Source organism: Streptomyces sp. NPDC025806 (genome assembly GCF_055558275.1).
Genome location: NZ_JBVHMU010000002.1, coordinates 277,705 through 728,611, shown reverse-complemented (window position 1 = coordinate 728,611; position 450,907 = coordinate 277,705). Strand labels below are relative to the sequence as shown.

The following is a 450,907-nucleotide window of genomic DNA, read 5'->3' as shown; positions in this document are numbered from 1 at the left end:
GCCATTCGGTGCCGGTGACCAGGCATCGGGCCTGACGCAGCCGCTGCGGGCGTTCGCTTTGTCCTTCGCCTCTCTGGTGCCGGTGGAGGCGGCCCATGCGCTGCAGGAGCAGGTCGACAGGGCACAGGTCGGAGACGAGGAGGTCGAAGTCGACGTCGAGAGACTGCTCCGCGACCTGGCTGGCCACCACCACATGCGGTCCTGCCGGCCGGCCGTTCGCCTTGCCTGGCGGACCGAACAGCTCGAGCAGGCGAGCGTCGTTGGCGGCACGGTCCACATCGAGGAAGGCGGAGTGGGCGACGGTCACATTCGCGTCCCCGAACATCTTGCGCAGAGCCTGCGCCGCCTCGTGGACCCGTCTGACCGTGTTACGCACGACCAAGGCACAACCTCCGCCGGAGAGCTCTTGACCGAGACGTTCGACAAGAACGTCCAGGTCGTCGTCCAAGCGCTCCAGTCGGACGTCCGTGGCACGCCCCGATGCGGCGGGACGCCTCATGACGGGCGAGCCGCCTGGGGTCACTGCGGTCAGCAGCGGATAATCGGCGGACTCGGCCACCGCTGCGAACCGGTCCTCGGTCATGGCTGCGGGCGCGGAGGGCGTCCGTGGGTTCGGTCCTGCGTACGCTTCGACGAGTTCGCGGCGCCGGGCGGCCGGCAGCGTGGCGGAGAGCACCACGACCGGCACCCGGTAGGAGCCCAGCCACGACAGCACCCGGTCGAGATAGACACTCATGTAGGTGTCGTAGGCGTGTGCCTCGTCGATCACGACGACCTTGCCGGCCACGGCGAGGTGCCGCAGCGCAAGGTGACGGCTCTTCAACCCGGCGAAGAGCAGCTGATCGATGGTGCCCCCGACGAACGACGACAGCATGGCCTTCTTGCGGCCGCGCAGCCAGGCGTGGGCAACGAGCTCGGCCGGGGCATTACCGGCACCGTGCGCGGACTGCCCCTCGCCCTGACACGGTGCATCGATGTCGACCGCGGCGATACGGTTTCCGCCCGCCATGAGGTCGGTGAAAGTCTCGTTGAGTGCCGCTTTGGAATGCGCGAGGTGAACCGAGTGCCGGCTGCCGCTCTGCGTGGGCAGCCGCTCCAGCCAGTCCAGCAGCCGGGGAAACATCGCGTTCCCGGTGGCCATCGTCGGCAGTGCGAAGAACGCGCCGCCCGCGCCCGAGCGCGCGGCGAAGATCTCTGTCACCGCCAGTGCCGCCTCCGTCTTCCCCTCCCCCATCGGCGCCTCGACGATCATCAGCCCCGGCTCGTCCATGGCCCTGGCCAGCTCGACCGCGGCCTCCTGCACGGGGCGGACCTGCGCACCGGGCGGAAGGTCGAAGCGTGCGGCGAACACCGCGTGCGAACTGCCTGCGGGCGTCTTCGGGCTCCAAGGCCCGGGCAGGTTGAGACCTCGCCAGGCGGCCGCAATCCGCTCCTCGTCACTACGAGGGGTGTCCTGGGGAAAGTACGGGAAAAGGTCGGGGTTGCTGGCGATCCAATCGGAGACGATGACGAGCGCTGTCAACAACACCTGTGCCGGCTGCGGGAGTTTCACCTCCCGCCACTGCGGTATGAGGTCCCGCACGCCGTACTCCTCGGCGCACGCCTCGAGCAGCTCCTCCTGGACCTGCCGCCAGACCGCCGCGCTCGCACCACGCGTACGCAGCAACTCCTCGTGATCCTCAAGGGCATTGATCTGGCCATGCTCTGCAGGCACCCCGTGATGCCCGCCCACGACGACGGTGAACTGCCCGGTCTGCCGGGGAGCCCAGCCGTGCCGCTCCTCCAGCCACTCCCCCAGGAGCAACTGGCCGGCCAGGCCGTGCGGAGCAAGCCTGCGATCGGGTCCCATCGCGCTCTGCGAACGCATCGCGAGCCCGTGCCGCCTCATCCGCTCAGCGAGCGGCTCCACCTGACAGGCGAACGCCGGGGTGGCCTTACCGATGTCGTGCACTCCCGCCAGCCATACGGCCAGCTTCCGCCCGTCGACTTCACCGCCGGGCAGCGCGGCAGCGATCAGCCTCCGCACGTTCGGAGAAAGCCATTCGTCCCACAACAGCCCGGCCACCGCGGCACTGTCGTCCATGTGCCGCCACAACGGCAGCCACCCGTCACCATCCCGGTCATGCTTGGCCCACACGGACCTGGCCGGCTCCCCCAACCTGCCCTTGAGACCCAACCGGTCCACCACCGTTCCGCTCGCCATGACAGATCAATACAGGCACGACACAGACACTGTGAGCAGAATGCGAAAGTACAGCGAAGGACTATCGAATTCCGATACTCAAGGGATGCAGTGTGGTATTAGACCCAGAACCCGGCGTCCGAAATGCCGGATTTCACGAAAGTGCGGAATCCCGCCCCACGCGCAGGATAGAACCGCAGGTGAACAAGCCTGCTCCCCGCACCCGCGGGGATGGTCCCGGGCAGCCCGTCAGGCAGTGGCGTGCAGGGTGCTGCTCCCCGCACCCGCGGGGATGGTTTAGCACCCGGCGGGTGCGGCCCGGGCGCCTCCGGAGCGCCCCGTTCGAGGACGACACCGCCGTCCAGGAAGTAGTTGCGCAGTGCGAGGTAGCGGCGTTCGAATCCCGAGGCGAGGTGCTCGGCACGCTGGACGTCATCGGCGGTCGGCCAGCGGCTTGCGGCCGTGACGCCGTCCTGTACCAGGCGATCGAGGAGCGCGCCCGTGTCCGGGGCTTCGCCGAGACGGTCGCGCTCCTCGGCGCAGCGACGGTAGATCCTCTGCTCGAGTGCGTAGCGGCGCAGCGTGCTGGGGCTCACGGCTTGGCCGCGGGTTCCGAGGACGCCGGCCTCGGCGAGCTTCTGGGACAGTTCCTCGAAGGCCGCGGCCCCCATGGGCTCCCGCGCGTGGGTGCGCACGTAGTCCTGGTAGGCGAGGAAGTACTGGTCGGGAACCGTCAGAGCGGGCTTGGACGCGGTCTCGTCAGAAGCGTCGTCCTCCGCGGGTCCGTCGACGGGCACGTCGACGATGGACCGCTGCTGCTGTGAGGGTACGGGCGCGGGGTGCTCACCGAACGCCCGTTGCTCCCCCGGCAGCGTCTGTGCTTCGCGTGACGTCGGCCCCTGGGGCTCGGCTTCGTGTTGCCCGGTCGCCGGGTTCGCAACCTGCGCCAGCAGAAGACGGTCCTCGGGTGCATCCAGGCCGTGGCGCTCGCGCAGGTAGGCCGCGAACGTCACCGCGTCGGAATTGGCGCCGAACTCCGCGACGTAGTCCTGGGCAACCTGCTCGTAGAAGCGTGCCCACTCCTCCGGCGACGCTTCCTCCACATTGGACACCACGGGGCTCGAGGGCTCGGGTCCCTCCGCCTCTGTAGTCGCCTGCTCGGCCTGTCCGCGCGTGGCGTAGACAGCCAGGAGCGCGCCCAACTGCTGCTCCGGAAGAGGCGTGCCATCGGGCTGGCTGATGCCGTGGACCTCGTACAGGTAGTGCGCGAACTGTGCGGGCGTCGGCAGGACTTCGTACTCGGCCACGAATCCCTGGAACTCGCGGAAGTAGCTGACGGGGTCCGATGCTCTGTCGCGGAGCGGCCGGTGGCTGCTTGAGGTATTCGGCTGCTCCCCGGCGGAGACCGCGGATCCGGCCGCCGGTACTGCGGGGCCAGCTGCCAGCGCTGCGCGTTCAGAGACGGGAGAAGCCTCCAGGACCTCGCCCGGCACCGGCGCGGGCACAAGCTCGGGCGGCAGTTCGATGCCCGCCGCCGCCAGACCCGCCGGAGCCGTCTCCGCCAGCGGCACCCCGTACCGCGCGAGCCGCAGCGGCATCAACGACTCCACCGGAGCCTTCCGCCGCCACGCCCGCCCGAACCGCGACCGCAGCCGCGCCTGATACACCAGGCGCTCCTGCTCCAGCTTGATCACCTGCTCGTAGGAACGCAGCTCCCACAGCTTCATCCGCCGCCACAACAGGAACGTCAGCACCGGAGACAGCAGCCAGCGCGTGATCCGCACACCCTCCATGTGCTTGTCCGCCGTGATGTCCGCGATCCGGCCGATCGCATGACGCGCCGCCTCCACCGCCACCACGAACAGCACCGGAATCACCGCGTGCATACCCGTACCCAGCGGATCCGGCCACGCCGCCGCACCGTTGAACGCGATCGTCGCCGCCGTCAACAGCCACGCCGTCTGCCGCAGCAGAGGGAACGGAATACGGATCCACGTCAACAACAGATCCAGCGCGAGCAGCACACAGATACCCGCGTCGATACCGATCGGGAAGACGTACGAGAAGTTCCCGAAGCCCTTCTTGATGGCCAGCTCACGCACGGCCGCGTACGAACCGGCGAAACCGATCCCCGCGATGACCACCGCACCGGCGACCACCACCCCCACGAGTATCCGGTGCATCCGTGTCAACCCGATCGCGCCCGCCCCCTCGGTCACCGCAACGCAACACCGCCGAGCGGTGCATCAACCGCCTTAAACAGCGGCGTGGAATCGCCAACCGTTACGAGAAGACAGCCACGATCTATCTCGCCGGACGCCACATCGCAGGCATCTTCCTCCGGTCCGCACGATGATCCAAACGACAGACCCTAGTCCTCGTCGGCGGGGCCGCCTACGGCCTCTACCAGGGGGCAGAGGGGCTCTTGACCGCCCATCACACCGGTAAGAAGCCAATCGATGTCCAGGACGCCATCAAGCTCACCGTCACAGTGCTCACACTGGTCGGTGCCGTCCTCGCCGGCCTGTACGCCTACCGCAAGCAGCTCCTTGAAGAAGGTGCGTCCCACCGTGCGGACGCGACCCAGCTCGCCGAGCGGTACGCACAGGCGGCCGAGCAGCTCGGACACGAGCAGGCCGCAGTCCGCCTCGCTGGCGTATATGCCATGGCCCGCCTCGCGGACCACTGGCCCGAACAGCGACAGGTCTGCATCGACGTCCTCTGCGCTACCTACGCATGCCCTACGAAACCGACTCCACCGAGCCTGGATTCAAGCACGGTGAGAAGGAAGTCCGACTCACCATCATCCGCACGATCCGAGACCGGCTCCAAGACCCGACGTCACCGACCACGTGGTGCGGACACGACCTGGACTTCACCGGCGCCACCTTCGACGGTGGAGACTTCAGCGGGGCAAGGTTCTCCGGCGGCAAGGTCTACTTCACCAAAGCGACCTTCGCTGGAGGTGAGGTCCTATTCGACAGGGCGGTCTTCTCCGACGGCTCCGTCCACTTCACGGGCGCAACCTTCTTCAACAGTAGGGTTACCTTCGGCGAGGCGGCCTTCATCGGCGGCTGGGTCGAATTCACGGAAGCAACGTTCTCCGGCGGTCAAGTCACCTTCAGCATGGCGTGGTTCTCCGATGGCACAGTCCAATTCGCCAACACCGACTTCTCCGGTGGTTACGTCGCCTTCATGGGGGCGTCGTTCTCTGGTAGCGAGATCTCCTTCAGCGGTGCGAAGTTCTCCAGCGGTCGGGTCTTCTTCAGTTTCGCAACCACGTCCGAAGGAAGCAGGGTCGATTTCACGGGCGTCAGTGAGATTCATACTGCGGCTAACATCGACTGGGGTCCGTTTCCTGGGATCCCACCGAACCGCCCCTAGTACCACAACCCGAGGGGTTTCTGGTGCCACTCTGGCCGTCGTAAACAGCAGCAACCACCCGCGATGCAGGTGGGCAGCGGCGCGGGCTCAGATAGCGAATGCCCTGTGCCTCAGGCGGCTGGCCGATCTCGCGCCCGATCGGGTGCCGGCGGCTGGTCGCGGTGCGCCAGCCCCAGCGTTCGTCCCACACCAGCGCCGGCACCGGCGCGGTAGCGGCGAGCACCACGGCCGCGGCCACCGCGTCGTCGGTGACGTGGACGACGTCGACGTCCTGGCGCACGGCCAGGCCCTCGGCCGCGAGCGCGTCGGCCACCTCCTGGACGTACGGGCGTGCCGCTCGGGCCCGCAGCTCGGTGACCGCGTACGCGATCGCGGCTCGGTGTACGGCATTCGGGTAACCGAGCCGGGTAGCGGCCGCGGCCGGCTCGAGGGCTGGCTGGGTGGTGATGAGGTCGGCGATGCGGTGCCCGCGCAGGCGGGACAGGGCTCGGACGGCTGCGGTGAACGACAGGCCGAGTTCGTCCATGACGGTCTGCGACGTTACGGCCGGGTCGGTGTCGAGGAGGGCGCCGACGCGGGCGGGGATCTCGTCGCGGGGAACCATGTCGCCGCTGCCCTTCGGCCGGCCGGTTCCGCCGGTATGGCCAGGGCCGGTGTCGCGGGCCGTGCGGTAGGCCTCGACGATGTGGCGGGGGCAGTGGTCCACGCCCTTGACCTTGACCAGATGTGGATGGACCTGCGGGTGGGACTTGTAGGCGTCCCAGGACCTCACCGCCACCCCGAGCAAGGTGGCGGCCTCGCTGCGGTCCAGGAGATCCTCGCCCTCATCGACAGCGGGTAGTTCCGGGATCGGCGTGCCGGCGTAGTAGGCGGCGGTCTGCTCGCTGTCCCACAGCAGCACCCGCGCACCCTCCGAGCTGATCGGCGCCGGGAAGTCGGGTGCGGTGTAGAGCTTGCGTTTGACGAACGTGGACGGCTTCATCCCCGTGAACGGGAACGCCGCCACCGCCAACTCCTCCCGCGACTGCACCAAGTCGACACGACCGGCCCGGATCACCACGGCCACCGCCGCGGGATCAGCGGGTATTGCACAGCCAGGACCATCGGACTCTCCTCAACGGGCACCTCGCCGACCACTCACCGCGGACGACGAAAGAAAAATACCGGAGTTTCGAGAATCAGAGCGGAGAACCGGCACACACCACCCACAGCCGCGACTACACTCGAGGCATGCCTCCCGTCCGCGGGTGGTTCTTCGGTGGCCGGCGCCCTTGCCACCCGCTTCGGCGGATTGGGCGCCGGTCATTTTCCATGTGCGGCGTCGATTGGTCTGCGAGCGGCTCGCATTCCCTCCGGAGGCACTTCGGTCGGCAGAACCGACAGCGAAACCGATGTCGCGCGTTCTTCGTCAATTTTCTACTGTCCCCGTCTCCATCCAGGTCGAGGGCACGAGTCCAGTGTCGCTACCGTGGCGCCAGCGTTCGGTGACGTGTTCGCTGAAGACAGGGTCGTCGAGGTCGGCGTGCTCCATCACGATGACCTGCATCTGACCGTCGAGCTGTTGCAGAGTGCCATGGATGGCCTCGTACAGGTTCAGCAGGTGCGTGCGGTCGTTAGTTTGTAGCACTTCCTCACCTGTCGGTTCTGCGGGGAAGTACACCTGCGACGGTTGGTCGAGAACCAGGAGGCGGGGCACCGGGCTGTCGTGCTTGGTGAACCACTCGTGGAGAGCGAGCAGGGTGGAGACGTGATAGCCCAGGTGGTTCTCGGCGCTACCCATTTCCTTGAGCGGGACTGGCCCGTCAGCAGTGTCAGCAACGACCGTCAGCCGGTTGAGGTCGAGTCGGATCGGCGAGTCCGAGAAGTCCAGATCCAGCCTTTGGGCCTTCTCTCTGATGTCCTGATTGATCAAGGACAGACAACTGGTGAGCCGTTCATCCTGGGTGCTTCCACTGAGCTGCTCTTCCAGCCTGGCGATCAGCTCGCCGAGTTCGTCACGGCGGTCCAAGACCCGGGGTGCCGCTTCGAGATGGGCGAGGGTGTCGATGTAGAGGCTGATGCGCCCCTGGACGATGGCAGCCCGGCGCAGATCGTCAGGTTCCTGCTGGGTCGTGCGCAGGCCCGTGGTGAATTCCTGAACCAGTTCTTGGTTGCGGGCGAGCTCCGAGCGGAGCTGTTGCAGTCGGTCTTCCTGGTCGGCGATGAGCCTTCGGATGGCGGGGGTGTCGTCACGGATGACTCCGAGGTCGCCGTCGAGGAGGGCGAGGTCGCGAGTGAGGGCGGCAATAGTCTCAGTGGCCGAGGAGATGACGCTGTCGCAGACGGGGCAGTGCTCCAGATCTGTAGTCTCTGAGTCCCGGCGGAGGAAACCAAGAGATGTGAGTCGGGCACGCTGCTCAGCTGCCTGACTGCTGAATTCGTCGTTCTCAGCGAGGGCGCCCTTGAGGTCAGAGATCCGGGCTCGGGCTGCTGCAAACTCTCGGCGAAGTGCTGCCCGGTGGGCGTAGAGCGGCGCCAGGGGGTCATTTTCGCTCTCGTGCGGACGCAGTGCGCTGGGGTGGGCCAGTTCATTGCGGATGCGCTGCAGGATGCGCAGGACGTCTTCTGCGCTCTGTGGTCCTTCGTGTGGTGGCACCAGCCCAGCCTCAACGGCCTCGCCAAGCAGTGCCTGAGCCTGGCCGCTGGCAGGCGTTCGATCGCCAGATATGGCGAGTTTGGCTTCGTTGTCCGCTAGATCACGGCGAAGATTTCGCAGCTTGTTGTGGAGCAGCGCCTGCTCGGGGTCCACGGCTCCGAGGAAGTACGGAACGACTCCCCGAATCGTGTTCGGCCGCCACTCCTCGCCCTGCGAGTGGAAGAGCACGTCGGGATTGGCGACTTCGTTCTGTGCCTGGAAGCTGAAGAAGAGCGCGTGGCGGATGGAGGGGGCTATCAGCGTGTTCTTACCGACAGCCGGGACACGCACTGTGGTGTCGATGCCGCAGAACTCGCTCAGGTACACCCTCGCCGTGTCCACAGGTGTCACGAAGTTGAGGACTCCCACCGCTGGCGGTGGGCTGCCGGGCGCCTGAGTGAGCACGCACATCGTGCTGTTGGTCTTGGCATTGCCCTTGGGCGCTTGCCGGGCGATGAAGAGCTGCTCGCCCGGCTTCGTGAGGGTGATGCCGTAAACACGGACATAGGAGCGGACCTTGCCAGCTTTAACGGGGTAGTCAGAGCTTGCGAGGCAGTAGTCGATGATCGTGAGCAGGGCGCTCTTTCCGCGCCGGGAGTCGCCCGTGACGATGTTTAGGGATCCGAGCTCGAACGGGACGGTGCGCACCTGGCCAGGCTTCTTGCCGTAGATGGTTACCGCTTTGATCTGAAACGTCACGGTTTGACTCCGAGGAGGGTCAGGACTGTGCTGAGGCTGCCCGTGCTGGGCAGCCAGCGCCCGAGGAAGTGGGCGGCTTGCTGAATCGCGATGGTCTGATTGCTGCCGCCCTTGATCCCCTTGGTGGTGGGGCCCAGGCCCAGGGCGAGCCCTTCAGGTGTGGCCTGCAGGGTCTTGGTCTGTAGGGCGAAGAGGAGGCCTGGGCGTACCACGGCGGCGAGGGAGGCCGAGTTACGGGTCATGGCGACGCGCACCGTGTCGTTCGTGTCGAGCCACTTCATCAGGCCGCTGTTCAAAGTGCTCGGGAGGGCAACCCTGATGGCGGGTTGGAGCGCCATGACGCCTGCCACGATGGCGACGGGCAGCGGGCACAGCGCGTTGTAGTGCTGCTCATGGCCCTGGACGGCCCTGGTGCAGAGCAGTGCGGTGAAGGCAGGGTTGTACAGGGCGCGCTCTTCGCGGCTCAGGTTCATCCGGAGGCCTCGGCGGGTTCAAGGAGCTGCATGAGGCGGGCGGCAAAGTCGGGATGCCATCCGACTCGGCGGTCATCCGCGAGCATGTGGAACGATCCCTTGGTCACGAAGATCTCGTCGCACCCGGTGCGGATCTGGAAGCGGGCCTCTTGGTCGACCCACTTGTAGATGAGCTTCGCCTCGGTCTTCTTCTGCTCCTCGGTGGCCTCTGTGCCGAGCTCTTCCTCCATTTCGGCGAAGCGGGCTTCCCACTCCTCCACCAAGCGACGCTCGTACTCGCCGATCTCTCCTGGGCGCAGCAGGTTCTCGTTTGTCCAACGTGAGCGCTGCGCGAAGGCCCGCACGTAGTCGCGCACGGCGAAGCCGATGCGTTTGGAGCTCACACCGATGAGGCCCAACTGCTGGACGAAGACTTTCTCCGACTGTTCCGCAGGATCGCTCGTCATGCGGGTGATGTCGTCGTCGATCGGCAGGTTGTCGTGCTGGAACTGTCGCTGCAGACGGGTGAACACCTCGTCGAACTCAACGCCGGTCACGGGGCTGCCTCCGGGCGTGCGCATCTGCTCGATCACGCGGTCGTAGAACCAGCCCTCCAACCGGTTAAGGAATGCCTTCGCAGCCACATGGCCGGCGGCCACCGCGGCGAGGCTCAGCATCGCCTTGCGGACATCGGCGATGTCCTGAGTGCCACCGACGACCTGGATCCGGGCGAGCAGAGCGCTCTGCCGCTCTTTCGGCAGCGCAGCCACCGCTGCGAAGGACTTGAGCAATTCCTTGCTTTCCGTCTTCGAGGCTTTGGCGGCATCGAGGAGCAGTTTCAGGGCCTTCTCTTCGTCACGGTGCTCGTTGCGCTGGAGCAGGTAGCCCGCGCTGCCCTCGGGTAGCTCGGCGGTGGTGAGGAGGAAGAGGTTCGTCTCATCCAGGTCGATGCGTTGTGCAGCCACGGCTTCGGCCCAGATCCGCAGGGTCTTCCAAAGGTCCTTGGATGTGTTGGTCAACCGCACGCCCTCGGCGCGCTGTTTGAGCTGGAGAAGGTCGGTCATGGAGCCTGTGTGCTGCTCGATGTCATCGGCCGCCTCAACGGCGATGCTCCAGTCGGGGCCAGCACTCATCCACTGCTCAATGCACATGTGCAGAGCCTTGGCGAACTGGAAGAGGTAGCCCAAAGCTGACGCCGACGCCTCGTACTGCTCTCCCCCGCTCGCCATCACACCCCCAAAACCAGACTGATCCCGCGATCATGCCATGGGTGGCTTGATTCACATAAGGCGGATGGACGTCACGAAAGCTCGATACCCAGGATCCTCATGCAGGCGCATCGAGCGGGCGTCGGGGGGCGAATGCCGTGGCTTGCTCAGGCAGGAAGCCGTGCTTGCGCAGCGTCTGGGCGCGTGAGCTGCACCAACGGGAACAGAACTTCCGTGGTTGGCGCATTGATTCGGGCAGGTCCTGGGCGCACACGAGGCACTGGCCGGGTGGCGATGGCGGGGACCCGCTTCTCCAGCAGCCGGCGTGCACCGGCTTCGTCATCCAGGCTGTAGGGGATGGCGTCGGCCGGGCAGCCGTTCAGGAGCTCGGCGATGACGGCCCGCAGGGTGGCCAGGTCGCGGCGGCAGGTGCTGAGCAGGTCGAGGTACCCCTCGACGGGCCAGGTGGCGAGGGCGCCGGAGCGGGTGAGGTAGAGGCCGCTGCTGTCGATGCGGTAGCGGTCGTGGGTGTCGAGGAGCAGGTAGCCGATGAGCTGCCAGGTGGGGCGTTTCTCGAGGTGGGCAGGGTGGCGGGTGCTTTTGAAGTCGAGGAGGAGTCCGTCGACCAGGAGGTCGGCGTCGGCGGTGATGTCGACGCCGGGGAAGGTGGGGCCGCCGGTGTTGTCGGCGGGGCGAGTGCGTGCTCTCAGTGCCGCGAGGTGGTCCGTCGGCCGAGTGGTGGAGCTGGGCAACGATGTCCGTGATCAGGTCGGGGTGGGCAGTTGCAGGAGCCGGTCGAGGGTGAAGCCGCCGGAGTCGTCGAAGGCGGAGCAGGCGAGCGGGGTGTAGACGAAGCCGATCCCTGTGCGGGCGCGGACCTGGTACCAGGCTGCCGCGATGAGCAGGCGGGCCAGGTCATCTTCCTCGTCGTAGGCGCGGTCGATGCTCTGGTTGCGGTCGTCGAGTTGCACTGGGGGTGCCGCCTGCACGCAGCAGGCCCTGTGCACGGGCGGCCGCCGGCCATCGGACCCACCAGCCGGTGAGTCCGCCCCCAACCGTCAACACCGTCGTCAGCAGGCGGACCGGGATCCGCTGCCGTCAGCCGCCAGCCGCCCACCCGGCAGTCCACGTACGGCCGCTGTGGCGAAGGGACCAAGGTGAACGATTCGGTGGGAATGGAAGAAGTCTGGGCATGACTCCTGACGGAATGTCTCCTCGGGATGGTGTGGGCGTGCAGCAGCGCGCCTTGGCGGGACCGGGCAAGGCAGAAGCCCCGTCCGTCGGACGGGGCTTCGAGTCGGTGCGGACACTATTCAGAGCAGGAGCAAACCACGCAACCATGCTCTGATCTCGCACTTCCGGTCACGCCCAACCGGGACATCTCACCAAGATGCGGTTACTCACCCGTGGGACCTCCATCACTCTCACGCACATAAGCAACCCGCCCGCCATCGAACCCATCCCAATAGACCCAGAGCCGCCCGCAAGCCGCACAGACGAAAACAGGTCGCGCAGACTGCTGCAACCCATCAAAATCGCCTGACTCCCAGAATCTATCCAGCTCGACATCTGATGAGAGATGCCATTCCATCGGATTCGGAATGGCTCCACTCATTGAAATCACTTCACCGCATCTGCAGCGAAATTTCGCCATCGAACTCCCCTTTCTCGCGTAAAGTCACAACAGAGATTAACCCAACTAAGCCCCCGTGAGGGTGGGGGCGTGCCATACGCCCCCACCCTCACCCTATCTACTGGATCACGAAAATGCCGCGCAGGGGAGCCGACGAACCAGGACGAGAGTTTACTCGATTGAGCAACTGGCCAGCATCCACACCTCCGGCATCAATAGGTGAGTTCTTGAGGTTCAGAATCACGTATCCTCCATCGACCTGATTGCGCTTCTTCGAGACGGCACCCGCAATTCTGTCCATGTTCCCTGAGGATGGACTATAGATATCCCCCTGTATGCCATTAACCAGCACATCAGAAGTATCTACCCCGCGAGTCCCTCCGTCTGCTGGAGGATCCCTGAGAACGACTTCATTACCCTGATCCGCGACCTTCTGGGCTGCGTAGACCTCGTCATCCGTAGCCTTGGAAGCCTTGTTTACAAGCGAGCCAGATTTCCCTCCCGAGCTACTTGCACCATCCGCTTCACGAAAAGCTTGACCAAGCAAATCGAGGCCAGAACCTACCTGCCCAATTCCCCCATAGACGAGCACACCGCCGGCACCCACTTGCGGCGCTCCAGCCACGCAGAGAATCCCGGTGCCACACTCGACCACTCCCGCTACTGCGAGGCCCGTCCCGCCGGTCTCCATAGCCAAACCGATTGCGGTTTGCACCAGCCCCGCATAAAAGTCCGAATTCGTCAGGAGGCTGCCGAGGTAATTTCCAACACTGGAGTCGTTGTCGCCAGGGCCGGCGCTCGGGCCATGGCAATAGGTGGCCAAGCCCGATCCGGAACACTGCAAGGCGCCAGGCGACGTATTTCCTGAACTGTTCGAACTTGCTGTCCCCTTGGTGCTCTTCTTGGGGGGGCAGCTGTAGTAGCAGTGTCCCGGACCTGTGCCACCACGCGGGACACCGACATTGGCAGTGGGCTGCTTGGGAACGCAGTGACCAGTTCCGTCGTCTTCGCACAGGCCGGTGGGGTCGCTGCTCGTAGCAGGGTGTTGGTTCGCGTAGCTGTATCCGTTGAGGGACTGGTGCTGGTTGAGTGCAAGAACGGGGTCGACGCTAATGAACTGGCCGTTTCCTGGGTCGTATTCGCGCGCGCCTACGTGGGTGAGACCTGTCGCGTCGTCAGTCGGCTTTCCGAGGAATCCCTTGTCATCCGGCCAGTTAGTGGCTTTGGTGCCGCGGCTTCCTCCGAAGGGCGTCGAGTAGCGCTTGGTGACCGCGTAGGTGATGGCGTCGAGGGCGAGGCTGGAGGTTCCGTGGTGATCGGATGCGAGGAAGCTGAGCTTGGTGCCGGAGACTCCGCTCGTGGCTGTGCGTACCGCGACGATCTGGCCAGCCGCGCTGTAGTTGCGAGTGGCGGCGAGGGTCTTGGCGGTGCCCTTGGTGGTGAGGTGCACTTCGGTGGCGCCAAGGTAGAGAACTGATTCGCCGTCTCCAGTGGCGCGGCGGATCAGGAGTTCGCCGGAGGCGTCGTACAGATACCCGGTCTTGGTGGCCGTGCTGCTGGTGGTGGCGAGTTTGCCTTCGGTGTTCCAGGTGAGGGTCTGCTGGCCTGAGGCGCTGGGGCGGCTGGTGGTATTGCCGGTCTTGTCGTAGGCGTATGTCGTGGACGTGCTGCCCGTGGTCTTCGTGGTGAGCGGGTGGGGCTGGTTGGTGGGGGTGTTGCCGTAGGTGTAGTTGGTTGTCGTGTTACCTGTAGCGGTGTGCTGGGTTTCGGTCTTGCGCTGGCCGGCTGCGGTGTAGTCGTAGGAGGTCCAGTAGGGGGCTGCGCCGTCGATGTTGGTCTGGGTGCGGCCCGCGGTTGCGCAGTCTGCCGTCTTGGGTGTCCATGCCTCGGTCATGCGGCTGTAGCCGTCGTAGGCGAAGCACTGGTAGTCGGGCTTGGTGGCGCCGCCCTGTGTGGCAGCGTCGAAGATCGAGGTGACATTGCCGGCGTCGTCCTGCGTGAACGTCAGGTCTTGCGGCTTGTATGTGTGGACGTCATCGGTGACGAAGGAGTGCTTGAGGCGGCGCGTTCCAGCCTCGTACTCGTAGTTGAGGTAAGCATGGGGCACCGAGGTGCCGCTCTGGGTGCCGAGGCTCAGTTGCTGCAGGTCGCCCTGGGGACTGTAGAGGGCTCCTTGCAGGTATCCAGTCGTGCCCTTGGAGGTGAGTGGCTGGCCAACGTCGTTGAAGGTGTAGGAGACGGTCTCGGCTGGCAGGCCTCCGACGGCAGGTTCGGACTGCTGCTTCACGGCGCCGTCGAGGGTGTAGCCGGTGGTGTAGGTGAAGGACTTCGGAACGCCGGCTGTCACCAGCGGGTCGTCATCCGGCAGGGTGAGTTTGCTGCTGGTGGGCTGGTAGAGGCTGTTGTAGGCGGTGACGGAGTCCGTGTACGCCTTGCCGTTGAGTCCGCCGACGTAGCGGGTGGCGCTGTCGAGCTGGCCCTTGGCGAGGGTGTCGAAGGACCAGGCCGCGAGCTGGTTGGCGTCTGTCTGGTCGGTCTGCCAGAGGGCGGTCTGGCGGTTGAGGTCGTCGTATCCGAACAGGAGCTTGTTGTTCTCGGAGTCCGTGGTGGACGTCTTGCGGTCGAGGCTGTCGTAGCGGGTGGTGGAATCGCCCTTGTCCGGGTCGCTGGCCGAGGTCTGCCGGCCGACGAGGTCGTAGCCGTAGGACCACTTCGACTTGTCCGCCTCGGCGGTGATGGTCTTTTCTTGTCCTGCGGGCGTGTACGTGTAGCTGGTGGCGGTGTAGTCGCCGGTCGGGGTCGGGCTGGCGTACTCACGGCGTTCGGTGGTCTGCCCCAGTGCGTTGACGGTCGTCGAGACGGCCTGCCCGCCGTTCGGGGCGGTGCTGGTGACCTGGTCCCCGGTGTAGGAGGTGGTGGTGGTCCAAAGGGTCACGCCGGTCTTCTTGGTGACGGCTTTGGTGGCCCGGCCTGCGGCGTCGTAGGTGGTGTCGACCTGGATCGGGGCCTGGCTGCCTTCTGTCTGCACTGCGGTGCTTGAGGGAGCCGAGGTGTTGTCCCAGATGTCGCCCTGGGTGCTGGTGGCGAGTCCGCGGTCGTCGTAGAGGGTGAGCCCCACGAGGCGGCCTCCGACCGGGGTCGGGGTCTGGGTCTGGCGGCTGCGCAGCAGGGAGTCGTAGAACTCGTAGCTGGTGTTGTATCCGGACCCGTCGCCCTGCAGGGCGCTGGTGGCGACCCAGGAGAGGTCTCCTGACTGGACCTTGTATGCGTAGGTGTAGCTGGGGGTGGCGTCGAAGGCGGAGCGCAGGTGGTTGGGCAGCCAGGTCTTGGTGACGCGGCCGAGGCTGTCGTAGGTGTTCTCGGTGACCTTGCCGTTGGGGTCGGTCGCCTTCAGGGCTGCTGCGGTGGCGAAGTCGAGGTCGCTGGTGGCGGTGTGGCCCTTGGCGTTGGTGACGGTTGTCTGGGTGAGGGGGCCGGTGGTGGCGGGCTTGTAGGTGGTTGTGGCCGTGATCAGGTCTGACCTGACCCCTTTAGGGCCGACACATCCAATTATGCCGCGAGTGTGAGGGGGTGGCTTCTTCGTTGCCGTTCCTCGTGCGGCGTCTGGTAGCCGATAGCTGAGTGGAGACGTCGGTGGTTGTAGTAGGTGACCCACCGGAACATGTCCGCCCTGGCCTCGGCCCTCGTCGGCCAAGTCTCCCTTCCTATCTCGGTTTTGAGGCTTCCGAAGAAGGACTCTGCGGCAGCGTTGTCGTAGCAGGATCCGGTCCGGCCCATCGACTGACGTATGTCTAGCTCACGGCAGGTTTCCTGCATGAGCCGGGACGTGTACTGACTGCCGCGGTCGGTGTGGAAGATCGCGTTGCCGGCCGTGCGGCCCTGCTGGTGGGCCATGCGGAGAGCGGCTTCGGTCAGTTCCGCCTGCATGTGACCGGCGATCGACCAGCCAATCAGTTCCTTCGTGCACAGGTCGATCACGGTCGCCAGGTACACCTTGCCCTCCCCGGTGGGCAGCTCGGTGATGTCTCCGACGAGTTTCAGACCGGCCATCGGAGCGGTGAAGTCCCGCATGATCAGGTCGTTCGCCGGCACCGCCTTCCTGTCCTGACGGGTCAACGACTTGCGGCGCCGCCTGGAGATGCCCTGGATGGCGTGTTCGCGCATGATCCGCGCGACCCGTTTCCTGTTCGCCGTGACGCCTCGGCGATGCAGGGCCCTGGTGACGCGCAGGGCGCCGTATGTTCCCGACGATGATTCGTGGACCTGCCGGATCTCCACGAGCAAGTCCTCATCCGAGGCGTTCTTCGCGTCTCTGGCGGGCTGGCGTTCCTTCCATCCGTAGTAGCTGGATCTGTCCCATCCCAGAAGGTCACACACCCTTTTGACGGGGTGTTCCGCGCGGATCTCGTCGACGAAGCGGTAGCGGATCACTGCCCCGTCTCCCGCGCGAAATAGGCGGCTGCCTTCTGCAGGATGTCGATGTCCTGCCGGGCATGTGCCAGCTCGTGGTTCCGCTCGGACAGCAGCCGGTCCAACTCGCGGACCTGCGCTTTCAGTGCTTCGACCTCCCGGCTCACCGCGACGTCACCGCCGTCGTTCCCGGCGGCCTTGCGCCGTCGGCCCAGCTCACGCTCCACCCAGGTGCCCAGCGTCGCTTTGTGTACGCCCAGCGACCGTGCGATGTCCGCAACCGGCCTCTCCGGCGAGGAGAGCACCAGTTCGACCGCGTCCTTCTTGAACTCCTCCGGGTACTGCTTGCCACGAGCCATGGCAGACCACTTCCACCCGCAGACCGCCACGCGACCTGCCGTTCAGGTGTCGGCATCGAAGGGGTCACCTCATCCGGTCCTTGGCCCCTCCCCACCACTCCGACCGGAGCGTCGGGCGCGGCTGGCATCGAACTGTGGGCCCGGGTGACAGAACTCACCTGGGCGCAACAATCCGCACACCTTGCCTCCGCAGGGAACAGCAGGGCGCAACATGCCGCAAACACGTAGCGGTCGCTCTCTGCGACAGATCACTCTCATGCAGTCAGAGTCAGCCGATACGCATGGAGGACCAGTGGCGCTGCATCTGCTGTGCAAGGACCCGGAGAGCCCGAACAACGGGAGCCCCACCCTCTACTACGACGACGTCGCGGACAGCTATCTGCTGCAGTCATGGAAAGTGGACTCGGACCGCTTGTCGTCCATCACCGTTCCCGACCACGAGACGGTGGTCGAGTTCCCCAGGCGGCTTCTGCGTCTCTTTCCGCGGCCCGACAGCGAGCCGCACCACGACGCACCACTGTTTCCTGACATCACCTCATAAAACATCTTCCGTACGGGATTTGCCGACGCAGTCGCAGTCCGCGGGCGGCTGCGCGAGGCGGCACACTGGCCGTCATGCCGACTTCATCCAGCGTCACAGAGGCCCGCCGCGCCCTGGGGCAACGCCTGCGCCGACTTCGTGAGGACAAGGGACTGACGGCGGCGGAGCTCGCCCGCAGATGCGGGTGGGACCGGGCGAAGTGCAGCCGGATCGAGAACGGCCACGCTCCCGCTAGCCAAGAGACGATCAGGGCCTGGACACGGGCCTGCAACGCGGAAGCCGAAACAGCCGAGCTCGTGGAAGCCGCCCGCAACATCGAGGTGATGTACCTCGAATGGCGCTCGCTGGAACGGCGCGGACTACGCCCGGCACAGGACAGCGTGCTCCCGCTGTGGTCCAGGACCAAGGACTTCAAGGCGTACTCGCAGAACCTGATCCCCGGCCCGCTCCAGACCGAGGAGTACACCCGGGCGGTGCTGCGGGCCATCCAGCGCCGACGCGGCCTCACCGACGATGTCGAGGAGGCAGTCGTTGCCCGGATGGCCAAGCAGAAAGTCTTCGGTGATCCGTCGAAGAAGTTCGCGATCGTGCTCGAGGAGTCGGTCCTGTACCGGCGCACAGGCCCCTCCCCCGTGATGGCGGCGCAACTGGGCCATCTCGTGAAGGCCGCGGTCCAGCCCAACGTCCTGATCGGCATCATCCCCCACAAGGCGGACCGCAGCCTCATGCCGCCTGTCGAGGACTTCTGGGTCTTCGACGGACGGCAGGTGAACGTCGAGCTGGTCTCCGCCTTCCTGACCGTCAAGCAGCGGTACGAGGTGAACCTCTACCTCGAAGACTTCGCCCGCCTGACGAACCTGGCCGTGCACGGCGGCCCTGTCTTCAACCTGATCGCCGAGGCTTTGCACTCCTTCTCCTGACTCGGTCGCGCCTGACCGTGCCGGGCCGCGCGCCGGGCCACGGAAAGGGGAACGCACGTGCAGGACCAGTCACAGCAAGACCGCCGGCAGAAACTCCTCGCGGCAGCCGACCGCGACTCGCCGCTTCCTCACGGCAGAGGGAGAACGGCCAACGTCATGGCGGTGGTGACCACTGGGCTGGCAGCCATCGCCCTGGTCGTATCGGGCTCGCTCACCGAGTCCAGGCACCCGGACTCCTTACCGAAGCCTCCGGACGCCGACGCCCACCACAGGTTTCTCCACGACCTCAAGGGGTACCGGCCCACGAACGAAACCGTCCTCGACTCCGGCATGACCCAGCCCGGAATCCCCGTCTCCGTACAGCCGACTCGTTCAGACCCGCAGCAGGTGCAACGTCTGGCCTACCGGTGCCAAGGCCACGGGGCCGTGCACGCGGCAGGCCGCGCTTCGGACGGCACCAGAAGCCGCTTCCCGAGCACACCGTGCGGTGCCATCATCGCCTCCCTGTCCCTCACCGGGTACACGGCGGTCACCCTCACCGGCGACGACGACCACGCGGTCCTCCACTGGGCCATATCCAGCACCCCGCGGCACGACGAGAAGACCCGCTGAACGGTCCACCACTTTGGCGTCAACAGATATGGAACGGTCGGCCGGCGCGCTGCTCCTGCCCGTCAGGAGCGAGTGATGGCGGCCTTGGAGCTGACGGCGGGAAGCGGGCAGTCTGCAGGGACGACGGCTGTCTGCGCATCCTGCGGTTCTCCAGCCAGGCGTTGAACACTTCGATCAGCAGGCAGAACTGTTGATGAGGTGAGGGCCTGGCTACGGCCTTCTGCGTCCATAGGGCATGGATCCGCGGAGCAGGTCGTGCGCCTCTTCGAGGGTGAGCGTCTCCAGGCGGCGCGCACGGCGGCCGGGCTCGTGCCGCCCCGCCCCCGCTCGCTGCTGCCCGTCCGTGCAGCGGGCGAGGGCAGCCGTCGGCGCGCGGGTCAGGTCCGGGTGTGTTCAACGGGCGGCGCAGTTGAGGCGCTGGACCTGGTCCGCCACGTGGTCGTCCAGGAACCGTACGAGCTCCCCCTGTTCCCCGGCGGCCGGCTGCCCCTTCTTCTGCCACAGCTTGACCTTGAAGTGCATGTACGGCCCCGGTGAACCGTTCTTGCAGCTGATCTCCACGAAGGCACCGTCGTCACCGACGATCGCGGAACCGCGGACGGCGATGCCGCGCCTCTGCCCGTTCCGGTACTGCCGCGGCACGGAGAGCCAGCTCCTGGCGGGCAATGCTTCGACGTCAAAACTGATGTCATCGGTGAGGACCACCACCTTGTCCACCTTCATCCGACAGGAGAGGTGGCTTCCCACCGCGGGCTGTTCGGCCTCGGCTGTCCGGGTCTGCCGCTTGAGCACGGGGTGGCTCGCTCTCCCAACCGTGCTCGGTCAGCCAGCCCGCCGGGCCGTCGAGCCCGTGCATGGCTCGACGTGTGAACTCAGACCACCTCGACCCAAGCCGAGCTGATGTAACAGTTGCTGAGCCCGTACGCCTCGCTGTTGGTGGAGGCCCAGTTGCCGTAGACCGTCGTCCGGTACGGCCAGTGGTCGCTGTCGCAGTAGGCCGCCACTCTCATCGGGCCATCGCCCGCGCAGGTGGCCGTGGCAACGGCAGGGAACGCATTGACGCTGCATCCCCAGCTTGAGGCGTCGGCCTGGCTGGATGTGCCGAGCAGCATGGTGGCTGTGGCGGCGGTGATACCGGTCATCGCCAGAAACTTGCGGAGTCGCATGGGTCTGCCTCTCATGTGTTGGTCTACGGACGCCGACGTGATGCGCCTGTGGGTGAGTGCGCTGGCCGGAACGCCCTTGACTGTGCCGAGCACGCGACGCAGGCTCAACGCTGATGAATAACGCCGCCGCTGCCCCTGCCCGCCGCCGAGGCCGCCCCCGCGGCAATCCGCCGACCCGCGAGTCGATCGTCCCGGCCGCCCGCACGCTGTTTTTGGAGCGCGGATACAAGCGCACCACGGTGCGTGCCGTGGCCGCGGCGGCCGGCGTCGACCCGGCACTGATCGCCTATCACTTCGGCTCGAAGAAAGGCCTGTTCGCGGACGTGATGCAGTTCCAGTGCGCCAACGCGCTGGCGGTGGACGACGTGCTTGGCGGCGACCCGGCCACGCTCCCGGACCGCCTGATCGACGCGGTGACGGACCTGTGGGAGGACGCCGACTTCCGCCGGCTCACCGCCCAGGGTGACGAGGCCGCCGAAGTGATCCGCGAATACCTGGAACACGAGCTGCTGGCCCGGCTTGTTGAATTTCTCGGCGGCCGGGACGCGACCGCCCGGGCCACGGCCGTGGTGACGATCCTCGGCGGTCTCATCTACACCCGCTACCTCAACCCCCTCCCCACCCCGGCCGCCCTCACCCCGGCGCAGGCCCGTCACATCCTCACCCCGGCCCTGCGCGCGGCCCTGGCCCCGAGACAGCGCACCGCGACAACTGGCAGATAGTTTCTCGTCGGAGCGGGCTCTGCGCGGCCGCGCGTGTGAGGGGGAGGCCGCGAATGTCCTGGTCGGAAGTGCGTTGAACGATGATGACACGGAATGCGTCGAACACTGATGCGTGCAGGTCGGGACACGCGCCGCGTCGGGCGGCCCGTTGCTGGGACTGGCCGGCTTGCGCCTGGGACCCATCGCCCGACGCTTCGTGGGGCTCGGCGACGAGGCCCTCGCCCTGGCGGCGCAGGCCGATGCGCGCGGTGCCGCTGGGAACGAACCCGTTCGACGACATCTGTGATGTCGTCTCCTGGCTCCCGTCCGCCGGGCTGGTCTCAGTCCTCGAGGGTTGCGATCGCCTCGGCCAGCCACTGCTTCTCCTCGGTGCCCGTGGCGCGGGCGATGCGCAGCATGCCCTGTCGGAAGAGGTCCGGCGTCTCTTCGGCGCGTACCGGCTTGCCGTCGCGGTAGAAGAAGCTCGCCGGAGTGTTGAGGAAGTCCTGGCGGCGGCGCAGGACGGTGGCCTGTTCGGCACGGTCGGGGAGATGCCGTAGGAACGAGAGCAGCGTGAAGAAGCGCTGGCCGTCGGTGATTTCGACGTCCTTGGGGTGCCGGAGCCGGGCCTGGAGGTCGGCGCGGCCCGCCTCGGTGAGGGAGAGGATCCGCCGGGGTGCCGCACCGGTTCCCGGCTCGGTGCGCTGCTCGACGAGCCCGGCCTTCACCAGCCGGGTGATGGCCGGGTAGAGCGCGCCGTCGCTGACCGGGCGAATGTGCCCGCTGAGGCCCTGGATGCGGGCCTTCAGTTCGTATCCGTGCAGGGGCTCCTCGTAGAGGAAACCCAGAATCGACAGCTCCAGCACGCGGCCGAACCCCTTCCTGCCCGTCACCGGACTCTTGCCCGTTCCGTGCGAGCATGCTATCTCTTTTCGCTATGCCTCGATTAGAGGTACAACGAAAAGAGGATGGTGCGGTCGTGGGGGCAAGAGAGCACCGGCACAAACTGGTATCGCTGGCGTGTCCGGTCTACTTCGAACTGCTCGCGGGCGTGACGGCCGGGATCATCAACGGTCGCCGCGGCCGCACGGGCATCCGAACCGAGGGACCGGGTCCGGTCCGACGGTGCGCCGGCCGCCTGCCGCAGGACGGCGTTTCGTCGGAGCGCGATGAGTCCCGCAGGAGAGGGCGGCCGTCCGGCCCAGCACCGTGGCGACCGGGCGACGATGGCTACGAGGGCGAGCGCGCCTGTCATCCGCACGACAAAATCAGCTCGACGCTGCTCATCGCCGGACCGTGGATCATGCGGGCGTTCGGCAGTGAAGGCGTGGTGGCGAACGCCGGCACGCTCTACCTGCGGTCCCTGGGGCCGTACCTGATTCTGCTCGCCTGTTTCATCGCGCTCGGCGGGGTGTTCGAAGGCAGCGGCGAGAGCCCCGCCCTCGCACGCGTCACGACGTGCGATGTGCTGCTTCAACTGGCGCTGGCATACGGCCTGTCGGCGGCAGGACTGCCCGGCATCTGCGTGGCCATGGCCGTGGCGATGTTCCTGCAGTGCGCGGCGGTCGGGAGGATGTACCGGCGCACGGGACCCGCGACGACCACCGGTGGCGACGGGGGCCGCCCGAGCATCCCCGCCGCGTCCGAGGCCTCCGCATCCGACAGAAGACCTGCCTGACCGACAGCCTGCCCGTGCCCCCCCTTGGCGTGGTTGGCTCTTGGTTGGGGTTGTGTTGGTGGAAATCCCTAGCGTTCCCGGTGCCTCATCGAGGAGCCACTCGCTAGGCAGGCTGGCCGCCCCGCTCAAAGCTGACCGCGCCGGGGCAGCCGGAGGCGGGGACGGAAACAGACAGGAGACTAGGAAGGAACATCATGGTCGGGGGACCAGAGACGATCGGAGCCAGCGATGCCCCGGAAGGCGACCTCTTCACGGAGATGCGGCGACTCAAGGGAGCGTCGCAGCTGAGCTACAGTCGTCTGGCAGACAGGACGCACTACAGCCGCTCCTCCTGGGAGCGCTTCATCAACGGCAAGCAAGTCCCGGGCCGGATCGTGGTCGAGGAGTTCGCTGCCGCGGTCGGCACGGATACGGCGCCGCTGCTTGCGCTCCTCGACGTGATCGTTGCGCGCGACGAGACACCTCCAGGGGAACCGGCCTCTGTGCGGGTTTCCATACCCGCGTTGAATGCCGCGCAGCTCGCGAGGCCGGTAACGGAAGCCGGCCGCTCTGGACTCCCGGATTGGCGGGATGGCGGTCCGATACGGCGGTTCACCAGGCCCTGGATCACGACCATGACGGCCGGCATCCTGGCAGGCGCCCTGGTCGGCAGTCTGGTGACGGTCCTGCTCATCGAACCGGTCGGCGCCGCTGGGCCGCCGAAGGATTCCCCCTCGACCGTCTCCTCCGAGCCGCAGGAGCGGTCCGGTCAAGATGTGCTGCAGGAGCGACACCTGCCTGTTCCGTGATCCCCGCAGGCGGGGCCTGCGAATGGGAGCGAAATCCGTGCGCCACGACGTCCCTGCACATGAAACCAACGATTCACCGACTTTGCGGACACGGCACGGCCTAAAGCGTGTTGCACAAGGCTGTGTTTGGGCAGGTCAGGGCGAGTGGGGGCGGTCTTCTGGTCATGATGTGAGCGCGAGGTTGTGCATGTGGGCGATGGCCTGGACGGCGTGGTGGAGGCCGTCGCCGTGCTGTCGGCAGTCGCGGAGGATCTTGTAGTTCTTCAGCCGGCCGATCGCGTGCTCGACCCGGGCCCGGACCTTGCGGTGTGCTGCGTTGTCGGCTTCCTCGCCCGGCAACAGCGGCCGTCGGGGGCGTCTGCGGTGCGGGACGACCATGCCGCAGTTCAGGTAGGCGCCATCTGCCAGGACAGTCACGCCCTGGCAGTGCTCGGCCAGACCGGAAGCCCGCCAGGCATGAGCGTCCGCGGTCGTTCCCGGCACCGGCCGGGCGGCCGCGATCACGAGTTTCGTGTCGGCATCGATGATGACCTGCACGTTCGCGGAGAAACGATAGTTACGGCTGGACGAACCGACCCGCCGGTCACGGACCGGGACCAGTGTGCCGTCCACGATCCACAACCGGTCAGCGGCATCGGCCGGGCGGGAAACGGGCTCCACGGCGAGCAACGGACCGAGCTTCTGGATCACCCGGCACACCGTCGAGGACGAGATACCGAACAGCGGCCCCAGCTGCCGCATGGTCAGGTTCGTGCGGTAGTACACCGCGACGACCAGCACCCGCTCGGCGAGCGTCAGACTCCACGGCCGGCCACGCAGAGTGCCGTCACCACCCCGCTCACGCACCACCCGCAGCAGCCGCGCAAACTGCGTCACCCGCAACCCGGTGAACGTCTCCACCCACACCCGCTCGGCACTCAACACCCCAGCCATACACGGGAGATGCCCAGTTCACAGCCTTGTACAACACGCTTTAGCTCGGCCGCCTCCTTGTCCCATCCGCACGCACCTCGTCGCCTTTAGGACGGGCACCGCGGGACACTTCCTCATCGCGGTATTAGCGTCCACGGGCCATCCGCCACGTCGGCACCGACGGCGCCTCTGCCATTGCTCGCCGGAAGTCCCGGCCCAGAATCCGACAAGACGGTCGCTGTCATCACCGAGGAATCCTGATTCCGAGTGCTCGGCAGTGATGCGAGGGTGCACGATCCCGGACAGTCACTGACTGGGAGGCGATACTCAGCTTGCTGCACTCGGGCCTGTCGCAGAACAAACATGAGAGCGCCCGCGCCGTTAGGGCGCGGGCGCTCGATGGGCCGGGCCGTCCGGACTGTGGTGTCAGTCCGGGGAAGGGGATGGGGTCAGGCTAGCTTGGCGATCTCGGCGTTGATCAGCTCGGCGAACTTGACATGGCCGGCCTTCTTGGGATGGAAGCTGCCCGCGCCGGGAATCTCTTGGTCGGAGCCGGAGCTGCCGGACTGTGAGTAGGCAATGGTGCCGTTGGTCCATTCCTCGCCGGTCGGTGAGCAGATCCAGTGGGTCTTCCAGGCCGGGGTGGGGTCGACGAATCGGATGTCGACACCTTCGGCCGCGACGTCCTTGACGGCCCCTCCGATGGCCTCGGTGAGGTCCTTGCTGAAGCCGTTGAGGAAGGTCTGTGTCGACGGCCACATACCGCTGCAGACGTCCAGCGGGGTATCGGGGAAGAGTTGCGGGTAGCCGAGGACGATGATCCGCGCGTTGGGCGCCTTCGCAGCTACGTCGCGGTAGACGGCCTTGAGGTGGGCCGGCAGCATGTCCTTGATTACTTTTGGCTCGTACGTGCCCAGTGGTTCGGGGTCGACTACGTGGTTGCTCCGGCGCGTCAGGCGGTAGTCGCTGATCTCGCATCGCGTATTGAAGATGGTGCAGCCGCCGATGACGTCCGCGAAGCGGGAGTCGTTGCCGCCGACGGAGAGGGTCACGAGGGTGGTGTCCTCGTCCAGCCAGCCCTGGTCGACCTGGGGTATCTCGCCGAAGTGGCTGTCGCCGTGGCCCCAGTCGGTGTACCCGGCCGCGTCGGCTGCGGTGGGCGGGTCGTCGACGGCGGCGTTGCTGATGCTGGGTGTGGTGGATCCGGAGCAGGCGATGAACGCGAAGTTGGTGGTGCCCGCACCGCTCTTGGCCTCCTGCTCGATGGTCGGGCTGTGGCCGGGCTGGGTGACCATGCGGGGGTAAGAGCCCGCAGCGGAGCGGTGGCAGGCGTCCTTGGGGCTTCCGCTGTTGTTCCAGTCGCTGTTCTTGTCGTATGCCTCCACGCCCTCGCCGGCCGAGTAGGAGTCGCCCATCGCCACGTACGACACCTGCGGCTTAGTGGTGGGGACGAACTCGAGGGCGTCGAAGGCGAGGTCGTCGTACTGGCCGTTCAGGGTCACGTTGCTGAGCTGGACACTGGCGTTGCCCGCGAGCGGGAACGCGCCGAGGTCAACCCAGGTGTTGGCCTGGTATGCCTGGTTGACGACCCGGTGGCGGGTCCGCCCGTCGCCCAGGTTGATCTTGTAGTCGGCCTGCCGGTTCCAGGCTCCGTGATCGGGCATGTGCACCTTGATACGGGTCCAGCCGTTGATCGCGTTGTCCGGCTTCCAGGTGCCGGTGACGCGGAACTCCGGATCGGTCGTCCCGTGTGCGAACCAGAAATGGCCGCCGAAGCCGCCGCCGATCTGATGGAAATCGATCTTGGACCGGTATGTGCCCTTGCTGTCCGGGGCGAAGTCGAGTGCGAAGGAGCCTGCGTTGTTGGGCTGCGGGCAGTTCGGCCGGGCAGAGGGCTGTCCGTCGACATCGTCGATGAGCGTCGTGCCCGGAAGGAGAGAGCTGTAGTCGCAGGCCGGCGGGTAGGCGGTACCGTCCGCCTCCTCGCTGTAGGTGCTGTTGAACCGGATCAATTCGTTGCCGCAGGTGTAGGAGCAGTTCGTCTTCCAGGTGACGGGCTGGTTCCACCAGCACTTGAAGTCCCAGACACCGTCAGCGTCCCGGTGCCGGCAGGGACCGTACTCGTCGTTGCCCGCGTTGTTGCTGATCTTGCTCGGGTCGCAGTAGTTCGTGTCGTTGCAGAAGGCGGCTTCCGGCGGCTTGACGGCCGTACGGTAGGTGGGGGCAGTGGCGTCGTCCCCGTTCCACCAGGCGGGTCGGAAGGCCGGAACCATCTTGCCGGGGGACTCCAGGCCCTCCGGTGGATGGGCGGCAAACCCGAGGACCTTCTCCTGGTACGGCCAGTCCTGCGGGTGCGCGGCGTCCGCGGCGGTCTTGTCCATGAACGCCGGGCGGTCTGCCACGTAGTTCGGATTGGCAGGGTTGTTGGCCCAGCCGACGCCCCACGGCTCACAGCAGCCTGCGTTGGCGTGGAAGCCCGAGTTGTACGCCCAGACTGCGAAGAACCAGTTCTCGATCTTCGACGAGTCTCCGTCGTTGATTGTCAGGCCGGCCCGTTTGGTTTCGTTCCATTTGTCCTGCAGGTTCTGCAGGCCCGCCGAAAGGTTGGCGGTGTAGTCCAGGGCGACCGCGCGCTGGGTGTTGTACGGCAGCGCTGTCTCGCCGGGCTTCTCGTGACCGGCCAGCCGCATGCCGTCGGTGATCTGGGTGATCCCGTAACCGCAGTCGGCCTCGTCCCAGTGGATGTCCCAGTCGTCCCGGTCTTCGCGGTTGTAGATCCGGCGGCCGTAGTAGTTGCCGATCAGCGGGCTCGACGTGACGCCGGGCACGGCGATGCGGGATGCCTGCCACAGGTTGGATTCCTGGGCGGTGATGCCCAGCATCACCTGCGCGGGCACATGGCCGCCGCCGTCCAGGGCGTGCGGCGGGAAAAGGGTCTGCGGCTGGTAGGCCGGCATCGCTTGGTTCTTCCAGTTCGCGGGGCGGGAGATCTTCGCGTTGAGGTTGCCCAGGATGGCCTGGTCCACCGCCCACTCAACCTGCCGCGGCTTGGGCTGCATCGCCTGGTTGCGCGGATCGTTGCGCGGCACGGAGCAGTACCGCTCGTCCTCGACGGGGTTGCTCTGCGAACCGGTGGCGGCGGCCATGGACGATCGCTTCACTGTCTTGCCGGCCGGGGCAGCGGCACCGAGGGCGGGCGACAGAGCCCTGCCCTGCGCTTCGTGCGTCCCGGTCCGCGCGCCCGGCGCGACCGTGAAGGCGACCTTCCGGCCGGTACCGCGGACCATGAGATCGATGTCGACGGCGCGCTCACCGGAATCGCCGCCCCGCGCACCCCGTGAGTTCTTCCGGTCCGCCCACGCCGTACGGGTCACCACCGCGGTGCCGAGCGTGGAGATGGTGACGTCCTTGGGCGTGCCGGTCAGCCGTCGTACGGCGCCAGGCAGTTTCGAGGTAGTGCTCGTCGCGGCGCCGGTGATGTAGGTGCGTCCGTGCGCGCCTCGGGACAGCCCCAGCTGGCCCCACCGGCCGGAAGCGAGAGTCTGCGCTGTCTGGGCCCCACGGGCGAGACGGGCAACCTTCGCCTTGCCGCCCTTGCCCTGGTCCATGAAGACGATGCCGCCGTCGGAGTCCTGCGACAGCCGGAACGGCACCCGGCTGGTCGCCACCAGCGTCGCTCGCCTTCCGCTCGCCGTCACCTTCACCACCCGGGCGCCGTCCGCCGCCGCGAAACCGCCCTCTTTCAGCGGAATCGCAGAAGTGACCTGACCGGATACCGCGACCCGCCGGCCAAGCTTTCCGGTGGCCGCGTCGAGTGCCACGAGCCTGGTCTGCTTCTTGTCCTCGGCACCCGCCTGGGTGAGAGCCGCGCTCTCCCCCAGACCACAGCCGGGGTTGTAGTAGGCCAAGGAGGACTGCAACGGCAGCTTGCGCACCGCGCCCGTGGCCAAGTCGACAACCGCCGTGAATCCGCCCCGGTCGAACAGCTCGGTCCTGTTGGTGAACGTACGCGGCGCATAGACCACCACGGCACGCCTGCCCGACTCCGTCAGGCACGCGTTGCCGACCCACATATCGGTGTCGAAGCCAGGCTCGGTCAACGTCGCTGCCGTGCGCCACGCGTAGCCCGACACCGCGTCGGCCACCATCACATGGAAGCCGGCCGCGTCACCGCTGGTCGCCCAGGCCTGGTCCTTCGATGTCTTCCAGCGTGATCCCAGCAGCTTCGAGCGATCCCGGGACGGCACCGCCGACGGCTTCACCCCAGGGGCGGGCCGGGTAGTGTCCCCGGCGGCCGCAGCACGCTGCGCGTCCGTGGCCCGCGCTGGCGGGCCAGGATCAGCCGTCGCCGAACCCATCGCCCCGGTGCACAGCGTCAGCGCAGCCACGGCGGTGACCGCCGCACGTCTGCCCCGACACAATCTCTTGAATAGGTACATGGCTTCCGTTTCGTGAGGAGACCGCCCCGCTACCGGTAGTGCGTGCGCACCACTGCCCGATCGAGGGGCGCGCAGGTGAGCCCGACTCGTTCCGCCCCTGGCCTGCGGTGCCCTGCCGGCGCGCTGAACGCCTTACCGGCACAGGACGTTGATGACATTCCGGTCCCCTCCGAGGCCTCGGCAGGAGCTCGGTCCCGGGGAAGCCGGTCGCGAGAACGCTAGGACGCCCAACCGCGTCCCTCTACGCCGCAGCGTCCCTGAGACGCCGTCGCCCGTCTCACGGGACACCCGTCTCCCGGGACCGCCGGCATCCGAGATGTCCCGGGACGCACTGGGACGGCCGAACACGCCCCGCACGCCCTAGTGTTCCGAGCATCGGCCCCGCGGCCTGGCGGCTCTGGGGCCCGCTCTCTTCCCACCCTTGCTGCGGCGCGCACTGCGCCATTCCGTGCCCTCACGCCACCGGCCTGTCGGCAGGTATTGATGCGCTGCGGCGGCAGGCCCGGATCCCCTTTGCCTTCAAGGAGACACCCCGTATGAAGAACTCTTCACACAAGCGGCGCAGACGTCTGCGGGCCGCGGCCCTGGCCGGCGTCGTGGCGGCCGCCACGCTCACTTCCATGACGCCCTCGCTCGCCGAGGGCAACCCGACCCTCGCCAACGACTGGGACCAGTACAACAACATCTATGACCGTTGCGGCGAACACACCGACGAGTTCCGATTCCGCTTCTACTACAACTCGGGTTATCAGGGCGCCTGGATCAACATGGGGCACCCCATCTGGGACCTCGGCGCCGTATGGGGCGGCGACGGCTTCACTCACCCTCTGACTTACTGCTACGGCACCGGCAACGGCGAAGGCCAGAAGGTGATGAACAACGCCGCCTCCGCCTACAACTGGTACGACTACTACTGCGCGACGGTCTACTACAACTCCGGGTACAAGGGCGCCAGCGACTACTTCTCACCGCACTACGGCAGCAACCTGACCAGCACCAAGAACGAGAACCGCTCCATCAAGTTCGAGCGGGTCTCCTGGGCTCCCTGACAGGTACCTCCCCGGTGGCGGGCCTCCGACCCGAACGGCCGCCCGCCACCGGGGCGCCTCACCCCCCATTTCCAAACCCCTTCAGGGGCACCGGCACATGCGAGGAAACACCTCATGGCACAAGGCCGCCGAAAGGTCTACGGAACAGGAGCGGCTCTGACCGTGGCCCTCCTCGCAGTCGCTGGATGCTCGTCCGGTCAGTCCGACGAGAGTCAAGGTCCACCAGCCTCTGCTGCCGCCGCCCACGCAGCACCGGGCGCAGACGACCCGTCCACCTGGACTCTCCCCATGCAGGCTTACCGGCCCACCAAGACCGAGGAGCAGACCATCGGAGAAGCCGAACTCCGGCTGGTCCGACAGTGCATGAAGAAACTCGGCATCGATTGGCAGGCGGACCCTGGACTCCCGCCAATCGGCCCCAAGAACATGCTCGACTGGCGCTACGGCATCCACGACCCGCAGTTGTCGGCGAAACGCGGCTACCAGCCGGACGCCGAACAGCAAAGGCGGTACGACGCTGCACTGCGTGCCCAGGACGCCAAGCCGAAGGAATCCGTCGACACCCAGGTCGCTCTGAGCGGCTCCGACGCCCCAGCAGAGCTGCTGGCCGACGCCAGCCCCGACGCCAGACGCGGTGTGGTGGGCGGTAAGAAGGTTCCGGCAGGGGGGTGCTTCGGTGAAGCCCGCCGCACACTGGGCAGCCCGAGCCACGGCCTGACCCCACTCGTGCAGAGGCTGACCAACGATTCATATCCTGCCTCCCAACAGGCCCCACAGGTGAAGGCCGTATTCGCACAGTGGTCCGCCTGTATGCGGGCGAAAGGCTTCCGATACAAAGCGCCCATGGACGCCAACGATGACCCCCGCTTCCAGCCCGGACCCAACGAGGTGTCGTCCCAGGAAATTGCCACGGCCATGGCCGACATCAACTGCCGCCACACCTACAAGGTCGCCGAGGTCTGGCACGAGGCAGAATCGCGGATCCAGAAGCAGTACATCGCGAAGAACCAGACGGCACTCGACGCCGACCGCCGACAGCTCGACACCGTGATCGGCAAGGCCAAGGACATCCTTGCCCAACTCTGATCACTGGAACACTCAACGCCCGCACCGTACGGGGCTATGGGACTCGTTCAGATCTGGCGCAGGCCGCCTCGCTCACACCCGCAACCGTGCTCGAGGCCTTGCCCTGGCCGGTTACCTCCTGACCGGGCTCGCTCCCAGTGCATCGACCACCGATGCGACCACTGCGAGCACCTGCAGACCTTTCTGCAAAGCCCTGCATGGGCCGCTTCACCGGTGAAGCCATGCGCGTCGCGGCACGGCGGTCAGCACACGCACCTCGTGAAACGCCCGCCACATCATCGCCGACGCGACCCGCCGGAAGCATCGCCCGCATCAACGAAGCGGCTCTTCTGATGTAGCGAGCACGCGACCCGGTTGCCGCACTGCAGACGCACGGCGGCGGAGCGCGGCTGGGGCACCTCTGTGATGGTCGGCCGCCCGCGACCACGGCCCCACTCGGTCAGCGTGATGCGCGCATCGGCGCGGGCACCGTGCTCATGAACGTACACGGCCCGCTTCCGTTCGACGGTCTCAGGGCGTCCCACCAGCCGTCCCGCCCGTCACGGCGGAAGGGAGGGCAACATGGAATCGACAGTGCGGAGCCGTAGCAGGCTCGGATTCCTGGGGCGTCTCGGACCTGCTGCCGCTGTTTATCGAAGCGCATCAGGCGCCCCGCACGACGCGCCACACGGCCGCGGCTCCGGCCGAGACGCCACGGGCTACCTGCACGGCGTGCAGCACAGACTTTGGTTGTGTCCACCAGCGTCGACGCCCGGAGCGCTACGAACACGACGGCGGGTATCAAGCTGTCGTGTGCCGTCTTCTGGAAGCCCGTGGGAGGGGCCACGGTTCCCCCGCGTCGGCACGCGAACCAGCGAGCGCGGGAAGAGGCGGCAAGTATCCAGCCCGTCGACAGCCGCCGCGACCGCTGATGGCAGACTCCTTCGAGGCACCGGCCACCCTGGCCTCGGGATTCTCGCGGTGGGCGATGCAGTTCAGGAGGACTCGGCTGCGGCCGTGGCCCAGCTGGCCAGCAGCCGCAGCCGTTCCTCCGTCTCCGAACCGGGGCGCGGGGTGTAGACGACGAGGGCCTGGTCCGGTTCACCGGACACCGTCAGGGTCTCGTAGGGCAGTTCGAGCTCGCCCGCGACGGGGTGGGTCAGGCGCTTCACCCCGCAGGTCTTCGCCTTGACCTCGTGGTCCGCCCACAGCCGCCGGAAGTCCTCGCTGGCGAGCGACAACTCGCCGACCAGTGTGGCCAGTCGGGGGTCCTCGGGGTGCAGGCCCGCGTCGAGCCGCAGGTACGCGACGGTCTCGGCGGCGACCGCGGGCCACTCCGGGTACAGCGCGCGGGCGGCCGGATCGAGGAACACGTGCCGCAGCATGTTCCGCTTCCCGGGCTCCCACCGGGGGAAGCCGGCGACGGCTCCGCCCAGCGCGTTCCACGCCAGGACGTCCATGCGGCGGCCGAGGACGAACGCGGGCGCCCTGTCGATCGTGTCGAGCAGCAGCCGCAGCCCGGGCCGCACCTGCTGCCCGGACGGGCGGACCTTTCCCCGGGGGGCCGGCCGGGCCACCGAGTGCAGATAGGACCGCTCGGTGTCGTCCAGGCGCAGCACGCGGGCGACGGCGTCGAGCACCGCGTCCGACACGGCCGTGCCGCGGCCCTGCTCCAGGCGGATGTAGTAGTCGACGCTCACCCCGGCGAGCTGCGCGACCTCCTCGCGGCGCAGCCCCGGTACCCGGCGCCGCCCGTACGTCGCGAGCCCCACGTCCTCGGGCCGCACCCGCGCCCGCCGCGACCGCAGGAACTCCCCGACGCCGCCCAACTCCCCCGCTTCAGTCATGCCCTTGATCCTAGGCACCCGGCGCGTTCCCATCCTGGTACTGCCGGACCCAGGAACAGCCGAGCCCTGGGTAGGGCGCCGGGTCCCGACCACAGTGGTGCTCACACCGAGACCGAAGCCGAGGCAGCCAGCCGAGGCCGGTCACCCACACTCCGGGAGCCCACCATGACGTACTCCGCCCTCTCCGGCCGTACCGCCCTCGTCACCGGCGCCGCCAGCGGCATGGGCGCCGCGACCGCCCGCCTCCTGGCCGCGCACGGCGCCCGGGTCGTGCTGCTCGCCCGGCGCGCCGACCGGCTGACCGAGCTGGCGGAGAAGATCACCGCGGACGGCGGCCAGGCCCTGGCGCTGCCCACCGACATCACGGACCAGGACGCGGTGGACGCGGCGGCCGACCGGGTCCGCGCCACGTTCGGCCGGGTCGACCTCGTCGTGAACGCGGCCGGGGTCATGCTGCCGAACCCGGTGACCGACGGCCGGGCCGACGAGTGGCAGCGGATGCTCGACACGAACGTCGCGGGCGCGCTGCGCGTCATCCGCGCGTTCGTCCCCGACCTGATCGCTACGGCGGAGGCGGGCGGCACCGCGGACCTCGTGAACATCTCCTCGATCGGCGCGCACATCCCGTTCCCGAACTACGCGGTGTACGGGGCGACGAAGGCCGCGCTGACCTACCTCTCGGAGTCGCTGCGCACCGAGCTGGGCCCGCGCGACGTGCGGGTCACCAACATCGAGCCGGGTCTGACCGAGTCGGAGCTGGCCTCGCACGTCGACAACGCGGAGCTGTCGCAGCAGCTGGACGGCATGTTCGAGGCGCTGAGCGGCCTCACGTCGCAGGACATCGCCGACCTGATCGCGTACACGACGAGCCGCCCGCGCCGGGTGAACCTGCGCCAGGCGATCGTCCTCCCGACCCGACAGGCCTGAGCACGCCCCTTTAGCCCGGCCGAGGCTGCCTTCCTGGGCACATCACGCTGCGAAGTTTTCATGAGTCTGCAGAAAATTCAGCAAGAGTCTTGACGGCGATAACGGCACGTGGGCCAGCCTGTTCGCCTGCGGTCCTGGCCGATGCCGACGTGGAGGGCCGGATCGGTGAAGGCGATTCACCCCTCCCTCGCGAGCCACGACCGACCCAAGCCGCGCGGCCACGCGTGCTCTGCGATGTCCCTCCGCGACAACCCACCGCATGCGCCGGACCTCGGCGTCCTGTTCGGACCCGGCAGCGGCGGACTCAGCACTGAGCAGCACAGCAGGCAGGGCGCCGAGGTCCGGCTTTGAGCGTTATCAGACAGGACCTAGCGCCGGCAGCACGCGCAGTTTCGCGGCGGGCGCCTCACCCAGGAGGCGGCGAGCCCCGGCGGCCCGCTCCGGTGGTTTTCGGGGTGCGCGGTCTCGGGGCCAGGGCCGCGCGCAGGGCCGGGGCGAGAATGTGGCGGGTCTCGACCGGGCTGAGTGCGGCCGGGGTGGGCAGGGGGTTGAGGTAGCGGGTGTAGATGAGACCGCCGAGGATCGTCACCACGGCCGTGGCACGGGCGGTCGCGTCCCGGCCGCCGAGAAATTCAACAAGCCGGGCCAGCAGCTCGTGTTCCAGGTATTCGCGGATCACTTCGGCGGCCTCGTCACCCTGGGCGGTGAGCCGGCGGAAGTCGGCGTCTTCCCACAGGCCGGTCACCGCGTCGATGAGCCGGCCGGGGAGGGTGGCCGGGTCGCCGCCAAGCACGTCGTCCACCGCCAGCGCGTTGGCGCACTGGAACTGCATCACGTCCGCGAACAGGCCTTTCTTCGAGCCGAAGTGATAGGCGATCAGTGCCGGGTCGACGCCGGCCGCCGCGGCCACGGCGCGCACCGTGGTGCTCTTGTATCCGCGCTCCAAAAACAGCGTGCGGGCGGCCGGGACGATCGATTCGCGGGTCGGCGGATTGCCGCGGGGGCGGCCTCGGCGGCGGGCAGGGGCAGCGGCGGCGTTATTCATCAGCGTTGAGCCTGCGTTGCGTGCTCGGCACAGTCAAGGGCGTTCCGATCACCACACGAAGGGATGACCCGACACCATGCGCATCGCAGTCTTCGGCGCCAACGGGCCGACCGGCCGCCACCTCACCGACCAGGCCCTCGCCGCCGGTCACGAGGTGGTCGCCGTGACCCGCCGTCCCGGCTCCCTGTCCTCCGCGCGGCCCGGTCTCACCGTGGCCGTCGCCGACGCCACCGATCCGGCCGCTGTCGACGCCGCGCTGACCGGGGCGGACGCGGTCCTGTCCGCGCTGGGCGCACGCTTCAGCAAGGAGACCATCACCACGTACTCGGCGAGCGCCACGGCCATCACCGAGGCCATGAACCACCACGGCATCAAGCGGCTCCTCGCCGTCAGCTCGAGCATCGCCGACCCCGACTGGCGTCCCACCGGCGCGCACTTCTTCAACCATGTGCTCGACCCGCTGGTGAACCGGCGCCTTGGCCGCACCCTCCACGACGACATGCGCCGCATGGAGGACCTGATCCGCCGCACCGAACTCGACTGGACGCTCGTCCGGCCCTCAGGCCTCTTCGAGCACCCCGTCGTCACGGACTACCGCACCGCCGAGACCAGCGCGGACGGCGTCTTCACCGCCCGCACCGACCTCGCCGCGAGCATGCTGCGCGAACTGGAGGACCGGCGCTACGTCCATTCCGCCATGGGCGTCATCACGACGGACGTCAAGCCGAACATCGCCAAGCTCATCTGGAACGAGGGCGTGAAGAAGAAGTGAGCCGGGCAAAGGCGCCCGCCTTGGAACTCCCGCGCTCCGCACAGGGGTTCCTCACCGGCCCCCACATCGCCGTCCTCACGACCCAGCGTCCCGACGGCACCCCGCACGCCGCGCCGGTCCGCTTCACCTTCGACGCGGCCACCGGCCTGGCCCGGGTGACCACCCGTGCCGAAGCCCGCAAGGCCCTGAACGTGAGGGCGGGCGGCCCGGCGGCCCGTGTCGCGCTCTGTCAGGCGGTCGGCTTCCGCTGGATCACCCTCGAGGGCCAGGCCGCCGTCACCGACGATCCTGCCCGCCTGGCCGAGGCCGTCCGCCGGTACACCGCCCGCTACCGGGCGGCCCCGCCCACCCCGCCGGACCTGGTCGCCATCGAGATCGCCGTCGACCACGTCCTGAGCCTCAACCTCTGACCGAAAAGTGAAGTGACACCGCGATGCCCACTCTCCCCGTCCTCGACTCCACCGTCCATTACCGCGAGTCCGGCGATCCCGACGGGCTGCCTTTCGTCTTCCTCCATGGCAACCCCACCTCCTCCCACCTGTGGCGGAACGTCCTGCCGGGTGTGGCCGCACCCGGCCGCCGCCTCCTGGCCCCCGACCTCATCGGCATGGGCGACTCCGGAAAGCCCGACATCACCTACTCCTTCGACGACCACGCCCGCTACCTCGACGCCTGGTTCGACGCACTGGGTCTGGCCGAGGCGGTTCTGATCGGTCACGACTGGGGCGGCGCGCTCGCCTTCGACCGGGCCGCGCGTCTCCCGGACCGCGTTCGCGGCCTTGCCTTCACCGAGACGATCGTCAAACCGCTGGTCGGGGACGAGTTCCCGGCTGCCGGGCGGGAGTTGTTCACTCTGCTGCGCACCCCCGGAGTGGGCGAGGAAATAATTCTTGAGAAGTCGCTGTTCGTCGAAGGCCTCCCGGACACGATGGACACACCTCTCGACCCGGCCGACCTTGAGGCCTACCGTCGCCCCTTCCCGACCCCGCACAGCCGTCGGCCGGTGCTCGCATGGACACGCATGATGCCGCTGGACGGCGAACCCGCCGACGTCGTAGCCCGCATCGAACGCTACGACGCCTGGCTCGCCGCCAGCCCTGAAGTCCCCAAACTGCTCTCGGCATTCGAGCCGGGCCCCAGCGCGATGACCGACCAAGGCGCCGTGGCCTGGTGCGAGGAGAACATCGCGGGCCTGGAAATCACCCGCCACGGCCCGGCCGGCCACCACTCCCCCGAGGACCACCCCGAAGAACTGGCCGCGTCGATCAGCGCCTGGGCCGACCGCCACGAGCTGGGAAGGCGATAGCTCCGGTCGGCCACGGCGGAACCGGACTCCACAAGGCAGGCCGCCCGCCGCGCCCACAGCTGCCCGCGCCTGACCTGCCGCAGGCGTGGGACGGAACGAGGCAAGAGACCTAGGGAGGTACAGATGGCAAGGGGACCAATGGCGGCTGGAGGAGGCGGCGATGCCTCGGGAGGCGACCTCTTCGCGGAGATGCGGCGGCTCAAGGAGGCTGCGCAGCTGAGCTTCACTCGTCTGGCAGACAGAACGCACTACAGCCGGTCCTCCTGGGGTCGCTTTCTCAACGGCGATCAAGTCCCTGGCCGGCTCGTCATCGAGGAGTTCGCCGCCGCGGTGAGGACGGATCCGGAACCTCTACTCGCGCTCCTCGAACTGACTGTTGCACGTGACGAGACGCAGCTGGGGGATTCGGCGTCCGTGTCTGCAGTGAGCGCCACGCAACGCCCAGGGCCGGCACCTGAGCCCAGCCCTTTCAACCTCCGGGACAGTGGCCCTGGGCGCGCCAGGACTTGGCGCAGACGCCCGGGTCGGGGAGAAGGCAGTCCAATACGGCGGTTCGCGTGGCCGCGGATCACGACCATGACGGCCGTCGTCCTGGCAGGCGCCGTGCTCGGCAGTCTGTTGACCGTCCTGCTCATCGAACGGGACGACGCGGCAGGCGTCGGCGGGTGAAGCAGCCCGGGATCAGCCGTGGACGTTCCCATCCGCAGCCGATCCGCGAGCCCCCGGATATGGAATCGGCAGCACCGTCTGCAGATCCCCACCCCGAGCCCGGGCCAGCATCTCCCCACAGCCGGCCCCTGTCAGTACCTGGACAACGAACTCCGCACAGAGCTCGAAGCAGTCCTTCGTCCCCTTCAACAGAAAATGCCCGGCCCCCGGAATCTCCACCCGCGCTGCTCCTGGCACCACGGCTCGCGCCCGAGTCGCATACTCCAGCGACAACGCAGCCCCGGCCTGACTGCGGTCCCGGTCGCCGTGCGCGATCAGCACCTCCCGCCCGGCGAGCTGTTCCACCGGGTCCCCCGCCGGCAGCCACGGGGCCACACCCACGACTGCCGCGACCGCCGGATCACCGGCAGCCAAGAAGGCCGCGCGACCTCCCATAGAGTTGCCGATCAGCACCACGGGTACCGTGCCGACCTGTTCCCGGATCCGCTCCAGCGCCCACCGCGTGTCCACGAGAGCATCCGCGGCATCTCCGTTCCAGCCCCGCACTCGATACCGCAGCGATCGAACCGCCACCCCCTGCGCGCCATCGATCGCCGCCAACCGGCCCATCAGCGGCCGCAGTCCCCACTCCGCCACTCGCTGATAGCGTCCCCGCCCCCGGACCGAACCTCCCGGCAGCACCAGAACCACACCGCGTACCTCGCCAGGTGTCCCGACATCGACCAACTCCGGCGTACGCCTTCGTACAGACATCGCCCCCTCCATCCCGCTTGTCAACAAAATCCGTCGATCTTCCGATCCGATTCTGCGATGCGACCGACGCTGGAGCAACGAAGCGAATGTCAGGAATCCGCCATGACAAATGTCCCCTCGCGGCAAGACCGGCCTCACTCACGTCGGCGCCCGCGAGGCGATCGAAGGGCAGCGATCGTCTGCCGCCGAGCTCGACCCGGAGCGTCTTCCAACCTCAGATAGAGCAGTCCAGGCGCAGGGTGAGGATGGCCTGGACGAGGCTGGCGATGGGTGGAGCAGCGCAGTTTGCGCAGGAGTCGCCAGGACTTGAGGGCAGCCATGGCCTGTTCGACGAGTGCGCGGATCTTCGCGTGTGAGCGGTTGGCGGCCTGCTGACCGGCGGACAGCTGCTCCCAACGGATGTCAACGGTCGTGTGGAACTCCCCGTATGTAGGGCCTCAGGAGATGCTTGACACGTTGGTCTCGTGACTTCCTTGTCCGGCGGTGCGGCGACGGTAGTAGGCCAGGGTGACCACGGCTAGTAGCGGGCCCCACAGCAGAAGCGGTGCGTAGACGGTGATGGCCAGCGCTCCCTGCCAGTGGTGGTAGTCCAGGGGTCCGTCGCCTCCGTGGATGTCGTTCCCGAACGGGCTGGTGATCGCCGCCCTTGTCCACATGAGCGTCAGGACGGCCGCGCCCAGAGCCGCGGGGACGACCGCTGCCGATATCGGAACCCTCCGTCCGCCCAGGACGGGGATCCACCGCGGAAACTCCTCGCCCCAGCGTGCGATGAGCCCGACCGCGGTGAAGGCCAGCAGCTCGGAGAAGATCGACAGCACCACCGCGTACAGCTCCATGGGCAGCCAGGCGGGGATGTCCCCGGAGCCTTGATCGCCGCGGGCGATCGGTAGGTGGAGGGTGAGGACCGCGATCCGCCACAGGCACGTCGGCAGGACGACGAACGGGATACTCAGGGCCGCGGTCCGCGCCCAGCGCGGCACCCCGGCCACCGGAGTGTGTGCAGCCGTCCAGGCAGTTCGCAGCCGGTCGGGCAAGGAAGGTGCTTCGACATGACTCGTCACGAGGTGCTCCGGGGACTGTGGTTCGCAAATATCGCTTGCATCGTCGGTTGAGTAGTTGTGCGGTCAGTGGGTGCGGCGGCGATGGTAGGCATAGGTGACGGCGGCGAGCAGTGGCCCCCACAGCAGGAGGGGGAGGTAGCACACGTAGTAGATCGCCGCCTCCCAGCCACCTGCCTGGGTGGGGAAGTTGTCCGGGGTCGGTTCACCTCGCAGAGTGACTCCGGCGAACTCGGTGACCCAGGCGGCCGTCCACAGGACCGTCAGCACCACGGCGCCGAGGGCCGCGGGGATGACAGCGGCGAGGGGCGGCACGCGGCGGCCACCGAGCAGCGGGATCCAGCGCGGGACGGCCTCTCCCCACGCGGCGATCAGTCCGACGGCGGTGAACGCCAGTAGCTCGGAGAGGATCGACAGGGCGATGACGTACACCGGCCCCGGAAGCCACGCCGGGAGTTGGCCCGTACCGTGTGCGCCGTCAGCGCCGATGTCGAAGACGACGGCTGCGACCCGCCACAGGCCGGAGGGAAGAACCGTGAAGGGGATCGCGCAGGCGGCGATCCGGATCCATCGGGGGACGCCGGGCACCGGGGCGTGCGCGCTGGTCCAGGCAGCGCGCAGTCGCCCGGTTGTGGTGGGCCCTGTGGCGTGTTGGACGGTCATGAATGCTCCTGGGTCATCAGATGTCGTCGACTTCTACGAGGGGAAAGCGCCGCTGGTCGCAGGCATTGCACTGGCCGCGTCTGACGAACATGTGGTGGAACCTGCCGGCTACGGAAGCCTCTTCGGCTCGCGCGGGGTGGGTGGGGATGGCATCTCGCAGGCGGGCGCCGGTGATGCCGAGCGGACGCGCGGCGCGATGTGCTCCTGAGGGCAGCTAGCTTCCAGCGCGGCGGCGACGGTAGGCGAAGGCCAGGGCGATCGTGATCGGGCCCCAGAGGGCGACCGGGCCGGTGGCGGTGAGCGCCAGGGCCTGCCAGGCGCTGGTGGCGTAGTCGACGCGGTCGATGACGCCGAACGCGGTGAGCGCCTGCCCGCCGCCGAGAGGGATCGAGGTGAACAGCAGCGTAAGGACCAGGCCGCCGAACAGCGCGGCGGCGAAGGCCGCGCCGGCCCGCACCGGCTTTCCGCCGATGCCTGGGATCCAGGCGGGCGCCACCTCGCCCCAGCCCCGCACCAGCCCGATCGTCAGGAGCGCGATCAGTTCGCTCAGCACGCTGAGGGTCAGGACGTACGGCACGCTGATCCAGTACGAAGGCATGCCTGGCTGACCGGTCTGGCCCATCTCGAAGTGAACGGCGAACGGCAGACGCCACAGGCACGAGGGCAACAAGATCAACGGGAGCGCGTAAGCCAGGCGCATCGCCCAACGCGGCACCGGGCGTTCGGTGTCATCAACGCTCGGAGGTCTGTGCAGGAGGCTGATCTTCATGGCTCCACCCTCGCGAGACGGCTGCCACGAAACATCGCCCGCGCAGACGGAGCGCCTCCGCCACGCGGCGGAGGCCGTGCCCCCCTCAGGGCGAACGGCCCAGTCGCCGACAGGGCGCACCGACGACCAGTGACAAGGACGCCCCTGCTCAATCTGGGCGGGGGCCTTCGTACCGGGGGCGACTACCTGTTGTGAAAGTGCTGGTTACACGGGTTGCTAAGGTCCGGGCATGACGCGTCTGAAGATCGAGATATCCGTTCCTGAGAGTCATGCGGCGGCTGTGGTCGAAGCTCTCCACGCCGCCGGTGCAGGACGGGTGGGCGAGTACGCGCGGTGTTCCAGCATCTGGAAAGTGACCGGCAACTGGCAGCCCCTGCCTGGTGCGCAGCCGTACGAAGGTGAGGTGGGCGTCGTTCAGCACAGCGAAGAGTGCCGAATCGAATCAGTCTGTGACGCAGATCAGGCCGCGGACGTCCAACAGGCTGTCCGTGACGCCCATCCCTATGAGCAAGCAGTCGTCCACTTCCTGCCGCTGTACGAGCTCTAGACAACGTCACGACTTCACAGCCGGCCGGTTCCAGAAGGTCATCGACCGCTACGTGGAGACTTCCCCCGACACTCATCTGCTGAGCGTGCAGACCGCCTTTCTGCAGTTCCCTGAGTAGTGCTGTCGACAGGGCGGGGCGGGCAACGCCGGCTCGCAAGCCCGCCGGGGCATGCAGGGCCTCCCCTAGGAAAGGCGACACAGGCGCGGTCCACGCGAGGGTGCCCGAGCGCACGACGCTCAGGCGAAACCTTTCCGCAGTTTCGGGTGTTGAGCGGTCTGCGTGAGGCCACGGGAAGGGGCCAGAACCCCGTGATTGCCGCCTGCACACAGGGCCTGGTTCCCACCGATCAGGCCCTGCGGGTGTCGGCCCGGGCCCACGGGGGCCGGGCCGACACTTAGGAGCCCTAACGAAATGATCTTTCGAGGTGGTTGGATCAGCCCGGGACTGTTGGTTCAAGGCGTGGGGTGGCTCGGCCGAAGCCGCGGGTAATCGATCAATGCCAGGCCCCAGGCTGCAGGAACTACGGCGTGGGGGTGTGGTGGTTCAGGCCGGGGTGGTTACCGAGTCCCTTGCCGGATCACCAGCTGAGGTGGGCGTAGCCGGCGCCGCCGTTCTGGCCGGGCTTGCCGGGCTGGGGGTTCGCGCCGTCCGCACCGTTCTGGCCGTGGCCGCCACCGGCCGTGTCGCCGCCGCCGTCGCCGCCGCGCCCACCGGCACCGCCCGCGGCTCCATCGCCGCCCGCACCACCGGCTCCCGTACCGGCCGGGGGCGTGACGGTGCCCGCGCCGGCCGGTGCTGCGGCGGCGGCGCCACCGGTGCCGCCCGCTCCGCCTGCGCCGCCGTCCCCGCCCTTACCGCGTGCCGAGAACTCCTTGTCCCTGTCCTGGCCGCGACGGCCGTCGGCCCCCGCCTGGCCGCTGCTTCCGAGGTTCACCGTGCCCTCGGCCGTTTGAAGGGTGGTGCCGTCAGGCGAGCAGGCTCCTGCCCCGGCCGCCCCCTGCTTGGGGCTGGCGCTGCTGGGCTGGGCCCCGATGCCGCCGGCGCCGCCCTCGCCGGCGTGCTTGAGTGACAGGTTCCCGCCACCCCAGCCGCCGCCCGTGCTGTAGCCGGAGGAGCCAAGGCCACCGTTGCCGTAGTGGCCCGGTCCAGAGCCCGCTTCCCCGTAGCCCCCGTCTGCGAGTTCCGTGCCGCCACGCTTCACCAGGGTGCGATGCGCGTCCCAACCATCCAGACCCAAGTGCGCGTTGTCACCTTCGGTCCCGTCGTATCCGCCGCCACCCGTGCTGTTGCCGCCGGAGCCGCCAGCGATGCGGTTGGTCCCGGCCTTGGCCCCCTGGCCGCCCGTGCCACCGGCGCCGACCTCGATGGTGAGGCTTTCGCCGGGCGTCACCGGGATCGTGCAGCGGGCGTAGCCGCCTGAGCCGCCTGAGCTGCCGCCGTTGCCACCGGCACCGCCGCCGCCACCGCCGCCACCGCCCCCGCCACCGGAGCCAAGCGAGCTGCCGCCGCCACCGCCGCCGGCGCCGGTCGTGCCGCCGCCACCGCCGCCCCCGCCGGCTCCGGCACCCCAGATGTCGATGGTGAGTTCGGTGACGCCGTCGGGAACGACGAAGGTGTGGGTGCCTTCGGTGAATCCCTGCTCGCCGGCGGCTTCAGCAGCTCCGGACGGCGGGGCGACGCCCAGCAGGGCACAGCCGCTCAACGCCGCCACCGTGACAAGACGCCACGGCGAAGCGGTCAGAATACCGTTCACAAAACACTCCTGTGGATAAGAAAGGTGATGCGCCTGTGATGCACAGGCCGCAGGCGGGGCTGAACGTTTCCGCGCCCACGTACGGGCGTCACACAAAAACGCCCACGGGCTCCTCGCGAGGGTCGCCTTCGAGCACTCGCACATGGGAAGTCAGCAGCTTCGAGGCGCAGCATCGACGGATCCGGCCAAGGCCACGCTCGAGCCCCCCGGGTTCTGTCGGCACAAGCCTTCGCCGCCGGCCACCAGGGCCCGACTCACCCAAGGTTCTTCGAACCACTCTTGAAGCATGCTCGCCCCCGTCGGCCTTGATCACTCGACCAATCCAACGACGAATGCCGGGAACGGAAACGGCCCCGCCCTGGCCGCCAGCGACCTGCTAGCCGAGCTCCGGCGGCTCATGCCCCTCGTCCAGGCGCAGGCCGATCGCATCAACCGGGGCACGCGCGCCTGGTGCTCGCGGGACAAGACACTCGCTGACGCCCGCGAGGCGCTTACGGCGGGTCTGAGCCCGAGCTCGCTCGCGGCCTGCCTCACGCTCAGCGCCCTGGCCCGGACGGTCGGCGACCTGGACGAGTCGCCGGCGGTGAGCCGTGAGCTACGAGGGCGCCCGGCTGTGCAGCCGCCGCGACGAGCCGATCCTGGCGGGCAGCGCGAAAGGCGACGCAAGCGCGGTCCACGCGGAAGGTGCCCGATCACAGGACGCTCAGGCGAAACCTTTCCGCAGTTTCGGCTGTTGACCTGTCTGCGTGAGGCCACGGGAAGGGGACAGAACCCCGTGATTGCCGCCCGCACGCAGAGCCTGGTTCCCACCGATCAGGCCCTGCAGGTGTCGGCCCGGACCCACGGGGGCCGGGCCGACACTTACCGAGATCGCGAGCATCACCGCCGGCAAGGAGCAGCGTGCCTGCCCTGCCGTACGCGCCTGCCGGCCCCATCACCACGGCTACGGAGCCCAGGAGTACCAGTCTCTTCCGTGGCCGAGGGAGCGTGCCAGGCCCCGGTGTCCCGTTTCGGACCCAGCAGCGGCGGAGTGAGTGCACCTCAGCAGGCGGGACACCGGACCTGGCGTAGAGGCAGCCGGCCCGGGGGGAGAGAGACCGGCCGCTTCCTGACGCACCATCCCACCCACCCCGGCGCCGTCAAACACCGCAGTCCCCCAGTTGCCGTGAAACCGCACGTCCAGGGCCCCAAGGCTGTCGCTGTCGTCGTCCGTGGGCTGCCGTCTCGCCCGGGGTCCCTCGCTCCCCCGCCAGCCGCTGCACCGGATTTGACGTGTGGTCAGAGGTCCCGGAGCGGTCACCGGCAGCACCGCGATCTCTCCGTCCGTGATGTCGAGGATCAGGTCCGCGTTCGTGCTCCCGGCCGCCGACGCAGTCGTCTGCTGCTCAGTCTCGGGCGATCGTCCATCTCATGTCCTTGGCGTACTGCAGGAGCGTCGTCAACGAGGCGGTCTCGGCTGGGGTGAGCAGGCTGGACGCGGCCGTCATGGACAGCAGGACCCGTGTGTCGGGGCCTTCGGGCTGAACGAGGCCCCGGTCGCGCAGCCGTCGGAACGCGCTGTCGCCAAGGCCTGCGAATTGCTGCTGCAGTTCGCTGACGGTCATCGTCCACAGCGCGGCGGGGGTGGTGATGCCCCGCCCGACCAGGCGGCCGGCGATGCGGTGTCCTTCGGGATCGTGCCCGATGGCGTCCTTCAGTTCGGGCGCGACCGTGGCGCACTCGTTGGTCTTCGTCCTGCAGGCCGCATTCCGCTCAAGGGTGGTCCGGCGCGGTGCAGGAGTCCGCCGAGGGCGGGGCCGTGGAGGCTCGGGTGCCCACAGGTCCTATCCGGCATAGCCGTCGTCGGCAGGTGCAGTCATTCTCAGTGCCGCCGTTCATTCGTCGGTTGAGCGCACCGCGCAGGGGCAGAACGCCTCCGCGGCCCTGCGTCGGGTATGAGGACGTGGTGGTTCACAGGCGTCGCAGGACAGCTGTGACCCTGCCCAGCAGTTGGACATGGTTGCCCCAGATCGGCTGGTAGGCGGGGTTGTCCGGGGCCAGCCAGGTGTCGGCGCCGTCCTTGCGGAGCCGTTTGACGGTCGCCTCGCCGTCGAGCATCGCGATCACGACGTCGCCGTGTTCAGCGGTCTGCTGGCGCCGCGCAACGATCGTGTCGCCGTCCAGGATTCCGGCGGCGCCGTTCATGGAGTCGCCGACCACGGTCAGCGCGAACAGCTCGCCCGCGCCGACGAGTGTGCTGGGTAACGTGATCGTGCCCTCGACGTTCTCCACCGCGGTGATGGGCACACCAGCCGCGATACGGCCGACCACAGGGACCTCGACTCCGTTGTCGGCCCGGCCGTACGGGGGTTCGCCGTCCTGCGACTGGGCGGGCACCGGGACTTCGGCGTTCGTACGCGTGCCCGCGTGTCGGGGGTCGACCGCGGTGTCGTGGCCGCGTCGGTGCGAAGAGGGTTCGGCCGGCACGTACGCGCGCGGCCGGTTCGGGTCACGGCGCAGGTAACCCTTGCTCGCTCTCGAGTTCCCTGATGATTGGGCGTGTTCAAGCGCCAGGAGGGGTGTGGGTTGAGTACGTGGCAGGTAGTGCGGGTGCCGGATCCCGAGCAGTGGGGGCCGCTGCCAGATGAAGGTCTCCTGGGGGTACGGGACCTGCCGGAGGCAGTGGCCAGGATCAGCTGAGGCCAGGTGATCCCGTGTATGTGCGACCGGACGGATTGGTCGACACGGGGGTCCGTCGCTTCACAGCCCGCGTCGTCTCTCGCACGTTCGTGCGGAAAGCTGCCGCGTTCCTCGCCCGGGACGGTGTTGTTCTCTTCAACAACCTCGACGCGTTCTTGATCTGTGCGTTCAAGCGGGACGGCGCACTCTGCGATCCCGCCGCACGCAAACACACCCAGGCAATACGCCTGCCGGCCAGGCTGCGGCAATGCCGTTCGCACCGACACTCACGCCCAACTGTTGCGCGAGCGAGCCGAGGAGTTCTACCAACTGGCCGCCCACGCACCGGAACCCGTGAGCAAGCGCATGCGTGCCCACGCGGACAGGCTCCGCGAGACCGCCGACGCACACGACGCCACCGCCCGCCTGTCGGGGCATGGATATGAACCAACAGCACCAGGACGAGCGCATCCTCATCCGCGAGGCCATGGACCGGCTCCTGGCCGAACAGGCCACGGCCTCCAACGGCAGGCCTCACCGTCGTCGCGCTCGCCGCCGAGGCCGCCGTCCACCGCATGGCCCTCCATAAGCGGCACGTCGACCTGAAGAACGAGTTCTATGAACGCGTCCGCAAAGAAACCCGGCAGATCCCGGAATCCGAAAAGCGACTCAGAGAATCCGTCACCAGGCTCAAGAAGACCGTCGCCAGCCAGAATGCCGAGATCGAGGAGCTCCACCAGCTGATCACCCTACTCACGCTCGCGGGCGCCGTCCTCACTCAAGACGGAGCGCCAACGACGGAACGTGCACCTGTCTCCGACACCATCGTCCCGTTCCCTAGGAGAACCCCTAAAGGAACGGAAACGACGGTTTAATGCCCGAAATGCGCCCGCGTCGACGGCGCCTTGTACAGTGCCGTTCCAATACCCAGCACAACCGCGGCAGCTCCAAAACCGGCCATCTGCACACGCCAGTCGTAGGAACTCGGTTCCCAGGCGAGCAGCCCTCTGCCCACGGCCAGGATCGCAAGGCCCAACAGCGGGGTGCATCCGTAGTGCGCTGTGCCGGGCCCGAAATCGGCCTCGACAAGTGACCCGATCCCGCCGGCGAGGACGGCCAGGCCGAACAAGAGGCCCACGAAGCAGAGGAACAGGCCGACGACACCGCCGATGACCCGGTTGTCCTCGGGCGCGGCGTCCTGCATCCACACCCACGTTGTGTACATGAGGTAGAGCATCCCCCCTGTCATCACCGAGCCGACCAGCAGCGCGTGCGCTATGAACGCAGTGGCCAGGAGCGGGCGGCGCGGTCTCCGCACCTGGGGTGCGGGACGGTTGGGAGCTCCGGCGCCGCGAGTTGGGGCGCCGGAGCCGTAGGGATTGCGTGGAGCGGGACTGTTCACAGAGCTCTCTCTCGGCAAGGGCTGGGTCGATCGCTGGCGTCGCGCCCGATCCAAACTGCCCGGATGGTAGTTGGGTCGGATGTCCAGCAGAGGTGGGCGCGGTGCCCGGATCCCAAGCGAACGTGATTCCTCGACCCTCGCGCTAGTTTCCCCTTCCTTGTCGGGCAAGCACGATCCGGCCAGCCGTGGACAAGACGAACACGGCAGCACCCCCAGCGACGAGCGCCTTGTTAAGCAGAAGGAGGTCTTCTGCATCCTGCAGCGACTCCTCGTACGACGCCGAACTTCCGCCACGAGAACTGATGGTGTTGCACACATCGCCAGGCTTCATCACCTGGCCACCGCATTTCCCGATGTCATCGCGGTTGATCCACCATGCAGCTCCGCCCCACACGATCAGTCCAACGCCGATCCAGGCCAAAACCTTAAGAGTCTTCTTTGTGCGTGTATGGGTAGCGAGCGTCATGGGCATGAATTGTGTCCTTCGGTATGAAGAGCGCGAGAGGGCCAGCCCTGCCTGACAAGGAAGCGATGCAGCGGCCCGATCAACTCGCATCTCAGATCAATCAGTTCGGGTCGCGTCACCGCATCGTTCTACCAGGCGTACAGCCCCGGGCCGTCAGCCAGGTAGCACCGAAACTCACCCGCGCCACCAATCACGGATCCTGGCGCAGGCACTGAACAGAAGAACTTGACGGGGAACTCGAGGACGCGGATCTGGTGGGAGACGCTGGAGGTGCTGGACAGATCGACGGCGTGGCCGATCTCCCGCAGGGACGGGTAGCCGTGCCGTTGGATGTGGCCCTCTACGAACGCGAGGATCTGACACTGCCGGTCCGACAAACCGTTCTCGTCGAAACGAATCCCGGCCGGCCTTCCCGCTCGGTGCTGCACCGTGCCCATCGCGGCCCCCTCTTTCAGCCTCACGCATATGGCAAAAGCACGTTACCGCGCGTGTCGGACAACGCCCCGCCCCGTGCGGCCTGTCACGGGTCAGGCGGCGGACCGACGGCGACGGCGCCATAACAGGCGTAGACGCGTAGGGACCGCTCTGGGAGTGGGCTGTGGGGTCCTTGGCGCCGTCCCCGTGATCGGGCCGGGTCCGGGTACGGCTGCCGCCCGGGCGCTTGACCCGGATGCGTTCGAGGACGGGATCAGCTGCGGGCTGTCTGAGGCGTGCTGCCGGTCACATTGCAGGTCACTGGCGGCGCCCCGGATTGCTCGGTGGCAGATCTGATCAAAGTCCACGAGCATGGCTGGGTGCCGAGGAATCGCGGGTGGACCTTGTGGGGCGCGCTGTTGATCGCCGTATTGGTGACCGGGGTGGACCTGGCTACGGATCCCGGGTATTCCTTCGTTGCTGTATACGCCATGCTCCCCCTACTCGTAGCTATCAACGGCAGTGTGCGCGCGGTCCTCGTCGCCTGCTTGATGTCGCTTGCTCTCACTGTGGCAATGAGCTGGTATGACCATGATCTGTGGCACCTGACTGCGTATGGCGGCCTGGTGGGGGTGCTGGGAGCGACCGCCATGGCTCTCTGGGCTCAACGGACGGGGCGGGCCCGTGAGAGCACGCTCCAACAAGTGGCTCGTGTAGCCGACGCTGTGCAGCGTGCGCTCCTTCCAGAGCCAGCTTCTCGGGTTGGCCCCTTCCAGGTGGCTGCCTCGTACGTGGCTGCAACCGACGAGGCACAGATCGGGGGCGACTTCTACAAAGTCATCGCTACTCCGCACGGCGTGCGGGGCATGATCGGTGATGTGCGTGGCCATGGTCTGGAAGCAGTGCGCACCAGCGCCATGGCGATCGGCGTCTTCCGTGAGGCAGCGTACGAAGAAGGGTGCCTGGCGAAGATCGCGGACCGCCTCGACCGTAGTCTGGAACGTGATGCTGGGCTTGAGGGCTTCGCCACCGTCCTGATCTTCGGCACCACGTCCCCCGCTACGGCGGCGGTGCTGGACTTCGGCCATCCTTACCCACTGTTGCGCACAGCCGCAGGTGCAGTAAGAGAGCTGGACATGCCCAGCGGGATGCCCCTGGGGGTGGGACTGAACGCTGCGGTCCAGCAGGCCACGCCGGCCGAGCTACACCTGGCGCCGGGGGACGAGCTCCTCCTCATGACCGATGGAGTGCTCGAAGCTCGCAACGCGAGCGGGACGTTCTTCCCACTGGCCCAGAGATTCGCCGCAGCCCCACGCCTCGCGCGGCCGGCCGAGGTGCTGGCCGCTCTGCGGAACGACCTTGCGGACTGGGCGCCGGAGATCGACGACGACTCGGCGATGCTGCTCCTGCGCTACGTCCCTGTCGGACAGGATCAGTAGCGCCTTTCCGCAGATGAACCAGCCCCGGGCATGAGGGAGGAACGGCCCACTCATGCCCAGGGCGCCGCCGCACGCCCCCCCTACAGAGCCGGTGCCGTCTCAGGCCCGGATCCAGAGGGCTGGAGCAGCAGGTCATCACTGGGGCCGGTCGAGGCTTTCACTCCTGTGCAGGAAGCCGAGCGGCTCGGGGCGCGGTGGGGGTTCCAGGCGGCGCGGTCGCCTGAGAAGGGTGTGCTGGTGCGGGGGATGGCTCTGTGCGAGCGGTCCGGCGACGCGGGCGGGAGCGCCAGGGGGTCCCGGCTTTACGTAGGGTCACCGACTGTTCGGCGCCGGGGGTGCCTGGCCAGGCTTGGGGGGTGCCGCCCTCCGCGATCCTGCTCGCTTTTGTATCTACGGCGTATCGAACAGCGCTCGGCCCTGCATCGAACCGGAGCGCAGGGCCGCGGCCGAGCGTGGCCGTGCCTTCCGGCACGGTGTCCTCACCTGGCGGAGATACGGCCCCACCTGGGATCTTTCGCGATCGCGAGGGAGCCGGTCCGGTGTCGTGCGGGCCACTGAGTGATACGTCGGGCTGTCTACTGTCTGCCGTATCGTTCCGGATGCGGCTTGGCCGCGTGACCGCGTGCACGTTGTGGACGTGTCGTGCACGTAAGCCGGTGCCGCCGTCCGCCCCTCACTCGAACAGGAGCCGCCCCCTTGTCCTCGCCCGCCTCCTCCGGGCAGACCGCCCGCGTACTGCTGGTCGAGGACGACGACCTCATGCGCCGCTCCTTCACCGTCGCCCTGGAGCGCTACGGCTACGAGGTGCGGGCCGCTGCCGACGGCCTCGCCGGGCTCGAAGCCTTCCGCGAGAGCGATTTCGACCTGCTGATCCTCGACGTGATGCTGCCCGGCCTCGACGGGATCGGCCTCTGCCGCCGGGTGCGGGAGACCAGCCTGGTGCCGGTCCTGATGATGTCGGCCCGCGGCGACGGGCTCGACGTGGTCGCCGGTCTTGAGGCCGGGGCCGACGACTACGTCGTCAAACCGGTGGAGACGTACGTCCTGGTGGCACGGATGCGTTCGCTGCTGCGGCGCGCCACGTACGCGCCCGCTGTCCGAAGTGGCCCGGGGCCGCATGGGCACCGTCCGGCCGAGGATGACGTGCTGGAGTTCGGGGACCTGCGGCTCGACACCGCCGGGATGGAGGTGTTCGTCTCGGGCGACCCGGTCGCCCTCACGCCGACGGAACTCAAGCTCCTCCTGGAGTTCGCCGCCAACCCCGGCGTCGTGCTGGAGCGGCACACTCTTTTGCGGGACGTCTGGGAGTACGGCTGGGACGGCGACAGCCGGGTCGTCGACCTGTGCGTGCAGCGGCTGCGCCGCAAGCTGGGCCGGGACCGGATCGAAACGGTCCGGGGCTTTGGCTACAAGCTCAGGCGGTGACCGTGCGTCCCATTCGCCGGCCCGGGCAGGGCCGCACCCCGCTGCGTTGGAAGATCGCGGCGCTCGCCGGAGCCATGGCCCTGCTCGTCGTGGCGGCCGTCGGCGTCCTGGTGCACGTGTGGACCGCGGACGACATTCGCAGCCGGGGTGAGGCCCGGGCGTTCAATGCCGTGTACGCGGCCATGGGCGTCTACCGGCGCACCGGCGTCCTGACGGAGGGCGCCGAGCTGGACCCCGACGACCTGCCCTCCGCGCTGCGCGTGCCGGATGACGGCGACCGGCACGTGTTCTACGACCGTCACGTCGAGGAAAACATCGGCCCGCGCGTCTGGGCCGCCCAGCGGACCGGCGGCCCCGACAGCACGGTCCTCGCCGTCCAGGTCAACCTGAGCACGGACTGCGCCAACCTGTCCCGCCTCGACGCGGCCATCGCGATCGCCTCGCTCGTCGCTCTCGCGGCGGCCACCCCACTGGCTGTCTACGGCGCCGGGCTGCTGGCCCGACGGCTGGGCCGCGTCGCCGAGACGGCAGCCCGGATCTCCGCCGGGGACCTGGACGCCCGCTCGGGTCCCACGAAGGGGCGTGACGAGGTCGCCGACATCGCCGCGACCGTCGATCGGATGGCCGACACCCTCGCGCAGCGGCTGCGCACCGAGCGCCGGTTCACGGCGGACGTCGCCCACGAACTGCGCACCCCCGTCGGAGGGTTGCTGGCTGCCGCCGACCTCCTGCCGCCCGGTGAGACCGAGGATCTGCTGCGGGCCAGGGTGCGTGATCTGCGGGACCTGGTCGAGGACCTGCTGGAGATCTCCCGGCTGGACGCCGGGGCCGAACAGCCGGTCCACGCCCGGGTGCCGCTCGCTGCCGTGGTCGCCGAGGCTGTCTCCCGCACCGGTCTCGACACCGAGATCGACGCCGACGCCGCGCAGAGCGTCGAGACCGATCCGCGGCGACTGGAACGGATCGTCGCCAACCTCGTCGTCAACGCCCACCGGCACGGCTCGGGCCCGGTGCGCGTCACCGTAGACGAACGCACGGTCGTCGTCCGCGACCACGGCCCGGGGTTCCCGCCCGACCTGCTGCTCCACGGCCCGCGCCGTTTCCACACCGGCGCGCGGGAACGCGGTACGGGCCACGGCCTCGGGCTCACCATCGCCTGCGGGCAGGCCCGTGTCCTCGGCGCCGAACTGCTGCTGGACAACGCCCCGGACGGCGGCGCCGTCGCCACCTTGAGGCTGCCCGCCTGACCCGCGCTGGGGGCTGCCGCTCGGTCGGTACACGGTGGAGCGGGAGCTGATACACGGTCGCCCAGGCCCCGATATGTTCCTCCGGCACTCTTCGAAGTACACCCGGAGCGCCCTCTACGCGCCACCCGCACAGAGCCGTGCCCCACGTCACCGGCCCCGGTACGGGACCGACTCGAGGAGTCACCATGAGCGCGTCCGCCCACACGGCGCCCGCTCAGCCACAGCGGGGCTGTCGCTCGCGGACCGCCGTCCTGCGGGGCGTCTAAGGTGTCGGCGCACTCACCGACGTCGTACCCCTGCTGCTGGGCGTGGGCGTCCTCGCCACGAATACAGCGGGGCGGTGACGGGACAGCCCGCCGGAGTGCCCGGCGTGATCGGCCTGTTCCTCGGCGGGACGCTCCTGGCCGTCGGCATGCCCCCGCCCCCTGTCGCGCAGGTCGGACGTCGCTAGGCCGTGTCCTCGCCCTCTCCCAAGGGCCTTCCCGCGCCGACGCGCGGGGAGGCCCTTCCGGGGCGCCGGCCTGCTGCAGGTTTGCCGCACGGTCGAGCGCAGGCCGATACACCGTGGCCCAGGCTCCGATACGTTCCCCGGACACCCTTCTTGTGCGTCTTTCCGTACGAGAAGAGGAACTTCATGGCCGCCGACCTCCTGCTGCCACCCCCGATGACCAGCATTGCCGCCGCGACCACCGACCTGTCGAAGGTCTACGGCAGCGGCGACACCCGCGTCCTCGCCCTGGACCGGGTCAGCATCGCCTTCCGGGAGGGCGAGTTCACCGCGATCATGGGCCCGTCGGGCTGCGGCAAGTCCACACTGATGCACTGCGCCGCCGGGCTCGACGCACCCACCTCCGGCTCTGTACGCATCGGCACCACCGAGCTCGGCGGCCTCGGGGACCGGCAACTCACGGAGGTGCGCCGGGACCGGATCGGGTTCATCTTCCAGGCGTTCAACCTGCTGCCCACGCTGACGGCGCAGGAGAACATCACCCTCCCCATGGACATCGCCGGACGCCGCCCCGACCGGGAATGGCTGGACCGCGTCATCTCCATGGTCGGGCTCGCCGGGCGCTTGGACCACCGGCCCGCGCAGCTGTCCGGCGGCCAGCAGCAGCGCGTCGCCGTGGCCCGCGCCCTGGCCTCCCGGCCGGCGATCGTCTTCGCCGACGAGCCCACCGGCGACCTCGACTCGCGCGCCGGGGCCCAGGTCCTCGGCTTCCTGCGCGACTCGGTGCGCGAGCTGGGCCAGACCGTGGTCATGGTCACCCACGACCCCGCGGCCGCGGGCTACGCCGACCGCGTCGTGTTCCTCGCCGACGGCCGCCTCGTCGAGGAGATGGCCCGGCCCACCCCGGACCGCGTCCTCGACCTGATGAAAAGCCTCGGCTCCCGCTCCCACGACGACTGACCCGCACCCCGTCCCGCCCCGCCCCGTACCGCAACTCCCCCGGAAGTCGCCCATGTTGAGAACCACACTGCGCAACCTCCTGGCCCACAAGGCCCGGCTGGCCATGACCGTCCTCGCCGTCTGCCTGGGCGTCGCGTTCGTCAGCGGCACCCTCGTCTTCGCGGACTCCGTCGCCGCCGCCCACCGCGCCGCCGCGTCAAAGAGCTTCGCCGGGATCGCCGTCACCGTGACAGAGAAGGCCCCTGGGGCCGGTGCTCAGGACGGGCCAAAGGACGGCGTGCTCGACGACGCGCTCGCCACGAAACTGGCCAAGGTGCCCGGTGTCGCCAGCATTCGCCCGTCGGCCGACGGCTCGGCAATCCTGAACGCGTCGGACGGCAGCCCACTGCGTGCCGACCACGCCTGGTCGAACCTGGCCACCACGTACGTACCGGGCAAGGACGGCAAGGACAGCCGTTACCCGCTGGCCGAAGGACGCGCCCCCGCGAACAGCGGGGAGATCGCAGTCGACAAAGGTACGGCCGCCGCCGGCGGCTTCCACACCGGTGACTCGATCACGCTGGCCACCGACGGCCCGACCCTCACCAAGCGGCTCGTCGGCATCGTGACCACCGACGACACCCGGGTGACCGCGGGCGGTACCCTCGCGCTGTTCGACAGGGCGACCGCGCAGAAGCTGTTCGCCACCCCAGGCCACTACACCGGCATCGACCTGTCCGCCGCGCCCGGCACCACCGCGTACGAACTCGCCGACCGGGTCACGGCCGTCCTCCCCGCAGACCGCGCCGAGGCCACCACAGGCCAGGCCCAGGCAGCCCAACAGGCCATCCTCGTCGACACGTTGACCCGCGGCTACGAGAAGGTGCCGATGGTCTTCGCCGGGGTCTCGCTCTTCATCGGCTCCTTCCTCATCGTCAACACCTTCAGCATGCTCGTGGCACGGCGGACCCGGGAGACCGCGCTGCTCCGGGCGATCGGCGCCTCGCGCCGCCAGGTGTCCCGCTCCGTCCTCCTGGAAGCCTTCGTGGTCGGTCTGGTGGCCTCGGTGACCGGGTTCCTGCTCGGACTGGGCATCGCGGCGGCGCTGCCCCACGTCCTCGGCGCCGACGGGACCGCCCTGCCCAGCGGCCCGCTGGTGATCGGCCCGCGCTCGGTCGCGGCGGCACTCGGCGTAGGCGTCGGTGTCACCATGCTCGCCGCCTGGCTGCCCTCCCGCAGGGCCGGGCGGACCGCGCCCGTCGAGGCAATGCGCACCGCCGAACAGCCGCCCACGGAACAGCGGCTCAGGCTGCGCGGCGCGGTGGGCCTCGGCCTCCTCGTGCTCGGCGCGGGCCGGCTCGTGTCGCTCAGCAGCGCGCAGGACGCCTCCGAGGAGAACCTGCGGAACGCGATGTTCGGCTGCGGCCTGCTCGTCGCCGCTCTCATCGCGCTCGCACCGCTGCTCGCCGTCCCGGTGATCCGGCTGACCGGACGTCTGACCGGCCGCCTCGGTGTCACCGGCCGCCTCGCCCGCGACAACGCCCTGCGCGACCCGCGCCGCACCGCGGCCACCGCCGCGACCCTGCTGATCAGCACCGGCCTCGTCACCGGACTCGCCGTCATCGGCCACTCCACCGCACAGGCCCTCGACCGCCAGGCCGCGGCCGGTCTCGGCGCGGACTACGTCGTCAGCACCCGCTCCACCATGACGGGCATCGACCCCGACGCCGTACGACGGCTGGCCGGCACCACCGGGGTGCGCAGCGCGAACACGATCACGGACTCCACCCTGTTCACGGGCGGCGGGGTCCGGCAGATCTCCGGCGTCGATCCCGTCACCGTGCGCGACGCCATGAAGCTCGACTTCGTCTCCGGCTCCGCCGCGAAGCTGTCCCCGGGCCGGATCGCTGTCTCCAGCACCCTCGCCCGGGAGCATGGGGTGACTACCGGCGGCCTGCTCAACGCCAGCCTGGGACGCGGCGGACAGCTCACCAAGTACACGATCGTCGGCGTCTACAAGGACAATCCCATCGCCCGGGACGCGCTCGGCGCCCGCACCGAAGTCGCGAAGAACAGCTTCCTGCCCGGCTCCATCCAGCGTGTCCTGCTACGCACCGACGCCCCGGGGGCCAAGGCGCTGGAGGCCCGGCTGCGCACCGCCGTCGACAACAACCCGCTGCTCAAAGTGCAGGACCGGGACCAACTCGTCCAGGAGGCTGCGGGGACCATGGCCGGCCTGCTGAACGTGATGTACGGGATGCTCGCCATCGGAGTCGTCATCAACGCGCTCGGCATCGTGAACACGCTGGCCATGTCGGTCGCCGAACGCACCCGGGAAATCGGCGCGTTGCGCACCCTGGGCATGGACCGCTCCGGCGTCCGCCGGATGATCCACCTGGAAGCGCTGACCGTGTCCGGATTCGGAACCCTCCTCGGTCTGGCGGGCGGCGTGTTCGCCGCCTGGGCGGTAGGCTCCCTCGCCAACGGCGCGATCGACCAGTATGCCCTGGCCCTCCCCTGGGGAACACTGCTCCTCGTCTGCCTGCTCTCCCTCACGACCGGCACCCTCGCGGCCGCCTTCCCGGCCCGCCGGGCCGCCGGGCTGAGCCCACTGCAGGCCGTCTCGGCCGCATAGACCGTGTCCTACGTGGTGAGGCGGACGAGGCGTTTGTAGCAGCACAGGGCGGCTGCCAGTCCGAGAAAGGCCAGGTAATTGCGGGGATCGCGTTCGTAGCGAGGGCTCAGGCGTCGGTAGCCGGACAGCCAGGACATCGTCCGCTCGATGCCCCAGCGGCGGCGGCCCAATCGTTCGCTGGCCTCGATGCCTTTGCGCGAGATTCGTACTCCGATGCGTTTGCCACGTAACCATTTCCGCAGGTCGGCGCGGTCGTAGGCTTTGTCTGCGCGGAGGCGCTGGGGCTTGAAGTACCGGCCGCGGTGGGGGTCGTGTCTCGTTTGGTGACCCTCGACCATGGGCTTCAGCCCTTCGCTGTCGTGGGTGTTGCCGGCCGAGACGCCGACGAGGAGGGGCAGTCCGTTCGCGTCCGACAGGACGTGCATCTTGGAACCCGGCTTGCCCCGGTCCATGGGGCTCGGACCTGTGTGTTCGCCCCCTTTTTAGCCAGCATTCGCCTGGCGCCTTCCCGGACGATCTCGTCGATCAGGGACCCGCCTCGCGTCGAACCGTCCTCGGTGACTACCGTGAGCATGGGCGTACCTTCCCAGCCGACGGGCCAACGTCGGCCTACTCGATTCCAGTCAATCGATCACCCGGGAAGGTACGCCCTTCGCGTCCAACCCGGGTCCGATCCACAGGTCTTGAGCATTGCTCGCCCGAAGTCGTCGACCAGCTGAGGAAGGCGCACGTTCAGGCTCTGCTTGCTTCCCTCCACGTACTGCGCCGGAACCGCTGTCCGGTTTCTGCTCCTGTCACCTGCCGTGAGCCCGCACGATGGCCCCACCGAGATGTCTCTTCGTCTCTCACCGACGGCGTTGACAGCGACCTCGTCGTGACCCGACACCCCTCCTTCCTCTGTCGGGCCGCATACGAGGACCTTCCCGGCGGCCTTCTGTCGGCCGAACCGCTGGGGGCGATCCCGCCCCCGCGCTCCGGCCCGCATCTCTGGTGCGACCGGCTGGCACCGACTCCCCCACCCCGGCCCTCATACCAGGCTCCTCAGCCCTCGAGGGGGCGAAGGCTCTCTTCCCTCGTGTCGAACGCTTCGCGTGCGTGCTCGATGGTGGGCATGTTCTGCGATGCCCAGGCCAGCAGCACGTCGACGGGGTGCCGAAGGGTCTTCCCCAGAGAGGTAATGCGGTATCGGACCGCTACAGGTCGGGTGGAGACGACCTCGCGCTCAATCACGCCATTGCGTTCAAGCCGCCGAAGTGTGGCGGTCAGCGACTTCTGGCTGACCGACGGGATCGCCCGACGGAGCTCGTTGAAGCGGCACGGGCGTTCACACAGCTCGTTGAGGACGCTGAGCGACCACTTGTCGAGGATCTGGTCGAGCAGTTCGCGGTGTGGTGCGTCGATACGGAGCTCGTCGGCGGTATCCATGGCGAAACCTGGTCTCATTGAAGTGTCCTTCTGCCACTAGGTAGCTTACAGATACCTACTTCGAAGGAGCGAGTCATGGCAGTTCAGCACTTCACTCCGGACGGCATGCTGCAGCCGACCCCCTATCACCATGTCGCTGTGGGCACCGGGACCAAGCACATACACGTCAGCGGCCAGATCGCACGCCAGGCCGACGGGACGCCGGTCGCACGCGGTGATCTGACCGGACAGGTCGCCCAGGCGCTGCGCAACACCTTTACCGGCCTGACGAGCGCGGGCGCCTCGTTCGCGGACGTACTGCGCCTGACGTTCTACGTGACCGGATGGACCCCGGAAAAGATCACCGACTTCATGGCCGGGGTCGAATCCGTCGCCCAGGACATCGGGCTCCCCCTCCCCATGCCCCCGGCCTCCCTCATCGGCGTCGACTACCTCTTCGAGCCGGACGTCCTCGTCGAGGTCGAGGCAACCGCCCTTCTCGGCTGACCTCTCGCGTCCCGGACTCCGCAAAAGGCGCAAGCGCAACGTCGAGATTGCCCGGCACCCACAAGGCCTCCCCTGTGGCCATGAAGCCGGTGCCGCGTCGTTCGCGCCCTGGTTCGCATCGCATGGGTGGACGCCGTGACCATCGTGGCACGTGAGCCGAACGCTTCCCGCGGGCGGCGAACGCCGGCCAGAGTTTTCAGGGTCTGCGGCAGATCGCGAAGCCGGACTGAGGCATCAGGAGCGAGCGAACAAAGTGACGACGCTCCGCGGTGCCTCCTGGCCGAAGAAGATCTCCAGGTTCCGCGCCGCGCGGCCGGCGGCATCGCTACTGCGCACGAACAACCGCTCTTCGTAGGCGGTGAGCGCGACCTCGATGTCGGGTTGCTCGACCAGCGTTTCGGCCAGGTCCGCGCCGTCGAACATAGCGAGGTTCGCGCCCTCCCCGGCGAAGGGCGACATCAGATGTGCAGCGTCGCCGACCAGCGTCACTCCGGGCACCCTGTCCCAGGCAACCCCGACAGGAAGGGCATAGATGGGCCGGAGCCACGGTTCCGCGTCGCTCCGTGTCACGAAGGCGGTGAGCAGCGGCGACCAGCCGTCGAACTCGTCGGCGACGTGACGCAGGCCGGCGGACAGGTCGCCGAAGTCGATCGACCTCATCCATGCCTCGGGTCTGTTCAGCGCCACGTATCCGCGCACGGCCCCGTCGGCGTAACGATGGGCGATGATGCCCTTGCCCGGCGCGACCGCCATCAGCGTGCCGCTGCCGATCGCGGCCACGCTCGCTCGGTGGTCCGGGTCGTCCGCGGTGAGGGCGATCTCGATGAAGCAGATTCCGCTGTAGGAAGGCTCGGCCGGGGTGAGCAGCGGTCGCACCTTCGACCAGGCGCCGTCCGCGCCGATGACGAGGTCCGCGCGGGCGGCGGAGCCTTCCGCGAAGGTGAGGTCGTATCCGCCCTGTGGGCAGTGCTGGACCGAGGTGAGCTTGTGACCCCAACTGACCGTCCCAGGCGCCAGTGAGCCGACGAGCAGGCGCCGCAGTGCGCCACGATCCACCTCTGGACGGGCCGACCCGGGGTCCGCGGGCCTGTCGAAGAGGACTCTGCCGTGGCGGTCGGCCACACATTTGGCGTCCTCGCCCGGGCGGACCAGAGTCAGGAACTCCTCGTACAGACCGGCTGCGCGTAGCGCGACCTGTCCGGTCTCTTCATGGATGTCGAGCAGGCCGCCCTGCGCCCGGGCCTCCGCCGAAGCCTCACTCTCGTAGATCGTCGCGGCGATGCCATGCGTCTGAAGCACCCGTGCGAGCGTCAGCCCGCCCAGTCCTGCTCCGATGATGGCGATGGTCTTCTGCATGCTGCGCTCCTCTGTGGCGCCGACACGCGTCGGCGATGGCCAGCGCCGTGAGCGGACGGAACGTCCGGTCTCGGCAGGAGACGCTCACCGATCAGAACCATCTGCATCGGTGTACGAGCGATGCCCGGGCGGTTGGACCCGCGGGGCACCGTTTTTCGCGACGCGGTGACTATAAGCCCGGCAGCCATCTCTCAGCCATTCCAGAGGACATCAAGCATGCGCTCGGTGGCGCTGCTCGCGGAGGATCCTGCAGCACACGCTGACAGCCGTCTCCGTAGGACCGCTCGTTTGACAGACCCGGCGCCTGCACCCTGATGCGCGCGGTCGGCACCTGTGCATCCTGGGCCTGGGCTCCGGACTCGAACACGCGCGGGCCATGATGACCCGGCTTCTCGCCGGCAGCCGGACGACGCTCTGAACCGTAGCGCGGTCGACCGTTCTCCAGGGCCTGCCGTTCAGACCGGTGACGGTGTCTCCGTATCCGGAGCCGGAGCCGGATACGAGGTCGGAGCGGGGGGGTGAATTACTGCGAGAAGGGTCCATGCGTCCGGCGGCGACGTGGATGAGCTGCAGCGTCGCTGGGACGGACAGTCTCACCGCCAGTCCGGCGGGGTGCAGGGCGGTGATGGAGTCCCCGACCCGCCGGAGGGCGTCGGTGCTCTTCCTCTCGGCCTCGTATCGAGGATGCAGAAGCGTCCATTGTTAACACCACGTGCATGGCGTTCTCTTGTATGGTTCCCGCCGTGCAACTGGATCTGAATCTGCTCACCGCCCTGGACGCGCTGCTGGAAGAGGGCAGCGTGGCCGGGGCCGCGGCCCGGCTTCATGTCACCGCGCCGGCGATGAGCCGCTCACTGGGCCGCATCCGCAAGGCCACCGGCGATCAGATCCTGGTCCGCACCGGACGCCACATGACACCCACGCCCCGCGCGCTCGCCATGCGTACCGAGGTTCACACCCTGGTGCAGCAGGCTCACCAGTTGCTGTCCGACCGTACGGAGCTCGACCTGGCGGGTCTGGATCGGGTGTTTACCGTCCGTTGGCACGACGCCCTCACCACCGCCTACGGGACCGCCCTTGTCGCCGCGGTGCACCGCCAGGCGCCGGGGGTGAAGATGCGTCTCACGGTCGAGCCCGGCCACGACACCCCTGAGCTGCGCCGTGGGGAGGTCGACGTGGCCTCGAGTGCCGAACCTCCGTCTCAGCCCAACATCCGCCACCGCCTCATCGGCCAGGACAGGATCGTCCTCGCCGTGCGGGCGGGGCATCCGCTCACCGAAGGGCCGGTGACCGTCGAGCGGTACGCGGCGGCCGATCACGTGACCGTCTCCCGGCGTGGAAGTCTGCGCGACCGGATCGACGAATTGGTCGCCGCTCTCGGCCACGAGCGCCGTGTCATCGTCTCCGCTCCCGCGACGGACACTGCGCTGCAGCTCGCCCGTGACGCCGGCGTCGTGGTCACCGTCCCCGACGCGGTGGCACCGGAGCCGACGGAGTCAGGGCCGATGCCCACCCACCGGCCCTGACTCCATGTCCCGAGGCCGGACCCGCGCCCTTCATCCGCACGAGACGGTGCCCGCCACCAGGGACCACTCGTCCAACCGTGTGCGGGGGCCGGCAGCGGCAGCGGCCTCGTGACTGCTTGTGACGGACCGCCCACCTCCATTCCGGCACTTGCGTGGCCGCCACCGCCACCACGAACAGGTGCCGCCCGACGCCGCGTCGATCGGCATCGAGCCCTCCCCGCCCCGGGCCACCGACGGATCCGCGCCGGGTCGATGGCCTTGGTTCCGTCTGACACCTCGTGAGGGACCGCCGAGAACGACGATATGGGCCTCGGCGCCGTCAACGCGCTCAAGAACGCCGGCAAGAAGGCCGGCGACGTCAAGATCGTGACGGTGGACGGCACGCGGAACGCGGTCCAGGGCATCGTCGACGACTGGATCTCCGGCTTGATCGAGACCAACCGCGCTTCGGCCCGCTCGCCTTCCAGACCCTGGACTCCTTCACCAAGGGCGACAAGGTGAGCCAGCACATCGTCATCAAGGACAGCGCCTACACCGAGAAGGACGCCAAGTCGGACATCGACAAAGCCTTCTGACACGGTGTCAGCAACGGGACTGAGCGCCAGTTCTCCGGCGAGTACGACGCGGGAGCCGAACCGGTGCTCAGGGCCGTGAAGCTGACGGTCCGCCACCGGCTGGGCGGCGTCTCCCTCGATCTGCGGCCCGGCGAAGTGGTGGGCCTGGGAGGGCTCCGCTCGGCTCCGGGCGCAGCGAGACGGCGAAGGCCATCGCGGGCGCCCTGCCGACGGACTCCGGCCGGGTCAGCGATCGCCCCAGTACGGATCTCGGGAGCGTCCTTCGCAGCGGCAAGCGCACCATGGGGACCTTCAACATCACCGCGGCCTCCCGGCAGCAGTTCCCGGGCGGGGGCCAGCGGTGCGGGGGCGGGGTCACCCTGCCGGTGAGTCGCTGACCTTGCCCACCGGGCTGACCTGCATCTTCCCGCCGTCGTTGCCGTCGGTGACGGCGAGCGTGCCCGCCGGCCACGTCAGGGTGACGGGCTTGGTCTCGTTCGGGGGCGTCACCACCATGTCGGTCAGCTTCACGCCGGAGCCGCCGCTGTTGTTGACCGGGTACGTGATGTTGAAGGCGGCGGCGTCGCCCTCCTTGAGGACCTGCGGCACGGCCTGCTCGCCGTTGCGCTCCACGGAGAAGGTGTCGCCCAGGGACGTCTTGATGTCGACACCCGGGAAGCCGTTGATACGGCAGTCGGCACTGCCGATGTTCTTGAAGGTGACGGTGACGACGCCGTTCGTCTCGTCCGTGGTGTTGTCGGCGGCGCTGGCGTCGAGCACGTCGGTGCGGCACACGTCGGCGTAGCCGGCGCCGCTGTCACCGTTGTCGGTGTCGCCGCCCTGGTCGCTCCCACCGGAGTTGCTGCTCTGGCCCGACTGGTCCGCCCCGCCGCTGCCGCCAGTGCTGCCGCTACCGCCGGAGCTGCCCGCCTGGTCCGACGACGAGGAGGGGCTGGTCTGCGTGTTGCCCGACGCGATGTCGTCGCCGTTGCAGGCGGTGAGAGCAAGGGCGAGAACGGCGGTGAGTGCCGCGCCGAGGGTGGCGGAGCGCTTGCGGGAGTGGAACGTCGTACGCATGTGAATTCCCCGAGGGTATGGCGGTCGAGTACGGAAATGCAGCCGCGGCCCGGAACGGGCGGCGAACCGCTACCCCGCTTGACCTGCTGACATGGGAATCATCCCGCCTGCCGCTCACGTTTTGTTACCGCCTCGCTCACGTCCTGTCGCCGTTCCCCCTACACAACGGCACCCACCCTCGTCCGCCCCGGTCCCGACGCCCCTCCTTCTTATGCTGCTCGGTGCGGCGACTGTCCTGGCCGGCGTGCGCGATCAGTTGCCGGGCAAGGTGCTGTTCGTCTTCCAGCCGGCCGAGGAGCGGGCTCCGCCCGACGAGCAGTCGGGGGCGAAGGAGACGCTCGCCCAGGGAGCGTGCGACGATCCGCGGCCGACCACGGCGTTCTGGACGCACCTGGGCCCGCTGCCCAACAAGCACGTCGGTCACCGGATCGGCATTCAGTTCGGCGTCTCCTGCATGGTCAGGATCCGCCTCACCGGACAGCAGGTGCACGGCTCCACCCCGTGGATGGGTGTGGATCCGATGCCCGCGGCCCGGCTGACCACGCTCGCCGAGCAGACGGCTGCCGCCTGCGACTGCACGGCCGAGGTGGAGTACCCGCAGGATGTCCCGGCCGTGCACAACAAGAAGGGCTGGATCGCCGCGGTGCTGCCCACGGTTCGGCGCGTCGTCGGCGATCAGTCGGTCTTCGAGACGCCGCCCCCTCGGCTACGACGACGTCTCAGAGTTCGTCAACAAGTACCGGGGCGTGTACCTGATGCTCCGCGCACAGGACGGCAGGCTGACCGAGGACGGCTCGCTGGAGCCGATTCCGGGCGGACGGGGCCTGGTCCCCAGCCACAGCCCGAGGTCCTACCTCAACGACGACTCCCTGGCGGCCGGTGTCCGCCTGCACTGCCACGTGGCCTACGACCACCTCAGCGGGACGATCGCTGTCGCAGCCTGAGGCGCGGGAGATCGTCTCAGTACGCGTCTGTCGCGGCCCGGCGGTTGCTGATGGTCGGCCCGGGAACTGCTGCTGCGGATGGCAGGCGGGTGACCGACCGCAAAGGCGCCGTCGTCGGGATCCGTTCGCTGCGGGTCGAGGCACTCCGAGGAATCACCCGGCAGCACGGGCCCGGCCGAACTCGTCAACTGGGCAGAGGGGCTGAGATTGCCTATTCCTGAGCCTGCCTCGGATCGATCGGAATCTCGGGTGCCGTGTTCTCGGCGCGCGCCTCGGCACTCAACTGCTGCCACGCGGTTCCACAGCAGCGGTCGTACTGGTTCCGCCAGTCCGTCATGAACGCGTCGTAGCTGGACTGACCGGTCAGCTTCAGGTCCGACTCGTCATTGTGCCAGACGCCGTTGCTCGTCCAGTTCGAGGAGCCGACGAACACAAGTCTGGAGCTGGTCGAACCTGCATAACTGCCGCTGACCATCAAGTACTTGTCGTGCGTGTAGTGCAGGGCATTGCCGTTCGCATCGATGCCACGGGTGGTGTCGTGCACGTCGATGTTCGGCCGGTCCTTCAGGTAGTTCTGCACGCTGCCGTCAACCTGGCCGGCGGTGAAGAGTATGTGTATCTTGACGCCGGTTTGTGCCAGGCTCACCAGCTTCTTCGGCAGTTCCAGATAGTTCCGGTCGCCCGGCTGCCCGTGAGAGGTCCACTGGAACATGGCGATGTTGATCGTGGCGGGTGCCTTGATGTTGTTCAGGAAGTCGACCCAGGTGTCGCTCTTGGAGCGCGCTTTGGGCCACTGATAGGAGGGCGGGGACAGTGTCCTGGCGGCCTGCCCGCTGCTGGAGCTGTAGTAGTCGGGCACCAGCGGTCCCGGACCGTTGAGCGCCCCCTTGGCCATCGCTGTGAAGTAGCGGACGTAGGAGTTGTACAGGTCGACGTTGCCCTTGACGGTGGCGCCGCTGTTCCACGCGGTCTTGGCCTGGGCGGAGGTGGGGTTGGCGCTGCTGACGGTCACGGTCCTGTTCGCGTCGCTCCCGCCGCTGAGCATGTAGTACTTCGCGTGCAGGGCGGAGCCGGAGTAGTGGGTCAGGCAGCCGCCCGGACAGAGCGCGGCAAAGCTGGAGGCTCGGGGGTCGTTGCCCAACTCGGTGACCATCGACTGCCAGATCGCGTTGTCGCTGTGCGAGTCCATCAGCGCCTTGACGATGACGCCGCGCTGGTGCGCGGCGATCAAGGCGTCGGCGAAGTCCGGGCCCGGCTGCGTGCTGCCTATCGAGTACATGGCGACGCGTATGGTCTGCCCGCAGCCGGCGCTGTTGATCGATTCGATGATCGGGCCCATGACGCTCATCTGGGCGTCAGAGTCCTCCGGGTCGTTGAAGCTCGGGCCCGGTCTCGAGGTGAACGTCCGAGACTCGCAACTGAGTGGAGGCTTGGCCTTCTTGACCGCAGCGTGCGCCGTTGTCGGCGACAACGCGGTGACGACCAGCGCGGTGATCAGCGTGAGCGTTCGCTTCATGGACGGGCCTTTCGCTGGGCTGTTGACGGTGACGAGTCGGGCTGTTGCTGTGCTGTTCGGCCACTGAGTGGCCGCCGGCGCGGGCCTGACAGGCGACGTCGCAGTACCGGCCCGTCCGGTGGTTCGGCGTGCAGGAATCGCCCGTCACACGACCTGGCGACCTACCCATGACTACTGAGCAGTTGACGGCGTCCTCCTCGAACATCGGGCAGGGGTCGCCGATGACCTCGCTCGCGGGGTACGGCGCCCCGGCGGCCGCGCAAGGAGGGCCCGCGGACAGGCCGCAGGCTGAGGCCCTGAAGTATCGCGACGGTGTCGGCATAGACGCTGACCGGCCGAAGCCGTCACCCGCCTCGGAGGAGCCAGGCCCTCTGGTGGTGTTCCGACGGGCGGTGGTGCGTTTGGCCGACGTGATGCCGATCGCCGATTCGCGCACGGCGACGAGGTTCCGGCCGTTCTTCCGCCCGGGCGCAGTGGCGTTGCCGGCGCAGAACGCGACGTCCCTCCAGGGGGATCTCCGCTGCGACAGGCCCTTTCAGGAAGTGGGCAGACCTGGTGTTCCCCGCCTCGAACGCACGAAGGTTCTCGATGAGCTGCTCGGCCGACCACTGCTCGCCGTCGCGGTTTCGGCAGACGCGCTTCCCGATGCGCTCGACGCCCTTGCTGAACGCCCTGTTCGTCAAGTCGCTGAGAGGCGCAATGGCCGTGTCGAGCAGAGCGCCGAGCACTGAATGACTGCTGCAGCCAACCATGGGCAGATGGTGGCACATAACGGAGGACTCCGGCAGTGGTCCGCAAGGTGGACGAGCCTGGATCGTCCCGGTGCCTGCGGAGATGGTCACGTCGGACACAGGCCTTCCATGAACTGCCCCGCACCCGGCAACGGAGCCGAGCGAAGCGGACGTTGAGGACCGAGGGAGGGAGGGAGCCGATGGCGACTCGTTGTCGAAACGCGAGCTGCTCGGCGCGCCCGGAGCGAGGATCAGGGTTGCCCTGGACTCCGGGAGGCGCTTGGCCCCGGTGGTGGACGGCGGGTCGCCCCCCTGGCAGTTCGCCGTACTCGCCCTGCTCTTTCTGGTGCCTGCGACGGCGTGGGCCGGGCGCAGGGCGCGACCACACGAACCTACTGGCCTTGGACCTTGACCGGAGCAGTACACCCACTCGCCGGAGGCCTCCTCCGTGACCGAGGTGATGCGGGGCGAACCGAGCCGGTTGAACTCCGAGAGCAGCGACTGCCTTTCCGCCTGACGTGTCGCCCCTCACCAGAGACCCCCACGGCACCGTCGCCGGACGGCTCTCGGTACTCGTCGTCGACCTTGCGGATCACGCAGGTGACGGTCGTGTCCCGGCCGGCCGCTTGATCCGCGGTAGCCACACACAGCAGCAACGCGGCGGCGAGCGCCAGTGCGCCGAAACACCCCGAGGCGCCGGGGACGATCCGGAGATGGAGCAACAGGGCGCCGGCCCGCAGCACCGTCCCGCCACCCACCGCGACCGCTCCGGGCAGCACCGACGAACTCGCGAAGGACCAGGCCGCCCAGCCGTACAGCGCCGCAGCGGTGGTCACAGGTACGGCCATCGGGCCTGTGCGTCGCCCCCGCGACACCTCCCCGTCCCCGAGCTGTCCGCCCCATGCCTCGGCCGGCATGAGCATCACCCTCACCAGGGCACGCTCTGCGGCCTGGCCGGAGTTTCCTCCTTCCGTGAGCGCTTGAAGCGTTCACCTCCCGTTCACGTGAGAAGGCGTCCGGTGACCTAAGCGGCCGAACCCAGGTCGAATCGCTCCCCCAGCCCGCGTGGACGCGGTCAGCGCGGGTGCGCGACCGTTCGCACGTGGGTCGCTGTCGGTCGTAGCGACGCTTCGACATGCGAGGAGCCCACAGCCCCTGCTGCTCGTGGCGTGGCCTGCTCATACTCCTGCCGTCGGTCACACGCGCAACGCGCCGTCGCGAAGGACTCGGCCATGAGCGAGACCGCGCCCGAACCAGGGTGTCGAGTTCCTCACGCAGAAGGCGACCAGATGGCCGTCGTCGACACCGATGACCACACGGGTGACCTGTTTGAACACATCCAGGACGGCGACTTCCCCTCCTGAACCCTGCATGTGCAGGTCATGCCGTACGAGGACGTCTCCGGCTACCGGTTCAATCCGTTCGACCTCACCAAGGTCTGGCCTCACAGCGACTACCCGCTCATCCCGGTCGGCCGGATGACCCTGGACCGCAACCCCACCGACAACCACGCCGAGATCGAACAGGCCGCTTTCCAGCCCACCAACCTCGTCCCCGGCATCGGCCCGAGCCCCGACCGGATGCTGCTCGCCCGCCTCTTCTCCTACGCGGACGCACGCAGGCACCGCATCGGCGCCAACTACCAGCAACGGCCCGTCAACGCACCGGTCGCACCGGTCGCGCCGGTCCACACGTACTCCAAGGACGGCGCGATGGCGTTCCGCAGGACCAGCGATCCGGTCTACGCATCGAACTCCAAGGGCGGCCCGACCACCGACACCGAGCGCTACGGCAACCCGCCGAGCTGGTACACGGACGGAGACATCACGCCCGCCGCCTACGTCACGCACGCGGAGGACGACGACTGGGGCCGGCCCGGCACCCTCGTGCGCGACGTCATGGACGACGCCGCCCGGGACCGTCTGGTCGGCCACATGACCGGCCACCTCCTCGACGGCGTCACCGAACCGGTCCTGGAACGCACCTTCACCTACTGGACGAACATCGAGCCAGACATCGGCAAGCGCATCCAGGACAGCGTGCGAAGTGCCGCTTCCGCAACCTGGCCCCTTCGCTCGGCGCGGTATGACTGACGGAGCGCGCCGCCCCGGCGAAGCATGGACCGGACCAGCCGCCTCCCAGGTGGCCGGATGCCAGGCCGGGTCGAGTGCGAGAGCATGGGCCCCGGAGGTGGAACGGGTGACTGATCGCCGATCCTCGGGTGGAGTGGCACGGCTCTGGGCTTGGTCCGCGCTGCTGGCGCTCGCGTCCGTGGTCGCGGTGTTGTGCCTCGCGTTTGCCGAGATCGGGCCGCTTGCCTTCGTCGTCGGCATCGCTGGTCTTGCCCTGTCCGCCGTGGGCCTGTGGTGGCTGCTTGCCCTCCGCGGACCGCGTCGCCTGCTGGGCGCGCTGATCGCGGCCGGTGCGCCGGTCGCGGTGCTCGTCGACTACATCTGGCAGGGTGTCTGGGTCTGGGCGCTTCTCGCCCTGGTGCTGTACGGCGTGGCCCTGGTCTGCGGCCGGACCGCGATGCGCGTGCACGGTAAGCCGTACGTGATGCGTGGCACGCGCGGGGTGACGCCGAGGCAGCCCTTCCTGATCATGAATCCGAAGTCCGGCGGTGGGAAGGTCGGCCGCTTCGGTCTCGTGGAGCGGGCTGAACGGCTGGGCGCACAGGTGCACTTGCTCGACACAAAGGGGGGCGTGAGCGATGTGGAGGCGCTGGCACGCGAGGCGGTCGCGAACGGTGCCGACCTGCTCGGGGTAGCAGGCGGTGACGGTACCCAGGCCCTGGTCGCAGGGGTCGCCGCTGAGCATGGGGTGCCGCTCTTGGTGATCTCTGCGGGCACTCGCAACCATTTCGCCATGGATTTGGGCCTGGACCGAGCCGATCCGACGCGCTGCCTCGACGCCTTGACCGACGGCGAGGAACTCCGCATCGACCTGGGCATGGTGAACGGGCGGCCTTTTGTCAACACCGTCTCCTTGGGAGCGTACGCGGACATCGTGCAGCGGCCCGAGTACCGCGACGCCAAGGCGGGGACCGCCTTGGCCCTGCTGCCTGATCTGCTCGGGACAGACGGCAGGCGCCTCGACGCAACCGCTGGAGAGAAGCAGTTCACCGGGAAGCAGGCCATCCTTGTCACCAACAACCCCTACGCCACGCCTGATCCACTGGCTACGGGACTGAGGCCGCGCCTGGACCGCGGCAAACTCGGGGTGATCGCCCTGTGTGTGGAGGGCGCGGCACAGGCCGCCGACCTCGCTCTTCGGGGCGAACGCGCTCAGGGCATGGACTTCGCGACGGTACGCAGGGTGGAGGTGGCGGCATCCGGCGACACGATTCCCGTCGCGGTGGACGGTGAGGCGCTGACCTTGGCCACCCCGGTCGTCTGTACCGTACGCCGCCGCGCCCTGCGTGTCCTGGTCCCTCGCACCAGGCCCGGCGCCACGGCTCCCGGTTCGCCGCTGAACTGGCGATGGATCATGGCACTTGCCGTGGGGCGTACGCGATGAGGCGGCGCACGACGATGCGCGCCGACGCCGCCCCGCCGGCATCGCCCTGTTCCTGGGATCGCTCGGGGCGCGTTCGGTCTCTCCCGTTGCCTGCGTGCGACGGATGGCAGACCTGGACATCGTTCAGTCCGGCACTCTGCCGATCCCTTCGGCGATCCGCCGGGTCGCACAGTGGTGGGGACCGGCCGGGTTCCGAAGCACGGTGCACGAGCTGAACGTCCAGGAAGGCGGCCGACTCGACATCACCATGCACGGCGCGCGATGGCCGACGCGGTGGACCTCCGCCTGGTGCACGCCTGAGGACACCCATCCCGCTGAGCGGGGTGCGGAGCGGTGTCGAATCGGTCGTGGTGCCACAGCGGGCCGGCCCGGAGCTGATGCTCCGGGCCGGCCCTCCCCCGGCGGCGTCAGCTCGCGGCGGGAACGGGATCGCGGGTCGGGACAGGTGTCTCCTTCAGCCCGGGCTCGGCCGGCGGCGCAGCAGGAACAGGGGCAGTGGCGTACGGGATGTCTCCGCGCAGGACGGCCTTGGCGCGGTCCTCGTCGAGTTCGTTCTCCCAGCGGGCGACGGCCAGGGTGGCGACGCCGTTGCCGACCAGGCTGGCCAGGGCGCGGGCTTCGGACATGAACCGGTCGACGCCGAAGATCAGCGCGAGGGCGGCGACGGGGACGTGCGGGACGGCGCTGAGGGTGGCGGCCAGGGCGATGAAGCCGGAACCGGTGACACCTGCGGCGCCCTTGGAGGTGAGCAGCATGACGGCGAGCATGGTCAGCTGCTGGGTGAGGCTGAGGTCGATGCCGAGAGCCTGGGCGAGGAAGACCGAGCCCATGGTCAGGTAGATGGCGGTGCCGTCGAGGTTGAAGGAGTACCCGGCGGGCAGCGTGATGCCGACGACCGGCTTCGAAGCGCCCACGTGCTGGAGCTTGGCCATCATGCGCGGCAGGACCGGCTCGGTGGAGGAGGTGCCCAGAACGATCAGAAGCTCTTCCTTGATGTAGCGAAGGAACGGCAGCAGCCGCAGTCCGTTCAGCCGCATCACCGACCCGAGGACGACCAGGACGAAGAAGAGGGCGGTCAGCCAGAACGAGCCGACCAGCAGGGCCAGGTGGCGCAGGGTGCCCAGGCCGTAGTTGCCGATGGTGAAGGCCGTCGAGCCGAACGCGCCGACGGGGGCGAGCCGCATGATCCAGCGGATACGGCTCGTAAGCCCACCTTCCGCATGAGCACCACGCAAATCGAAGGGTGTTGAGCAATGCGCCCCGCCCGAGCCCGGCTTGCCGATCCACATGGCGGCGGCCCGCCTGGGCGTGGCGCGCACAGGGCTCGGCACCCTCGATCACTCTTGCGACATCGCCTGGTTCAGCCCCAGATTGCTCACGAGCAGGCCCCCGTCGACCGGCAAGGTCACCCCCGTGATCCAGGCCGCGTCAGTGGAGGCGAGAAAGATGACGGCGGCCGCGACGTCGTCGGGTTCGCCGACCCGTCCCAACGGATACTGAGCGGCGGCTCGTTCCAGGGTCCCGCGGCGGTCGTCCCAGACGCTGGTGCGGACGGTGCCGGGTTCGACGAGGTTGACACGGACGCCGCGCGGGGCGCATTCCACGGCGAGAGTGCGGGTGAACGAGGCGAGTCCGGCTTTGGCGGCGCTGTAGGCGTGGCTGCCACCGAAGTGGCGTTCGGCGTTGACCGAGCCGATGTTGACGACGGCCCCTCGACCGCCGGCCGCCACCAGGTGCGGCAGTGCCGCGCGCGTGCAGCGGAAAGCACCGTGCAGGGTGATCTCGTGGTCCTCGTACCAAGGGTCGTCTTCGTGGTCCTCGAAACGGACGGGACCTGGGTGGCACGCGTAGGCGTTGTTGACCAGGACGTCGATGCCGCCGAAGGAGCTCACGGCATGCGCGACAGCCGCGTCTACCGCTGTGCGGTCGGAGACGTCGCAGGCGTACGGTTCCGCCGCGCCGCCACTGGTGCGGATCGAGGCGGCCACGCGTTCGGCTCGGGGCAGGTCGCGGTCCGTGACAAGCACATTCGCGCCCTCCGCCGCGAAGCGCCGCGCGGTCGCCTCTCCGATGCCCTGGCCTGCGCCCGTGATCAAGACCCCGCTGCCGTCGAATCGCGTCATCCCCTCACCCTAGGCAGGAGGAAACCGCTCCGACCAGACTCCGCTGAGCCCGATCACGCTGCCGGCTGGCGGCTGACCGGTCACCGCGCGACGGTGGTGATACATCGGTGCGGCTGCCCGCGTAGTGCACGGCGACAGCGAGGCCGTCCTGCGCGAGCCGCTCGGCCACGAGGCGTCCGATACCGCCCGAGCCGTCGGCGACAAGGGCGGCACGAGGAGCCAGGGGGCCGTTCATGGAGTGATTTCCTACCACGCTTCAAATGAACGGTGCGTCCATATAGTCCTTAAATGAACGACACGTCCATATGTGACACGCGGAAGGGGCCCCGCTCTTCCCGAAAGCATTGATGCCCCCGAAGCATGGCGAGCGGGGGCGGAGGGAGGAGATGCCAGGGAGCCCTCGGACTGCTGCTGGAAGCCGCGCGGTGGGCACCGTCAGCAGGTCCCAGCCGTGGGGCTTCTTCATCGGCAGGCCCGGCGAGCCGGAGCATGACCGGGTGCTGCCCCACCTTGCGCCGAGCTCGGCCCGATGGGTGACGGATGCGAGCCTGCTCGTCGTCACGCTGACGCGCCGACACGTCGACACGTCGACACGTCGACCGGACGAGTAGGCGATGGTCGGGCACGGCGCACCGCCGACCAGCAGCCCCCCGGCGACGTCCGGTCGGACCTCCGCCTGCGCCGGTTACTGACGGCGCACCCGTAGACCCCACCTGCACCCTGCCGATGATCGATCAAACTGGTCGCAAAGGTCACTCGCCCCTGTGCAGGGTCAGACAAAGGGTGCAAGGTGAATGTCTCCGCGGCACCGAGTGCCGCCATAGGGCCCAATGGGCGACCCCTGGTGCACTCTCACCTGGGCGCTTGGGCACGGTGGAGTCAGTGGCGCCCAACCGAGCGACACAACACGGGACTTGGAGGAGGAGCCATGACGAGTCAGAAGCGCGGACCCGCCGTCGACGTTCGCATCGGAGGCTTCCGGATGACGTGGCAGCGCGTGCCCGTCCGCCTCGTCACGCTCCTGGCGACGGGCGCCGGCTCTGCCCTGACGGCGTGGTGGACGACGAGGTGACTCGCGGCTTTCAGCAACAACTTCCGTCGGCACACAGCTTGGCCGACTTGCGGAGCCGTCGCCATGGCGCAGCCCCGCTCTCAAGGAGTGCCGCGGCCCCGGGAGGTCGTCGCGGTCGCCGTGTACGGAGTCGCGGCGATCGACATGGACAGGCCGTCGGTGAGCCATCGATGCGCCACGGTCATGTTCAGGACGCGCCCGCACGTGACGGTGCCGACCAGAGCCCAGTACCGCTCCAGTCGGGGGTCGAAGCCGGATGACCGTGACACCAGTCCGTGGAGGTGTTCGCGGAAGGCGGGGGTGTCCGACTCCCGTCGGGCTCGTGCGTGGGCGGACACGAATGCGTCCACCGCGTCGCCGGCACCTGGCGGCAGGCCCTGGGCCAGAGCGGCGGCCGTCAGCGCGGCGGCTTCGTCGATCTCCGCGTAGAAGGCCGGGCCGTCCCTCATCTCTTCGTCGTGGTCCTGGGTCCAGCGAGTGAAACCGGGCGTGGAAATGAGCAGGTGCAGCTCGGCGTAGGCCAGCGCGGAGGCGGGGACAGGGTCCTGCGGTGGGGCGGGGGCCAGCATGGCGACCATGATGTCGAGTCGAGGCTTCGGCATGGCCGCTGACAGCTCGCGGTACCAGTGATCCGTGAGCGTGCGATGCGCCTCCGGGAGCCGCTGTACGCGGGAGAGTATCTTCAGGCGCCGGAGCCGTTCCTCGCCAGGGCAGTCGTCCAGTGCCTTGAGCGTGGCCTCGCGCCACCGCAGTTCGGACAGGCGCTCCTGCACCGCTTCGAGTTCGGTTGCCACCAGTTCGCCGAGTGTGCACTCCCCCGTGACCACCTGGGTGATCGTCGCGATCGAGGTGTCCAACGCCCGCAGGCGTCTGATGAGCCCGATCCGCTCCCACGCCTCGGGGCCGTAGCGCCGATGGCCGCCGGTGCTGCGAGCGGCCACCGGCAGCAGACCGCTGTCGGAGTAGTAGCGGAGCGTTTTGACGGGGAGGCCCGTTGCGGCCGCGAGTTCACCGATGCTCCACGTGTCGTGCGTCACAGCCCCTTGAACCTCCAGTGCGCGGGAGGTTCTAGCGTATTGATCGTCGGCGCATCGGTCCGCACCGTTCTCGCAACTCAGGTCTCGTGCCGTCTTGTCCTGCCCGGACCGGTGGGGCCGGCCGTGTGTCACGTCGGCGTCCTGTGGCTTCCCGTCTCATTCCGAACCCGACCAAGAACGGTGGTATTTATGCGCCCGGCCATGTCAGCACCGCGTCCGGACCGAAAAGCCGGACTCCGCATGGCGCTCCTCCCGCTGGTGTGCGCGGTGGCGCTGGTGTCGGCCACCGCCGTACCCGCGACCGGCGCAGGCCCCAGGTCCCCTGACGCTCACAGACAGGACCGTACGGTCGTACGGACGGAGCAGGGCCTGGTACGGGGTGTGTCCCACGGCTCGTACATCACCTTCGACGGCGTTCCCTACGCCGCGCCGCCGACCGGGCCGCTGCGCTGGCGTGCCCCCGTGCCTGCCCCTGCGTGGCAGGGAGTTCGGGACGCGACGAGGCCGGCTGAACGGTGCGTGCAGATGCCGACTCCGGGTGCGAGCGGGGTCACCGGCTCGGAGGACTGCCTCTACCTCAACGTCACAGTGCCGGCGGCCGAGCAGGCTGCGAGGAAGCGGCCCGTGATGGTGTGGATGCACGGCGGTGCGTTCCTGGGCGGCTCCGGCAGTGACTACAGCGCCGAACGTCTCGCGGCCCAGGGTGACGCCATCGTCGTCACGGTCAATTACCGGTTGGGGATCTTCGGCTACTTCGGCCACTCCCGGCTGGGCGCCGCCCCGCCGTTCGGCCTGGCGGACCAGCAGGCCGCCCTGCGCTGGGTGCGGGCGAACGCAGGACGTTTCGGGGGCGATCCGCGCAACGTCACACTGTTCGGTGAGTCCGCCGGCGCCCTCAGCATCTGTGCCCACCTCACCTCGCCGACAGCCGCCGGACTCTTCCAACTGGCCGTCCTCCAGAGCGGTTCCTGCCTCACCTCCTTCCCTCGCGGCGCACTCGCCCCCGGAACACCGGCGTACGAGCCGTTTGCCTCACAGGCGGATGTGCAGACAGCCGGTGCGGAAGCCGCCCGGCAACTGGGCTGTACCGAGGGCGGCAGCGACGAGGTTCTGGCGTGCCTGCGCGGGCTGAGCACGGATCGTCTCGACACCGCACAGCTGATGCAGTCCTTCAACCGGCCCGCCTTCGGCAACAAGCTGCTGCCCGTGGCACCTGCCCAGGCGTTGGCGTCGGGACGCTTCCACCGCCTGCCGGTCATCCTGGGCACCAACCACGACGAGATGCGGATGTTCGTCGGCTCGTCGCTCGCCGCGTTCCCGATCCGCACCAAGAACGACTACCGAGCCCGCTTGAGGGAGGCCTTCGGGGCCGCGGCCCCGGCCGTCGAGGCGCGGTATCCGGCGGCACACCATCCCTCTCCCGCGCTGGCCTGGGCGGCGGTGCTGACCGATCGGTCCTTCACGTGCACCATGCTCGCCGCCGGCCGGGCCATCGCGGGGCACGCCCCCGGCCTCTCCCTCTACGGCTACGAGTTCAACGATCCGCACGCTCCCGTCCTCGCCGGCCTGCCGGCGAACCCGGAATTCCCCTACGGCGCGGCACACGGCTTCGAGATGCCGTTCCTGTTCGCCTCGTTCCCCACCGAACGACCGCTGAACGAAGTCCAGCGCTCACTGTCGGACCGGATGGTCGGCTACTGGACGAACTTCGCCCGCACCGGAAATCCGAACACCACGGATGCCCCGCTCTGGCCCGCCCTCCGCGCTTCGTCATCTCACGCGCCGTCGGTGCAGTCACTGGCTCCGGAACCGGGTGGGATCCACCCTGTCGACGCGTATTCCGCACACCAATGCTCGTTCTGGGATCGCCTGTCCCAGTGAGATGCGGATCTCGACTACCAGCGCGCCGGCCTGCGGGGCATCGGCACCCGCGAACACATTGGCCACCACCACGGCGCACAGGGCGACGTCGCCCACGTTGAACGCCACAACCCTCTCTGACTGCCCGTGCGCAGGTCAGCGGGCGATCGAGATCGCGAACGGCGCGAATCCGCTCGACCGGATCACGTGCGGTACGAAAAGTATCGCGGCCTCGGTGGCGCGGGCGGTCCGGATCCCGCCGAGGTCGGTGATCCACTCCGCGTGCCAGCCCAGGTCGACGAGCAGTTCACGCACGATCTGCTTGGCCTGCGGGTCGTCGCCGGAGAGGAAGGCGTCGGGTGCCTGCGTCAGGGCGGCGGGGGCGGTCATCACCGGGAAGAGCATCGAGTTGAGGGTCTTGACGACGCGTGTGTCGGGGAGCGCTTCCTGGAGTTGCTCGGCCAGGCTGGATCCGGGGTGGATCAGGTCGCCGGGCAGGCCGTCGGGTCCGTCGGTGGTGGCGTTGGAGACGTCGATGAGGATCTTGCCGCGCAGTTCCTCGCGCAGGGCGACGAGCCGGTCCAGCGAGCCGGCGCCCGGGGTGGCGTTGATGACGATCCGGGCGGTCCGTGCCGCTGACGCGGCGGCGCCCGGCGTGCGGCCCACCGCCGTCACCTCGTGTCCTGCCCGGGTGAGGGCGGCGGCCAGGTTGCCGCCGACGCGGCCGTTTCCGAGAACGGCGATCGTGGTCATGTCGATCAGGTCCCTTTGGTGTGTACGGATGGTGACGTGCGGTCAGAGGGAGAGCGTGTTGACGGCCTGGGCGTGAACGCCGGGTGTGGCGGCCAGGAAGCTGTCGCTCTGCGGAGTCCAGGGGCGGCCTTCGGTGTCGGAGATCCGTCCGCCGGCCTCGGTGACGAGCAGCGCCCCGGGCAGCAGGTCTGCGCGGGCACCGGCGAACTGCCAGAAGGCGTCGATCCGGCCGGCGGCCACGTTCAGCAGATGCAGGGTCGCGGGGACGGCGGTGCGGACGACGAGCGCGTCGAAGAGCATCGCGGTGATCGAGGAACCGACGCGACGTACGACCTTCTCGTCCTCGTCCGGCCGCGCCTGGCTGGTGGCCACGAGGCCGAGGCCGAGGTCCGTGGTCGGGGAGACGCGCAGCGGTCGGCCGTCGAGGTGGGCGCCCCCGCCTGCGAGCGCGGTGTAGGTCTCGCCGGTCAGCGGGACGTGGACCGCGGTGAGCACCGGCCGGTTCTCCCGTACGAGGGTGGCGGTCACGGCCCACTCCGGCAGGGCGTGCAGGTGGTTGACGTTGCCCTCGGCCGGGTCCACGACCCACCATTCGCCGGACGGGAGCGCCCCGCCGTCCAGTTCGTCCTCCACCCAGCCGGCGTCCGGGCGCAGACGCGTGAGGGCGGGGCGCAGGATGTCGAGAGCCGTGTCGTCGTTGCCGGCAAGCGCGCTCATGAGCTCCTCCCGGGTCCGGTAGGCGACCACGTCGCCGAACCGCTCGACGAGCGCCGAACCGGCCTCGCGCACGGCGCTCACGGTCTGGTCGAGCAGGTCGGCGTCGGAGACGGCGACGCCGGCGGTCTGAAGCGTTGCGGACATGACTGAACTCCCTTGTGCAGAAGGTGGGTTGAGGCGGACGGTCCGAGGTGTTCGCTCCGTCCCGCGCGCTCTGCTCTCGAAGGTATAGAGGCCATTGATTAACTTCAAATGCATGTAAGGCACGGCTAGGATTACTCCCATGCAATTGGATTTGAATCTGCTCTCCGCCTTCGACGCGCTGCTCGAGGAAGGAAGCGTGGCGGGGGCGGCTGCCCGCCTGCACGTCACCGCACCCGCGATGAGCCGGAGCCTCGGGCGGATCCGTCGCACGACAGGGGATCAGATCCTGGTGCGCACCGGTCGGACGATGACCCCGACGCCGTACGCGATGGCCGTACGCGAGCAGGTGCACGAGCTGCTGCAGCAGGTTCAGGGGGTACTGGCGCCAAGCCGTGAACTCGATCTGGGCACGCTGGAGCGCACTTTCACCCTCCGCTGGCACGACTCCCTGGTCGCGCTGTGCGGCCCCGCGTTGCTCTCCGCCGTGCGGGGGCAGGCGCCGGGCGTGCGGCTGCGCTTCCTCGCGGAAGCGAGCGTCGACACACCCGAGCTACGGCGCGGCGAGGTGGACCTGGAGGCGAACGCCACCCGGCCGAGTGCGCCTGACATCCGCGCCGAGAGCGTGGGCGAGACCCGCCTCGTCATCGTCATGAGACAGGGGCACCCGCTCGACAGCGGCCAGGCGGTCACCGCGGAGCAGTACGCCGCTGCCGAGCATGTCAGCGTGTCGCGCCGCGGAAACCTCGGTGACGCCGTCGACGACGCCCTCGCGCGACTCGGCCTCACCCGCCGCGTGGTGGCGGCCGCACCCACAGAAGCGGCCGCCCTGGAGTTCGTGCGCGGCTCCGACCTCCTGATCTGCGTCCCCGAAGCCACCACGCACTCAGCGGTCACCGACCTCGGCCTGACCACTCTCCCCCTCCCGCTCGAACTGCCGCCAGCCCCCATATACCTGTCATGGCATCAGCGCTACGACACAGACCAGGCCCACACCTGGCTACGCGACCTCGCCCGAACAACGCTGACCAGACACGGAGCACCGTCGTAACGGCACCGGCCCCCTGGGACGGCTCATGCCTGGCGCCGGTTGGTGGGCAACGCCGAAGGGGCGCCCTGCATCACGCCGGCCTTTCCTGCGCCACCACTCCGAGATGATGTTGCCGTCCTCGACCTCCGTCCAGGGGCCCCAGGGACCGGTACTGGATCACGTCGCCGAACCAGTCCGGGATCAGCCGTGAACGTTTCCCTCCACCGCCGATCCGAGAGCCCCCGGATATGGAATCGGCAGCACCGTCCTCAGATCCCCACCCCGAGCCCCCGCCAACATCTCCCCACAGCCGGCCCCCGTCAGCACCTGGACCACGAACTCCGCACAGAGCTCGAAGCAGTCCTTCGCCCCCTTCAACAGAAAATGCCCGGCCCCCGGAATCTCCACCCGCGCTGCTCCTGGCACCACGGCTCGCGCCCGAGTCGCATACTCCAGTGACAACGCCGCCCCGGCCTGACTGCGGTCCCGGTCGCCGTGCACGATCAGCACCTCCCGCCCGGCGAGCTGTTGCACCGGGTCCCCCGCCGGCAGCCACGGGGCCACACCCACGACGGCCGCGACCGCCGGATCACCTGCCGCCAGAAAGGCCGCGCGACCTCCCATAGAGTTGCCGACCAGCACCACGGGCACCTCGCCGACCTGCTCCCTGATCCGCGCCAGCGCCCACCGTGTGTCCGCAAGGGCATCCGCGGCATCGCCGTTCCAACCCCGCACTCGATACCGCAGCGATCGAACCGCCACCCCCTGCGCGCCATCGATCGCCGCCAACCGGCCCACCAGCGGCCGCAGTCCCCACTCCGCCACTCGCCGATAGCGTCCCCGCCCCCGGACCGAACCCCCAGGCAGCACCAGAACCACACCGCGTACCTCACCAGGTGTCCCGGCATCGACCAACTCCGGCGTACTCCTTCGCACAGACATCGCCCCCCATTCCCCTTGCCCACCACGTCCGTTGATCTTCCGATCTGATTCTGCGATGCGACCGACACGGGAGCAACGGGGCGAATGTCGGGAATCCGCCATGCCAAATGTCCCCCTCCCGCGGCTACACTCGCCGATCTGCACGACCACGCCAGCCCTCACCGCGAACCGGAGCAGCGCCTAAGTTGGAGCGGGCGCCGGGGTCTGTCCGGGCCTGGGTGTCACGACGGTGACATCGGTGCAGCCGCCGGCCTCCAGCCCGGCCCCTCGGTGGTGCGGGTGGGGCTGGTGCGCCGCGTGCGTACCGCTGGGGAGGCCTCCTGTGTGGTGTAGGGGTTGCTCGTGTCCTGACGCAGCGGCCGACGAGCAGGTTCTGGGCCGTTCTCAGAGTGCGTGCCAGCCTGATGTCTCGGATCCGTGGCACTTCTTCAGTCGGCCTGCTGCTCGGTCACCACGTCCGGAGGGCGAGATACCGACTGAAGGCCTCGTGGCTGTCGGGAGTGAAAGGCCAATCCAACAGGGCCGAGTGAAGCTCGGACTCGGTCAGCCAGCCATACCAGGCGACTTCATCGGGATCGCGGGTCACAGCGTCCGGCACCACGGCTTCATGCACGCCGAGCCAGTGAGGGCTCAGGCCGCTGCGGTTGATGAACGTGAACAGCAAGCGCGGCTGGCCATGGATGCCCAACTCTTCGGCCAACTCCCGCCCGGCAGCCTGTTCATAGGATTCACCGACACCCACGGCGCCACCGACCATGACCTCATAGAACCCGGGGAAGCGCGACAGCTGCTCCGACCGCCGATGGACGAGGATCCGACCACGCTCATCACGACACACCGTCGAGGCGATTCGATGCAGCCAGCCCTCCCGGGTGGCCTGCCGACGGGTGACCACCCCCAGGACACGATCTTGACAGTCGACACGCTCCACCAGTTCCTCCATGAAGCACACCCTGGCAGCCCCCACTGACAACGCCGTTTCTCGGCGAGCCGTTCTCATAACTCGACAACAGTTCACGGACGGCAATGGCGGATGACGGTTTTGCGTTCTGGAGTACGGAACGGAGCATCATCGGTGAAACCGTCATCGTCGGCGGGCCGTCTCCTCTAGCCTGACCAGTTGTTTGCGTGCCGTAGGTAGGTGGTGCTGAAGGAGGCTGTGCCTGTGCGGGCCCTGTCTGGGGACGATCCGGTGTGCGTGGCGGACTACCGGCTGCTCGGTCGGCTCGGCGAGGGCGGGATGGGCGTGGTGTACCTGGCCCGGTCCCCTCGTGGGCGCATGGTCGCAGTCAAGTCGATCCGTCTCGAGCTGGCGGCGTTACCTGACTTCCGCCTCCGGTTCGCTGAGGAGGTCTCCATCGCCCAGAGGGTGGGCGGGGACTGGACTGCGGCAGTCCTGGATGCGGACCCGCATGCCGAACGCCCCTGGGTGGCCACCGCCTACGTCCCCGGCCCCACTCTCGCCGAGGTGGTCGCCCGTCATGGGCCGCTGCCGGAACGTTCGGTGCGCGGGCTGGCCTCTGGTCTGTGTGACGCGCTTGCCGACATCCACGCCGCCGGTCTCGTCCACCGCGACCTGAAGCCCTCCAACATCATGATCACCATCGATGGCCCGAAGGTGATCGACTTCGGGATCGTCCGGGCCCTGGACGGCCCGACCCACGGCGGACTGACCTCCACCGACGTGATCGTCGGCACTCCCGGATTCATGGCGCCCGAGCAGGTGCGCGGGGAACGTCTGACTGCCGCCTGCGACATCTTCTCCCTGGGCTCGGTGCTCGCCTTCGCCGCCAGCGGACGTCTCCCCTTCGAGACATCCGAAGGGCGCTCGCACGCCCTCATGTACCGAGTCGTGCACGAGGAACCCGACCTCACCGGCGTTCCGGAGCCGCTGCTCCCCCTGATCCACGACTGTCTGGTCAAGGATCCTCAAGCCCGGCCGCCGCTGTCCACGCTCCAGCAACGCCAGGAGACCCAGTTCCGGCATCTCGGTCCGTGGCTGCCCGCCCCGGTCCTGGCCCAGCTCGGGCAGGACGCGGCCCAGCTGCTGGAACAGGAAGATCCCCGCACCGGGCCGGCCGCCGGGGCCATCCCGCCCCCGGCGCTGCCGCCGCAAGGCGAGACTCTGACGACCCCCGGCCACGGGCCCGCCGCCCGGGCCACCGCCCCGGACCAGCCGCAGCAACCACCTCGTCCCCGGCCAGAGGCAACAGCGTCACCACGCACCTTGGCTGAGGAACGCAGCGGTCCGCATGCGGCCACCGTCGGGGTATACGTGACTCTGGCTCTGTACGCGCTTGCGGCGCTGGGCGCCACCATCACGCAGTTGAACATGCTGGGCGGAGACACCTTCACAAGCAGCTGGGGCGTGGACGAGGAAGTGGCCTATCCCTGGGGCTATGCCCAGGTCGGCACCGGGATCAGTCTTGCCGTGGCCTGGCTGATCTGGTGCGCCCGGATGCGTGCAAACGCTGAGGAATTCGCCCCTGGACGGCTGCGCTACGAGCCCCGGATGGCCGTCACTTCATGGCTCATCCCCATCGGCAACCTCTTCCTGCCCAAGCAGATCGCCAACGACGTCTGGCACGCCTCCAGCCCAACCTCCCTGGGCGGGACCATGGCTCCGGCTGCCCGACTCCACACCTGGTGGGGCTTCTGGGTGGTCACCGCACTGACATCGCCGTTGTTCTGGTACTGGTCAGCCTTCGAGTGGGCCTCCTCCGACAACTTCGTCAGCCACGACAACGGGCTGTCCTACGGCGAGGACGGCTACGACAGCTGGTACACGTACGACTTGGGGACGACGGGATGGGCGGCGCTACTCCTGCGCCTCCTCGTGTTCCCTACCGTCGTGGCGACAGTCCTGTACGTCTCCCGCCTGACCGCCCTACAGCGGACACGCCGGGACACCTGACGACAGGCCCACCGGCGCTCGGGCCCCTCCTGCCCGACGGCGCACGAACGCCCGGTCCGCGTGCCGCACCGTGGGTACTCAGGTCCTCGGCCTGCCCGCCCCTGCAATTGGCTCCGCGGTCGCCGACACCGCCGTAGACGAGCTCCTCGAGGAGATCCTGCTCCAGCTCCCAGCAGGGTTCGACCTGCTCTTCGGCCGCCCCCAGCCCACCTGACCACCGGTGCTACGCAGCGGGCCCAGGGACTCGTCCCTGCTCGGTGGACTGCCGCGCTCAAATCTCCCGGTGGGTGCGGCGCGTAGCAGCTCACGACGATGCAGTTGCGTGACTCGCATGGCCGCGCCTGCGCTCCTCGGTCATGAATCTCGACGGCGACACCACCGCCGACGACCGCCCGCCACGCCGCTCCCCGTGCTCACGCTCGCCGAGGTGCACGAACTTGATACTGCTCCTCTCCGCCGTCACCTCAGGCGTAGGGGCCGGCGAGAAGTTCACCGGCGTGTTCCTGTCGAATCACGCCGCCCGCGTGCGGCCAGACGAGCATCTAACTCCTGACCTGCACACAACGCGCCTCTTGTGATCCGCAGGCACATCACGGTAGATGAGAGGGATCAGGAACGGGGGTTCCTGCCGATCACATCTGGGGCGGGATGCGCGAGGGACGTAGCAGTGCGAAGAACTTGCGCGGGGATCGGTCGCTCGTTGTGCGGCTCGCCAGGACGATGGCGCGCTGGGGTCGGCCCGCCAGTGTGCTGGTCATCTCGATCCTGGTGGTGTCGTTGATCACGGAGGAGAGCAGGATGTCTCGCGCGCTCGGGGCACTCGCGCTCGCCTCGATCTCTATACATCTCGGCCGTCGTCGCTAGGTTCCCGGTCGCGATCGGGCGCTCCCCCGACCCGTCGGGCCGGACTTCAGCCCTTACGTGCTGCGCCACCCCGATCATCGCGTCCTGGCTCGCTGGGCGAAGCTCGGCCTGCGTCGTGCTCGCGACACAAGGAGCAGTTGCGAGCGTCACGCCCAGGGGTGGCAGCGGCGGCCTGGTTCAGCAGGCGCCAGCGGGGTGCCACGGGGCTGAGGGGCTTGGGGGCCGAGGTGTACGTGTCTGTGTCACGTGATCAAAACTTCCTGGTACACCATCCCGCCGACCGCCACACCGCCCCAACTGCCACTGATGGCACCCAGTTCGGACTACTGATCGATACGGTCAAGCGTTGATCGTCGTCTCAGGGAAAGGAAAGCCGAATGAATCTCGCCGACAGACATCAGGGTTTGGCGCGTGGCGCGTTATGGGTTGCCGAGTCGGCCGAGGACGCCTACCGGCTGGGTGGTCTTGATCGCTTCCTCAAACCATGGGTCCGGGACAGACTGGACTCCTTGGCCGGTCTGCTCGACAGTTGCGACACCAGCCGTCAGATGGCCGAGGACACGAGGTCCTTGGCCCAGACGGCGGCTGAGTACTCTCAGCTGCGGCGCCAACTCTTTTCGGACGTTCACCACACGCGCCCGGAGCCACCCTGGCGGATCGTAGGGCAGACGGCGATGGCGATCCGGGCGCAGTCCGGAGTTCTTCTGCGACAGCCGACGTTCGTCCTGCGCCGGATGGGTGCCGCATCGGACGTGCCCGGCGCGGCAACGTGGGACTTTACGGTGATCGCCAATCCGTCCGACCCGGCAGACGAGGGCACGTCGTTCGTGGTCATGGTGTCGACAGGCGACCACACCGGCGGAGTACCCGTTCAGGTGTCGAAGGAGCTCGAGAGCGAACGAGCGTGGTACCAGCAGTTGGAGTACGGCTTCTACGCCCTGGGAATCACGCCGATCCGAGCAAGCCGTTGAGGATGCCCTTCACTGCGAGGTAGAAGACGAAGCCGCCCGCGGGAGCAAGCGTGGAGCACAGCCAGTAGCGGTGCACCCCGGTGCGCGCCAGGTAGACGGTGAGGAGGGCGGTGAGTAGCACGCCGACAGTCAGGAAGGCGACCGCTTCTCCCCAGTAATGGAGCCCCAGCCCCAACCAGAGCCCCTCACCCAGCACCACCGTCGTGATCACAGCCCCGGCTACCGCCCGCACATCACCCCGGCCGCGTCGAATTGTCCACCCTGCCCATCCCAGCAAGGGCCCTCCGGCCAACCCCGCCACCGACCACACAGCGGCGGTACCGAGCCCTCCGCTCCCGAAGGTGCCTCCAAGGGCGGATGCCGCGTAGTAGCCCCAACAGGTGGCAAGCATCATCAACGCACCTCCCCAGACGGCGAGTTGCCGTTCACGGATCAGTGCACCGGCTGTGGCAGTCCAGAGGATCCAGGTGGACGACGAGTTGGTCGCCCGCTCCAACAGAGGTGTCATTCCGTGCAGGCCGTACGTTGCCCAGCCGAGCAGCAGCCCGAAAGCGGCGGTCACGGTGAGCACGGCAACGGGGGTGTTACGGCGGAATGCGGTCAGGGAAGCCATGCTCCAGGACTATACATTGAATGTATACGCTCAATGTATAGTCGCAATGAGTCCTATGGCACGCGTTGATCAGCCCTCGCCGCAGTACGCTCACCCTCGCCCCATTCGCTCAGGGCGGCCCTGGAGGCTCAATCGGGCAGGGGCGCGAACACGCACCTGCCACAGCCGAGGCGTACCCCTGGCCATCGTCGTCACACGGTCGAGCGGTGCATCAACAAGCTGAAGCAGTGGCGCGGCCGCCGCCGGAAACGGCCTGGCAGACAGAAGCTCCGCTGCGTCTCCGCCGCGGCAGCTCAACGCCGGCAGGCAGAAGCGGTTTCCTGCCCCGAGATGCCGGCCGCCCGGGTCGGAGGCTTCGGCGGCATCATCCGGGATCAGTCGAGGAAGGCCGGGAGGGCGAAGCGGCGGGCCAGCTTTTCGCCATCGTCCTTCGCACTTTCGGCGTTCAGTGAGTAGACGACCGTGCGTGACAGCTGACGGTCGCCCGCGATGACCGTGTGGTAGCCGGGGCGGGAGCCTGTCTTCGCCCAGATGATGGTGCCGCCGCCGAGGTCGAGACGCTGGAAGCCCATGCCGTACTGGCGGTCGCCGTCGTACTCGACGTGGCCCGCGGGCAGGCTGAGCATGGCGTCCAGGAGCGGGGCGGGCAGCAGGGCGCCGGAGAAGAGCCCGGTCAGCAGGCGTTCCAGGTCTACGGTGGTCGAGATCATGTCGCCGGCTGCGCGGCGGTCCACCATGTTCCACTCCGTCACGTCGACGCGGTGGCCGTCGACCTGTGCGTACGCCCGGTTGTGGACGCCGTGCACGAACGGGTCGCCGGGGCTGGGGAAGCCGGTGTTTCGCATGCCCAGGGGGTGCAGTACGCGGAGCTGTGCCTGGTGGGCGTACGTGTCCTTGGTGACGCTCTCGATGAGGAGGCCCAGGACCGTGTAGTGGATGTTGGCGTAACGCTGGACCGTGCCGGGGGCCGACAGGGAGCCGCCGGCCAGGGAGGCCGCCACGACCTGGCGGGGGGTGAGGGTGCGGAAGCGGTTGGCGTACAGCTCCTCGTCGGTCTCGCCGAGGCTCGCACCGTCGCGCAGGCCGCTGGTGTAGTCGAGGAGCTGGCGGACGGTGGGGATCCGGTCGGCGGGGAAGCCGGTGGGGAAGAGTCCGGGCAGGTAGCGGTCGGCGCGGGCGTCGAGTGCGACCTTGCCGTCCGCGACCAGGCTGAGGACGGTGGCGGCGGTGACGATCTTGGTGACGGAGCCGGCACGGAAGCGGGCGCCGGGCCGCGCGGGGGCCTGGGTCACGCGGTCGCGGATACCGGCCGAGCCGGCCCAGGTCTCGGTGCCGCCGACTCTGATGAGGGCGGCCGAGACGTCGTCGTCCGGTACGCCTTCCAGGGCCTGCTGGAGCGCCTGGACGCCGGAGCTGGGGGTGGAGGTGCCGACGGCCGTGACGTGGGTGGGGAGTGTCGGGGCGGCGGCCAGCGCGGTCCCGCCGAGCGGGGCGAGGGTGGCGGCGACGAGGAGGGTGGCAATGGCAATGCGACGGACCGGCTTCATGGGGTGACTCCTGCGAGGTGGGGTGTCGTGTGCCGTTCGGGACGGGACCATCCTCGTGAGCGGGGCTGCTCCGGCGGATCGTCTGCCCGGGGGAGAGCGCACCCCGAGATCCGTGCGGGAGTCAGCGGCGGAACCCCTGCGGGACAGAGGGGAGTTGTGTCAGGGTTCCCCGGCTTGACACCCGGGACCTCCCGACGCAGCGGACCATGGCGGCTTCAGCGTCGTCACGACCGCGCCCGGACCGGAGCTGTGCGAGGACTTGAGCTCCTGGAGGTCGGCGCCGGCGCGCCCTGGCCAACGTCTCGGTGACCTGGATCGATCACCCCCATGTGCCCGCCGACCTCCGCGACATCCTCGCCGACGCCCGGCCCGTGCCCGCCGGCTCGTAGCGTCTCGATGTCCGGGCGGGAAGCGTGACGGCGTTATCGGCCGGCCCCGCCGGCTGCATGGCGGACGCGGTGTTCTGACGCGGGCGCTGACGGCGCCCGCGTCAATGGGGGTGGCCCCGCACACCACTTGGCCGGACGCAGAGCGCGAATGTTGGGCGCGGCCGTGGAACCAGAGCCCAGAGTGCGTCGTCCTGCTCGGCATGTGCTGAACCATCGGAGGTGCGTTATGGACGGCGATCCGCCATGGTGGGGGATCTTCGCGATCTCGGCCGGGGTGACTGTGGTGCTGGGGGCGGCCCTCATGTTCTTGATCGCCGTGGCCGCTCTTGGGGCGAGCTGGTTGCGTCGAAAGCTTGGACGCTAGCTGCGAGGCGTGACCAACAGATCAAAGTTCGGTGACACACGCTCAACCTGCGCTGTCACAGGACAGTCAGGAGCGCCGAGCAAGAGTCGGAACGGCTTCCACCCTGAGCCCTTTGGAGCACTAGCATGCGGCGATGTCAGACTTCATAAAGCAACTCCCGGCCCTGCTCGGGGTGATGATCGGAGCCTTCGGCTCGTACGTGGTGGTCATGCGTGGTGATCGGGCGAGGTTCCATCGGGAGCACGCAGCCCGACGGCAGGAGCAGCAGCTGGCGGCCTACACCGACTACGCGCTGACGCTGAAGAAGACCGTCCCCCTCCATCGTCGTGGCGCAGCACTCTCGGCCACGACGGCTATCCGCACCCCCTGCCGGCCGCAGAAGTAGCTCCCTTGCTGGTCGACGCTGCAGACTCCCGGTCCGTAGCCGGAGAAGGGCTGCTGATGCCCGGCTCTGCGGACGTTGTAGAGGCTGCGCACGGGTGGGCGGTCACCGTCATGGAGGTTGCCGACCTTCTGCGTGCTCCTGGCTGTACCGCTGACACGTGGTTGGTGCAGATCGAGAAGCAGCGCATGGCCCGGGAGAAGTACTACGCGGCGATCCGGCGCGACTTGGGACTGCCGCCCGGCCACTCGGGTCGGTGGCAGCTCTCGCCGACTCGGCCCTCCTGAGTCAAACCGGCAGGATCTCGAACTGGCCGTTGTGGTCCTCGGTGATCGAGTACTCTCACGCACCGGTCCCGGACACTGAGGATCGGTTTGGCTTCACAGAAGTCGATGATGACGCCCCTCTTCGTAGCCTCCCAGCAGGAGCTGTTCGGTCGGGCCCGGCGGGACAGGCGCCGACAGCGGTCAGGCGTAGAAGGGGGCCCACAACCGGGATCCGCCGCCGTCGCACGCGTTCAGGCTGACGTGATGGATCGCCCCTGACCCCGCGACAAGACAGGTCTTCGTTGCGTTGTTGATCAGTTGGTACCCATCCTGGGCACCGATGTCGTGCACCTTCCACAAGGCGGCCGGATCGTCGGCCAAGCACTGCCGCATCGTCGGCATTCCGTTGCGGGCCACCAGACACAGCTTGTCGCCGACGTTCTGCCGGACTTCGGTCAGCGTTTCCAGGCCATCGAACATCAGCCAGGTCTGATACGCGCCACCGTTACAGCCCGTCGTGTAGGGGCCGTAGTCAGACCTGTAATCGAGGCACTCCCCCAGGCTGTAAGCCACGCTGCGCACCTGCATGTACGCCATCCCCGCAGCCTGTGCGGGCGCGGCACCGAGGCCCCAGCCCAGAGCAGCGGCCGCCGCCACACCTACCGCGGCAATCTTCTTCAGCACGCGTCCTCCCCGTTCCTTGGCACGATGTCTGCCCGGGGCAGATTAAAGAGGAGAACCAGAACGCGCGACAACGCGCAAATGAGCCTGTTCTGCCACCTGTCCTCGCTCGAACTGACCACGCTCAAGGGCAAAGTCCCGACGTCGGCCAACGGCTGGTCTCTGGAGAGGGGAGCGAACCACGTCTCCCCCGCGTGGACCCGCTCCGTCGCCGGTAACGGCCTGAACGTGGAGGTCCGCATCGGTGGCGCGGAGGCCAGCCTGCTGCACGTGGTGGGCAACGCCGGGTGCTGCTCGGCCCGGGCAAGGGATCCTCGGTCGTCTCCAGGATGAGGCCGGGTTGGTGAGGCAGATGAGCAACCGGCGTGAACGGTCGGCCCACCGCGGCGGCGCGATTCATCGTCCGTTCATTCGAGGAGCTCACGGGAAACGGGCCAGCCAGACCACCGGTTTCCCCCTCGTCATCGGGACCGTGATCGACGCCGCCGGCATCACCCAGGACAACTAGGACAACTACGGCGGCGCAGTCTTCTGCGTCCTGGTCGGCGCGGGCGCATCACTGGTCTTGCAACTTCAAGCACAGCCGCAAGCAGGGCTCACGACTCCACAGAGCCCGCGCATGGAAGAGCAGCTGGTCAAGCGACTGTCTGAGGTGCGGGCCGAGCGGGACGAGTTTGCCGTGACCGAGCGGGTGCGGTTCGTCCTCGACGGGGCCCGGAGAATGGGCACAGCCGAGAAGGCTTCACTCTTCAAGGTCGCTACTTCACACCGTCACCTGGGGCAGTACAGGTGAGCCGGGTGGATGGCGGGCTGGACGCGCCGGGCGGGCTTCCGCTACTTGCGGCTGAGGGTCTGGGCGTCCCCGTTGTCAGGATCTCCCACGCTGCGCCGCATCGTCGGATGCTCCTTCGAGCCGCCGAATTCCCACGGGTTGCCGTCGCAGACGGTGGTCCACAACTTCTCCGCTACCTTGCCGTCGGGATACACGCCCCACTCGCCGGTGCCGCTGCACTGGGACACCTTGTCGCCGTCGTTGTTGAACTCGGCGAGGTTGGTCACGACGACGGTGCCATCATCCTTGAAGAGCAGGGTCCCCGTATCGCCCTCGGTCCAGGTGCCCACGATGTCGGCCCGAGTCAGCGTCTGTTGCTGCCACATACACCCCGTAGCCAGCGTCAACACCGCGACCGCCACAGCCACTCCCCGCGACCCCGCAGCGACTCGCCCTCGTTCATCAGGCATGACTCCCCCTTACGTACGGCAAACGCCGGTTGCTTCGCGCACCAGATCGTCAAGCGCTCACGCTGCCATGAAAATTGAACATGTTCAACTCTGTTCGGTACGCACCGGCTGCGCCGACTGCATCCGGCCGGCCCCCGCCCGGTCCCCCGCAGCCGGTCACGGCGCAGCGAGCACCGGATCAGCGACAACGACTCCCCGATGGCATGTCGCTAGTGGGTCTCCGTCGACCGCCTGCGCGCCAGTCGCGCCGTTCCAGCCGCGCACCCGGTACCACACCTCGGCGAGGAGAACCGGAGCGTCGTCCGGGGCCTCCGCGGTGGCCACCGCCTCGCCCGTGCGGGCGTCCGCGCTTTGTTACGGGCGGATGTATTGACACCGGTCAGGGCGGCGGGCAGCATCCCATCCAAGTTAATTAACTATCTAGTGCGTTAACTGTTTCGGCCGGGCATGCGACACTCGCCCTGCGCCTGGCCTCCCCCGCAACACGCCGTTCACGTACCCGCGCCACCCGCTGCCCGCGCCGACCGGGCCGGTGGCTGTCCCCCGAGGAGTCCACGTGTCCGCTCACCCGCACGCCGGCGGGGTGCCGCCCGCTCCGCCCCAGGGCAAACCTCGCAAGGCCGCCCTCGCCGCCTGGATCGGCAGCGCCCTGGAGTACTACGACTTCTTCATCTACGGCAGCGCCGCCGCGCTGGTCTTCCCGAAGGTCTTCTTCGCGCCGGACGACCCGGCGACCGCGACCCTGATCTCCCTGGCGACCTTCGGCGTCGCCTACGCCGCGCGCCCCGTCGGAGCCCTCTTCCTCGGCCACCTCGGTGACCGGCTGGGGCGGCGGACGATCATGGTGTGGACCCTGATCCTGATGGGTCTGTCCACCTTCCTGATCGGGTGCCTGCCCACCTACGCCCAGGCCGGCACCACCGCCCCGGTGCTGCTCGTGCTGATGCGCGTGCTGCAGGGCCTGTCCGCGGCGGGCGAGCAGGCCAGCTCGAACGCCATGACGCTGGAGCACGCGCCGGAGCACCGGCGCGGTTACTACACCAGCTTCACCCTGAACGGCACCCAGGCCGGCCAGATCCTCGCGACCCTGGTCTTCATCCCCGTCGCGGCGCTCCCCGACGAGCAGCTGTACTCCTGGGGGTGGCGGATCCCGTTCCTGCTGAGCGCCCTCGTCGCGATCGCGGGGTACGTGATCCGCCGGACCCTCGAGGAGACCCCGGTGTTCCAGCAGGCCTCCGCCGGCCAGGACGTGGCCAGGATGCCGCTGGCGGAGCTGCTCAGGAACCACTGGGCCGACGTACTGCGGGTGGTCGCGGCGGCCCTGATCGCGACGGTCAGCACGATCTTCTCCGTCTGGGCACTCTCGTACGCCACGAGCGAGGCCGCGGGGCTGACCAAGTCGGGGATGCTCTGGGTGAACGGCTGCGCCAACGCGGTGGCGCTGGTCGCCATCCCGTTGTGGGCGAAGCTCTCCGACCGGATCGGCCGCAGGCCGGTCTTCCTCGTCGGCGCACTCGGATCCGGCGTCATGATCTTCGTCTACCTGTGGGCGATCTCCACGGGCAGTTATCCCCTGGTCTTCGTGACCGGCCTGCTGTTCTTCGGCGTCGTCTACAGCGCGGCCAACGGCATCTGGCCCTCCTTCTACAGCGAGATGTTCCCGGCCCGCGTCCGGCTGTCCGGCGTGGCCGTCGGCACCCAGACCGGCTTCGCCGTGGCCGGGTTCGCCGTGACGTTCGCCGCTCAGATCGCCGGCCCGAACGGCGACAACTGGGTGGGTGTCGCGGCCTTCACCGCGGCCTTCTGCGCCGTCTGCGCGATCGCCGTGGCGACCGGGCGCGAGACCCACAGGACACCCACCGCCGAACTCGGCCTGCACCGCTCGGCCGAACCGGAGAGGGCATCGCTCCGCGAGCCGGCCACACGCTGAGCGAACCCACCAGCTGGACCCCGGGGCCGGGGTGGCCCTCGCCAAGTATTCCCACCGGCCACCCCGGCACCGTAATGTACGAACTAGTTAGTTATTAAATGGCGTCCGAACCACGGGAGCATGGGATGACCTCGTACCTCACCGGCCTGATCGGCAGCGGGATCGGCCCCTCGCTGTCCCCCGCACTCCACGAACGCGAGGCCGACCGGCACGGCGTCCGTCTCGTCTACCGCACCCTCGACATCGACGTGCTGGGCATCGCTCCCGAGGACGTCGGCGAGCTGTTGCACGCCGCCCGCCGACTCGGCTTCGACGGACTGAACATCACCCACCCCTGCAAGCAGCTCGTGATCGAGCACCTCGACGAGCTGGCCCCGGAGGCAGCCGAGCTCGGCGCCGTGAACACCGTCGTCTTCAGGGGCGGCCGAGCGATCGGGCACAACACCGATGTCACCGGCTTCGCCCAGTCCTTCGCCCGCGGCCTGCGCGACGTCCCGACCGAGCATGTCGTCCAGCTCGGAGCGGGCGGGGCCGGCGCCGCGGTGGCGCACGCCCTGCTGACCCTCGGCGTCGACCGCCTCACCCTGCTCGACACCGACCCCGTGCGCGCCGACCGGCTGGCCGGCGCGTTGACCGAACACTTCGGCCCCGGACGGGCGTCCGGAGCCGCCGTGGCGGAAGCGCCGGAGCAGCTCGCCGACGCCGACGGGCTCGTCCACGCCACCCCCACCGGGATGGCCGCCCACCCCGGGATGCCGCTGCCCGCGGAGCTGCTCCGCCCCGCGATGTGGGTGGCCGAGGTGGTCTACCGCCCGCTGGAGACCGAGCTGCTGCGCCGGGCAGCGGCGCTCGGCTGCCGCACGCTCGACGGCGGCGGCATGGCCGTCTTCCAGGCCGCCGACGCCTTCCGGCTCTTCACCGGCCTCGAACCCCACACCGAACACATGCTCACCGACCTCGCCCGCCTGGCCACCACCCCGGTCTGAGTCCTCAAGAGGAGCACACCCTTGCGCAAGTCGATCGCCACCGTCTCCCTCAGCGGCCCGCTCTCGGAGAAGCTCACCGCCATCGCCACCGCCGGTTTCGACGGCGTGGAGATCTTCGAGAACGATCTGCTCACCACCTCGCTCAGCCCCGAGGACGTGCGCCTGCGCTGCGCCGACCTCGGCCTGAGCATCGACCTCTACCAGCCGTTCCGTGACTTCGAGGCCGTCCCCGCCGAGCTGCTCGCCCGCAACCTCCGGCGCGCGGAACGGAAGTTCGACGTGATGGAGCGGCTGGGTGCCGATCTGCTGCTGGTCTGCTCCAGCGTCGCCCCGGAATCCCTCGACGACGACGCGCTCGCCGCCGAACAGTTGCGACTGCTCGCGGACCGGGCACAGCGGCGCGGAATCCGCATCGCGTACGAGGCACTCGCCTGGGGCCGTCACGTCGACACGTACGACCACGCCTGGCGGATCGTCGAACAGGCCGACCATCCGGCCCTCGGCACCTGCCTGGACAGCTTCCACATCCTCTCCCGGGCCGGCGATCCCGCCGGCATCGCGGACATCCCCGGCGAGAAGATCTTCTTCCTCCAGCTGGCCGACGCACCGCTGATGGCGATGGACGTCCTGCAGTGGAGCCGCCACTACCGCTGCTTCCCGGGCCAGGGCGGCCTCGATGTCGCCGGTGTGGTGGCGGCGGCCGTCAAGGCCGGATACCGAGGCCCCCTGTCCCTGGAAGTGTTCAACGACGTCTTCCGGCAGGCGGGCGCGGCGTCCACCGCCGTCGACGCGCTGCGCTCCCTCCTTCTCCTCGAGGAGTCCGCGGGACTCGCCGCGCCGCCCGCTGCGGCCGCCCCGTCGGGTTTCGCCTTCGCCGAGCTGACCGCGGCCGACACCGAGCCGCTGCGCGGCGTCCTGGGGGCGCTGGGCTTCTCCCGGGCCGGACGGCACACCTCCAAACCGGTCGAGCTGTGGCAGCAGGGCGAGGCCCGGATCCTCGTGAACACCGGCGCGGGCGGCCACCGCGGCGGACCCGCCCTGGCCGCCATCGGCCTGGAGACCCCCGACCCGGCACAGGCCGCACAGCGCGCTGAGGCGCTGCTCGCCCCCGTCGTCCCGCGCCGGCGCGGCCCGAGGGACACACCCCTGGACGCCGTCGCGGCACCCGACGCCACGCAGCTGTTCTTCTGCCGTACGGGCAGGCCGGACCATCCGAGCTGGACAGACGACTTCACCGGCCTGCCGCATTCGCCCGCGGAGCCGGCCGGTGGCATCAGTCGCATCGACCACATCGCGCTGACCCAGCCGTGGCACCAGTTCGACGAGGCCTCACTGTTCTACCGCAGCGTCCTGGGGCTCGAGGCCGAGGAGAGCCTCGACCTGGCCGACCCGTACGGGCTGTTCCGCAGCCGCGCCGTCGCCGGCCCGGACGGTGGCGTGCGGATCGCCCTCAACGTCGCCCCCGCACCGAGCGAGGAGAACGTCCGCTTCCAGCACATCGCCCTGGCGACGGACGACATCGTCGCCACGGCCCGTCTCCTGCGGGAGCGGGGTGCGGGGCCGCTGCCGATCCCCGACAACTACTACGACGATCTGGACGCCCGCCACGACCTCGAGCCGCACCTTCTGCGGACGCTGCGGGAGTTGGGCATCCTCTACGACCGCGACGAGACGGGAGAGTTCTTCCATTGCTACACCCCCACGATCGGGCGGGTCTTCTTCGAACTGGTGCAACGCGCCGGCGGCTACCGCGGCTACGGGGCGCAGAACGCGGGTGTCCGGTTGGCCGCGCAGCACGCGTACCAGCACGGCGTCTGACCCTCGCGGACGCCCACGACCTGCTGTGACGGCCGACGTTAGACTGACGGGCCCCGGACAGTCCGTCTCAGCGAGGAGCCGCATGGCCGCCGTTCCCCCGTCAGCCAAGCCCGCCCGGCGCACCCGCGACGCGGCTCGGACCCAGGCGGAGATCCTCGACGTGGCCACGGAGGAGTTCGCCCGCCTCGGCTTCACGGGCGCGCGCGTGGACGAGATCGCCGCCCGCATGCGCACCACGAAGCGGATGATCTACTACTACTTCGGCAGCAAGGAGCAGCTCTTCACCGCGGTCCTGGAGCGGGCCTACGCGGTCATCCGGCGCCAGGAGCAGCAGCTCGACGTCGAGCACCTGGACCCCGTGTCCGCGATCCGCCGCCTGGCCGAGCTCACCTTCGACCACCACGAGGCACACCCCGATTTCATCCGCCTGGTCAGCATCGAGAACATCCACGAGGCCGAGCACATCGCGGCAGCCTCGAGCCTGGGCTCCCTCAGCTCCCCCGCGACCGAGGTCATCGGCCGCATTCTGGAGGCCGGGCGCGAGCAGGGCGTCTTCACGGCCGACGTGGACGCCGTCGATGTGCACGCGATGATCAGCTCCTTCTGCTTCTTCAGAGTGGCCAACCGGCACACCTTCCAGGCGCTGTTCGGACGTGACCTCACCCAGCCGGGGCGGCGCGAGCACTACCGGACGATGCTCGGTGACATGGTCATCGCGTACCTGACATCGACGCCCTGACCTTTCCGCGGACGGTCCGGAGGTGCTCTCGTCGGCCTTCTAGGATTGGCGACGTGAACGCAGGAACCCATGACATCGAGAAGGCCGCCGGTGTGCTGCGCGCCGGCGGTCTGGTGGCTCTCCCGACCGAGACGGTCTACGGACTGGGGGCCGACGCCGAGAACCCCGAGGCCGTCTCGCGCATCTTTCAGGTCAAGGGGCGTCCGCCGTCCCATCCGCTGATCGTCCACATCGGCGGTTCCGAGCAGTTGGACGACTGGGTGCGGGACGTACCCGCGACCGCCCGACTGCTGGCGGAGCACTTCTGGCCGGGGCCTCTCACGCTGGTCCTGCGTCGGGGGCGACGGGTCCCCCTCGAAGCGACGGGCGGCTTGGAGACGGTGGCCGTACGGGTGCCCGACCATCCCGTCGCCCTCTCGTTGCTGGCGGCGTTCGGCGGCGGTGTCACGGCCCCGTCCGCCAATCGTTTCGGGCAGGTCAGCCCCACCACCGCCGACGACGTCCGTGACGAGCTCGGCGACGCCGTCGACTTCGTGCTGGACGGCGGCCGCTGTGCGGTCGGTGTGGAGTCCACCATCGTCGACGTCACGAACGAGATCCCGACCGTCCTGCGGCCCGGCGGGGTGACACGCGAAGACCTCGAAGAAGTGCTGGGCCACCCGATCGACGTTCCTTCGGCGAGCCCGGTCCGGGTGCCGGGCCAGCACCCCTCCCACTACGCCCCGCGCGCTCGCGTCGTCCTCGTCGAGGCGGATGAGGTCGCCGCCGAGGCGGAACAGGCCCAGGCGTCGGGGCACCAGGTGGGTGTCCTGCTCCCCGCCGCCCTCACGGACGCCGACGTGAAGGCGCACACCGTGGTGACGGTCCCGGGTTCGATGTCCGACTACGCGCGCCGACTGTACGGGTTCCTGCGGGAGTTCGACGAGCGAGGATGCGACCTCGTCATCGCGTCACTGCCGGCGGAGACGGGGTTGGGACTGGCGATCGCCAACCGGCTGCGGCGCGCGGCGGGGCCCCGGCCCGTCGTATGACCACGGGCTGATGCTGTGCTGCGCGGCCTGCCGTCTCAGGGCAGGCTGCGGCAAGAGTGCGGTCAGCGGTCGGGCCGGGGTCCGGCCGAAGGTGGTGGACGGTCACGAGGCAGCGGTCGCCGACGTGCCAAGGCCGCGGGTTGCCACGAGCTGTGCGCTGCCGTCGGCCAGTCGGTACGAGAGCCCCACCACGCCGAGACGGCCGGCGTCCACGGCCTCGGCCAGGGCGCGGGAGCGTTCCAGCAGCAGGTCCACGGTGTGCTCGATGTGCTCGGCCAGGATCTCGTCGGGCTTATCCCGCCTGGCGGCACGGGCGGCGAGCACGCTCGGGGTCACCCGTTCGACCACGTCACGGACGAAGCCGCCCGGCGTCTTACCGGTCTCCAGCGCGGAACAGGCGGCGCCGACGGCGCCGCACGAGTCGTGGCCGAGCACGACGACCAGCGGGGCACTGAGCACGCTCACGCCGAACTCGATGGAACCGAGAACCTCGGTGCCGGCGACATGGCCCGCGGTGCGGACCACGAACAGGTCTCCCAGCCCTCGGTCGAAGATGATCTCGGCGGCCAGCCGGGAGTCGGAGCACCCGAACAGCACCGCGAACGGCTGCTGAGAGGGCGCGATCTCCGTACGCCGGGCCGCGTCCTGGTTCGGGTGCTCGGACGTGCCGGCGACAAAACGCTGATTGCCGGCCATGAGCAGCTCAAAGGCGTCGCGGGGCGTCAGGTTCTGGGTATCGGTCATAGGGCCAGCCTACGAGGGGCACCACAGGCACCTCGGGCGAGGAGCCCGCCGGGCCCCCGACGGGTACCGCCGGTAGAGCCAGTAGGTATCTTGACATAGCTATGCTGCCAGACCTAAGGTCCTGGCGTGCCCGAGACCAGCGCGTCCGCCCAGGACATCGACCACGTAGCCGCCGGGCTCGTGGCATGCCTGCCGACGCTGGCACGCGCCATGGAACGGCAGATCGGCGCAGAGGTTGCGTACCCGAAGCCGCCCGAGGCGCAGCTCGCGCTCCTGCGTCACGTCGCGGCCCATGACGGCGTCACCGTCCGCCGGGCGGCAGACGCTCTGCTGATGAAGCCCAACAACGTCAGCGCCCTGGTCACGCAGTTGACCGAACAGGGCCTGCTGGAGCGTCGGCAGGACCGGGAGGACAAGCGCATCGCGCATCTGCACCTCACCGCGCTCTCCCGTCAGCACCTGACGGAGGTCCAGCACCTCATGGGCAACCAGGTCGCCCGCGCGTTGCGCACCATGACCGACGGCGAACTGGACGCCCTCGGCTCGGCGTTGTCCTCGCTGCAGACGCTCAACGAGCGCCTTCACCCCGCCGCCACCGGCTGATCCCGCGTACAGGCCCGGCCTGTACGCGGTGACGGCGGCGGCCCCTTCTCGCCTCCCCGGCCAGCCGTGTCCGCACGCATCCGCGCCGGGCACGGCGCACCCCTGCGGGGACGCGCACTGCCGTCCGCCGCCACCTGCCCATTTGCCTGACAAAGGACGCATACCCATGTCCGCCGAAGTTTTCAACTCCCCTGCTCCCCCTGCTCTTTCGGCAGATTCGACCGAACCATCCGGCCGTCGGTCCAACCCGTGGCTGACCCTCGTCGCCGTCGCCTTCGGCCTGTTCATGGTCGGCCTGGACGGATCGGTCGTGTCGATCGCCAACCCCGAGATCGGCCGCGACCTGAACGCCTCCACCGCCGACCTGCAGTGGGTCACCAACGCCTACCTGCTCGCCCTCGCCGCGACCCTCATCCTGGGCGGCAAACTCGGTGACCGTTTCGGCCGCCGCACCTTCTACCTCATCGGCGTCGCCGGCTTCACCCTCGCCTCCGTCGCCATCGGCCTGGCAGGCTCCATCGACGGCGTCATCGTCTTTCGTGCCCTCCAGGGCTTCTTCGGGGCGCTGCTGATGCCCAACACCCTGGGCATGCTGCGTGCCGTCTTCCCGCCGAGGAAGTTCGGCATGGCCGTCGGCATCTGGGCCATGGTGTCGTCGGTCTCGACGGCGCTCGGGCCGATCGTGGGCGGCCTGCTCGTCGAACACGTCAGCTGGGAATCCGTCTTCTACATCAACGCCCCCATCGGCGTCGTCGCACTCCTCTTCAGTGCGGCGGTCCTGCCCCAGAGCAAGAACATCGCGGCGGCGAAGGAGAAGTTCGACATCCCCGGCGTCGTGCTGCTCGCACTCGGCCTGCTCGCCGTCGTCTTCGGCGTCGTCAAGGGCGAGACATGGGGCTGGACTTCGGCCGGCACGCTGGGCGTCATGGGCGCGGGCGTCGTGATCCTCGTGCTCTTCGGCCGGCACGAGACCCGGTTGGCACACCCGCTTCTGCCCATGCGCCTCTTCCGCAACCCGGCCCTGACCATCGGCACCGTCATCACCGCCCTCAACTTCTTCATCCTGCTCGGCGTGATCTTCTTCGTGATGCTGTACCTGCAGAACGTGCGGGGCTTCACTCCGGTCGAGGCCGGCGTGCGCACACTGCCGCTCAGCCTCGCCTCGGTGGTCGCCTCCCCGATGGGCGCCGCGCTCACCGAGAGGTTCGGCCCGCGCCTGACCATGCCGCTCGGCATGGCGCTCCAGGCCGTCGCCTGCTTCATGATGCTCGGCTGGGGCGCCCACTCCGCGTACACCGCGATGTGGCCCCCGTTCATCGCGCTCGGCCTCGGCGTCGGCATGGTGATGGCGTCCTCTTCCGATGCCATCGTCGGCAACGCGCCGGTGAAGGACGGTGGGGTCGCGGGTGGGCTGCAGGCCACCGCCCTACAGATCGGCGGCGCGCTCGGCACATCCGTCCTGGTCTCCCTCATCAGCAGTCGAGTCGGCTCGACCCTGACCGCGGAACTGACCTCCTCCGGCGTGCCCCTCGACGCGGCCGCTCGTCTGTCCGAGGCGAAGGACGCGGTGGCCATGGGCGTCGCACCGATCTCGGGTGACATGCCCGCCTCTTTCAAGTCGGCGGTCGCGGAGGGCAGTCACCAGGCATTCATGAACGGCGTCCACAGCGCCGTGCTGGTTTCCGGAGTCCTGTGTGTGCTCGGCGGACTGCTCGCTGTCGTGGGCGTGCGGCGCAACCCCGGAACCGCCCGTCACTGAGGCGTGGCGGGCCTCCCCGGCTGAGGCCCGGCCGGACGTCATCCCAGGTCGACCCTCCCGTTCAGGGAGCGGAGGAGGGCGTGCTGGCGGCGGACCTGGTCGCGGCCTCGGTAGGGTTCGCGTCGCCCCTCGTACTCGCTGGAGAGCCAGCCCTGCCACCCTGCATCGCGCAAGGTCGTGACGATGTCGAGCCACGGGATGTGCAGGTCGTGGAGGTCGTCGTCGATCTCGAAGAACTTCGCCTGGATGAAGTGCACGTGCGGCAGCACGTCGGTGAGGTCGGACATGGGGACGGCCAGGGGTTCCAGGAACGCGGGGCGCTTCTTGCCCTCGAAGCCCTCGTGGCCGTCGTCGACCGGTACCGTCTGGAAGCCTACGGGCTGCCCGCCCCGCGCATCCACTACCCGCACAGCGATCGCGATCTGGCCACCATCGAACAGGCCGAGAAAGCCGTCGCCGAAGCGGGAGCCGCCGTCGGTATCCCCCTCGACGACAGCCCCCACGTGCTGCCACCGGGGAGCTCACTGCACTAACAGGGCACCACGCGCACGGGCTCCGCCGACGACGGCACCAGCGTCTGCGCCGTCCGGCTCGCATCGTCCGCGGCGCGGAACATCGCCACAGGCCAGAGCGGGGTCGGTGCCCTCGGGCACCGTTTCCACGGTGGCGTCCGGGACAGGTGCGTGCTCGGTCTCTGCGCTCCTCGCGGATCACTCACCCTGCACCGGCGACAGTCCCGCCCCCACCCGCGCCGCCGTCTCCCGCAGCCAGATGTGTGCGGCGTCGTGCGTGTGCACCGGATGCCACCACAGCGCTTCCTGCAGCGGCACCGCCTCGTACGGGGGTGCCACGACCCGTACGGGGGCGATCGGCGCGAGCAGGCGGGCCAGGCGGGCCTGGACCATGGCGATGCGGCGGGTGCCGGCCACCAGCAGCGGCAGCAGCTGGAAGCTGTCCACGGACACCTCCACACGCGGCTCCACCCCGAGCATCCCGAGCTGGCGTACGGCCGGGGCGTCGTAGGTCCGCTGGTACGTGACCCAGGGAAGGTCCGCCAGGTCCTGTCGGGTGAGCCCGTCGGTGACGGACGGATGGTCGTCGGCGACCACGAACACCCACCGGTCGTCGTAGAGGTCGGTGGCGGGGAAGCCGCTGATGACGCCGTGGGGCATGAGCAACCCGTCGACGGTGCTGAGCAGGGTGGCGGTGTCATCGACCACGGTGGGCGGTGTCTGGGCGAAGCGCAGCCGGATTCCGGGGGCTTCCTCATGGACGACGCGGGCGAGTTCGGCGCCGAAGACGGAGACGGCGTAGTCGGACGCCACCAGCTTGAACTCCCGGCTCTCCACCGCCGGATCGAACTCGGCCTGGCTGGAGAAGAGGCGTTCGAGGACGTCGTAGGCGGTGGAGGTGCGGTCGAGGAGCACCTGGCCGAGGGCGGTCAGTTCGTAGTGGCCGCCGACGCGGGCGAGCAGGTCGTCGTCGAAGTGGCGGCGCAGCCGGGACAGGGCGGCGCTCATGGCGGGCTGGCTGAGTCCGACGCGCTGTCCGGCACGCGTGACGTTGCGCTCTTCCAGCAGGGCGCGCAGGGCGACGACGAGGTTGAGGTCCAGGCGGGCCAGGTTCACGGACTTTCCCTTGCTCTACGGTGTCGGGCGACGCTGACCTGCGGACATCTGTCGCACGGATGGCAGTCATCCACACAATCGATTTCCCTGATCTCTGGTGACGGGTCCAGATTAGTCGCACCGCAATCAGGAGGACATGTCCGTGAAACCCGCTCCCGCATCCGCGCCCTTCGCCGGTCCTTTCGCCCTCGCGACGCTCTCCGCCCCGAACTGTCCGAAGTTCCCCGCCCTGGTCACCGCCGACGAGCTCGTCGTGGACCTGCGCGCCGCCCTCGACGACGAAACACTCACGGTCCGGCGGCTCCTGGAGCAGTGGACGGCGCTGCTGCCGCGGCTGCGCTCCTTGAGCGAGGACAACACTGCGCAGCGCAGGGCCCTGTCGGAGTTCCGCGTGCACGCGCCGCTCGAGCCGCGCCAGGTCTTCCAGTCCGGGGCCAACTACCGGCAGCACGTCATCGATCTGCACGTCGCCCACCGGGCGCCCGGAGACGACCGCCCCGAGGACGAGCGTCGCGCCGAGGCCGCCGAGATCATGGACCGGCGGGCGCAGGAGGATCTGCCGTACGTCTTCATCGGCCTGCCGAGCGCGATCACGGGCCCCTACGACGATGTCGTCCTCCCCGCGTGGGCCGAGAAGCCGGACTGGGAACTGGAGTTGGCCGCCGTCATCGGCCGTCCGGCACACCGTGTCTCCGTCGAGGAGGCCCTGGAGCATGTCGCCGGTTACACGATCGCCAACGACCTCACCGACCGGGCGACCGTCTTCCGCCGGGACATGCCGCAGATCGGCACGGACTGGCTGCGCAGCAAGAACGCTCCCGGCTTCACGCCGCTCGGCCCGTGGATCGTGCCCGCCGAGTCGATCTCCGACCCCGGAGACCTGCGGCTCGTCCTCAAGCTGAACGGCGAGACCATGCAGGACGAGTCCACCAAAGACATGATCTTCAACGCAGCCCGCATGGTGTCCTACGCCTCGCAGACCGCCCGTCTCCTTCCCGGCGACCTGGTCCTGACCGGCTCCCCCGCCGGCAACGGCATGCACTGGGGACGCCTGCTGCGCGACGGCGACGTGATGGACGGCGCCATCACCGGGCTCGGCGCACAGCGCACCCGATGTGTGGCCGAGGTGACGTCATGACCACGGCGGGACCTCTCGGGTCTCCCGAGTCTTCGAAATCTCCGGAGTCTCCAGTGCCTTTGGACCGGAACGACCCCGAGGGCGCCATCGCCGAGGCCGCCGAGGCGTACTCCAACTGGGGCCGCTGGGGCGAGGACGACCGTCTCGGCACCCTCAACTTCCTCGACGCGGCCAAGCGTCGCGAAGGCGCGGCACTGGTCCGCCGAGGGGTCAGCTTCTCCCTCGCGCAGTCCTTCGACATGGACGGCCCGCAGAAGGGCTGGCGGCGGCGCACCAACCCGGTGCACACCATGCTGGACACCGGCACCGACGCGGCCCTCGGCAACCAGGGCTTCCCGCACGGCATCGGCGGCGCCGACGACGTCATCGCGATGCCGCTGCAGTGCTCGACGCAGTGGGACGGGCTCGGCCACATCTTCGACCACGGCAAGGCGTGGAACGGGCGGGCGGCCGAGAAGGTCGTCACCTCCGACGGCGACCTCGTCACCGGAATCGAGCACATGGCGCCGTACGTGGCCGGGCGCGGCGTCCTTCTGGACGTGGGCCGCGTCGTGGGTGAGGGCGGCGAGCTGCCGGACGGGTTCGCGATCACCGAGGAGCATCTGACCGCGACGGCGGACGCGCACGGCGTGGCCCTCGGCCGGGGCGACATCGTGCTGGTGCGTACGGGACGGCTCGCGCGGGCCCGGCGCGAGGGCTGGGGCGACTACGCGGGCGGCCCTTCGCCCGGCCTCTCCTTCACGACCGCCGGCTGGCTGCACCGCACCGAGATGGCCGCGATCGCCACGGACACCTGGGGCTTCGAGGTCCGGCCGAACGAGTTCGAGCACGCCTTCCAGCCGCTGCACCAGGTGGCCATCCCCAACATGGGGCTGCTCATCGGCGAGATGTGGGATCTGGACGCGCTGGCCGAGGACTGCGCGGCCGACGGCGTGTACGCGTTCTGGCTCACCGCCGCTCCCCTGCCCATCACCGGCGCCGTCGGCTCTCCGGTCAACCCGATCGCCGTCAAGTAGTCCCCACAACCTGCTTGAACGGCAACCTCCTTGAGCGACAAAGGGAGTTCTTCCATGAGCACACCCCGCACCGTCCTCGTCATCGGCGGTGGCGCGGCCGGCAACGCCGCGACGATCCTGCTGCGCCGCGCCGGGATCGCGGTCGATCTGATCGAGGCCACAGACGACTGGAACGCCACCGCGGGCTCCGGCATCACCCTCCAGGGCAACGCCCTGCGCGTCCTGCGCGAACTCGGCGTGTGGGACCAGGTGCAAGCGTCCGGCCACGGCTTCGGCGCGGTCGGCATCACCGCGCCGGACGGCACCGTCCTGCACGTCGCCGAGGACCTGCGCACCGGCGGCGACGACCTGCCCGCCACCGTCGGCATGCAGCGCCCCCGGCTTCAGCGCATCCTCAGCGACGCGGTCCGCGACAGCGGCGCCGACGTCCGCCTCGGCGTGCGCGCCACCACTCTGGACCAGTCCAGCGACGAGCCCGGGGTCGCCGTCCGCTTCACCGACGGGACCGAAGGGCACTACGACCTGGTGATCGCCGCCGACGGCCTGGGTTCCACGACCCGCGCCGCCATCGGCGTCATGGACCGGCCCGAGCCCACCGGCATGGCCATCTGGCGCGTCGCCGCACCCCGCCCGGCCGGTGTGACCCGCACTGACCTCGCCTACGGTGGCCCCGCCTACATCGCCGGCTACTGTCCCACCGGCCCGGACACGATCTACGCGTACGTAGTCGAGGCCAACCGCGATCGTGCCTCCATCCCGCCCGGCGCGTACGCGGACGAGATGCGCGCCCTGGCACAGCACTACGGCGGCCACTGGCCCGAGATCACCGCACACATCACCGACCCGGCCCAGGTCAACTACACGTGGTTCGACCGGATGCTGGTCGAGGGCTCCTGGCATCGCGGCCGTGTCGTCCTCGTCGGCGACGCCGCGCACTGCTGTCCGCCCACCCTCGCCCAGGGCGCCGCCCTGTCCCTGGAGGACTCCTGGGTGCTCGCGCAGCTCCTGACCTCGTCCGACGCCTGGGACGACGCACTGTTCCAGGCGTACTACGAGCGGCGCGTGACGCGTGTGCGTCCCGTCGTGGACGCCTCCGTCCAGATCGGCCAGTGGCAGCTCGACGGCGTCCGCGACGCCGACGTGCCCGGTCTGATGGGCCGCACCATGACGATGCTGCGGGAGCTGCCGTGACGACCCCGCCCACGGTCGACGTGCACGCGCACGTCCTGCTGCCCGAGATCGAGGCCCTGGTGGACGGCCTGCCGGGTCATGCCGAGGCCCGGGCCCTGGACGCCCGCCGGAACGGACCGGACGCGCTGCGCGTCAACGGCCCGATGATCGGGGACCGCATCCCCCGCCTCACTAGTCCGGCGGCCCGGCTCGCGGCGATGGACGCACAGGGCGTGGACATCCAACTGGTCAGCCCCTCCCCCTCGCACTACCACTACTGGGCCGACGAGGAGACGGCCGAGAAGGTGTACCGGCTGGCGAACGAGGCGACCGCCGCGCACTGTGCGGCCGCACCCGACCGGCTGCGCGGCCTCGGTCTCGTGCCCCTGCAACACCCCGCACCGGCGGTACGCGCACTCGACCACGCACTCGCGCAGGGCCTGGAAGGCATCGAGATGTCCAGCCACTCCCCGGGGCGAGAACTGTCCGACCCGGCCTACGAACCCTTCTGGGCCAGGGCGGCGGACACCGGCGCGATCGTCTTCCTGCATCCGTTCGGCTGCACCCTCGACGAGCGCCTCGACCGGTGGTACCTGTCCAACTCCGTGGGCCAGCCCGCCGAGAACGCCGTCGCCCTCTCCCATCTGATCTTCTCCGGCGTCCTCGACCGCCATCCGGGCTTGCGGATCATCGCGGCACACGGAGGCGGCTACCTGCCCACCCACATCGGACGCGCCGACCACGCGTGGCAGGTCCGCTCCGACGCCGGGGCCGGATGCGCCCACCCGCCGAGCAGTTACCTCAGGCGTCTCTACTTCGACTCCCTGGTCCACGACCCGGGCGTGCTGCGGGAGTTGGTGCGCGTGGCCGGCGCGGATCGCGTGCTGCTCGGTTCCGACTTCCCCTTCGACATGGGTTCCGATGATCCCCTCGGCGCCTTGCGCGCCGCCCGCCTGCCCGACGCCGACTTCGAGGCGGTGCGCGGCGGCACCGCGGCCGCCCTCTTCCTCCGGAAGGACTGATCCGTCATGAGCAACCGTCTGCTCACCCATCTGCGGCACGTCGACCTCGCCGTGCCCGACTACGACAAGCAGCTCGACTTCTACGCCGGCGTCTGGGGCCTGACCAAGGTCGCCGAGGACTCCGGCATCTCGTTCCTCGCCGCCGAGGGCAGTCCGGAGCAGTACGTGATCCGCCTGCGCAAGGCCGACGAGAAGCGCCTGGACCTCGTCTCCTACGGTGCCGCCTCCGCCGCCGACGTCGACACCCTCGCCGAACAACTGCTCGCCGGCGGCGTCCAGCTGATCTCGCGGCCCGGCACGGTGGACACCCCCGGCGGCGGCTACGGCTTCCGGTTCTTCGACGTCGACGGCCGCACCATCGAGATCTCCGCCGACGCCGAGGTCAGGCGGCACCGCAAGATCGAGGAGAAGGAGGCCATCCCGGTCAAGCTCTCCCACGTCGTCCTCAACTCCCCCGATCTCGACCGGACCCGGCAGTGGTACGAGCGCCACCTCGGCTTCGCCCTGTCCGACACGCTGTCGTCGCCGCACATGGGCGAGGTCATGCACTTCATGCGCATCTCCAACCAGCACCACTCGATGGCGATCGCGCGCGGTCCGCACACCTCCCTGCACCACGTCTCGTTCGAGATGCGCGGCCTGGACGAGTACATGCGCGGCTCCGGCCGCGTAATGCGCGCCGGGTACCGGAAGATCTGGGGCCCGGGACGCCACATGGCGGGCGACAACACGTTCACGTACTTCCTCGACCCGCACGGCAACACCGTCGAGTACACGACCGAGTTGGAGTGCCTGGACGAGGACACCTGGCACCCGCACGTCTACGACTTCTCCCGGCCCGAGGTCACCGACCAGTGGGGCACCGCGAACCCGATGAACGAACTGGTCGCCAAGGAGTCGTTCAACGACCCGGACCGCGGCGTCTTCGTCGCTCCGCCCGTCTGACCCTCCGCCCTCGAACTCCGGGGGCGCGGCGGCCTGCCCATGCCCTGACTCCGCCGTCCGCGCCCCCGGCCCCTGCCCCTGCCCCTGCTGCCAGGAGCCCTCATGCGATTCGCCACCTACGCACACCAGCACCGCACCCGCGTCGCCGTCGTCGAGGCGGACGGCACCCTCTACCCCCTGCCCGGCACCGCGTCGCTCGCCGATCTGGTGCGCACATGCGGCGGACTACCCGGCCTCCTCACCGCGGGAGTCGCCGCCCTGGACGTGCCGCCCGGCCCGCACGTTTCCCAAGTGCGGTTGCTCCCCCCGCTCCAGCCGACGTCCGTACGCGATTTCGTCACCTTCGAGGAACACGTGGAGGGCGTACGCCGCTCGGTCGACGGCACGAGCGGCGTACCGGAGCAGTGGTACGAGGCCCCCACCTTCTACTTCACCAACCCGCACGCGATCTACGGAAGCGGCGACCCCATCCCCGTGCCGCCCGGCTGCACCGCCTTCGACTACGAGCTCGAAGTCGCCGCCGTCATCGGCCGCGAGGGCCACGATCTCACCCCGGAGCAGGCGCGCGACCACATCATCGGCTACACGGTCTTCAACGACTGGTCCGCGCGCGACCTCCAGTCCGCCGAGATGAAGGTCGGCCTCGGCCCCTGCAAGGGCAAGGACACGGCCGGCACACTGGGCCCGTACCTCGTCACCGCCGACGAGCTCGACCGGCACCGGGACGGCGACGGCTTCCTGCGTCTCGCGCTCACCGCCGAGATCAACGGGGAAGTGGTCGGCAAGGACCTGCTGTCCAACATGAGCTGGACCTTCGAAGAGATGGTCGCCTACGCCTCGCGCGGCACCCGGGTCATGCCCGGTGACATCCTCGGCTCGGGCACCTGCGGCAACGGCGGCTGCCTCGCCGAGCTGTGGGGCCGGCGCGGCGAACAGTTCCCGCCGCCGCTGAAGCCCGGTGACACCGTCACCCTCACCGTGGAAGGCATCGGCAGCGTGTCCAACACCGTCGTGCCCGGCACGGAGCCGCTGTCACTGACCGCAGGCCGGCGCCGGTCCCGGGAGCGGCCGTGAGCGACCTGCGCCCCCAGCGGCTCCTGGGCAAGGTGGTCGTCGTCACGGGGGGGGCGGCCCGAGGCCAGGGAGCCGCCGAGACAGAGGCACTCGCCCGGGAGGGCGCTCGGGTGATCGCCACCGACGTACGGCCGGACGGCGGCTGCCGTCGCCTCGCTTCCGTGAGCTGGACCGGCTGACGCAGCAGCTGATGGGCCCGGCGACCTGGTCCAGGCCGTCGGCGATGCCGATGGACGCCTACCGCGAGGGCGACGAGTACGTGGTGGCCTTCGATCTCCCCGGCGTCACCGCCGACGCGATCGACATCGACGTCGAGCGGAACATGCTGACGGTCAAGGCCGAGCGCCGGCCTGTGGCGAAGGCCGACGACGTGCAGATGGAACTGTCCGAGCGGCCGCTGGGAGCCTTCTCCCGCCAGATCGTGCTCGCCGACACTCTCGACACCGAGCACATCAAGGCCGACTACGACGCCGGCGTGCTCACCCTGCGCATTCCGATCGCCGAGCGCGCCAAGCCCCGCAAGATCTCCATCGGCGTCGGGACCGGCCACAGGGAGATCTCCGGCTGACACCGGCCGGACAGGTGCGGAGGACGGACACCTGATCTCCCCCTCTATCCCGCCCTCCGCACCCCGCGGGAGTTGTTCGAAGAACGACAAGGGGTGGCGGCCGAGATGACTCTGCGACGCGAAGCCTTCCTCGACCACGTCCAAGAACGTGGCCGGTACGGCACTCGGGAGGAAGCCGAACGCGCGGCCCGCGTGGTGCTCGCCCTGCTCGGTGCGCACCTGGTCGGCGAAGTCCGCGCCCGGCTCGCGGCACGCCTGCCGGAGGAATTCGCCCTGATCCTGCTCAACCCTCTGCAGAGCGCCGAACCGCTCTCGCCGGAGCGGTTCGTGCGAGCGACCGCGGCGTGGATCGAGGGTGCCACCGAGCAGACCGCAACCTGGGACGTCAGCGCCGTGCTCTCCACGGTCGCCGACACCGCCGCAGACGACCTCCTCAAGGAGATCCTGCTCCAGCTCCCCGCAGGCTATGACCTGCTCTTCGGCCGCCCCCAGCCCAGCTGACCACCGGTGCCACGCACCGGCACCGTCCAACCCTGGCTTGACGAAAGGCATGCACCGCAGTGACCACCGACGTGCGCGTACCGCTCAACCACCAGCAGCCGTTCGGTACGACGTATCAGCAGATGCTGGAGAAGGTCCGCTACGAAGGGGCCTACCCCACCCGCGAGCGAGCAGACGAGGTCGTCCGCCTGGTCCTTTCGGGGCTGGGCCGCCAGCTGACCGGCGACGAACGCGTCGACCTGGCCGCCTGCCTGCCCCTGGAGGCCGCACGTGTCCTGACCTCGCAGATCCCCGACCTCCAGCCGCTCACCGGCTGGGCTTTCGTCAAGGACCTCGCCGCCCGCTCCGGCACCTCCTTGGCCACCACCCGCTGGGACACCGGCTCCGTCTTCGCCGCCGTCGCCACCTACGCCGGCCCCCACCTCATGGCCCGCATCCTTCACCAACTCCCCACCGGCTACGCCCTGCTGTTCGGCCAGGCCGAACTCAACGCGGCCTGACGGGCGTCCAGATCGTCCAGGAGGTAGGGGGCCTGATTCCCGGTCCACACGCACTTGCCGAGTTGGTATGTACCTGCCACGCTGCGCGTACCCCCCTGTTTCCCGGAGGACCGCATGCGTCACAGGAACAGACCCAGGCCCCGAATCCTCGCCGTACTCGCCCTGCTCGCTGCCGCGTTCGTCCCTCTGACCTCGACGCCCGCGTCGGCCGCCACTGCCTCGCCGCAGATCTACGGCGCCTGGCACTGCGGGAACGACGCCTGCATCTGGGGCACCGTACGCAGCGTCAGCGAGTTCGACGCGCAGAACCACTGGCTGATCGACCGCGGCGACGGGCGGCCGTCCGTCAATCTCGTCGTGCTGAGTTTCATCGAGCCGCAGAAACTGCTGCGGCGGGTCAACGACTCCACCACCGCGGGCGGCGTCCCCAAGGGCATCACCCCGGAGATCGTGAACTACTTCACGTCCCGCGGGATCCGCGTCATGCTCTCCATCGGCGGCATCACCTACACCGACGCATGGGACGCCGCGCTCGCGGAGGACGCGCGGCAGCTCGGGCTCAACGCCGCCGCCGTCGCCTCACAACTGGGCGTCGGCATCGAGATCGACTACGAACAGAACACCGCCCCGAACCTGACAGGGCTGCAGACCTTCATCGACGCCTACCGTTCCGTCCACGCGTACGACGCCTCGGGCTCCGACCCCGCCGCACGGCTCACGATCGACACGGCCGCCGGCGACCGCTGGCTGATCGGCGTCAACAGGAAGGCCACCACCGACTGGCTGCGCACCGACACCCCGGTCCTGGACTACGCCAACGCGATGGTGCCGGCCCGCCAGCCCTCCACCAGCTCCGCGATCGCCAACTGGCAGGAGCACGTGGACGGCAAGCCCACCTACTCGCCGCCGGTACCGCCACTCGCTCCCGCCAAGTTCACCGGCGCCGTCTACATCAGCGACCAGAGTAAGACACTGCCCGAGTGCACGGACTTCGCGAACTCACTGCAGAAGTCCACGGGTGCGTTCACACAGACCGTCGCGCCGAACGGCGCGGGCAGCACTTCCGGGATGCTCGGCCACATGTTCTGGGCCGCGGAGAAGCCGTCCACGCGCGGCTCGGGAACTGTGCCGCCGAACACCTGCGAAGGTGGGGTGGGAGCAGGAGCGACGGCATACTCGATACCGCTGCCGATGCCGCCCCTGCGCCAGAACTGACGGCTCGGGGGCCAGGGAGTCCCGCGCCTGCGGCCCGCGCCCCGGCTGCCGCTCTCAGTCCTGGGAGCCCTGCACTGCCTCCTTCCCAGAGTGACACCCAAAGCCGCGTGCGGCGTTCGAAAACTGGCAGGGCCCACGGGCGGCACTCCCGTGGGCCCGGCGTTTCATCTGCGACTTGGCGATCGGGTCCGTAGATCCGGGCGCAACCTAGCATCGAGCTTTTGTACTAGTGCAATTGCTAGTTGCCTCTAGTGTAAACGCGCGTCTAAGGTGTCGATCATGACAGCGAAGACGCCCACACCCGTGGCCTTGACCGGCAACCACGTCCGCCTCGAACCGCTGACGCGCGGCCATCTCGGCGATCTGTTCGCCGCGGGCGGCAACGACGACGCGGTGTGGCAGTGGCAGGGCGGCCCGACGCCCACGACCGAGGCGGAACTCGCCACCAAAATCGACGATGTCCTCAACGACGAGCTCGTCGCCCTGCCCTTCGCGGTCGTGCTCCTGGAGACCGGCCGCGCCGTCGGCTGGACCACCTACCTGGACGTCAGCGAGCAGGACGAAAGTCTCGAGATCGGCTGGACCTGGTACGGCCGGCATTACTGGCGCTCGGCTGTGAACACCGAGTCCAAGCTGCTGCTGCTCACACACGCCTTCGAGGAACTGGGCATGGGACGGGTCCAGTGGAAGACGGACCACATGAACCAACGGTCGCGGGCTGCGATCGCCCGGCTCGGGGCCCAGCCCGAAGGCATCCTGCGGCGCCACCGGCAACGGCCGGACGGGACCTTCCGGGACAGCGTCTACTTCTCCATGCTCGCCGACGAGTGGCCGGCGGCCAAAGCCGGGCTGCATGCGAGGCTGGCCAAGTACGCGGTGCAGAACGACTGATCACGCCTGCCCTGCGGTGCATCTCCAGTGGGAGGCCTTCTGCTCGTCGGGGAGGAGCCTCTGAGCCTCTGAGATGACGGAGCCGGTGCCGTTCATGTTGGAGAAGAGGCCATCCGCGGAGGTTGCCCTGTTCCTGACGTGGGCCAGCAGGGCCTGAGTACGCGTCCTCAGACCCGTACCGTCGCCGAGGTCTTCGACAAAAAGTGCCGACAAGCACGATGTGGCGGTTGCCTGAAGCGTTGAGGGAGTCATCACGTGTGGTTCTTGCGCAGGAAGGTCTCAAGCCGTTCGACGAAGCCTGGTGCTGCGGCAACGAAGTGACCGGCGCCCGGATGCACGCTGCGCTCGCCGCTGAGCGCATGCGCTAGGGCATCGCAGATCCGCTCAAGCGGGGCCGCGTGACCTCCGGACGTGACCAGCACCGGGATACCGGCCTCCCGGAGCACGTCGAGTGGTGGGCGCGCCTCGCTGGTCGGCCGGGCGCCGTACGCCCGTCGAACGGCAGCGACCACGTTGTCGGGCAGAGGGCCGTCGTCGATGTGCGCCCCCGTGAGACGCAGGAACTCTCTCAGCGGGGCCGGGGCGGTATCCATGCCGTGGGCGAGGACCAGATCCCCGAGGCGCCCGAGCCGTACGACTTCGGGATCGTCGGGCACAAGGTAGTGGAGAGGAGGCTCGATCAGGGTGAGCGAGCGCACGCTGTCCGGTCTGGCAGCGGCTGCGATCAATGTCCCGAGAACGCCGTAGGAGTGGGCGACGACATGCGGGCGGCTGTCGAGCAGCGGCGCCAGGTCCAGGGCGTCCACTGCGAAGTCCTGACCCTCTTGCGGTGGCGGGCTCGGGGGATGGCCGCGTCGATAGGCGTAGGCCAGCGTCCACCGGTCGGCCAGTGGACCGACAGGGCCCCACGTCGTCCGCGGTCCCGCACCGCCGTGCACGAACAGGACCTCAGGCCCGGAGCCATCACGTACCACCACGATCTCGCTCACGCGGCGAGCATAACGAGGCACTTGAGCTTCGAGTATCGCCGGTCGTGGTGGTCCAGGGGCGACCCCCTCCCCGCGTGATCGCGATATGGTGATGCACAGTGTGCAAGTCGCATGCAGACAGAGGAGCGGCATGGTTACTCGGGCGACCGACGCGGGGACGAACCAGAGTGTGGAACGAGCCGTCGCGGTGCTGCGCGCGCTGGATTCGGGGCGGGCCGAGCTGCGGGTGTCCGACGTCGCCGAACTGACCGGGCTGGGTTCCTCCACGGCGTCGCGGCTGCTGTCCACCCTGGAGCGGCTCGACATGGTCGAGCGGGACCCGGTGAGCAGTCTGTACCGGCTGAGCCTCGGCACGCTGCCGCTCGCCGCGACCGCCGTCAACCGGCATCCCGTCCACCGCGCGGCGCGCATGGTGCTGCAGGAGCTGGCGGCGCGGACCGGGCTCGGCGCGAATGTCGCTGTGCGCCGCGGGAACGTGCTGATGTTCCTGTGCAACTTCGAAGGGGCGCGCGCCCCGAAGTCGTACACGCAGGCCGGGCACACCGCGCCGCTGCACGCGACCGGTATCGGCAAGTGCCTGCTGTCCGGGCTGTCCCCCAAGGAGCGGCGCAGGCTGCTGACCGAACCGCTCGAGGCGCACACGGAGTTCACCACCGTCAGCCACGACCTGCTCGACGAGGAGCTCGCGGCCGTGCGCCGGAGCGGGTACGCCGTGGAGGCCGAGGAGCGGGCGCTGGGCCGGGCCGCGCTGGCGGCGCCGGTGCGTGACGCGTCGGGCGAGGTGGTCGCCGCGGTCTCCCTGTGGGGGCCGACCTCCGTGCTCGGCGGGCAGGACGCGCAGGGGGTTCCCGAGGCGCGGACGGCGCTGGCGCGTGAGGTGATCGAGGCGGCGGACGCCGTCAGTCAGGCGCTGGGCGCCGTGTGAGAACGGCCCGGCCGGCCCTTGTGCGCAGGGGCCGGCCGGGCCGGGTGTTCAAAGACAGGCTCCTACTCCCCGTACGCCTTGAACGCGACGACGTGGGCGTGCCGGGCGCCGTGCGTCGCGTCCACCCTCAGCCGCAGGCCGCTCGTGCGGACCGGGGTGTCCAGGCGGTGGATGCGGTGGCGGCGGCGGTTGTCGGTCACGGCCAGCAGGGTGTGCCAGGTGCCGTCGGGTTCGAGGGCCTGGACGCGGTAGTCGCGGACGAGTTCCGGCATGATCTCGAACGGGGTGCGGTGGCGGTGCAGGTTGTTGAGGTACTCGTCGACGTCGTCGTCGAACACCACGCGCACTTCGGCCAGTTCCCGCTCCCGGTCCCAGTCCAGGCGCAGCCACTCGTCGGCCCGATCGGGGTCGGCCAGCGGCTGTGAGGACCACATCTGAGGGCCCGCGTAGGGGCGTTGGAAGCCCCCGACGGCCTGTTCGGGGACGAAGGCGCGGGTGTCGGGGGCGGTCCTGAAGCAGAACGTGTGGCGGCGCAGCCCGCGGGCCTGCCACTCCAGGACCAGCTGACCCTCCTCCTCGGGGATGTCGTGGTCGACGGCCGCGTCACCGTCGGCCTGGCGGCGCAGGGCGAGGACACCGTCGACGCGTTCGGGGAGCAGGACCAGCGCCGTGTCGGGGCAGGCGCGGACGATCAGAACGGCGTTGCCGGGGGTGTCCGGGCGGTGATCGAGGCGGGCGGTGACCCAGTGGGGGCCGCCCGGCGGGACGGTCACGGTGGTGGTGGACAGGTGGTCGGCGGGGACCGTGTTCTCTGGGCGGCCCGTGCCCCACAGCTCCACGGTGAGCTCCCGGCCGTCGTCGGGGGCGCCGTGGACGAGCAGGTCGACCGTGTCGAGTGCGGGGTCCACCGGCAGGACGAGCGCGAGGTCGCGGGTGAGAGGGTACGGCTCGCCGGGCGCGGCCTGCGTCGGCTCGGCGGCGAGGCGGCGCAGGTGGGAGGAGGCGCTGACCCGGGCGGAGCGGGCGAGGTCGGCGGGGTCGTCGTCGCGTATGCCGATGACCGAGGCGTCCTGCTTGAGGAGCGTGCGGCGTACCTTCTCGGGGTGCTTGTGCGCCAGCTCCCGCGGGGTCAGGCCTTCGGTGACGCAGAGCGCGGCGGCGGTCCCGGCGGCCTCGCCGAGCGTGGCGCAGGTCGCCATCACGCGGGTGGCGCCGAAGGCGATGTGGGTGGCGGAGATGTTGCGGCCGGCGAACAGCAGGTTGGTGACGTTCACCGAGTACAGGCTGCGCAGCGGGATGTGGAAGATGCCGTCCGCGTAGCGCTGGCGGGCGCCGGGTTCGTCGGCGTACATGCCCTGGACGGGGTGGAGGTCCACGGACCAGCCGCCGAAGGCGACCCGGTCCTCGAACGGCCGCTGTTCAAGGATGTCCTGCTGGGTGAGGACGTAGTCGCCGACGAAGCGCCGGTACTCGCGCTTGCCGGGGATGCTGCCGACCCATTCCAGGGTGAGGTTGGCGGCGTCGGGGAACTCGCCCGAGTTCTTGATGTGGTCCCAGATGCCCATGATGACGGCCTGGAGTTCGTCGCGGATGCGCTCGTTGTCGTGGACGGTGTCGAGCTCGCCGCCCCATTCGATCCACCAGTAGTCGCAGCCGTTGTCGCCGGTGCGCAGGACGCGGTTGCGCAGGATCGGCGTGGCCGACAGGTCCTTGGCGTGGGCGGGCGGTACGAACTTGACCGGGTGGCCCGCGTCCTTGGTGTGGAAGAGGATCGTCGAGCCGAGCAGCGCCTCGTCGGCCTCTTCGGGGGCCCAGGGCTCGCCGTGCTCGGAGCGGGCCTCGCGGCCGGTGCGGTGGCGGGCGCCGGCGAGATGGCCGAGCAGGCCGTCGCCGGTGCAGTCGAGGAACTGCTGTGCGTGGAAGGTGATGCGTCGTTCCGACCCCATCATCCAGCCGGTGCATGAATGCAACTCACGTGCATCATGTGGGCCGCTGGCGTCGACCTCGCGGACGTCGGTGTTCAGGTACAGGTCGAGGAGCGGTTCGGCGAGGACCGCGTCGAGGACGACCTGGTCCCAGTAGTACGGGTTGCCTTCGGGGTTGCGGTACTGGTTCTCGGTGTAGAGCTCGCCCATGATGCCGGTCTCCCGCGCCCACCGGTGCACCCCGTGCGCGGTGGCCCCGCACACCCATACGCGCACTTCACTGCTGGCGTTCCCGCCCAGCACGGGCCGGTTGTGGACCAGGGCGACGCGGCGCCCGAGCCGGGCGGCGGCGATGGCCGCACACGTTCCCGCGAGCCCGCCGCCGATGACGGCGATGTCGTAATGGGCCTCTTCTTCCCGCACGGTGCGGCCTCCTCGGTGTGATGCTGGGATACGGCCATGAACGTACATCACATGCATATTGTGCAACTACTGTTCAGCCAGTGGGATCTGCTGTAAGTTCGCGCCGCAGCGGAGGGCGAACAGCAACCTCCGCGTGCCGGACAGAGCCGCGCAGAAGGCAGGGTGAGCAGGATGACCGACGAGACGACGCAGTACAGACCACGTCCGCGCGATGTGGAGGGCACCGCCGGGGGCACCGGCGACACGGGCCGTCAGGCCGATGCCGCCGGGCTGCGCAAGGTGATGGTGGCCGCGGGGCTCGGCCACTTCGTCGAGTGGTTCGACTTCGGCATCTACGGCACCCTCGCGGTGATCCTGGCCCACCACTTCTTCCCCTCGGGCGATCCCCAGGCCGAGCTCCTGTCCACCTTCGCCGTGTTCGGTGCCGGTTTCGTGATGCGCCCGCTCGGCGGCCTGTTCTTCGGTTCGCTCGGCGACCGGATAGGACGCCAACGCACCCTGGCGATCGTCGTCCTCGCCACCTCGGCCTCCACGCTCGCGATGGGCCTGCTGCCCACCCACGCGACGGTGGGCGCGCTCGCCCCCGCACTGCTCGTCCTGTGCCGGCTCCTCCAGGGGTTCGCGGCGGGCGGGGAGAGCGCCGGCGCGACCACACTGCTCGCCGAGTACGCCCCCGAACGCCGGCGCGGCTTCGTCACCTCCTGGATCGACGCCTCCGGCTTCGCCGCGTTCGTCGCGGGCTCCGGCATCGTGCTGCTGCTGTCGGCCGCGCTGCCCGGCAACGCCATGGACGACTGGGGCTGGCGACTGCCGTTCCTGCTGGCCGCGCCGCTCGGCATCGCCGGCGTGTACCTGCGCACGCGCCTGGAGGACAGTCCGGAGTTCCGCAAGCTCAAGAGCGAGGGCAACCACTCCCGCTCCCCGCTGCGGGAGAGCTTCGCCACCGCCCGCACGGCCATGCTGCTGTGCACCGGCTTCATGCTCGTCAAGGCCGTCGGCCACTGGGCGCTGCAGACCTTCATGCCGGGCTATCTGCAGACCACGCTGGAGTTCAGCCGCGTCCAGGCCTTCGCCATCACCACCGCCGGGCTCTTCGTGGTGGCCGCCGCGGTGCCGTTCATGGGCGCGCTCTCGGACCGGGTCGGCCGCAAGCCGCTGCTGATCACGGGCTGCGCCGGGTTCGTGCTCCTGTCCTGGCCGGCGTTCTGGCTGCTCAGCCGCGGCAACGCCGTCCTCGCCGGGGTCGCGATGATCGTGCTCGGCCTGTGCATCGCCGCCTTCGACGGTGCCATCTCCGCGGCGCTCGCCGAGCTCTTCCCCACCCGCGTGCGCTACGGCGCCATGGCCGTCTCCTACAACCTCGCCACGGCGCTGTTCGGCGGCATGACCCCGTACTTCGCGACCTGGCTGATCGGCGCCAGCGGCTACGACCTCTCGCCCGCCTTCTACCTGATGGTCGTCGCCCTCGTCTCCGGCGCCGTCGTGCTGCGCGCCCGCGAGACCGCGCCGCTGCGGCCCGCCGCCTGACCCCCTGCCCACCCACGACCCCGAAGGAGTCAACCGTGCGACATGTCGGCGCCCGCGCGTTCACCACGTCGGCCGCGGCCCTCACCGCCGCGCTCACGTTCGCCGCGACCGCTCAGGCCACCACCGCGACGACCGTGGTCGAGAAGGTCCCGTACGCCATGGACTCGTCGAACCAGGCCGCCTGGTGGACCCCCGCGGCCACCTACAAGGGCAACGGCGAGTACACGTACTTCGCGTTCAACGAACCCGGCACGACCGCGACCACGCACCGCCCGGCCGTCGCCCGCCGCGCCCCGGACGGCACCTGGAGCCGGCTCCCGCTGCTCAAGAGTGACGGAACGCAGGCCGAGTACACCGACGACAACGGCCACAGCCAGCCCTCCGTCGCCCGCGACGGCAGCGGCCGGCTGCACGTCTTCACCTCCATGCACTGCGACACATGGCGCTACTTCCGCTCCGACACGGCCGGCGGCGCCCTGACCGATCACGCCGGCGGACTGCCCGACCAGGGCGCCGGCATCACCTACCCCGTGCTGACGACCGCCCCCGACGGCGACCTGTACCTGGCCGCGCGGGTGGGCTGCGGTGCGGACCAGCGTCCCGGCAAGCTCTACCACTGGGACAACGCCACCGCGACGTGGAGCGTGGTCGCCACCTTCGGCTCCGCCCTGAACCGTTCCGTCTATCCCGACGACCTCCAGGTCGACGCCGCCGGTCGCGTCCATCTCCTGTACGAGTGGTCGAAGGCCCCCGCGTCCGGCTTCCGCCACCAGCTCTCGTACCTCCGCTACGACCCGGCCACCGGGGAGTTCGCGGACCACACCGGTGCCGCCGTCACCGTCCCCACGACCCCCGACACCTCGGACGTCCTCCAGGGCCTGACCGCCGGCGAGGAGTGGAGCACCGACAACACCGGCTACACCGGGCCCGCGGTGCAGAGCGCCAAGCTGACCCTCGACGGCTCGACGCCCAAGGTCGCCTTCCGCTACCGCTCGGCCGACAGCGCGGGCGACTTCCGGGTGTACTACGCCTACCCGAGCGGCGGCGGCTGGGCGCGGCAGACCGTGTACGCGGGCGGCCAGACCGCCGCCGCGGTCGGCATCACCTGGGACGGGACGGAGGGCAAGCGCGTCTACTACGTGACCGCCGCGGGAGCCGACCGCGTCTTCGTGGCGACCGAGGCGGGCGGCGCCTGGACGTCGTCATCGGTCACTCCGGGCCTGACGGCGGACCGGCTCGCGGTGCGACGGGACGCGGACGGGCAGGACGTGCTCTACCTGCCGGACACCTCCCACAACGCCCTCTACTACGCCCGCCGTTGAGGCCGGACCCGGTCCGGGGCGAGGCCGCCTCAGGTCACGGGCTGCCTGCTCGCCAGGTACTCCTCCAGGCCCTCGCCCGTGAGCGGGTAGTAGTCGGACAGGCGCCCGCCCTCGTCGAGCCGGCGGCGGGCGAACGCCTCGCGGTCCTGGTGCAGCAGCGCGTCGTCGGCCAGCGGGATCGCGCTGTGCTGCGGCACCACGACCGCGCCGTCCTCGTCGGCCACGATCAGATCGCCCGGGGTGACCAGCACGCCGCCCACCCCGACCGGCACGTTGAACGCCGCGGGGAACAGCTCGGTCTGCGAGGCGTAGTGCGGTGTGACACCCGTGCACCAGATCGGCACCCCGAGGGCCCGGACCCGGGCCGCGTCCCGCACCCGACCGTCGACCACGATGCCCGCGCCGCCGCGCAGCTTGAAGTAGCGCACCAGCATGTCGCCGAGACAGCCGGTGAAGTGGCTGCCGTGGGCCGACACCACCAGCACGTCGCCGGGCCGGATGGACTCGAGAACGCCCCACAGCGCCGTGTGGCGCTCGGCGTCCTCCTGCTCCGCCCCGTTGAAGACGTCCTCGCGGCGCGGCAGGAACTGCAGGGTCACGGCGCCGCCGGTGACCTTGACGTCCGGCTCGCGGTGCAGCGGCACCGGGCCGTCGATGAAGGTCCGGGTGATGCCCATCTGATGTAGCTTCGCGCAGGCCGTCGCCGCGCTCACGTCCTCGAGCGCCTCCACCATGCGCGCGGTCGGCCGTGCGAAGGGCGCGGTGTGCACCGGCGCCCTCATCGACTCGTAGATCCGGGTCTCCCCCGTCGACGGCGTTCCTCGATCCCTGCTCGGGTTCATTCACTTGCCTCTCCGCGTGCTCCCCGCACGCAACGCCAGTGACAGCATCGCCTATCGATGGTAGATAACAGCCAATCGATTAGTGATGTCAATGCCATCAGTCAACGCCCTCAGGAGTCCTCCGTGCCCTCCTCACCCTCCAGGCCTGACTCACCCTCCGTGCCCCGCGCGCCCGCCGGCTGGTTCGAGGCCGCACGCTTCGGACTGTTCGTCCACTTCGGCCTCTACAGCCTCGCGGCGCGGCACGAGTGGGTGCGCAGCCGTGAGGCCATGTCCCAGCCGGCGTACGACCGTTACCTCGAGCATTTCGACCCGGACCTCTTCGACGCCCGGGAGCTGGCGCGGGCCGCGCGCAGGGCCGGGATGCGCTACGCCGTGCTGACCGCGAAGCACCACGACGGCTTCTGCCTGTTCGACTCGGCGCACACCGACTACACCTCGGTGCGGGCCAAGGGCCGGGATCTGGTGGCCGAGTTCGCCGACGCGATGCGCGCCGAGGGGCTGCGGGTCGGTCTGTACTACTCGCTGTTGGACTGGCACCACCCGGACTTCCCCGTGGACGAGCACCATCCGCTGCGCGGCACCGGGGCGGCCGGCGAGCCGCGGGATCTGGCGCGCTACCGCTCGTATCTGCGGGCGCAGGTGCGGGAGTTGCTCACCGGGTACGGACCCGTCGATCTGCTCTTCTTCGACTTCTCGTACCCCGGGATGGGCCCCGAGGAGTGGGGTGCGCGCGAAATGCTCGCCATGGTGCGGGAGTTGGCTCCCGGCATTCTCGTGAACGACCGGCTCGGTGTCCCCGGCGACTATGTGACGCCCGAGCAGTACCAGCCCGATCGCCCCGTGGAACGGGACGGTGTCCCGGTGATGTGGGAGGCCTGCCACACCCTCAACGGCTCCTGGGGCTACGACCGCGACAACCACGACTACAAGGACCCCGCGCTGCTGGTGCGGATGCTGGTGGAGTCGGTCGCGTGCGGCGGCAATCTGCTGCTCAACGTCGGGCCCACCGGCCGTGGCGCGCTGGATCCGCGGGCGCAGGACATCCTGCGGGCGATCGGCGAGTGGACCCGGCTGCACGGACGGGCGGTGCACGGCGCGGGACCGAGCCCGCACCGGGCACCCGCGAACGCCCTCTACACGCAAAGCGGGCGCCGCCTCTACCTGCATCTGCCGGCCTGGCCGCTGCGCCATGTCCATCTGCCGGGGCTCGCCGGCCGGGTGTGCTACGCCCAACTCCTGCACGACGGCTCGGAGATCGGCTTCGAGGAGATCGACGGGGCGCGGCACGAGCACAACAACCTGGCTCCCCCGGGCCGGCCGGCGGGCACGCTCACTCTGACGCTCCCGGTGGCGCGGCCCGATGTGCTGCTGCCGGTGGTCGAGCTGTTCCTCGACGAGGACCCGGGAAAGCGGTTGCCGCAGCACTCTTGAACATGCGCGGGCGGCCCCCCTAGCATCAGCAATCGATAGACGATTACTGGCTCGCGTGGCAGCCGCATCTCACATCCCGCGACCCCTCCCCCTTCGGCCGGACCCCTCGTACCACTCGTCACGAGCTCCGTCCGAACATGACCTATCGATTATCTACGACTCGCAATGGAGCGTGTCCCATGAGAGCAATGTGGCGCCGGACCTGTGCGCTCGCCGTGGCTCCGCTGGTGATGGCGTCGGCCGTCGCCTGCGGCGGCGGGTCCGACCAGGCCGCGGAGGGCACCACCCTCCGCGTCATCGTGAACATCACGCCGAACCTGACGGAGAAGTACTGGAACGACCTCTTCGCGAAGTACGAGAAGGCGCACCCCGGCGTGACGGTCAAGCTCGAACTGACCGGCACGGTCGCGGCGGACGCCAAGCTGCGCCAGGACCTGGCGGCGGGCGATCCGCCGGACGTCGCACAGCAGATCACGCCGACGGCCGACACCGCCTCGCTCTTCGCCGATCTGTCCGACCAGGCCTGGGCGGCCAAGACCCCGCTCGCCGAGCAGTACAAGGTCGACGGCAAGCAGTACATGGCCGGGGTGGGCGAGCAGATCCAGTCGCTCGTCTTCTACAACAAGGCGGCCTTCGAGAAGGCGGGCCTGGACGCCACGGCGATCAGGACCATGGGCGACTTCACCGCTGCCATGGGCAAGCTCAAGGGCGCCGGCTACGCGCCGCTGCAGACGGCGGGCCAGTGGGTGACCGGCGGCCAGTTCTCGATGATGGCGGACGCGGGCGTGCTCACCGCCGACCCGAAGTGGACGGCGAAGCGCAATGCGAAGAAGACGACGTTCGCGGGCAGCGGCTACGTCCCGTATCTCAAGGCGTACAAGAGCTGGATCGACAAGGGGTACCTCCAGAAGAGCGCGCTCGGCGTCACGTACGCGGACGGCCAGACGGCCTTCCTGAACGGCAAGTCGGCGATGTACATCATGGGTTCGTTCTTCGTGCCGGCCGCCGACGCCGCGAAGAAGAGCGACGACATCGGGGTGTTCACGATGCCGACCGACGGGGCGTACCCGTCGGGTCAGTTCGGCAACGTCTCGAACCCGTACGTCGTGGTGAACAAGTCGCCGCACAAGGCCGAGGCGATCGAGTTCGTGAAGTGGGCGACGACCGACCCGGAGGCCATCAAGAGTCAGCTCGCCTCCGACGCGAACCTGCGCCAGGGCTTCTCGTACCCGATGTCGAGCCTGGGCACATCGGTGCAGAAGATCCTCGACAAGGCGCCGTCGGTGATCGTGAAGTCGGGTGAGAACCAGCCGGTCACCGGGTTCAGCGACGAACTCAACAAGCAGATCCAGTCCCTGTACACGGGCGCGTCCCCGAAGGCCGTCGCGGACGGATTGGACAAGTGGTGGAACTCTCAGCAGTGACCCGGGGGCGGCGGCGGGCTCGCCTCCGCGAGTCCGCCGTCTCCCTCGGCATGATGGGCCCGGCGGTCCTGCTCTACACGGTGATGACGGTCGTGCCGGTCGGCGTGGCCGTGTATCTGAGCCTGACCGACTGGGACGGCTTCTCGAGCGCCGCGTTCATCGGGTTCGACAACTACACGCACCTGTTCGACGACCCGAGTTCGACGGACGCCTGGTACGTGACCGGTCTGATCTCCGTGGCCGGCACGGTCCTCATGGTGGGCCTGGGACTCGTGTACGCCCTGGCCCTCAAGGGGAAGTCGCGCACGAACTCGTTCTTCCGGGCGGTCGCCTACTTCCCGCACGTGATCAGCGCGCTGATCCTCGGCTACCTGTGGGCGGCGATCCTCGGCACGAACGGCGCCGTCAACAACACCCTCGCCAAGTTCGGCATCGAGCCGGTCGGCTTCCTCTTCGACGAGAAGTTCGCGCTCGTCTCGCTGATCGCGGTCATCGTGTGGGCGGGCTTCGGCTTCAACGTGGTGCTGTTCGTGGCCGCGTTGCAGACCGTGCCGGCCGAGCTCCTCGAAGCCGCCGCGATCGACGGCGCGAACAAGCGGCAGATCAATCTGCGGGTCGTGATCCCGATGATCGCGCCGGTGGTGACCGTGGCGACGGTGCTCGACCTGGTGGGACTCATCCGGGCCTACGACCTCGTGGTGAGCCTCACCGGCGGTGGTCCCGCCGGGTCCACGCAGACGTTCACATATCTCATTCTCGCCCGGTCCTTCGAGGGCACCAAGGTCGGTTACGCGACCGCTCAGGCGGTGTTCCTGATGGTGGTCTCCGCCGTGCTCGCCCTCCTCGTGACGGCGCTGCGCAACCGGCAGGACCAGGCAGCGACGGGTCGGTGAGGAGCCGGTGGTGGTCGTAACAGAGGCGCTCACGACGCGCAAGGGCGACAAGCCGAAGGGCCGGCCGCCCGAGCAGGACGACACCGTGCGGGCGGAGCGCGAGGGGACACGCTCCCCGATGCGCTGGGTACTGCTGAGCGTCCTGTTCGTCGTCATGGTCGTGCCGGTCTATCTGCTGGTCGTCAACGCGTTCAAGTCGCAGCAGGACATCCTGGACAACCCGTTCTCGATTCCCCTGTCCGGTCTGACCTTCGAGCACATGGCGGCGGCGATCAGCAGCCCGCAGTTCAATGTGATCGGCGGCTACGGGTTCACGCTGTTCCTGGTCGTGATCGTGGACGTGCTGTGCATCGCGCTCGCGGGCCCTGCCGCGTACGCGATCGCGCGCAGCCTGAAGAAGCGCACGCAACTGGTGCTGCTGTACTTCCTGGCCGGGACGTTCATCCCGGGTGCCGCGGTGATCATCCCGGTGATCTACGTGCTGCGCGAGATCGGCCTGGCCAACACGGTGACGGGTCTGGTCGCGCACGACGTGGCGTCGACGCTGCCGGTGAGCATCTTCCTGTTCGTCGGGTTCATCCGCACGATCCCGGTGGACATCGACCACGCGGCGACGATCGACGGCGCGGGCCGCTACCGAACGTTCTGGACCATCATCTTCCCGCTGATGCGTCCGGCGGTCGTCACGGTCCTGATCCTCAACTCCATCGGGATCTGGAACGACTTCGTCTCCCCGCAGATCCTGCTCAGCCCGTCCTCCGGGCACTACACGGTGACGACGGCGATCTACGCCGGCATCAGCCAGTACTCGACGGACCTGACGAAGGTGTTCCCCAACCTTCTGCTCGCCGTCGCGCCCGTCGTCATCTTCTTCATCTACATGCAGCGCCACATCATCAGCGGTCTCACGGTCGGCGCCGTGAAGGGCTGACCTCCGCGTTGTCCGTCGACCTCGGAAGAAAGGATCACGGAGTGTCCAGGAGAGGGAAACATCTGTCCGCGGCCGCCCTGCTCACCGCGCTGACAGTGGTCGCGGCCGGTCATCCGGCCGCGGCCCATCCGCCCAAGTCCCAGGCGGGCAGGACCTATTACGTCGGCCCGTACGGCGACGACGCGAACGACGGCGGCAACGCCACGTACCCCTTCCGGCACATCCAGAAGTGCGCGGACGTCATGGTGCCCGGCGACACGTGCGAGATCGTCTCGGGTTCGTACGAGGAGACGGTGGTCCCGGCCCGGTCGGGCACCGCCGAGCTGCCGATCACGTACAAGGCCGCGGTGGGCGCCGACGTCACGGTGAACGGGGCCTCGCGGCTGACCGGCTTCGATCCGGTCACCGCCGCCGATGTCACCGAGATCGCGAAGAGCGATCCGTTCGCCGCCGGCTCGCAGTTCAGCGACGCGGTGGCGGCCGGGCACATCTACAGCACGGACGTGGACCTCGGCACGGATGTGTCGACGGTCCAGGTGTTCACCGACAAGAAGATGGACATCGAGGCCCAATGGCCCTATCCCGGCCTGGACCTGCTGGGACCCACGCTCCAGTACGCCGGTGCGGGCAGTGCGAACGCCACGATCTCCGACGCGGCCCTGACCCGCCCCGCGGGGTACTGGGACGGCGCACGCGCCCTCACCGGCTACTGGTACATCTCGGCCACCGGCACCGTGAAGAGTTCGGCGGTCGGCTCGGTGACGCTCGACGCGGCGCCGCCGTGCGTGCACAAGGTCGTCCCCGGCGAGACCCGGTACTCCCTCTCCGGGAAGATCGGCGAACTCGCCCGCCCCGGCGAGTGGTTCTACGACCCGACGGCCAAGAAGCTGTACGTGTACGGGGACGACGATCCGGACAACCACCGGGTGGAGGCCAAGCGGCGCACCCTGGGCTTCGACCTGACGAACACCAGCCACACGACCGTGAAGGGCATCAAGCTCTTCGCGACGACCGTGCGGACGGGCGACACGAGCACGGGTGTGACCCTGGACGGCATCAAGGGCCAGTATCTGTCGCACTACACGGACATCACGCGCGGCGCGACGGACTGCGGCACGACGGTGACGCGGGGCGTCACGGACACGGGCCTGATCATCAACGGCACCCACAACAAGGTGGTCGACAGTGATCTGTCGCTGAGCGCGGGCAACGGCATCGCGCTGCGCGGCCAGAACAACACGGCCACCGACAACGTGATCCACGATGTGGACTACATGGGCACGTACTCGGCCGGCATCGCCGTGCAGGGCAACAGCCAGACGGTCACCCACAACACGATCGCGCGGGTCGGCCGCAGCGGCATCAACCTGCAGTGGAACACCGTGGAAGGGCTCGAACCCGGCAAGGACGTCATCGCGTACAACGACGTCTCGGGGTACGCGCGGCTCAGTCTCGACGTCGCCGCGATCTACACCTGCTGCAGCGCGTACATGATGGGCTCGTCTCTCGACCACAACGTGCTGCACGACCCGGATCCGAGCACCAAGTCGTCGACGTTCGGCATCTCGGGCATCTACGCCGACAACGGTCAGAGCAACCTGGTCATCGCGAACAACGTGGGCTGGGGCAACCGCGAGGGCACGGTGATGCTCAACGGTCTCGGGACCGGGTCGCACGACAACCTGGTCGCGGGCAACACCGGCGGGATGACCCTCTTCTACGTGAAGGAGCCGGGGCAGTCGACCGGCACGAAGATCTACAACAACATCGGGACGATCCGGGGCCTGAGCGGCGCGACCGACGGCGGACTCGTCCTGTCGAACAACCTGCCCCCGGAGGCCGATCCGCTGTTCGTCGACGCGGCGGCGCACGACTACCGGCTGCAGGACGGCTCACCGGCACGCAACGCGGCGATCGCCCTGCCGGGCATCAACGACGGATCGACCGATCCGGTGCCGAGCCTGGGCGCCTACCAGCACGGAGCGCCCCGGTGGACCGCGGGAGCCCGCGGTTAGCCGAATGACAGGGCCGGACCGCCAGCCGGACCGCACGGCCGAGGCCCGAGCCGGGATTCCGGCTCGGGCCTCGGTCGTCGTGCTGTCGGGGAGGCGTCAGGGGTTCTTGGCCGCGGCCTTCCGCGGCTTCTTCGCCGCCCCGGCCGCCCTGGGCGCCCTCTTCGCGCGGGCGTCCGGGACCGGCCCGCGGCCGGCGGCGTGGTCGGCGAACGCCGCGGCCGCCCTCTCCGCGTCGCCGGCCCGCAGCAGCTCGACGAGGCGGCCGTGCTCGTCGGCCATGGCGCTCCAGTCGCCCTCGAAGAGCGGGTCCGAGATGGCGCGCAGGGCCCGCAGGCTGGGCTCGATGACCTCCCACATGCGGGCCAGGAACGGGTTGCCCGCGATCTGGCTGACCAGCGTGTGGAACTCGATGTCGGCGTCCCGGAACCGGCTCACGTCGTGCGCCGCGACCGCGGCCCGCATCCGCTCGACCAGCGCGTCGAGCTCCCGCAGATGGTCGTCGGTGAGGTGCTCGGTGGCGAGCTGGGCGGCCAGCCGCTCCAGCGGTTCGCGCACCTGGCGGGCGTACTCGGCGTCCTGCGAGGAGATCTCGACGACGAAGTGCCCGCGGCGCGGGACATGCATGAGCAGGCCCTCGCGGGCGAGCCGCTTGACCGCCTCGCGCACCGGGGCCTGGCTCACGCCGAGGCGCCGCGCGATCTCCGACTCGACCACGCGCTCGTTCGGCCCGAGGTCGCCGTCGACGACGGCCTGGCGCAGCAGGTCGTACACCTGGTCCGAGATCAGGGTCTTGCGGAAGCGGTCCTTGTTGGTGGCCAGCGTGGAGACGAATCCAGCCGACGCATTCGATGTCATGAATTCCCAATCGTGCGACGGGGCGAGCCGGTTGTCCCATGATACGCACTCATCGTCTATCGATGGTGTCCACCAGCCGCTTTGCGAGCCACTCCAGTTTGACGACCTCGTGGGCGGGGCCGCCGCCCTCGTGATCGTTGAAGGGGTAGACGGATATCCGCTTGTCCGCCTCGCCCGGCCCGCGCTGGGCGCCGTAGTGGTTGAAGGCCGCGTACACGGTGGACGGCGGGCAGATGTGGTCCATCAGGGCGACGGAGAACAGAGCCGGCGCGGTGGCCCTGCGGGCCAGGCTGACGCCGTCGAAGTAGGCCATCGTGCGGGCGACCGTCGCCGCGTGTTCCCGGTGCCGTTTCACGAACTGCGCGACCTCGACGTACGGCGGGCGGTCGGTGATCGTGGTGGCGCGCGGGAAGTGGCACAGGAACGGCACGTCCGGCATGACGCCGACGAGGTCCGGCACCAGGCCCGCCGCGGCGAGCGCGATGCCGCCGCCCTGGCTGGTGCCGGTGACGACGACGCGCGCCGGGTCGACGGCGGGATGAGTGCGCACGGCGGCGACGGCGCGGACCGCGTCGGTGTACAGGCGCCGGTAGTAGTAGCGGTGCGGGTCGAGGACGCCGCGGGTGAGGAAGCCGGGGGCCGCCATGTCGCCGGTGGCCGGGTCCGGGTCGGGGGTCTCGGCTCCCTGTCCGCGGGTGTCCATGACGAAGTGGGCGTATCCGGCGCAGGCCCACAGCCGCGTCTCGTGCGGGGCGCCCCGGCCGCTGCCGTATCCCAGGTACTCCACGACGGCGGGCAGCGGGCCCGTACGGTTCACCGGCAGGTGCAGCCAGCCGCGCACCGGATGCCCGCCGTATCCGGCGAAGGTCACGTCGAAGGTGTCGATCGTGGCCAGCCCGTTGTGCACGGGGGCGAACGTCGCGGCGGTGGCGAACTGCTCCTGCCCGGCGAGGGTGCTGTGCCAGAACGCGTCGAAGTCGGCGGGCTCCGGCAGGTCGGGGCGGTATCTCTCGAGCTCGTCCAGGGGCAGGTCGAAGAAGGCCATGGAGCGTCTCCGCGGGGGTCGGGGCCGGCCCGGCCGGGCCGGCGCAGCAGGTCACCGGCTATCGATTATCGAGGGAATCGAAGCAGGGGGATTCACGGCGTGTCAACCATGCAGCCCGTACACCCGCACGGCGTTCGCGTGCAGGACGTCCTCCCGCTGCCGTGCCGTGAGGTGGTCGAGGCCGAGCCGGGACAGGGCCAGCGACTCGGCGCGGCTCCCGCGGGCCAGGCAGATCGGCCAGTCGGATCCGATGAGGCAGCGCCGCGGGCCGACGGTGTCCACGACGCGCCGGACCAGGGCCGCGACCCGTTCGCGCGGGACGCCGTGCTGCTGGGTCAGCAGGCCGGAGATCTTCACGACGACGTTCGGCGCCGCGGCGGCCCGGTCGAGGTCCGCGTACCACTCCCCCGGGTCCGTGCGCAGGTTCGGCGGGTTGCCGAGGTGGTCGACGACCACGGTGAGCTCCGGATGCCTGGCGGCCACGTCGGCGGCGGTGCGCAACGCGCCTGCGAGGAGGTTGAGTTCGAGGAAGGTCCCGGTGTCGGCGAGGACCGGGAGCAAGGCGCGGGCGGGCGCGGGGGTGTCCGTCCAGCACGGCCCGCCGAGCCGCATCCCGCTGGGGCGGTTCTCGCGCGGTTCCGTGAGCAGGGCGCGCAGCCGGTGCTGGCCGGCGTCGGCGTGGACGTGCAGGTTCGCGACGTATCCCGCGACGAGGTCCGGCCGCAGCAGCCGCGCCGCGCGCAGGGCGTCCGTCTCGCCGGCGTCGCCCCGGGACGCCTCGACGAGGATCGACCCGGACAGGTCCGGGTCCGCGTCGGACGCGGCCAGGTCGTCGGCGTCGAAGGTCCGGTGGTGCGGGCTGTCGGGGCGGATCCAGGGGAATCCCTGGGCCGGGTCCCACAGATGGACATGGCAGTCGATCACGGTCGACAGCCTCCTCAGGGGCGGTTCCGGAGTGGTTCCGGAGTGGTTCCGGGGTGGTTCCGGGGTGGTTCCGGAGTATTGACACGCCGGCTCGCGCCGGTGAGTCTAACCATCGGCTATCGATGGGCGATTGCGAAGGGTGGGGCCACGTGAGGCACGGGACCGAGCGGAGCGGCGCTGCGGACGCGGCGGAAGCGGTGCGTCGATGAGGGCCGGCGCCGGGCACGGCCCGCGCCTGCGGGCGGACCGCCCCGTCACGGAAACCCCCCGATGGGCCACCCTGGAGCGGGAGTTGTTCGCTCTCCAGGACAAGGCGTGGCGGGTGTTCGCCGACCGGTACACCGAGGGCGACGGGCGCCTCGTGTTCCGCGACACCCTGGGCCGGGGCCTGGACGGCCGCGACGGCGTGGACGACTTCTACGAGCCCTTCTTCAACTGGCCGACGCTGTACGTCCTCGGCGGCAGCACGGAGCTGCTGGCCGCCGCGCGGCGCCACTGGGAAGGGGTGAGCGCGCAGCTCACCGAGATGGGCATGCTGGAGGGCGGCCTGGAGCGCGGCTACGACTGGTTCCACCAGGGCGAGGGGCTGCTGCTGTTCTACGGGCTGTGCCTCGCCGATCCTGAAGACGCCCACTTGCGCGAACTGGCTTGCCGTTTCGCCGACTTCTACCTTCCGGGCGGACCTAACTACGACGCCGCGCACCGGGTGATCCGGGCGCCGCACAACGGGTCGGCGGGCCCCCGGTGGGGATTCAGCGACGAGGACGCGTACTTCCCGTGGAGTCTCGCGCTGCGCCCCTACGGTCTGCCGCTCGACGGGATGCCCGACGTGACGTCCTTCGACGAGCTGGCGGCGTCCCCCGAGCGGGCCCGGGCCTACGGCCGTGCGATGTGGGACCGGATGGGCCGCGGCGACACCGTCGTGAACCTGGCGGCGACCGGGCTCGCCACCAACGCGTATCTCCTGGGCGGCGGACAGCGCTACGCGGACTGGGTCGCCGAGTACGTCGGCGTCTGGCTCGAGCGGCTCGCCGGGCACGACGTCGTCCCGGACAACGCCGGCCTGAGCGGGCAGGTCGGCGAGTACCTGGACGGCCGCTGGTACGGCGGGCACTACGGATGGTCGTGGCCGCACGGGCTGTCCCCGGTCGCCAGCGGCACCCTGGTCGGCGCGTCCAACGCCACCCTGCTGACCGGTGACACGGCCTTCCTCGACCTGGCCCGCAACCCGCTGGACGCGGTGCTGCGCCGGGCGGAGCAGCGCGGCGCGGACGAGCGGGGCACGCTCGGCGAACGCTGGGATCCCCATCTCGCGGCGATGACAGCCGACCACACCCTGATGGTCCCGCAGCGGCACAACGACTCCGGCTGGTTCGACTTCACGGTCATGCCCGGCCAACTCCCGATGTCCCTCTGGCACTTCAGCCGGGCGGAGGCGGACCGGGAGCGGATCGAGGTGCTGCGGGCCGGCTCGCACTGGGACTGGACGGCGGTGCACACCCAGCGCATCAAGGACGAGGCGGGGCACGAGGAACCCTGGTACGAGTTCCTGCAGGGCCGCAATCCGGACTTCCCCGAGCGGATGCTGCGCAGCGCGCTCGCCTCGTGCCAGGAGCGGCTCGACGCCATCGCCGGGGACCCGGTGGACCCGGCCGTCGGCCCGGACGCACTCGGCATCCACCACTGGCAGCAGCTCAATCCGGTGCTGACCGAGGCGCTGCTGCAGCTGACCACCGGCTCTCCGCAGGTCCTCTACAACGGCGGTCTCGCCCATCTCCATCTGCGCTACCACGACGCCGTGGAGCGGCGCCCCGGGCTGCCGCCGGACGTCGCCGCGCTCGTCACGGACATCAGCCCGGACCACACGGCGGTGGAGCTGGTCAATCTGGGCGGGGCGGCGCGCTCGGTGGTCGTGCAGGCGGGTTCCTTCGCCGAGCACGTGGTGCACACCGTCCGCGTCGACGAAGGCCCCGCGCACGAGGTCGGCGGCCCGTACTGCCGTGTGGAACTGCCCGGCCGCACGCGGGTGCGGCTGACGCTGACCATGACCCTGCGGTCCGGCCGACCCGCATACAACTCCCCTTGGCAGGAAGCCTGATGACCGCGTCTTCACCCGACCGGGCACCGTCCCGGACACCCTTCGCCCTCCCCCGCATCGGCATCGGGACCGCGCCGCTGGGCGGGCTGTTCCAGGAGGTGTCCGAGCAGGACGCCGCCGCCACGCTGCGCGCCGCGGCACAGGCGGGGATCAGCTACTTCGACACCGCGCCGCGCTACGGGCACGGCCAGGCCGAGGAGCGCCTCGGCCGGCTGCTCGGGCCGGCCGGGATCACCGAGCCGGTCGTCTCGACGAAAGCCGGATGGCTGCTGCGCCCCGGGCCCGGCGGCGCGCCGGGCGAGGTCGTCACGGACTGGACGGAGGCCGGGATCCGCCGGTCCCTGGAGTCGAGCCTGACCCGGCTGGGCCGGTCCTCGGTCGACGTCCTGTATCTGCACGACCCGGACGACTACCCGGAGGAGGTCCGGCGCACGGCCTATCCGGCAGTACGCAGGCTGCGCGAGGAGGGGCTGGTGCGCGCGATCGGCTTCGGCATGAACCACAGCGCACCCCTGGCCGCGTACGTGGCCGAGTTCGAGGTGGACGTGGTCCTGATCGCGGGCCGGTTCTCGCTGCTCGACCACGAGGCGTTGACGACGCTGCTGCCGCTGTGCGCGCGGACCGGGACGGCGGTGGTCGTGGGCGGCGTCTTCAACACCGGTCTGCTCGCGGACCCGTCGCCCCAGGCGATGTTCAACTACCGTCCGGTTCCCGGGCGGGAGCTGGCCCGGGCGCAGGAGTGCCGGGCGCTGTGCGCCGAGTTCGGGGTGCCCCTCTCCGCGGCCGCGGTCCAGTTCCCGTTCCTGCACCCGGCGGTCGCCTCGGTGGTCGTCGGCTGCCGGTCGGCGACCGAGGTGACCGCGAACGCGGCGGCGGCCCGCTTCCCCGTCCCCGACGGGCTGTGGGAGCGACTGGCCGACACCGGGTTCGTACCACGGTCCTTGCTGGACGGCTGAGGCTCGGGCCGGGGCGTTCACCTCCAGGCACATTTCGGGTGCCGGCCGTCAAGATGACGACGTATCCGAGCACCACCTGGCAGTCCCTCAGTTGCCGCTCAGCGGCGTTCCCCATGTGGGGTCGTGGTGCGATCTTCTCGCCAGGCAGGTCAGCAGATGCTCCGCCGTGCTGAAGGCACTGTCATGCGGCGCTCCGACCGAAATGAGGTCGGCTGCGAGCCTTGCCGACGCCGACTCCGGCAGGTCCAGATCGGCAAGGAGAGGGAGGATCAGCAGGAGGCGCGCGGCTGGGTCCTCGACGCCTTCTGCCGGGGAGGGGCTGTCGGCCAGGCGAACCAGTTCGTGCCAGGTCAGCCCGGCCCCGGACAGTTCTCCTTCCCAGCTGGCTGTCTGCTGGGCGTGGCTCCGGCCTGGATGGGTGAGGAGGTAGTCGATGCCGTAGTCGCCGACCAGGTTGCGGTAGATCACCACAGCCCCGGGACCGTCTTCAGCCGGTACTCGGAAAACAGGCCAGCGTTCGGGGTCGAAGAGGACTTCGGACAAGGCATCCGTATCGGCACCGTCGTCGCCGAACCACTCCGGTACAGGACGCGATCCGTCGCCGCACATCATGAGGTAGTTCGACCAGAAGCCTCGTCTGGCCGGCAGTGACTCGCCCGCAACCAGCGGGCCGTCGTCGTATCCCTTGATCAGCACACTGGGATCCTGCCACCAGCCACTGACACGCCCCTATCCGACTTGGGCGCCGAGAACGCGCCGCGGCGAGGAAGGTCGCGCAGCCCACGCTGCCGCGGGCCTGATTCTGGGCCGGACCGCGTGAGGGTCTCGCTGTCACTCCGTTGTCACGTCACGGCCGAGCCCACCGTGAGCGTTCGTGCTGTGCCGTCGAGGAGCGCTTCCGTACCCAGAGGCAGGGTGGCCGGCCGCGCTCGGTGGCCGACGGGCAGGCCGCCGACCACAGGGATTCCGAGGTCGCCGAAATGCTCGGCCAGGACATCGACAACGCTCCAGCCGCCGTCCTGGGGAGCTGTTGCATCACCCTCGAACCCGAAGAACTGGCCCAGGGCAACGCCACGCAGCCCGTTCAACGCCCCACTGCGGCGCATCTGGGTCAGAGCCCGGTCCACGTTGCGCAGGCCGCCTGCGGGGTGTTCCAGAAACAGGATGGCCCCGTCGAGAGCAGGCAGCCCGGCGCCGGCCTCGGTGCTGAGGGCCGTGAGAAGTCCCCCGACCAGCACGCCCCTCGCCGTCCCACCCACAGTGACACCTGCGGTCGCCTCGGTCGGATCGGAGCACAACGTGACCGACTCAGTCGTCATCACGGCACGGCGCAGCGACTCTACGGTCGCCTTGTCGAGGACATCATCGCCATGCGTGAGGAAGGGACCGTGGACGGTCGCGAGCCCGCATTCCCTCCACAGCGCGAGGTGCAGGTGCGTCACGTCACTGAACCCGATGAGCGGCTTGGGGTCACGTCGTACGGCATCCGTGTCGAGCCCGTCGGCAATCCTGTACGCACCTGCCCCGCCGCGCGTGGCGAAAACGGCTCTCACTCCCGGGTCCCTGAAAGCCTCGTTGAGATCCGCCAGCCGGTCCCCGTCCTCACCGGCCATGGGGCCCCATTGATCGAAGACGTGCTCGCCCAGTTCCACGCGCAGGCCCCAGGACTCAAGGACGGCCACACCCCGTTCCACGTGGCGGCGATCGGGGCTGCTGGACGGTGACACGAGCCGCACCCGGTCACCAGGGTGAAGCCGTGGAGCACGCAGGCGCCGGTCCTTCGTCCCCGCGCTCTGCAGCAGCCCGTCCGTCGTACTCGGCTGATCGCCCTGGGGGCTGGAAGGATGCATGAGGCGATCATGTACGGAAACATCCCGGGCCTGCCCATGGCTAGGGCTATGTCGCACATCGTCGTTGTTCGGATCAGGGTTGAGTGGCGTCGCTCGCCCGCCCCTCTTCTGCTCGAATCTTTGTCGCTCGCTCATGTGGGTCATACGCCGGTCCAACACCCTCGATCAGGAGCAGGTCTCCCTCGATGTGGTCGGTCCGAAGCCGCAGAATCTTCTGGTATTCCCGGGATTCATACCAGGCACGGGCCTTGGCCATGTCTGGGAACTCTATGAGCACCATGCTTCCAGGCCAGCTTCCTTCCACGACCTCGGCCGGTGGGCCGTGGATGACGAAGCGCCCGTGGAAGGGGTCGAGGGTGGCCTGGATGCGCTCCAAGTACCTCAAAATATCGGGGTGGTGACGGCGATTACGCAGATGCGCGAAGCCATAAGCAGACATGGTGATCCCTTGGCCGGCCTGTCTGTGTCCCCTTTTGAGACGACGCTCTGAACGTAGACGGGAGGTCCGTCACGTGACCATTACCGCTGAGGTAATGATCACGTGATCAAGGTGCCGGTGCACCGCGGCGGTCGGCAGAACTCAGTGTGCTGCTCCGGCTGCATGGAGCAGTCGGGCGAGAGTCGTGTAGGAGCTGTTCCAGGTCCATTCCGTTTGGACCCAGTGGCGGCCCTTCTGGCCCATCTCGTGGGCGAGTTCGGGGTTGCGGAGGAATCTGGTCAGGCGGTCCGCTGTCGCCGCCACCGAGCGGCCGTCGATGACATGGCCGGTCTCGCCGTCGCGTACGGCGTCGGGGGCACCGCCCGAGTCCCCTGCCAGGACAGGCAGGCCCGCTGCAGCAGCCTCCAGGTAGACGATGCCCAAGCCTTCGACCTCAAGGCCCCGCCGTCGGGTGCGGCAGGGCATGGCGAAGGCGTTGGCGGCGGCGTAGAAGGAGGGGAGGGCATGATGTGCCTGGCCTCCGGCGAAGACGACAGAGTCCGATACACCTTCTGTCACGGCGAGTTGGCGCAGTCGGGCGGTGTACGGGCCGTCGCCGACCAGGAGGAGCATCGCGTCCGGGACTGCCCTGCGGATCCAGGGCAGGGCTCTGATCAGGGTGTCCTGCCCCTTGCGCGGGACCAGCCGGGCCGCGCAAAGGATCACCGGACGGCGGCCGAGGCCGTAGCGGGCCCGCACCGGTTCGCCGTCCAGATAGGGGTGGAAGGTGGTGGTGTCCACCCCGGGGGCCAGGCGCGCGGTGCGGGTGCCGGGAGCAAGGGCGGCTTCGATCGGCCGGCGGGTGCTCGGGCAGAGCCAGGTCAGGGCGTCGACGTCCTTGCCGATGCGGCGCAGCAGGGCCCTGGCGCCAGGAGTGCGGGCCCACCAGAGCTCGTGGCCGTGTGTGGTGGCGACCGCAGTGCGGATGTCCGTCGTCTTGCGCAGTCGGGCCGTCATCAGGCCGAGCGGCGCCGCCGCACCGAACCACACCCGGTCGCAGTGGTACCGGCGGGCCACGGATGCGGCGTGCGTGGTGGCCTGCCGTGTGGGCAGGAGGGTCCGTACCGGATGGCGGACCACCGGATACGGATGGGGATGGGGACGGTCGGATGGCCACTCGGCTTTGGCTGGGCTCGACGCCGACGTGAAGACCACTACCTCGTCCGGTGGGAAGCGGTCGGCCAGTTCACGGACGAACGTCTCGATGCCGCCCTGTCTGGGCGGGAAGTCATTCGTGACGATCAGGGTGCGGGGACGGGAGTTGTTCGTCATGCGAGGGCCTTCTTCCTGGAGGGGGTGGCCGTGGTGGTGGGGGTGTCGGTGTGCTGCGGCGATCGGCAGGTCAGCACCCCGAGCAGCAGCGGATAGACGAGGTAGCCGAAGCGGGTCGCGGGCATCAGGGCTGTCGCCAGGCCGAGGCCGAGCGCGAGCCGGGCGGCGGCAGCAGGTGGTGTTCTGGGTGGCCGCGCCATCAGGGATGCCGTGGTCACGAGCGCTCCCGCCGCGAGGAACACGAGCGCGAGGGTCCTGCCGCCCGGGACGTGGGCCGCGAGCAGATGCCCGGGCAGCGGACTCGCGGCCGGCGAGACGGTGTCGGTGAGACCCAGCGGGAAGGCGATGACGTTCTGGTAGAAGGCAGCGGGGTCGGTGAGCACGAAGGGCAGCACGACCGTCGTCGCGGTGGACAGGGCCACGGCCGTGCAGCGCAGCGCGGGCCGAGCGCCCCGGCGCACCGTGATCAGCGCCAGCACTACGGGGAGTGATGGCCATGCCGTCCATTTGAGTGCGGCGGCGGCGCCGAGGACGAAGCCCGCCCGGCCGGACCGTCCCTGTCCGGCGAGCGTGACGCCCAGGCACATCAGGCCGGCGACCGGAAGGTCGATCCCTCCCACCGCGAGGGGCAACGCGACGAGAGGGCAGGCGAGCAGCCAGGCTCGGTTCATGCCGGCCGCCGCGAGGGTCGTCACGAAGAGGCCGCCCATCCACCAGCGCGCGTCTCCGGGCAGCGCGCCGAAGAGGGCCATCGCGGGGAGGTAGGGGTTGAAGTCGGCGACAGCTGAAGGGTCCGCGAGGTACGGGGTGCCGGTCGTGAGGAGCAGGTGCCCCGAGCGCTCGACGACTGCGATCTCCAGTTGTCCGAGTCCTGCCGCCACAAGGGAGACGAACGGCACCACGACGGCTCCCGCCACCGCGACGATCCGCGCGGCAGGCCGGGTACGCGCACCGCACGCCAGGACAGCCGCGACCGCGTATCCCGCCGACGCCCCTGTCCCCCACACACGGTGCGGTACGAGACGCGACACGAGGGTGAGACTCAGCGCCACGACCGTGCAGAGCGCCCACGCGTACGGCTCATATCGCGCGGGACGCAGGTGCCGAACCTGTCGCGCGTACCGTTCAAGTCTCTTCGCCATGTCCGTCGACGGTAGGAATCTGCAGATCGCCGCGCGTCAACCGAGGCTGCGGACCTGGGAGTCAACCCGTGGCATGACGTCCGCCCGCAGGCTCACCCCGTACGGTGACGCGCCCACCGATCTCTGCACGGACCATGGACGTATGCGTATGTCCCTTCAGCAGCGGTGCCGCGTCTGGATCGCCGAGCCCGCCTACCCCTGGGTCACCGGCGGTGCCCTGACCGCCGCAGCCGTGGCGGAGCTGATCGCCTTTCCCGGATCCGTGACCACCGTGACCGGAGTGCTGGTCTCCTCCGTCTCACTGATGTGGCGGCGGTCCTTCCCGCCGGTCGCGGTGCTCACGGTCGCCGCCGGACTCCTCGGGTTCGCCGGGGACGTCAACCTGTACCTGTCGATCATGGCGAGCGGGCTGATCGGCTTCTACACCCTGGGCCGGTTCCGGGTGCTGCACCCCGCATTGATCGTCACGGGCGGCGCATTGGGTGCCGTGTGCGTGAATCTGGTGCACATCAACACCTGGTCGCGCATGAACCTGCCGGTGCCCGCGCTCTGGGAGAAGGGGTCTCTCAGCTTGTTCGCCGAGTCGTTCCTGCTGACCGTGGTCACCTTCGGCGCAGTGATGATGGGCGACGCGGTCCGCTCCCGGGAGGAGTCACGCAATGAACGGAACCTGGCCCAGGCCCAGTTGATCGCCTTGGAGCGGCAGCAGGCCGCCGAGGCCGAGCGCGCCGCCATCGCCCGGGAGCTCCACGACATCGTCTCGCACTCGGTGTCGATGATCGCCGTTCAGGCCGAATGCGCGACCTACACCACCCCCGGGCTCACGCCCGAGGCCCGCGACGGCTTCCAGCAGATTGCCACCACGGCCCGCTCATCGATGGCCGAACTGCGACGTCTCCTCGGCGTCCTGCGCACATCACCAGCGGACGCTGCCCTCACCGCGCCGCAGCCGACGCTCGACCGCCTTGCCGAACTGGTGGAGCAGCACCGGGCTGTGGGCGGCACGGCCGAGTTGAAGGTGACCGGTGAGCGGGTGGCACTTCCCGCCGCGTGGGAACTGTCCGCGTACCGGATCGCCCAAGAGGCGCTGACCAATGCCCGCAAGCACGCGCCCGGTGCACGTACTTTGGTGGAGATCGACTACGGTGCTGCCGCCGGCCGCCTCCTCACCCTACGCATCCGTGACAACGGCCCAGGCCCAGACCCAGGGTTGGCCCCCGGCCCGGGAACGGGTCACGGGCTGACCGGGATGCGGGAGCGAGCGGCCTTGGTCGGGGGTCGTCTCCGCGCAGGGGCGGGCCCGGATGGAGGGTTCCTGGTGGAAGCGCAACTCCCCTGGGCGACCGGGTGATCAACCCCGTGGCGGGAAAGAAGGAGGCATGCGTGATCAGGGCACTGGTCGCCGATGACCAGGCGGTCGTCCGTACCGGCTTCGTGAACCTTCTGGGCACACAGGAGGACATCGAGGTCGTTGCCGAGGCCGAGGACGGAGAGCAGGCCGTACGCCTTGCCGCGGCGACGCGCCCCGATCTCGCACTCCTCGACATCCGTATGCCGCACAAGAACGGCATCGAGGCGGCACGCGAGATCATCGCCGCATCCGGCGGAACGACGAAGGTTCTCATGCTGACGACCTTCGGTCTCGACGAGTACGTGTACGACGCGCTCGCCGCCGGCGCGGCCGGGTTCCTCCTCAAAGACGCGACCTTTCCCGAACTGCTGCATGCGGTACGCGTAGTGGCAGCCGGGAACGCGCTGCTCTCCCCCGAGATCACCAAACGGCTCATCGGCGAATTCGTCCACGCGCGCACATCACGACTGCCCGTTCACTCGGTGGGAGAACTCACCGCCCGGGAGGCGGAAGTGCTCACGTTGATCGCCCGAGGACTGTCCAACGGAGAGATCGCCGGCCGGCTCACCATCACGGACCACACCGTGAAAACCCACATCAACCGCCTCTTCGCCAAGCTCGAACTACGCGATCGGGCCCAGGCCGTGATCGCCGCCTACGAGCTGGGGCTGGTACAAGTCGGTGGCAGGGCCGACTGACAGGCCGAAGCCGCGGACTCCCACTGCTCCTGGAACGACTGGTATCGAGCAGGCCCGCGTTGCCGCGCGGGCCGGGAAGGCACGCCCGTGCTCAGCGCGGCGAACGCCGCCTCGCCCACATGTCACAGCGCATGACAGCGCGTGCCGGACAAGGCCCGCGCCTCCTGGGGCTCCTGTCGACGCGGCCCTGCCGCCCGCTGTAGGTCGTGAGCCACAATGCACGCACGATCGGTGAGGGGGCAGCGTGGATCGGGATGCCGCGAGGGCATGGTGGAAAGGTCTTGTCCGTTGGACGGCTGTCGCCGTGCTGGCGTCGATCGTGCTGTCGCTCCTCGTCTCGGCCCTTCTCCTCGGTCTCCCTCACGGATGGAAGGCGGCCACGTCCTTGGCCGACATCACACTGCGCACGTCATGGATCGCCTGTTTTCTTGTCCCGGTCACCGTCGTCGCGCACGTGACGGTCCACCTCGGTCGCCGCAGGCGGCGGCACCTCCATGGTCGCCACCACCCCCGGTCCTTCAAGAAGGGCGGTCAGCACCGCTGACCCGGCGCTGAGGACCATCGTCATGCATGCTCCTGGGCCATCAGATGTCCTTCACTTCGATGGGAGGGAGAGCGCCGCTAGCGCGCCGGCGACGGTAGGCGAAGGCCAGAGCGATCGTGATCGGGCCCCAGAGGGCGACCGGGCCGGTGGCCGTGAGCGCCAGGGCCTGCCAGGCGCTGGTGGCGTAGTCGACGCGGTCGATAACACCGAACGCGGTGAGCGCCTGCCCGCCGCCGAGCGGGATCGAACTGAACAGCACCGTAAGAACCAAGCCGCCGAACAGCGCAGCGGTGAAGACCGCGCCGGCCCGCACCGGCCTTCCGCCGATGACCGGGATCCAGGCGGGCGCCACCTCGCCCCAGCCCCGGACCAACCCGATCGTCAGAAACGCGATCAGTTCGCTCAGCACACTGAGGGTCAGGACATACGGCACGCTGATCCAGTACGAAGGCATGTCCGGCTGACCGATCTGACCCATCTCGAAGTGGACGGCGAACGGCAGCCGCCACAGGCACGACGGCAACAGGAGCAACGGGAGCGCACAGGCCAGGCGTGTCGCCCAGCGGGGCACCGGACGCTCGGTGTCATCGACGGTCGGAGGTCTGTGCAGGAGGCTGATCTTCATGGCTCCACCCTCGCGAGACGGCTGCCACGAAACATCGCCCGCGCAGACGGAGCACCTCCGCCACACGGCGGAGGCGGACTCCGGGGACTTCGTCTCCGGTGTGAGCGCCTGCTGTGACTGAGCACTTCAGTCGGCCCCTTCGGCCGCCTGAGGTGCTCAATTTCAGGTGGTGGGGCCCGGCGGCAGGTGGACGGTCATGATCAGGTGGCAGGTGGTCTCGCCGGAGCCCCGGTAGGTGTGGGGGGCGTCTCCGTCGAAGGTGGCGGTCTGTCCGGCTTCGACGGGGTGCTCGGTGCCGTCGACAACGAGGACCATCCTGCCCTCGGTGACGCTGATGGTCTCGACGACGCCGGCCTGGTGGGGGTGGCTGGGGTATTCCTCGCCCGGTTCCAGGCGCCAGCGCCACACCTCGACCGGGGCGGGGCCGGAGGTGGTGAGCATGAGGCGGGCTTCGCTGCCCTTGTCTCCGGCCCACAGCGGCATGACGGTATCGGCGGCCACAATGCGGACGCGGCCTTCGGCCGGTCCTTCCATGAGGGCGGAGACCGAGACGCCGAGAGTGTCGGCGAGGCGGACCAGGGTCGCGAAGTTCGGGTTGCCCTGTGCCTTCTCCAGGCCGACCAGGGAGCCCTTGCTGACCTTGGCCCGGCGGCCGAGTTCGTCCAGGGACAGGCCCGCGCGGGTGCGGGCGGTGCGGACGTTGTGCGCGAGCGTGCGCAGGGCCGCGTCTGTCTCGGCCACCTGGCCACCTTTCCCATGGTTCGGTCAGTGGAATGCGCCACACGGTCGTTCGATTGACACAGGGCGGTCATTCCGTTGTACGGTCTAGTCGTTCTACTGCAATAGTAAGGGATCGTCTCGTGATAGCTCTGCTGCTGGCCCTGGGCAGTTCTCTGGCCTACGGATGCGCCGACTTCCTCGGCGGTCTGGGCGCCCGCAAGGCGCACGTGCTGCGCACCGTGATGGCCGCCGCTCCGGCCAGTCTCGCGGTCGAGCTGATGCTGTGGCCGGTCCTGGGAGCCTCGTTCAGTCCGGCCGCGGTCGGCTGGGGCGCCGCTTCCGGCGTGGCCTCGGCGGCAGCGTTCACCCTGCTCTACAAGACGCTGGCCATCGGTCCGATGAACGTGCTCTCCCCGGTGACGGCACTGGTCTCCGCCGCGCTGCCGGTCGCGGTCGGACTGGTGCAGGGCGAGCACCTGGGGATGGCCGGTCTGCTGGGTCTGCCGCTCGCGCTCGTCGCGGTGGTGCTGGTCAGCGCGGGGCACGGCGCGGGGTCGGCGAGGCCGTCGCGCGCCGCGCTGCTGCTCGCGCTCGGGGCCGGTGCGGCGATCGCGCTGCAGTTGATCTTTCTGCATCAGGCGCCCTCGGACAGCGGGGTTGCCCCGCTGGTCATCGGCAGAGCGGTCTCCTCCGTGGTCACTCTGGCGGCGGCCGGGTTCATGCACCGCAGGCTGGGTCCGGAGAAGCCCGCCTACGGGCTGTCGGCGGCGGCCGGAGTGCTGGACTCGCTGGCGAACCTGCTGTTTCTGCTCGCTGCGCGTAGCGGTGACCTCACCGTCGTCGCCGTGATCACCGCCTTGTATCCGGCCGGCACGGTGCTGCTGGCCCGCAGTGTGCTCCGCGAGCGCATCCACAGGAGCCAGCTCATCGGCCTGGGCACGGCCGCGGTCGCGGTCAGCCTCCTCGCTCTCACCTGAACCGTCTGCTGTCCGCAAGGAGACCCGCATGTTCATCCAGCCCTGGGACGCGGCCCTGGACGAGGCCGAGTGGCAGACCTGGGTCGCCGACGGCCACGACTTCGGCCTGCTCAGCGTCAACGGTCTGCTCGGCCACCCGCCCGTCACCGTGCCGACCCACTTCGTCGTCGACGGCAGCCGCCTGCTGACCCATCTGGCCCGCCCCAACCCGGTCTGGGACTCGCTCGCCTACGACCCCAACGTCACCTTCACCGTGGTCGGCGACTACGCCTTCGTCCCCGGCCCCTGGCGGGCAGGACCCGGAACCGAACCCACCGACGGCGTGCCCACCAGCTACTACGCGGCCGTCCAGTTCGCCTGCCAGGCCCGCATCGTGGACGAGCCCGAGGCCAAGGCCGCCCTGCTGCGCCGGCAGATGGCCCACTTCCAGCCCGACGGCGACCACGGCGCGATCGAGGTCGGCCAGGCCCCGTACGGGCGCATGCTGTCCGGCATCCGCGGGCTGGCCCTTGAAGTCGGCGAGGTGCGGGCCAAGTTCAAGTACGACGACCACAAGCCCGTCGAACACCGCACTTCCGTCGCCGACCGGCTCACCGCGCGTGGCCAGGCCCTGGACGTGCCCACCGCACGCCAGTAACGGCGCCGCCTGGACCGCATCGGCCCCTGGAAACCCTGACACCTCCCTCCCCCGCCCCTTCTCGGAACGGAGCACCACCCATGACCGCCTTCCACCTCGATCCCGCCATCGCCGACGCCTTCCCCGACACTCTCATCGCCCTGGTCACCGCCACCGGGCTGCGCGGCCACGAGCCCTGGCCCGCCACCACCACCGCCCTCACGCAGCTCGAGCAACAGCTCACCGACGGATCGTGGGCGCCCGCCGACGAGAGCGATCCCCGCATCGCCGCCTGGCACACCGTCTACCGCTCGTTCGGCACCAACCCGCGCCGGATCCGCCCCAGCGTCGACGCCCGCGTCGACTCGATCGGGGCTCTGGGCTCCACCGGCTCCCACGCCTATCTCACCCGGCCCGAACGCGCCCGCGTCGCGCACCTGGCCGTCGAGCACGCCGACGGCATCCCCGTCATCGTCGGCATCAGCGCGCTGCGCACCGCTCACGTCCTGGAGGCGGCCGAGGACGCCCAGAAAGGCCTGGTACTCCGTGATCGGCGGCACCTTCCCCAAGCCCGCCCTGGAACTCACCCGAGCCGCCCAGGCCGGGAACAGCGAGCAGGCCCAGCGCGTCTCCGAACGCCTCCAGCCGATGTGGGACTTGTACATCCGGCACGGAGGATCCCTGCGGGTCATCGCCGCCGCAGCAGCCCACCTGGGTCTGACCGCGCCCGACAACCTTCCCCTGCCACTGCGCGGCCTCGACACCCGGCAACGCGCCCAGATCGGCACGGTCATCGAGGAACTGGGGCTCAATGCCTGACAGCACATCAGAGATGCCGCCTGGGCCTCACCCTTCACTGCTGGTAGCCGACCACCCTGTTCCGACGCCGGATACCGCAGCCCCAGAGGTCAGGCGACTTGGGACGCCATGCGGTGCAGGCCCTTCCGGTCGTAATACCGCGTCATGAGGAATCCGAAGGCGAGGGCCGCTGCGATGCCGATCGCGATCATGATCCAGGCACGCGCGAGTCCCGCGTCCGCGCGGGCGTCGAAGTACAGGATCGCCCTGACCCCGCCGGAGAGTTGACGCATCGGCTCGAAGAGGGCCAGGAAGCGGTAGAAGCCCGGCACGGCCTGCAGCGGGATCGTGGCGCCCGAGGACGGGAGGGCCAGGGCGATGAAGACGAACATGGACACGATCTGGCCGATGCCCCCGAACGCCGCGTTGATCGCCTGCACGCCGAGCCCCACGCCGAGACAGGCACAGTACGAGAACAGAGCCAGCATGGGAACGTGCGGAGCGTCCATGCCCAGGATGGGGATGCAGGCCACCATGACCAGCGCCACGGTCACTACGGACAGCCCTGCCGTCATGATCATTTTGATGAGCAGGGTCTGCGTGCGGTTGATCGGGACCGTGGGGTGGCGCCGGTGCCAGGGGCCGATCTCGACATCGGCGTAGCCGAGTGCGGTGTCGATGCTGTTGTGGACGATGTTGGCGCCCAGGAATCCGGCGAGGACGAGCAGCAGCACGTAGTAGAAGGCGCTCAGCCCCAAGCCGCTGTGGCGGCCGATGGGGTGTCCCTGCTTCGTGTTCACCGCGACCGGGTCGGACAGCAGCATACGGGCCGTGGGGTCCGCCTCGGCGAGTTGCGGGGAGGAGGTGAGCTGTTTGCCGATACCCAGGGAGGCGCTGCGGGCCGCCTGTTGGCTGATCTTGGCTGCCATCGAGGAACCGAGGCTGCCCAGGCCCGGGTTGGTGAGTACGGTCAGCGTCGGCCGGGTCGCGTGAGGGCCGCCCAGGGAGGTCACGGCGGCGGTGAACTCGCGCGGGACGACGAGAGCCCCGTAGACCTTCCCCGAGGCCAGTTGATCCTGGGCTTCGTCGATGCTCAGCCGGCGCCACTGCACGTCCCCGGGCGGCGTGCCGGCGACGATCTGGCTGCTGATCTGCGCACCCAGATTCTGCTGCGCTCCGGGCAGGGGGCGGCCGGTGTCCTGATCGACGAGGGCGATGGGCAGCCGGTGCAGGCTGCTTTCGGGGGTGAGGATGCCTCCCATGTAGAGCAGCGAGAGGACGAGGGCCACCAACCCGCTCAGCACGCCTGGCGCGATCCACAGCTTGCCCTGGAGCAGCAGGGAGCTGGGCTTCGCCCCGGTCGCTGGGGGCTGGGTGTTGTCGGAGGGCATGGGGCTCCATCAGCGGTCGCGGGTTGCTGGTGCGTGCGGCAGTGGGAGCGTAGGCGTCGACGCGGCCGGAGCGGACCCGCGACACCAGCCGCTTCGCGGTAGCCGCCCGAACGTGTCGTGCGGTCCGGTGCGGGGCTCGGCACGGCCCGTGCCTGCCACATGTCCGTGCCCCTCCGGCACCCGGCCCTCACCCTATGCGTCACCTGGTATCTTGCTTTGCATGGAACCTGGTCATTCGATCAAGCAGGCCCGCGCAGCCGCCCAGCTGCGCAAGGGCGTGCTGGAGTACTGCGTCCTCGCCTTGATGCGGGACCAGCCGCGTTACGGCGTGGAGCTGCTCCATGCCCTGGAGGACTCGGGTGCGCTGGCCACCAGCCAGGGCACCGTCTACCCGCTGCTCTCCCGGCTCCGCCGCGACGACCTGGTCACCACCACCTGGCAGGAGTCCGCCTCGGGCCCTCCCCGCCGGTATTACGCCCTCACCGCCGGCGGCCGGGCGGCGCTCGACGAGTTCACCCACGTCTGGCCCGGCTTCCGTGATGCCGTCGACACCTTCCTGGCCACCCCCCACCCCGCCACCGGAGACCTCGTATGAAGACCACCGACCCCGTACGCGACTACCTCGCCGCCGTCGAGCGCGAGGCCTCCGCACTGCCGGCCGACCGCCGTCAGGAACTCCTCGCCGACCTCGCCGAACACATCGAGGTGACCCGCGCCGAACGCCCCGACGCCGCGCTCGCCGACATCCTCCGGGACCTCGGCGACCCCCGCACCATCGCCGCGACCGCGCTCTCCGAGGCCGGCGGCCAGGGCTTCGTCTCCTCGGCGCCGGGCCCTGCCGCCGACGAGCGCGGCAAGGTGCGGCCCCTGGTCCCGCTGCTCATGCTCACGCTCCCCTTCCTCGCCGCGGTCCCCTTCCCGGACAGCACCGCCCTGCAGTTCCTCAGCGGCGTGTTCCGCATCGTCGGCGCGATTCTGCTCTGCACCTCTGTCCACTGGACCCCGCTGAAGAAGGCGATCGGCGTCGTACTCACCTTCGTCCTGCCGACCACCGCCGTCATCATCTGGGAAGAGACCACCGTCGCCCCGGCCGGTGACCTCCCCGCCCTCGTGGCCAACCTCGTCACGCTGGCCGTGCTGGCCGGCACGGCGACCTGGCTCTGGCGCACGCGTCGCCCTTGACACCTCGGGCGAGGCCTGAGCCCCCGCCCTCCTGGCGCGGCATCGCGGGCTGACCGGCCGAGCGCGGCGCCGAACCGTGCACGAACGATCTCCGCTGGAGCGGATGCTCGGCGAGCTGACCTCGTCCTGCCCTTCCTCTGTCCGGCAGGCTCCCCGCGGCGCGCAAGTGCCCAGGAAAGCACCTGCCTCAGGCATGCGCCGCCGCGCCGGCGAGCCCAGGTGCGGGCCCCTCACGCGGCCCGGCGGGCGCCTGCCGTCGCGGCGGTCAGGAAGAGAACGGCGAGCACGGCGAACGGCCACGGCGAGGAATCGCCGTTCACCTCAGGGGCCACGCGCCGCGCGGAATCGAAGGTCACCCGGATCGTCCCGCCCTTGGCGCCGAGCCGCTCACGCTTCGTCAGCGCATCCGGGTAGCCGCCCGGACACCGCAGCGTGTGATGGTAGACGGTGATCTCCACGTCACCGTCGCCGAATCCCTTCTGCTGTTCTTCGGTGACCTTGCCGATGACGCAGGTGACGGCCTCGTCCCGGGAGGCCGATCGATCCGCGACGGCTACGCACAGCAGCAGCGCGGCGGCCAGCGCGAGCGCCCCGAAGCACCCCGTGGCGCCGCCCACGAGACGGAGATAGACGACCAGAGCACCGCCCAGCAGGGCCGCCCCGCCGGCCACCGCGATCGCACCGGGCGGTGCCGACAGGCCCGACAGGCTCCCGAACGACCAGGCCGCCCAGCCGTACAGCATCGCGGCCGCGGCGGCAGGCACGGCCAGTGCACCCATCCGCCTCGCCGCCGACGCAGCCCCGCCGCCGGCCTCTCCCACTGTCTCCACTCCCGGCACGGACACCACCCCCACCCTGTGGACGCCCGCCACACGGTCGCGGTTTCCCCCGTCCGGGCATCAGCTGAGATCGCTTTCCAGCGGCCTGTCCGGCGGATCATGTGACTGTGCCGGATTCGGGTCGTCGGCAGTCGATCGAACTCCGCCTCCGCCGATGAACGCCGGCCTGCAGCTCAGCAGCCAAGGCGAAGTCGAGTGCTTACGATCCGGTTAATCGGTTCGCCCGCAGCCTCTTGTCGCGGATCATGGCCCGTTGGTACGTCACGGTTTGATGTCCACAACGGAGGGTTTCCCATGTCCACGGATCATCAACGGAGTAGGCGACGAGGCTGGCTCGTCGCCGGTGTACTCGCTTCGGCCATCGGTCTGACCGGCTCACTCAACGCATCCGCCGCGCCGCCCCGCACGCCGGCCACCACGGTCACCGCCTCGCCGGAGGACAACCTCACCCCTGGTCCGCACCACCGCGTGCTCGACCCCCTGGTCGGTACCTGGAAGGCGACGAAGTACAACTGGGTGCTCGGCAAGGACGGCAAGCCGGTCGTCTCCCACGACATCAGGGTGAAGGTCCGCTGGATCAAGAAGACCGGAGGCCGCTTCCTGGAAGAGCGCACCGAAGGCACCCTCGCCGGCCGGTCGTACTACCGCCTCGGCGTCCTGGGCTACTCCAATATCGACCGGCGTTACGAGTGGACCACCTTCGACAGCGTCACCCCGACGGCCATGACCTACCGGGGTGAGCCGGACAGCGGCACCGCCACTGAGATCTCCATTCCCGGCGAGTTCACCGACCCGGGAATCCTCGGCCCCGAATACCAGGGCAAGACCATCCCCATGCGCACGCTCATCAGGATCGACTCCGCAGACCGGCACACACTCGATCTCTACTTCACCCCGCCCGGCCAGCAGGAACGCCTGGTGGACCGGGTCGTCTACACCCGGAAGTAGCCGTTCCCTCCAGGATGCTCGGCCGTCCCGGACACCGGGGCGGCCGAGCACCCGGAGCCGTGCCACCGCCCCCTCGTCGCCGGCCAGGAGGTGAAGTCTGCCGAACGATCCCGTCATGGGCCGATCGCGAGGCGGCGCTTTCGTAGGCGCAGCGAGCCATCCTGCCTGGGGTTCACAGCCGCCGGGCGCCAAGCCAGCAGCGGGCACGTCACTGACACGGGCGAGCGTGCTGGATCCGCAAAGTCCAAACAGTCACCTGCGTTCGTCCATGTGCACCGCCCGCCGACCGGCGGATCCTTCGGACGTCGACCCACGCCCCCGTAAGACCGGTCGCCCATGTCCACCCGACCGAAGGAGAACGCGTGCCACGCCCCAGCAGAAGACGACTTCGGACACTCGTCGCGGCCTCCCTGGCCGTGATCGGACTTGCCGCGCTCGTCCCGACCGCGAGCGCCGACAGCACCACGTACACGGTGACGGTCGGCACCAAGGGGCGCTGGACGCACCCCGACGACACTCCGGCCGGCACTTACATCGACAAGGACGGCACCTTCTACTTCCAGTCCTCGCACGCCCTCTACGGTGCGACCGACCCCCGCAAGTGGAACTTCTACTCCGGTGCCGATCTCGACACGGCGTCCCTGAACAAGTCGCTCAGCAAGTCGGCCGATCCGGCTGATCCCGGCGACCGCAACGACGACACGACCGCGCGCTGCAACAACAGTCCCACCGGGCGCGAGGCCAGCTTCGCCCCCGCAGGCTCCTCCTACGCGCAGAAGAACTACTGCGACCTGGCCGGCGTCTGGGTCGACCCGGACACCGGCGACTGGTACGGGCTGGTGCACAACGAGTTCACCCCCCAGCCGTTCGGGGACAGCTCGCACTTCGACGGCATCGACTACGCCGTCTCGAAGGACCAGGGCCGCACCTGGACCATCAAGGACCACGTGATCACCTCGCCGTACAGCACGGTCCGCGGTGACACCTCCGCGTTCCCGCAGCAGACGTACCACTACGGCGACGGCGACCCCCGCCTGTTCACCGACACGGCGTCCGGCTACTTCTACGTCTTCTACGGCTCGCGGATCGTCGACAAGAACGGTGGCTGGCGGGTCTTCCACGGGCATGTCGCCCGCGCTCCCATCTCCGCGAAGATGGCGCCCGGCTCCTGGCAGAAGTGGTACGACGGCTCCTGGTCCCAGCCGGGCAACGGCGGCCTGGAGAGCAACATGGTCCCGGTCGACGCGGCGCACCCCACCGGCTACACCCCGGCCGCGCAGGAGTACGACCCCGCGACGCCCGGCACGGCGAACCAGCAGGTGGCGGCCGGAGCCATGCCTCCCACCTCGCCGCTGTTCGTCATGGACATCACCTACAACGCCCATCTGGGGCTGTACATCGGCGAGCCTCAGGGCGTCGACCAGTCCGGCAACGCACCACAGCAGCTCTACGCCACCGACGACCTGTCCACACAGAAGTGGCGGCTGCTCGGTGACACCGGCGGCTACACCACCGCCTCCTGGTATCGCTGGTTCCTGGACAGCGCGAACAAGACCAGCACCCGCATCGTGGGCCGTGACTTCCGTGCCTACTGCTCCTACGGCTGCTCGAACGACTCGTACTCCGAGTACGTGAACCTGCGCATCGACACCGACCGGCCCGATGCCCCCGTGGACCAGGGCACGGGCTACCGCATCGCCAGCGCGGAGGGTCGTGTGTTGGCCCAGGTGTCCGGTGGTTCAGCCGCGACCTCCGTGCCCGCCGGTGAGGGTGGGGACCGGGCGTCGTGGACGTTCACCGCGAACGGTGACGGCTCGTACCGCATCACGAACGACGCCTCCGGCAACCTGCTGGGCGTGGACTCGCGGTCCACGGCGGGCCGTGCGTGGGGCGCCGTTCCCTCGGTGACCGCAGCGAAGCAGGGAGTCCCCTCGGTCGGCCAGCAGTGGTTCGTGTTGCGGAACACCACCGCCGACGGTGCACCCACCGGAACATACCGGTTGGTCAACCGATACAGCGGCCTGGTCCTGGGCCTGTCCGCCGACACCGCACGCACGGCCGAGACAACTCCGCCACGTTTCTGGAACGCCGCCGGTGGCACCGGTGGAACCCGAACCTCGGGCGAGCAGACCCTGACGCTCAATCGGTAGCGCAAGTACGCGATGGTGCCCCCTCCTCTCCCGGGAGGGGGCACCATCGTCCGCCCCGAACAGTGTCGTCGCGGGCCGTCGGGACTGCCGAATTCGCGGTCGGGGCCCGCCAGGCTGCAGCGGATCGCCTGGGCTAACTACCTTCTGGCGAAGGGTCCTTGGCCTGAGCGTCCAGGCGGCGCAAATGGGTACGCATGCGGGCCTCGGCGGCCGGGACGTCGCGGGCGATGACCAGGTCGAGGAGGATCTCATGCTCCTCGGCCGACTCCATGAGCCGGCCCGCCTCGGCGAGGCCGGCGAGCCCGTAGAGCCGGGAGTGGCCGCGCAGGGCGCCGACGACCTCCACCAGGCGGCGGTTTCCGGCGAGTTCGAGCAGGGCGAGGTGGAAGCGGCGGTCGGCCTCCAGGAAGGCGACGAGGTCTCCGGTTCGGGCCGCGTCCACGATCTCGTGCGCCACCGGGCGCAGTCGCTCGAGCCGTTCGGGGTCGCCGGTCCGTGCCACCACGCCGACCGTGGGCACCTCTATCAGTTCGCGCACGGCGACATATTCGGCCAGATCGCGCTGGGTCAGTTCGGTGACGCGGAAGCCCTTGTTGGGCACCGGCTCGACCATGCCCTCGCGGGTCAAGTCGAGCATCGCCTCGCGCACCGGCGTCGCGGACACGCCGAACTGGGCGGCCAGTTGGGGAGCCGAGTACACCTGCCCCGGGCGTAGTTCACCCGCGACGAGCGCGGCACGCAGGGCGTGCGCGACATGGTCACGGATGCTGCGCCGGGCCGGCACTGCGGGCAGCTTCAGCGCGTGGTCTGCGGTCGTGGACACACACTGCTCCTCATGGGCCGGCGGAGTGCCGCTCCTGCGGGTGCGGCGCCAAAGGCGATCGTACTGATCTTACGGCTGGTGAGCGCCGCACCGCCCCCTTGCGACGATCCGACTGTGGCGCCTACGACCGACCGTCGTCGTCGAACCCTGGCCGACTACGCACCTTCTCAAGTGCAGTGCGATGTGAAATTGTACTGCCACATCGCACTGGCGTGCCCACGTCAACCATCAACTCGGCCTGCCCGTGCGGCTGTTGGATCAACACCCCCATAGGAGATCCAAGATGCATGGCCACGATCGAAGAAGCACCCCACGCCGCCATCTCGCCCGAGCTGTGTGCACCGGTGTGCTCACTCTCGCCCTGGCGCTCACCGTCGGCACCTCCCCGGACAGCCGTGACGCCCGAGGCTCGGCGGAACCGAATGCGGCAGTGTCCACCGCCGCGTTCGACCCTGCGGGCGCGGACCGTCCCACGGGCACCGGCCCCTCTCCCGCCGATCCGTCCGCCGCGCCGGACCGCCCAGGCGGCAACCGGCTGCCGGTGAAGGAGCGGGCGCCGCTGCCCGCCTCGAGGGAGGCCCTGACCCGCGAGCACGGCGAGCGCTCCATCGTGAAGCCCTCACACCCGCGGCCGTCGATGCGTGCCCTGAGCCAGACGCGCCGGGCGGCCGAGTGCTCGACGAGTGACTTCACCGGCAGCACGGGCGCCGAACTCGTCGCCCGTATACGGGAGTCCACACCCGACTGCATCAACACCCTGTTCTCGCTGACCGGTTCCGACGCGGCCGGAGCGTTCCGACAGGAGCAGATGGTGACGGTCGCGCACGCGCTGCGAGACGGTTCCGCCGGCTACCCGGGCGACGGCAGCACCGGCATGCCGCAGACGGTCCTGTATCTCCGGGCCGGCTACTACGTGCACTGGTACAACAAGCCCGATGTGGGCGCGTACGGACCGGAGTTGAAGTCCGCCATCCAGGGCGGCCTCGACGCGTTCTTCGCCTCCGAGCACGCGCGGGACGTCACCGACGCCAACGGCGAGACCCTCGCCGAGGCGATCACCCTGATCGACAGCGCGGAGGAGAACGCCCGCTACCTGCCCGTCGTCGAGCGGATGCTCACCGGGTACGACTCCTCGTACGACGACAAATGGTGGATGCTCAACGCGGTCAACAATGTGTACACGGTGCTCTGGCGCGGCCATCAGGTACCCGACTTCGTCCCGGCCGTCGAGGCCGATCCGGGGGTCCTCGGCACACTGCGCGACTTCGCCGTGGAGCACGTCGCGATGCTGGGCGGCGACAACTCGTACCTCGTGTCCAACGCGGGCCGCGAGCTCGCCCGGTTCGTGCAGTATCCGGGGCTCGTGGACACGGTGCGGCCGCTGATGAAGGAACTGCTCGGCCTCTCCGAGATGACCGGCCCGACCGCCGCGCTCTGGGTCGGGGTCGCCGAGATGGCCGACGCCTACGACAAGGCCGACTGCGCCGAGTACGGCGTGTGCGACCTCGCGCAGCGGCTGCGCGACGCGGTTCTCACCGACCGGCAGAGCTGCAGCGACAGCATCGACGTGGTCGCGCAGAACATGTCGGCCGGCGACTTCTCGACGGCCTGCGACAGCCTCAACGGTCAGGACGCCTTCTTCCACAAGGTCGCCCGGGACCCGGGGCCGGTGAAGGACGATCACAACACCCGCATCGAGGTGGTCGTCTTCGACTCGAGCGCCGACTACCAGACGTACGGCGGGGTGATCTTCGGCATCGACACCGACAACGGCGGCATGTACCTCGAGGGCGACCCCTCCGCGCAGGGGAATCTGCCGCGCTTCATCGCCTACGAGGCGGAGTGGACCCGCCCGGACTTCCAGATCTGGAACCTCAACCACGAGTACACGCACTATCTGGACGGGCGCTTCGACATGTACGGCGACTTCGCGGACGGCACGTCCACGCCGACCGTGTGGTGGATCGAGGGCTTCGCGGAGTACGTCTCGTACACCTACCGCGGGCTGCGGTACGAGGAGGCTGTCGCGGAGGCCGGCAAGAAGACGTACCGGCTGAGCGAACTCTTCGGCACCACCTACGAGAACGCGGACACCACGCGGGTCTACCGCTGGGGGTATCTCGCAGTGCGCTACATGCTCGAGAAGCACCCGGCAGACCTCGACACCGTGCTCGGCGCCTATCGCGCCGGTGACTGGGCCGGTGCACGACGGCACCTGACGGAGACCATCGGAACGCGTTACGACGCCGACTGGGACGCCTGGCTGGACGCCTGCGCCCAGGGTGGCTGCGCCCCGGCGGTCTGACACGTCGAGTAGATCCGGCACAACCCGCACAGTGATACGCCACCGGTCGGCGCGGAGCAGACTCCAGAGGGTTGCCCCGTACCGGCCGGTCGGCGGATCCGGTCCGGCTTCGCCGACTACCGACCGGTTGTGAGCCGGCAGCGCTCACCTCGCGATCTGTCCTGGTCAAAGCGTCAGCGGGGCTGCTCTCTGCCGGCGGAGAAGCGGGCGTAGTGCGTGAGGACGGGCTGCAGCCCCCGACGCTCGTAGAGGCGCTGAGCACCCGTGTTGGCCGCGAGAGTCCCGATCAGCAGGTCGCCGATGTCGAGCCGCTTCAGCTCCGCGTCCACCTCGTCGAGCAGCAGCGTGCCGATGCCGTGGCCGCGTTCGGCCGGTGCGACAGAGAGTGTCTGGAGTTCGGCGATACGCGTGCCGGTCACCCAGGTGTCGTCGGGTCCGGTCTGGATCTCCACGAAGGCGTAGCCGACCGCTCGGCCGTGGCGTTCGGCAAGGAGGACGAAGGAGCCCTCCTCCAGGATCCAACGCCGGTAGCAGGAACGGCGCAGCTCCCACGAGCGTTCGTCAGGGAAGTACGCGAATCCCGGCTGGACGGACTGGTGGTGAGCGTGCAGCGCGAGCCACAAAGGCTCCAACCGGTCGATCAGCTCGGCACCTCCTTTGTGGAGGGTGACGTCACCGTCGGCATGGTGGTGTGCCTGACTCATCTCAACTCTCCTTTTCTCGCTCGACACTAGCCTGTTCCCTGCCTGGCAGGGGCGGAGTTCACCGGCCGCCGGCGCGGGGGACGAAGGCAGCACACAGGCACGCGGCGAGGGCGAGCCCTGCGGTCGCCAGGAATGCGGTGCCTGCCCCGGGGGTGAACTCGCCGGGAACGGCGCCGGTCGCGTACACCGACACGATCACGGCCAGTCCCGCTGCTCCGCCGAGCTGTTGGGTGGTCTGGAGCAGTCCGGACGCCGATCCGGCGTGTTCGGGGTCGACGCCTGCGACGACGAGTGAGGCGGCGGGCATGAAGGTGAGACCGGCGGCGATGCCGTTGAGGAGCAGCGGGCCGAGCACGGCGGACGGGTAGGTGCCGGTGTCGCCGAGGGTGCTGAGCCAGAGGTAACTGGCGGTCAGGCCCAGGGTGCCGGTGACGATGAGCGGCTTCTGTCCGAAGCGGGCGACCAGGCGCGGGGTGATCCGGGACATGGCGAAGATGCCGAGGGTCATGGGGAGGAAGGCGGCTCCGGCGGCGAGCGGGGCGAAGTCGAGGACCTGCTCGACGTATTGGACGACGAGGAAGAACACTGCGATCTGCGAGCCGAACACAAGTGCTGTGACGGCGAGTCCGGCGATGCGTGGGCGGTTGCGCAGGAGGTCGGGGCGCATGAGCGGGTCTGTGGCGCGGCGTTCGGCCATGGTGAGCATGACGGCGAACAGGACTCCGGCTGTCAGTCCGCCGAGGGTGACGAGGTTCGTCCACCCGCGGTCGGGTGCGGTGGTGAGGGTCCAGACGAACGCGACAGCCGTTGCGGTGGCGGTGAGGGCTCCCGCGAGGTCGAAGCGCGCGGGCCGGCGTGGCGTCTCGGTGACGAATCGGCGGGCGAGCAGGGCCACGACCACTCCGATGGGGACGTTGACCAGCAGCGTCCAGCGCCAGGACGTGTACTGCGTGATGACGCCGCCGAGGATGAGGCCGAGTGTTCCGCCGCCGATGCTCACCGCGGAGAACAGGGCCAGAGCGCGGTGGCGGGCGGCTTCGTCGCGGGCGCTGGTGGTGAGCAGCGCGAGCACCCCGGGGGCGGCGAGGGCGGCGCCGGCGCCTTGCAGGGCTCGGGCGGCGACGAGGATTTCGGCGGAGGTGGCCAGTCCTCCGAGCAGGGATGCGGCCGTGAACAGGGCGATTCCGGCGCTGAAGACGCGCCGGCGGCCGTAGGTGTCGCCCAGGCGGCCGCCCAGCAGGAGCAGTCCGCCGAAGGCGAGGGTGTAGGCGTTGAGCACCCATGACAGGCCGGCCGGGGTGAAGCCCAGGCCGGTCCGGATGCGTGGCAGGGCCACGTTGACGATGGTCGTGTCCATCGCGAGCGTGAGCTGCGCGACCAGGACGACGACGATGCCGGTCGTCGCCTGACGGATCGCGTTCGGTTCCCGGGCGGCGGCCCTCTTGGGGGTGGCGGGGCTGGAATCCAGTGGTGTTCGAGACATGACGGATCCTTGTTTCCGAAGGGCCGCGGCGCCACGCGGGCGGGCCGGGGCGGACGGGTTGCGGGCAGGTCCAGGCCGCTGGCGGCGCGCGTGCACTACAGTTAAGTGGAGGCGCCGCCGCTTTCCCTCCACGTTAAGTGGAGGCGCCTCCACTTGGCAAGCGGCAGCCGTGGGCGATCACGCCACGGCCCCGCTGAACGCGAGCGGCAGGCGACCGCGGAACAGTGAAAGGCGACCTGATGAGCAAGGACGGGACGCGCCCGTTGCGCGCCGACGCGCAGCGCAATCGCGAGAAGATCCTCACCGCGGCGGTGCGTGTGTTCGCCGAGGACGGCCTCAACGCACACCTGGAGCGCATCGCGAAGGAGGCCGGCGTCGGCACCGGAACGCTGTACCGCAATTTCCCGACCCGCGAGGTCCTCATCGAGGCCGCCTACCGCAACGAGCTCACCAAGCTGTGCGAGGCCGCACCCCGGCTCCTGGCAGAACGGCCGGCGCGTGATGCGCTGCGCGCCTGGATGGGCTGCTTCATCGACTACGCCACCGCGAAGCTCGGCATGGCGGACGTCCTGCGCTCCCTCGTCGAGTCCGGCGTGAACCCGTACGCCGAGAGCCACGAGCGCATGCTGGAAGCCCTCGCTTCCCTCCTCGACGCAGGGGTCGAGGCCGAGGCCATCCGTTCCGACATCGGCGCCCCCGACATGTTCGCCGCCCTCACCGGGATCGCCCTCGCCTCGGGAAAGCCCGACCAGCGCGAACAGGCCGACCGGCTCCTCGACCTCACACTCGACGGCCTGACAGTGCCATCACTTTGACCCGGACTTCACAGGCCCGTCTGTGGCCGACACAGCGGCCCGCGTGCCCCGGCCCGTCACCGAGGCCGGAGCCTCTGGGCTGCGCGAGCGGGGCGGCGCGGCCTTCGTCCTGCCGACGTCCTACCTCTTCGTCACCCCTAGAGCGGGAAGGACCGTCTCCGCCACTCGGTACGCCTCCTCCAGAAGGGGGTTGCCGGAGAGGATGAACGTGTCGACTCCCAGTTCCCGGTACTCCTCAAGGCGGGCGACCACCTGGGACGTCGAGCCGACGACCGCCGTGCCGGGGCCGGGGCGGAAGAGGCTCATGCCGGGCCAGAGGTTCGGGTGGGTCTCCAGTTCCCGGGCGTGGGCGGGGACGCGGCCGCCGTGCTGGCGGAACTGGCGCTGCCAGCCCACTCCGTCCTCGCCGGCGCGGTCGCCCAGTTGGCGCCGGTAAGTGGCCTCGGAAGTGACGTCGAGGAGTCGGTCGGCCGCCGCCCAGGCCTCGTCCTCGGTGTCGCGGACGATGAGGTGGAGGCGCAGGCCGATGCGCAGGGTGCGGCCGTGGGCGGCGGCGCGCTCGCGGACGTGATCCAGTTTCTCCTTGAGCAGGTGCGGGGGTTCACCCCACGTCAGGTACACGTCCACGTGTTCGGCGGCCATCTCGATGCCGGGCGCGGACGAGCCGCCGAACCAGAGCGGGACGTGCGGGTCCTGGACCGGCTTCAGGTCCCGCAGGGAGGCGCCCGCGTCCTTCAGGTCGTAGAAGCGTCCCTTGTGGTCGAAGATCTCGCCGGCGGTGAGGCGCTTCACGATCGACCAGTATTCGGCACTGAGTGCGTAGCGCTCGTCGTGCTCCACGTGGAGGCCGTACTCCTGGAGGGACTTGGTGGAGCCGTTGACGACGTTGAAGCGCAGGCGGGGGCCGAAGAGGGTGTCGAAGGTGAGGGCCATCTTGGCGAGGAGCGTGGGCGAGATGAGGCCGGGGTGGACGGCGAGGAGCGGCTTGAACGCGGTGCTCGTGGAGGCCGCGAGAGCGCTGGCGAGAGGCCACACGTCGTAGAGGTCGGTGGCGAGGAGCGCGCCGGTGAAGCCGAGCCGTTCGACGGTGCCGGCGAGGTGGCTCAGGTAGCCGAGGTCGACCTGTCTGCGGCCGGCCGGTTCCCAGGGGTAGGCGCCCTCGCGCGGGATGATGTACCAGAGGACTTCGGGGGCGGGCACGGTGATCAGGCCGCCTTCCGGGCCACGGCGTCCGCGACGGTGACGGGGCGCTCGATGAATCCCGTGCGGTGGAAGACGTCCGCACCCTGCTGCTGCTCGGTGAGGACGTCGTCGCTGACGGCCTCGATCCGCCAGGGCAGTGCACGCAGAGCGGTCTCCCAGTCCTCGACGGTGCCGCCCTGGTGTTCGGCTGCTGTCTCGGCGGCTTCGCGGGGGTGCGCCTTCGCCCAGTCGTCGGCGCGCTGGAGGGCGCGGGTGAGGGCGTCGATCACGTCGGGGCGCTGTTCGGCGAGGTCACGGCGGGTGAAGAAGACGGACCGGTCGGAGATGACGTCTCCGGTGCGCACGAGGACGCGGACGCCTCCGGCGCGGAGGGCGGCGACGAGCTGGGCGCCCTGGGCGACCCAGGCGGTGATCTCCCCGGAGCGCAGCAGCTTCTCGCTGTGCTCGTCTCCTCGCACGGCGGTGATGTCGGTGGCGTACGAGAGGCCGGCGTCGTCCAGCGCCTTGGCGACGAGGTGGGTCTGCCAGGAACCGACGGCGAGGTGGACGGTTCCACCCTTGAGGTCGGCGACGGTGCGCACCGGGCTGCTTTCGAGGACGAGGAGAGCGCCGTGGTCGGGGCGGGGCGCGGAGACGGCCGTGTAGACGATGTCGTGGCCGGCGGCCTGGGCGGTGACGGGCGGAGTCGAGCCGGTGCCGCCGAAGTCGATGACGCCTTCGGTGAGGAGTTCGCCGGTGCGGACGCCGTTGGTGTAGGCGTGGAAGGCGGCTGTCTCGCCGACGGCGGCGAGTTCCTGCTGGGCGTAGTCGAGTCGGGAGAGGTAGTAGAGCGACGGGTTGCTGTTGTGGACACCGATGGTGATGGTCATTCAGATCACTCCGGATTCTGCGGGGGTGCGGGTGTGGACGCCGAGGTCGGCGAGGAGGCGGCGGCGCAGGGCGGCGAAGGCGGGGTCGCCGGGGTCGCGGGGGTGGTCGACGGCGACGGGTTCGTCGGTGACGAGGCGTCCGTCGCGCAGGACACAGACGCGGTCGGCGAGGCGTACGGCCTCGTCGACGTCGTGGGTGACGAGGAGCACGGCGGGGCGGTGCGCGCGGCACAGCTCGGCGACCAGGTCCTGCATCCTGAGCCGGGTCAGGGCGTCGAGGGCGGCGAACGGTTCGTCCAGGAGCAGAAGTTCGGGCTCGCGGACCAGGGCGCGGGCGAGTGCCACGCGCTGGGCCTCGCCGCCGGAGAGCGTGCCGGGCCAGGTGTCGGCGTGCTGTTCGAGACCCACCTCGGACAGGGCCTTGAGGCCGCGTGCCGCCTGTCCGCGGGGCAGGGCGACGGTCACGTTGGAGAGGACCTTCTTGGAGGGGACAAGGCGCGGTTCCTGGAAGACGACGGTGCGTGCCTCGGGGACGAGGACCTCTCCCCCGTCGGCCCGGTCGAGGGCGCCGAGGATGCGCAGGAGGGTCGTCTTGCCGCTGCCGCTCGCACCGAGGAGAGCGACGAACTCGCCACGCCGGATGGTGAGGTCGAGCCCGTCGAGGACGGCGCGCTCGCCGAAGACGCGGCGCAGGCCTGTGATGCGGACGGCCGCGCTCATCGGGTGCCTCCCGGTACGGCGCGGCGCCACGGCATGAGGACGCGTTCGAGGAGGCGTACGACGGCGTCGGCGAGCAGTCCGAGCAATCCGTAGACGAGGATGCAGACGGCCAGGATGTCGGTGCGGGCGTAGCTCTGGGCCTGGGTCATGAGGTAGCCGATGCCGGCGGTGGCGTTGATCTCCTCGGCGGCGATGAGCGCGATGACGCTGAGCGTCATGGACAGCCGCAGGCCGGCGAGCAGCGAGGGCAGGGCGCCGGGGATGACCACCTCACGGACGATGCCGAGGCGGCTCATGCCGAAGCTGCGCATGGCCTCGACGAGTTTGGGGTCGGTGGTGCGGACGCCGCTGGAGGTGGAGACGTACATGGGGAAAGTGGTGGCGACGGCGATGAGGAGGATCTTCGCCGTCTCGTTGATGCCGAACCAGACCATGAACAGCGGGACCAGGGACAGGAACGGGATGGTGCGCAGGGTCTGCAGGGAGGAGTCGAGGAGTTCGTCGCCAAGCCGGGTGAAGCCGGTGGTGACGCCGAGGACGAGGCCGGTGACGAGCCCGAGGGCGAGGCCCAGGCCGGAGCGGGTGAGCGAGGTGGCGAGGGCTTCGGGCAGTTGCCCGTTCCCCCACAACTCGCCGATCGCGTCGAGGACTTGCGGCGGCGAGGCGAGGACATCCGGGGTGAGCAGGCCGGTCGCCGACGCCACCCACCACAGGGCGAGGAGCGCGACGGGGCCGAGGGTGCGCACGGTGGCGGAGCGGGCTCGGGAGCGGGTGCGGCCCGCCGGCGGGCGCGGGGTGACGAGACCGGGTGGCGCCTCGACGGCTGGTCGGTCGGTGAGTGTCATGACAGTTTCTCCACGTCGATGACGTGCGGCGCGACGTCGACCTTCGTCCGGGTCACCTTCTGCTCGGCGTAGAAGCGGGCGACACGGTCGAAGCGCTCGATGTCGGCGCGGGTGATCGGTTCGACGGTGCCGCCCTGCGCGGTGAACCGGGTCTGGATGCGTGCGGCCTCGCCGGTGACGGCCTGCGGGCCCGCGTCGGTGGTGACGTTCAGGTAGGCGCGCGGGTTCTTCTTCTCCTTGACGCTGCCGTCGTGGAGGAAGGTGTAGAGCGCCTTGACGACCTCGGGATGCTTCTTGGCGAAGCCTGTGCGGACGGCGTTGAGGCTGTAGTTGTCGGAGCCGATCTCCTTGCCGTCGGCGACGAACTTCGCCTTCCCGGTGCCGAGTTCGGCGACCGCGTACGTCGACCAGACGGCCCAGGCGTCGACCTTCCCGGTGTTGAGGACGGCTGCGGTCTGGTCGGGGCGGAGGTAGACGCGCTCGACCTTGTCCGCCGGGATGTGATGGTCGGCGAGGGCCTTGAGGAGCAGGTACTCGCCGGTGCCGCCCTGGTTGACGGCGACCTTCTTGCCTACGAGGTCCTCGATCCGGTCGATCCCGGAGTCCTTCTTGACGAGGATGCCCTCGCCGACGGGGTCGGGAGCCGTCGCGGTGAAGAAGGTGAAGCCGGGGGTCTGGGCGAGGGAGGTGATGCCGGAGGTGATCGAGCCGGTGGCGATGTCGAGCTGCCCGGCGTTCATGGCCTGGGCCGCGGGGGCGAACGGGCCCGCGCTGCCGGTCCATTCGACCTTGGCGTGCACCTTGGCGAGGGCTCTGGCCAGGGAGCCGTCCTTCTTTCCGAGGGCGAGCACGCCGGAGTTCCCGGGGTCGGGGATGCGGACGGTGATGTCGGCCGCCGCTCCTGGCCCGGAGTCGGCCTCGGACGTGCCGCAGCCGGTGACGGCCGCGAGTGCGGCGAGGGCGGCGAGCGCGGACAGGGTCTTCGGGATGCGCATGACGGGTTCCTCAGGAAGCGGGGCGGGCGGGGGCGGGTTGCAGGAGGCGGGCGCGGCGCAGCGGCTCGGGGTCCGCCCAGTCCCGTACGTCGACGGGTTCGGGCAGGAAGCCGTGTGCGTGCAGGGCGGCGGACTGCCGGTGGAGGAGGGCGAGGCGGTCCTCGGAGAGGTCGGGGTGCAGGGTGCGGTGGGTGCCGGGGCGGTAGGCGCCGGCGACCCCCTCGGCGCCCGCTCCGGTCTCGGCGCCGAGGATGCGGGCCACGTCGTCCGGCCGGTCCGCGGCCCAGTCGGCTGCGCGCAGAAGCACGGCGAGAAAGCGGTCGACGAGGTCGGGGTGGTCGTCGAGCAGGCGTCGGTGGACGGTGACGGGGCGCGGGGTGCCGTTGTTCACGCGGTGTGTGCGGTCGGGCAACGCGTCGAGTTCTACCGCCACTTCGGTGCCGGCGCGGCGGGCCGCCTCGACGGAGAGCGCGCCCTTGACGTAGACGGCGTCGACATCGCCGCGCCGGAGCGCGGCGAGTTCCGCGGCCCACTGTCCGCTGTGCCCGTCGGCGGGTACGTCGACGAGGACCGCGTCGTCGAGGCCGAGCCCGGCCGACGCGAGGGCCCCCTCGAAGCCGCGCAGGGCCATCGCCCGCCAGAAGTCGATGGCGATGCGGTGGCGCGGCAGCGCGAGGCGCAGGCCCCGCAGGGCGGCGGCGCCCCTGATCCCCGAGCCTGGTGCGACCAGGACGGTCTGGCGCTCCTCGATCCAGGTGAGGCCGATGAGCCGGGTCTCCTCGCCGCGCGAACGGGCCCACAGGGCGGGGACGTTGCCGCCCTCGCGGAAGAGGCCGGGCAGGGCGTGGGTGTAGTGCGTCTGCGGGTCGGCGTCCCCGCCGGCATCCTGCAGCGACCGCACGGTGATGCCGTCCGGGGCGAACTCGGCGGCGAGCCACTGCCGGTCGGCGGCGATACCGGTCGCTGTGGGGACGGGACAGCGGGTGAACCAGAGGGTGTCCGGGGCCGCGTCGGCGGCGGCCTTCGTCCGGAACGGGGCGTGCGTCATCGAGGCTCCCAGGTGAGTGGAAGAAGGGAGGCGGGTGGAGCACGGGCACACCTGGGCGTACGAGGCCACGCGGATGCCCGGCTCGTGGAGCGCGGGAGTGTTGTTCGCCAGAAGGTCAGCGACAGGTGGCGCTGGAGACGCGCGCCAGGTCGATGTGACGGCGCAGCGTGAGCGGGGACGCGACCAGAGGCGGGGCGAGGGCGACGGCGGGCCGGAGTTGTCCGGTCATGGCGCTGCTCCCCTCTGCGATCGGGTGATCCGTGCTGGTGGCGTGGTGGTGACGAGTGCACAGTGGCACGTCCCGCACGGCACCGGCAAGGACCTTCCCATGATGTGGGAATGAGTGTGAACGGAGTGTGTCACCAGGGCCTTTGGTACCGTCATAGCCACTTCAGGCGGACCTCCGGGGCTGCCGTAATGTGGGAAATCGGAGCCGGTCCCACGCCGTACGCGACCGAGGGAGCCCCAGCGTGTCCGCCCCCACCGCGCCCCGCCCGCCCGCCGGCGCTCAGGCTGTGCAGCGCGCTCTCGACGTCCTGCACTGCTTTCATGACAACGGGCCCGACCTCAGCGCGTCCGAGCTGGCGCGGCGTCTCACCCTCCCCGTCTCCACGGCACACCGGCTGGCCCGCACACTCCTGGGCGCGGGCTTCCTCGAACAGGACGTTCGTACGTCGCGCTACCGACTCGGCCCCGCGGTCACCGAACTCGGGCGGCTTTCCTACCACCAGCGAGGGCTGCACCTCGCCGCACCGGAACTCGCCGACCTGGCCGAGCGGACCGGCGCGACCGTGGACCTGGCCCTGCGCAGCGGCCCACACGCCGTGATCGTGGCCGGCGGCTCGGTGACGCCGAAGGTCGGCCTGCGCAGACCCCTGCACTCCACCGCGCTGGGCAAGGTGCTGCTGGCCTGGGCGCGCCCAGGCGAGGCCGACCTCGCAACGCTGCCTCCGTTGCGCTCCTTCACCGACCGCACGATCGTCGAACCGCCCCTGCTGGCTGCGGAGTTGAGGCGCGTGCGACACGACGGGCACGCGTGGAACGACGGCGAGTCGGCCCACGGCGTCCGCACCCTCGCGGTACCGGTGCTCGACCGGGCGGGACACGCCCGGTTCGCGCTCGCCGTGCGGGCCACCCCGGAACTGATCACGGACGAGAACGCCGACCGCTGCCTGGACCAGGCACGCGCGTGCGCCCGCGCCCTGGAAGTCCTGCTGCTGCCTCCCGGGGAACGCAGACAGACCCCATAGACGAGGGTGCTCCGACGGACTCCGACGGTGAACTCGCCCTCATTACCTAGCCGTTCACCGGCCGGGCCATCAACGCGCGACGCATTGATCCTCGTCGAACCAGGCTGTCCCGGGTCCGGCGCCGGCCGGGTACGCGCGGGACGAGGTCACTCCTTGCGCTCTTCCAGGCCGTGGAGGGCCGTGCAAGCCGCCTGGACCAGGCAGAGTGCGGCGGGAGCCCGATCTCGATGGCCCGGGGCGAGGGCGCGCCATGGCCACATTCACCGCGCCCCGGACGGCTCCGTCGTCATCGCCCGCCATTTCCGCGGCCGGCACAGCAGGAGGTACGGCCGAGGGCTCCGTCTCAGCCCTCGGCCGGCGGGGCGGCCGCTTCGGCGGCGCGGCGGTATTCCTCGTTGATGCGCTGGGCTTCCTCGAGCTGGTCTTCCAGGACGATGATGCGGCAGGCCGCCTCGATGGGCGTGCCCTGGTCGACGAGTTCGCGTGCGCGGGCGGCGACGCGCAGCTGGTAGCGGGAGTAGCGGCGGTGGCCGCCCTCGGAGCGCAGCGGGGTGATCAGGCGGGCCTCGCCGATGGCGCGGAGGAACCCCTGCGTGGTGCCGAGCATCTCGGCGGCCCGGCCCATCGTGTAGGCGGGGTAGTCCTCGTCGTCGAGTCGGTCGTACGAGTCGTCTGCTGTCATCTGCACCTCTCTCGGGAACGCGTCGAGGGGCCCTGGTGCCGTACGGCACCAGGGCCCCGAAGGAACTTTTACACCACGTGCCGACCCTGATACGAAGTCGGCCCTCTGTATCCGCCTGCCCGGCACACACGCTGCCGGGAGTACGGGGATCGCGATTGCTTGACCGGAGACCACCTCACTATCGATGTCCTGCGGTACCCGGACTCGAGACTTTCGTCCGGGCGATCCTGATGGTGCTTCGTTCCTCCGTTCTTCCTCAGTGATCAACTTCCTGTCAACGGGGTACTGCGTACTGCACTCGCGGGTACCGGATCCGCCATGTCATGACGGCGGTCCCGCGGCGGCGGCCCCTGATCACTGCGGGCCACCCGGTCCGGCTGTCAGCCCTGTCGCCGTCCTGCAACCGACCTGGCTTCGGAACTCCACCGCCGTACCGTCCTGCGTACTGCGACTTCAGGTACTGCCGCCCGGCAGTTCGTCTCTGCCGGGCCCTTCTGTCTGTCCTCTGGTTACGAGAAAAACCATAGCGACGCCACAATCGAATGTCTACTGTAGCCAACATAGATTTTGGAGTGTTCGCTCATGAGGTAATCGATCTCGAACGGCGACGCGGGTGCCTGTCGGCGCATCGCGGTCCCCCGCCCGGTCGGGGGACCGATTGAGGGGCGGGACGACACGTGATTAGGATCGGTTTCCATGTCGAAGCCTGACGAGCTGCTCGTAGACATCGCCACGTTGGTGGAGTCCGGGCAGAGCAACCAGATGTCCCTCACGGTGGTCACCGGTGGCGCTGTCATCACCGGTCGGCTGGCCTCCGAAGCGGTGTGGAGGCAGCGGGTGTCAGAGGTCCTGGCGGACTCCGCCCGCCTGGGCGAGTTCTCCCCCGTTTTCACCGCTACGACGCGCGACGGCGGGCCGCCCGCCCATCTGCACTTCCACATGGCGCGGATCCTTCAGGGCGCGGTGGGGATCCCGGAGACCGGCGGGATGTACCGCGTCTCGATCGCGGACGTCAGCGCCTGGAGCATGGGCGACTTCAGCTACTCCGATCACTGACTCCGCGCCCTCAGGGGTGCCCGACCCACCGATGAGCGAAAGGCCCGAACGGCGTGTGCCGTTCGGGCCTCTCGGCCGTCGGGGCGTCAGATCTGTCGCCTCGCCAAGGACATCACCCCGTAGCCGCGTGACCCAGGGGCTGTCATCAAGATCCCGTCCGCCCCGCCGGCGCCTCGCGCCGCACCTCTGCCACCGGCGCCCGCACGAGCCCGGCGTCACGGCGTGAACCCCCGCCGTTGAACGCCAGGTTCAGACAGAACGCCAGCAGCGTCGCACTGGTCACCGGTGATCCGAGGACGATGCCGACGCCGTCGGGGAAGCGCGAGTACAGGTCGGGGGCGACCTCGGGTGCCATGCCGACGCCGATCGCCACCGCGATGATCAGCAGGTTGTGCGTGCCGTCGAAGTCGACCTTGCGGAGTGTGCCGATCCCGACCGCGGCGACCGTCGCGAACATCACGAGCCCTGCCGCGCCGACCACCGGCTGCGGCAACCCGGCGACCAGCGCCCCGAGTTTGGGCACGAGGCCGAGGACCACGAGGATGCCGCCCGCGATCGTCGCCACGTGCCGGCTGCGCACCTTCGTCATCGTCACCAGGCCCACGTTCTGCGCGAACACCGTGTCGAGGAAGGCGTTCATGATGCCGCCCAGCACCCCGGAGAGCCCGTCCGCCGCCAGCCCGCGCGCCATGTCGGCGGTGGTCAGCCGCTTCCCGGTGAGCTCCGCCACCGCGATCAGATCGGCCGTCGACTCGGCGAACAGGACCAGCATCACCACGCACATCGACAGCACGGCGACCGCGGGGAATTCCGGGGCACCGAAGTGGAACGGGGCACTGACCCCGATCCAGTCGGCCGTCCGCGCCGCCGAGAAGTCGACCAGGCCGAGCGGCACGGCGACCGCTGTGCCCGCCAACAGGCCCAGCAGTACACCGGTTTGAGCGAGGAACCCGCGTCCGAACCGTGCCACGAGCAGGATCACGAGGACGACGAACGCGGCGAGCGCCAGGCGCGAGGGCGCCGCGTGATCGGCGGCCTTCGGGTCGTTCCCGACGACCAGGTTCACGCCCACGCCGATCAGCGCGAGCCCCACCACCGTGATCACCACGCCGCTCACCAGCGGCGGGAAGAAGCGGACCGCCTTCGCGAACGGGTAGGCGATCAGCAGCCCGAACACCCCGGCCGCGAGCATGGATCCGTACACCGCCTGGAGCCCGTACTCCCCGGCGATCAGGATCATCGGTGTCACCGCGGTGAACGCGGCCCCGGCCATCACCGGCATTCGCACACCGAGGACGCGGCCCACGCCGGCGCCCTGGATCATCGTGACGACGCCGGCGACGAGCAGATCGGCGTTGATCAGGACGGCGATCGTCGCGGCATCGAGCCCGGCCGCGGCACCGAACACCAGCGGCACGGTCACACACCCCGTGTACATCACGAGCACGTGCTGGAGCCCCAGCACCGCGAGCCGCCCGAAACCGGCCCGCTGTCCGCCCTTCGCAGGCATCGTCACATCAACCACCGTTCTGTCGGGTCTATCGGGCGAAGTTGGCAGCGATCCGCTGCTGGATGTAGTCGGCCGCGGTGATCGGCGGGTAGCGGCCCTCCGGACCCTCGATCACCACGTCGCGGTCGGCCTGCGCGAAGAACGCGATGCTGTGGCGGGCCGACCGGTCCTCGTCGGGCCCCGGTGACCTGACCCGGTGGAAGTTCGACGGGAGCCGGTCGTCGCTCCACCGCATCAGCATGTCCCCGATGTTGCAGGTGATCACGGAGTCGGCCGGCTCGACCGGCGTCCACTCCTGCGCCTCGGCCTCCTTGCCCGGGCACACCTGCAGCCCGCCCTGCCCCTCTCGCTGGAACAGCAGGGTCAGGCAGTCGAAGTCGGTGTGCGCCCCGGCCCGCCACACGTTCGCGGGGATCACGGCGTCGTCGGGCACGGCGAAGTAGTGCAGCATCCGCAGCGTCGACTGGTAGCGCGGGCTCGCCGGGTCGTGGGCGCGCGCGAAGAACCCCTCGGGCAGTCCCAGCCGGTCCGCGAAGCAGGACAGCACCCGCATCGCCAGGTCCCGGCAGCGCGCCTCGAACGCCAGCACGCGGTCCTGGAACCCGGGCAGCACGTCGTCCGGCCACAACCCCTCCATGTGCGGACGGGTCAGCTGGTAGGACTCCTTCTGGTCGGGCGTCCCGATCGAGGGTCGCACCTGGGTCATCGACTCCCAGCCGGAGTTGAGCCCCTTCTTCAGGCCGTGCCGCGCCTTGGTCCGCTCCGGCAGGGCGAAGAAGGCCTCGGCGTCGGCGAACGCGCCGTCCACGGCCTCGGGTTCGATGCCGTGGTTGACCAGCTGGAAGAAGCCGATGTCGGTGGCGGCGGCCCACAGGTCCTCGGTGATCTCCGCCTTGCGGCGGTCGAAGTCGGTGAGGTCGATGCGCCGGATCTCCCGGGCGGACGTCTCCGTCCCGGCCCCGCCCATGCGGGTCTCCTTGGCCAACTCGTCGAGTGTGTACGTGGTGTTCGTCATCGCGGCTGTCGCTCCTCTGGAACGGAGTTGCGTACGGGATGCAGTCACCGCCCCTGCGATCCCCAGCACGGGCACTCAGATGCCCGCGTGCACGGTCACGGCGGACCCCTTCGTGGGCCCGGCGCCGTGGGCTGGCGCGGGCCCCGCTCGCCGGGGCCCGCACGCGATGCGCTCAGCCTGCCCGGTGTGTGTTTCCGGTGGGGATCGCGCGGTTACGCGGCCGTAAAGCTCAAAGTGTCCTGGTCGGGGGTTCAGGGCCCAGCTGCTCATGCACCGTAGGAGTCCCAACGGGCGAGGCCTGCCGCCAGCTCCCGCGACGGAAGCCGGACATGCTCCCCGTCGCGCACCAGCACCTCGCCCCCGACCAGCACGGCCGCCACCGTCCTGCTGCCCGCACACGTCAACAGCGTCGCCCCCGGATCGCGGACCGGGAGGCAGGCGTAGTCCCGGTCGAAGCGGTGCAGGACGAGGTCCGCCCGCATTCCCACGCGCACCCCGCCGTCCGGGTTCTCCTCGATCCCGAGCACGCGGTTCGCGCCGCCCGCCGCCATCGCGAACATCTCGGGGAACCCGAACAGATCCGCCTGGCGGTGCGCCGCCCGCTGCAGATACGCCCCGATGCGCAGCGCCTCCAGGATGTCCTGCGTGTCGTTGCTGGCGGCCCCGTCGACCCCGAGACCGACGCTCAGGCCGGCCTTGAGCATCTCGGGCACCGGCGCGATCCCGCTGCCGAGCCGCATGTTGCTCAGCGGGTTGTACGAGACACCGACGCCGTGCCGGGCGAGGGTGGCCCGCCCCTCGGCGTCGAGCTCCACACAGTGCACGGCGAGCAACCGCTCCCACAGGAAACCGGCCCACTCCAGATACTCGACGGCGCCGACCCCCGTACGGTCACGGCACATCGCGTCGTCCGTCGTCGTCTCCAGCAGGTGCAGCGAGACGGGCAGCCCGCGCTCCTCGGCGTACGCGCGCACGGCGCCCATGCCCTCCGGCGTCAGACACCGCGGATTGGGCACGGCCACGCCGACGTCCACCCGGCTGCCGCGCGCCTGCGCGATCAGCTCGTCGGTGTGCGCGAGGGCCTCCTTCAGCGGCTGCATCAGCCGCGGATCGAAGCCCCACTTGCGGCTCGGGTCGGCCCGGTCCGCGACGCCCCGGCACAGCACGGCCCGTACGCCGCTGTCCTTGAGGGCCCGTAGTACCGCGTCGTGCACCTCGGGCGACGGGTGCGGCCACATGTGCTCGACGAGCGTGGTGGTGCCGCTGCGCAGTGCTTCGGCCGCGGCGGCGGCAGCGGCCGCGTAGGCCCGCTCGGGTGTGAGGAGCGCCGCCTCCTCTCCGACGGCGCTCAGCCACGCGAGCAGCCCGAGCCCCTCGCCGATGCCGCGCAGTCCCGCCTGGAAGAGGTGGGTGTGGGTGTTGACCAGGCCGGGCGTCAGGTGTCCACCGTGACCGGCCAATACCTCACCCCTGCACGGGAGTTCGCCGTGCTGCGCGAGCGCTGTGACCCGTCCGTCGGCGATGTGCACATCCATGCCGGGCAGCCAGCGGCCCCCGCTGTGGACGGTGACGTCCGTGATCGTCCCGAGAGTCATCGGGCGGGCTCCTTCCGGGGACGGGCCGCGCCCGTGTGGTGGAACAGCAGATTGAGCAGGAACGCCACGATCCCGGTGACGGCGATTCCGCTGTCCAGGACGGTGCGCAGGTACGAGGGGAGCGGCGCGTAGAAGTCCGGCGCGCCGACGGGGATCATGCCGAGCGCGAAGGCGAGAGCGACGGTCAGCAGGTTCCGCGGCTCGGTGAGATCGGCACGCGCGAGAATGCGCAGCCCGACGGCGCCCACGGTCCCGAACATGACGAGCGAGACCCCGCCGAGGACCGGTCCCGGCACTGCGGCGACGGCGGCCCCGAGCACGGGCACGAACGCGAGCACCACCATCAGCACTCCGGACAGTGCCACCACATGACGGCTCTTCACGCGCGTCACGCTCACCAGGCCCACGGACTGCCCGAACGTCACGATGGGGAAGGAGGCGAGCACCCCCGACAGCACGGTCGCGGCCCCGTCCGCGCGCAGTGCCCGTACGACGGTGGGCGCGTCGTCACCACGGCCGACGATCTGACCGACCGCCAGGGTGTCGCCGACGGACTCCACCATGTTCACGAGCTGCACGACAAGCATCGCCGCGATGGCCGGCACCACGAACGTGGGCGCCCCGAAAGCCGTCGGATCGGGCGCCGTGACGACGCGCGCGTCCACGACCCCCGACCCGTCGAACAGGCCCAGCGGGAGCGCAACCACGGTGCCCACGGCCATGGCGAGGAGCACCGAGAACCGGGCGAGCGCGGGCGGCGCGACGCGCTCCACGACCACCACGAGCAGCACGGTCCCGGCGGCGAGCGCCAGCCCGCGGCCACCGCTTCCGCCGGCCCCTTCCCCGGCGACGAGACCGGCCGCCGAAGGCACCAGCGAGAACCCGATGACAGCGATGACCGTCCCGGTGACCAGCGGCGGAAACAGATGCAGCCAGCGCCCGAACCACGGCGCGACGGCCAGCGTCACCAGGCCGGACACGACGGTCGCCCCGAACACGGCGGCGAGCCCGTGCTCCTGCCCGATGAGGATGGCGGGGGTGATCGCGGTGAACGTGGAGCCCATCACGATCGGCAACCGCGCCCCGAACCACTTCAGACCCAGCGACTGCAACACGGTGGCGATCCCGCTGACCAGCAGGTTCGCGCTGATGAGCAGCCGTATCCGGTCCTCGGGCAGATGAAGCGCGCTGCCCACGAGCAGCGGCATCGTGGCCATGCCCGCGTACGCGACGAGCAGATGCTGCAGGCTCAGCGGCACGAGCCGCCGCCACGGCGGCCGTACGTCGACAGGATGGGGTCCTTGGTGCGCGGGCGCGACGGCATGCTCGGCAACAGCCATCGTTCCTCCTCACAGCTCGGCGGAAGACGGCTGGTTAGCGCCCGGGCAAGCCCCGCACCCGGACACCCACCGGCCGTTGCAGCCATGACCGGTGTGGGGGTGACGGTAGGAAGACGGTGTTTCGGCGGCGTTGCGCTCAGGAAAAGCACATGGTCGAGTCCGACCGCTGACGCTCAGTCAGAGGTTGTCTGCGGTAGCCGAACAGCCAGGCATTTTCCGACCGGGGAAAGAAGCGGTCTCGTCGGCACGTGCGGCGTTGGTGTTGAGGAGGGTCAGGCCCAGCGGAGTGGGGGTGTGCAGGGCTCTGTTGCGGGTGCGGGTCGTGGTGATCAGGCCGGCCGACCTGAGCGTGGACGCGTGCTCACTGGCGCTGGCGGCCGCCAACCCCGTACAAGCGGCGAGCTCGGACGTGGAACACCCCGGATGTTCGGCAACGGCGTACAGGACGGCCGCGCGGCTCGCCCCGAGCAGCGCGGCGAGCGTCGCCGTGCCGGCCGACCGCGCGGCAGGAACGAGGATGTCGGCCTGCCGCCCGACGGGGTACGTCACCACCGGTTGAGGCTCGGCGTCGAGCGAGACGCTGGGCCGTTCCGCCCCGAAGAACGACGGCACGAGCAGCACCCCTCGCCCGTCGAGCCGCACGTTCTCGTCGTACCCGGAGAACGTGTCGAGTTCCAGCACGGGCGACTTCCACCGCACCCACCTCGGGTTCAGCGACCCGAGCAAGCGCCCCACCCCTCCCTCCAGGAGGTCCCGTGCCCGCCTGGCCCGGTCGGCCGCCCGCTCCCTGGCGAGGCGGTCCTCGTAAGGGCCGAGCAGTACGTCGTGGACATGGTGGAGGCTGTCGAAGAGCCGTGCCAACAGTTCCCGGTCGTCGGCGAGCCGGCGGGTCCAGGCCGGCATGGGCTGGGCCGGCGCGAAGTGGTCCAGTTCCTTGCGGACCCAGGCGCGGGGAGTGGATCGCGCCCTGTCGAGGACGTCCCGAGGGTCGCCCTGGGCGGGCAGCGTCAGGAAGTCCGGTGCGCCACGCCCGGGCGGGATCAGGTCCAGAACCATGCGGTCCTCGGGCCGAAGGCGCTCCAGTGAGTGCCGCCGCCACGCCCCGAACCGCACGCTGTCGCCGCGCAGTTGCAGGGCTCTCACCGCCGCACCCAGATCCAGCAGCGGCAACGGCCCCGACGCCACCCGCGTGCGCTCCAGGTCCGCCATCGTGAAATGCACTCGGTACACCCTGTCGTCCCCCGCATACGTGTGCCCCGTACATCCTGGTCCGGCGTGATCCTCCCGTGACGCCCTTGTTCGGTCCAGACCGAAACAGGTCGAGGCGGTGACGGAGTCGGGCCAAAACTGGCGCCGGGCGCCGGAGTCACCGGCGCGAAGGAACACGACGTCAGGGGAACAGCATGCTCAAGCGGAAGATCGGCACCGGCCTGGCAGCTCTGGTTGCGGTGCTCGGAGCCGGGGCGGCGACACTCGGTTCGGCCGGGACGGCGGAGGCGTCGAACCCGTACTGCGCCTCGGGGTACCACTGCATCTTCTCGGGGTCCCTCGGCTCGATGGGCTACTCGTTCTACAACACGGACACCGACTTCCAGGACGACTACTACGCCGACGGCACGTCCGTGAACAACAACTCCTGGTCGGCCAGCAACAACAGTTCCTCCGGCTACGAGAGCCACTACTACACCGGCATCGGCAGCGACTGGGCGACGAACGGGTTCCTCTTCTGCGTCAACCCGGGGCACTCGGTCACCCTCCCGGACAAGTACAAGGACCGTGCCAGTTCGCTGCGGCTGCGCGGGACGACCTCCATTTCCTGCTACTGACCGGTGCGGCCAGCGGGTCCGGCGGCGTGAACGGGGGTGCCGCCGGGCCCGCTCACACGGAAGGAGCCTTGCCTCATGCCTCTGCATGCCCGCGCCGGCCGCACCGTCCGGTTGCTCGCTCTCGTCCTCGTCGTCACCGCCGGGCTCGTGGCCTGGGCCGTCGCCGCACGGCCGGAAAAGGGGCCCGAAGCACACCCGGCGGGAACGTCGCTCCCCGCGTTGCGGCAGAACCAGCCGCTGTACCGGCTGCTCTACGAGCCGACGCCCCGCGAGGTGCGCGTCGCCACCCAGCGGATCATCGGACGCTGCATGTCGGACCACGGTTTCCGCTACCCGGGAAGGCCCTCGGCTGCGGACGCCGCCGCCCAGTTCCCCGCGCCCTTCGGGCTCGAACCTCAGGACCTGACCACGCCCGCGCCGAAGGACCCACCTCCCGAGCAGCGGCGCAGTCCCGCTTACATGCGGGCACTGCTCGGAGACCCCGGCAAGCAGGCATCCGTCACAGGGGCCGGCATCCGCGTCAGTCTTCCCACGACCGGTTGTCAGGCCACCGCCGAGCGCCGGCTTCTCGGCGACGGGCGGCTGCGGCACGTTCGGCTGCGGCTGGAATTCGCAGCCGGGGAGCGGGAGACGCTGCGGGCCGTCGAACGCAGTCCGGCGCTACGGAGGGTAGGCGGCCTGTGGCGGCGGTGCATGAAGGAGTCCGGGCGGTCGTTCAGAGACCCTGTGGCGCTCCTCCGGGGGCTGCCTGAGAGTACTCGTCTTCGTGGTGACCCCGTCGTGCGGGCTGATCTGCGATGCAAGGCCCGTACGGGGTATCTGACCGTCGGCTACCGGGAGGTGGCGGCTGCGCAGCGGTCCTGGCTTGCCGCCCACAGCAGCGCCGCCCTCACCTGGACCAGCCTGAACACCTCCCAGCTCCGAGCAGCACGACAAGCCCTCCGCTGGCGAACACCGCCCGCGCACTGACGGTACTGATCCGGGACTCGCAGCCGGAACGTGCGCTGTCATTCTCCTTGATGATGGCCAGACGACGCAGTCAGAGGATCGGGGCGGGAGAGTGTCTCAGACAACGGGAGCCCGTTCCTTGCGGCAACTTTCCTACGCCCCCGCAGTTCGGCTCTGGTCCGCGGGCGGTACTTGGGTTCTTTGCCGCACCCGCAGGCGGATCGTCCTTCGTAGCGCAACCCTTCCCCCAACACTGCGGCCACCACAGACCACCCGCGCACATCACGCCTGGGCGGAGGCGCGAAGTCATGACCAGCGCAGATGAGGGGCTGGGCACAGTTCGGGCACCGGTGCTCCAGCTGCCGGTAGGCATGCTGCTTGAAGCTGACACGGCAGGATACGCACGCGTAGTGCAGCTTGTAGGAGGTCATGGCGTAGTGACACACCGAGGCACCGTACCGAAAAACCCTTAATGCAGACCCCAGGTCGGAAGGATGGTCAGCAGCCGCGGGCCGCCTCGACGAGGTGGTCGCGTACGCGGTCGACGTCCGGGTTCGCGGACACCCCGGGGCGCTGCACCAGATAGCCCGTGTTGATGGGCGGGTCCTCCGGGTCGTTGAGGAGGACCAGCGCACCGGATGCCAGTTGCGCCTGGCACAGGTAGCGGGGCAGCACGCTGAAGCCCGCCCCGCCCACCACCGTGGACAGGACCGCTCGCAGATCGGGCACGGTGACGGCGGCGGTGCAGTTCAGTCGCTTGCCGAAGACGTGTCGCCAGTACCGGCGCACCATCGGCAGATCCTCGGCGTACGAGACCAAGGGCACCGTGTGCAGCACGCCCGGCCCTTCCGTCGCAAGCGGCCCCTTGACGCGGTCGGCCCAGAGCGGCGCCGCCACCAGGACGAATTCCTCGTCGGCGAAGGGGGCCCAGGCGAGGGAACGCCCGCGGGGGCGGGTGGTCGAGATGACGAGGTCGTAGCGGCCCGCGCGCATCTCGTCGAGGAGGGGGTCGGTCAGGCCCATGGTGACGCGCAGCCGCACGCCGTCGGCGATCAGCGGCCCGAGCGCCGGCAGGGCGAAGACCGACAGCATCTCGGCCGGGCCGGCCAGGTGAACCGGTTCGGCCCGGGCCCCGTCCGCCATCCCGTTTCCGGCGGCCACCCCCAGCGCGTCGAGGGGGCCGGCGATGCGTGCGGCCAGCTCGTCGGCGACGGAGGTCGGAGCGACCCCTCGGGGCAGCCGCTCGAACAGTTCGCGCCGCGTCTGACGCTCGAGATTGCGGATCTGGGTCGTCACCGTGGGCTGGGAGAGACCGAGCGCGTGAGCGGCCGCCGTGAACGATCCGAACCGATACACGGCCAGGAAGGTGCGCAGGAGATTCAGGTCCGGGAGTCCGGAGACCGTGGAGGCGCTCGTTCCGGCGTCCACCACACCCGAAAGACTGTTATGGCTCACACCGTGAAGCCTACGACATTCTTATACCTCTGACGCCGGGACCTGGCTCGGCCCTATTCCCCGGCAGCCATGAAGGTTCCTATGGCAGCTATTGGAACCTTCATTGGTCAGGCCGCATCCCCGGACCTACCTTCGAAGACATCGCCGAACTGACACTTCGGACGCAGAACGTCAACAGCGTCCACGGTGTCGGTCCGTACAGAGCGCATCCTCGCGGGTCCATCGCGTGAACCCGCCCCTCGTGGAAGAGCCCCGCCCATGTCAAAGATCCTTTTCGTGATGACCGGTGTCGACCACTGGACGCTGGCCGACGGCACCCAGCACCCGACCGGCTTCTGGGCCGAGGAGGCTGTCGCCCCCTACCAGGCCTTCAAGGCGGCGGGGCACGAGATCGTCGTCGCCACTCCCGGCGGCGTCGTGCCCACCGTCGACCAGGGCAGCCTCGCGCCCCAGGTCAACGGCGGACAGGAAGGCGCCGACAAGATCGCGAACAGCCTCGCCGCGATGAGCGAGCTGCAGTCCCCCATCACCCTCGAGGACGTGAACCTCGACGACTACGCAGCGGTGTTCTACCCCGGCGGCCACGGCCCGATGGAGGACCTCGCCGTGGACGCCACCTCCGGCAAGGTGCTGACCCTCGCCCTGGAGTCGGGCAAGCCGCTCGGTGTCGTCTGCCACGGCCCCGCCGCCCTGCTCGCCGCGACCACCGCCGACGGCACCAACGCGTTCCAGGGCTACGACGTGGCCGCGTTCACCAACGAGGAGGAGACCCAGGGCGGCTTCGCCGACAAGGCGAAGTGGCTGCTCCAGGACCGCCTCACCGAGGCGGGCGTCAACGTCGAGGTCGGTGAGCCGTGGGCGCCGAACGTGGTCGTCGACCGCAATCTGGTCACGGGCCAGAACCCGGCCTCCTCCGCGCCCCTCGCCGCCGAGCTGCTCAGGAAGCTGGCCTGATCACGATGGGCACCGACCGGCTCGACGAGGTCCTCGACGCCACGTACGACTGCCTGACCAGGTACGGCGTGCGGCGCACCACGATGGACGACATCGCCGGCACCATGGGCGTGTCCCGGTCCGCGGTCTATCAGTACGTCCGCAACAAGGACGATGCCTTCCGGCGGCTCGCCGCCCGCCTGCACGAGCAGGCGCTCGAGCGAGCCCGCCTGGCGGCGACCGACCCCGGCACCCCGTATCCGGGCCGGATCCGGGGCGTACTCGCCGCCAAGCTCGACCTGGTCCTCGAACTGGCCGGGGACTCGCCCCACACCTCCGAGCTGCTCGACGCCGACGCCCGGCTGTTCGCTGGGATATGCGGCGCCTTCACCACCGAACTGCGCAGGCTGCTCACCGATCTCTTCACCGAGACCGGCACCGTGGCCGAGGTGGAGCCGGCGCAGGCCGCCGACATCTGCATCGCCCTCGTCATGGGCCTGGAGCACCGGGCCGACGCCCGGGCACTTCTCCCCCCGGCCTCGGACGCGCTGGTGGCGGGCCTGCTGGGCACACCTGCCGGGCCATGACGCTGACGGTCCAGCACTCCCTCGTACATCCGACACACTCTTCTCCTACCTCTGGAATCGTCATGCCTTTTTCCAATCGTGAATGGCACCTCGTCGCGCGCCCCGTGGGCGAGCCGAAGGCCTCCGACTTCGCCTTCGTCACCACGACCGTGCCCGACCCCGGGCCCGGTCAGATCGTGGTCCGCAACGACTTCCTGTCCGTCGACCCGTACATGCGCGGCCGCATGGACGACCGTGAGTCGTACGTCCCGCCCTTCGGCCTGGACGAGCCGATGACCGGGTCGGCGGCAGGCACCGTCGTCGCGTCGCAGGCCCCGGACGTTCCGGTCGGCACGAAGGTCACGCACTTCCTCGGCTGGCGCGAGTACGCGCTGCTGACCCCTGCGGACGTGCAGCTCGTGGACGCCGAAATCGCTCCGCTGCAGGCCTACTTGGGCGTCTTCGGCACCACGGGCCTGACCGCCTGGGCCAGCCTCACCGAGGTCGCTCCCGTCAAGGAAGGCGACGTCGTCTTCATCTCGGGCGCGGCCGGCGCCGTCGGCTCCGTCGCCGGACAGTTCGCCCGTAAGCTCGGCGCGTCCAAGGTCATCGGATCCGCCGGCGGCCCCGTCAAGGCCAGGCGCCTCACCGAGGACTTCGGGTTCGACGTCGCTCTCGACTACCGCGAAGGCGACATCGCCGGCCAGCTGGCCAGTGCGGCTCCCGACGGCATCGACGTCTACCTCGACAACGTCGGCGGCGACCACCTCGACGCGGCCCTCCAGGTCATGAACCTGCGCGGCCGAGTCGCTCTCGTCGGCGCCATCTCGATGTACAACGCGACCGAACTGCCCGCGGGCCCACCGCACCTGCCGCTCGCCATCGGCAAGCGCATCAACCTCCGGGGCATGAATGTCAGCGATCACCTCCACCTCGTGGGCGACTTCGCCCGCCAGGCCGGAGGGTGGCTCGCCGACGGCTCCCTCATCGCCGACGAGACGGTCGTCGACGGCATCGAGAACACCCTCGACGCCTTCCAGTCCATGATGCGCGGCGCCAACACCGGCAAGATGCTCGTCCGTCTCCCCCAGGCCTGACGCCCCTGCGCGTGCTCCTGGCGCCGGCCGTCACGCGGCCCCCGACCCCGGGCGGCGGATCGCGCCCCAACGGTCATGGACACCGTGCAATCCGCCGCCCGGAACCGCTGAACCTCCCCACTGGAGCACCACCATGTCCGACATCACATCCGTCGTGGCCCGTCTGCGGAGCACGTTCCACAGCGGCAGCACCAAGCCGACCGACTGGCGCAAGCGGCAACTGGTCGCGCTGCGTGCCCTGTTCACCGACAACCGCGAGGCCATAGCCGACGCCCTCTTCGCCGACCTGCGCAAACCGCGGCCGGAGGCCTACGCGGCCGAGGTGGACTTCCCGATCAGGGAGATCGACCACACACTCGCCGAGCTGGACCGATGGCTGGCCCCCACCGAGCTCGGCGCCGACTCGCTCGCCGGGCTGCCCGAGGGCACCACCGCGGGCACGTTCTACGAACCGTTGGGCACCGTCCTCGTGATCGCGCCCTGGAACTATCCGGTCCAGCTCTCACTCGTACCGGTCGCCGGCGCGCTCGCCGCCGGCAACACCGTGGTCCTCAAGCCCAGCGAACTGGCCCCGGCCACCTCGGCGCTCCTGGCACGCCTCGTGCCCAGGTATCTCGATCCCGACGCGGTCGCCGTCGTGGAGGGCGGGGTGCCGGAGACCACGGAGCTGCTCGCCGAGCGGTTCGACCACATCTTCTACACGGGCAACGGCACGGTCGGCCGCATCGTGATGCGTGCCGCGGCCGAGCACCTGACGCCGGTCACGCTCGAACTCGGCGGCAAGTCTCCGGTGTTCGTGGACCGTGACGTCGATCTGTCCGTCGTCGCCACCCGGCTGGCCGAAGCCAAGTTCCGTAACGCCGGGCAGACCTGCGTCGCCCCGGACTACGTCCTCACCGACCCCGCCACGGCCCGAGGGCTCGAGGCCGCGCTGGCCGAGGCCGTGAAGGCGATGCTCGGTGACGACCCGCGGCACTCGGACGCGTACGGCCGCCTCGTGAACGCGCGTCACTTCGACCGGGTCGCCGCCCTGCTCCACTCCGGCACGCTCGCCTTCGGCGGGAACACCGACCGCGACGACCTCTACATCGCTCCGACGGTGCTGAGCGGCGTGAAGCCCGACGCGGCAGTGATGCAGGAGGAGATCTTCGGCCCCGTGCTGCCGATCGTCGAGGTCGCCGACCTGGACGAGGCCATCGCCTTCATCAACGACCGCGACAAGCCTCTCGCGCTGTACGGCTTCACCGAGAGCGAGACCACGCGTGCCCGCCTCGCCTCCGAGACGTCTTCCGGAGGGCTCGGCTTCGGTCTGCCGATGGCTCATCTCCGCGTCCCCGACCTTCCGTTCGGCGGCGTCGGTGAGTCGGGTCTCGGCAGCTACCACGGCCCGCACTCGATCGCCACGTTCAGCCACCGCAGGGCCCGCCTCGACGTCCCCCTGGCCTGACGCCGCCGACCGAACACCCGCCCCGCCTGCGCACTCCCCCGCGCGGGCGGGGCGGTGCGTGCCCCGTACTTCCTGTTCCGGCCGTTGTCCGCCGGATCTCCCAACGAACAGCCGAAAGCCCACCACCATGCCTGGCAGAAACACCGCCCCGCACCCGGACAGCCGCAAAGGCACCGGTCTCGTCCTCGCGCTCGGCCTCGCCGCGATGGTCGTGTCGATGATGCAGACGCTCGTCGTCCCCATCCTCGCCGTCATCGAGAACAACCTCGACATCACCACGTCCGCCGCGAGCTGGCTCACCACGGCCACTCTTCTGTCGGCCGCGGTGTTCACCCCGCTCCTCGGCCGGCTCGGCGACCAGCGGGGCAAGCGGCCCGTGCTGCTCGGTGTCCTCGCCCTGACCGTCGTCGGGTCCGTGCTGGCCGCGACGACGAACGCGCTGCCCCTGCTGCTCGTGGCCCGCGCCCTGCAGGGCGCCGCCACCGCGATCTTCCCGCTCGCCCTGTCCGTACTGCGCGACGAACTGCCTCCGCAGCGACTGCACGGCGCCATGGGCCTGGTCAGCGGCACCCTCGCGGTCGGCAGCGGGCTCGCGCTCGTCGGCGCCGGACTCCTCACCCAGGGCGACCACCCGGACTACCACCACGTCTTCTGGATGGCGACCGTACTGTCCGCGCTCGCACTCGTCGTCGCCGCCGTCGTCGTACCGCACTCCCCCGAACCGCTGGGCGGGCGCACCGACTGGCTCGGCGCGGCGTCGCTGGCCGCCACGCTCGTCCTCCTGCTGCTGCCCGTGTCGCAGGGGAACACCTGGGGTTGGGGTTCGGCGCGCACGATCGGCCTCTTCTGCGCCGCGGCTGTCACGGCTGCCGTGTGGGTGCTGGTCGAGCGCCGGGTGAGCGAGCCTCTCGTGGACATGAAGATGTTCGTCCTGCGGCCCGTCCTGTTCACGAATGTCGCGGGACTGCTTCTGGGCTTCGGTATGTTCACCCAGTTCATCGCCATCTCCTACTTGGCCCAGACACCCAGGGCACTGGCCGGATACGGCTTCACGGCCTCCGTGCTCTCCGCCGCTGTCACCTACCTCCTTCCGGCGACCGTGGCCTCGCTCTTCGCCGCCCAGCTGGGAGGTGTGCTGGTCCGCCGCATCGGAGCCCGGGCCACGCTCACCGCCGGTTCCGTCTTCGGCGTGCTCGGATACGTGTGGCTGGCCGTGCAGCACGCCGCCACCGGCTCCGTCGTCGTGGCCGGCATGCTGACCGGCGTGGCCGTGAGCTTCGGCCTCGCCTCGCTCCCCGCCTTCATCGTCGCCGGCGTCCCGGCACATCAGAGCGGCATCGCGAACAGCATCAACTCCATCTCCCGCTCCGTCGGCAGCGCGGTGGGCAGCGCGGTCATCACGTCCCTGCTGACCGCGAACCTGATCAAGGGACTACCCGCCGGCGTCCCGGCGCTGCCCGAGGAGGCGCAGTACACGACGGCCTTCGTGATCGGAGCCGCCGCGTTCGCTCTGGTCGCCGTCACGGCCCTCACCGGTCTGCGCATCGACGACGGCCGCGGCCGGACGGCGCGGCGGGGCACCGTGGAGACGGCCTCGCTGCCGTCCGACCGATCCGTCGTCGACGTCGCGGCGCGCGGCTGATCGACAGCTCGCGTCGAACCGGTGCCGAACCGGTCACCCGGTGGCCTGCGAGTGTCGTGGGCGGGCCACCGGGCACCTTCACATCCGCTTCTCCGGCAAAGCCAACTCGCGTTCCGCGGAGCGCCGGTGAGCTGACGGCTCAGTAGCGGTCGAGGATCAGCTGGGTCTTGAGGATGTCGCCGTGGTAGAGCCAGCCGTTGGCCTCTGCGACCGTGATCGCGTCGTCGTGCAGGTCGGCAGCGTCGGTGTACGAGTCCGTCTTGAAGGACAGCTCGACGACATACTCCGTGCCCGTCCCGCCCGCGCCGACGACCGGCAGCACCTCGATGCTCGCGTCGTCCGACGCGCCCCACGCGCCCTTGTACACCTGTGAGGTCACCGGACCGTGGGCACGTGACGCCTGCAGGACACCCTTGCCCCACCCTGCGGAACCCCAGTCCTGCAGCTTGCCGGGGATGTCGTTGACCACCCAGGTGCGTCCGGTGTCACTCGACGGCATCGAGGTACCGGAGTACCCCGTCGCACTGTGGCTCTTCTCGGCGCTGAAGCTCAGCGTCTGCTTCCCGTAGCCCCAGTCGACTTCGGCCTTGTAGTTGGTGTCGGTGCTGTCGAAGCCCGCCGTGTTGGCGGTGTTGAGGGCCGCGTCGATGTCGCCGTCCGCCACGGGGAAACGCTTCTTGTAGCTCTCCTCGAAGGAGGAGCCCTCCTTGTGCCGCAGCCGCACGCTCCAGCCCTCGGCGTCGAGCGCCTGGGCGTCGGTGTCGTAGTAGGAGTACGAACGGGCCTTGGCCGAGCCCGTGATGCCGAAGGCCGAACGCACGCCGGCGGTCGGGGTGTGGGACGCGTCGAGCGCCGCCGCGGTGAGATTGATCTTCACCTCGTACGACGGGACGGCATTGGCGGCCGCGTACGCCGGTGCGCCGGGGCCGAGCAGCGCGATGAAGGAGGCGGCCAGGGTGACGGCGGAACCGGCGGCCGCCCTGCGGTTGGTCCGGGACATCAAGGTCATGGCGGCGATGCTCGGGGCCGCGGACGGAATGCGCGTGGCGGGCAGGTGTGCCGCGGGTGAATCCGAGGCGTCGACGATGCGATGCCGCGCGGCGAGACGTGGCTGCTCGAAGTGCCGTCCGGAATCGTGCTGTTCACCACCGGCGGCGGCGCCTCACCCCGTACGCGACACTGGCCGACGCCGACACTTTTCCCGCCGCCGGCGGCGAGCGTACGCTCCCCGGTGCGGATCGGACGCTCAGGCGGTCGGGCTGCTCCCTGGCTGTCCTTCGCCGTCCGCCTCGAGGTTCGCCCGGAGAGCGGCCAAGGTGGTGGCGAGGGTCTTGCGGTCGGCGGCGGAAACCGTCCGCGTCAGGGAGACGAGCGCGCTCTCCACCACGGGCCGGGAAGCCGCCAGCACCTTCTCGCCCTCGGGAGTGAGGCGCAGCACGGAGGATCGGCGGTCGTGCGGGTGCGCGACGCGTACGCACCAGTCGGCGGCCACGAGCCGGTCGACCGCCTTGCTGGCGGCTCCCACGGTGATCGCCAGCTCGGCCACGATGTCGAGTACGCGGCACCCGTCCACCCGGTCGATGATCTGCAGGAACTCGAACTGGCCTAGTGTCAGGCCGTGTTCGGCGCGCAGGCGGGCGCCGACCGCGTTGTAGAGCCGGGTCTCCACGCGGACGAGATCGAGGAAGAGAGGGGTGACGTGGCTCACAGAACCTCCAATAGATTCCCAGGAATCATCTTCCCTGGAAGATAGTTGGACACGAGCAGATGGATTCCAAGGAATCCATCCTCGCATCCCGACCCGATGGAGGCCCGCCATGTCCCGACAGCAGCGCCAAGCCCTGGACGCCCTGCTCCGCTCCGTCCCGCGCGGCGCGACGCAGCCGGCCCCCGCCGAACTGCGCACCGGCTTCGCCGCGGCCATGACGCGGCCCGCGCCGGACGGCGTCGCCCTCCGCAGAACCGTCCTCGGCGGGCGGCCCGCCCTGGAGCTGGAGCCGGCCGGAGCGACCGAACGCGGTCGGCTGCTCCATCTCCATGGCGGCGGATACGTCGTCGGCTCACCGGACACCCATACCGGCCTGGTCGGTGAACTCGCCGTCCGCACCGGACTGCGGACCACCTCCGTGGACTACCGGCTGGCTCCCGAACACCCCTTCCCCGCCGCGGTCGACGACGGACTCGCCGCCTACCGCGACCTCCTGGCCACCGGCGCCGATCCGCGGGAGATCGTGATGGCCGGCGACTCGGCCGGCGGCGGCCTCACCATCGCCACCCTGCTCGCCGCCCGGGAGGCAGGACTGCCGCTGCCGGCCGCCGCGGTCGTCTTCTCCCCCTGGGTCGACCTCACCCTCTCCGGAGCCAGCATGCGCACCAAGGCAGACGCCGACCCGATCCTCACCCCGGCCGACGTGCGCGCGTACGCGGATCACTACATCGGCGGCGGCGACCCGAGCCACCCCCTGGCGAGTCCGGTGTTCGCCGACCTCTCCGGCCTGCCCCCACTGCTCGTACAGGTCGGGGCGAACGAGGTCCTCCTCGACGACGCGGTGCGCCTTGCCGCCCGCGCCGGCGCCGCCGACGTCGAGGCCACACTGGAGATCGGCCCCGGCCTCCCCCACGTCTACCAGACCGAGCACGGACGCCTCGACGAGGCGGACGCCGCACTCGACCGCGCCGCCCACTTCCTCAGCTCCCACCTCCGCACCCCGGCCGAGGCCGGCCGCACACAGGAACGCTGACCACCAGGCCCGTCACCGGCGCAGCACCCTTCGTGCCAGTCGGTTGCCCAGGAACTGGCCCAGTTGCACGAGGAGCACGATGGTCAGTACGGCGATCCAGGTCACCGTCCAGTTGAAGCGCTGGTAGCCGTAGGCGATGGCGAAGTTGCCGAGGCCTCCCCCGCCGACCGCGCCGGCGATGGCCGTGGCGTCGACCACGGAGACGAACACGAAGGTGTAGCCGAGGATCAGGGGCCCCAGTGCCTCGGGGATGAGGACGGTGGTGATGATGCGCGCCGGGCCCGCGCCCATGGAGCGGGCTGCCTCGATCACTCCGGTGTCGATGGTGATCAGGTTCTGTTCGACGATGCGGGAGATGCCGAAGGTGGTGGCGATGATCAAGGGGAAGGTCGCAGCGGCGGTGCCGATGGTGGTGCCCACCACGCTCAGGGTCAGCGGGCCCACGGCGGTGATGAAGATGATGAAGGGAATGGGCCGGACGAAGTTGACCACCAGGTTCAGGGTGGTGTGGAGCGGCGTGTTCTCCAGCAGCCCGCCGCGGCGTGTCGTGTAGAGCAGAAGGCCGAGGAGCAGGCCGAGGAAGCCTCCGAGGACCAGGGTCACGGCCACCATCCACAGGGTCTGTCCGATGGAGGTGGTGAAGACCGGCCAGAGGGTGTCCCAGTCGGTTCTCATGCGTGCACCTCCACCGTGGCGACGGTGCGCAGTCGGGCCACGGCCGTCTCGATGTCCCGCTCGGATCCGGTCAGTGAGAGCGTGACGCTGCCGAACGATCGGCCCTGCAGGGTGTCGATGCCTCCGTGGACGATCTCGAAGCGGAGGTCGTGCTGCCGCACGGTGTCGGTGAGGACCTGGCCCAGCGCGACGTCGCCGTCGACCGTGACGGAGACGAGGGCGCCTTCGTGGCGCTGCCGGAGCCGTGCGACGTCACCGGCGTCGGGCCGGTTTCGCATCACCGTCGCCACGAAGCGGCGGCTGGTCTCGGTCCGGGGTGTGGAGAAGACGTCGTACACCGTGCCGACCTCGACGAGTCGTCCCGCTTCCAGTACGGCGACGCGATCGGCGATGCTCCGCACGACGTCCATCTCGTGGGTGACGACCACGACGGTCACCCCGAGTTCGGCGTCGACACGTCGGAGCAGGCGCAGCACGTCCTGGGTGGTCTCGGGATCGAGCGCGCTGGTGGACTCGTCGGCCAGCAGGACGGCGGGCTGGTTCGCCAGGGCTCGTGCGATCCCGACCCGTTGCTTCTGGCCGCCGCTGAGCTGGTCCGGGTAGGCCCAGGCCTTGTCGGTCAGGCCGACGAACGCCAGGAGTTCGGCGACTCGCGCCCGCTGCCTCTCCTTGGACCATCCGGCGAGTCTCAGGGGGTAGGCCACGTTCCCGAACACCGTCCGGGACCGGAACAGGTTGAACTGCTGGAAGATCATGCCGATGCGCGAGCGGACCTGGCGGGTGTCCCGCTCGCTCTGTTCGCTGATGACCACGCCGTCGACCGTGACCGTGCCCGACGTGACGTGTTCGAGCCCGTTGATCAGCCGGACCAGGGTGCTCTTGCCTGCTCCGGAGTGGCCGATGATCGCGAAGATCTCCCCCTCCTCGATCTCCAGGTCGATCGAGTCGAGGGCCGTCACGGTGGCCGACCGTGCGGTGAAGGTCTTGCTGACGTCGTGGAATTCGATGAGTGGTGCCATGGGTTCCTGCTTCGGTTCGGACCGGGGCGCGAGGGGGCGCCGGCGGGGACGCGCGTGGTCAGTGCGCGGCGCGCACGGTCTTCTCCAGCGAGGCGAGGATGCGTCGCAGGTCGGCCCGCGACCGGTCCACGGGCACCGCTGTTCCCTTGGAGGCGTCGATCGCCGCCTTCTTCACCGCTTCGTCGTGGTAGAGCTTGGCGATCTTCAGGTAGGTCGGGTTGTCCTTGTCGGCCGCGCGGGCGACGAAGACGTTGATGTACGGCTCGGTCTCGGGCTTGGACGGGTCGTCTCCGTACAGGGCCTTGGAGGGATCGAGGTCGGCGTCCAGCGCGAAGTTGTTGTTGATCACTGCCGCGTCGACGGACGGAAGTGAGGCGACGGTCTGGGCGGCGTCCACCGGCGTCACCTCGACCTTCGATGCCGTGGTGTCCACGTCCGCGGGCGTCGCGAGGACCGATCCGCCGTCCTTGAGTGTGAGCAGACCGGCCTGCTGGAGCACCAGCAGCGCCCGGGCCTGGTTGGTCGGGTCGTTGGGGATGGCGACCCGACCGTGCCGCGGGATGTCCTCGAGCGTCGTGTGCTTCTTCGAGTAGAGGCTGAGCGGGACCACGGCCGTCGAGCCGATGGGGGTCAGGGTGTCGTGGTCGGCGACGTTGTGGTTCGCCAGGAACAGCAGGTGCTGGAAGAGGTTCAGGTCGATCTGCTTCTGTGCCAGCGCGGGGTTCGCCTGTGTGTAGTCGGTGAAGTTGACCAGTTTGATGTCGATCCCTTCCGCCGCGGCGCGCCGGGTCAGTACGGGCCAGAAGTCCGAGCTCTGGTCGGTCGTGCCGATCTTCACGGTGACCCGTCCGGACGCGTCCGCGCGCGAGGTGCCGCCCGTGAGGTGGGAGATCAGCAGGGCGGCCGCCACGAGCAGGGCCACTGCGGCGATCGAGAGTCCGGTGATCAATCCGGTCCTGTCGCCTGCCGGCTTGTCGGGGAGTTCCGCGGCGGAGCCGGGCTCGGTGGGTGTGTTCGTCATGAGGGTGTTCTCCTGTTCGGTTCAGTGGGACAGAACGTGCGGCGAAGGGCGGTCGACGGCGGGCGGCAGGTGGTGCGGGAAGGCGTCGAGCAGTTCCCTGGTGTACGGGGCGGCCGGGGTGTCGAAGACGGTGTCCCTGGGGCCCTCCTCGACGAGTTCGCCCTGGTCCAGCACGGCGACCCGGTCGCAGAAGTGCCGCACCACCGCGAGGTCGTGGGAGATGAAGAGCAGCGACAGGCCGAGTTCCTCCCGCAGGTCCATGAGCAGGTTCAGGACCTGGGCCTGCACGGAGACGTCCAGCGCGGAGACCGGCTCGTCGGCGATGATCAGGCGTGGCCGGACGGCCAGCGCACGGGCGATCCCGATGCGTTGGCGCTGCCCTCCGGAGAACTCGTGGGGATGGCGCGGGAGATGGGAGGCCGACAGGCCCACCTGTTCCAGGAGCTGCGCCGCGCGTCTCCTGCGCGCGGGGCCGTCCAGGTCCGTATGGATGCCGAGCGGCGTCGTGACGATCCGCTCCACCGTGTGCCGCGGGTTGAGCGAGGCGTACGGGTCCTGGAAGACCAGCTGGACGTCCCGGCTCAGCTCGCGGCGCAGGCGCGTGCCACGGGCCGCGCCGGAGATGTCGCGGCCGTCGAAGCGGACCTCGCCGCTCGTGGGCCGGAGCAGTCCGGTCAGGACCCGGGCGATGGTGGACTTGCCCGAGCCGGATTCCCCCACCAGGCCGAGGGTCTCGCCTTGGGCGACGTGCAGGCTCACGCCCTTCACCGCGGGGTGGGGTCGGGAGCCGCGCCTGCCCGGGTAGTCCACGCGCAGGTCGCGCACCTCCGCCAGGATGTCGGGGCCGGGGGCGGCGGGACGTGCGCGTGCGCCGGTGCGCTGCTTCGGCTCCGGGTCCTCCACCGTGGGGAGCCGGGTGCCGGGCACGGTGTGCAGGGTCGGGGCCGCTCCGACGAGGGCCTTGGTGTAGCGGGTGGAGGGGGACGTCAGGAGGCGTTCGGTGGGACCCTCCTCGAGTGCCTCGCCGTGCCGCATCACCAGCATGCGGTCGCAGGTCCGCGCGACCACGCCCACGTCGTGCGTGATGAGGAGCATGGCCGTGCCCGCCTCGGTCTGGAGTTCACGGATCAGGTCGAGGACCTGTCGCTGGACGCGGGCGTCCAGCGCCGTGGTCGGTTCGTCGGCGATCAGCAGTCCGGGGTCGTTGACCAACGCCATGGCGATCACGACGCGTTGGCGCATGCCTCCCGAGAGGTGGTGCGGGTGGTCCGCGGCGCGGGCGGCCGGGATGCCGACGCGTTCCAGCATCGCCGCCGCGCGCTCCCGCGCTTCCCGGCGGCCGGCGCGTGGGTGGTGGACGCGGTAGGCCTCCGCCACCTGGGCGCCGATCGTGTGGTACGGCGACAGCGCGTCGAGGGCGTCCTGGAAGATCATCGCGGCTCGGGCGCCCCTGACCTTCCTCAGGGCCGGTTCAGGTGCTCCCACCAGTTCGAGGCCGTCGCCTCCGAGCCGGATGCTTCCGCGGACGCGGGTGCGTGCCGGGTCGTGGAGGGCCAGGGCGGCGAGGCCCACGGTCGACTTGCCCGAGCCCGACTCTCCTACGAGCCCCAGGACTTCACCCGGGGCCACGGCGAGGGAGACACCGCGGACCGCGGGGACGGGACCGCGCGCCGTGTGGAAGGTGACCTCCAGATCGCGGACGCGCAGTGCGGGTCGATCGGTCATGCGAGCCTCACTCGGGGATCCAGCCAGGCCACCACGAGGTCGGCCACGGCCACGAACAGGACGACGAAGAAGGCGGCGACGAGGACCGTGCCGACGACCGTGGGCAGGTCGTTCCCGGTCACGGCGTCGACGGCGAGCTTGCCTACGCCGCCGAGACCGAACACGGTCTCCGTGATGAACGCGCCGCCGAGCAGCGCGCCGACCTCCAGGCCGAGCAGCTGCACCAGCGGGCCGGCCGCGCCGCGCGCGGTGTACTTCAGGTGGGTGCGCAGATGGCCCAGTCCCTTGGCGCGGGCGGTGCGGACGTACCCGTGATGCATCGTCTCCAGCATCTGCGAGCGGGTCAGCCGGGCGTAGACGGCCGCGTTGACAAAGCCGAGGACCAGCCAGGGCAGGATCAGACCCAGGGCCCACTGACCGGGCCGGGTGGTGAAGGGGACGTAGCGCGGGGGTGCGAACAGGCCGGTGGAGTAGACGAGCACGAGCTGGAGCAGGTAGCCGAGGAAGTAGATCTGGACGCTGGCGCCCAGCAGGTTGAAGCCGGACAGGAGGCGGTCGGTGGGCCTGCCTCGGCGCAGTGCGGCCGTCAGGCCCGAGCCGACGCCGAGGACGAGGATCACCGCGAGGGCGCCGACCGTGAGGGAGACGGTCACGGGGAGGCGGTCCTCGATGGCGGACAGGACGGGCTGGTGGAGGGTGTAGGAGTAGCCGAGGCAGGGGGCCGGGCAGGGGATCGGGGTGCCGTCGAGGTCCGCGATGGTGCGGCCGGTGACGAGACCGCCGACGTAGTCGGTGAACTGGGCGACGATCGGCTGGTCGAGTCCCATGCTGGTGCGGACGGCCGCGAGTTGTGCGGAGGTGCATCTGGGGCCGCAGGCGATCAGTGCCGGGTCGGAGGGGGCGGCGTAGAAGAGTCCGAAGGCCGTGGCGGTGATCGCGAGAAGTACTGCCACGGCCTGCGTGATCCTCTTGAGGAGGTATCGGGTCATGGTTGCGGGAGGTCAGGAGTTCTTGACGTACACGTCGGCCAGGGCCGTGACGCCGTAGATGGGGTGGGTCGCGGCGCCGCCGATGTTCTTGCCGCGGAACTGGGCGATGCTCTTGTAGAGGAAGGGCACCACAGGGACGTCCTTCATGACCGTCTGTTCCAGGCTGATCAGTGCGTCGGCCTTCTTCTGCGCGTCACCGATCTTCGCGATGCGGGCCAGTTCCCTGTCCACCTTCGGGTTGCTGTAGCGGATGGAGTTGGACACCGCGTCCAGATGGCTCTCGTAGCCGAGGGGCAGCAGGGTCGACGGGGTGGGCCAGTCCACGGAGTTGGTGGACAGAAACAGGTCGTACGGGCTGTCCTCGCCGCCGAAGATCTGGTCGTTGAAGGCGCCCGGCTGAAGGGGCTTCAGGACGAGCTTGATGCCGGCCTTGGCGAAGGCGTCGGCGAGGACCTGTGCGACCTGGTCGTCCGCCGGGCTCTCGGTGGGGTAGGCGTACGTCAGCTTGGTGACCTTGGTCTTCGCACGGGCCAGGTGCTCCTTGGCCTTGGCGATGTCTCCGGCGGGGGCGACGGGGTAGAGGTCGTACTTCTTCCAGCCGACGACGGCCGGCGAGGAGAGGGTGGTCGCGAAGTCGCCGACGTGGCGGCCGCCGAGGACCTGGCGGGCCTGTTCACGCGGGAAGAGGTAGTGGATGGCCTTGCGGACCTCGGGATCGCCGACCCGGTCGTTCCTGATGTACAGGTCCTGGGTGTAGGCGCCCTTGCTTCCGGAGACGACCAGCTTCCGCTTGGCGGGGTCGCGTTCGACGGTGGAGATCAGCTCCGGCGGCAGTTCGTCCTTGGTGGTGAGCGTGGTCGGGCCGGTGCCCTGGCCGTTGAACACCTCCTGGGCGGTGTTGAGGGCGGCCTTGCCGAAGGTGAACCGGAAGCGGTCCGGATAGGCGTGCCGGATCGAGTCCGTCTCCGGCTTCCAGTACGGGTTCCGGGCCAGGGTGAGGCTCTGGTTCTGCCGGTGCTCGACGATCTTGTACGGGCCGGTGGCGAACGGCTTCACGTCGTAGCCGGTTCCGGTGTCCTTGTCCTTGCGGACCGGCGAGGAGGAGGACTGGGACGCCATGTACGGCACGTCCGACTGCGGCTCGGGGAAGTGGAAGACGATGGTCTTGTCGTCGGGCGTCTCGATGGCGTCGAGGTCGCCGTCCTTCTTGGGGCCTCCGTACTTCTTCACCGCCTCGGTGCGGTCCTTGGCGCCGGTGAGCCACTGCGGCCAGTACGTGGGGCCGACCTCGAAGCCGGGGGCGAAGGTGCGCTCGATGCCGTACTTGACCTGCTGCGCGGTGACGGGCTTGCCGTCCTCCCAGGCGATGCCGTCCTTCAGGTGGTAGGTCCACGTGCGGCCGCCGTCTGCCGAGGTCCCGGTGTCGGTGGCGAGGTCGCCGACCAGCCTGGGCTTGCCGTCGATGAGCTGGTACTGCGTCAACTGCCTGCCCCACAGCAGCGAGGTGCTGTATCTCTCGCCGGCGTAGATCTTCTGCGGGTCGAGGTGGGAGAAGTCCTCCTCATTGGCGACGGTGACGGTCCCGCCCTTGCGGGCGCCGGGGAGCGCGGGGGCGGGTCCCTGGCTGTCCTCGGCGGTGCCGAGGGCGGCGGTCAGCCGCTGGCCGCTCTTGGCCGCGGTGCTGTTCCTGCTCCGCTCGTTGCCCGTGCCCGCTCCCGCGGAGCAGGAGCACAGCAACAGGGCGGCGGCGGTGACGAGAGCCGGGACGGCTACGGTGCGCGGGGTGATTTCGGGCATGGCGAACTCCCTTGCGTGGCGGGTGTGTTGTCGGTGACGGTGTAAGACGCGGGGGCTCAGCGGACGGTGTGCGGATCGAGCGCGTCCCGTACGGCGTCGCCGAGAAGGTTGAAGGCGAGGACGAACACGAGGAGCGCGGCGCCGGGGAAGACCATGTACGTGGGGTCGTCGTAGAAGACGTCGGCACCCCGAGAGATCATGCGGCCCCAGTCCGGGACGGGTTCGTTGATGCCGACGCCCAGGAACGACAGCGCGGCCTCCGTGGTGACCATCGCGGGCACGGCGAGGGTGAGGTGCACCAGGACCGGTCCCCACACGTTGGGCAACAGCTCACGGAACACGAGGTGCCGCCGGCTCGCGCCGAGGGCCCGGGCGGCCTCGACGAACTCCCGCTCGCGCAGGGACCGTACGACGGTGCGCAGCACCATCGCGAGCGACACCCAGCCGAAGACCGAGAAGACGAGGACGAGGACGGCGAACTGCATCCAGGCCGGTTCGTCCTCGCCGGGTCCGACGAAGCGCGTCTGGATGACCGGCCCCAGCGTGATCAGGAACAGCAGCGCGGGAAAGGCGAGCAGCACGTTGCAGACGAAGGTGAACGCCCGGTCGACGAGGCCGCCGAGGTATCCCACGGCCACCCCGACGACCACACCGATGACGGCGACGAGCGCGGACGAGGCGAGGGCGATCAGCAGCGAGGTCCGCATGCCGTACAGGAGTTGGGCGAGGACGTCACGCCCCAGACCGGGCTCGATGCCGAACCAGTGCTCGGCCGAGACACCGCCGTTGGGCAGCACGGGCAGACCCTCCGGGCTCAGGAGGCCGGTGCCGTTCTGCCCGTAGTGCTCGGTCGGGTTCTTGCCGTAGAGGGCAGTGACGAGTGGGGCCGTGACGGCCAGGACCACGAAGAATCCGACGACGCAGAGCGAGACGACCCCGACCCGGTCCCGCCGGAACGCATCCACTACCGATATCGCTGCCACGCCGCCGCACTCCCGGATTGTTTCGGGCACGCCGACGGTGACGGAGCGCCCTGGATCTCACCGGAGACGGGATCACCGCTCCGGATTCCGGACACTAGATCGAAGGAGCGGCCCCCCGCAGCATCTTGGATTCCAAGGCCACATCCCCAATATGGCTTTGATTTCCGCAATGTTGCGTGGTTCATCCCCTGGCAACAAGGATCCCCATCAATCGCCCCGAATCGCCCTGCCGAAGGAGACGGGCATCACAGCCCGACCCTCAGATGAGCCGTGGCTCATCTCGCAGCCGGCCACGTCGAGGGAGGTCAGCGGATCAGCACAGCGGTGGCATGACGTCAGGTCAGTGACGGCTCACCCGCTGGGTGCTCGCTGGGAGGACATGTCTCACCGGACGATGGCAAGGGTGGCGTGGCCGGGTCCGAGGGCAAGGACGCCCCCGAATCGGTCGGTGACGTGAGCGAACCTGCGATCTGCGAGGACAGCGACGAGACCCACAGCTGCCAGCGCGACACCGCGGCAGCCAGCGCACCCCCACCGACGACGTTCAATTGGTCCAGACAAAAACCTTGACGCCCCCCTCGCCGCTTCCTAGCTTCAACTAGTGAAGGAAGCGACCCCCCCACAGGTTCCGGCCCGGTTTCCCCTGGCTGCATGTTTGGCATGCCCATGGCACTTCCGCGCCGGCTCTCACGGAAGCGATGTGATGCACCGTGCGCGCCCCATGGAGACTCCGACTGATCGGCGCGGCAGCCGCCGTCATCTGCGCCTGCGCCACCCTCGTCCCGGTGAGTGCGGCCGGCGCCGCACCCGCCGTCCCGGCCACCGCGACGCTCGCCGCCGACTTCACCGACGACTTCGACGGCCCGGCGGGCTCCGGGGTCGACACGTCCAAATGGAGCCAGGAGACCGGCGACAACAACGGAAACAATCACGAACGCCAGTACTACACACCGGGCGCGAACAACGCCGCACTCGACGGCAACGGCCACCTGGTCATCACGGCCAGGAAGGAGAACCCCTCGGGCTACCAGTGCTGGTACGGAACCTGCCAGTACACCTCGGCCCGCATGAACACCTCCGGCAAGTTCAGCGCACAGTACGGACACGTCGAGACCCGCATGAAGATCCCGCGAGGTCAGGGCATGTGGCCCGCCTTCTGGATGCTCGGCACCGACATCGGCAGCGTCGGCTGGCCGGGCTCCGGCGAGATCGACGTCATGGAGAACATCGGCCGGGAGCCCGGCACCGTCCACGGCACCCTGCACGGCCCCGGCTACTCGGGGGCGGGCGGAATCGGCGCCGGATACTCCCTGGCGTCAGGAGCCTTCGCAGACGCGTTCCACACCTTCGCGGTCGACTGGGCGCCCAACCAGGTCTCCTGGTCCGTGGACGGCCACGTCTACCAGACCCGCACCCCGGCCGACATCGGAAGCAATCAGTGGGCCTTCAACAAGCCGTTCTTCCTCATCCTCAACCTCGCGGTCGGCGGCGACTGGCCCGGCGACCCTGACGCCTCGACCTCCTTCCCGCAACAGCTCGTCGTGGACTACGTCCATGTCTCGACCAGCAGCACCGGCCAGGCCGTCAAGGGTCTGGCCGGCAAGTGCGTGGACGTCCAGGGCGCCTCGACGGCCAACGGCACCCCCGTCCAGCTCTACGACTGCAACGGCACCGCCGCGCAGCAATGGTCATTCAGCGGCAGCCAACTGCGCGCCCTCGGAAAGTGTCTGGACGTGACCGGCGCCAGTACGGCAAGCGGCGCGAAGCTCCAGCTCTGGGACTGCACAGGCGGCGGCAACCAACAGTGGACGTACAACGCCACCACTCACGACATCGTCAACCTCGCGGCGAACAAGTGCATGGACGTCACCGACAACAACACGGCCAACAGTGCCCCACTCCAGATCTGGGAGTGCAGCGGCAACGCCAACCAGAAGTGGACCATGTCCTGACCCACACGCCCTAAGCCCTGGTGATCGCTCCGCTGCGGGCGAGCAGCAGGCAGGCCGCGCCCCGCGCGTGCTCCGTGTCCCGCCACGGTGACACGGTGATCTCCAGGTCCCGCAGCGGTTCGATCGCCCCGGCGACGGCCGCGGCGGTGAAGGCCGGGCCGAGGTGGGGCCACAGCACGAGGCCCTCGCCGATCACCTTGACCGCCCTGACCGCGAGGATGTTGACGACTCCGGCGACGCTGCGTCCGAGCAGCTCGCCGGCCTCGTCCAGAACCGCGAGAACCGCCGGCTCCCCCCGTTCGGCGGCGTCGGCCAGCGCGGCGAGCCCGTCCCCCGCTCCGAGCTCGACGCCGGCGCGGCGGGCTCCGTCCAAGAGTGCCGTCTGCCCGACGAAAGCCTGCAGGCAGCCGTGGTTGCCGCAGTTGCACAGCGGCCCGGTCCGATCGACCGGCATATGGCCGAACTCGCCCGAGAGTCCGTCCGCGCCGCGCTGGACACGGCGCTCCAGCACGACGCCCATACCGAGACCGTCTCCGATGCCGACGACGAGGAAGTCGTCGTGATCGCGGCCCATGCCGAACAGCAGCTCGGCCGTCGTGCTGGAACGAAGGTCGTTGTCGACGAGTACGGGCACGGGCAGGGATCGGCCGAGCTCCGCGGCCAGCGGCAGATCGTGCCAGTCCATGATCGCGGAGAGCCGCACGACGCCCGTTGCCGGATCCACCATGCCGGGGACCGCGACGCCGACTCCGCGGATGGGCGTCGTGGTCCGTCGCGCCTCGATCTCCTCCCGCAACACCCGGGTGAGCAGGGGGACGGGTGACTCCGCCACGCTCAGGGGGAGACGGAATTCGTCGGTGATCTGCCCGTCGAGCCCGACCACGACGCCTGCCAGATGGTCGACGGCGACGCGCAGGCCGAGGACATGGGCGGCGGTGGGGACCAGTTGGAGCGGGACCCGGGGGCGGCCCTTGCCGGAGGAGGCGTGGGGCTCCAGTTCTCGGATGAACCCTTCGCCGATGAGCCTACGGGTGTGGTCGGTGACGGTCGCGGCACCCACCCGCAGCTGCTGGGCGATCTCCGCCCGGCTGAGCGGTCCGGCTCCTCCGAGCAGCGCCAGGATCTCGGTCCGGATCAGATCCCCAGGTGCCGGTGGTTGTGCCTTCACGCCATCCCCATTTCGCCTGTCAGTGCGTCGAGTTGGAACCCTTGACGTCCGATCTTTGCACCTCTAGCGTCCCAATTTACTCGGGCCCGAAGAAAATGCTCAGTCACTTCCCCCTTTCCCTGTCGGGTGTCACATGAGGAGGTCAGGACATGCGCTTGCGTGCCGTGCAGTGGGCCGGCGTCGCGGCGGCGGGAGCACTCGTCGCGCTCGCCGGGTGTGGAGGGTCGTCCGGCGAAGGATCGGGAGGGTCGAAGAAGTCGGATGGATCGGTGACCCTGACCTGGCAGATGTGGGCCGCCGGAGCCGACGAGGAGAAGCAGCTGAAGCACCTCGCGTCCCTCGTCACCCGGGAGCACCCGGACATCAGGCTGGAACTGAAGACCGCCCCGTTCAAGGACTACTTCACCAAACTGCAGACCCAGGCCGCGGGTGGCGACCAGCCGTGCCTCGTGAGCATGCAGAGCCTGCGCCTGTCCGGCTTCACGGACCTCATGGAGCCGCTGGACTCCCTGCTGAAGGACGGCGCCGGCACGGACGGTTTCGAACCGGCCGCGCTCAAGGCCCTCCAGTGGCAGGGCAAGCAGTACGCCCTGCCGATGGACCTCGCCAGCATGCTCATGTACTACAACAAGGACGCGTTCGCGAAGGCGGGCCTCGCCGAGCCGAAGACGGGCTGGACCGTCGCGGATTTCGAGAAGGCGGCGAAGTCGCTGACCAGGAACGGGAAAACGGGCTTCGGGCTCTCCTTCTCCGACCTCCCCATGCTGACCATGGCGCTGACCTACAACGGCGCCCACCCCGTCACCGCCGACGGCAAGGCACAACTCGACGACCCGGCGATGGTCAAGGCCTTGACCTGGTACTCGGGCCTGGCCACGAAGGACAAGGCGGCGAGTGTCCCGGCCAGCTCCAGCGACGGCGGATGGGCCGAGACCCAGTTCGTCAACGGCAACACGATGATGGCCGTCGACGGCACCTGGAATCTCGGATCCACCTCCAGCCAGGCGAAGTTCAAGGTCGGCGTGGCTCCCATCCCCGCCGGTCCCGACGGCTCGAAGACCTACGTCGCCAACTCCGGCTTCGGCGTCTCCAAGAGCTGCGCCTACAAGAAGGAAGCGGTCAAGGCACTCTCCGTCCTCACGGGACCCGAAGCGCAGAACTACCTCGCCGGGCAGGGCCGCGTCTCCCCCGCCCGCACGGCGGCGCAGCCCGCGTACGAGAAGTTCCTCACCCAGCAGACCGGCGGGCAGACAAAGACGGTCAAGGCCGGGATGGACGCCGTCCGCGACAGTCTCGCCGGCGGCGAGCCGTTCGTCGGAACCCAGAACTGGGACGAGGTCAACACCCTGTTCAGCCAGTACCTGCTGGAGGCGTACACCGGGTCGACGTCCGCCGAGTCGGCGCTGACGGCCATTCAGAAGAAGGCGGGCCGCTGACCCGTGGCGACACCACCGATCGAGCAGAGCACCCGGCCGGCGCCCGGCTCCGCCGCCCGGCCGGGTCGGGTCCGGGACCGGGGCCGGGGCCGCCGCGGCGGCAGCCCCCGTCGCCGGGAACGCTGGTACGCCTACGGCTTCCTGTCCCCCGGGGTCATCGGACTGACCGTCTTCACCCTCTTCCCGGTGGCGATGGCCGTCGTGATGAGCCTGTACCACTGGCCGATCTTCGGCGAGCGGTCCTTCCTCGGACTCGACAACTTCCGCTACCTGCTCCTGAAGGACCCCGGCTTCCTCGTCTCCGTCCGCAACACCTTCGTCTTCACCGCACTGTTCCTGCCGCTCAACGTCGTGCTCTCGCTGGCCCTGGCGTTCTGGATCTCCCACAGCCGCTGGCAGCAGCTGTTCCGGGTGCTCTTCTTCATTCCGGCGATCACACCGATGGTCGTCAACGCCGTGATCTGGAAGATGCTCTACCAACCCCAGGGCGTCATCGCCCACTACCTCGACAGCTGGTTCGGCGTCACCGCACCGAACTTCCTCGCCGACTCCGGCACGGCGATGCTCTCCGTCGTCGTCATGAGCGTCTGGCAGGGCATCGGCTACAACCTCGTCGTGTTCTCGGCCGCCATCGACGAACTGCCGCGCTCCGTGCTCGAGGCCGCGGAGATCGACGGGGCCCGGGGCCTGACGAAGTTCCTGCGCGTCCAGCTGCCGCTCATGTCGCCCGCGGTCTTCTTCGTCACCACCATGACCATGATCACGTCGATGCAGGTGTTCGCCCAGACCTACATCCTCACCCGGGGAGGACCAGGGGACTCGACGGTGACGATGGTGCAGAACGTCTACGAGAACGGCTTCGTCTCGCGCGACCTCGGCGTGGCCGCCGCGGGCGCGTGGCTCCTCTTCGCCGTCATCCTGCTCATCACCGCCGTGCAGTTCCTCGGCCAGAAGCGGTGGGTGCACTATGAGCACTGACAAGATCCGCTGGACCCCGCGCAGTGTGGTCTCCCATGTGCTGCTCGTGGCGGTGACCCTGCTGTTCCTCGCACCGGTCGTCTACGCCGTGGCCGCCGCGCTCAAACCGCCGGGCGAGACCTTCGCCGACCCGACCTCGCTCACCGGCTCCCACCTGCGCTGGCGGAACTTCGCCGAGGTCTTCGACTACCTGCCGTTCCAGCGGTTCATCCTCAACGGACTGCTGGTGGCCGCCGTCGGCACGCTCGTCGTCCTCGCCGCCTCCTCCCTGGGCGCCTACGCCTTCGCCCGGCTGAGGTGGCGCGGCAGGGACGGCCTCTTCCTGGTCTTCCTCGCGACCCTGATGGTGCCGCAGGAGGTGCTGGTGGTCCCGATGTTCATCCTCATGCAGGAGTTCGGCTGGGTGAACAGCTACCAGGCGCTCGTCTTCCCGTGGGCCTTCACCGCGTTCGGCACGTTCCTGCTGCGGCAGTTCTTCCGCGGCATCCCGTACGAACTTCAGGAGGCCGCCACCCTCGACGGCTGCTCTCCCCTGCGCACCTTCCGCTCCGTCATGCTGCCGATGGCTCGCCCCGCGCTCAGCGTGCTCGCGGTCTTCACCTTCATCGGCTACTGGAACAGCTTCCTGTGGCCGCTCATCATCGTCAACGACGTCAGCGCGCTCGGCACCGTGCCGCTCGGCCTGGAGCTGTTCTTCGGACAGAACGGCAACCAGTGGCATCTGGTGATGGCCGCCTCCGTCATCTCCCTCGTCCCGACCCTGCTCCTGCTCATCGCCCTGCAGAAGCACCTGGTGAAAGGCATCGCCGCCACCGGCCTGGCCGGCCGCTGACCCGGCCATGCCGGCTGGACGTGTTTCACCGTGGTCTCCAAGGAGGATCCCCTGCTGCGCTTCGACCGACGCACCGGTCCCGATCTCGGTGCACAGACGCCCGTCTACCCGTCCGCCTCCGTGCCGCGCTGGTACACCGACGCCAAGTTCGGCATCTTCGTCCACTGGGGCATCTACTCGGTGCCCGCGTGGGGCACGCCCCGCGACCCCGGCGTCCACACCCCCGTCGAGCTGGAGTACGCCCACCATCCGTACGCCGAGTGGTACGCCAACACCGTGCGCATCTCCGGGTCGCCCACCCGGCGGTTCCACGAGGAGACGTACGGCGTGGGCACCTCGTACGAGGACCTGGCCGACCACTGGACGGCCGACCGCTTCGACGCCGACGCGTGGATGTCCCTGTTCGCCGAATGCGGCGCGCGCTACGTCGTGCCCACGGCCAAGCACCACGACGGCTTCTGTCTGTGGGACTCGGACACCACCCCGTTCACCGCGGCACGCCGCGGGCCCCGCCGTGATCTGCTGGCCGAGCTGAGCGGCGCCGCACGCCGCCACGATCTGCGCCTCGGCCTGTACTTCTCCGGCGCCCTCGACTGGCACGTGAGCACGCTGCCGCCGATCCGCTCGCTCACGGACCTGTTCGAACTGCGCCGCAACGACAGGTCCTTCGCCGACCACGCACACGCGCAGCTCGACGAACTCGTCGAGCGGTTCCGGCCCGACTACCTCTGGAACGACATCGACTGGCCGGACGACGGAAAGGGCAGCGGCGACCGGGACCTGGCCGCATTGTTCGCCCGCTATCTCGAGCGGGTGCCCGACGGCCTGGTCAACGACCGCTGGGGCGTGCCGTACCACGGTGTGCGCACACGCGAGTACCTGACCGAACAGGAGCCGTCCGAGCCGGTGTGGGAGGCGTGCCGGGGACTCGGGCAGTCCTTCGGCCACAACGCGGCCGAGGACGACCGGCATCTCCTCAGCGCCGCCGAGCTGGTCCGGCTGCTCGTCGACACCGTGGCCAAGAACGGCAACCTGCTGCTCAACGTGGGCCCGCGGGCCGACGGCTCGCTCCCCGAGAGCCAGGTGTCGCGGCTGCGCGGGCTCGGGCAGTGGCTGCGGGTCAACGGCGAAGCCGTGTACGGCACCCGGCCCTGGCTCCGCCACACCGACCCGGCCGGTCACCCCGTCCGCTACACCACGCGCGAGAAGACCCTGTTCGTGACGGACCTGGCGCCGGGCGAGGGGCGGCTGACGCCGGCCCGTGATGTCGCCGAGCTCGCCGCCGGCCGCCCCGCGAGCTGGCTCACCGCGGCCGGCCCTCGACGAGCGGTGACGGACCCGGACGGCACGGTGATCGTGCCGGAGGAGCTGCGGGGTGCGGCTGCGGCCGTGCTCGCCATCGAAGGCGGCGTCGGATGACGCACAGCACCGAGCGCACCGAGCGATTCCCTCACCCACCGACGGAGCTGTCACGATGACTGCGCAACGCTGGTTCACCGAGGCCAAACTCGGCATCTTCATCCACTGGGGCATCTACAGCGTCGACGGCGTCGCCGAGTCCTGGTCGTTCTTCGACGGCCGGGTTCCGTACGACCGGTACATGACGCAGCTCGACCGGTTCACCGCCGACCGCTTCGACCCCGACGCGTGGGCGGACCTCTTCGTGCGCGCGGGCGCCCGCTACGCCGTGCTCACCGCCAAGCACCACGACGGAGTCGCACTGTGGGACACGGGGGCGAACGACCTGTCGGTGGTCGAGCGCACCCCCGCCGGACGTGACCTGGTCGCCGAGTACGTCGAGGCGCTGCGCCGACGGAAGGTGAAGGCCGGTCTCTACTACTCCCACCTGGACTGGTCGCACCCGGACTACGCCACGGTGCGCAAGCCCGACCAGGACCCGGCGGAACGCGGCAACCCCTACTCGATGCCCGCCCCCGGCGACGAGGACCCGGACCGCTGGGAGAACTTCCTGGACTTCCACCGGACCCAGGTCCGCGAGCTCCTGGACCGCTTCGAGCCCGACCTGCTGTGGTTCGACGGCGAGTGGGAGCGCACCCCCGAACAGTGGGGCATGGACGCATTGGCCACGGAGATCCGAACCCGCTCCCCGCACACCGTGGTCAACGGCCGACTGACCGGCCATGGCGACTACGCGACGCCCGAACAGGGTGTGCCCATCGAGCCGCCCGCAGGCCCGTGGGAGCTGTGCCTGACCATCAACGACTCCTGGGGCTATCAACCCCGGGACACCCACCACAAGTCGCCGCGGCAACTGGTCCGCATCTTCGCGGAGACCATCGGCGGCGGTGGCAACCTGCTCCTCGACGTGGGGCCCCAGGCCGACGGCACCATCCTCCCGGAGCAGGCCGCCCGGCTGGAGGCCCTGGGAGAGTGGATCGGCCGGCACTCCCCCGCCGTGTACGGGACGGACCGGGGTATGCCGCACGGCCACTTCTACGGCCCCTCCACGCTCTCCGCCGACCGCAGGACGCTGTATCTCTTCGTCTTCGACCGCCCGAGCGAGTTCGTCGTCCTGCGCGGTGTGCGCAATGCGGTGACCTCGGTGCGGGTGCTCGGCACGGACACGGAGGTGCGGCACGAGCGCGTCGGCGGCCTCGACGAGGTGCCCGGATGGGAGTACATCCACCTCACCGACGACCAGCTCGACCCGCTGTGCACCGTGCTGGCCCTCGAACTCGACGGCGAAATCGACCTCTACCGGACGCACACGCGCGACGGGGCCGCCTCCGATGCCGCCCCGTAGGCCCCGGCAACCACCCCTGTCAGCGCACGGAGGAGCCATGCCCGCACCCCGTCCCGTGATCGCCGTCGCCGGTCTGGGCATCGAGTCGTCCACGTTCTCCCCGGCCCGGACCGAGGCCCCCGCCTTCCATCCGCTGTGCGGCGCCGACGTCCTCGACCGCTGTCCGTTCCTGGCGCACGGGCAACCCCTGCGCGCCGCTGCCGACTGGCGTGGCGTCCTGGTCGGCAAGGCCCTTCCCGGCGGAACGGTGACAGCGTCCGCGTACGCCGCCCTGTCCGGCGAACTCATCGACCAGCTCAAGGAGTTGGGACCGGTCGACGGCCTCTGGTTCGACATCCACGGTGCGATGACCGTCGAGGGGCTGGACGACGCCGAGGCGGAACTGCTGGCCCGCATCCGCGAGACCGTCGGCCCGGACGTGCTCGTGTCCACCTCCATGGACCTGCACGGCAACGTCTCCCGCGCTCTGGTCCACCTGACCGACCTGATCACCTGCTACCGCACGGCTCCGCACGAGGACGTGATGGAGACCAAGGAGCGCGCCGCCCGCAACCTCGTCGACCAGCTGACCGGCGGCGGACCTCGTCCGGTGAAGGCGTGGATCCCGGTACCGGTCCTGCTGGCCGGCGAGCAGACGTCGACCCGCGTCGAGCCCGCCAAGAGCGTGTACGCGGCCGTCGCGGAGGTGGAGGCGGCCGAGGGGGTGACGGATGCCGCGGTCTGGGTCGGCTACGCGTGGGCGGACGAGCCGCGCAACCGGGCAGCCGTGGTCGTCACCGGCTCCGACGAAGCCGCCGTCACCGGCGGAGCCGAGCGGCTGGCGCGCGGGTTCTGGGACGCGCGGCACGACTTCGCCTTCGTCGCCCCGACCGGCACCCTCGACGCATGTCTCGACGCGGCACTCGCCTCCACGGCGCGGCCGTACTTCGTCAGCGACACCGGCGACAACCCGACGGCGGGCGGTGCCGGCGACGTCGCCTGGAGCCTGGCCCGCGTACTGGCCCGCCCGGAGTTCCAGGAGTCGTCCGGTCCGACCGTGCTGTACGCCGCACTGCCGGGCCCGGCCGCGGTCGACGCGGCCGTTCGGGCAGGGGTCGGCGCGACGGTCACGGTCACCGCGGGCGCCGAGGTCGACGACCGGCACGCGGGGCCCCTCACCCTGACCGGCGTCGTGCACGCGGTGCGGCACGGAGACCGGGACGCGCAGACAGAGGTGGTGCTGCGGATCGGCAGCGTTCACGTGATCCTGACCCGGCAGCGCAAGCCGTACCACCACGAACACGACTTCACCGACCTCGGGTTGAACCCGCGCACAGCCGATGTCGTCCTCGTCAAGATCGGCTATCTGGAACCGGAGCTCTTCGCCATCGCCGCCGACTGGAAGATGGCGCTCACCCCGGGCGGCGTCGACCAGGACCTCACGCGACTCGGTCACCACCGCATCCACCGGCCGATGTTCCCCTTCGACCCGCGGATGCCCGACCCGGACCTCACCGCCCGGATCATCGCCTCCTCGGACCGTCCGCTCAGCGGGCCCGAGGAGTAAGGGGACACGAAGGTGACAACGATGTCCCGCCCGGTCAGCATTCGATCTCTCAGGGAGAGTCCATGCGATTGCCGAGACCAGTCCGTCTGGTCCGAATTCTGTCCGTCCTGGCCTCCGCGGCTGTCCTGATCAGCGGTACGTCGGCAACAGCCGCGTCACCGAAGGCGGGACCGTCGTTCCCCGAGGATCCGACGGCGTATGTGAACACCTCGATCGGGAACAACGGGGCGGGGACGACGTTCCCGGGGGCGGCGCTTCCCTTCGGGATGGTGCAGAACAGCCCGGACACCCGGCTCAACTCCTATGCCTCGTACGACTACGCCGACTCGGAGATCCTCGGATTCAGCCAGACGCATCTGTCCGGCGTCGGCTGCCAGACCAACGGGAACATCCGCCTGATGCCGGCGCCGGGCGACTTCCCCGGAACGCGGCCCGACCAGCAGGCGGCCGGTTTCCGCCACGCCGACGAGAAGGCCGAGCCCGGCTACTACAAGGTCGGCCTGGACAACGGCGTGACCGCCGAGCTGACGGCGACCGCACGGACCGGGTGGCAGCGCTACACCTTCCCGGCGGACACCGACCGGCGGACCGTGGTCGTCAACGTCGGTTCCAGCAACGGCTACACGTACGCCGGTCAGGTCGACGTCGTCGGCGACGACACGGTCGAGGGCTGGATCACGGGCGGCAACTTCTGCTGGGAGACGGGCAAGGAGCGGTACAAGGTCTTCTTCAGCGCCAAGTTCGACCGGTCCTTCGACACCTTCGGCACCTGGGCCGACGGCGACGGCGTCGCTTCCGGCCGGCGGTCGGCCGCCATCAGCGGTACGTCGTCGGACGGTTCGCGGGCCGACGGCGGCGCGATGGTCGGATTCAGCGGCGGCGGCCAGGTGGGTGCTGCCGTCGGCATCTCCTACACCTCGGTCGACGGCGCCCGGCTCAACCGCCGTACGGAGAGCGCGGATCAGACCTTCGACTCGGTGCGGGCCGCCGCGCACCGGACGTGGGCGCGCCAGCTCGACCGGCTGCAGGTCGCCGGCGGCAGCGAAGCCGACCGGCGCACCTTCTACTCCGCGCTGTACCGCGCGACGCTCCATCCGTCGGTCGGATCCGACGTCGACGGGCGTTACATGGGCTTCGACAAGGAAGTGCACCGCAGCGACCGGCCGTACTACCAGATGCTCTCGCTGTGGGACACGTACCGGACGCAGAACCAGCTCGTCGCGCTGCTCGAACCGCGCCGCGCGACCGACATCGCGACGTCGCTGCTGCGCGTCTACCAGGACGGCGGCTGGCTGCCGCGCTGGGCGCTCGGTGCGAGCGAGACCAACGTGATGAGCGGGGAGGGCCCGACCCCGTTCATCACCTCCCTGTACGCCCGTGGGCTGCTCGACAAGCCCACCGCGGGCGCCCTGTTCGACGCGCTGTGGAAGAACGTCACCCAGGTGCCGTCGGACCAGTCGGTGTTCCGCGGCCGTGACGGCAACCCGACCTACACGCAGAACGGCTGGATCGGCTATCAGGACAAGGGCGGCTACACCTGGGGCGACTCCCGTCAGGCCGGGTCGGCGACGCTGGAGTACGCGCTGGCCGACTGCGGTCTTGCCGACATGGCCGCCGGGCTCGGTGAGACGGCGAAGGCGAAGACGCTGCGGGACCGCTGCGGAAACTTCGCCAACGAGTGGGACTTCGGCGTGAGTTCGAAGAGTTTCGACGGCTTCCCGCGCGCCCGCACACCTCAGGGCACCTGGGTCGGAAGCTCCGATCCGACGCAGAGCACCGGCTTCCACGAGGGCACGGCGTGGCAGTACCAGTGGCTGGCGCAACAGGACGCGCCAGGCCTGTTCGCGCTGATGGGCGGCAAGGCCAAGGCGCAGCAGCGTCTCGACACCTTCTTCGACATGCCGGAACTGCTGCGCGACCACACGGGCGTGGCGAAGAAGTCGTGGGTCGTCGGCGCGTACGACTACCACAACAACTTCGCGTTCAACCCGAACAACGAGCCCGATCTGCACGCTCCTTGGATGTACGCGTGGACGGATCAGCCCTGGAAGACCTCCGCGGTGCTGCGGGCCGCGCAGCCGCTGTTCACGGACGACGCCTACGGCATGCCCGGCAACGACGACCTCGGCACGCTCTCGTCCTGGTCGATCTGGTCGATGATCGGCGTCTACGAGGTGATGCCGGGCTCCGCCGAGTACGTGCTCACCGCGCCGATGTTCGACCGGGTGCGGATCCAGCCGGACGGCGGCCGGCCCGTCGACATCGTCGCGCCGGGTGCGGACCGGTCGAAGCTGCAGTACGTGTCGTCGGTGCGGGTCGGCGACCGGGACTGGACGAAGTCCTGGATCAAGCACGCTGATCTGCTGAACGCGGGTACCGTCCGGTTCGCTCTGACCTCCGATCCGTCGAGCACCGACTGGGGCCGGGGAAGCGGCGCTCAGCCGCCGCGGCACGGCACGGTGGACACCGGCGTGCGGCCGCACTCCTCGCTGCCCGCCGCCAGTCCGGCGCTCCTCACACCGGGCGCGAGCCTCAAGGCCGGTGTGGGTGCGGCCAATCTCACCGGCTCCCGGGCCGAGGTCGCCTTCACCACCGACGCGTCCGACGGCATCACCGTGACTCCGTCCTCGGGCCGGCTGACCGTCGACGCCGGCGGCCGGGCCGCCACCGAGGTGACGGTCACCGCGGGCGACTCCGCCCAGCCCGGCCCGCGCACCGTGAAGGTCACGATGACCGACGCGTCGTCCGGTGAGCCGCTGGGCAGTACGTTCCTCTCGCTGAAGGTCACCTCGCTGTCGTACGGCAAGCCGGCCACGCAGAAGAGCACCGCCTGGGGCGGTGTCGCGGCACGGGCCGTCGACGGAAACACCGACGGCAACTACACCGTCGGCTCGGTCACCCACACCGCCGAGGACGGTTCCGCGGAGCCCTGGTGGCAGGTCGACCTCGGGGCCTCGAAAGCCCTCTCCGACGTCACGGTGTGGAACCGCACCGACTGCTGCTCGGAGCGCCTGACCGACTACTACGTCCTCGTCTCCGACACCCCGTTCACCGGCGACTCGCTCGCCGAGGCACTGGCCCAGCCCGGGGTGACCGCCGTCCACCGCACGGACACCGCCGCCACGCCGACCGAGGTCCCGGTGCGGGCCTCGGGACGCTATGTCCGCATCCAGCTCGCCACCACCGCTCCCCTGTCGCTCGCCGAGGTCGAGGTGAACCCGTCATGACACAGAACTCCGGAAGACAGCCCGGTCCCCGGTCGAAAGGGCGCCGCGTGACCGGGTCACGGCGCGCGTCGGCGACCACGGCGGCGCTGGCTCTGTGCGCCGGACTGCTGACGGCGCTGGGCGGTTCGCCGGCGAACGCCGACGGCGGCGGGCCGGTGATGACCGACCCGGGATTCGAGTCCGGCACCTTCGACGGCGGGCAGTACTACCATGCCTCGCTCGTCGCTCCGGGCGCCTCGGGGTCGGGGCACGCGGCGCAGGTCGGACTCGGGTACGACGGGGACAGCCGCTACCCGCGGGGCGGCAACCTGCCGGTGCGCGGCACAGGTGTCTCGCGCGGCATGGTCAACAAGCCGATCCGGCACGTCGAACCCAACACGGTCTACGAGTTCACCGCCAAGGTCCGGGCCGCGGGCGGCGCGTCGGTGCGGGTCGGTGTCTTCGACGCCGAGAGCGTCGCGTACTACCGCGGCGCCGCAGACTACGTGGACGTCACCGGCACGGCCTGGACCACGGTGACGCGCACCGTCACCACAGGGCCGCGCACGAGAGAGCTCAACGCGTTCTGCTTCCTGAACGAGCTGGGCAGCGGCTCGGGGCCCGGCTACTGCGACGACTTCACGATCCGCGAGGTCGGCCCGGCGGCCGACCCGACACCCGCACCCGGAGGTGACACCCGGTCGCTGGGAGCCAACGGGTTCCCGGTCACCGTCCCGGCGGTGCAGTCGTTCGCGCGTCGCGAAGGCGGGTCGTGGCGGCCACAAGGTGACCTCACGGTCTCCGTGCGCCGTGGGCAGGCCGCCGCGCTGCGCGGTGACGCCGAGCGGATCGCCGACGAGTTCGTCGAGGCCGACCTGGTACGGACAGCCACGGTGCGGGTGGTGGACGATCACGCGTCCGTGCCACAGGGAATCCTGCTGTCCACGGGAGCAGTGGACCTGTCCGCCGCTCCGGCCAAGGCACGGGCCCTGGAATCCCAGGCCTACCGCCTGGACATCGACGAGGACGCCGTCGTGGTCACCGGAGGGTCCGGCACGGGGACGTACTACGGCGCTCAGACCGTGCTGCAGGCCCTGCGGTCGGCCGGGCGGCTGCCCGGCGGCGTGGTGACGGACTGGACGGACCAGGCCTTCCGCGGGCTTCAGGTCGACTCCGGGCGGCGCTCCTACTCGATCAGCTGGCTGAAGAACCAGATCAAGGATCTGGCCTACACCAAGATGAACTACCTGCAACTGCGGGTGAAGGACGACCAGGGCCTGCGGGTGGAGAGCGCGGTGGCACCCGAACTGGTCGACCGGTTGCCGGCGGGCGGGTCGTGGACCAAGGCCGAGATCGCCGACCTCGTCGCGTTCGCCCGCCGGTACCACGTCACCGTCGTCCCGGAGATCGACGTACCCGGGCACAGCAGTCTCGACCTTCAGGTGTATCCGCAGTACGCGCTGCCGGGGAACACGGGGTACGACTACTCCCGTGCCGATGTGCGGGAGCGTCTGGCGCGGTGGGTCCGGGAGATCGGGGCGACGTTCGACGCGCCGTACGTGCATCTCGGCGGTGACGAGTTCTTCGACGCGGACAACCCCCGCCTGCTGTCCTGGGTCCGCGGCATCGCCGGGCCGGAGGCCACCGGGGAGGACGGGTACAAGGCGCTGTTCAACTACCTGTCGGGCGAACTCGCCAAGGACCATCGTGGTACCTGGATGTGGAACGACATGATCAGCGACCCGGCCGGCGGCGCCGTCCGCCTGAGCCGCGACATCACGATCGACTACTGGGCGGAGATCTACGACGCGCCGGCCGCGAACGCCTATCTCGACGCGGGCTTCACCCTGATCGGCTCGTCGTCCGACCTGTACCACGACCTGTGGCCGCCACTGACGGCCGGCAACAAGAACAACACCATCAACCAGCCCTGGCCGGCCGACCAGTGGACGACGTACGGCAGCCCGTACGTGTACTCCGGCGGCTGGGGCGCCCCTTACAGCGTGCCCGCCGAGAGCAAGAGTGCCGGGCAGTTCTTCCCGATCTGGGACGACCCGCACGGCTGGGCCCCCGAGTACGTCCTCACCCAGACACTGCTGCCCCGCCTGCGGGTCCACGCCCAGTCGGTGTGGAACTCGCCCGACCCGGTGCGCGACTTCGCGTCCTTCGACCCGTACCTGCGCAAGCTCGGTCACGCACCTGGCTTCCGACAGCCGGTCGACTCACTCGAGTTGAACCCTCCGCAGCACTGACCCGTCCCGGGGTTCCCCGATCATGGGGAACCCCGGCACAGGTTCCGGCCCCTGGTCATCCCGCCGCTTCCGCGGCGACGCTCGGCTGCGGCCGGGTCCGCGCGCCCCAGCGGGCAAGAGAGGGGCCGGCGGCACCCACCACGGCGAAGAACAACGCCAGCAGGAGCCAGCCCGCCGTGCCGAGGCCCAGCACGACCGTGGTGAGGATCGCGGGGGCCAGGGCCTGGCCCGCGTTGAAGCCCAGACCGAAGACACCCTGGTACTGGCCCTGGGCATGGTCGGGGGCCAGCCCGAAACCGAGAGCGAAGGCAGCCGAGGACTCCCAGACCTCGCCCAGGCTGTGAATGAAGATCGCCGCCAGGACCAGTCCTGCTGCCGCCCAGACAGGGGCGTACGCCGCCAGCGCCATCATCGGGCAGCTGACGAGGAAGAGCAGGCCCGCGGTGCGAAACGCCCTGCCGCCGTCGTCGAGGGTCTCGATACGGGAGCCGATCCTGGTCTGCATCAGGATGCAGAAGCCGGAGTTGACCGCGAACAGTGCGGCCACCGTCCACCGTGGCGTCGCGGTGTGCTCGGAGATCCAGATCGGCAGGAGCAGGGAGACCACCGGGTACTGCAGTCCCATGGCCCCGTAGAGGGCGGTGAACGTCAGGAAGGGACGGTCGGCGAAGGCGAGCCAGCGCCGCTGCCGCGGGGGCGTCTCCAGCACCGGATAGCGGGGCAGCAGAAGGAGAAGCGCCGCGCACAGGGCGAAGCTCGACGCGTTGCCGAGAATCAGCGTGACGTAGGCGGCGCGGGTGTCCGCGGCCAGCGCCAGTCCGGCGCCCACCGTTCCCAGGACGACGCCCAGGTTGACGAAGGTGCGCAGCTTCGCCCGGAACCGGGCCGGCCGCTCACCTCCGACCCGCACCACCAGAGCACCCCACGCCGCGCCGCCGACCGCCGCGGCGATCTGGTCGACCGTCGCGATGACCGTGAGCGCGGCCCAGCTCTCGACGAGGACGAGGGCCGCCATCGACACCGCCTGGACCGCGAGGGCCGTCATCATGATCGTGCGTGCGCCGCGCCGGTCGGCGAGATGGCCTCCGGGTATCCCCGCGCCCAGACCGATCAGTCCGGCGATGGTGAGCGCGGCGCCGACCTGCGCCGCGGGCAGGCCCACGATCAAGGTGAAATAGAGCGCTGACGCCGCGTTGAACAGACCGTTGCCGACCCGGTTGACGAAACTGGCGGCGACCAGCACGCGCTCCGGCCGGGTGTCCCCCGCCATCCGCCCTATTCGACCTGCAACCCCACCCTTGATCATGTGTCGCAGGCTAACAGCGCCGCGGGACCCGCCTCAGGCGTACGAAGATCGCGTGCCCTGAGCGCCGCACCGGCGTGAGATCCTCTCGATCATGTTCGAGAGCGAGCGCGACCAGCGGGCGACAGCAGGCGTCGAGGCCCATGTGCGCGACTTCTGGGAACAGCCCGGCAGGGGGAAGGGCAAGGCGGAAGGGCAGGTCAGACGAAGAAGCTGTCATGGCGGACGAAGAACTCCGCGTGCTCCTGCTCGCTGAGCCCTGCCAGCTCGGTGACGCCCTCGAAGTAGTCCTCTCGGGGTGCGCCGGGTGCGAAGAGCATGAGCATGGAGGCGGGTTCGCCGGACTCGTTGCGGAAGGCGTGCAGGCCACCGACCGGTACGTACAGGTAGTCGCCGGAGGTCGCGTCGACCCAGCGACTGCCGTCGAACAGCCGCATGGTGCCGGACAGGATGAAGAACGACTCCGACATCGCCCTGTGGAAGTGCGTGCTCGGTCCGCTCGCCTCCGGCCCCATGTCCACCCGGTACAGGCCGTACTCGCCGTTGGTCGAGAGCGTCGTCGACAGGTAGTGGAACGCGGTGCCCTGCGAGACCAAGGGGTCGGCGGGCTTCGCGACGAAGTCAGGCGCGGTGCTCGCGGGCCGGAAACCGGCACTGACCTCGCCGTGTTCACCGAAGTAGCGCGGGTCGGGGTAGGACATGGGATTCCTTTCGGGTGCGTGGCGCCTCCGCTTCGCCGGACGTGATCAGCTTCGCCACCGCCGCGACCTGGAACAACACCGATCCGCTCAAGTACCGTGCAGTGCGGCTAAGCAATCGGGGGGCGGAGAGCGTGGAGCGGCAGGAACTGGAGGCCTTCCTGACACTGGCCGAGGAACTGCACTTCGGGCGCACGGCCCACCGCCTGGGGCTGTCGGCAGGACGGATCAGCCAGGTCATCAAGACAGTCGAACGCCGGGTCGGAGTGCCGCTGTTCGAACGCACCAGCCGTCGCGTGACCCTCACCCCGGTCGGCGAACGCCTCCGCGACGACCTCCTGCCCGCGCGCCGGATCATCGACGAGGCACTCGCCCGCGCGGTCGCCGCGGGGCGCGGCATCACCGGCTCCCTGCGGATCGGCTACTCCAGTTCGATGGCAGCCAACCTGCTGCTCAAAACCATGGAGACGTTCCGCACAGCCCATCCGGACTGCGACGTGTCCATCCAGGAGATCCAGCTCTCCGATCCCTACGGACCGCTGCGCAGCGAGCAGGTGCACCTCCAGGTCACCGAACTACCCCTGGACGAACCGGATCTGGACGCCGGACCCGTGCTCTACACCTCCGCGCGGGCCCTCCTGGTCTCCAGCTCCCACCCCCTGGCCCGACGCGAGACGGTCTCACTCGAATACCTCGCCCAGGAAACGCTGTTGACCATCGGCGGCACGGTCCCCCGGCACTGGCTCGACCACAACTTCCCCCGCCGCACCCCCTCCGGCCGCCCGATCCCCCAGGGCCACGCGGCGATCTCGTGGCAGGAGATCCCCTTCCTCGTGGCCGCAGGCCAGGGCGTCTCCCTCGCCTGCACCGAAGCCGAGCCCCACTACTCCACACCCGGCGTCACCTGGCTCCCGATCCAGGAATCACTCCCCTGCCACTTCGCCGCCATCTGGCCCAGACACGGCATGACCAGCCGTGTACGAGCCTTCCTGGAGACCCTCCACAACACGGCGCCGGCCTGACTCCAGACACGTGCCCCGGGCCAGGTCGGAGGGGATCAGCGCAGTCGTCGCGCGCGCAGCACCAGGTCGTCCGTGTGGTGCGCGCCGGCACCGCCGTCGGGTGCGACGCGTGGCCGCTGCTCGTCGACCTCCACCTTCCAGTCGTCGGTGAACCGGGCGGCGACCATCGACGGCCAGACGTAGTCGGCGGGGTCGAAGCCGCTGTCGTCGTGGGCCTGCTGGGTGTCCATCCCCGCATGGTGCACGAGCAGCAGTACGCCGCCGGGGGCGACGGCCGCGAGGAGCGCTCGCTCGGCCGCGGCGTCGGGGGTGCGCAGCAGGGCGGGATACTGCGCGGAGACGAGGTCGAAGGAGGCGGGCGGGAGCGCTGCTTCCGTCAGCGCGGCGTGTACCCAGTGCACGGTGACGTCCGCGTCCCGCGCGTGCCCGGCGGCCCGTTCCAGCGCCACGCCCGAGACCTCGAGCGCCGTCACGTCCCAGCCGCCGCGCGCGAGCCAGACCGCGTCCGCGCCTTCGCCGCAGCCGACGTCGAGCACCCGCCCGGGCGTGAGCCCGGCGACCTCGGCCACGAGCGCACCGTTGGGCTGACCGCTCCACAGCTGGTGCCGGTCGGCGTACCGGTTGTCCCACTCCTCCCGCACCGCGGGGTCGCCGAGGTATCCGTCGCCGGGCAGGGAAGGGTCGGACGCGGGCGATCCCGCTGTGATGTCGTGGGTCATGGATCCAAGGTCGCCCATCGTGGTCCGGCGACGCCACTCTTGTTGCCGCTCCGGCAAAACGGCGGCGCGTGGTGCGGTCTCAGGGGGTTCGGGCCGCGGCGGCGTCGCGGAGGAGCGCGGCGAAGGTCAGGGCGGCGGGGGTGAGCGCGTGGTCGGCCATGCGCACCAGGAGGATGCGGCGGACGGGGGCCGGCGCCTTGAGGGGCAGGACGACGACGCCGGGCCGGATGCCCTCCAGGGCCAGGGTGGGGGCGAGGGCGACGCCGATGCCGGCGGCGACCATGGCCTGGGCTTCCTGGTAGTCGTGCGCCTCGTAGGCGATGTGGGGCTCGAAGCCGACGGCGCGGCAGCCGCGGACGAGCGCCTCGGCCACCGGGTGATGTTCGGCGCGGGTGATCCAGGTGTCGTCGGCGAAGTCGGCGAGTGAGGCGGTGGCACGGCCGGCGAGCGGATGGTGGTCGCTGACGAGCAGGGCCGGCGGGTCGTCGAGGAGCGGGGTGACGACGATGTCCTCGCGGTCGAGGCGGTTCCAGTCGTAGTCCCACATGAGCGACATCTCGACCTCCCGGTTCTCCAGCATCGCCCAGAGTCCGGCGATACGGGCGCTGCGGACGGTCAGCCGTACGTCGGGATGGGCGTCCCGGAAGGCGATCACGGCCTGCGGGAGGAGCGAGGCGCCGACGGTGGGGAAGGTGCCGATGCGCAGGGTGCCCGCGCGCAGGCCTGCGAAGTCGGCGAGCTCGTTCTCGGCGGCCCTCAGTTCGCGTTCGATCCGTTCCCCTCGTTCGGCCAGCGCCCGTCCGGCGTCGGTGACCGTGACGCCCCGGGCGTGGCGTTCGAGGAGGGGCTGTCCCGCCTCCGCTTCCAGGCGGCTGATCTGCTGCGACACCGCTGACGGCGTGTAGTTGAGGGCGCGGGCCGTCGCTGTCACCGAGCCGCGCCGGGCGACCTCGGTGAACAGCAGGATGCGTCGGACGTCCAGCATGCGCCCCCTCCAGCGTTCACTTCAGCTTAATAGCCATGCAGATTTCCGAGATTGTACTTCACGCTCCCGTATCCCACCTTGGAGGTCACCACGCACGGCGGAACCGCCGGCGGGCTTCCCTTTCCTGTCTGTGAGGAGTCGGTTGTGCTGCGTCTGCAGGGCGAGATGATCCGCGGAGGTACCAGCAAGTGCTGGATCTTCGACCACGGCGACGTGGTCGCCACGGGCGTGGAGGTCGATGCCCTGCTGCTCGCCGCCTTCAACGCCGCCGACCCCCGTCAGATCGACGGGGTGGGCGGCGCCTCCTCCACCACCTCCAAGGCCGCTGTCGTGCAGGCGTCGACCCGGGCCGGCGTGGATGTCGAGTACGCCTTCGCACAGGTCGGCATCGGCGACGAGCGCGTGGAGTGGGCCAGCAACTGCGGCAACTGCGCCACCGCCGTGGCCTTGTACGCGATCCACCACCAGCTCGTGCCGATCACCGCGGACACCACCACGGTCCGCATGCTCAACATCAACACCGGGGCCCGCCTCACCGGCACGATCCCCACGCCCGCGGGCACGGCCCCGGAGGAGGGCACGGCCGTGGTGCCGGGTACCTCGGCACCGGGCGTGCCGGTCCTGCTCGGGTTTCAGGATCCGGCGGGCTCGACGACCGGCCGCGCTCTGCCGACCGGACGACCGCTGGACGAGCTGACCGGCCCGCACGGCCCCGTCGAGGCATCCCTGGTGGACGCCGGCGCGCCGGCCGCCCTGTTCGAGGCCAAGGCGTTCGGCCTCGACGGCACGGAATCCGTCACCGCGTTCGACGCCGCGGTGCCCGCGCTGACCCTGCTGCGCCGCCAGGCAGCGCTCGCCATGGGCCTGGCCCGCGAAGGCGATCCGGTCAGCCACGCGGTGCCGAAGGTGGGCATCGTCGCCCGCCCAGCCCCCTACCTCACCACCCAGGGCATACTCGTCGAACAGGACGAGTACGACCTGGCCGTGCGCATGGTCTCCATGCACGCCCCGCACCCGGCGATCGGCCTGACCTCCGCCGTGGCCCTGGCCACCGCCGCCGCCACCCCCGGCACCCTCGCCCACCGCGTCGCCCGGCAGACCGCCGACGGCACGCTGCGCCTGGGCACCCCCGCCGGCGTGATCGCCACCCGAGCCGTCCCCGCGCCGGACAGCGCGTCCCCCACGGTGCTCCTGCACCGCGCCGCCCGGCGTATCGCCCGAGCCGAACTCCTCGTTCCCGTCCTGGAAGGACGCCCCGCATGAGCCGCAGCGACGCCGCGCCGGGTACCGTCACCCCACCACCGGGCCGCATCCGCCGGATGCTCTCCCACCTCTACGTCCAGTGTCTGATCGGCGTCCTCCTCGGCGCCGCCGTCGGCTGGCTGTGGCCGTCCGTCGGCGCCGATCTCAAGCCGTTGGGCGACGGCTTCATCGCGCTGGTGAAGATGTTCATCGCGCCGATCATCTTCTGCACGGTCGTCCACGGCATCGCCTCCATGGGCAACGCCCGCGCGGTCGGCCGGGTGAGCCTGAAGGCGCTGGTCTACTTCGAGGTGCTGACCACGGTGGCCATGGTGATCGGCCTGGTCGTCGTCAACGTCGTCAAGCCGGGCACCGGTCTGCACATCGACCTCTCCACCCTGTCCGCCGAGGGCCTCCCGCCGGAGGCGACCACGGCCCCGGAGGGCTTCGCCGATTTCCTCCTCACCGTCATTCCGGCCACCCTGGTCAGCGCCCTGACCGGCAACGAGATCCTGCCGGTGCTGCTGGTGTCGGTACTGTTCGGCTTCGGCCTGCATGCCAGCGGAGAGGCCGGCCTGAGCATCGCCCGGGGCATCGAGAAATTCTCCACGGTCCTGTTCACGCTCATCCGCTGGACCATGCGGCTCGCCCCCGTCGGCGCGTTCGGCTCGATGGCCTTCACCATCGGCAACTACGGCCTGGGCACCCTGCGCCACCTGGCCCTGCTGGTCGGCTCGTTCTGGCTGACCGCCCTCTTCTTCGTCCTGGTCGTCCTCGGGTCGGTGATGCGGCTGAACGGACTGCGGCTGCTGCCCTTCCTTCGCTACATCAAGGAAGAGCTCCTGATCGTCCTGGGCACCTCCTCCACCGAGCCGGTCCTGCCGCGCATGATGGCCAAGCTCCAGCACGTGGGCGCTTCGAAGCCGGTCGTCGGCATCACGCTGCCGGCCGGGTACTCCTTCAACCTCGACGGCACCGCCATCTACCTGACCATGGGCTCGGTCTTCCTCGCCCAGGCTCTCGGCATCGACCTCAGCCTCACCCAGCAGCTGACCATGCTCGCCGTCATGCTGCTCACCTCCAAGGGCGCCGCAGGTGTCACCGGCTCCGGCTTCATCGCCCTGGCCGCCACCCTCAGCGCCGTACCGCACGTCCCCGTCGCCGCCCTCGCGCTGATCTTCGGCGTCGACCGGTTCATGTCCGAAGCCCGCGCCCTGACCAGCCTGGTCGGCAACGGCGTCGCCACCCTGGCCATCGCCCGCTGGGAGGGCGAACTCGACGAGGACCGCGCCAAGGCCGTCCTGCGCGGAGACATCCCCTACTCCCCCGCCGCCGCTCCCTCCGCGGTGGCGACCGAGCCCGATCCGACGTATGCGGCGCCCGCGCCCGAGGCGAGGCCCGGACGAACCCGCGACCCGGTCCACGCCGCGAGCTGACAGCGCGTGGGCGGGCCGGCCCGGAGCGTCTGCTCCGGGCCGGCCCGCCTGTCTGTCTGTCTGTCTGTCTGTCTGGCGCAAGGAGCCGTGATCCGGGGACGGTCAGTCCACCACCGGCCAGTTGAGCTCGGTCCGCAGGTCGCGCGGGTCCATGTCCGGGGAGGGCTGCGTCACGTAGGTCTCCCATCGGTCCGGCCCACCGGAGAGTCCCTGCGCCGACATCCAGTCGTGCAGCCGCGCCCAGGAGGACGGGAGCCCGTCGAACGCCCCGCGGTGGATCAGCCGCGCGACCCTGCCTCCGGGCAACGCACCGACCACCACACCCGCCTCCGGCCGCACGGCCCGGTCCGTGACGAACCCGACCTCCAGGTCCAGCTTCTCCCCCGGCGTCCCGCGGTAGAGACCGAAGGCGGGGCTCGACACGGCGATCTGCTGCGCCTGCAGGGTCCGGGCCAGGGCACCGAAGGAGGCGTCGAAGAAGTCCCGCAGTTCGGCCATCCGGACGACACCGCGCACGACCGCGGTCGTCGCCGGGACCAGCTGCACCAGTTCCGGCTCCGAGGCCCCGGCCGCGCTGTCGGACGCGTGACTGCTCATATCGTTCCCTCCACGTTGCAGGGTTGCTCAGGACGGCAGACCGTACGTGCGCCGAGAACTCATCGTGGCTCACCGGACCGACAGGCGCTGTCCCTGACGTGCCGGAGGTGTGCTCAGCGCAGGGCGGTGGCGTTGGCCGGTGAGCCGACTCCTCCGGTCAGGTTGAGCGGCTTGACGGTCAGCAGGCTGTCCCAGTGTCCGGTGGTGCGGCTGTCCTCGACGAGGGCGGTGAGGTTCCACAACTCGCCGAGCGGAAGGCCCAGTTTCGCGATGAGCTCCTGGTGCATCATGCCGCCGTCCTCGGGGGCGCTGGCGTGGAAGTCGCTGTCGGGCAGGACCGGGAGGGTCTCCACGGCGAAGGTGTCGGTGGCCATGAGAGCGACGCGCTGGTCCCAGCACCAGGCGACGAAGTCCCGCTTCTGCGCGAACCCGGTGGCGCGCCGCGCCTCCCGGGCCTCCGCCCGTTGCGGCGGGGTGGCGGTGAGATACCAGTGGGCCCAGCCGGTGTGAACCATGAGGAGATCGCCGGGTTCGACGGCGCAGCCTTGGGCGGCGAGCGCCTCGTCGAGGAGGTCGGCGGTGAGCGCGGGGCCGTCCCGGTGGTCCAGCGGGGTGCCGCGTTCGCGGAGCAGGCCGTCGATGTCGATGAGGAGCCCGCGGCCGGCGAGGGGTTGCTCGGCCCAGAGCTGGACGCCGAGCCGGGGGCTGCCGGGTGCGATCTCGTCGTCGGGCACACCGTTGTAGAACCCGTGTCCGGAGGCGCGGCGGTGGCGCAGTCCGTCGACCTGGGTGGTGGCCTGGAGATGGAAGTGGTCCAGGTGGTCGTCGCGGGCCTGGTCGTGCTTGGCGGTGATGTGGTGTTCGGGGATTCCGCGGGCCTTGGACATGGGCGGGTCGAAGGCGTCGAGCGCGTAGTCCAGGTTGAAGGCGAGTCCACGGGTGACGCAGTCGGCGGCACGGCGCACTTGGTGCGGGCCGGCGAGGCCGGCCATGCCGCGGTCGGGGTGGTCGGTGAACAGGTGCCAGCTGGAGCCCGCAGGGGCGTCGGTGCGCTCGGTGAGCTGCTGGTAGGTGGGCAGGGGCATGGGGTGGTGTGGCCTTCTGTCAGGGGCAGCGCGCGGCGATCTCGGCCGCGGCACGGCGGACTTCGCCGATGAGTCGCGCGTGGTCGGCTTCGGTGAGCTCGCTGCCGGTGCCGGTGATGCTGAGGGCCCCCATCACGTCGTCGCCGCGGTGGACGGGGGCGCTGACGGCGGTGACGTCGAGGACCCGTTCACTGACCGACAGCGCGTAGCCGTCCTTGCGGACCTGGCGCAGGTCCGCGGCCAGGTCCTCGGCCGTGACGCGTTCGCCCGAGATGCGGGTGAAGGGGGTGACCTGCTCGATGAGGTCGTGCTGTTCGGTGTCGGGGAGCCAGGCGGCGAGCGCCTTGCCGGCTCCCAGGTGGAGGGGGAGCTTCTCGCCGATGGGGAGTTGGTAGCGCAGCGGGTTGCGGCTCTGGACGCGGGCGATGAGTACGCGGGACAGGCCGACCCGGACGTAGAGGCTGGCGGCCTGTCCCACGGTGGCGGCGAGTTCCTGGAGGACGGGGAGGGCGACCTGGCTGAGGCGGTTGTTGATGAGGAAGGCGTGTGCGGTGGCCACGGAGGCCGGTCCGGCCACGTAGCCGGTGTCCTCCTTGGCCGCGTAGCCCCGGTCGATGAGCACGTTGAGGATGCGCTGGGTGGTGGCGACGTGCAGGTCCGCGCGGCGGGCGACCTCGCTCAGGCGCAGGGGTTGGCGGGTGTCCTCCAGGACGCCGATCACGTCGAAGGCCCGGTCGAGGGATCTCATCGCGGAGGCGGGGGCGCCGGAGGCTGCGGAGGGGGCCATGGGAACTCCTGGATGGTCTGCTCGACGGCGTGGGTCCGATAAGACTTATCACTCTACGAGCAGATGAGTGGGTCGCACGGCTCCATCCAGAAGGCCGGTCGTCCGTCTAGCGGGCGGGTCCCGCGGTGGTGCCGACGGCGGGCTCGGTCAGGGCCGTGCCGGCCTCGGCGCTCTCATCGGCCGGCCGGTAGGACAGGAGGAACGAGAGGATGCCGCTGATGCTCGCGGCGATGCAGGTGGGCGGCTGGAGTGCGCTCTCGACCTGGCCGACCCAGTGGGCGTCGCCCAGGGCGATGCCCGCGGCCTGGCCGAGGACGATGAGGACGCCTCCGACGAGGAAGACGACGATGCTGAGGCGGAAGAGAGGCTGCAGCAGGCGGGAAGCCATGGCGTTGCCTTTCGCTGGTGCGGGGACGGTGTGCGGGGACGGCGTGCGGGGACGGTGGGGACGGCTCTCGACGGCGGACGGCGGGGAGTTGGGCGGACAGCAGGGAGTCATACGGGCAGAACGCCGGTGGCGACTCCGGCGCCGATGAACAGGATGGGCAGGCAGTAGTAGGCGACCAGGGGCAGGAAGGTGCGGGACGGGTCCACGCCGGCGATGCCGCTGGCCACGTAGATCGGCGCTCCTGACGGGGGTGAGGCGCCCTCGGTCGAGGCGAAGATGAGGACGGCGACGCACGCGGTGGCGGGTGGTACGCCGGCGCCGACCAGGGACGTGACGGCGACGGGTCCGATCGCGGCCATCGTGGCGCTGGCGGTGAGCGGGATGGCGACGCCGACGACGAGGACACCCACGATGAGGGCCATCGCCCACAGCGGGGCGTCGATGCCGGCCAGCAGCTCGGTCAGCTGCTGCGGCAGGCCCAGCTCCCCCAGCACGTTGGAGGCGGAGAAGGCCGCCACGATGGTCACGCCGATCACCCCGAACTGCGGGGCGGCGCCTCCCAGCACCTGCCACCACGCGCGGCTCGTACGCGGCAGATGGCGCCGGCCGAGGAGGAGGACGGTGGCGATCAGGAGGACGGGGATCCAGGTGATCAGGCTGATGGCGTCCGACATCTTCGTGCCGACCCACTCGGTCATGGCGCCACCGGTGGGTCCGCGCGTGAGCATGAGCGGCACGAGGATCGCGGCGAACAGGAAAAGGCTGGTCCAGCCGGCCCGGAAGCTGGCGCGCAGCGGCAGGAGGTCGGTGCGGTCCATGGGCTGGATCCGGTGGCGGCGCACCATGACGAAGGCGGCGGCCATCCGGTAGCCCAGGCACCACAGGCCGCCCAGGAACAGGGGCAGGACGATGTCGTCCGTGGTGGCCAGGGAGGCCACACCGGCGGTGCCCATGAGGATGAACATGGTGGAGCTGAAGGGGAAGGTCACCCCCATGCCCGCGCCTCCGGCGGCCACGGTGGCGGCAAGTTCACCGCTGACCTTCGAGCGCTTCATCCAGGGGATGGTCACCGAGCCGACCGCGGCGGTGACGGCCGCGCCGACGTGGGCGATGGCCCCGAAGATCCCGGCGGCGAGGGTGGAGGTGTAGACGGGGCCGCCGCGCAGCCGCCCGAGCAGGGAGTTGAGGATGCCCAGGAGCTGGTCGAGGACGGGGGTACGAGCGAGCAGGTAGCTCATGAACACGAACGCAAGGGCGGCGAACGTGACCTCTTCCTGCATCGCCTCGGCGAATCCGGCCCACATGGCGTGGCCGATGTCCCCGCCCGCGAACAGGCCGGTGACGAGGAAACCGACGATGAGAGCCTCGCCGATGTTCCGCTTGAGGACGGCGTTCCACACGATGATGGCCGCTATGTAGCAGCCCAGCGCCCAGACAGCGGTCACGACGCACCTCCTGGCATGACGGCAGCGGCAGCGCGGATGTCGGCGCGCCGTCGGGCTTCGTCGGCCTCCACCTCGCGGGCCCGGGCGAGCACGTCCGCCGCGCGGGCGGCGGGGACGACGGCGACGCCGTCACCGTCCGCGACGATCAGATCGCCGGGCTGGCAGACGACCCCGCCGACGGCGACCGGGACACCGACGCGTCCAGGACCGAACTTGTAGGGACCGGCCGGGGTGACCGCCCGGGCCCACACCGGGAAGCCCATCTCGGCGAGGACCTCGACGTCGCGGGCGGCGCCGTCGAGCACCATGCCGACCACACCCCGGGCCCGGGCCCGCTCGGCGATCAGTTCGCCGATCAGCGCGCGGGACACGTCGCCCTCACCGTTGACGACCATGACGTCACCGGGTTCCGCGGTCTTGAGCGCCTGGTGAAGGGCCTGATTGTCACCGGCTCGCGTCCACACCGTCAATGCGCGTCCCACCACTCGGGCGCCCGGCCACAGGGCCCGGATCCCGGAGTCGAGCAGCCCCAGCCGCTCGGTCGCGTCCCCGATGTTCGCGGTGGCCACGCCCTGGTAGGCGGCCACGAGCTCGGGCGTGACCCGGCCACTGTCCCGCAGGCCCTCGGTCCGCGCGGCCAGGAAGTGGAGCCGGCTGATCTCCCGCGCCAGGCCGGTGTCCAGGCCGAGGTCCGCCACGAGTTCGGACGCGGCGGCGATCTCCCTGCCTCGGCGCTCCCCGTGCTTGAGGGTGCCCTGGTAGAGGCGTTCCAGGGTGCTCTCGCCGTCGGCGAGCTCCCTGGCGATCTGCTCGCGGACCCACATCTCGTCGCCGGCCGCCCGGCCCGCGTCCACCGCTTCCACGATGACCGCGGCGAGGCCCTTCATGAACAAGCTGCGCAGCAGCTTGCGCGCGGAGGCGGCGCCCGGTTCGGACCCCAGGTCCTCCACCGGGGCGCCGAGCGACCCGAAGTAGTCCGCGATGACAGAGGCTCCGCGCCCGCTGGCCACCAGAGTGGTGCGGTGGCGGTACTTCGGAACCGAGCCGATCACCGACACGTCCGCGAACACCGCGGCCGAGGCCCCGGCGACGATCTCGGCGATCTGCCGCTTCAACTCCGGCGCGCCCGCGTTCATGTCCGCGTACACCGTCGTCGCGCCGAGGTGCGGGGCGGCATCCTCCGCGACGGCTCGCGCGGCCTTGGCTCCCGTGAGACCGAGGACCAGGTCGCTGCCCCGGACGGCGTCGGCGACCGTCGCCGCCCGGGTCGTGCCCGCCGGGGTCGGCACGTCACCCGGATCGAATCCGGCCACCTCCCAGCCGTGCTCCGCGAACCCCGCCGCATACAGCGCTCCGGCCTCGCCCAAGCCCAGAATTCCGACCTTCATACCCACGCCTTTCTCATAGAGTGAGAGGTTTTCTCACAAGGTGCGGGCAGATGTTGCTCTGGCGTGACGCACACGTCAAGAGTCCGGAAATGATCGATCAAAATCAGCCGCGCAGGAGTGCGGGCTGCGCCTCCGGCGGCTTCGGGTGCGCGCCACCCCTGCCGAGCGGCAGTCATCGCGCTCGACCTTGGCGGCGGCGTGGTGACGGCGCCCCCCTCCGCGCCATCGTCGGCAACGCCGGCCGGCGGCGAGCGTGGTGGTTCATCCGCTCGCGGCAGGGAACCCGAGCCGCGAGCGCATATCTGGACGGACCGTAAAAAACGGAGCGATCGTCCGCGAACCACGATCTGCGGAGGATGAGTCATGGGCGAGAACATCTGGAACTACCCGTCCGCCGCCGGCTACACCCCGGACACCGATCTGACCGGGTACAAGGTCGAGGCGACGGACGGCAGCATCGGCAAGGTCGACAAGCACTCCCAGGACGTCGGAGGCCAGTACATCGTCGTCGACACCGGCGTGTGGATCTTCGGCAAGGAGGTCATGCTGCCCGCCGGCACGATCACGAACATCGACGCGGACGCGAAGACCATCAGCGTCGGGCGCAGCAAGGAGCAGATCAAGGCCGCCCCCGAGTTCGACAAGAACAAGCACCTCGGCGACACCGAGTACCACGAGGAGCTCGGCACCCACTACAGCAGCGGTGCGGGCAGCGGCATCACGACGCCCACGCCTCCCGGCACCCCCGGAACCCTCAGCGAGACCTCCCACCGGGCCTAGGCCACGAATCCAAAGTTCGCGCTGGACGCAACGTGTAACGCCGAGTGCCCCTCCCCCTCACGCGGAGGGGCAGGGGCACTCAACGTGTCCTCCTACTCGGCAGATACCGTGAACGCCCCCTCTGGAGTCAGGGACACTCCGGCCGGGTGGGTGCCGGGCGAGGGAAGGAGCTGCGCCTGGGTCGCCACCGCAAGTACCCCAAGGCGTGCTGCTGCTCAGTTGTTGTCACCGATACACGACGAGGTAGGAGTAGAGCACGCTCACGGGGAGGCAGCGGTAGCCGCGTGCGTAGCCGTAGGCCACGTACAGCTGGCCGTAGACCGGGCACTGCCAGGAGTACATGCCCCCGATGTTGATGTACTCCGTGGTTCGGTACTGCGGCGTACCTTGCATCGTTGCGGTGGTCGCGTGCGAAACGGGAGTCGATGCCTGCACGGACGAGGATGTCGGCGCGGCTTCGGCGACGCCGCCGAAGCCCAGCGCCATCGCCGTCACGAGCGCTGAAGCGCCGGCCGCCCTGCCGAATCTCCGTTTCATCGGATCTCCTCTGATCTCGAGACGTGGTGGTGCGATGAGCGGAACTGTCGCGATGGCCTACCAGGTGGGCCCGGAGTGCGGGCGCTCCTCCGCACGGCGGCGGGCCTCCTCCTCCGCGAACCTCGCCTGGCGCTCGGCCTCCTGCTTGGCCTGGAATTCCGCGTACTCCTGCTCGGAGCGCCTGCGCGCTTCCTCGAGAATGCGCAGCTCGTCGTCGCTCAGCGGCATGACGTCGCCCTCTCTGTCGTGGTGGCCTGTCGCCCCCGTTGCCTTGAGCTTTCGCTGAGGGGAGGTTGTTGCGCAGCCCGGCTCCGGCGACGAAACAATCCCGCCCCGACCGCGACGCCCGACGCGAAACCCTCTTGTCGGCTGAGCACCGCACCTGGTTGGGTGCGAGATCAGCAGGTCAGGGCCGGACGGTGTCGCTACGCGAGACGGGGCGGGGCATGGGGCGTCACGAGAAACCGCTCGATCCGAGGCAGGGCCCAGTGGCCCGGCTGGCCTGTGACCTGCGGCGGCTGCGTCGGGAGGCGGGCGGGCCCACGTACGCGGCCATGGTTCGCCGTGCCGGGTACTCGGTGGCGACACTGTCTCGGGCGGCTGCGGGCGAGCAGTTTCCCTCTCTGCCCGTGGTGCGGGCCTACGCGACGGCGTGCGGCGCCGACCCCGAGGAGTGGGAGGAACGTTGGTACGCCGTATCCCAGGAACTGACGGCTCGTGAGCAGGCCGACGATGCGCCGTCCCCGTATCGAGGTCTGGCACGGTTCGAACCCGGTGACGAAGACCTCTTCTTCGGCAGGGACGCGCTGGGCGCCGAGCTGCTGGACCTGACGAGGGAGCACCGTGTGGTCGCCCTCCTCGGTCCTTCGGGGAGTGGCAAGTCCTCTCTGCTGCGGGCGGGGCTGATTCCCCGGCTGCAGCGAGCGGTCCGGTCAGATGAGCACGGCGCGGCGGCCCGTCCGGCGGCCATTCGGGTCCTGGCCCCCGGGGCGCACCCGCTCGACCGTTACCGGTCCGCGCTCGTCCCCGCGACGGGTGACGGGGAGACCTGGGTCGTCATCGACCAGTTCGAGGAACTCTTCACGCTGTGTCCCCATCCGGCCGAGCGGGAAGAGTTCGTCGCGGCGCTTCTCGCTGCCCGGGACCCGGGCAGCTGCCTTCGTGTCGTCCTGGGGATCCGCACCGACTTCGCCAGGCGCTGCCACCAGTACTCCGGGCTCGCCGAGGTGCTGCGAGGCGCGAGCCTGACCGTGACCCGTATGAGCACGGCCGAACTCCGCGAGACCGTCGTCGGACCAGCACGCGCGCACAACCTGGTCGTCGAGCGCGCGCTGACGGCCCGGCTCATCGCCGACGTCACGGAGAGCGGGTCCGCGTTGCCCCTGCTGTCCCATGCCCTCCTGGAGACCTGGAAGCGGCGGAACGGGCGGACGCTCACCCTTGATTCCTACGAACGGGCCGGAGGTCTCCAGGGAGCCATCGCGCAGAGCGCCGAGGGAGTGTACGCCCGGTTCGACGCCACCCGGGCGGACATCGCACGACGGATCCTGCTGCGGCTGATCGCCCCGGGAACCGACGACACGCCCGACACACGCCGCTCCACGACACGGGCGGAGCTAGAAGCCCTCTCCGGCGCCCCGGGAGCGGACGGTGTCCTGGACGCGCTGGCCCGAGCCGGGCTGATCACACTCGACGGGGCCGGCGTCTACCTGACCCACGAGGCACTCATCAACGCCTGGCCCCGGCTGGACCACTGGATCGAACAGAGCCGCGAGAAGCTCCACTTCCAGCGTTGGCTGACCGAAGCCGCCGACGCGTGGGAGGCGATCGGACGGGAGCGGGGCGTGCGGATCTCCCCGATCCGCCTGGCGCAGCTCGCCGCACACGCCTCAGACGCCGAGCGGGATGACATCACCCCTCTCGAAGCGGACTTCCTCGCCGCCGGCATGGCCACACACCGCCGTACGCTCCGGAACCGCCTTGCGACCCGGGCCATGGGATCCCTTCTGGTGGCCACAATCCTGCTGACCGCCGCCATGGCGCGAAGACAGCGGAGACTGCTCCGCGGACACTAGAGGGCACCCGTACCCCTGAGGAACAATCTCGGTGGCCGATGCCGGGCCGGTGGTGGTGCCGGCCACCGGTGCGGTGGACGAGCTGGTCCCAGGCGAGCGCGCTCCGGCCGCCCCCGATCGCCGGAGTCGGAACACCGTTCGAGCACCACCCCCTCTACGTCGCGAGCGTGTCCAGGACGTCCGCCACCGGGGTGGGATCCAGCGGGCCGATGTGTGACGCGTGGGGGAAGTCGTGCACGCGGAAGCGGTTGCCGGGGGTGGATGCGTCGGCTTCCGCGATCATTCGGTCCTGGAGCGCGGTGGCGATCGTACGGTCCCTGCCGAAGCGCAGGTACGTGCGGGGAACGCGTCCCCACCGGTCGGGTCGGCCGACCGCGCGGCCCGCGTAGGCGGCGACGGGCTCGTCGGTCTGCATGCCCGCCAGGATCCGGCGGAAGTCGGCGTCGGGGTGGTCCGCGCAGATCATCTCCTTCAGGAGGGCCAGCTCACCGCTGACGCCCGTACGGAAGTTCAGCCGCAGGACCCCGAGCCGGTCCGGGTCGCCGACCGTCAGTTCCACCGGGCTGACGGCGTTCGCGTTCTCGGGCGCCGCCGTGCAGGCGTCCGCCGTGGGCAGGTCGCGGCTGGGGCAGAAGGCCGCCATGTAGCAGATGTGGTGCAGCAGGTGCGGGACGGCGTCGGCGACACTGCTGACCGAGACGCCACCCAGGCTGTGCCCGACCAGCACCACCGGGCCGTTGCGTGCGGCCTGTCGCACGATGCCCGTGACGCGCGCCTCGTAGTCGTCCAGCCCGAGCCCCTTGAGCGGGGAGGGCTCCACCGCCATGGCGGTGAGGTCCTGCCGCTGGTACGACTCCGCCACGAAGGCCTCCGCGCCGTGGTGCGGTTGGTCCACCATGACGACGCGGTGGCCGCGCAGCGCCAGTTCCCGCGCCATCGGCATCCAGAACGCGCCGGCGCTGTGGGTCCCGTGCACCAGTACGTACGTTCCGACCCTGCGACGCGGGGCCGCCGCGGCCGGCGAGCCTTGCAGCACGGTGGCCGACGCCATGCCGCCCATGGCCAGTCCCAGCCCCCGCAGAGCCGTTCGCCGGGTGGCGCCTTTTCGTTCTTCGTTCGTGTCATCCCTCATGAACACCACGCTAGGAACGGCCCGTTCGGCCCACCAGCGGCCCAGCACCCCCACAGAGGTGGACCCAGAACCACCCTGTGACGGGTGTCGAACCCTCCGACCCGCGTCGCCATGGCTGGTTCCTGCTTTGCCATTTCTGTTCCGTGATCAGGCCGAGGCTGCCAGGATGCCTGCACGCTTTCGTTCTCAGCGCGGCCCGGGCTCCCGAGCCGTGCCGCCTGGTCGGAAGCCTGTTCGCAGGTGTGTGGGGAGGATGGGGTCGTGTTCGTAGGGCGCGAGCGGGAACTGGCCGGGCTGCAGAGCGCGTTGCAGGTTCACCGGCTGGTCACCGTGACCGGTGTCGGAGGCGTGGGCAAGTCGCGGTTGGTACGGCAGGCGGTGGATCTCGGCCTGGCGGCCGCTCCGGCCGATTCCTGCTGGGCGGATCTGTGGCAGCTGCGCGACGAGGAGATGCTCGCGGCGCTCGTGGCGGATGCCTGCGATCTGTCCGATCACACACCGAGGATGCCGGTGGACGTGATCTGCAACTGGATCGGCGAGCGCGAGCTGCTGCTGGTGCTCGACTCCTGTGAGCATCTGCTGAGCGCGTGCCGGAGCCTGGTGCAGGTGCTGCTCGAGAAGTGTCCGCGCCTGAGGATCGTGGCCACCAGCCGCGAAGTGTTCCACCTGGAAGAAGAGTTCGTCGCGGTGGTCCAGCCGCTGCCCTACACCACGGATGCCGCCGAGTTGTTCCTGCGGCGCGCCACGGAGGCGGGGCACGCGCCGGAGCCCGGGGATCTGAACCAGGTCACCGAGCTGTGCGCCTACCTCGACGGGCTTCCGCTGGCACTGGAACTGGCTGCGGGGGCGTTGCGCGACTGCAGCATCGAGGACCTTCTGCTGCGGCCACGGCACGAGTTGAGCCGGGACGAGGACGCGATTCGTCCCATGGGGCCCCGCCGGCACGACGTCCTGCGGACCGCGCTGGGCTGGAGCCATGAACTGTGCACGCCCGCGGAGCGCCTGCTGTGGGCCCGGTTGTCCATTTTCCACGGTCACTTCGACGAGACCTCGGCCGTGGCCCTGTGTTCCGGCGGGCCCCTCTCCGCCTTCGACGTGAGCCATGCTCTGGCCGGCCTGCTGGACAAGTCCGTCGTGACCCTGCGCCGCGGGCGTCTTCTGCTGCTCGACACGGTGCGCGAGTACGGGCGCCTGTGGCTCGCCGAGCTCGGTGAGCTGGAGACGATGGCCGGCCTGCACGCCTCGTACTACCTGACGCAGGCGCAACAGGCGGACGCCACGTGGACGAGTGCCGAGCAGACCGGCTGGTACCGCACCATCAAGGAGGCGCACCCCGACCTGTGCGCGGCCCTGGACCACCTGATCGCCCACGACGTCGACGCGGCGCTCGAACTGGCCACCCTGACGGGCTTCTACTGGACGTGCTGCGGACATGCGCACACCGCGCAGATCTATCTCTCCCGCACGCTGAAGGCCTGTGACAGCCAGGGGCCGGTGCGGCAACGCGCCGTGTGGGCCCTCGGCATGACCCATCTCCTGCAGGGGAACCACGCCACGGGGACGCACCTGGCACGGCAGTGCCTGGAGAACGCCCGTGCCACCGAGGACGCGACCGCGCTGCTGCGGGCCGCGTATCTGCAGGCCATGAGCGACCTTCTGCAGGGCCATGCCCAACTGAGTCTGGACCTCCTGGAGAACGCCCTGCGGAACGCGAGCGCGCTCGGCACGGACGCGGACGAGCCCGCGCCCCAGGCCGTGATGATGTGCCGGATGCTGCGGCTGTTCGCCCTCACCGGGCTCGGGGAGCTGAAGGAGAGTCTGGATTCGGCCAAGGCCCTGCGTGCGGAGTGCGTGGCCATGGGCGAGCACTGGATCCGCTCGTACGCCGACTACCAGATGTGCGTGATCGCGCTGCGCGAGCAGGACAATGAACGGTCCCTGGAGTACGCCCGTTCGATGCTGCACGCGAAGCAGCAGATCGGCGACACCTTCGGGATCGCGCTGGGCCTCGACATGCTGGCCGCCGCCTTCTCGGCCAACGGGGACGGACATTCCGCGGCGCTCGCGTCCGGTGCGGGCCAGCGGCTGTGGGACGCGGTGGGTCATCCGCAGCGCGGCGCCCCGGACGTGGCGCCGCTGCGCGAGGCCGGCGAGGACGTGGCGCGCAGCCTGGTGGGCACCGTGACCTACGAGTCGTACCGCAGCGAGGCCGCCCATGCGGACCCCGGCGAGATGCTCGCCTGGGCGGCCGGCGGCGAGTCTCCCCTGTAGGGCGCGGGCGCGACGCGATCGTACGAGACGACTTTTCTGGGCGATCACCCGTTCGCCGCACCCGATACGACTTTCGCACCGGGTGGTACGGAGTGCTGAAAAGCCTTGTGCCGCCTGGTCAAAGTCGCCTTCGGCGGCACGTCGACGCAGGGGGGCGCGCGGTGGTGAAAGCCCGCGCACGAATTCGACCGCGCGCACCTCCTGCCGCGCCGGGATTCGGCGATCGGACGCTGGTAACTTCCGGCCTCATGATCAATTCGATTCCCGAGGGTCCGGCTGCCCTGCGGTCCCGCATGCCGATGCCGCGGGGGCAGGAGGTCGCCCGGCCCACGCTGCTGCGAGCCCCCGAGGAAGAGGACCGCGCCGTCCTCGACGCCCTGCTCGCCTCCGGGTCCGTGCGCGAGCGGCATGACCGGATCGACGAGCAGCTCGCCGAACTGGTGCGCTGTCTGCGCCCGCACGACGCCCTCTCGGGACGTCGGCTGGAGTGCGCCGTGGCGGAGTTCACCGGTGGCGCCGAGCTCAGCCGCTACGGAACCTGGGCCTGGTACCCGTGGTCCGGGCGGCTCGTGCACGTGCTGCCCCGTGAGGAGTTCCGGCGCGTACGCACCGACCGCAATCGGGGCAAGATCGCCACCGCCGAGCAGCAGCGACTGCTGGGGCGGCGGATCGGGGTCGTCGGTCTGTCCGTGGGCAACAGCGCCGCCCTCACGTGTGCCATGGAGGGTGTCGCGGGATCGTTCCGCCTGGCCGATTTCGACACACTCGGCCTCAGCAACCTCAACCGGTTGCGCGCCGGCGTGCACGACCTGGGTCTGCCCAAGACGGTGCTGTGCGCACGGCAGATGTACGAGATCGATCCCTACCTCGACATCGAGCTGTGGCACGAGGGGCTCACCGAGGACACCATCGACGCCTTCTTCGGAGCCGCGGACCGTCCGCTCGACCTGGTGATCGAGGAGTGTGACACCCCGTGGGTCAAGACCGCCGCACGTGAGCACGCGCGACGGCACGGCGTCCCGGTCCTGATGGACACCAACGACCGCGGGCTGCTGGACGTCGAGCGCTTCGACCTCGAACCGGACCGGCCCCTGTTCCACGGCCGCGGCGGCGATCTGACCGCCGAGGACGTACGCCGGCTCGCCCCGGCGGAGGCCCTGGCCTACCTGCTGCGCGTGTGCGACGAGAGCCGGCTCAGCCCCGCCATGCAGGACGCGGTCGGCCGGATCGGGCGCACCCTGTCCAGCTGGCCGCAGCTGGCCAGCGGGGTGACGCTGGGCGGCGCCCTGGTCACCGACACCGCGCGCCGCATCCTGCTCGGCGCGCCGGTGCCCTCGGGCCGCTACTACGCGGACCTCGAAGAGCTCGTCGGCGCCGTCGACCCCGAACGCGTCCCCGCGGGAGCGGCCCGGTGAACCACCTGCCCGAACTCCACGGCGAGCACCTGTGGTTGCGCGAACTGCGAGCCACCGACCTGGCTCCCTTCGAACGCATCCACACCCACCGCGCACTCACCCGCTACCTCGGTGTCGACCGGATGGACGCCCGGCAGGCCCAGGACGCGTTCGCGCAGCATCTCGCCCAGCCCTACACCCACCCACGGCGCAAGCACACCCTGGCCATCTGTCCACCCGGCCAGGACGTCATGGTCGGCACCATGGGCCTGCTCGTCGAGGAGTACGGCCGCAACGCCATGCTCACCAGCCTCGTCCTGCTCCCCGACGCGCCCGTGCGGGGTCACGGTCACGAAGCGGGGCGACTCCTGATGGCCTATGGATTCGGGCACTTGGGGCTGCATCGCATCTGGGCCGGGCACCGCGCGGATCACACCCGGATGCGCGCGGTGATGCTCGCGGCGGGACTGCACCCCGAGGCCACGCTGCGGGAGCTGTTCCACACCCAGGGCCGGTGGCACGACGTCACCACCTACGCGGCCCTGGCGCCCGCATGGACCCGCGACGCCGGCCCCGCCGAGCAGGCCATCCTCCGCGGAACCGTCATTCCTGCCCCTGCTGTCAGCTCGGACGTCGCACCGGCGCACTCCGCGTTCGCGGCGACCGGCCGATGAACCGTTCGGCCGGCGCCGACCAGGTGGGGCGCGGGTGTGGGCCGCGGCCTCATGACCCGGGTCGTGCTCCGAGGGGGAACGACGCTCGTTCTTGCCACTTCGTGCCGTCGTGCACGATGAGCTCCACCGATGAGACCTGAGAGGTGATGGGGAGTCCGGCTGCCAGGTCGGCCTCGATGTCTTCCAGGACGGTGTCTTCCTGTCCTTGGGCGATGGTCAGGTGCGGCACGATGTCGGCGAACCGGCCCCCGTACGGCGGAGCCTCGGGCCATCGCTCCGCGACCGCCTCGGTGAGCTGCCGCAACTGCGTGTCGGGTTCCGGGGCGAGATAGGAGACTCCCGGCAGCCGTCCGCATCTCTCGAACCGCAGCTCGAAGGCCGAGTGGCTTCCCATCAGGTCGGCGAGCCGGGCGTGGACGAGCGCGTCGATCCGGCTCTCGTCGAGGAACGGGAAGAGCACCGTGATGTGGGCCGGGACCCCGGCCTGGGCCGAGGGGTCGAGCTGTTCGCGCCACGTGTGGACGGATGGTTCCGCCTCCGGGACCCGGACGATGAGGGCCGTCTGGCCTGCCTGAAACGCGCTACCGCTGTCGTCTGCCATGACACCGCATGGTGTCATGGCTTCCGACAACGATCACCGGCCGTACCCGGGGCTGTCCCGGGTACGGCCGGCGTTTGTTCGCGCACGCGTCCCCGCGTTCTGGCGCGACCTGCCCGGGGCGGGCCACGCAGGGCCGTCAGCGGCGCAGCTTCAAGCGGTGGACCCCGCCGTCGACCGTTCCGACGAAGAGCGTGCGGCCGTCGGCGGTGGCGGTGAGCTTGGTGGTGTCGGTGTTCTGCAGTCCGCTCGAAATGTTCTCCCACGTCAGGCCGTTGTCGGTGCTGCGCAGCACGCCCCGGCCGCCCTGGACGAGTCCGGATTCCTTGGAGCCCCTGGTGGCGGCGTAGAGGGTTCCGCGTACCTCCAGCAGGTCGGAGACGTGGACCGCGAGCGGCCCCGTGTCGGCCGTGCGGAAGGTCTTGCCGTCATCCGTGCTGACCCGGACCGACGTGCCGCCCACGACCAGGCGCCGGCCGTCGTTCACGATCGCGGAGACGGGGCCGTCGGCGACCTTGGTCGTGGTGACGCCGCCGTCGTCCGAGCGGTACAGGCCCGAGGCGTTGCCCAGCCACACGCGCTGAGGGTCACCCGGGTCACCGGCCATGGCGTCGAAGGCCCTCGCGTGGCGCAGGTTCTTCCAGGTCCGGCCGCCGTCGCGCGTCGTGAACAGGCCCTCGCTCATGAGGCTCTCGTAGCTGATTGCCACCCAGTCGGGGTCGGCCGGGTGGACGAGGATCGCCTTCGGGATCTCCGACGACTTTCCCTTCACCTCCCAGGTCCGGCCGGCGTCACCGCTGCGCGAGACCTCGAAGATGCCGGTCGCGGCGCGCCGCACCTTCCACACCACCTTGGTGTCCTTCGGCGACACGGCCAGCTGCGAGGTCATCCGGCCGGTCCAGCCTTCGCCGCCGGACTGGCCCCACTCGGGACCCACCACGGGGAGCGCGGTGCGATAGGTGCCGCTCACCGTTCCGGCCAGCAGGTGATCTCCGCTGGTCGCGAGCGCGAGGGTGGTCAGGCCCTGCACACCGATCCGCTTGTAGCCCTTCCCGATGTCCGTGCCCCGGTAGAGACCGTCCTGTTCGCTGGAGACGGTCACCGAGCCGTCGGCCCAGCGGTCGAAGTCCAGCGGGATCGCGGCCTTGGAGGGACCGGGTGCCGGCTGCCAGGTCCTGCCGTGGTCGCGGCTCAGCTGTCCGGCGCCGTACAGCGCGCGCAGGTACAGGTCGCCGCCGGACGCGGACAGTCCATAGCCGCCCTCCTCCAGGGGCAGGAGGGTGGACCAGGTGCGGCCCTGGTCGTACGAGCCGCGCACACCCTCGCCGGGTACGTACGTCGCCACCACGGTGGAGTCGGCCGCCAGACCGCGGACGCCTTCGTCCGACGCGTCGAGGATGCGCCGGGCCTCATCCGGGTCGCCCCGGCCGACGTCGTCGATCCGCCAGACGTCGGTGAAGGTCGCCAGGTACAGGGTGTCGCCGATCAGGGTCGCTTCGCGGACGGAACCGGTCACGCCCGTGGGGTGCAGCGCCCAGGTGTCGCCCGCGTCCGTACTGACCATCAGGGTGCCGTCGGACACCGCGACGAGGGTGCGGGTCTGCTCGTCCGCGACGAACACGTCGAGGTACGCGTCGGGTACGTCGAGCGTGCGCCAGGTGCGGCCGTTGTCGTCGGTGCGCAGGATCGTGCCCCGGCGGGTCGGGTCGCCGTTCGAGTTCACGGCGTACCACCAGCGGTCGGGACGGCGTGCGTCGACGACGACCGGTCCGGTGCCGTTGCCGTCGGCGACGGGAAGGCGGCCCGCCTGGCGCCACGTGGCGCCGCCGTCGGTGGTCAGCCAGGGGGCGGCCTTGCGGTACTGGGTCATGACGGCCTGCTGCGGCCGGGCGGGTGTCAACGCCAGGTCCCCGGCCTCGCTGTTGGGCCCGACGGGCTCCCAGCGGTCGCCGCGGCTGCTGACGGGCGTGACTTCGAAGGCACTGGTTCCGGTGATCCGGCGGCCGTCGGTGGTCGTGGCCCGTACGGCCAGCCGGTAGGCGCCGGCCTTCTTCCCCGTCACGTCGGCCTGGTAGTAGCCGGCCCCGTTCTTGGTGGTGGGCAGGGTGAAGGCCTTGCCGTGGGGCGGGGTGACGGTGAGCTGCGGCGGCGCGTCGAGGGCGGTCGGGGCGGCGATGTGCACGGTGGAGCGGCCGTCGCTCGGATCGGGGGACGCCTGGACGACCAGGTGCCGGACCACGAGCAGGTACGGGATCCGCAGGACCGGGCCGCGCGAGGGAGTGGCCGTGATCCGGCCGCTGATCTCCGTGTCGCCGGCCGGGCGGTCGGCGCGCAGGGTGACGGTGACGGTCGCGGATCCCCCGGCGGGGACGGTGACCTGGGCCGGGGACACGGTGGTGGGCCCGGAGCTGCTGAGCTGGGTGGTCAGCGGCTCCTTGCCCGGGTTGGTCAGGCGGACCTTCGCGGTGTCGCCTACGGTCTTGCCCGCCAGGTCGGCGAGTCCGAAGGACACCGACGACGGGGAGGAGCCGAGCGTGGCCGACGCGGCGGCGGCCACGTCGAGGCGCCCGTTGCCCTGGACGCTGGGTCCGGTGCCGGCGAGCGGTTTCGCGGAGCCGACCAGCGCGGACCGGACCCCCTCGGGGTCCTGGTCCGGGCGCAGTTGACGCAGGAGGGCGGCGGCCCCGGCGACGTGCGGGCTCGCCATCGACGTGCCCGACATGCGGTAGACACCGGGCTCGTACAGCGCCGAGGGGATCGTGGAGCGGATCTCCACGCCGGGGGCGACCAGGTCGGGCTTGAGGCCGAAGCCGGTGCCGGGTCCGCGGGAGGAGAACGAGGCGATCTCGTCGGTGGAGTCGGATCCGCGCAGCGTGACCGACACCTTGCCTTCGGTCAGCGCGCGGCTCAACGGCTCGTACTGGGTCGCGTCGATGCCCATCACGACCAGTCGGTCCATGCGCAGCGAGTCACCGGAGGCGGCGGTCCTGGGCAGGTCGGGCCGCGCGGGGGTCGCCTGTGCCTCGGCCGTCCCCGGTTCTGCGAGGAACACGGGTCCGCTGTCGGCCCGGCCGCCGCCGAGCACGGCCAGCGCGCCGCGCTTCTCGGCCTCGCGCGCCCAGTCGAGGTCTTCCTGACGCAGCATCTCCACGCCGGGTGCGACCGCCGTGTCGGCCAGAAGGATCTTGCCCCGTACGTCTCCGGCCCGTGCCCAGTCCGCGTCGGTGCCGGCGCCGACGTCCACGAGCGGGGCGGTGACCGGTTCCTCGGGCGGGTTCGCGGAGATGATCCCGCGATACGTCTGGATCAACTCCGGTTTCTTGCCCGCCAGATACGCGCTGGGGACCCGCAGTCCACTGGTGGAGGCTCCGACCGCGATGACGCCGTCGGCCGACGCCGGGGTGCTGATGGTGCCGGCGCGCCCGTTGTTGCCCGCCGCGGCGACGACGACCAGCCCTGCCCGCACGGCGGCGGTCGCCGCCCGGCCCAGCGGGTCGGTGCCGTCGCCGGGGCCGCCGAGGCTCATGTTGATGACGTCGGCCCGGTAGGGGTTGGCCGGGTCGGCCGCCGCCTCGATGCCGGCGATGATGTCGGAGGTGTACGCGCTGCCGCTGTCGTCGGTGACCTTGTAGGCCAGCAGACGCGCGTCGGGCGCCATGCCGGTGACGCCCTCCTTCCCGGCGGCCTTGCCCGCGATGATTCCGGCGACGTGGGTGCCGTGACCGTTGTCGTCCATCGGGTCGTCGTCGCGGTTGGCGAAGTCGTAGCCGGCGACCACCTTGTGGCCCTTGCCGAATCCGCCGCCCAGATCGGGGTGACCGTAGTCCACCCCGCTGTCTAGGACCGCCACGACGGTGCCCTTGCCGGTGGCCTTCGTCCCGGACGGGTCCTCGCGCTTCCACACCTCGGGTGCGCCGGTGAGCGGCACGCTCGTGTCCGTGAGCACGTGCATCCGTGTGTCGGGACGGACCGCGGCGACTCCCGGCATCGAGGCCAGCCGCGCCTGCTCGGAGGCTGGGAGCGTCATCGCCACGGCGTTGACGAGCAGGCCGAGTCTGCGGGGCGAGGCGGGGTGCAACCCGGCTTCCCGCGCCTTGTCGACGAAGGCGTTCTGCCGCGAGGTCAAGGACTTGCGGGCCTCGCCGACGGCAGTGGCGGTGCCGGCCGCCTGCGAGGTGAGCGAGCCGTCGGGGGCGGCGGACACGGCGGCGTCGCCGGTCAGTTCGACGATGACCCGCTGCTTCGCGTCGGGGGTCTTCGCGGTCGCGGTCGTGGTGCCGGGCAGGGCGGTGAGCGTCCCGGTGAGCGCCACGGTGGTCACCGTGACCGCCACCAGGCGCCGGGTTCTTCGTGGTTTTTTGACCATGAACAGAATTCGTAGCTCTGAACTCACCCGCCGGACAACCGTTCTTCGCGGCCCATTGCTGTCGCTGGCACCTGTGGGCCAAGTCCTGGATGTCCTCGGCAAGTTTGCCGCAGCCCCGCGAGGCTCAGCCGAAACAGCCCGCTACCGTACTCCAGGTGAGGAGTCACGGTTGTGAACTCCCCACCACCATTGCGCTGTTCACCGGTCGGACCATGGGCGCCCGGCACATGCGTCGTCCGTCGATCCTGGCTGTCCGGCCCATGTCGCCGTGAGCGGGCGGGACCAGATGATGCAACGCCACACCGGCGGTACGCACCGCAGCCGCCCCGGTGTCATCTGCTTCCCTCCCCCACGGAAGGCTTCAGCCATGGGACAGCCGTATCCCCCGTTCCGCCGCACCCCGTCGGGCCGCCGCACCCTCGGTGGCCTCCGTCGCTGGCTCACCGCGACCGTGGGCGCTCTCGCCCTGACGAGTGGTCTCGTGGCCGTCGGGCCGCAGGCCGCCGCCGCGGGCCTGACCCAGGTCACCGGCTTCGGCTCCAACCCCGGAAACCTGTCCATGTACACGTACGCGCCCGACTCGCTGCCGGGCGACGCGCCGCTCGTCGTCGCCCTGCACGGCTGCACGCAGAGCGCGAGCGACTACTACGCCCACTCCGGCTGGCCGAAGTTCGCCGACCAGGACAAGTTCGCCCTGGTCTTCCCCCAGACGACCAGCGCCAACAACGCGAACTCCTGCTTCAACTGGTTCGACTCGGCCGACAGCACGCGGGGCCAGGGCGAGGCCCTGTCCATCAAGCAGATGGTCGACACCGCCGTCGCGCGCTACGGCAGCGACACCAGCCGTGTCTACGTCACCGGCCTGTCCGCCGGTGCCGGCATGACCGCGAACCTGCTCGCCGCCTACCCCGACGTCTTCGCGGGCGGCTCCATCGCCTCCGGGCTCCCGGCCTCCTGCGCGACGAGCGTGTCCGCCGCCTACACCTGCATGTACAGCCCGCCGGACAAGACACCTGCCCAGTGGGGCGACCTCGTGCGCGCCGCCGCACCCGCCGGGACCACTCACTGGCCCCGGGTGGCGATCTGGCAGGGCACCTCGGACACCACCGTCGCACCGGCCAACGCCACCGAGCTCCGCGACCAGTGGACGAACGTGTGGGGCATCGGCCAGACGCCCTCCCGCACCACGGACCTCCCCGGCAACACCACGCTGAGCGAGTACGACGACGCCTCCGGCAGGCCCGCCGTGTCGGTGTACTCGATCTCCGGCATGGCCCACGGTCTCGCGGTCGACCCCGGCAGCGGCGCCGAACAGTGCGGCACCGCCGGTACCTACTACCTCGACACGATCTGCTCCAGCTACCACACCGCCCGCTTCTGGGGCCTCGACGGCGGCGGTGACCAGCCCCCGGGCGCCCTGCCGGCGCCCACGGGCCTGACCGTCGACGGGACCACCGACACAACCGTGAGCCTGAGTTGGGGCGCGGTGGCCGACGCCGCCTCCTACCACGTCTACCGCGACGGCACGAAGGTGGGCACCACGGCAGCGGCCTCCTACACCGACACGGGACTGGCCACCGGCTCCACGCACACCTACACGGTGGCGGCCGTGGACGCGGCCGGAGGGGTGGGGGCCGTCTCCTCCCCGGTGACCGCGACCACCACCGGGTACACGCCCACCTGCTTCACGGCGAACAACTACCAGCACACCGCCGCCGGCCGCGCCTACCAGAGCGGCGGCCAGACCTACGCCACGGGCTCCGGCCAGGCCATGGGTCTGTACAACACGTTCGTCACACACACCCTGAAGCAGACGGCACCCGGCTACTACGTCGTCGCGGACACCGGCTGCTAGACCCGGCCCCCGCCACCGCGCTCGAACTCGCGGGTGTCCACGTCAGCGGGTGTGTCCGAGCCCGGCGAGGGCCCGGTCGAGCATGTCGGCGAAGAAGTCGGCCGCGGCTGCGTCGATGCACAGAGGCGGTTTGATCTTCAGGATGTTCAGGTGGTCACCGGTCGGCTGGACGATGACGCCGAGGTCGAGCATGCGCTCGCACAGTTCGGCGGTCTCCTCCGTGGCGGGCTCCAACGTGGCGCGGTCACGGACCAGTTCAAGGCCGAGGTAGAGGCCGGATCCGTGGACGGCGCCGATGAGGTCGTAGCGGGCGGCCAGCGCCTCCAGGCGCTCCTTCAGGTGGCCGCCGACGCGGACCGCGTTGCCCTGGAGGTCCTCGTCGCGCAGGGTGTCCAGGACGGTGCGGCCGACCATGCTGGAGACCGGGCTGCCTCCGGTGGAGGAGAAGAAGTAGCCCTGGTCACGATAGCGTTCGGCCACTTCCTTCGAGGTGATCACGGCGCCCAGCGGGTGGCCGTTGCCCATGGCCTTGGCCACGCAGACGATGTCCGGGACGACCCCCTGCTGCTCGAAGCCCCAGAACCAGTGACCGAGGCGCCCGTAGCCCACCTGCACCTCGTCGGCGACGGCGAGGCCGCCGTGGCGGCGGACCGCGGCGTAGACCTGCGCGAGGTAGCCGTCGGGGAGGGCCACGCCTCCCGCGTTGCCGTAGTACGTCTCGCCGAGGAAGGCGCCCGGCGGCCGGCCGGAGGCGGCCAGTCGGTCGATCTCCGCGACGGCCTCGGGGGCGTAGCGCGCCGCGTCCGCCCCTCGGTGGCGGCCACGGTAGGAGTTGGGCGCGTCCGCGGTGTGCACCCAATCCGGTCGGGTGGAGAGGGCGTTGGGATTGTCCTGGAGCGAGGTGGAGACCGCGTCGGAGGCGTAGGTCCAGCCGTGGTACGCCTCCCGCAGCGCGAGGACGTCCGGCCGGCCGGTGGCTCCGATCGCGAGCCGAATCCCCAGGTCGACCGCCTCCGAGCCGGAGTTGACCAGGAAGACGGTGTCCAGCGGCCGGGGCAGGAGCGCGGCGAGTCGCTCGGTGAACTCCACCACGGACGCGTAATGGAAGCGTGAGTTGGTGTTGAGCCGCCGCAGTTGCCGGGCGACGGCCTGCTCGACGCGGGGGTGCGCGTGGCCGAGCGGGGTGACGTTGTTGACGATGTCCAGGTAGGAACGGCCTTCGGTGGAGAGCAGGTAGTGGCGCCAGCCTCGCTCGATGCGCGGCGGATCGGCGTAGTAGTGCCCCTGCACGGTCGCGAAGACGGCGTCCCGCCGCTCCAGCAGGTCGCTGTTCTCGGTGCGGTCGGTGGTCGCGAGGCCCAGGACCGCGGCGGGGTCCGCGGTCAGCGGGAGCCAGCCTGCGGCGTACTCGGGGCGCACCCGGTGCGGGACGGCCGGGGCGCCGGCGTGGGCGAGCGCGACGTGGATCCTCGTGTCGGACGTGAAGCGGGCGAGTTCGACGCCCGCCGGGACGATCGAGCCGGTGGTCACGAGCGGCTGCACCGAGTGGGGGAACGAGAGGGTCAGCTCCCGGGCGCCGTAGGTGAGGGTGACATGTCCCGGTGCCGCCGACAGGACCTGTCCCTCCCTCGGGACCTGCATCACAGCAGGTCCGGCGAGCCACAGGTCGAGGCCGGTCGGCACGGTGGCCGGGGAGTCGGCCGACAGGGGCGGTGTCTGTGCGAGGCGCGGCTGGGCGTACCGGGTCACGGCGGCAGCGGCGCCCCCGGCGAGCGCGGAGGCGGCCAGCCGGTCCTCGATCCCGGGTTCGCACCAGGCTCCGCGGTCCATGCTGTCGGCGTCGGTGGACAGGTCGAGAACGGCGATGTCGGCGCCGGTGACGTCCCGCAGCAAGGGGCAGGCCGGTGCCTCGGTGGTGGCCGGTGCGTCGGCCAGGCCGATCGCCTCCTTGACCAGGTGGGTCATCACCGGCAGCGGGAGGCGGGTCGCGTGCTCGAACATGGACCACTCGCGCTCCAGCGCGGACCGGGCGTAGTGGTTGTCCTCGTCCACGGCGGTCTGCTGCCGCCCGCTCGCGACCAGTACGGCGGTCCGCACCACCACGAGCGGCCACAACGCCTCCGCCTCCTCGGCCGACAGCGGCCGTACGGCGTGGAAGGCCCGCACGGCGGGCAGCACGCGGTGGGGCTCGAATCCGTCGTGGTGCAGCATCGACGAGAGGCATACGGCGAGTTCGCCTACCGCCCAGGTCTCGGTCAGGTCGCCGAAGTCGATGACGCCGTCGGGCAGGGGCAGGCGGTGGCCCGGTGAGCGGATGAGGTTGTCGTCCGTCAGGTCGAGGTGCGCGGCCTGCGTGGGCAGGCGGTCGGCGACGCGTCCGAGGCTCTCCCCTGCGTCGGCCGTCGCGGCCAGGACGGCCTCGCGCCGCTCGGGTTCCTCGATGTACCGGGCGAGTGCGGCCACGACGCGTTCGCCGTGGCGGGGGTCCCACTGGAGCACGCGCTCGATGCCCGGGTGCCGGAAGTCGCGCAGGGCGGTGCTGACCCGTCCCGCGACGGTTCCCATGGCCGCCACCGTGCTCGGTGACAGGTGTCGCGGCCCCGACAGCGAGCCTCCGGGCAGATAGCGCAGCAGCCGGGCGACGGCCGGCCCGCTCTCGGTGTCCACGGTCCCGTACAGCGGGGAGCCGTCCGTACGGCGCACGACCGTGGCGACGCGCAGGTCGGGGTGGGCCGCGGCTATGAGGTCGGCGGCCTCGTCCTGGGCCTCGATCTCCGTCCTGCCGAAGGCGGGGTTGGCGACCTTCAGGATCCCGAGGGCCGTCCCGTCGTCGCCGCGCAGCAGAAAGTTTGCGTCCTGCTGACTCCCCAGCGCCTCGGCGCGCAGGCCTACGCCCAGCATCCGGGCGGCGACGTGCTCGGCCTGGGCCTCGCTCAACTGCGGTACGGGGAGTGCCTCCTGGGCGAAGAAGTCGATGGTGCGGTGCTCGTCGTGCGGCGGCATGCGGAAGTTCCTCGGCGGTTCGGAGTGCGCCGTCGGCGCGTGGGAGAGGGACAGGTGCGGATCGTGCGGTCGGGGTGAGGCCTTCGACGCACGCCCTAGTCGACGTCCCACATGAACCGGTGGGTGTGAATCGCGAAGTACGGGAAGCTCTCCACGGACTCCACGCCCTCGACGGTCCGTACGACGTCGTGGATGAAATCGAGGAGGTCCTGCGGTCGCGAGCAGACGACCTCGGCGAACAGGTCGTAGCCGCCGGAGGTCAGGACCGTGTAGACGACCTCCTCGTGTCGGGAGAGCTCGTCGGCCACGGCGCGTGAGTCGCCGCCGATGCGCAGGCCGAGGAGCGCCATCGTCTGCCGGCCCATGGTCATCGGGTCGGTCACGCCGACGACCTGGACCGACCTGGTGTCGATCAGCCGCTGCAGCCGGTGCCGGGCGGCCGACGGGGACAGGCCCACCTTGGGGCCCAGCTCGGCGTAGGGGATACGGCCGTCGACCTGCAGTTCGCGCAGGATGGCCCGGTCGATGTCGTCCATGAAGCGCTCCTCTCCGCCGTGAAGGAAACAGCGAATCTGTCACCCGTCTCACGCATGCTGACAGAATCAGACGCTCGATTCAACGGTCCGCGTTTCAGAATCGAGCGTCCCGGCATCCGTGGAGTCGGTGCGTGAGCCCCCGGCCGGCCGTCGCGTCGCCAGGTACGCCCGCAGGGCGGCCCGCTCCTGAAAGGCGCCGAGGGCCCTGTGCACACCGTCAGCGAGTCGGGCCGGGCGGCTGGTATTACTGGGGCATGCAGGAAGAGACGGCACGCTCCGCGATCGACACGTTCATCTCCGCGTTCAACGCCTCGGACGACAGCCATGTGACGGCCCTGCTCTCCCAAGCCCTGACCACAGACGTGGTCTTCTGGGGGCCGTTGGGGCGCAGCGAAGGAATCGCGGCGGTGGAGCGGTTCGTACTGGACATCCGGCGCCACCCGGCGGGGACCGGCAAGATGGTGCGCTGCTCGGCGGTGGACATGCCGGACGAGTGGGCTCGGTACCAGTGGGTCTTCACCACGCCGGACGGAGGCCCCCGCCTCGCGGGAACGGACGTCGTCCATCTGCGCCGGAGCCTCATCGACCAGGTCATCGTCTTCGCAGGAGACATCGAGCCGTCCGCCTCCTGAGCCGTCCTACCGTCACTGTCCTCCTCGTGAACTTGTCCCTGTGGAAGCCTGTGCACATGGATGCGTTCGCGGACCGACTCGACGGCGGGTGGCGGTGGTGGGAGGCCGCCATCGAGGAAGCGCAGGAGGGGCGCTGGGTTCGTGATGCCGTGGAACGGCACGTCATCCGGGACATCGGCGCCGCCACGAACTCTCTCTCCGGTGGCCGGACGGCCCCGTTCACCGAGGACTCGTGGCACGTACGCATCGGGAGGATCGCCAACTGGGCCGGGGTGCTGCGACTCGCGGCCCGGTCAGGAGGATGGGTGCTGCGGCCGGTCGCCGGGCGCCGCCCACCGCGCCCCGCAGGCATGGCCGAGCTGCTGTCCGGCATCTACGCGGTCGGTGAGCAGGGAGAGATCTGGATGCGGCAGCTCCTGAAGGGCGATCTGCCGCCAGCCGACGAGATCGCGAAGGCGGAGGGTTTCCTCACGGGGCCGGGGTCCGTCGAGGACCTTGAACTCTTCTTCTACGACTGAGATCCGTCGACTTCTACGAATGAGATCCGTCGCCCCGGGCCGTCCGACCAGGTCGCCCGGTTGAGGAATGCGGTTGCGGCGGATCAGGCGGATGCGGTGATACTCCGGCATGAGTAGAGACGCCGAGGTCATCGTGCTCGCCCGATGGTCGGACGAGGTGATGGAGCCTCTGACCCGGGACGACCCGGGCCGCACGTGGCAGGGCCGCTTCGTCCCGATAGCGGGCCACTGGGGCTACGAGTTCGGTTGGGCCCTGGAGTTCGAGAAGATGCACGCCCGCAAGGGCCTGCTCCGGCACCTGGAGTCGCTGCCGTGGCCGCATCCGCACACGGTGCAGGTGCTGCTGCGTGACCAGGACGACGACTGCTTCGGGCTGTGGATGTTCCAGGACGGCCGACTGGTGGAAGTCACCATTGCGCGCACCGAGCGCTTCCACCAGCCGGCACCGCCCCATCAGGACTTCGCACCCGACCCGGGCATGCTGCTGCGCACCGACCAGAACAGGGCCCTGCCCGAGCAGACCCCGGAAGCGCGCCGCGACACCCGATCACCCTGGTAGACGTCAAGGTCGAGATCCCGGTCGTTGCATGGCGACAACCGCGCGGAAGCCTCGGGCCGCGAGGGCAGGGAGAAGCCCCCGCGGGTGCGGATCGCGGTGTGCCGCGGATCAGCGGTGCCGGGGGTTCAAGGAGCGCACGCGGATCTTCACCCTCGATGTCGCGTGTTCCGGACCCTCGACGGCCGTTAGACGGTCGGGGCCGAACCCGCGGTGCGCGGAGGTCGGATCACCCCGCACCGGCGCACCTCCGCGCCCTCAACCCCCGACCCCTTGGACTCTCCACCCATGTCGCTCTGGCTGCTCAATCACTTCTCCACCCTCACCATCGCTGTCCTCGCCGTCGGCGGCACTGTCGTCCTCGCCGTCACCGGGAGCGTTCTGCTGCGCCGCAAGTACCCCTCCCTCGCGCGGGGCGAGCACAACGACATGGTCGAAGCGACTCTGGGGATGTTCGGCGCGATCTACGGAATCATCCTCGCCTTCGTCATCGTCACGCTCTGGACGCAACTGGACAGCGCCCAGACGATCGTCTCCGCCGAGGCCACCGACGCGGCCCTCATCGCCCGCGACGCCCGCGCCTTCCCCACGCCGGTCCGCGCCGACCTCGACCGGGCGATGAGCGGCTACGTCCACGCCGTCGTGGAGGACCAGTGGCCCCGCATGCAGGCAGGACAGCCGTCCTACGGGGCGACCGAGACACACCTGCGATCGGCGTTCACGGTGCTGCAGACGTACGACCCGAAGAGCTCACGCGAGGAGGTCTTCTACGAGCAGGCCGTCGGCAACCTCAACGACATCGCCGCCCAGCGCCGCGCCCGCATCACCATGGCCCAACAGGAACTCCCGCCCCTGCTCCAGGTGTTGGCGTTCGGCGGCGCGGTCGTGCTCATCCCGCTGACCTTCCTCTACGGCATGCGCAAACTGCGCGTCCAGATCCTCTTCGTCGCCTCCGTCGCAGGCCTGGTCGGCTTCAGCCTGCTCCTCGTACTCGTCCTCGACCGCCCCTTCGCCGGAGACCTCAGCATCAGCCCCGCTCCCTACCAGGAAGGCGCACTCGCCCAGTACTGGACCTAAAGGCCCGCCACGAGAAGGCGGTAGCCGACGTCCAGTGTTTCGCGGTCGAGCAGGTCGGCATGGTGTTCGCGCCACAGGCCGGAGGACAGGTCTCTCGACAGCCGAGCCAGGCCCGGGCGGAGAACTTCCTCGCCGGTCTGGGCGAGCATCGAGATGCCGGCTCGCACGTTCGGATCGAGGTAAGCCTCGGGTCGGCGCCAGAAGGCGGCGCCGAACCCGTCGGTGCAGTCGTGCGGAACCGGGACCGTCCCAGCGGGACGTTGGGCGATCATCACGGCGCTGGGTTCGACTGCCAGTACCGTGTGCGGTGGCTCGTAAGAACCGGTGCCGGCACCGACGTTGACGACCGTGCCGGCTTCGCCGAGCGCCTTGTGGATCCTCGCGGCCATCCGGCGGTCGGGGCGTCGCGTGTGGTGGTAGGTCGCACCGATGCGGTCATACCTTGTCACGACGGACAGTATGCCCCGTCAGGCGCCAACTGCCGCTGCCGAGCCGGGCCTTGTGCCCAGGCGGCGTCTCCGGCGGCCTCTGTAGCATGGCGGTGCTGTGCGTCCCAGGGGGAGCTGACCGTGGAGAACATCCTGTCCGTGGCCATCGGGGCCGCTCTCGGCCTCATAGGGGTGGTGTTCGGATCGTGGTTCACCGCGCGCCGACAGGACCGCCTGTGGCTTCGCGAACAGAAACTCAAAAGCCGGGATCGGCTTCAACACGGCCGTGGTTCAGCTCCTGGACCATCTGAAGGAGACACGGCTGGGTGACGACGGCCCCGGAGCCAACGAGTTGGCGAACCAGATGCAGGAAGCACGCTCAGCGCTCTTCCTGCTCTGCGCCGACGACACCGTCGTTCTGGCCAACGCTCTCGCACGCCGGGTCTGGGGCACCCGGCCCACGGACGGCAGGGAGGACCGCCGGGCCGAGTTCCAGGAGACGCTGAACCTCCTGCACCGTTTCACCCGACAGCTCCGGCAGGAGATCTCCAGGTCGTAGTCCACTCAGATGCGCCGACCACGGGACGTCGGCTACGGTGGGCGCATGTCTACGCCCCGAGTTTCCTAGCCAAGGACCCGCTTCCACGCCAGAAGTGTGTCCTTTTCTGCTTTCTCGGAGCGTTACCTCATGATCACCGTTCGCGGTGTCGAGCTGCGCGCGGGTGCCCGCCTGCTGCTCTCCGACATCTCCTTCTCCGTCTCCCCCGGCGACCGCATCGGCCTGGTCGGCCGTAACGGCGCGGGCAAGACCACCCTGATGACCGCCCTCGCCGGGCAGGCCAGGCCCGCTGCCGGGACGGTCACCCGGACCGGACCGGTCGACCTGCTGGCCCAGGACTCCCGCGCGGCCGACCCGGCCGTCAGCGTGACCGACCGGATCCTGTCCGCCCGCGGCCTGGACCACGCCCTGCACACCCTGCGCGAAGCCGAGGCCGCGATGGCCGAGGCCACCGGGCCGGCCGCGCTGGAGCGGGCGATGAACACCTACGCCCGCACCGAGGCCGCCTTCCAGACCGGCGGCGGGTACGCCGCCGAGGCCGAGGCCGCCCGGGTCGCGGCCGGTCTCGGCCTCCCCGAGCGCGTCCTGGGCGAGCCGGTCGGCGCGCTGTCCGGCGGACAGAAGCGCCGGGTGGAGCTGGCACGGATCCTGTTCGCCGGGCACGGCGGCACGCTGCTGCTGGACGAACCCACCAACCACCTGGACGCCGACTCCGTCGCCTGGCTGCGCACCTTCCTCCAGAGCCATCAGGGCGGTCTGGTGGTGATCAGCCACGACACCGGCCTGCTGGCCGACGTGGTCAACCGCGTCTTCCACCTCGATCCACTGCGCGCCACCATCGACATCCACAACACCGGCTGGAAGGGCTACCTCAACCAGAGCAAGGCGGACGAGCGGCGCCGGGCCCGGGAACGGGCCAACGCCGAACGCAAGGCCGGGGCTCTGCATGCTCAGGCGGACAAGATGAAGGCGCGGTCGGCCACCGCCGTCATGGCCAAGAGCATGGCCCGCCGCGCCGACCGGATGCTCGCCGAGCTGGAACCGGCCCGGCGCACGCAGAAGGTCGCGAAGATCCGGCTGCCCGAGCCCGCCGCGTGCGGGCGGATGCCGCTCGGCGCCGTCAGCCTGGCCAAGTCCTACGGCGACCACCAGGTCCTCACCGGCGTGGACCTGGCCGTGGACCGAGGCAGCCGCCTCGTCATCCTCGGCCTCAACGGCGCGGGCAAGACCACCCTGTTGCGCCTTCTGGCCGGTCAGGAACGGCCGGACGCGGGACGGGTGGTCCACGGGCACGGGCTGCGCCTGGGCTACTTCGCCCAGGAACACGACACCCTCCACGCCGAGCGGACCGTACGGGAGAACCTGCGCGCCGCCGCGCCGCACCTCAGCGACGGTGAAGTACGGCGCGTGCTCGGCGCGTTCCTCTTCTCCGGAGACGACGCCGACAAGCCGGCCGGGGTCCTCTCCGGCGGGGAGAAGACCCGCCTGGCCCTGGCCGGCCTGGTCCACTCCGGCGCGAACGTCCTGCTGCTGGACGAGCCCACCAACAACCTCGACCCCGCCTCCCGCACCGAGGTCCTGGCCGCGGTCGGCTCCTACCCCGGCGCGATCGTGATGGTCACCCACGACGAGGGAGCCATCGACGCCCTGCGCCCGGACCGCGTCCTGCTGCTGCCGGACGCGGACGAGGACCTGTGGAACGAGGACTACCGGGACCTGGTGTCCCTGGCCTGACTCGCCTGACTCGCCTGACCGAAGGTCCCGCTCGTGCAACAGCACTGATGTGAGCTCGGTGCCGCCGGGGGTGGGCTACGGACGCCACTCCTCGCGGTAGCCGGGCCGGTCCGCGTAGGGCAGGGCGAGCAGGCGCAGCGTCGCGCAGGGCGCCGCGATACTCCGGTTGCCGCAGCTCCGGCAGACCTGGGCTTCGCCCGTTCCGTTCTGGTCGTGCGGCCGTTCCACGACGACCCGCTCAGGCGCGTGCAGGACGAGGAGCTGCCGCTTGGCGTCGACCTCGCGCAGCACCCGCGCCGGAACCTCGCAGTCACAGACCGCGCCGGGCGCCGCGTGGAACATCTCCATGGTGGCCTTCACGGAGTCGGCGTCGCCTTCCAGGTAGGCGTGGATGTCGCACCCGAGGGTGTGCCAGCTGCTCGCGTCGCTCGCGTCCTCGTCGAGCTGGGAGCCGAGCCATGTCGCGAGGTTGTCCACCACTGCGCCTCTTCCTTGGAGGGCCGGTTCTTCCCCGGCCTCGAACGGCCGGCCCCGGCCTGTTCGCCGGCCCCGCAGCTTCTCACAGGGGGTCAGTGGCCGGTGTCGCCCACGTCGAGCACGATCTTCCCGACCGCCGTGCCCGAGCGCAGCCGCTCCACGGCTTCGCCGAGCGCGTCCATCCCGTACCGCTCGTACGGCAGTGTCAGCGCGCCCGAGGACAGGTCCGGCAGCAGGCGCAGCACCTCGGGGGCGACCTCCTTGCCGCGGGAGATCATGTTGACCGGGAGGAGGGAGACCTCGGCGAGGAAGAAGTCCGCCAGATCCAGGGTGAGTTCGCGGCCCGCCGTGTAGCCGACGAGCGCGGCGCGGCCTCGGGGGCGGACCAGCGCGAGGGCGTCGCGCAGGATCCGGCCGCCGACCGTGTCGATGAGTACGTCGGTCTTGCCGCCGATCGCCTCCTCGGTCAGCTCGGAGGCGAGCACTGCCTCGGCGGTGCCGGGTACGTGCTGCAGCTTCGCCGGACGGCTCACCGCTCCGATCACGTCCGCGCCGGCCCGCGCCGCGAGCTGCACGGCCATGGCGCCGACCGCGCCGGACGCGCCGGTCACCAGCACCCGCTCCCCCGGCCGCACCTGGGCGATCGCGTGCACGGCGGCCCAGGCGGTGCCGACCGGCGAGAAGTAGCTGCAGGCGAGAGCGGGGACGGTGCCCTCGGGCATGGTTTCCACGGCGGCGTCCGGAACGAGTGCGTGTTCGGTCCAGGCACCGTCACGGCTGAGCCCGAGTCCTTCGCCGCGCAGCCGGACGAGTGCCCCCTCAGGGTGCGTGTCCGAGGCTAGGACGTACCCGCTGCCCTGGGTGCCGGGGATGAACGGCAGCTCGGGAAGGATTCCGAACTGCCCGTCGAGGATGTTCAGATCGAGATGGGCAACGGTGGCCGCCACCACCCGGACCAGGGTGTGCCCGGGCAGGGGCCCGGGAACGGTCCGCTCCACGAGCCTCGGCAGGGTGCCGAACTCCTCGAGGACCAGAGCGCGCGAAGTGGACGAGGTGGTGCTCACGTGCCGAGTTCTCCCTTTCCCCGATGTGCGTGACGTTCACGGCCGTTGACACTCCGGTACGAGCACGATCCGCGAAGGGGATGAGCTTGCCACAGGTCACGTGCCTCGGGTGGCGGCTCGGCCCCGTGCCGGAGCGCTTCGACGGCCAGAGGCGATACTGGGCCGATGAGAGACGTCATGGCTGAGTACGAAGCGGACACGGAACCCATGATGCGAAGGGTCTACGTCGGCCTGCGCGAGGACAGCCTCGATCCTCAGGACGTCGTCGCCCTCGCCTCCGCCCTGCTCAACTGGTGCCCTCGCACCGCTGCCCTCGCGGAGGTCGTCGAGCGGAACCCGGCCGAGGTGCCGCGGGCGGAGATGGCCGTGCTGGCGCGGCGGATCCTGGACGACGCGGGCTTCGAGCCCGGCTTCGATCTCGCTCCCGAGCGCTTGGAGACCTTGCGTGCCGCGCTGCGCGTCGTGGCCCGCGATCTGCCCACGCGGGGGATCGAGGGGGAACCGGCGATCGAGATTCTGGAGGACTGCTTCCCGGTGGGTGCCGGTGTCCGCCTTGCCGACGGCGAACGGCTCGGCTGGGGCGGCCCCGTCCTGCCGAACATGTGCGACGACCTCGCCATGGCCTTGACCAGCCTGACGGTCCTGATCCAGGAGAGCCTGCTCGAACGGACCTGGCAGGTCTGGCCGATGTGCCCCCGGCATGAGCTCGGCGCCCACGGCTCGGAGCGGGAGCGCGAGGTCGTGTGGTGGTGCGCGGGCAACGGCGGACACGTCCTGGCGCCCGTCGGCGAACTCGCGCGCGCCCTCGACCGTCCGGCTCGCGACACGGTCGGTCCGGCGGGAATCCGGTGAGATCGATCGTCGTCGGCACGGCTTGCCGCTCGGACGCGGGCGGGCGGTCCGGACGAACGGGCCACGGCTGCGCGGTCAGAGCTCGCCGCGGCGCGCGAGCTGCTTCACCGCGTTCTCGCGGATGATCTCGTCCTCGTCGTCGCGCAACCCTTCGAGGGCTTCCCGGGCCTGCGCGCCGGGAACGGCTCCCAGAGCCCAGATCGCCTTCACCGCGAGCGCCCGGTTCTCGTCCCAGTCCAGATGCTCGGGAACCCAGCGAGTCGCCAGGACCAGTGTCGGCAACGTCTCGGGCGAGCGGAGCCTGCCCAGCGTGGACACGATGTCCTCGTGCTTCCTGTGCCACTCGGCAGGGAACAGCTCGGTCAACGGCTCCCTGAACTGCTCCGGCGAGGCGCCTGCGGCGGCCTTGACGATCAACGCCATCTCGACGTCGTCGGCGTCCCGGCGCTCCATGGCGTCCCGGAGCAGCCGGAGTGCCAGGACCCCACCGTCGGACTCCCCGAAGTGAGCCAGCACCTCGTCGATCGTGCGCGTCGGCGGCGAGCCCGGTGCGAACACCAGGCCCATGACCAGGTCCTGCTCCTCAGGGGTCATCGCTCGCCCGCCTTTCCCGCGTTGAACGTCCCACCGGTCTTCGGTGGACCCTAAGGCCTGTCCGACGGATCTTGTGACCGCGTAACGTGCGGGCATGACACCTTCACTTGAGCGTCCCCCCTTGCAGGCCGACGAGCGCACCGCGCTCATCGGCTGGCTGGACCTCCAGCGGCAGATCCTGCGGTGGAAGTGCGAGGGTCTGAGCGAGGCCGACGCGCACCGTTCGGTCGTCCCTACCTCGCCGTCGATGACGATGGCCGGGCTGATCAGCCACATGCGGTGGGTTGAGCACACCTGGATGGAAGTGGTGTTCCTCGGCGGCGACAAGGCACAGAACCCGTCCTTCGACGAGACGGACGAGGGCGCCGACTGGCGGACCGACGGCGTTCCGCTGAAGCAGCTGCTCGCCCAGTACGAGGACCAGTGCGCCCGCAGCAACGAGATCGTGGCTGCCGCCTCCCTGGACGACATCGGCCGCAACCGCGACTTCCGCGCCGGCAGCGCCAACCTCCGTTGGATCCTCATCCACCTCGTCGAGGAGACCGGGCGGCATGCGGGACACGCGGACATCGTGCGGGAGCTGCTCGACGGGGCGAAGGGGTACTACTAGCCGCGCCCGGTGCCGGGTCTAAGGGGGATTAGGCTTCCGGCCGCACGTGTGCAGGGGGCCACGGAGGGGGCGGACATGGTGGAGTTGGAGAAGAGGTCGGAGCGGGTCGGGTCCGCGTACCGGCGCGGCGTGTGGACCACGCTCACGGGGTGGGGCGTGGTGCACAGCGCCGCGGGGGCGATCGGCTGCGCGCTGTGGGGCGTCAGCCCGTATCCGCCGCTGGTTCCCGAGGTGGTCCTGGCCGCGCTGAGTCTGGCCTTCGCCGCCGCCTGGATCGTGGCGTCCCGGCGCGCCCCGCTCCACACCGGACGGCCGCCGGCCGGCGGGCGCGGGCTGGTGTGGCTGGTCGCCTGGCTGGTGCCGCTCGCCACCCTCGCCTGCTTCGACCTCGGGTTCATGGTGTCGCCGGAGTACGGTCGCGAGACCGCGCGCCTGGAGGCGGCGGGATTCGGGCTGCACGCCGCCCCGATCGTGCGGCTCGCCGGGAAGCCGGTCCGCGGGGACAACGACTCCGACGAGCCTGTGTACTTCGAGACCGACCTCGTCCTGCGCATTCCGTACGACAACGGGCCGCGCGAGGTGACCGTGCCCGGCATGTACACCCGCTACCACCCGCCGAAAGCGGGCACGACCATCGACGTGTACTACGCGCCCGGCGACCCGCGCCCCGACTCGCCGGTACTGGAGGACGGCCGCCGCTGGGGCACGGGGGTGATCGGCACCCGACTGCTGATCCTCACCCTCATCCCCGTCCTGTTCGCCGGGGCATTCCTGACGAGCGTGCTCGCGGACGAAATGCCGCGTGCGGCACGGCGGTACACCCCGAAGGTGCACCTGCCCGCCCTCGGCTTCCTCTCCCTCGGCCTGCTCCTCCTGCTGCCGACCGCCCTGGGCTGGGGCACGGGCGGCGCGGCCCACACGGCGGCCTTCCTGTCCTGTGGGACGCCGGAGGCCGCGCTGGCGTGGGTCTGGCGCTCCGCCTGACGGAGGTACGGGAGAAGGCGGTGGCGCGGCAGGCAGCCGGCTCGCCGGTCAGGAGGGAGGCATGCCTAGGATGCCCGCATGGAGATCAGTCGGCTTCCCGCCGAGGCGCGGGCTCGACGTACCGCCGAGATAAGGGAGTTCCTGCGCTCACGGCGGGCCCGCGTGTCGCCGGCCGAGGCCGGGATGGCGGTCGGTGACGTCCGCGCACGCCGGACCCCCGGACTGCGTCGCGAGGAGGTCGCGGTGCTCGCCGGGGTCGGGGTGTCCTGGTACACGTGGCTGGAGCAGGGGCGCGAGATCAATGTGTCCGCGGACGTGCTGGACGCCATCGCACGGGTGCTGCGCCTGGACGCCACCGAGCGCGAACACCTGTATCTGCTGGCCGGGTTGAACCCGCCGCGCGTGCTCCCGGTGACGGGCCGTGTCGTCTCGGACGAGCTGCGTCAGGTGATCGACTCCTGGCTGCCGCGTCCGGCCTATCTGCTCGACCCGCACTGGAACCTGATCGCCGTCAATCGCGCCGCCGAGATCGCCTTCGGCTATCGCGAGCACGACCACAACTGCCTGGTGACGTTCTTCACCGGCGCCCGGTACCGATCGTCGCTGTGCCAATGGCGGGACGCCGCCGAGGCCATCGTCGGGCAGTTCCGGGCGGACGCCGCTCGCTACCCGCAGGATCCGGAGTTCGGCCGGATCGCCGCCGACATGTGCGCCGTCAGTCCGGAGTTCGCCGAGCTCTGGGCGGAACACTCCGTCCGCAACGCCACCAGTGGAGCCAAGACCGTCTCCCATCCCGACACCGGTGAACTCTCCTTCAGCTACACCGCGTTGACCCTCCCCGAGCTGCCCGGCCATCGCCTCATGCTGTACACCCCGTCGAACGGCTCGGGTACGCGGGAACGGCTGGACACCCTGCTACGGGCGGCCACGGTCGCGTAGCCCGGGCCGTGAAGGGCAGCCCCTGAAGGTGGTGGTGGCAGACCCAGGTTCACCCCACACTGTCCGGGCCGCGGCCGGCCGCGCAGGATCGTCGGCATGAAGCGATTCACGAACCACACCGTCCTGATCACCGGTGGCACTTCGGGCATGGGCCTGGCCACCGCACGCCGTCTGCTCGACGAGGGTGCCTACGTCGTCATCACCGGGCGCGACGAGGCCCGCCTCGACAAGGCAGCCGCTGAACTCGGCGCGGCAGGCCGCGTGTTGACCGTCCGCGCGGATGTCGCGGACCTGGCCGACCTGGATGCCCTGATGCGCCGCGTCGAGACCTGGCGGGGCAGCCTGGACGCGGTCTTCGCCAACGCGGGCACCGGCGTCTTCAAGCCCGGCATCGAGATCACCGAGGCCGACTTCGACCACTCCACGGACGTCAACTTCAAGGGCGTCTTCTTCACGGTCCAAAAGGCGCTGCCGCTCCTGAAGGACGGCGGCGCGATCGTCCTCAACGCCTCCTGGACACTGCACCGCGGCCTGCCCGTGGCCTCCGTGTACTCGGCGACCAAGGCCGCCGTGCACAATCTGGCCCGCACCCTCGGATCCGATCTGGCCCCGCGCGGCATCCGGGTCAACTCCGTCAGCCCCGGCTACATCGACACCGAGATGTACCGCGGCGCCAACACCGATGCCGAGGCAGACGCCCGTAATGCCGCGCAGGTGCCCCTCGGCACCATCGGCCACGCCGCCGATGTGGCCGCCGCCGTCGCCTTCCTCGCCTGCGCCGACTCCGCGTACATCACCGGCCAGGACCTCGTGATCGACGGCGGCCTGGTCGGCTCCCTGCCCAATCGCTGACCAGGTCAGTTGACGGAGTCGAGCTTCGCCCGCTGCTCCGCGGTCAGTTCGAGCTCGACGGCGCCCAGGTTCTCGTCCAGTTGGGCCACCGACGAGGCGCCGATGAGAGGGAGAACCGGGACGGCGCCACCCATCAGCCAGGACAGCACCACCTGGTTGACGGTGGCGCCGGTCTGCGCCGCCACCTCGCGGATCGCCTTCAGGCGCGGCTCGGTGCCCGCGTGCTCGAAGCCCGGGCCGAGCGGCTTGTCGTCCCGTACGTACGCACCCGCGATCAGCGGCGAGTACGAGACCTGTGTGAGCTCCGGGTTGGCGCGCAGGTAGCTCAGCAGGTCGCCGCTCACCAGGCCCTGGTTGCCGTCGGGCGAGCGCAGGCTCGGGATGTCGGTGCGCTGGCGCAGGTAGCTGTGGTGGTGCTGGAGCACCTCGTAGCCGGGCACACCCGCCACCGCGGCGAGGGTGCGGGCGCGCTCGATGCGCCAGGCCCAGTGGTTGCTCGCGCCGAGGAGGCCGGCCACACCGTCGGCGACGACGTCGGCGAAGCCCTGGACGGTCTCCTCCAACGGGGTGTGCTCGTCCATGATGTGCGCGTACAGCAGGTGGATCCGCTCGATGCCGAGGCGTTCACGGCTGGCCTCGGAGGACTCACGGATCACCTGGGCGGACAGCCCCTCGACGTCCCGGCTGAAGCCCGTGGTGGGCTGGTTGGGACGGGCGCCGAGCTTGGTGGCGATGGTGAACTCGTCGCCGACACCCCGGCTCTTCAGCCAGCGGCCTACCAGCTCCTCGCTCTCGCCGCCCTGGGTGCCGTTCACCCAGAACGCGTAGTTGTTGGAGGTGTCGATGAAGGTGCCGCCGGCTTCGGCGAACCGGTCGAGGATCGCGAAGGACGTCGCTTCGTCGACGGTCGTGCCGAAGGTCATGGCGCCGAGGCTCAGCACACTGACCTCACGGCGGGTCGCGGGCGAGCTTCCGATGACGCGGTACTTCATGAGGGGTCCTTTCGGATCGGGGTGATCCCGGCGATGTCGGATGTGTGTCCCGGTGCACGCGCGCACGGGCATCGTCGGCGCGCGGCGCACGAGGGAGAACACGAGCCGGACCGCCGGGATCACAACCCGGGGCGAGGTCCGGCGTGGCGCGACGGGGAACCAACCGGTCAGCGCGGTGCGACGGCCTGGAGACGGCCGCGCGGCGAAAGGTGTTGCGCGCACAAGGTACATGACACGGCCGGGGACCAGAAGCCGTCTCCCCCGCCCGGGTCCTGTCCGGTCACTGCGCCGCGTCGTCCAGGAAGCCGCTCTTGGCGATCAGGTACGCGAGTTGGGCACGGCTGCGGCTGCCGAACAGCTCCGCCGCCCACCGCATGTGGTTGGCGACGCTGCGGGGGCTCATGCCGAGCCGCGCCGCGATCGCCTCGTCCGTGTGGCCGTTGACCATGTGCCGCAGGATCGCCCGGCGTACCTCGTCCGTGAGCAGCGGCGGCAGTCGGGTGCTGGGGAAGCTGTGCAGCGGTGACGCCCGCTGCCACGCGTGCTCGAAGATCCCGGCCAGGTAGCGGACCACACCCGGGTGTTCCACGACGAGTGCGAGGTCGGAGCGTTCCGAGCCGGGGTCGGGGATGAAGGCGACCCTGCGGTCGCAGATGATCAGCCGGTCGAAGACCTCGTCCAGCGTCCGCACCTCGCCGCCCGCGCCGGTGATGCGCTCGACGTACGCGAGGGTGGCCTGGTGGGAGCGGATCGTGTGCTGGTAGATCGTCCGCTGCGACACGCCCCGCTCGATCGCCTCGAGATCGCCGGCGAGCGCCTTGTCCAGCAGTTCCTGCGGCCGGCCCCCGCCGGGCTGCGCCGTCAGCAGTTCCTCCTGGCAGGCGTGCACCGCCGCGGTGAGAGTGGAGCTGATCGCGTCGGCCCCGTGCACCGCGCGGATCAGATGCGATTCGCCCTTGCCGTAACTGTCCAGGTAGATCGCCTGCGCCTGGGCGACGGCGGCCCGCATGGCCGCCAGAGCGTTCTGCTTCTCCTCGATGGCGCGTTCCATGGTGTGCATCTGCGCGCCGGCCGCCAGTTGCGGGGGTATCGGGGTCAGGGTCCCGTCCGGCAGGCGCTGGACGAGCCCCAGGTCGAGCAGACAGCGGGGGCAGTCATCGGGTGTCGGCCTGTTCCGCAGTGCGTCCGAGTAGTACTGAAGTCCGTCCGCGCAGATCTCGACGGTCCCGCCCGTACTTCCTTCGCTCGCTTTGTCCGCTCGCGTGCACATTTCCCCGCCTTGCTGGTTCTCGCATTGCAGGATCATCCTCCCCGATCTCCGAGACCTGGAGCGCGGGGACCGAGCAAGATCCTCGCCGGGGAACCAACCCGGTCCGAACCAGCGAGATCGAGTCACAAGGAGGCGAGCTTGGAAGTGCTCCAGCATGCCGAGGGATCCGTACGGGCCTCAGGACATGCTGCCCCGGCACACCGTCCCCGGGGCGGGCGTGCGGCCCGTACGGAGGTATCGGTCGACGGACTCCCTGACACAGCGGTTCTGGGGGTAGGTGCCGTGCCCCTCCTCCTCGGCCGTCAGGAGCACACCGACGCCCTCGCCCAGCGCTCGCGCCATGTGGCGGGCGCCGGGGTACGGGGTGGTCGGGTCGCCGGTGCCGCCGACCACCAGGACGGGGGCCGCACCGTCGGCGTCCACCTGGAGTGTCGGGCGCTCTCCGTCGAACGGCCAGTCGTAGCAGAGGTAGACGCCGGTGGACCAGGCCTCCCCGAAGACGGGTGAGGCGGCTTTGATCCGGGCCTCGTCCCGGTCGAGACGTTCGAAGCCGGGGCGCAGGCTGGAGTCGGCGCAGGTGATCGCGGTCTGGACTGCGCGACTGTTGTCGTGCGGGGGCGCCGCGCGGTCGGCGGAGCCTCTGTCGTCCGCGCCCTTGCTCAGCGGACGGCCGTCGTTGCGGTCGATCAGCGCGGTGAGGGCCTTGGCCAGCTTGGGCCAGCCGTCCGTGCCGAGGTCGAGGTGGTCGCTGACGGCGTACGCGAGGTCGTCGGCGTCGAGCTTCCTGCCGTTGCCGGCCGGGGCGGGCCTCTTCTTCAGCCGGTCGGCCAGGCGTGCCATGCGCCGCGCGGCCTCCTCGGGGCCGTCGCCGGTCGGGCAGTGCCGGATCCGGGCCGCGCAGTGCGCGGCGAACCGGTCGAACGCCGCCTGGACCGCCTTGACCTGCGACACCTGCTCCTCGTCGAGGTTCTCGGTCGGATCGACGGACGCTTCGAGGACGAGCCGTCCGACGTGCGACGGGTACAGGTGGGCGTAGACCGCGCCGAGCGCCGTTCCGTACGAGACTCCGAAGTAGTGGAGCCGTTCGTCGCCGAGGAGGTAGCGCATGAGGTCGAGGTCGCGCGCGGTGTGCGAGGTGCCGATGTACGGGAGGATCGCCCCGGAGTGCTCGGCGCAGGCGTCGGCTCCGTCGTAGCCGGTGTCCTCGGCGGTCTTCCCGCAGCGCACGGGGAGGGTCGCGCCGACGCCGCGCGGGTCGAAGGAGACCAGGTCGTAGCGGTCGAGGAGCGGCCCGTACTGGTTGAGGCGTGCGGGTAGTCCGCTCACGCCGGACACGCCGGGGCCGCCGAAGTTGAGGACGAGCGAGCCGATGCGCCGGGCGTTCGGGCCGGTGGCCTTGCGGCGGATCAGGGCGACGTCGATCGTCCTGCCGTCCGGCTTCCGGTAGTCGAGGGGTGTCTTCATGGTGGCGCAGTCGTAGTCCGTGGGCGGCGAGGTGCAGCGGGACCACTGGAGATGCTGGCCGGTGGTGAGCGCGCGGGGCAGGCCGGCGGGCGGGTTATGCGCGGTGAACTCCGTACGCGGCTCCGCGCTCCGGACGCGAGCGTCGTGCTGGAGCCAGGCGGCGACGGCCCCGATCGCGGTGAGGACGAGCACGGCGATGATGCGCACGCCGATCGAGAGGCCCGGTCTGCCGCTGCGCGTCGGCTGTGCGTCCCTCATCGACATCCCCACGCTCCCGCCCCTGGACGTCCGCCCCGAGCCCTCATCCCCGCGCCGGAGTTCGTCCGATCGTCAAATGAGTGCAGAGTACAAGCCGTTTCCGTCGACGACGACCACCCCGGGTCGGATGCCCTGCATCGATACCCAGGCGCACTGGGCAGGGCGTGTACCCGGGCGGTTGCGGTGATCGATTGCAGCCCTTGTGAAGCGGGCGGACGCATCGGCGACGTCGCGGTCGGCGCCCTGCTGGGCGGCCACCGCCGGCGGGTGGGAGCGGCGCATCGGGAATCGCTTGATCATCGGCGGTGTTGGGATCTGCTGTCGGACCCGCCCTGTGAAGGACTCTTCGTGCGCGCCATACAGATCGATCGCTTCGGCACCCCTGACATCCTCGACGTGGTCGAGGTTCCCGAGCCCGGGCGCGGCCCCGGCGAGGTGTTGATCCGCACCATTGCGACCAGCATCAATCCCGTCGACGTCAAGACACGGGAGGGCGCCATCGGTGAAGGAGCGCCACCACTGCCGATGACGCTCGGCTGGGATCTGGCCGGCATCGTGGTCGACGGTGGGAACACCGGGCTGCGCCCCGGTGACCGCGTCATCGCCATGTCGCACCAACTCGGCACCGGGCGAGGGACCTGGGCCGACCTCGTCGCGCTTCCCGCTCAGGCGGTCGCGGCGGCGCCGCGGTCCGTCAGCCTGCCCGAGGCCGCCACGTTGCCGCTGCCCGGGCTGACGGCCTTGCAGACGCTGGACTGGCTGGCGGTCGAAGCGGGTGAACGGCTCCTGATCACCGGCGCTGCGGGCGCGGTCGGCGGTTTGGCGTTGCAGATCGCCGTCGCGCGCGGTGCGAAGGTCGACGCCCTGGTCTCCCGGGAGGCGCAGGTCGCTTTCGCCCGCGACCACGGCGCCGGTCTCGTCACCACCGACCGCGGCGCCCTGCGCGACCGTCACTATGACGCGGTCTTCGACACGTTCGGGGCGTTCGTGACCGAAGCGGTGGCCGATGGCGGCCGGTACGCGTCGGTCGCCACCCAGGCCGGCCCGGTCCCCGACCTGTCCTTCCGCGGCGTGCGTACGACCGTCAACCAGGTGCGCGAGGACGGTTCGGGCCTGAGCGAGCTGGCCCAGCTCGTCGACGACGGCTCCCTGCGGCTTCGTACGCACGCCGCCTTCGGCCTCCACGAGGCCGAAGCCGCGCATGCCCGCTTTCTCCAAGGCGGCTTGTCAGGAAAGATCACCCTGCTCTTCTGACGCCCCCGACAGGAGACGCACCTCGGTCACAGGGCGTCGCGGACAGCGGTCAGGATGTCCTCGGTGCCGGCGCCGAGCGCACGCGCGGCGGAGGTGAAGTCCCGGGCGAGCATGGCGAGTTGGCCGGCGTCATGCGTAAGCGGTTCGGACGGGAGCGCCGCGACCCGAGTGCCCGCACCGCGGCGGGTGCGGATGAGCCGGCCGGCCTCCAGCTCGCGGTAGGCACGAGCCACGGTGCCGGGCGCCAGACCGAGGTCGACGGCGAGCTGGCGCACGGTCGGCAGACGCTCGCCCTCGACCAGCCGGCCGGTGCGGATCAGCGCGGCCAGTTGGGCGCGGATCTGCTCGTACGGCGGCACCTGACTGGTGGTGTCGACGCGGACAGCGGGGTCACTCATCGTCGAAAGGGGTGTCGTCGGCTGCCGCGTCCTCGACCGCCCGGGGCGCCGTCACGGTGACCAGGGACCATCCGAAGGTGAACAGGCTCAGCAGGCCCAGAGGGCAGAGCACCACGAGGGTGGCCGCTCCCAGGCGGCCGGCGCAGCCCTGCTCGGTGAGCGCGATGAAGATCATGAGCACGACGAGCAGCACCTGACTCGACACCAGCAGCCCCCAGGCTCCGGTGATCGCCCACGCGCGGTCGCGGCGCTGCTGGTCGCTGCCCGGGCCATGGGCGATCCGTCGCAACGCCCAGACGCAGACGGGCGTCGCGACCGTGAGGGCGGCGAACATCGGGCCGCTGTAGTACAGGCCGGGCCAGGGGCCGAGGGGTGTGGGAATGCCGTCGCAGGCGACGGTGAGGACATGCCCCGCTCCCACCGTCCGGGCGGGGTCGGAGGAGGCCGTGAGCGCACCGATCACCAGCAGGGTGACGAGGGACGCCGCCTGGAGAAGCAGCAGGGGTGCCATGCGGGGCGGCACCTGGTCTCTGACGAGGCGTGGGGCGATGCTCGCGGTGCGCACCGCCTCCTGGGGGCGCAGGGTCAGGGCGTCGCCGAGCAGGACACCGCCCACCGCGCACAGGCCGAAAGCGGTGATGGCGATCACCAGGGGCATCGCGATGTCGCCACTCTCCACGGTGACCAACTGCTGTGCGGCCACGATGCCGATGGCCAGACCGGACCAGCGGGCGCAGGAATCGGCGTGGTCGAGGAGCCGGGACTGGAGCGGAACGGTGTCGAGCATGCGGAGATCCCCTCCAGATCATCTTGTACCAAGTGGTGAGTACAAGATGCCCCGGTCGGGATCTTGTGTCAATCGAGGTTCCGCCGGGCGCACCCCGATGGCAGGAGCGGCAGTTCGCGGCCCACCGCCCCGCCCGCGGCCCGTGAAGCGCTGCTGGGGCCCGGTCGTCGCGCGTTGCCGTGCGGCGTCCGGGCCCGCGGATCGGTCACGCCGCGGAGGCGCGTTCGGTCAGGACGTCCTCGATGTCGGCAAGGCAGTCGCCGCAGCCCGTGCCCGCCTGGGTGGTGTCCCCGACCGACGTCACGTCGGTGGCCCCGGCCCTGATCGCGGCTACCACCTCCGACTCGGGGACACGGGCGCACAGGCAGAGCAGCGGATCCCCGCTCACCGGGGCGCTCCTTCCGTGACGGGGCACTCGTGGACGGTCGCGTCGCCGGGTGTCCGGGAGCGCAGTTCCGCCCTGCGGATCTTGCCCGAGGCGGTGAGCGGGAGTTCCGTCGTGAACTCCAGCTGCCGGACCCACTTCTCGGCCGGCAACCGGCGGGTCACCTCGGCGAAGACGGCCCGCGCCGTCTCCGCTCCCGGACGGTGCCCTCTCGCGGGGACGACGTAGGCCTTGGCCTGCCACAGGCCGACCGGGTGCGGAACCGGGACGACCGCGGCCTGCGCCACCGCGGTGCTGCGCAGCACCGCGCGTTCGAGTTCCAGCGGGGAGATGCGGACGTCGAAGGACTTGAACATGTCGTCCGTGCGGCCCACGTACGCGTAGGAGCCGTCCGGGTGCCGCACCACCAGATCGCCGGTGTGGTAGTGGCCGTCGCGGAAGGCCTGGTCGGTCCTCGTCGTGTCGCCCGCGTAGCCGGTCATCATCCCGGCCGGCGCCGGAGCGAGCCGGACGCACAGTTCGCCGGGCGTCCCGTCCGGCACCTCCGTGCCGGTCTCCCGGTCGAGGAGGCGGAGGTCGTAGCCGGGCAGCGCCCAGCCCATCCGGCCGGGTTCCACACGGCGGCCCGGCGGGTTGCCGATCTGCGCGGTGGTCTCGGTCTGCCCGAACCCGTCCCGTACCTGGAGCTCCCACGTGTCGTGCACGGCGTGGAACAGCGCGGGTTCGAGGGACTCCCCGACGGCGGTCGCCTCCCTCAGAGCGGAGGGCCGCGGTCCCAGGCCCTCCTGCACCATCCCCCGCCAGACGGTGGGCGGCGCGCACAGCGTCGTGATGTCCCGTGTGCGCAGGGCGGTCAGGACGTCTCGCGGTCCGGGCCGCGGGGCGGCCAGGGCGACCACGGTGGCGCCCGCGGTCCAGGGGACGAAGAAGGAGCTCCAGGCGTGCTTGGCCCAGCCGGGCGCCGAGACGTTGAGGTGCCGGTCGCCGGGGCGCACGCCGTTCCAGTACAGGCCGGAGAGGTGGCCCACCGGGTAGCTGAGGTGGGTGTGTTCCACCATTTTGGGGCGGGAGGTGGTGCCGGAGGTGAAGTAGCGGAAGAGGGGGGCGTCGGCGCGGGTCGGCTCGTCGGGTTCGAAGTCGTTCCCGGCGAGGCGGGAGGCGTCGAAGGCCAGCCAGCCCGCGGCGGTGCCGCCGGCCACGATCCTGGTCCAGGGCCCCTCGATCCCGGCGAACCGGGGCGCGGTCTCCGCCTCGGCGATCACGTGCCGGATGTCCGCGCGCTCGATCCGGTCGGCGAGTTCGTCCGCGGTCGTCGTCGTGTACGTGGGGACGACGACCGCGCCGAGCTTCATGGCGGCGAGCAGGGTCTCCCACATCTCGACGCGGTTGTGCAGGACGACCAGGACGTGGTCGCCGCGGCGCACGCCGAGGGCCCGCAGCCATACGGCCACCTGGTCGGAGCGGCGCGACATCTGCGCGTAGGTGACCTCGACGTCGGCCGTGCCGTCCGGGTCGGCGCCCAGGATCCGCAGGGCGGGCGTCGTGTTGCCCGCGGCCAGGACGTCGAACCACTCCAGGGCCCAGTTGAAGTGTTCCGGGCGCGGCCACGCGAAGGCCCTGCGGGCGGCGTCGAGGTCCTCGCGGTGTTCGAGGAGGACGTCTCGTGCCGCGCGGAAGGCGCGGGTCGCGGCGGTCTCGTCTCGGGGCATGTTCCTTCGTCCTCTCATGCTCGTGCGGCGACGGGCTCGAACTCGGTGGCGTCCTGGGCGGTGCGGGCCGGCAGCAGTTCGGCGGCCACCGCGTCGGCCACCTTGCGGAACTCGGTGTTGAGCCCCGGCCGTCCGTTGCCGATCTGGGTGAACCAGCGCACGTGCTCGGTCGGGACGCCCAGGGCGTACAGACCGTGGTGGGCACGGCCGCGGCCGTCGACGACGCGGAAGGAGCCGCGTTCGATGTCCATTCCTCCGGTGACGAACTCCTCACCGGTGGCCGGGTCCCGGTTGATGAACTCGCGCACCAGGCCTTCGCGGAGCAGCTGCCGGATCAGCGGCGAGCGGTCGCGGGGCAGGTCGGGCGCCGGGATCCGGGCGTCGACGAGCGCCTGCGCGTGGCGCCTGGAGCCGGGCACCTGAGGGGAGTGCACCGTGAAACGGCCCGCCTCGGCGTCGGTCCCGAACTGCGTGTCCGGGCCCGCCACTTCGACGGTGCCGTGGTCCATCAGGGCGAGCAGTTGCTCGGTGCGGAGCATGGGCGGGCCGGCGGAGAGGAGCGCGTTGACCGGCACGTAGCCCCGGCGGAAGTCCGCGTCGTACGAAGCCGGCAGGAGCCCTCCGTAGTCCACGGCGGAGCGCAGGACGCCGCGCAGGTCGCGCAGGGTGTCGAGGGCCGCCTTCAGCGGTCCGTCCACGGTGCCCAGGGCGGCTTCGCCGAGGTCCTCACGCAGGACGGACGTCAGGCGTTGCCGCCAGTGCTCCTGGCTGTCGAAGTGTTCGTCGCGGAAGGGCCGGGCCAGCTGCCACAGGTCCAGCTCGGGGGTGTCGTCCAGGCCGGCCTCCGCGACGGCGTGGGTGCCGTCACCGCCCGCGTCGATCTCGCTCACGTAGCGGGCGGCGAACTTCTCGGCGGCCTGGTCGCCGTGACGCGCCCTCATGTGACCGGTGTAGTAGACGTGCCGGATCTCGTTGAGCACGAGGGGCAGGAGGTCGGTGGCGAAGTCCAGCCGGCCGCTGCCCCCGGTCTTCTTCCGCCGTGTGCGGGCGGCGTCGACGGCCTCGTCGGTGAGGAAGGCGCCGCGGTGCACGTAGTTGGGTGCCTTCTGGTTGCGGCCGCGGGCCGGGATCGGCAGGCCGCTGCGGGAGCCGGCCACGATCCGCGGTTCGCGGCCGGACGGCTCGTAGCGCAGCGGCCCGTCCGCGTCGCGGACGAACCGGCCGCCGCGCCCCTCGGTGAGTGACATCAGGACGTCGTAGAAGGACAGGCCCATGCCGCGCACGGCGACGGTCGCTCCGGCGGGTATCGCGTTCTCGCTCAGGTTCATGTCGGCGGCGGAGTCGCCGGGAACGTAGTGCAGCCCCGGGCGGCCCTCGGCGAACTCCGCCATTACGCGGTCGAACGCGTCGGGCTCGTTGTCCGGATGCCCGGTGGCGAACACCACCTTGTCCGCCTGCCAGGCCCGCTGCTCGTCGACCGTCACCCGGTAGCGTCCGTCCCGGCCGGGCCGCACGGAGGTGACCCGGCCGTGGACGGGTATCAGACGTACGTGGGGCGGGAGTTCGTCGGTGAGGGTGCGGTACACGAACCGCAGGTAGCGCCCGTACTCGAGGCGCGAGGCGAAGTCGTGCGGTCCGTGTCCGTCGCCCTCCCGCGCCCGGTCGGGGGCGTACTCGTGCAGCCACTCCCCCAGCGAGGGCCCCGCGCCGGGGCGCGGGCGGCCGCCGTCGGGTCCGCCGGAGAACATGGTGACCTGGCCGATCACGGTGTTCATGGCGAACCAGGAGTCCTGGTCCGTGCGCCAGATGCGTCCGGCGCCGACCTCCGCGGCGTCCACGGCGTAGACCGTGACCGGGCGGCGGTCGTCCGTCTCGCACAGGCGCACGGCGAGCCGTTCCAGGACGGACAGTCCGCGGGGTCCGGTGCCGACGACCACGATGGTGTGGGGTGCCGGCGACATTGCCTCGGGTGTGTTCACAGCGCACTCCTTGCGTGAGGTGAGGGGAGGAGTTCCGAGCCGGTCGTCTCGTCGCGGGTCCAGTCCAGGGCCTCGCTGTCGTACACGGTCTGCACGTGCGCGAGCATCCCGAGCAGGTCGTCGGCGCGCGGCCTCGCGCGCCCGGCCGTCGCCGAGGGGCTGATCGGCATGGCGCCGGTGGACTGCCAGTGCAGCCGGCCGTCGTCGCCGAGCACGGCGCGTGCCCGCTGCGCGTTGTCCGCGTGCAGGCAGTACGGGACGTCGAGCAGGCCGCGGGCGAAGGCCTCGACGAGCGCCTGCCCCAGGTCGGTGCCGAGTTCGAGCACCGCCTCCACCAGGGCGCGGGCCTCGTCGAGCACCCCGTCGTCGGGTGCGGGGCCCAGCAGGTGGAGGCCCTCGGCACGGGCGTGCCGGGCGGCACGTGCGGCCTCCTCCAGCGAGCGCACGTTGTCCCGGACGGTCGGGATGCGGTGGGCCTCCGCGGTTGTCTTGACCAGCAGCCGTTCGGCACCGGCGCGCACCGCGAGCCGCGCGCTGTCGCGCAGCAGCGCCAGCGCTCCCGCCTCCGTGCGCGGGAAGACGCCCATGTAGGTGTAGAGCACGATGTGGCGGCGGACGTCGCCGAGGTACTCGTCGCCGAGCCGGCGCAGCGCGGCGAGGGCGGCGGCGTCCTGCGCGAAGTCCGTCTGCTGCGCGTAGCTGAGCGAGATGTCCCGCAGCCCGTGCTGGCGGAAGAACATGCCTTCGAGCACCGACAGCGCCACCAGCAGCGACGGCGGGCACAACTGGCCGAGGAGGCAGCCTCCGAAGGTCTCCAGATGGGCGGTGGGTGAGCCGTCGGCCAGCCGTTCGCAGGACCGCGCCCACGCCTCGACGGACTGCCGCAGGGGCGTGCGTCCGTACGGCAGGCAGTAGGAGACGGGCCCGCCCTCGGTGGCGTCGAGTCCCGCGGCGAGCAGCCCGGTGACGATGCCGAGGGGAAGCGCCGAGCCGTGCCGGACCTGGACGGCGAAGTCGCCCAGGCCGTGCCGCAGTTGCCGGGTGGTGTCGGCTGTGTGGGCGAGGATCGGGTATCCGTTGAGCTCCGCTCCGGCACGCACCGCGCGTCGTGCCGCGCTCAGGTCGCCGACCCGGGTGTAGCTGTCCAGGGTGAGGGTGCCCACCGTGCGGGCCCGCGCACCGTGGACCGCGACGAGCCCGGACCGCATGGCGGCGGGGGTCGCGAAGCCCATCCTCGGCTGGACCACCAGTTCGCCCGCGCGGGCCGCTTCGGCCACGGCCTGGCCGAAGGACGGGCGGTGGTCGGGTTCGGGTTCCGTTCCCGCACCGGTCACCGGCTGCCCGCCCCGAGCAGCGGGCGGATCGGCGCGGTGTCCACGAAGTGGCAGAAGTCGCGCAGTCCGTCGCCGTTCTCGAAGACGGCGTCGAAACCGGCGTCGAGCAGAGCCGGCGCGTAGGTGCCCGTCGCCGCCGCCCGTATGCCGATCGTGCCCCCGATGACGACCGGCAGCCGCTCCAGGTCCTGTCGGGCGCGCAGTTCGCGGATCAGGCGCTCGCCGTCCACGGCCCCGTGGCCGTTGACGGTGCTGATGACGAGGAGATCGGGGGCGAGCCGCCGGCAGGTGGAGAGGAGCAGCTCGTCGGGGACGCAGGGTCCGAGGTTGTGCACCTCGTGCCCGCGTTCCTCCAGCAGCAGTTGGAGGTAGATCAGGTTCCAGGTGTGGGCGTCGGAGGAGACGCTGGAGAGCAGGACGCGGCGCCTGCCGCCAGGTAGGGGAATTCCGAGCTCCGGACCGGTTCCGGTGGATGTCATGAGGCGCTCCCTTATCGGGAATGGGCTTTTGCGACGCGCCGAGCCTAGGCAGGACCGGGTTCCCACCGCGCCCTCATGTTCCTGCAATGCAGGTAGGTGCCTGCCTTTCCCCCTGGCGACCGGGCGGGCGCCCGCCACAGACTCGAGGAAGTTCCGCGACCGGACGTTCCGCAAGCGCCACAGCGAACAACAGCCGTGGATAACCGGTCGCTTTCCCTGGAAAACCACAAGGAGCCCTCGATGAAATCCGTACCCGCCTCCCAGGGTCCGACCCCTTTCCCGCTCGACGCGCGCGGAATGCGGCCGGTCGAAGTGCACTGCCACGGCTTCGGCGACGTGGACTTCTCCGACTTCACGCGGGTCGACCTGGACCGCCTCGACCAGTGGTGCGCCGGCGAGGGCGTCCTGGCGCTGCCCACGATGTACCTGCACCGCGACCGGCTCGGGGAGTTCGAGGCCTTCATGCGGCGCTACGCCGCCCGGCGCGCCGACGGGCTGCTCCCGCACATCCCCGGGATCGCCCTCGAGGGGCCGCTGCTCTCGCACCGCGGCGGCACCCCGCAGTCCACCGTGTGGGCACCGAGCCGCCCCGAGTGGGAGCGGCTCGCCGCGCTCGGCGACCACGGCCTCGTGTACACGGTGGTCTCGCCGGACGCCTACTCGCCCGAGTCGGTGCTCCAGGACGACCCGCACCTGCGCGAGAGCGACTTCGAGTGGATCGTGCCGACCCTGCTGGCCCACGGGGTCCGGCCCGCCCTCGGCCACTTCACCCGCGACGACCCGGCCCGCAGCGCGGCCACCGTCGACACCATCGTCGAGACCGCACACCGCTCGGAGTGGAACGGCACCGGCGTGCGCGTGACCACCGACCACCTCTTCAACGACATGCCGCTCAAGATCAGGCACGCCTTCCGCACCGACCGGGCGCGCGCCCAGCGTGACGAGGTCATCGCCTCGTACGACCTGCCCAACTGGACGCTGGACAACATCAGCGAGATGGCCGGACCGGTGCCCGGCGCCATCATCAAGCAGGCGGTCGCCGGCCGGATCTCGGCCTGCATCAACTTCGACGGCGAGCACGTGGACCTGGCGATCGCCACCCGCGCCGTCCAGCTGATGGGCCCCCGCAACGCCATGATCATGACCGACCGCTGCGACTCCGCGCGGCTTGGCGGCCGATCCCTGCACCACACCGCCGACAACGCCCTCTGGTACGAGGAGAACGGCGTCGTCGCCGCCGGCTCCCACCCGCTGGTCCGGCACATCGCCAACGCCGAGGCGCACGGGCTCAGTGCCGAGGACATCGACTTCCTCATCACGCGCACCGCGCACCGCACCTTCGGAATCGCCGCCGCCGAGCGCGTCTCCGCGGCTGCCTGACCGGCTTCATCCGGCGCTCGCGAGTGAGCCGCCGATTCACAGAACGGGACGATGTCGTGTTCGACCACATCGCCGATGCGATGAAACACCCTGACGTGGTCCGGCTGGACCGCAATCTCTATGTTCTGCGTTTCGAGATGATGAAGCTCTATTCAGCACTCGAAGCAGTCGAACGGCTCCTCGCGGACGGAATTGTCCGCCCGGGCGACACCCTCATGGACAGCTCGAGCGGCACCTACGGCCATTCGCTCGCTCTGGCCTGCCACAAGTACGGGATGAAGTGCCGCATCGTCTGCTCGACCAAACTCGACGACACGATGCGCCGCCAGTTCGAGATGCTCGGCGCCCAGGTCGACCAGGTCGAGATACCCCCGGGCCCGCTCGTCGACAAGATGGACCAGCGGGCCCGTCTCGACCGGGTCGCCGAGATTCTCGACACCGAGGACCGCGTCCACTGGATGCAGCAGTACCACGACGACGTCCACTACCTGGGCTACCGGGCCGGCGCCGACCTGCTGCGCAAGGAGTTCGGGGACGGGCCGCTCACCCTGGTCGGCGGTGTGGGGACCGGGGCCTCGACCGGCGGGCTCACCACGTACCTGCGCGCGGCGGGAGCCGATGTGTCGCTGGTGGGGGTGCAGCCCTTCGAGAGCGTCACCTTCGGCAGTGATCCCGTCGAGGACCCGGTGGCCAGCATCGCCGGGATCGGCAGCCCCATCGTGATGCGGAACGTGCGCTACGAGCTCTACGACCGGGTGCACTGGATCGGGTTCGACAGCGCGGCGGCGGCCACCACCGCGCTCCTGCGCCGGCACGCCGTCTACGCCGGCATGTCCTCGGGCTGCAACTACCTGGCCGCCACTTGGGAGGCCGCCCACGCGCCGGAAGTGCCCTGCGTGTTCATCGCCGCCGACACCGGTCACCGCTACGCGCAGAACGTCTACGCCCGCCCCGAGGCCGACCAGGACATCCACGCCCTGACCCCGCGCCGCATCGACTCCCTCGACCAACTCGCCCTCCCCTGGTCGGTGATGCGGTGGCAGCGCCGTGACTTCCGGCCCGCCGGCGCCGAGCAGCCCCGCACGCTCCGCCACCAGGAGCGCATCCCCGCCCCCGGGGCCGCTTCCGCACCGTCGCCCCACGAGGAGGTCCTGCTGTGAGCATCCCGGCCCCCACGACACCGGGGCGGAATCTCATCGCCCTCGAATGGCTCCAGTTCGGCCTGGCCCGGCTGGTGACCGCCGCGGCGCAAGACGGGCTCACCGTCCACCTCCTGACCGGTGACCGCGGCGAGTACGCGCACGAGTTGGCCCGTGTCGACAGCGCGCACCTCGTCGTGCACGAGGTCGACACCCACGACGCCGGGAAGGTCGTGGCGGCGGCCCGGGCCATCGGCGACCTGGCCGGGCTGCTCAGCACCACCGACACCTGGAGCCTGGTCGCCCAGGCCGCCCGCGAGCGGCTCGGGCTGCCTCACCAGTCCCCCGAGGCCGTGCGACTGGTGCGGGACAAGGCGCAGTTGCGCCGCCACCTCTTCGAGCAGGGCCTCTCCCGTTCGGCGGGCTCGACCGTCACCAACGCCGACGACGCCGCCACCCTGGCTTCCCGGGTGGGGCTGCCCCTGATCGTCAAGGACAGCTCCGGCACGTCGAGCGAGCACGTCTGGCTGGCCCGCACTCCCCGCGAACTCACCGGTGTCCTGGCCGAGATGCGTACCCGCACCCTGCGCGGAACACCGGCCGCAGAGCCCTACTTCCCCGGCCCGCTCTACAGCGTCGAGACCCTCACCTGGGAGGGCCGGACCCGGGTGATCGGCGTCAACAGCCGGATCATGTCGGCGCCGCCCGCCTTCCGGGAGGAGGCCCTCGCCTTTCCCGTAGGGCTGCCGGACGGGGCGCGGGTGGAGGTCGAGCAGTGGATCGAGCAGGTGCTCAAGGCCGTGGGCTACGACGAGGGCTTCGCGCACACCGAGTTCATCATGGGGGACGACGGCTTCGAGGTCGTCGAGATCAACCCCCGCCTCGGCGGCGCCCTGGTCGGCGAGGCGATCTCCCAGGCCTACGACATCAACCTGTACGCGGCGTTCGTCGACCTCGCGCTGCGCCGTCGCCCCGCTCTGCTCGACGCCCCGCTCACCCCGCGCCGGGGCGTCGCCCAGGTCCTGCTGTATCCGCCGCGCCCGGGGGTCCACCTGGGCTGCGACGGGACGGAGTCGTTCGCCGCGCATCCGGGCGGGCCCTCGCTGTACTCCTGTCTGGCGCCGGGCACCTGGGTGCGCACCGTCACCAACCAGGACGGCTGTGTCGCGGTGCTCCTGGCGACGGGAGCCACCAGCGAGACAGCACTGCAGAACGCCCTGTCCGCCGCCGGTGAACTCCGGATCCGGACGGAAGGGGACACCGATGTCTGAGCGGCGACCGCACCTCCTGGTCCTCAGCGGCTGGGCGGGCGTACTGGAGACGGCGCTCGCGCTCGGGTTCGAGGTGAGCTTCATCGGCGCCACCACCGACTTCTCCGACGAGGACCGCGCGGTCCTCGCGCGGTGCCGCTTCGTGGAGGAGATGCCGGCGGACCGGACCGCGGCCGTGCTGGCCGCCGCCCGCCGCTTCCACACGGCGCTCCCCCTCCACGCCGCGGTCTCCTTCGGGGAGTTCGGCACCGAGAGCTCGGCCGTGGTCGCCGACGCGCTCGGCATCCGGGGCCTGAGCCTGCGCACGGCGGCGCTCACCCACTACAAGGACCTCATGCGCGCGGCCCTGACCGACCGGCCCGAACTCGCGCTGGCCTGGGCCCGGGTGGCCGACTCCGCGGGGCTGCGGGCGTTCGCCGAGCGCCACGGGGTGCCGCTGATCGTCAAGCCCGTCTCCGGCTCGGGCAGCGTGGGCGTCCGCCAGATCTTCACCGAGGCGGAGCTGCGCGAGACGCTGGAGGACTCCGCCTTCTGGCGCGAAGGCCCGTACCTGGCCGAGGAGTTCGTGGCCGGTGACGTGATCTACAGCGTCGAGGCCATCACCCTGGACGGGAAGCACCACATCGCCGGGGCCTCCTCGGGTGTGCTGTCCCCCCACCCGAATCTCGCGGTCACGGAGATCGCCGTACCACCGCCGCCCCCGTACGACGCTTTCCTGCCGGAGATCCACCGGACCGTCCTGGCCTTTCTCGACGCGGTCGGGCACGACTGGGGCCTGACCCACACGGAGGTGAAGGTCGCCGCCGACGGCCGCCCGGTGATCATCGAGTCCCAGCCCCGGATCGGCGGCATGCGGATCTTCCGGATGATCGAGCACGCCACGGGGGTCGACGAGGTCGGCACGATCCTGCGCAGTCTGCTGCCGGACGGGCCTCCTGTCACCCCGCCGCACCTGCCGCCCTGCACGGCGGTGGGCCTGTGCCTGTCCCTGATGCCGCCGAGCAGACGGGTCCGGCGCACCGCAGACCCCGAACTGCTGCGCCGGATCGAGGGAGTCGACGACTACGAGATCTCGGTGCGGCCGGGTCAGGTGCCTCCCCCGGTCACCGACAACGCCGCCGGGCGCCCCGGACTCATCTGGCTGCGGGTGCCGGACCACTCGGCCGGCGAACGCGTGAAGAAGGAGATCTCCCGCACCTACTGGGTGGAGTACGAGGACGGCGATGTCTGGTACCCGTCGTTCTGAGCTGTGGGGCGAGGTGACCCGGCTCCCCGCGACCCTGCGGTTCCTGCTCGTCACCTCGTTCCTCATGCCGCTGGGCAGCTTCATGGTCCTGCCGTACCTGGCGATCCTGCTGCACGACCGCCTCGGCATGGCCATGGGCCCGGTCGGACTGCTGCTCGGCGTCACCTCCTGCCTCCAGTTCGCCGGGGCGTTCGGCGGCGCTCTCGTGTCCGAACGGCTGGGCTGCAAGCGCTCCATGGTGACGGGGCTGAGCGTGCGCACCGCGGGCTTCGCCCTGTTCGCCGCCGGCCTCGACAGCCCGCCCCTCGCCGTCACCGCCGTACTGGTCACGGCGCTGGGAGACACCCTGTACTCCCCCGCGAACAAGGCCTACCTGGTGTCGGAGGTGTCCGACGAGCACCGTCCCGTCCTGCTGTCGGTGAACAACTCCGCGCTGAGTTCGGGCATGGCGCTGGGGACGCTGGTGTCGGGGCTGCTGATCTCCCGCTACCCGCTCCTCGTGTTCGTCGTGGTCGCGGTGATGTTCGCGGCGATGACCCTGGCTCACCTGCTCCTGCTGCCGGCGCCGTCCGCCGCCGCGGCGGCGCGCGGTGCGCAACGGGAGGGCCGTCGCGGCGACTGGGGGCGGGCCTTCCTGACCGCTCCTGCACTGATCGCCCTCGCGACCGCGTACATCTACTGGTACTTCCAGAACTATCTGGGTGTCTTCGTCACCGCGGCCCACTCGACGGCCCTCTACAGCGCGGCCCTGATCCTCAACAGCGTCCTGGTGGTGCTCGGCCAGCCTCCGGCGGCCCGCTGGATCGGCCGCGTCCGCTACTCCACGGCCGTGCTGATCGCCTTCCCCGCTCTGGCGCTCGGGTTCCTCGCCCTGTCGCGGCCCGGGATCGCCTCGGTGCTGCTCGGCACGGCGGCGATCAGCGTGGGCGAGGGCGTGCTCTTCCTCAAGAACGAACTGGAGGCGCTCGAAGCCGTGCCGGGCCGTCCCGCGCTCGCCGTCGGCAGTCAGCGCCTCGCGCTCGGCGGCGGGTCCCTGCTGAGCGGCATCGCCGGCGGACAGCTCTACGCCGCCGGCCAGTCCGGGGGTGGGCCCGGTCAGTTCTGGCTGTACGCCGCCGGGCAGACCCTCGCGGTCACGGTCCTGGCCGCGGCCGTCGCCCGAGGACGCCGTCCCCGCGGCGGCCCCGAGGCCCCCGCCCCCGAGGCCGCCGACCCCTCCCCCGCAAGGAGCCGATCATGAACGTGCCCACCCGCCTGCCCGCCTGCGCCTACCCGGAGCCGGCCGGCCCGCCGCGCCACCGGACACCGTCCGTGCGCGGCCCGCTGCCCGGCCCCCGCAGTGCCGAACTCCTCGAACGGCAGGCGCGGCGCGAGTCCAACGCCCGCACCTACCCCCGGCACCTGCCCCTCGCGATCCGGCGGGCCCGGGGCAGCTTCCTGGAGGACCTCGACGGCAACGTGTTCCTGGACTTCCTCAGCGGAGCGGGCGTCCTCCCGCTGGGGCACAACCCGCCCGAGCCCCTGGCCGCCGCCCACCACCAACTGGACGAACTCGTCCACGGGCTGGACTTCCCCACCCCCGTCAAGGACGAGTTCACCGGGCTGACGCTGGAGATGCTCCCCGAGCCGATGCGCGCCCGCACGAAGATCCACTTCTGCGGGCCGACCGGAGCCAACGCCGTCGAGGCCGCCCTGAAACTGTGCAAGACGGCCACCGGACGCACGGATGTGATCACCTTCCAGGGCGGCTTCCACGGCAGCTCGCTCGCCACCCTGTCCGTCACCGGTCTGGTCGCGCAGCAGGCGAGCGTCGGCGGCCGGATGCCGGGCGTGCACTTCTTCCCGTACGCGCACTGCCATCGCTGCCCGCTCGGTCTGCGCCGGGAGTCCTGCGCCGTCAACTGCGCGGGCCTCCTGGAGCGTTCCCTCACCGACCCCAACGGCGGCATCCCGCTCCCCGCGGCCGTCGTCCTCGAACTGGTCCAGGGCGAGGGAGGGGTCATCCCGGCCGACCCCGATTTCGTGCGGCGCCTGCGCGCCGTGACGCGGGGGCTGGACATCCCGCTGATCGTCGACGAGGTGCAGACCGGCTGCGGACGGACCGGCACCTGGTTCGCCTTCGAGCAGTTCGGGATCGAGCCCGACGTGATCGTCGCGTCGAAGGCGCTCAGCGGACTGGGGTTGCCCGCCGCGGTGATCCTCTACGACGAGCGGCTCGACGTGTGGCAGCCGGGCGCGCACAGCGGCACCTTCCGCGGCAACCAGGCCGCCTTCGCCGCGGGCGTCGCGACCCTGCAGGTGTTCCGCCGGGACGGCGTGCTCGCCAACGTGCGAGAGCGCTCCGCCCAGCTCTTCGACCGGCTGGCGAAGCTCCGGGAACTCACCCCTCGGGTGAGTGACGTGCGGGGCCTCGGCCTGATGATCGGTGTCGAGCTGGCCGATCCGGACACCGGCCGGCCCGCGTCCGAGCTGGCCCGCCAGGTACAGCGCGAGACGCTGCGGCGCGGCCTGATCATCGAACTGGGCGGCCGGGACGACGGAGTGCTGCGGCTGCTGCCGCCGCTCACCTGCACCGCGGCCGAGGCGGACATCGCGGCGGACATCCTGCACGCCGCCCTCTCCGAGGCGCTCACGTCCGCCGATTGACGACGCCGGGCCCGGCCGGGATTCAGCTTGCTGCACCGCGCCTTCTGCTTCCTGCAGGCCGCCCGTGGTGACCGCGCCGCCCAGCAAGACTCGACGTACCGCTCCGCCCCACCGCGCTTCTACACCGCCGGAGTCACGACATGGTTCGCGTCACAGCATCCCCTCCGAGTCCCGCACGGCTGCGCGCCGCCCGCGCCGGGCTCACCGCCGTCTTCTTCGTCAACGGCGTCCTGTTCGGCACCTGGGCCTCCCGGGTCCCCGCCGTCAAGGAACAGGTCGGCGCGGGCAACGGCGTGCTCGGGCTGACACTGCTGGGCATCGCGCTGGGCGCGCTGCTCGCCAAGCAGCTCGCGGGTCAGCTGGTCGCCCGGGCGGGGACCGTCCCCGTCACCCGGGCCGGAGCCGCGCTGGCCTGCCTGCTGCTGCTCCCGCCGGCCTTCGTGGACGGCGCGGTCGGGCTCGGTGTGGCACTCCTGCTGTTCGGGGCGGCCATGGGGCTCCTCGACCTCGGGATGAACGCGCACGGCGTCGAACTGGAGCGGCTGCGCGGACGGCCGGTCATGTCGTCCCTGCACGCGTCCTTCAGTGCGGGCGGGCTCGCCGGGGCGCTCGCCGGCGGCCTGGCCGCGGCGCACGGCGTCACCCCCCGCACCCACTTCGCGCTGGTGACGGTCGTGCTCGGGGCCCTGGCCGCCCTCGCCACGACCCGCCTGCTGCCCGCCTCCTCCACCGACCGCCCGGCGCGCACCCGGACGGCCCCCCGCACCTGGGTCCGGTTGCCGCGCCGGCTCCGCTTCCCCCTCACCCTGCTGGCCCTCACCGGGCTGTGCGCAGCCGCCGGTGAAGGGGCCGCCGCGGACTGGAGCGCCCTGTATCTGCACGGGGAGCTGGGACGATCGACCGGGTTCGCCTCCCTGGGCTACGCCCTGTTCTCGGTGGCCATGGCCGTGGGCCGGCTGGCCGGGGACGGCCTCACGGCCCGATGGGGCGCCCTGCGCACCGTCGTGGGCGCTGCCGCACCGGCCGGGATCGTCTTCGCCCTGGCGCTCGCCTCCGCTGACGCGACGTTCGCCCTGATCGGCTACACCGTGCTGGGGCTCGGCCTGTCCGTGGTCGTGCCGGTCGTCTTCTCCACCGCGGGAATCCTAGGCGGAACGGCGTTCGGCCCGTCCCTCACCTACGTCTCCAGCATCAACGGCATCGGCATGCTCATGGGGCCCCCGCTCATCGGGTTCGTCGCCGAAGGGATCGGACTGCGCCCGGCCCTGGGCCTCGTGAGTGTGCTGGCCGTGCTGTCCGCGGCCCTCATGACCGCCTTCGCCCGGCGGACCGGGCCACGAGCGACGTTGACCGGCCCCCCGGCGAACCACCACGCCACACCGGAAGAAGCGCCCGAGGAAGCCCTCATGAACGGAGACAGCGATGCCCGGCATCCGACCCACTGATCCCCTCGTCCTGGCCAGAGCGACGGCCGACAGTCTGGTCGTCGCCGCGGACCCCGAATCCCGCCGCAGCTGCGTCTTCTTCTGGGAGATGTACCGTCCCCTGCTGCGGGACGTGGCGCAGGCCGCGCAACGCCTCGAAGAACCCCGACTACGCACCCTCGCACAGGAGTTGTGCGCGCGACCCGAGGACCCGGCGCGGCACCGCGCCCTCGTCGACGCGCTCGCGGCTGCGGACCCGCACGCACCCACCACGGCCGCCCTGTTCGACGCGGCCTGGCGGGCGGAGCAGGACAACCGCCTCGGGCACCACCTCGGCGACCGCTACCGCGCCGGCGACCCTCGCCCGGTGACGCTCGACGAGCTGCGCGCGACGGCGCCACGGCACGCGCCCGCCGCCGCACCGGACGCGCCCGTCCTCATCGTGATCCCGTTCCGCGACCGGGACACCGGCGGCGTCCGCGCGCGCAACCTGATCGCCTGCCTCCTGTCGCTCGGTGACCAGTCCTTCCCCCGCGACCGGTTCCGGGTCACCGTGGTGGAGTCCGACGCGCACCCGCGCTGGCGGGACGTCATCGCCCCGTACGCGGACGAGTATCTGTTCGCCCCGAAGCCGGACACGTTCAACAAGTCCTGGGCGGTCAACGCCGGTGTGACGCACACCGGCGCGCAGGCCGAGGCGATCTGCATCCTGGACGCCGACGTGCTCACCGACCGCGCGTTCGTGGCCCGCAACGTGGAGCGCCTGCGGCGCCGCGGCACCGGAGGACACCTCACCTACCGGGACATGCTCGGCATGACCGAGGAGTCCACCGCGCACGCCGTGCGCCGGCGCGTCCTCGAAGGCGCCGCCGAGGCCGACCCGCGGGAGGTGCGCGGCTTCGTGGTGCGCCGGCCTCCGGGCGCCTGCGTCTGGGTCCGTGCCGGGGTCTTCCGGCAGATCGGCGGCATGGACGAGCGGTACGAGGGCTGGGGCGGCGAGGACACCGACTTCGCGTACCGCATGGACTTCGCCGCCGCCTTCGACACCTTCGCCGACCCGCTGCTGCACATGAGCCATCCGTCGGCCGCCGTCCTGCGCGAGGACGGCGAACTCGTCAACGCCCATATCCCGTGGCTGAGTTGGGACCCGCAGGAGCCGATCGGCCGTCTGGACCGCTTCGCTCCCGCCCCGCTCTGACCCACCTCCCCACCCTCCCCTCCCTCTCCTCTCCTCCCCTGTCCCCTCTCCCCGTCTCTCTGCCGACGAAGGATCTCCCATGCCCGTCAAAGGCTGCATGTTCGACTTCTCAGGAACGCTCTTCCATCTGGAGAGCGCCGAGGAATGGCTGACCGCCGTGCTCGCCGAGGCCCGTGTGAGCGCCCCGGCGGACGAGGTGCGGCACTGGGCCGGGCGACTGCGCGAGGTCGGTGCGGTGCCCGGCGGCCCGGCCCCCCGCGGCGTCAGCCCCGAGCTGGAACGGCTGTGGCGGGAGCGGGACCTGGACGCCGCCCGGCACCGGAAGGCGTACACGGGCCTGCTGCGGGCGACCGAGCTGCCCTGGCCGGAGCTGACCGACGCGCTCTACGAACGCCACATGACGGCGCCGGCCTGGCAGCCCTATCCGGACACCGCCGAGGTGCTCGCGGCACTGCACGACGCCGGAGTGGACATCGCGGTGGTCAGCAACATCGGCTGGGACCTGCGCCCCGTCTTCCGCGCGCACGGCCTGGACCGCTACGTGGACGCCTTCGTGCTCTCGTACGAGCACGGTGTCCAGAAGCCGGATGCCGAACTCTTCCGCACCGCCCTCGGCCTCCTCGACCTGGACGGAGCCGACACGGCGATGGTGGGCGACGACCGGGTGGCCGACGCCGGGGCGGCCGCGGTCGGCGCCGCCGTGCACTTCGTCGACGCCGTGCCCGTCGCCTCCCGGCCCGACGCCCTGCGCCGCCTGCTGCCCGAACTGCGCTGACCCGCACACCGAAGGGACCTGTGATGCCGTACACCCCGCACGACCCCCGCGCCCCCCGGATCGCCCTCGTCGGCGCCACCGGAGCCGTCGGCGAGACCCTGATCCAGCTGATCGAGGACCGCGCGTTCCGCTACCGGGAGATCCATCTGCTCGCCTCGCCCCGCTCCGCGGGCCGCACCCTGCGCGTCGACGGCGTGGAACGGCCCGTGAGCACCGTCGACTCCTTCGACTTCGCCGAAGCCGACCTGGCGTTCTTCTCCGCGGGCACCGACGTGAGCCGTAAGTGGGCTCCCGGGGCGGCGGCCCGGGGTGCGCTGGTCATCGACAACACCAACGCCTTCCGCATGGATCCCGACACCCCGCTCGTCGTTCCGCAGGTCAACGCGGATCTCCTCGCCCAGCGCCCCACGAGCGGCATCATCGCCAACCCGAACTGCTCGACCATCCCGCTGGTCCGGCTGCTGCGTACGGTCGAGGACCGGTGGAGGCTGCGCAAGGTCGTCGTGAGCACCTATCAGGCCGCGTCCGGCCGCGGGCACTCCGGCACGGCGGAGTTGCGGGAGGCCACGCACGCGGCGCTGGCCGACCCCTCCGACACGGGACCGCAGACGGAGTTCCACCCGACCCTCGCGTTCAACGTCGTGCCCTTCATCGACCAGCTCCTGGACTCTGGCTTCACCATGGAGGAGCAGAAGATGCTTCAGGAGTCCCGCAAGATCCTCGGTCTCCCGCGGCTCGACGTGACGACCACCTGTGTCCGGGTCCCGGTCCTCAACGGCCACTCCGAGGCCGCCTGGGTCGAGTGCGAGGACTCCGTGGACCGGGCGGAGCTGATCGCCCGGCTCAGTGCGCTCCCCGAGGTCACCGTGCACGACCGGGACGTCCCCGGCGCCTTCCCCACCCCGCGCACCCTCACCGAGGCCGACCATGTCCACGTGGGAAGGGTCCGGGTCAGTCCGCACGACCCGCGCGGGTTCTGGCTGTGGGTCGTCGCCGACAACCTGCGCATCGGCGCCGCGCTCAACGCTCTCCAGATCGCCGAGGAACTCGTGTCCCGGGGAACGCTGTGACCGCGGCCGGCGCCCCGCTGGTGCTCAAGTTCGGCGGGTCCAGCTTCGCGACGCCCGGCGCGTACGGGGAACTGGCCCGCGCCCTGCACGCGCGGATGGCGGCCTCGGGGCGACGCCTCGCGGTCGTGGTCAGCGCGATGCCGGGCGAGACCGAAGCGCTGCGCGGCCGGCTGCACGAGGTGGGTCCGCGCCCCGGGGGCGACCGGGTGGCCGGGCTGCTCACGCTCGCCGACACGGTCAGCGCCCATCTCCTGGCGGCGGCGCTGCACCACCTCGGACGCGACGCCACCGTGCTGGCCGGGCACGAGAGCGGGTTCACCACCGACGAGACCTTCATGTGGGCCCGGCTCGAACGGATCGCGCCGCAACCGCTGCGCCGCGCCCTGCGCGAGCACGAGGTGGTCGTCGTCCCGGGCGGCCAGGCCGCCGACGGCCGGGGCCGGCCCACCTGGCTCGGCAAGAACAGCTCCGACCTCTCCGCCATCGCCGCGGCCGTGGCGCTCGGCGCGGACAGCTGCGAGATCCACTCCGACGTGGAGGGCATCTTCAGCTGCGACCCGAACCGGGTCACCGGCACCAGGCTGCTGCCCCAGGTCTCGTACACGGACGCCGCCGCCATGTCCCGCCACGGGGCCAAGGTGCTGCATCATCGCGCCGTTCGCCTCGCCGAGCGCCACGGTGTGGAGATCGTCTGCCGGCACAACAGGGAACCGTTCACGCGGGGAACCGTCATCGGCCCGGGCGAACCCGCTGCCCGAGCCGTCGTCCTCAACCTCGGCTCGCGGGTCCTCGCCTATCCGGACCACGCCGCCGCGGACCTGGCGCTCCAGGCGTTCCGCGCCGACGGCGTGGCGGCGCTGCGTCCGGCGGACGGTCCGCACGTCGCGCTGATCGGCGGCTACACGGACCCGGAGGCCACACGGCGACGACACGGCATCACGTCCGGCCGCGAGGCCGGCGTCCCGGTGACGGTGCTGCACGCCGGCCGGGCCACCGTCCACACGGCCGCCGACGAGCCGGCCGCCGTACGGCTCGCGCAGCGCCTGCACGACGCCCTGGGCACCGGAGCCGGGCAGGCCCTGGCACCGGCGCACGCCTGACCGGGCCCACGACACCACCGGAGAAGGACCACACATGACCGCACCCGCCACCACCGGCCGCACCGCCACCCTCCTCACGATCGACCTGCCGGACCCGTTCCGCGACACACTCGGCGAGCAGCTGGCCGAACTGCCCCGGCCCGGCCACGGACCCACCGGGGACATCGACTGGCTGATGACGCGCTACCTGCAGATGTTCGCCCGGATGCCCACCGCCGTGCTGCAGCGGATCCTCGACTTCGGCCGGCACGCCGACACCCCCGGCGTCGGGTATCTGCGCAACGCCCCGGTCGACCCCTCGCTCCCCCCGACGCCCGGCGACGGCGGCCCGAGCACGGACAAGGACACGTTCGTCGCCGAAGGTGTGCTCCTGGGGCTGAGCGGCCTGCTCGGCGAGCCGGTGGGTTTCGCCACGGAGAAGAACGGCCGGCTGGTCCACGACGTCGTCCCCGTACCGGCCGGCGCCACGACCCAGACCAATCAGGGGTCCTCCGTCTTCCTCAACTTCCACAACGACATCGTTCACGACGCGAGCGGCCGCTACGACCTGGCCAGTCCCGACTTCCTCGTGCTCAGCTGCCTGCGCGCCGACCACGAAGGGGTGGCCGGCACCTACTACGCCGACGCCCGCGACATCTGCCGCGTGCTGGATCCGGAGTGCCTGGAGGTCCTGCGCAGCCCGCTGTTCCGGATGAACGCGCCCGGCAGTTACGTGCGGGACGTCGCGGGCGGCGCCGAGGTGTACTCCACCCTCGTGCCGATGATCAGCGGCCCCGAGTCCTGCCCGGAGGTGTCCGCCGCCGCCAACGGGATCCGCGCCCACGGTGCGCCCGCCCGCGCGGCGCTCGACCGGCTGCAGCAGGCCTGCCGGGAGGTCGCCCACGAGGTGTTCCTGCGCCCCGGCGAAGCGCTGCTCATCAACAACCGCAAGGGCCTGCACGCCCGCTCCTCCTTCACCGCGCACTACGACGGCCGGGACCGCTGGCTTCAGCGGACCTACGTACGCCGCAGCCAGTGGCCGATCCGTCACCGGTCCGTCCCCGGCTCCCGGCGACTGCACTGAGCACGACCTCCAGAAGGCGAGACCCGTCATGAGCAGCACCCCGCCGGCCGGTGACGCGCCCGGCCGCGTCGCCGTCATCAACTACCGCCGCGTACTGGACTATCCGGCGATGTTCCCCGAGTGCGCCGATCGCCTGTACGTCTTCAGCCACCACGACCTCGCGCACACCGAGGGGCTCGCCCACTACGAACACGTGCCGCGGTGCGAGTCCGTCCCGTACGCGGAGCTCGCGATCCGCCGGATGGCGCGCGAAATGGACTTCACCCACGTCGTCACGGACAACGAGTACGACCTGGAGCGGGCGGCCCACATCCGGGAGGACCTCGGCCTGCCGGGCCAGTCACGCGCGAGCGCGCTGGCCTTCCGCGACAAGGTCGTGATGAAGGAGACGGCGGGCCGCACCGTCCGGGTTCCGGAGTTCGCCCGCCTCACCGCGTTCGGTGATCTGACCGCCTTCATCGAGAAGTTCTCGTACCCCGTCGTCGTCAAGCCCGTCAAACAGGGGGGCTCCCGCGACATCTCGGTGCTGCGCGGCGAGGACGACCTCGTCGCCTTCAGCCGGCAGCCCTGGCGCGAGGACCTGATGGCGGAGGAGTTCGTCGAGGGGCCGATGTACCACGTCGACGCGATCGTCTCCGGCGGCTACCGCTTCGTCGCCTCCTCGCGCTATCTGCGCAGCTGTCTGGGGGTCTTCGCCGGGCAGAACAACGGCTCGGTGCAGCTGCGTCCCGAGAGCGCCTTCGCCCGCAGGCTGGCGGCGTACCTCGACCGGGTGCTCGATGCCTTCGATACGCCGGCCGCGAGCGCGTACCACCTGGAGGTGTTCCACACCCCCGATGACGAACTGGTGCTGTGCGAGATCGCCTCGCGGGTCGGCGGCGACCGGATCCCCCAACTGACCGAGCTCACCTATGGAGTGGACCTGCACGCCACCACGCTGCGCGCCGCGTGCGGGCTGCCGGTGCCGCGACCTGCGCGGGAGGCGCCCGCCCAGGTCCACGGCTCCGTCTCGGTGCTGCCCCAGGGCCGCCCGGTGCGAGCACCGGGGCGGCCGCCGTTCCCGTGGGTGCGGCACTACGAGGTGAACACCGAGCTCGCGCCGGGCGAGGTGACGCTGCACAGCGCGCACCACCTGTGCTTCGCCGTCGTCTGCGGCGACGGCCCGGAGCAGGTCGAGGAACGGCTGCTGGAGACCGAGCGGTGGCTGATGGACCACCTCACCGAAGCCGAAGCCGAAGCCAAAAACGAGAACGCTGATCACGCCTAGAACGCGAGGGGAACTGACATGCCGTACAAGATTCTGGTCCTGGTGGCGGGAGCGCCGGAGTTCGAGCTCGACAACCAGTCGCTCGTCCCCAGCGCGCTGCTGCGCGAAGGGCACGAGGTGCACATCGGGAACGTCCACTCGCTGGCGCTGCACGACTCCGTGCTGGCCTGCGACCGGACCCGGTTGCACGCCCCGATCGCGCCCGGCGACCCGCTGCCGGAGCCGGGCGTCCCGCAGGGCCCCGTCGAGGACTTCGACCTGGTCTGGGTGTTCGGCGGCCCCCACCCGGACGCGGGGACGGAGTACTTCCAGCTGCTGTGGCTGCTCAACCAGCGGGTGCCGTTCGTGAACGAGGCTGCCGCCCTGTACTTCCTCAACTCCAAGACCACCCTCGGCGCCCTCGTGCCGCCCGAGCACCGGCCCAGCTCGTACGTGTCGAACGACGCCGGCTTCCTCGGCAGCCTGGTCCACGGCGTCCCCGACCGCCCGTGGGTGCTCAAGCCGCCGAACGAGGGCTGCGGCGCCGATGTCTACGTCGTGAGCGCCGCTGACCGCAACAGCACGGCTCTGCTCAGCTCCGCCACCGGCAATGCCACGTCCCGCTACGACAGTTACGGCCGCGCCGTCATCGGCCGCGCCGAGCGCTACGCCGTCCTGCAGGAGTACCTGCCGCACGCCCGCACCCAGGAGAAGCGGGTGATCCTCGCCGGCGAGGAGCCCGTCTCCGGGTACCTGCGGATCCCCCGGGAGAACGACAACCGCGCCAATGCGACGGTCGGGGCCGGCTACGAGCGGCTGCGGCTCACGGAGGACGAGGAGACGCTCGTCCGCGGCATCGGGAAGCAACTGGGCGAGCACGGTATCCACTTCGCCGGCGTCGATCTGGCCTACCCGCACGTGATCGAGATCAATCTGGAGAACCCGGCGGGCCTCTGCTACCACAAGCGGGTGACGGGAGAGGACCAATCGACCGAGGCCGTGCGCGCGGTCCTGGAGTCGCTGCGGACCGCCGGCAAGCTGCACTGACCGGCCGGTGCACGGTGCTGCCCCCGGCCGGGACCGCGACCGGGGGCAGCACCGCGCACCGCTGACCACCTTCAGTGGATCCGGCGGACCCCGGGTACGGAGCGGTGGCGGATGTCCCACAGATTGCGCCGCACGTACGTCCGCTGGAGCCAGCGGTCGCGCCCGTCGTAGCGGGCGGTGTAGCGCGAACGCGCGTGCACGCCCTTGCGGTTGTTGATGAGCAGCGCCTGCCCGGGTACGAGCCGCACCTCGTGCGCGGCGGCCCGGCAGGCGGACTGGAAGGAGTCGAAGGCCGCCTGTCCGGCCACGGTCGTCGGGCGGACCCCGTTGGCGGCGCTGACCACTTCGGGGAACTCTCCCGGCCCCCGCAGGATCGGCACGGGCGCGGAGTAGGCCTCGTCGTGGGCGACGAGCGTGCTGACGAATCCGCCGGGCGCGTTCATCCGGAAGACCGGGGAGCGCAGGACGTCGAGGGTCTCCTCGTCGAGCAGGGCGCTGACGTCGCGGGCGTCGGCGTAGTAGGAACACGCCGCGTCCTCGCGGTCGGCGCGCAGACAGTTCAGCACGACGAAATCGGGGCTGGGCAGGCTGTAGCAGTCCCGGCGGTCGTGCACCAGGTCGTTGTGGAACGTGAGGAAGACGCTCGATCCCTGGCTGGTCTGTGTGGTGGCGCCGCGTGCGACGGGGACGACGTCGTGCACGAGGCGCCCCTCGCGTTCGGAGAGGAAGCCCACCGGTTCGCCGAGCAGCCCGCTCAGCCCGAGCAGGACCTCCTCGGCGACGAAGGTCCGCTTGCCGAGGCTCGGTCCGCCGTCGCGCGGGGTCGGCGGCAGCAGGGCGTCCACCGGCAGGTTCCGCAGGAGGACGACGCCCGGCGCGTCCGGGTGGCGGCCGAAGTCCAGCAGGGTCTGCAGGAGGTCGAGGGGCAGTTGAGCGAAGGCCTGGTGGCAGCGGGCCGACGCCCGGTCGATGTCGCCGAACGGGTCACCGTCGGACGTCAGCCGCTGCTCCAGCAGATCACGCACGTCGTCCGGGAGCCGCACCTCCGCGAAGGTGCCCGCGGGCCGTCTGCCGCTTCCCCGCGGACCACCGACACTGTGCATGGGTTCCCCTCTGTCCTGTTCTCGTGAGGGCCTCGGCCTCGCGTGAAGCCGAGGCCCTGGCTTCAGTAGAGGCTCGAGAAGAGCACGCCGATGAACCGGGCGGGCTCGTCACTGTCGTTGCGGAAGGTGTGCGGGTATCCCGCCGACCACTGGGCGCAGTCGCCGGCGCTGAGTTCGTAGTCCACGCCGTTGTAGCGGGCCACCAGGGTCCCCTCGGTCATCATGATGAGGTCGCTGCCCTCGTGCTGCAGATGCTCGCCGAGCTCGCTGCCGGGCTGGAAGTGAGCGGTGATCACCTGGTAGCCGAGTTCGGGGGACCGCAGGATGTGGTAGACGACTCCGGGTGCCCGCTCCAGCCTCTCCTGGGTCTCGAGCGGGAACACGGACGGGGTGGCCGGGCCGCGGGAGAAGCCCAGGAAGGACCCCACGTCGTGGCCGAACACCGCGGCCAGCCGGCTGAGCCGCTCCAGGGCGATGTCCGTCTCGCCCCGCTCGAGCCCCGCCAGGAACGACACCGAAAGGCCGCATTCCGCCGCGACGTTGCGCAGGGACATCCCACGCTGGGTGCGTAGCCGGCGCAGCACCTCGCCGGGGCGGGGGTAGCCGAGCTCCGGGGGCTGCTGCGCGGAGGCGGGGGTGGGTGCGGGTTCGACAGGGTCCATGTACGAGTCCTAGGTCGCGGTGAGGGAACGCACCGCGCCCGCCTCACATCCGTGCGGGGCGTTCTGGGCCTGCTCCAGAAGCCCGGATCTGGCGATCATGACGCCCAGTTGGAAGCGGCTGCGGGCGCCGAGTTCGTCGTAGATCTTGGCGATGTGGTGGCGGCAGGTGCGCACGCTCACCCCGATACGCCGCGCGATGACCTCGTCGGTCTTTCCTTCGGCGAGGAGCTGGATGATGGCGCCCTGCACGTCCGAGACGATCGTACTGACCTCCGTCGTGCGGCACTGCCCCGCGAAGTCCTTGGCCACCCGCCAGGTCCGCTCGAAGACCTCCACCATGAAGCGCACGAGGCCGGACTGGCGGACGACGACGGCGAGATGGGCTTCCTCCAGCGGGACGATCGCGACCTGACGGTCGATGAGGATCACCCCCTCGAAGGGGCCGGCCAGCGTCCGGACGGCGCCGCCGCCGTCGGTCAGGGCCGCGGCGAACTTCCGGGTGGTGGGGTCGAAGCGGGCGGCGTGGTGCTGGATGACGCGCACGTCGACGTCCCGCCGCTGGAGGGATCCGATGGAGGCCTCGGCGCAGGGCTGCATGGTCGTGGCCCACCAGCCGGTGCCGGGGCGCGCGAGCAGCACGTCCCGCGTGCAGGACGACAGGGCGGCGGAGATCTCCTCGTGGAGCGCGTCCTCGCCGACCAGCATCCGCAGCGTCTCACCGCCGGCCGCCCACCCGAAGCTCTCCCCGTTCTCGCCGTCCTCGGCGTCGCGGGCCTCCCCCAGCGCCTCCTCGCGGGCCCGGTGGAAGCCGACGAGCTCGGCCTGGATCTCGCGGGAGCGGCGCTCCATCCGCTGGATCTGCTCCTGGAGGGGTGCGAGGCGGCGATACGCCGCCGCCCGGGGCGGGACCGGCCGGAAGGCACGCTCCTCGCCGGGCAGCGGCTGCAGCAGCATGGCCTCCGCGAGGAGTCTCACCGCCTGATCCGTGCGTTCGGCACTCCAGCCGAGCCGGCCCGCGGCCCGGTCCGGACGCAGCACCTGCATGCGTGTCGCCAGCTCGTACAACTCCTCCTGGTCCTCCGCTCCCCCTAACCCATGGAACTGGCGTGCCTCAAAGCTGACGCCCATCGGGCCCACTCCCTGTCTCCGGTCCCCGTTGTCGGTGAATTCACCAGGCACTGCTCGTTCTAAATACAGCACGTTTGTACGTCATACCGTACGAGCCGCTCGAGCGCGGGTCAACGCGAACCAGAGGTTGGCTGGATCCCCACGCCTCGCGCTGCAGGTTGCTGCAAACCCGTCCACCCGGGGAGAGCTGGGCAATATCTCGTACTAGCGTGCAGTTTTAAGAACATCTCGACTGCGCTCCAGCGCTGGAAAGCAGGGGACGCCATGCATATGGGCCTGCGGGAATCCACCTCACGGAACGTCGGGGCGACCCAGGACGCCCTCCCGGCCCGGCCCGGCAAGGACGCCACCGCGCGCGCCGCTCTCGTCGTGGTCTGGAGCTCCGGGTTCATCTCGGGCACGCTCGGCCTGCGGCACGCGGCGCCCTTCACCTTCGCCTGCCTGCGGTTCGCGCTCGCCGGGGGCGCCCTGCTCGGGATCGCCCTGCTGCGGCGCTCCCCGCTGCCGCGCGGCCGCCTCCTGCTCCATCTCCTGGTCGCGGGCGTACTGGTCCAGGGGTTGCAGTTCTCCAGCATCTACGCGGGCATGGAGCGCGGCGTTCCGTCCGGGGTCGCGGCGCTCGTCATCGCGCTCTACCCGCTGCTCGCCTCGCTGATCTCCGTACCCGTCCTCGGTGAACGCATCACCAGGGGACAGCTCCTCGGCCTCGCTCTGGGGCTGGGCGGAGTCGTGCTCGCCGTCCTGGACCGGCTCCATCTCGACGGTGGCAGCCTGGCCGGGATCGCGTTCCTCTTCCTCGGCCTGCTCGGCATCTCCGTCGGCACGGTCTGGCAGAAGCGGTACTGCCGGGACATGGAGCCCGTCACGGGCAACGCGGTCCAGCTTCTCGCCGCCGCGGCGGCGACCCTCCTGCCTGCACTGTTCGCGGAGGGCTTCGACGTGACCTTCGCCGCCGGATTCTGGCCCGTCCTGCTGTGGGCCGCGTTCATCAACTCCATCGTCGGCGTGGGCCTGCTCTACCAGTTGCTCCAGCGGCACGGCACGAGCCAGGTCAGCAGCCTCTTCTACCTCGTCCCGATGGCCACGGCCGCCCTCGCCGCCGTCCTGCTCCACCAGCGCCTGGGCCCGCTCACCCTGGCCGGCCTGACGCTGGCCACCGCGGGGACCCTGCTGGCGAACCGGATCGGCGCGACGAGCAGGGCTTCCGCGCCTGCCCGGTGACGCGGCGCCCCGCCCGCCGACGCCGCCACCGGCCGCTCCGTCAGGCCTTGGCCTTGCGCCGCAGGAGTGCGCCGAGAAGGACGGGGGCGGGGATGAGGCGCAGGGGGATCAGGCACAGGGCGGCGGTGTCGCTGACGCCGGGCTGATCGGCCGGGGAGGCGCCGAGCAGGCTGAGGGGCGAGGCGACGCTGAGCACCGCGAAGCCGAGGGCGAGGGCGGCGAAGATGCGCTCCGGGCGCGCGGTGAAGCGGCGGATCAGCAGGAACACGCCGGTGCCCGCCAGCACCGTGACGAACGTGGCCGCGATCACCATCCCGGGCTTCGCTTCAGGCCGACGAAACGCGCGTCGAGGTCGAACACGGCCTTGGCGGCGACGGCCACCACCGCGTTGACCGCCGCGGCGACGACTGCGGCGACGGCGCCACGGGCCCAGACGGCGCGGGCGGGTACGGCAGGGGTGGCAGCGGTGGCCGTGGTGTCGAGGGTGCTCACGAAGGGTCCTTCAGCAGGGGGCGACGGCGGAGCCGGACGGCACGCCGGGATTGCCGCGTCAACCCAACACGGACAGTTCAAGATTCAATATAACGCCAGCGATTAACTAGCTGGCTACCTATCTGCCACCGACTACCCTCGGAGAGCGCGGATCACGCGCCGCAGGACGACGGGAGCGCAGCAGAGTGACGGAGCCGACCGGACCCGAGGACCAGGGCGGGTGCAATGCGGAGGATGTCGCTCTGCTCGACCAGTGGCACACGGTGTACAGCGGCTTCCGCCGGCTCACCCACGAACTCCTCGCCGACGTGGAGTCCGAGACCGGGGTCGCCCCGTCCTCGTTCGAAGTGCTGTGGTTCCTGGTCATGAGGCCCGCCCGGGCCGCTCAGATGCACCAGCTCAGCACGGTGCTCGGGTTCTCCACCGCGGGCACGACCAAAGTCGTCGACCGGCTCGCCGACGCCGGCCTGGTCGAACGCCGCCCCTCCCCCTCGGACCGCCGGGTCACCCTGGCCGTGCTCACCACGGCGGGCGCGGAGGTGGCGGCCACCGCCGCCCGGACCCTTTCCCGGTCACTGCGCCAACGCGTGCTCGCACCTCTCGGCGACGAGGGCTTCACGGGCCTGGCCACCACAGTCGCCTCGCTCAGCGCCGGCTCCGAGGGCTGCGCCGAGGCCTGAGAACGCGGCGGGCACCGGCGCGCGTGCGGACCGCGCAGCGGGGCGCGCATGCGCGCGATATTCGCATTTCTGGATAATGGGCAGGGTCTTCGAAGCTCAGCGCACACCGCCTCCGAGCAGGAGAAGGAGGCTCGAAATGACCGTTGACCCCGCGCACGACAAAACCGTCCCTGAACCCGTCAGGGACACCGTGAGGGACCACCTGCTCACGCCGGACAACTGCGCCGTGGTCCTCATCGACTACCAGGAAGGCCAGTACGCCACCATCGGGTCCGCCGACCGCGCGGAGATCGATCTCGGAGCCGTCACGCTGGCCAAGCTCGCCCACGCGTACGCGATCCCGACCGTGCTCTCCACCGTCGCGGTCGACATGGGCGTCAACCAGGCCACCGTTCCCGAACTCGCGCGTGAACTGCCCTCCGTACCCGAGATCGACCGCACTGGGGTCAACGCGTGGGAGGACGGGGACTTCCGCGCCGCCGTCGAGGCCACCGGCCGGAAGAAGATCGTCATGGCGGGCCTGTGGACCGAGGTCTGCCTGGCGTTCCCCACCCTGGACATGCTCCGTGAGGGCTACGAGGTGTACCCCGTCATCGACGCCGTCGGCGGTGTCTCCCCCGTGACGCACACGACCGCCGTCGAACGGATGGTGCAGGCCGGCGCGCAGCCGATCACCTCGCTCGCCTTCGGCTGCGAACTCATGCGCAACTGGGCACGCCCGGACGCCGACCGCTTCCGCGTCATCATCAATGACTACTTCCGCCGCAAGCGGGACATCGGGGCCGCCACGGGCACCCTGTTCCAGTGACGGCGGAGCCCCCGATCTGCCGTGCGGTCAGACCGACGGCACAGCGATCTCCCGCTTGAGGATCTTGCCGCTGGGCCCCAGCGGAAGCTGGTCCACGATCCACACCTGACGCGGGTACTTGTACGCGGCCACGCGCTCCTTGACGTACTCCCTCAGCTCGTCCGGCGCGGCGTGCGCGTCAGCGCGCAGCACGACCACCGCGGTGACCTCCTCGCCAAGTTCGGCGTGGGGCACGCCGAGCACCGCCGCCATGGCCACGGAGGGGTGCTCGTGGAGCACTTCCTCGATCTCCCGCGGGTAGACGTTGTAGCCACCGCGAATGATCATGTCCTTCTTGCGGTCGACGATGTACAGGTATCCGTCCTCGTCCGCGCGGGCGAGGTCTCCGCTGCGGAGCCAGCCGTCGGGGATCGCGGCCTCGGTCTCCTGCGGACGGTTCCAGTAGCCCTTCATCACGTTGGGGCCGCGCACCGCGAGCTCGCCGATCTCTCCCGCGGGAACGTCGTTGCCCTCGGCGTCGAGAAGCCGTACTTCCACGTCCCGGATGGGCGTGCCGATGGAGCCGGCCTTGCGCGGCCGGTCGGGGTGGTTGAACGTGACCACGGGGCTGGTCTCGGACATGCCGAAGCCTTCGAGCACCTGACAGCCGAAGCGCTGCTCGAAGCGCTGGAGGATCTCCACCGGCAGGGACGCTCCGCCGGAGATGCACATGCGCAGGGTCGAGACGTCGGCGGCGGACGGGCTCTGCAGGAGCGCGGCGTACATGGTCGGCACCCCCTCGAACACCGTGGCGCGCTCGCGGGCGATGGCGTCCAGGACGGCGTGGGGGTCGAACCTGGGGATCAGGACGAGGGTCGCGCCGCTGCGGACGGCCGCGCTCATGGTGCAGACCTGCCCGAAGATGTGGAACAACGGCAGGCAGCCGACCACCACGTCCTCGGGCACCAGGTGCTGGATGTGGATGCCGTTGACCTCGGTGTTGTGCCGCAGTCCGGCATGCGTGAGAACGGCCCCCTTGGGGCGGCCGGTCGTGCCGGAGGTGTACAGGAGGACGGCCATGTCCTCGCCCCCGGCTTCCGCCACGTCCCACGACGGCTCGTGCGCGGTCAGGGCCGCGGCGAACGCGGCGGGTTCCACCGTGGTGTGCCGCACGCCGGCGGCAGCCGCGCCCTGCGCGCCCTCGCCCGGCGCCTGGTGCCATTCGAAGAGCCGCACCGCACCTGAATCGGCGAGGTGGAACTCCACCTCGCGCGTCTTCAGGAGGGGGTTCATCGGGACCACGACCGCGCCGGCGCGCAGGGCCGCGTAGTAGAGGACGACGAACTCGGGCACGTTGGGCAGCATGAGGGCGACCCGGTCCCCCGGCCGGACCCCGTCGGCCTGGAGGAGGGCGGCGGCACGGGCACTGCGCTCGTTCAGCTCCCGGTAGGTGACGAGCTGCTCGCCCAGCAGCAGCGCGGAGCGCTCGGGATGCCGCTGTGCCGTCTCCTCGAGGAACGCTGCCAGATTGGCCATGACCCGCCTCCGTTACATGGAACGCAAGATGTTTACATCGTCGACATCTTGCCGTCGGACCCGGTCCACCCCCTATGGGCCCGCGGACAGCATCCGATCCTCATCCTTGTCCCCCGGAACAATCCAGGGGCATTAAGCTGCACAGATGTTGCTTTCAGGTGTGGCCGCAGCTCTCCGGTCCCGGCTTCCGGAACTGGGCGAGCGCATGGGCGAGCGGATCCGCGCGGACGTGGCTTCCTACAACGACGAGTCGCTGATCACCCCGCAGTCGTTGTCCCGCTCCTGCGCCGCCAACGCGGATCTCGTCCTCAACCATCTGTGGCACGGGGGCACCCTCGACGTGAGTTCGGCCCGGCAGACCGGGCGGGCCCGCGCCGAACAGGGCGTGCCGCTGGCGGACACCCTGCACGCGTACCGGATCGGCACCGAATTGCTGTGGACGGAGCTTCTCGCGGAGGCGCGGAGGCACCCGGAGGTCTCCGACGACCATCTGGTGTCGGAGTCCGCGCGCTTCTGGTCCCTGTTCGGTCTGCTCGCGGAGGCGGTGGCGACGGCGTACCGAGAGGCGTCCACCGAGCTGACCTCCCGCATGCAGGCGAGGCGCTCGGCTCTGGTGACGTCACTGTTCGCGGGCGTCACCACCGACCGCACACTCTGGGAAACGGCGCGCGAGCTGGGGCTGCCGGAGCACGGACCGTACGCGGTGGCCGTCGCGGAGGCTGTCGCGGGAACCGGCGCGTCACTCGCCGAGACGGAGGCGGCCTTGCTCCGAGCGAACCTGCCTTCCGTCTGGGAGACCTTGCCCGACCAGCACCTTGCCCTGATCGCCCTGCCGGCCAAGACATCGGAGAAGACGTGCCTGCGCGTCCTGCGCCGGTCCGCCGCGCGGGTGGGCTTCAGTCCGCTCTTCCCGTCCCTGGCGGAGTTGCCGCAGGCGCTGCGCTTCGCCCGCCTGGCTCTGTCCGCCCAGGGCACGAGCCCCGGGGTGGTCCGGTTCGACGACGATCCGCTGGCGATGGTCGTCGCTGCCGCACCCACGGAGGCCGCTCACCTGACGCGGGCGGTTCTGGGGCCGGTGCTCGGGCTGCCCGCGGCGGAGCGCTCACGCCTCCTGCGGACGGTGGAGCACTGGTTCGCCGCCGGTGGATCGGCCGGCGGCGCCGCGCAGAGCCTCTTCGTCCACCCCAACACGGTCCGCTACCGCCTGCGCCGCGTCGAGGAGTTGACGGGCCGGTCCCTCTCCGACCCCCGGACCGCGGCCGACGTCGGCGTGGCACTCCTCGCCGTGCGCAGCTCCGCGGCCAAGGCCGAACGCCACTCCCCCGCACCGGCCGATGACGGCTGACCCCTGCGGATGACCGGTGCCCGACAGCGTCGCTCCACAGCCCCGGCCGTCCGGGGTCAGGCCGGCTGGGGCAGCTGGTACGCGGCCTGGGTCGCCAGATCCGACAGGTACAACTCGCAGTCGTAGACCGCGAGATCCTCCTCCGGTTCCTCTTCCTCGGTGTAGAGGGCGCGACCGTCCTCGGTCAGGAGGTGGACGCCGAGTTCGGCCGCGCCCTCCGGTTCCGGACGCGCCGGGTGCTCGCCTTCCGGGCAGCCGCACGCGGGCGCCTCGGCGAAGGTCCGCTGAAAGCCCCTCAGGACCCGTGCGTACGCGCTGATCAGGTCCTCCTGATCGGGCAGGCGCGCCTCGACGTACCAGGACATGGCGTACAGCAGGACGAGGTACCCGGTGCGCTCCAGGTCGCCCTGCGCGGTGGTACGGCGAGCCAGGGCGTCGCCGGCATCGGCGACGAGTCGACCGAGCGTCCTGACGGGGTCGTCGGAGGGGTAGTCGACCGCGATGGATCCCAGTTCACGGCACAGGCGGTCGTGTTCCTCGCTGAGCGTCGGTGTCGGGTCGGTCATCACTCTCACGTCCATGTCGTCGCGTCGGCTGTGCTGCCGAAACGTATACACCGTCCGCACCGACACATGCGGACCCGCCCTCCGGACCGGTGTGACCCGCGGCCGGCATATCCGTTCGACAGCCTGGCCTCGGCCGGGTTGGCTGGGCGCATGCCAGAGTTGCGAACCGAACGTCTTCTGCTCCGCCGGTGGCGGGAGTCCGACCTCGAGCCGTGGGCGGCGATGAATGCCGATCCCGAAGTCCGAGAGCACCTCGGGGAGCTGCTCACGCGGCCGCAGAGCGATGCCACGGTGGCGGACATGCAGGCCGCGTTCGACGAGCGAGGCTTCGGGTGGTGGGCTCTGGAAGCACGGGAGACCGGCGGATTCATCGGCCGCGTCGGCCTGGACGAGGTCGGCGCGGACATGCCGTTCACCGGGGTGGACATCGGGTGGCGTCTCGCGCGTTCGGCATGGGGCCACGGCTACGCCACCGAGGCCGCCCGTGCCTGCTTGGCCTTCGGCTTCGAGTCGCTCGGCCTGCCGGAAGTCGTGGCGTCGACCACCGTCGCCAACCTTCGTTCCCAGGCGGTCATGCGTCGGATCGGCATGAGCCGCGACCCGGCCGACGACTTCGAGGATCCGAGCGTGCCCGAAGGCCCGCTGCGCCAGTGCGTGCTGTACCGGACGCGCGTCTTTTACTGAGCCATCCAGAAGAAGACGGCTGTCATCCGCTTGTCCTCCAAGGTGGTGCCCGCGTAACTGGTCGCGGTGTGGATGAGGTTGGCCGAGTACAGCAGCAGACGGTTGTAGCGGGGCGGTACGCGCAGGTCCTCCGTGAAGGAGTCCTCCGGCACGAAGCGGGTGCCCAGCGCGTCGACCAGGTTGTTGTGCGGGGCGAGCACCTGGTTGCCGCCGACCGCGCCGCCGGGCAGGCTCTGGCGGTAGAAGCTGGTCCCGCAGTCCTTGGGCAGGTTCGGACTGAGGTACAGGACCGCCGCGTAGCGGCACAGGCTCCGGGAGTCGGTGTGCGGGCGGGGTTCGCACTCGCCCTTGCCGACGACCTGCACGCAGTTGTGGTTGAAGGTCCCGCCGCCGGCGGGATCCACGGCCCAGATCTTCTGAGCCCCTGTCGTCCTGCGCACCAGTCTCTCCACATGTGCCAGCTCGGCCGGTTCGAGCCCTGGCATCGTGCGCAGTCCCGGCCACGGCTCGCGCTTGTGCGGGTAGCCCTCCACCCAGTCGTCCCGTTCGAGCATGCGCGCCCGTACGGCGTCGGGATCCGGCAGGACGTCGTCCAGGATCCAGTAGTCCCGGCCCCGGGTGGGCTTGCGGTACGGGAGGGCACGGATCGTGCTGGGGCGTGGGGGGTTCGGCTGCAGACGCGACATGGCGGGAACGCTAGCGCCGGGGAGGACGCCGCCCGTCAAAGCGTCGCCAAGGCTGCGGCAAGACATCACCAGCAAGGCAAGCAGAAGGAAAAGAAGGCCTCCGCGGACAGAGACGGGCACACCACGACCGACGACCTGCCGGCCGCGCTCGGCGTGGGAGAGTGATCACCCAGGCATGCCGACCGACTGCGGATCGGCCGGCGACGAGAGCGAGGAGCGGGCCATGACCCTTGAGCGACCGACGATCGACACCCCCGCGGGGCGGCCGTCCCCCAACCTGCACATCGAGGACGTGGTGGTCGGGGACGGGGCCGAGGCCACCAAGGGCTCGACGGTGTCGGTCCACTATGTGGGGGTGTCCCACTCCACCGGCGAGGAGTTCGACGCCTCGTGGAACCGCGACCAGGCCTTCGAGTTCACTCTGGGCAGCAAGCAGGTCATCACGGGCTGGGACATGGGCGTACGGGGCATGAAGGTCGGCGGCCGCCGGAAGCTGGTCATCCCACCGCACCTGGCGTACGGCGACCGCTCGCCGTCTCCGGCCATCAAGCCGGGCGAGACCCTGGTCTTCGTGGTCGACCTCCTCTCGGTCGCCTGACGCCTCACGCGCCGCGCCCGCCGCACCCGTCAGGGCGCGGCGGGCGGGGTGACGTCTACCGGCGTGCGGGACGGGTCCGAAGCCAGTACGAGCGGGCAACGACGATCAGGGCGATGCCGTAGACGGCGAAGGCGGCCATGCCGATCCAGCCGACCAGCAGCGCGTCCCCCGAGGAGTGGAAATCTCCGCGCCGTATCGTCACCACGCCGGCCGTGGCCAGGGTCAGGTAGCCGACCCCGAGAGCGCCGTACGGGGCGAGCGTGGCGGCGCCGAGCAGAGCCGGGGTGAGCGGGAGCCAGCGCGGCACCCGCCGGCCGCGCAGGAACGGAGTCCAGCGCGGGAAGACCTGTCCCCACGGGCGGGCCAGGCCCCAGATCAGGAAGACGCCGAGCAGAGCCAGCAGCGCGGTGGGGTCCAGGCCCCAGGACTCCAGGGTGAGGAAGATCCCCGAGGCGCCGTTCCGCTCCGAGACGGCGAGCATCTCCTCCTTGGTGATCCCCGCGAACGTGCCGCCGGTCGCCCAGACCAGCTTCATCACCACATACGGGACGAAGGCCGATGTCCCCGCCCAGGCGGCGAGTTGGACGGGCCTCGGCGCGGCGACGGGCGCCGGCACGGCAGCGCCGCCGGACGGCGGGCGGTCGGACCGGGCCGTGGCCGCCAGCACGACCGCCCCCACCGCCGCCAGGGCCTTGTTCGCGGCGGAGACCTCGCTGTCCACCCCCTGACCGAACATCAGCGTGATCACATCCATCAGCAGGCTGAACGCGGTGATCACCGCCAGCCCGCAGGTCACCCAGAGCAGTACCCGCAGCGCCGGCCGCAGCCCGTACCGGACCACCGCCCCGCTGACCGCCGCGGCGAGCGCACCCACCGCCACAACTGCCCACCCCAGCCCGGGCGCCGCGGAGGCACCCCCGTGGTAGCTCAGAGAGGTGCCGCTCAGCGTGCAGGCGAGGCCGAAGCCGGCGTACAGCGTCGCCCACACCGTCGTCGTCCGGGCCACCCAGAGCGGCCATCTCTGCCACCAGGCGCTCCGGAGCGCCTCCGTCGTCGGTTCACCACTGGTCATGTACGGACCGTCGCAGTCACCGCTCCGGGCAGCGTCTGCCGGCGGAACGATCTCCCTCCCCCCGCCGGGTGAGTGACCGCTGAGGCCTGGGTATGACCTGCGTGCGCCGAGGCAGGTCCGCCGACGCCGGCCTGGGCGCGCCTGTCCGTGCTACATCCAGTGGATCCAGTCGCCGTGCGGGTGCGTGAACGCGACGGGTGCGCCGTCGACGGTGAGCACGAAAGGCGAGGTCTCGAACCGGGGCGGCTCGACGTCGGCGACCACGCCGGGCGCCTCGTTCGCGATCCACACGACGCCGAGCTCGCGGGTCAGCTCCGCGAAGTCGGCGCGGACCCGCGGTGGCACGTAGGCCAGCACCGCCGAGTGGAACACGACGACCCGGGCGTCCCGAGGGGCCTGCCGGACGAGACCCGGCAGTGCTGCGAACAGGTCTCCCTCGTGGACGGGCAAGGGGCGGCGCCGCGCGGTCTCCAGGGCGGACACGAGCCGTTCACGGCGGGCCGTCTGCCCCGGCCACACCAGGCACTCCAGCCAGGACCGGTCCTCGGGATCCGACGGATCGAGCGGGTTGAGGTCGATCCCGGCCGCCCATGCCACCTCGGGCATCCGCAGTTCCGGGTGCGGGCCCTCCGCCCGGCACCGCAGGGTCGGCGCCTGGGGGTCGCCGCCGGTCAGGTGTGTGTGGCCGTAGTCGTAGGAGTACCGGTCGGCGTGCAGGCACAGTCCGGCGCTCGCCCCTACCTCGATCAGGGCGAGGGGCCCGTCGAGCGTGGCCAGGGCGGGCAGGAGGGTCGCGCAGCGGCCCGGTTCGTTGGTCTGGGTGCGCCGGGTCAGCATCGTCGCCCGCAGTCGCCCGCCCTGTGCGCTGGCCAACTCCCGCAGTGTGTCCGCGTCGGGGGCCGCGCGCAGCAGGTGACGGGCCGCGGCAAACAGCAGGTTCGGCTGGCGTTTGTCGGCGGGGAGGGTGCTCAGGAAACCCAGCACCTCCGGGTCGGACGCCACCGCGAGGGCCAGCGTCTCGTAGGCGGGGGATCGTCCCGCCGCCTCGTTCTCGGCGAAGCGGCGGTAGTTCTCCGCCGTCGTCACCCGGTCGTCCAGCCCTGTCATCGCCATGGCGCGATCATAGGGGCGGGCCCGTCCCGTACAGGGTCGGCGACGGCGCCCCGACCGGGCTCGCCCGCCGGATCCGTGGTGGCCGTCGGCAGGTGGCCTCCGGAGTCTTGCTATGGTCTTCGCGAATCATCCAGAGGGGTGGAGGGACCGGCCCTACGAAGCCCCGGCAACTCCCCGTTCGACTCGGTGCTCCATCTGCGCGCCGTGCCGTCGGGATCAGTGCCAACTCCGGCTCGCGCCAACGTGGCGCGGGAAAAGATGAGGAGACACGGTGCTCTCTGTGCTGACCTTCGCCCCGGCTCTTTCCGCCCCGGGCCTTCCGCATACCCGTCTCGCGATCACCGCGGCACATCGGCCGACCTCTTCGGTCCTTCCTCGCTGATCACCCCCTCCCTCGCCCGAGCGAGGTCTCCGCGACCGGATTCTCGGTCGCGGCCCGAGACTGGAGTAGCTCTTTTCATGGACATATCCGATATTTCCAGCGGTGTCGGCGTGCTCGACAAGACCGCGGTGATCCTGGATGCGCTGGCGTCGGGGCCCGCCACGCTCGCGGGGCTGGTCGCCTCGACGGGCCTGTCCCGGCCCACCGCCCACCGGCTCGCCACGGCCCTCGAACGCCACCGGCTGGTCGGCCGGGACCTTCAGGGCCGCTTCGTCCTCGGCCCCTGGCTCGCCGAACTCTCGGCCGCGTCGGGCGAGGACCTCCTGCTGACCTCTGCGGGCCCGGTCCTCACCGCCCTGCGCGACAGGACCGGCGAGAGCGCTCAGCTCTACCGTCGGCAGGGGGACGTGCGTGTCTGCGTCGCCGCCGCAGAACGGACCGCGGGTCTGCGCGACACCGTGCCCGTCGGTTCCGCGTTCCCCATGAAGGTCGGCTCCGCCGCCCAGGTCCTGCTGGCCTGGGAGGAACCCGAGCGCTACCACCACGGCCTGCAAGGGGCTCACTTCACGGCCAGGACGCTCAGCGGGGTACGGCGCCGGGGGTGGGCCCAGTCGATCGGCGAACGTGAACCCGGCATGGCCTCCGTCTCGGCTCCGGTGCGCGACCCGGGCCGCCGTGTCGTGGCCGCCGTCACGGTCACCGGCCCGCTCCAACGCCTCACCCGCCACCCCGGCGCCCGGCTCGCGGAGGCCGCCGTCCACGCGGCGGACCGCCTCACCGAGGCCCTCCACCGACCCTGACGACGACTGCGGCCGGGTCAGCCCGTGGGGCTGGTCCAGTCGGCGGGGACATGGGCGATCCGTACGCGCTGCGGGTGGTCGCCGACCGGAACGGAGGTCACCTTCCGCCCCGTGGCGAAGTCGATGGCGGTCACCTGATCGGCGCCGCTCTCGGAGATGACGCAGGCGCGGCCGTCACCGCTGACGGTGGCCCAGTAGGGCTTGGACGCGGGGACGAGCGGGCCTTCCTGGAGGGTTCCCCGGTCGACGACGGTCGCGTAGTCGTCCATGGTGCCCGCGATGCACAGTTTGCTGCCGTCGGGATTCATGGACATGCCGTGGTGGCGCGAGTCGTTGACGAAGGTGGTGCGGTCGTCACTGGTGGCCGGGTTCTCGGGCAGGGTCTTGACCCGGGTGATCTTGTCGGTGGCGACGTCGTACTCCAGGAAGCCGTTGAAGTAGGAGACCTGGAAGTACAGCTTGGAGAAGTCGGGGCTGAAGACCGCGGGGCGGACCGCGTTGGACAGGTCCTTGCGGCCGAAGGCGTCCAGGCGGGCGCGCATGTCGATCGTCCGGACGACCTCGAAGGTGTTCGCGTCGACGACGGTGATGCGGCGGTCGCCCTTCGTCCAGTCCATGAGCGGGTCGTCGAGGGCGGTCTCCACGTTGCCGATGGACATGTTCCAGATGTACCGGCCGCCCTCGGTCCACACGTTCTCGTGCGGCTTGTCGCCGGCGGCGAACGTGCCCAGCCGACGACCGGTTTCGATGTCCAGGACGTACACGACCTTGCCGAGCGAGGCGGAGACCGCGACTTTGGTGCCGTCCGGGGACACCGCCATGTGATCGGAGCGGTAACCCGCGACCGCGAACCGCCAGTTCACCTTGCCGGTGGTCAGGTCGATGGAGACGACGTCGCCGAAGCTGGGCCGTGAGGCGACCAGGGAGCGGCCGTCGGGGGTGGAGTACAGGTCGTCGACGAGCTGGTCGTGCCCCTCGCCCGCGGTGGCCCGGATCCCGAGGTAGACGGCCAGGTTGACGGGGTTGAGGTAGATGGCGGCCAGTCGCTCGGACTTGTCGGGGACGACATTGACCCGGCCGATCCTGGTGAAGTCGCCGCGGGGGTTGATGACGTCGGCGGTGCCGTCCCAGTTGTTCCCGACGAACATCACCTCGCGCAGGGCGGGCGCGGCCTCGGCCGAGCTCACCGAGAGGGGCACGACGACACCGGCGGCCAGAACGGCGGCGCCGGCGATGTTCCGCAGACGGCGCCGCCCCGAGCGGGTTCTCCCGCGTGCGGGGGCTGTCGGGGCATGGGTACGCGCAGCGTGCATGCTTGCTCTCTCCCAAAGGTGGAATTCCGCGGAGGGGCAGGAGCACCGAGTCGTTCCGGTCCGCTGCCGGGCGGTGACGAAGGCGCTGGGCATGACCGGCCGGGGTTCCGGTCAGCCTCGTGAGCCGTGCGCGGAACCCTCCGCAAGTCTGAACATCGGCATGTTCGGACTCCGGTTACTGGATGGTAGGGAGGGGTGGGGTACACCGCAAGGCCGGTGCGGGAGGATTCTCGGGATCACCTGATGGAGGCACCGTGGCAGGCAGGATTCCACCGGCGGCAGGCCGGTACGGAGGCAGGGACGCGTCCGAGCGCCAGGCCGAGCGGCGCCGTCGTTTCATGGACGCGGGTCTGGAGTTGTTCGGCGCGGTCCACGGCTACCGGGGCACCCGGATCGCCGATCTGTGCAAGGCGGCCGGCCTGTCGAGCCGTCAGTTCTATGAAGAGTTCCGCACGTTGGAAGACCTGCTCGCGGAACTGCACCTGTACGTCAACGCCGTGGCCGAACAGGCCGTGCTCGACGTCCTGCCCGCGATCGAGGACAAGCCGGTGCGCGAGCGGCTCGAACTGATGCTCCGCGCCTACGTCGAGGGCGCCGCCTCCGATCCGCGCCACGCCCGGATCGCCTACGTCGAGATCGTCGGTGTCAGCCCCCGCCTGGACCGCCAGCGCCTGCACCGCCGTGCGGTCTGGATCGACCTGCTGGGCCGGCTGGTCGACGACGCCCTGGAGCGGGGCGAGATTCCGCCGGACGACTACCGCATCGCCGGCCCGGCCTACATCGGAGCGGTGAACGGCCTCATGCACGACTGGGTCGTCGGCTGGGTCGACGCGACGGTCGAGCAGATCGCCGACGAGCTCATCAAGATGGCCGTGGGCCGTTATCAGATCGGATCGTGACGGCGCCCGGTCCTCGTTCGGCAGATCTGCACTCATGCTCCGCAAGGTCGATACGGACCCGCCGTGACGGACCTCGGCGCGCACGCGGGTCGCCTCCTATCTCTCGATTGTCCCTTTCGTGAACGCGCTGGGCCGCGCGGTTGCCCCGTTCCGCCGCCGACGATGTGGAGAAGTCGGCCCGGATCCGTGTTCGGGTCCACGCGAGTGTGCCGCCCGGACGTCGAACAGCCCGGGCCGGAGCGGCTGTTCGTTAGCTCTTCCGCGGGCCGCGTGGTTTGATCCACGGCACCGCTCCCCCCGGAGCGCCGGCGCCCACGGACGGACGTCGTCGTTCCTGCGGTCGAGGCCCGCAGTCCCCAGCGGGGCCACCCCCCTCTTGTGGATCATCCATGCGAAAGGGAAGTACCGAAATGAACTCCGCTCACCAGCTTCAGACCGTCGAGCTCACCGACGCCGACCTCGACACCGTCTCCGGCGGCGTGGCCCCGCACGCCTCCGTCGTGGCCGGCCCCCAGGCCGTCAGCGACGCGTCGCTCCTGGCGCAGGCCGGAGCCGTTCAGGACCAGGTCCTCGGTGCGGTCGGCCAGTACCGCGACTTCGGCGTCAGCGTCTCCCTCTGACCGCCTGCCTGAGCAAGGACAAGGCGTCGACAAGGAGTCAGGCCTGAGACGCGGCTCCCTGCTGTACCGGCGCGCTGTCCCGTGGGGGCATCTCCGAACGGGGATGCCCCCCTCGGCATCGGCCCCGCCGACCGGTCCGGCTAAGCCTTGACGGAGGCGGCGGATCTGGCGGCCCGCTCGATCTTCGCGCGGTGGGCGGCCCGGGCCTCCTCGTCGATCCGCCTCTCGTGTTCGGCGCGCAGCCCGGTCCGGCCGTCGACGCTCTCGCGCAGGATGTCGGCGTGCCCGGCGTGCCGGACGGTCTCGCTCAGGACGTGGAGGACGACGGCGAACAGGTTCGTGTTGGGCGCGGGCTCCGACCACCACGGCACATGGCCGTGGGCGTCCAGGGAAAGCTCGTCGATCGTCGCGTCCGAGTGTTCCCAGGTGCGCCGGTAGAACCCGATGATCTGTTCCCGGGTCTCGTCCTCGGCCGCCCACTGGTCGCTCCCGTCGGAGTCCTGCCACCGGCCCAGCGGTTCCGGGGAGGGGCGGTCGAAGACCTCGCCGAGGTAGCGAGCCTCGACGGTCGCCACGTGTTTGACCAGGCCGAGGAGGTTGGTCCCGGTCGCTGTGAGAGGTCGGCGGACGTCGTACTCGGACAAGCCGTCGAGTTTCCACAGCAGCGCCTCGCGGTCCCGCCGCAGTCTGCCGTGCAGGTGGTCCTTCGCGAACGCGTCGATCATGCGGTGTGCGCCTTCCGTGAGGTGTGCGTGGTTTCAAGATCCCGTACGGGCTTCGGGGACGCGGGCCGGTGCCAGGTGAGGATCCAGCCGCCGGCCAGTGCTGCCGCGCCGCCCGCCAGGGCCATCGCCCCGCCTGTTCCGACCCCCGCGGCCACCACCCCGAAGCACGCCGGTCCGACGCCCTGCAGCGTCATGCCTCCGGAACCGAGCAGACCGAAGGCCTGACCCTGACCCTCCGGCGGCAAGGCGTCCAGGAACGGCCGTTGCAGCCCGAGACCGTAGGCGAATCCGGAGCCGCAGAGCAGCAGCAGACACGACGAGGCGCCGACTCCGGGCTCGGTGGCGAAACCGAGCAACGGCAGTCCCATCAGGGCGGTCAGCGGCACGACGACGCGCTCACGGGTGGACGGCCGCAGCAGTCGACCCACGAGCACGTCGCCGACGAGCATGCCGACCGGCAGGCAGGCCATCAGCACGGCGTACCAGCCGGCCGCGAAGCCGCGTCCTCCCGCGTAGGCGACGATCAGGCCTTCCGCGCCCGCCACGAACGCGGGCGGCAGCCACTGGGCCAGCATCAGTCGCCGGACCGCGGGCCCGCGCAGCAGCAGTCCGGCACCGTACAGACTGGTCCGGACCGCCCCGCCGTCGCCGCGGGGCGTGCCGCCGGACCGTCCCGCTTCCGGTCGAGGGAGTCGCAGGCGGACGGCGAGCGCGCAGGCGAGGTAGAGGGCGGCGCTCACCGCGAGCGAGCGGTGCGGGCCGAGCGCGGCGACGGTCGCGCCTCCCAGTGCCAGACCGAGCAGTTGCGCGCCGGAGCCGGCGATGTTGTTCAGTGAACGGCCCAGTACGTACGCGTCGCCCTCCAGCCACTGCGCGACGAGCCGGGCCGACGCGCCACTGCACACCGGTGTGACGAGGGCGATCAGTGCCACGACGCCGAGGGCCGCCGCGGTCGGCATCCGGACCAGCGCGAGCAGCAGAGCGGCGGCGCACGCCGAGGCGTGGCCACCGGCGATGAGCGCGCGGGGCGGCAGCCGGTCGGCCAGTGAGCCCAGCAGCAGCGAGCCGAACAGCTGCGGGAGGAAGCCGATCCCGAAGGCCAGGGCACTCAGCGGCGCGGAGCCGGTGGCCGCGAAGACCAGGACCGAGAACGTGGTGATCCGCAGCGCGTCCGCCGTGATCGCGACCGTGCGGGTCGTGAAGAGCAGCCGGAACCGCGGCTCGGACAGCACCTGCCGATAGGTGGCGCGGTGGTCGCCCTGCGCGGGTTCGGCGGTTGCGGTCATGCCGCGCAGCCTCTCCGTGGGGCCACACCACTCACCAATGATTCGTCGGTGCACGAATCCAAGGGGACGTCCCCCGCTAGCATGGCGGAATGCTGCGCTTCGAAGTCTCCCTCGACGACCTGCTGCGCAGCCGCTTCGCGCTGTCGCCCGCGCTGGACCTCTGCCTGCTGCTGCGCTCGCTCGCCGGCCAGGGCCGGCCACTGCCGCGGGCCTGGGCCACCCGGCTCCTGCCGGTCTTCGAACGGCTGCGCCGCGAGAGCGAACTGGACGCCTTCCTCGCCCTGCAGACCCCGCGAGGCGGACCGAACTTCGTCGCCCCACCGCCGCGCGGCCTCAACCAGACCTGGGCGGATGACCTGGCCACGATCCGGGCCACACCGCTGGAAGCGGCCCGCCACGAATGCCTCACCTCCGCGGGCGGACCGTCCGCCCGTGATCCGCGCGTGCGCGCGGTGCTGGACTCGACGGACGCCGTGTCCCGGATCGCGGAGGTGATGGATCAGGCGTGGCACGAGCTGCTCGCCGCGGACTGGCCGCAACTGCGCGCGGTCTGTGAGCGCGATGTCGTGCACCGGGTGGGGGTGATCGGCGAACACGGGTGGGCCACGGCCGTCGAGAGCCTGCACCCGGGCATCGAATGGCGTGCCGGGGGCCTCGAGATCGACTTCTTCCGCGGTGGAACGGTCCGCCTCGCCGGCGACGGGCTCCTGCTCATCCCTTCGGTCTTCGTCGGGGATGTCGGCGCCCACCTGGAGGATCCCTGGCCCCGGTCCTTGATCTACCGAGCCCGCGGCACCGCGGCCCTGTGGGGCGAGCAGGAGAGCGTCCCCCACCCGGACGCGCTGACCGCTCTGGTCGGCCGGGCCCGGGCGCGGCTGCTGCTGGCGCTGGACGCCCCGGCCAGTACCAGCCACCTCGCCCGGAGCCTCGCCATGGCGCCCGGCGCCGTCGGAGACCACCTCGCCATCCTGCGGGGCGCGGGGCTGCTCGTCCGCGCCCGGTCCGGACGGTCGGTGCTCTACCGGCGCACCCCGCTGGGCGAGGCACTGGTCGCCGGGTCCGGCTGAAGGCGCGCGGTCAGGCGGGTCCGTAGAGGGCGCTGTCGGCCTTGGTCATCAGTGCCCAGTAGCGGTCGCCGTAGGACCAGTGCCACCACTCGGTGGGGTAGTTGACGAAGCCGGCGTCGGCCATGGTCCGGGCCAGGAGAGCACGGTGGTCGCGTGCTGCGTCGGACAGCCCCGGGGCGTCGAGCGGGCAGTACTTCTCGTCTCCGGTGCGGTGGCCGTTGACGGCGCCGCCCATGTCCAGCTCCACGCCGTCGGCATCGACGAGCGTCAGGTCGAGGGCCGCCCCGGCACAGTGCGGGGCCACCTCGACCGGGGAGACGAAGGCGCTCGCCCGGCGCCGCAGGTCGCCAGGGTCGGTGATGCCCGAGCCGCGCAGGCGGTCCTCGTAGAGGGCGAACCGCCGTGCCTGCTCGGTGCTGCTGCGATGCCCTTCCACGACGAGGAACCGAACGCCGTCGGGAAGCTTCTCGGAAGCCGCCCGCAGACGGGCGAGCACACCGGACCTGACCCGGCCGTACGCCCCTTCCTCGTCCCGCTCCCGGGAGTCCAGTGCGATCTCCCGTGCAGAGGCGATCTCTACGAGAGGCTCGCCGCAGTCCCGGACGGGGATCTCGGCCACTTGGGGGTCACTCAGCAAGATCATGGAGGGTGAGCCTAGACCTTGCGGACCTGCGGCGAACTCCGGTCCCCGCGTGCCCGGTTGGTCAGGGTGTGTCGGTGCGCGTGGTGGCGCGCCTGCGCCGGTACGCGAAGCAGACCGCTGCCAGCAGGGGTCCCCACAGGAGGAGGGGCGCGTAGGTCACGTTGAAGAAGGCGAGTTCCCAGCCGTGCATCGTCTTCGTGGGGTAGTCGCTGGGGAGTTGGTCACCTCGGATGGTGAGTCCGGACAGCGAGGTGACGAAGGCGGTGGTCCACAGTGCCGTGAGGATCGTGGCGCCGAGTGCGGCTGGCAGGACGGCCGCGAGCGGCGGCACTCTGCGCCCGCCGAGCAGTGGAATCCAGCGCGGGAGGACCTCTCCCCACGCGGCGACCAGCCCGATCGCGGTGAAGGCCAGCAGTTCGGAGAAGACGGACAGGGCGACGATGTAGACCGGACCCGGCAGCCATGACGGGAGCTGACCCGCACCGTGCGGGCCGTCGTCGCCGATGTGGAAGACGACGGTCATGATCCGCCACACGCCGGAGGGCAGCACGGTGAAGGGGATGGCGTAGGCCGCGATCCGGGCCCAGCGGGGGACGCCGGGCACCGGGGCGTGCGCGCGTTTCCAGGCGGCGCGCAGCCCCTTGGCCGGGGCCTGTGCGGTGGCGTGGTGGGCGGTCATACGGGCTCCTGGGGCCGTCGGATGTCGCTCGGTCGAGCGATACCAACGGTCACAGCCCGCGCCCGCCGAAGCGTCGACCCCCGGACGGAACCGGATCCGCTCCGCAGGGGAAGGCGCCACCGGTCTCATGGGCCCTGAGGATGATCGTGCGGCGGCGAAGCCGTCCCTGCCGACGACGAAGGCGACGGCAGGGTGGGCTGTTCCTGCTCGGGGGTTACGCGCCGGTGGCACCGTCGATGCGTTCGCGCAGCAGGTCCGCGTGCCCGTTGTGGCGGGCGTACTCCTCGATCATGTGGACGTAGATCCAGCGGAGGTTGACGTCCTGGTCCATGAAGCGGCCGGTGTCCGTCAGGGCGCGGTCGGCGCAGCGTGCGCGGGCGTGGGCGATCTCCGCCTGCCAGGTGGTGAGCGCGCCGTGCAGGGTGGCGCCCTCGGCCAGTTCGAAGCCGCCGTCGGGGGCGGAGGGGTCGGCCTGGGGGTCGTAGATGGGCGGGGCCGCTTCCCCGGCGAACACGCGGCGGAACCAGTTCCGCTCCACTTCCGCCATGTGCTGGACCAGGCCGATGAGCGTGAAGTCGGATGGCGGCACGGACCTGGTGGCGGCCTGCTGGTCGTCCAGGCCCTCGCACTTCATGGCGAGTGTGGTGCGGTGGAAGTCGAGCCAGTTCTCGAGCGTGGTGCGCTCGTCGACGTTCAGGGGCGGGATGGGGCGTTCGATGGAGCTCATCGGTCGATTATCGCCAGCGGCCGGCGAGGTCGACGGGCAGGGTTGGATCCAGCGTCCAGGTTGCGCGTTCGCATACCTCATCACTGCTGCCACCACAGGAACTTGAGGGTCCGTCAGGTCTCTTGCTCGCCTCGACAGTCAGTGCCTCCCGGCGCGGATTCTCGGCTGAGGTCAGGTGGTCGACGCTCCGGGGCTCCTCGTCCCTTCGGGCGGGTTCGGTTCCTATAGCGGACCCCTCCCCGGACGTGACGTCGCCCCGCCTGAGTCATGGCGCGATTGCGATGCCGTGCAGCGGGGCACCGGCCGCCACACCGCCGGGGCGTGACGGCCAGGAGTGGGTGCCTCTGCCGACCGGGACATCTATGTCGGACCGAAATCACGGGGCACTTCCCTGCCCCGGCCCGCCCGCCCGCCGTCGCCGGCCGGTCGGCCACCCGGCCGGGACCCGCGGCCGAAGCGGGGCCGAAATCTGCTGTTACCCCGGCAAACATCGCGCAAGCCATGATCAACGGATCGAGCGAACGTCCCCCGTTTCCCATGGTCCGCGGAGCGGAGCGGCCCCTAGCTTCGAGTCGGGCCCGGACGGATATGCCGTTCGCACAGCCCACCTCCTTCTTTCACCCGCCTGCCCGATCAGCCCGCAGACGCGCCACCCCCGCCCTGAACAAGGAGAGTTCGCCCCGATGACTGTCGACTCGAGCCCGGAAGTACAGCCGGAGTCAGCCCAGCACACCAGCCTCGGCACGGCGGCGGCCCGCAACCTCGCCACCACCACCAAGTCCGCCCCGCAGATGCAGGAGATCACCTCCCGGTGGCTGCTGCGGATGCTCCCCTGGGTGGAGACCAAGGGCGGCGTCTACCGGGTGAACCGCCGCCTGACGTACACCGTCGGCGACGGACGCGTGGACTTCATCCAGGACGGCGGTGACGTCCGGGTCATCCCCCGCGAGCTCGGCGAACTGGCCATGTTGCGCGGCTTCGACGACGTGGAGGTCCTGACCGCCCTCGCCGACCGCTGCGTCCAGCGCGACTTCCAGGCCGGCGAGACCTTGGTGGAACGCGGGCAGGGCGCCGACAAGCTGCACCTCATCGCCCACGGCCGCATCAACCAGACCTCCGTCGGCGAGTACGGCGACGAGGTCGCCCTGGATGTCCTGGCCGACGGCGACCGGTTCGGTGACCACGCCCTGCTGGACGGCAGCGGCCCGTGGCAGCACAGCGCCACCGCCGAGACGGCCGGCACCCTCCTCACCCTGTCGCGCGCGGACTTCGAGGCGGTGCTCGCCACGGCGCCCGCCCTGCGGGACCACATCGCCCGGTTCACCTCGCTCCCCCACCAGCGGCAGAACCACCGCGGCGAGGCGGAGATCGCGATGTCGGCCGGCCACACCGGCGAGCACGAACTGCCCGGCGCGTTCGTCGACTACGAGCTCAACCCGCGCGAGTACGAACTCTCGGTCGCCCAGACCATCCTGCGGATCCACACGAGGGTCGCCGACCTCTACAACGAGCCGATGAACCAGACCAAGGAGCAACTCCGGCTCACCATCGAGGCGTTGCGCGAACGCCAGGAGCACGAGCTCATCAACAACAAGGAGTTCGGCCTCCTCAACAACGCCGACTTCAAGCAGCGCCTCCAGCCGCACGCCGGCCCGCCCACCCCGGACGACCTGGACGAGCTGCTCTGCCGCCGTCGCGGGTCGAAGTTCTTCCTCGCGCACCCCAAGACCATCGCGGCGATCGGGCGCGAGTTCAACGCGCGGGGGCTCTACCCGGACCATGTCGACCTCGGTGGTCAGCAGGTCCCGGCCTGGCGCGGGGTCCCGATCCTCCCGTGCAACAAGATCCCGATCACGAAGGAGCGGACCAGCTCCATCCTCTGTATGCGTACCGGCGAGGACAACCAGGGCGTCATCGGTCTGCACCAGACGGGTCTGCCGGACGAGTACGAACCGGGCCTGTCGGTCCGCTTCATGAACATCAACGAGCAGGCCATCACGTCCTATCTCGTCAGCACCTACTACTCCGCCGCCATCCTCGTGCCGGACGCGGTCGGCGTGCTGGAGAACGTACAGATCGGCCGCTGGCCCCGGTAGCGGCCCCGGCCCGCACGGCACGGTGCGGCCACCCCCGTCCGCCGGGACGGCCGCACCCGCCAAAAGGGCCCCGGGACAGCCGCCCACCCCACGAAGGAGCCACCGATGCCCGCCCCCGAGACGACACCTCCACAGTCGAGCCTGCCGGCGGCCGCCGACCGCTCCACGGCACACTTCCTCGCTGAAGCCGCTGCCCGTGCCCGCGACATCAAGGCCGTCACCGGTGAGCTGTCCGGCGCGCCGCCCGTGCCCGCACCACCCGCGGTTCCCGCTCCGGCACAGGTTCCCGGCCCGGAAACGGTCCTGCCCGGCCCCAGCGGCCTGGGCACGGCGGGCCTGCGCCTGACCCCGCGCCCACAGGTTCCGACGGATCCTCCGCCGCCGGAACCCCAGGCGCAGGGCACCCCGATCCCTGGGCTCTACCACCACCCGGTGGCCGAGCCCGACCCGGTGCGTGTCGAGGAGCTCAGCCGCAGGATCAAGTCCTGGGCGCTGGACGAGGTCTCCCTGTACCCCGAGGAGTGGGAGGAGCAGTTCGACGGCTTCTCCGTGGGCCGCTACATGGTCGCCTGCCACCCGGACGCGCCCACCATCGACCATCTGATGATCGCCACCCGCCTGATGGTGGCCGAGAACGCGGTCGACGACTGCTACTGCGAGGACCACGGGGGCTCGCCCGACGGTCTCGGCGAACGGCTCCTCCTGGCGCACACCGCACTCGACCCCCTCTACACGACACAGGAGTACCAGGCCCCCTGGGCCCAGTCCCTCCACTCGGACGCGCCCCGGCGCGCCTACCGCTCCGCCATGGGCTACTTCGACCAGGCGGCGAGCCCCTCCCAGAGCGACCGGTACCGGCACGACATGGCCCGGCTCCACCTGGGGTACCTCGCCGAGGCCGCCTGGGCCCAGATGGAGCACGTACCCAAGGTGTGGGAGTACCTGGCGATGCGCCAGTTCAACAACTTCCGCCCCTGCCCGACCATCACCGACACCGTCGGCGGCTACGAACTGCCGGCGGACCTGCACGCCCAGACCGCCATGCAGAAGGTCATCGCGCTCGCGGGGAACGCCACGACGATCGTGAACGACCTGTACTCGTACACCAAGGAACTCGACGCTCCCGGCACTCACCTGAACCTGCCCGTCGTGATCGCCGAACGTGAGGGCCTGTCCGACCGGGACGCCTACCTGAAGTCGGTCGAGGTCCACAACGAGCTCATGCACGACTTCGAGAGCAACGCAGCGGCCCTGGCCGCCGACTGCCCGATCCCGACGGTGCACCGCTTCCTGCGAGGCGTGGCCGCCTGGGTCGACGGAAACCACCACTGGCACCAGACCAACACCTATCGCTACAGCCTGCCGGACTTCTGGTAGGAAGAATGGACTCATCTGTGACCAGCACGACCAGCACCGAGCTCACCGCCCCCGCCACCGCCTCCGTGTCCATCCCCGGCCCGGCGACTCCCTACCAGGGCGACATCGCCCGCTACTGGGACGGGGAGGCCCGGCCCGTGAACCTGCGTCTCGGCGACGTCGACGGTCTCTACCACCACCACTACGGCATCGGTGACGTCGACCACGCCGCGCTCGGCGACCCCGAGGACAGCGAGAGCGAGAAGAAGCTCATCGCCGAACTGCACCGGCTGGAGTCGGCGCAGACCGACGTGCTCCTGGAGAACCTCGGCGGCATCGGGCGCGACGACACCCTGGTGGACGCCGGCTGCGGACGCGGCGGCTCGATGGTGATGGCGCACCAGCGCTTCGGCAGCAAGGTCGAGGGTGTCACCCTCTCGGCCAAGCAGGCCGACTTCGCCAACCGTCGCGCCCAGGAGCTGGGCATCCAGGACCACGTCCGCGCCCAGGTCTGCAACATGCTCGACATGCCGTTCGAGACCGGGCAGGCCGCTGCTTCCTGGAACAACGAGTCGAGCATGTACGTCGACCTCCAGGACCTCATGGCGGAGCACTCCCGGATCCTCGAGGTCGGCGGTCGCTACGTGACCATCACGGGCTGCTGGAACCCCCGGTACGGGCAGCCTTCGAAGTGGGTCTCGCAGATCAACGCGCACTTCGAGTGCAACATCCACTCGCGCCGGGAGTACCTGCGCGCGATGGCCGACAACCGCCTGGTGCCGCAGGCCGTCATCGACCTCACCCCGGCCACCCTGCCCTACTGGGAGCTGCGGGCGACGTCCTCCCTGGTCACCGGCATCGAGGACGCGTTCATCAACTCCTACAAGGACGGCTCCTTCCAGTACGTCCTGATCGCCGCCGACCGCGTCTGACCTGCGGTCCGGGTCCCACCACAGGCGCCTGAGCAGGCATGCAGCCCGCCAGGCGCCTCACCCTGCGTCCGGGACACTGTCGAGGAGCAGCCTCGTGTACGCGTGCCGCGGAGCCGTGAACAGGGCGTCGCGGGAGGCCCTCTCGACCAGGGTTCCGTGCCGCAGGACGGCCACCTCGTCGCAGACGTGCCGGACCACGGCCAGGTCGTGGGAGATGAACAGCATCGTCAGGTCGAGCTCGCCGCGCAGTTCGCGCAGGACATTGAGCACCTCCGCCTGTACCGAGGTGTCCAGTGCGGAGGTGATCTCGTCCGCGATGATCAGCGCGGGTCGTACCGCCAACGCCCTTGCTATGGCGATGCGTTGGCGCTGACCGCCGGAGAACGCCTGGGGGTGGCGCGTGGCGGCCTCGCCGTCGAGGGCCACGCGGTTGAGGAGCGCCTCGATCTCCGTGCGGTGCTTCTTCACGTCGGCGCGGCGCGGGTCGAGTGCTTCGGCGAGTGTCTCGCCGATGGTCATGCGCGGGTTGAGGGAGGCGTACGGATCCTGCGGGATCATCTGGACGCGGCGGCGCTCGGTGACGGTGCGCCGGGTGTGGGTGAGGTCGACGCCGTCGAGCAGGATGCGGCCGGCGGACGGTCTGACGAGTCCGACGACGGCCTTGGCCAGGGTCGATTTCCCGGAGCCCGACTCGCCCACGAGGCCGACGGTGCGTCCGGCGGGCACGGTGAGGCCGACCTGCTTGAGCACCTGGTGTCGTCCGAACGTGACGTCCAGGTCCTGGACTTGCAGTAGTGGCTCGGTCATCCGACCTGCTCCTTGTCCCAGGTGAGTGCGTGGCAGGCGGCGGCCCCGGTGCCGGTGGGCGTCAGCACCGGTGCTTCCTCGTGGCACGGCCGGCGGGCACTGGGGCAGCGCGGCGCGAAGGCGCAGCCCGCGGGGCGGTCGGCGGGGTGCGGAGGCCGGCCGGGCAGGGAGGCCAGGGGTTCGTCGACGGCGGAGTGAAGGGTGGGCGTGGCGGCGAGCAGGGCCTGTGTGTACGGGTGGTCGGCGTCACCGGCGCGGAGGCGCTCGATGGGCAGTGCCTCGACGACGCGGCCCGCGTACAGGACGAGAACCCGGTCGCAGACGGCGGAGACGACGCCGATGTCGTGGGAGATGAGCAGGACGGTGGTGCCGTCGTTCTCGTTGGCCTCGCGGAGCAGGCCGAGGACTTCTGCCTGCACGGTGACGTCGAGCGCGGTCGTGGGCTCGTCGGCGATGAGCAGCTGCGGTGAGGTGAGCAGTGCCGAGGCGATCATGGCGCGCTGGCGCATGCCGCCGGACAGTTCGTGGGCGTATTGCCTGAGTCGCTGTTCGGGCAGGGTCACACGGGCCGCGGCGAGTCGTTCGGCGGCCTGCCGGGCGGCGGCCTTGCGGGAGGTGCGGCCGTGGATGCGCAGGGCTTCGGTGAGCTGTCCGCCGAGCTTGAGCGTGGGGTTGAACGAGGCGGACGGGTCCTGGTGGACGATGCCGATCTCGGTGGCCAGGCGTGCGGCCGGTGGTCGGCCGGTGAGGTCGAGGTCGCCGACCCTGAGGGTGCCGGCCACCGCGGTGAGGTCGTCGGGCAGGAGTCGGGCCAGGGCCATCGCGGTCAGGCTCTTGCCGGAGCCCGACTCGCCGACCAGGCCGAGGACTTCACCACGGTCGATGGTGAAGGAGATGTCGTCGACGAGGCGGGTGCCGTCGGGCAGCACGACGCTGAGGTGGTCGGCGACGACGTGCGCGGCGCCGGGGGGTGGTGCGCCGGTGACCGCTCGGACCGTGGCGCGGTAGCCGCGCCTGCGGCCGGCCGTCGGGTTGACCGCGGCGGCGAGTCCGTCGCCGGTCAGTCCGCCGGCGAGCCCGGCGAGAATGATGACGAGGGATGGGCCGAGCGCGGGCCACGGGTTGAGGTAGATGCCTTCGAGGCCCTTGTTGAGGACCGATCCCCAGTCGTAGTCCGGCGCCTGGACGCCGACGCCGAGGAACGACAGCCCCGACAGCGCCTTCAGGGAGACGGTGAAGGCGACCGCGAGGAGCACGAGCAGCGGCTCGGCGATGTTCGGCAGGATGTGGCGGCGCAGCAGCCGCGCCGGGGACACACCGAGCAGGCGGGCGGTGGAGACGAAGTCCCGGCCCGCGATGGACGCAGCGAGGTTGGTGGTGAGGCGGGCGAACGCGGGGCAGGTCGCCAGGCCGATCGCGACGACGGAGGTGACGGCGCCGGGACCGAGGATCGCGACCAGGGCGAGGGCGAAGATGACGCTGGGGTAGGAGATCAGTACGTCGATCAGGCGCTGCCCGAGGGCCCGCACGCGCGGTCCGGCCACCCAGATCGCCGCGCCGAAGCCGATGCCGCCGACGGCGGCGATGGCGGTGGTCGCCAGGCACATGAGCAGGGTGAGGCGCGTGGCGACCATGGTGCGGGCGAAGATGTCCCGCCCGAGGGCGTCGGTGCCGAACCAGTGCGCGGCGGAGGCCCCCAGATGGGTCTGGTCGGTGAGCGTGTCGGCCCGGTCGCCCCAGACGGCGGGAGCGACGGCGGCGAGGACCACGAAGAGCGCGAGTCCGGCGAGGCCGAGGGCCAGTACCGGTGACCTGCGGAGCTTGACGATCATGCGTCGCCCGCCTTTCCGCGGAGGCTGCGGGGGTCGAGGAGGCCGAGGACGACGTCCACGAGGAGGTTGAGGAGGGTGGCCAGGACTCCGAGCACGAGAACGACGCCCTGGATCACCGGGTAGTCGCGCTTGACGAGGGCGTCGAGCACTCCGGTGCCGAGTCCGGGCCAGGCGAAGACGAATTCGACGATGACCGCGCCGCCGAGCAGTCCGGTGAGGATCAGGCCGCCGAGGGTGAGGGTGCTGGTCATCAGGTTGGGCAGGGCGTGGCGTGCGTAGAGCCGCAGTACGCCGGGGCGACGCCCTCGTGCGGTGCGCATGTAGTCCATGGCCAGGACCGTCGCGGTCTCGCGGCGGACGACGCGCGCCAGGGTGCAGATGGGGGCGATCGTCAGGGCGAGGACCGGCAGGATCATCGCGTCGAGGGTGGCGGCGCCGGACGGCGGCAGCACCTTGAGTTTGATCGCGAAGAGCATGATGAGCAGGGTGGCGAGCACGAACTCGGGGACGGAGCCCAGGATCGAGGTCACCGAGGTGAACGCGGTGTCCAGGGCCCGGCGGCGGTTGCCCCGGCAGGCCACCGCGACGGCCATGCCGAGGGGGATGCTGACGGCGAGGGCGATCACCACGGCGAGCAGGGCGATCTGGGCGGTGAAGGGAAGCCGGTCGGCGATGACGTCGGAGACCGGCAGGCCGCTGGAGAAGGACGTGCCGAGATCGCCGTGCAGCAGGCCGTTCGCGTAGTGCAGGAACTGGGTGAGCAGCGGCTGGTCCAGTCCTTGCGCGTGCCGGATCTGTTCGATCCGGGCCGGTCCGGCGTCGGGCCCGGCCATCACCTGGGCGGGGTCGCCCGGGATCAGTTGAACGATCAGGAACGTGCCGACGACCAGCGTGACGAGTACGCCCACGAGGCCGGCGAGACGGCCGAGCAGGAACCGCGGCCACGGGGAGCCGACGGGCTTCGCGGTGGCCGCCTTGGGGGGTGCGGTCAGAGTCTCCACGACTCTCCTCACTTGGGGCGTGGAACCGGCCGGGGCGGCAGGGCCCCGGCCGGTCCGGGTGTCACGGGCCGGGGCTACGGGGCGACGCGCACGGTCTCGGGGGCGAGCAGGCCGTCGGGGGCGGCGATGGAGACGCGGGCGGCGGTGGTGTAGTTCAGGTTGACGGTCGCCATCGGGACCACGTCGAAGTCGGTGAGCAGCGCCTTCTGGGCCTTGTCCCAGGCGGCGCACTTCGCGGTCTGGTCGGTGGTGGCCATCGCCGCGCCGAAGCCCTTCTCGAACTCCGTGTTGTGGGTGCCGGGGAAGTTGCGGCCTCCGTCGGCCGGGCCGGGTCCGACGAAGAGGCTGGCGGGGGTGGTCAGCAGGTTGGTGAGGTTGAGGTTGGGCAGGACGGTGAGGTCCCAGTCGCCCTTGTTGCTGATGACGTCGTTGCCCCAGGTGGCGCTGTCGGCGTTGCGCAGGGACACGTCGGCGCCCACGGCCTTGAGCGCGGCCTGGACGTACTCGTTGCCGGAGCCGGCCGCGACCGAGTTCGTGCCGACCAGCTTGATCTTCATGCCCTTGAGCACGTCCTTGGCGGCGGCCGGGTCGGTCTGGGCGAGCAGGGACTCGTCCTGGTTGGCGCACGGCACGCTCGCGTCGGTGATGCTGCTCATCAGGGTCCCGCTGCCGCGGGTGACGGCCCGGTTGAAGGCCTTGCGGTCGAGGCTCCGGGCGACGGCCTCGCGGACCTTCGGGTCGGCGCCCGGGTGGCCCTTGCGCTCGTTGAACACGATCATCATCCGGATGATGGGTGCCGGGGTGATCCTGAACTTGTCGTTCTTGACGAACCTGGCGACGTCCGGGCCGGTGAAGGCCGCGTAGTCGAGGGTGCCCGCGGCGAGGTTGTTCGCCATCGTGGCCTCGGACTGGATGATGGGCATCTCCACGACGTCCGGCACCGTGCCCTTGGGCATGTTCTTGTACGTCGCCCAGCCCGTGTATCCCTCGACCGCGCTGAGGGTGTACCGCGCGCCGGGCTCGGCGGACTCGATGTAGTACGCGCCGGTGCCCGCGCCCTTCTTGCCGGACTTGAGCAGCTCCGGCTTGTCGAGGGCGGCCGGGCAGACGATGCCGGCCTGGGGCAGAGCGAGCCCGTAGAGCAGGTCGGACCAGGGCTTGTCGAGCTTCACGGACACGGTGCCGGTCGCGTCGTCGCCGGTGGCGGTGACCTTGGCGCCGGGGCCGAAGACCTGACTCGCGGCGGTCGACTTGGTCGCCGGGTCGGCGAACCGGGTCAGGACCTTCGCGACGCCGGAGGCGGTGACCTTCGTTCCGTCGGTGCACTTGGCGTCCGGGCGGAGCGTGAACTCGGCCGATTTCGCGTCGGCTTTCCACCGTGACGCTAGACCGGGGATGATCTTTCCCTTGTCGTCGCGGCGGACCAGCTGGTCGTCGAGCATGCGGGCGAAGACGAAGTCGGCGGCCACGGTGCCCAGTTGGGGGTCCAGGCTGGTCGGGTCGGAGGACGTGGCGATGGAGACCTTGACCTTCTTCCCGCCGTCCTTGCCGCCGGTGCCGTCGGCCGACGTGGTGCAGCCCGTCACGGCGAGGCCGAGTACCAGGGCGCAGACGCCGAGAGTGAGTGGAACACGTGCCATGGGTGCCTCCTGGATTGTGCGCCTGCGCGGGTGCGCGACCACGGGATGTGCGGGTACGTGCTGTCGGTGCTTCGGTGCTTCTGTGCATTCGGGCTACGGCGCCTTCGGGCTTTCGGTGCCTTCGGGCTTTCGGTGCCTTCGGTGCCTTCGGTGCCTTCGGCGCTCTGGGGATCGATCGATGCGTCGTTCAGAGCGGGGGCCTGCGTCCGGCCCAGGGCTGCGCCGCCTCCAACTGGGCACACAGGGAGAGGAGTTGTGCGTCCTCTCCGAGACGGCCGGTGAGCATGACGCCGATCGGCAGCCCTTGCGCGGACCAGTGCAGCGGCAGACTCGCCGCGGGCTGGCCTGTGACGTTCTGCGCGGCGGCGTAGGGGGATGCCAGGAACTGGCGCTTCAGGTCGGTCGCCGGGCCGTGTTCCTTGAACCACTGCGGGCGTTGCGGGGGCAGCGCCAGGGTCGGGCTCAGGACCGCGTCGAACCGGTGGGCCGCGGTCATCGCCTGGGCGGCGCGCAGTTGGAGGTCCTGCAGCGCGCCGAGGAACCGCTCGGAGGGGACGGACCGGCCACGCTCCCGCCAGTGCCGGGTGAGCGGAAGCAGCAGGTCCTCGTCCCTCACCGGCACGCGCAGGGAGCGTACGGCCCACACGTCCTGGAACTCCTCGACCATCGGGGGCCCGAACGGCGGCTCGATGTCCTCGACCTCGTGCCCTAGGGAGACAAGGAGCTCGGTGGCCCGCTCGTAGGCGGCGACGACGTCCGGATGGACGTGGACCTCGCCGCTACCGGGGTCGCTGAACCGGCCGATGCGCAGGCGTCCGGGCTCCCGCGCGGACCGGTCGAGGAAGCTCCCGCCGTCGGGCGGCGGCGCCGCCCAGAACAGGTCGCCGGGCTGGGGGCCGGCCATCGCGTCGAGCAGGGCCGCCGCGTCGGCGACGGTGCGTGCCAGCGGGCCCTGACAGAGCTGGATGACCGGATCCTGCGCGAGGGGGCCGTTGCTGATCCGGCCCCGGGAGGGCTTGAAGCCGAAGACCCCGCACACGCTCGCCGGGATGCGGACGGAGCCTCCTGCGTCGTTGCCGTGGGCGAAGGGCACGAGGCCGGCGGCGACGGCCGCGCCGGATCCGCCGCTGGATCCGCCGGCGGTGCGGGTGAGGTCCCAGGGTGTGCGCGAGGATCCCGCGTAGGTGTCGGAGTAGGGGGACAGGCCGAACTCGGCGGCGTTCAGCTTGCCGAGGCTGATGGTGCCCGCCTCGCGCAGCAGCCGGACGACGTGTGCCTCGACGGGCGGTGTGAAGCCTTTGAAGGCGGCGGAGCCGAAGGTGGTCGGCATGTCGCTGGTGGCGGTGAGGTCCTTGACGGCGGTGGGTACGCCGAACAGAGGCGGCAGTTCCGTCGCGGCGCTCCGCCCGGCCAGCCGCTTCTCCGCGGCTCGGGCGGCGGCCCGGGCCTGGTCGGCCGCCACGTGGGAGAACGCGCCGACCTTCGGGTCGAGGCGCTCGATCCGGCCGAGGTAGTGCTCGACCAGCTCCACGGGGCTCAGTTCACCGGCCCGGATCGCGGCGGCCTGCTGCAAGGCGCTCAGTTCGTGCATCAGAAGACCCCGTCCGGTATGTCCATCAGGTGGTGGTCGGTCTGCCGCAGGACGGCGAGCCGGCCCGCCAGTTCGGGCAGGACCGTCGAGGTGAAGTACCGGGCGGCGGCGACCTTGCCGGTGTAGAAGTCCGGTTCGGCCGTGCCCGCGTCCAGCGCGGCGAGAGCCACCGAGGCCTGGCGGAGCAGCAGCCGGCCGATGAGGAGGTCGCCGACGCTCATCAGCAGCCGGGTGGTGTTCTGGCCGGTCTTGTAGACCGCTTCGGGGTGCTCGCGCGCCGCGACCTGGGCGAGGATGGCGCGGGCGGTGTCGGCGTCGATGTCCTCGAAGCGGTCCGTGCCGAGCCTGCGGTCGAGGCCTAGCACCTCGAAGAGGTTGAAGTGGAGGTCGCGCAGATTGCTGCGGTAGTGGCTCAACGGGATCCTCCCGGGGAGTTCGAGGCCTCCGCGGAGTTCGGGACGCCCGAACTGTTCGGGTAGTCCGGGCTGTTCGGGTAGTCCGGGTAGGACTCCTTGAACACGCCCTGGTGGAGCAGGACCTCGGCGACGGCGGACCCGGTCGTCTCACAGGTGACGGTGGTCCGCACCCAGGCCGTCTCGGTCCGGCGGGTCTCCCCCAGCGCGACGACCTCGCGCTCCAGTACGTAGGGCGCGTCCACGAACACGGGGCCGGAGAGGAGTTTGATCTGGAGGTCGAGGAAGAGGCCGACCGTGGGCTCGGCCTTGACGAGGCCGGACTCGGCCCAGGTGGACATCGCGAGCACGCTGATCATCTCCAGCGGCACGATCGGCCGGCCCCAGGGGTTGTCCGGGCCGGTGTACCAGGGGCTCGGCTCGGTGATCGTCTCCAGCTTGTGGTTCAGGGTGAACGGGTAGAGGTCGCCGAGGTGGGTGTCGGGGCCCATCCGGACGTGTTCGGGCCGCGCACCGGTGCGACCGGGCTCCCACCCCTCGAAGATCACGGGGCGGCGCAGGGGCCGGAGCCGGGCGAGCCGTTCGTCGAGGGCGGTCGGTTCGTCGCCGAGGGTCGCGGTGCCGGACAGGACACGTGTCCCGTCCTCCTTCGAGGTGTGGATCAGCGCCCGGTTCCCGGTGAAGGCGGCGCTCGCCCGGGTCCGCTCGCCGTCGAGACAGATGGCCTCGAAGTGGGCGCTCAGACAGCCGGAGGAGAACCATCGCTCGCCCCACATCCGGGCGGCCAACGGGTCGTACTGACTGAAGTGGGTGGGCCCCTCGACCGCCGCTCCCGCGACGCCCAACCGCCGTGCGGTGGCCGGGTCATGGATGCCCGCGTGGTCCCCGTAGGTCTGGTCGAGCAGCAGGTTGCGCGGGGCCCGGAGAGGCCCTGTGATCTCGAGCGGCGTCGTGAACATGGCCGAATTTCTAGCACGCATCCGTTTCAATACCAACCGGTCGGCATTGACAAATTTCCTGGGCCGGGATGTGCTGTGTCCGGCACGATCCGCCCCTGAGAGACCAGCCGGAGGACAGCGATGGGCAGGCCGAAGGTTTCCGACCCCGAGGTGCGCAGGCGCATCCTCGACGTGGCGCTGGACCTGTTCGCCGCGAAGGGCTTCGACGCCACCGGCGTCCAGGAGATCGTGTCCAAGGCGGGCGTGACCAAGGGCGCGCTGTACCACTACTTCGCGTCGAAGGACGAGATCCTCTTCGAGATCTACGGCAGGGTCTTCGGCCGTGAACTGGAGTCGCTGGAACGGATCCTGGCCCAGGGCCACGACCCGGAGAGGACCCTGCGGGAGGTCGTCGTGGATTTGGTGGTCCTCACGGCGGCCGGCGCCAAGGAGTCGGCCGTCTTCGCGAAGGGCGGACGTTCGGACTCCCCGCACTGGCAGGCCCTGGAGGAGCAGTGGCGGCACTACCAGGAGCGCTTTCGCGCCATCGTGCGGGAGGGGCAGCAGGCCGGTTCGTTCGCCACGCAGGCGTCTCCGGAAGTGGTGTCCTGGTCGGTCTTCGGCTTCACCAACTCGATGCACACCTGGTACCGGCCCGGGGGCAGCAAATCACCGGCCGAGATCGGCGCCGAACTCGCCGAGTTGATCCTCTCCGGGCTGAAGCGTTGAACCGACAGCGGCGCGGGAGCGCCGACGAGGCCGGTACTGGACGGATAGGGCGGGGTGTCGGCGCATGATGCGTTCGGTTCTGGACCTGGCACGGGAGTGCGTCACCGGCGCCGTCGAGACCGCCGCCGACGCCACAGGCGTGGTCCTGCACCGGGTCCCGGCCGTCGCCCGTGCCCAACTGGCCGAGCCCACACTGGACTTCATGAGCGCGGTGCCGTCGGGTGTGCGCATCGAAGCGCTCACCGACGCGGCGGTCCTGGAGCTCGACGTGGACCTGACCCACCTCGTCGTCCAGGGCGCGGACTCCCCCGGCACCGCCGTGGACGTCGTCGTCGACGGAACCCTGCGGGAGACCGTGCGCACCACGCAGGAGACGGTGGTGGTCATCAACCTGCGCACCCGCGACATGCGGACCCACCCGGCCGGCCCCGTGACGCTGCGGCTCGATCTGGGCGAGCCCGGCGCCGAACGCCGGGTCGAGGTGTGGCTCCCCGTCTCCTCGGCGCTGCGGCTCCTCGACGTACGGGTCCCCGTCGGCGCCGCCCTGCGGCCCGCACCGGCCGCGGGTCCGCCGTGGGTGCATCACGGCAGTTCCCTCAGCCAGTGCTCCGAGGCCGACCGGCCCACCGGAGCCTGGCCGACGATCGTGGCGCGCAGCGCCGGTCTGTCTTTGACGAACCTGGGTGTCGGCGGGCAGTGCCACCTCGACCAGTTCATGGCGCGCACCATCCGGGACCTGCCCGCGGCAGCGATCAGCCTGGAGCTCGGCATCAACGTCGTCAACCTCGACAGCATGCGCGAACGCGCGTTCCTCTCCGCCTTCCACGGCTTCCTCGACACGGTGCGCGACGGCCACCCCGACACCCCGATGCTCGTGATCACCCCGCTCATCTGCCCGGCCGTCGAGGACCGGCCGGGCCCCACGCCGTTCGGCCCCGACCACCTCTTCCACGCCGCCGAACGCCCCGCCCACCTCGCCACCGGCTCCCTCACCCTGCGCCGTATCCGCCAGCTCCTGGAGCAAGGGGTCGAACTCCGGCGCCGAGCCGGGGACACCTCGCTCCACCTGCTGCACGGCACAACCCTGTTCGGCCCCACCGACACCGCCGACCTCCCCGACGGCCTGCACCCGAACCCGGCCGGCTATCGCCGCGTGGCCGAACGCTTCCTCCCCCTGGCCTTCGGCGAGAACGGTCTGCTGCGGCAGACGCCGCTGCCCGCACACCGGTGATGTCCGGAGCGCGGCTCCTGCGGATCGACTCGGGCATCCCGACGTCGGGCGATGCGGCCTATGGCGTGGGCTGGGCGTTCTTGGTGGGCTACGTCCCGCGGGCCCTGGGTGCGCCGTGGTTCGTCGCGGACATCTGCAACGTGATCGCCATGACGCCTGTGGTGGTGCTCTTCGTCGCAGCATGGCGCCGGAGACGTTGAGTTACTGGCTCGCCGATGCCTGCGCCGTGCCGGGCTTCCTCGGCTCCTGCCCCGCCAGGGAGTTCAGCCCTGCGGATCCTGCGGTGTGGTGTCGGCCTCGTGCAGGCTTCGGTCCTTGAGTTCGGTGCGGGTCTCCGTGCGGTGGCCGCGGGCGATGTAGTCCCGGACGATCGCCTCGATCGCGTCCTGCGGTGAGCCGATCCCCGCCAGGACCATGACTTCCACCACGAGTTCGGCGTCGAGACTGATATTGACCTTGGCCATCGTGCCCCCTCATCGCGTCACCTGGCCGCACTCTAGTCGGGGCTAGGTCACACATCACGGTTCAAAATCAGGGAAGTTGGGCCTGTAGTTCCTCGGCCGTGTCGCGGAGCAGGGCCAGGAAGGCCGTGGCCGCAGCCGTCGGTGCGCCCGGCGTGGCCGCGCAGATGCGGCGGTACGGCACGTCGTCCGGGTGGATCGTCACGAGCGCGACGTCCGGGCGCACGGAGGCCGCCGCGAGCGCCGGGACGAGCGTCACGCCCAGACCCGCCGCGACCGCGCCCAGCTTGGCGATCCAGTCGAGCGCGAGCAGCCCGGTGCGCGGGCGGAGGCCCGCCGCGACCACGGGGCGGAAGAGCGTGTCCTCCAGCCGCTCGTTGGCGACGATCCACTCCTCTCCGGCCAGGTCCGCGAGGCGTACGTCGCGCTGTCCGGCGTACGGGTGGCCGAGTTCCAGGGCCACCAGCATCGGCTCGTCCAGGAGGTGATGGAGCGTCACTCCGGTCGGTGGGACGGTGTCCGTCGCCGGGCTGACGACCGCGAGGTCCTCCTCCCCGGCCGCGATCAGCCCCAGGTGCTTCACCGACGGGCCCTCCACCCGGGTCACCGTCACTCCCGGATGCCGCTTCCGGAACGCCGCCTGGGCCCGCGGGACGAGCGCGGCGGCCGCGCTGGAGAACGCCCCGAGCCGGAGCAGTCCGCCGTCCAGTGTGCGCAGCGCCGTCAGCTCGGCGCGTGCGGTGGCGAGCCGGTCGCGTACCGCCTCGGCGTGCGGCAGCAGGACCCGGCCCGCTTCGGTCAGCCGCACGCCGCGCGGCAGCCGCTCGAACAGTTCGGCTCCCCAGTCCTCCTCAAGTGACCGCACCTGACGGGAGATCGCGGACTGGGTGTAGCCGAGCGACCGGGCGGCCGAGGTGAAGGACCCGGTGCGGGCGACGGCGAGGAACGCCTCGTACAAGCCATGCGTGACCAGCATGAGAGCCATGCTAGACAGTCGCTTGTGGCATGGGTGGGCCGGATCTAGCGTCGACGCCATGGACACCGACACCATCACCGCGCAGAAGATCGCCTTTCTCGGCCTCGGCTCCATGGGTCTGCCCATGGCCCGCCGCCTCCTCGACGCCGGACACCCGCTCACGGTCTGGAACCGCACCGCCTCCAAGGCCGCGCCGCTCGTCGAAGCCGGCGCCGTCCTCGCCGCGCACCCCGCCGAGGCCGTCCGGGACGCCGATGTCGTGATCACGATGCTGGCCGACCCCGTCGCCGCCCGAGCGGTCGCCGACGACATGATCCCGGCCCTGCGTCCGGGCACGCACTGGGTCGACACCTCCACCATCGGCCCGGACGCCGGACGCGAACTCGCGGCCATGCTCCCGCAGGGTGTGACCCTGATCGACGCGCCGGTCATGGGGAGCGTCGACCGCGCCGCCACCGGCGAACTGCTGATCCTGGCGGGCGGCGACACCACACCGGTCGCGGACGTCCTCGCCCTGCTGGGCACCGTCACCCCCTGCGGCGGCCCCGGCGACGGCGCCGCCCTCAAACTGGTCCTCATCAGCGCGGCGGTCGCGGGCGTCACCGTGGTCGCCGAGAGCCTCACCCTCGCTCAATCCCTGGGCCTGCCCCGCGATCTGACGCTGCGCACCCTCGGCGCGGGCCCGCTCGGCGGCGCGGTCGGCCGGGTCCTCGCCACCGGCTCCCACTTCCCCGTGGCCCTCGCCGCCAAGGACGTGGCCCTGGCCACCACGAACGCCGAACTGCCCCTGCTGGAAACGGTCCACCGCATCCTGCTCGCGGACCCGTCCCTGCGCACCGAAGACCTGGCCGCGGTGGCCCGCTAAAGGGTGCCCCGCACGGTCCTCTCCCGTTCACGCCTCTCCTGCCGGGCGACCACCACGATCCAACCGGCCGCCATCAGGGCGCCGGCCACACCCGCCAACACGACCAGGCCTTCCGCGGGCACGAGGTCGTCGCCGCCCGGATACCGCTGACCGCACAGCCGCACCGTCTCGGGGTGTTCGGCCGAGGCTTCGAGGCACACCCCGGAGCCGACCTCGGGACCGGCCGGCCCCGCGTCCTGCCCCACCGGAAGGTCCTGGGTGGCGAACCGCCGATCGCCGACCCGGTAGGACACTCGGACCTGGAACCCGCCCTTGACCGGCACGACACGGTCGACGGCGCCATGGACCCGTAGGGGCGAGGCATCGATCCTTCGGGCGTCCGAGATCTCGCCGGCCAGCGACGAGCCTCCCACCCCTGCCACCACCAGGGACGCCGCCGCGATCAACAGCGGCACCCTCCTGCCCCGCCCCCCTGCACGCCACCGCATGCGGGCAGTGTCACTTGGCGCGGATCGGGCAACCACCGTTCCGTAAGCGGGAGTTCGACGCCCTGCGGACGGCTGCGCCCCGGGCGTCGACGCGCGTGCGGACGACGTCACATACTGTTCCTCGCTCCCCTGCGACCACGGGATCTCCGGCGTCCGGGGCCGGGGGGGGCGGCCGGTCGTCAGCAACGGGGGTACCGCAGTGAACGCACCTTCGCCGTCCGCCGTCTGGTCGGTCGACGACATCGTCGACGGCCGGTACCGGGTGGTCGGTGAGCTGGGCCGGGGCGGGATGGGGGTCGTGCACCGGGTGCGGCATCTGGCCTGGGGCATCGACATGGCGGTGAAGAGTCCGCGCCCCGACCTGTTCGACGGACCCGCGGATCAGGAGCTGTTCGTCAGGGAGGCCGAGGCGTGGGTGTCTCTCGGGCTGCATCCGAACGTCTGCGCCTGCCACTACGTGCGGGTGGTGGAAGGCACCCCGCGCGTCTTCGCCGAGTTCGTCGAGGGCGGCAGCCTCGCGGAGTGGATCCGCGACGGCCGGCTGTACGCGGGGGACGCGCGGCAGGTCCTCGGCCGGGTCCTGGACACGGCGGTCCAGACGGCCCGCGGGCTCGAGCACGCCCACGGCAGGGGCCTCGTGCATCAGGACGTGAAGCCGGCCAATGTCCTGCTCGGCGCCGACGGCACCGCGAGGATCACCGACTTCGGGCTCGCCCGGTCGCAGACCGTCGTGGCCCCGAAGGAGTCCGCGTCGGCGCCGGGCGTCAGCGTGTTGGTGCCGTGGGGCGGCATGACGGTCACGTACGCGTCTCCGGAGCAGCTCGCGGGCGACAGTGTCGGGCGACGCAGTGACGTGTACAGCTTCGCGGTGTCGTTGCTGGAGATGATCACCGGCCGCGCGTGCTGGTCGGCGGGCTCGGTCGCCGGTCTGGCCCTGGAGGAGTACCTCGGCGACGCCACGAACCCGGTCGCCGCGCCGCCGGAGCTGGCCAACCTGCTGCGCCGCTGCCTGCGGCACTCCCCCGGCCGCCGCCCGCCCTCGATGGCGGACATCGCGGACGTGTTGACGGACATCTACGAGCAGGAGACCGGCTCGGCGTATCCGCGGCCCGCCCCGAGGGCGGCCGATCTCCGCGCCGACGAGCTCAACAACAGGGCTCTGTCGCTCCTCGACCTGGACCGGGTCTCCGACGCCGAACGGGCCTTCGCCGAGGCGCTCACGGTCGATCCGCGCCATGTCGGGGCCGTGTACAACGCGGGCCTGCTGAGCTGGCGGACGGGGGCGATCACCGATATCGAACTCGTCGGCAGGCTGGAGGCGCTGCCGCGGGACACCGACGCTTCCTGGCCGATACGCCTGCACCTCGCCCGCGTGCATCTCGAACGTGGAGACACCGGCGCGGCCCGCGCGCTCCTCGACGTCCTCGCGCGCGAACGGCCCGGCGACACCGAGGTCCAGGCGGCGCTGCGAGCCGGGTCCGACGGGCACGTGACCGATGCCCGCCGTATCGAGACCCGCGCGCTGGGCGAGCCGTTCCGGCTGACGCCGCCCGTGGACCTCCTGGCCCGGCACGTCGTCTCCGGGTATCTGCCGATCCGGTTCAGTCCCGACGGGCGGCTCGCGCTGAGCGGCCACTGGGACGGCGGGCTCCGCCTGTGGGACACGGCCACCGGCGCGTCACGGTCCACGCTCATGAACGGCGGCACGGAGCTGATCGGCGTCGACCTCACCCCTGACGGTTCGTACGCGCTGTCCGTCGAGCGGGGCGGCGCCGTGCGGTGGTGGGACGTGGCCGCCCGTTCGTGCGAGCGTGTCCTGCCGGCCGCCGCCGCTCCGCGGGGGTGCCCGGTGCGGCTGAGCGCCGACGGGCGGATCGGTGTGTGGATCGGCGCGGACGGACACGTCCAGGTGTGGGAACCGCGGACCGGGACCTGCCGGTGGTCGCTGGGGGTCGCGGTCGAGGGGTCTCTGGACGCGTCGCGGTACGAGGTGAGCCCCGACGGACGTCATGTGCTCACCGGCGAGGAGGACGGGGCGCGTCTGTGGAGCGTGGCCGACGGCCGGTGCCGCGCGCTCCCGGCGGGCTCTCCGTCGTCCTCGATGTGTTTCGCACCCGACGGGCGGCTCGCCGCGGTCGCCTCCGACGACGGGACCGTCCGGGTGTGGGACGTGGAGGACGGCCGGCTGGTCCGTACCCTGACCGGCCCCACCACCGCCGCCCTGCACCTGGCGCTCGGCCCCGGTGGACGGCGGCTGCTGTCGGGTTCGAGCTCCGAGCACACCGTCCGAGTCTGGGACGTGGGCAGCGGCCGGTGTCTACGGACCTTCTCCGCGGGCCGGCACGGCATGCGTCACCTCGGGTTCCCGGACGCCGACGACCGGTTCGGCTGCTCCGTAGGCAACCACCCCGAGCTGGCCACGCGCCGCTGGCGGCTGCCCGACACCGGGTACACCGCCGAACCGCACGTGGTCGAGCCGCGGGAGTACGCCGAGGTCAGCGGGCTCGGCGGGCGGGCGGAAGGACTGCTCGCCGAGGCCCGCCGGGAGATGTCGGCCGGACGGCACCCGTCCGCCCTCGGCCTGTTGACCCGGGCCCGGGCGATCCCCGGGTACGAGCGGGCGCCCCAGATCCTGGCCGCCTGGCAGGAGCTGGGCCGTTCGGCCCGCCATGTGTCGCTCCGCGCCGCCGGGTCACGCCCGCTGGACACCGGGCCTCTCGCGTACGGCGCCGTCACCGGGATCGGACTCGCCGCGAACGCCCGGCTCGCGGTCAGCGGCCAGAGCGACGGGACCCTGCGCGTCTGGGACCTCGCCAGCGGGGAATGCACCCGGGTCGTCGACGACCACCCGAGCCGCGCCGCCGAGGTGGCGCTGAGCGACGACGGCCGGTACGTGCTCTGCTACGGCACCAAGCCGCACGCGATCACCCGCCGGCGGCTGGACGGAGACGGGCACGTGCGGGTGACCCCGCACTGGGACCTGACGCGGACCGTCCTGTTCACCGGCGACGGGCGGCACGCCCTGCTCGGCAGCGGCGAGGGCGAGGTCCGCCGGTGGGACCTGGAAGAGGACCGCTGCGTGTCGACCGTCGGACCCGCCGGCCCGGTCAACGTGATCGCGCCGTCCGCCGACGGCCGGCTCGCGGCGATCGGCGACTGCACCGGCGTGGTCGGCCTGTGGGACCTCGTCTCCGGACGACGCCTGCGCACCTGGAAGGGCCCGCGGGAACCGATCCTGTCCGCGTGCCTCAGCGCCGACGGCCGTCTGGCCCTGTCCACGCACATGGTGATGTCCTCCGGCGCGGGCGACGAACCGATCCGCCTGTGGGACGCCCAGAGCGCGCGGTGCGTACGCGAGTTCGCGGGCCACGTGGGCTGGGTATCCGCCGTCCGGTTCACTCCCGACGCCCGGTTCGCGTTCTCCGCGGGCCACGACCGCACCGTACGGATGTGGGACGTCGCGACCGGACGCTGCCTGCAGGTCCTCGAAGGGCACCGGGAGTACGTCCGACATCTCGAAGTCACCCCCGATCTACGGAACTTGGTGACGGCGGGTGACGACGGGATCCGGCTGTGGCAGCTCGACTGGGAGCTGGCGGCCGACGGGGAGTGAGGATCCGAGGCCCCGCTCGGGTCAGCAGGACTCGATACTCAGCCGGCGGTAGAGCTCCTTGTGGCCTTCGGCGTTGGGGTGCAGACCGTCGACGAACAGGTGTGGCTGGTCGCGGAGGGGCTCCCACAGGTCGAGGTGGTCGATGTGGTTGTCCTCGCACCAGGTCTTCAGCGTGGCGCGCAGCGTGCGCGCCCGCTCCACGGTGAAGCGCAGTCCCTCGTAGTCGCCGGTCCGCGTCTCGTCGAGCCAGACCGGTCCGGCGACGACCAGGCGCGCGTTGTGGCGGTGGGCCGTGGCGGCCAGCGCGTCGAGGTGGCCGGTGATGTGGGGCAGCGCGTCGCCGGCGGTGTCCGAGGCCGCGAGCGGTACGGCGGAGTCGTTGATCCCCGCCGCCACGACGAGCGTGTCCGGGTGGCGGGGAGGCAGGAGCGGCGGCGTCTGCTCGCTGACATCCGCGAGGGTGCTGCCGGGGATCGCCAGGTTGAAGACGCGGTGCCCGGTCTCGTCGGAGGCGATGTGCGTGGCCGCCAACTGGGCGGCCCAGCCGCCCTGGGGGTCGCAGCGCCCGTAGGCGATGCTGTCGCCGACGATCACGATGCGGGCCGCCGAGCGCAGCGGCCTCGCGTCCAGGTAGGCCCAGGCGGACTCCCCCGAGGTGAGGAGCACGCGGCGCCGCACGTAGTCGTCCACCTCGTAGTCGTCGGCGGCGGCCAGCTCCTGGTCGGTCAGGTGCAGGACGGCGCCCTCGACCGTGCTGCCGATCCTGCGCTCCAGGGTGAGGTGCACGTCCTGGCCGCTGGTGGCGATCACGGACTCGTCGGTGATCGTCAGGGGCCTGGTCGCGTGGCCGGCCAGTGAGGCGGCGGTCGTCGGCACGGTGCGGCCGAAGAGCGACGTCTGGACGCGCCGGTCCAGCAGGGTGCCGAAGGAGAACAGGGTGTGGGGGCGGGACTCGGTCACGTGCCGTCGCGGCCTTTCACTGGGAATGATCACGTTCATCCTAACGGCCCAACGCGCCGACCTGGGCGATCGCGTCCGCGGGGTCGACCGGGGCCGGCCGGGCCGGGTCGCGGGGTTCAACTGAACGAACGCGTCTGCGAAGGTGATCCGGCCTGCCATCCGTAGACGCCCGGGCGGGCCGTCGGCCCGGGCACCCGAGAAGGAGCCGCCCGATGAAGCGAGCCGCTGCCCTGTCCGCCCTGGCCTGCGTCCTCTCCCTCACCGCCGCCGCACCCGCGTCACCCGAGACCTCCCGGAGCACCGGCCACCCGCACGGCACGCTCCTGGATTCCGTTCCCCGGACCGGGGTGCTCAAGGTGTGCACCACCGGCGACTACCGGCCCTTCACCCACCTCGACCCCACCGACGGAAGCTACAGCGGCGTCGACATCAAGATGGCGGAGGGTCTGGCCAAGAGCCTCGACGCCAAGCCCCGTTACGTGGCGACCACTTGGGCGAACGTCACCAAGGACGTCGCGGCGGGCCGCTGCGACATCGCGGTCGGCGGCGTCTCCATCACGCTGCCCCGCGCCCGCCAGGTCTCCTTCAGCGAACCGACCCGGCAGGACGGCAAGACACCCATCGTGCGCTGCGCCGACAAGGAGAAGTTCGGCGCGGGCACGCTGAAGGACATCGACCGGGCGGGCACGACCGTCATCGTGAACCCCGGCGGCACGAACGAGCAGTTCGCCCGGGCGAACATCCATCAGGCCACCATCAAGCTGCACCCTGAGAACACGACGATCTTCCAGGAGATCATCGAAGGCCGCGCCGACGTGATGATGACGGACGCGAGCGAGACCCTGTACCAGTCCAGGATCCATCCCGAGCTGTGCTCCCTCCACCCGGACCGGCCGTTCACCTTCTCCGAGAAGGCGTTCGCACTGCCGCGCGGCGACGACCAGTTCAGGGAGTACGTGGACCAGTTCGTCCATCTCGCGACGCACGACGGCACGTACGCGGCCTACGAGGAGGAGTGGATGGGCAGCGGGGCCTGACTCGATTCGACGGGGGCGCGCTCACATGGTGGCGTCGTACGCCCTGGTCGCCGGCCTGCGGCCGCCGCGCGGACGCGCCCACTTTCGAGTGGCGCCCCCGGGCGACGCGGTGCACTCGCGATGATCACCGGGTGATCAAGAACCCTTTGTCAGCCAAGGCCGTGGCTCTCCTCGGCGTCCTCGTGAGCCTGGCCGCCGCCTCGTCCTCCGCCGCCCCGACCGCCACCGCGGCCCCGGCACTCCCTCGTGCCACGGTCCTCGCCGCCGCCGCACCCGCGTGCCCCGTGGTCGAGGACAAGCTGTACGCGGCGGTCGTACGTCCCGTCCCGCTGGAGAAGATCACCCCTGAGCCGGTCTTCCGCAAGGACTGCAAGACGCTCTACCGTGCCGACGGACGCGCCCCCGACAGCATCTTCAAGGAGGGCTTCCGCCCCAGGGACACCGTCAACGGCCAGTACGACCTGGAGAAGTACGTGCTGGCGAACCAGCCGTCCCCGTTCGTCTCCACCACCTACGACCACGACCTGTACAAGACATGGGCGAGGTGGCTGAAGCCCGGCGCGTACAACTACTACATCGACGCGCCCAACGGCATCGACGTCAACCGCACCATCGGCGACACCCACAAGTACGCGGAACAGGTCGAGGTCGCCTTCCCCGGCGGGATCGCCCCGCGGTTCATCATCGGCGCCTGCCCGATCGACAAGCAGACCCGCACCGAGATCATGTCCGGATGCGAGAGCAACCCGGCCTATCAGCCGGCGACCTCGCAGACCGTCTCCCGCGTGCCGGACCACGCGTGACCCAGCGGCGCGGGCGGGCCGCCCCGCGTCGGGCCGTCCGCGCCGAGCGGGTCATTCCTTCAGGCGGGTGAGGGCCAGGGCGTGGGCCTGGTCCAGGGCGTCCGTGGCGGTGCAGGGGACGTCGGGACGGACCCCGGTGCCTTCCCAGTTCGTCCCGGAGACCGGGTTGACGGCGCGGCCCACGGGGATCGTGGCTTCGAGGTGGGGGTGCAGGGTCCAGCCGTTGCAGGGGTGGGCGCCGCCGCGGGTCGTCTCGCCGACGACGGTGGCGCGGCCGAGCTGCTGCAGGTCGTAGGCCAGCTCTTCGGCGGCGGAGAAGGTGGTGGCGCCGGTCAGCACGTACAAGGGCTTGGTGCCGCCGAAGCGGGCGCCGGGTATGTGCGGCTGGCTCCAGGACTGCTCGCGGCGGTCGCCGTCGCGCCAGTACATGGTGTTGAGGTGGGTGCGCTCGTCGAGGAGGTGGCTGCAGACGAACGCGACGGTGTCGGGGTCGCCGCCCCGGTTGGCGCGGAGGTCCACGATCAGGGCCTGGGCGCGGGAGGCCAGGGTGAGCGCCGCACTCAGCGGTTCGGCGGCCCAGTCCAGCGGGAACAGCATCGGCCCCAGCTCCACCACGGCGACACCGCCGTCGAGCAGCTGCACGCGGGGGACGCCGCCCAGCGAGGTGTCGAACTCCCGGCGCATGGCGTCCAGGGTGGCCGCGCCCTTCTTCGGGCGGATCGGGTCGGCGTGGTGCTTCAGTCGCAGGTGCCGGTCGTTGTTGACGGACTGCAGGTCCGCCGTGACGAGGCGGGCGAGCCGCTCGGCGTCGTCGACGGCGTAGGCGCCCTCGGCGAGGCGGCGCCGCAGCAGGCCGGTGAGCTGTTCGGCTGTCTCGGGGAAGACGTAGTGCTCGGTCAGCAGCCGGATCGTCTCGTCGATGACCGGGGCCGGCGCGAGCTTCGTCGAGGTCGTCATGGCAAGGAGTAGAGCACCGCCCTTGCGAAAGCGTCAACGAGTTTAGACACTTTCGGTATGCGAGATCAGACTCCCCCTCCGCCGCCGCCTCAGGACGTCCTGGAGATCGGCGCGCCCGAGCAATTCGCCGCGCTGGCCCATCCGTTGCGCCAGCGGCTGCTGTTCGCCCTCGGCCAGCGGCCCGCCACCCTCAGCAGGCTCGCGGTGCAGCTCGACGCGAAGAAGGGCAACGTGGCCCATCACCTCAAGGTGCTCCGCGAAGCCGGGCTGGTCCACGTCGCCGAGACCCGCCAGGTCCGCGGCGGCACCGAGCAGCACTACCAGCGCACGGCCCGCCGGATGGTCGTCGCCGAACCCCAGGCGGCAGGCACCGCCGCGATGTTCACCGCGGTCGCCCAGGAGTTGGACCGCTCCCCCGTCGAGCCCCATCTGACCCTGCGCCACTTGCGCCTCGGCCCGGCGCAGGCGAGAGAACTCGGCGAGACGCTCACCAAGCTGGTCGACGAGACCGAGGAGGCGGCGGAGGGCGAGCCCGTGCACGGCGTGCTGGTGGCGCTGTATCAGCAGGCCCTGCCGGGCGCCACCACCACGGACCGGAGGTGAGCTCCGCCGGCCGGGTCAGCCGAGGTGCCGGGCGAGGAACCCCAGCGTGCTCTCCAGCTCGAACGCCGGGACCTCCCCGTGCCGACCGGGGTTCGCGTGCAACGTCTTCTCGGCCGAGCCCAGGGCGTCGAACAGCGCCAGGCTGTGCGGTCGCGGCACCCGCTCGTCGTCCCACTGGACCAGGAACTCCACCGGGACGGTGATCCGCGCGGCGTCCTCGGCACAGGCCGACGCCCCACCCAGTCCCAACACCGCGGCGCGGACCCGGGGTTCGGCGGCGACGAAGGGAACACCGAGCCCGCACCCGAGGGAGACTCCCCAGTAGCCCACGGGACCGGCTCCGACGTGTTCGAGTCGCTGGACCGCGTCCAGGACCGCCCGCCATTCCGGCACGGTCCGGCGGGCCACGCGTGCCTGGAAGGCGGCGATCAGCGGAGCCAACTCCTCGCCGGCTTCCACGCGTCGCTGGTTCTCGGTCGCGAGCCGGTCGTACTCCTCGACCTTCGGACGGTCGCCGTGAGCGGGGACGTCGACCGCCGCGACCGCGAAACCGCATGCGGTCACGAAGCGCCGGGCACGCTCCAGCATGTCCGGGGCCTTCTTGTGCTGACCGCCGCCGTGGCCCATCAGGACGAGCGCACGTGTTCCGACGGCGCCTTCCGGCGTCCACAGCACGCCGGGAATCTCGCCGAGGGTGAAGAGCTGTTCGCGGACGCCGTCGGACGACGTCTCAGAGGTGAAGCGCAAAGCGAATCATGCCTTTCGGGATGCCACTGCGGGCGCTCCCTCAGCCATGCGGAGGGAGGGAGGCCCGACCTGTCGAAGCGTTGATCGGTCTCACCTCCTCGGTTCGCGGCACTGCACGGCGGCAGGAACGTATCACGCCCTAGATCCGTGAATTGCGCACCGACTGCCACACCGCGCCGGCCAGCGCCTTCGTCGCGCGCGGGACCGACAGCTGCTCGTGCTCGCGGTAGAGCTCCCAGTTGTACGGGACCAGCGACAGCTTGTTGGAGGAGAGCGACCCCGCCTGGTGGGCCCGGTACACGGCCAGGGGTTCGGCCAGGCCCCGGGCGTCGGCGCCGTCGCGCATGATCGACAGCCACAGGGCGTAGTCCTGCCGCTTGCGCATCTCCGGCATGAGCCGGGTGCCCAGCACGGTGCGGTCGTACATGGCGGTCAGGGCGCCTATGTGGTCCTTGACCAGCATCGCCCGGTAGTCGACGTGGGCCCGGGCCCGGATGACGCGCCCGTTCGGGACGAAGTCGACGGCCTCGCCGGCGTGGTCGGCGTCCATCTTGAAGTACGAGGTGAAGGTCAGCGGCGCGCTGCCCTCCGCGGCGAAGGCGAGCTGCCGTTCGGTCTTCTCGGGCAGCCACATGTCGTCGCTGTCGAGGAAGGCGATGTAGTCCCCGCGAGCCCGCTCCATGGCGAGGTTGCGCGCCTTGCCGGCGCCGCCGCGCTCGGGGGCCGAGCGGGGCAGGACGCGCTCGTCCTGCCGGGCGAACTCCCTGAGCAGCTCCATGGAGTCGTCGGACGACTGGTCGTCGGTGACGAGCAGCTCCACGTCGCTGTGGGTCTGGGCGAGCACCGACCGGACGGCCGCGCCGAGGGTCGCCGCCGAGTTGTGGACGGGCATCACGACGGACACCAGGGGCACAGCGAATCTCCTTGCGACAGCGGCCGGGACGACTGCCCATTCAAGCACTGCGGTCGATACGGGACCGCACTGCGTCCCGTCGTGGCTCCGGCCGCCTCGCGGGACTGCCGGAGCACGGCGGCCAACCCGTACGCGGGCGCCGCTCGTCGAGCGGTCGACGCCGACCTGCCTGACATCAGCCGCCGGGCTCAGTCGGTGAGGGACGCGAGGATCGACCGGACCGTCTCCTCGGTGATTCCCGGGTGGAGGAATGCCAGACGGGCGACGGTCTCGCCCTCCCAGACGCTGGGGGTGATGAACGCGAGGCCGGAGGCGAGGAGGCGCTTGGACCACGCGTAGTAGTCCTCGGGCTGCCAGCCGGTGCGGCGGATCAGGACGACCGTCAGCTCGGGCTCGCGGAGCAGTTCGAGACCCTCGGTCTCCTCGGCGAGGCGGGCCGCGTACCGCGCGATCTCGGCGCCCCGGGCCACGGCGTCCCGGTAGGCGTCGGTGCCGTGGACGGCGAGCGAGAACCACAGGGGCAGGCCGCGCGGACGCCGCGTCAGGTGGTAGGCGTAGTCGCTGGGGTTCCAGTCCTCGTCGTGGCCGTCTCCGTCCGCGCCGTGGATCGCGTCGAGGTAGGACGCGTCCTGGGTGTGCACGGCCCGGGCGAGGCGCGGGTCCCGGTAGAGGAGGGCCCCGCAGTCGAACGGCGCGAACATCCACTTGTGCGGGTCGACGACGAGCGAGTCGGCGTGCTCGATGCCGCGCAGGCGCGTCCGGAGTTCGGGCACGAAGAGGGCGGCTCCGCCGTACGCGGCGTCGATGTGCAGCCACAGGTCGCGGTCCCGGGCCTGCTCGGCCACACCGTCGAGGTCGTCGATGATGCCCGCGTTGGTGGTGCCGGCGGTGGCGACGACAGCCACGACGGGGGCCCCGCCGTCGGCCGACGCCGCGTCGAGTGCGGCGGCGAGGTCCGTGCCGGTGAGCCGGTGGTCCGAGGTCGGGACGACGAGCGGTTCGACGCCGATGATGCGCAGGGTGTTGCCGACGGAGGAATGGACCTGGTCGCTGACGGCGATCCGCACAGGGTCCGCCGCGGTCAGACCGAGCCGGCGCCGGCCGGTGTCGCGGGCCACGACCAAGGCGGAGAGGTTGCCCGCCGAGCCACCGCTGACGAAGCATCCGCCCGCGCCCTGCGGCAGGCCGGCCAGGTCGGCGAAGAGGCGCAGCACCTGGTTCTCGGCGGCGACCGCGCCCGAGGCCTCCAGCCAGGACACGCCGTGCAGGGAGGAGGCCGAGAGGACCATGTCGAACAGCGCGGCGGCCTTCGTCGGGGCGCCGGGGATGAACGCGAGGAAGGCGGGGTGGTCGCAGGAGACCACCGTCGGTTCCAGTTCCTCGGCGTAGGTCCGCAGCACGTCGGCCGGACGGCGGGGCTCCGTGCCGATGGCGTCCTTGAGCGCCAGGGCGAGTTCCTCGCGCTCGCCCAGCCGGCCCAGCGGCGGCGGGTCGAGGCGGAGCCGGTCGAGAAGATGGCCCATGACCTGCTGGGTGAGGTCTTCGTCGTATGCGTGCACCGAGGGCTCCTGTCGGAACGAGCGACTAATTGGATCCGCATCGGATCCAATTCGGACCTTAGGCCGCCGCCCGAGCGCCCGTCAACCACGGACAGGGGACTGCCGGCCTGCCGGAGAGGCCGGCCGACAGGAGGGCCGGTCAGTCGGAGGACGTGGCGAACTGATCCAGGAGCACCAGGAACTGCCGGTGCGACTCCTTGAGGTGCTCCCGCATCCGGCGCTCCGCCGTGTCCCCGTCGCCCGAGAGCACGGCCAGCGCGATCGCCTCGTGCTCCTCACGGAACGCCCGCCCGAAGTCCTGCCCCGTCGGGTAGACCGGTGTCCAGTCGGAGCCCAGCCAGAGCGCGTTGCCGGCCACGAACATCTCGGTACGGGCGCGGGTCACGGCCTCCGCGAGCACCTCGTTGCCACCGGCCTCGGCGACGCCGAGATGGAAGCGGGTGTCGACGCGGTGGTACTCACCGAGGTCGGCAACCTTCGCGTCCAGCATCTCGACGAGCCCGCGCCGGCCCGCCGCGGCACCGCGCTCGGCGGCGAGCCGGGCCGCGAACGGCTCGATGGCCTGGCGGTACTCCATGTAGTCGCGCAGAGAGGCGCGGATGCCCGCGGCGATGGCCGCCCTGTTGTCCTGGCCGCTCCGGGGCGCCGGTGCGACCCGGGTGCCGCCGGAACGCCCCAGCGTCGTGACGACGAGCCCTTCCTCGGCCAGCTCCCGTACGGCCTGACGGACCGTGTTGCGGCCGACTCCGAAGACCTCGGCGAGCTCGCGCTCGGTCGGCAGCTTGTCGCCCGGGCCGAATCCGCCGAGGGCGATCCGCTGGCGCAGCGCCTCGGCCACGACCGCGTACGACGGCGCCTGCCGGGGGCCGGAGCCGTTGGCCCCCGACTCACCCGCCTGCACCTTGCCGCCGCTCTTGCCTTCTCCCTTTCCGTCCCCCTTGCCGTCCCCCTTGACCTTGCCCGCGCCGTCGCCCCGGCTCGCGCCCGTCCCGCCCATGGCCTGCCCCTCACGCCCGGATTCCGTTCCTGCCCGTTCGACCAGTCTATTGGGATCGCTTCGAACCCTATTGACAGGCCGCACGGGCGGACCTAGCGTCGCCCCATCGATTTTGGGTCCACCCCGAACCCAATCGATGTCCCCCAAGGAGCCACGTATGAGCCAGTCCACGGGCACCGCAGCCCCCGCCGCCGGGGCGCCACGCCGCTCCGGGCCCTGGAAGATCGCCACCGCGGCGATGATCGGCACAAGCGTCGAGTGGTACGACTTCGGCATCTACGCCACCGCCGCCGCATTGGTGTTCCCCGAGCTCTTCTTCCCCGAGATGAGCCGCACGCTCGGCACGGTGATGTCCTTCGCGACGCTGTTCGTCGGCGCCCTCGGCCGACCGCTGGGCGCCATTCTCTTCGGCCACATCGGCGACCGGCACGGCCGCAAGAAGGCGCTGATCTGGTCGATGACCCTGATGGGCGCCGCCACCGTCTGCATCGGCCTGCTGCCCACGTACCACCAGATAGGCGTTCTCGCGCCGCTGCTCCTCGTCCTGATCCGCATGATCCAGTCCCTGGCCGTGGGCGGCGAGTGGGGCGGGGCCGTCCTGTTCGCGGTCGAGCACGCGCCGCCCCGCCGCAAGGCGTTCTTCGGCTCGTTCCCGCAGGTCGGCGACGGTGTCGGCTACTTCCTGTCGACCGGCGTCTTCGCTCTGGTGGCGCTGTTCGGGCATGCCGCGCTGGCGGACTGGGCGTGGCGGGTCCCGTTCCTGCTGTCCGCGGTGCTCGTCGCGGTCGGCCTGGTCATCCGGCGCTCGATGGACGAGTCGCCCGAGTTCGAGGCCGCGCGGCGCGCCGAGGAAGCCGCGGGCCCTGCGGCGAGGAGCAAGGAGTCCGCCCCGGTGATCGGCGTGCTGCGGCACGCGTGGAAGACCTGGCTGCTGGCCACGGGCGCGTTCCTGATCACCGTCGGCGGCTACTACATCGTCGTCACCTTCATGTCGACCTACGCCGTCACGGAGCTGGGCTTCACCGATGCTCAGGCGGCAGCAGCCGGAACCGCGGCCTCCGTCGTCGTCATCGTGTGCACCCCGCTCAGCGCGCTGTTCGCCGACCGCTACGGCCTTCGCCGGGTCACGCTCATCGGCGTCCTGCTGCACCTGGTCGCGGCCTTCCCGATGTTCTGGCTCGCCGACACCCGCTCGGTCGCCGGTCTGTGGCTCGCCATGTGCCTGCCCATGCTGGCCAGCACGATCGCGTACGCCTCGCTCGGCACGCTCGCCTCAGGGTGGTTCGCGCCGCGCGTCCGCTACACGGGCCTGTCCATGAGCTTCCAGACGGCGGGACTCCTCGGCACACTCGCCCCCGCGGCGACGACCTGGCTGTACTCCTCCTTCGACAAGTCCTGGGTGCCGGTCGCGGTCGCCTTCGCCGCCATGGCGGCCGTCAGCGCCGTGTGTCTGATGGCGTGCCGGCCGGCGGCGAACGCGGGAGAGTCCCTCGACGCGCCGGAGGCGGGCGCGCTCCCCGGCGGTGCGGGCGATGCCGCGGACACCGTCGACGCCACGCGGGCCGGCTGACCGGCGTGTTCGCGCCCGGTGCCGCTCCGGCCGTGGCGCGCATCGGGAGAGGCCTCCGTTCGACGGCGGATCGGTCCCCGCGGTCCTACGCACCGCTCCCCCCACACACAGCGGCCTGCCCCCCGCCCTCGCAGGCAGGGGGCAGGCCGCTGTGGAGCGGTGAACGTCAGCTGCAGTGGCTGAAGTTGGCGGTGCGGTAGTACACCGTCTTCCACTCACCCTGGTTGTACATCTGCCAGTAGCCCCCGGTGACCCGACGGAAGCCGACGTTCTTGCCCGTCCTCGCACCCGACGCGGTGCGGCCCTCGTACCAGAAGGTGCCGGTGGAGCCGTTCCAGCTGCTGACGAAGACCCGGGACGCGGCCTTCTTGAAGGTGTTCGGGCCGACCTTGCCGTCCGCGGTCAGTCCGTAGCGGCTCTGCCAACGCTTGGTCGAGTACGTGGTGTTGGCGCCGAACCGGCAGTCGATGTCCGACAGGTCGGTGGGCGTGCCGTTCTGCTCGTAGACGCTGTCCGCCCACAGGATGCCCTGCCACATGGCCGCCAGGTTGCTGTGGCTGTAGGCCGACGACGAGACCGTGCCCTCGTCGTACCAGTCGTCGCCCCAGCCACCGCCGCCGGTCACCGCACCCGCCGACGCGTTGGCCGACGCCGGCGTCGTGGTGAGCGCGGCGCCACCGGCGAGTGCCAGGACCGCTGCGGCCGCGGCCGCCTTAGTACGTACAGACATGTCCGTTCCCCTCGGTCATGGCCGCGGGCCTGTGTCCCCCGTCGGGACCCCCGTGAGCCCCGCGACCACGACGAGGGCGACCCGCCGTCCCCCAGCTGCTTCGCCTGGGCCGCCCTCGTCGTGGTGAAGAAGCTACGGATCGCGCGCCGCCGCCACGTCCCCTGGCGGTTGGAGATCGGCCGTGAGAGCCGCGGTACGTCCGCGGTTCCTGCAACTTCCGCGGTACAGCGGAAGGTTGACGCCGCCGCGCCGGCCGCCCGGCTACGCTGCGACGGTGTGGCACCCGCGGATCAACGGACCCCGGCGCCCCCTGGTGGTGGACACCGGCATCGCGCTCGCCTATCTGGCGTGCGCCCTGCTGCTCGGCCGGCAGGACAGCCACGAGGGCTACCCCCGACTCGGCGCCCTCGGTCTCACGCTCACGTGCGTGATCAACCTCGCCCTCGTCGCCCGCCGCCGCGCCCCGGTCGCCGTCGCCGCCGTCGTCTACGGCGTCTGGGCGCTGTACGTGGCACTCGGTCACTGGCCCGCCGTCAACAGCCTCGCCTCGCTGCTGGCCCTGTACACCGTCGCCGCGACCCGCCCGCTCCGCACCGCCGTCGCGGCTGCCGTCGCCCTCGGCGCGGTCTGGGTGTACGCGGGGTACGCGGCGCCGGACGGCTCCGTGACGGCCGCCGCCGCGATGGCGGTCGTCTTCCCGGCGATCCTGGTCCGGTTCGGGCAGTCCGCGCGGCAGTCGGAGCGGCGTGGGGAACGACTCGCGGAGCTGACACGGCAGTTGCGCGCGGAGCGTGACGAGAACGCGCGGCGGGCCGTGGCCGAGGAACAAGCGCGCATCGCCCGCGAGCTGCACGATGTGATCGCGCATCACATGTCGGTGATATCCGTGCAGTCGGGCCTCGCGCGGTACGTCTTCACCACCGCCCCCGACACGGCGCGGGCGGCGCTCGCGACCATCGAGAACACCTCCCACGAGGCGCTCGTGGAGATGCGCCGGATGCTGACGCTGCTGCGCGGCCGGGCGAACGGCGGGCCCGAGTCGTACGAGCCCGTGCCCGGGCTGGACGAGCTCGGCGAGCTGGTGGAGCGGGTGCGTGCCGGCGGGGTGCCGGTGGAACTGACCGTCGACGGGCCGCAGCGGTCGCTGCCTCCGGGCATCGGGCTGTGCGCGTACCGGGTGGTGCAGGAGGCGCTCACCAATGTGCTGAAGCACGCGCGGCCGACCAGTGCCGTCGTCCGGGTGTCGTACGGGACGCATGCGCTGCGGGTGAGCGTCACCGACGACGGCGCGGCCTCCCGGACTGCGCCCGAACGGACCGATGTCGCCGCGGAATCAGGAACGGGCCACGGCCTGATCGGCATACGGGAACGCGTGCGGCTCTACGGCGGTAGCGTGGAGATCGGCCCGCGCCCAGAGGGGGGCTTCCAGGTCCGGCTCACCTTGCCGACGTCCGCTCCGTCGGGCCGGGAGGGCGCCGGCGGCTGAGGGGATGACGGCGGTCGATGACGCGGGTGCTTGTGGTGGACGATCAGTTCCTGGTGCGTGCGGGGATCGTGGGGCTATTGACGGCCGCCGACGGGTTCGAGGTGGTCGGTGAGGCGGCGGACGGGGCGCAGGCGGTGGCGGAGGCGCTGCGCTGCCGGCCGGAGGTCGTCCTGATGGACATCCGGATGCCGGGGATGAACGGCATCGACGCGATGGAGCGGATCCTGGCCGCCGACTACGAGCCGCTGCCCCGGGTCCTGATGCTCACCACGTTCGACCTCGACGAGTACGTGTTCCACGCGTTGCGCGCCGGCGCGTCCGGATTCCTGCTGAAGGACACCGGGCCGGAGCGGCTGTTGACGGCGGTGGCCGCGGTGGCGGGCGGCGACACCCTCTTCGCGCCGAGCGTCACCCGCCGCCTGGTCGAGACGTTCACCGCCCCGTCGGCGTCGACGCCTCCCCCGCCCGCGCCGCCCGCGCTGGCGCAGCTCACGGCGCGGGAGACGGAGGTGCTGCGCCTCACGGGGCGCGGCATGTCCAACCTGGAGATCGCGGAACGCCTGTTCATCTCCGAGGCCACGGTCAAGACCCACCTCAACCGCGCGATGACCAAACTGGACCTCACCAGCCGGGCCCAGGCGGTGGTCCTGGCGTACGAGGCGGGGCTGGTGGCGCCAGGGGGAGCGTGAGCGGGCGTCGCCCTCGGACTCGCAGCACTCGTAGCGGGGAGCGCTCCCCGCTACGAGTGCTATCGTCGGACCAGCAACTGGGGAGAGCTCCCCGGTTCAGTCGGCGGGCCGGATGCCCGCCGGCCGTTCGCGAGGAGGAGAGGCAGCGTGTCCGACACCGCACTCGTGCTCGGAGGGGGCGGGCCGGTGGGTGGGGCCTGGCTGGCGGGGGCCCTGGCCGGGCTCACCGAGGCCGGGATCGATCTGCGCGGCGCCGATGTCGTCATCGGCACGTCCGCCGGTGCCGTGTTCGGATCCCGGCTCCTGTCCGGCGTCCCCGCCGCGGAGCTCTACGCACGTCAGCTCTCCGGAGCCGACGCGGTCCGTCTCCCGGTGACCCTGCGCCAGACGGCGCGGTTCCTGTGGGCGGCGCTGGGCTCCCGCGATCCGCAGCGATCGGTCGAACGCCTGGCCCGGGCCGCGCTCAGCGCCCCGACCGGCCCGGAGTCGGAGGTCTTCGACACCGTCGGCACACTGCTCGGCGACGTCCATGCCTGGCCCGGGCAGGAGCTCAGGGTCACCGCGATCGACGCGCGGACCGGGCAGGTCGAGGTGTTCGACTCACGCTCGGGAGTGCCGCTCCGCGCAGCGGTCGCGGCGAGCTGCGCCGTGCCCGTCGTCTGGCCGCCGGTCACCGTGGCGGGCCGGCGCTGGATGGACGGCGGCAGCCGGTCGACGGCCAACCTCCAGCTCGCCCGCGGGTACCGGCACGTGCTGGCGGTCGTCCCGATCCCCCAGGCGGTCGGGCCGCACCCGAGCGCCTCCGAGCAGGCCACGGAACTGTCCGAGGACGGGGCACGCGTCACGCTGCTGACCCCGGACCGCACCGCGCGCCGCGTCATGGGCCGCAACATGACGGACGACGCCCGAAGGCCCGCCGCCGCCCGGGCCGGTCACGCGCAGGCCCGCGCCATGGCCTCATCCGTGGCCGACGCCTGGCGGGGATGACGCGCGGTTCAGCGGCGGGCTGCCACGGCGTCCTCGGCCGCGGCCAGGATGCGGTACAACACGGGGACCGGGATCGCCGGGTTGGTGACCGCCGTGCCCGCCGTGTCGCGGTCGTGGAGCAGCCCGGCGAGGACGCGGGCCGGCAGCCGCGGGTTGCGCGTCGCCGTCGCGCGGACGTGGGCCACCGGATCGTTCAGCAGCCGTACCGCGTCGGCCGGTGCGAGCCGGGGGTCCTCGGCCGCCCGGCGACGCACCTCGGCCTCCGGGTCGCGGACGAGTCGTGCCACGTCGGCGGGCGTGGACGCAGGGTCGTCCAGGGCCAGGCGCCGTACGCGTCCCTCGGGGGCGTCCGCGTAGCGCAGCAGGTTCGTCCGCGGGAAGTTCGGGTGGGTGCGGGGGCGGCCCGGGTGGCTGAAGCTGCCGTCCCACCAGCGCCAGACCTCGAGGAGCATGTCCTGCGGCGCGTCGTCGCACGATTCGGCGAGGAAGAGGCGGACGGTGCGGTCCTCGTCCCGTGCCAGGCGTGCCACGACATCCGGTGGGAGGTGCCGGGCGCGGGCCACGCTCCGGCGGACCAGTGGATGGGACGACGCGGCGAGGCGGCGCATCGCGTCGGCGTCATCGTGCAGGTCCTCGACCCAGGGCAGGGTGTGCGACATCGACGCCGGGTCGAAGTCGTGGCGTACAGCGGCGCGTTGCACCTCGTCGAGGTCGGCGCGCAGCGCCACGGCGGCGCGGACGTCGTCGTGCGGGTCCCGTGCGAGGACGGCGACACCGTCCGCACCGAGCCGCGGGTTGGCGGCCAGTGCTCGGCGTACCGACGGGTCCGGGTCCCGGACCAGGTCCGCCTCCAACTCGGGGGAAAGGCAGCACTGTTCGAGAACCTGGCCATGGACCTCGGAGAGTGCGGCGAAGACCTCGCGGGGCATGGGTACGGAGCCGTGGGTGTGGCGCGCGAGGAGCGCCGCCGTACGTACGGTGTCGTCGGCGTCGGCCCGCAGCCGGGTCCGCTGCGGTGCGGTGAGGTCGTTCCAGCGGGCGCAGGCAGCCGCCCGTACGCGGGGGTCCGCGTCGGTCGTGAGGCCGGTGAGGTGGTGGGCGGGCAGCCCGGGCAGGGCGGCGGCTTGTGCGCGGGACGGGCCGGCGAGGAGGGCGTCGTACAGGTCCTCGGGGATGTCGATGCCGCGGGCTGCGGCGTGTCCGGCCCACAGCACCTGGCGGCTCGGCGACGGTTCGGCGCGGATCAGGCGCAGCCACTGGTCGGGCGTGAGCCGGGGGCGGAAGGTGTCCGCGGGGCGCGCCCGCACCTCCGGATCGGGGTGCGCCAGGGCGGCGTCGAGTACGGCGGGCCGGTCGCAGCCGTGCAGGAAACCCACCTCCACGTCCAGCAACCGGATCAGCAGGGCGTCCGGCGCGCAGGGGTTGGACCCGATCCCGTCCGCCCAGTGGAGGGGCCACGCCGGCCGAGCGGGCACCGTCTCCCACGTCGCGGCACGCTGGGCCTCCGTCTCGCGCCCGGCGGCCACGGCGACCTCCTCCAGCCGCTCCGGCAACCGGTCGACGGCCGTCACCCGGGGCCCGTCCACGCCGGGAACCCGCGCGATCAGCACCTGCCCGTCGAGGGAGAGCGCCACGAATCCGGGGTCGCCGGTCAGCCGCGGGACGGCGGTGCCGCCGGTGGTGCGGACCCGGGTCCACCAGGCGTCGTTGCCGCCGATCCGATGCCCGAGGACGGCGACCAGGAACGCGCCGTCGGCGCCCACGAGTCGGCGCCACCAGGCGTCGTCGATCGTGCCCCGCCGCGCGCCGTCGGGCGCCGCGATCCCGCGCGCGACCCGCCACCCGGCCTCGGGCGGGAACAGCCCGCCGGGACGCACCTCCCCGACGACCGTCAGTCCGGCGCGGGCGAGCAGGTCGTGAAGTTTCTCCTGGTGTGGCACGCGGTGATGATCCCCCGCGGGCTCTCGGCGGGACAAGACCGTTCCGGAGCAGGTGGCCTGCTCCGACGCCCGGGCGGGAGCAGCACGGCAGAAGCGACGTCCTAGAGTGACGCCGTACGCGCAGTCGCCGGACCGGAGGGATCAGTGAGCCGTCAGTGAGCAAGGTGAGGATCGTCGTGGACGACCTGTCCGGACCGCGGATCGCCCAGTTCCTCGCCGACCACGTGGCGCAGATGCGGTCCCTCACTCCCCCGGAGAGCAAGCACGCTCTCGGCCTGGACGGGCTGCGCCGCCCCGAGGTCACTTTCTGGTCGGCGCACGAGGACGACGCGGTGGTGGGGTGCGGCGCGATCACGAGGCTGAACCCTGAGCACGCCGAACTGAAGTCGATGCGGACCGCACCGGCACGTACTCGCAGCGGGATCGCCTCCCGGTTGCTGGACCACATCCTCACCGAGGCCAAGGTGCTCGGCTTCACCCGACTCAGCCTGGAGACCGGCGCCGCCGACTTCTTCCTGCCCGCCAGAAGGCTCTACGAGAAGTTCGGGTTCGCCTACTGCGCACCGTTCGCCGACTACCGGCCCGACCCCAGCAGTGTGTTCATGACCAGGTCGCTCTGACGATCCGGGCCGACCCGCCCCGCCCCGGGCCCCGAACGCCCGCCCCTAGGATCTTCCTATGAAGATCGAATCCGTGATCGCGCAGCTCGTCGGGGATCTGGAGAGCGGGGACTCCGTTCAAGTCGACGCAGCGGTCGAGCAGTTGACCGCGCACGGTGAGGCCGCGTTGCCCGGGGTGCTGCGCGGTGCGACCGGACAGGCGGCGATACGCCATGTCGACGCGTACAAGAAGGTGCTGGGACGCATCGGACCGCCGGCCTTCGACGCGGTCCTCGCGGCCACGCGCCGTGGGGAGTTGCACGGTTTCGTGGTCAGCCGGCTGCTCGGCTGCTTCGACGAACGCTGCGCCGAGCAGTACGCGGCGCTGGCGGCCGACCCCGACCGCGATCTCGCGTACTACGGATTCCAGGGGCTGATCAGGCTGAAGGTGGACTCCGAGGCCGGTCTGCGGGCCCTGCTGGAGGTCGTCGCCCGGGGAGGTGACTGCGCGAGCAACGTCTCCGATTACGCACGCGCCGTGTACGAGGCCCGAGCGCCGCGACTGCGCGCTCTGCGCCGGGATCCCGGCGCGTCCCGGCCGATGCGGCGGGGGTCGCTCGGCGTTCTGCTGGAGGGCGGAGGCCTCGACGCGCTGGACGAGCGCGACCGCACGCTGGTGGAGCGACTGGTGCGGTCGAAGCTTCCGGGCGAGGTCGGCGGGCTGCCCTCACCGCAGCTCGGCTGCTGGTGGCTGGCCGTGCCGGGGGCGACGTACGAGGGCGTCTTCGAGGCACTGGGCCTGCACGACCGCCGCCCGGTGACGGTCGCGGCGGGCGTGGCGGCCTCGTACGGCGAGGAGCTCCGGATCCCGGCCCCGGACGACCCCGAGCGTGGCGTCGGCCGGGCCTTCGTGACGCCTGAACTGGACGGCTGGCGGCTGGTGTTCGGCCCGTTCGAGCTGATTGTCGGCGACGACCACTGGAACGACATGATCGAGACGGTGGAACGCGTCAGCGACGCGTGCGGACACGCCCAGCTCTTCTACGTCGACGGGGCCGACGGCTCGGACCTCTGGTTCGTGGCGGAGGACGGCCTGGTGATCCGGCGGTACGCGGCCCACAGCGACCCGGAGTGGGAGGGCGACCCGCTGCCGTGGGAGGACCTCGCGATGAACGAGCCCGGCTTCGATCCCGAGTCCGAGGACGCGGACCCCGAGGCCGGAACCGCGGGCGCCCGCATCGCCTGTGCGTACCTGTCGGTCGATCCGGAGCTCGTGGGCACGAGCACGGTCGTGCGCGGGCACGGCTGGCTGGCGGTCACAGCACCGGGCGTGGGGCACGGGCCGTTCCCGGGTCTGCTGCCCGTCTGACTCGGCCCGCCGCTCCCGGCCCGGCGCCGGCCGCACGTCACGTGCCCGGCCGACGATCGGTCACGGTTGGAGGTCGGTGACTCCGGCGCCGGTGGCCACGTCGAGCGGCACCGACACCTGGTCGTGGACGATCAGCCACGCCCCGGCGGCCTTGCGCAGGCAGTGGGTGGCCCTGACCCACATACCGCCGATCACCGTCCCGTCCTTGAGCGTGCCGCCGAGGCGGCCGAAACCATGGGCGAACGCCACGTCGCCGCCCACGGTCACCGCCAGGTCGCGCACCTCGTAGGTGACGGTCTCGAAAGCGGTGAAGACGGGGGTCCAGTTGGCGATTTTGGCGTCGACGCCCACGTGCTGCAGGGGCGGCTGGACGTCGAAGGACACGATGTCCGGTGCGTAGAGTCGCCTCAGGGCTTCGAGGTCCTTCTTCTCGAGTCCCTCGACGAGCTTGTCGATGTGCCGACGGATCTCGGCTTCGTCCGTCGCCTGCTGTTGTGTGGCCATGAGGTCCATCTTCCCTTCGCTCGGCACGAGTTGGTCTCATCCAGTCCGTGTCAGTCCGTGTCAGTGCAGGATCTCGATCCGTACGCGTTCGTCGGCCGTCCCGATGTCCCAGTAGCGAGCGATTCCCCGTGCCCTGCTGAAATCACCGGTGCCGCCGGTGAGGGCCATGTCGAGATGGCTCGGTCCGCTCGTCCACAGCGACTGCATGGTCAGCGAACCCCGGTCGAGTTCCATCGTGATCAGGCACTGTGTGGTGGGGGTGTCGCCCTCGACCTGGACGACCTGACAGGTACCGCCGCCGCGCCCGACGGTACGGCCGTCCTGCAGCGCCGCGCCGGAGTAGACGTAGGTGTCGCCCAGGCTCGGCCCCTCGGGGGCCTTGTCGTCGGCGGCGTACTGGTCGTTGCGGACCTTGAGTTCGAGCACTTCGGGTTGCCCGCCCTCCGGGGTGTCCGCTCCGGCGCCGGCGGCGGTGCCGGTGCCGATCACCACGGCGGCCACGGCGGCGGCCGCGATCCTCCTGCGCCTCGTTCGTGCGCCACAGGCCTCGGCCTCGGGCGACCTCCGCGCGTTCATGAACATGACGGCTCCTTCGCTGCGATGTGCCGCGATGTGGTGCGAGGGCGGCTGACATCACGACGGTATGCCCGTGGGGCTATCACGTCTAAGATCAGTATTGCTATGAAGTGATGCTCTGGAAGGCATGCCCGGGCACGAGGAGATGGTGACGGATGGACCTCAACTCGCTGCGGCAGTTCCTGGCGGTCGCCCGACTGGAGCACCTCAGCCGCGCGGCCGAGGAACTGCGCGTCGCCCAGCCGTCGTTGAGCCGCACCATCGCCCGGCTGGAGAAGGAACTCGGCACTCCGCTGTTCGACCGCGCGGGCCGGCTGCGCCTCAACGACGCCGGTCGCCTCTTCCGTGACTACGCCGAACGGTCGCTGGGCGAACTGGAGGCGGGCCGGCGCGCGGTGGCCGAACTCGCGGACGAGGGGTTCGGCAGCGTACGGCTGGCGTCCGAGACCTTCCTGACCTTCACCGGACCGCTCGCGGCGTACAAGCGGGCCCACCCGGACATCGAGGTCGAACTCCATCAGGCACCCGCGGCGGACATGGCCCGCCGACTGCTGACCCAGGAAGTCGACCTGTGCGCGGCCTCGCAGCCGATCCCCGCCGAAGGCCTGGAGTCGGTGCAACTGCTGGACGAGCCGGTGTGGTTGGTCACCCCACCCGGTCACCCGCTCGCCGACCGCTCCTCGGTGACCGTGCCGGAACTCGCCGGCGAGGGCTTCATCGCCGCCCAGCCGGGGCACTGGCAACGCCGCCTGCTCGACCGGCTGTTCGCCGCGCACGACCTCACCCCGCGGATCGTGTGCGAAGGGGACGAGCTCAGCGCGATCGCGGCACTGATCCAGGCGAGGCTCGGCATCGGCCTCGTACCCGACCTCGCCCGGCGCCTCGCCCCGCCCGGCGCTGCCGCCTGGATCGCCGTCGACAGCCCCGAGTGCCGCCGCCGACTCACCCTGCACTGGGGCGCCGGCACCCGGCTGACGGCCGCCGCCCGGCTGATGCGCACGACGATCAGCGCGTGGGACTGGAGCGCGGACCGACCGCGCTGAGGCCCGCACGGTCGCGTTCACGGCACCCTGCGCCGAGCGGGATCAGCCCGACGCGCCCAGCATGGCCGCCGCGACCGCGCGGGCCTCCGCCGCGGGGGCCGTGGTGCGTTCGCGCAGGGCGGTGACGATGGCGCCGTCCATGAGGAGGACGAAACGCCGTGCGAGGGTCTCGGGCTCCGCGCATCCGTTCCGGGCGAGCAGGTCGGCGACGTAGGCGATGACGCGTTCTTTGTGTGCGGCGGCGGCGCGGTAGGCGGCGCTGTCGGTGTCGGCGGTCTCCGCCATGGTGTTGATGAAGGCGCAGCCGCGGAAGTCGGCGTTCGCGAAGCGTTCGGCGAGGGCCTCGAAGATGTCCAGGGGACGGCCGCCGAGCGCGCCCACGCGTTCGGCGAGCCAGGTGCGCCAGGCCTGGTCGCGGCGCTGGAGGACGGCCACGACGAGGTCGTCCTTGCCGGCGAAGTGGCGGTAGAGGGAGGCGCGGCCGACTCCGGACTCGGCCACGATGCGCTCGATGCCGACGGCGCGGATGCCTTCGGCGTAGAAGAGTTCCTCGGCGGTGTCGAGGAGGCGCTCGCGTGCGTGGGTGGCCATGGGGGTCAGAGTAGCCGGATCTTGACGCGGATGGAACCGATCGGTACCGTCTCGGCGCGAGAGGTTGGAACCGATCGGTACCATCTGGAGGATTCATGCCGCGCATGCCACAGCTCACCGACGACCCGTCCGGGCTGCTCGACCAGACCCGCCGACAGCTCGGCCGGGTGCCCAACCTGTACGCGACCCTCGCCAACTCCCCCGCCGCGCTGGCCGGTTACCTCGCGCTGCGTGATCACCTCAGCCGCGGCGTCCTGTCCGCCCGGCTCCGTGAGCAGCTCGCGCTCCTGGTCGCCCAGGAGAACCACTGCACGTACTGCGTCAGCGCCCACACACTGCGGGGCCGCAAGCTCGGACTGAGCGACAAGGAGCTGCTCCGCACACGCGAGGGCGCCGACGACGGGGACGCGCACGCCGATGCCGTGCTGCGGATCGCCCGTGCGGTGGTGCGCACCGGCGGCCGGGTCGAGGACTCGATGCTGGACGGGGCCCGGCACGCCGGGGTGAGCGACGCCGAGCTCGGCGAGATCGTCGCCCATGTCGCGCTCAACACCCTGTCCAACCACTTCAATCACCTCGCTCGGCCCGAGCTCGACTTCCCGGAGGTGTCGGCATGAGCCGCGAGTGGCGCAAGGGCACGATCGAGCTGGACACCGCCTACGCGGTCTTCAGCGCGGACGGGCGGCGGGTCAGCCGTGTCACGGGGGTCGACTTCGCGATCGAGGGCGGATTCGTCAACATCCGCGTGCCGGGTGTCCCGCACGTCCAGGTGGTCTCGGCGCCGGCCGTCCGGCTGGTCACCGTCGAGGCCGAGGGAGAGGTCGAGGCCTAGGGCAACGCTCTAGCGGGTCCGGAGGCCGTCGAGGAGGACGGCGAGGACCTGGTCCGTCTCCTGCGGGGCGTGTTCGCGGGTCCAGGCCGCCGCCGCGATCATGGCGTACAGGCCGGTGGCCGTGATGTCGCCGCGCACCTCTCCCGCCTGCTGGGCCCGCTCCAGCAGGCGGCGGCCCGCCGACTGCATGGCGGTGCAGGCGCTGTTGAGGTCGGAGGTCTCGTCCTTGAGGCTGTCCATCAGCGTGGTCACCAGCCCGCGGTACGTGGTGGCGTGCGCGACGGCGGCCTTCACCCAGGTGGCCAGCGCCGCTCCGGGCGGCTGCGCGGTGAGCAGGTTCTGCGCGGTGTCGCCGAGTTCGGCGAGGCTGTCGCGCAGGATCGTCTCCAACAGGCTCTCGCGGGTCGGGAAGTGGCGGTACAGGGTGGCGTTGCCGAGGCCCGCCTGCTTGGCGATGTCGTCGAGCGAGGTGTGGATGCCGTGCTCGTCGAAGGCCTTCCTGGCTTCGGTCAGGAGGCGCTCGTAGTTGCGGCGGGCGTCTGCGCGCATCGGGCTGTCTTCTCCTCGGCGGCCGTGCGGGGCGCGGTGCCGCTCCCGTGGGTGACGGGGCGGCACCGGAAGCGGGGTGCGGCCCCGCATCCTATCCCTGCCGCCCCGCGGCGGGTTCGGGGGCCGACTCAGGGATCGGCTCCGGCTCAGTGCCGTCCGTTCCGCCCGCGGAAGCGGTGCGCATCACGAGGGTGAGCAGGATGGTGAGGGCGGTGAATCCCGCGCCCCAGGTGAACGCGGTGGTGACGCCCTCGGTGAGGACTCGGTCGGCCGCCTGCCGGGGTGTGAGTCCGGAGGGCAGTTCGCCGCGGGCGCTGCGGCTCGCGGCGCCGAAGACCGTGACCATGATGGCCAGGCCGAGCGCGCCGCCGATCTGCTGCATCACGTTGAGCAGGCCGGAGGCGGCGCCGGAGTCCTGCGGGGCGAGGCCCGACATCAGGATCGTGGTGACGCCGACGAGGAGGGTGCCCATGCCGAGCCCGGCGATGAGCATGGGCGCGAGCAGTGCGGAGACGTAGTCGGCGTCGGGGGTGATCCGGGCGAACCAGATCAGGGCGACACTGATGGCCGCGGCGCCGACGGCGGTCAGGACGCGCGGGCCGGTCCGGGGCAGCGCCTTGGCGGCGAGACCGGACGCGGCGAGGATCAGGACGGCCAGCGGGACGAAGGCCAGGCCGGCATGGATCGGGGTGAAGTCCCGGACCTCCTGCAGGAATTGGGTCAGGAAGAAGAACATCGCGTTGCCGGCCGCCATCACGAACAGCAGCACGAGGTAGCCGGTGGCGCGGTTGCGGTCGGCGAACAGGCGCAGCGGCGTGATCGGCTGCGCGGCACGGGTCTCGACGACCACGAACAGGGCGAGCAGGACCACCGCGAGGGTGAAGGAGAGCAGGGTCAGCGGGTCGGCCCAGCCGCTGTCGGCGGCGCGGATGAAGCCGTGGACCAGGGCGGTGGTGCCGATGGTCGAGGTGAGGGCGCCGCCCAGGTCGAAGCGGGCGGGGGTGCGTTCGGTCTCGCGGATGAACAGCGGGGCCGCGATCAACAGGGCGATACCGACCGGCACGTTGATGAAGAGGACCCAGCGCCAGGAGAGCCAGTCGGTGAGCAGTCCGCCGCCGATGAGCCCGATGGCGGCGCCCGATCCGGAGACCGCCGCGTACAGGCCCAGCGCGCGGGCCCGGGCGGCCGGATCGGTGAAGTGGGTGGCGATCAGGGCGAGGACGGTGGGTGCGGCGAAGGCTGCGCCGACGCCCTGCAGGGCGCGGGCGGCGAGCAGCATGCCGGCCGAGGTGGACAGGCCGCCGAGGAGCGAGGCGGCGGTGAACACGGTGACACCGACGACCATGCCGCGGCGGTGGCCGAGGACGTCGCCGGCGCGGCCACCGAGGAGGAGCAGTCCGCCGAAGGCGAGCAGGTAGGAGCTCAGGACCCAGGACAGGCCGGTCGGGGTGAAGCCGAGGGCCTCCTTCAGGTCGGGGAGCGCGATGTTCACGACGTTCACGTCGAGGATCAGCATCGTCTGGAGGGCCAGGACGATCGCGAGCACCGCGCCGGGGCGGTGCCAGGTCCTGCTGCCGGCGGGGCGGGGCGGGCTCTGGCCCGGGGCACCGGCGCGGTGTTCTTCACTCATGGGTCGACCTCTCGTCGAAATCTGGTCGAACGAGAAACGGGGGCTGTCCACGTTTCCTGTCGGGGAAGATACAGGGACTGTCCCCGTTTCACAATCAGGGCTGTACGCAGGCCAGTTGACCCCAGCACTCCCCCACGCCGGAGTCCGAGGCACGCACCGCACCGCGACAGTGCCGACGGGCAGGCCTAGCCTGGTGACATGGCGACCGTGCGGGCCGGCGGGCTGACCCTCGCGTACGACCGTGCGGGGGCCGGGCCACTCCTGGTCCTGCTGCACGGCGCGGGTGACGACGCCCGTGTCTGGACACCTCAACTCGACGCGCTGTCCGACGCGTTCACGGTCGTGGCGTGGGACGAACCCGGCGCGGGACGCTCCGGGGCTCTGCCTGCCGCCTTCACCCTCGCGGACTATGCCCACTGCCTCGCCGCGCTCGTGAAATCACTGCGGATCGGACCGGCTCACGTCGCGGGGCTCTCCTGGGGCGGGACCGTCGCCCTGGAGTTCTACCGCCACCACCGGGACCTCGTCCGGACCCTGGTCCTCGCCGACACCTACGCCGGCTGGAGGGGCTCCCTGCCGGCCGAAGAGGTGGCGGCCCGCGTCACCGGTGTGCGCCGGATGCTGGACGCGTCGCCGACCGGGGCCCCTCCGGCCTCCGTACCGGGACTGTTCGCGGGTCCGCCGCCGCCCGCGTACGTTCCACTGCTGGAGACGATGGCCGCAGCCGCCCGACCGGACACCCTGCGGGCCCAACTGGCCCTCATGGCCGCGACCGACCAGCGGGACCTCCTACCCGCCGTCTCGGTGCCGACCCTCCTGCTGTGGGGGGAACAGGACGTACGCTCCCCGCTCACCGTCGCCCGGCAGTTCCGGGCCGCGATCCCGGAAGCCGAACTCGTCGTCGTCCCCGGCGCGGGGCACCTCAGCAACCTGGAACGGCCCGAGGAGTTCAACCGGGCCGTACGGGACTTCTGCCGACGGCACGCCTGAGACGCCGCCCGAGGGACAGGGCGGCGGCTCAGTGGTGGGCCCGCGTACGCGCCGCTCCGCTCCCCCGTCCGGCCCGCTCGTCAGCGTGACCCCGCGGCCACCACTTTCGCGGTGATCGGTTCGAGCGCCTCGATCAACTCGTCGAGTTCGGCGGGCGGGAGCGCCTCGTACGGCGGGGCGGCGAGGTCGTCGGTGAGGGCTTCGACGCGCTGCTTCAGCGCGCGGCCGGCGTCGGTGAAGCGACCGTCGGTGTCGACGATCCCGCGCTCGCGCAGGCCGTTCATGACGGCGGCGAGCCGCTCCTTCGGGAGGTGGTGGATGCGGCCGAAGGACTCCGGCGGGTGGATGCCCTGTTCCAGCGCGGAGAGCACGTGCGCCTCCGTGCCGCCGATGCGCTCGCCGAGGAGGGCGGCGATGTGACCGTCTCCGCGGTGTTCGCGCAGCGTGGTCGCGCAGTGCCAGAGCCGGGCGACCGGGTCCTCCGGCACGGGGACGGTGCGCATGCCCGCGTACATGACGCGGCCTTCGGTGGGAGCGGTCGCCGCGGCCCTGGCGGTCAGGTCGGCGGCGCGCACCAGGCCCGGGGAGCCGGTGAGCTCGGCACCGAGGATGCGTCGCAGGGAGGCCGCGCTGCCCCGCTCGCGCGCGGCGAGGGACTCCTCGGGCGGGATCGTCTCCCAGGCGCTGGGGATGTGCCGCGCGACTTCCCCGTCGGCGAAGTTGTAGAACGCCGCGTGCACGACCTGCGCCGGAACCCTCCCGAGAGGCGCGGCGCGGCTGGCGAAGTAACCGTCCCAGTAGGTGCGGTGGCCGAGCGCGGCGAGCTCCTGGTTGCACTCGTCGGCGAAGAAGGTGACCAGGCAGATGGGTTCCAGGAGCTCGTGCATACGGCGGGCGATCCGGGTCATGTCCCCCATCATGCCCGCGTCCGGGCCGCTCGGCGGGGAACCCGTGGCGGCTTCGTGATTCCGGACGGGTCGTTCCGCTGCCATACTCCTCGCCGCACCACCAACTGCGCGGTTCCGAACGGCAGTTGCCACAACGCGGGCGGGGGCTGACCTTCCTCGTCCCTCCATATCGGCCAGGAAGGCTGCGCTTCTCATGGAAGGCACCATCGACGGGTTCACCTACGGGGCCGTGACACCCGCCGTCGGGTACGCCATGGCGTACCTCGGCAGCGCACTGGGGCTGCGCTGCACCACCCGCTCCCTCAGGTTCGACCGCTCACGCCGCCGCCCGGCCTGGCTCGCTCTGGGCGCCGGGGCCATCGGCTCGGGAATCTGGACGATGCACTTCATCGCGATGATGGGCTTCAGCGTCGCCGGCGCACGCGTCGAGTTCGAGTGGACGATCACCTACGCCAGTCTGGCCGTGGCCATCGCCGTGGTGAGCGTGGGCGTGTTCATCGTCGGCTTCCAGGGCCCGACCGCGCCGGCGCTCCTGGCCGGCGGCGTCATCACCGGCCTGGGCGTCGGCGGCATGCACTACCTGGGCATGGCCGCCATGACCGTGCGCGGGGCCTCGCTCGACTACGAGACCTCCACCGTCGCCCTGTCGCTGGTCATCGCCGTCGTGGCCGCGACCGCGGCGCTGTGGGCGGCGGTTCAGGACAGGGGCCTCGTGTGGAGCCTGGGCGCGAGCCTGATCATGGGCGTCGCGGTGACCGGCATGCACTACACGGGCATGGCGGCCCTCGAAGTCCACCTGCACGGGGCCGGCACCCCCGCGTACCTCACCAGCTCGTCCTTCGACATGCTCGTCCCGATGCTCATCGGCCCGCTGGGCTTCCTGGTCGTCGCGGGCGCCATCGTGATGTTCGATCCGCTGATGGTGATGGGGCCCCCGGACCGGCCGTCCGCACCCCCGGAACGCCTCAGTGTGGACGTGCCGTTCCTCGCGCGGCGGGAGGAGCGTGCGCGCCCCGGCGGCCACCGCCGGACCTGACGTCGACGTCACTCCTGGGCTTCCCGCCCCGTCGTCGCGCGCAGCCTCGCCTGGATGCGTTTCATCGCCTCCCTCACCGGCAGGTCCGTCAGGCCCTGCGTGAGGGGGAGGTGTGTGGGGCAGAACCACTCGCAGTTCTCCGGGTGTCCGGCCCAGTCGTCCGGATACGTCGTCGTGGGCTTGAAGTACACGAGGGTGAAGTCCTCGTACGCGAAGTCCGAAAGCCGGGAGGGGACGCGACATATGGGACAGAAGGGCGGCATCATCGGGGGTGCTCCCACTCTCTGACGGGTCGACAGCTGATCAATGGTCACCGTAGCCAACCCACACGCAGAGACGCGGACAGAGACTCCCGACCGCTCTCCTGGATGACGACGACATGGCACTGGACCTCTTCGCGGGGATCCCCGTCACCGATTACGCCGTGGCCCTGCCCTGGTACGAGCGACTCCTCGGCGCCCCGGCCTCGATGCAGCCGAACGACATCGAGGCCGTGTGGGAGGTGGCGGAGCACCGTCACGTCTACATCGTGGAGGACGCGCGCCGGGCGGGGAACGCCCTGGTCCTGTCGTTCGTCGACAACCTCGGCGAACGGGTCGCCGGGGCCGCCCGGCGGGGCATCGAACCGGTGAGGCGCGAGACCTACGCCGGCGGCGTGACCAAGGTCGTCTACCGGGACGCGGACGGCAACGAGATCAGTTTCGGCGGCGAGACCGGGTGAGGGAGCCCCGGCCGGCGGAAGGGCAGGTCACAGGTCCAGGCCCGCGCGGTCGAGGTCGAGAAGGTCCGGATCCTGGGCCACGAGTGCCTGCTCGAAGGCCTGCCGGCCCCTGGCCCGGACGAAGTCCGCCTCGGTCGAGGTGACGGGGACGAGCCAGACGATCCCGACCTCACTGCCGTTCTCGATCGTCACGGAGAAGAACGCGTCGTCGAAGTAGACCGGCAGTGCGGCGTAGAGGGCCGTCTTGCTGCCGCCAGGGAGAGGCGCCGGCAGCGGGATCACGTCACCGCGCAGGACCGCGTGTCCCCCGGCCACCATGCGCTCGGCCACGAACTCCACGACTCCGGGCAGCGGGCCGTGGTCCTCGCCGTCCTTCACGTAGGCGCAGGCGAGGAGTTCCAGGTGGTGGTGGCGATCGGAGTGCGGGGACCGCAACGGCGTCCGCGACAGGCCGATCGTGGTGAACGCCTGTACCCGTTCGAGCCGGCCGTCCCGGAACGCGGCCACCTGGGGCGTACCGGTCGGAGCGCCGTCGCGAGGTGACCAGGCGCCGGCCATGCGTCCGAGCCGGTTCTCGAGGTGTTCGATCAGCACCGGCACCAGGCACTCCTCATCCAGCGGTTTCCGTCGCGGCCCTCGCCCGTCGCGTCGGCCTTGCTCCCGAGACACTAATCGCGCGGAATCCGCGTGCTCCCGTCAGGTCCTGCGACCGGCCGTGAGCCAGGCCAGTCCCACGAGCGCGGTGACGGTGGCGAGGACGGCGTAGGCGAGGGTGTAGGAGGTCGAGGCGGCGACCGCGCCGGCTGCGAGGGCGCCGAGTCCGGTGCCCGCGTCGAAACCGACGTTCCAGGCGGTGCCGACGGTCGATCGCGCGTCCTCCCCCGCTGCCGTGAAGGCGTGTACGAGCGTGAGGTTCTGCAAGCCTCCGTAGGCGACGCCCAGCGCGAGCATTCCGCCGATCAGCAGTGCGCCTGCGGTGGTGTCCGCGTCCCTGGCCGTTCCCGCGCCGATCGCGGCGAGCCCGGCGGCGCCGAGCAGGAGGAGCGGGGCGATCGCCGGGGCGGCGCCGCGCCGGTCCGCGAAGCCGCCGAAGGCCCAGCGGCAGAACGCCGAGGCTCCCGTGAACACCAGGAGCGCCACGACCACGACGACCGGGTCGGGGGCGAGACTCGGGGTGAAGGTGAGCACGGCTCCGCCGGCCGAGGTGATCGCGAGCAGCGCGGCGATCGGCCCGGTGAGGGCGCGGCGCAGGTGGGCGCGGTCGGGTGGCGGACCGGACGGGGTCGCACCGGCTCCGGGGTCGTCGTGGGTGTGCAGGGCGCGGGCCACGGAGGGGACGAGTGCGACGGCGGCCAGGGGCACGGCCGCGGCGGTGAAGACCAGCCCGTACCCGACGCTCTCGGCGAGCCAGGGTGCGACGGGGATGAGCAGGAACTGCGGTGCCGCGATGGCGAGTCCGTAGGCTCCGACGGCGCGGCCACGGCGTGCGGGTTCGACGAGCGCGGCGACTCCCGTGGCGCCGCAGACCGTGATGATCCCGAAGCCGAGGCCGCGGATCGCCGCGAGTGCCGTCACCGCCCGCACGTCGTCGGTGAGCAGGTGGGCCGGCGCGGGTGCTCCGAGCAGAACGGCGCCGAGCATGAGCGTCCGGCGCCAGCCGATCCGTCGCAGCGCTCGCCCGACGAGGAGTTGGGCGACCACGGTGCAGAGCATCATCACGGCGTTGACGACACCGGCGCCCAACGCGTCGGCCCCGCCGTCGAGCACCCAGAGCGGGGCGACCGGCATCAGCAGCGAGACACCGGCGAACCCGAGCCCGGTCGAACCGAGCAGGGCGGGCATGCCCGGGGCACGCCAGACCGACGGGACCCGCGGGGCGCCGTCGGTCAGATCATGAGTCCGTCTGTCCAACATCGGCAAACGGTATACCGAACGGAACGGCGCTCGTGATCACCGTGAAAGGTCAGGGAGCACCGACGCGTCCGTCGCGCGGGGCGAAGGCCGTGAGGGCGTCCGCGTCGGTGACGCGGGCGTTCAGGTAGGAGTCGGACCAGGCGGTGATGTCGGGGTAGGAGGAGTCCCGGGCCAGTCGGGTCGCCGCGGCTTCGAGGTCGTAGGGGGTGACGCGGAGTTCCGCGCCCGGGCCCAGGAGGGCCCAGTGGGCTCCGGTGCGGCCGTAGGGCATGCCGATGCTGCCGGGGTTGACGATCAGCCGGCCGTGGGCGAGGCGGGCGTACGGCATGTGGGTGTGGCCGCAGACCACGGTGCGGACCTCGGGTTCGAGTCCCTCCAGGACCTCCTCCCAGCGGTCGAGGCGGGAGTCGACGAGCACGACCTCCTCGTCGTCGCGCGGGGTGGCGTGGCAGAACAGGACCTTCCCCAGCCCCTTCACAGGGAGAGTGACGGATCGTGGGAGCGCGGCGAGGAGGGCGAGATCGGCCTCACGGAGTTGTGCGGCGGCCCAGGGGGCGATCGGGTCGGGAAGGGTGTCCCGTCGGCCCTGGCGGAATTCGAGGAGTTCGCGGTCGGCGTTGCCGCTGATCCAGGTCGCGCGGTCGCCGAGGCCGGTCAACAGGTCCAGGACCTGGGCCGGTTGCGGGCCGGCGGCGATGTCGCCGGTGAGCACGATGTGGTCGGCGGCGGCGACGTCCGGCTCGGCGAGCACCGCCTCCAGGGCCGGCAGAACTCCGTGGATGTCGGACAGGACGGCTACTCGGTTCAGCATGGGCACCACTGTGCGTCGGGGACGGGTGAGCGGTCCGGTCTTTCGCCCGGCGCGTAGCCGTCGAGGTGCGGCGCGGAGTGCGGCGCGGCGCCTGCTCCCGCCGGGTCAAGGGATTCGTCCATGTGGCGGCAGGTGAACGTTTCCGCAGTTCACAGGCCCCTTCAGACGTACATGATCACGATGCTCGCCCGTACCGGGAACCCCCCTCACCGCCCCTCGGAGGTGGCCGCTCGTGGTCCTCGTCATCGTCGTCGCCGTACTGGCCCTGCTCGCCGGGCTCGCTGCCAACCGCTGGCTGCGACCATGGCTGCTGAACGAGGACGACGGCACGGGCATGGCGGTGAAGGACCTCGTCGGTCCGCTCCTGACGATGACCGTCCTGCTGCTGAGCTTCGTCCTCGTCACGGCCAACGGCTCGTACGGGAAGGCCGAGGTGGCCTCGCGCGGCGAGGCCCGGGCCCTGGACCAGATCGTGGAGACGGCCGAGTACGCGCCGGACTCCGAGCGCGCCCGGATCCAGGCCGCGGCCGTCTGCTACGCCCGCGCCGTCCGCGTCCGCGAGTGGCCCGCGATGGCCGACGGCGAGGGGTCCCCGGCCCCGAGCGTGTGGTCCACGGACTTCCGGCAGACCTTCGAGGACCTCGCGGGCCAGCCGGTGTTCGGGATGCTGGTCGCCGCCGACAACAAGCGCTCCGACGAGCGCGAGGAGCGTCTCACCCAGGCGACCGCAAGCATCCCCAGCGCCATCCTCTGGTTCCTCCTCATCACCCTGGTCATCACGGTCGTGGCCCTCGGTATCTGCCTGCCCCGCAGGAACAACCGCGGCCAGCTGATCGCGCTCGTCGTCATCACCGCCCTCCTGACGACGGCCCTGTGCGTCATCCGGGACGTCGACCGGCCCTTCGGCGGCATCATCGACGTCAAGCCGACCTCGATCACCGAGGCCGAACGCCAGGCCACCCGCGACTTCCTCGCCCACCACCCCGCCTCCGCGCTCCCCTGCGACGACCAGGGCGACCGCCGGTCCGTCTGAGTCGGAGCGGGGCGCGCCGTGAACATATGACTGTTGCCGCCCCGGGAGTGACCGCCCGCCTTCTCGGGGCGGCACTCCCCTCCGGCACGGGTGTCCGCGGATATACAGAGTCCATCCTGTTGATCAACTGATGGGCCGTCACCATGTTCTCCGCAGTTCTGCGCATGCTCGCCGTCGCCTCGCTCGCCACGGGCCCGCTGGCCCTCGCCGCCCCGGCGGACGCCGCCGACCACCGCCCGACCACCGCCGTCGCGCAGGCACCGGACACCGGCCCGTGCGGGCCCGTCACCGGGTTCCGCCCCTTCGACTGGTGGCGCACCACCACCTCCCCCACCATCGCTCCGGCCGTGCACCGCGCCGCTGTCGACGAGAACTGGCAGTGGCGCGACGACACCAACACGCTGTGGCGCGGCGACACCCGCGAGAATGTCGAGCAGCTCTTCGAGGACGGTTTCGCGCCGCGCGGCGAGGCCATGACGCCGCTCGACGAGTACATCGTCAAGGGGGGCGGCCAGAACACCGCGCATCTCAGCACCAGTTGTGAGAAGTGGGTCGCGGAGAAGTTCGCCACGTACGGTGCGGCGAAGACCGGCTGGGTCTACGAGATCGAGGCGCCGGGCGGCATCGACGTCAACGCCACCGCGCATCTCAACGGGTACGAGTCGCCCTATCTCTGGAACAAGGAGATCGACTTCCCCGGCGGCGTCTCCGGCAGCCACATCAAGGGGGCCTGCAAGTACCACCTCGTGAAGACCGACCCGGACACCAAGATCAACACCTACGAGAACCTGGGCTGCCGCACCAACAAGGACTTCGAGCCCACCTTGGCGGCCGCCGCGCGCTGACGACCGGCGGCTCCGCGTCACCGCGGCCGGGCGTCGACGAGGGCCGGCCGCCGGGCCGCCACCCCGTCGAGCAGGCGTCGCCGTCGGTCCGGGTCGCCGGCCGCCGTCACGGCGGTCAGCGCCATCGCCGCGGCGGCGTCGAGGACGGCCCGGTCGGCGCCCGGGCTCTTTCCGTAGGCCGTGAACTCGGCGGTGTGCTGCTTCGCTCCCCCGGTGTCGTAGCCGATCGTCGGGTGGATGGAGGGGACGAGGCGGGACACGTTGCCCATGTCGGTGGAGGCCATCGTCTCGCCGTGGCGGGAGCGCGGGTCGCGGCCGAGGGAGCGGGCCGCCGCCGTGTAGGCCTCGGACAGGAAGGGGTCCTGGTGGAGTTCGGCGAAGTCCTTGCCGTGGGGCTCCAGTTCGAGACGGGCGCCGGTCGCGAGGGCGCCCGCCTCGAAGCAGGCGTGGACCCGGTCGCGTACGAGGGCGAGCTGTTCGAGGTCGGGGGCGCGTATCTCGTAGCGGGCGCGGGTGAGTTCGGGGATGACGTTCACGGCGTCGCCGCCGGCCGTGATGACGCCGTGGACCAGGGAGCCGGGCGGGAGCTGCTGGCGCAGCAGGCCGATCGCGGTCTGGGCGACGGTGAGGGCGTCGAGGGCGTTCACGCCTTCCCAGGGGGCGAGGGCGGCGTGCGCGGGGCGGCCGTGGAAGGCGACGTCCCAGGCGCCGATGGCCAGTGAGGAGGCGCAGACGCTGTCCTCGGGGGCGGCGTGCGCCATCATCGCGACGGCGACGTCGTCGAAGACGCCGGACTCCAGGAGCAGGACCTTGCCGCCGATGTCCTCCTCGGCGGGGGTGCCGATCAGGCGGACCGTGATCCCGAGGCGGTCGGCGACGGCGGCGAGGCCGAGGGCGGCGCCGACCGACGCGGCGCCGTTCACGTTGTGCCCGCAGGCGTGGCCCAGGCCGGGCAGGGCGTCGTACTCGGCGCAGAAAGCCACGACGAGCTCGCCGGTGCCGTATGTCGCCTGGAGTGCGGTGGGCAGTCCGGCCAGGGGGCGGGTGACGGCGAAGCCGGCCGTGTCGAGGAGGGCGGCGACGCGGGCCGCCGACCGGTGTTCCTGGAGGGCCGGCTCGGCGTCGTCGTGCAGGCCGTGGCTGAGCTCCGTCAGCTGTCCGGCGTACGTGCGGACGGCGTGGAGGACGGCTTCGCGGGGAGCGTCCGGGGCGGGGGCGGTCATGCGGGTTCTCCGTCGACGGTGAGGGGTTCCGGATGGGCGGGAACGGGGGCGGGGGCGGGGCCGTAGGCGAGGGCGGCGGCCGAGCCGAGCAGGGCGACGCCGGCGCAGGCGCCCCAGCTCCACAGGAAGCCGTCGAGTCCGATGTGGGCGCCGAGCCGGTGCGCGGCGAACAGCGCGCCGATGACGGCGGCGCCGATCGCGGCGCCCAGGGAGAGGGCGAGTTCGTTGAGGCCGACGGCGAGGGCGGTCTGGTGGGCGGGCACGATCTCGGCCGACAGGGTGCGGGTGATCGACTCGAACAGGCCGGTGGCGAGGCCGACGAGGAGGGCGCAGGCCACGTACTGGGTCAGCGTGGCGTGGAAGAGGAGCATGCCGAGGAAGCCGAGCGCGATCAGCGCGCCGCCGGTGCCGAGCACCGCGCGGTCGCCGATGCGGCGGGCGAGGCGCGGGGTCGCGGTGGATCCGGCGAAGCCCGCGACGACCATGGCGAGGGAGACGGTGGCGATGGCCTGCGGGCCGAGTCCCATGCCGTAACCGGTCTCGGCCGGGTCGGCGCCGAGGAACAGGGCGTTCGCCCCGAGGAAGCCGATCGTGCCGAAGGCGGCGCAGAAGGTGTGGGCGCTGACCACGGCGAGGCGGCGCTCGCCGAGCATCCGGACGTTGACCAGCGGGTGCTGCGCGCGCCGCTCGACGGTCGCCCAGGCCGCGAGGACCAGGACGGCCGCGGCGCCGAGGCCGAGCGTGCGGGGTGCGGTCCAGCCCCAGGTGCCGCCCTGGGCGAGGACGAGGACGAGGGCGGTCAGGCCGACGGTGAGGAGGCACGCCGCGCCGTAGTGGAAGCGTCCGCCACGGGGTCCGTCGCTGTCGGGCAGCGCGATGCCCGCGGCGACGGCGAGCACGGCGACGGGGACGGCGGTCCAGAGTCCGGCGACGGCGTGCTGTTCGCTGAGCGCCCCGGCGACGAGGCCGCCGACGCCGATGGCGATGAGCAGGGCGCCGACGAGGAGGGACATGCCGGTGCGGCCTCGTTCGGGGGCGCGCGAGCGCAGGATCCCGGCGAGCAGCGGGAAGAAGCCGACGACGGCGCCCTGGAGCACCATGCCCACGGCCAGCGTCAGGGGTGTGGGCCGCAGCGCCATGAGCAGGGAACCCAGCGCGACCATGGCGAGGGCGATGCGCAGCAGCCGCCGGTGACCGTGCAGGTCGCCGAGGCGGGACAGCAGCGGTGTGAGCACGGCGAACGCCGCCTGTGCCAGCAGGTACAGATTGTTCTGCCCCACGCCGTCGATGCCGAGCCGAGCGCCGAGCTCGGGCAGCAGCGGTGTGAGATAGCCCTGCACGACGCCGCTGAACACGACGACGACCGCCATCGCGGCGAGCATGCCGCGACCTGTGCCGACACGGTCGCCCGCGCTCGTTCTTGGGATCACCGGGACTGAGTTCACAGTGCGCACCCCTTCTGGTGGCCGGAACCGAAAGTGCTGGCTACTGTGCTCGCCACGGCCGGAGCGGCCAGGAAAGTCGACGGAATCGTGCACGGGGAGGACGGCGCATGCAAGAAACGGTCATCAGCGAGCTCGATCTCGCTCTGGTGAACGCGCTGCAGTTGCGGCCTCGGGCCGCCTGGGCGGAACTCGCCGCGCCGCTCGGTGTCACCGCGGGCACCCTCGCCCGGCGCTGGGACCGGTTGTCCGGTGAGGGGCTCGCCTGGGTATCGGCGGCGCCCGGCCGGGAGTTCTCGCGGACCCGCTGCACCGCGTTCGTCCTGCTGCGCTGCCGGCCGGGGACCCGGAGGCGGCTGGCCGAGCGGCTGTGCGCCTTCGAGGAGGCGGCCACGATCGAGCTGACCGCGCCGGGCAGCGCCGATCTGCTGCTGGACGTGCTCGCCCCGGACCTGCCGGCGCTCGGCCGTTTCCTCACGGAGGACCTCGAACCGCTGCCCGACCTCGTCTCCGTCGACTGCCTCTTCGCCACGTCCCTCTACGTGGAGGGCAGCCGCTGGCGCCTGCGCTCCTTGGATCCGGCCCAGCTCACGGCCCTCGGCGCGGGCGGCCCCGGCGGCCCGGAGGCCGTCCCGACCACCGAGCTGGACGGGGTGGACCGTGCGCTGCTCGACGCCCTGGTGCGGGACGGGCGGCTCGGTCTCGCCGCGCTCGCCGCGCACGCGGACAGCAGCCCGGCGACGGTACGGCGACGTCTGCGGCGGCTGACCGATTCGGGGGTGCTGACTTTCCGCTGCGACGTCGCCGACGCTCTCGCGGGGCGGCCCGTGCCCGTGTCGCTCCTGGGCCGCGTCCCCGCCCGCGACACCGCCGCCGTGCACCGGACGCTCGCGGCCCTGCCCGAGTGCCGACTGGTCGCCGCCGTCACCGGCGCCGCGAACATCTTCACCACGCTCTGGGTGCACGACCTGGGCGACATCCAGCGCCGCGAGACCGCCTTGTGCGCCCGTCTGCCCTCCCTGACGGTCACCGACCGGATCGTGGGCCTGCACACCGTGAAGCGCATGGGCCACCTGCTGACCGACGACGGCCGCCGCACGGGCGTCCACCCGATCCGCCCCTGGTGAACTCCCGTCGGCCGCGGCCCGCTTGACAGCAGACCGAGGGAGGGGAGCAGGCGCGGGAACCGTCGAGTCCGTTCCTGCGTGACCCCCTCTGTTGCCGACTGCCCCTGGGGGACGGAATGAATGCTCGAACGCTGACTCCGACGCTGGTGAAGCTGGCGGTCTCGACGTGTGTGGTCCTCGGGGCCGTGGCGTGCGGGCCCGGAGACGCGAAGGACGACGCCGCGTCGAAGCCTTCGCAGGCGCCGTCGTCCGCGCAGGACGGAACGCCGCACGCCACACCGTCCCCGTCCGCTCCGGCCGAACAGCCGTCGTCCGCGAAGCCGTCGGCCGCGCCCACCGGCGACCAGCCCGCGCCCAGGACGAAGGAGGGCGCGATCCAGCGGTACGAGGAGTATCTCCACGCGGTCGGGCGCGAGGACATCGACACCGTCTGCGAGATCGCCGGCCCGGCCGCGAAGCAGGCGGAGGACGAGGGGTTCGGCCCCTGCACCTCGACGTTCCGCGTCACGTTCCAGATGATCTCGCCGGCGCAGAAGAAGGCCCTGCAGACCGCGACGGTCGACCCTCAGGGCGTGATGGTGCGCTCGGCGGAGAACGTCGAGATCCCGACCTCCGCCGTCAAGGCCTCCGTGACGTTCAAGGAGGAGGAGCTCGGCAGCAGCACCCTGGAGTACCTCAAGGACAACTGGTTCGTCACCGACTGACCCGGAGCGCCCGGCCCTGGACGACGGGATCCGGACAATCTCACCCAGGGGCTACCCCGTCGGCCCACCAGGTTGGAAAGTGTAACTATCCAAGTGGTCGGGCCGGCGCCGCGCGCGTCAGCCGGAACTGGTCGAGGGAGAAGCCCATGGGCAGGCCCAAAGGCAGGGACACCATCCATTTCGCCCGCTGCACCACGTGCGGCTACCTCCTGTGCCTCGGGGAGGAATACGACGGCGCCATGCGGGAGGCCCGGTTCTCGATGCCGATCCACTACGAGGAGGCGCACCGGGGCCGGCAGCCGGGCTGGGAGATCGACACGAAGCGCCGCCGGGAGGTCGATCCGCGCTTCTAGGGCGCGGGTCGAACGTCCCGTCGTACGCTCCGCGTGCGGGTGGTGCCGGTCCGGCCTAGCGTGGCCGCATGTGTACACGTGTGCTGTGGCAGGCGGACGGGCAGCCGGTCGTGGTCGGCCGGAACATGGACTGGAAACAGCGCCTGGACACCAATCTGTGGGTGTTGCCGCGCGGCGCCGAGCGGATCGGCGTCGGGCCGGACGATCCGCAACCACTGCGCTGGACGGCCCGCCACGGCAGCGTCGTGGCGACGGCGTACGACGCGGCCACGACCGACGGCGTCAACGAGGCCGGGCTGGCCGCGCACCTGTTGTGGCTGGCCGAGTCCGACTACGGCGACCGCGATCCCGCACGGCCGGCGCTGAGCGTCTCGCTGTGGACGCAGTACTTCCTGGACCGCTTCGCCACCGTGTCCGAGGCGGTGTCCTCCCTGGTCGCCGAGCCGTTCCAGGTCCGACCGCAGGGCGACTCCCGGTCCGGGACGTGGAGCACGGTGCACCTCGCCCTCGACGACGCCACGGGCGACTCGGCGATCATCGAGATCCTGGACGGTGAGCCGCGGATCCACCACGGCCGCTCATACACCGTGATGACCAACTCCCCGCCCTTCGACGAGCAGCTCGAACACCTCAACCAGTACGAGGGCTTCGGCGGCACGAGGCCCCTGCCCGGCACGACCGAGGCGGCCGACCGCTTCGTGCGCGCCGCCTACTACCTGCGGCGCCTCCCCGCCGCCGAGACGCCGGCCCGCGCCTACGCCGCCCTGCTCAGCGTCATGCGCAACGCCGCCCAGCCCTTCGGCACGCCCGACCCCGCCCGGCCCAACATCTCCATGACCATCTGGCGCACGCTCGCCGACCTCACCCACGGCGTGTACGCCTTCGAGTCCTCCTTCAGCCCCGACATCGTCTGGACCCACCTCGGCGACGTCGACTTCACCCGTGCCGCGCGCCTCGACCTGAGCGCCGACGGACTCGCCGGGGACGTCACCGCCCGCTACGAGCCCCGCGAGCCGTTCCGGTTCTCCGTGGCCTGAGCCGAGGACCCGACCCCACGCATCTTGGCACGTTGTGCCACATAGGCATATGTTGACGCGCAGGGGTCGTCGTAGGCGGGAAGCCTCCGGCGGCCGCACCACGCCGCGAAGGAGCGATCGTCGACATGTCTCGTACGCATCTGGTGACCGGAGCCGCCTCCGGTATAGGCAGGGCCACGGTGGAGCGGCTGCGCGCCGCCGGGCACCGGGTCATCGGGGCCGACCTCAAGGGCGCCGACATCTCGGCCGACCTCGCGACCCCCGAAGGACGTGCCGAACTGGTCGAGCGGGCAACCGAGTTGACGGGCGGTCGGCTCGACGCCGTGATCGCCTGCGCCGGGCTGTCCCGGTTCACCCCGCTCACCGTCCGCGTGAACTGCTTCGGCGCGTTCGCGACGCTGACCGGACTGCGCCCGCTGCTCGCGGCCGGGACCGACCCGCGCGCGGTCGTCGTCTCCTCGGTCGCCTCCGTGCACCCCGCCGACCCGGCGATCGTCGACGCCGTGCTCGCCGACGACGAGGACGCCGCGGTCGCCGCCGCGCAGGCCGCCGCCGACCGCGGCGAGGGCCACCTCATCTACGGTTCGAGCAAGCAGGCCGTCGCCCGCTGGCTGCGCCGCACCGCGATCACCGAGGAGTGGGCGGGCGCGGGCATCCCGCTCAACGCCATCGCGCCCGGCACCATCGTGACGCCGATGACCCAGCCCATGCTGGACGACCCCGAGATGCGCAAGGTCGTCGACGCGAGCGTCCCGATGCCGCTGCACGGTCACGCCACGCCCGAGCAGGTCGCGCCGCTCCTGGAGTGGCTGACCTCGCCGGTCAACACCCATGTGACGGGCCAGGTCGTCTTCATCGACGGCGGCGCCGACGCGGTGCTGCGCGGGGACGGTGCCTGGTGACCTCTTCCCGGCGCACCCTGACGCGTTCCGTCGTGCTCCCGGCGGCGCCCGCCGCCGTCTGGTCGGTGATCGGCGACTTCCACAGCCTCGGCGACTGGCACCCGTACGTGCCCCCGTCCACGGTCGACGCCGAGGACGGCGACATCCGGGTGTTCGCCGTCGAGGGCAAGGTGGTGGCCCGGGAGAAACTCCTCGCGCCGGCCGCCGGCTCCCTGGACCACGCGGCGTACACGTACACGGTCCTCGACCCGATGCTGCCGATCACCGACTACGTCGCCACGCTGGCGGTCCGGACGCACGCGGAGGGCTCCGAGGTGGTGTGGTCGGCGCGCTACGAGTCCAGCGACGAGGCGGCGACCCAGGTGGAGTCGGTCTTCGGTGACGGCACGTACGGCACCGGACTCGCGGCGCTCCAGGCCAAGTTCGGCTGACGGGCACGGGAGGACCGGGCTAGAGACGGCCGGCGCGGGGTCGCGCGCCGGCCACTCCGTCCACCGCTACCGCGCCGGCGGGAGCGGAGCAGGTGCCGGCTGGAAGGTGGAGCCGTACATCGGCAGGTGGATGTCCTGCCCGTGACGGGCGAGTTGGGCCCAGGGGCGGTTCAGGCCCGCCGAGCCGTGGGCGCGGACCCGGGTCACGGCGTCCAGGTCGAGGACGTCGACGAGCACCTCCTCACCGGGGCCGGCCTGCTGGCGGACGATGCCTTCGGGGTCGACGATCGTGCTCGCGCCGACACCGGCGGGGTCGGCGGCGTTCAGGTTCACGACGTAGACCTGGTTGGTCCAGGCGTTGGCGCGGGCGCAGACGAGTTCCATCTCGCGGTCGCGGGTGGTGGTCAGGGTGGGCTGGATGATGACCTCGGCGCCGAGCCAGGCCAGTTGCCGGGCGGTCTCGGGGAACGATCCGTCGTAGCAGATGGCGAGCCCGGCGCGGCCGATGCCGGGCAGGTCGAAGACGACGAACTCGCCGCCCGGGGTGGTCTGTTCGTAGGGCTGCCAGGGGAAGACCTTGCGGTAGCGGGCGGCGATCTCGCCCTCCGGTGAGATCGCGAGGGCCGTGTTGTACGGGTCGCCGCCGGGGTTCCGCTCGTACACGGTGCCGGGGATCAGCCACAGGCCGGTCTCGCGGGCCAGGGCGCAGATCCGGTCGGTGAGCGGGCCCGGGACGGTGACGGCGTTCTGTCTCGCCCAGTCGGGGCGGGCCTGCAGCAGGGGTGCCTCGGCGGCGAGGAACAGTTCGGGCACGACGACGAGTTGGACGTGCGGGAAGGTGTCGCGCACGGCCCGCACGCGGTCGCTGAATCGCTCCCAGGTGGCCTCCAGGTCGTACGGGACGGGTGTGGTCTGGACTGCTGCGATCGTGAGGGTGCGCATGGTGCTCAGGGTTCTCTTCTTTCGGTTGCCGTGCCCGCGGTTCGGGACCGGCCGGGTCAGTTGTCGGTGACGGAGAGGCGGGTCACGGCCGTGCGGCCGCCGCGGAAGAAGCCGGCGTGGCGGGGGCGGACGACGCAGACCATCACGAGGGCGCCCAGGACGATGGAGCCGACGCCCAGGAGGAACACGCCGCCGATGCCGCCGAGTCGGGTGGATCCGTAGGCGGGGTCGGCCATGTCGTAGGCGCTGCGGGCGAAGGCCGCGAGCATCATCAGGCCGCCGAGCGCCGGGAAGACGCCCTTGAGGAGCGCGTCGCGCGCCGAGCGGGTGAGGTCGCGGCGGAAGTGCCAGGCGCAGGCGAGGCCGGTGACGCCGTAGTAGAAGGCGATGAGCAGGCCGATCGAGAGGACCGCGTCGGCGAGGAAGTCGGCGGACAGCAGGGTGAGCAGGACGAGGAAGCCGGCCGCCACGACGCCGAAGAAGACGGTGCCGAAGGCGGGCGTGCGGTGGCGCGGGTGGATGCGGGCGAACGCGGCGGGGAGGGCTCCGTGCGCGCTCATCGACAGCGTGGTGCGCGGGGTGGAGGTGGAGCAGGTCAGCAGCGCCCCGATGGCGGAGACGGCGATCGCGAGCGTCACCACCTTGGCGAACGTGTCGCCGAGGACGGCGGGCGCCAGGCCGGTGAGCACGTCGGCCGCCGTGTCCGGGTCGGCGAGGCGCCGGCCCGCGCCGGCCGTGCCGGCGAAGGAGACGGTGGCGAAGGCCGTGAACAGGTAGGTGACCAGCAGGACGAGCGTGGACACGAGGGCCGCGCGGCCCGGCGTGCGGGCGCTGTCGACGGACTCCTCGTTGAACGTGATCAGCGCGTCCCAGCCCCAGTAGATGAACAGGCAGAGCAGCACGGCCTCGGCGAACGGGCCGAATCCGCCGACGGCGAAGGGGTTCAGCCAGGCGAGCGAGACGCCGGCCGCGCCTTCGTGGGTCAGGGCCGCGGCGCCGAAGGCGAACAGGGCGAGCAGTTGCAGGCCGAGCATCACGTACTGGACGTGGGCGGCGAGCTGCACCCCTCGGTGGGCGACCGCGGTGCTCAGGGCGATCAGCACGACGGCCACGGCGGTGACGGCGGCGGTGCTGTCGGGGGCTCCGACGAGGCCGAGGAGGGCCGCGGCACCGACCTCGGCGAGCGCGGTCATCGCGACGACGGTCGCGAACAGGACGGTCCAGCCGCCCGCGATCCAGCCGACGGCCGGGCCGAACACGCGGGTGTTCCACACGAACGTCGTGCCGCAGTCCGGCATCTCCCGGTTGAGCTCGCGGAAGGCGAAGGCCGTCAGGAGGATCGGGACGAAGCCGAGGAGCAGGGCGGCCGGGGCCAGGTCGCCGATCACGAGGGTCACCAGGCCGAGCGTCACCGCGATGCTGTACGCGGGCGCGACCGAGGCGAGGCCGAGCGCGACGGTGGCGAGCAGGCCGACCGAGCCGTCACGCAGCCCCTTCGAGGGCGGGGATTCCACAGTCATGACGACCTCCGGCAGGACGTTTCGGGCAGGGCGGGGGAAGCGGGCGGGGTCACTCGGACCAGAGCCCCGCATTCGCTAAACGAAGATTTAATGAAACGCCGAGAGGGCCGTCAACACCGAGGCAGGTATCTTTTGCGCATGCTTCAGCGAAAGAGGCACTGGAGCGAGGGACGAGCGAGGGAGCCGGGAGCCGGTGGCACGACGCAAGGACCAGGACGGACGGCGAGCCCAGCTGGGCGAGGCCGCCGCGCACGCTCTGCTCAGCCGTGGCCTCGAAGGCCTGCGGCTGCGGGACGTGGCGGAGGCGGCCGGTGTCACACCGGCCGCGGTCCTCTACTACTACGACGACCTCGACGCGCTGATGTACGAGACGTTCCAGCAGGCCATCGAGCGCTTCTGCCGCGATCGCGAAGAGGCGGCCGAGCGGCACGAGGACGCCCGTGAGCGGCTGCGCACCTGCATCGCCTCCGGGGTCGCGGACGGGCCCGAGGACCGGCTCCCCCGGCTGCTGTTCGAGTACTGGCCGCGCACGCTCCGGGACCCCAAGGCGGCCGCGCTCGACAGCGCGCTGAGCGAGCGTCAGGTGTCCGTGTACCAGGCGGTGCTCGTCCTCGGTGCCGCCCAGGGCCACTTCACGCTCACCGATCCTCCGCGCCTGGTCGCCGCGAGCCTGCTGGCCATGGAGGACGGCTATCAGATGGACGTCCTCTCGGGCCGCCGCACCCACGCGGAGGTCGTCCGGGCGCTGTACGCCTACGCCCGTGCCACCACCGGGTGCGCTCTCGACGGCTGATCATGGGGTGTGCGTGCGGCCCGGGCCCCTGGGCGGGGTCCGGGCCGGTTCGCGGGGCGTGAATCGCAGGTCACGCGCCCGTGGTGGCGAGGGCGGTGCGCGGCGTCGTGTCCCGGGGGTCGTCCAGGGTCGGGTAGTCGGTGTAGCCGTCGGGGCCGCCCGTGTACATCAGGCCGTGGTCGCGGACCTGGTTGACGGGAGCACCGGTGCGCAGGCGGTGGACCAGGTCCGGGTTGGCGAGGAACGGGCGGCCGAGAGCGATCAGGTCGGCGCCCGCGGCGAGGAGGCGTTCACCGGCGGCCTTTCCGCCGTCCTCGGGGAGGGGGCCGCCCCAGCCCAGCACGGGGTTGGCGACGAGGGTGCCGGGCCAGGCGGCGCGCAGTGCGTGGAACAGGGGCTGGTCCGGGTCGGCGAAGACGATGTGCAGGTAGGCCGGGGCGATCTCGGCGAGGGCGGCGACCAGTTCCGGGTAGATGGCCTCGGTGTCGTCCTCGGCCATGGCGTTCGCGGTGACACCGGGGGCGATGCGGACCCCGACCCGCTCGGCACCGATCGCGTCGACGACGGCGCGGACGACCTCCACGGTGAACCGGATGCGGTGGGCGACCGGTCCGCCGTAGGCGTCGGTGCGCCGGTTGGTGTCCTGGCCGAGGAACTGGTGCAGCAGGTAGCCGTTCGCGGCGTGCACCTCGACGCCGGCGAATCCGGCCTCGACGGCACGGCGCGCCGCGTTCGCGAAGTCCTCGACGGTGGCGTGGATCTCGTCGACCGTCATCTCGCGCGGCACGACGGGCGGGCGCGAACCGGACGGGGTGTGCATCGGGTCGGGGAACGGGACCGGGGAGGGTGCCACCGGATGGTGGCCGCTGGTCTCCGGGTGTCCGATCCGGCCGCCGTGCTGGAGCTGCAGGAACATCCGTCCGCCGGCCTCGCGCACCGCGCCGGTGACCGCCCGCCAGCCCTGGACGTGCCGGTCGTCGTAGAGGGCCGGGATGTCGGGATACGTCGCGCCGACCGCGTTCGGGGTCGTGGCCTCGGCGATGATCAGTCCGGCGCCGGCCCGCTGGGCGTAGTACTCGCTCATGATCGGGGTGGGTGTGCCGTCGGCGGCGGCGCGGTTGCGGGTCATGGGGGCCATCACCAGGCGGTTGGGCAGGTCGAGGGTGCCGAGGCGGGTGGCTTCGAAGAGGGTGCGGGTGGTCATGACGGTGCCTTTCGGGTGGTGTGTGAGAGGTGGAAGTGGCAGGAGCGGGGCCGGAGTTCAGGCCGTGCGGTTCTTGGTCGACGGGAAGCCGTGGGCTCGGGCGGCCAGGACCACCGCGAGGACCGGGATGAGCAGGGCGAGCGCGCTCCAGGCGAAGGACCGCGCGCCGAACAGGTCGAGGAGGAGGCCGCCGATCAGCCCGCCGGCGGCCATCGCCGCGTTCCAGAGCGTGACCAGCGCGGCCTGCGCGGCATCGGCGGCGTCCCTCGCCGCGTCACCGGCGGCGGTCTGGAGCAAGGTCGGGACGCCGCCCCAGCCGAGTCCCCACAGTGCGGCGGCGACGTAGACGACGGGGGTGCTGTCGGTGCCCAGGGCGAGGGCCGTGGCGGCGCCCGCGACGAGGAGGGTGCTGAGGACGGTGAGGGCCCGCAGTCGGCGGTGGATGAGCGCGCCCACGATCCAGATGGAGAGCAACGAGGCGACGCCGAAGACGAGCAGCACGGTGTCGGTGGCGTCGGCCAGGCCGGCGGCGCCGAGGAGGGTGGCGATGTACGTGTAGAGGATCGTGTGCGCCAGGACGAAGACAAAGGTGACGGTCAGCACGGGCAGCACCCCGGGCACGCGCAGCGCGGCCCGCATCGGCGTGCCGGCGGAGCGCTCCCGGCCCGGCTGGTCGGGGACGAGGGCGGCGATCCAGGCGAGCAGGAGCAGGGTCAGTCCGGTCATGACGAGGAACGCCGTCTGCCAGTTCACGACCTGTCCGAGAAAGGTCCCGGCGGGGACGCCGAGCGACAGCGCGACAGGGATGCCGGCCATCGCCACGGCGACGGCCCGCCCTTCCAGGTGCGGCGGCGCCAGGTGCCGGGCGTATCCGGCGAGCAGCGCCCAGGCCAGTCCGGCGGCGACACCGGCGACGAACCGGGCCGACATCGTCAGGGCGTACGCCGACGACAGGGCGGTGACCGTGTTGGCCGCGGCGAACCCGGTCATCGAGGCGAGCAGCAGGCGCTTGCGCGACCAGCGGGCGGTGGCGGCGGCGAGCGGGATGGCGGTCAGCGCGGTGCCGAGGGCGTACACGGTCACGGTCTGTCCGGCCGCCGACTCGCCGACGCCGAGGTCGGAGCTCATCGCGGGCAGGAGCCCGGCGGGGAGCGTCTCGGTGAGGCTGGTGATGAAGACGGCGGTGGCGAGGGCGAGCAGCGCGGGGAGCGGCAGTCGGCCGGTGCCGGGGGACGGCGGCGGGGCGGTCCGATGGGGTGTCTCGGGCGCTCCGGCGGATGCGGTGGATTCGAGGGGTGTTGCGGATGCGGTGGATGCGGTGGATTCGGTCGAAGGCATGGCGAGGCGTCCAGTTCTGCTCATGAGGGAGGGTGCGGAGGAGGCGGGGGCCGGTGGCGGGCCCGGGCTCAGTGCCCGGGCCCCGGACACCCCCGCCGCCGAAGGTCGGCGCAGCCGAGTCCGCCGTCGACGCTGAGCACGGTGCCGGTGGTGAACGTGGCGTCGGCGGCCAGGAAGAGCGCGGCCCGGGCGACGTCGTCGACGGACCCGCGCCGTCCGAGGGGCACAGACGCCGTGACCGGCCGGGGCGCTCGGGTCTCGTCGTGGGCGAAGCTGTCGATGGCTCCGGGCGAGACGGTGTTCACGCGGACGCCGCGCGGGGCGAGTTCGACCGCGAGCGTCCCGGCGAAGGCGCGGGCCTGCGCGACCGTGGTCGCGTGTGCGCCCGCGTCCGGCATGCCGGGCAGGCAGCGGTCCACCGAAGTCGTGGTGAGGACGACGGCGCCCTCGTCCGTGACCAGCGGGGCCAGGGCCCGGACCGCGACGGCGTACGGGCCGGGGCCGGCGGTGCCGGGTTCCGGCTCGGCGTCCACGAACAGCATGTCGACCGCGCCGAAGGCGTGCGTCGCGGCGGCCTCCGTGAGCGCCCCGGCCGTCATCGCGCAGAGCATGAGGGATGCGGCGCGCCCCAACTGCGCTGAGGCGTCCGGGACTTCGTGCTGCCGTCCCTGGATCAGGAGAACGTGGGCGCCGCCCTCGACGAGGCGCTTGGCGATCGCGAGACCGGCCCTCGTCGCGCCGCCGACGACGATCGCCCTCCGGCCCGTGTGCTTCGCCATCGTGGTCCGCTCCCTTCGCCCCGCTCCGTGGTGCCGTCCTTTCCGGCGAGAACGACTCTGGCCGAGGGCGCTTCGGGTCGGCTGATGATCCGCTGACGGTGCCTTTCGGCCGGCTGTGTAGCGTGCCGGTATGCGTTACGGGGTGTTGGGTCCACTGGTGGTGCGGGACGCCGCGGGCGAACCGGTGAAGGTTCCCGAGGCGAAGGTCCGCGCGCTGCTGGCCGCGCTCCTCGTCCGGAACGGGCGGGTGGCCTCGGCGGACCGGCTGGTCGACGACCTGTGGGGCGAGGAGCCGCCCGGCAATCCCGCCAACGCCCTTCAGGCGAAGGTGTCTCAGCTGCGCCGGGCCATCGGCCGGGACCGCGTGCTGCGGGAGGGCGCGGGCTACCGTCTGGCGCTCGCCCCGGCCGACGGCGGCGCGGGAACCGACGAGGTGGACGCCACCCGGTTCCTGGCCCTGGTCGCCGAGGCCCGTGCCGTCACCGACCCAGGGGAACGGGCCGCCCGCTTGGCAACCGCCCTGGAGCTGTGGCGCGGCCCCGCGTACGCGGACTTCGCCGACGAGGAGTTCGCCCGGGCCACCGCCCAGGGACTCGACGAGCAGCGCGTCGCCGTACTGGAGGAGCACGCCGAGGCACGTCTGGACGCGGGCGACGACCCGTTGCTCGCGGGCGAGTTGGCCGCGCTGGTGTCCCGGCATCCGCTGCGCGAACGGCTCCGGGCCGCACAGATGAGGGCGCTGTACCGGGCGGGGCGGCAGAGCGAGGCACTCGCCTCGTACGCCGATCTGCGCGACCGGCTCGCGGAGGAGCTCGGGCTCGACCCGAGCCCGGCCCTCGCCGGGCTGTACGAGGCGATCCTCCGGCAGGACCGGTCGCTGGAGGACCCCGCGCGGTCGCCGGACGGCACTCCGACATCAGGCACCGGCCCGGCGCCGGGACGCGGCACCCCCGCACCCCGGGACGACCGGCCGTCCTCCCGCGCCGCCGTCCCGTCCAACCTCCCGCCGGACCTCACCCCGCTGATCGGACGCGACGCGGCGCTCGACCACGTCGCGCACCTGATGGGCGACGCCCGCCTGGTGACGCTGACCGGCCCGGGCGGCGTCGGCAAGACCCGACTCGCGATCGCCGCCGCACGGCGCTGGACGGACGCCGCCCGCGCCCACCGGCCCGACAGCGTGTGGATCGTCGAACTCGCGGGGCGGCACGGCGATGCGAGCGAGCTGGCGGCCGAGGTCGCCGCCGTCCTCGGTATCCGCGACGACTCCCCCACCGGATCCCCGCGCCTCGGCGCCCCGTCGGCGCCCACCGAGCGCCTCGTCCAGGCCCTGCGCGAGCGCTCCGTCCTGCTCGTCCTGGACAACTGCGAGCATGTCGTGGACTCCATGGCGGAGTTGACAGCCCTGCTGCTGCGTTCGGCGCCGGGCCTGCGGGTCCTGGCGACGAGTCAGGAGCCGCTCGTGGTGGACGGCGAGGCCGTCGTGCTGGTCGAGCCGCTCGAACCGGCCGACGCGCAGGCGCTGTTCATGGCGCGGGCCACCGCGTCCGCTCCGGGGTTCGGGCCCGCCGGGGGCGAGGACGACCGGGCCGCGGTGGCGGAGGTGTGCGCACGGCTGGACGGGATCCCGCTCGCACTGGAGCTGGCCGCGCCGCGCGTGCGGACGCTCGGGGTGCGTGGCCTGGCGGACCGGCTCGGCGACCGGTTCGGGCTGCTGACCTCGGGCCGCCGGGACGCGCCCGCCCGCCAGCGCACCCTGCGTGCGGTGATCGACTGGAGCTGGGAACTGCTCGGCGCTCCGGAGCGCATCGTGCTGCGCCGGCTCGCCGTGCACCGCGACGGCTGCACCCTCGACGCGGCGGAGGCGGTGTGCGCGGGCGGTGGGGTGGAAGCGGCCGAGGTCCTGGACCTGTTGACGCGGCTCGTCGAGCGGTCGCTGGTCGCCGTCGTCACCGGCCCCACGGGCGTGCGCTACCGGCTGCTGGAGACGGTGGCCGCCTACGCCGCCGACCGGCTGGAGGAGATGGCGGACGCGGCCGGGACCAGGGATCGGCACCTGCGGTACCACCTGGCGCTCGCCGAGGACGCGGACGCCCGGTTGCGCGGCGCGGACCAGCAGCGGTGGCTGGCCGTGCTCGACGCCGAGTCCGCCAACCTGCGTGCCGCCCTGGACGAGGCGCTCGCCCGTCCCGAGGCCGGCGTCGCGTCCCGGCTCACCGCTTCCCTGTGCTGGTGGTGGCTGCTGCGTGGCCGCCTCACCGAGGCCGCGCGCCGCCTCGAAGCCGCCCGCAAGGCCGACCCGGAGGACGCCGAACTCGCGTTCCTTCACTCCGCGTTCGCCCGCATGACCGGCGCCCCGGCCCCGTCGATCGAGGGCGCCGCCGACGGCGTTCCGGACCCGGTGCGGCGCGGCCGGGCCCTGTGGCTGTGCGCGTACGGGGAGTTCAGCGCGAACGACATGGCCGCGAGCGCGGCGTCGAACGACGCGGCGGTGGCGCTGTTCGAGGCACACGGGGACCGCTGGGGTGTCGCGGCCGGGCTCGCCCTGCGCGCGATGCACGGACTGTTCACCGGCGACCTGTCCGCGCTCGACCGGGACGGCACGCTCGCCGCCGCCGCGTTCCGTGACCTCGGCGACGGCTGGGGCGAGGTGCAGACCGTCGCGCCCCTGGCGGCGCATGCGCAGATCATGGGCGACTACGCCGCGGCCGAGCACCGTCAGCGCCAGGGCCTCAAGCTCGCCGAGGAGCTCGGTCTGCACGCCGAGGTGGCCGCACGGCTGACGGGCCTGGGCCGCCTGGCGCTGCTCGACGGTGACTGGCCGCGCGCCGCCGAACTCCACGAGCGGGCACGGGAGTTGACCGTCGCGCAGGGCTACCGGTTCGGGCAGGCGGCGGCCGAGACGGGCCTCGCGCTCGGGGCACGCCGCTCCGGCGCCCTCGACGAGGCCGAGGCGCGGCTGTTCGGCATGCTGGAGCGCTTCGTGTCACCGGCCGGTGACCACCTGCGCCACGCCGAGCTCGGCTTCGTCGCCGAACTGCGCGGCGACCGCGACCTGGCCCTCACCCGCCACCTGCGGAGTCTCGAGTACGCCTTCGACCTGGCCGAGCCGCGCGCCTTCGCCCTGTCGCTCGAGGGCCTGGCGGGGGCGGAGTCCCTGGCGCCCGGCACCGAGGGCCCCGCCCGAGCCGCACTGCTGCTCGGCGCCGCCGATGCGGCGCGGCGCGGGGTGGGCGCGCCGCTGCCCGCGGCGGAGCGCTGCGACGTCGACCGGATCACCGCTCGGGCCCTGTCCGCGCTGGGCGAGAAGGCGTTCCGTACGGCGTTCGAGCGCGGTGCCGGCATGACGCCGCAGGAGGCCGCCGAGCTCGGCCGTACACCTACGGCGGGCTGACCGCTCCCCCGAGAGCACGACCTTCACGATGTGACCGGCATCACTCTGTACTCGTTGTCGCGCGCAGGTCATCATATGACCTGCTGATGGACGGACAGTGGCTGCGCAGCGGCAGGAACAGAGGCAGGTACCCCCGCATGAACGACCAGGAACACCCCGCGGCGACGGAGCCGGCGTCGGCGACCCGCGTCGGCGTCGTCGGTCTCGGCGCCATGGGCCTCGGCATGGCCCGCAGCCTGCGCGCGGCCGGCTTCTCCGTCGGGGTCCACGACCTGCGCGCCGACGTGGCCGCGGAGTTCGCCCGCGACGGCGGCACCGCGTACGCCTCCCCCGCCGAGCTGGCGGCCGAGGTCGACGTCCTGGTCGGTGTCGTGGTCAACGCGGCGCAGGTCGAGGCGGTGCTGTTCGGTGACGGCGAGGGCGCGGGCGGCGCCGCCGAGCGGCTGCGGCCGGGTTCCGTGTACGTCATGTGCTCCACCGTCGGCCCGGCCTTCTCCGCCGCGCTGGAGCGGCGGCTCGCCGCGTCCGGGGTGCGCTACCTGGACGCCCCGATCTCGGGCGGCGCCGCGCGGGCCGCGTCCGGCGAGCTGACGATGATGACGTCCGGCGGCCCGGAGGCGTACGCGCTCGCCGGTCCGGTGCTCGACGCGATGAGCGCCACCGTCTACCGGCTCGGCGACCGCGCCGGGCTCGGCTCCAAGGTGAAGATCGTGAACCAGCTGCTCGCGGGCGTGCACATCGCCGCCGCGGCGGAGGCGATGGCGCTCGGCATCAGGTCCGGAGTGCCGGCCGAGGCCCTCTACGAGGTGATCACGCACAGCGCAGGCAACTCGTGGATGTTCGAGAACCGGATGGCGCACGTGCTGGCCGGCGACTACACGCCGCTGTCCGCCGTCGACATCTTCGTCAAGGACCTCGGACTCGTCCTGGACGCGGCGCGGCCCGAGAAGTTCCCGCTGCCGCTGTCGGCCACCGCCCACCAGATGTTCCTTCAGGCCTCCGCGTCCGGTCTCGGCGGCGAGGACGACAGCGCCGTCATCAAGATCTTCCCCGGCATCGAGCTGCCCGCGGCGAAGACCGCACCGCAGGAGGAGAACTGACATGGCCCTGCGCCTCGGATGCATCGCCGACGACTTCACCGGCGCCACCGACCTCGCCAACAACCTGGTCCGCGCGGGCCTGCGCGTGGTCCAGCTCGTCGACGTACCGCAGGACGGCACGAACGTGCCGGACGACGCCGACGCCGTCGTCATCGCGCTCAAGTCGCGTACGGTCCCGGCGGCGGAGGCCGTCGACGCCTCACTGCGGGCCCTCGCGTGGCTGCGCTCGGCGGGGGCCGGGCAGATCTACTTCAAGTACTGCTCGACCTTCGACTCGACACCGGCCGGGAACATCGGCCCGGTCACCGAAGCCCTCATGGACGCCCTCGGCACGGACTTCACCGTGGCGACACCCGCGTTCCCCGACAACGGGCGCACGGTCTTCAAGGGGCATCTCTTCGTCGGTGACGTCCTGCTCGGCGAGAGCGGCATGCGGCACCATCCGCTCACCCCGATGACGGACTCGAACCTCGTGTCCGTGCTGGGGGCCCAGATGCGCCGGCCGGTCGGGCTCGTCGACCACACGGTCGTCGCCGCCGGCCCTTCGGCCATCGCCGCCCGGATCGACGCGCTGCGCGAGGACGGCGTCGGAGCCGCGATCGTCGACGCCGTCTCGAACGAGGACCTGCTGCGCCTGGGCGCCGCCGTCGCGGACCTGTCCCTGGTGACCGCCGGTTCGGGGCTGGCCATCGGCCTGCCCGCGAACTGGGGCGTCGAGCCCTCGCCGGACGCGGCCCGGCTGCCGGCCGCCTCCGGGCACGCGGCGGTCGTCGCCGGCTCGGTGTCCGCCGCCACGAACGGGCAGGTGCGGGCGTTCCTGGCCACGGGGCGGCCCGCGTTCAGCGTGGATCCGCTGCGGATCGCTGCGGGCGAGGACGTCGCCGCCGAGGCACTCGCCTTCGCCGAACAACATCTGCCCGAAGGGCCCGTCCTCGTGTACTCGACCGAGTCGCCCGACGCCGTACGGGCCGTGCAGGCCGAACTCGGCGCGGCCGACGCGGGAGCGCTGGTCGAGGACACGCTCGCACGCGTCGCCCAAGGGCTGGTCGAGCGCGGCGTGCGGCGGATCGTCGTCGCCGGGGGCGAGACCTCCGGCGCGGTCGTCCAGGCCCTCGGTCTGACCGAACTGCGCATCGGCCCGCAGATCGACCCGGGCGTGCCCTGGTGCGCGGCGCCGCTGCCGGACGGCCGCGGCACCCTGCACATCACGCTCAAGTCGGGGAACTTCGGCGGCCCGGACTTCTTCACCTCGGCGTTCGCCCTGCTCGACGAGGTGGCCGCGTGACGCTCCCCGGAACGCAGGACCCCGCGACCGACGCCGCGCGCGCCGAGATCGTCCGCGTGGGCGGCAGCCTGTTCGCCCGCGGCTACGTGCACGCCAGCGCGGGCAACATCAGCGCGCGCCTCGACGACGATCGCGGGCACCTGATCACCCCGACCGACGCGGCGCTCGGCTTCCTCGACGCCGACCGTCTCGCCCTCGTCGACGCCGACGGGCGGCAGCTCGCGGGCGACCGGGCCAGCAAGACACTCACCCTGCACCGCCGGATCTACGCGGCCGACCCCACGGCCCGCTTCGTCCTGCACACCCACTCGACGCACCTGGTCGCGCTCACCCTGGCCGGTGTGTGGCGCCCGGACGACGTCCTGCCGCCGATCACCCCGTACTACGTCATGAAGGTGGGGCACGTCCCGCTCATCCCCTATCACCGGCCCGGCGATCCGCGCGTCGCCGACCTGGTGACCGAGCGGATCGCCGCCCGCGCCGCCGAGGGCACCCCCATCAGGGCCGTGCTGCTCGACCGTCTCGGCCCCGTCGTGTGGGGCCCGGACGCCGCTTCCGCACGCGCCGTCCTCGAAGAACTCGAGGAGACGGCCCGGCTCTGGCTCACCACCCCGCGCCCGCCCGAGCCGCTCCCCGACCACGCCGTCGCCGAACTGAGAGAGACCTTCGGCGCCGCCTGGTGACCTTCCCGCCCGGCCCGTCCCCGGCCGGCCGTCCCCGTCCGCTCGTTCCCACCGAGCCGCACAAGGAAGTGCTCCTCATGCCCACGACCGTGCCCCAAGAGACCACCCCCGAACTGGCGCGTGAGAACGCCGTGTTCCGCAAAGTGGTCCGCCGCGTCGTCCCCTTCCTGATGCTGTGTTACGTCGTCTCCTACCTGGACCGCGTCAACGTCGGCTTCGCCAAGCTGCAGATGTCCGCCGACCTCGGCTTCAGCGAGGCGGCCTACGGCCTCGGCGCCGGACTGTTCTTCATCGGCTACTTCCTCTTCGAGGTGCCCTCGAACCTGCTGCTGCAACGGGTGGGCGCCCGCACCTGGATCGCCCGCATCATGATCAGCTGGGGTGTGGTGTCCGCGGCGTTCGTGTTCGTCTCCAACGAGACCACGTTCTACGTGCTCCGCTTCCTGCTCGGCGCCGCCGAGGCCGGCTTCTATCCGGGCGTCATCCTCTACTGCACGTACTGGTTCCCCTCGCAGCGCCGGGCCCGGGTCATCGCGCTGTTCATGTCCGCGATCCCCGTCGCCGGCATCTTCGGCAACCCGCTCTCCGGCTGGATCATGGACGTGTTCCACGGCCTGGGCGGCTGGGACGGCTGGCAGTGGCTGTTCCTGGTGGAGGCGGTCCCCGCCGTCGTCATCGGTGTCGTCACCCTGTTCTGGCTCGACAACGGCGTGCGCGACGCCAAGTGGCTCACCGACGAGGAGAAGGACGTCGTCGAGCGGGCCGTCGCGACCGACGCCGAGCGGCACACCGTCCACGGCCGCGCCCTCGACGCCTTCCGCGACGGCAAGGTGTGGCTGATGTGCCTCATCTACTTCTGCTTCGTCATGGGCCAGTACGCGCTGACGTTCTGGATGCCCACGTTCGTCGAGTCCACCGGCATCGAGGGCGCCCTCGCGATCGGCGTGCTCAGCGCCGTCCCGTACGTGGCCGCGCTCGTCGCCATGAACCTGTTCGGTCTCTCGGCCGACCGGCGCCGTGAGCGGCGCTGGCACCTGGTCGTCCCCTCGCTCATGGGCGCCGCCGGCTTCTCGATGGCGGCGAGCTGGACCGGATCGACGGCACTGTCCCTGGTCGCCCTGTCGATCGCCGCGGCCGGCGTGCTCACCTGCGCCCCGCTGTTCTGGTCGCTGCCGACCGCGTTCCTCGGCGGCACCGCCGCCGCCGCGGGCCTCGCCGCGATCAACTCGGTCGGCAATCTCGCCGGTTTCGTCAGCCCGTACATGATCGGCGCGCTGAAGGACTCGACCGGCTCGACGGCGATACCGATGTATGTACTGGCCCTGGCCCTCGTCATCGGCGCCGCGGCCGTCCTCACCACGAAGAAGAGCGTCGTCAACCGCTGACGCCCGCACCGCCCGACCCCTAGGAGCCACCCATGCCGAGGTTCGCAGCGAACCTGTCGACGCTGTACCCGGAGCACGACTTCCCGGACCGCTTCGCCGCGGCCTCGGCGGACGGCTTCGACGCCGTCGAGTACCTCTTCCCGTACGCCTACGAGGCCGCCGGGCTCCGCGCCCGCCTCGACGCCCACGGCCTGCGCCAGGTCCTGTTCAACGCCCCGCCCGGCGACTGGGAGCACGGCGAGCGCGGTCTCGCGGCGCTGCCCGGCCGGGAGGCGGAGACGCGCGAGGGGGTCGACCGGGCGCTGGAGTACGCGGTCGCGCTCGGCAGCCCCCGCGTCCACCTGATGGCGGGCCTGGTCGCCCCGGACGCCGACCGGGCCCGGTCCCGGGACACGTATGTCGCGAACCTGGCGTACGCCGCACGGCAGGCGGCGAGCGCCGGGGTCGACATCCTGATCGAGCCCATCAACACCCGGGACATTCCCGGCTACTTCCTGAACCGCCAGGCCGACGCGCACGCCGTCGTCCACGAGGTGGGCGCGCCCAATCTGAAGGTGCAGCTCGACCTGTACCACTGCCAGATCGTCGAGGGCGACCTCACCACGACACTCCGCCGCGACCTGCCGTCCGGCCGGGTCGGCCATCTGCAGATCGCCGGTGTCCCCGACCGCCACGAGCCCGAACGCGGCGAGCTGAATCTCCGTCACCTCTGCTCGGTCATCGACGACTTGGGCTTCGACGGGTGGATCGGCTGCGAGTACTTCCCCGAGGCCGGCACGAGCGAGGGCCTCGGCTGGCTCCGCGACCTGCGTGACGGGTTTCCGCACACTTCCACGAAGGACCACGTATGAGGATCGTCATCACGGGCGGCTTCGGTTTCCTGGGCCGCCAGGTCGCCGACGCTCTGCTGGAACAGCGCATGTTCGACGGCCGGCCCGTCGAACGGATCGTCCTCGCCGACCGGTTCGTCCCGGACTCCTCGCCGCTGACCGCCGATCCGCTGGTCGAGGTCGTCCGGGGCGATCTCACCGAGCGCCTCGGCGACCTGTTCGCCGAGCCGGTGGACGTGGTCCTCCATCTCGCCGCTGCGGTGTCGGCCGAGTGCGAGGCCGACTTCGACCTCGGCATGGGCGCCAACCTGGACACGACCCGCGCCCTGCTCGAAGCCGCCCGCGCCCAGTCCGCGGCCGGCGGGCCCCTGGTGCGTCTCGTCCTCGCCAGCAGCGTCGCCGTGTACGGCTCCGACGCGGCGCTCCCCCTCCCGGCCGTCGTCGACGAGACGACGCTGCCGACGCCGCAGTCCAGCTACGGCGTGCAGAAGCGGATCTGCGAGCAGCTCGTCGCCGAGTACACCCGACGCGGTTTCCTCGACGGGCGGGTCACCCGCCTGATGACGGTGTCGGTGCGCCCGGGGAAGCCGAACGCCGCCGCGTCCGGCTTCCTGTCCGGCATCGTGCGCGAGCCGCTCGCCGGGCTCCCGGCGGTCTGCCCGGTCGGCCCGGACCTGCGGGTGGCCCTGGCCTCCCCGCGCCGCACCGTGGCGGGCCTCCTGCGGGTCGCCCAGGCCGAGCGCGGCGAGGGCCCCGGGCGGCTGTCCGGCGGGCTCCCGGTCAATCTGCCGGCGCTCACGGTCACGGTCGCCGAGATGCTCGCCACCCTGCGTGAGGTCGCCGGGGACGCGGTCGCCGATCTGGTGAAGGTGGCTCCGGACCCCGCGGTGGAGGCGATCGTCGGTTCCTGGCCCGCCGCGTTCGACAACGCGCGCGCCGCCGGGCTCGGCCTCTCCCCCGACCCCGACTTCGCCTCGGTGGTGCGGCAGTACGTCGCCGACCACGCGGACGCGGTGACGGCCGGCGCCCTGGCCTCGGCGGGGTCTGCCTCACGTGCGCCGATAGACTGAAGTCATGTTCAACAAGGTGGACGAGCCCGTGCGGCTGGCCGATCGCGTCGCGGCCATGCTCACCGAGGAGATCGAGTCGGGGCGGCTGACCGCGGGCGACAAGCTGCCGACCGAGGTCGAGCTCGTCAAGCAGCTCGGGGTGAGCCGTACGGTGATCCGCGAGGCGGTGTCCCGGCTGCGCAACGCGGGCCTGGTCGAGCCCCGGCAGGGCCGCGGTGTCTTCGTGCTGCCGCGCCGTACCCGTCCGCTGGACCTGGAGGCCGACACCGGGGCCACCGACACCGAGACGAAGGTGCTCCAGGTCGTCGAGGTGCGCCGTGCGATGGAGGCCGAGGCCGCCCATCTCGCGGCGTCCCGCGCGACGCCCGCCGACGTCGCCCGCATGCGGGCGGCGCTGACGGCGATCGACACCGCGGTCGAGACGGACGGTGACGGCGTGGAGGAGGATCTCGCGTTCCACCGCTCGGTCGCCGAGTCGACGGGCAATCCGGTCCTGGTCTCGACGGTCTGCTACCTGGGCGAGGTCTCCCGGGGCGGCATCCGCGTCACACGGGCCAACGAGGCCCGCCGCGGCGACTTCTTCGACGCCGTCCGCGAGGAGCACCACGCCATCCTGACCGCGATCGAGGCGGGCGACCCGGAGGCCGCCCGCTCGGCGGCGCGCCGCCACATGGAGCACGCGGCCGCCCGTCTGCAGGAGGCGGATCCGGAGTTCTGGGACGAGGCGCAGCGGATGGACGTGGAGCTGGACACCAAGGGCTGACGCGGCGTCGGCCTCAGTTCAGCTCGCCCCGCGCGGCCTCCAGCATGCGCGCCCGGTAGGCGGGTGTGTCGGCCGGCTCGCTCTCGCCGAAGACGGCCCGCATCCAGTGCCCGTCGGTGTTGTTGGGGAACAGGATGAAGTCACGGCCGAAGTGCTCGGCGTCCTCCGTGGCCAAGGCCTTGCGCTGCGGGACGGAGGACACGTAGTAGCGGCGGCGGAAGTCGTTGAGGTTGTCGCCGAGGTAGGCGATGACGTCGTACCGGGCCGCGATCTCCTGCTGGGCGGGCTCCTTGTTCGAGGACGCGCGGAGCATGGTCACATGTGCGTCGTCGGCGAAGGCGAGCCCGGCGTGACGCAGGTTGGCGACGCCCAACTCCTGGGTGTCGGGGCCCTGGTCGCGCGAGGAGACGTAGAAAACCTCCACTCCCCTGCTCGCGGCGTAGTGGGTGAAGTCGACGGCTCCCGGGGTGGGTGTGGGGCCGTTCTCGCGGATCCAGGTGTCCCACAGGGTGTCGTCGAAGGCCTGCTTCCCGGCGGTGAGCAGGCGCGCCCAGTAGGTGTCGGAGGACAGGACGGTGTCGTCGACGTCCGAGACGACCGCGAGCGGTCTGCGGCCCGCGCTCCCCGTTCGCCCGCCTCCGCGCAGTGCGGCGTCGACGCGGTCGCGGGCGATGTTGAAGGCCTGCCGGTAGAGCATGTCGCGCTCGGCCGCGGTCTGCCGCCAGGCGCCCGCCACGCTCAGGATGTTCTGCACGGCGTCGTCCGCCGTGGCGGCCGGTGCGCTGCCGGCGGCGGTCAGCACGGTGCCGCCCGCGATGCCGGTGACGACGGTGCGTCGGGAGATGGCCATACCTGCTCCTGGGATCGTTCGCCGGCCCGGCCGGGTGAGCGCCGGATGCACCGAGGTTACGAGCGCGGCACGGCGGTGTGACCCCGTATTCGTTGCGCGGGGACGGCTCATCATTGCGCGTGCGGGGCGGAGCGGGCGCCCGCCCCGGCACACGGCGTGCGGTGTGCCGGGGCGGGCTTTGGGGGACGGTGGTCAGCGGACGGTGGTGACCCTGTTCTCCTTCAGGGACGCACAGTTGGAGCCGGTGACCTGGACGTACACGTTGCCGATGCTGCCGCCCCAGTCGACGCAGTGCGCCTTGCCGTAGACGTAGGTCGGGCCGGCGTACGAGGTGTACGAGCCGTAGTCCGAGTCCCCCTGGTCGGTGTCGGCCACGTAGATCCACGCGGACATGTCCATCCGGGTGCCCGGGTTGCTGCGGATGGTCACGACGCAGTTCTTGCCGTTGGTCGCGTTGTACGTCAGGTAGATGGTGCCCCGGGTGCCCACGGGCGCCGAGTTGACCGTCTTGTAGCTGCTGCCGCAGACCTGCTGCGGGGTGACGTTGGCCGCGGCGGAGGCGGGCGACGCCAGGGCGGTCGTGGCGCCCATCGCCAGCGCGGCCAGGGCCGCGGCGGTCAGGGCAGGTCGGTTCACACGCATATTTCCCCCATGTCACTGTCAGGGTGGCCTGTTCCTGATTGGTGTGACACGGGGCACATCGCGTTGGTTGTACCTGAATCCGGCCACCCTCCGGCCGGGAGTGGATCAGCCGAAGAGGGTGGGGCCGAGCGTGTGCCAGCCCTCCGGTCCCGGGATCCGCGCCGCCTCGGGCGGGCCCCAACTACCGGGCTCGTAGACGACAGGAGCGGTGGTCGGCTTCAGTACGGGGTCGACGATGCGCCAGCATTCGAGGATGGCGGGGTAGAACGCGAAGGGTTCCGGGTCGCCGCTGACGGCGCCGCCGAGGATCGTCTCGTAGGGCTGTTCCAGGCGGCCGAAAAGCTTCGCGTACTCGACGCCGACGGGCACCCGGGTGGGCTCGTCGTCGCCCTGGGCCTTGCGCACGACGAGGTCGGCGCGGATGCCGGTGTCGCCGTCGATGCGGAAGCGGACCACGTTCGGCGGGCTGTCCCCGTTGCCCGAGCCGAACAACTCCAGCGGCGGGCGGCGCAGTTCGACGACGACCTCGGTCGCCGAGACCGCGAGCGCCTTGCCGCTGCGCAGATGGAAGGGGACGCCGGACCAGCGCCAGTTGTCGACGTGCAGGGTCGTGGCGAAGTAGGTGTCCGTGGTGGAGTCCGGTTTCACGCCGGGGACGTCGAGGTAGCCCCGGTACTGGCCGCGCACGGTCTCCGCGGGGTCCATCGGGCGTACGGCGTGCAGCACCCGCCACTTCTCGAGTCCCTGGGCGATGGGGTTGGCCGCGCTCGGCGGGTCCATCGCGAGGAGGGCGAGGACCTGGAGCAGGTGGTTCTGCACGACGTCGCGCAGGCAGCCGACGGAGTCGTAGAACGAGCCCCGGTCGGCGACGTCGAAGTCCTCGGCGAGGCTGATCTGCACGTTGTCCACGTAGGAGCGGTGCCAGATGGGCGCGAGGAGGGTGTTGGCGAAGCGGGCCACCATGAGCGACTCGACGGCGGCGTTGCCGAGGAAGTGGTCGACGCGCAGCAGGTGGTTGTCGTCGAAGAACCTGCCGAGTTCGGCCTGGAGGGTGCGCGCGGAGGCGCCGTCCTGGCCGAAGGGTTTCTCCACGACGAGCCGGGCGTTCCGGTTGAGTCCGGTGCGGCCGAGCGAGGCGGCGACGGTGGTGAACAGGCTCGGCGGGATGGCCAGGTAGTGGGTGACGAAGCCGAAGCCGGACACCGCCTCCTTGAGCCGTTCGAAGGTCGCGTCGTCGGTGAAGTCGCCGGTGACGATGGAGAGTCCGGCCGCGAACCGGTCGAACACCTCCTCGTCGATGGTCGTTCCGGTGGCGGTGACGGCCTCGCGGGCGTGGTCGCGCAGGCGCGCGTCGTCCCAGTCGCCCACCGCCACACCGATCACGGGCACGCCGAGCCGTCCCGCCGCGGTGAGCTGGTAGAGCGCGGGCAGCAGCATCTTGCGGGCCAGGTCGCCGGTGATGCCGTACAGGACCAGCGCGTCGGAGGGTTCGAGTCGGGACGCGGGCAGCGAGGTCTCGGTCATGCGGGGTCGGTTCCGTTCCGGGTCGTGGGGGCGCGGCAGGGGGGCCGTGCTGACGTGTCCCCGGTCAGGGGGTCTTCACGGTGGTCGGCGCCTCGGGTTCGCGGCCGAAGCGGCGGTCCAGGTCCTGTTCGATCTGCTCCGGGCCCCGTCCGCGGGTCTCGGGCAGGAAGCGGCCGACGAACAGGAACGCCACCACGCAGATCCCGGCGAAGATCCAGAAGGTCTCGCCCTGTCCGATGGCGGTCGCCAGCGGCAGGAACGCCAGGCTGACGATGAAGTTGGACACCCAGTTGACGGCGGTGGAGGCGCTCGATCCCTCGGCGCGCACCGACGGCGGGAAGATCTCGCCGATCAGGGTCCAGAACACCGGGCCCAGGCCGCCGGCGAACGCGGCGATGTACACCACCATGAAGAGCAGCGTCAGGCCGGAGCTGAGGTCGGCCACGAAGGCGAGACCGAGCAGGAACACGGACGCGGCCATGACGGCGAGCGAGACCAGGACCATGGGGCGGCGGCCGACGCGGTCCACGATTTTGATCGCGACCAGCGTCATCACGAGGTTGATCACGCCGATCGCCACGGAGTAGACGATCGAGTTGGAGGCGTTGAGGCCGGTCTGTTCGATGATCGTGGGCGCGTAGTAGATGATCGTGTTGATGCCGCCGAACTGCTGCACGGCGGCCAGGGTCAGACCCACGATCAGGGCGGGCCGCACGTTCGGCGCCCACAGCCGTCCGCCGCCGCCCTCCTGCGAGGCCCTCCGGTCGTCCGCCATGCGCTGCTGCGCCCGGGCGACGAGCTGGTCCGCGGTGGCCTCGTCGGCCACGGAGGCGATGGCCTGCCGGGCGAGGTCGGCGCGGCCGGTCGCGATCTGCCACTGCGGGGACTCCGGCAGGATCCACAGGGCGGCCACCACGAGGATCACGGCCGGTACGGCGCCGCAGGCGAACATCGCGCGCCAGTGACCGCCGCTGGAGAAGGCCATGTTCACGAGGTACGCGACGAGGATGCCCACGGTGATCATGAGCTGGTTCATGGTGAGGAGCCGGCCGCGGATGTCGGTCGGTGAGATCTCCGACAGATACACGGGTACGAGCGCCGAGGCGGTGCCCACGGCGAGGCCGAGGACGATGCGGGCGACGAGCAGCATCGCGTATCCGGTGGCGAACACGGCGAGCACGGTGCCGACCAGGAAGACCGCGCCGGCGACTCCGAGGAGCTTGCGCCGCCCCCAGCGGTCGGCCAGTTTCCCGGAGCCCATGGCTCCGATCACGGATCCGATGAGCAGCACGCTGACGACGCTGCCCTGCTGGAAGGAGTTGAGCCCGAAGTCGTCGCGGATGTAGAGCAGGGCGCCGGACACGACGCCTGTGTCGAAGCCGAACAGGAACCCGCCGACGGCGATCGTCGCGGCCCACCACTGGATCTTGCGGAGTCCGGCGGGGGTGACCGCCGTCAGCGGGCCGTGTGTGCCGGGCTCGCGGGAGAACCCCTGAACCATGTCGTGTCCTCACGTTCCGTCGGGGGTCGGGCCCGCCGTGAAGCCCCAGGAGCCCGTGTACGACTCTCCGGGTTCGAGGCGGATCAGGTCGGTGCCGCTGGCGAGTGCGTTGGGCGGGCCCGTCATGGGTTCGACGCCGAGACCGCGGCGGCGATCGGCGTCCGGGACCCGGTCCGCCGTGTAGACCTCCAGCCAGGGCTGCGCGCCGTCGAGCCAGAACCCGACGCTGCGCCGTGTTCCCACGAGCCGGACCCGGGCCAGCCCTTCGGCGTCCCGGTCGAGTTCGGTGAAGGCCAGGTCGACGCTCTGCGCGCCGATGCGGCGCCCGGCGGTGAAGTCGTACTCGGTGCCGGCGACGGCGACGGTCGGCCCGCGGGGCACCATCCGTGCGTCGACCGGCTGGTAGCGCCGTCCGGGCAGGTGCAGGACGCAGTCGTCGAGGGGCTCGCCGACGGTCAGGTACGGGTGGGTGCCGTGGGCGTACGGGGCCGGACGGGTGCCGGTGTTGCGGGCGGTGATCCGCACGGAGAGGCCGGTCGTGGCGTCCAGGCTGTAGCGCACGGTGAGGCTGAGGCGGAAGGGGTAGCCGGTCGAGCCGTGGAGCCGGTAGGCGAGGGTCAGCCGGTCCGGGTACTCCTCGACGGGGTGCCAAGTCGTCCAGCGGACGAGGCCGTGGATGGCGCAGTCGAGCTCGGGCTCGGAGAGGTCGAGCTGGTGCTCGGCGCCGTCGAACGTGTAGCGGCCGTGGTCGACCCGGTTGGGCCAGGGGACGAGCAGCTGGCCGAAGGCGGCCGGTGCCGGCTCGTCGGGGCCGTAGGAGAGGATCAGCGGTTCGCCCCGGTACGTGAGTTCGCGCAGGCCGGCGCCTGTCTCGGTCACGGTCGCGCGGTAGTCACCCGCCCCGAGGCCGTACTGCACCCCGCTCAGCTCGTTGGCCATGCTGCGATCCGTAGCCCGGGCGCGGGCCGCTCTCACCGACTCGCCGCGGCTGTCCGTGGAACGAGTGAAAGTGCGGGGCCTTTCGGCGGCCGGACGGCCCGCCGGGGATGCGGGCCCGGAGATCCTCTGCGTCGTTGATGCCGACGGGTGCGGTACGAGGCGGAGGGAGGCGGGGGTTCGGGTGGTGAGCGCGATGCTCGGACGGGTGTGGCAGCGGGTGCGCGGCAGGCTCTGGCCGATCGTGCAGCAGGCGGTGGCGTGCGGGCTGTCGTGGTGGGTGGCGCGCATCCTGTTCGATCACCATGTGCCGGTGTTCGCCCCGATCGCGACGGTGGTGGCGCTGAACACGCAGCGCGGCGGGCGGGGCACGAACGCGGTGCGGGTCGTCTTCGGCGTCGTGGCGGGGGTGTTCATCGGCGAGGCGGCGTACGCGGTGCTGGGCCGGGGTTCGGGTGCGATGGCGATCGGCGGGGCGGTGCTCGTCGCCCTGCTGGCGGCGCTGGTCCTGGACGGGGAGCGGGTGACGATGGCGCAGGCCGCGGTGAGTGCGGTGGTCGTGGTGGCGTCCGGTCAGCCGGCCGGGCTCGACCGGATCTGGGACGTCCTCGTGGGCGCGGGGGTCGCGCTCGTGTTCAGCCAGCTCCTCTTCCCGGTCCATCCGCTGCGGCTGCTGAGCGGCGCCGAGACGGCGGCGCTCCAGGGCCTCTCCGGTCTGCTGCTGCTCGGGGCCCGGACCGCCGGCGGGACGGACCCCGACGGGACGCTGCCGCCGCGTCCGGTGTACGAGCTGCTCCAGGACGTGGACCAGGCCCGCACCGACATGATCAGCATCGCCCGGCGCACCCCGCGCTGGCGCCGCCACCAGCGCTCGGTGACCGCGCTGAGCAGCGCCGCACTCCATCTCGATCTGCTCGGCAACAGCTGCGTCACGCTGGCCCGCGCCACGGCGGACGCCGGTCCGGACGCGCTCGGGCGGCTTGTACCTGCCGTGGAGTCGCTGGCGGAGGTCCTCGAGGCGTGTGCGACGGCGCCCGCCGGGAGCGACGGGCGCCAGGGGTGTGTCCGCGCGGCGCTCGCGGTGGCGGGCCGGGTCCCGTCGGACGCGGGGGCGGCCGGGGACGCCGTGCGCCTGGTGGTGCGGGATCTGCTGGTGGTCGCGGGGGTGTCGGTGGGCGACGCGGTGGCGGCGGTGCGGGACGGGGCGTCGGACGCGCCGCTGTTGCCCGCGCCGTAGAACCGGGCGCGCCGCCGGTGCCCGCCCCGTAGAACTGCCTCAGGCGGCCGGTCCGGTCAGGTGCTGCCAGACCGTCGGGTCGGTGCGGGGGCCGCCACGCGTGTCCGCGCCGTACTTGGCGATCTCGGCGTCGAGGTCGAGCGGGCGGGTCGGGGACGTCATCGCCGACAGTTCCGCGACGACCGCCGCGTCGGGCACCAGCCAGCACACCTCGAACTCCAGGCCGTCGGGGTCGCGGGCGTACAGCGCCTTGGTGGACGCATGGTTGCTGGCGCCGGTCAGCGCTCCGGCCTCGGCGAGGCGGTCCCGCACGCGGCCCAGTTCGGCGAGCGTGTCGACCTCCCAGGCCAGGTGGTAGAGACCGACCGAGCCCGTGCGGCGGTCACCGGGTGCCGCGTCCCGGGCCTGGAACAGCCCGAGGTCGTGGTCGTTCGCCGAGTCCGCCGCCTGGAGGAACGCGGCCCCGGGGAACGCCTGCGGCAGGGCCCGGAAGCCCAGGACGTCGCAGTAGAAGTCCGTGCTGCGTGCCACGTCGGACACGAACAGGACGGCGTGGTTCAGGCGGTGGATCGGCATGGTCGGTACCAGTTCCGTTCAGAAGCGGGGGCCACGAGGCGGGGTGCGCGGTGCGCCTCGGGGAGCAGTATCCAGCGCGGGTCGCGCGCGTCCGCGTCGGATGTCCACCCACCGGGACAACGGGCCGGCGCCGCCCGGTTGTCCGTGATCTTTCCCGGAATTGTCCGCGATCCGTAACGGGCGGATCCTCCGGGCCCGAAGTCTCGTCCTGCCTATCGGTCGCGAGGTGACCGAGGAGCGGCGCAACTGCGCGGAAATGGGGCGGACATGGCACGGCACAGCGGTGGGCGGGGCTGGTACGGCAAGGTCGTCGGGGCGGCACTCGGGGTGACGCTGCTGACCACGGGTGCGTCGATCTGGACGGCGCAGGCCGGTGACCTGGGCGGTTCCGCGCCCGAGAAGGCCGCTCCGGCGGCCCCGAAGGCGGTCTCCGCGACCATCGCGCACGCCTCGGAGGCGGGGGAACGCGGCATCAACCTCACCATCGACGACGGCCCCGACCCCGTGTGGACCCCTCAAGTCCTGGATCTGCTGCGCGAGTACAAGGTGAAGGCCACGTTCTGCATGGTGGGCACGCAGGCGCAGGCGCATCCGGAGCTCGTGAAGAAGGTCGTCGCGGCCGGGCACCGGCTGTGCGACCACACGGTGTCGCACAACACCGCGATGGACAAGGCGTCCCAGGAGTACCAGAAGAAGCAGATCCTGGACGCCGAGCGCATGATCACCGAGGCGTCCGGCGGCGTGCGCCCGATGTACTACCGGGCGCCCGGCGGCGCGTTCACCCCGTACAGCCGCAAGCTCGCCGCTTCGCGCGGCATGCGTCCGCTCGGCTGGAACGTGGACTCCAAGGACTTCGAGCGTCCGGGCACGGCGACCATCATCGCGACGGTCCAGCGGGAACTGCCCAGCGGTCCTACGGTCCTGTTCCACGACGCGGGCGGCGACCGCTCCCAGACCGTCGAGGCCCTGCGCCGCCTCCTCCCCCAGCTCAAGGAGCAGGGCTACACGTTCGGCTTCCCCGTCCGCTGAAGCCCGCGCAAAGCCTCCGTCGGATAGCGAGTGCTCCGGCTCTCCTGTCGGAGCTCCCGCAGGAAGCCCCCCATCACTTCGGCGACGGGCGCGTGGCGGACGAACGCTCCCGCGATGCCCGGCGGCACGTCCGCCGGGACGTCTCCCTTCGCGCACGCGCGGACGAATTCCCTACGCGCATCGGGGCCGTGTCCGTAGAGGGCGAAGGCCAGCCAGTTCACGAGGTGGTTGACCGTGTAGCAGCGGTCGTACGTGTCGTGCCGGTCGAAGAAGTCGGCCTCGTCCGGGGCGAGTTCGAAGCGGGAGGAGAGCGCGAGGCCGTAGTCCGTGAAGAAGAGGCGCCGGCCGTCGGTCAGGATGTTCTCGAAGTGGGCGTCGAAGTGCAGCAGGCCGCGGGCGTTCATGAACGCGGTCCCGGCTTCCAGCTCCGACTCCACCATGGCGCACGCCCGCTCGGCCTGCGCTCCGCCGGCGGCGACCTGGGCCCCGAGCCAGTCGTGCAGGTTCTGCGGGATGTACTCCAGGAACAGGGCGACGGTCGCCGAGGACCGCGCGAGCTCCTCGATCCGGTGCCGGACTTCCCGGCCGCCTCCCCAGTACGCCACCGCCCGCTCCGCGTCGGCCAGTTCGTCGGGGAGCGGCTGCCCGGGCCCGGGCAGCACGCGCCAGTGGTACATCAGCGGGAAGCCCTCGTACTCCCCCGTCAGCACCCAGTCCGTCGTCATGGTGTGCACGGCGAGCTCCCGCCAGGCACCGAAGCCGGGGCCGCCGATGCCGTACTGGCAGAAGGCGGGCAGCCCGAACAGGTTCGCGGTGGAGCGGACGTTCTCCGGCCGGCGCTCCAGGTCGGTCAGTGGCACCTGCTTCACGAAGACGGGGGTGCCGTCCACGTCCAGCAGGGCCGAGGTCCCGCCGATGCCGGCGCCGAGCGGGGTCCCCGCGTCGACGCGTTCACGGATCTGGTGATCGCTGAGCTGCGCGAGCTCCGTGGCGACGCCGTCGTGGACGGCCAGTCGGGCTTCCTGGTGCGGGCCAGGGATCTTCATGGTGCGGTGCCTCCAGTCGGCGGGCTGTCCGCACATGCTGCCAGGGTGAGCGTGACGAGGCGGGGGTAGACAGTCCCCGTTCTCTCCGTGCACGCCACGTTCCCGCTCCGCTCTCAGCCTGGAGGCGCATCACGTGACCAGCACTCCCGTCACCCTCGACACCACCGGCCGCCATCTGTACGCGCAGGCCGACCGGTTACGCGAGGCCGGGCCGGCCGTGCGCGTGGAGATGCCGTCCGGGCTCGTCGCCTGGTCGGTCCCCCGTGGGCAGGTCGCCAAGCGGCTGCTGACGCATCCTCACGTGTCCAAGGACGCCCGCCGGAGCTGGCCCGGGTACCCGCCCTGGTCCGTGCCGTGGCTGGCCGCGTGGGTGGACGTCGTCTCGATGTTCACCAGTGACGGTGCCGACCATCAGCGGCTGAAGGCGCTCGTCGGGCGGGCGTTCACGGCCCGGCGGATCGCCGCGATGCGCCCGGCGGTCGAGCGGATCGTCGACGATCTGCTCGACGACCTGGAAGACGCCCCGGCCGGCTCGGCGGTGGACCTGCGCGCCCGGTTCGCCTACCCGGTCCCCACGCGGGTGATCTGCGATCTCTTCGGTGTACCCGCCCCGCAACGACCGGAGATGCTGAGGGTCATCGACTCCGTGCTCGACCACAGCGTCTCCGAAGCCGAGGCGGCGAAGAACCGGGACGCCATGTTCACCGCGATGCACTCCCTCATCGCCGCCAAGCGCTCCGCGCCCGGTGTCGACATGACCAGCGTGCTGATCTCCGCGCAGGAGGAGGACGGCGACCGGCTCGGCGAGGACGAACTCGTCAGCACGCTCATCCTCATGATCGGCGCCGGCTCGGAGACCGCCGTCTCGTTGATCGGCCACGCGGTCGTCGAACTGCTCGCCCATCCCGACCAGCTCGCCGTCGCCCTCGCCGATCCCGGCCGCTGGGACGACGTCACCGAGGAGACGCTCCGCAAGCACCCGCCGATCATGCATCTGCCGCTGCGCTACGCCACCGCCGACTTCCCGCTGGGCGACGGGGTGACCATCGCCGCCGGGGACCTCGTGCTGATCGGCTTCGGCGCGCACGGCCGCGATCCGGGCGCCAACGACGATCCCGACCGCTTCAGCATCGACCGCCACGACCGCGAACACCTCGCGTTCGGCCACGGCATCCATCACTGCCTCGGCGCCCCGCTCGCCCGGCTGGAAGCACGCGTCGCCCTGCCCGCACTCTTCGCCCGCTTCCCGCACCTGCGCCTCGCCGCCGATCCCGGCACCCTGCGCCGGCCGTCGTTCATCGGCAACGACTACCGGTCCCTGCACGTGCACCTGCGCGAGGCCGCCGACGAGGCTCCGGACCAGCCGTGGAGCGGCGTCCCCACCTGACGCTGACGCCGGATACCTGCCAGCATCCACCACCCCGGACCGGTGAACTGATCGCGCAACGACGGTCCTTCACGGGTGGAGAACATGGGCTCGACAACCAGCGTCAGCACGCACACACCGGGCAGCACCCCGACCCCAGGCGGGTGGCCGGCCGTGGTCGCGGTGATGCTCGGCATCTTCTCGATCGTGACGACCGAGATCCTGCCGATCGGACTGCTCACCGAGATCGGGGCCGGCTTCACCGTCTCCGACGGGGCGGCGGGGCTGACGATGACGATGCCGGGCTTCCTCGCGGCCGTCGCCGCGCCCGCGGTGACCGTGGCGACGGCGCGCGTCGACCGGCGCGTGATGCTGTGCGCGCTGACGGGTCTGCTCGCCGTCGCGAACTTCCTGGCCGCGGCGGCGCCCGCCTACTGGCTCGTCCTGGTCTCCCGCGTTCTGGTCGGCATCGTCATCGGTGGCTTCTGGTCCCTCGGGGCCGGGCTCGCCGACCGGCTGGTCGCCCCGGCCTCGGTCGGCCGGGCCACCGCCGTGATCTTCGCCGCGGTCCCGCTGGGCTCGGTCCTCGGCGTGCCCGCGGGCACGTTCATCGGCGACGTGGCGGGCTGGCGCACGGCGTTCGTCGTGATGGGCGGCCTGACGCTCGGCGTCCTCCTCATGCTGCTGCTGTTCATGCCGGCCCTGCCCGCGCGCCGGGTGACCCGCCCGGGCGTGCTGCGCGGGACGTTCCGCGGCGCCGGCACCCGCCGCGCGCTGCTGCTGACCTTCCTGATCGTCCTGGCCCACTTCGGCGCGTACACGTACGTGACCCCGTTCCTCGAACAGGTCACCGGGGCCGGCCCGGCCCGGATCACCGTGTTCCTGCTGGTCTACGGCGTCGCGGGCGTCGCCGGGAACTTCGCGGGCGGCGCGCTCGTCCGCCGTCACCCGCGCGCGGCCTTCGGCCTGGCCGCCGGCTCGATCGCCGCCGCGACGCTGCTCCTGCCGGTCCTGGGGCGCGGCGCGGCGGGAGCCGTGGCGCTGCTGATCGTGTGGGGCGTCGGCTACGGCGCTGTCCCGGTCTGCTCCCAGACGTGGTTCACCCGGGCGAACCCCGACGTCCCCGAGGCGGCGTCGGTCCTGTTCACGGCGTCCTTCCAGGCGACGATCTCGACGGGCGCGCTGCTCGGCGGATTCGTCCTGGACCGCAGCTCTCCGTCGACGGTGCTGGTGGTCGGCGGCGTCATCGCGTCCCTCATGGTCGTGGCGGTGTGTCCGACCGGTTCGTCCTGCCGATGGCGGCGGTCGGGCGTAGCGTCGGAGGGGTGAGTGGAATCGATGCGGACCGACGATGGACACGCGGCATGCCCGACGCCTACGAGCGTCATCTGGCCCCCGTGTTCTTCAGGCCCTTCGCCGCGGACCTGGCGGCCAGGGCGACGGCGCTGCGTCCGCGCAGGGTCCTGGAGCTCGCCGCGGGCACCGGCGCGCTGACCTCCGCCGTGCTCACCATGGTCCCGGAGGCGTCGGTCGTGGCGAGTGATCTCAACGAAGCGATGGTCGCGTGCGGTGCGGAGCGGGCGCCCGGGGCCGAGTGGCGGCAGGCGGACGCGCAGGAGCTGCCGTTCGAGGACGGCGGTTTCGATCTCGTCCTGTGTCAGTTCGGCGTCATGTTCTTCCCGGACCGGCCCTCCGCGTACGCGGAGGTGCGCAGGGTTCTCGCGCCGGAGGGGCGGTTTCTGTTCAGCAGCTGGGGCCCGTTGGCGTCGCACGGCTTCGGGTCCGTGTTCCAGGCCGCGCTGGAGCGGGCGATCCCCGACGGGGCGCCGACGTTCCTGCCGGAGATCCCCCACGGCTACAGCGATCCGCACGTCGTGACCGAGGATCTCGCGGCGGCCGGGCTGGCGCTCGACTCCGCGGTGGAGGTGACGCTGGACGGTGTCGCGGAGTCGGCCGCCTCCGTGGCCACCGGGTTCCTCACCGGTACGCCGGTCGGCGCGGCGCTCGCGGATCGCGCCGACGCGGAGGCCGTGCGCGCCTCCGTCACGCGGGACATGACGGAGCGGCTCGGCTCCGGCGCGGTGACGGCGGCGATGACGGCGACGGTCTACACGGCACACCGTCCGGGCTGAGCCGCACCGGGGTGCCCGGCGGGGTCTACGCGCCCGGCTCGGCCTCGTCGCCCTGTTCCGAGTGCTCGACTTCCGGGTCCTCGGTTTCCGGGTCCTCGGTCATGAACTCCCGTACCAGCTCGGCCGGGTTGGCCGATGAGGTCAGCGCGAACATGGCGTCCGGTTCGAACATGTCGTAGAGGATCACGGGCAACGGCCGCCCCAGAGCGGACACGATGCTGCCGCTGTCGTGCAGGTGCCGGGCGGCCTTCACGCACACCTCGTAGAACCACTCGCACAGTTCCTCGTCCCGTTCGCCGGGCTCGTCGCCGTCCTCGTACCAGAGGCCCTGAGCCAGCGCCTCGCGCCGGAACGCCTGTGCGCCCTCCCCGTCCTGGCCGATGACCCTGACGCCGTCCAGGCCGGTCGGCGGGAAGTAGGCGTAGCTCCAGCGGGCCTCCCAGGCGTCCGGCGTCTGTCCGGCGGCCTCGGCGGCGTCCGCCTCGGTGGTGTAGCCGATGGCCAGGTACGGGTGGCGGGGGTCCTGGTCGATGCTGTCGAGGCGGAAGGTGACCGCGTAGATGCCGCGATCGGTGGAGAACGTCCCGACGATCTCCTCCGCGCTCTGCAACACGTACTCCGCGAACCTCATGCGCTCTCCCCGCTCAGCCGTCACCCCGGCACCGTAGCCCGCCTCCGGGGCGGCTCAGGACTCGGGCGCGTCCCGGTAGAGGCGGACGGTGCGGAGGATCTTCCGCACCGTGGCATCGTCGACCTCGTCCTTCACATGCGCGGCGCCGATGAAGGACCAGGACACGACCTTGCCCTGGGGGTTCTTGAAGGCGAAGGTCGTGGACCTGCCGTCGGTGGCGCACTTGTGGCGCCTGTCGGCCCCCGAGGACCAGCTCGACGCGAGGCGGCCGGTGATCCCCGACGCGGTGGTGTACGACTCCACCGGGCTCGTCCTCACCTTCTTCCTTTCCGGCTGCGTGTAGAGGCCGTAGACCCAGGCGGAGGAGTCGTGGCGGGCCACCTGGTCGGCGCTCTCGGAGTCCTGGTTGCGCCGGCTGCCCGCACCCGCGAGCGCCGTGTCCTCCTTGGTGCCGTCCTGGTCGACGTCGTCCGTGCACCACTTCTCCTGGAGGTAGGCCGGCGCCTGGAAGGCGACCAGAGGCGTGTCGGCGGGGTCGTCGTCCTCCGCCGTGTACGCGACCCAGGTGGGCGACTTGAGGCCCCACTCGGGCGGGACGTCGAAGGCGATGTGGGTGGTGGGGTTGGCCACGACCTTCCACCCGTCGACGGTCGGCTGCGGTCCCTCGGACTGACGGGGGTTGCCGCTGGGACGGCCGCTGCTGTCGGCGGAGTCCGAGGCGGACGGGGAGGCGGGTCCTGCGTCGTTCTTGTCGTCCTTGTTCGTGAGGAGCACGATGCCGGTCGTGGTGACGGCGGCGAGCGCGACCAGTACGGCGATCACCGCGCCGACCGTCCGCCCGCCGCCCTTCTTCGGCGGACCGCCCGGCACCGGCGGGACGGGCGGCATCGCACCCTGGGTGGGGACGTTGTGCTGCTGGGGGAAACTCGGCACCGTAGGGGTGTACGGGTTCGGCTCCTGCGGGTTGTGCCCGCCACCGGGGTACTGCGCTCCTTGGCTCATGGGGAGCAACGATAGGCAGGTGGCTCCTGTGGTTCAGGGTGCTCCAGGTGTGTTCTCCCTCTCTTCCGACCCCACCTCCCGTACCGGGCACGGGAGGTGATGGGCAGTCAGTTCATGGGAGCGTCCGAGGTCGAGCGGTTCAAGGCGGTCGGCTCCGCGGCGGGCGCGTGGGCGCGGGTGCGCGTGCGGGGCACCGCCGTGGCGAGGGCCATGGCCAGCAGACCCACGAGGAGCAGCGCGAGTGCGGCCCCGGAGCGGTCGATGACGACGCCGGCCGCCGCGGACGCCAGAGAAGCACCCAGGTTCACCGCCGTGTTGATCCAGGTGGACGCCTCGGTCTGGCTCGACTCCGCGACGACCGTGTCCGCGACGAGGTAGCCGGTGATGAGGGACGGGGCGAGGCAGAGGCCGACGAGCGCCAGTCCCGCCGCGAAGAGCACCAGGGTGTCGAGCCGCGACACGATCACGGCGGCGACGCCCATGCTCACGCACAGCGCGAACAGCCGCGCCCCGATGCCCGCCTTGAGTTTCAGCTGCCCGTAGACCAGGCCGCCGATCGCGCTGCCGCCCGCGAACGCCGCGAGGAGCCAGCCCGAGGCCTCGACCGCGCCGTGCCGCGCGGCGACGGCCGGTGCGGCGATCTCGGCGACACCGAGGACGGCGCCCACCCCGAGGAGCGCGAGCAGGATCCGTGCGAAGCCCGGCTGCCGCAGCGGGCGCTCGCCGCGCGTGGCGGTGGTCCGGTCACCGCGCAGCGCCTTGGAGGAGGGGCTCGAGGTCATCGCGGTGGTGCCGAGCAGGACCGCGCCGGCGGTCACCCAGAGGCCGGCGGCGGGCGAGACGGCCGTGATGACGGCGGTGATCACGACGGGGCCCGCCACGAAGAGGAGCTCCTCGCACACCGCGTCGATGCTGAACGCCTTGGTGCGCTGGTCCCCGGGCTCGGTGAGCGAGGCCCAGATCCTGCGCATCGCCGCTCCCAGCGGTGGCGCGGTCAGGCCGATCGCCAGGCTGAGGACGAGGTACCAGGTGCCCGCGACGCCCTCGGCGTGGGTGAGGAGTGCGAGTCCGGCGAAGCCCGCGGCGTGCCCCGCCGCCAGAGCGGTGAGGGCGCGGCGCTGGCCGAACCGGTCGACAGAGCGGGCGCGCCAGGGGGCGGCGACGACGTTGGCCGTGCCGAACACCGCGGTGGCGAGGCCGGCCTGGGCGTACGAGCCCGTCCGGTCCTGCACCGTGAGGAGGAGGGCGAGGCCGCCCATCGCCAGCGCGGAGCGGGCGAGGAGCGCGGGCAGGAAGGCGCGCAGGGCGCCGGGGAGGAGAAGCACGGTGAGCACGAGAGGGGCTCCAGGGATGTGCGACCGGTGGGGGTGCCGTGACCGGTCGGCGGATCTGACGGACGAGGGGCCCGGGAGGGAAGCGCGCATCGCACCCTGGGCGGACCGGAACCTGAGCGGGAGGAACTCAGGGCCGTCAGATGAACATCACGATGAGCACCCGGCGATTCTAGCCGACGGTCGCCCGGCGCGTCCGGGAAACGGCGTCTTCCGGGACCGCTGCGGCTCGGGCCCGCCTGCCGGGGCGCTCGGGCCGGGGTCCGTGGGTGCGCTCGTAGGATGAGGTGTTCTGGTCTGTGGGCGCAGGTGAGGGAAAGGGTGAGGGTGCGCGCTGCCGTTGCCGGGTCGGCCGGTGCGCCGGCCGATGTCGTGGCGGTCCGGGAGGTCGCCGGGCCCGGGCTTCCCGGCGCGGGCGAGGTCGTCGTAAGGATGCTCGCGGCGACCGTCAATCCGTCGGATCTGGTGACGATCTCCGGGGCGTACGGATCGCGTACGACGTTCCCGATGGTGCCGGGGTTCGAAGGGGTCGGGGTGATCGACTCCGTGGGTGCGGGTGTGCCGGGCTCGATGGTGGGGCGGCGGGTGCTGCCGCTCGGGTCGGCGGGGAGCTGGCAGGAGTTCAAGCGGGTCGACCGCGCGTGGTGTGTCCCGGTGCCGGACGAGCTGCCCGACGAGGTGGCCTGCTTCGCGTACGTCAATCCGCTGACGGCGTCGCTGATGGTCGAGCGCTTCTGCCCGCCGGGCACGCGCGGCGCGGTCGTCACCGCCGCCACGTCGGCGATCGGCGGGCATCTCGCCGAGCTGCTCGCGGAGCGCGGTGTCGCGCCGGTCGGGATCGTGCGGGGAACGCCGGGGCGGGCCGTGGCCGACCCTTCGCTGTGGCGGGACGTGATCGCCACGAGCGATCCGAAGTGGCGCGAACGCCTCCGGGAGGCGCTCGGCCCACGGGGCGCCGAGGTCGCGTTCGACTGCGTCGGCGGCGGTGTGGGCGGCGCCGTGCACGCGCTGACGGCGCGGCGGGGGACGTTCGTGCACTACGGGCTGCTGTCGAAGGCGCCGCTCCCGGCGGCGTGCTTCTCCGGCGACGGCGCGCGCGTGGAGATGTTCCGTCTGCGCGACGTCGTGCACCGGGCGCCGGCGCGGCAGCTGCCGGAGCTGTTCGCGCCGGTCTTCGCCCATCTGCGCCGCGGACGGCTTCGTACGGGGATCGGTCCGCGGGTCGGGCTCGGTGAACTGGCCGCGTACTTCGCGTCGGAGCGCGCCGAGGGGGCGGCGTCCCGGTGCGCGGGGAAGGTCCTGATCGACCCGCGGCGGTGACGGGGCCGCGCCGCGTCAGGCGAACAGGGTGAAGAGGGTCTCGTCGATCTCCTCGCCGCGACCGTGGGCGAAGCCCCGGTCAGTGCCGGTGCGTTCGAAGCCGCACTTCTCCAGGACCCGGACGGAGCCGGTGTTGTCGGCCGCCGCGCGGGCGTGGAGGGGACGTTCGGGGGCGAGGGCGATCAGCGCGCGCAGGGCGGCGGTCGCGACGCCTCTCCCCCAGTACTGCCGGCCGATCCAGTAGGTGACCTCGCGGTCCTCCGGCGGGCCGAACACGGCGACGTGGCCGAGGATCTCGCCGCCGGGGCCTTCGACGGTGCGCATGACGACCGACGGATCCCGGCGGTTGCGGTCCCAGTGAGAGTGGAAGGCGGGGCTGTCCGTCGGGTCCTTGGCCGTGAAGGCGGCCTGCCGGATGCCTTCGGGGTCGTTCATCTGCACGAAGAAGACGGGCAGATCGGAGTCGTGCACGGCGCGCAGCGTCACGTCCATCGGTGCCTCCTGGCCGGGTCGGGAGCATCGGATCAGAGCCTCTGGATGCTCCCACCATCGACCGGCCCGGGCCAGGGGGTCAAGGACCAGAGGTCACCAGCGGACCGGCAGGGTGCGCGGTCCGCGGATGAGACCCTCGCGCTGGAACTCGACCTCATCGGGCGCGACGGCCAGACGCAGGTCCGGGAACCGGCGCAGCACCGTCGTGATCATGACGTCGGCCTCCATACGGGCCATGAGCGCGGCGAGACAGAAGTGCGGGCCGTTGCCGAAGGCCAGGTGTCCGGGGCCGGGGCGGTCGAAGTCCAGCTCGTCGGGGAGCGGGAAGACCTCGGGGTCGCGGTTGGCGGCGACGTAGGCGTTGTAGACGACGTCGCCCTCCTTGATGAGGTGGCCGCCGAGTTCGACGTCCTCCAGGGCGATGCGCGGGATGCCGACGCCGTTGCGGTGCGGGACGTAGCGGTAGAGCTCCTCCACCGCCTTGGGCACCAACTCCGGTTCACGGCGCAGGCGTTCGAGCTGGGCGGGGTGAGTGAGCAGGGCGTACATCATCGAGCCGCTGTTGTTGCGAACGGCGTGACCGCCGCTGACGTAGACGGCCATGGCCAGGGAGATCGCCTCGTCGTCGGTGATCTCCCCCGATGCGGTCGCTTCGGCGAGGACTCCGGCGAGGTCCTCGCGGGGTTCGTCGCGGCGCCGGCGCAGCAGGTCCACGACCCGGTCGCGGGTGGCCGCGCGGGCCGCCTGGTTGCGCTCCTTGGCGTCCGCCTTGGACAGCAGGGCCTCGGAGTGGCCCGCCCAGGCGCGCCAGTCGCCCTCGTCGACGCCCAGGAACCAGCACACGACGGCGATGGGGAGCGGGGTGTGCAGCCCCTCCATCAGGTCGGCGGGCGGTCCCGCCTCCTCCATGGCGTCGAGCAGCTGGTTCGCGATGCGTTCCGTCATCGGCCGCAGGCGTTCCATGCTGCGCGCGGTGAAGGCGCGGGCCACGACACGGCGCAGGTGGGTGTGGCGGGGCGCGTCGATGTACTGGAGGCCGGCGGTGTGCGACGCGACGGGTGTGGGGGCCATCGTGGTGACGGGCCGGCCGACGACCTGTTCCCGTGAGAAGCGCGGGTCGGAGGTCACGAAGCGGACGTCCTCGTAGCGGGTGACGAGCCAGGCGTGCCCGGAGCCGTAGGGCAGTCGGATCCGGGTGACGGGCTCGTCGCGCAGGACCTCGTCGAGGAACGGGTCGGGGGTGAGCTGGTCCAGGTCCTCGACGGGCCAGAAGCGAATCGCGGGCGACGACGGTGCAGAGGTCGATTCGAGGGTCATCGGCCGTCCATTCCTTCTCAGGCTGCTGGCGTTCCCGGCCCGGCGTCGTCCGGCGCCCGGGTTCCTGGAAGCCTGCCTGCCGCCCTGACGGTCCGCACGCCGCCCGCTCCATTCGGGCGACGGCGTGCGGGTCCGGCGGCTACAGGTCCGCGCAGATGTCGCGCGCCTTCGCCAGGTCCTTCTTGACCGTCGCGTCGAACGCGAAGACGCGGGCCTGGCGGTTCTGTGCGCGGCGCATGGCCTCGGCGAGCGGGCGGTATGCGGCGTCGCCCGCGGCGGCGGCTGCGGACAGGGTGCCCGCCGCGCTGTAGCGGTTCAGGGCGATGTCGCCCTCCGCGCCCTTCGTGCCGTACTTCTTCTCGTCGAAGCCGTCGAGTGCCCGGCAGGCGGCGCGGGCGTCGTCGGCCGGGGCCGTCCCCGCAGTGGTGGCGTCGCTGTCCCCGCTGAGCGCCCACGCCGCCGCGACTCCCCCGCCACCGAGCACGAGCCCCGCCAGCAAGGCGACGACGACGGCGGTCGTGCGGCCTCGCGGGGCCGGGGGTGCTGCGGGGTGCGGTGCCTGGGCGGGGGCGCCTTGCGGCTGCTGTGGGTACATCCGACCCAAGATAGTGCGGGCCCCGGCGGGGCCCGCCGCGGGGTCGTCGGACGGCCCGTCACGGGGCCGCCGGACAGCGCCCCGGGATCGCTAGGCGGGCCTCAGGTCCGTGATCTTCCTGGTCCGCAGGTCCGTCTGCACCTTGATCCTGGTGATCTCGGGGTGCTTGCCGTCGCTCCAGGTGAGGGTGACGAGCGCGGTGGCGTGCCCGGCGCCCGACCCCGTGTACGCGACCGACCACTTCACCGGCACGTTCTGCGCGAAGAGGATGCCGTCGGCGTGCTCGCGGGCCTCGTAGCCGGCGACCTTCTTCTGCTCGGCGGTCGAGAGGTAGAACTTCCGCAGGGCCTTGGCCTGGGCGCCCGCGGCGGGGTCGTCGGTGCTCCACACGGCGTCGATGTAGGCACCGTAGAAGTCGGCCACGCGGTCGGTCACGTTCCTCGGGTCGCCCTGGACGGGTGTCGGCGCGGCCGTGGACGCGTATCGGGTCGTGGGGGCGGGGGCCGGGCCGGCGAGTGCGGGCGTGACGGCGGCCAGGCCCAGAGCCGCGGTGAGCGAGCCGGCGACGAGCAGTCGGGCGCGGAGGTTCTTGTGCATCGGAAGTGCCTTCCCCGTATGGCGTGCAGGTGTTCCGCCCGGGCGATGAGTCCGCCCCGGCCTTTCGGTCACAGGCAAAGATGTCCAATAGGGGAGGCCAGTTCCAGTAACACCTCTCTTGTTTCGGAATTTTCTCGATGTGCCGCGATATCGCTTACCGCCGCTTATCGAACGGAAAGAGGTTGTGCGCGAATCAGAAAAAGGACGGCAAAATTTAATGCCGTGGAACGGGCGCGGCGAGGTCGGCTAGCGTGCGCGCCCATGGGTGAACTCATCGTGATCCGGCACGGCCAGACCGAGTGGAGCCTGTCGGGTCAGCACGCCGGCCGGACCGACGTACCCCTGACGGAGGCCGGCGAGGCGGCTGCCAGGTCGCTCGCGCCGAGGCTGGCGGGCCGGCGTCTCACGGCCGTGTTCAGCAGCCCCTTGAGCCGCGCTCTGCGCACGGCCGAACTGGCCGGCCTGACGGACGCGAAGCCCGACCCGGACCTGCTGGAGTGGGACTACGGCGGCTACGAGGGCCTGACCGCCGAGCAGATCAGGGCGTCCCGGCCGGACTGGGACCTGTGGCGGGACGGAGTCGTCCCCGGCGACGCCGCACACCCCGGCGAGCGGCTCGACGAGGTCGCCGCGCGCACGGACGCGGTGCTCGAGCGCATCCGCCCCCTGCTGAGCGAGGGCGATGTCGCGGTCGTCGCGCACGGCCATCTCGCGCGCGTGCTCACCGTGCGCTGGCTGGGCCTCGACCCGTCCGCGAGCCGACTCCTCGGCCACCCGCACCCGGGCACCCTCAGCTTCCTGTCCTCGGAGGACGGCCAGCCGTGCATCGGCGGTTGGAACGTGCCGTAGGGGGACGGGGCCCGGTCCCCCGCGGGGGCGGGCGGGACGTTCGACACACGCTCTAGGATCGCCGGATGTCTGATCTCTCCGCCACCGCCTATCTCGTCCACGGCCCTCGGGTGGCCGTGCGCACGCTTCGCCTCGCGGACCACGCCGAGTTGGCGGCGCTGGCCCGGGAGAGCTCCGCGATGATGCGCCGCTGGCTGGGTGTGAGCGAGCGTACGGAGGCCGAGTTCGCCGCGTACATCGAGCAGATCGCTCAGCCGTCCCGCGAGGGGTACGCGATCTGCCGGAGGGACACCGGCGCGATCGTCGGCACCGTCAACATCAACAACATCGTCCGGGGCGGCCTGCAGTGCGGGACCCTCGGGTACACGGCGTACGCGTCGACGACGGGCCGGGGCTACATGACGGACGGGCTGCGGCTCGTCGTCCGGTACGCGTTCGAGCATCTGGACCTGCACCGCCTGGAGGCCAACATCCAGCCGGACAACGAGGCTTCCCTCCGTCTCGTGCGGCGGCTGGGATTCCGCCGTGAGGGGTTCTCGCCCGCGTTCCAGCGGATCAACGGCGAGTGGCACGACCACGAACGCTGGGCGCTGACGCGGACGGGGTGACCGGTCAGGACGGTGATGCCGTGTCGGGTGGTCGGAGGCCGAGGTGTGCGGGTGCTCGAGTGCGCGCGTGCGCGGGTCGGAAAGTTGCTCGCCCACCCATCGAGTGAACCCGGACGGGGCACCTTGTCGCTGTCGGCGTCGTTCATCGAGGCGGGCGACGACCTTCCCGCCCTACGACCTGAGGGGTTCTGATGCACGAGCTCGCGGACGCGATCGAATCGGTGGAGCAGCTGACGGTGGGCTGGCGCGCCCTGGTCCTCGACCGGGACCCGGGCGCGGACGTGCGCGATCTGCCGGGGATCGCCGTGCGCTGGGCCGACTGCCGGTTCGCGTTCTGGAACTGTCTGACGTTCACCGAGGCTGGCCTCGACACCGGCCTGATGCGGCGGCGGCTCGCCGAGGCGGCCGGCATCATGCGGTCGAAGCGGCACCCGGGCTTCCTGTGGGTCTTCGACGACCTCCTCCAGGATGACGCCCGGGCCGAACTCGACGCCGCGGCGGCGCAGATGGGCCTGGAGCACGCCTTCCCGGGCACGGGTATGGCCGGCAGTTTCCTGCCGGTTCCCGATCCCGTCCACCCGGACCTGACCTTCGTACGTGTGGCGACCGAGGAGCAGCTGCGGGCGTTCGCGGACATCAACTCGCGGGCGTACGGGTTCCCGTTGGAGGACGGCCGGGACGGGCTCGCGGGGTCCCGGCTGTGGCACGAGGAGGTGTACGCGTATCTGGGGCTCCGGGACGGTGAGCCGGTGACGTGTGCCGCGTCCGTCGAGGCGGCGGGCCGGCTGTTCGTCGTGCTGGTCGCCACGGAACCGGCCTGGGAGCGCCGGGGATACGGCGAGGCCGTCACCCGCAAGGCGCTGCACGAGGGCGCGCGGCTGACAGGCCTGACCCGGGCGACGCTGCACGCGACCGTGGCGGGCGCTCCGATGTACCCCCGCATCGGCTTCGAGCCGAACTCGCCGATGCGCTTCTACGCGCTCAAGAGCTGAGCCCGTGACCGTGGGGAGCCCGGGGCGGGCCGGGCTCCCGTTTTTGCGGGCGCGGTAGTTGGCTGCCTTCACGCGGTTGTTGGTCAGTGACGGGACACGTGTGCAACGCCCCTGGCCTTCCCGCACGTCGGGCCGTACGCAACTTCCCGTTCGGGGGATGCGGCATACATCCCGGTTGTACGATGCGTGCCATCCGTCGGCACAACGGAGAGCGAGCCGGAAATGGCCAGTACACCAGCCGAGACGCTCCGGTCCCGGTACGTCGAGCAAGCCGCGTCGGATCTGGCGGAGAACCGGCGCCAGCAGCGGGAACTCACCGACAAGATCAAGATGTTGAAGCAGGAGGAGTCTCTCCTCACCGACATCCTGAGCATCACCGAGCGGTTCGAAGACCCAGTGACGGCGTCGTCGTCCTCGTCGTCCGAGCCTGCGGGGCAGACGGAGCAGGCTCAGGAGGAGACGGACACCTCTCCCGCCGCGCACCCCGCTCCGGCGCGCACCGCCTCGAAGCCGACCGCGAAGCATCCCGCGAAACCGGCTGTGAAACCGGCTGTGAAGCCCCCCAGGAAGGCCGCCCCGAAGCCCGCTCCCCGGAAGGCCGCCAAGAGCGCGCGGTCCGTCAAGGCGACCAAGCCCGCCAAGCCCTCCGCCGCTGCGGGAACGAAGTCCGGCGGCACGGCGGACTCCGGGGCGAAGCAGAGCACCCGGCCCCTGCTCGGTGACCTCCTCGCGGAACTGCTCGGGCGGTACGAGGAGCCGCGTCTCGCGAAGGAACTCCGTGAGGAGTTGCTGGAGAAACACCCTGACCGGACCCCGACGCCGCAGGTCGTGCGGAACACGTTGGAGGCGCTGGTGGCCAAGGGCCGTATCCAACGGCACAAGCAGCAGCGTTCGGTGATGTACATGCTGGTCGGGCAGGACGCCGCCTGACGGGCCGGGCACACCGGCCACTTCAGGAACGGGCGGGCGGCACAGGGCGGTCGGCCCCGGCCCCGCGCCGGAACTTGGCGCGGTACTCCCCCGGCCGCTGCCCCGTGTGCCGGACGAACAGACCGCTGAAGGCGCCGACGTCGCGGTAACCGACATCGGCGGCGATCCTCGCCACCGTCCTGTCGGTCGTCTCCAGCAGGTGTCCGGCCCGGCGGACCCGGGCCGCCTGCAGATGGGCGAGCGGGGTGTGTCCCGTCTCGTCGCCGAAGCGGCGGAGCAGCGTGCGGGTGCTGACGTGGAAGGTGCGAGCGAGCGCGGGCAGGTCGTAGCGGGCGTCGAGGTGCTGGTCGAGCCAGCGTTTGACGTCCAGGGAGAACGTGCGGCCGGTGGTGGGGACGAGGGCGGTGTCGACGTACGGGGCCTGGGTTGAACGGGCGTCGTCGACCAGTGCGACGCGGGCGGTGCTGCGGGCGACGGCGGGGCCGTCGTGTGCGCGGATGAACTGCAGCGCGAAGTCGTACATGGCGCTGAACGCGGCCGTCGTCGTGATGCCCCGGTCGGTCACGACGAGCCGGTCGGGAGACAGGTGGGTGTCGGGGTGGCGGCGCGCGAGGCGGTCCGCGAACAGCCATGAGGTGGTGGCCTCGCGGCCGGCGAGCAGTCCGGCCTCGGCAAGGAGGAAGGCGCCGACGCACACGGAAACGAGCGCCGTGCCCTCGGCGGCGTGCGCGCGAAGGGCGTCCAGCTCCGGGGCGAGTCCGGCGAGCGTCGCATCGAGGTCGAGGGCGGGCGACAGTTCGAAGCCGGGGACCACGAGGACGTCGACCGGGCGCATCGCGGCTACGTCGAGGGACCAGCCGCCGGAGGCGCGGACGCGGCGCCTCGGCGAGAGCACGGTCACCTCGTAGGCGGCCGGCGTCGTCTCGCGCGTCCTCGCCGCGACATGGCCCGCCATGGTCAGCAGGTCGGGGACGCCGTACACCTCGGACGCGAAACAGCCCGGGTAGGCGAGCACGCCGACGCGCAGCTGGCTGGGGTTCACGGGCGCCTCCCGATCGGATCGTTCGGACAAGGACTGGGCGGAGCGGGGGAACGGAACGGCTGGCGATATTAGCCGGTTGCCTGGCGATGTCGCCGCTGTCCGGGGGTGTTCCTGATCGCGCACGATCACCGCATGACAGACGGAACAGGCAGGCAGGAACGCGAACTGCGCGACCCCCTGGACGACTTCGAGCAGCGGGTCGTCGGCGTGGACGGCGTGGAGAAGACCGTGTACGTGACCGGGGCGGGCCCGGCCGTCGTGCTGATGCCGGAGATGCCGGGCATCAGTCCCGACGTGGCGCGCTTCGCGCGGTGGCTTCGGGAGGCCGGGTTCTCGGTGTATCTGCCGTCGCTGTTCGGGGTCGACGGCGCGTATCCGCTGGCGGAGGCCAGGGAGACCGTCGTGCGGCGGGCGTGTGTCAGCGCCGAGTTCCGGGCGTTCGCCGGGGGCGGGACCAGTCCGGTGACCGGCTGGCTGCGGGGGCTGGCGCGGCAGGCGCACACGGAGCGGGGCGGGCCCGGGGTCGGGGCGATCGGCCTGTGCTTCACCGGGAACTTCGCCCTGACGATGGCGCTGGAACCCGTGGTGGTGGCGCCGGTCGTCAATCATCCGTCGCTCCCCCTCGACGACCCGGGCGGCCTGGAGCTGAGCGCCGAGGACGCGGCGGCGGTGGCCGAACGGGTGGGACGGGACCGGCTGAAGGTGCTCGCCTACCGCTTCGCGAACGACACCTGGTGCACGGGTCAGCGGTTCGCCGCGTACCGCGCGCTCCTCGGCGACGCGTTCGACGGGCGGGTGCTCGACGACGCGGACGCGAATCCCGCCCCGCCGCCGTTCTTCCGGGACGTCGTCGGCTGCGCGCACAGTGTCGTCACCGCGCATCTCGTCGACGAGGAGGGACATCCCACGCGGCGGGCCCGGGACGAGATCATCGCCTTCCTCGGCGAGCGGCTCGGGGTGACGACGGCGACCGGCGGGGTGTAGCCGGGCCCCGCCGGGCTAAAGCCGGTTGAGGACCGCGGCCCCGTAGGGAAAGGTCTGCGGACATGGAGTTCTTCGTTTATCACCGGGACCGGGTCGGCTCGCTCGCGCTGCGTCAGGCGCTGCTGGAGGACCACTGGTCGTACATGGACGGGTTCGCGGCCGAACTGATCGCGCGCGGCCCGGTGTTCGAGCCGGACGGCGAGTCGCTCAGGGGAAGCGTGCACGTCGTCGAGCTGCCGGATCCGGCCGCGGCGTGGGCCTTCGCGTGCGAGGAGCCCTGCTACCAGGCCGGGGCGTACCGGGACGTGATGGTGCGCCGGTGGCGGAACGAGCTGGGGCGCACCATGTGGGACTTCGCGGGCGGGCTCACCGGCGAGGACCGGTATCTGGTGCTCGGGCTCGGCCCGGAGGCGGGTGCCCGGTACGCGGTGCCCGCCGAGCGCGAGGAGCTGCTGGCGTTCGGCCCGCTCCTGTCCGACGACGGGGAGACATGGCTGGGGACGGCCGCGCTCGTACGGGCCCCGGACGCGGAGGCCGCCCGGGGCGTGCTCGGCGCGGGCCCCTGGGCGCAGGTCGAGGTGCACCCGTGGGAGTGCGGCGGGCGCCGCTGAGCACAGGGCGACGCGCACGTGCATCCGTTCCCCGACGGCGAGTTCGATGTCCTCGTCAGTCGCGGCGGTGTCATGTTCTTCGCCGACCACGTGGCAGCCTTCACCCACCTCCGGCACGCGCTCGCGCCACAACCTGCGGATGTCGACGCGGCGACCGTCACTCGTGTCCGCGCCTCAGTACGCGGCGCGTGAACCCATGCCCTAGCGCGACTGACGCGACCGGCTGAGCGGGCGGAGTTGCGCCCCGGGCCGGTCCGGGCAGGCTGGGTGAGGACATGCCCCACGCCGCAAGGAGCTGGCCCCATGCAGATCGACCTGTCGGGACGTACCGCGCTGGTCACCGGTTCGACCCAGGGCATCGGTGCCGCCATCGCCACCGGGCTGGCCCGGGCCAGTGCCACCGTGGGCATCAACGGGCGGTCCAGGGACCGGGTCGAGGAGGCGATCGGGCGGCTCCGCGAGGACGCGCCGGGCGCGGAGTTCGTTCCGGTCGTGGCCGACGTCACCACGGAGGAGGGCGCGCGGCGGGCCGCCGAGGCGCTGCCGCGCGTGGACGTGCTGGTCAACAACCTGGGCATCTTCGACTCGGCGGACCCGCTGGAGATCAGCGACGACGAGTGGCGCCGCTACTTCGAGGTGAACGTGCTGGCCGCCGTGCGGCTCGTCCGCCAGTACCTGCCGGGGATGAGCGGGCGCGGCTGGGGCCGGATCCAGAACATCGCGAGCGACTCCGCCGTGGTGATCCCCGCCGAGATGATCCACTACGGCATGTCCAAGACGGCGCTGCTCGCGGTGACCCGGGGCTTCGCCAAGCAGGCCGCGGGCACCGGAGTCACCGTCAACTCGGTCATCGCCGGGCCGACCCACACGGGCGGGGTCGAGGACTTCGTGTACGGGCTCGTGGACCGGGACCTGCCGTGGGACGAGGCACAGCGGGTCTTCATGCGCGAGTACCGTCCGCAGTCGCTGATCCAGCGTCTGATCGAGCCCGAGGAGATCGCGAACATGGTGGTCTATCTCGCCTCGGACCAGGCCTCGGCGACGACGGGCGGTGCACTGCGGGTGGACGGCGGCTATGTGGACTCGATCCTGCCCTGATGTCCGGGCCTGCCCCGCTCACCGCCCGACTCGGTGTGCGCGCGTCCCGCGCCCGGGACGCGCTGACGCACGGTCACTCGTGTCCCGCGTGCGTGCCGGTGGGGGCGGAGTGCGGAATCCCCTCCGTGCCCCGCACTCCCCCGCCGTCCGTCCACTGCACCACACCCCTCTCGGACGCCACAACAGGAGGGAGATCTTCCGTTTTCCTCGCGCCGAGACCGCGCGCGGGGCCGCGGGGCGACGGACCGTCAGGAGCCCCCGCCCCCGGGGGCGGGGGCTCGGGCAGGGTGCGGAAGAAGAGCCAGCTCAGGGCGGGCATGGCGATAAGCGGGGTCAGGGCGGTCTGCAGCGTGAGCGTGTCGGCGAGGCGGCCGAGCAGCGGGCTGATGAGGCCGCCGATGCTGACGGTGAGTCCGAGCGTGACGCCGCTGGCCGTGCCGACGCGGGAGGGCAGGTAGTCCTGGCCCAGGGTGACCTGGAGCGAGAAGGGGACGTAGAGCCCGGCCGAGGTCAGGGCCACGAACACGTACAGGGCGGGTCCCGGCACGTAGAGCAGCCCGGCCACGGCGGCCACGGTGAGCAGGTAGGACCAGCGGCACACGCGGACGCGGTCGTACCGGTGGGCCAGGGAGCCGCCCAGGAGCGAGCCGACGGCGCCGCCCGCGAACAGGAGGAACAGCGCGGCGGTGCCCGCGGCCGAACTGCCGTGCATGCGCTGCCGGGTGTACAGGGCGACGAAGGTGCTCAGGCCGATGAAGACGACCGAGCGGAAGACGACGGCCAGCGAGAGTTTCAGGAAGGACCGCACGTCGTCCGAGCCGTCCGGTGCCGGAGCGGACGCGGGTGCGCCGGCCTGACGCCGGGCCAGCAGGCGCAGCACGGGCGCGGCGAGGGCCGCGCCGGCGAGTGCGGGCAGGGCCAGGAACGGGGTCCAGCGCAGTGAGCCGTGGCCGATGACGACGGACACCATGACGGGTGCCAGGGCGAAGCCGATGTTGCCGCCCAGCGAGAACCAGCTCATGGCGCGGTGGCTGCCCCGGCTCGCCAGCCGGGCCACGCGGGCGGATTCGGGGTGATAGGCGGCGACGCCGACCCCGGAGACCGCGACGAAGACGAGCGTGAGCGCGTACGAACCGGTCACGCCGCTGAGGGCGATCCCGGCGCCGCCGAGGAGCGTGCCGGCCGGCAGCAGCCAGGGCATCGCCCACCGGTCGGTGAGCATGCCGAACACGGGCTGGGCCACGGACGACAGAAGCGACGCGGCGAGGACGAGACCGGAGGCGACGGCGTACGTGTAGGCACGTTCGGCCACGAAGAACGGGATGAGGGACGCCACGGCGCCCTGGTAGATGTCGACGCAGGCGTGGCCCACGGAGAGCAGCAGGATCGAGGTGTTCCTTCGCACGTCCTCATCCTGCGAAGAGGGCGTGGTGTCGCGCTTTCGATAAAGTGACAGGTGATGCAGAACATCCGCCACGAAGGCGCCGCGCGGGCGCAGGCCGCCGTCCGGCACACGAGCGTCGCGCCCACCAGCACGCGGTGGCTGGCGTCCGGCGGGGAGATCGACGCCCATCGCCACGACGACCACCAGATCGTCTACGCGGGGCACGGCACCATCGCGGTGACGACGGACGCCGGTTCATGGGTGACGCCCGCGACCCGCGCCATCTGGATCCCGGCCGGGACGGTGCACCGGCACCAGGCGCACGGCGAACTCGAACTGCACCTCGTGGGGCTGCCCGCCGCGCAGAACCCGCTCGCGCTGACGAAGCCGACGGTGCTCGACGTCAGCCCGCTGCTGCGGGAGCTGATCGTGGCGTACACGCGTGACCCCGAGGACGACAGCGCGCGGCGGACGCGTCTGCGGGCCGTCCTGCTCGACGAGTTGAGGGTCGCGCCCGAGAGGCCGCTGCATCTGCACGCGCCGTCCGCTCCCCTGCTGTGCGCGGTGTACGCCCTCCTGCGCGCGGACCCCGGTGACGCGCGGTCCCTGGAGGAGCTGGGGCGGCAGGTCGGGGCGAGCGCACGGACGCTCTCGCGGCTGCTCCGTGCCGATCTCGGGCTGACCTTCCCTCAGTGGCGCACCCAGATCCGGCTGCACCACGCGCTGGTGCTGCTCGCGGACGGCCTGTCCGTCACGGCGGTCGCGCACCGGTGCGGATGGTCGTCGGCGAGCACGTTCATCGCCGTGTTCCGCCGGACGTTCGGGCACACGCCCGGTTCGCGCCAGGGCTCCTGAGCGCGGACGCACCTGCCGGTCCGCGCGAGACCGTACGCGCGAAGCGGGCACCCTCCTCGGTGGAGGGTGCCCGCTTCACAGGGTCGGAAGGGCTCAGCCGGAGACCTCGGCCCGCTCCTCCTGCGCCGTGTCCACGGCGGTGGTGTCGTCCTGCGCGGCCGGCACCGACTGCGGGTCGGCGCCCCCCTTGCGGCGGACGGACAGGAGGTAGACCACGGTGAGCAGGGCCAGCCAGACCACGCCGACCTCGAGCGCCACGCGGGTGTCCTCCGCGAACCCGAGGAGGACCAGCACCGCGGTCATGAACACCAGGGTGATGATCTGGCCGTAGGGCCAGAACGGCGCCGGGAACTTGAGGGCGGCGGTCTCCTCCGGAGACATCGCGCGGCGGGCCTTGACGTGGGTGAGCATGATCATCAGCCAGACGAAGACCGTCGCGAACGTGGCGATGGAGGCGATGATCAGGAAGATCTCGCCGGGGACGACCGCGTTCATCACGACGCCGAAGAGCAGAGCGCCGATCATGACGAGCGTGGTCACCCACGGCACGCCGTTGGGGGTCGTGCGGCGCATCACGGCGGGGCCGTGGCCGCGCTCGGCGAGGCCGAACATGGTGCGGCCCGCGGCGAAGATGTCGCTGTTGATGGCGGAGAGCGCGGCGGTGAGGACCACGACGTTCAGGACCGCGGCCGCGGACTTGAGGCCGACACCCGCGAAGATCTGCACGAACGGGCTGCCGGAGTCGCTGATCTGCTGCCACGGGGTGATCGACATGATCACGGCGAGGGTCAGGACGTAGAACAGGATGATGCGCAGCGGGATGGAGTTCACCGCGCCCGGGATGGTCTTCTCCGGGGACTCCGCCTCGCCGGCGGTGACGCCGATGATCTCGGTGCCGCCGAACGCGAACATGACGATGGCGAAGGAGAGGACCCAGCCGTCGATGCCGCCGGCGAAGAACCCGCCGTTGTTCCAGAGGTTGTCGATGCCGACGTGGACGTGGCCGGTGCCGAGGCTGAAGGCGATGACCACGATGCCGACGATGATCATGGAGACGATGGCCACGATCTTCACGAGGGAGAGCCAGAACTCCAGCTCGCCGAAGACCTTGACGCTGACGAGGTTCAGGGCGCCGACGATGAGGACGGCGGCCAGCACCCAGATCCAGCGGGGCACGTCGGGGAACCAGAAGCCCATGTACACACCGATGGCGGTGACGTCGGCCACGGCCACGATGACCATCTCGAAGGCGTACGTCCAGCCGGTGAGGAAGCCGGCGAGCGGTCCGAGGTGACGGCTCGCGTACTCACCGAAGGAGCCGGCGCTGGGGTTGGCGACCGCCATCTCGCCGAGCGACCTGAGCACGAGGAAGACGGCCGCGCCGCCGATCAGGTAGGCGAGCAGGACGGCGGGGCCACCGGTCTCGATCGATGCCGACGAGCCGTAGAACAGGCCGGTGCCGATCGCCGAGCCGAGGGCGATGAAGCGGATGTGCCGTGAGTTGAGCCCGCGGCTCAGGCCGGCTTTTTCGGTACGCAAACGAATGTCTCCCTCTGGGGGTGGGGGCCGGAGGACGTGCCGGAGGAACATGTGGGGGGGGTGAGATGCCTGCGGCATCGACCTGTTTTCCGAGCTCCCGACAGCGAACGTCAGCTTGTATATTCCTGTCTATACAGGCGCGTCAAGAGGTGGTCCGATGAATGAGCGGAATGAGCACAAGTCACCGCCCCGCCCATCCTCCAGCGCCTCCCCCGCCGTGGGGCGGGCTCTCGACATTCTGGTATACCTTGCCGGTCGCCCCGGCCTGGTGCAGGCGGCGACCCTCGCCCGTGACCTGGAAATTCCCCGCTCGTCGGCGTACCACATCCTCACCGTCCTCGCGGACCGCGGCTTCGTCACGTACGTGCCGTCGGAGCAGGCCTACGGGCTCGGTGTGGCCTCCTTCGAGGTCGGCTCGGCGTATCTGCGCCACGAGCCGCTGGAGCGCCTCGCCCGGCCGATCCTGCGCACGGTCGCGAGCCGGCTGGGCCAGACCGTCCACCTCGGCATCCTGCACGGAGCGGAGACGGTCTACCTCCTCAAGGAGCGTCCGCCGGCCCGCGCCGGGGACATCGACATCGCACTTGTGACGGATGTCGGCGTGCGGCTGCCGGCCCATCTGACGGCCAACGGTCGGGCCATCCTCGCCCACACCTCGGAGGCACAGCTCCGGGCGCTGTTCTCCCGCCCCGGCGATCTGACCACCCGCACCGGCCGGGGCCCGCGTTCGCTGCCGGAACTGACCGGTGAGCTGGCCCGGGAGCGGGAGCGGGGCTGGTCGCAGGAGGTCGAGATGGTGTCGCAGGGCTTCTGCTCGATGGGGGTGGCCTCGTTCGACCACAACGAGCGGCCGGTCGCCGCGATCAGCACGACCTGGCGCCGCCATCACGGCCGGCACGACACCGAGGAGGTGCGGGAGGCGCTGGCGCAGGGTGCGGCGCGGCTGACGGCGGCGGTCTCGGGACACACGCCGACGACGGCCGTCGGCCCCGCCGCGGGAGCCGGCCCCGCCCACTGAGGCGACGCCTCAGTGCGTCGCGAACGCGCCTTCCAGGCGGTACCGGGAGCCCGGGTGCAGCAGCCGGGCGATGCTCACGAGCGCGTCGCGCGACCAGGTGCGGCGCTGGATCAGCAGGCACGGCTCGGCGGGCGCGACGTCGAGGATCGCGCACTCCTCCGGTGAGGCCAGGACCGCCTCCACGATGTGCTCGCCTCGGCCCAGCGGCGCGACCTTCGACAGGAACGAGTACGGGGTCTGCAGCGTGAAGTCCTGGTCCAGGTAGCCGGGCGCGAAGGCAGGGTTCACGGAGCGGTCCTCCAACTGGAGCGGCACGCCGTCCTCCAGGTGCACGACCCGGGAGCGGAAGACGGGGTCGCCCTTGCCGAGCCCGAGGTGCGCGGCGGTGCGCTCGTCGGCCGGCTCCGCGCCCAGGGACAGCACGCGGGCCCCGTACCGGTGTCCGCGGCTGCGGACCTCGTCCGCGATGTTGTGGACCTCCAGGAGCGCCGAGCTGGCCTTGCGCTCGGCGACGAAGCTGCCCACGCCCATGACACGCCGGATGACGCCGTCGGCGGCGAGCTCGCGCAGCGCGCGGTTGACCGTCATGCGGGACAGGCCGAGGGCGTCGACGAACTGGCTCTCCGAGGGCAGCGCGTCGTCCTCGCGCCAGTGGCCGTCCCGGATCTGGCGCTCGACGAGCTCCTTGACGCGCTGGTACGCGGGCACGGATCCGCCCGCGCCCTCCTCGTACCACCGGGCCAGTTCCGCCGGGTCCACGACCACGCCGCCCACCGTCCTCGCCATCCGCTCCCCCTGCGCGCCAGCCTGCTCCTGCCTGCCTCGAATCCTAGGGGAGCGGTTCTCCGCGCGGACGGGCCGTTGGTCCCTCGTCAGGTCCTTCGCCCGGGAAGCGTCTCGGATCCGAGAAATGCGGGCGCCGCCGCTGGTTCCGCGCCCGCCGCTCGCATGTCATGAGGGTGCACAACCGCTCGATCCCCTTGAGGAGCACACATGACCACCCCTTCCCACGCAGCGCCGGGCGTCGTCCGGGCCCCCCGCGGCACCGAGCTGAACACCCTGGGGTGGCAGCAGGAGGGTGCCCTGCGGATGCTCATGAACAACCTCGACCCCGAGGTCGCCGAGCACCCCGAGGACCTCGTCGTCTACGGCGGCACGGGCAAGGCCGCCCGTAACCACGAGGCGTACGACGCGATCGTGCGCACGCTGAAGACGCTGAAGGACGACGAGACCCTCCTCGTCCAGTCCGGCAAGCCGGTCGGTGTCATGCGCACCAACGAGTGGGCTCCCCGTGTGCTCCTCGCCAACTCCAACCTGGTGGGCGACTGGGCCAACTGGGAGGAGTTCCGCAAGCTGGAGGCCGAGGGCCTCACCATGTACGGCCAGATGACCGCCGGTTCGTGGATCTACATCGGTTCGCAGGGCATCCTGCAGGGCACGTACGAGACCTTCGGCGCGGTGGCCCGGAAGAAGTTCGACGGGACGCTCGCCGGCACCATCACGCTGACCGCCGGTATGGGCGGCATGGGTGGTGCGCAGCCGCTGGCCGTGACGATGAACGACGGTGTCGCGATCTGTGTCGACGTCGACGAGACGCGCATCGACCGCCGCATCGGCACCCGCTACCTCGACGTCAAGGCCGACAACCTGGACCACGCGCTGGAGCTCGCGATCCAGGCCCGCGACGAGCGCCGCGGCCTGTCCATCGGTGTCGTCGGCAACGCCGCGGAGATCTTCCCGGAGCTGCTGCGCCGCGAGGCCCCGATCGACATCGTGACCGACCAGACCTCGGCGCACGACCCGCTCGCGTACCTCCCCGTGGGTGTCTCGGTCGCCGACTGGCACAAGGAGCGCGAGGCGGACCCGGCGGGCTTCACGGAGCGTGCGCGCAAGTCGATGGCGCTGCACGTCGAGGCCATGGTCGGCTTCCTGGACAAGGGTGCCGAGGTCTTCGACTACGGCAACTCGATCCGCGACGAGGCCCGCAAGGCCGGCTACGACCGCGCCTTCGACTTCCCCGGCTTCGTCCCGGCCCACATCCGCCCGCTGTTCGAGGAGGGCCTCGGCCCGTTCCGCTGGGCCGCCCTCTCGGGTGACCCGGAGGACATCGCCAAGACGGACAAGGCGATCAAGGAGCTGTTCCCGGAGAACAAGCACCTGCACCGCTGGCTGGACATGGCGGGCGAGCGGGTCGCGTTCGAGGGTCTGCCCGCGCGCATCTGCTGGCTCGGCTACGGCGAGCGCCACCTGGCCGGTCTGAAGTTCAACGAGATGGTCGCCTCCGGCGAGCTGTCCGCCCCGGTCGCCATCGGCCGCGACCACCTGGACTCCGGTTCGGTGGCCTCCCCGTACCGCGAGACCGAGTCGATGCGCGACGGCTCCGACGCGATCGCCGACTGGCCGCTGCTCAACGCCCTCGTGAACACCTCCTCGGGTGCCTCCTGGGTCTCCATCCACCACGGCGGCGGCGTCGGCATGGGCCGCTCCATCCACGCCGGTCAGGTGTGCATCGCCGACGGCACCGAGCTGGCCGGGCGCAAGCTCGAGCGCGTCCTGACGAACGACCCCGGCATGGGTGTCATCCGCCACGTCGACGCCGGCTACGAGTACGCCTCCTCGGTCGCCAAGGAGCGCGGTGTCCGCGTCCCGATGACGGAGTCCGAGGGCCACTCGGCGTGAGCACGTACCCGGAGGCCGCTCCGGCGGTCGCCGTCGTCCCGGCCCGGCCCTGGTCTGGCCGGGACGACGGGCCCGGCGCCGAGCACCTCCGGTGGCACCACGCGGTCGAGCTCGACGCCGAGCTGACCGAGCCCGGTGACCTCGCGTTCGTCGGGTTCGCGTGCGACGAGGGTGTGCGCCGCAACAAGGGGCGCCAGGGCGCCGCGCAGGGCCCGGCGGCCCTGCGGCGGGCCCTCGCCTCGATGACGCTGCCCCGGCCGCTGCGGGCGTTCGACGCCGGTGACGTGCGTGTCGACGGCGCGGCGGACGACGCTCTGGAGACGGGCCAGCAGCGCCTCGGCGCCGCCGTCGCGCACCTGGTCGAACGCGGTCACCGGGTGGTCGTCCTCGGCGGCGGTCACGAGGTCGCGTTCGGCACGTACAGCGGTCTGGAGCAGACGCGGGCCGTGCGGGCCGGCGGGCGGCTCGGGGTGCTGAACCTCGACGCGCACTTCGATCTGCGCGACGACGTGCGGCCCAGTTCGGGCACGCCGTTCCTGCAGATGGCGCAGAGCGAGGCGCGGCACGGCCGGGACCTGAACTACTGGGTGCTCGGCATCAGTGAGGCCGCCAACACGCAGGCACTGTTCCGCACCGCCCAGTCGCTCGGCGTGCGGTATCTGCCGGACACCGAGTGCGGTGTGCTGGACGCGACACGGGTGGACGCGTTCGTCGACGCGTTCCTCGCGAGCTGCGATCTCGTGCATCTGACGGTCGACCTCGACGTGCTGCCGGCGGCCGTGGCCCCCGGGGTCAGCGCACCGGCCGCGTACGGCGTGCCGATGGAGGTCGTCGAGCGGGTGTGCACGCGGGTCGCGCGCAGCGGCAAGCTCCTGGTCGTCGATGTCGCCGAGCTGAACCCCGAGTTCGACGTGGACGGGCGCACGGCGCGGGCCGGTGCCCGTCTCGTGCACCGCGTGGCCACCACCTGGGCGTGACGCCCACCCCCTGAACAGGCCGCCAGGTCGACCGGCATGCGAGAGCCGCGGCCTGGCGGCCGCGGCTTTCCCGCACTGCTTCTTGTGAGGCTCAGCGGACGTCCGTGAGGGCGACCACCGCGAGGACCCCGTCGACCGCGATGTCGGCGGGGGCCTCGTCGTCCTGGAGCAGGACCGCGTCGAGCCGGCCGAGCGTGACCGAGTCCCGGTACAGGGTCGCGGAGCCCTCCAGGACGATCGCGAACACGCGGGTGCCGGGGGCGGGGTGGAGCACGGTGTAGCGGCGCTCGATGGCGACCTCGGCCTTGGCGTCAGTGCGGCGGACCATCACGTTGAAGTCGACGATGGGGCCGTCGAGCAGCCGGCAGTCGGTGGTGGCGTCGCCGGAGAAGGCGAGCGGGGTGTAGCGGGTGTCCACGACGTGTTCCGTGCCGTCGACGGTGAGGGCCATGCCCGGACCCTCGACGACGGTGATGATGCGGTCGATGCCCTCGAACGCGGAGAAGGGGCCGCTGCCGGCGACGTCGGCGACGCTGATGCGCCACACGAAGTCGTCGGTGCCGGCGCCCTGGGGGTGGGCCAGGACCTCGGTGGTGATGCCGCCGCCGTTCTTCCACGGTGCGGGGGTCCGCTCGTGTGCGCGCAGGATCTGAGGTGCCATGAGAGGGAGGGGTTCCTTCCGGTCCGGTCGTGATCAGGTGCGGTGGGAAAACGCGTCCTCCTCCCCCGCGGCCTGGGCTGCGGGAGAGGAGGGTGCGCGGTGGTTCTGGATCCGTCCTAGCGCTCGGCGGTGTGCCGTGCCTCCAGGGCGGCCTCGGTGAAGACCCGGTAGCCGGCCTCCGGGTCGTAGCCGTGGATCTCGCGGGTGTCGAGGGCGGCCATGTACGTCAGGACGTCCTTGCTGACGACCTGTCCGGGCACCAGCACCGGGAAGCCGGGCGGGTACGGGGTGACGAAGGTGGCGGAGACCACGGTACGTCCCTCGGCCATGGCGTCGGTGATCTCCTCCGTGGACAGGTGCTCGCACTCGGTGTCGTCGTAGGCGAGGAAGAACGCGGCGCGCATGTCGCCCTCGGGGGTGCGCGGGCTGGGCCGGAACGCCGGGTGGAAGGCGCTGAAGTCCGGCAGGGCCGCGGAGCCCGTGCCGAGGCCGGTGACGACGCCGCGGTGCACGGCGAGGTCGTGCGGGCTCATCTCGCCGACGCTCTCCTCCAGGTCCTCGGCGATGCGCACGAGGACCTCGATGAGATAGGCGACGGAGCTGCGGGTCGTGCCGATGTTCGTCATGAACAGCAGCGTGTTGCGGGTCGTCTTGTTGACCTGCACGCCGTGACGGTCCATCAGCAGGTCGTGCTTGAAGGTGTCGCCGTCGATGCCGGTGCGGCCGATGTGCAGGGTGGCGCGGGTGGGGTCGAGGACGAACTCGTCCTCCTCCCAGGCCCGTTCCATCCGGGCCAGGCCCGTGCGCAGCGGCTGCTCGATGCCGGAGGAGCGGAAGCGCGGCGGGATCAGCTCGGGTGTGGTCAGGACGTGCAGGTAGCGGCTGAGCAGCGGGTGCTGGTCGACGGCGTCGCGCAGCACTCCGGCCTGTTCGAGCTGCTTCTGGACGAGGGCGTACCCCTCCAGGACGGCCTGGCGCCGGCCCAGGTCCATGGAGGCGAGGATCTGGTAGTTGGGCGAGGTCGAGGTGTGCGTCATGTACGCCTCGTGGAACACCTCGGCGACCTTGTGCCGGAAGTCCTGGTCGAAGACGTGGACCATGGAGCCCTGGCGCATCGAGGTGAGCGTCTTGTGCGTGGACTGCGTGGCGTAGACGCGGACCCGGACCTGCTCGGGGTCGGGCAGGAGCCGGGTGGTGGCGAGGGTCTCGTCGTCCGGGTCCTCGCCGAGGCGCTCGCGGTGGGCGGCGTACGTGTCGGCGTACGCGGGGTCGCGGTAACGGTCGGTGAGGGTGCGGGCGGAGGCCATCGCGGTGCGCCGGCGGTAGACGGGGTGGAAGCGGGCGAAGGCGAACCAGGCCTCGTCCCACAGGAACGCCAGGTCCGGCTTGAGGGCCAGGCACTCCTCCATCACGCGCGTCGGGTTGTAGACGATGCCGTCGAAGGTGCAGTTGGTCAGCATCAGCAGCTTGACGCGGTGCAGGACGCCCTCGCGCTTGAGCATCAGCAGCTTGCGCTTGATCTCCTCGACGGGGACGGCGCCGTACATGCCGTACTCGTCGAGGGGATAGGCGTCGAGGTAGACGACGTGGGCGCCGGCCAGCACGAGTCCGTAGTGGTGGGACTTGTGGCAGTTGCGGTCCACGAGCACGATGTCGCCGGGGCGCACCATGGCCTGCACGACGATCTTGTTGGCGGTCGAGGTGCCGTTGGTGACGAAGTAGGTCTGGCGGGCGCCGAAGGCCTCGGCGGCCAGGTCCTGGGCCTCGCGGAGCGGGCCGGTGGGGGCCAGCAGGGAGTCCAGTCCACCGGAGGTGGCGGAGGTCTCGGCGAGGAAGATGTTGGTGCCGTAGAAGTCGGCGATCTCCGGTATCCAGGGCGAGTTGAACACCGAGGCGCCCCGGGAGACCGGCAGGGCGTGGAAGACGCCGGTGGGCTTGCGGCTGTGGGCGCGCAGCGCGGTGAAGAACGGGGCGCGGTGGCGTTCGGTGATGCCGTGCAGGATCGACAGGTGCAGTTCGAGCAGGCCTTCGCGGGCGTGGAAGACGCGCCGGAAGCGGCGGCTGAGGCGGCCCGCGGTGGACTCGACGGCTCGCTCGGACACGAGGTAGAGGTCGAGTTCGGGGCGCAGCGCCAGGAGGCGGTCGCCGAGGGCGCGGACCTGTTCGTTGCTGTCGTCGGGGGTGGCCGCCGGGGCGTCGGCCGACTCGTCGAAGAAGCGGCGCACGACGCTGAGGTCGTGGCGGGAGCGGTCGGTGAACCGGTCGCGGACGACGACGGCCTGGAGGCTGGAGTTGACCAGCGACGTGATGACCGCGTCCTCGAAGCTCGGGGCGACGACGATCTCGTAGGCGAACTCGTCGTCGGGGCGGCGCAGTCGGCGCAGTTCGGCGCGCAGGGCCTGTTCCTCGGCGGCGTCCAGGTCGCCGACGACGAGGACCTCGAAGTACGGGGTGGAGGGCGCCGGCGTGGTGTACGGCGCCTCGGCGATCTCGTCGGCGCAGCCGCTGGGGGTGGCAGCGGTGTGCGGGGCGGTGCCGCGGTGCCGGTGGCCGGCCAGGGCGCGGTCGAGTTCGTCGGCGCGCTGGGCGAGGTGGCGGTGGTCCCCCTCGGCGAGCAGGGCGGAGAGTTCCCTGAGAGCGGGCAGGCCCGGGAAGGCCCAGCAGTGCTCGATGGGGGTGAGGAGGTCGATGAGCTCCTCGATGCCCGCGACGGTGTGCGGGTGGCCGTCCGCGCCCTGCGTGGCGAGGCGGTGGGTGAGGTCCGTCAGGGAGCTCCAGGCGTCGGCGCGCAGTTGCCCGACGCTGTTGTGCACCGTGGCGGTCGGCAGGTCATTCACCGGGAAAGAGCTCCTTCTGAGGGCTGCCCGGCCCGCCGCGGACGGGGAGGGCGCGAAGAGGGGTGAGGCGTGGGTGGCAGCGGACCAGGGCCTGACCGGCCCTTCCCTCGTCGCGTTGAGGGCCGCTCGGAGGGAAGGGACGGTCAGGGCCTGGCACACCTCCCGGGTCCCGCCGGACCCGGGAGGTGTGGGGCACGGTGTGCGCCTGGATCAGACGAGCGAGCCGGTGACGGACTCGGCGGCGGCCAGGGCGCGGCCGGAGGCGACGTACTGGACGGCCTCCTCGATCTCCGGGGCGAGCCAGCGGTCGGTGCCGGGGCCCTCGACGGTGGCGCGCAGACCGTCGCGCACGGCCGCGGTGGCCGGGGCGGGGGTCAGCGGGGCGCGCAGGTCCAGGGCGCGGGCGGCGGTGTAGAGCTCGACGGCCAGGACGCGGTTCAGGCCGTCGATGGCGCGGCGCAGCTTGCGGGCGGCCGACCAGCCCATGGAGACGTGGTCCTCCTGCATGGCGCTGGAGGGGATCGAGTCCACGGAGGCCGGGGCGGCCAGGCGCTTGAGCTCGGAGACGATCGCGGCCTGCGTGTACTGGGCGATCATGTGGCCGGAGTCCACGCCCGGGTCGTCGGCCAGGAAGGCGTTCAGACCGCGGTTGCGGGCCGGGTCGAGGAAGCGGTCGGTGCGGCGCTCGGAGATCGAGGCGACGTCCGCGACGGTGATGGCGAGGAAGTCGAGCACCGCGGCGACGGGGGCGCCGTGGAAGTTGCCGTTGGACTCGACGCGGCCGTCGAGGGTGACGACCGGGTTGTCGACGGCGCTGGCGAGCTCGCGGGAGGCGACGAGCTCGGCGTGGGTCAGGGTGTCACGGGCGGTGCCGTGGACCTGCGGGGTGCAGCGCAGCGAGTAGGCGTCCTGGACGTAGGTGCAGTCCGGGCCGGCGTGGCTGGCGATGATCGCGGAGTCGGCGAGGAGCGAGCGCAGGTTACCGGCGCTGTCGCCCTGGCCGGGGTGCGGGCGCATGGCCTGCAGGTCGGCGGCGAACACGGCGTCGGTGCCGAGCTGGCCCTCGACGCTCATGGCGGCGGCGATGTCGGCCGTGCGCAGCAGCTTGCGCAGGTCGTGGGCGGCGAGGACGAGCATGCCGAGCATGCCGTCGGTGCCGTTGATGAGGGCGAGGCCCTCCTTCTCCTCGAGGACGACCGGCGTGATGCCGGCGGCGGCGAGGGCTTCGGCGGCGGGCTTCTTCTCACCGTCGGCGGTGCGGACGACGCCCTCGCCCATGACGGCGAGCGCGCAGTGCGCGAGGGGGGCCAGGTCGCCGGAGCAGCCGAGCGAGCCGTACTCGTGGACGACCGGGGTGATGCCGGCGTTCAGGAGGGCGGCGTAGGCCTCGGCGGTCTCGGTGCGGACGCCGGTGCGGCCGGTGGCGAGGGTGGACAGGCGCAGCAGCATGAGGGCGCGGACGACCTCGCGCTCGACCTCGGGGCCGGAGCCGGCGGCGTGCGAGCGCACGAGGCTGCGCTGGAGCTGCGTGCGCAGCTCGTTGGGGATGTGGCGGGTGGCCAGGGCGCCGAAGCCGGTGGAGACGCCGTAGTGGGGCTTGACGTCGGTGGCGAGGGCCTTGATGACCTCGCGACTGCGAGCGATCTCCTTGAGGGCCTCGGGCGAGAGCGACACCTGGGCACTGTGACGGGCAACGGACACAACTTCGTCGGCGGAGAGGGCACCGACACCAACAACAACGGTCATGTACCTATGAAGCCGCAGGCAGACGCCGCTCGCGAGTCCTGGCAGACGTCTTGTGTCTGGGATCCAAGACTCTTGGTCTGGAATCCCAGACACTTGGTTTGAGCGATGCCTGGTCTAGTCTCGGCGCATGAGCATCGTCCCTGCCGCGGCGCAGGTCCTGGCCGTTCTGCGCTATCTGGCCCGCCAGGCCGCGCCCGTGCCCGCGGCCTCCATCAGCCGCGACGTGGGGCTGCCGCGCTCGACGACGTACCACCTCCTGGACACCCTGGCCGCGGACGGTTTCGTGGTGCATCTGCCGGAGGAGCGGCGCTACGGGCTCGGGGTCAGCGCCTTCGAGCTCGCCTCCGGGTACGAGCGCCAGGCCCCGTTCCAACGGCTCGCGCGGGCTCCGCTCGCCTCGCTCGTGGACCGCACGGGGCACAACGCGAACCTGGCGGTGCTGCACGGCCGCGAGGTCATCTACGTCATCGAGGAGCGCGCCCCGGGCCGTCCGCCCCTGGTCTCCGAGGTCGGGGTGCGCCTGCCCGCGACGCTGACCGCGAGCGGCCGGGCCGTGCTCGCCCTGCTGCCGCCCGCTCAGGTGCGGGCCCTGTTCCCCGACCGTTCGGCGTTCGTGCAGCGGCACGGCGCGGGTCCGGCGACGCTGACCGCGCTGCGGGCCCTGCTGGCCCAGGCGCGGCGGCGCGGCTACGCGACGGAGGAGGGCGAGGTGACGCCCGGTCTGTCCTCGGTCGCGGCGCCCGTCCTGGACCACCACGCGCATCCGATCGCCGGGGTCTCGGTGACCTTCCCGGACGAGGCGGTCGACGAGACGGAGCGGCGCCGGATCGCGGGGCACGTGGCGCACACGGCGCGGGAGCTGACGCGCCGGGTGGGTGGCGCGGCGCCCGCTCCGGGGGCACCGGCCACGTAGGGCGCGACCCCGCCGGCACGTAAGAGCGGGGAAAGGGAAGTGCAAAAACACCCGTTTGCCCCAACCCGCCTCCCGCTCCTGGCCTCTTTTCCGACGGAAGCTGCCCCGGGCGGGAGTCGCCCTGTCCCCGGCGAGAGGTGGAGCGGAGATGGGCCTGACGAGTCGGGCGCTGGAGTGCGTGACGGTGCTGCTCGCGGTCGTGTGCGTGGGGCTGACGGTGTGGGGGTGGCCACGCCTCGCGCGGCGCGGCACCCGGTCCGTGCTCGGCCGGCTGGCCGCCATCGGCGTGACGCAGACGGCGATCCTGACGGCGTGCGCGGTCATGGTGAACGCGGACTTCGAGTTCTACGGCAGCTGGGACGAGCTGCTCGGTGACGTGCCGACGGCGCCCGCGCAGATCGCGGGCGCGGGCGGTTCCGGGGTCGCGGTGGCGCAGGGCGCCCTGGTGCAGCCGGCGGGGCCGCAGGGCCTGGACCGGGTGAAGGGCCTGCCGGTCGGGCCGCCGGAGCGGGCGGGCAAGGTCGAGTCGGTGCGGATCGTGGGGCGGCGCTCGCACGCCCTCAACCCGGCGTTCGTGTATCTGCCGCCGCAGTACTTCCAGCGGCAGTTCCACCGCCAGCGGTTCCCGGTGATCGTGGCGATCAGCGGCTACCCGGGCGGCATCATGAACCTGGCCCAGTTCCTCCAGGTGCCGCAGACGGCCGCCCGGTTGCAGGGTGCGGGCCGGATGCAGCCGACGATCGTGGTGATGGTGCGGCCGACGATCGCGCCGCCGCGCGACACCGAGTGCGTGGACGTGCCGGGCGGCCCGAAGGCGGAGACGTTCTTCACCAGGGATCTGCCCGAGGCGCTGAAGTCGGCGTACCGGATCGGGCACGACGCGAGCGCGTGGGGCGCTCTCGGCTATTCGTCGGGCGGGTCCTGCGCGCTCCAGCTGACGCTGCGCAATCCGCGGACGTACACGTCGGCCGCCGCGCTGTCCGCCGACTACGCGATCAAGGACGACCTCACGACGGGTTCGCTGTTCGGCAGCGGGCCGCGCGCCCGGCAGCGGCGGCAGAGCCACGATCTGATCTGGCGGCTCGGGCACCTGCCGGTCCCCCGTGTCTCGGTGCTCGTGGCGAGCAGCCGTGAGGGCGAGAAGGACTACCCGGACACGATGCGGTTCCTCGACGCGGTGCGCCCGCCGATGACCTCGGCGCGGATCATCCTGCCGCGCGGCAGCCATCACTTCACGACGTGGCTGCGGGAGATCGAGCCCGCGATGGAGTGGATGGGCAGGCAGCTCACGTTCCCGCAGGACACGACGCCGGGCCGGCGGCCCCCGACCGGGCCGAGCGCGTCGCCGTCGCCCTCGCCCAGGGCTCCGGAGCCGGCCGCGAGCGCGGTGGCGGGCGAGGACGAGGGCGATGCCAAGCCGCCGGCCCGGCGGCCGTAGTCACCGCGCGGGCCGGGGAGCGGGGACGCTCAGTGCTTGAGCTGGGCGTCCAGCCAGGTCAGCGTGTCCGGGGTCACGGGGTCCGTGATGTCGGCGTACTCCTCGTGCTTCTTCAGGAACTTCGCCACGTACGGGCACACGGGCACGATGCGCTTGCCGGCGGCGCGGACGTCGTCGAGGGCCTCGCGGACCAGGATCGCGGCGAGGCCCTGTCCCGCGAACGCGTCGTCGATCTCGGTGTGGAAGAAGACGCGGCGGTCCTCACGGTCCCGGTAGGCGGTGAAGCCGGCGGGCTTGCCGTCGACCTCGATGGTGTAGCGGTGTCGGGCGTCGACGCGCTGGACTACGGGGGTGGCGGCGGGCTCGGTCATGACCGGGGGTCCTCTCGGTGCGGGGTTCTCGCGGGGCGTGCCGGCCACGTCGGGGCGGCGGGCGCCGGGGACCGGTCGCCGCGCCGCCCCGACGTGACCGAGGCGCTCGGAGGCATCGTGCCAGGCCGCACAGGCGTCGGCGATGTCCGGGTGGGCACGGCCGACGAGTTTCGGCGTGTCAGCGCTGCAGTGTCAGCAGCCCCGGCCGGTAGGGCCACTGGCCGTAGTCGCCGCCGGAGTTGGGATCGCGCCCCTGGTAGAGGAACCGCAGGTTGCAGGGGTCGACGGTGAAGGTCTGGTCGGCGCCGGTGCGGATCAGTTCGCCGTGGCTGATGTCGTTGGTCCAGCCGGCGCCGCTGTTGGCCTTGCCGGCGAAGGGGTTGCTCTCGGTCGCGGCCTGGGGCGTCCAGGTGCCGTTCAGGCTGGTGGCCGTGAACGAGCGGAAGTAGCGGCCCTGCGAGCCGATCGCCTCGACGATCATCAGGTAGCGGTCCTGGCCCTTGAGCTTGTAGACCTGCGGGGCCTCGAACAGGTTGTTCGTCGTGTCGCTCATGACCGTCGTGTACGACGAGCCGAAGCTCCCCGGGAAGTTCCCGATCGGCATGCTCGCCCGGTAGATCTTGCCGTTGTCGCCGGCGAAGAACAGGTACATGTTCGTGCCGTCGCCGATGAGCGTCTGGTCGATGGGGCCCGTACCCGAGTCGGCGATGCTTCCGGAGAAGAGCTCCTGCTCCGCCGACCAGCCGTTCGGGTTGGTGGGGTCGGTGGACGTCCGGTAGGAGAAGGCGGTCCTGCCCCACTGGTAGGTGAGCACCCAGATGTTCTTCGGCGCGAAGTAGAAGAGCGTGGGCGCGACGGCGCTGTTCGCCATCGTGTTCTGGCTCGCCGAGGCCATGTCCGACCAGTCGGTGAACGGGCTGAAGTTCATCGACCCCCAGCCCACCCCCGTTCCGGCGGCGCCGTGCGTGGTCGCGTAGACGAGCTGCTTGCCGTTGTAGGGGGCGACGGTGAAGTCCTTGAGTGAGGCCCAGCCCGCCTTCGGCTGCGCCAGCGCGCCCGTCGACGACCAGCGGTACGCCGAGGGGAGGGCGCAGGTGCCGGAGTCTCCGCCGGCGACCTTGACGAGCCGCCACTGCTGGTTGGCGCCGCCCCAGTCGTCGTACTGGACGATGTTCGCGCCGTCGGCGGTGGAAGCGCCCTGCACTTCGAGGGCCTTGCCGCTGTGGCGTGCGATGAGCCTCACGTAGCCGTCCGGGCTGTCCGCGAGCCGCCACTGCTGGTCGGTGGCGTTCAGGTCGGTCCACTGGACGATCGGGGCGCCGTTGGCGGTGGAACCGTTCTGGACGTCCAGGACCTTGCCGGAGTGGCGGGACTTGACACGGTAGTAGCCGCCGCCGGAGTCGACGAACTGCCACTGCTGCTGGTTCTGGTCGTTCCTGGTCCACTGGGTGATGCGAGCGCCGTCACTCGTCGCCAGGTTGTAGACATCCAGGGCCTTGCCGCTGTTGCGGTTGACCAGTACGTACGAGGCGTTGGTGTCGACGGTCGCCGCGGCGGCGGGCGGGGCGCCGAGCAGGGTGGCCCCGAGCAGCAGGGACGACAGGACCGCGAGGACGAGCCCCAGGACCAGGGGCGGATGGCGAAATCTCATGAGGAGCGCTCCTTCGGGGGGCTGAGGTGGGGGGACCCCGACGCTGCGCGTGGCGGCCGCGTCGCAAGGGCGGTGACGGGATAGGGGTGGAGGAGGCCGCACATGCCGAAGAGCGGGTCCTCGGGGCGTTCGAGGCGGGACACTTCGCCGTGATCGAGGTGGGAGAGATCTCCGGACTTGAGCGCGTCCAGTTGGCGGCCGGTCGTGAGGGCCGCCGCCAGCGGGCCGTCGCGCCAGCGGATGCGCCAGGCGTCGAGGAGCTCGCTCTTCAGGCGGTGGGCCGCGGCGTGGAACTCCCGCAGCCCGCCTGCGCGGAGGGCCAGGAAGCCCTCCAGAGCCAGGTCGCGACGGCGGCGCGCCGCCGCGGCGTGGTCCTCGGTGAGGACGGCAGCCGCCTGGTAGGCGTCGGGATCGGCGAGCACGGGCGCGGGGAAGGTGAAGACGGCGTCGCCCGCCTCGGGGAGCCCGCTGTTCTGCATGAGGACCACGAGGCGCAGGCCGCCGGCGTTGACGAGGCGGTGGATCGTTCCCGGGGTGAACCAGACGACGTCGCCGGGGCGCAGCGGGGTGTCGGCGAAGCCGGAGGTGGTGAGGGTCTGGACGCTGCCCTCGCCGCCGATGACGACGTAGGCCTCGGAGCAGACGAGGTGCATGTGGGGGGTGCCGCCGCACAGCCCGTCGGCGGCCTCCCAGTCGTACACGGTCAGCCCGGAGATCCCCACGCCGCCGGGGAGCGGGGTCACCACGGATGGTCCGCGACGTGACGGGAGAGGCGCTCGGGGGTCCACGCGCCGTCGGCCACGACGATCCGATGGCGGCGGGCCAGGGTGTCGCCCGGGGCCAGCGGCAGTTCCTCGTCGAACGCCAGGGAGGGGTTGACGGCGGGGATGGGCTCGCTGCGGACGAACCAGCGGCAGGGGGCTTCCGGATCGTCCAGGAACAGGAGCGTGGAGGAGCGGTCGACCTCGTCGTGGGTGCCGACGAAGGCCAGCCAGTCGCCCTTCTCGCCCATCGCGGGGCCGATCACGTGGCCGCCGGTGAACTCGCGCGGGCCGCGCCAGAAGAGACCGGAGTATCCGGCGAGTTCTCGGCCCTGTGTGCCGGGGCTGCCGAAGGTCAGGGCGGTGTCGCGGACGTTGGTGAGCGTGGTGGTGACCTCCAGGGTCCAGGAGTCGGCCTCGACGTCGCGTGCGGTCAGCGTGCGGTGCTCGTCGATCCAGTGTTCCCCCGCCATCGTGTGCCAGGCGAGGTCCTCGGTGATGAGGGCGCGGTCGTGGTCCGTCTCGGCGGACAGGGCGAGGCTGCGCATCGTGCCGAGGTTCGGCAGGTCGACGTAGCCCTGGCCGCGCAGGTAGGTGCCGCCGCCCCAGAAGTTCTGCCCCGACAGCCAGGACGCCGTGAACTGGATGCCCTTGTGCCAGCGGTGGTCGTGCGGCCGGTATCCGGTGACCACGTCACCGGCGAGCGTGCGCACCGGATGCAGATAGGGCTTCGGCGCCTCGAAGGGGTCCATGACCGGGCGGTGCACATAGCGGAAGAGGTCGACGCCGCGGGCCCGGACCGTCAACGCGTCGTCGTTCTCGAGGAGTTCGAAGGTCATCGGAACACCTCCGGGCGTCCCCCGTGCAGCGAGCCGTAGAAGGGGTCGGCCGCGTCGATCTCGCCGCGCCGGACCGGCATGCCGGTGATCGCGGCCTTGTACAGGGCGGTGACCAGTTCCATCGTGGGCCTGCCGAGGTCGGGCCGGGTCCCCGTCTCGTAGTCGTCCAGGAAGGCCGCGAGCTGAGCGGTGTGCGAGCTGGGCAGGTCGTCCGGCGGATCCCACTTCGCGCCGGACGCCCCGGCGGTGAACGTCCAGTCCGCGTTGGAGTAGCCGTACAGGTGGCGCAGTTCGACCGTGGCGTCGGTGAGGTCGAAGCGCAGGTAGCTCTCCTCACGTGGGGAGAGCACGCTGTTGACGACCGTCGCGATGGCTCCGTTCTCGAAGCGGACCAGGGCCGTGGACACGTCCTCGGTCTGGACGTCGCGGTCCAGGCGGCCGGCCATCGCGCGTACCTCGGCCCAATCACCGAGCACGTACAGCATCAGGTCCATCTGATGGATGCCGTGGCCCATCGTCGGGCCGCCGCCCTCGCTCTCCCAGGTGCCGCGCCAGGGCACGTCGTAGTAGGCGGCGTCGCGGTACCAGGCCGTGACGCACTGCGCGACGAGCGGACGTCCCAGGGTTCCGGCGGCGATGAGGTCACGCAGGTACCGGGCGCCCGAGCCGTACCGGTGCTGGAACACCGCGCCCGCGGCGGCGGTCCCCTCGGCGGCCTGGATCCGGTCGAGCTCTGCCAGCGACAGGGCCACGGGCTTCTCGCACCACACCCACGCCCCGGCCTCCAGGCAGGCCACGGCCTGTTCGGCGTGCAGGAACGGCGGCGTGCACAGGTGGACGACGTCCGGGCGCTCCTCCTTCAGCATCGTGCGCAGATCGGTGTGGACCGCGGGAATGCCGTGCTCGGCCGCGAACGCCTCGGCGCGCGCGGCGTCCACGTCGACGGCCGCCACGATCTCGGCCCGGTGGGCCTGGGCCCGGAGGGCGGGGACGTGGCAGATGCCGGCGATCCCGCCCGTTCCGACGATCGCCGTCCTGATCATCCGCCCAGCACCTTCCTGATGGCCTGGTACGCGGGCTTGGGCTTGAGGTTCTCGTCGTAGGGCAGTGCGGCGCCCTCCTCGGGGAAGACACCGGGGATCCACGAGTACTTGTCCGTGTAGTCCCAGATGGTGACGCCGACGCACTTCCTCACCGCCAGACAGGCCTTGACGTAGTCGGCGTACCAGGTGGCCTGGGTGGCGAGCTTGTCCGGGGTCGCCGGGAGCTGCATCCGGATGTCGAGCTCGGTGACCGCGACGTCGACCCCGAGGTCGGCGAAGCGCTGGATGTTCTCCTGGACGCCGGCGGGGAAGCCGTACTGGAGGGCCAGGTGGCCCTGGAGGCCGAAGCCCTCGACCGGGACGCCGTCGGCCTTCAGCTGCTTGATGAGCCGGTAGTAGGCGTCGCTCTTGGCGTTGATTCCGTCGACGTTGTAGTCGTTGAGGTACAGCTTGGCGTGCGGGTCGGCCTCGTGGGCCCAGCGCAGGGCGTCGGCGATGTAGCCGGGGCCGAGGGTCTTGTAGAAGAGCGACTCGCGGTAGGTGCCGTCCTCGTTGAAGGCCTCGTTGACGACGTCCCAGTGGATCACTCTGCCCTTGAAGTGCCGGACCTCCGTCTGGATGTGGTTCTTGAGGACGCCGCGCAGTTCGTCGGCGGTCCAGTTGCGCTCGGTGAGCCAGGCGGGGAGCTGGCTGTGCCAGACGAGGGTGTGGCCGCGGACCTTCTGGTGGTGGTCCTTGGCGAAGGACATGACCTGTTCGGCGGCGGTGAAGTCGAAGACGCCGCGCCGGGGTTCGGTGGTCTCCCACTTCATGGCGTTGCCGGGGGTGGTCTGCCCGAACTCGCTGCCGAGGACCTTGAGGTAGGCGGCGTCGGTGAACTCGGGGTTGTCGGTGGCGGAGCCGAAGTACTTGTGGTGCTTCGCGGCCAGCTCGGCGAGCGTTCTGGGGCGGGGCTCGGCGCTCGCGGGCGTGGCGGCGAGGCCGGCCGCGAGGCAGACGGCGGCGGACAGGGCGATGAGATGCCGTGACACGGGCATGGATGACTCCTCGGGTACGGGGGTCAGTCGAGGACGATGGTGGTCAGCGCGCGCGGGGCGAGCGTGGCCGTGAGGGTCGTGCCGTGCGTGGAGGCGACGTCGGCCGGGGTGATCGAGCGGGTCTCGTCGGTGACGTAGGCCTCGGGGTGCCGGTCGTGCCCGCCGCGGAGAGCGAAGTCGGCGGACTTCTCGGTGGTGGCGGTGTTGAGGATCTCGATGACGCGGTGTCCGTCCTTGTTCCGGAAGGCCGTGACCTGGAGTGCCGGGTCGGCGTGCGTGACCGGGACTCGGACGGCGCCGGGGCGGATGAAGCGACTGAAGGCGGCCAGGGCCCAGTACCGCTTGGACACCCGGTAGTCGTCACCGGGGTTGGCGAGCTGGATGAGCCCCCGGGTCGCGCCGAGGGAGGCGCCGGTCCAGTAGACGTAGGCGCTGGCGTTGCCGACGGTCAGGGTGTTCTGGATGTCGGCCGCGACGGCGAGGCCGTCGTAGCCGCTTCCGTCGTCCCAGTTCTCGTTCCAGGTCGTGCCGTCGGGCGACCACTCCGACATCCACACGTGCTGGTCGGTGGGCTGCGGGACCGCGGTCGGGCCGCTGTAGCGGTGGCCGGTGATGGTGCGCACGGCCTTGTCGGCGACGGGGTCCGCCTCGATGGCCTCGGTGTAGGCGACCTGCCGGTCCCAGCCGGCGACGTCGCAGCAGACCAGGTCCGTCTTCAGGCCGGACGCGCGGACGGTCGGCCCGAGCACCTTGAGGAAGTCGACGGCCTGCTGCGGGGTGAAGCGCATGGAGGCGTAGGTCGCCGTCCAGTCGGGTTCGTTGGTGAACCCCAGGTCGGTGATTCCGATGCCTTCGCGCTGGTAGAACTTCGCGTACTGGACGAGGTAGTTCGCGTAGGCCTTACGCCATGCGGGCTTCAGCTCGCCGCCGTCGTTCTCGCTGCCGTTGGTCTTCATGAAGGCCGGGGCGCTCCAGGCGTCGGCGTAGAACCGTTTCACGCCGTACGCCTTGGCCTCCTTGGCGAGCCAGACCTGGCCGCCGTCCCAGCCGTCCCAGACGTACTTCGGTGTGGCGTCCGGTCCGCCGGGATCGGTCGGCAGGATCGTCGGCATGTGGTCGTAGACCCGGTCGGTGGACGACCCGATGCCCAGACGCAGGATCGACAGGCCGGCGCCCTTCTCCTTGCTGAGCAGCAGGTCGAGCACCTCGCGCTGCTTGGCGGGGCTGAGGCCGCGCGCGCCGTGCAGCAGGTCGGCCCGCTGGAAGGCCATGGAGAAGCCGAATCCGTCGATGGGCTGGAGTCCGGCGCCGAAATCGATGCCGGCGCGCACACGTTCGGCGGGCGGCTGCGCGGAGGCGGGGTCGGCCGCCGCTTGTGATGTGAGCGCTAACATGATGACGGCCGTCAGGGTGGCCAGGCGTTTCACAGGCTCTCCTCGGGGTGGGTGGTCACACGGGAGGGGTCGGCTCTGGGTGGCGCGTGCGGGTCAGCCCTTGGTGGCGCCCGCGGTGAGGCCGCCGATCAGCTGGCGCTCGGCGACGGCGTAGAAGGCGAGGGCGGGGACCATGGCGAGCACGATGTACGCGAGGACGAGCGCGTAGTCGGTCGAGTACTGGCCCTGGAACTGCTGGACGCCGACCGGGATCGTCTGCCATTTCGGGTCGTTGAACACGAGCAGCGGCAGGAAGAAGTTGTTCCAGCTCGCGACGACCGCGAGGACGGAGACCGTGCCGAGTGCCGGACGGGCCATCGGCAGCAGGATCTGCCAGAAGAAGCGGAACTTGCCGCAGCCGTCCATGGTGGCGGCCTCCTCTATCTCCGCCGGGATGGTCCGGAAGAAGCCGCGCAGGATCACGATCGTCATGGGGAGCCCGAAAGCCGCCTGCGGGAGGATCACTCCGAGCGGATTGTCGAGCAGTCCGAAGGTGCGCAGCATGAGGAAGAGCGGCAGGACGGCCACGGCGAACGGGAACATCAGCCCGATGGTGAAGAGCGTGTAGAACAATTCCCTCCCACGGAAGGCGTATCGGGCCAGGACGAAAGCCGCCATCGCGGAGGCCGCCACGGTGCAGACCGTCGTTCCGATCGCGATGCCCGCGCTGTTGGCGATCTGCCGCCAGAACATGCCGTCGCCGAGAATTCCGGTGTAGTTGGAGATTTTCCACTGATCCGGCAGCCCGAACGGATTGTTCGTCAGTTCCGCAGTGCTCTTGAAACCGGATATGACCGCGTAGAGCAGCGGTACGGCGACGAACGCGGCGATCAGCCAGACCACGGCGTGCAGCGAGAGTCCGCGTACCGTCCGACGGGCGTTCATCGGTCACCTCCCGTGGTGACGGCGCCGCTCAGGTCACGGCGGAGCACGTACCGCTGGTAGAAGAGGGAGAAGACGAGGCTGATCATGAACAGCACCACGCTGATCGCGCTGGCGTAGCCGACCTGGTACCGCTTGAACCCGAACTGGAACATCGCGATGGCCATCGTCTCGGAGGAGTGGTTGGGCCCGCCGGCCGTCATGACCCAGACGAGGTCGAAGAGCTGGATGGACCCGATGATCGACAGGAAGACGCTGATCCGGATCGTCGGCCCGAGCAGCGGCAGCGTGATGTGCCGGAAGCGCTGCCAGGCGCCGGCTCCGTCGATGGAGGCGGCTTCGAGGATCTCGGACGGGATGCTCTGCAGCCCGGCGAGGAACAGCATCATGTGGAAGCCGAAGTACTTCCAGATCATGACGACGAACAGGGTCGGGACGACCGTCGAGGGATCGGCGAGCCACTTGCCCTGGAGTCCGTCGAGGCCGAAGAAGCCGGCGATGTGGTCGGCCATGCCGGCGCCGGGCAGGAAGATCATCGTGAAGAGGACCGCCGTGACGACCTCGGAGAGGATGTACGGCGCGAAGAACAGCATCCGGTAGACGGCCCGGCCGCGGAGCCTCTGGTTGAGCAGGACCGCGGTGAACAGGGCGAACGGCAGCTGCACCAGGACCGACATGAGGATCAGGTACACCCCGCGCCCCAGGTCGCCGAGGAAGACCTCGTCGTCGAAGAGCCTGGTGTAGTTCCCGAAGCCGACGAAGTCGTCCATGGGGCCGATGCCGCCCCATTTGAAGAAGCCGGTCCAGACGGCGACGACGATCGGGGCGAGGACGAAGACGAGGAAGAGGACCAGGGCCGGTACGAGGAACCAGGCGACCGACGCCCAGGCACCCCACCGGCTCAGACGTGCACGGGCGGGCGGCGGCGCGGGCGTCGCCACGGACTTCTCCGTCCGTACCTCGGTCAGGGTGGTCACGGAGCTAGGCACTCTTCGCAGCCTCGGTGATCGACGCCGTGACCTGCTCGGGGGTCTTCTTGCCCGCTATGAGGTCGGCGACGCTGTCGTTGACCTCCTGGCCGACGGCCGGCGGGTAGGCCTGGTCGAGGAAGAGCTGGAAGCCCGTGGCCTTGACGAGGCTCTCGGCCACCACCTTCTTGTTGGCGTCGGTGAGTTGACTCTCCGCGCCCTTGACCACGGGCAGGTAGCCCTTGGAGGCCAGCAGCTTGGACTCGTTGTCCAGGACGAAGAACTTCAGGAAGTCCAGGGCCTCCTTCGGGGCGCCCTTGCGCAGCGCGAAGCCGCCGCCACCGCCGAAGACCTCGGTCGCCTTCCCCACACCGCCGTCGACCGTCGGGAAGGGGAAGAAGCCCAGGTCCGCCCCGAGGTCGGCGCCCGCGTCCTTCTGCACCGACGGTCCCCACTGCCCCATCAGTTCCATGGCGGCCTTGCCGTTGCCGACGGTCGCGGCCTGGCCGCCCGGGGTCGCGTAACCGGCGCCGAGGAAGCCCTGCTGGAACGGCTTGAGGTCGACGAGCTCCTTGAGGTGCTCGCCCGCCTCGACGAAGCCGGGGGCGGTGAAGTCCTTGGTGGTCGCGGCCTTCTGGAGGGCGGGGAGGCCGGCGACCCGCATCGCGAGGTAGGCCCAGTAGTAGTGGCCGGGCCACTTCTCCTTGCCGGCGAGGGCGATCGGGGTGATGCCCGCGGCCTTCAGCTTCTTCACGTCGTCGAGGAACGCGGCCCAGGTGGCCGGCGGGGTGGTGATGCCGGCCTTGGCGAAGAGCTTCTTGTTGTACCAGAAGCCCACCATGCCGATGTCGTACGGGACTCCGTAGATGCGGCCGTCGATCTTGTAGGGCGAGAGGGAGACCGAGGTGAGCTTCGACGACCAGTCCATGAGGTCGGTGAGGTCCTCGACCAGTCCCGCGTCGACCTGCTGCTGGAGCACGCCGCCGCCCCAGGTCTGGTAGACGTCGGGGAGCTTGCCCGAGGACGTGGTGGCGGTCAGCTTGGACTTGAACGCCTCGTTCTCCAGCGAGGTCGTGTTGATCGCGACCTTCGGGTGAGCCTTCGTGTACGCCCTGGAGATCTTCGGGAAGAGGGACTTGCCCGGTTCCGTGGTGGCGATGTTCCACCACTCCAGGGCGACCTTGCCGTCGGCCGACGCGCCGCCGGAACCACCGGATCCGCAGGCCGCGGTCAGGGAGACGGACAGTGCGGTCAAGCCCGAGAGCGCCAGGAAGCTTCGTCGGCTCGGGAGGGTGCTGGCCATGGGACCTCCGGGGGTCGGGAACGCCGAGATGCGCCCGAAAATTTTTCGAAATACTCTCGAATTCTGCGCTGCCACAAACTAGAAACAGGAGCCTTCCCGGTCAAGACCTCGCGTCAAATTATCTGCGAACAGCGGTGGTTGGCAGGCTTGACAAGCAGGTCCGGCCCCCCAGAGACTCATCGAAAGTTTGCGATATCTGTCGGTAGGCGGAGCCAACTCCGCAGAGGAGAGAAGTTGAGCGAGCAGCGCCCCACCCTGGCCGTCATCGCCGCGGAGGCGGGGGTCTCCCAGGCCACCGTGTCCAAGGTGATCAATGGCCGTTCCGATGTCGCGCCCTCGACACGCGAGCGGATCGAGGGCCTGCTCAAAGCCCACAACTACCTTCCGCCCGGCCGGCAGGGCAGAGCCCGCAGATCGGGTCTCGTCGACCTGATCATCGGCGGTCTGGACAGCGCCTGGGCGGTGGAGATCCTGCGCGGCGTCGAGGCCGAGTGCGGCCGACGCAGCGTCGGCACCGTCGTGTCGCTCGTCCCGCCCGGCGAGGCCACGCCGTCGAGTTGGGCCGCGCTGCCGGTCCTTCATCACAGCGACGGCGTCATCCTCGTCACGGCCTCGGTCACCCAGGCCCAGCGCGCCCAGGTCGAACGGGCCGGGGTGGCTCTGGTGGTCATCGACCCGATCGACCTGCCGGGCAGCGGCGTGCCGAGCGTCGGCGCGACCAACTGGGCCGGCGGCCTCGCCGCCACCGAGCACCTGCTGGAGCTGGGGCATCGCCGGATCGCCACGATCGGCGGACGCAAGGAGATGCTGTGCAGCCAGGCCCGCATCGACGGGTACCGGGCCGCGCTGGAGCGGGCCGGGATCGAGGTCGACCGCGAGCTGATCCGGTTCGGCGACTTCCAGCACGAGGGCGGGTTCCGGTGCGCCCAGGAGCTGCTCGCCCTCCCCGACCCGCCGACGGCTGTCTTCGCCGGCAGCGACCAGCAGGCGATGGGCGTCTACGAGGCCGCCCGGCAGGCCGGCCTGAGCATCCCTCAGGACCTCAGCGTGGTCGGCTTCGACGACCTGCCGATGTGCGACTGGCTGTCACCGCCGCTGACGACGGTGCGCCAGCCGCTGGAGGAGATGGGCCGGGTCGCCGCCCGCACCCTGTTCCAGCTTCTGGAGGACCAGCCTCTGGTCAGCCCCCGGATGGAGCTCGCGACCGAACTCAAGGTCCGCCACTCCACCGCCCCGCCCCGTCCCTAGGAGAACCCCTTGACCGAGCCCTGGTGTGACCCACTCCTGCCCGCGTCCGCGCGAGCGGCCGATCTCCTGACACGGATGACACTGGAGGAGAAGGCGGGACAGCTCGCCGGCTTCTGGGCGCTGCCCTCGGATCCGGGAGCGCCTGTCGCGCCGATGGAGGACGACTCCGGCGAGTCCGCGCCCGGCTTCGACGACCTCGTCGTCCACGGGCTCGGCCAGCTCACCCGGGTGTACGGCACCGCGCCGATCACCGCGGAGGACGGAATGGAGCGGCTCGCCTCGCTCCAGCGGCAGGTGACCGGCTCCGGCCGGTTCGGGATCCCGGCGATCGCCCACGAGGAGTGCCTGACCGGATTCATGACGTTCGGCGCGACGGTCTTCCCGGGGCCGCTGGCCTGGGGTGCGTCCTTCGACCCCGATCTCGTGCGCACGATGGCCGCCGCCATCGGCGACGGGATGCGGCGGGTCGGCGTCCATCAGGGGCTGGCGCCGGTGCTCGACGTGGTCCGCGACTACCGGTGGGGCAGGACCGAGGAGTGCATCGCCGAGGACCCCTATCTCGTCGGAGCGATCGGCACCGCCTATGTGCAGGGCCTGGAGGGCGCCGGCATCGTGGCGACGCTCAAGCACTTCGCCGGGTACTCGGCCTCGCGCGGCGGCCGGAACATGGCCCCGGTCGCCTCGGGGCCCCGCGAGTTCGCCGACGTGCTGGTCGAGCCGTTCGTCCGGGCCCTGCGCGAGGGAGGCGCCCGGTCGGTGATGAACAGTTACACCGACGTGGACGGCGTGCCGGTCGCCGCGGACGAGCGGCTGCTGACCGGACTGCTGCGGGACGAGCTGGGATTCGGCGGTGTCGTCGTCGCCGACTACTACGCGGTCTCCTTCCTGGAGACCCGGCACGGCGTCACCGGATCGCGCGGCGCGGCCGGCGCGCTGGCGCTGACCGCCGGGATCGACGTCGAGCTGCCCACGGCCCGCTGCTACGGCGAGCCACTGACCGAACGCGTGCGATCGGGGAGCCTGCCCGAGGAACTCGTCGACCGGGCCGTGGAACGCGTCCTGCTCCAGAAGGCCGAACTCGGTCTGCTCGACCCCGACTGGGAACCCGTCAAGCCCGAACCCGTCGACCTCGACCCGCCGGAGAACCGGGCGCTGGCCAGACTCCTGGCCGAACGGTCCACCGTGCTGCTCGCCAACGACGGCATCCTGCCGCTGCGGCCGTGCCGGGTCGCGGTCAGCGGGCCGTACGCCGACGATCCCCAGTCCTTCCTCGGCTGCTACTCCTTCCCCAACCACGTCGCGCTGCCCGGCGACCCGGGCCTGGAGATCCCGACGCTCGGCGAGGCGCTCACCACGGCCGGGTTCACGGTCACCGCGGACGATCCGGAGGTGAACGTGCTGGTGCTCGGCGACCGGGCCGGCATGTTCGGCCGGGGCACCTCGGGGGAGGGCTGCGACGCCGAGACCCTCGAACTGCCCGGCGACCAGGCCGCGCTCGCCTCCGCCGTCCTCGACTCCGGAGTGCCGACCGTCCTGGTCGTCGTCTCCGGCCGGCCGTACGCGCTCGGCTCGCTGGTCGAGCGTGCGTCGGCGGTGATCCAGGTCTTCTTCCCCGGCGAGGAGGGCGGCACCGCGCTGGCCCGGATCATCAGCGGGGCCGCGGAACCGTCCGGGCGGCTGCCCGTCTCCATACCCCGCCAGGCCGGCGGCCAGCCCGGCACCTACCTGCACTCCAGGCTCGGCGGGCGCACCGACTGGAGCTCGGTGGACCCGACTCCCCTGTTCCCCTTCGGACATGGGCTGAGCTGGACCCGCTTCGGCTACTCGGAGCTCTCGGTGGATCCCGTCGCCGCGACGGACGGGATCGTCACCGTCTCGGTCACGGTACGCAACATCGGTGAGGCGGCCGGGACCGAGGTGGTCCAGCTGTACCTCTCGGACCCCGAGGCGTCCGTCGTCCGGCCGGAGCGATGGCTCGCCGGATTCGGCCGGGTCGAACTGGAGCCGGGGGCGGCCGCCCGGGTCACCTTCTCCGTCCATGCCGACCGGACCTCGTTCACCGGGCTCGATCTACGCAGAAGAGTGGAGCCGGGAGAGATCGGCGTGGCCGTCGGACGGTCCAGCGGCGATCTTCCGCTCCAGGGGTCCTTCACCCTGCGCGGCCCCGTACGTCACCCGGGGGCCGACCGCGTGCTGTCCGTGCCGGTCGAGATCGTGCCGGTGATCGCATGAGCACGTCCTTCGGCGATCCCGTGCTGCCCGGGTTCCGGCCCGACCCGTCCGTGTGCCGGGTGGGGGCGGACTACTACCTGGTGACGTCCAGCTTCGAATGGTTCCCGGGCCTGCCCGTGTTCCACAGTCGCGATCTCGTGAACTGGCGGCGCCTCGGCTCCGCGCTCGACCGCCCGTCCCAGCTCGACCTCGACGGATGCGAGCCCTCGCGCGGTCTGTTCGCACCGACGATCCGGCATCACGACGGGGTCTTCCATCTGGTCTGCACGCTGATGGACGGCGCCGGCCATTTCGTCGTCACGGCGACCGACCCGGCGGGGCCGTGGTCGGAGCCGTACTGGCTGGAAGGCGAGGGCTTCGACCCGTCGCTGTTCTTCGACGACGGGCCGGACGGCGACGGCCGGGCCTGGTTCACCGCCGCCCGTGTACTGGACGAGGCCGCCGGCCACACCGAGATCTGGATGCGCGAGTACCTTCCGCGCGAACACAGACTCACGGGCCCCGAGTTCGTCCTGTGGTCGGGAAGCCGGCCGGGCGCCCGCTGGTCGGAGGCCCCGCACCTCTACAAGGTCGACGGCGGCTTCGTCCTGATCACCGCCGAGGGCGGCACCGACGTGGACCACACCGTGGTGGCCGCCCGCGCCGCGCGCGTGACGGGCCCGTACGAGGGCGTCCCCGGCAACCCGGTGCTGCCTCCCGTCCCGAAGGGGCCGGTCACCTGCACCGGACACGCCGACCTCGTCCAGACCCCGGACGGCGACTGGCGGGCCGTCCTGCTCGGCGTCCGCCCGGGCTCCGCCATCGGCCGCGAGACCTTCCTCAGCGCGGTCACCTGGAGCGACGGCCGGCCGGTCTTCTCCTCCGTCGAGCACACCAGCCCGCGCCGCCGTCTCCACGACGACTTCGCGACCCTCTCCGCCGACTGGAGCAGCCTGCGCACCCCGCGCGCACCGTTCTGGTCCACCGGCGACGGGCTCCGCCTCCGGCTCCGTCCCGAGCGCCTCGGCAAACGCTCCACCCCGTCCCTCCTGGTCCGCCCCCAGGAACAGCCCGACTGCGACGTCTCCACCGAACTGCACTTCGTCCCCGCCGCGCCGGAGGAACAGGCGGGCCTCGCCGTCGTCATCGACGACGACACCCATCTCGCCCTCCTGCGCACCACGGAAGGGCTCAGCCTCGTTCGCGGGCCCGAGGTCCTGGCCCGCGTCGCCGTCCCGCCGGGGCCCGTTCGCCTGGGGGTCCGCATCCGCGGCTTCAGCCACACGTTCACCTACGCGGCACCCGACGGCGCCTGGCAGGACCTGACCACCGTCGAAGCCACCTTCCTCACCCCTCTGTTCACCAGCGTCCAGCTCGGCCTCTACGCCACCTCCAACGGCCGCCCGTCCACCAATCAAGCCCAGTTCACGTGGTTCGGCCTCGACATGTGATCCGAGGAAATCGCCCGCATACGAGGAAGCGGTCTCCGTCGAAATACTTTCGGCAGGGACCGCTTCGCCATGAACGCTTTCGAAATTCCCTGACGGACCTTTTCGAATGGCCACATGGGGCTCAATTCTCGAAACACCTTCGAAACACTTGACATGCACGCGCCAGATTTTTCAGACTGAATCCCGAGGCCACCCCCACCATTCCTGCGTTTCACCGCACCGGCCTCGCATCATTGCGCGTAGATGATCCGCGTCCTTTCCGAGCCCTTTTCCCATGGGCCCGGGCATCGCCTTCGCGGATTTCTTCCGCCGCGCTCACATCCATCCGTGATGTCCGTCCCGGAGGTTCGTTCATGCGCTCACCTACCGTTCCCCCGCCCACCCCACGCCGGAAAATCGGCGGCCTGCGGACTGCGCTGATCGCCGGCGCCCTCGGCCTCGCCACCGTGCTGATGACGCCGCTCACCTCACACGCCGCCGAGAGCACCCTCGGCAGCGCGGCGGCGCAGAGCGGCCGGTACTTCGGCACCGCCATCGCCTCGGGCAGGCTCAACGACACGACGTACACGACCCTCGCGAACCGTGAGTTCACCATGGTGACGCCCGAGAACGAGATGAAGATCGACGCCACCGAACCCCAGCAGGGCCGGTTCGACTTCACCGCCGGCGACCGCGTCTACAACTGGGCGGCGCAGAACGGCAAGAAGGTGCGCGGACACACCCTCGCCTGGCACTCCCAGCAGCCCGCCTGGATGCAGAGCCTCAGCGGCAGCGCACTGCGCCAGGCGATGGTCAACCACATCAACGGGGTGATGGGCCACTACAAGGGCAAGATCGCGCAGTGGGACGTCGTCAACGAGGCCTTCGCCGACGGCACTTCCGGCGCCCGGCGCGACTCCAACCTCCAGCGCACCGGCAACGACTGGATCGAGGTCGCCTTCCGCACCGCACGCGCCGCCGATCCCGCCGCAAAGCTCTGCTACAACGACTACAACACCGACAACTGGACCTGGGCCAAGACCCAGGCCGTGTACGCCATGGTCAAGGACTTCAAGCAGCGCGGCGTGCCCATCGACTGCGTCGGCTTCCAGTCGCACTTCAACAGCGACAGCCCGTACAACAGCAACTACCGCACCACCCTGCAGAGTTTCGCCGCCCTCGGCGTCGACGTGGCCGTCACCGAGCTCGACATCCAGGGTGCCTCGCCCACGACGTACGCGAGCGTGACCAACGACTGCCTGGCCGTCGCGCGCTGCCTCGGCGTCACCGTGTGGGGTGTGCGCGACACCGACTCCTGGCGAGCGGACCAGACGCCGCTGCTGTTCAACGGCGACGGCAGCAAGAAGCCCGCCTACACCTCCGTCCTCGACGCCCTCAACGGCGCCTCCACTTCGACCCCGACACCTGGTGCCGGACAGATCAAGGGCGTCGCTTCGGGGCGCTGCCTGGACGTGCCCGGCTCCAGTACGACCGACGGCACCCAGGTCCAGCTGTGGGACTGCAACAACCGCACCAACCAGCAGTGGACGTACACCGCCGCGGGCGAGCTCAAGGTCTACGGCGACAAGTGTCTCGATGCCGCCGGCACCGGTGACGGTGCCAAGGTGCAGATCTACAGCTGCTGGGGTGGCGACAACCAGAAGTGGCGGCTGAACTCCGACGGTTCGATCGTCGGCGTCCAGTCCGGCCGCTGCCTCGACGCGGTCGGCAACGGCACGGCCGACGGCACGCTGATCCAGCTCTACTCCTGCTCGAACGCCGGCAACCAGCACTGGACCCGCACCTGATCGATTGAGCGTTCTCAGCCGCGCCACCCGCACGGTCGAGGGGAGCCGGGCCGACCCCGGCTCCCCTCCCGGGCATGGTCAGGCCCCACCCGGCGGGCGCGTGCTCGCCCGCACGATGAGTCGCGGTTCCACGAGGATGTGCTCGGCCTTCCGGGCGCGGCCCTCGATGTGGTCGACCAGGAGCCCGATGCTCCGGCGTCCGATGGCGGCGAAATCCTGACGGACCGTCGTCAGCGGCGGAGGGAAGTACTCGGCCTCCGGGATGTCGTCGAAACCGGCTACGGCCACCTGCCCTGGGGTGCGGATCCCGCCCTCGCGCAGCGCCCGCAGGACGCCGAGCGCCATCTGGTCGTTGGCGACGAAGACGGCCGTGACCGGTGCCGCCCCGCGGCGGGCCAGGGCGAGTCCCGCGAGTTCCTGTCCCGCCCGGTACCCGGACAGCGGGCTCCAGTCCCCCGCCAGTACGCGCGGAGGCCGGATGCCGTTCTCCTCCAGGACCGCGCGCCACCCCGCGGTTCGGGCCTCGCTCTCCAGCCAGTCCTCGGGCCCCGCCACGTGCCAGACGGTGCTGTGCCCGGCGGCGAGCAGGTGCTCCGTGACCATGCGGGCGCCGCGCTCCTGGTCGAGGGAGACTCCGGGGAGGTCGAGCTGGTGGCTGCCCTCCACGGTGACCACGGGGAAGGGCGCGTCCAGCTCGGCGAGCGCGTGGATGTGCGCGCGCTGCGGGGTGATGGCGACAACGCCCTCCACGCCCCAGGACGCGAGGTGGTCGACGGCGTCCTTGAGCCCCTGCCCCGCTCCGGTGGGCAGGCTGACGGTCGAGACGAGGTAGCCCTGCTCCCTGGCCGCCGCCTCCAGGCCGGTCAGGGTGCTGGCGGGCCCGTACAGGGCGGTGTTGACGGCGATGACGCCCAGGGTCCTCGTGCGGCGCGTCACCAGCGCGCGTGCGGCGGAGTTGGGGCGGTAGCCGAGCCGCTCGATGGCCAGGGTGACCTGTTCCCGGGTGGCCGGGCGCACATGGGGGTGATCGCTCAGCACCCGGGAGACGGTCTGGTGGGAGACGCCCGCCTCTCGTGCGACATCGGCCATCGTCGGCGGGCGGACGTCTTCCGCGGGATGCGCCATGTTCCCCTCCCCTCTCTCCCCCGGCCACCCGAGGCGTCAGGCGTACGACCGCAGCCAGCGCAGCTTGGCCGCCTCGTGGTACGGGCCGCCGCCCTCGTGGTCGTTGAAGTCGTAGACCTCGATGGCCTTGTCGGGGCCCGCCCAGGCGTTGAACGCCGCGAAGACGGTCGACGGCGGGCAGGTCTCGTCCTCCAGCGCCACCGAGAACAGCGCGGGCGCACGACCGCGGGCGGCGAAGTGGACGCCGTCGAAGTACGACAGCGTGCGCAGGGCGTCCTCGGTGCGGCCCCGGTGCGTCCTGAGGTAGAGACCGACCTCGCGGTACGGGTGCCGGTCCGTCAGCCTCGTGGCGCGGGGGAAGTCGCACAGGAACGGCACGTCCGGCGCCACCGCGGCCAGGTCCGGCAGCAGGCCGCCCACGGCGACGGTGATGCCGCCGCCCTGGCTGCCGCCGAGCGCCACGGTCCGCGAAGCGTCCGTGAGCGGGTGCGATCGAGCCGCCTCCACCGCACGTACGGCATCGGTGAACACGCGCCGGTAGTAGTAGTTCTCCGGGGCGTCGATGCCCCGGGTCATGAAGCCGGGGTAGGCCGAAGCGCTGCCCACGGGGTCGGCCGTGCCGCCACCGCCGCCCCAGACGCTGCCCTGCCCCCGGGTGTCCATCACGAAGTGGGCCCGGCCGCTGGACGCCCACAGCAGGTTCTCGTGGGGAAGACCGCGCCCGCCGCCGTACCCGATGAACTCCACGACCAGCGGCACCGGTTCCGACGTCTCGGCCGGCAGCCGCAGCCAGCCCTTCACCGGGTGGCCGCCGAACCCGGCGAAGGTCACGTCGTAGACCCGGACGGTCGACAGCCCCGCGTCGACCGGCTCGAAGCGGGCGTCCAGGTCGAACTCACGCGCCTCCTGAAGCGTCTTGGCCCAGAAGGCGTCGAAGTCCTCGGGGGCGACCGAGTCGCTTCGGTACGCGCGGAGTTCGTCGAGGGGGAGGTCGAAATGGGGCATGCGGGGCCTCCTTCGGCAGGCGGGGTGATCGACCACACCGTACGTGGAGCGCGCACAGCCGACCAGAGTCCGGGCCCGACCGCGAAAAGTCCAGGTCAGTGCACCTGACCCCGCGCCTTCAGCCGGGTCCCCGGCAGCTCCGGGGCGGGCAGCCGGTCGCCGTCGTAGCCCCTCACCTCGCCGAAGCGGGTGCCCGACATCCAGTCCTCCCGCGCCTGGCGGATCTCCTCGTCCGCGCGCCCCACGAAGTTCCACCACATCACGATGTCCTCCCCGAAGGGCGGGCCGCCGATCAGGATCGCCCGGGCGGTGTCGTCGGTGTCGTTGGTGAGGGTCACCGTGGCGGCGCCGGGTGCGAGGTAGCCCAGCTCGGCTCGCTTGAGGGGCGTCCCGGCGAAGGTGACCGCGCCCTCGTCGACGAGCAGTCCGTGCTCGAAGGCCGGGTCCACGTCGAGGGTGACGCTCGCGCGCGGGGCGAGCAGCAGCTCCGCGCCGAGCAGCGGGGTGAACGTCCGCACGGGCGAGGTGGAGCCGGCGAGAGTGCCGAGGAAGACGCTGATGTCGGCGCCGTCGATCCGGACGCGCTCGGGGGCGTGATGCTGGAAGTCAGGGGCGGTGTGCCGGTGCCGGTCCGGCAGGGCGACCCACAGCTGGACGCCGTGCAGCACGGTGGTGGCCGGGGTGGAGACCTCGGAGTGGCTGATGCCGTGGCCGCTGGTCATCAGGTTCAGCTCGCCCGGCCGGACCATGGCATGGGAGCCGAGGCTGTCGCGGTGCTCGATCTCGCCGCTGAACAGCCAGCTCACCGTCTGCAGTCCGGTGTGCGGATGCGGGGCGACGACCATCCCGCCGGTGTCGCCGACGTCGTCGGGACCGTAGTGGTCGATGAAGCACCAGGCCCCGATCAGCGTCCGGGCCCGCTGCGGCAGCGTCCGGCGCACGTTCATGGCGCGCGGGCCGCCCAGGGGCACCTCCCGCGCGGTGATGACCTCAGCCCGCGGCGCGGCAGGATCGGTGTCCGTACCCTCTGTGACGCTCATCCTCGCCCTCCCACCCTAGCTAGTTTCATATTCAACAATTATGCTTGATCATACGACGCGGGACCCGCACACGCCAGCAGCGGCGGATCGGTGCCCGACTCACCCCACAGGAGAGCAAATTGAGCGACACGGCAGCCGGACCCGAGCCGCGCGTCTTCGTCGACAAGCAGAGTCCCAAGGCCTATCACGCGCTGGTCCAGACGTCGGACGCCGTCCGCACGACAGCGGCGGACGCGGGCCTCGACCGCATTCTGGTCGAGCTGGTGAATCTGCGCGTGTCGCAGATCAACGGCTGCGCGTACTGCCTCCACGTCCACACCCGTGCGGCGCTGCGGGCCGGCGAGACCACGCAGCGCCTCGGGGTGCTGGCCGCGTGGCGTGACACCGAGGTGTTCACCGAGCGCGAGCGGGCGGCGCTGGCCCTCGCCGAGGCGACGACGTCCCCGGCCGACGGCGCCGCGCAGGACATCGCCTACGCGCAGGCCCGCGCGGTCTTCACGGACGACGAACTCTCCGCCGTGGTCTGGGTCGCCATCACCATCAACGCGTTCAACCGCGTCTCGATCCTGAGCAAGCATCCGGTGCGGCCGAACCCGGCGTCGTAGCCGGCTGAGGGAGACGGCTGAGGGAGCGGCCTCGCTGTCGACGCCGGGTTCTACCCGTGCCCTGACGCCGCGAACACGACGCGGCAACGGGCCCGTTCGGGATGGTCCCCCTCCGAGCCCAGGAGCAGGACCGCGCGCGGATTGCTCTCGTCGACGCGTTCGCACAGATCGGCGGTGGCGAGAAGGAGATCGAGGAGGGCGGGCGGCGACGGGGTGCCGGGGTCGGCCGCGACGCGGAGCAGGAACGGCAGCGCGTCGGGCATCGCCGCGCTCACGTGGAACACACCGCACACGAGGACGTTGGTGAGCACCCGGGCGGCCTCGTCCGCCGCCCTCGGGTCGAGCAGCCCGCGCAGCAGGGCCGGGAGCTCCGCCGGACACCCCGGGATCGCGGCCCAGTCGACGGCCTCGCTTCCGGCGAGGGCGGGGTGGGGTGGGGTGCCCCGGTCGCGTCGCGTGCAGGCGGGTACGCCTCGAGAAATCGCGCGACCTGCGCCGCCTTCGCGGCCTCGTCCAGCGTGCACATGGCCGGCCCCCTCCCTCTCGCTCACCTGCTCGTCACCTCACACGGGGGCCAGGCTAGCCGCAGGCGATGCCGAGAGCGCATGGCAGGCCTGCGGAATACGCGCTGGTGCGACCGGGTGTCGGCGGGTGAGGATGCGGGCGTGGACGAGAAGAGCACAGAGAACGAGAAGCAGCAGCAGGCCCGGCTCACGCACATCGCCGCTCCGGAGGGCGTCGCGCCGGGGACGGGGTACACCCAAGTCGTCAGCGGGGCCGGGAGGTTGATCGCGGTCTCGGGGCAGATCTCCGTGGACGAGAAGGGCGAGCTGGTCGGTGAGGGGGACGCCGGCGCGCAGGCCCGTCAGGTCTTCGAGAACCTCAACCGCTGCCTCGCGGCGGCCGGCGCGACCTTCGACGACGTCGTCAAGCTGACCTTCTACGTGACCGACGTGGCGCATCTGCCCGCCGTGCGGGTGGCGCGCGACGCGTACGTGGACGTGACACGCCCGCCGGCCAGCACGGCGGTTCAGGTGGCGGCGCTGTTCCGGCCCGAGCTGCTGCTCGAAGTGGAGGCGTGGGCGCTGGTTCCCTGACCGTCCGCGCGCTCGCGTACGTGGAGATGGCCCTCCCCCGGCTTCCCCGGGAGCGGGGGGAGGATCTCCGCCAGAGCGAAGCCCGCCTTCTGCGCGACGCGGCAGGACGCCGGGTTGCCCACGTTGTGGATCAGCTCGACGCGGGCCAGGGCGGGAGTGGTGAACGCCCAGTCCGCGAGCAGGGTGACGGCTCGGGCGGCCAGACCGCGCCCCCGGGCCGGTGCGCCGATCCAGTAGCCGACCTCGGCCACCGGGCCGGTCCCCCCGGGGCGCTTGAGGACCAGGTGGCCGGCCACCTCGCCGTCCGCGACGACGGCGAACGCGAACCGCTCCCCCGACGACGCGCGCTGCTCGGCGATCCACCGCCGTGCGCCCGCCGTGTCGGTGACGCGGTGCGTCGTCCAGCGGCGCAGCTGGTCCTCGTCCATGAGGGCGGGGAGCACGGCCGCGTCGGCCGCCGCCCAGGGGCGCAGGGTCAGATCCCCGGAGCCGATGACGAGTCCGTCCGTGTCGATGACAGTGTCGTGGTCCGTGTCCGTGCCGGTGTCCATGTCCGTGTCCATGTGCCGGATGCCACCCCTCGGCTGTCGTACCGTGTTCCGTCGCGTGTGCCTCGGCGCAGCGTAACGAGGCCGCCCAAGTGACGGCGCGCCCGGGTGATTTGACGATGGCTTGAAGGGCCATCCATTTCCTGTTCCATGAGTGTTCTCCGCGCCGTCCCTGACGCCGCAAGGTGCCGTCCCTAGGGTCCTTGAGGGCTTGTCAGGAAGGGACTCATGGACACACCTGAGGCGATGGACACTCCGGAGGCGGACGCGGCGGCGGTACGGGCCCGCGGCGTCACCAAGACGTTCGGCGACGTGGTCGCCCTCGACGGCGTCGATCTGGACGTGGCCCGCGGGCGGATCCACGGGCTCGTGGGGCCCAACGGCGCGGGCAAGACCACCCTGCTCGGGCTGTTGCTCGGGCTCGCGCTCGCCGACGACGGACGCCTGGAGATCCTCGGCGTGCCCGTGGGACGGACGCTCGCCGTGGGCGACGGCGTCGCCGGGTTCGTGGACGGCCCCGGTCTGTACCCGTCACTGACCGCGCGCCAGAACCTCCGCGCCCTGGCGGCCCTGCGCGGCGGTCCCGCCCGGCCCTCGGAGGTCGACGACGTGCTCGCGGAGGTCGGCCTGACGGACGTCGCCGACGACCGCACGCGCGGCTTCTCGCTCGGCATGCGGCAACGGCTCGGCCTGGCCGCCGCGTTGCTGACCCGCCCCCGGCTCCTCGTCCTCGACGAGCCGGCGAACGGCCTCGACCCGGCGGGCAAGCGCAAAGTGCACGGTGTGCTGAAGCGGCTGGCCGGCGAAGGGGTCGCGATCGTGCTGTCGAGCCACCGCATGGACGACCTGGAGGCGCTCTGCTCCGAGGTGACGATCCTCGCCGCCGGACGCGTCGTGTTCACCGGTCCCCTGGCCAAACTGGCCGCCGAGAACCGCGAGCTGGACTACCGGCTGCGCACGTCGGACCCTGCGCGCGCCCGGAGGCTCGCCGCCGAGGTACCCGGCGTCCGGCCGCACACCGGTGAGGACGGCGGCCAGGACTCCGAGGTCCTCGTCCTCGGCGCCCGGACGGAGGCCCTCGACGCGCTCGTCGCCCGCTGTGTGCGCGGCGGCGTCGCCGTACGGGAGCTCGCGCCCGTCGTCTCCCCGCTGGAGGCGGCCTTCCTCGCCCTCACCACGCCCGACCCGGACAGCGAACCGGTGGACGCCCCGACCGAGGAGGCCGGCCGATGAGTGCCGTCGCGCTCGCCCCCGACAACGTTGCCGCTCCCCGGCCCGCCCTGTTCCTGCGGGGCCTGCGCTTCGAGTGGGTCAAGCTCCTCTCCCAGTGGCGCATCCGGCTGCTGCTCCTGGCCTGCTGGCTCGCCCCGGCGCTGTTCGTCGCGGCGGTCTCCGCGCAGGGCACGCTGCCGACCGACACCCTGTTCGGCCGCTGGATGCACGCCTCGGGCTGGGCGGGGTCGCTGGTGATCCTCGGTTTCGCCGGCTCGTGGGCGCTGCCGCTGCTGACCTCGCTGGTGGCCGCTGACGTGTTCGCCGCCGAGGACCGGCTCGGCACCTGGCGGCATCTGCTCGTCGCGGTGCGCTCACCCCGGCGGATCTTCGCGGCGAAGACGCTCGCGAGCCTCGGCGTGCTGCTGCTGCTCGTGACGGGCCTGGCCTGTTCCAGCGTGCTCGGCGGCCTCCTCGCGGTCGGGAACCAGCCGCTGGTCGGCCTCGACGGACACCAACTGGCCCCCGGCGACGCCGCGCTCCGGGTGCTGCTCGCCTGGCTCTGCGCCCTCGCGCCGACCCTCGCGCTCGCCGGCGTCGGTCTCCTCGGCTCCGTGGCCCTCGGCCGCTCCCCCATGGGCCTGCTGCTGCCCGCGCTGGTCGCGCTCGTGACGCAGCTCGCGCAGATGCTGCCGGTGCCGGTCGCGGTGCGCGCGGCGCTGCCCGGTTACGCCTTCATCTCCTGGAACGGCCTGTTCACGGCCCCGGTCCAGCTCGCCCCGCTCCTCACCGGTGTCCTCGTCGCCCTGATCTGGGCAGCGGCGACGACCGCGCTCGCGTACGTCCTGTTCGTGCGGCGGGACTTCACGGATCTGACCTACGACGGGGCGGGACGCCTCGCGATCACGCTGGGCGCCCTGCCCCTGGCCGGGCTCCTCGCCGGCTCGGTGGCGGTCGTCGGCGCCGCGAGCCCGGCCTCGGGCTCGGGGATCACGCAGCCGAAGGTCGAGCGTTCGGTCGCCGTGGCGTTCGGCCATCTGTACCGGATGCAGACGCGGCAGTTGCACCGGCCCGCCGTCACCGAGGCGCAGTTGAAGACGTCCGCCGCGTGCTCCAAGGGCGACGTTCGGGACGGCGCCGAGGGCGCGGGCAACGACTGGCGCTGCGTCGTCTCCTGGCACCTGCCCGGGCTGCGGGCCACCGGTTCGGCGATCTACCAGCTCGACGTCACCCCGGACGGACGGTACGTGGCGGACGGCGACGGGCCGAAGGAAGTGAACGGCTACTTCCTCGTGCGCACCGCCGAGGGCGACGCCGCCAACCCGCTCTGGCAGTTCGACGGCAACGTCGAACTGCTCGCCGCCACCCGTTGATCCGGCCGTCCGCGCAGCCCCCGAACCAGCCACCTCCCACACCCCTCGCACCCCCTCGAACCCCTGAAGGGACAACCATGCAGGTGACACGTCGTCGTCGGGCTGTGGAGAGAGGCCGGTCCGGTCTCCTGCGCAGACCCGCAGGCCGTCGCACCCCCTTGGTCCTCGCGGGCATCTGCGCCCTCGCCCTCGCCGCCACCGGCACCGCGCTGGCCTCCACCACCCAGTTCGGCGAGGACCGGGTCGGGCAGGTCACCGACCGCGGCCAGGTCGTCTCCGCCGACCAGTACATCGACCCGTACGGCGAGCGGCTCGTCATCGACAACGGCAAGATCATGTCGTCGACGGTCAGCCCGGACGGGAAGCACCTCGCCGCGTCCCTCGCCGACGGCGGCTCCGCCCTCGGCGTCGTCGACCTCGACGACTGGAAGGTGCGGCAGCTCGTGGGCAGTGGCGCCGCCTCCAAGCCCCGGATCGCGTCCAACGAGGTGGGTCAGGAAGGGCCCACGTACTCGCCGGACGGGAAGCAGCTGTGGCTGGGCCAGACCGACGGCTACACGCGGGTCACCGTGACCGACGACGGTTCGGTCACCGATCCGACCACGATCAAGCTCCCGGTCGACGGGGCCAAGCACGCGCTCGTCGCCGAGCCCGTCTTCTCCGCCGACGCGTCCACCGTGTACGCGGCGGTCAACGGGCAGAACAAGGTGGTCGCGCTCGACGCGGCGACCGGCGCCGTCCAGCGTTCGTGGGCCGTGGGCAACGCCCCGCGCGACATGGTGCGCGTCGGCGACAAGCTGTACGTGAGCAACGAGGGCGGGCGCCCCGCCAAGCCCGGTGAGAGCACCGTCAACTCGTACGGCACCCAGGTGCCCGCCGACCCGAGGACCGCCGCGACGACGACGGGCACGGTCAGCGTGATCGACCTGGCGCACCCGTCCTCGGACGCCGCGAGCATCGACGTGGGGCTGCACCCGACGGCGCTGTACGCGAAGAAGGGCGCGCTGTTCGTCACGAACACGGCCACCAACGACGTGTCGGTCATCGACACGGCGAAGGACAAGGTCGTGCAGACGATCGCCACCCAGCCGTGGCCGGAGGCCTCGGTCGGCTACGAGCCGGACGCGGTGACGCTCACCGACGACGGACACCTCCTCGTCACCCTGGGCCGGGCCAACGCGGTCGCCGTCTACCGGTACACGAGCGCGCAGGAGCCGGTCGGCTACGTGGGTCTGATCCCGACGGACTACTTCCCGTCGGAGATCACGACCGTCGGCGACCAGGTCGTCGTCTCGAACACGCGCGGTGTCGACGCCCGGCGTCCCACCGCGGCGGCCGGTCACGGCACGCACGACACGACGTCGAGCCTCACGCGGTTCGAGCTGCCGAGCGACAGGACGATCAAGTCGCTGACGGGCAAGGTGTTCCGGCAGAACGGCTGGACGCGCGGCGCCGTCAGCAAGGCGACCGAGGGCAGCACCCCGAAGCCCGTGCCGGTCCCGGCGCGGCTCGGTGACCCGTCGACGATCAAGCACGTGTTCCTGATCGTGAAGGAGAACCGGACCTACGACCAGGTCTTCGGCGACGTCGAGAAGGGCGAGGGCGATCCCGCGCTCGCCCAGTTCGGCGAGAACGTCACGCCGAACCAGCACGCCCTGGCGGAGCAGTTCGGCCTGTACGACAACACGTACGACATCGGCACGAACTCGGCCGAGGGCCACAACTGGCTGATGCAGGCCGACAATCCGGAGTACACGGAGTCCTCGGCCGGTGCGTACAAGCGCAGTTACGACACCGAGGACGACGCACTCGGGCACCAGCGCACCGGGTTCATCTGGACCGGGGCGCAGGCGGCCGGCAAGTCGGTGCGCAACTACGGCGAGTTCCAGCAGTTCCTGACGAAGCCGGCCGACGCGAGCTGGCAGAACCTGTACTGCGACGCGAAGAACATGCGCTCCACGGGCGCGGGCACCGCGTACAAGCTGGTGTCGTCCTCGCCGATCCCGTCGCTCGACGAGGTGTCGGAGCACGGCTTCGCGAAGTTCGACACGGCCGTGCCGGACATCTACCGGGCCGAGATCTGGAAGCGTGACTTCGAGAAGAACGGGCCGAAGAACCTCAACATGTTCTGGCTGTCCAGCGACCACACCGGCGGGCCCGCGGGCGCGGCGGCGCAGGTCGCGGACAACGACCTGGCGACCGGCCGGATCGTCGACACGATCTCGCACAGCAAGTACTGGAAGGACTCCGCGATCTTCGTGGTCGAGGACGACTCCCAGGCGGGCCTGGACCATGTCGACGGGCACCGGGCGCCGGTGCAGATCATCAGCCCGTACGCGCGGCGCGGTGTCGTCGACAGCCGCTACTACACGCAGATCACGATGATCCGCACGATCGAGCAGATCCTCGGCATCCACCCGATGAACCAGAAGGACAGCGCGGCCACGCCGATGCGCGGGGCGTTCACCCAGCGCCCCGACGTCACGCCGTTCACGGCGCTGCCGAACCGGACGCCGCTCACCGACGGCCTCAAGACGCCGCCGTCCTGCGGCCTGGACACCCCGGCCGCGCAGAACCCGTCGGCGGCGGCCGTGCCCACGCTGAAGGTGCCGGCCGAGCGGCGGGAGCTGGCGGCGACCTGGGACCGCTGGAAGGCCAAGCAGCGTCTGACCGGCCCGAACGCCACCCCGGACTTCGCGAACCCCGCGCAGATGAACCACTTCACGTGGTACGAGACGCACGGGTGGAAGAAGCCGTACCCGGGTGAGAGCAAGCTCTACGCACCGGACGACGTCCCCGGCGCGTTCCTCCCCTCCGCGGAGCGCGACGGCTGATCCTGCGGACCGTCCGGCTGCGCAGGGGCGGTGACGCCGGGACTCCCCCGGTGTCACCGCCCCTGTTTCGCTGTCCCCTCCGTCCCCTCCGTCTTCTCCGGCTTCTCCGGCTTCTCCGGGCAGTGGGTGCCGCGGTAGATGGTCGGCATGCAGCGGTTGCAGTGGATGCACAGGGAGGGGGTCGTGCGGTCGCGGGCGATGCGTGCGACGAGGTCAGGTTCGCGCAGCAGGGCGCGGGCCATGGCGACGAACTGGAAGCCCTCCTTCATGGCCAGCTCCATGGTGTCGAGGCTCGTGACGCCGCCGAGCAGGGTGAGCGGCAGGTCGAGGTCGGCCCGGAAGCGGCGCGCGTGTTCCAGGAGGTACGCGTCCTCGTACGGGTACGTGCGCAGGAAACGGTCGCCGAAGAGGCGGATGCCGAGCCGCTGCGGGGCGGGGAACTGGGCGGCGAACTCCTTCAGCGGGGCGTCGCCGCGGAAGAGGTACATGGGGTTGAGCAGGGAGCTGCCCGCGGTGAGCTGGAGGGCGTCGAGGCCGCCGTCGTCCTGGAGCCAGCGGGCGACCTGGAGGGACTCGTCGACGCCGAGGCCGCCGGGCACGCCGTCCTTCATGTTGAGTTTGGCGGTGATGGCGATGCGGTCGCCGACGGCGTCGCGGACGGCGCGGGCGATGCCGCGGGTGACCTCGGCGCGGTGGGCGAGGCTGCCGCCGTAGCGGTCGGTGCGACGGTTGAGTCTGGGGCTGAGGAAGGCGCTGGCCAGGTAGTTGTGGCCGAAGTGGAGTTCGACGGCGTCGAAGCCGGACTCGACGGCGAGCCGGGCGGCGTCCGCGTGGGCCCGGGTGACGCGGGCGATGTCCTCGGCGGTCGCCGCCCGGGTGCGGCGCAGGCCGACGGGGCTAAAGCGGCTCTGCGGCGCGAGGGCGGGCAGCCCGGTGGA

408 protein-coding genes, 17 pseudogenes and 1 riboswitch (2 of these 426 running past the window's edge) are annotated in these 450,907 nt (G+C 70.8%); of the genes and pseudogenes, 214 read left to right on the top strand and 211 right to left on the bottom strand.

Annotated features, from left to right (window positions below; translation table 11 throughout):
• From cas3 to ACZ4E1_RS06970, 3 genes and pseudogenes are all read right to left on the bottom strand, one after another.
• On the bottom strand, window positions 1-2,203 hold the 5' portion of the coding sequence (gene cas3, locus ACZ4E1_RS06980) for a CRISPR-associated helicase Cas3' (protein WP_467536576.1). The gene continues 773 nt to the left of window position 1, outside the view; only the first 2,203 of its 2,976 coding nucleotides appear in the window; its start codon is at window positions 2,201-2,203; the stop codon falls past the left edge of the window.
• Between the two features lie 1,367 nt (window positions 2,204-3,570).
• Window positions 3,571-4,365, bottom strand: a pseudogene (locus ACZ4E1_RS06975) (DUF2637 domain-containing protein); the annotation flags it as partial.
• Between the two features lie 188 nt (window positions 4,366-4,553).
• Window positions 4,554-4,811: a hypothetical protein gene (locus ACZ4E1_RS06970; protein ID WP_467536574.1), complete on the bottom strand. Its 258-nt coding sequence runs from the start codon at window positions 4,809-4,811 to the stop codon at window positions 4,554-4,556.
• Between the two features lie 107 nt (window positions 4,812-4,918).
• On the opposite strand from ACZ4E1_RS06970, the gene ACZ4E1_RS06965 reads away from it, so the two are divergent.
• Window positions 4,919-5,566, top strand: coding sequence for a pentapeptide repeat-containing protein (locus ACZ4E1_RS06965; RefSeq protein WP_467536572.1), 648 nt, complete (start codon window positions 4,919-4,921; stop codon window positions 5,564-5,566).
• On the opposite strand, the gene ACZ4E1_RS06960 is transcribed toward ACZ4E1_RS06965, so the two are convergent.
• The 9 genes from ACZ4E1_RS06960 to ACZ4E1_RS06920 all read right to left on the bottom strand — a co-directional run bounded on the left by ACZ4E1_RS06960 (window position 5,517) and on the right by ACZ4E1_RS06920 (window position 17,001).
• On the bottom strand, window positions 5,517-6,632 hold the full coding sequence (locus ACZ4E1_RS06960) for a DUF6292 family protein (protein WP_467536570.1): 1,116 nt from the start codon (window positions 6,630-6,632) through the stop codon (window positions 5,517-5,519). The genes ACZ4E1_RS06965 and ACZ4E1_RS06960 overlap by 50 nt on opposite strands.
• Window positions 6,633-6,974: 342 nt before the next feature.
• Window positions 6,975-8,939: a DUF3732 domain-containing protein gene (locus ACZ4E1_RS06955; RefSeq protein ID WP_467536568.1), complete on the bottom strand. Its 1,965-nt coding sequence runs from the start codon at window positions 8,937-8,939 to the stop codon at window positions 6,975-6,977.
• A complete protein-coding gene (locus ACZ4E1_RS06950; RefSeq protein WP_467536567.1) occupies window positions 8,936-9,412 on the bottom strand; it encodes a three component ABC system middle component in 477 nt (158 codons plus the stop codon). Before ACZ4E1_RS06950 ends, ACZ4E1_RS06955 begins: the two co-directional genes overlap by 4 nt.
• Window positions 9,409-10,620, bottom strand: a complete 1,212-nt coding sequence (locus tag ACZ4E1_RS06945; protein WP_467536565.1) for an ABC-three component system protein — start codon at window positions 10,618-10,620, stop codon at window positions 9,409-9,411. Before ACZ4E1_RS06945 ends, ACZ4E1_RS06950 begins: the two co-directional genes overlap by 4 nt.
• 146 nt (window positions 10,621-10,766) lie before the next feature.
• Window positions 10,767-11,351, bottom strand: a complete 585-nt coding sequence (locus ACZ4E1_RS06940; protein WP_467536564.1) for a hypothetical protein — start codon at window positions 11,349-11,351, stop codon at window positions 10,767-10,769.
• Window positions 11,352-11,363: 12 nt separating this feature from the next.
• Window positions 11,364-11,570: a hypothetical protein gene (locus ACZ4E1_RS06935; protein ID WP_467536562.1), complete on the bottom strand. Its 207-nt coding sequence runs from the start codon at window positions 11,568-11,570 to the stop codon at window positions 11,364-11,366.
• A gap of 780 nt (window positions 11,571-12,350) precedes the next feature.
• Entirely contained in the window at window positions 12,351-15,887 is a 3,537-nt protein-coding gene (locus ACZ4E1_RS06930) for an RHS repeat-associated core domain-containing protein (protein WP_467536560.1), read from the bottom strand.
• Complete coding sequence (locus tag ACZ4E1_RS06925) at window positions 15,782-16,663, bottom strand: IS3 family transposase (protein WP_467536558.1); 882 nt, start codon at window positions 16,661-16,663, stop codon at window positions 15,782-15,784. Before ACZ4E1_RS06925 ends, ACZ4E1_RS06930 begins: the two co-directional genes overlap by 106 nt.
• Entirely contained in the window at window positions 16,660-17,001 is a 342-nt protein-coding gene (locus ACZ4E1_RS06920; RefSeq protein WP_467536556.1) for a transposase, read from the bottom strand. Before ACZ4E1_RS06920 ends, ACZ4E1_RS06925 begins: the two co-directional genes overlap by 4 nt.
• A gap of 292 nt (window positions 17,002-17,293) precedes the next feature.
• Here ACZ4E1_RS06920 and ACZ4E1_RS06915 point away from each other — a divergent pair, with 292 nt between their 5' ends.
• The 3 genes from ACZ4E1_RS06915 to ACZ4E1_RS06905 all read left to right on the top strand — a co-directional run bounded on the left by ACZ4E1_RS06915 (window position 17,294) and on the right by ACZ4E1_RS06905 (window position 19,074).
• A complete protein-coding gene (locus ACZ4E1_RS06915) occupies window positions 17,294-17,542 on the top strand; it encodes a hypothetical protein (RefSeq protein ID WP_467536554.1) in 249 nt (82 codons plus the stop codon).
• A 74-nt stretch (window positions 17,543-17,616) separates the two neighbouring features.
• Window positions 17,617-18,462, top strand: coding sequence for a helix-turn-helix domain-containing protein (locus ACZ4E1_RS06910; RefSeq protein WP_467536552.1), 846 nt, complete (start codon window positions 17,617-17,619; stop codon window positions 18,460-18,462).
• 156 nt (window positions 18,463-18,618) lie between these two features.
• A complete protein-coding gene (locus ACZ4E1_RS06905; protein ID WP_467536550.1) occupies window positions 18,619-19,074 on the top strand; it encodes a hypothetical protein in 456 nt (151 codons plus the stop codon).
• Between the two features lie 393 nt (window positions 19,075-19,467).
• Here the strand turns inward: ACZ4E1_RS06905 and ACZ4E1_RS06900 are convergent, their stop codons facing one another.
• Together ACZ4E1_RS06900 and ACZ4E1_RS06895 are read right to left on the bottom strand one after the other, a co-directional pair.
• The gene (locus ACZ4E1_RS06900; RefSeq protein ID WP_467536548.1) at window positions 19,468-19,797 is read right to left on the bottom strand and encodes a hypothetical protein; all 330 of its coding nucleotides are present in this window, start codon (window positions 19,795-19,797) and stop codon (window positions 19,468-19,470) included.
• A gap of 149 nt (window positions 19,798-19,946) precedes the next feature.
• Window positions 19,947-20,240 carry a hypothetical protein gene (locus ACZ4E1_RS06895; protein ID WP_467536545.1) on the bottom strand — a complete coding sequence of 98 codons (294 nt, stop codon included), beginning with the start codon at window positions 20,238-20,240 and terminating at the stop codon, window positions 19,947-19,949.
• A gap of 113 nt (window positions 20,241-20,353) precedes the next feature.
• Here ACZ4E1_RS06895 and ACZ4E1_RS06890 point away from each other — a divergent pair, with 113 nt between their 5' ends.
• A complete protein-coding gene (locus ACZ4E1_RS06890) occupies window positions 20,354-20,962 on the top strand; it encodes a TetR/AcrR family transcriptional regulator (RefSeq protein WP_467536544.1) in 609 nt (202 codons plus the stop codon).
• 320 nt (window positions 20,963-21,282) lie between these two features.
• Here ACZ4E1_RS06890 and ACZ4E1_RS06885 read toward each other — a convergent pair whose 3' ends face one another.
• Window positions 21,283-21,807, bottom strand: a complete 525-nt coding sequence (locus tag ACZ4E1_RS06885) for a PadR family transcriptional regulator (RefSeq protein ID WP_467536671.1) — start codon at window positions 21,805-21,807, stop codon at window positions 21,283-21,285.
• A 413-nt stretch (window positions 21,808-22,220) separates the two neighbouring features.
• Between ACZ4E1_RS06885 and ACZ4E1_RS06880 the strand changes: the two are divergent.
• Window positions 22,221-22,619: pseudogene (locus tag ACZ4E1_RS06880) on the top strand (MATE family efflux transporter); the annotation flags it as partial.
• Between the two features lie 194 nt (window positions 22,620-22,813).
• A complete protein-coding gene (locus tag ACZ4E1_RS06875; protein WP_467536542.1) occupies window positions 22,814-23,407 on the top strand; it encodes a helix-turn-helix domain-containing protein in 594 nt (197 codons plus the stop codon).
• Window positions 23,408-23,569: 162 nt separating this feature from the next.
• Here the strand turns inward: ACZ4E1_RS06875 and ACZ4E1_RS06870 are convergent, their stop codons facing one another.
• The gene (locus tag ACZ4E1_RS06870) at window positions 23,570-24,340 is read right to left on the bottom strand and encodes a transposase family protein (protein WP_467536540.1); all 771 of its coding nucleotides are present in this window, start codon (window positions 24,338-24,340) and stop codon (window positions 23,570-23,572) included.
• 428 nt (window positions 24,341-24,768) lie between these two features.
• Entirely contained in the window at window positions 24,769-28,707 is a 3,939-nt protein-coding gene (locus ACZ4E1_RS06865) for a golvesin C-terminal-like domain-containing protein (protein ID WP_467536538.1), read from the bottom strand.
• Between the two features lie 587 nt (window positions 28,708-29,294).
• Here ACZ4E1_RS06865 and ACZ4E1_RS06860 point away from each other — a divergent pair.
• Complete coding sequence (locus tag ACZ4E1_RS06860; RefSeq protein ID WP_467536536.1) at window positions 29,295-29,807, top strand: hypothetical protein; 513 nt, start codon at window positions 29,295-29,297, stop codon at window positions 29,805-29,807.
• Between the two features lie 288 nt (window positions 29,808-30,095).
• Window positions 30,096-30,893, top strand: coding sequence for a hypothetical protein (locus tag ACZ4E1_RS06855; RefSeq protein WP_467536534.1), 798 nt, complete (start codon window positions 30,096-30,098; stop codon window positions 30,891-30,893).
• Window positions 30,894-31,867: 974 nt separating this feature from the next.
• Here the strand turns inward: ACZ4E1_RS06855 and ACZ4E1_RS06850 are convergent.
• Window positions 31,868-32,719: a helix-turn-helix transcriptional regulator gene (locus tag ACZ4E1_RS06850; protein ID WP_467536532.1), complete on the bottom strand. Its 852-nt coding sequence runs from the start codon at window positions 32,717-32,719 to the stop codon at window positions 31,868-31,870.
• Window positions 32,720-32,884: 165 nt separating this feature from the next.
• Here ACZ4E1_RS06850 and ACZ4E1_RS06845 point away from each other — a divergent pair, with 165 nt between their 5' ends.
• A complete protein-coding gene (locus tag ACZ4E1_RS06845) occupies window positions 32,885-33,646 on the top strand; it encodes an SDR family oxidoreductase (protein ID WP_467536529.1) in 762 nt (253 codons plus the stop codon).
• 406 nt (window positions 33,647-34,052) lie between these two features.
• Here the strand turns inward: ACZ4E1_RS06845 and ACZ4E1_RS06840 are convergent, their stop codons facing one another.
• Entirely contained in the window at window positions 34,053-34,691 is a 639-nt protein-coding gene (locus tag ACZ4E1_RS06840) for a TetR/AcrR family transcriptional regulator (protein WP_467536526.1), read from the bottom strand.
• A 76-nt stretch (window positions 34,692-34,767) separates the two neighbouring features.
• Between ACZ4E1_RS06840 and ACZ4E1_RS06835 the strand changes: the two genes are divergently transcribed.
• The 4 genes and pseudogenes from ACZ4E1_RS06835 to ACZ4E1_RS06820 form a co-directional block, all read left to right on the top strand.
• Window positions 34,768-35,463: an NAD(P)-dependent oxidoreductase gene (locus ACZ4E1_RS06835; RefSeq protein WP_467536525.1), complete on the top strand. Its 696-nt coding sequence runs from the start codon at window positions 34,768-34,770 to the stop codon at window positions 35,461-35,463.
• 20 nt (window positions 35,464-35,483) lie between these two features.
• Window positions 35,484-35,873: a pyridoxamine 5'-phosphate oxidase family protein gene (locus ACZ4E1_RS06830; RefSeq protein WP_467536522.1), complete on the top strand. Its 390-nt coding sequence runs from the start codon at window positions 35,484-35,486 to the stop codon at window positions 35,871-35,873.
• A 23-nt stretch (window positions 35,874-35,896) separates the two neighbouring features.
• Window positions 35,897-36,769 (top strand): haloalkane dehalogenase, encoded by an 873-nt coding sequence (locus ACZ4E1_RS06825; RefSeq protein ID WP_467536519.1) that lies wholly within the window; start codon window positions 35,897-35,899, stop codon window positions 36,767-36,769.
• Between the two features lie 123 nt (window positions 36,770-36,892).
• A pseudogene (locus ACZ4E1_RS06820) lies at window positions 36,893-37,114 on the top strand (helix-turn-helix domain-containing protein); the annotation flags it as partial.
• A gap of 336 nt (window positions 37,115-37,450) precedes the next feature.
• Here the strand turns inward: ACZ4E1_RS06820 and ACZ4E1_RS06815 are convergent.
• The 5 genes and pseudogenes from ACZ4E1_RS06815 to ACZ4E1_RS06795 form a co-directional block, all read right to left on the bottom strand.
• On the bottom strand, window positions 37,451-38,128 hold the full coding sequence (locus ACZ4E1_RS06815) for an alpha/beta hydrolase (protein WP_467536517.1): 678 nt from the start codon (window positions 38,126-38,128) through the stop codon (window positions 37,451-37,453).
• A 277-nt stretch (window positions 38,129-38,405) separates the two neighbouring features.
• A pseudogene (locus ACZ4E1_RS06810) lies at window positions 38,406-38,589 on the bottom strand (transposase family protein); the annotation flags it as partial.
• Window positions 38,590-38,628: 39 nt separating this feature from the next.
• Window positions 38,629-39,180, bottom strand: a complete 552-nt coding sequence (locus ACZ4E1_RS06805; RefSeq protein ID WP_467536516.1) for a hypothetical protein — start codon at window positions 39,178-39,180, stop codon at window positions 38,629-38,631.
• Window positions 39,181-39,315: 135 nt separating this feature from the next.
• Entirely contained in the window at window positions 39,316-39,912 is a 597-nt protein-coding gene (locus tag ACZ4E1_RS06800) for a hypothetical protein (RefSeq protein WP_467536514.1), read from the bottom strand.
• 214 nt (window positions 39,913-40,126) lie between these two features.
• Complete coding sequence (locus ACZ4E1_RS06795) at window positions 40,127-40,681, bottom strand: hypothetical protein (protein WP_467536511.1); 555 nt, start codon at window positions 40,679-40,681, stop codon at window positions 40,127-40,129.
• Between the two features lie 229 nt (window positions 40,682-40,910).
• Between ACZ4E1_RS06795 and ACZ4E1_RS06790 the strand changes: the two genes are divergently transcribed.
• On the top strand, window positions 40,911-41,228 hold the full coding sequence (locus tag ACZ4E1_RS06790) for a hypothetical protein (RefSeq protein WP_467536509.1): 318 nt from the start codon (window positions 40,911-40,913) through the stop codon (window positions 41,226-41,228).
• Window positions 41,229-41,806: 578 nt separating this feature from the next.
• Here the strand turns inward: ACZ4E1_RS06790 and ACZ4E1_RS06785 are convergent.
• The 3 genes from ACZ4E1_RS06785 to lexA all read right to left on the bottom strand — a co-directional run bounded on the left by ACZ4E1_RS06785 (window position 41,807) and on the right by lexA (window position 45,535).
• A complete protein-coding gene (locus ACZ4E1_RS06785; RefSeq protein WP_467536507.1) occupies window positions 41,807-42,982 on the bottom strand; it encodes a hypothetical protein in 1,176 nt (391 codons plus the stop codon).
• 1,385 nt (window positions 42,983-44,367) lie between these two features.
• On the bottom strand, window positions 44,368-44,586 hold the full coding sequence (locus ACZ4E1_RS06780; RefSeq protein WP_467536506.1) for a hypothetical protein: 219 nt from the start codon (window positions 44,584-44,586) through the stop codon (window positions 44,368-44,370).
• Between the two features lie 346 nt (window positions 44,587-44,932).
• On the bottom strand, window positions 44,933-45,535 hold the full coding sequence (gene lexA, locus ACZ4E1_RS06775; RefSeq protein WP_467536670.1) for a transcriptional repressor LexA: 603 nt from the start codon (window positions 45,533-45,535) through the stop codon (window positions 44,933-44,935).
• Window positions 45,536-46,082: 547 nt separating this feature from the next.
• Here lexA and ACZ4E1_RS06770 point away from each other — a divergent pair.
• Window positions 46,083-46,515, top strand: a pseudogene (locus ACZ4E1_RS06770) (hypothetical protein).
• Here the strand turns inward: ACZ4E1_RS06770 and ACZ4E1_RS06765 are convergent.
• The 3 genes from ACZ4E1_RS06765 to ACZ4E1_RS06755 all read right to left on the bottom strand — a co-directional run bounded on the left by ACZ4E1_RS06765 (window position 46,512) and on the right by ACZ4E1_RS06755 (window position 47,945).
• Complete coding sequence (locus ACZ4E1_RS06765) at window positions 46,512-46,850, bottom strand: hypothetical protein (RefSeq protein WP_467536504.1); 339 nt, start codon at window positions 46,848-46,850, stop codon at window positions 46,512-46,514. The pseudogene ACZ4E1_RS06770 and the gene ACZ4E1_RS06765 overlap by 4 nt on opposite strands.
• Window positions 46,851-47,184: 334 nt before the next feature.
• The gene (locus ACZ4E1_RS06760) at window positions 47,185-47,508 is read right to left on the bottom strand and encodes a hypothetical protein (protein ID WP_467536502.1); all 324 of its coding nucleotides are present in this window, start codon (window positions 47,506-47,508) and stop codon (window positions 47,185-47,187) included.
• A gap of 128 nt (window positions 47,509-47,636) precedes the next feature.
• Window positions 47,637-47,945 carry a LexA family protein gene (locus ACZ4E1_RS06755; protein ID WP_467536499.1) on the bottom strand — a complete coding sequence of 103 codons (309 nt, stop codon included), beginning with the start codon at window positions 47,943-47,945 and terminating at the stop codon, window positions 47,637-47,639.
• Between the two features lie 321 nt (window positions 47,946-48,266).
• On the opposite strand from ACZ4E1_RS06755, the gene ACZ4E1_RS06750 reads away from it, so the two are divergent.
• The 5 genes from ACZ4E1_RS06750 to ACZ4E1_RS06730 all read left to right on the top strand — a co-directional run bounded on the left by ACZ4E1_RS06750 (window position 48,267) and on the right by ACZ4E1_RS06730 (window position 56,055).
• A complete protein-coding gene (locus ACZ4E1_RS06750; protein ID WP_467536497.1) occupies window positions 48,267-49,361 on the top strand; it encodes a PP2C family protein-serine/threonine phosphatase in 1,095 nt (364 codons plus the stop codon).
• A 696-nt stretch (window positions 49,362-50,057) separates the two neighbouring features.
• On the top strand, window positions 50,058-50,786 hold the full coding sequence (gene cseB / locus ACZ4E1_RS06745) for a two-component system response regulator CseB (RefSeq protein ID WP_467536495.1): 729 nt from the start codon (window positions 50,058-50,060) through the stop codon (window positions 50,784-50,786).
• Window positions 50,783-52,033 (top strand): sensor histidine kinase, encoded by a 1,251-nt coding sequence (locus ACZ4E1_RS06740; protein ID WP_467536493.1) that lies wholly within the window; start codon window positions 50,783-50,785, stop codon window positions 52,031-52,033. Before cseB ends, ACZ4E1_RS06740 begins: the two co-directional genes overlap by 4 nt.
• 634 nt (window positions 52,034-52,667) lie before the next feature.
• A complete protein-coding gene (locus ACZ4E1_RS06735; protein ID WP_467536491.1) occupies window positions 52,668-53,441 on the top strand; it encodes an ABC transporter ATP-binding protein in 774 nt (257 codons plus the stop codon).
• A 52-nt stretch (window positions 53,442-53,493) separates the two neighbouring features.
• Window positions 53,494-56,055 carry an ABC transporter permease gene (locus ACZ4E1_RS06730; protein WP_467536489.1) on the top strand — a complete coding sequence of 854 codons (2,562 nt, stop codon included), beginning with the start codon at window positions 53,494-53,496 and terminating at the stop codon, window positions 56,053-56,055.
• Window positions 56,056-56,063: 8 nt separating this feature from the next.
• Here ACZ4E1_RS06730 and ACZ4E1_RS06725 read toward each other — a convergent pair.
• A pseudogene (locus tag ACZ4E1_RS06725) lies at window positions 56,064-56,537 on the bottom strand (IS5 family transposase); the annotation flags it as partial.
• Between the two features lie 559 nt (window positions 56,538-57,096).
• The gene (locus ACZ4E1_RS06720; protein ID WP_467536487.1) at window positions 57,097-57,480 is read right to left on the bottom strand and encodes a winged helix-turn-helix transcriptional regulator; all 384 of its coding nucleotides are present in this window, start codon (window positions 57,478-57,480) and stop codon (window positions 57,097-57,099) included.
• A 75-nt stretch (window positions 57,481-57,555) separates the two neighbouring features.
• On the opposite strand from ACZ4E1_RS06720, the gene ACZ4E1_RS06715 reads away from it, so the two are divergent.
• A complete protein-coding gene (locus ACZ4E1_RS06715; RefSeq protein WP_467536485.1) occupies window positions 57,556-57,966 on the top strand; it encodes a RidA family protein in 411 nt (136 codons plus the stop codon).
• A gap of 234 nt (window positions 57,967-58,200) precedes the next feature.
• Here ACZ4E1_RS06715 and ACZ4E1_RS06710 read toward each other — a convergent pair whose 3' ends face one another.
• Window positions 58,201-59,322, bottom strand: a complete 1,122-nt coding sequence (locus ACZ4E1_RS06710; protein WP_467536484.1) for an FAD-dependent oxidoreductase — start codon at window positions 59,320-59,322, stop codon at window positions 58,201-58,203.
• A 743-nt stretch (window positions 59,323-60,065) separates the two neighbouring features.
• Between ACZ4E1_RS06710 and ACZ4E1_RS06705 the strand changes: the two genes are divergently transcribed.
• The 3 genes and pseudogenes from ACZ4E1_RS06705 to ACZ4E1_RS06695 all read left to right on the top strand — a co-directional run.
• Window positions 60,066-60,848: a LysR family transcriptional regulator gene (locus tag ACZ4E1_RS06705; RefSeq protein ID WP_467536482.1), complete on the top strand. Its 783-nt coding sequence runs from the start codon at window positions 60,066-60,068 to the stop codon at window positions 60,846-60,848.
• Between the two features lie 288 nt (window positions 60,849-61,136).
• Window positions 61,137-61,423 (top strand): annotated as a pseudogene (locus ACZ4E1_RS06700) (LacI family transcriptional regulator); the annotation flags it as partial.
• 27 nt (window positions 61,424-61,450) lie between these two features.
• Window positions 61,451-61,695, top strand: a pseudogene (locus tag ACZ4E1_RS06695) (ATP-binding cassette domain-containing protein); the annotation flags it as partial.
• A gap of 82 nt (window positions 61,696-61,777) precedes the next feature.
• On the opposite strand, the gene ACZ4E1_RS06690 reads toward ACZ4E1_RS06695, so the two are convergent.
• Complete coding sequence (locus ACZ4E1_RS06690) at window positions 61,778-62,479, bottom strand: DUF4232 domain-containing protein (RefSeq protein WP_467536480.1); 702 nt, start codon at window positions 62,477-62,479, stop codon at window positions 61,778-61,780.
• 91 nt (window positions 62,480-62,570) lie between these two features.
• On the opposite strand from ACZ4E1_RS06690, the pseudogene ACZ4E1_RS06685 reads away from it, so the two are divergent.
• Window positions 62,571-63,113, top strand: a pseudogene (locus ACZ4E1_RS06685) (M20/M25/M40 family metallo-hydrolase); the annotation flags it as partial.
• Between the two features lie 121 nt (window positions 63,114-63,234).
• A complete protein-coding gene (locus tag ACZ4E1_RS06680; RefSeq protein ID WP_467536679.1) occupies window positions 63,235-63,423 on the top strand; it encodes a hypothetical protein in 189 nt (62 codons plus the stop codon).
• Between the two features lie 211 nt (window positions 63,424-63,634).
• On the opposite strand, the gene ACZ4E1_RS06675 is transcribed toward ACZ4E1_RS06680, so the two are convergent.
• Window positions 63,635-64,939 carry a phospholipase D-like domain-containing protein gene (locus ACZ4E1_RS06675; RefSeq protein ID WP_467536478.1) on the bottom strand — a complete coding sequence of 435 codons (1,305 nt, stop codon included), beginning with the start codon at window positions 64,937-64,939 and terminating at the stop codon, window positions 63,635-63,637.
• Window positions 64,940-65,106: 167 nt separating this feature from the next.
• Between ACZ4E1_RS06675 and ACZ4E1_RS06670 the strand changes: the two genes are divergently transcribed.
• The 3 genes and pseudogenes from ACZ4E1_RS06670 to ACZ4E1_RS06660 all read left to right on the top strand — a co-directional run bounded on the left by ACZ4E1_RS06670 (window position 65,107) and on the right by ACZ4E1_RS06660 (window position 69,186).
• Window positions 65,107-65,670 (top strand): hypothetical protein, encoded by a 564-nt coding sequence (locus ACZ4E1_RS06670; RefSeq protein WP_467536476.1) that lies wholly within the window; start codon window positions 65,107-65,109, stop codon window positions 65,668-65,670.
• A 1,277-nt stretch (window positions 65,671-66,947) separates the two neighbouring features.
• Window positions 66,948-67,763: pseudogene (locus ACZ4E1_RS06665) on the top strand (catalase); the annotation flags it as partial.
• Between the two features lie 133 nt (window positions 67,764-67,896).
• A complete protein-coding gene (locus ACZ4E1_RS06660) occupies window positions 67,897-69,186 on the top strand; it encodes a diacylglycerol/lipid kinase family protein (protein WP_467536474.1) in 1,290 nt (429 codons plus the stop codon).
• A 407-nt stretch (window positions 69,187-69,593) separates the two neighbouring features.
• Here the strand turns inward: ACZ4E1_RS06660 and ACZ4E1_RS06655 are convergent.
• A pseudogene (locus tag ACZ4E1_RS06655) lies at window positions 69,594-70,394 on the bottom strand (cation:dicarboxylate symporter family transporter); the annotation flags it as partial.
• A 129-nt stretch (window positions 70,395-70,523) separates the two neighbouring features.
• Window positions 70,524-71,309, bottom strand: coding sequence for an SDR family NAD(P)-dependent oxidoreductase (locus ACZ4E1_RS06650; protein WP_467536471.1), 786 nt, complete (start codon window positions 71,307-71,309; stop codon window positions 70,524-70,526).
• Between the two features lie 360 nt (window positions 71,310-71,669).
• Between ACZ4E1_RS06650 and ACZ4E1_RS06645 the strand changes: the two are divergent.
• A pseudogene (locus ACZ4E1_RS06645) lies at window positions 71,670-71,893 on the top strand (hypothetical protein); the annotation flags it as partial.
• A gap of 344 nt (window positions 71,894-72,237) precedes the next feature.
• Window positions 72,238-72,381 carry a hypothetical protein gene (locus ACZ4E1_RS06640; protein ID WP_467536469.1) on the top strand — a complete coding sequence of 48 codons (144 nt, stop codon included), beginning with the start codon at window positions 72,238-72,240 and terminating at the stop codon, window positions 72,379-72,381.
• Window positions 72,382-72,461: 80 nt separating this feature from the next.
• Here ACZ4E1_RS06640 and ACZ4E1_RS06635 read toward each other — a convergent pair whose 3' ends face one another.
• Window positions 72,462-73,418 carry a MerR family transcriptional regulator gene (locus ACZ4E1_RS06635; RefSeq protein ID WP_467536468.1) on the bottom strand — a complete coding sequence of 319 codons (957 nt, stop codon included), beginning with the start codon at window positions 73,416-73,418 and terminating at the stop codon, window positions 72,462-72,464.
• A gap of 201 nt (window positions 73,419-73,619) precedes the next feature.
• Between ACZ4E1_RS06635 and ACZ4E1_RS06630 the strand changes: the two genes are divergently transcribed.
• Window positions 73,620-75,299 carry a carboxylesterase/lipase family protein gene (locus tag ACZ4E1_RS06630; protein WP_467536668.1) on the top strand — a complete coding sequence of 560 codons (1,680 nt, stop codon included), beginning with the start codon at window positions 73,620-73,622 and terminating at the stop codon, window positions 75,297-75,299.
• Window positions 75,300-75,434: 135 nt separating this feature from the next.
• Here the strand turns inward: ACZ4E1_RS06630 and ACZ4E1_RS06625 are convergent, their stop codons facing one another.
• Both ACZ4E1_RS06625 and ACZ4E1_RS06620 read right to left on the bottom strand, forming a co-directional pair.
• Window positions 75,435-76,031, bottom strand: a complete 597-nt coding sequence (locus ACZ4E1_RS06625) for an NADPH-dependent F420 reductase (protein ID WP_467536466.1) — start codon at window positions 76,029-76,031, stop codon at window positions 75,435-75,437.
• 42 nt (window positions 76,032-76,073) lie between these two features.
• Window positions 76,074-76,892 carry an inositol monophosphatase family protein gene (locus tag ACZ4E1_RS06620; RefSeq protein ID WP_467536464.1) on the bottom strand — a complete coding sequence of 273 codons (819 nt, stop codon included), beginning with the start codon at window positions 76,890-76,892 and terminating at the stop codon, window positions 76,074-76,076.
• A 139-nt stretch (window positions 76,893-77,031) separates the two neighbouring features.
• Here ACZ4E1_RS06620 and ACZ4E1_RS06615 point away from each other — a divergent pair, with 139 nt between their 5' ends.
• Complete coding sequence (locus ACZ4E1_RS06615) at window positions 77,032-77,940, top strand: LysR family transcriptional regulator (RefSeq protein WP_467536462.1); 909 nt, start codon at window positions 77,032-77,034, stop codon at window positions 77,938-77,940.
• Between the two features lie 180 nt (window positions 77,941-78,120).
• Here ACZ4E1_RS06615 and ACZ4E1_RS06610 read toward each other — a convergent pair whose 3' ends face one another.
• Entirely contained in the window at window positions 78,121-78,744 is a 624-nt protein-coding gene (locus ACZ4E1_RS06610; protein WP_467536460.1) for an alpha/beta hydrolase, read from the bottom strand.
• Window positions 78,745-79,309: 565 nt separating this feature from the next.
• Window positions 79,310-79,804, bottom strand: coding sequence for an NUDIX domain-containing protein (locus ACZ4E1_RS06605; RefSeq protein WP_467536458.1), 495 nt, complete (start codon window positions 79,802-79,804; stop codon window positions 79,310-79,312).
• Between the two features lie 198 nt (window positions 79,805-80,002).
• On the opposite strand from ACZ4E1_RS06605, the gene ACZ4E1_RS06600 reads away from it, so the two are divergent.
• The 3 genes and pseudogenes from ACZ4E1_RS06600 to ACZ4E1_RS06590 all read left to right on the top strand — a co-directional run bounded on the left by ACZ4E1_RS06600 (window position 80,003) and on the right by ACZ4E1_RS06590 (window position 83,610).
• Complete coding sequence (locus tag ACZ4E1_RS06600; protein WP_467536457.1) at window positions 80,003-81,775, top strand: protein kinase domain-containing protein; 1,773 nt, start codon at window positions 80,003-80,005, stop codon at window positions 81,773-81,775.
• Between the two features lie 103 nt (window positions 81,776-81,878).
• Window positions 81,879-81,989: pseudogene (locus tag ACZ4E1_RS06595) on the top strand (DUF2267 domain-containing protein); the annotation flags it as partial.
• A 1,027-nt stretch (window positions 81,990-83,016) separates the two neighbouring features.
• Window positions 83,017-83,610, top strand: coding sequence for a hypothetical protein (locus ACZ4E1_RS06590; protein ID WP_467536455.1), 594 nt, complete (start codon window positions 83,017-83,019; stop codon window positions 83,608-83,610).
• Here ACZ4E1_RS06590 and ACZ4E1_RS06585 read toward each other — a convergent pair.
• Both ACZ4E1_RS06585 and ACZ4E1_RS06580 read right to left on the bottom strand, forming a co-directional pair.
• Window positions 83,585-84,223 (bottom strand): DUF6518 family protein, encoded by a 639-nt coding sequence (locus ACZ4E1_RS06585; protein ID WP_467536453.1) that lies wholly within the window; start codon window positions 84,221-84,223, stop codon window positions 83,585-83,587. The two genes, ACZ4E1_RS06590 and ACZ4E1_RS06585, sit on opposite strands and share 26 nt — an antisense overlap.
• 374 nt (window positions 84,224-84,597) lie before the next feature.
• Window positions 84,598-85,770 (bottom strand): serine hydrolase domain-containing protein, encoded by a 1,173-nt coding sequence (locus ACZ4E1_RS06580; protein ID WP_467536452.1) that lies wholly within the window; start codon window positions 85,768-85,770, stop codon window positions 84,598-84,600.
• Window positions 85,771-86,656: 886 nt separating this feature from the next.
• Between ACZ4E1_RS06580 and ACZ4E1_RS06575 the strand changes: the two genes are divergently transcribed.
• Window positions 86,657-86,908, top strand: a complete 252-nt coding sequence (locus ACZ4E1_RS06575) for a hypothetical protein (protein ID WP_467536450.1) — start codon at window positions 86,657-86,659, stop codon at window positions 86,906-86,908.
• 464 nt (window positions 86,909-87,372) lie between these two features.
• On the opposite strand, the gene ACZ4E1_RS06570 is transcribed toward ACZ4E1_RS06575, so the two are convergent.
• A complete protein-coding gene (locus tag ACZ4E1_RS06570; protein WP_467536448.1) occupies window positions 87,373-87,855 on the bottom strand; it encodes an RICIN domain-containing protein in 483 nt (160 codons plus the stop codon).
• A 78-nt stretch (window positions 87,856-87,933) separates the two neighbouring features.
• Here ACZ4E1_RS06570 and ACZ4E1_RS06565 point away from each other — a divergent pair, with 78 nt between their 5' ends.
• Both ACZ4E1_RS06565 and ACZ4E1_RS06560 read left to right on the top strand, forming a co-directional pair.
• Window positions 87,934-88,185, top strand: a complete 252-nt coding sequence (locus ACZ4E1_RS06565) for a hypothetical protein (RefSeq protein WP_467536446.1) — start codon at window positions 87,934-87,936, stop codon at window positions 88,183-88,185.
• 286 nt (window positions 88,186-88,471) lie between these two features.
• On the top strand, window positions 88,472-88,645 hold the full coding sequence (locus ACZ4E1_RS06560; RefSeq protein ID WP_467536444.1) for a hypothetical protein: 174 nt from the start codon (window positions 88,472-88,474) through the stop codon (window positions 88,643-88,645).
• Between the two features lie 41 nt (window positions 88,646-88,686).
• Here the strand turns inward: ACZ4E1_RS06560 and ACZ4E1_RS06555 are convergent, their stop codons facing one another.
• Window positions 88,687-89,046, bottom strand: coding sequence for a hypothetical protein (locus ACZ4E1_RS06555; protein ID WP_467536442.1), 360 nt, complete (start codon window positions 89,044-89,046; stop codon window positions 88,687-88,689).
• Window positions 89,047-89,650: 604 nt separating this feature from the next.
• On the opposite strand from ACZ4E1_RS06555, the gene ACZ4E1_RS06550 reads away from it, so the two are divergent.
• The 5 genes from ACZ4E1_RS06550 to ACZ4E1_RS06530 all read left to right on the top strand — a co-directional run bounded on the left by ACZ4E1_RS06550 (window position 89,651) and on the right by ACZ4E1_RS06530 (window position 95,598).
• A complete protein-coding gene (locus ACZ4E1_RS06550; RefSeq protein ID WP_467536440.1) occupies window positions 89,651-91,024 on the top strand; it encodes an MFS transporter in 1,374 nt (457 codons plus the stop codon).
• 125 nt (window positions 91,025-91,149) lie between these two features.
• On the top strand, window positions 91,150-92,010 hold the full coding sequence (locus ACZ4E1_RS06545) for a shikimate dehydrogenase (RefSeq protein WP_467536439.1): 861 nt from the start codon (window positions 91,150-91,152) through the stop codon (window positions 92,008-92,010).
• Between the two features lie 21 nt (window positions 92,011-92,031).
• On the top strand, window positions 92,032-93,828 hold the full coding sequence (locus ACZ4E1_RS06540) for a bifunctional sugar phosphate isomerase/epimerase/4-hydroxyphenylpyruvate dioxygenase family protein (protein ID WP_467536438.1): 1,797 nt from the start codon (window positions 92,032-92,034) through the stop codon (window positions 93,826-93,828).
• Between the two features lie 82 nt (window positions 93,829-93,910).
• Window positions 93,911-94,567, top strand: a complete 657-nt coding sequence (locus ACZ4E1_RS06535; protein WP_467536436.1) for a TetR/AcrR family transcriptional regulator — start codon at window positions 93,911-93,913, stop codon at window positions 94,565-94,567.
• Window positions 94,568-94,620: 53 nt separating this feature from the next.
• Entirely contained in the window at window positions 94,621-95,598 is a 978-nt protein-coding gene (locus ACZ4E1_RS06530; RefSeq protein ID WP_467536434.1) for an L-threonylcarbamoyladenylate synthase, read from the top strand.
• 102 nt (window positions 95,599-95,700) lie between these two features.
• Here the strand turns inward: ACZ4E1_RS06530 and ACZ4E1_RS06525 are convergent, their stop codons facing one another.
• Complete coding sequence (locus tag ACZ4E1_RS06525) at window positions 95,701-96,342, bottom strand: carbonic anhydrase (protein ID WP_467536433.1); 642 nt, start codon at window positions 96,340-96,342, stop codon at window positions 95,701-95,703.
• Between the two features lie 126 nt (window positions 96,343-96,468).
• Between ACZ4E1_RS06525 and ACZ4E1_RS06520 the strand changes: the two genes are divergently transcribed.
• Together ACZ4E1_RS06520 and ACZ4E1_RS06515 are read left to right on the top strand one after the other, a co-directional pair.
• Window positions 96,469-96,945 carry a MarR family winged helix-turn-helix transcriptional regulator gene (locus tag ACZ4E1_RS06520; protein ID WP_467536432.1) on the top strand — a complete coding sequence of 159 codons (477 nt, stop codon included), beginning with the start codon at window positions 96,469-96,471 and terminating at the stop codon, window positions 96,943-96,945.
• A gap of 166 nt (window positions 96,946-97,111) precedes the next feature.
• A complete protein-coding gene (locus tag ACZ4E1_RS06515; RefSeq protein WP_467536430.1) occupies window positions 97,112-98,704 on the top strand; it encodes an MFS transporter in 1,593 nt (530 codons plus the stop codon).
• Between the two features lie 38 nt (window positions 98,705-98,742).
• On the opposite strand, the gene ACZ4E1_RS06510 is transcribed toward ACZ4E1_RS06515, so the two are convergent.
• Window positions 98,743-99,207 carry a hypothetical protein gene (locus ACZ4E1_RS06510; RefSeq protein ID WP_467536429.1) on the bottom strand — a complete coding sequence of 155 codons (465 nt, stop codon included), beginning with the start codon at window positions 99,205-99,207 and terminating at the stop codon, window positions 98,743-98,745.
• Between the two features lie 207 nt (window positions 99,208-99,414).
• Complete coding sequence (locus ACZ4E1_RS06505; RefSeq protein WP_467536428.1) at window positions 99,415-100,332, bottom strand: LysR family transcriptional regulator; 918 nt, start codon at window positions 100,330-100,332, stop codon at window positions 99,415-99,417.
• 136 nt (window positions 100,333-100,468) lie between these two features.
• Here ACZ4E1_RS06505 and ACZ4E1_RS06500 point away from each other — a divergent pair, with 136 nt between their 5' ends.
• The 12 genes and pseudogenes from ACZ4E1_RS06500 (at window position 100,469) to ACZ4E1_RS06445 (ending at window position 110,372) form a co-directional block, all read left to right on the top strand.
• Window positions 100,469-101,470, top strand: coding sequence for a fumarylacetoacetate hydrolase family protein (locus tag ACZ4E1_RS06500; RefSeq protein WP_467536426.1), 1,002 nt, complete (start codon window positions 100,469-100,471; stop codon window positions 101,468-101,470).
• A 53-nt stretch (window positions 101,471-101,523) separates the two neighbouring features.
• Window positions 101,524-102,486: a cyclase family protein gene (locus tag ACZ4E1_RS06495; protein ID WP_467536424.1), complete on the top strand. Its 963-nt coding sequence runs from the start codon at window positions 101,524-101,526 to the stop codon at window positions 102,484-102,486.
• A 54-nt stretch (window positions 102,487-102,540) separates the two neighbouring features.
• On the top strand, window positions 102,541-103,677 hold the full coding sequence (locus ACZ4E1_RS06490) for an FAD-dependent oxidoreductase (protein WP_467536422.1): 1,137 nt from the start codon (window positions 102,541-102,543) through the stop codon (window positions 103,675-103,677).
• Entirely contained in the window at window positions 103,674-104,678 is a 1,005-nt protein-coding gene (locus tag ACZ4E1_RS06485) for an amidohydrolase family protein (RefSeq protein ID WP_467536420.1), read from the top strand. Before ACZ4E1_RS06490 ends, ACZ4E1_RS06485 begins: the two co-directional genes overlap by 4 nt.
• Window positions 104,679-104,684: 6 nt before the next feature.
• Window positions 104,685-105,623 (top strand): VOC family protein, encoded by a 939-nt coding sequence (locus ACZ4E1_RS06480; protein ID WP_467536418.1) that lies wholly within the window; start codon window positions 104,685-104,687, stop codon window positions 105,621-105,623.
• A 102-nt stretch (window positions 105,624-105,725) separates the two neighbouring features.
• Window positions 105,726-106,697, top strand: coding sequence for a fumarylacetoacetate hydrolase family protein (locus ACZ4E1_RS06475; RefSeq protein ID WP_467536416.1), 972 nt, complete (start codon window positions 105,726-105,728; stop codon window positions 106,695-106,697).
• Window positions 106,694-106,852 (top strand): annotated as a pseudogene (locus ACZ4E1_RS06470) (3-oxoacyl-ACP reductase); the annotation flags it as partial. The gene ACZ4E1_RS06475 and the pseudogene ACZ4E1_RS06470, both read left to right, overlap by 4 nt.
• Before the next feature lie 35 nt (window positions 106,853-106,887).
• The gene (locus ACZ4E1_RS06465) at window positions 106,888-107,265 is read left to right on the top strand and encodes an Hsp20/alpha crystallin family protein (protein ID WP_467536413.1); all 378 of its coding nucleotides are present in this window, start codon (window positions 106,888-106,890) and stop codon (window positions 107,263-107,265) included.
• Window positions 107,266-107,370: 105 nt separating this feature from the next.
• Complete coding sequence (locus tag ACZ4E1_RS06460) at window positions 107,371-107,766, top strand: DUF2267 domain-containing protein (protein ID WP_467536412.1); 396 nt, start codon at window positions 107,371-107,373, stop codon at window positions 107,764-107,766.
• A 59-nt stretch (window positions 107,767-107,825) separates the two neighbouring features.
• Window positions 107,826-108,266, top strand: a complete 441-nt coding sequence (locus ACZ4E1_RS06455; RefSeq protein ID WP_467536411.1) for a DUF2267 domain-containing protein — start codon at window positions 107,826-107,828, stop codon at window positions 108,264-108,266.
• Between the two features lie 114 nt (window positions 108,267-108,380).
• Window positions 108,381-109,481, top strand: coding sequence for a glycoside hydrolase family 18 protein (locus tag ACZ4E1_RS06450; protein WP_467536409.1), 1,101 nt, complete (start codon window positions 108,381-108,383; stop codon window positions 109,479-109,481).
• Window positions 109,482-109,760: 279 nt separating this feature from the next.
• Window positions 109,761-110,372 (top strand): GNAT family N-acetyltransferase, encoded by a 612-nt coding sequence (locus ACZ4E1_RS06445; RefSeq protein ID WP_467536407.1) that lies wholly within the window; start codon window positions 109,761-109,763, stop codon window positions 110,370-110,372.
• 251 nt (window positions 110,373-110,623) lie between these two features.
• Here ACZ4E1_RS06445 and ACZ4E1_RS06440 read toward each other — a convergent pair whose 3' ends face one another.
• Window positions 110,624-111,361 (bottom strand): alpha/beta fold hydrolase, encoded by a 738-nt coding sequence (locus ACZ4E1_RS06440; RefSeq protein WP_467536405.1) that lies wholly within the window; start codon window positions 111,359-111,361, stop codon window positions 110,624-110,626.
• Between the two features lie 130 nt (window positions 111,362-111,491).
• Between ACZ4E1_RS06440 and ACZ4E1_RS06435 the strand changes: the two genes are divergently transcribed.
• On the top strand, window positions 111,492-112,286 hold the full coding sequence (locus ACZ4E1_RS06435) for an IclR family transcriptional regulator (RefSeq protein WP_467536403.1): 795 nt from the start codon (window positions 111,492-111,494) through the stop codon (window positions 112,284-112,286).
• 62 nt (window positions 112,287-112,348) lie between these two features.
• On the opposite strand, the gene ACZ4E1_RS06430 is transcribed toward ACZ4E1_RS06435, so the two are convergent.
• A complete protein-coding gene (locus ACZ4E1_RS06430) occupies window positions 112,349-114,634 on the bottom strand; it encodes an FAD-dependent oxidoreductase (protein ID WP_467536400.1) in 2,286 nt (761 codons plus the stop codon).
• Between the two features lie 171 nt (window positions 114,635-114,805).
• On the opposite strand from ACZ4E1_RS06430, the gene ACZ4E1_RS06425 reads away from it, so the two are divergent.
• Window positions 114,806-116,161 (top strand): MFS transporter, encoded by a 1,356-nt coding sequence (locus tag ACZ4E1_RS06425; RefSeq protein WP_467536398.1) that lies wholly within the window; start codon window positions 114,806-114,808, stop codon window positions 116,159-116,161.
• Between the two features lie 35 nt (window positions 116,162-116,196).
• Window positions 116,197-117,483, top strand: coding sequence for a BNR-4 repeat-containing protein (locus ACZ4E1_RS06420; RefSeq protein ID WP_467536396.1), 1,287 nt, complete (start codon window positions 116,197-116,199; stop codon window positions 117,481-117,483).
• A 29-nt stretch (window positions 117,484-117,512) separates the two neighbouring features.
• Here ACZ4E1_RS06420 and ACZ4E1_RS06415 read toward each other — a convergent pair whose 3' ends face one another.
• Complete coding sequence (locus ACZ4E1_RS06415) at window positions 117,513-118,325, bottom strand: RraA family protein (protein ID WP_467536394.1); 813 nt, start codon at window positions 118,323-118,325, stop codon at window positions 117,513-117,515.
• A gap of 159 nt (window positions 118,326-118,484) precedes the next feature.
• Here ACZ4E1_RS06415 and ACZ4E1_RS06410 point away from each other — a divergent pair, with 159 nt between their 5' ends.
• The 5 genes from ACZ4E1_RS06410 to ACZ4E1_RS06390 all read left to right on the top strand — a co-directional run bounded on the left by ACZ4E1_RS06410 (window position 118,485) and on the right by ACZ4E1_RS06390 (window position 125,022).
• The gene (locus tag ACZ4E1_RS06410; protein ID WP_467536393.1) at window positions 118,485-119,759 is read left to right on the top strand and encodes an alpha-L-fucosidase; all 1,275 of its coding nucleotides are present in this window, start codon (window positions 118,485-118,487) and stop codon (window positions 119,757-119,759) included.
• Between the two features lie 179 nt (window positions 119,760-119,938).
• Window positions 119,939-121,183: an ABC transporter substrate-binding protein gene (locus tag ACZ4E1_RS06405; protein WP_467536392.1), complete on the top strand. Its 1,245-nt coding sequence runs from the start codon at window positions 119,939-119,941 to the stop codon at window positions 121,181-121,183.
• Window positions 121,165-122,076, top strand: coding sequence for a carbohydrate ABC transporter permease (locus tag ACZ4E1_RS06400; RefSeq protein ID WP_467536390.1), 912 nt, complete (start codon window positions 121,165-121,167; stop codon window positions 122,074-122,076). The genes ACZ4E1_RS06405 and ACZ4E1_RS06400 overlap by 19 nt, the downstream gene beginning before the upstream one ends.
• 10 nt (window positions 122,077-122,086) lie before the next feature.
• A complete protein-coding gene (locus ACZ4E1_RS06395) occupies window positions 122,087-123,007 on the top strand; it encodes a carbohydrate ABC transporter permease (protein ID WP_467536388.1) in 921 nt (306 codons plus the stop codon).
• Between the two features lie 41 nt (window positions 123,008-123,048).
• Window positions 123,049-125,022, top strand: a complete 1,974-nt coding sequence (locus ACZ4E1_RS06390; protein ID WP_467536387.1) for a right-handed parallel beta-helix repeat-containing protein — start codon at window positions 123,049-123,051, stop codon at window positions 125,020-125,022.
• A gap of 96 nt (window positions 125,023-125,118) precedes the next feature.
• Here ACZ4E1_RS06390 and ACZ4E1_RS06385 read toward each other — a convergent pair whose 3' ends face one another.
• The 3 genes from ACZ4E1_RS06385 to ACZ4E1_RS06375 form a co-directional block, all read right to left on the bottom strand.
• A complete protein-coding gene (locus tag ACZ4E1_RS06385; RefSeq protein ID WP_467536385.1) occupies window positions 125,119-125,877 on the bottom strand; it encodes a GntR family transcriptional regulator in 759 nt (252 codons plus the stop codon).
• Window positions 125,878-125,926: 49 nt separating this feature from the next.
• Window positions 125,927-126,922: an acetylxylan esterase gene (locus tag ACZ4E1_RS06380; RefSeq protein ID WP_467536382.1), complete on the bottom strand. Its 996-nt coding sequence runs from the start codon at window positions 126,920-126,922 to the stop codon at window positions 125,927-125,929.
• A 102-nt stretch (window positions 126,923-127,024) separates the two neighbouring features.
• Window positions 127,025-127,846, bottom strand: coding sequence for an amidohydrolase family protein (locus ACZ4E1_RS06375; RefSeq protein ID WP_467536381.1), 822 nt, complete (start codon window positions 127,844-127,846; stop codon window positions 127,025-127,027).
• 205 nt (window positions 127,847-128,051) lie between these two features.
• Here ACZ4E1_RS06375 and ACZ4E1_RS06370 point away from each other — a divergent pair, with 205 nt between their 5' ends.
• Window positions 128,052-129,944 carry a DUF8034 domain-containing protein gene (locus tag ACZ4E1_RS06370; RefSeq protein ID WP_467536378.1) on the top strand — a complete coding sequence of 631 codons (1,893 nt, stop codon included), beginning with the start codon at window positions 128,052-128,054 and terminating at the stop codon, window positions 129,942-129,944.
• Complete coding sequence (locus tag ACZ4E1_RS06365; RefSeq protein ID WP_467536377.1) at window positions 129,944-130,900, top strand: aldo/keto reductase; 957 nt, start codon at window positions 129,944-129,946, stop codon at window positions 130,898-130,900. Before ACZ4E1_RS06370 ends, ACZ4E1_RS06365 begins: the two co-directional genes overlap by 1 nt.
• A gap of 87 nt (window positions 130,901-130,987) precedes the next feature.
• Here ACZ4E1_RS06365 and ACZ4E1_RS06360 read toward each other — a convergent pair whose 3' ends face one another.
• The 5 genes from ACZ4E1_RS06360 to ACZ4E1_RS06340 all read right to left on the bottom strand — a co-directional run bounded on the left by ACZ4E1_RS06360 (window position 130,988) and on the right by ACZ4E1_RS06340 (window position 135,642).
• Window positions 130,988-131,596 carry a hypothetical protein gene (locus ACZ4E1_RS06360; RefSeq protein ID WP_467536375.1) on the bottom strand — a complete coding sequence of 203 codons (609 nt, stop codon included), beginning with the start codon at window positions 131,594-131,596 and terminating at the stop codon, window positions 130,988-130,990.
• A 146-nt stretch (window positions 131,597-131,742) separates the two neighbouring features.
• Window positions 131,743-132,750 carry a S66 peptidase family protein gene (locus tag ACZ4E1_RS06355; RefSeq protein ID WP_467536373.1) on the bottom strand — a complete coding sequence of 336 codons (1,008 nt, stop codon included), beginning with the start codon at window positions 132,748-132,750 and terminating at the stop codon, window positions 131,743-131,745.
• 73 nt (window positions 132,751-132,823) lie between these two features.
• Window positions 132,824-133,189: a DUF1330 domain-containing protein gene (locus tag ACZ4E1_RS06350; RefSeq protein WP_467536371.1), complete on the bottom strand. Its 366-nt coding sequence runs from the start codon at window positions 133,187-133,189 to the stop codon at window positions 132,824-132,826.
• A gap of 141 nt (window positions 133,190-133,330) precedes the next feature.
• The gene (locus ACZ4E1_RS06345) at window positions 133,331-134,500 is read right to left on the bottom strand and encodes a glycosyltransferase family 4 protein (RefSeq protein WP_467536368.1); all 1,170 of its coding nucleotides are present in this window, start codon (window positions 134,498-134,500) and stop codon (window positions 133,331-133,333) included.
• Complete coding sequence (locus ACZ4E1_RS06340; protein WP_467536367.1) at window positions 134,497-135,642, bottom strand: glycosyltransferase 87 family protein; 1,146 nt, start codon at window positions 135,640-135,642, stop codon at window positions 134,497-134,499. Before ACZ4E1_RS06340 ends, ACZ4E1_RS06345 begins: the two co-directional genes overlap by 4 nt.
• Before the next feature lie 142 nt (window positions 135,643-135,784).
• Between ACZ4E1_RS06340 and ACZ4E1_RS06335 the strand changes: the two genes are divergently transcribed.
• On the top strand, window positions 135,785-136,993 hold the full coding sequence (locus tag ACZ4E1_RS06335) for a sensor histidine kinase (RefSeq protein ID WP_467536666.1): 1,209 nt from the start codon (window positions 135,785-135,787) through the stop codon (window positions 136,991-136,993).
• A gap of 32 nt (window positions 136,994-137,025) precedes the next feature.
• Window positions 137,026-137,691: a response regulator gene (locus ACZ4E1_RS06330; RefSeq protein WP_467536365.1), complete on the top strand. Its 666-nt coding sequence runs from the start codon at window positions 137,026-137,028 to the stop codon at window positions 137,689-137,691.
• Between the two features lie 409 nt (window positions 137,692-138,100).
• On the opposite strand, the gene ACZ4E1_RS06325 is transcribed toward ACZ4E1_RS06330, so the two are convergent.
• The 3 genes from ACZ4E1_RS06325 to ACZ4E1_RS06315 all read right to left on the bottom strand — a co-directional run bounded on the left by ACZ4E1_RS06325 (window position 138,101) and on the right by ACZ4E1_RS06315 (window position 139,601).
• Window positions 138,101-138,259, bottom strand: a complete 159-nt coding sequence (locus ACZ4E1_RS06325) for a hypothetical protein (RefSeq protein WP_467536363.1) — start codon at window positions 138,257-138,259, stop codon at window positions 138,101-138,103.
• 16 nt (window positions 138,260-138,275) lie between these two features.
• The gene (locus tag ACZ4E1_RS06320; protein WP_467536362.1) at window positions 138,276-138,860 is read right to left on the bottom strand and encodes a hypothetical protein; all 585 of its coding nucleotides are present in this window, start codon (window positions 138,858-138,860) and stop codon (window positions 138,276-138,278) included.
• A 162-nt stretch (window positions 138,861-139,022) separates the two neighbouring features.
• Window positions 139,023-139,601: a helix-turn-helix domain-containing protein gene (locus ACZ4E1_RS06315; protein WP_467536361.1), complete on the bottom strand. Its 579-nt coding sequence runs from the start codon at window positions 139,599-139,601 to the stop codon at window positions 139,023-139,025.
• A gap of 119 nt (window positions 139,602-139,720) precedes the next feature.
• On the opposite strand from ACZ4E1_RS06315, the gene ACZ4E1_RS06310 reads away from it, so the two are divergent.
• The 4 genes and pseudogenes from ACZ4E1_RS06310 (at window position 139,721) to ACZ4E1_RS06295 (ending at window position 141,992) form a co-directional block, all read left to right on the top strand.
• Window positions 139,721-140,557, top strand: a complete 837-nt coding sequence (locus ACZ4E1_RS06310; protein ID WP_467536359.1) for an EamA family transporter — start codon at window positions 139,721-139,723, stop codon at window positions 140,555-140,557.
• Window positions 140,558-140,585: 28 nt separating this feature from the next.
• Window positions 140,586-141,194, top strand: coding sequence for an FMN-binding negative transcriptional regulator (locus ACZ4E1_RS06305; protein ID WP_467536358.1), 609 nt, complete (start codon window positions 140,586-140,588; stop codon window positions 141,192-141,194).
• A gap of 80 nt (window positions 141,195-141,274) precedes the next feature.
• A pseudogene (locus ACZ4E1_RS06300) lies at window positions 141,275-141,533 on the top strand (hypothetical protein); the annotation flags it as partial.
• A 186-nt stretch (window positions 141,534-141,719) separates the two neighbouring features.
• Window positions 141,720-141,992 (top strand): dihydrodipicolinate synthase family protein, encoded by a 273-nt coding sequence (locus tag ACZ4E1_RS06295; protein ID WP_467536676.1) that lies wholly within the window; start codon window positions 141,720-141,722, stop codon window positions 141,990-141,992.
• Window positions 141,993-142,081: 89 nt separating this feature from the next.
• Here the strand turns inward: ACZ4E1_RS06295 and ACZ4E1_RS06290 are convergent, their stop codons facing one another.
• Entirely contained in the window at window positions 142,082-143,362 is a 1,281-nt protein-coding gene (locus ACZ4E1_RS06290) for a YhgE/Pip domain-containing protein (protein WP_467536356.1), read from the bottom strand.
• 220 nt (window positions 143,363-143,582) lie between these two features.
• Here ACZ4E1_RS06290 and ACZ4E1_RS06285 point away from each other — a divergent pair, with 220 nt between their 5' ends.
• Window positions 143,583-143,957: a PadR family transcriptional regulator gene (locus ACZ4E1_RS06285; protein ID WP_467536353.1), complete on the top strand. Its 375-nt coding sequence runs from the start codon at window positions 143,583-143,585 to the stop codon at window positions 143,955-143,957.
• The gene (locus tag ACZ4E1_RS06280; RefSeq protein WP_467536351.1) at window positions 143,954-144,544 is read left to right on the top strand and encodes an HAAS signaling domain-containing protein; all 591 of its coding nucleotides are present in this window, start codon (window positions 143,954-143,956) and stop codon (window positions 144,542-144,544) included. Before ACZ4E1_RS06285 ends, ACZ4E1_RS06280 begins: the two co-directional genes overlap by 4 nt.
• Before the next feature lie 230 nt (window positions 144,545-144,774).
• Here ACZ4E1_RS06280 and ACZ4E1_RS06275 read toward each other — a convergent pair whose 3' ends face one another.
• Window positions 144,775-145,308, bottom strand: coding sequence for a hypothetical protein (locus ACZ4E1_RS06275; RefSeq protein WP_467536349.1), 534 nt, complete (start codon window positions 145,306-145,308; stop codon window positions 144,775-144,777).
• Window positions 145,309-145,677: 369 nt separating this feature from the next.
• On the opposite strand from ACZ4E1_RS06275, the gene ACZ4E1_RS06270 reads away from it, so the two are divergent.
• Complete coding sequence (locus ACZ4E1_RS06270) at window positions 145,678-146,331, top strand: DUF1579 family protein (protein WP_467536347.1); 654 nt, start codon at window positions 145,678-145,680, stop codon at window positions 146,329-146,331.
• Between the two features lie 362 nt (window positions 146,332-146,693).
• A complete protein-coding gene (locus ACZ4E1_RS06265; protein ID WP_467536344.1) occupies window positions 146,694-148,481 on the top strand; it encodes an RICIN domain-containing protein in 1,788 nt (595 codons plus the stop codon).
• 133 nt (window positions 148,482-148,614) lie between these two features.
• Here ACZ4E1_RS06265 and ACZ4E1_RS06260 read toward each other — a convergent pair whose 3' ends face one another.
• Window positions 148,615-149,304, bottom strand: coding sequence for a GntR family transcriptional regulator (locus tag ACZ4E1_RS06260; protein WP_467536342.1), 690 nt, complete (start codon window positions 149,302-149,304; stop codon window positions 148,615-148,617).
• Window positions 149,305-149,587: 283 nt separating this feature from the next.
• On the opposite strand from ACZ4E1_RS06260, the gene ACZ4E1_RS06255 reads away from it, so the two are divergent.
• Window positions 149,588-151,609 carry a collagenase gene (locus tag ACZ4E1_RS06255; protein WP_467536340.1) on the top strand — a complete coding sequence of 674 codons (2,022 nt, stop codon included), beginning with the start codon at window positions 149,588-149,590 and terminating at the stop codon, window positions 151,607-151,609.
• A 173-nt stretch (window positions 151,610-151,782) separates the two neighbouring features.
• On the opposite strand, the gene ACZ4E1_RS06250 is transcribed toward ACZ4E1_RS06255, so the two are convergent.
• A complete protein-coding gene (locus ACZ4E1_RS06250; protein ID WP_467536339.1) occupies window positions 151,783-152,313 on the bottom strand; it encodes a GNAT family N-acetyltransferase in 531 nt (176 codons plus the stop codon).
• A gap of 58 nt (window positions 152,314-152,371) precedes the next feature.
• The gene (locus ACZ4E1_RS06245; protein ID WP_467536337.1) at window positions 152,372-153,796 is read right to left on the bottom strand and encodes an MFS transporter; all 1,425 of its coding nucleotides are present in this window, start codon (window positions 153,794-153,796) and stop codon (window positions 152,372-152,374) included.
• A 239-nt stretch (window positions 153,797-154,035) separates the two neighbouring features.
• On the opposite strand from ACZ4E1_RS06245, the gene ACZ4E1_RS06240 reads away from it, so the two are divergent.
• A complete protein-coding gene (locus ACZ4E1_RS06240) occupies window positions 154,036-154,611 on the top strand; it encodes a TetR/AcrR family transcriptional regulator (protein ID WP_467536334.1) in 576 nt (191 codons plus the stop codon).
• A 120-nt stretch (window positions 154,612-154,731) separates the two neighbouring features.
• Here the strand turns inward: ACZ4E1_RS06240 and ACZ4E1_RS06235 are convergent, their stop codons facing one another.
• The 7 genes from ACZ4E1_RS06235 to ACZ4E1_RS06205 all read right to left on the bottom strand — a co-directional run bounded on the left by ACZ4E1_RS06235 (window position 154,732) and on the right by ACZ4E1_RS06205 (window position 160,520).
• Complete coding sequence (locus tag ACZ4E1_RS06235) at window positions 154,732-155,817, bottom strand: LLM class flavin-dependent oxidoreductase (RefSeq protein WP_467536663.1); 1,086 nt, start codon at window positions 155,815-155,817, stop codon at window positions 154,732-154,734.
• Complete coding sequence (locus ACZ4E1_RS06230) at window positions 155,817-156,683, bottom strand: ABC transporter substrate-binding protein (RefSeq protein ID WP_467536332.1); 867 nt, start codon at window positions 156,681-156,683, stop codon at window positions 155,817-155,819. Before ACZ4E1_RS06230 ends, ACZ4E1_RS06235 begins: the two co-directional genes overlap by 1 nt.
• Window positions 156,684-157,403, bottom strand: coding sequence for an ABC transporter ATP-binding protein (locus ACZ4E1_RS06225; protein ID WP_467536330.1), 720 nt, complete (start codon window positions 157,401-157,403; stop codon window positions 156,684-156,686).
• A complete protein-coding gene (locus tag ACZ4E1_RS06220) occupies window positions 157,400-158,248 on the bottom strand; it encodes an ABC transporter permease (protein WP_467536328.1) in 849 nt (282 codons plus the stop codon). The genes ACZ4E1_RS06225 and ACZ4E1_RS06220 overlap by 4 nt, the downstream gene beginning before the upstream one ends.
• Entirely contained in the window at window positions 158,245-159,243 is a 999-nt protein-coding gene (locus ACZ4E1_RS06215; RefSeq protein ID WP_467536326.1) for an NrtA/SsuA/CpmA family ABC transporter substrate-binding protein, read from the bottom strand. Before ACZ4E1_RS06215 ends, ACZ4E1_RS06220 begins: the two co-directional genes overlap by 4 nt.
• Before the next feature lie 10 nt (window positions 159,244-159,253).
• The gene (locus tag ACZ4E1_RS06210; RefSeq protein WP_467536324.1) at window positions 159,254-160,291 is read right to left on the bottom strand and encodes an ABC transporter substrate-binding protein; all 1,038 of its coding nucleotides are present in this window, start codon (window positions 160,289-160,291) and stop codon (window positions 159,254-159,256) included.
• A 115-nt stretch (window positions 160,292-160,406) separates the two neighbouring features.
• Window positions 160,407-160,520: a putative leader peptide gene (locus ACZ4E1_RS06205; RefSeq protein WP_467536322.1), complete on the bottom strand. Its 114-nt coding sequence runs from the start codon at window positions 160,518-160,520 to the stop codon at window positions 160,407-160,409.
• 241 nt (window positions 160,521-160,761) lie between these two features.
• On the opposite strand from ACZ4E1_RS06205, the gene ACZ4E1_RS06200 reads away from it, so the two are divergent.
• Window positions 160,762-161,541 carry an IclR family transcriptional regulator gene (locus ACZ4E1_RS06200; protein ID WP_467536319.1) on the top strand — a complete coding sequence of 260 codons (780 nt, stop codon included), beginning with the start codon at window positions 160,762-160,764 and terminating at the stop codon, window positions 161,539-161,541.
• A 343-nt stretch (window positions 161,542-161,884) separates the two neighbouring features.
• On the opposite strand, the gene ACZ4E1_RS06195 is transcribed toward ACZ4E1_RS06200, so the two are convergent.
• Complete coding sequence (locus tag ACZ4E1_RS06195) at window positions 161,885-162,223, bottom strand: MerR family transcriptional regulator (protein ID WP_467536316.1); 339 nt, start codon at window positions 162,221-162,223, stop codon at window positions 161,885-161,887.
• A gap of 696 nt (window positions 162,224-162,919) precedes the next feature.
• On the opposite strand from ACZ4E1_RS06195, the gene ACZ4E1_RS06190 reads away from it, so the two are divergent.
• Window positions 162,920-163,279 (top strand): hypothetical protein, encoded by a 360-nt coding sequence (locus tag ACZ4E1_RS06190; protein WP_467536314.1) that lies wholly within the window; start codon window positions 162,920-162,922, stop codon window positions 163,277-163,279.
• Between the two features lie 145 nt (window positions 163,280-163,424).
• Here the strand turns inward: ACZ4E1_RS06190 and ACZ4E1_RS06185 are convergent, their stop codons facing one another.
• From ACZ4E1_RS06185 to ACZ4E1_RS06165, 5 genes are all read right to left on the bottom strand, one after another.
• Window positions 163,425-164,789 carry a nucleobase:cation symporter-2 family protein gene (locus ACZ4E1_RS06185; protein ID WP_467536662.1) on the bottom strand — a complete coding sequence of 455 codons (1,365 nt, stop codon included), beginning with the start codon at window positions 164,787-164,789 and terminating at the stop codon, window positions 163,425-163,427.
• Between the two features lie 28 nt (window positions 164,790-164,817).
• Window positions 164,818-165,804: an isopenicillin N synthase family dioxygenase gene (locus tag ACZ4E1_RS06180; protein WP_467536313.1), complete on the bottom strand. Its 987-nt coding sequence runs from the start codon at window positions 165,802-165,804 to the stop codon at window positions 164,818-164,820.
• A 266-nt stretch (window positions 165,805-166,070) separates the two neighbouring features.
• Window positions 166,071-167,399 carry an amidohydrolase family protein gene (locus ACZ4E1_RS06175; protein ID WP_467536311.1) on the bottom strand — a complete coding sequence of 443 codons (1,329 nt, stop codon included), beginning with the start codon at window positions 167,397-167,399 and terminating at the stop codon, window positions 166,071-166,073.
• Entirely contained in the window at window positions 167,396-168,739 is a 1,344-nt protein-coding gene (locus ACZ4E1_RS06170; protein WP_467536309.1) for a uracil-xanthine permease family protein, read from the bottom strand. Before ACZ4E1_RS06170 ends, ACZ4E1_RS06175 begins: the two co-directional genes overlap by 4 nt.
• Before the next feature lie 177 nt (window positions 168,740-168,916).
• On the bottom strand, window positions 168,917-169,960 hold the full coding sequence (locus ACZ4E1_RS06165) for a MarR family transcriptional regulator (protein WP_467536307.1): 1,044 nt from the start codon (window positions 169,958-169,960) through the stop codon (window positions 168,917-168,919).
• 182 nt (window positions 169,961-170,142) lie between these two features.
• Here ACZ4E1_RS06165 and ACZ4E1_RS06160 point away from each other — a divergent pair, with 182 nt between their 5' ends.
• Window positions 170,143-170,565 carry a hypothetical protein gene (locus tag ACZ4E1_RS06160; RefSeq protein ID WP_467536305.1) on the top strand — a complete coding sequence of 141 codons (423 nt, stop codon included), beginning with the start codon at window positions 170,143-170,145 and terminating at the stop codon, window positions 170,563-170,565.
• Window positions 170,566-170,640: 75 nt separating this feature from the next.
• Window positions 170,641-171,534: a hypothetical protein gene (locus ACZ4E1_RS06155; RefSeq protein WP_467536303.1), complete on the top strand. Its 894-nt coding sequence runs from the start codon at window positions 170,641-170,643 to the stop codon at window positions 171,532-171,534.
• A gap of 477 nt (window positions 171,535-172,011) precedes the next feature.
• Here the strand turns inward: ACZ4E1_RS06155 and ACZ4E1_RS06150 are convergent, their stop codons facing one another.
• Window positions 172,012-172,944 carry a LysR family transcriptional regulator gene (locus ACZ4E1_RS06150; RefSeq protein ID WP_467536659.1) on the bottom strand — a complete coding sequence of 311 codons (933 nt, stop codon included), beginning with the start codon at window positions 172,942-172,944 and terminating at the stop codon, window positions 172,012-172,014.
• A 282-nt stretch (window positions 172,945-173,226) separates the two neighbouring features.
• Here ACZ4E1_RS06150 and ACZ4E1_RS06145 point away from each other — a divergent pair, with 282 nt between their 5' ends.
• The 5 genes from ACZ4E1_RS06145 to ACZ4E1_RS06125 all read left to right on the top strand — a co-directional run bounded on the left by ACZ4E1_RS06145 (window position 173,227) and on the right by ACZ4E1_RS06125 (window position 178,653).
• Window positions 173,227-173,922, top strand: a complete 696-nt coding sequence (locus ACZ4E1_RS06145) for a type 1 glutamine amidotransferase domain-containing protein (protein WP_467536302.1) — start codon at window positions 173,227-173,229, stop codon at window positions 173,920-173,922.
• Between the two features lie 5 nt (window positions 173,923-173,927).
• Window positions 173,928-174,488, top strand: coding sequence for a TetR/AcrR family transcriptional regulator (locus tag ACZ4E1_RS06140; RefSeq protein WP_467536301.1), 561 nt, complete (start codon window positions 173,928-173,930; stop codon window positions 174,486-174,488).
• Window positions 174,489-174,550: 62 nt separating this feature from the next.
• Window positions 174,551-175,564, top strand: a complete 1,014-nt coding sequence (locus ACZ4E1_RS06135) for an NADP-dependent oxidoreductase (protein ID WP_467536299.1) — start codon at window positions 174,551-174,553, stop codon at window positions 175,562-175,564.
• Between the two features lie 133 nt (window positions 175,565-175,697).
• A complete protein-coding gene (locus ACZ4E1_RS06130) occupies window positions 175,698-177,011 on the top strand; it encodes an aldehyde dehydrogenase family protein (RefSeq protein WP_467536297.1) in 1,314 nt (437 codons plus the stop codon).
• 127 nt (window positions 177,012-177,138) lie between these two features.
• A complete protein-coding gene (locus ACZ4E1_RS06125) occupies window positions 177,139-178,653 on the top strand; it encodes an MFS transporter (protein WP_467536295.1) in 1,515 nt (504 codons plus the stop codon).
• A 139-nt stretch (window positions 178,654-178,792) separates the two neighbouring features.
• Here the strand turns inward: ACZ4E1_RS06125 and ACZ4E1_RS06120 are convergent, their stop codons facing one another.
• A complete protein-coding gene (locus tag ACZ4E1_RS06120) occupies window positions 178,793-179,662 on the bottom strand; it encodes a hypothetical protein (RefSeq protein ID WP_467536294.1) in 870 nt (289 codons plus the stop codon).
• 237 nt (window positions 179,663-179,899) lie between these two features.
• Window positions 179,900-180,361, bottom strand: coding sequence for a MarR family winged helix-turn-helix transcriptional regulator (locus tag ACZ4E1_RS06115; RefSeq protein ID WP_467536293.1), 462 nt, complete (start codon window positions 180,359-180,361; stop codon window positions 179,900-179,902).
• 109 nt (window positions 180,362-180,470) lie between these two features.
• Here ACZ4E1_RS06115 and ACZ4E1_RS06110 point away from each other — a divergent pair, with 109 nt between their 5' ends.
• Entirely contained in the window at window positions 180,471-181,394 is a 924-nt protein-coding gene (locus ACZ4E1_RS06110) for an alpha/beta hydrolase (protein ID WP_467536292.1), read from the top strand.
• Window positions 181,395-181,406: 12 nt separating this feature from the next.
• Here ACZ4E1_RS06110 and ACZ4E1_RS06105 read toward each other — a convergent pair whose 3' ends face one another.
• The 7 genes from ACZ4E1_RS06105 to ACZ4E1_RS06075 are packed head-to-tail and all read right to left on the bottom strand — an operon-like array spanning window position 181,407 to window position 189,603.
• On the bottom strand, window positions 181,407-182,069 hold the full coding sequence (locus ACZ4E1_RS06105; protein WP_467536291.1) for a methionine ABC transporter permease: 663 nt from the start codon (window positions 182,067-182,069) through the stop codon (window positions 181,407-181,409).
• Window positions 182,066-183,088, bottom strand: coding sequence for a methionine ABC transporter ATP-binding protein (locus ACZ4E1_RS06100; protein WP_467536290.1), 1,023 nt, complete (start codon window positions 183,086-183,088; stop codon window positions 182,066-182,068). The genes ACZ4E1_RS06105 and ACZ4E1_RS06100 overlap by 4 nt, the downstream gene beginning before the upstream one ends.
• A gap of 58 nt (window positions 183,089-183,146) precedes the next feature.
• Complete coding sequence (locus ACZ4E1_RS06095) at window positions 183,147-184,109, bottom strand: MetQ/NlpA family ABC transporter substrate-binding protein (RefSeq protein WP_467536289.1); 963 nt, start codon at window positions 184,107-184,109, stop codon at window positions 183,147-183,149.
• 21 nt (window positions 184,110-184,130) lie between these two features.
• The gene (locus tag ACZ4E1_RS06090; RefSeq protein WP_467536288.1) at window positions 184,131-185,834 is read right to left on the bottom strand and encodes a dipeptide ABC transporter ATP-binding protein; all 1,704 of its coding nucleotides are present in this window, start codon (window positions 185,832-185,834) and stop codon (window positions 184,131-184,133) included.
• Window positions 185,831-186,823: an ABC transporter permease gene (locus tag ACZ4E1_RS06085; protein ID WP_467536287.1), complete on the bottom strand. Its 993-nt coding sequence runs from the start codon at window positions 186,821-186,823 to the stop codon at window positions 185,831-185,833. The genes ACZ4E1_RS06090 and ACZ4E1_RS06085 overlap by 4 nt, the downstream gene beginning before the upstream one ends.
• A 12-nt stretch (window positions 186,824-186,835) precedes the next feature.
• Window positions 186,836-188,620 carry an ABC transporter substrate-binding protein gene (locus ACZ4E1_RS06080; protein WP_467536286.1) on the bottom strand — a complete coding sequence of 595 codons (1,785 nt, stop codon included), beginning with the start codon at window positions 188,618-188,620 and terminating at the stop codon, window positions 186,836-186,838.
• A gap of 56 nt (window positions 188,621-188,676) precedes the next feature.
• Complete coding sequence (locus ACZ4E1_RS06075) at window positions 188,677-189,603, bottom strand: ABC transporter permease (protein ID WP_467536285.1); 927 nt, start codon at window positions 189,601-189,603, stop codon at window positions 188,677-188,679.
• A 710-nt stretch (window positions 189,604-190,313) separates the two neighbouring features.
• On the opposite strand from ACZ4E1_RS06075, the gene ACZ4E1_RS06070 reads away from it, so the two are divergent.
• Window positions 190,314-191,555, top strand: coding sequence for a ricin-type beta-trefoil lectin domain protein (locus ACZ4E1_RS06070; RefSeq protein WP_467536284.1), 1,242 nt, complete (start codon window positions 190,314-190,316; stop codon window positions 191,553-191,555).
• A 10-nt stretch (window positions 191,556-191,565) separates the two neighbouring features.
• Here the strand turns inward: ACZ4E1_RS06070 and ACZ4E1_RS06065 are convergent, their stop codons facing one another.
• Window positions 191,566-192,723, bottom strand: a complete 1,158-nt coding sequence (locus ACZ4E1_RS06065) for an ROK family protein (protein ID WP_467536283.1) — start codon at window positions 192,721-192,723, stop codon at window positions 191,566-191,568.
• Between the two features lie 149 nt (window positions 192,724-192,872).
• Between ACZ4E1_RS06065 and ACZ4E1_RS06060 the strand changes: the two genes are divergently transcribed.
• From ACZ4E1_RS06060 to ACZ4E1_RS06025, 8 genes are all read left to right on the top strand, one after another.
• The gene (locus ACZ4E1_RS06060) at window positions 192,873-194,159 is read left to right on the top strand and encodes an ABC transporter substrate-binding protein (RefSeq protein WP_467536282.1); all 1,287 of its coding nucleotides are present in this window, start codon (window positions 192,873-192,875) and stop codon (window positions 194,157-194,159) included.
• A gap of 3 nt (window positions 194,160-194,162) precedes the next feature.
• Window positions 194,163-195,137 (top strand): carbohydrate ABC transporter permease, encoded by a 975-nt coding sequence (locus ACZ4E1_RS06055; RefSeq protein ID WP_467536281.1) that lies wholly within the window; start codon window positions 194,163-194,165, stop codon window positions 195,135-195,137.
• Window positions 195,127-195,969, top strand: a complete 843-nt coding sequence (locus tag ACZ4E1_RS06050) for a carbohydrate ABC transporter permease (protein WP_467536279.1) — start codon at window positions 195,127-195,129, stop codon at window positions 195,967-195,969. Before ACZ4E1_RS06055 ends, ACZ4E1_RS06050 begins: the two co-directional genes overlap by 11 nt.
• A gap of 30 nt (window positions 195,970-195,999) precedes the next feature.
• A complete protein-coding gene (locus tag ACZ4E1_RS06045) occupies window positions 196,000-197,388 on the top strand; it encodes an alpha-L-fucosidase (protein WP_467536277.1) in 1,389 nt (462 codons plus the stop codon).
• The gene (locus ACZ4E1_RS06040; RefSeq protein WP_467536276.1) at window positions 197,345-198,733 is read left to right on the top strand and encodes an alpha-L-fucosidase; all 1,389 of its coding nucleotides are present in this window, start codon (window positions 197,345-197,347) and stop codon (window positions 198,731-198,733) included. Before ACZ4E1_RS06045 ends, ACZ4E1_RS06040 begins: the two co-directional genes overlap by 44 nt.
• 37 nt (window positions 198,734-198,770) lie before the next feature.
• Window positions 198,771-200,279: a M81 family metallopeptidase gene (locus ACZ4E1_RS06035; RefSeq protein ID WP_467536275.1), complete on the top strand. Its 1,509-nt coding sequence runs from the start codon at window positions 198,771-198,773 to the stop codon at window positions 200,277-200,279.
• Between the two features lie 62 nt (window positions 200,280-200,341).
• Window positions 200,342-203,506, top strand: coding sequence for a GH92 family glycosyl hydrolase (locus ACZ4E1_RS06030; protein ID WP_467536274.1), 3,165 nt, complete (start codon window positions 200,342-200,344; stop codon window positions 203,504-203,506).
• Between the two features lie 47 nt (window positions 203,507-203,553).
• The gene (locus ACZ4E1_RS06025; protein WP_467536272.1) at window positions 203,554-205,737 is read left to right on the top strand and encodes a family 20 glycosylhydrolase; all 2,184 of its coding nucleotides are present in this window, start codon (window positions 203,554-203,556) and stop codon (window positions 205,735-205,737) included.
• A gap of 55 nt (window positions 205,738-205,792) precedes the next feature.
• Here ACZ4E1_RS06025 and ACZ4E1_RS06020 read toward each other — a convergent pair whose 3' ends face one another.
• Both ACZ4E1_RS06020 and ACZ4E1_RS06015 read right to left on the bottom strand, forming a co-directional pair.
• Window positions 205,793-207,007 carry an MFS transporter gene (locus ACZ4E1_RS06020; protein ID WP_467536271.1) on the bottom strand — a complete coding sequence of 405 codons (1,215 nt, stop codon included), beginning with the start codon at window positions 207,005-207,007 and terminating at the stop codon, window positions 205,793-205,795.
• Between the two features lie 233 nt (window positions 207,008-207,240).
• Window positions 207,241-207,741 (bottom strand): cupin domain-containing protein, encoded by a 501-nt coding sequence (locus ACZ4E1_RS06015; RefSeq protein WP_467536269.1) that lies wholly within the window; start codon window positions 207,739-207,741, stop codon window positions 207,241-207,243.
• A 41-nt stretch (window positions 207,742-207,782) separates the two neighbouring features.
• On the opposite strand from ACZ4E1_RS06015, the gene ACZ4E1_RS06010 reads away from it, so the two are divergent.
• Window positions 207,783-208,760 carry a LysR family transcriptional regulator gene (locus tag ACZ4E1_RS06010; RefSeq protein WP_467536268.1) on the top strand — a complete coding sequence of 326 codons (978 nt, stop codon included), beginning with the start codon at window positions 207,783-207,785 and terminating at the stop codon, window positions 208,758-208,760.
• Window positions 208,761-208,795: 35 nt separating this feature from the next.
• On the opposite strand, the gene ACZ4E1_RS06005 is transcribed toward ACZ4E1_RS06010, so the two are convergent.
• Both ACZ4E1_RS06005 and ACZ4E1_RS06000 read right to left on the bottom strand, forming a co-directional pair.
• Window positions 208,796-209,479, bottom strand: coding sequence for a class I SAM-dependent methyltransferase (locus tag ACZ4E1_RS06005; protein WP_467536267.1), 684 nt, complete (start codon window positions 209,477-209,479; stop codon window positions 208,796-208,798).
• Between the two features lie 79 nt (window positions 209,480-209,558).
• Window positions 209,559-210,464 (bottom strand): LysR family transcriptional regulator, encoded by a 906-nt coding sequence (locus ACZ4E1_RS06000; RefSeq protein ID WP_467536266.1) that lies wholly within the window; start codon window positions 210,462-210,464, stop codon window positions 209,559-209,561.
• Between the two features lie 144 nt (window positions 210,465-210,608).
• Between ACZ4E1_RS06000 and ACZ4E1_RS05995 the strand changes: the two genes are divergently transcribed.
• Window positions 210,609-211,727: a PrpF domain-containing protein gene (locus tag ACZ4E1_RS05995; protein ID WP_467536264.1), complete on the top strand. Its 1,119-nt coding sequence runs from the start codon at window positions 210,609-210,611 to the stop codon at window positions 211,725-211,727.
• The gene (dctA, locus tag ACZ4E1_RS05990) at window positions 211,724-213,142 is read left to right on the top strand and encodes a C4-dicarboxylate transporter DctA (protein ID WP_467536262.1); all 1,419 of its coding nucleotides are present in this window, start codon (window positions 211,724-211,726) and stop codon (window positions 213,140-213,142) included. The genes ACZ4E1_RS05995 and dctA overlap by 4 nt, the downstream gene beginning before the upstream one ends.
• 102 nt (window positions 213,143-213,244) lie before the next feature.
• Here the strand turns inward: dctA and ACZ4E1_RS05985 are convergent, their stop codons facing one another.
• From ACZ4E1_RS05985 to ACZ4E1_RS05960, 6 genes are all read right to left on the bottom strand, one after another.
• The gene (locus ACZ4E1_RS05985) at window positions 213,245-213,739 is read right to left on the bottom strand and encodes a GyrI-like domain-containing protein (RefSeq protein WP_467536260.1); all 495 of its coding nucleotides are present in this window, start codon (window positions 213,737-213,739) and stop codon (window positions 213,245-213,247) included.
• Window positions 213,740-213,852: 113 nt separating this feature from the next.
• Entirely contained in the window at window positions 213,853-214,824 is a 972-nt protein-coding gene (locus ACZ4E1_RS05980; RefSeq protein ID WP_467536258.1) for a cyclase family protein, read from the bottom strand.
• Window positions 214,825-214,843: 19 nt separating this feature from the next.
• A complete protein-coding gene (locus ACZ4E1_RS05975) occupies window positions 214,844-215,611 on the bottom strand; it encodes an IclR family transcriptional regulator (protein ID WP_467536256.1) in 768 nt (255 codons plus the stop codon).
• 106 nt (window positions 215,612-215,717) lie between these two features.
• Window positions 215,718-215,999, bottom strand: a complete 282-nt coding sequence (locus ACZ4E1_RS05970) for a hypothetical protein (RefSeq protein ID WP_467536254.1) — start codon at window positions 215,997-215,999, stop codon at window positions 215,718-215,720.
• 107 nt (window positions 216,000-216,106) lie between these two features.
• Entirely contained in the window at window positions 216,107-217,444 is a 1,338-nt protein-coding gene (locus ACZ4E1_RS05965) for a TRAP transporter large permease subunit (RefSeq protein WP_467536253.1), read from the bottom strand.
• The gene (locus tag ACZ4E1_RS05960; protein WP_467536251.1) at window positions 217,441-218,832 is read right to left on the bottom strand and encodes an RraA family protein; all 1,392 of its coding nucleotides are present in this window, start codon (window positions 218,830-218,832) and stop codon (window positions 217,441-217,443) included. The genes ACZ4E1_RS05965 and ACZ4E1_RS05960 overlap by 4 nt, the downstream gene beginning before the upstream one ends.
• A 363-nt stretch (window positions 218,833-219,195) precedes the next feature.
• Between ACZ4E1_RS05960 and ACZ4E1_RS05955 the strand changes: the two genes are divergently transcribed.
• Entirely contained in the window at window positions 219,196-219,612 is a 417-nt protein-coding gene (locus tag ACZ4E1_RS05955) for a PRC-barrel domain containing protein (protein WP_467536249.1), read from the top strand.
• 225 nt (window positions 219,613-219,837) lie between these two features.
• Here the strand turns inward: ACZ4E1_RS05955 and ACZ4E1_RS05950 are convergent, their stop codons facing one another.
• Together ACZ4E1_RS05950 and ACZ4E1_RS05945 are read right to left on the bottom strand one after the other, a co-directional pair.
• Window positions 219,838-220,005 (bottom strand): hypothetical protein, encoded by a 168-nt coding sequence (locus tag ACZ4E1_RS05950; RefSeq protein WP_467536247.1) that lies wholly within the window; start codon window positions 220,003-220,005, stop codon window positions 219,838-219,840.
• Window positions 220,006-220,206: 201 nt separating this feature from the next.
• Window positions 220,207-220,377 carry a hypothetical protein gene (locus tag ACZ4E1_RS05945; RefSeq protein ID WP_467536244.1) on the bottom strand — a complete coding sequence of 57 codons (171 nt, stop codon included), beginning with the start codon at window positions 220,375-220,377 and terminating at the stop codon, window positions 220,207-220,209.
• Window positions 220,378-220,595: 218 nt separating this feature from the next.
• On the opposite strand from ACZ4E1_RS05945, the gene ACZ4E1_RS05940 reads away from it, so the two are divergent.
• A complete protein-coding gene (locus ACZ4E1_RS05940) occupies window positions 220,596-222,224 on the top strand; it encodes a helix-turn-helix domain-containing protein (RefSeq protein WP_467536242.1) in 1,629 nt (542 codons plus the stop codon).
• Window positions 222,225-222,378: 154 nt separating this feature from the next.
• Here the strand turns inward: ACZ4E1_RS05940 and ACZ4E1_RS05935 are convergent, their stop codons facing one another.
• Window positions 222,379-223,284 (bottom strand): alpha/beta hydrolase, encoded by a 906-nt coding sequence (locus tag ACZ4E1_RS05935; RefSeq protein WP_467536657.1) that lies wholly within the window; start codon window positions 223,282-223,284, stop codon window positions 222,379-222,381.
• Between the two features lie 333 nt (window positions 223,285-223,617).
• Here ACZ4E1_RS05935 and ACZ4E1_RS05930 point away from each other — a divergent pair, with 333 nt between their 5' ends.
• The 3 genes from ACZ4E1_RS05930 to ACZ4E1_RS05920 all read left to right on the top strand — a co-directional run bounded on the left by ACZ4E1_RS05930 (window position 223,618) and on the right by ACZ4E1_RS05920 (window position 227,695).
• Complete coding sequence (locus ACZ4E1_RS05930) at window positions 223,618-225,627, top strand: ATP-binding protein (RefSeq protein ID WP_467536240.1); 2,010 nt, start codon at window positions 223,618-223,620, stop codon at window positions 225,625-225,627.
• 248 nt (window positions 225,628-225,875) lie between these two features.
• Window positions 225,876-227,042 (top strand): ThiF family adenylyltransferase, encoded by a 1,167-nt coding sequence (locus ACZ4E1_RS05925; protein WP_467536236.1) that lies wholly within the window; start codon window positions 225,876-225,878, stop codon window positions 227,040-227,042.
• Window positions 227,039-227,695, top strand: coding sequence for a GNAT family N-acetyltransferase (locus ACZ4E1_RS05920; RefSeq protein ID WP_467536234.1), 657 nt, complete (start codon window positions 227,039-227,041; stop codon window positions 227,693-227,695). The genes ACZ4E1_RS05925 and ACZ4E1_RS05920 overlap by 4 nt, the downstream gene beginning before the upstream one ends.
• A 49-nt stretch (window positions 227,696-227,744) precedes the next feature.
• Here ACZ4E1_RS05920 and ACZ4E1_RS05915 read toward each other — a convergent pair whose 3' ends face one another.
• Together ACZ4E1_RS05915 and ACZ4E1_RS05910 are read right to left on the bottom strand one after the other, a co-directional pair.
• The gene (locus tag ACZ4E1_RS05915; RefSeq protein WP_467536232.1) at window positions 227,745-228,296 is read right to left on the bottom strand and encodes a 2'-5' RNA ligase family protein; all 552 of its coding nucleotides are present in this window, start codon (window positions 228,294-228,296) and stop codon (window positions 227,745-227,747) included.
• Window positions 228,297-228,432: 136 nt separating this feature from the next.
• Complete coding sequence (locus ACZ4E1_RS05910; RefSeq protein ID WP_467536230.1) at window positions 228,433-232,626, bottom strand: S8 family serine peptidase; 4,194 nt, start codon at window positions 232,624-232,626, stop codon at window positions 228,433-228,435.
• 400 nt (window positions 232,627-233,026) lie between these two features.
• On the opposite strand from ACZ4E1_RS05910, the gene ACZ4E1_RS05905 reads away from it, so the two are divergent.
• Complete coding sequence (locus ACZ4E1_RS05905) at window positions 233,027-234,514, top strand: extracellular catalytic domain type 1 short-chain-length polyhydroxyalkanoate depolymerase (RefSeq protein ID WP_467536228.1); 1,488 nt, start codon at window positions 233,027-233,029, stop codon at window positions 234,512-234,514.
• Between the two features lie 42 nt (window positions 234,515-234,556).
• Here ACZ4E1_RS05905 and ACZ4E1_RS05900 read toward each other — a convergent pair whose 3' ends face one another.
• Both ACZ4E1_RS05900 and ACZ4E1_RS05895 read right to left on the bottom strand, forming a co-directional pair.
• Entirely contained in the window at window positions 234,557-237,517 is a 2,961-nt protein-coding gene (locus ACZ4E1_RS05900) for an aminotransferase (protein ID WP_467536226.1), read from the bottom strand.
• Window positions 237,518-237,612: 95 nt separating this feature from the next.
• Window positions 237,613-238,053, bottom strand: coding sequence for an Lrp/AsnC family transcriptional regulator (locus ACZ4E1_RS05895; RefSeq protein ID WP_467536224.1), 441 nt, complete (start codon window positions 238,051-238,053; stop codon window positions 237,613-237,615).
• Window positions 238,054-238,307: 254 nt separating this feature from the next.
• Between ACZ4E1_RS05895 and ACZ4E1_RS05890 the strand changes: the two genes are divergently transcribed.
• The 4 genes from ACZ4E1_RS05890 (at window position 238,308) to ACZ4E1_RS05875 (ending at window position 240,836) form a co-directional block, all read left to right on the top strand.
• Window positions 238,308-238,685: a nuclear transport factor 2 family protein gene (locus ACZ4E1_RS05890; RefSeq protein WP_467536222.1), complete on the top strand. Its 378-nt coding sequence runs from the start codon at window positions 238,308-238,310 to the stop codon at window positions 238,683-238,685.
• A 56-nt stretch (window positions 238,686-238,741) separates the two neighbouring features.
• A complete protein-coding gene (locus tag ACZ4E1_RS05885) occupies window positions 238,742-239,203 on the top strand; it encodes a hypothetical protein (protein WP_467536220.1) in 462 nt (153 codons plus the stop codon).
• Between the two features lie 109 nt (window positions 239,204-239,312).
• A complete protein-coding gene (locus ACZ4E1_RS05880) occupies window positions 239,313-239,762 on the top strand; it encodes a hypothetical protein (protein WP_467536219.1) in 450 nt (149 codons plus the stop codon).
• A 285-nt stretch (window positions 239,763-240,047) separates the two neighbouring features.
• Window positions 240,048-240,836 (top strand): bestrophin-like domain, encoded by a 789-nt coding sequence (locus tag ACZ4E1_RS05875; RefSeq protein WP_467536217.1) that lies wholly within the window; start codon window positions 240,048-240,050, stop codon window positions 240,834-240,836.
• Here ACZ4E1_RS05875 and ACZ4E1_RS05870 read toward each other — a convergent pair.
• Window positions 240,833-241,285: a methyltransferase domain-containing protein gene (locus tag ACZ4E1_RS05870; RefSeq protein ID WP_467536216.1), complete on the bottom strand. Its 453-nt coding sequence runs from the start codon at window positions 241,283-241,285 to the stop codon at window positions 240,833-240,835. The genes ACZ4E1_RS05875 and ACZ4E1_RS05870 overlap by 4 nt on opposite strands.
• Window positions 241,286-241,405: 120 nt before the next feature.
• On the opposite strand from ACZ4E1_RS05870, the pseudogene ACZ4E1_RS05865 reads away from it, so the two are divergent.
• Window positions 241,406-241,823: pseudogene (locus ACZ4E1_RS05865) on the top strand (hypothetical protein).
• Window positions 241,824-241,952: 129 nt separating this feature from the next.
• Window positions 241,953-243,557: an ABC-F family ATP-binding cassette domain-containing protein gene (locus ACZ4E1_RS05860; RefSeq protein ID WP_467536215.1), complete on the top strand. Its 1,605-nt coding sequence runs from the start codon at window positions 241,953-241,955 to the stop codon at window positions 243,555-243,557.
• Between the two features lie 75 nt (window positions 243,558-243,632).
• Here the strand turns inward: ACZ4E1_RS05860 and ACZ4E1_RS05855 are convergent, their stop codons facing one another.
• Both ACZ4E1_RS05855 and ACZ4E1_RS05850 read right to left on the bottom strand, forming a co-directional pair.
• Window positions 243,633-244,037 (bottom strand): DUF6221 family protein, encoded by a 405-nt coding sequence (locus ACZ4E1_RS05855; protein ID WP_467536214.1) that lies wholly within the window; start codon window positions 244,035-244,037, stop codon window positions 243,633-243,635.
• An 89-nt stretch (window positions 244,038-244,126) separates the two neighbouring features.
• The gene (locus tag ACZ4E1_RS05850; RefSeq protein WP_467536213.1) at window positions 244,127-245,098 is read right to left on the bottom strand and encodes a quinone oxidoreductase family protein; all 972 of its coding nucleotides are present in this window, start codon (window positions 245,096-245,098) and stop codon (window positions 244,127-244,129) included.
• A gap of 177 nt (window positions 245,099-245,275) precedes the next feature.
• Between ACZ4E1_RS05850 and ACZ4E1_RS05845 the strand changes: the two genes are divergently transcribed.
• The gene (locus tag ACZ4E1_RS05845) at window positions 245,276-245,950 is read left to right on the top strand and encodes a hypothetical protein (RefSeq protein ID WP_467536211.1); all 675 of its coding nucleotides are present in this window, start codon (window positions 245,276-245,278) and stop codon (window positions 245,948-245,950) included.
• A gap of 75 nt (window positions 245,951-246,025) precedes the next feature.
• Here ACZ4E1_RS05845 and ACZ4E1_RS05840 read toward each other — a convergent pair whose 3' ends face one another.
• The gene (locus ACZ4E1_RS05840; protein WP_467536209.1) at window positions 246,026-246,544 is read right to left on the bottom strand and encodes a HEAT repeat domain-containing protein; all 519 of its coding nucleotides are present in this window, start codon (window positions 246,542-246,544) and stop codon (window positions 246,026-246,028) included.
• A 94-nt stretch (window positions 246,545-246,638) separates the two neighbouring features.
• On the opposite strand from ACZ4E1_RS05840, the gene ACZ4E1_RS05835 reads away from it, so the two are divergent.
• The 4 genes from ACZ4E1_RS05835 (at window position 246,639) to ACZ4E1_RS05820 (ending at window position 249,929) form a co-directional block, all read left to right on the top strand.
• The gene (locus ACZ4E1_RS05835) at window positions 246,639-247,154 is read left to right on the top strand and encodes a DinB family protein (protein ID WP_467536207.1); all 516 of its coding nucleotides are present in this window, start codon (window positions 246,639-246,641) and stop codon (window positions 247,152-247,154) included.
• Between the two features lie 75 nt (window positions 247,155-247,229).
• Window positions 247,230-248,138 carry a hypothetical protein gene (locus ACZ4E1_RS05830; RefSeq protein WP_467536205.1) on the top strand — a complete coding sequence of 303 codons (909 nt, stop codon included), beginning with the start codon at window positions 247,230-247,232 and terminating at the stop codon, window positions 248,136-248,138.
• Window positions 248,139-248,216: 78 nt separating this feature from the next.
• Window positions 248,217-249,077: a helix-turn-helix transcriptional regulator gene (locus ACZ4E1_RS05825; RefSeq protein WP_467536204.1), complete on the top strand. Its 861-nt coding sequence runs from the start codon at window positions 248,217-248,219 to the stop codon at window positions 249,075-249,077.
• A 96-nt stretch (window positions 249,078-249,173) separates the two neighbouring features.
• Window positions 249,174-249,929: an SDR family oxidoreductase gene (locus ACZ4E1_RS05820; RefSeq protein WP_467536202.1), complete on the top strand. Its 756-nt coding sequence runs from the start codon at window positions 249,174-249,176 to the stop codon at window positions 249,927-249,929.
• Window positions 249,930-249,934: 5 nt separating this feature from the next.
• Here the strand turns inward: ACZ4E1_RS05820 and ACZ4E1_RS05815 are convergent, their stop codons facing one another.
• From ACZ4E1_RS05815 to ACZ4E1_RS05805, 3 genes are all read right to left on the bottom strand, one after another.
• A complete protein-coding gene (locus ACZ4E1_RS05815) occupies window positions 249,935-250,921 on the bottom strand; it encodes an aldo/keto reductase (protein WP_467536200.1) in 987 nt (328 codons plus the stop codon).
• A 280-nt stretch (window positions 250,922-251,201) separates the two neighbouring features.
• Window positions 251,202-252,191, bottom strand: a complete 990-nt coding sequence (locus ACZ4E1_RS05810; RefSeq protein WP_467536198.1) for a helix-turn-helix transcriptional regulator — start codon at window positions 252,189-252,191, stop codon at window positions 251,202-251,204.
• Between the two features lie 177 nt (window positions 252,192-252,368).
• Entirely contained in the window at window positions 252,369-253,913 is a 1,545-nt protein-coding gene (locus tag ACZ4E1_RS05805) for an alpha/beta hydrolase (RefSeq protein WP_467536196.1), read from the bottom strand.
• Window positions 253,914-254,096: 183 nt separating this feature from the next.
• Here ACZ4E1_RS05805 and ACZ4E1_RS05800 point away from each other — a divergent pair, with 183 nt between their 5' ends.
• Window positions 254,097-255,167, top strand: coding sequence for an NADP-dependent oxidoreductase (locus tag ACZ4E1_RS05800; protein ID WP_467536194.1), 1,071 nt, complete (start codon window positions 254,097-254,099; stop codon window positions 255,165-255,167).
• 26 nt (window positions 255,168-255,193) lie between these two features.
• On the opposite strand, the gene ACZ4E1_RS05795 is transcribed toward ACZ4E1_RS05800, so the two are convergent.
• The 7 genes from ACZ4E1_RS05795 to ACZ4E1_RS05765 form a co-directional block, all read right to left on the bottom strand.
• Window positions 255,194-255,565, bottom strand: coding sequence for a GntR family transcriptional regulator (locus ACZ4E1_RS05795; protein ID WP_467536192.1), 372 nt, complete (start codon window positions 255,563-255,565; stop codon window positions 255,194-255,196).
• Entirely contained in the window at window positions 255,558-256,352 is a 795-nt protein-coding gene (locus ACZ4E1_RS05790) for a hypothetical protein (protein WP_467536190.1), read from the bottom strand. The genes ACZ4E1_RS05795 and ACZ4E1_RS05790 overlap by 8 nt, the downstream gene beginning before the upstream one ends.
• Before the next feature lie 205 nt (window positions 256,353-256,557).
• Window positions 256,558-256,740, bottom strand: coding sequence for a (2Fe-2S)-binding protein (locus ACZ4E1_RS05785; RefSeq protein WP_467536188.1), 183 nt, complete (start codon window positions 256,738-256,740; stop codon window positions 256,558-256,560).
• A complete protein-coding gene (locus ACZ4E1_RS05780) occupies window positions 256,737-258,446 on the bottom strand; it encodes an AMP-binding protein (protein WP_467536186.1) in 1,710 nt (569 codons plus the stop codon). Before ACZ4E1_RS05780 ends, ACZ4E1_RS05785 begins: the two co-directional genes overlap by 4 nt.
• 14 nt (window positions 258,447-258,460) lie before the next feature.
• A complete protein-coding gene (locus ACZ4E1_RS05775; RefSeq protein WP_467536183.1) occupies window positions 258,461-260,425 on the bottom strand; it encodes an FAD/NAD(P)-binding protein in 1,965 nt (654 codons plus the stop codon).
• Window positions 260,422-261,759 carry a methylaspartate mutase gene (locus tag ACZ4E1_RS05770; RefSeq protein ID WP_467536181.1) on the bottom strand — a complete coding sequence of 446 codons (1,338 nt, stop codon included), beginning with the start codon at window positions 261,757-261,759 and terminating at the stop codon, window positions 260,422-260,424. The genes ACZ4E1_RS05775 and ACZ4E1_RS05770 overlap by 4 nt, the downstream gene beginning before the upstream one ends.
• Window positions 261,756-262,238 (bottom strand): cobalamin B12-binding domain-containing protein, encoded by a 483-nt coding sequence (locus ACZ4E1_RS05765; protein ID WP_467536180.1) that lies wholly within the window; start codon window positions 262,236-262,238, stop codon window positions 261,756-261,758. The genes ACZ4E1_RS05770 and ACZ4E1_RS05765 overlap by 4 nt, the downstream gene beginning before the upstream one ends.
• 240 nt (window positions 262,239-262,478) lie before the next feature.
• On the opposite strand from ACZ4E1_RS05765, the gene ACZ4E1_RS05760 reads away from it, so the two are divergent.
• The 14 genes from ACZ4E1_RS05760 (at window position 262,479) to ACZ4E1_RS05695 (ending at window position 278,843) form a co-directional block, all read left to right on the top strand.
• Window positions 262,479-263,618: a hypothetical protein gene (locus tag ACZ4E1_RS05760; RefSeq protein ID WP_467536178.1), complete on the top strand. Its 1,140-nt coding sequence runs from the start codon at window positions 262,479-262,481 to the stop codon at window positions 263,616-263,618.
• A gap of 56 nt (window positions 263,619-263,674) precedes the next feature.
• Window positions 263,675-264,778 (top strand): pyridoxal-phosphate dependent enzyme, encoded by a 1,104-nt coding sequence (locus tag ACZ4E1_RS05755; protein WP_467536177.1) that lies wholly within the window; start codon window positions 263,675-263,677, stop codon window positions 264,776-264,778.
• Entirely contained in the window at window positions 264,775-266,028 is a 1,254-nt protein-coding gene (locus ACZ4E1_RS05750; RefSeq protein WP_467536176.1) for an ATP-grasp domain-containing protein, read from the top strand. Before ACZ4E1_RS05755 ends, ACZ4E1_RS05750 begins: the two co-directional genes overlap by 4 nt.
• Window positions 266,021-267,274, top strand: a complete 1,254-nt coding sequence (locus tag ACZ4E1_RS05745; protein ID WP_467536174.1) for an ATP-grasp domain-containing protein — start codon at window positions 266,021-266,023, stop codon at window positions 267,272-267,274. The genes ACZ4E1_RS05750 and ACZ4E1_RS05745 overlap by 8 nt, the downstream gene beginning before the upstream one ends.
• Entirely contained in the window at window positions 267,252-268,514 is a 1,263-nt protein-coding gene (locus ACZ4E1_RS05740; protein WP_467536172.1) for an MFS transporter, read from the top strand. Before ACZ4E1_RS05745 ends, ACZ4E1_RS05740 begins: the two co-directional genes overlap by 23 nt.
• The gene (locus ACZ4E1_RS05735) at window positions 268,511-269,920 is read left to right on the top strand and encodes a diaminobutyrate--2-oxoglutarate transaminase family protein (RefSeq protein ID WP_467536170.1); all 1,410 of its coding nucleotides are present in this window, start codon (window positions 268,511-268,513) and stop codon (window positions 269,918-269,920) included. Before ACZ4E1_RS05740 ends, ACZ4E1_RS05735 begins: the two co-directional genes overlap by 4 nt.
• A gap of 140 nt (window positions 269,921-270,060) precedes the next feature.
• Window positions 270,061-271,365 (top strand): MFS transporter, encoded by a 1,305-nt coding sequence (locus ACZ4E1_RS05730; RefSeq protein WP_467536169.1) that lies wholly within the window; start codon window positions 270,061-270,063, stop codon window positions 271,363-271,365.
• Window positions 271,343-272,542: a galactosyltransferase-related protein gene (locus ACZ4E1_RS05725; protein WP_467536168.1), complete on the top strand. Its 1,200-nt coding sequence runs from the start codon at window positions 271,343-271,345 to the stop codon at window positions 272,540-272,542. The genes ACZ4E1_RS05730 and ACZ4E1_RS05725 overlap by 23 nt, the downstream gene beginning before the upstream one ends.
• A gap of 79 nt (window positions 272,543-272,621) precedes the next feature.
• Entirely contained in the window at window positions 272,622-273,317 is a 696-nt protein-coding gene (locus ACZ4E1_RS05720; protein ID WP_467536167.1) for an HAD family hydrolase, read from the top strand.
• Window positions 273,318-273,340: 23 nt separating this feature from the next.
• Window positions 273,341-274,387: an aspartate-semialdehyde dehydrogenase gene (locus ACZ4E1_RS05715; RefSeq protein WP_467536166.1), complete on the top strand. Its 1,047-nt coding sequence runs from the start codon at window positions 273,341-273,343 to the stop codon at window positions 274,385-274,387.
• The gene (locus ACZ4E1_RS05710) at window positions 274,384-275,487 is read left to right on the top strand and encodes an amino acid kinase family protein (protein WP_467536164.1); all 1,104 of its coding nucleotides are present in this window, start codon (window positions 274,384-274,386) and stop codon (window positions 275,485-275,487) included. The genes ACZ4E1_RS05715 and ACZ4E1_RS05710 overlap by 4 nt, the downstream gene beginning before the upstream one ends.
• Before the next feature lie 34 nt (window positions 275,488-275,521).
• On the top strand, window positions 275,522-276,550 hold the full coding sequence (locus ACZ4E1_RS05705) for a TauD/TfdA family dioxygenase (RefSeq protein ID WP_467536163.1): 1,029 nt from the start codon (window positions 275,522-275,524) through the stop codon (window positions 276,548-276,550).
• Window positions 276,551-276,578: 28 nt separating this feature from the next.
• Window positions 276,579-277,817, top strand: coding sequence for an ATP-grasp domain-containing protein (locus tag ACZ4E1_RS05700; protein ID WP_467536161.1), 1,239 nt, complete (start codon window positions 276,579-276,581; stop codon window positions 277,815-277,817).
• Window positions 277,818-277,835: 18 nt separating this feature from the next.
• The gene (locus tag ACZ4E1_RS05695; protein ID WP_467536159.1) at window positions 277,836-278,843 is read left to right on the top strand and encodes an ATP-grasp domain-containing protein; all 1,008 of its coding nucleotides are present in this window, start codon (window positions 277,836-277,838) and stop codon (window positions 278,841-278,843) included.
• Window positions 278,844-278,914: 71 nt separating this feature from the next.
• Here ACZ4E1_RS05695 and ACZ4E1_RS05690 read toward each other — a convergent pair whose 3' ends face one another.
• The 3 genes from ACZ4E1_RS05690 to ACZ4E1_RS05680 all read right to left on the bottom strand — a co-directional run bounded on the left by ACZ4E1_RS05690 (window position 278,915) and on the right by ACZ4E1_RS05680 (window position 281,736).
• Window positions 278,915-279,946, bottom strand: coding sequence for a TauD/TfdA family dioxygenase (locus ACZ4E1_RS05690; protein ID WP_467536157.1), 1,032 nt, complete (start codon window positions 279,944-279,946; stop codon window positions 278,915-278,917).
• Window positions 279,947-280,008: 62 nt separating this feature from the next.
• The gene (locus ACZ4E1_RS05685; protein ID WP_467536156.1) at window positions 280,009-280,608 is read right to left on the bottom strand and encodes a cupin domain-containing protein; all 600 of its coding nucleotides are present in this window, start codon (window positions 280,606-280,608) and stop codon (window positions 280,009-280,011) included.
• A 9-nt stretch (window positions 280,609-280,617) separates the two neighbouring features.
• Complete coding sequence (locus ACZ4E1_RS05680; protein WP_467536155.1) at window positions 280,618-281,736, bottom strand: helix-turn-helix transcriptional regulator; 1,119 nt, start codon at window positions 281,734-281,736, stop codon at window positions 280,618-280,620.
• Between the two features lie 264 nt (window positions 281,737-282,000).
• Between ACZ4E1_RS05680 and ACZ4E1_RS05675 the strand changes: the two genes are divergently transcribed.
• Entirely contained in the window at window positions 282,001-282,957 is a 957-nt protein-coding gene (locus ACZ4E1_RS05675; protein ID WP_467536154.1) for a DMT family transporter, read from the top strand.
• Window positions 282,958-282,997: 40 nt separating this feature from the next.
• On the opposite strand, the gene ACZ4E1_RS05670 is transcribed toward ACZ4E1_RS05675, so the two are convergent.
• Window positions 282,998-283,270 carry a DUF6069 family protein gene (locus ACZ4E1_RS05670; RefSeq protein WP_467536152.1) on the bottom strand — a complete coding sequence of 91 codons (273 nt, stop codon included), beginning with the start codon at window positions 283,268-283,270 and terminating at the stop codon, window positions 282,998-283,000.
• On the bottom strand, window positions 283,264-283,449 hold the full coding sequence (locus ACZ4E1_RS05665; RefSeq protein WP_467536151.1) for a hypothetical protein: 186 nt from the start codon (window positions 283,447-283,449) through the stop codon (window positions 283,264-283,266). Before ACZ4E1_RS05665 ends, ACZ4E1_RS05670 begins: the two co-directional genes overlap by 7 nt.
• A gap of 185 nt (window positions 283,450-283,634) precedes the next feature.
• Here ACZ4E1_RS05665 and ACZ4E1_RS05660 point away from each other — a divergent pair, with 185 nt between their 5' ends.
• Both ACZ4E1_RS05660 and ACZ4E1_RS05655 read left to right on the top strand, forming a co-directional pair.
• On the top strand, window positions 283,635-284,129 hold the full coding sequence (locus ACZ4E1_RS05660) for a MarR family winged helix-turn-helix transcriptional regulator (protein ID WP_467536150.1): 495 nt from the start codon (window positions 283,635-283,637) through the stop codon (window positions 284,127-284,129).
• A gap of 136 nt (window positions 284,130-284,265) precedes the next feature.
• A complete protein-coding gene (locus ACZ4E1_RS05655; RefSeq protein ID WP_467536148.1) occupies window positions 284,266-284,937 on the top strand; it encodes a hydrolase in 672 nt (223 codons plus the stop codon).
• Window positions 284,938-284,964: 27 nt separating this feature from the next.
• Here the strand turns inward: ACZ4E1_RS05655 and ACZ4E1_RS05650 are convergent, their stop codons facing one another.
• Window positions 284,965-286,452, bottom strand: coding sequence for a long-chain-fatty-acid--CoA ligase (locus ACZ4E1_RS05650; protein WP_467536147.1), 1,488 nt, complete (start codon window positions 286,450-286,452; stop codon window positions 284,965-284,967).
• Window positions 286,453-286,612: 160 nt separating this feature from the next.
• Between ACZ4E1_RS05650 and ACZ4E1_RS05645 the strand changes: the two genes are divergently transcribed.
• On the top strand, window positions 286,613-287,797 hold the full coding sequence (locus ACZ4E1_RS05645; protein WP_467536146.1) for a PucR family transcriptional regulator: 1,185 nt from the start codon (window positions 286,613-286,615) through the stop codon (window positions 287,795-287,797).
• A gap of 56 nt (window positions 287,798-287,853) precedes the next feature.
• Here the strand turns inward: ACZ4E1_RS05645 and ACZ4E1_RS05640 are convergent, their stop codons facing one another.
• Window positions 287,854-288,363 carry a hypothetical protein gene (locus ACZ4E1_RS05640; RefSeq protein ID WP_467536145.1) on the bottom strand — a complete coding sequence of 170 codons (510 nt, stop codon included), beginning with the start codon at window positions 288,361-288,363 and terminating at the stop codon, window positions 287,854-287,856.
• A 150-nt stretch (window positions 288,364-288,513) separates the two neighbouring features.
• On the opposite strand from ACZ4E1_RS05640, the gene ACZ4E1_RS05635 reads away from it, so the two are divergent.
• Entirely contained in the window at window positions 288,514-289,047 is a 534-nt protein-coding gene (locus ACZ4E1_RS05635) for a GNAT family N-acetyltransferase (protein WP_467536144.1), read from the top strand.
• Here the strand turns inward: ACZ4E1_RS05635 and ACZ4E1_RS05630 are convergent.
• On the bottom strand, window positions 289,041-289,733 hold the full coding sequence (locus ACZ4E1_RS05630; RefSeq protein WP_467536142.1) for a DUF6445 family protein: 693 nt from the start codon (window positions 289,731-289,733) through the stop codon (window positions 289,041-289,043). The two genes, ACZ4E1_RS05635 and ACZ4E1_RS05630, sit on opposite strands and share 7 nt — an antisense overlap.
• 223 nt (window positions 289,734-289,956) lie before the next feature.
• On the opposite strand from ACZ4E1_RS05630, the gene ACZ4E1_RS05625 reads away from it, so the two are divergent.
• A complete protein-coding gene (locus tag ACZ4E1_RS05625; protein ID WP_467536140.1) occupies window positions 289,957-290,331 on the top strand; it encodes an FKBP-type peptidyl-prolyl cis-trans isomerase in 375 nt (124 codons plus the stop codon).
• A 55-nt stretch (window positions 290,332-290,386) separates the two neighbouring features.
• On the opposite strand, the gene ACZ4E1_RS05620 is transcribed toward ACZ4E1_RS05625, so the two are convergent.
• Together ACZ4E1_RS05620 and ACZ4E1_RS05615 are read right to left on the bottom strand one after the other, a co-directional pair.
• Window positions 290,387-291,403 (bottom strand): hypothetical protein, encoded by a 1,017-nt coding sequence (locus ACZ4E1_RS05620; RefSeq protein ID WP_467536137.1) that lies wholly within the window; start codon window positions 291,401-291,403, stop codon window positions 290,387-290,389.
• A gap of 150 nt (window positions 291,404-291,553) precedes the next feature.
• The gene (locus ACZ4E1_RS05615) at window positions 291,554-292,516 is read right to left on the bottom strand and encodes a DUF2332 domain-containing protein (RefSeq protein WP_467536134.1); all 963 of its coding nucleotides are present in this window, start codon (window positions 292,514-292,516) and stop codon (window positions 291,554-291,556) included.
• Between the two features lie 123 nt (window positions 292,517-292,639).
• Window positions 292,640-292,781: riboswitch (SAM riboswitch) on the top strand.
• Between the two features lie 194 nt (window positions 292,782-292,975).
• Between ACZ4E1_RS05615 and ACZ4E1_RS05610 the strand changes: the two genes are divergently transcribed.
• The gene (locus ACZ4E1_RS05610; RefSeq protein WP_467536132.1) at window positions 292,976-293,698 is read left to right on the top strand and encodes an IclR family transcriptional regulator; all 723 of its coding nucleotides are present in this window, start codon (window positions 292,976-292,978) and stop codon (window positions 293,696-293,698) included.
• Window positions 293,699-293,715: 17 nt separating this feature from the next.
• Here ACZ4E1_RS05610 and ACZ4E1_RS05605 read toward each other — a convergent pair whose 3' ends face one another.
• Window positions 293,716-295,011 carry a YncE family protein gene (locus ACZ4E1_RS05605; RefSeq protein WP_467536130.1) on the bottom strand — a complete coding sequence of 432 codons (1,296 nt, stop codon included), beginning with the start codon at window positions 295,009-295,011 and terminating at the stop codon, window positions 293,716-293,718.
• 254 nt (window positions 295,012-295,265) lie between these two features.
• On the opposite strand from ACZ4E1_RS05605, the gene ACZ4E1_RS05600 reads away from it, so the two are divergent.
• A complete protein-coding gene (locus ACZ4E1_RS05600) occupies window positions 295,266-295,910 on the top strand; it encodes a TetR/AcrR family transcriptional regulator (RefSeq protein ID WP_467536128.1) in 645 nt (214 codons plus the stop codon).
• Window positions 295,911-296,320: 410 nt separating this feature from the next.
• Window positions 296,321-296,530, top strand: coding sequence for a class IIb bacteriocin, lactobin A/cerein 7B family (locus ACZ4E1_RS05595; protein ID WP_467536126.1), 210 nt, complete (start codon window positions 296,321-296,323; stop codon window positions 296,528-296,530).
• 140 nt (window positions 296,531-296,670) lie between these two features.
• Here the strand turns inward: ACZ4E1_RS05595 and ACZ4E1_RS05590 are convergent, their stop codons facing one another.
• Both ACZ4E1_RS05590 and ACZ4E1_RS05585 read right to left on the bottom strand, forming a co-directional pair.
• Window positions 296,671-297,255, bottom strand: coding sequence for a DinB family protein (locus ACZ4E1_RS05590; protein ID WP_467536124.1), 585 nt, complete (start codon window positions 297,253-297,255; stop codon window positions 296,671-296,673).
• Entirely contained in the window at window positions 297,252-298,541 is a 1,290-nt protein-coding gene (locus ACZ4E1_RS05585; RefSeq protein ID WP_467536122.1) for an MFS transporter, read from the bottom strand. The genes ACZ4E1_RS05590 and ACZ4E1_RS05585 overlap by 4 nt, the downstream gene beginning before the upstream one ends.
• 89 nt (window positions 298,542-298,630) lie before the next feature.
• On the opposite strand from ACZ4E1_RS05585, the gene ACZ4E1_RS05580 reads away from it, so the two are divergent.
• On the top strand, window positions 298,631-299,608 hold the full coding sequence (locus ACZ4E1_RS05580) for an ArsR/SmtB family transcription factor (protein WP_467536121.1): 978 nt from the start codon (window positions 298,631-298,633) through the stop codon (window positions 299,606-299,608).
• A gap of 10 nt (window positions 299,609-299,618) precedes the next feature.
• On the opposite strand, the gene ACZ4E1_RS05575 is transcribed toward ACZ4E1_RS05580, so the two are convergent.
• From ACZ4E1_RS05575 to ACZ4E1_RS05565, 3 genes are all read right to left on the bottom strand, one after another.
• On the bottom strand, window positions 299,619-300,251 hold the full coding sequence (locus ACZ4E1_RS05575; RefSeq protein WP_467536118.1) for a M15 family metallopeptidase: 633 nt from the start codon (window positions 300,249-300,251) through the stop codon (window positions 299,619-299,621).
• Between the two features lie 61 nt (window positions 300,252-300,312).
• On the bottom strand, window positions 300,313-300,930 hold the full coding sequence (locus ACZ4E1_RS05570) for a hypothetical protein (protein ID WP_467536116.1): 618 nt from the start codon (window positions 300,928-300,930) through the stop codon (window positions 300,313-300,315).
• 214 nt (window positions 300,931-301,144) lie between these two features.
• Window positions 301,145-301,657 (bottom strand): DinB family protein, encoded by a 513-nt coding sequence (locus ACZ4E1_RS05565; RefSeq protein WP_467536114.1) that lies wholly within the window; start codon window positions 301,655-301,657, stop codon window positions 301,145-301,147.
• 683 nt (window positions 301,658-302,340) lie between these two features.
• Here ACZ4E1_RS05565 and ACZ4E1_RS05560 point away from each other — a divergent pair.
• From ACZ4E1_RS05560 to ACZ4E1_RS05550, 3 genes are all read left to right on the top strand, one after another.
• Complete coding sequence (locus ACZ4E1_RS05560) at window positions 302,341-303,753, top strand: family 2B encapsulin nanocompartment shell protein (RefSeq protein WP_467536112.1); 1,413 nt, start codon at window positions 302,341-302,343, stop codon at window positions 303,751-303,753.
• Window positions 303,754-303,858: 105 nt separating this feature from the next.
• On the top strand, window positions 303,859-305,130 hold the full coding sequence (locus tag ACZ4E1_RS05555) for a family 2 encapsulin nanocompartment cargo protein terpene cyclase (RefSeq protein ID WP_467536110.1): 1,272 nt from the start codon (window positions 303,859-303,861) through the stop codon (window positions 305,128-305,130).
• A 5-nt stretch (window positions 305,131-305,135) separates the two neighbouring features.
• Window positions 305,136-306,041 carry a geranyl diphosphate 2-C-methyltransferase gene (locus tag ACZ4E1_RS05550; protein ID WP_467536108.1) on the top strand — a complete coding sequence of 302 codons (906 nt, stop codon included), beginning with the start codon at window positions 305,136-305,138 and terminating at the stop codon, window positions 306,039-306,041.
• A gap of 57 nt (window positions 306,042-306,098) precedes the next feature.
• On the opposite strand, the gene ACZ4E1_RS05545 is transcribed toward ACZ4E1_RS05550, so the two are convergent.
• The 7 genes from ACZ4E1_RS05545 to ACZ4E1_RS05515 all read right to left on the bottom strand — a co-directional run bounded on the left by ACZ4E1_RS05545 (window position 306,099) and on the right by ACZ4E1_RS05515 (window position 314,284).
• Window positions 306,099-306,848, bottom strand: a complete 750-nt coding sequence (locus tag ACZ4E1_RS05545) for an ATP-binding cassette domain-containing protein (protein WP_467536106.1) — start codon at window positions 306,846-306,848, stop codon at window positions 306,099-306,101.
• Window positions 306,845-308,680 (bottom strand): dipeptide/oligopeptide/nickel ABC transporter permease/ATP-binding protein, encoded by a 1,836-nt coding sequence (locus ACZ4E1_RS05540; protein ID WP_467536105.1) that lies wholly within the window; start codon window positions 308,678-308,680, stop codon window positions 306,845-306,847. Before ACZ4E1_RS05540 ends, ACZ4E1_RS05545 begins: the two co-directional genes overlap by 4 nt.
• Window positions 308,677-309,681 (bottom strand): ABC transporter permease, encoded by a 1,005-nt coding sequence (locus ACZ4E1_RS05535; protein WP_467536104.1) that lies wholly within the window; start codon window positions 309,679-309,681, stop codon window positions 308,677-308,679. Before ACZ4E1_RS05535 ends, ACZ4E1_RS05540 begins: the two co-directional genes overlap by 4 nt.
• Before the next feature lie 74 nt (window positions 309,682-309,755).
• Window positions 309,756-311,321, bottom strand: coding sequence for an ABC transporter substrate-binding protein (locus ACZ4E1_RS05530; protein WP_467536103.1), 1,566 nt, complete (start codon window positions 311,319-311,321; stop codon window positions 309,756-309,758).
• A gap of 187 nt (window positions 311,322-311,508) precedes the next feature.
• A complete protein-coding gene (locus tag ACZ4E1_RS05525) occupies window positions 311,509-312,912 on the bottom strand; it encodes an amidase (protein ID WP_467536102.1) in 1,404 nt (467 codons plus the stop codon).
• A complete protein-coding gene (locus ACZ4E1_RS05520) occupies window positions 312,912-313,328 on the bottom strand; it encodes an acyl-CoA dehydrogenase C-terminal domain-containing protein (RefSeq protein WP_467536100.1) in 417 nt (138 codons plus the stop codon). Before ACZ4E1_RS05520 ends, ACZ4E1_RS05525 begins: the two co-directional genes overlap by 1 nt.
• Window positions 313,325-314,284: a hypothetical protein gene (locus tag ACZ4E1_RS05515; RefSeq protein WP_467536098.1), complete on the bottom strand. Its 960-nt coding sequence runs from the start codon at window positions 314,282-314,284 to the stop codon at window positions 313,325-313,327. The genes ACZ4E1_RS05520 and ACZ4E1_RS05515 overlap by 4 nt, the downstream gene beginning before the upstream one ends.
• Window positions 314,285-314,404: 120 nt before the next feature.
• On the opposite strand from ACZ4E1_RS05515, the gene ACZ4E1_RS05510 reads away from it, so the two are divergent.
• From ACZ4E1_RS05510 to ACZ4E1_RS05500, 3 genes are all read left to right on the top strand, one after another.
• Window positions 314,405-314,992 carry a TetR/AcrR family transcriptional regulator gene (locus ACZ4E1_RS05510; protein ID WP_467536097.1) on the top strand — a complete coding sequence of 196 codons (588 nt, stop codon included), beginning with the start codon at window positions 314,405-314,407 and terminating at the stop codon, window positions 314,990-314,992.
• 64 nt (window positions 314,993-315,056) lie between these two features.
• Window positions 315,057-316,223, top strand: a complete 1,167-nt coding sequence (locus ACZ4E1_RS05505; RefSeq protein ID WP_467536095.1) for a GDSL-type esterase/lipase family protein — start codon at window positions 315,057-315,059, stop codon at window positions 316,221-316,223.
• Window positions 316,223-316,423, top strand: coding sequence for a hypothetical protein (locus ACZ4E1_RS05500; protein WP_467536094.1), 201 nt, complete (start codon window positions 316,223-316,225; stop codon window positions 316,421-316,423). The genes ACZ4E1_RS05505 and ACZ4E1_RS05500 overlap by 1 nt, the downstream gene beginning before the upstream one ends.
• 63 nt (window positions 316,424-316,486) lie before the next feature.
• Here the strand turns inward: ACZ4E1_RS05500 and ACZ4E1_RS05495 are convergent, their stop codons facing one another.
• Window positions 316,487-316,687 (bottom strand): DUF2191 domain-containing protein, encoded by a 201-nt coding sequence (locus ACZ4E1_RS05495; protein WP_467536093.1) that lies wholly within the window; start codon window positions 316,685-316,687, stop codon window positions 316,487-316,489.
• A gap of 67 nt (window positions 316,688-316,754) precedes the next feature.
• Window positions 316,755-317,660, bottom strand: a complete 906-nt coding sequence (locus tag ACZ4E1_RS05490; RefSeq protein WP_467536091.1) for a LysR family transcriptional regulator — start codon at window positions 317,658-317,660, stop codon at window positions 316,755-316,757.
• 58 nt (window positions 317,661-317,718) lie between these two features.
• Here ACZ4E1_RS05490 and ACZ4E1_RS05485 point away from each other — a divergent pair, with 58 nt between their 5' ends.
• Entirely contained in the window at window positions 317,719-318,525 is an 807-nt protein-coding gene (locus ACZ4E1_RS05485; RefSeq protein ID WP_467536089.1) for an NAD(P)-dependent oxidoreductase, read from the top strand.
• Here ACZ4E1_RS05485 and ACZ4E1_RS05480 read toward each other — a convergent pair.
• Entirely contained in the window at window positions 318,522-318,980 is a 459-nt protein-coding gene (locus ACZ4E1_RS05480; protein WP_467536087.1) for a hypothetical protein, read from the bottom strand. The two genes, ACZ4E1_RS05485 and ACZ4E1_RS05480, sit on opposite strands and share 4 nt — an antisense overlap.
• Window positions 318,981-319,212: 232 nt before the next feature.
• Here ACZ4E1_RS05480 and ACZ4E1_RS05475 point away from each other — a divergent pair, with 232 nt between their 5' ends.
• The gene (locus tag ACZ4E1_RS05475; protein WP_467536086.1) at window positions 319,213-322,626 is read left to right on the top strand and encodes a protein kinase domain-containing protein; all 3,414 of its coding nucleotides are present in this window, start codon (window positions 319,213-319,215) and stop codon (window positions 322,624-322,626) included.
• A gap of 21 nt (window positions 322,627-322,647) precedes the next feature.
• On the opposite strand, the gene ACZ4E1_RS05470 is transcribed toward ACZ4E1_RS05475, so the two are convergent.
• Window positions 322,648-323,586 carry a GDSL-type esterase/lipase family protein gene (locus ACZ4E1_RS05470; RefSeq protein WP_467536084.1) on the bottom strand — a complete coding sequence of 313 codons (939 nt, stop codon included), beginning with the start codon at window positions 323,584-323,586 and terminating at the stop codon, window positions 322,648-322,650.
• Between the two features lie 212 nt (window positions 323,587-323,798).
• Between ACZ4E1_RS05470 and ACZ4E1_RS05465 the strand changes: the two genes are divergently transcribed.
• Together ACZ4E1_RS05465 and ACZ4E1_RS05460 are read left to right on the top strand one after the other, a co-directional pair.
• Window positions 323,799-324,623 carry a transporter substrate-binding domain-containing protein gene (locus ACZ4E1_RS05465; protein WP_467536082.1) on the top strand — a complete coding sequence of 275 codons (825 nt, stop codon included), beginning with the start codon at window positions 323,799-323,801 and terminating at the stop codon, window positions 324,621-324,623.
• Between the two features lie 131 nt (window positions 324,624-324,754).
• A complete protein-coding gene (locus ACZ4E1_RS05460) occupies window positions 324,755-325,426 on the top strand; it encodes an ADP-ribosyltransferase (RefSeq protein ID WP_467536080.1) in 672 nt (223 codons plus the stop codon).
• A 51-nt stretch (window positions 325,427-325,477) separates the two neighbouring features.
• Here ACZ4E1_RS05460 and ACZ4E1_RS05455 read toward each other — a convergent pair whose 3' ends face one another.
• On the bottom strand, window positions 325,478-326,383 hold the full coding sequence (locus tag ACZ4E1_RS05455; RefSeq protein WP_467536077.1) for a S41 family peptidase: 906 nt from the start codon (window positions 326,381-326,383) through the stop codon (window positions 325,478-325,480).
• Window positions 326,384-326,440: 57 nt separating this feature from the next.
• Between ACZ4E1_RS05455 and ACZ4E1_RS05450 the strand changes: the two genes are divergently transcribed.
• Complete coding sequence (locus ACZ4E1_RS05450) at window positions 326,441-326,986, top strand: ArsR/SmtB family transcription factor (RefSeq protein WP_467536075.1); 546 nt, start codon at window positions 326,441-326,443, stop codon at window positions 326,984-326,986.
• Window positions 326,987-327,001: 15 nt separating this feature from the next.
• On the opposite strand, the gene ACZ4E1_RS05445 is transcribed toward ACZ4E1_RS05450, so the two are convergent.
• The 4 genes from ACZ4E1_RS05445 to ACZ4E1_RS05430 all read right to left on the bottom strand — a co-directional run bounded on the left by ACZ4E1_RS05445 (window position 327,002) and on the right by ACZ4E1_RS05430 (window position 331,202).
• Window positions 327,002-327,733: a dienelactone hydrolase family protein gene (locus ACZ4E1_RS05445; protein WP_467536073.1), complete on the bottom strand. Its 732-nt coding sequence runs from the start codon at window positions 327,731-327,733 to the stop codon at window positions 327,002-327,004.
• A gap of 139 nt (window positions 327,734-327,872) precedes the next feature.
• Window positions 327,873-328,646 (bottom strand): glycosyltransferase family 2 protein, encoded by a 774-nt coding sequence (locus ACZ4E1_RS05440; RefSeq protein WP_467536071.1) that lies wholly within the window; start codon window positions 328,644-328,646, stop codon window positions 327,873-327,875.
• A gap of 188 nt (window positions 328,647-328,834) precedes the next feature.
• Window positions 328,835-330,205: a pyridoxal phosphate-dependent decarboxylase family protein gene (locus ACZ4E1_RS05435; RefSeq protein WP_467536069.1), complete on the bottom strand. Its 1,371-nt coding sequence runs from the start codon at window positions 330,203-330,205 to the stop codon at window positions 328,835-328,837.
• A 139-nt stretch (window positions 330,206-330,344) separates the two neighbouring features.
• The gene (locus tag ACZ4E1_RS05430; RefSeq protein WP_467536066.1) at window positions 330,345-331,202 is read right to left on the bottom strand and encodes a FadR/GntR family transcriptional regulator; all 858 of its coding nucleotides are present in this window, start codon (window positions 331,200-331,202) and stop codon (window positions 330,345-330,347) included.
• A 157-nt stretch (window positions 331,203-331,359) separates the two neighbouring features.
• On the opposite strand from ACZ4E1_RS05430, the gene ACZ4E1_RS05425 reads away from it, so the two are divergent.
• Window positions 331,360-332,772, top strand: coding sequence for an MFS transporter (locus tag ACZ4E1_RS05425; RefSeq protein ID WP_467536062.1), 1,413 nt, complete (start codon window positions 331,360-331,362; stop codon window positions 332,770-332,772).
• A 166-nt stretch (window positions 332,773-332,938) separates the two neighbouring features.
• Here the strand turns inward: ACZ4E1_RS05425 and ACZ4E1_RS05420 are convergent, their stop codons facing one another.
• Window positions 332,939-333,502, bottom strand: coding sequence for a peptidoglycan-binding domain-containing protein (locus ACZ4E1_RS05420; protein ID WP_467536059.1), 564 nt, complete (start codon window positions 333,500-333,502; stop codon window positions 332,939-332,941).
• 274 nt (window positions 333,503-333,776) lie between these two features.
• Between ACZ4E1_RS05420 and ACZ4E1_RS05415 the strand changes: the two genes are divergently transcribed.
• From ACZ4E1_RS05415 to ACZ4E1_RS05405, 3 genes are all read left to right on the top strand, one after another.
• Window positions 333,777-334,988 (top strand): sensor histidine kinase, encoded by a 1,212-nt coding sequence (locus tag ACZ4E1_RS05415; protein WP_467536058.1) that lies wholly within the window; start codon window positions 333,777-333,779, stop codon window positions 334,986-334,988.
• A gap of 17 nt (window positions 334,989-335,005) precedes the next feature.
• A complete protein-coding gene (locus ACZ4E1_RS05410; RefSeq protein WP_467536056.1) occupies window positions 335,006-335,677 on the top strand; it encodes a response regulator in 672 nt (223 codons plus the stop codon).
• Window positions 335,678-335,824: 147 nt separating this feature from the next.
• A complete protein-coding gene (locus tag ACZ4E1_RS05405) occupies window positions 335,825-336,664 on the top strand; it encodes a patatin-like phospholipase family protein (protein ID WP_467536055.1) in 840 nt (279 codons plus the stop codon).
• Between the two features lie 8 nt (window positions 336,665-336,672).
• Here the strand turns inward: ACZ4E1_RS05405 and ACZ4E1_RS05400 are convergent, their stop codons facing one another.
• Window positions 336,673-338,604, bottom strand: a complete 1,932-nt coding sequence (locus tag ACZ4E1_RS05400; protein ID WP_467536054.1) for a hypothetical protein — start codon at window positions 338,602-338,604, stop codon at window positions 336,673-336,675.
• A 164-nt stretch (window positions 338,605-338,768) separates the two neighbouring features.
• Between ACZ4E1_RS05400 and ACZ4E1_RS05395 the strand changes: the two genes are divergently transcribed.
• Entirely contained in the window at window positions 338,769-339,224 is a 456-nt protein-coding gene (locus tag ACZ4E1_RS05395; RefSeq protein WP_467536655.1) for a GNAT family N-acetyltransferase, read from the top strand.
• 58 nt (window positions 339,225-339,282) lie between these two features.
• Complete coding sequence (locus tag ACZ4E1_RS05390) at window positions 339,283-340,572, top strand: hypothetical protein (protein WP_467536052.1); 1,290 nt, start codon at window positions 339,283-339,285, stop codon at window positions 340,570-340,572.
• A gap of 60 nt (window positions 340,573-340,632) precedes the next feature.
• Here ACZ4E1_RS05390 and ACZ4E1_RS05385 read toward each other — a convergent pair whose 3' ends face one another.
• Both ACZ4E1_RS05385 and ACZ4E1_RS05380 read right to left on the bottom strand, forming a co-directional pair.
• Window positions 340,633-341,076 carry a YybH family protein gene (locus tag ACZ4E1_RS05385; RefSeq protein ID WP_467536049.1) on the bottom strand — a complete coding sequence of 148 codons (444 nt, stop codon included), beginning with the start codon at window positions 341,074-341,076 and terminating at the stop codon, window positions 340,633-340,635.
• A gap of 60 nt (window positions 341,077-341,136) precedes the next feature.
• On the bottom strand, window positions 341,137-341,658 hold the full coding sequence (locus ACZ4E1_RS05380; protein WP_467536048.1) for an allene oxide cyclase barrel-like domain-containing protein: 522 nt from the start codon (window positions 341,656-341,658) through the stop codon (window positions 341,137-341,139).
• 149 nt (window positions 341,659-341,807) lie between these two features.
• On the opposite strand from ACZ4E1_RS05380, the gene ACZ4E1_RS05375 reads away from it, so the two are divergent.
• Window positions 341,808-342,695, top strand: coding sequence for a LysR family transcriptional regulator (locus tag ACZ4E1_RS05375; RefSeq protein WP_467536046.1), 888 nt, complete (start codon window positions 341,808-341,810; stop codon window positions 342,693-342,695).
• Between the two features lie 42 nt (window positions 342,696-342,737).
• Here the strand turns inward: ACZ4E1_RS05375 and ACZ4E1_RS05370 are convergent, their stop codons facing one another.
• Window positions 342,738-343,286: a TetR/AcrR family transcriptional regulator gene (locus ACZ4E1_RS05370; RefSeq protein WP_467536044.1), complete on the bottom strand. Its 549-nt coding sequence runs from the start codon at window positions 343,284-343,286 to the stop codon at window positions 342,738-342,740.
• Window positions 343,287-343,381: 95 nt separating this feature from the next.
• Here ACZ4E1_RS05370 and ACZ4E1_RS05365 point away from each other — a divergent pair, with 95 nt between their 5' ends.
• Together ACZ4E1_RS05365 and ACZ4E1_RS05360 are read left to right on the top strand one after the other, a co-directional pair.
• Window positions 343,382-343,903, top strand: coding sequence for a carboxymuconolactone decarboxylase family protein (locus ACZ4E1_RS05365; RefSeq protein WP_467536043.1), 522 nt, complete (start codon window positions 343,382-343,384; stop codon window positions 343,901-343,903).
• Window positions 343,900-344,118: a hypothetical protein gene (locus ACZ4E1_RS05360; protein ID WP_467536041.1), complete on the top strand. Its 219-nt coding sequence runs from the start codon at window positions 343,900-343,902 to the stop codon at window positions 344,116-344,118. The genes ACZ4E1_RS05365 and ACZ4E1_RS05360 overlap by 4 nt, the downstream gene beginning before the upstream one ends.
• Before the next feature lie 9 nt (window positions 344,119-344,127).
• Here the strand turns inward: ACZ4E1_RS05360 and ACZ4E1_RS05355 are convergent, their stop codons facing one another.
• Both ACZ4E1_RS05355 and ACZ4E1_RS05350 read right to left on the bottom strand, forming a co-directional pair.
• On the bottom strand, window positions 344,128-344,667 hold the full coding sequence (locus ACZ4E1_RS05355) for a TetR/AcrR family transcriptional regulator (RefSeq protein WP_467536039.1): 540 nt from the start codon (window positions 344,665-344,667) through the stop codon (window positions 344,128-344,130).
• A gap of 91 nt (window positions 344,668-344,758) precedes the next feature.
• The gene (locus tag ACZ4E1_RS05350; protein WP_467536037.1) at window positions 344,759-346,297 is read right to left on the bottom strand and encodes an MFS transporter; all 1,539 of its coding nucleotides are present in this window, start codon (window positions 346,295-346,297) and stop codon (window positions 344,759-344,761) included.
• A 198-nt stretch (window positions 346,298-346,495) separates the two neighbouring features.
• Here ACZ4E1_RS05350 and ACZ4E1_RS05345 point away from each other — a divergent pair, with 198 nt between their 5' ends.
• Window positions 346,496-347,287 carry an alpha/beta fold hydrolase gene (locus ACZ4E1_RS05345; protein WP_467536036.1) on the top strand — a complete coding sequence of 264 codons (792 nt, stop codon included), beginning with the start codon at window positions 346,496-346,498 and terminating at the stop codon, window positions 347,285-347,287.
• 80 nt (window positions 347,288-347,367) lie between these two features.
• On the opposite strand, the gene ACZ4E1_RS05340 is transcribed toward ACZ4E1_RS05345, so the two are convergent.
• Entirely contained in the window at window positions 347,368-348,195 is an 828-nt protein-coding gene (locus ACZ4E1_RS05340) for an SCO6745 family protein (RefSeq protein ID WP_467536035.1), read from the bottom strand.
• Between the two features lie 193 nt (window positions 348,196-348,388).
• Here ACZ4E1_RS05340 and ACZ4E1_RS05335 point away from each other — a divergent pair, with 193 nt between their 5' ends.
• On the top strand, window positions 348,389-349,231 hold the full coding sequence (locus ACZ4E1_RS05335) for an MHYT domain-containing protein (protein ID WP_467536033.1): 843 nt from the start codon (window positions 348,389-348,391) through the stop codon (window positions 349,229-349,231).
• Window positions 349,232-349,239: 8 nt separating this feature from the next.
• Here the strand turns inward: ACZ4E1_RS05335 and ACZ4E1_RS05330 are convergent, their stop codons facing one another.
• Complete coding sequence (locus ACZ4E1_RS05330; RefSeq protein WP_467536031.1) at window positions 349,240-349,497, bottom strand: hypothetical protein; 258 nt, start codon at window positions 349,495-349,497, stop codon at window positions 349,240-349,242.
• A gap of 113 nt (window positions 349,498-349,610) precedes the next feature.
• On the opposite strand from ACZ4E1_RS05330, the gene ACZ4E1_RS05325 reads away from it, so the two are divergent.
• Window positions 349,611-349,952 carry a VOC family protein gene (locus ACZ4E1_RS05325; protein WP_467536029.1) on the top strand — a complete coding sequence of 114 codons (342 nt, stop codon included), beginning with the start codon at window positions 349,611-349,613 and terminating at the stop codon, window positions 349,950-349,952.
• Between the two features lie 27 nt (window positions 349,953-349,979).
• Here the strand turns inward: ACZ4E1_RS05325 and ACZ4E1_RS05320 are convergent, their stop codons facing one another.
• From ACZ4E1_RS05320 to ACZ4E1_RS05310, 3 genes are all read right to left on the bottom strand, one after another.
• Window positions 349,980-350,552, bottom strand: coding sequence for a suppressor of fused domain protein (locus ACZ4E1_RS05320; protein ID WP_467536027.1), 573 nt, complete (start codon window positions 350,550-350,552; stop codon window positions 349,980-349,982).
• 96 nt (window positions 350,553-350,648) lie between these two features.
• On the bottom strand, window positions 350,649-351,866 hold the full coding sequence (locus tag ACZ4E1_RS05315; RefSeq protein WP_467536025.1) for an MFS transporter: 1,218 nt from the start codon (window positions 351,864-351,866) through the stop codon (window positions 350,649-350,651).
• A 49-nt stretch (window positions 351,867-351,915) separates the two neighbouring features.
• Window positions 351,916-352,677, bottom strand: coding sequence for a metallophosphoesterase family protein (locus tag ACZ4E1_RS05310; RefSeq protein WP_467536023.1), 762 nt, complete (start codon window positions 352,675-352,677; stop codon window positions 351,916-351,918).
• A 232-nt stretch (window positions 352,678-352,909) separates the two neighbouring features.
• Between ACZ4E1_RS05310 and ACZ4E1_RS05305 the strand changes: the two genes are divergently transcribed.
• Together ACZ4E1_RS05305 and ACZ4E1_RS05300 are read left to right on the top strand one after the other, a co-directional pair.
• Entirely contained in the window at window positions 352,910-353,710 is an 801-nt protein-coding gene (locus ACZ4E1_RS05305) for a bestrophin-like domain (RefSeq protein WP_467536017.1), read from the top strand.
• Between the two features lie 143 nt (window positions 353,711-353,853).
• Complete coding sequence (locus ACZ4E1_RS05300; protein WP_467536016.1) at window positions 353,854-354,555, top strand: scabin-related ADP-ribosyltransferase; 702 nt, start codon at window positions 353,854-353,856, stop codon at window positions 354,553-354,555.
• A 17-nt stretch (window positions 354,556-354,572) separates the two neighbouring features.
• On the opposite strand, the gene ACZ4E1_RS05295 is transcribed toward ACZ4E1_RS05300, so the two are convergent.
• Both ACZ4E1_RS05295 and ACZ4E1_RS05290 read right to left on the bottom strand, forming a co-directional pair.
• On the bottom strand, window positions 354,573-355,778 hold the full coding sequence (locus tag ACZ4E1_RS05295; protein ID WP_467536015.1) for a M20 family metallopeptidase: 1,206 nt from the start codon (window positions 355,776-355,778) through the stop codon (window positions 354,573-354,575).
• A complete protein-coding gene (locus tag ACZ4E1_RS05290) occupies window positions 355,775-357,160 on the bottom strand; it encodes an MFS transporter (protein WP_467536014.1) in 1,386 nt (461 codons plus the stop codon). Before ACZ4E1_RS05290 ends, ACZ4E1_RS05295 begins: the two co-directional genes overlap by 4 nt.
• A 170-nt stretch (window positions 357,161-357,330) precedes the next feature.
• Between ACZ4E1_RS05290 and ACZ4E1_RS05285 the strand changes: the two genes are divergently transcribed.
• From ACZ4E1_RS05285 to ACZ4E1_RS05260, 6 genes are all read left to right on the top strand, one after another.
• Entirely contained in the window at window positions 357,331-358,347 is a 1,017-nt protein-coding gene (locus ACZ4E1_RS05285; RefSeq protein ID WP_467536013.1) for an Lrp/AsnC family transcriptional regulator, read from the top strand.
• 116 nt (window positions 358,348-358,463) lie between these two features.
• The gene (locus ACZ4E1_RS05280) at window positions 358,464-359,051 is read left to right on the top strand and encodes a hypothetical protein (RefSeq protein ID WP_467536012.1); all 588 of its coding nucleotides are present in this window, start codon (window positions 358,464-358,466) and stop codon (window positions 359,049-359,051) included.
• Between the two features lie 146 nt (window positions 359,052-359,197).
• Window positions 359,198-359,404: a hypothetical protein gene (locus ACZ4E1_RS05275; RefSeq protein WP_467536011.1), complete on the top strand. Its 207-nt coding sequence runs from the start codon at window positions 359,198-359,200 to the stop codon at window positions 359,402-359,404.
• Window positions 359,405-359,472: 68 nt separating this feature from the next.
• On the top strand, window positions 359,473-360,441 hold the full coding sequence (locus tag ACZ4E1_RS05270; RefSeq protein WP_467536010.1) for a linear amide C-N hydrolase: 969 nt from the start codon (window positions 359,473-359,475) through the stop codon (window positions 360,439-360,441).
• Window positions 360,442-360,566: 125 nt separating this feature from the next.
• The gene (locus tag ACZ4E1_RS05265; RefSeq protein ID WP_467536009.1) at window positions 360,567-361,343 is read left to right on the top strand and encodes an SDR family oxidoreductase; all 777 of its coding nucleotides are present in this window, start codon (window positions 360,567-360,569) and stop codon (window positions 361,341-361,343) included.
• Complete coding sequence (locus ACZ4E1_RS05260; RefSeq protein ID WP_467536008.1) at window positions 361,340-361,774, top strand: SRPBCC family protein; 435 nt, start codon at window positions 361,340-361,342, stop codon at window positions 361,772-361,774. Before ACZ4E1_RS05265 ends, ACZ4E1_RS05260 begins: the two co-directional genes overlap by 4 nt.
• 66 nt (window positions 361,775-361,840) lie before the next feature.
• On the opposite strand, the gene ACZ4E1_RS05255 is transcribed toward ACZ4E1_RS05260, so the two are convergent.
• Together ACZ4E1_RS05255 and ACZ4E1_RS05250 are read right to left on the bottom strand one after the other, a co-directional pair.
• The gene (locus ACZ4E1_RS05255) at window positions 361,841-362,716 is read right to left on the bottom strand and encodes a carbon-nitrogen hydrolase family protein (RefSeq protein ID WP_467536007.1); all 876 of its coding nucleotides are present in this window, start codon (window positions 362,714-362,716) and stop codon (window positions 361,841-361,843) included.
• A gap of 56 nt (window positions 362,717-362,772) precedes the next feature.
• Window positions 362,773-364,236 carry an APC family permease gene (locus tag ACZ4E1_RS05250; RefSeq protein WP_467536005.1) on the bottom strand — a complete coding sequence of 488 codons (1,464 nt, stop codon included), beginning with the start codon at window positions 364,234-364,236 and terminating at the stop codon, window positions 362,773-362,775.
• Between the two features lie 193 nt (window positions 364,237-364,429).
• Between ACZ4E1_RS05250 and ACZ4E1_RS05245 the strand changes: the two genes are divergently transcribed.
• Window positions 364,430-365,029: a TetR/AcrR family transcriptional regulator gene (locus ACZ4E1_RS05245; protein ID WP_467536004.1), complete on the top strand. Its 600-nt coding sequence runs from the start codon at window positions 364,430-364,432 to the stop codon at window positions 365,027-365,029.
• Window positions 365,030-365,099: 70 nt separating this feature from the next.
• On the opposite strand, the gene ACZ4E1_RS05240 is transcribed toward ACZ4E1_RS05245, so the two are convergent.
• From ACZ4E1_RS05240 to ACZ4E1_RS05230, 3 genes are all read right to left on the bottom strand, one after another.
• Window positions 365,100-366,233 (bottom strand): alkene reductase, encoded by a 1,134-nt coding sequence (locus ACZ4E1_RS05240; protein WP_467536003.1) that lies wholly within the window; start codon window positions 366,231-366,233, stop codon window positions 365,100-365,102.
• Window positions 366,234-366,290: 57 nt separating this feature from the next.
• Entirely contained in the window at window positions 366,291-367,571 is a 1,281-nt protein-coding gene (locus ACZ4E1_RS05235) for an MFS transporter (RefSeq protein WP_467536001.1), read from the bottom strand.
• A gap of 68 nt (window positions 367,572-367,639) precedes the next feature.
• Window positions 367,640-368,350: an SDR family NAD(P)-dependent oxidoreductase gene (locus tag ACZ4E1_RS05230; protein ID WP_467535999.1), complete on the bottom strand. Its 711-nt coding sequence runs from the start codon at window positions 368,348-368,350 to the stop codon at window positions 367,640-367,642.
• A gap of 130 nt (window positions 368,351-368,480) precedes the next feature.
• Between ACZ4E1_RS05230 and ACZ4E1_RS05225 the strand changes: the two genes are divergently transcribed.
• The 8 genes from ACZ4E1_RS05225 (at window position 368,481) to ACZ4E1_RS05190 (ending at window position 378,860) form a co-directional block, all read left to right on the top strand.
• Complete coding sequence (locus tag ACZ4E1_RS05225) at window positions 368,481-371,744, top strand: AfsR/SARP family transcriptional regulator (RefSeq protein ID WP_467535997.1); 3,264 nt, start codon at window positions 368,481-368,483, stop codon at window positions 371,742-371,744.
• Between the two features lie 137 nt (window positions 371,745-371,881).
• The gene (gene ltnD, locus ACZ4E1_RS05220) at window positions 371,882-372,844 is read left to right on the top strand and encodes an L-threonate dehydrogenase (protein ID WP_467535995.1); all 963 of its coding nucleotides are present in this window, start codon (window positions 371,882-371,884) and stop codon (window positions 372,842-372,844) included.
• A gap of 1 nt (window position 372,845) precedes the next feature.
• Window positions 372,846-374,129 (top strand): 3-oxo-tetronate kinase, encoded by a 1,284-nt coding sequence (gene otnK, locus ACZ4E1_RS05215; RefSeq protein ID WP_467535994.1) that lies wholly within the window; start codon window positions 372,846-372,848, stop codon window positions 374,127-374,129.
• The gene (locus tag ACZ4E1_RS05210; RefSeq protein ID WP_467535993.1) at window positions 374,126-374,812 is read left to right on the top strand and encodes a class II aldolase/adducin family protein; all 687 of its coding nucleotides are present in this window, start codon (window positions 374,126-374,128) and stop codon (window positions 374,810-374,812) included. The genes otnK and ACZ4E1_RS05210 overlap by 4 nt, the downstream gene beginning before the upstream one ends.
• Before the next feature lie 77 nt (window positions 374,813-374,889).
• Window positions 374,890-376,197, top strand: coding sequence for an MFS transporter (locus tag ACZ4E1_RS05205; RefSeq protein WP_467535992.1), 1,308 nt, complete (start codon window positions 374,890-374,892; stop codon window positions 376,195-376,197).
• Window positions 376,198-376,229: 32 nt separating this feature from the next.
• Window positions 376,230-377,048, top strand: coding sequence for a 2-oxo-tetronate isomerase (otnI, locus tag ACZ4E1_RS05200; protein WP_467535990.1), 819 nt, complete (start codon window positions 376,230-376,232; stop codon window positions 377,046-377,048).
• Window positions 377,045-378,097 carry a D-erythronate dehydrogenase gene (gene denD, locus ACZ4E1_RS05195; protein ID WP_467535988.1) on the top strand — a complete coding sequence of 351 codons (1,053 nt, stop codon included), beginning with the start codon at window positions 377,045-377,047 and terminating at the stop codon, window positions 378,095-378,097. The genes otnI and denD overlap by 4 nt, the downstream gene beginning before the upstream one ends.
• A gap of 4 nt (window positions 378,098-378,101) precedes the next feature.
• On the top strand, window positions 378,102-378,860 hold the full coding sequence (locus ACZ4E1_RS05190; RefSeq protein WP_467535986.1) for a FadR/GntR family transcriptional regulator: 759 nt from the start codon (window positions 378,102-378,104) through the stop codon (window positions 378,858-378,860).
• A 13-nt stretch (window positions 378,861-378,873) separates the two neighbouring features.
• On the opposite strand, the gene ACZ4E1_RS05185 is transcribed toward ACZ4E1_RS05190, so the two are convergent.
• The 5 genes from ACZ4E1_RS05185 to ACZ4E1_RS05165 all read right to left on the bottom strand — a co-directional run bounded on the left by ACZ4E1_RS05185 (window position 378,874) and on the right by ACZ4E1_RS05165 (window position 384,316).
• The gene (locus ACZ4E1_RS05185) at window positions 378,874-379,710 is read right to left on the bottom strand and encodes a 5'-nucleotidase, lipoprotein e(P4) family (RefSeq protein ID WP_467535984.1); all 837 of its coding nucleotides are present in this window, start codon (window positions 379,708-379,710) and stop codon (window positions 378,874-378,876) included.
• Between the two features lie 192 nt (window positions 379,711-379,902).
• Window positions 379,903-380,352: a spore-associated protein gene (locus tag ACZ4E1_RS05180; protein ID WP_467535983.1), complete on the bottom strand. Its 450-nt coding sequence runs from the start codon at window positions 380,350-380,352 to the stop codon at window positions 379,903-379,905.
• 105 nt (window positions 380,353-380,457) lie between these two features.
• Window positions 380,458-381,876 (bottom strand): glucose-6-phosphate dehydrogenase, encoded by a 1,419-nt coding sequence (zwf, locus tag ACZ4E1_RS05175; RefSeq protein WP_467535981.1) that lies wholly within the window; start codon window positions 381,874-381,876, stop codon window positions 380,458-380,460.
• Window positions 381,877-381,940: 64 nt separating this feature from the next.
• The gene (locus tag ACZ4E1_RS05170) at window positions 381,941-383,377 is read right to left on the bottom strand and encodes a sugar porter family MFS transporter (RefSeq protein WP_467535979.1); all 1,437 of its coding nucleotides are present in this window, start codon (window positions 383,375-383,377) and stop codon (window positions 381,941-381,943) included.
• Window positions 383,378-383,386: 9 nt separating this feature from the next.
• Window positions 383,387-384,316, bottom strand: a complete 930-nt coding sequence (locus tag ACZ4E1_RS05165) for an aldose 1-epimerase family protein (protein WP_467535978.1) — start codon at window positions 384,314-384,316, stop codon at window positions 383,387-383,389.
• 193 nt (window positions 384,317-384,509) lie between these two features.
• Here ACZ4E1_RS05165 and ACZ4E1_RS05160 point away from each other — a divergent pair, with 193 nt between their 5' ends.
• Window positions 384,510-385,550, top strand: a complete 1,041-nt coding sequence (locus ACZ4E1_RS05160; protein ID WP_467535976.1) for an FUSC family protein — start codon at window positions 384,510-384,512, stop codon at window positions 385,548-385,550.
• A 39-nt stretch (window positions 385,551-385,589) separates the two neighbouring features.
• On the opposite strand, the gene ACZ4E1_RS05155 is transcribed toward ACZ4E1_RS05160, so the two are convergent.
• On the bottom strand, window positions 385,590-386,126 hold the full coding sequence (locus tag ACZ4E1_RS05155; protein WP_467535975.1) for a VOC family protein: 537 nt from the start codon (window positions 386,124-386,126) through the stop codon (window positions 385,590-385,592).
• Between the two features lie 267 nt (window positions 386,127-386,393).
• On the opposite strand from ACZ4E1_RS05155, the gene ACZ4E1_RS05150 reads away from it, so the two are divergent.
• Window positions 386,394-387,155 (top strand): polysaccharide deacetylase family protein, encoded by a 762-nt coding sequence (locus ACZ4E1_RS05150; protein WP_467535974.1) that lies wholly within the window; start codon window positions 386,394-386,396, stop codon window positions 387,153-387,155.
• Here the strand turns inward: ACZ4E1_RS05150 and ACZ4E1_RS05145 are convergent.
• Window positions 387,128-388,201 carry a protein kinase family protein gene (locus tag ACZ4E1_RS05145; protein WP_467536653.1) on the bottom strand — a complete coding sequence of 358 codons (1,074 nt, stop codon included), beginning with the start codon at window positions 388,199-388,201 and terminating at the stop codon, window positions 387,128-387,130. The two genes, ACZ4E1_RS05150 and ACZ4E1_RS05145, sit on opposite strands and share 28 nt — an antisense overlap.
• Window positions 388,202-388,334: 133 nt before the next feature.
• Here ACZ4E1_RS05145 and ACZ4E1_RS05140 point away from each other — a divergent pair, with 133 nt between their 5' ends.
• The 3 genes from ACZ4E1_RS05140 to ACZ4E1_RS05130 all read left to right on the top strand — a co-directional run bounded on the left by ACZ4E1_RS05140 (window position 388,335) and on the right by ACZ4E1_RS05130 (window position 391,699).
• The gene (locus tag ACZ4E1_RS05140; RefSeq protein WP_467535972.1) at window positions 388,335-389,588 is read left to right on the top strand and encodes a cytochrome P450 family protein; all 1,254 of its coding nucleotides are present in this window, start codon (window positions 388,335-388,337) and stop codon (window positions 389,586-389,588) included.
• An 84-nt stretch (window positions 389,589-389,672) separates the two neighbouring features.
• Entirely contained in the window at window positions 389,673-390,896 is a 1,224-nt protein-coding gene (locus ACZ4E1_RS05135; protein WP_467535970.1) for an MFS transporter, read from the top strand.
• A 35-nt stretch (window positions 390,897-390,931) separates the two neighbouring features.
• Complete coding sequence (locus ACZ4E1_RS05130) at window positions 390,932-391,699, top strand: class I SAM-dependent methyltransferase (protein WP_467535968.1); 768 nt, start codon at window positions 390,932-390,934, stop codon at window positions 391,697-391,699.
• Between the two features lie 25 nt (window positions 391,700-391,724).
• On the opposite strand, the gene ACZ4E1_RS05125 is transcribed toward ACZ4E1_RS05130, so the two are convergent.
• The 3 genes from ACZ4E1_RS05125 to ACZ4E1_RS05115 all read right to left on the bottom strand — a co-directional run bounded on the left by ACZ4E1_RS05125 (window position 391,725) and on the right by ACZ4E1_RS05115 (window position 394,666).
• Entirely contained in the window at window positions 391,725-392,330 is a 606-nt protein-coding gene (locus tag ACZ4E1_RS05125; protein ID WP_467535966.1) for a hypothetical protein, read from the bottom strand.
• 54 nt (window positions 392,331-392,384) lie between these two features.
• The gene (locus tag ACZ4E1_RS05120; protein ID WP_467535965.1) at window positions 392,385-393,332 is read right to left on the bottom strand and encodes a DUF8017 domain-containing protein; all 948 of its coding nucleotides are present in this window, start codon (window positions 393,330-393,332) and stop codon (window positions 392,385-392,387) included.
• Window positions 393,333-393,439: 107 nt separating this feature from the next.
• Entirely contained in the window at window positions 393,440-394,666 is a 1,227-nt protein-coding gene (locus ACZ4E1_RS05115; protein WP_467535963.1) for an MFS transporter, read from the bottom strand.
• Window positions 394,667-394,990: 324 nt separating this feature from the next.
• Here ACZ4E1_RS05115 and ACZ4E1_RS05110 point away from each other — a divergent pair, with 324 nt between their 5' ends.
• Window positions 394,991-395,983: a zinc-dependent alcohol dehydrogenase family protein gene (locus tag ACZ4E1_RS05110; RefSeq protein WP_467535961.1), complete on the top strand. Its 993-nt coding sequence runs from the start codon at window positions 394,991-394,993 to the stop codon at window positions 395,981-395,983.
• Window positions 395,984-395,998: 15 nt separating this feature from the next.
• Here the strand turns inward: ACZ4E1_RS05110 and ACZ4E1_RS05105 are convergent, their stop codons facing one another.
• From ACZ4E1_RS05105 to ACZ4E1_RS05090, 4 genes are all read right to left on the bottom strand, one after another.
• Window positions 395,999-396,475, bottom strand: coding sequence for a GNAT family N-acetyltransferase (locus tag ACZ4E1_RS05105; RefSeq protein ID WP_467535959.1), 477 nt, complete (start codon window positions 396,473-396,475; stop codon window positions 395,999-396,001).
• Window positions 396,476-396,568: 93 nt separating this feature from the next.
• A complete protein-coding gene (locus tag ACZ4E1_RS05100) occupies window positions 396,569-397,792 on the bottom strand; it encodes a cytochrome P450 (protein WP_467535957.1) in 1,224 nt (407 codons plus the stop codon).
• 139 nt (window positions 397,793-397,931) lie between these two features.
• Window positions 397,932-398,387: a hypothetical protein gene (locus ACZ4E1_RS05095; protein ID WP_467535955.1), complete on the bottom strand. Its 456-nt coding sequence runs from the start codon at window positions 398,385-398,387 to the stop codon at window positions 397,932-397,934.
• A 90-nt stretch (window positions 398,388-398,477) separates the two neighbouring features.
• Complete coding sequence (locus ACZ4E1_RS05090) at window positions 398,478-398,984, bottom strand: hypothetical protein (RefSeq protein WP_467535954.1); 507 nt, start codon at window positions 398,982-398,984, stop codon at window positions 398,478-398,480.
• A 261-nt stretch (window positions 398,985-399,245) separates the two neighbouring features.
• Between ACZ4E1_RS05090 and ACZ4E1_RS05085 the strand changes: the two genes are divergently transcribed.
• From ACZ4E1_RS05085 to ACZ4E1_RS05070, 4 genes are all read left to right on the top strand, one after another.
• Window positions 399,246-399,833, top strand: coding sequence for a histidine phosphatase family protein (locus tag ACZ4E1_RS05085; RefSeq protein WP_467535953.1), 588 nt, complete (start codon window positions 399,246-399,248; stop codon window positions 399,831-399,833).
• Window positions 399,834-399,898: 65 nt separating this feature from the next.
• Window positions 399,899-400,441 carry a GNAT family N-acetyltransferase gene (locus ACZ4E1_RS05080; protein ID WP_467535951.1) on the top strand — a complete coding sequence of 181 codons (543 nt, stop codon included), beginning with the start codon at window positions 399,899-399,901 and terminating at the stop codon, window positions 400,439-400,441.
• Window positions 400,442-400,632: 191 nt separating this feature from the next.
• A complete protein-coding gene (locus ACZ4E1_RS05075; RefSeq protein WP_467535949.1) occupies window positions 400,633-401,433 on the top strand; it encodes a GNAT family N-acetyltransferase in 801 nt (266 codons plus the stop codon).
• Between the two features lie 222 nt (window positions 401,434-401,655).
• Entirely contained in the window at window positions 401,656-402,363 is a 708-nt protein-coding gene (locus ACZ4E1_RS05070) for a hypothetical protein (RefSeq protein WP_467535948.1), read from the top strand.
• Between the two features lie 22 nt (window positions 402,364-402,385).
• Here ACZ4E1_RS05070 and ACZ4E1_RS05065 read toward each other — a convergent pair whose 3' ends face one another.
• On the bottom strand, window positions 402,386-403,405 hold the full coding sequence (locus ACZ4E1_RS05065) for a GlxA family transcriptional regulator (RefSeq protein WP_467535947.1): 1,020 nt from the start codon (window positions 403,403-403,405) through the stop codon (window positions 402,386-402,388).
• 132 nt (window positions 403,406-403,537) lie between these two features.
• Between ACZ4E1_RS05065 and ACZ4E1_RS05060 the strand changes: the two genes are divergently transcribed.
• From ACZ4E1_RS05060 to ACZ4E1_RS05045, 4 genes and pseudogenes are all read left to right on the top strand, one after another.
• Entirely contained in the window at window positions 403,538-404,389 is an 852-nt protein-coding gene (locus ACZ4E1_RS05060) for a dienelactone hydrolase family protein (RefSeq protein WP_467535946.1), read from the top strand.
• A 62-nt stretch (window positions 404,390-404,451) separates the two neighbouring features.
• On the top strand, window positions 404,452-405,000 hold the full coding sequence (locus ACZ4E1_RS05055; protein ID WP_467535944.1) for a YciI family protein: 549 nt from the start codon (window positions 404,452-404,454) through the stop codon (window positions 404,998-405,000).
• 15 nt (window positions 405,001-405,015) lie between these two features.
• Window positions 405,016-405,192: pseudogene (locus ACZ4E1_RS05050) on the top strand (class I SAM-dependent methyltransferase); the annotation flags it as partial.
• A gap of 111 nt (window positions 405,193-405,303) precedes the next feature.
• The gene (locus tag ACZ4E1_RS05045) at window positions 405,304-406,098 is read left to right on the top strand and encodes an SDR family NAD(P)-dependent oxidoreductase (RefSeq protein WP_467535942.1); all 795 of its coding nucleotides are present in this window, start codon (window positions 405,304-405,306) and stop codon (window positions 406,096-406,098) included.
• A 73-nt stretch (window positions 406,099-406,171) separates the two neighbouring features.
• Here the strand turns inward: ACZ4E1_RS05045 and ACZ4E1_RS05040 are convergent, their stop codons facing one another.
• On the bottom strand, window positions 406,172-407,503 hold the full coding sequence (locus ACZ4E1_RS05040) for an MFS transporter (protein ID WP_467535940.1): 1,332 nt from the start codon (window positions 407,501-407,503) through the stop codon (window positions 406,172-406,174).
• 54 nt (window positions 407,504-407,557) lie between these two features.
• Here ACZ4E1_RS05040 and ACZ4E1_RS05035 point away from each other — a divergent pair, with 54 nt between their 5' ends.
• Window positions 407,558-408,337, top strand: a complete 780-nt coding sequence (locus tag ACZ4E1_RS05035) for an AraC family transcriptional regulator (protein ID WP_467535938.1) — start codon at window positions 407,558-407,560, stop codon at window positions 408,335-408,337.
• 93 nt (window positions 408,338-408,430) lie between these two features.
• Here the strand turns inward: ACZ4E1_RS05035 and ACZ4E1_RS05030 are convergent, their stop codons facing one another.
• A complete protein-coding gene (locus tag ACZ4E1_RS05030; RefSeq protein WP_467535937.1) occupies window positions 408,431-409,876 on the bottom strand; it encodes an amino acid permease in 1,446 nt (481 codons plus the stop codon).
• A gap of 157 nt (window positions 409,877-410,033) precedes the next feature.
• On the opposite strand from ACZ4E1_RS05030, the gene ACZ4E1_RS05025 reads away from it, so the two are divergent.
• Window positions 410,034-410,894: an IclR family transcriptional regulator gene (locus tag ACZ4E1_RS05025; protein WP_467535934.1), complete on the top strand. Its 861-nt coding sequence runs from the start codon at window positions 410,034-410,036 to the stop codon at window positions 410,892-410,894.
• 9 nt (window positions 410,895-410,903) lie between these two features.
• On the opposite strand, the gene hutC is transcribed toward ACZ4E1_RS05025, so the two are convergent.
• Entirely contained in the window at window positions 410,904-411,680 is a 777-nt protein-coding gene (hutC, locus tag ACZ4E1_RS05020) for a histidine utilization repressor (protein WP_467535932.1), read from the bottom strand.
• Window positions 411,681-411,887: 207 nt separating this feature from the next.
• Between hutC and hutU the strand changes: the two genes are divergently transcribed.
• Together hutU and hutG are read left to right on the top strand one after the other, a co-directional pair.
• The gene (hutU, locus tag ACZ4E1_RS05015) at window positions 411,888-413,573 is read left to right on the top strand and encodes a urocanate hydratase (RefSeq protein ID WP_467535930.1); all 1,686 of its coding nucleotides are present in this window, start codon (window positions 411,888-411,890) and stop codon (window positions 413,571-413,573) included.
• Complete coding sequence (gene hutG, locus ACZ4E1_RS05010; protein ID WP_467535927.1) at window positions 413,570-414,550, top strand: formimidoylglutamase; 981 nt, start codon at window positions 413,570-413,572, stop codon at window positions 414,548-414,550. The genes hutU and hutG overlap by 4 nt, the downstream gene beginning before the upstream one ends.
• A 91-nt stretch (window positions 414,551-414,641) precedes the next feature.
• On the opposite strand, the gene ACZ4E1_RS05005 is transcribed toward hutG, so the two are convergent.
• The 3 genes from ACZ4E1_RS05005 to hutH all read right to left on the bottom strand — a co-directional run bounded on the left by ACZ4E1_RS05005 (window position 414,642) and on the right by hutH (window position 419,794).
• Window positions 414,642-415,211: a HutD/Ves family protein gene (locus tag ACZ4E1_RS05005; RefSeq protein WP_467535925.1), complete on the bottom strand. Its 570-nt coding sequence runs from the start codon at window positions 415,209-415,211 to the stop codon at window positions 414,642-414,644.
• A 116-nt stretch (window positions 415,212-415,327) separates the two neighbouring features.
• The gene (locus tag ACZ4E1_RS05000) at window positions 415,328-418,048 is read right to left on the bottom strand and encodes an aminotransferase class I/II-fold pyridoxal phosphate-dependent enzyme (RefSeq protein ID WP_467535923.1); all 2,721 of its coding nucleotides are present in this window, start codon (window positions 418,046-418,048) and stop codon (window positions 415,328-415,330) included.
• 210 nt (window positions 418,049-418,258) lie between these two features.
• A complete protein-coding gene (gene hutH, locus ACZ4E1_RS04995) occupies window positions 418,259-419,794 on the bottom strand; it encodes a histidine ammonia-lyase (protein WP_399124910.1) in 1,536 nt (511 codons plus the stop codon).
• A 127-nt stretch (window positions 419,795-419,921) separates the two neighbouring features.
• Between hutH and ACZ4E1_RS04990 the strand changes: the two genes are divergently transcribed.
• Entirely contained in the window at window positions 419,922-420,707 is a 786-nt protein-coding gene (locus ACZ4E1_RS04990) for an IclR family transcriptional regulator (protein WP_467535921.1), read from the top strand.
• Between the two features lie 148 nt (window positions 420,708-420,855).
• Complete coding sequence (locus ACZ4E1_RS04985) at window positions 420,856-422,145, top strand: alpha/beta hydrolase (RefSeq protein WP_467535919.1); 1,290 nt, start codon at window positions 420,856-420,858, stop codon at window positions 422,143-422,145.
• Between the two features lie 29 nt (window positions 422,146-422,174).
• On the opposite strand, the gene ACZ4E1_RS04980 is transcribed toward ACZ4E1_RS04985, so the two are convergent.
• From ACZ4E1_RS04980 to ACZ4E1_RS04935, 10 genes are all read right to left on the bottom strand, one after another.
• Complete coding sequence (locus ACZ4E1_RS04980; RefSeq protein ID WP_467535918.1) at window positions 422,175-422,516, bottom strand: GNAT family N-acetyltransferase; 342 nt, start codon at window positions 422,514-422,516, stop codon at window positions 422,175-422,177.
• 178 nt (window positions 422,517-422,694) lie between these two features.
• Window positions 422,695-424,167 (bottom strand): non-reducing end alpha-L-arabinofuranosidase family hydrolase, encoded by a 1,473-nt coding sequence (locus ACZ4E1_RS04975; protein ID WP_467535916.1) that lies wholly within the window; start codon window positions 424,165-424,167, stop codon window positions 422,695-422,697.
• Window positions 424,164-424,910, bottom strand: a complete 747-nt coding sequence (locus ACZ4E1_RS04970; protein WP_467536651.1) for a cupin domain-containing protein — start codon at window positions 424,908-424,910, stop codon at window positions 424,164-424,166. The genes ACZ4E1_RS04975 and ACZ4E1_RS04970 overlap by 4 nt, the downstream gene beginning before the upstream one ends.
• Complete coding sequence (locus ACZ4E1_RS04965) at window positions 424,907-425,767, bottom strand: DUF6807 domain-containing protein (protein ID WP_467535914.1); 861 nt, start codon at window positions 425,765-425,767, stop codon at window positions 424,907-424,909. Before ACZ4E1_RS04965 ends, ACZ4E1_RS04970 begins: the two co-directional genes overlap by 4 nt.
• Window positions 425,764-426,810, bottom strand: a complete 1,047-nt coding sequence (locus tag ACZ4E1_RS04960; protein ID WP_467535912.1) for a Gfo/Idh/MocA family protein — start codon at window positions 426,808-426,810, stop codon at window positions 425,764-425,766. Before ACZ4E1_RS04960 ends, ACZ4E1_RS04965 begins: the two co-directional genes overlap by 4 nt.
• Window positions 426,807-427,847, bottom strand: coding sequence for an endo-1,4-beta-xylanase (locus ACZ4E1_RS04955; protein WP_467535910.1), 1,041 nt, complete (start codon window positions 427,845-427,847; stop codon window positions 426,807-426,809). Before ACZ4E1_RS04955 ends, ACZ4E1_RS04960 begins: the two co-directional genes overlap by 4 nt.
• A gap of 23 nt (window positions 427,848-427,870) precedes the next feature.
• Window positions 427,871-429,274 carry a glycoside hydrolase family 30 protein gene (locus ACZ4E1_RS04950; RefSeq protein WP_467535908.1) on the bottom strand — a complete coding sequence of 468 codons (1,404 nt, stop codon included), beginning with the start codon at window positions 429,272-429,274 and terminating at the stop codon, window positions 427,871-427,873.
• A gap of 60 nt (window positions 429,275-429,334) precedes the next feature.
• Window positions 429,335-430,165 (bottom strand): carbohydrate ABC transporter permease, encoded by an 831-nt coding sequence (locus ACZ4E1_RS04945; RefSeq protein WP_467535906.1) that lies wholly within the window; start codon window positions 430,163-430,165, stop codon window positions 429,335-429,337.
• Window positions 430,162-431,139 carry a carbohydrate ABC transporter permease gene (locus ACZ4E1_RS04940; RefSeq protein WP_467535903.1) on the bottom strand — a complete coding sequence of 326 codons (978 nt, stop codon included), beginning with the start codon at window positions 431,137-431,139 and terminating at the stop codon, window positions 430,162-430,164. The genes ACZ4E1_RS04945 and ACZ4E1_RS04940 overlap by 4 nt, the downstream gene beginning before the upstream one ends.
• A 4-nt stretch (window positions 431,140-431,143) precedes the next feature.
• Complete coding sequence (locus tag ACZ4E1_RS04935; RefSeq protein WP_467535901.1) at window positions 431,144-432,433, bottom strand: extracellular solute-binding protein; 1,290 nt, start codon at window positions 432,431-432,433, stop codon at window positions 431,144-431,146.
• Window positions 432,434-432,667: 234 nt separating this feature from the next.
• On the opposite strand from ACZ4E1_RS04935, the gene ACZ4E1_RS04930 reads away from it, so the two are divergent.
• From ACZ4E1_RS04930 to ACZ4E1_RS04915, 4 genes are all read left to right on the top strand, one after another.
• Window positions 432,668-433,681: a LacI family DNA-binding transcriptional regulator gene (locus ACZ4E1_RS04930; protein WP_467535899.1), complete on the top strand. Its 1,014-nt coding sequence runs from the start codon at window positions 432,668-432,670 to the stop codon at window positions 433,679-433,681.
• 9 nt (window positions 433,682-433,690) lie between these two features.
• Window positions 433,691-435,913 (top strand): beta-glucosidase, encoded by a 2,223-nt coding sequence (locus ACZ4E1_RS04925; protein ID WP_467535897.1) that lies wholly within the window; start codon window positions 433,691-433,693, stop codon window positions 435,911-435,913.
• The gene (locus ACZ4E1_RS04920; protein WP_467535895.1) at window positions 435,910-437,343 is read left to right on the top strand and encodes a glycoside hydrolase family 43 protein; all 1,434 of its coding nucleotides are present in this window, start codon (window positions 435,910-435,912) and stop codon (window positions 437,341-437,343) included. The genes ACZ4E1_RS04925 and ACZ4E1_RS04920 overlap by 4 nt, the downstream gene beginning before the upstream one ends.
• A gap of 353 nt (window positions 437,344-437,696) precedes the next feature.
• Window positions 437,697-439,130, top strand: a complete 1,434-nt coding sequence (locus ACZ4E1_RS04915; protein ID WP_467535893.1) for an endo-1,4-beta-xylanase — start codon at window positions 437,697-437,699, stop codon at window positions 439,128-439,130.
• A 78-nt stretch (window positions 439,131-439,208) separates the two neighbouring features.
• Here ACZ4E1_RS04915 and ACZ4E1_RS04910 read toward each other — a convergent pair whose 3' ends face one another.
• The 3 genes from ACZ4E1_RS04910 to ACZ4E1_RS04900 all read right to left on the bottom strand — a co-directional run bounded on the left by ACZ4E1_RS04910 (window position 439,209) and on the right by ACZ4E1_RS04900 (window position 442,300).
• Window positions 439,209-440,255, bottom strand: coding sequence for a LacI family DNA-binding transcriptional regulator (locus ACZ4E1_RS04910; protein ID WP_467535891.1), 1,047 nt, complete (start codon window positions 440,253-440,255; stop codon window positions 439,209-439,211).
• A 36-nt stretch (window positions 440,256-440,291) separates the two neighbouring features.
• On the bottom strand, window positions 440,292-441,260 hold the full coding sequence (locus ACZ4E1_RS04905) for an acetylxylan esterase (RefSeq protein WP_467535889.1): 969 nt from the start codon (window positions 441,258-441,260) through the stop codon (window positions 440,292-440,294).
• A 95-nt stretch (window positions 441,261-441,355) separates the two neighbouring features.
• Window positions 441,356-442,300, bottom strand: a complete 945-nt coding sequence (locus tag ACZ4E1_RS04900; protein ID WP_467535887.1) for a pirin family protein — start codon at window positions 442,298-442,300, stop codon at window positions 441,356-441,358.
• Window positions 442,301-442,419: 119 nt separating this feature from the next.
• On the opposite strand from ACZ4E1_RS04900, the gene ACZ4E1_RS04895 reads away from it, so the two are divergent.
• The gene (locus tag ACZ4E1_RS04895; RefSeq protein WP_467535885.1) at window positions 442,420-442,905 is read left to right on the top strand and encodes a carboxymuconolactone decarboxylase family protein; all 486 of its coding nucleotides are present in this window, start codon (window positions 442,420-442,422) and stop codon (window positions 442,903-442,905) included.
• A 50-nt stretch (window positions 442,906-442,955) separates the two neighbouring features.
• On the opposite strand, the gene ACZ4E1_RS04890 is transcribed toward ACZ4E1_RS04895, so the two are convergent.
• The gene (locus ACZ4E1_RS04890) at window positions 442,956-443,456 is read right to left on the bottom strand and encodes a hypothetical protein (protein WP_467535883.1); all 501 of its coding nucleotides are present in this window, start codon (window positions 443,454-443,456) and stop codon (window positions 442,956-442,958) included.
• Window positions 443,457-443,570: 114 nt separating this feature from the next.
• Here ACZ4E1_RS04890 and ACZ4E1_RS04885 point away from each other — a divergent pair, with 114 nt between their 5' ends.
• Window positions 443,571-444,002, top strand: coding sequence for a RidA family protein (locus ACZ4E1_RS04885; RefSeq protein WP_467535881.1), 432 nt, complete (start codon window positions 443,571-443,573; stop codon window positions 444,000-444,002).
• Here ACZ4E1_RS04885 and ACZ4E1_RS04880 read toward each other — a convergent pair.
• Entirely contained in the window at window positions 443,936-444,565 is a 630-nt protein-coding gene (locus ACZ4E1_RS04880; protein WP_467535879.1) for a GNAT family N-acetyltransferase, read from the bottom strand. The genes ACZ4E1_RS04885 and ACZ4E1_RS04880 overlap by 67 nt on opposite strands.
• Window positions 444,566-444,778: 213 nt before the next feature.
• On the opposite strand from ACZ4E1_RS04880, the gene ACZ4E1_RS04875 reads away from it, so the two are divergent.
• From ACZ4E1_RS04875 to ACZ4E1_RS04865, 3 genes are all read left to right on the top strand, one after another.
• Window positions 444,779-445,783, top strand: a complete 1,005-nt coding sequence (locus ACZ4E1_RS04875) for an ABC transporter ATP-binding protein (RefSeq protein ID WP_467535877.1) — start codon at window positions 444,779-444,781, stop codon at window positions 445,781-445,783.
• Entirely contained in the window at window positions 445,780-447,135 is a 1,356-nt protein-coding gene (locus tag ACZ4E1_RS04870) for an ABC transporter permease (protein ID WP_467535875.1), read from the top strand. The genes ACZ4E1_RS04875 and ACZ4E1_RS04870 overlap by 4 nt, the downstream gene beginning before the upstream one ends.
• A 77-nt stretch (window positions 447,136-447,212) precedes the next feature.
• On the top strand, window positions 447,213-449,969 hold the full coding sequence (locus tag ACZ4E1_RS04865) for an alkaline phosphatase family protein (protein WP_467535873.1): 2,757 nt from the start codon (window positions 447,213-447,215) through the stop codon (window positions 449,967-449,969).
• A gap of 53 nt (window positions 449,970-450,022) precedes the next feature.
• On the opposite strand, the gene ACZ4E1_RS04860 is transcribed toward ACZ4E1_RS04865, so the two are convergent.
• Window positions 450,023-450,907 carry the 3' portion of an NADH:flavin oxidoreductase gene (locus ACZ4E1_RS04860; protein WP_467535872.1) on the bottom strand. 351 nt of this gene lie beyond the right edge of the window, so 885 of the gene's 1,236 nt are visible here — the last part of the coding sequence; the start codon falls outside the window, past its right edge; the stop codon is at window positions 450,023-450,025.

Coding starts and splice junctions, on each gene's coding strand:
- ACZ4E1_RS05255 (WP_467536007.1), bottom strand. CDS start 362,716: ATGCGCACCCTCACGATCGCAGCAGTCCAGACCACACCCGTCCCGTAC.
- ACZ4E1_RS04900 (WP_467535887.1), bottom strand. CDS start 442,300: ATGAGCGTCACAGAGGGTACGGACACCGATCCTGCCGCGCCGCGGGCT.
- ACZ4E1_RS05025 (WP_467535934.1), top strand. CDS start 410,034: ATGAATGAGCGGAATGAGCACAAGTCACCGCCCCGCCCATCCTCCAGC.
- ACZ4E1_RS05935 (WP_467536657.1), bottom strand. CDS start 223,284: ATGGGCGGCATGGCGTCGGCCACCGTGCTGCAAGGCTCGCCGGCCGCG.
- ACZ4E1_RS05900 (WP_467536226.1), bottom strand. CDS start 237,517: ATGCCGCCGCACGACGAGCACCGCACCATCGACTTCTTCGCCCAGGAG.
- ACZ4E1_RS05530 (WP_467536103.1), bottom strand. CDS start 311,321: ATGGCACGTGTTCCACTCACTCTCGGCGTCTGCGCCCTGGTACTCGGC.
- ACZ4E1_RS06415 (WP_467536394.1), bottom strand. CDS start 118,325: ATGAACCCGAGCAGGGATCGAGGAACGCCGTCGACGGGGGAGACCCGG.
- ACZ4E1_RS05875 (WP_467536217.1), top strand. CDS start 240,048: ATGTCGCTCTGGCTGCTCAATCACTTCTCCACCCTCACCATCGCTGTC.
- ACZ4E1_RS05430 (WP_467536066.1), bottom strand. CDS start 331,202: ATGGGCGGGACGGGCGCGAGCCGGGGCGACGGCGCGGGCAAGGTCAAG.
- ACZ4E1_RS05075 (WP_467535949.1), top strand. CDS start 400,633: ATGCACGAGCTCGCGGACGCGATCGAATCGGTGGAGCAGCTGACGGTG.
- ACZ4E1_RS05595 (WP_467536126.1), top strand. CDS start 296,321: ATGAACTCCGCTCACCAGCTTCAGACCGTCGAGCTCACCGACGCCGAC.
- ACZ4E1_RS06270 (WP_467536347.1), top strand. CDS start 145,678: ATGTCCACGGATCATCAACGGAGTAGGCGACGAGGCTGGCTCGTCGCC.
- ACZ4E1_RS06005 (WP_467536267.1), bottom strand. CDS start 209,479: ATGACCCACGACATCACAGCGGGATCGCCCGCGTCCGACCCTTCCCTG.
- ACZ4E1_RS05620 (WP_467536137.1), bottom strand. CDS start 291,403: ATGACCAGTGGTGAACCGACGACGGAGGCGCTCCGGAGCGCCTGGTGG.
- ACZ4E1_RS06085 (WP_467536287.1), bottom strand. CDS start 186,823: ATGACCCGATACCTCCTCAAGAGGATCACGCAGGCCGTGGCAGTACTT.
- ACZ4E1_RS06795 (WP_467536511.1), bottom strand. CDS start 40,681: ATGAAGATCAGCCTCCTGCACAGACCTCCGAGCGTTGATGACACCGAA.
- ACZ4E1_RS05585 (WP_467536122.1), bottom strand. CDS start 298,541: ATGACCGCAACCGCCGAACCCGCGCAGGGCGACCACCGCGCCACCTAT.
- ACZ4E1_RS05890 (WP_467536222.1), top strand. CDS start 238,308: ATGCAGGAAGAGACGGCACGCTCCGCGATCGACACGTTCATCTCCGCG.
- ACZ4E1_RS05335 (WP_467536033.1), top strand. CDS start 348,389: ATGGAAGGCACCATCGACGGGTTCACCTACGGGGCCGTGACACCCGCC.
- ACZ4E1_RS06855 (WP_467536534.1), top strand. CDS start 30,096: ATGCAGGCTTACCGGCCCACCAAGACCGAGGAGCAGACCATCGGAGAA.
- ACZ4E1_RS05080 (WP_467535951.1), top strand. CDS start 399,899: ATGTCTGATCTCTCCGCCACCGCCTATCTCGTCCACGGCCCTCGGGTG.
- ACZ4E1_RS06650 (WP_467536471.1), bottom strand. CDS start 71,309: ATGACGCGATTCGACGGCAGCGGGGTCTTGATCACGGGCGCAGGCCAG.
- ACZ4E1_RS06230 (WP_467536332.1), bottom strand. CDS start 156,683: ATGACCATCACCATCGGTGTCCACAACAGCAACCCGTCGCTCTACTAC.
- ACZ4E1_RS06370 (WP_467536378.1), top strand. CDS start 128,052: ATGAGGGCCGGCGCCGGGCACGGCCCGCGCCTGCGGGCGGACCGCCCC.
- ACZ4E1_RS06225 (WP_467536330.1), bottom strand. CDS start 157,403: ATGAGCGCGGCCGTCCGCATCACAGGCCTGCGCCGCGTCTTCGGCGAG.
- ACZ4E1_RS06905 (WP_467536550.1), top strand. CDS start 18,619: ATGGCGGTGGTGACCACTGGGCTGGCAGCCATCGCCCTGGTCGTATCG.
- ACZ4E1_RS05630 (WP_467536142.1), bottom strand. CDS start 289,733: ATGTCGCGTCTGCAGCCGAACCCCCCACGCCCCAGCACGATCCGTGCC.
- ACZ4E1_RS06630 (WP_467536668.1), top strand. CDS start 73,620: ATGTCAGCACCGCGTCCGGACCGAAAAGCCGGACTCCGCATGGCGCTC.
- ACZ4E1_RS05410 (WP_467536056.1), top strand. CDS start 335,006: ATGACGCGGGTGCTTGTGGTGGACGATCAGTTCCTGGTGCGTGCGGGG.
- ACZ4E1_RS05570 (WP_467536116.1), bottom strand. CDS start 300,930: ATGACCGCCCACCACGCCACCGCACAGGCCCCGGCCAAGGGGCTGCGC.
- ACZ4E1_RS06325 (WP_467536363.1), bottom strand. CDS start 138,259: ATGACGATGGTCCTCAGCGCCGGGTCAGCGGTGCTGACCGCCCTTCTT.
- ACZ4E1_RS06205 (WP_467536322.1), bottom strand. CDS start 160,520: ATGACCGGACAACTCCGGCCCGCCGTCGCCCTCGCCCCGCCTCTGGTC.
- ACZ4E1_RS05155 (WP_467535975.1), bottom strand. CDS start 386,126: ATGCCGATCCACCGCCTGAACCACGCCGTCCTGTTCGTGTCCGACGTG.
- otnI (WP_467535990.1), top strand. CDS start 376,230: ATGCCGAGGTTCGCAGCGAACCTGTCGACGCTGTACCCGGAGCACGAC.
- ACZ4E1_RS05975 (WP_467536256.1), bottom strand. CDS start 215,611: ATGGCCCCCTCCGCAGCCTCCGGCGCCCCCGCCTCCGCGATGAGATCC.
- ACZ4E1_RS05550 (WP_467536108.1), top strand. CDS start 305,136: ATGGACTCATCTGTGACCAGCACGACCAGCACCGAGCTCACCGCCCCC.
- ACZ4E1_RS05295 (WP_467536015.1), bottom strand. CDS start 355,778: ATGACCGCCCCCGCCCCGGACGCTCCCCGCGAAGCCGTCCTCCACGCC.
- ACZ4E1_RS05700 (WP_467536161.1), top strand. CDS start 276,579: ATGAGCAGCACCCCGCCGGCCGGTGACGCGCCCGGCCGCGTCGCCGTC.
- ACZ4E1_RS05120 (WP_467535965.1), bottom strand. CDS start 393,332: ATGAGCCAAGGAGCGCAGTACCCCGGTGGCGGGCACAACCCGCAGGAG.
- ACZ4E1_RS06095 (WP_467536289.1), bottom strand. CDS start 184,109: ATGACGAACACACCCACCGAGCCCGGCTCCGCCGCGGAACTCCCCGAC.
- ACZ4E1_RS05380 (WP_467536048.1), bottom strand. CDS start 341,658: ATGTTCATGAACGCGCGGAGGTCGCCCGAGGCCGAGGCCTGTGGCGCA.
- ACZ4E1_RS06780 (WP_467536506.1), bottom strand. CDS start 44,586: ATGACCGTCAGCGAACTGCAGCAGCAATTCGCAGGCCTTGGCGACAGC.
- ACZ4E1_RS05350 (WP_467536037.1), bottom strand. CDS start 346,297: ATGAGTGAAGAACACCGCGCCGGTGCCCCGGGCCAGAGCCCGCCCCGC.
- ACZ4E1_RS06350 (WP_467536371.1), bottom strand. CDS start 133,189: ATGTCTGCTTATGGCTTCGCGCATCTGCGTAATCGCCGTCACCACCCC.
- ACZ4E1_RS06125 (WP_467536295.1), top strand. CDS start 177,139: ATGCCTGGCAGAAACACCGCCCCGCACCCGGACAGCCGCAAAGGCACC.
- otnK (WP_467535994.1), top strand. CDS start 372,846: ATGGCCCTGCGCCTCGGATGCATCGCCGACGACTTCACCGGCGCCACC.
- ACZ4E1_RS05355 (WP_467536039.1), bottom strand. CDS start 344,667: ATGCGCGCAGACGCCCGCCGCAACTACGAGCGCCTCCTGACCGAAGCC.
- ACZ4E1_RS04870 (WP_467535875.1), top strand. CDS start 445,780: ATGAGTGCCGTCGCGCTCGCCCCCGACAACGTTGCCGCTCCCCGGCCC.
- ACZ4E1_RS06715 (WP_467536485.1), top strand. CDS start 57,556: ATGGCAGTTCAGCACTTCACTCCGGACGGCATGCTGCAGCCGACCCCC.
- ACZ4E1_RS05780 (WP_467536186.1), bottom strand. CDS start 258,446: ATGCCCCGAGACGAGACCGCCGCGACCCGCGCCTTCCGCGCGGCACGA.
- ACZ4E1_RS05575 (WP_467536118.1), bottom strand. CDS start 300,251: ATGATCTTGCTGAGTGACCCCCAAGTGGCCGAGATCCCCGTCCGGGAC.
- ACZ4E1_RS06465 (WP_467536413.1), top strand. CDS start 106,888: ATGGGCCCGGCGACCTGGTCCAGGCCGTCGGCGATGCCGATGGACGCC.
- ACZ4E1_RS06255 (WP_467536340.1), top strand. CDS start 149,588: ATGCATGGCCACGATCGAAGAAGCACCCCACGCCGCCATCTCGCCCGA.
- ACZ4E1_RS05485 (WP_467536089.1), top strand. CDS start 317,719: ATGGACACCGACACCATCACCGCGCAGAAGATCGCCTTTCTCGGCCTC.
- ACZ4E1_RS05765 (WP_467536180.1), bottom strand. CDS start 262,238: ATGACATCCACCGGAACCGGTCCGGAGCTCGGAATTCCCCTACCTGGC.
- ACZ4E1_RS05705 (WP_467536163.1), top strand. CDS start 275,522: ATGACCGCACCCGCCACCACCGGCCGCACCGCCACCCTCCTCACGATC.
- ACZ4E1_RS06575 (WP_467536450.1), top strand. CDS start 86,657: ATGTCAGACTTCATAAAGCAACTCCCGGCCCTGCTCGGGGTGATGATC.
- ACZ4E1_RS06240 (WP_467536334.1), top strand. CDS start 154,036: ATGAGCAAGGACGGGACGCGCCCGTTGCGCGCCGACGCGCAGCGCAAT.
- ACZ4E1_RS05455 (WP_467536077.1), bottom strand. CDS start 326,383: ATGACGACCTCGACGAAGCTCGCGCCGGCCCCGGTCATCGACGAGACG.
- ACZ4E1_RS06605 (WP_467536458.1), bottom strand. CDS start 79,804: ATGGAGGAACTGGTGGAGCGTGTCGACTGTCAAGATCGTGTCCTGGGG.
- ACZ4E1_RS05325 (WP_467536029.1), top strand. CDS start 349,611: ATGGCACTGGACCTCTTCGCGGGGATCCCCGTCACCGATTACGCCGTG.
- dctA (WP_467536262.1), top strand. CDS start 211,724: ATGAGCCGCAGCGACGCCGCGCCGGGTACCGTCACCCCACCACCGGGC.
- ACZ4E1_RS06565 (WP_467536446.1), top strand. CDS start 87,934: ATGAGCCTGTTCTGCCACCTGTCCTCGCTCGAACTGACCACGCTCAAG.
- ACZ4E1_RS05125 (WP_467535966.1), bottom strand. CDS start 392,330: ATGAGGTTCGCGGAGTACGTGTTGCAGAGCGCGGAGGAGATCGTCGGG.
- ACZ4E1_RS06220 (WP_467536328.1), bottom strand. CDS start 158,248: ATGACACTCACCGACCGACCAGCCGTCGAGGCGCCACCCGGTCTCGTC.
- ACZ4E1_RS06500 (WP_467536426.1), top strand. CDS start 100,469: ATGTCCGTGAAACCCGCTCCCGCATCCGCGCCCTTCGCCGGTCCTTTC.
- ACZ4E1_RS05540 (WP_467536105.1), bottom strand. CDS start 308,680: ATGATCGTCAAGCTCCGCAGGTCACCGGTACTGGCCCTCGGCCTCGCC.
- ACZ4E1_RS06160 (WP_467536305.1), top strand. CDS start 170,143: ATGCTCAAGCGGAAGATCGGCACCGGCCTGGCAGCTCTGGTTGCGGTG.
- ACZ4E1_RS05240 (WP_467536003.1), bottom strand. CDS start 366,233: ATGACCACCCGCACCCTCTTCGAAGCCACCCGCCTCGGCACCCTCGAC.
- ACZ4E1_RS06250 (WP_467536339.1), bottom strand. CDS start 152,313: ATGAGTCAGGCACACCACCATGCCGACGGTGACGTCACCCTCCACAAA.
- ACZ4E1_RS05385 (WP_467536049.1), bottom strand. CDS start 341,076: ATGGCCACACAACAGCAGGCGACGGACGAAGCCGAGATCCGTCGGCAC.
- ACZ4E1_RS05525 (WP_467536102.1), bottom strand. CDS start 312,912: ATGCACGAACTGAGCGCCTTGCAGCAGGCCGCCGCGATCCGGGCCGGT.
- hutU (WP_467535930.1), top strand. CDS start 411,888: ATGACCACCCCTTCCCACGCAGCGCCGGGCGTCGTCCGGGCCCCCCGC.
- ACZ4E1_RS06425 (WP_467536398.1), top strand. CDS start 114,806: ATGACCGACGAGACGACGCAGTACAGACCACGTCCGCGCGATGTGGAG.
- ACZ4E1_RS04965 (WP_467535914.1), bottom strand. CDS start 425,767: ATGACCTTCGAACTCCTCGAGAACGACGACGCGTTGACGGTCCGGGCC.
- zwf (WP_467535981.1), bottom strand. CDS start 381,876: ATGACCGAGACCTCGCTGCCCGCGTCCCGACTCGAACCCTCCGACGCG.
- ACZ4E1_RS05725 (WP_467536168.1), top strand. CDS start 271,343: ATGCCCGGCATCCGACCCACTGATCCCCTCGTCCTGGCCAGAGCGACG.
- ACZ4E1_RS05390 (WP_467536052.1), top strand. CDS start 339,283: ATGAAGATCGAATCCGTGATCGCGCAGCTCGTCGGGGATCTGGAGAGC.
- ACZ4E1_RS05070 (WP_467535948.1), top strand. CDS start 401,656: ATGGCCAGTACACCAGCCGAGACGCTCCGGTCCCGGTACGTCGAGCAA.
- ACZ4E1_RS06030 (WP_467536274.1), top strand. CDS start 200,342: ATGCGATTGCCGAGACCAGTCCGTCTGGTCCGAATTCTGTCCGTCCTG.
- ACZ4E1_RS05565 (WP_467536114.1), bottom strand. CDS start 301,657: ATGAGCTCCATCGAACGCCCCATCCCGCCCCTGAACGTCGACGAGCGC.
- ACZ4E1_RS05655 (WP_467536148.1), top strand. CDS start 284,266: ATGACCGTTGACCCCGCGCACGACAAAACCGTCCCTGAACCCGTCAGG.
- ACZ4E1_RS05735 (WP_467536170.1), top strand. CDS start 268,511: ATGAACGTGCCCACCCGCCTGCCCGCCTGCGCCTACCCGGAGCCGGCC.
- ACZ4E1_RS05590 (WP_467536124.1), bottom strand. CDS start 297,255: ATGATCGACGCGTTCGCGAAGGACCACCTGCACGGCAGACTGCGGCGG.
- ACZ4E1_RS05230 (WP_467535999.1), bottom strand. CDS start 368,350: ATGGCGAAGCACACGGGCCGGAGGGCGATCGTCGTCGGCGGCGCGACG.
- ACZ4E1_RS05845 (WP_467536211.1), top strand. CDS start 245,276: ATGGCTGAGTACGAAGCGGACACGGAACCCATGATGCGAAGGGTCTAC.
- ACZ4E1_RS05370 (WP_467536044.1), bottom strand. CDS start 343,286: ATGGCCACCCACGCACGCGAGCGCCTCCTCGACACCGCCGAGGAACTC.
- ACZ4E1_RS06210 (WP_467536324.1), bottom strand. CDS start 160,291: ATGACGCACGCCCCGTTCCGGACGAAGGCCGCCGCCGACGCGGCCCCG.
- ACZ4E1_RS05505 (WP_467536095.1), top strand. CDS start 315,057: ATGATGCGTTCGGTTCTGGACCTGGCACGGGAGTGCGTCACCGGCGCC.
- ACZ4E1_RS04905 (WP_467535889.1), bottom strand. CDS start 441,260: ATGCCCCATTTCGACCTCCCCCTCGACGAACTCCGCGCGTACCGAAGC.
- ACZ4E1_RS06720 (WP_467536487.1), bottom strand. CDS start 57,480: ATGGATACCGCCGACGAGCTCCGTATCGACGCACCACACCGCGAACTG.
- ACZ4E1_RS04990 (WP_467535921.1), top strand. CDS start 419,922: ATGAGCATCGTCCCTGCCGCGGCGCAGGTCCTGGCCGTTCTGCGCTAT.
- ACZ4E1_RS06215 (WP_467536326.1), bottom strand. CDS start 159,243: ATGCGCATCCCGAAGACCCTGTCCGCGCTCGCCGCCCTCGCCGCACTC.
- ACZ4E1_RS04875 (WP_467535877.1), top strand. CDS start 444,779: ATGGACACACCTGAGGCGATGGACACTCCGGAGGCGGACGCGGCGGCG.
- ACZ4E1_RS06345 (WP_467536368.1), bottom strand. CDS start 134,500: ATGACGAACAACTCCCGTCCCCGCACCCTGATCGTCACGAATGACTTC.
- ACZ4E1_RS05950 (WP_467536247.1), bottom strand. CDS start 220,005: ATGCAAGGTACGCCGCAGTACCGAACCACGGAGTACATCAACATCGGG.
- ACZ4E1_RS06180 (WP_467536313.1), bottom strand. CDS start 165,804: ATGACGAACACCACGTACACACTCGACGAGTTGGCCAAGGAGACCCGC.
- ACZ4E1_RS06185 (WP_467536662.1), bottom strand. CDS start 164,789: ATGCCTGCGAAGGGCGGACAGCGGGCCGGTTTCGGGCGGCTCGCGGTG.
- ACZ4E1_RS06135 (WP_467536299.1), top strand. CDS start 174,551: ATGCCTTTTTCCAATCGTGAATGGCACCTCGTCGCGCGCCCCGTGGGC.
- ACZ4E1_RS05675 (WP_467536154.1), top strand. CDS start 282,001: ATGCATATGGGCCTGCGGGAATCCACCTCACGGAACGTCGGGGCGACC.
- ACZ4E1_RS05375 (WP_467536046.1), top strand. CDS start 341,808: ATGGACCTCAACTCGCTGCGGCAGTTCCTGGCGGTCGCCCGACTGGAG.
- ACZ4E1_RS05810 (WP_467536198.1), bottom strand. CDS start 252,191: ATGTGCACGCGAGCGGACAAAGCGAGCGAAGGAAGTACGGGCGGGACC.
- ACZ4E1_RS05955 (WP_467536249.1), top strand. CDS start 219,196: ATGGGCGAGAACATCTGGAACTACCCGTCCGCCGCCGGCTACACCCCG.
- ACZ4E1_RS06000 (WP_467536266.1), bottom strand. CDS start 210,464: ATGCTGGACGTCCGACGCATCCTGCTGTTCACCGAGGTCGCCCGGCGC.
- ACZ4E1_RS05310 (WP_467536023.1), bottom strand. CDS start 352,677: ATGCTGAACCGAGTAGCCGTCCTGTCCGACATCCACGGAGTTCTGCCG.
- ACZ4E1_RS05170 (WP_467535979.1), bottom strand. CDS start 383,377: ATGGTTCAGGGGTTCTCCCGCGAGCCCGGCACACACGGCCCGCTGACG.
- ACZ4E1_RS06850 (WP_467536532.1), bottom strand. CDS start 32,719: ATGACTGAAGCGGGGGAGTTGGGCGGCGTCGGGGAGTTCCTGCGGTCG.
- ACZ4E1_RS05580 (WP_467536121.1), top strand. CDS start 298,631: ATGCTGCGCTTCGAAGTCTCCCTCGACGACCTGCTGCGCAGCCGCTTC.
- ACZ4E1_RS05165 (WP_467535978.1), bottom strand. CDS start 384,316: ATGGCCAACGAGCTGAGCGGGGTGCAGTACGGCCTCGGGGCGGGTGAC.
- ACZ4E1_RS06690 (WP_467536480.1), bottom strand. CDS start 62,479: ATGCGTACGACGTTCCACTCCCGCAAGCGCTCCGCCACCCTCGGCGCG.
- ACZ4E1_RS06790 (WP_467536509.1), top strand. CDS start 40,911: ATGACGCGTCTGAAGATCGAGATATCCGTTCCTGAGAGTCATGCGGCG.
- ACZ4E1_RS05290 (WP_467536014.1), bottom strand. CDS start 357,160: ATGCTCGCCGCGATGGCGGTCGTCGTCGTGTTCAGCGGCGTCGTGCAG.
- ACZ4E1_RS06800 (WP_467536514.1), bottom strand. CDS start 39,912: ATGACCGTCCAACACGCCACAGGGCCCACCACAACCGGGCGACTGCGC.
- ACZ4E1_RS05695 (WP_467536159.1), top strand. CDS start 277,836: ATGCCGTACAAGATTCTGGTCCTGGTGGCGGGAGCGCCGGAGTTCGAG.
- ACZ4E1_RS05615 (WP_467536134.1), bottom strand. CDS start 292,516: ATGGCGATGACAGGGCTGGACGACCGGGTGACGACGGCGGAGAACTAC.
- ACZ4E1_RS06845 (WP_467536529.1), top strand. CDS start 32,885: ATGACGTACTCCGCCCTCTCCGGCCGTACCGCCCTCGTCACCGGCGCC.
- ACZ4E1_RS05090 (WP_467535954.1), bottom strand. CDS start 398,984: ATGCACAAGAACCTCCGCGCCCGACTGCTCGTCGCCGGCTCGCTCACC.
- ACZ4E1_RS04980 (WP_467535918.1), bottom strand. CDS start 422,516: ATGACCGAGCCCGCCGCCACCCCCGTAGTCCAGCGCGTCGACGCCCGA.
- ACZ4E1_RS06480 (WP_467536418.1), top strand. CDS start 104,685: ATGAGCAACCGTCTGCTCACCCATCTGCGGCACGTCGACCTCGCCGTG.
- ACZ4E1_RS06285 (WP_467536353.1), top strand. CDS start 143,583: ATGGAACCTGGTCATTCGATCAAGCAGGCCCGCGCAGCCGCCCAGCTG.
- ACZ4E1_RS06320 (WP_467536362.1), bottom strand. CDS start 138,860: ATGAAGATCAGCCTCCTGCACAGACCTCCGACCGTCGATGACACCGAG.
- ACZ4E1_RS06920 (WP_467536556.1), bottom strand. CDS start 17,001: ATGGCTCGTGGCAAGCAGTACCCGGAGGAGTTCAAGAAGGACGCGGTC.
- ACZ4E1_RS06335 (WP_467536666.1), top strand. CDS start 135,785: ATGCGTATGTCCCTTCAGCAGCGGTGCCGCGTCTGGATCGCCGAGCCC.
- ACZ4E1_RS06875 (WP_467536542.1), top strand. CDS start 22,814: ATGGTCGGGGGACCAGAGACGATCGGAGCCAGCGATGCCCCGGAAGGC.
- ACZ4E1_RS06755 (WP_467536499.1), bottom strand. CDS start 47,945: ATGGGCACGGTGCAGCACCGAGCGGGAAGGCCGGCCGGGATTCGTTTC.
- ACZ4E1_RS05640 (WP_467536145.1), bottom strand. CDS start 288,363: ATGACCGACCCGACACCGACGCTCAGCGAGGAACACGACCGCCTGTGC.
- ACZ4E1_RS06405 (WP_467536392.1), top strand. CDS start 119,939: ATGAGAGCAATGTGGCGCCGGACCTGTGCGCTCGCCGTGGCTCCGCTG.
- ACZ4E1_RS05340 (WP_467536035.1), bottom strand. CDS start 348,195: ATGACCCGGATCGCCCGCCGTATGCACGAGCTCCTGGAACCCATCTGC.
- ACZ4E1_RS05150 (WP_467535974.1), top strand. CDS start 386,394: ATGGCACGGCACAGCGGTGGGCGGGGCTGGTACGGCAAGGTCGTCGGG.
- ACZ4E1_RS06895 (WP_467536545.1), bottom strand. CDS start 20,240: ATGCGACTCCGCAAGTTTCTGGCGATGACCGGTATCACCGCCGCCACA.
- ACZ4E1_RS05885 (WP_467536220.1), top strand. CDS start 238,742: ATGGATGCGTTCGCGGACCGACTCGACGGCGGGTGGCGGTGGTGGGAG.
- ACZ4E1_RS06130 (WP_467536297.1), top strand. CDS start 175,698: ATGTCCGACATCACATCCGTCGTGGCCCGTCTGCGGAGCACGTTCCAC.
- ACZ4E1_RS05345 (WP_467536036.1), top strand. CDS start 346,496: ATGGCGACCGTGCGGGCCGGCGGGCTGACCCTCGCGTACGACCGTGCG.
- ACZ4E1_RS05690 (WP_467536157.1), bottom strand. CDS start 279,946: ATGCACAGTGTCGGTGGTCCGCGGGGAAGCGGCAGACGGCCCGCGGGC.
- ACZ4E1_RS05045 (WP_467535942.1), top strand. CDS start 405,304: ATGCAGATCGACCTGTCGGGACGTACCGCGCTGGTCACCGGTTCGACC.
- ACZ4E1_RS06860 (WP_467536536.1), top strand. CDS start 29,295: ATGAAGAACTCTTCACACAAGCGGCGCAGACGTCTGCGGGCCGCGGCC.
- ACZ4E1_RS06625 (WP_467536466.1), bottom strand. CDS start 76,031: ATGACCACGATCGCCGTTCTCGGAAACGGCCGCGTCGGCGGCAACCTG.
- ACZ4E1_RS04960 (WP_467535912.1), bottom strand. CDS start 426,810: ATGATCAGGACGGCGATCGTCGGAACGGGCGGGATCGCCGGCATCTGC.
- ACZ4E1_RS06365 (WP_467536377.1), top strand. CDS start 129,944: ATGACCGCGTCTTCACCCGACCGGGCACCGTCCCGGACACCCTTCGCC.
- ACZ4E1_RS05035 (WP_467535938.1), top strand. CDS start 407,558: ATGCAGAACATCCGCCACGAAGGCGCCGCGCGGGCGCAGGCCGCCGTC.
- ACZ4E1_RS05060 (WP_467535946.1), top strand. CDS start 403,538: ATGACAGACGGAACAGGCAGGCAGGAACGCGAACTGCGCGACCCCCTG.
- ACZ4E1_RS05160 (WP_467535976.1), top strand. CDS start 384,510: ATGCTCGGACGGGTGTGGCAGCGGGTGCGCGGCAGGCTCTGGCCGATC.
- ACZ4E1_RS06290 (WP_467536356.1), bottom strand. CDS start 143,362: ATGCCCTCCGACAACACCCAGCCCCCAGCGACCGGGGCGAAGCCCAGC.
- ACZ4E1_RS05420 (WP_467536059.1), bottom strand. CDS start 333,502: ATGTCTGTACGTACTAAGGCGGCCGCGGCCGCAGCGGTCCTGGCACTC.
- ACZ4E1_RS05945 (WP_467536244.1), bottom strand. CDS start 220,377: ATGCCGCTGAGCGACGACGAGCTGCGCATTCTCGAGGAAGCGCGCAGG.
- ACZ4E1_RS06020 (WP_467536271.1), bottom strand. CDS start 207,007: ATGGCGGGGGACACCCGGCCGGAGCGCGTGCTGGTCGCCGCCAGTTTC.
- ACZ4E1_RS05330 (WP_467536031.1), bottom strand. CDS start 349,497: ATGATGCCGCCCTTCTGTCCCATATGTCGCGTCCCCTCCCGGCTTTCG.
- ACZ4E1_RS05835 (WP_467536207.1), top strand. CDS start 246,639: ATGACACCTTCACTTGAGCGTCCCCCCTTGCAGGCCGACGAGCGCACC.
- ACZ4E1_RS05980 (WP_467536258.1), bottom strand. CDS start 214,824: ATGCCCCTGCCCACCTACCAGCAGCTCACCGAGCGCACCGACGCCCCT.
- ACZ4E1_RS04935 (WP_467535901.1), bottom strand. CDS start 432,433: ATGGCCAGCACCCTCCCGAGCCGACGAAGCTTCCTGGCGCTCTCGGGC.
- ACZ4E1_RS06900 (WP_467536548.1), bottom strand. CDS start 19,797: ATGAAGGTGGACAAGGTGGTGGTCCTCACCGATGACATCAGTTTTGAC.
- ACZ4E1_RS05825 (WP_467536204.1), top strand. CDS start 248,217: ATGGAGATCAGTCGGCTTCCCGCCGAGGCGCGGGCTCGACGTACCGCC.
- ACZ4E1_RS06840 (WP_467536526.1), bottom strand. CDS start 34,691: ATGAATAACGCCGCCGCTGCCCCTGCCCGCCGCCGAGGCCGCCCCCGC.
- hutH (WP_399124910.1), bottom strand. CDS start 419,794: ATGACCGTTGTTGTTGGTGTCGGTGCCCTCTCCGCCGACGAAGTTGTG.
- ACZ4E1_RS05555 (WP_467536110.1), top strand. CDS start 303,859: ATGCCCGCCCCCGAGACGACACCTCCACAGTCGAGCCTGCCGGCGGCC.
- ACZ4E1_RS05715 (WP_467536166.1), top strand. CDS start 273,341: ATGCCGTACACCCCGCACGACCCCCGCGCCCCCCGGATCGCCCTCGTC.
- ACZ4E1_RS06090 (WP_467536288.1), bottom strand. CDS start 185,834: ATGACCGATCGACCCGCACTGCGCGTCCGCGATCTGGAGGTCACCTTC.
- ACZ4E1_RS04910 (WP_467535891.1), bottom strand. CDS start 440,255: ATGGCGCATCCCGCGGAAGACGTCCGCCCGCCGACGATGGCCGATGTC.
- ACZ4E1_RS05790 (WP_467536190.1), bottom strand. CDS start 256,352: ATGCTCGACACCGTTCCGCTCCAGTCCCGGCTCCTCGACCACGCCGAT.
- ACZ4E1_RS05130 (WP_467535968.1), top strand. CDS start 390,932: ATGCCCGACGCCTACGAGCGTCATCTGGCCCCCGTGTTCTTCAGGCCC.
- ACZ4E1_RS06680 (WP_467536679.1), top strand. CDS start 63,235: ATGCTCCGCGCACAGGACGGCAGGCTGACCGAGGACGGCTCGCTGGAG.
- ACZ4E1_RS05055 (WP_467535944.1), top strand. CDS start 404,452: ATGGAGTTCTTCGTTTATCACCGGGACCGGGTCGGCTCGCTCGCGCTG.
- ACZ4E1_RS06545 (WP_467536439.1), top strand. CDS start 91,150: ATGACCTCGTACCTCACCGGCCTGATCGGCAGCGGGATCGGCCCCTCG.
- ACZ4E1_RS06615 (WP_467536462.1), top strand. CDS start 77,032: ATGCAATTGGATTTGAATCTGCTCTCCGCCTTCGACGCGCTGCTCGAG.
- ACZ4E1_RS05185 (WP_467535984.1), bottom strand. CDS start 379,710: ATGGCCATCTCCCGACGCACCGTCGTCACCGGCATCGCGGGCGGCACC.
- ACZ4E1_RS04955 (WP_467535910.1), bottom strand. CDS start 427,847: ATGCCCGTGTCACGGCATCTCATCGCCCTGTCCGCCGCCGTCTGCCTC.
- ACZ4E1_RS06675 (WP_467536478.1), bottom strand. CDS start 64,939: ATGAAGCGAACGCTCACGCTGATCACCGCGCTGGTCGTCACCGCGTTG.
- ACZ4E1_RS05265 (WP_467536009.1), top strand. CDS start 360,567: ATGTCTCGTACGCATCTGGTGACCGGAGCCGCCTCCGGTATAGGCAGG.
- ACZ4E1_RS05720 (WP_467536167.1), top strand. CDS start 272,622: ATGCCCGTCAAAGGCTGCATGTTCGACTTCTCAGGAACGCTCTTCCAT.
- ACZ4E1_RS06305 (WP_467536358.1), top strand. CDS start 140,586: ATGTTCATCCAGCCCTGGGACGCGGCCCTGGACGAGGCCGAGTGGCAG.
- ACZ4E1_RS05670 (WP_467536152.1), bottom strand. CDS start 283,270: ATGGTGATCGCGGCCACGTTCGTCACGGTGCTGGCGGGCACCGGCGTG.
- ACZ4E1_RS05465 (WP_467536082.1), top strand. CDS start 323,799: ATGAAGCGAGCCGCTGCCCTGTCCGCCCTGGCCTGCGTCCTCTCCCTC.
- ACZ4E1_RS06710 (WP_467536484.1), bottom strand. CDS start 59,322: ATGCAGAAGACCATCGCCATCATCGGAGCAGGACTGGGCGGGCTGACG.
- ACZ4E1_RS05685 (WP_467536156.1), bottom strand. CDS start 280,608: ATGGACCCTGTCGAACCCGCACCCACCCCCGCCTCCGCGCAGCAGCCC.
- ACZ4E1_RS05830 (WP_467536205.1), top strand. CDS start 247,230: ATGGTGGAGTTGGAGAAGAGGTCGGAGCGGGTCGGGTCCGCGTACCGG.
- ACZ4E1_RS05860 (WP_467536215.1), top strand. CDS start 241,953: ATGATCACCGTTCGCGGTGTCGAGCTGCGCGCGGGTGCCCGCCTGCTG.
- ACZ4E1_RS06890 (WP_467536544.1), top strand. CDS start 20,354: ATGAATAACGCCGCCGCTGCCCCTGCCCGCCGCCGAGGCCGCCCCCGC.
- ACZ4E1_RS06435 (WP_467536403.1), top strand. CDS start 111,492: ATGGTTACTCGGGCGACCGACGCGGGGACGAACCAGAGTGTGGAACGA.
- ACZ4E1_RS05500 (WP_467536094.1), top strand. CDS start 316,223: ATGTCCGGAGCGCGGCTCCTGCGGATCGACTCGGGCATCCCGACGTCG.
- ACZ4E1_RS05145 (WP_467536653.1), bottom strand. CDS start 388,201: ATGAAGATCCCTGGCCCGCACCAGGAAGCCCGACTGGCCGTCCACGAC.
- ACZ4E1_RS05805 (WP_467536196.1), bottom strand. CDS start 253,913: ATGAGGGACGCACAGCCGACGCGCAGCGGCAGACCGGGCCTCTCGATC.
- ACZ4E1_RS06735 (WP_467536491.1), top strand. CDS start 52,668: ATGGCCGCCGACCTCCTGCTGCCACCCCCGATGACCAGCATTGCCGCC.
- ACZ4E1_RS06525 (WP_467536433.1), bottom strand. CDS start 96,342: ATGACCGATACCCAGAACCTGACGCCCCGCGACGCCTTTGAGCTGCTC.
- ACZ4E1_RS06050 (WP_467536279.1), top strand. CDS start 195,127: ATGAGCACTGACAAGATCCGCTGGACCCCGCGCAGTGTGGTCTCCCAT.
- ACZ4E1_RS05650 (WP_467536147.1), bottom strand. CDS start 286,452: ATGGCCAATCTGGCAGCGTTCCTCGAGGAGACGGCACAGCGGCATCCC.
- ACZ4E1_RS05510 (WP_467536097.1), top strand. CDS start 314,405: ATGGGCAGGCCGAAGGTTTCCGACCCCGAGGTGCGCAGGCGCATCCTC.
- ACZ4E1_RS05740 (WP_467536172.1), top strand. CDS start 267,252: ATGTCTGGTACCCGTCGTTCTGAGCTGTGGGGCGAGGTGACCCGGCTC.
- ACZ4E1_RS05450 (WP_467536075.1), top strand. CDS start 326,441: ATGCGAGATCAGACTCCCCCTCCGCCGCCGCCTCAGGACGTCCTGGAG.
- ACZ4E1_RS06015 (WP_467536269.1), bottom strand. CDS start 207,741: ATGTCCTACCCCGACCCGCGCTACTTCGGTGAACACGGCGAGGTCAGT.
- ACZ4E1_RS06535 (WP_467536436.1), top strand. CDS start 93,911: ATGGCCGCCGTTCCCCCGTCAGCCAAGCCCGCCCGGCGCACCCGCGAC.
- ACZ4E1_RS06730 (WP_467536489.1), top strand. CDS start 53,494: ATGTTGAGAACCACACTGCGCAACCTCCTGGCCCACAAGGCCCGGCTG.
- ACZ4E1_RS06245 (WP_467536337.1), bottom strand. CDS start 153,796: ATGTCTCGAACACCACTGGATTCCAGCCCCGCCACCCCCAAGAGGGCC.
- ACZ4E1_RS05985 (WP_467536260.1), bottom strand. CDS start 213,739: ATGAGCAGTCACGCGTCCGACAGCGCGGCCGGGGCCTCGGAGCCGGAA.
- ACZ4E1_RS06950 (WP_467536567.1), bottom strand. CDS start 9,412: ATGAACCTGAGCCGCGAAGAGCGCGCCCTGTACAACCCTGCCTTCACC.
- ACZ4E1_RS05905 (WP_467536228.1), top strand. CDS start 233,027: ATGGGACAGCCGTATCCCCCGTTCCGCCGCACCCCGTCGGGCCGCCGC.
- ACZ4E1_RS06145 (WP_467536302.1), top strand. CDS start 173,227: ATGTCAAAGATCCTTTTCGTGATGACCGGTGTCGACCACTGGACGCTG.
- ACZ4E1_RS06835 (WP_467536525.1), top strand. CDS start 34,768: ATGCGCATCGCAGTCTTCGGCGCCAACGGGCCGACCGGCCGCCACCTC.
- ACZ4E1_RS05815 (WP_467536200.1), bottom strand. CDS start 250,921: ATGAAGTACCGCGTCATCGGAAGCTCGCCCGCGACCCGCCGTGAGGTC.
- ACZ4E1_RS04880 (WP_467535879.1), bottom strand. CDS start 444,565: ATGGACACGGACATGGACACCGGCACGGACACGGACCACGACACTGTC.
- ACZ4E1_RS05190 (WP_467535986.1), top strand. CDS start 378,102: ATGTTCAACAAGGTGGACGAGCCCGTGCGGCTGGCCGATCGCGTCGCG.
- ACZ4E1_RS06670 (WP_467536476.1), top strand. CDS start 65,107: ATGACTACTGAGCAGTTGACGGCGTCCTCCTCGAACATCGGGCAGGGG.
- ACZ4E1_RS06825 (WP_467536519.1), top strand. CDS start 35,897: ATGCCCACTCTCCCCGTCCTCGACTCCACCGTCCATTACCGCGAGTCC.
- ltnD (WP_467535995.1), top strand. CDS start 371,882: ATGAACGACCAGGAACACCCCGCGGCGACGGAGCCGGCGTCGGCGACC.
- ACZ4E1_RS06560 (WP_467536444.1), top strand. CDS start 88,472: ATGGAAGAGCAGCTGGTCAAGCGACTGTCTGAGGTGCGGGCCGAGCGG.
- ACZ4E1_RS05105 (WP_467535959.1), bottom strand. CDS start 396,475: ATGGACGTGACGCTGCGCGCCGTGCACGACTCCGATCTGCCCGTCTTC.
- ACZ4E1_RS05545 (WP_467536106.1), bottom strand. CDS start 306,848: ATGACCGAGCCACTACTGCAAGTCCAGGACCTGGACGTCACGTTCGGA.
- ACZ4E1_RS05285 (WP_467536013.1), top strand. CDS start 357,331: ATGCAAGAAACGGTCATCAGCGAGCTCGATCTCGCTCTGGTGAACGCG.
- ACZ4E1_RS06175 (WP_467536311.1), bottom strand. CDS start 167,399: ATGACTCTCGGGACGATCACGGACGTCACCGTCCACAGCGGGGGCCGC.
- ACZ4E1_RS06110 (WP_467536292.1), top strand. CDS start 180,471: ATGTCCCGACAGCAGCGCCAAGCCCTGGACGCCCTGCTCCGCTCCGTC.
- ACZ4E1_RS05610 (WP_467536132.1), top strand. CDS start 292,976: ATGGACATATCCGATATTTCCAGCGGTGTCGGCGTGCTCGACAAGACC.
- ACZ4E1_RS05135 (WP_467535970.1), top strand. CDS start 389,673: ATGGGCTCGACAACCAGCGTCAGCACGCACACACCGGGCAGCACCCCG.
- ACZ4E1_RS04985 (WP_467535919.1), top strand. CDS start 420,856: ATGGGCCTGACGAGTCGGGCGCTGGAGTGCGTGACGGTGCTGCTCGCG.
- ACZ4E1_RS06450 (WP_467536409.1), top strand. CDS start 108,381: ATGCGTCACAGGAACAGACCCAGGCCCCGAATCCTCGCCGTACTCGCC.
- ACZ4E1_RS05605 (WP_467536130.1), bottom strand. CDS start 295,011: ATGCACGCTGCGCGTACCCATGCCCCGACAGCCCCCGCACGCGGGAGA.
- ACZ4E1_RS05840 (WP_467536209.1), bottom strand. CDS start 246,544: ATGACCCCTGAGGAGCAGGACCTGGTCATGGGCCTGGTGTTCGCACCG.
- ACZ4E1_RS06080 (WP_467536286.1), bottom strand. CDS start 188,620: ATGCCCGAAATCACCCCGCGCACCGTAGCCGTCCCGGCTCTCGTCACC.
- ACZ4E1_RS06385 (WP_467536385.1), bottom strand. CDS start 125,877: ATGACATCGAATGCGTCGGCTGGATTCGTCTCCACGCTGGCCACCAAC.
- ACZ4E1_RS05235 (WP_467536001.1), bottom strand. CDS start 367,571: ATGCCTTCGACCGAATCCACCGCATCCACCGCATCCGCAACACCCCTC.
- ACZ4E1_RS05560 (WP_467536112.1), top strand. CDS start 302,341: ATGACTGTCGACTCGAGCCCGGAAGTACAGCCGGAGTCAGCCCAGCAC.
- ACZ4E1_RS05820 (WP_467536202.1), top strand. CDS start 249,174: ATGAAGCGATTCACGAACCACACCGTCCTGATCACCGGTGGCACTTCG.
- hutC (WP_467535932.1), bottom strand. CDS start 411,680: ATGGCGAGGACGGTGGGCGGCGTGGTCGTGGACCCGGCGGAACTGGCC.
- ACZ4E1_RS05315 (WP_467536025.1), bottom strand. CDS start 351,866: ATGTTGGACAGACGGACTCATGATCTGACCGACGGCGCCCCGCGGGTC.
- denD (WP_467535988.1), top strand. CDS start 377,045: ATGAGGATCGTCATCACGGGCGGCTTCGGTTTCCTGGGCCGCCAGGTC.
- ACZ4E1_RS06475 (WP_467536416.1), top strand. CDS start 105,726: ATGCGATTCGCCACCTACGCACACCAGCACCGCACCCGCGTCGCCGTC.
- ACZ4E1_RS05095 (WP_467535955.1), bottom strand. CDS start 398,387: ATGTACCCACAGCAGCCGCAAGGCGCCCCCGCCCAGGCACCGCACCCC.
- ACZ4E1_RS05250 (WP_467536005.1), bottom strand. CDS start 364,236: ATGACTGTGGAATCCCCGCCCTCGAAGGGGCTGCGTGACGGCTCGGTC.
- ACZ4E1_RS05085 (WP_467535953.1), top strand. CDS start 399,246: ATGGGTGAACTCATCGTGATCCGGCACGGCCAGACCGAGTGGAGCCTG.
- ACZ4E1_RS06380 (WP_467536382.1), bottom strand. CDS start 126,922: ATGGCCTTCTTCGACCTGCCCCTGGACGAGCTCGAGAGATACCGCCCC.
- ACZ4E1_RS06965 (WP_467536572.1), top strand. CDS start 4,919: ATGCCCTACGAAACCGACTCCACCGAGCCTGGATTCAAGCACGGTGAG.
- ACZ4E1_RS05495 (WP_467536093.1), bottom strand. CDS start 316,687: ATGGCCAAGGTCAATATCAGTCTCGACGCCGAACTCGTGGTGGAAGTC.
- ACZ4E1_RS05925 (WP_467536236.1), top strand. CDS start 225,876: ATGATCAATTCGATTCCCGAGGGTCCGGCTGCCCTGCGGTCCCGCATG.
- ACZ4E1_RS04865 (WP_467535873.1), top strand. CDS start 447,213: ATGCAGGTGACACGTCGTCGTCGGGCTGTGGAGAGAGGCCGGTCCGGT.
- ACZ4E1_RS05225 (WP_467535997.1), top strand. CDS start 368,481: ATGCGTTACGGGGTGTTGGGTCCACTGGTGGTGCGGGACGCCGCGGGC.
- ACZ4E1_RS05425 (WP_467536062.1), top strand. CDS start 331,360: ATGAGCCAGTCCACGGGCACCGCAGCCCCCGCCGCCGGGGCGCCACGC.
- ACZ4E1_RS05490 (WP_467536091.1), bottom strand. CDS start 317,660: ATGCTGGTCACGCATGGCTTGTACGAGGCGTTCCTCGCCGTCGCCCGC.
- ACZ4E1_RS06585 (WP_467536453.1), bottom strand. CDS start 84,223: ATGGCTTCCCTGACCGCATTCCGCCGTAACACCCCCGTTGCCGTGCTC.
- ACZ4E1_RS06195 (WP_467536316.1), bottom strand. CDS start 162,223: ATGACAGCAGACGACTCGTACGACCGACTCGACGACGAGGACTACCCC.
- ACZ4E1_RS04975 (WP_467535916.1), bottom strand. CDS start 424,167: ATGAGATTTCGCCATCCGCCCCTGGTCCTGGGGCTCGTCCTCGCGGTC.
- ACZ4E1_RS05205 (WP_467535992.1), top strand. CDS start 374,890: ATGCCCACGACCGTGCCCCAAGAGACCACCCCCGAACTGGCGCGTGAG.
- ACZ4E1_RS06945 (WP_467536565.1), bottom strand. CDS start 10,620: ATGGCGAGCGGGGGAGAGCAGTACGAGGCGTCGGCGTCAGCTTTGGGC.
- ACZ4E1_RS06105 (WP_467536291.1), bottom strand. CDS start 182,069: ATGAGAACCGACTGGGACACCCTCTGGCCGGTCTTCACCACCTCCATC.
- ACZ4E1_RS06355 (WP_467536373.1), bottom strand. CDS start 132,750: ATGCATCCTTCCAGCCCCCAGGGCGATCAGCCGAGTACGACGGACGGG.
- ACZ4E1_RS05625 (WP_467536140.1), top strand. CDS start 289,957: ATGACCCTTGAGCGACCGACGATCGACACCCCCGCGGGGCGGCCGTCC.
- ACZ4E1_RS06910 (WP_467536552.1), top strand. CDS start 17,617: ATGCCGACTTCATCCAGCGTCACAGAGGCCCGCCGCGCCCTGGGGCAA.
- ACZ4E1_RS05940 (WP_467536242.1), top strand. CDS start 220,596: ATGGGGCGTCACGAGAAACCGCTCGATCCGAGGCAGGGCCCAGTGGCC.
- ACZ4E1_RS05795 (WP_467536192.1), bottom strand. CDS start 255,565: ATGAGTGACCCCGCTGTCCGCGTCGACACCACCAGTCAGGTGCCGCCG.
- ACZ4E1_RS06155 (WP_467536303.1), top strand. CDS start 170,641: ATGCCTCTGCATGCCCGCGCCGGCCGCACCGTCCGGTTGCTCGCTCTC.
- ACZ4E1_RS06870 (WP_467536540.1), bottom strand. CDS start 24,340: ATGGCTGGGGTGTTGAGTGCCGAGCGGGTGTGGGTGGAGACGTTCACC.
- ACZ4E1_RS06460 (WP_467536412.1), top strand. CDS start 107,371: ATGACTCTGCGACGCGAAGCCTTCCTCGACCACGTCCAAGAACGTGGC.
- ACZ4E1_RS05730 (WP_467536169.1), top strand. CDS start 270,061: ATGGTTCGCGTCACAGCATCCCCTCCGAGTCCCGCACGGCTGCGCGCC.
- ACZ4E1_RS06515 (WP_467536430.1), top strand. CDS start 97,112: ATGTCCGCCGAAGTTTTCAACTCCCCTGCTCCCCCTGCTCTTTCGGCA.
- ACZ4E1_RS05895 (WP_467536224.1), bottom strand. CDS start 238,053: ATGGACGACATCGACCGGGCCATCCTGCGCGAACTGCAGGTCGACGGC.
- ACZ4E1_RS05300 (WP_467536016.1), top strand. CDS start 353,854: ATGTTCTCCGCAGTTCTGCGCATGCTCGCCGTCGCCTCGCTCGCCACG.
- ACZ4E1_RS06340 (WP_467536367.1), bottom strand. CDS start 135,642: ATGGCGAAGAGACTTGAACGGTACGCGCGACAGGTTCGGCACCTGCGT.
- ACZ4E1_RS06580 (WP_467536452.1), bottom strand. CDS start 85,770: ATGAAGCCGGTCCGTCGCATTGCCATTGCCACCCTCCTCGTCGCCGCC.
- ACZ4E1_RS06760 (WP_467536502.1), bottom strand. CDS start 47,508: ATGACGCTCGCTACCCATACACGCACAAAGAAGACTCTTAAGGTTTTG.
- ACZ4E1_RS05680 (WP_467536155.1), bottom strand. CDS start 281,736: ATGGGCGTCAGCTTTGAGGCACGCCAGTTCCATGGGTTAGGGGGAGCG.
- ACZ4E1_RS06590 (WP_467536455.1), top strand. CDS start 83,017: ATGAATCTCGCCGACAGACATCAGGGTTTGGCGCGTGGCGCGTTATGG.
- ACZ4E1_RS06035 (WP_467536275.1), top strand. CDS start 198,771: ATGCCCGCACCCCGTCCCGTGATCGCCGTCGCCGGTCTGGGCATCGAG.
- ACZ4E1_RS05180 (WP_467535983.1), bottom strand. CDS start 380,352: ATGCGTGTGAACCGACCTGCCCTGACCGCCGCGGCCCTGGCCGCGCTG.
- ACZ4E1_RS05915 (WP_467536232.1), bottom strand. CDS start 228,296: ATGGCAGACGACAGCGGTAGCGCGTTTCAGGCAGGCCAGACGGCCCTC.
- ACZ4E1_RS06120 (WP_467536294.1), bottom strand. CDS start 179,662: ATGACCTTGATGTCCCGGACCAACCGCAGGGCGGCCGCCGGTTCCGCC.
- ACZ4E1_RS04915 (WP_467535893.1), top strand. CDS start 437,697: ATGCGCTCACCTACCGTTCCCCCGCCCACCCCACGCCGGAAAATCGGC.
- ACZ4E1_RS06490 (WP_467536422.1), top strand. CDS start 102,541: ATGAGCACACCCCGCACCGTCCTCGTCATCGGCGGTGGCGCGGCCGGC.
- ACZ4E1_RS05960 (WP_467536251.1), bottom strand. CDS start 218,832: ATGAAGGTCGGAATTCTGGGCTTGGGCGAGGCCGGAGCGCTGTATGCG.
- ACZ4E1_RS05515 (WP_467536098.1), bottom strand. CDS start 314,284: ATGTTCACGACGCCGCTCGAGATCACAGGGCCTCTCCGGGCCCCGCGC.
- ACZ4E1_RS06140 (WP_467536301.1), top strand. CDS start 173,928: ATGGGCACCGACCGGCTCGACGAGGTCCTCGACGCCACGTACGACTGC.
- ACZ4E1_RS06640 (WP_467536469.1), top strand. CDS start 72,238: ATGACGAGTCAGAAGCGCGGACCCGCCGTCGACGTTCGCATCGGAGGC.
- ACZ4E1_RS05745 (WP_467536174.1), top strand. CDS start 266,021: ATGTCTGAGCGGCGACCGCACCTCCTGGTCCTCAGCGGCTGGGCGGGC.
- ACZ4E1_RS05760 (WP_467536178.1), top strand. CDS start 262,479: ATGAAATCCGTACCCGCCTCCCAGGGTCCGACCCCTTTCCCGCTCGAC.
- ACZ4E1_RS05280 (WP_467536012.1), top strand. CDS start 358,464: ATGAATGCTCGAACGCTGACTCCGACGCTGGTGAAGCTGGCGGTCTCG.
- ACZ4E1_RS06170 (WP_467536309.1), bottom strand. CDS start 168,739: ATGGCTGTTGCCGAGCATGCCGTCGCGCCCGCGCACCAAGGACCCCAT.
- ACZ4E1_RS06445 (WP_467536407.1), top strand. CDS start 109,761: ATGACAGCGAAGACGCCCACACCCGTGGCCTTGACCGGCAACCACGTC.
- ACZ4E1_RS06280 (WP_467536351.1), top strand. CDS start 143,954: ATGAAGACCACCGACCCCGTACGCGACTACCTCGCCGCCGTCGAGCGC.
- ACZ4E1_RS06100 (WP_467536290.1), bottom strand. CDS start 183,088: ATGGCACCACTCATCGAATTCCACGACGTCAGCAAGACCTTCACCGCA.
- ACZ4E1_RS05275 (WP_467536011.1), top strand. CDS start 359,198: ATGGGCAGGCCCAAAGGCAGGGACACCATCCATTTCGCCCGCTGCACC.
- ACZ4E1_RS05635 (WP_467536144.1), top strand. CDS start 288,514: ATGCCAGAGTTGCGAACCGAACGTCTTCTGCTCCGCCGGTGGCGGGAG.
- ACZ4E1_RS06060 (WP_467536282.1), top strand. CDS start 192,873: ATGCGCTTGCGTGCCGTGCAGTGGGCCGGCGTCGCGGCGGCGGGAGCA.
- ACZ4E1_RS05005 (WP_467535925.1), bottom strand. CDS start 415,211: ATGGCACCTCAGATCCTGCGCGCACACGAGCGGACCCCCGCACCGTGG.
- ACZ4E1_RS04920 (WP_467535895.1), top strand. CDS start 435,910: ATGAGCACGTCCTTCGGCGATCCCGTGCTGCCCGGGTTCCGGCCCGAC.
- ACZ4E1_RS05360 (WP_467536041.1), top strand. CDS start 343,900: ATGAGCCGCGAGTGGCGCAAGGGCACGATCGAGCTGGACACCGCCTAC.
- ACZ4E1_RS05880 (WP_467536219.1), top strand. CDS start 239,313: ATGAGTAGAGACGCCGAGGTCATCGTGCTCGCCCGATGGTCGGACGAG.
- ACZ4E1_RS05365 (WP_467536043.1), top strand. CDS start 343,382: ATGCCGCGCATGCCACAGCTCACCGACGACCCGTCCGGGCTGCTCGAC.
- ACZ4E1_RS05100 (WP_467535957.1), bottom strand. CDS start 397,792: ATGACCCTCGAATCGACCTCTGCACCGTCGTCGCCCGCGATTCGCTTC.
- ACZ4E1_RS04945 (WP_467535906.1), bottom strand. CDS start 430,165: ATGAACGCCCGTCGGACGGTACGCGGACTCTCGCTGCACGCCGTGGTC.
- ACZ4E1_RS06620 (WP_467536464.1), bottom strand. CDS start 76,892: ATGTCCGCAACGCTTCAGACCGCCGGCGTCGCCGTCTCCGACGCCGAC.
- ACZ4E1_RS05970 (WP_467536254.1), bottom strand. CDS start 215,999: ATGGCTTCCCGCCTGCTGCAGCCTCTCTTCCGCCTCAGCATCGTCGTC.
- ACZ4E1_RS06190 (WP_467536314.1), top strand. CDS start 162,920: ATGTCGAAGCCTGACGAGCTGCTCGTAGACATCGCCACGTTGGTGGAG.
- ACZ4E1_RS05270 (WP_467536010.1), top strand. CDS start 359,473: ATGTGTACACGTGTGCTGTGGCAGGCGGACGGGCAGCCGGTCGTGGTC.